The organism is Chromobacterium indicum (genome assembly GCF_039708975.1).
GTDB classification, from domain to species: domain Bacteria; phylum Pseudomonadota; class Gammaproteobacteria; order Burkholderiales; family Chromobacteriaceae; genus Chromobacterium; species Chromobacterium piscinae.
Genome location: NZ_JAYFSJ010000001.1, coordinates 55341 through 499358, shown reverse-complemented (window position 1 = coordinate 499358; position 444018 = coordinate 55341). Strand labels below are relative to the sequence as shown.

Genomic DNA, 444018 nt, shown 5'->3' with positions numbered 1-444018 from the left:
ATGATGAAGCGGATCGCGGCGGCGCTGACCACCGCCGGGAAGCCGATAGAGAAGGCGCACAGATCCAGGAAGTACCACGTCCCGGACGTCAGCGTGACCAGACTGGACGACACGCCGAAGCCGTTTGGCAGCAACGATTCCATGACCGGGACGAACTCATGCACGACGAAGAACATCGCGAAGAAGGTCACGAACTTGACGATGATGCTGCGCACCAGGAACGCCAGCGCGGTATTGAGCGCGGAAACCAGAATGCCGAAAAGTGGAGCCATGGCGACCTCAAGCGGAAAGGATGATGAACAGCGCGACCAGCATCCAAACGACCGACATCGTGGCGAAGATCGCCGCGCGGTTCTCCTCGGCCAGGTCGCAGTGCGTGGTCATCTGGATGGATTTGCCGAACAGATCGAACACCGGCTTGGGGCACTCGCCTGAATGGTTCGGCATGCGGAAGTTGCGCAGCTCCGGGAACAGGTTCAGCAACGGTCGCAGGATCTCGGCGGCGGACGGGATGTTTTCCAGGCCCGGCACGCCTACGCCCGGATCTGGCCCCAAGTCGGGTTTCGAGCTGGGTTCTGGGTTCGGCTTGGGATCTGGCGTGGGGTTCGGGGTGGGCGTCGGCGGCGTCAGTGGAATCGGATTGGGCGAAATCGGCACCGGCTGGCCAGGCGCGCGGGAGGGCGTGCTATTGATCATGTCGCCCCAGGTCGGGCGGATATCCGCGTTCTCGGCGCGCATCTTGGCGATGTCCTCCGCCGTGATGGGATCGGTCGCCGAATATGGCAGACCATCGTAGCCAGGCTTGCCCGCTGCCTGCTGCCAGAGGCGATTCGCCAACTGGGCAATCAGCGCATCCGGCACCGGCTGTTTCAGGTCGTCATCGGTCAGCGACTTGACCACATCCTCAAGCGTGCCCGTTGTCGAGGTCGGGGGCTTGTAGGCCTCGTTAGGCAAGAGATAGACCGTGGCACCATCGAATTGAGTCGGCCCGCCTCGGTCGTACTCAAACCGATAGATGCCATACCAGCGCTTGCGCGGCGTGGGGTTCCATGGGCCGGGCCAGCCAGGCGGCGCGGGCTGCGGCTCTTCCAGCTGATAATCAATCGGCTTCAGCCAGGTGACGCGGCAGTTGTTCCGGTTGTTGCTGGGTTTGCATAGCGTGTTGAGCACATGCGCCTGATACTGCTGCGTGGCGTCGGCCCCTGACATCACGAACAAGGCTTGATTCGTGGAAGACATGGACAGCATCCAGAACGGGAATTGCGGGCCGGCAACGGGCTGGGCGGCGCAATCGGAGCTGAGCGAAGCATTGCATAGCGGGCTGCGGTAAAGCTGGATAGCGCCAGCGCCAGGCACCGGCTGCGGCTGCGGCGTGGTGGGATTATCCGTAGCGGTTGCAATGGACAGCGTCAGCGCGGCGGGCTCCGGCTGGCCGTTGGGCATCAGCTTGGGTGTTTCCTGGCCGTTGGGGCCGGGCACCGTGGCAGATTCCTGCGTGAGCTTGTACGCGCCCCAGGCGACCGCACCCACGGCGGCCACCGCTCCCACGCCGAGGGCGCAAGTCAGCCACACCGGCGCGCCGGCGACGGCGGCAATCGTCGTCACCGCCGTACTGGCCCACATGGCATCGTTCGCCGCGTTGCCGATATAGGTCATGGTGCGTGCGAACACGGCGTCATTGGCGGCATACATCACACCCCGGCGCTCGAGGTTCATCACGACGGCTTTGCCCACGGCCCGGTTAATCACCCCCTCAAACACGGGCGCCAGCGCCAGCGCGGGACTGGCGTAAACCTGCTGCTGGAACAGCACCGACGTCAGCGAAAAAATCAGCACAATCCGCTTCCACAGTTTCATATCAGTGCCCCCGCAATCCCAGGACGACCACGAAGCCGCAGACCATGCCGAACGCAAAAACAAACAGATACCAAAGCGCATTGATCGACATTCCATCCTCGCGAAAAAAAGGGACGCCGAAGCGCCCCGAAGTCCAACAACTCGTTTTTGACCTGCTGCGTTAGGCGCTCTTGACCATACTCAGCACGATTTTTGCGCCCTTGATTGCCAGGTAGACCACAGATAGCAAGCCCGCGATGGCCAGCACGGCGGTAACGACGGTCCCAAAGTCGATATTGCTGGTCAGCGGCGTTAGATCCGGGCCGGTAGCGGCAGCTTTGGCAGCGGCGGGAGCCAGCAGCGCGGCAACCGGAGCGACAACAGCGAGGGCGGCGGAGAAAGATTTATTGAACATCACGGATTTCCTTGTATATCCCGGATTACGTCCGGTGCGTGGGTCAGGCTCGGCGCAGAAAGTCGAGCACTAACCCGATGGAGTGACTGACCAGCCAGAGGCCGACAACAGTCGAAAAAGCGAAGGCCCAAATCGCCGAGGCGTTGCCGTAATCGAACGGCGCATTGGCAGCCTGAAATTGTTGGTAATCGGCGGGCTGAAGCAGGATTAGCCCGCTGCACTGCTCTACCGGCGTCGCGACGGTGCGCAGCTGGCCAGCGGCATCAGCGCTGGCGCAGATGGCCATGACCGCCCTCCCCTGGCTGACGGCCGCCGCGTGAGGCCTGGTAGTAGCTCTGTGATGGTGACGAGAATTGCGCCGACTCCAGCGGGGGCGCGGAAGTGTCGCGGGCCGGCACCTTGTAGTCGCCCAGCGCCTGCGTGAAAGCGGCCAGGCGGTCGGGGTCGTCGATCACATTGCCGTTGCTGACCATCAGCACCGGAGCCTGTTCGTTCGCCGCGACGGCGGCCATGCGCTCCAGCTGCTCGACCTTGCGCAGCGACTCGGCTGTCTCCTTGCGCACTCGGTCCACGTACAGCCGCTGCTGATGCGCCCAATACCATTCCGGGCACTCCAGGGGCTTGGCTTCAATCACCTTGATGACGTGATTAACCTTCTCGAATTTGGCCAGCGGCTCGCTGATATCGATGCCGTATTCGCGCAGTTGCTTGGCGTGGCGGTAGAACGCCGATTTGCTCATGAGGGGGCGCACATCTTCGCCGCGCAGGTAGCAGGCGGCAGTCATGCGGATCTTGGACGGCAAGCCCTCGATGTCCAGGCGGGTAATGTCCTCGCGGACGCGGTTCAACAAGGGGTCGACCTTGCTGGCGTATAGCTGAACCACCTTTTCCATGGTGATGTCTCCGAGATAGCGCAAACCGGCATCACGGAGGAGGAGCCGCTTAGCTTTGAGCTCTACGCGGACCACGCCGTTTTCGCGCGCGAATTGAAAAACAGGGTCAGTTTTGATTTCGGTTTTGGAGCGCCCATGCATGTGACCAGGGGCGAGCATTTCGATGTGCTTGATATACGCGGTGAGCTTGTAGCGCCCGCCTTCAGATCCCCAGGTGCACGCTTCGGGGCTGTGGCGGCTGCGCTTGATGTTGCTCATGGACTGAGTGGAGAGCCAGCGCACAAAGGCGGTGGCGTTGTCTTCCGATCCGGTGGCTAGGTTTTGCGTGACATGCAATTCGCTGATGGTCGCGCCAGTCCATTGAATCAGATTGACGCCGTGTTCCAGATCGTAAGTGGACGGGTGCGAGTTGATGACCCGCTCGCCCTTGGAGAACGGCGGGAGGCGATAGCGGCCTAGGATCTCGTTGCACTTGGCAATGGTGGCGTCCAGATCCAGGTTGTAGAGGTTGTCGGCCCGATCCATCCGGCCCACGTTGCCCTCAATGCGAACGGTGAAACCGTCGCTTTTCACCATGACCAGGCTATCGAAGCTGCCACGGATGGCCAGCTTGGAGGTATTGCCCCACTCGGCATCCTCCACCAGCTCGCCGGTTTCCATATCCCTGCCCCACTTCCCGACGACACCGCTATCCACAATCGGCAGTACCGGTTCGACTTCGCCCGTTTCAGGGTTCAGTCGGCCCGGATGCCGCTGTGAAATATTGATGTAGTCGATGAAGTAGCGCATGCGCGGTTCAGCCCTTGGCTTGCTGCTCTACCAGGGGTGTCGGCTGCTGGACGCCGGAAATCACGGCTTTGAGCTTGCCGGCAAACATTTCGTGATCAATCACCAGCTTGACGCGGCAGGGGTATGTCAGCGACACAAACGCCGATTTGGCCGACTCGGACACCGGGATTTCCACCGCCTCGTAGCCAAAGCCTTGTTTGGAGAAATTGTCTTTGGCGACATTGCCGGCCGGGTTCAGGACGATGGCCGACAGAATGTCAAATGGGCGTTGCGACTCTTTGGCGATGCCTTTGGAATGGGTGAAGCCTGCAAGAAGTGCGTTCATTGAAAGTCCTCGGAGGGTAAAGGGCCGGACCGGCCAGATTAAAAGGCGTAAACGCCGTAACGGGTTTCCAGCACGAACAGCCGGCGCATCCACTCGCAACGAGTCTCGCGGGCCTGTCCGTAGCCGAGTAGAAAGGCGGGTTTGTGGCCGTGGCGGCGAGTCAGAAGCTGGTCAGCCACCTGAAGCGCCCAAATGCTCATTTGTTTGTCTGCGCTCTGGTAGGCGACCTCCAGGGCGGCAATCAGATCCGCGCCGGAGGGGCCGAAATCCCACGCATCAGCGGGTACTGACATTTCAACAGTTTGTGATAAGTCAGGACATTTGACTGAGTTCAGCCCCTGGCCCTCTGCTGCTGATAGCAAGGCTGCTTTCAGGCGTATGGCATTGGATTTCAGGCGGCGAAAGTTGTGGATGGCGGAGTCGGCTCCACTGTGCAGGAACCAGAAAAACAAGATGTCGCCGGAAGCCTGCGTATATAGAACGAACTGGGAGGCATAGCGGCGGCGTGCCGGATGCTCCGCCATTTTGGGCGAATGCGGCTTGTGATCCCGGTAACAGCCGAAGCCCCACGCTGCGGGGCGGCCGAGGCGATTGGCGTGAGAGCGGAGGCTCAAGCGGGAAAAGATGGTTCTGTGGCGAGGGCGGGAGAACCCGAAGTAGCCGTAACGACCTGCGCGCGAGTAGGAGAAGAACAGCTCGCCAAAGATGGGGTATCGGGACGGTTGCTGAGTGGTAAAAGCAACAACTGCTGCTCGGTACATGCGGTCTCCCCTGCTAAAATCCAGAACATCCAGTGATGTTTGCAAGCGCAAACTGTTTAATCATGGTATTCAGTTTGCAGATGCAAACGCAATGGGAGGCGAGTTGAAACAGAGCAGCGAATTTCTGAAAGACGCCATAGAAATGCTTGGCGAGGAGAACGACAGCAAGGCGGCGGCGCGACTGAAAATTGCCAAGTCAACTCTGAGTCTGTACCTGAGCGGCACTAGGATCATGGATGACTTCGCTTGCGTGATGGTTGCTGAAGCGCTTGGTATTGATGCAATGAAAGTTATTGCAGCGGCGCAAATGGAAAGAGAGAAAAACGAGGAACGGCGAGAGGTTTGGCTAAATCTGCGAAAAAAAATCGGCGCTCTTGGACTCGCAGGATGGGTTACAGGGGCGGCCCTCCTCGCACATCCTGACATTGCCCGCGCAAGCTACGACATCGCGTTCCTGCGGCCTAATATGGCTCCAGAGCAATCTATATTATGTCAAATCTTGTGTTAAGAAGATTATGGAGGGGATTCGTAAGCAAACTACGAAGATGCTGGTGACACGATTCATGTCGCTCCTACGCAACACTCGGCAGAAACTGACGCAGTTCTCTCACCTCGCGCCAGTTTCTGCATCATGACTAGACCGTTTGCGAACTTCCATTGCCGCCCGGACGACCTCTACCGGGCGCTTTGTTTTGGTGACATTGAGGAAATGGCCGCCGAACTCGGCGTCAGCGCGCAACAGCTGGCCTACTGGCGGCGTGGACGCGAGCCCGTGCCGAAGGCGGTTTTTCTGTGGCTGAACCATCGCTCTGATACGACCTTGGGCAAGCAGTTCGGCCCGTTCTGGGGGTTCCGCCTCAGCCGTTACGGCGAGGCCCTGGAGTGTCCGGCAACCGGCGTTCGCATCCCCTACGACGAAATCGCCATGTTGCCGGAGTACCGGCGCTTCTCTGCCGGCGAGTCGGCGCGATGCCGGTCAAACATGTTCGGCTTGCGCGAGCTATCGCCCAGCATCTGGATGCCGCCGCCCTGCTCTTTCTGCGCTGGCGCAGGTTCTATTTTGGCCACGGGCGCAGGCGCTTCCCTATTCACCTCTGTATATGGATTGAAGCGCGGCGCGTTCATCTCTTCCCGGCATTGCGCTTCCGACATCTGAATCCGCGTCCCCTGCTGGGTGTAGGCGTGGCAGGTATGGCGATTGGCGATTGGCGATGAAGGCCACCGCTTGCGGCATCTGTTTGACCTGGCGCATTTGGTCATACGCCGGCGCGGTTTCGGGCCGGCCGGCCAAGCGCGGGTTTTCGGCTTCGAACAAGCTAGCGGCGGTCACGGCCGCTTGCGGCGTGGCGGTGGCTGTCGGTAGTGCTGGCGCGGCATCGGGCGAAGCCTGGGTGGCGGGAGCCGGCTTGCCGGCGTCCGGGTCCATCTTGTTGCTGATGGAACGGAACGACAGCCAGCCGAGGGCGAGCATGGCCACCAGGGCAGCGCCCAGCAGCCAGACGTAACCAGGGATGCTTTTGCTTTGCTTCAGGTGCAGCGAAGCCGACTTGTATTGCTCGAAGGCCTTCTTGGGCAGCTTGTAGCGTCAGCGGGCGGCAACGTCGCGCGAGGCCTTGGACTTGGGGTCGCCGCATTCCGACCATTCGTAGAGCTGGTGGCCGAGCGCCATATTGCGGATGTGCAGATGGCGCCCGATACCGGTAGAACTGCCATGGGTATGCCCGCTTCGGCATGTTGCTGAGCGGGATTTTCAGCAGCCGAAATGAGGGTTAATCAAATCGGTCGGGCTTCCGGCCTTGACCCTGCTAATTATTTCTATAAAAATAGAAATATGGAAACAAAGAGCGCTGTTACCATTTTGGCTGCCCTGGCGCAAGACACTCGCCTGGCAATCTATCGGCTTCTGGTCCAGCAAGGCTCTGAAGGCCTGGCAGTCGGCCAGATCGGGGAGCGGCTTGCCGTGGCCAATGCCACGCTGTCCTTTCATTTGAAGGAGTTATCTCATGCCGGCCTGATTTTGGCCCGGCAAGAGGGACGTTTTATCTACTACTCAGCCAACTACGAGCAGATGAATGCCTTGCTGGGTTTTCTGACTGAAAACTGTTGTCGCGGCGAAGCCTGCGCACCGGCAAGCAATGTATCTCCCTGCGACGGCGCTTGCTAAAAAGGAGAGCTCGCCATGAGTCAACCTGCTGTGAATGTGCTGTTCTTATGTACGGGAAACTCCTGCCGCTCCATCCTGGCTGAAGCGGTTTTCAACCACCTGGCACCGGCTGGATGGCATGCGATAAGCGCCGGAAGCCAGCCGACAGGCCAAGTTCATCCTCGCTCGCTGGCTTTGCTAACGCGAGAAGGAATTGCCACCGATGGCTACCACAGCAAATCCTGGGATCACCTGCCGGTTACGCCGGATATCGTGATTACGGTATGCGCCAGCGCTGCCGGCGAGACCTGCCCCGCCTTTCTGGGGGCGGGGCTGCGCAGTCATTGGGGGGTAGACGATCCGGCTCACGCAATAGGCAGCAATGAAGAAATTGATGCGGCCTTCCTGGCGGCCTATCGCATCCTGCGAGCGCGAATTGAGCCCTTTCTAGCGTTGCCATTGGATACGCTGAGCCAAGATCCGCCGCGCCTCAAGGCGGAGCTGGAGCGCATCGGCACGCTGCACCGCTGAATCAGCCCTCGCGGCATCACACACCTCCCCCTATTCTGCGGAGAATGGCATGTCCTCCCCTTCTGAAGTCGCCGGCGGCCGCACCGCCAGCACATCTCTGAATCTGTTTGAACGCTATCTGACAGCCTGGGTCGCCATCTGCATCGTGATCGGAATCGGCCTAGGGCAGCTCTTCCCTTCCGCATTCCACATGATTGGTGGTTTGGAAATCGCCCAGGTCAATTTGCCGGTAGGCTTGCTGATTTGGGTGATGATTATCCCGATGCTGTTGAAGATCGACTTTGGCGCGCTGCATCAAGTCAAGGCGCACACGAAAGGCATCGGCGTTACCTTGTTCATCAACTGGATGGTGAAGCCGTTCTCGATGGCCTTGCTGGCTTGGCTGTTCATTCGAGTCTGGTTTGCGCCGCTACTGCCGGCTGAGCAGTTGGACAGCTATATTGCTGGCCTGATCCTACTGGCGGCCGCGCCGTGCACCGCCATGGTGTTTGTCTGGAGTCGGCTGACTGGCGGCGATCCATATTTCACGCTATCCCAAGTTGCACTCAACGACCTGATTATGGTGTTTGCCTTCGCGCCACTGGTCGGCCTGCTGCTGGGCGTCTCCAGCATTGCCGTGCCGTGGGCCACGCTGCTGACCTCGGTGGGACTATACATCGTGGTGCCAGTGCTGATCGCGCAGGCCATTCGTAAGGCACTGCTGAGCAAAAGCCAAGCGGTATTTGATGCCACGCTGCATCGCATCCAGCCATGGTCGATCACGGCGCTATTGCTGACCTTGGTGCTGTTGTTTGCCTTCCAGGGTAACGCCATCCTGCAACAGCCCTTGGTGATCGCCCTGTTAGCCGTGCCTATTCTGATTCAGGTGTTCTTCAATTCAGCATTGGCCTACTGGCTCAATCGCCGCGTCGGAGAAAAGCATTCAGTGGCCTGCCCATCCGCCCTGATCGGCGCTTCCAACTTCTTTGAGCTGGCCGTGGCGGCAGCGATCAGCCTGTTCGGCTTCCAGTCGGGCGCGGCCCTGGCTACGGTGGTTGGTGTGCTGATCGAGGTGCCGGTAATGCTGCTAGTCGTCCGAGTTGTCAATGCGAGCAAAGGCTGGTACGAGAGGAGCGCATCGGGCTTTCAGTAACAAGAGCGTCTGTGACTGGCGGCTGCAATGTCATTGAAATTTTACTGGACTAAGAACAGGGCGGAAACGGACGGTTTTTGGTCAACAAGGGGAACCACGGGCAATGCCAGTCACCCGTCCAGGCCGGCTCGCCGGCCTTGGTGGGGCATTGTGGCAGCGGCGACGTCACCACATTACGGGATTGCCCAGGCTCTTGAAGGACATCTTTTCCAGGATGGCCCAGCTTGCTTCGTCTTCAGTCCACGCAAGCGGGACGGCAAGGGTATGAATTTCTCCAGCCTTGTCGCGCGTAGTCAGGTAAGCCCGATACCCTAGCCGATCCAGCTCGGCCTCATCAGCCACGACCCGGTGCTGCTTGTCAGATGCGCCACCCATAAAATCAACAATCAAGCCTTGCATGGTGCCCACCTTTTGTGAGGACATACTCCCAATCTAGCGCTGGCGAAAGCATAGGGATGTACGAGGAAACACTTAATGAGACCCGTCAAAGGCGGGGCGTTGCTTTCAAATCGTTGCCGGCCAGATGCTTGCGCCCTGCTCTCAATTGGTTTGCGCGTAATCAGCTGCAACTTTCCCGCATCGATGTCACGGGAGGACTTCTATCCCTGTCAGCCTTAGAGGACAAGCGAATTGTCTGTCCGTGGGCCACGCTGACGCTTGATTGTTTTAGAAAGCGAGCATCTTCGCCTCTGCTTGGTCGGCTCGTTCGTCCAGCCGTTGTTCCAGAAGAATCCGGAGACCTTCCGGTTCAAGGTGTTTGCACCACTCTCTGGCGGAAACGGCGTCGTTATAATCGCCCAAAGCTTGCAGCAAGCCGCGCAACTTGTTCAGAAAGCGCTTGTGGCTGCCATTGAGTTCCAAGCCTGAAAAGAACTCGATGGCGTAGCGCAGTTTTTTGCCTTGCTTGCGTAGTTCGTGCAGCTGTTCGGCGGAATGTCCTTTTTGCTTCCATAGTCTGCGCATGTCCGCCCGCTGGCGTTTCAGCGCGTGGCTGGCGAATCGCGGCAGATTGTCGAGATGCGAGGGCGGCAGGCTGGTTAGACCATCCAGCAGGCGGGTTGGAAGCGTGCGCCATCGGCGGGAAGCCAGCGCCACGCGGCAGGCCGCTCGGGCATCCCATCGGGCGGCGCTCAGGGCGGCCAGGGCGGGTTTCATAGTTTCGCTGGATAGGCCGACCTGAATGGCCGGCAATGTTTCCAGCGCCAGCACATCCAGATCACGCGCTTTGCCGAATATGCCCGCCAGCCATTTCAGGTCGCCGGCTATGGTTTTCCACCTTCGGCCGCGGATTAGCGGCGCAAAGGTTTTGAGAGCGGTTCTCAGCCGCCGGATGGCTACCCTGCCCTGATGGATAGGCTCGGCGTCATTCCCTTTGCCAATGCTTGGCGTGTTGGCCATGAGTTGGCGTAAGCACTCCAGTGCGATGTGTTTCAGCGCCGCCGCGCAGCTCATTGCGGGGCGCAAGCGTGGAGTGCGCGCCTGGGTACGGCTGCGCATCGAGTAGGAAAATGGACGCTGTTGTCGTGCGAAGTGTTTTTTTGCCATGGCGCATGTCTCGACTGATCGGCGATGCGGGTATTCATGACCGAGCTTGCTCCCCCGGGAAGTCCTTCCTGTCCTCATTTTTATTCATGAGTATTTTTCAATGCATTGCGAATCTTCGCCGACGGCTGAGTGGCCATCGCGGCTACAAACAATGCGTAAAACCATAATAACAAGCCTGCAACTGTACTAATTGACAGTCATGATGATAGGCATTGCCCGTCAGCGGTTTACTCTGGATTCATCGCTGCGCCCATATGGTTTTTATATGGATAAGCTTGTATGAGAATGTTGCAATGCATGAAAATGCAATCAAATCTAAATTGCACCTTGAACCTGAATGAATTTGATTGCAACCGGCAAGGCGCTGCCAAGCCAGCTCGTCACTGCTGACGATCTCGATGTGAAGCTTGGCTGCCGCCGCGGCCAAAGTTTGAAAAAAAGCGGCGTCCACACCCGGCATTTCGCCGGCGATCATGAATCCCAAAGCCAACTTGGAGGCCGCGCGCTGAGGAATGCGCTGGACCGCGCGGAAATAAGCGCATCCGGCATCGATCTGCTGATCGGCGCTTGCGGCATTCCGGAGCAAGCGCTGCCCGGCACAGCGAGTTTTATCGCCCACGCCGCCGGGCTGCCCGCCGGGCTGCCAGCCTTCGACGTCAACGCCAGCTGCCTCAGTTTTCTGTCCGCGCTGCAAGTGGCCGACAGCCTGCTGCTCTCCGGCGCGTACCGCCGCATCGCCATCGTATCGGCAGACCTGGCCTCGCGCGGGCTGGACTGGACCAATCCGGAGGCCTCGCTTATTTTCGGCGACGGCGCGGCCGCCGCCATCGTCGAGCGCGGCGCGCCGGGACGCGGCTTGCGGACTTTCAAGCTGGCCACTTATCCGGAAGGCCGCAATTTCTGCGAAATCCGGGCCGGCGGCACCCAGCGCAACCCGCGCCGGGGCGTCGTCGACGGCGACTTCCTGTTCGACATGAACGGCAAGGCGGTTTTCAAGCTGGCGTCGCGGCTGATGCCGGATTTTCTGGATGCGCTGATGGATGCCACGCCAGGCGGTCTGGACAGCATAGATTGCGTGGTGCCGCACCAGGCCAGCCACCTGGGCATGCAGCACATGGCCAAGCGGCTGGGCATCGTGGCCGGCCGCATCGTCGACATCTACGCCTCGCACGGCAACCAGGTGGCGGCTTCCCTGCCCACCGCCCTGCATGAGGCCTTTGTCGACGGCCGCGCCCGCGCCGGCAAGCGCCTGTTGATGGTGGGCACCGCGGCGGGACTGAATCTGGGCGGATTGGTATGGGACCTGTGACGCGGGTGCTGGTGACCGGCGCCACGGGCGGACTGGGGCGCAATGCCGTCGCTTATCTGTTGGGCAGGGGCTGCGCGGTGCGCGCCACCGGCCGCAATCGGCAGGCCGGCGTCGAGCTGGCGGACCAGGGAGCGGAATTCATCCCGCTGGACCTGGCCGCTGCCGATGAAGGCCAGTTGGCCAGCCTGCTGGAGGGCGTGGACGCGGTATGGCATTGCGCCGCCCTTTCCGCGCCTTGGGGCCGGGAGGTCGACTTCCTTGCCGCCAATGTTCATGCGACCGACAAGCTGCTGAAGGCCGCGGGACAATCACGCGCCAACCGCTTCATCCATATTTCCACGCCGGCGCTGTATTTTGATTTCCGCCATCGCTACAGCGTGCCGGAGGCGTTCCGTCCGCGCCGCTTCGTCAACGCCTATGCCCGCACCAAAGCGCTGGCCGAGGACAAGGTGCTGCAAGCTACGCGCGCCTATCTCGCGCTGAGGACCACGATCTTGCGGCCGCGCGCCATTTTCGGCGAGCACGACCAGGTGCTGATGCCCAGGCTGGCGCGCATGCTGAGCCAACGCGGCGGACGCCTGCCGCTGCCGCGCGGCGGCGCGGTGACGCTGGATCTGACCTATGTCGGCAATGTGGTCCACGCGATGTGGCTGGCCACGGCGCATCCCAGCCTTGTCAGCGGCCAGGCATTCAACATCACCAATCAGCAGCCGGCCATGCTGCGCGATGTGCTGACGCGGGTGTTCGCTCAGGAGTTGGGCCGGCCCTTGCGCATCGTCAGCCTGCCCTACCCCCTGCTGAGCGCGGTCAGCCGCCTCGCGCAGCTGTGGGCCGCGCTCACGGGAAAAGAGCCGGCATTGACGCCTTACAGCCTGGGCGCGATCTATTTCGACATGACGCTGGACAATACCCGCGCACGCGATGTGCTGGGTTATTTGCCGCCGTACAGTCTGGACGAAGGCTTGGCGCGCACCGCGCGCTGGCTGAGGGAGCATGGACATGGCTAGCGTCACCGCGTTCAGCGTTGGGCATTGTACTCATCCGGCCTGCATGGCGCTGAAAGGCGCGGGGCTGGCCAGCCGCTGCTTCCCTTCGCGCGCCTACCTGATCGAAACCCGGAATCGCCTATTGCTGTGGGACACCGGTTATTCCGAGCATTTTTTTGACGCCAGCCGCCGCGGGGCCTACCGGTTGTACCCGATGGTGACGCCAGTGCATTTCGACGGTGCCCGATCGCTGCGCGAGCAGCTCCGGGGGCGTGGCATAAGCCCAAACGATATACACACATTATTGCTATCGCACTTTCATGCCGATCACATCGCGGGCCTACGGGACTTTCCCCAGGCCCGCGTCATGGCCTCGGAGCAAGGCTGGCGCGCAGTGCGCGGCCTGAGCGGGCTGGCCGCGGTGAGGCAGGCCTTTCTGCCTGGCCTGCTGCCGGACGACATGGCAGGCCGCCTGTCTTTTATCGAGGCGTTTCCCTTGCAGGCGCTGCCTGCCGAACTGGCGCCGTTCAGCCATGGCCGCGATGTCAGCGGCAGCGGCGAAGTGTTTGTAGTGGATCTGCCGGGACATGCGGCTGGGCACTTGGGCGCTTTCGTGCTGGGCGATTCAGGCTGGACGCTGTTGGCGTCGGACGCGGCCTGGGCTGAGGAAGGCTATCGGGAATTGCGCGGCCCGTCCGAGCTGTCCTTCCTGGTGCAGCACAGCCGCCGGTCTTACTACGACACGCTGGCCAGGCTGCACGCGCTGCATCGTGGCGGCCGCGTGGATATCCTGCTCACGCATCAAGAGGCCGACGCGCCATGATTCGATTGATCCGCATCCTGGCCGCCTATTGGCGCACCCGGCGGCTGCGCTTCCGCGACCGCGCGGCGTTGGAGCGCCACCAAGTTAAACAAATGGGCCGTTTTCTGGCCATATTGCGCCAGCGCAGCCCCTATTTCGCCAAGCTGGGCGATCTTCCCTTCGCGCAATGGCCTGTGATGGACAAGGCCGCGATGCTCAAGCACTTCGACGATATGAATACCGCGGGACTGAGGCTGGCCGACGTGATGGATGCCGCGTTGCGCGCCGAGCGCAGCCGCGACTTTTCCCCCACGTTGAACGGCCATACGGTTGGCCTGTCGTCCGGCACTTCCGGCCAGCGCGGCGCCTTTGTCGTCAGCGATAGCGAGCAGGCGCAATGGGCCGGCATCATGCTGGCCAAGGCGCTGCCTGACGGCTTGCTGGCCGGCGAAAAAGTGGCGCTGTTCCTGCGCGCCAACAGCAATCTCTACAGCGCGGTGCGCAGCCGCTGGCTGACTTTTCGCTTTTTCGACCTATACCAGCCTTTGGATGAGCATTTGCCGCCGCTTGACGCTTACGCACCCACCATTTTGTTGGCGCCGGCCCAGGTGCTGCGCGCGCTGGCGCTGGCGCAGCTGGACGGCAGGCTGCGCCTGTCTCCCAAGCGGGCGTATTCAATTGCCGAGGTGCTGGAGCCGCAGGATCGCGCGGTGATCGAGCAGGCTTTCGGCTGTGTGCACGAAATCTACCAGGCGACTGAGGGCTTTCTGGCCAGCAGCTGCGAATACGGCACGCTGCATCTGAACGAGGAATACATCCATGTCGAACCGGAATGGCTGGATGAGGAACGGCGCCGTTTCGTGCCGGTGATCACCGACTTCAGCCGCCACACCCAGCCCATCGTCCGCTACCGGCTGAACGACGTGCTGCAGGCGCGCGCGGAGCCCTGTCCGTGCGGACGCGCGGCGATGGCCTTGGACGCGGTGGAGGGCCGCTGCGACGACATGCTGCGGCTGCCGGGCCGCGATGGCGGCGAGCTGACGGTGTTCGCCGACGTGATGAGCCGCGCGCTGGCGACCGCTTTGCCGCTGGAGGCCGATTACCGGCTGCGCCAAACTGGGCCAGCCGAATTGGCGCTGGATGCCGAGGTGCCGGCGGCGGCATTGCCGGCCATTCGCCATCGTTTGGAGCGGACGCTGGCGGGCCTGGGCGTGGACGCCGAAGCGCTGCGTTGGACGTTGTCGGACCAGGTGCCTGCGATGGACGCCACGCGCAAGCGCAGGCGCATCGTCAGGGAGCTGGCATGAGACGCGCACTGGACTGCCTGCCGCCCAGGCTGCGCCACATGTTGTTGGGCTGGGCATCGGTAGGCTGCGCTTACTCGCTGGGCAGTTTGTGGCCCCGGCGCGCGGTCGTCCTGCCCGAGCTGGCCGTGGATCGCTGGATTCCTTTCGATCCGGCGGCGATCTGGTTATACACGTCGTTTTTCCTGATCGTGCCGGCAGCTTATCTGCTTGCCCGCCCGGAGCGGTTGGCCTGGCTGCAGCGCGCGATGCAGTTGTGCGCGCTGGCCGCCGGCGCGGCTTTCCTGCTGTGCCCCACTACCCTGGCGTATCCGCCCATCGCTGGCGATGGTTTGCATGCCGAAGCGCTGCGTTTCTTTCTACGCTTCGACACCCCGCACAACTGCCTGCCCTCCCTGCACGGCGCGCTGACCGCGCTCTCCGCCTGGGCCTTGTGGGAAGGCGGCCGCCGCTGGCACTCATGGCTGGCGCTGGCATGGGCGCTGGCCATTCTGTTCGCCGTGATCCAACTGCGCCGCCATCTGTTCATCGATCTTTCCGCCGGCGTGGCGCTGGGGCTGCTGTGCGGCCTGTTGGCGTCGCGGCCGGCAACCGCCCTTTCCTTTTCCTATCGACGCACATGAACGTATTCGCCCTCACTTTCTCCGTCATGCTGGCCGTCGTGCTGCTGGAGCTGCTCGCCCTGCGCCATTGGCGCCGCGAAGCCATTCCCTGGCGCGAAATCATCTTCAACCTCAATTCAGGCCACATCGTGATGTGGGTGTTTCGCGGCGTGGAGGTGGCGGGTTTCGGCCTGCTGCTGCAGTACGCCAACCTGCACCTGGTGGATCGGCTGCCGGTGTTCTGGCAATGGGCATTCGCCTTTGTCGCCTGGGACCTGAGCTTTTACTGTATGCACCGCGCCCACCACACCTGGCGCATCTTCTGGGCGGTGCACGTGGTGCATCATCAGGGCGAGCATTTCAGCCTGTCGCTGGGCATACGCAACTCCTGGTATTCGTCGCTGACTTCGTTTCTTTTCGTCGCGCCGCTGGCGGTGCTGGGGTTGCCATTGGAGATGTTCGTCGCGGCGTCGTCTTTCCACTACGCGGTGCAGCTGTACAACCACAATGCCTTCGTCGGCAAGAGCGGCTGGCTGGACCGGGTGCTGGTGACGCCGTCCAACCATCGCGTCCATCACGCTACCCACCCGGTGTACCTGAACAAAAACTTCGGCGGCACCTTCCTGATCTGGGACAAGCTGTTCGGCAGCTATCAGCCCGAGCGCGACGACATCCCGCTGCATTACGGCGTGAACGGGGCCTCGCCCGGCTACAACCCGTTCTGGGCCAGCAACCAGGGGCTGCAAGCCTGGTTCCGGCGCCGTTTCGCTCCGTCCGGGAGGCGCGCGATGCGGATGCCCGCAGCCTACATCGCCACCGGCGGGATATTGTTGTTCGGCATGGTGATCTATTACGTGGAGCGGGTTGCCGGCTGGGACGCCATCGGCCAATGGAGCGTATTCGCCTGCCTGGTGGCCGGCACCATCGCCATCGGCGGCATGTCGGATGAGCGGCGCTGGGGCTGGACGGGTTGGCTTGCGCTGACCCTGGCGATGCCGGCGCTGTGCGCCGGCTTGTTCGGAATGCGCGACGGTTGGGCATTGGCCTTGCTGGCGTTGTTGCTTGTCCATGGACTGGCCGGGCTGCGCTTCCGGGAGGCCGCATGGGCAAACTGAGATTCCGCTCGTCGGCGGAGCTGCCATTCCGCATCGATTTGCAACGCGCCGCCCAGTCCTACCTGGCCGAGCGCGGCGAACACCGCTTCGCCGACTGGCGCGTGGGGCTGAAAGGCGCGGCGCTGGTGGCGCTCAGCCTGGCTTGTTATGTGCTGGCATTGCGCGCGACGACGATATGGTCGTTCGCGCCGGCCTACATCGCGGCTATCGTCATGGCGATGCTGCTGGCGATTAACACCTTGCACGACGCCGCCCACGGCGCCCTGTTTCGCAACGCAAGGCTCAACCAGTGGCTGACCCGCGCCGCCAGTCTGCCGATGGGCATAGACGCCGACATCTGGACCCGGCGGCACGTGCGTCTGCACCATACCTACCCGAATGTCGACGGCTACGACCTGGATATCGAGCCCAACCCATTTCTGCGGCAAACGCCGTTCCAGGACTGGGCCCCGCAATTTCGCTTCCAGCATCGCTACTGGCCGCTAGTGGCGGCCTTGTCCCTGCCCTACCTGTGCTGGTATGGCGATTGGCTGGACCTGCTGGGCAAAAGCAAACTGCGGCAATACGACAATCAGCCTGTTCCGGTCGGCGGATTCCTGCTGGGCAAGCTGGGACATCTGGTTCTATTGTTGGCGTTGCCCTGGTATTGCCTGCCGGCCGGCGCTATTGGTTGGGGCGGCTTGCTGCTTTGCTATTTGGCGGGCTTGATGGCGGCGTCCTGTTTTCTGGTGGCGATGATCCTGGGCACCCATTGGGCCGAGGTGGAGTTTTTCCGGCCCGAAGGCGAGGAAATGCCGCACACCTGGCATGAACACCAGTTCCTAACTTGTTGCGACTGGCAGCCCAGGCCGCGGGCGCTGGGGCATTTGCTGGGAGGCTTGCATCTGCACCTCACCCACCATTTGTTTCCGGCCTACAGCCATCGCCATTACCCGGCGCTGGCGAGGATTGTCAAGGAGCAAGCGCGGGGGCATGGCCTGCCCTATCGCTGCATCGGCTATCAGGGGCTCTGGCGCGCGCAGCAGAATTTCTTGCGGGGGATGGGCCGTCGGCCCGAATAGACGTAAGAGATGTCAGTTTGGATAGAAAAACGCCCGCGCTCTTGCGCGGGCGTATTGTTTTTCTAACCGCGATGGCCGTGCGGATGCGGCGCGAACAGCCTGCTCAGCCGGTTCAGCACCATGCGCCCGGTGGCGTGAGCCATGCAACCCAACGTGACCGGCACCAAGGTCAGCAGGCCGTGGCCCTTGGTGTAGCCGGGGTTGCGGTGGATGTAGAACTGGGCCGCCGAGTTGGCGCTGGCTTGCCACTGCTTGCGGTCGCCCTCGTTGTCCCGCGTTTGCCAGCCCACGTGGACCACGCCGGGTTTGTCCGGGTCTACTGGCTTGAGGCCGAACAGGCGAGCCAGCTGGCCGATCACGCCGCCGTAGTCCAGCTCGGAAGATTGCTGCGCGCTGGGCCACACTCTAGTGGCGTATTTGTCCAGCAGCATATAGCTGGAGGGATGCACCAGCGCGCCTAAATAATAGACCCGCCGGCCAGGACGGGTAAGGCGGTAAGCCAGCACCTGGCGGCACACGAACGGCGCATTGCGGTTTTTGCCGCGGTAGGCGCGCATCAGTCCGGCCTCCATCCGAATAACGGTGGACTGCCGTCCCTCCAGGTTTTGTTCAAAGAAATGGATCGCGCAATAACCAACCGATTGCCCCTGCGCGTTCTTATGAATCAGAATGCGCGTTTCGTTGGCTTTGGAATATACGACGTAACTGGCGAAATCCTCCTTGCTGACGCCGTCGAATATATCGCAATGCACCAGATATAATTCATCCACCAGTTTTTCCCTGTCGGGCGCATCCATCAAGGCTGGCGCAACGACAACGGATTTTCCCATTTCAGACATGTTAGCCCCTATTTTATTTGAATGGAAAATATCACTTTCACTGCTAATAACATGAAATTTATTGCAATAAAACGGCAAATATTCGCCGCAAATATTAATTCAAACGTTTGAGTGACTGAAATAGGAAAAAAGGCCAGTCAAAGACTGGCCTAGTTATATCTTGATGAATTTAATTTTATTGATGAAAGTCTGATAGGGTATATTTTCTAGGCTGAAACCATTTTGCGGATGAAATAGCCTTTCATTCTCTGGGCCGGCTTGGCGGCCGCAATGGTCAAGGCCTCCAGTTCCACCGCCGCCTGGCCGGTCAGGTTGATCCAGCCCTCGTCGGTGATGGCCAGCGTATCGGAATGGCGGTAGCCTCCCTCATTCGCCAGATAGATGCCCGGCTCTATCGATACCACCATGCCGGCCTGCAATACATCGGCGCTGCCTTGCGCCAGCCAGGGCGCTTCGTGATTGCCCAACCCCAGGCCATGGCCGCAACGGTGCAGCCGCAAGCACCAATCGCCGAAGCTCCTGTCCTGCAGGAAATCGTTGACCTTTTCGTCGATCTCGCCGCAGGCGACGCCCGGCCTCAGCATGGACATCGCCAGACTGCGCGCTTCGCCCATCAGCTGGAAACGCTCGCGCTGGGCGGCGGTGGGTTCGCGGGTGAAGAAGGTGCGCTCGCATTCGGCGGTGTAGCCGTCCAGGCGAACGACGGAAATCACCACGTGGGGGCCATCCTTCAGCCGTTGCGACAACTGCGGAATCGCATGCGGCTGCGCGCTCAGCGGCGCCGGCCAGGGCGCCAGCAGCACCCGAGTGCACAGCGGATCGAAATCCGGCTCCTCGCGGATGATCCGCCGCAGCAGCTGCTGGCCGGTGGCATAGCCCTCGGCCACGGACACGCCGTCGTAAACGCCGCGCAGCAGCTGATTCACGCCATCCGCCGCGTAGCGTCCGGCGCGCGCCAGCTTGGCGATCTCCCATGGCGATTTGACCATCCGTATCCGGTCCAGCGCGTCGTCGGCGCGGCCGCCCACCGATTGCATGAACTCGGCGTGGTGCAGCGGCGTGGCGGGATCGAAGGCGAAGCGGTCGCAAAGCAGCGGAATCAGCGCGTCCTCCCAACGCTGCCCCGCCGGCGCCGGGTACTCGCGGTAGCTGTGAACATCCTCTTCCGCGACATTCCAGGCCTGTTTCAGGTGCGCATGCTCAAGCTGGGGCACCAGCAGCTTGCGCTTGCCGCTGGCGGCGTCCAGCAACAGGAAGAACGGGCGCTCCAGCGGTTCGTAGCTGATGCCCGACAGGTAGTAGATGCTCTCCGTGCCGCTGGCCACATATTGCTGGATGCCGGCCTCCAGCAGGCGGTTGCGCAGCAGTTGGTCGCGGCGCGCCATCTCCTGCTGGCGTGGCTGTTCGAAATGCGCCATATCGTCCCCCTCCCATTTCTGGATTTGAGATATCAATATGACATAAATCAAATATCATTTCCGTCCGTTATGCATGCCGAACGCCGGCCGCGCCTTGCAACTGGTCGAATTGCTTCCATAGCAGCAATGCGACCGCCGCGCCAAGCAGCAGGTTCACCAGCGGCATGGCCAGCCATACGCCGTCCAGGCCCATGGCCATCGGCAGCAATGTCAGCGCCGGCAGCAGCAGCGCAGTCTTGCCCACGGTCACGCCCAGCGCCAGCCGGGTCAGCGCCATGGCTTGCAAGGCTGTCGCGCCGACGATGACCAGCCCATCCAGCGGCATGGCCAGCAGATGCAGGCGCAGCGCGCGGCTGCCAGCTTCTATCAGCTCGCTGCTGCCGTCGCTGTACCAGCCGGCGATCCAGGCGGGAAACAGCTGGACCGCCGCCCATGCGGCCACGCCGATGGCCAGGCCCACTTTCAATCCATGCAGCAAAGCCGCGCGCGCCCGTTCGGGCTGGCCTGCACCGATGGCGTGCCCCAGCAGCGGCTGCATGCCCACCGCCAGGCCGTGGATCACCAGCGTGAACAGCGACTCGCTATAGCCCGCCACCGCATAGGCGGCCACGCTCAGGTCGTCGCCCCACACCAGCAGCTGGCGGTTGTGCGCGAACAGCAGCAGGGCCAGGTTGAGTTCCATCAGCAGGCTGGGCGCGCCCAGCGCCAGGATGGGCCACAGCCCCTGCCAGTCCGGCCGCAGCCGCCCCAGCTGGATGCGCAGCGCCGCGCGCGGGCTGAAAAAATACGCCAGCGCCAGAAGCAGCACCACGGCCTCGGCCAGCAGCGTGCCGACGGCCGCGCCGGCCAGGCCCTTGCCCATCACGCCGACAAACAGATAATCCAGGCCGATGTTCAGCAGCGCGCCCAGCGTCATCAGAGCGGTGGACAGCTTGGGCCGTCCGTCGTTGCGCACCAGATAGGTCAGGAGCATCGGCCCCATTGTCAGGCCGGCGCCGGACAGCATCAGCAGCAGATAGCCGCGCGCCTGTTCCGCCACCTGAGGCTGGACATCGGCCTTCAGCCAGGACAGCAGCAGATCGATATTGGGCAGGCCCAGCGCGGGGATCAGCGCGCTCAGCAAAACCAGCAGCGCCAGCGCCGCCAGCAAGGTGCCGCGCGCGGCGCGCATGTCGCCTGCGCCTTGCTGGATCGCGATGCGGGTGGCGGCGCCCATGCTGATCATCGCGCCCAGGCCCACCTGCAGCATCACCAGCGGATAGGCGAGGTTGATCGCGGCCAGGCCGTGGCTGCCCACGTAGTGGCCGACGAAAATGCCGTCTATCACCGCATACAGGCCGGTGACCAGCATGCCGGCGATGGAGGGGATGGCGTAGCGCCAGAACAGCGTGGAGACGGGAAGCGTATCCAGATCACGGATGTGGGTATTGGTATTCTGCATGGCGTCGTTACAGTAAAGAGCAATGAGGAATGGCCATTCTATCATTTAATTAATCATGCATGATTGATTAAATAATGACACAATGTGACGGACAATGACATGAAAGAAAAGACGGATGGCCCGCAAAACCAAGGAAGACTCGCAGAAAACCCGGGACGCGATACTGGATGGCGCGGAGCAGGTGTTTCTGGACAAGGGCATCGCCAATGCCACCATGGCCGAGATCGCCGACGCGGCGAAGGTGTCGCGCGGCGCGGTGTACGGGCATTACGACAACAAGATGGAAGTGTGCCAGGCGATGATAGACCGCGCGTTCGCGCTGGACGCGCTGCGCTTCCCCTCTCAAGGCGAGTCCGCCGGCGATACGCTGGTGGCGGCCGGCATTTACTACCTGGCCCAGTTCCTGGAGCCGGGTTCGCCGCAGCGGGTGTACCAGATCCTGTATCAGAAGTGCGAGCAGATCGAGGAAAACCGCAGCGTGCTGCGGCGGCGCGAACTGGCGGACCGCTTGACCACGCACTACGCGCGCAGACAGCTGCGGCGGGCCATCGCCCAGCACGAGCTGCCCGCCTCGCTGGACATCGGGCTGGCGGCGGACTATCTGGTCTGCCTGTTTCTTGGCTTGTACGAGCTGCTGGAAGCGAGCCCCGACGCGCTGCCCCGTTGCGAGCGGATTCTGCGCGGTGCGTTGCAGGGGCTGCCGCACGCGGCCAGCATCATGCGCCGGCCGCCGCTACTCGACATGGAGCCGGAAGCGCCATAGCGCCAGACTCAGCGTGGCCACGGCGATCAGCCACAGCGGCAGCAGCCACGGCCAGGCGTCGGCGAAGCCATAGCCTTTCAGGAACACCCCCTTCAAAATGGGGATGAAGTAGCTGAGCGGATTGATCCGCGCCAGCCATTGCAGCGCGTCCGGCATGTTTTCGATCGGCGATACGTAGCCCGACAGGATCACCGCCGGCACCATGAAGGAAAACACGCCCAGGAACGCCTGTTGCTGGGTGCGGCAGATCGACGAGATGAACAGCCCCACTCCAGCCAGCGCCAGCCCATAACTGGCCATGCTGGTCAGCAGTAGGGCGGTGGAGCCGCCGAAAGGCACCCGATAGGCCCAGGCCGCGGCGATGGCGATCAGCCCTCCCTGCAGCAGCGCCACCAGCACGCCGGGCACCGCCTTGCCTGCCATCACATAGGCCGGCGTCAGCGGCGACACCAGCAGCTGGTCGTAAGTGCCCTCCTCGCGCTCCCGCGCCACCGACAAGGCGGTGACGATCAGGCAACCTATGGTGGTGATGATGGCCACCAGGCTGGGCAGCACGTGCCACTGGAACTCCAGATTGGGGTTGTACAGATTGCGCACCGACAATTGCGGCCCGGGGCCGGCGCGCTCCTGCTGGTAAGCGGCGACCACTTGCCCGATATAGGCGCTGGCGATCTGCCCGCTGTTGGAGCGGCGGCCATCCACGATCACCTGCAGCGTGGCCGGGCGGCCGGCGGCCAGCGCGCGCGAGAAATCCTGCGGAAACACCACCGCCAGCAGCGCGCACTGCCGGTCTACACAGTCGCGCAACGCCTCATGGCTGCGCATCGGCACGATATGGTCGAACGTGGCGCTGGCGGCCAGGCGCTGCACCAGCTCCTGCGAGGCCGCGCCGGCATCCTGATTGTAAACCGCCAGGCTGGCATGCTTGACCTCCAGCGTGGCGGCGAAGGGAAACACCAGCAGTTGCAGCAGCACGGGCACCACCAGCAACAGGCGCCCCTGGCGGTTGCCTGCCAGCGCCTGCAGTTCCTTGATGATCAGCCACAGCAGTCGTTGCCACATGGCTTCAGTCCAGCGTGCGGCGGGTTCTGCGCACGGTCTGTCCCAGCCAGAACGCGCCCAGCAGAATCAGGCTGGCGGCGTTGAACCACAGCAGCGATGGAATCACCCCGGCCTGGAACAGCGTCTGCAGCGTGCTGGCGAAATACCGCGCCGGCAGGATGCGGGTCAGCCATTGCAGCGGCTCCGGCATGCTAGAAATCTCGAACACGAAGCCGGACAGCATCAGCGCCGGCAGGTAGCCGGCGGTCAACGCGGCCTGGGCGGCATCGAACTGGGTGCGCATCACCGTGGACAGGAACAGGCCCATGCCCAGCGCGTTGGCCAGAAACAGCGAGGACATCAACCACAGCAGCCACAGCGGTCCGCGAAACGGCACCCGCATCACGAACACGGCGACGATCAGGCACAGCAGCATGGCGGCGATGCCAAGCGCGTAATACGGCAATATCTTGGACAGCAGCAGCTCGGTGCGGCTCACCGGCGTGGCCAGCAATGCTTCCATCGTGCCCCGCTCCCATTCCCGCGCCACCACCAGCGAGGACAACAGCGCGCCGACGATGGTCATCACGATGGCGATGGTGCCGGGCACCAGGAAATTGGGGCTTTCCGCGCTGGGGTTGAACCAGAAGCGCTGGCGGATATCGATGGCTGGCGTGATGGGGTGGGCGCGCTCGTCGCCTTCGGCCTGCTGCCAGCGCAGCCAGGCGCCCTGGACATAGGCGGCGACGAAGTTGGCGGTGTTCGGCTCCGCGCCGTCGGTCAATAATTGAACTGTGCCTTGTCCGGCAACCCAGTCGCGCGAGAAGCCGCTCTGTATCACTACCGCGCCGCGTATCTTGCCGTGCGCCAGTTTCTCTTCCATCTCCGGGCGGGAGCGCAGCGGCTGCACATCCAGCGCCGGCGTGGCATGCAGCGTCGCGGCCAAGCGGCGGGCCGCGCCGCCTCCGTCTTCGTCCAGCAGGCCCAATCGGATATGGGCGGAATCCAGATTCACCGCGTAGCCCAGGATGAACAGCAGCGCCACCGGCAGGATGAAGGCGATCAGGATGCTGCTGGGGTCGCGGACGATCTGGTAGCTTTCCTTGCGGCACAGCGCGGCCAGGCGGCGCAGGTTCATTGGTCAGCCTCCTCCACCAGCCGGATGAAAGCGTCTTCCATGCTCGGATCGGGCACCGCCGCGCTCTCGACGCGGCGCTTCAGCGCATCCGGCGTGTCCAGCGCCAGCAGCCGGCCGCGGTAGATCAGCGCGATACGGTCGCAATACTCGGCCTCGTCCATGAAATGGGTGGTCACCAGTACGGTGACGCCCTTTTCCGCCAGGCCATTGATATGAGTCCAGAACTCGCGCCGGGTGACCGGATCGACGCCGGAGGTGGGCTCATCCAGAAACAGCAGCGGCGGCTCGTGCATTACCGCGCAGGCCAGCGCCAGCCGTTGCTTGAAGCCCAGCGGCAACTCGCCGGCCGGGATGTCCATGTGCGGCCCCAGGCCGAACACCCGCTCCATTTGCGCCACCTTGTCGCGCTGGATTTTTCCGGCCAGGCCGTAGACCCCGGAGAAGAACATCAGGTTGCGCCGCACTGTCAGCTGCGCGTACAGCGAAAACTTTTGCGCCATATAGCCCAGCTGCTGGCGAGCGGCGCTGGGGCTGGCTTTCAAGTCCAGCCCCATGACCAGCGCCTGTCCCTCGCTGGGCTTGAGCAGGCCGCATTCCATCTTGAAGGTGGTGGACTTCCCGGCGCCATTCGGCCCCAGCAGGCCGAACACCTCGCCGCGGCGCACCGCGAAGCTGATGTCGTCGGCGGCGCGGAAGTCGCCGAAACGCTTGCTCAGCCGCCGGGCCTCGATCACGGCTTCGTCGCCGCGGCGCGGCAGGTCGGGCATCACATCCGCCAGCGCCGAGTCTCCGCCCGGACCGCCGCCCAACAAGCTGATGAACGCGTCTTCCAGCCTGGGCCGTGCGGGCTGCAGTTTGGCATCCGGGCCCGCCTCCGCCAGGTCGGGCCAGCGGTTTTCGTCGCGCAGCAACAGGCGCAGGCTGTGGCCCTGTATCGTGCCGTCCATCAGCGCCGGCTGGCGCAACAGGCATTGCAGCAGACGCCGGCGGTTGCCCGCGATGCCGGACAACTGCAGGCAGCGACCGGCCAGCGGTGCGGTCAGTTCGGCCGGCGGCCCGCCGGCGCGTATCCGGCCGCAGGCCATCAGGTAGACCCTGTCGCAGGATTCCGCCTCGTCGAGGTAGGCAGTGCTGAGCAGCACGGTGATGCCGTCGGCCGACAGCGCGCGAATCAGCTTCCACAACTCGCGCCGCGAGATGGGGTCGACGCCGACGCCGGGCTCGTCCAGCAGCAAGGCGCGCGGCCTGCCCAGCAACGAGCAGGCCAGTCCCAGCTTCTGTTTCATGCCGCCGGACAGCTTGCCGGCATGGCGGCCCGTGAACGGCGCGAGATCGGTCAGCGCCAGCAGGCGCGCGAAGTCACGCTCGCGCTCGGCGATGGGCACTTCCCGCAAATCGGCGTACAGGTCCAGGTTTTCCTGCACGGTCAGGTCTTCGTACAGGCCGAACTTTTGCGGCATATAGCCTATGCTCCGCCGCAGCGCGTCCCTGTCGGCGACGGGATTCAGCCCGGCCACGCTCGCCTCCCCTGCGCTGGGCGTCAGCAGGCCGGCCAGCATGCGCAGCAGCGTGGTCTTGCCGGCGCCGTCCGGCCCCACCAGTCCGGCCACGCAGCCAGGCGGAATGTCCAGATCCACGCCGGACACCGCGTCCGCCGCCGCGCCGGGAAAGCGTTTGCCCAAGCCCGCGGTTCGGATGGCGGCGTTCACCGCGTCAGCCTCACCGTCACCGGCATGCCCTGGCTGAGCGCGGCGTCGGCATCTCCGACCACCACGCGTATCCGGTAGACCAGCGCCGTGCGCAGATCGGGCGTCTCCACCGACTTGGGCGTGAACTCGGCGGTAGGCGACACGAAACCCACCACGCCGCGATAAGTCTTGTCCGGGTGGCTGTCGCTGGATACACGCACTTCGGTGCCGGCGGCGAACTTGCCTAGCTGGGTTTCGCCGACATAAGCGCGAACCCATACCGGCTGGCGCAGCGACAGCGTGAACGCCGGCGTCCCGGCCTGGACCATGCTGCCGGCCTCCACCGCGCGGGCGAGGATGATGCCGGCGCTGGGGGATTGCAGGCTGGCGTCTTTCAGGGCCAGCCGCGCGGAAGCGACGCTGGCCCGGGCTTGTTTCAATTGGGCGTCGGATTCGGCGATCTCCTCGGGCCGAAAACCGGCGACCAGCGCCTTCAACTGCTGGGCGGCGGCGTCGCGCTGGGCGAGCGACTGATCGCGCTGCGAGCGGGCGGCCTCCAGCAATTGCCTGCTGCTGCCGCCGGCCGGAACCAGGTCGCGCTGGCGCCGGTATTCGCTCTCGGACTGGATCACGGCGGCCTGGGCCGCCTCCAGCCTGGCGCGCGCCTGGGCGATGTCCTCGCTGCGGTTGCCCTTGCGCATCAGCGCGTTGCGCGCCGCCAGCGCCGCCTCGTTGGCCAGGGCGGCGTTCAGGCTGTTCTTCAGCGGCTCCACATCCAGCCGCGCCAGGATCTGTCCCGGCTGCACGCTGTCGCCTTCGTCCACCTGGATGGAAGCCAGCCGGCCGGAAACGCGGAAGGCCAGGACCACTTCACGAATGTCGACGTTGCCATAAAGCGTGCCCTGGCGCGCGGCCTCGGCCTCTCGCTGGTAAAGGTAATAGCCCCCCGCCAGCGCCGCCGCCAGCAACAGCGCCGCGGGCGCCATCCATTTTTTCATTCCGCCCCCCTGTTGTTCCGACCGGAAGCGGACGCATCCGCCATTCGGCCTCGCCGCCCAAGCAGTCAGGATGCTGCGGCTACCCGATAGCATACCCGCGCGGAGCCGCCGCGCATGGCATTCCGCGCGCGATCCAGGAGCCGGAACGAGTTCCGGGGCACGGATGCAACAGCTAGAGCGCGCGGGACATCAAAAAACCGGCGCCGAACCATAGCAGCACCGTCATGATGGGCTCGGCCATTTTGGGTCGCAGCAGCATCAGCGGCGCCCGGAAGCGCACCCGGATCGGCCACAGCAACGGAATGCCGGCGGGCGTCAGCCAATCGCCCACCAAGTGGGAGGCGTAACCGACGCACAGGCCCAGCACCATGGGCATCGCATGGCCCAGCCGCACGTCCCAGCCATGCAGGCAGGCGGCGCTGGCGTAGAACACGCCGACCACCGCCAGCAGGCTATGAGTGATACCGCGGTGGCCGAACAAATAGGCGATGGGGCGGGAAAGAAAGGGAATGCGCCGGCCGAGCCAGCTCTGGGGGTGGTCGATGTCCGGCAGCAGCGAGCCGGCCAGCCCGCCGGCCAGCAGCAGCACCGCCATCATGGCGGGCAAGTGCAGGATCAGCGCGGCGGAAACCGCGCAGAACGCGCCGAATGCGACGTGGGTGGCCACCATCATGGCGCCACCCCGCCGCGGAAATTGTCAGTCATTATTGTTGTTGCCTTTGCGGCCTGTTGCTTTGTTGCCCTGCCGCGCGCTTGCGCGGGGCGCACATGCTACTGCAGTCGCGCGGCGGAAGCAAAAACGGCCATCTGAAAAGCCCAGTCTGCGCCGTTGCGGCAAGGCAGACCGCGCGAAATCCGTCAGTAAGGCAGGAACAGACCGTCCGTCGAGGAATTGGTTGCTGAAAATCGACGGTCTAGAATGAATTCAGCGGCCTGGGCGCCGCGTGGAGTGTCGATGCTCGTGTTCCCGCCCGCCATCTCGTGGCGCAATCTGGCGCGTTTCGCCCTGCTGGCGCTTGCCTCCGCCGCGGCCTGCGCGGACGAGCCCTACCAGATCACCTGGGTATTGTCCGACTGGGCGCCCAACTTCATCATTCGCGACGGCAAACCCACCACTGGTCAGAACGACACCTATCTCAAGCTGATCATCGCGCGCTGGCCGGAGGCCGAGCATCGATTCATGGTGATGAGCACCGCGCGCAGCACGCTGGAGCTTCAGCGCGGCAGCCAGTTATGCAGGATGAACCTGATTCCGACGCCGGAGCGGGAGAAATTCGCCTTTTTCACGCTGACCCACATGCAGTTGCCGCTGCGGCTGGTGATCCGCAAGGAGGCTGCGGCGCAAGCGCCGCTGAACGAGTCGGGAGAGGCTATGCTGGACAAGCTGATCCGCAAGCCCGGGCTGCGCGGCATCACTGCCGCCGGCAGAAGCTACACCGCTGAAATCGACCGTCTGCTGGCGGAGAGCAAGGGCGGATCGAACGTCAGGGAGATTCCCAACCTCCCGTCCAACGACGGCTTGTTCAAACTGCTGGAATTGGGGCGCGCCGACTACACGCTGGATTACGAACCCAACTTCAAATACCGGGACGAGCTGAGCCGCGAGCACCCGCTGACCAGCCTGCCCATCGCCGGCGCGGCCTTGATTCCGGTGGGCATCGCCTGCCCGCGCACCCGCTGGGGCAGGATGGCAGTGATGAAGATAGACCAATTGCTGAGCGAGGTCGTTGCCGACCCTGCCTACCGGCAGGCGCAGGACCGCTGGCTGTCTCCCGAATCCGCTCAACGCTACCGCGCCGAGCTGGACCGTTTCTACCGCCTGCGCGCGCGGGCGGCCGATCCCGCGCGCTACTCGCTGGCCAGGCCCTGAGCGTCACACCTGGAATTGCGCGACCGACAGCCTGAGGTTGCCGGTCACTTCGTCTATCCGCTGTATGCTTTCCGACGCCTGGGTGGCGGCGACCGCGTTGCCGGACGCCACCTGGGCGATCTGCTCGACATGGCGGGCGATGTCTTGGCTTGCCGTGCCCTGCTCTTGCAGCGCGTGCGAGATGTCGTTGACCACCTGCACCACCTGGCTGGCGCTGCCGCGGATCTGCTGGATCAGTTCGCCGCCCTGCTCCGCCAGTTCCAGGCCGGTTTTCACCTTGGCCACCGTGTCGCTCATATTCCGGCGCGACAGATCCGAGCTGGCCTGGATCTCCGCGATCATGTCCGCCGTCTGCTCGGTGGCCTTGGCCGTGCGCTCCGACAATTTGCGCACCTCGTCAGCCACCACCGCGAAGCCGCGGCCGGTCTCGCCGGCCCGTGCCGCCTCGATGGCGGCGTTCAACGCCAGCAGATTGGTCTGATCGGCGATGTCCTTGATCACCTGCATGATGTTGGAGATGGTGGACGTCTTGCTGGCCAGCTCGGAAATGGCGGCCTCGGTCAGGTCCACGGTGGCGCTGATGCCCTGCATTTCCTCCACCGCGCGCGCGATCACCTGGCTGCCGGCTTCGGACAGGTGGCCGGAGTCCTGAGATACCGCGCGGGCGTCGGACGCGTGCTGGGCGATGTGGTTGATGCTGACGGTCAACTGCTCCACCGAGGCCGCCATCGCCGCCGCGCCCTCGCTCTGCCCCTGGGAGTTGCCGGCCACCATGCGCGCGCCGTCCACCACATCGGCGTTCAGACGGCCCAGTTCTTCGGCGTCGCGCATGATGTCGCCCACCAGTTGGCGAAGTTGCCCCTGCATTTCCCGGATATGGGCCAGCAGGCTGTCCTGATGGCCGGCGCCCACCAGTATTTCCCGGTCAAGCTTGCCGGCGGCGATCTCCCGCACGATGTCGGCGGCTTCGGATGGCTCCGTGCCCAACTCCCGCATCACGCTGCAATACACCCACCAGCCAAGCGACAGGCTGACCGCCATGAACAGCAGCACTTGCGCGCCCACGCTCAGCAGTTGCCGGGCCAGCGTGGCGTTGATGTCGTCCAGGTAGAGGCCGGTGCCCACCACCCAGCCCCAGCGCGGCGAGCTCTGGAAATAGGCGAGCTTGGGCTGGGGCGAGCTGGCGCCCGGCTTGTCCCATACGTAGTTGACGAAGCCCTTGCCGCCGCCGCTGCGCATGGTTTGTTCGAACAGCGCGCCGATATTGGCGCCGGCGCCATCCTTGACGCTATGCATGTCCTTGCCGACCAGCTTGGGGTTCATGCCGTGGGACAGCCACTTCAGATTGCGGTCCAGCGTGAAGAAGTACTCGTCGCCGTCGAAGCGCAGCCTCGCCAGCTCCTGCAGCGCCATTTTCTGCGCTTCCGCCTCCGGCACCAGTCCGGCGGCGGCCTGTTCTTCATGCATCGCCACCAGGCTGGCGGCGTTTTCCACCTGGCTGCGTACCTGATCGTGCCTGTCGTCCATCATCTGTTGGCGCAGGGCATTCATCAGCAAGGCGCCCAGCACGCAGACCAGGACGATCGCGCTGACGGTCTGCAACAGCAGCCGCCGTTTCAAGGAAAGGGTTCTGGCCATGTTTCGCTCACGGAATTTGTAAACAACTGCCAACGATAACCGATGCCATTATTCAATTTCAATATTCAAATGTATTTTATTGATTTTTGTCATGGAAGCGGCATTCGGATTTAAGTTGCACGGCAAATCAACTCCTTCACTTGACTTTGTATCTTACGATATATATCGTAAGACATATCACCCAATAAAGAGGGCCAGCCATGCCATGCAATCCATATCGACACCCGATTCGCCGCATGCTGCGGGCGATGCGCGGATCGCACCGTCGCGGCGGCGATGACGGCGCGCTGGCCCGCGGACGCAAGTTCGGTTCCGACGATCTCCAGCTGCTGTTGCTGGCGCTGATCAATGAGCGCTCCTGTCATGGCTACGAACTGATCAAGGAGCTGGCCTCCCGCTCCAACGGCTATTACAGCCCCAGTCCGGGCGTGGCCTACCCCGCCCTCACCCGCATGGAGGAAGCGGGCCAGGTCACCGCCGCCAGCCACGGCAAGCGGAAGTGCTACGCCATCGCGGAGGCCGGCCGGGAACGATTGGCCCTCCATCGCGAACACGTGGAGCTGACGCTGGCCAAGCTGACCCATATCGGCCGCAAGATGGAGCTGGCGCGGCGCGCCTACGCCGGCGAGGAAATCGGCGAGGACGGCGCGGCCGGCTGGACGAGAGAGCTGATTGAGGCGAGGCGCGCGCTGAAACACGCGCTGCTGCTCCGGGACCAGGCAGAGCCTGACGAACAGCGCCGCATCGCGGCCATCCTGCAACGCGCCGTCGCCGAAATCGCCGGCGCGGAAAAATCCTGAGGAAATCCCATGAATACCGAACTTGAGATCCAACGCCTGCGCCATCCCTTACGTTTCCGCCTGCTGCAGGTGGCGCGCGTATCGCGGCTGTCGCCATCCATGCTGCGCATCACCCTGGTTGGCGACGAGCTGGACGGCTTCATTTCCGCGTCTTTCGACGACCACGTGAAACTGTTCTTCCCCGAGCCCGGCGCGAAACAACCAACCTTGCCGTCCATCGCCGAAGACGGCGGCATCCGCTTCCCGGCCGACAAGCCCAAGCCGCCGATGCGCGATTACACCCCGCGACGCTACGACGCGGCAGCCGGAGAGCTGGATATCGATTTTGTCGTCCACGCGGGCGGCATCGCCGCCGACTGGGCTTTGAGCGCCAAGCCCGGCGACAAGCTAGGCATCGGCGGCCCGCGCGGCTCGCGCGTCATTCCCTCCGGTTTCGATTGGCATTGGCTGCTTGGCGACGAATCCGCGCTGCCGGCCATCGCCCGCAGGCTGGAGGAGTTGCCTGACGATGCGCGGGGCTTGGCGCTGATCCTGGCCGACAGCCCGGATTGCCGTTTCGAACTGGCCGCGCCGGCCGGCGTGGAAGTCGTCTGGCGCTACCGGAGCCGGAGCGAGAGCCTGGAGCAGGCGCTGGACGGGCGCGACCTGCCCTCTGGCGCCGGCTTCGTCTGGGCGGCGGGCGAAAGCGGCGAGATGCGCCCCATCCACCAGCAACTGAAGCAGCGCGGCTTGCCTAAGGAAAGGATGCGGGTGGCCGGCTACTGGAAGCGCGGCGACGCCGGCGCGCATGAAAGCATCAGCGAGGAGTGATGCCGGCGATGCGACCCGCATCGTAAAGAGGCTGTCGCGGATGCCGAAGGGCTGAGCCGGCGGTTTTTGCGCGCGTTTCGTCTATATTGGTTTACACGAGGGGTGGCGCTGGGTAGAATTTCGCCGCTTCAATGGGCGGGTTGCATGCGTGGTCGTAAAGACCGCGCGGCGCCCGCCTCGTCGCATCCTGCCGCGCGAGGCCTCCCTCTCGCCGGCACGGCATGCCCCCTCGTTGAAGCGCCCGCGGCATGCCCGCGGGCAAGCCATCTCGAAAACTACTACTAGAAAAGCTGATGAAAATGACGTTTGCGATCAAGACCGCAGGATGCGCCGTAGCCGCCGCCCTGCTCGCCGGCTCCGCGCTGGCCAAGGACTTCAACGTGGCCGTGGTGTACGACCAGGCCGGCAAGTTCGACAAGAGCTTCAATGAAGCGGCCTATACCGGCGCCGAACGCTTCAAGAAAGAGTTCAAGATCAATTACCGCGAAGGTCAGCCCAGCAACGACGCGCAGAAGGAGCAAGTGCTGCGCAATATGGCGCGCAAAGGCGCCGACCTGGTAGTGGCCGTGGGCTTCGCCTACACCCAATCGATCGAGACCGTGGCCAAGGAATTCCCGAACACCAAGTTCACGCTGGTGGATTCTGTGGCCAAGGGCGCCAATGTGCAAAGCATCGCCTTCAAGGAACAGGAAGGCTCCTTCCTGGTGGGCATGGCCGCCGCGCTGAAGTCCAAGACCGGCAAGGTGGGCTACCTGGGCGGCATGGACGTGCCGCTGATCCGCGCCTTCGGCTGCGGCTACGCGCAAGGCGCGCGCTACGTGAACCCGAAGGCCGTGGTGCTGCAGAACATGCTGGGCACCACCCACACCGCCTTCAACGACCCGTCGCGCGGCAACGAGCTGGCCAAGAGCCAGTACGATCGCGGCGCCGACGTGATCTTCGCCGCGGCCGCCCTGTCGAACGTGGGCGTGATCCAGGCCGCCAAGGCCTCCGGCAAGTACTACATCGGCGTGGACAGCAACCAGAACTACATGCAGCCGGGCACCGTGCTGACCTCCATGGTCAAGCGCGTGGACAACGCCGTGTATGAAACCATGCGCGACGCCAAGGACGGCAAGTGGAAGCCCAGCACCAAGCTGATGGGCCTCAAGGAGAACGGCGTGGACTGGGCGCTGGACCAGTACAACCGCGCGCTGATCACGCCGGAAATGGAAAAGAAGATCGTCGCCGCGCGCAAGGACATCATCGCCGGCAAAATCAAGGTGGTGGACTACCGCGCAGCCAACAGCTGTCCGGTGAACTAAGCCTCACCGGATCCGGTTTGCAAAAAGCCCCGCGCGCGGGGCTTTTTTTATTGGGCAGCCGCTTCGGCTTTCAGCGCAAATGCCGTGTTTATGGTATTCTTGCGCCCCCTCGTTTATTTTGCCGTGACCTGTCACTCATCAATGAAAGACCCTTGCGATCACTACACCTTCGACCTGATAGGCGGGGTGGCCAAAAAACCGGGCCGCAAACCGCTGGGCGAACGGGCGATGACGGTGGCCGAGCGCAAGCGCCGCAGCCGCGAGTTGCGCCGCAACCGGCTGCAGGAGTTGTCGGTGACGGTAGAGCTGAGCCGGGACGCGCAGAAGTCTTTGGACAAGATGATCGAATGGTGGGGCGTCAGCAAGAAAGAGGCGATCAACCGCGCGCTGATGATTGCCTGCCAGTCGCAAACCGGCCGCACCGGCAGCCTGTTCGAGCTGGAGCTGGGCATGGCGCTGCCCGCCAAGGCTTCGCGCCGCAAAGCGCCGCGCTGATCTTCAAATAAACTCCCCCGGCGGCAAATCCAGATTGACCGCCGCGCCGCGGAACGACGCTTCCGCCGCCCTCGCCCGCCCTGACAGCAATTCCAGCACCACAACCTTGCCCAGCGCGTCGCTGCGCAAGGCGCTTTCCTTATCGTTGGCGACCAGGACCAGATCGGCCGCCTCCCACCCCGCCGCCCGCCGGTAAAACGGCAATAGCCCCACATCGCAGGTGAACGCGGCGATGTCGTAGCGGCCGTAGGCTCTGAGCCAATCCGAAGCGGCGGCAACGACGCGTTCGCCCAGGCCGCGGTCGCGCATTTCCGGCTGTGTGGCGACGCAGCCGAGGCTGCCCAGCGAGAATTCCGCCTCCTGATGGATGATGGTTTTGCCAAATACCGAGGCGTAGGCGGCAAGCCGTCCATTGTCCATCAGCCAGAACGCACGGGCCTCCAGAGCCGGCCTGTGCAGCGCCTCGTCCAGATCGGGCTCGCCCTCGCATTGATAGGCCAGATGCAGCATGGCATTGATCTCCCGACGCAAGACCGGCGGTAGATCTATATACGGCGCGCTTATGGCTTCCATATTCGATTTGTTTTCTTGATGCATTGCGACGGCCGGGTTGGTCTATGGAATCTCCAGCCAAGTTCCCGTAAAAAAAACGCCGCCCACCCCTGCGGGCGAACGGCGCTATCACCAAGGTAATCGATTCGGCTATCAGGCCTTGCTGGCGGCCAGTTCCTGATATTCGGCGATCTGGTCGAAGTTCAGGTACTGGTAAACCTCGGCGCTCTTCTCGTTGATGATGCCGATATTGGCCTGGTACTCCTCCACGGTCGGGATCTTGCCCAGCTTGGAGCAGATCGCGGCCAGCTCCGCCGAACCCAGGAACACGTTGGAGTTCTTGCCCAGACGGTTCGGGAAGTTGCGGGTGGAGGTGGACATCACCGTAGCGCCCTCGCGCACTTGGGCCTGGTTGCCCATGCACAGCGAGCAGCCCGGCATTTCCATGCGGGCGCCGGCGCGGCCCAGCACGCCGTAGTGGCCTTCCTCGGTCAGCTGCTTGGCGTCCATCTTGGTCGGCGGCGCCACCCACAGCTTCACCGGGATGTCGGCCTTGCCTTCGAGCAGCTTGGACGCGGCGCGGAAGTGGCCGATATTGGTCATGCACGAACCGATGAACACTTCGTCGATCTTGGTGCCGGCCACTTCGGACATGAACTTCACGTCGTCCGGATCGTTCGGGCAGGCGACGATAGGCTCTTTCACATCGGCCAGGTCGATGTCGATCACGGCGGCGTATTCGGCGTCGGCATCGCCCTTCAGCAGCTGGCCGTTGGCAATCCACTCTTCCATCGACTTGATGCGGCGCTCCAGCGTGCGCGCGTCCTGGTAGCCGTCGGCGATCATGGTCTTCATCAGCGTGATGTTGGAACGCATGTACTCGGCGATCGGCTCCTTGTTCAGGTGCACGGTGCAGCCGGCGGCGGAGCGTTCGGCCGAGGCGTCAGTCAGTTCGAAGGCTTGCTCGACCTTCAGATCAGGCAGGCCTTCGATTTCCAGGATGCGGCCGGAGAAGATGTTCTTCTTGCCAGCCTTGGCCACGGTCAGCAGGCCTTGCTTGATCGCGTACAGCGGAATGGCGTTGACCAGGTCGCGCAGGGTCACGCCCGGCTGCAGCTTGCCCTTGAAGCGCACCAGCACCGATTCCGGCATGTCCAGCGGCATCACGCCGGTGGCGGCAGCGAAGGCCACCAGGCCGGAGCCTGCCGGGAAGGAGATGCCGATCGGGAAGCGGGTGTGGCTGTCGCCGCCGGTACCGACGGTGTCGGGCAGCAGCAGGCGGTTCAGCCAGCTATGGATCACGCCGTCGCCCGGGCGCAGCGAAACGCCGCCACGGGTGGAGATGAAGGCCGGCAGTTCCTTGTGCATCTTCACGTCCACCGGCTTGGGATAGGCCGCGGTGTGGCAGAACGATTGCATTACCAGGTCGGCGGAGAAGCCCAGGCAAGCCAGATCCTTCAGCTCGTCGCGGGTCATCGGGCCGGTGGTGTCCTGCGAGCCGACGGTGGTCATTTTCGGTTCACAGTAGGTGCCCGGACGCACGCCCTTGCCTTCCGGCAGGCCACAGGCGCGGCCGACCATCTTCTGGCCCAGGCTAAAGCCCTTGCCGGAATCGACCGGAGCCTTCGGCAGGCGGAACACGGTGGAAGCCGGCAGACCCAGCGCTTCGCGCGCCTTGGAGGTCAGACCGCGGCCAATGATCAGGTTGATGCGGCCGCCGGCGCGCACTTCGTCCAGAATCACTTCGGACTTCAGCTTGAATTCGGATACGACTGCGCCATTCTTTTCGATCTTGCCGGCGTACGGGTAGACGTCGATCACGTCGCCCATTTCCAGCTTGGACACGTCCACTTCGATCGGCAGAGAGCCGGAGTCTTCCTGGGTGTTGAAGAAGATCGGCGCGATCTTGCCGCCCAGCGTCACGCCGCCGAAGCGCTTGTTCGGCACGAAGGGGATGTCCTGGCCGGTGGCCCACACCACCGAGTTGGTGGCGGATTTGCGGGAGGAGCCGGTGCCGACCACGTCGCCAACGTAGGCGACCAGGTGGCCCTTCTTCTTCAGGTCGTCGATGAACTGCATCGGACCGCGCTTGCCGTCCTCTTCCGGCTTGAAGGCCGCGTCGGCGCGGGTGTTCTTCAGCATGGCCAGGTAGTGCAGCGGAATGTCCGGGCGGCTCCAGGCATCCGGGGCCGGCGACAGATCGTCGGTGTTGGTCTCGCCCGGCACCTTGAATACGGAGACGGTGATTTTCTGCGCCACTTCCGGGCGGCTGGTGAACCACTCGGCGTTGGCCCAGGATTCAACCACTTCCTTGGCGACGGCGTTGCCCTTGTCCATCTTTTCCTTCACGTCGTGGAAGGAATCGAACATCAGCAGGGTTTTCTTCAGGCCGGCGGCCGCGATTTTGGCGACGGACGGATCATCCAGCAGATCGACCAGCGGCTTGATGTTGTAGCCGCCCAGCATGGTGCCCAAGAGCTCGGTGGCCAGTTCGCGCGAAACCAGAGGCGACTTCACGCTGCCTTCGGCGACGGCGGCCAGGAAGGATGCCTTGACCTTGGCTGCGTCGTCCACGCCCGGCGGCACGCGGTGGGTGATCAGGTCGACCAGGATGCTCTCTTCGCCCTTGGGCGGATTTTTCAGCAGTTCGACCAGTTCTTCGACCTGCTTGGCGGACAGCGGCAGGGGCGGAATGCCCAGCGCGGCGCGCTCGGCTACGTGCTGACGGTAAGCTTCTAGCATGACTCGGGACCTTCTTGGCTTTAGGTTGTCGCAGGCCTGGCGGCGGGCCACCAGTCTCCACTTGCTGGGTCTGCATCGCTCCGCGCGCTTCGCGCCGGAATATGCACTTTGTAGTGACTGAAGATTACGCTGTTCGGCGCTTGCATACAAACGAGTAATCGCAACAAGGATTGTGAGATAAAATCACAGCATGAGCACTTACCCCCCTCTTAACTCATTGCGCATTTTCGAGGCCGCGGCAAGGCTGGAAAGCTTTTCCGCCGCTGCCAGCGAACTCTTCGTCACTCATGGCGCTGTGAGCAAACAGATTAAGCAGCTGGAAGATTGGCTGGGCGTGCCGCTGTTCGAGCGCAGCGGCGGGCGCGTCAGGCTGACCGACGCCGGCTGGCGCTATCTGGTGCAGGTGCAGGACGGCCTGGACCTGATCGCCAACGCCACCGCCCAACTGCTGCAACCCAATCGCCAGCGGCGGCTCTCCATCAATTCCACGCCCACTTTCGCCGCCTATTGGCTGCTGCCCAGGCTGGAGCGCTTTCGCGAGCGCTTTCCCGACCTTGAGCTGCATCTGGCCACTTCGGACCGCGATCTGAGCCGTCTGGATTCGCCGTTCGACATCGCCATCCGCCGCGGCCCCGGGGATTGGCCCGGCCACATCGCCAAGCCATTCCTGAAGGAGTGGGAGCTGCCGCTGTGCAGCCCCGCGCTGCTGGACAAGCTGCCGCTGCATCGCCCGGACAACCTCACCACCCATACGCTGCTGCACGCGGACACTCGCCCCACCGCCTGGCCGCGCTGGCTGACGCTGGCGGGCGTGCCGGAGCTGAAGCCGGCCAGCAGCATGCATTTCGACAAGTTCTCCTTGGCGCTGCTGGCCGCGATTGACGGGTTGGGCGTGGTGTTGGGCCCCATGCCGATGGCGCAGGCGCTGATAGACGCGGGCCGGCTGGTGTCTCCGCTGCCGACGCCGGTGGTGACGGTGCGCGACTATTGCTGGGTGGCGCCGCGCATGTCGGCCGAGGACGCCACCGTAGCGACCTTCTGCCGCTGGCTGGAAAGCGAAGCGGACAAGGCCGCCCCCCTGCCGCACTGAGCCCGGACTTGCCTCCGCATCGTTTCGGTCAGTACAATTGGCGAAAGCGGAGATGGCATGCCTCCCGTAACCGCCTCGCAAAGAGGCTGATGATGCCTACAGTATTCCTGGACCGGGAAGCTGTAGGCCTGCCCATCAAAGCATGCCCGTCCAGATGATTGCCATCACAACGCATTGGACGCCCATGAAATACCCCCTCCTTCCGGAAAGATTTTCCACCCTGCCCTATATCGGCAAATGGCTGCTGCTGTCCGCGCTGGTCGCCGCGCTGACTGGCAGCGCCTCCGCCCTGTTTCTGTTTTCGCTGGATTGGGCCACGCAAACCCGCCTGAGCCACCCCTGGCTGATCTGGCTGCTGCCGCTGGCTGGCCTCATGGTCGGCTTGGCCTACTGGCGGCTGGGGCGCGAGGTGGAAGCCGGCAACAATCTGCTGATCGACGAGATTCACGATCCTAAAAAAACCATTCCGTTGCGGATGGCGCCGCTGGTGCTGATCGGCACCGTCGCCACGCATTTGTGCGGCGGCTCGGCCGGCCGGGAAGGCACGGCGGTGCAGATGGGCGGAGCGCTGGCCGACCAGGTCCACAAATGGCTGCCCCTGCGGCGGGAGGACCGTCGCCTTCTGCTGATGGCCGGTATCAGCGCCGGCTTCGCCTCGGTTTTCGGCACGCCGCTCGCCGGCGCGATCTTCGGCCTGGAAGTGCTCGCCATCGGCCGCCTGCGCTACGACGCCATCCTGCCCTGCCTGGCGGCGGCCATTCTGGGCGACCAGATCGGGCTGCTCTGGGGCGTGCATCACACCTACTACCGGATTCCTTTCATTCCCGCGCCCAGCGCCTGGGGATTGTGCGCGGCGGTGCTAGCCGGCGTCGCATTCGGGTTGACTGGTAAGCTGTTCGCCGAGTCCGTTCATGGCGTGGCCGGCGGTTTCAAACGCCTCATCGCCTTCGCGCCGCTGCGGCCGCTGATCGGCGGCGGCGCGGTCGCGACCGCGGCCTCGCTGATCGACGCGCAGGCCTATCTGGGCCTGGGCATTCCCACCATCGTGTCCGCTTTCCAGCAGCCGCTGCCGGCCTATGACTTCATCGGCAAGCTGGGCTTCACCGTGGCGACGCTGGGATCGGGATTCAAGGGCGGCGAGGTCACGCCTCTGTTCTACATCGGCGCCGCGCTGGGCAATGCGCTGGCGCCGTGGCTGCATCTGCCCTTTCCCTTGCTGGCCGGCATGGGCTTCGTTGCGGTGTTCGCCGGCGCGGCCAATACGCCGCTGGCCTCCACGGTGATGGCGATGGAGCTATTCGGGCCGGAAGTCGGCGTCTACGCCGGACTGGCCTGCGTGGTCAGCTATTTGTGCTCGGGACACTCCGGCATCTACCGCGCGCAGCGGGTGGGCGTTGCCAAGCGGCGCGGCGTGCCGGAAAACATCCGGCTGGCGGAGTGGCCGGCATTGCGCCGCGCAGCCAGCCTGAAGGCGCGCGCGTCGGATCGCGGCGCCGGTTAGCGCGCCGGTCCGGGAGGCAGGCCGATCAGTTTCACCTCCATCGGCGCGGCGTCCCGCGGCAGCCATTTGTTGTAGGTGCGCTTGTAAGTGCCGTCTTTCTTGATCGCCGCGAAGCCGTCTTGCCAGCGCTTGACCTCTTCGGCCGGCGTGCCGCGGGAAAAGGCCAGGTAGAGTTCCAGCGACTCCAGCACGCGCACCACCTCCACCGAATCGGCCGGCTGATGAATGTCCTTCAGCACCGAGGAGACCACGAAGCCGCCTTCCACCCACATGTCGTAACGGCCCATCAGCATCTTTTGCGCGGTCAGTTGGGGCGTCGGCGCCAGGTCCACCTCGACAAAGCCGGCGGCGGAGGCCGCGTCGGCGAAGATGCTGCCGCGATAAGCGCCCACCGGGCGTTGGTAGATGCCGGCGCCCAACGCCAGCAGCTTGGCCGCCTCGCCTTTGCGCGCCAGCAGCACGGTCTGCGATACCGCGATCGGTCCCAGCAAGGTCATCTGTTTTTCCCGCGCCTCGCTGCGGCCGACGGTGAACAGCATCACGCCGGGATTGGTCAGCAGCTCCTTGTAGCCGCGCGCCCAGGGCACGACGTCGATTGGGCTGTTGTCGTGGATGCGGGCCTGGATCTCGCGCACCACCTCAACTGCCATGCCATCGGCGATGCCGTTGCGCTGGAAGGTGATGGGGGGCCACTCCTCGGTGAAGATGGTGATCGCCGGCGCGTGGGCAGACCAGGCGGACAGGCTGAACAGCAACAGGATAAGGGCGCGGACCGGCATGGCATTCTCCTACGTATAACTATCATTTTCTTGATAGCCGCCAGCCGCCCCGCCTGCCGGCTTATTCGTTATAATGCCGCGTTGTGCCGCCAATCCGACGGCATTATCATTCGCGCACCTACCCATCCTAAGGAACGTCATGAGCCGCATCACCCTCTCCCGTTTTCTGATCGAACAACAGCGCAAGGCGGGCACGCTGCCGCCGGAACTGCGTCTGCTGATCGAAACCGTGGGCCGCGCCTGCAAGGCCATCAGCTATTCGGTGAACAAGGGCGCGCTGGCCGACGTGCTGGGCGAAGCCGGCACCGGCAACGTACAGGGCGAGGCGCAGAAGAAGCTGGACGTGATCGCCAACGACTTCCTGCTGGACGCCAATGAATGGGGCGGCAGCCTGGCCGCCATGGCGTCGGAAGAGATGGAACTGCCCTACCACATTCCGGGCGAATACCCGAAGGGCGAATACCTGCTGATGTTCGATCCGCTGGACGGCTCGTCCAATATCGACGTCAATATCTCGGTCGGCACCATTTTCTCCATCCTGCGCAGCCCGGAGGGCGTGACGCAGCCGACCGAAGCCGATTTCCTGCAGCCAGGCACCCATCAGGTGGCCGCCGGCTATACCGTCTACGGCCCTCAAACCATGCTGGTGCTGACCTTCGGCAGCGGCGTGCACGGCTTCACGCTGGATCGCGAGCACGGCTCCTTCGTGCTGACCCATCCGGACATGAAAGTGCCGGAACGCACCGCCGAATTCGCGATCAACATGTCCAATATGCGCCACTGGGAAGCGCCGGTGCGCCGCTACGTGGACGAGATGCTGGCTGGCGCGACCGGTCCGCGCGGCCGCGATTTCAATATGCGCTGGGTGGCGTCGATGGTGGCCGAAGTCCACCGCATCATCACCCGCGGCGGCATCTTCATGTATCCGAAGGACGCGCGCGATCCGTCCAAGGCCGGCAAGCTGCGCCTGATGTACGAAGGCAACCCGATGGCCTTCATCATCGAGCAGGCCGGCGGCGTCGCCACCAACGGCCATCAGCGCATCATGGACATCCAGCCGACCAAGCTGCACGAGCGCGTGGCGGTGTTCCTCGGCTCGAAGGAAGAGGTGGAGCTGGTGACGCGCTACCACGTCGAGCAGTAATAAGCCGGCGGTCATCCACCCCAAAAAGCCCGCGCTCAGCGGGCTTTTTCTTTGACTCAGTCGAACAGCGATCCCTGCTGGGGCGGATTCGGGATTTCGCCTTCCGCACGCATCGCCGCTGCGGAAAACAGCTGCAGAAAAGCCCGGGCCTGCTCGGGATTGCGGCAATGCAGCCATTCCTGATGCAGCGCTGCCGGGATGATGACCAGCGAGCGCTTTTCGTCGCCGGGCCGGTGCATGCGGCCCATCACCCCATGGCCGTCGGCGTTGATGGTGATCTGAGTGAAAGCCAGGCTGATGGAGCCATCCGCCTCCCGCCACTCCCGCCACAAGCCGGCCACCGCGAACGGCGCGCCGTCGGCCATGCTGATTTTGGTGCGCACCGCCCGTCCGCTCTCGTAGCAGGGCTCGTAAAAGGCCCGCATCGGCACCAGGCACAGCTGGCAGTTGCGCCAGGCGTCGCGGTAGCTGCGCAGCTGGCCTATGGTTTCGGCGCGCGCGTTCATGGTGCTCAGCCGCATGCCTTCGGGCTGGTGGCGCTTGGGAATAAAACCGTAGCTGGCCATTCTCAGGCCGTCGCGGGTCAGGATCGGCGCCGGATAGTCCTGCCAGGTCTCATCCTGCCACTGCCATTCGCCCGGATCGCAGCCGAACCATTCGCGCAGCTGGCCGCGGCTGGGAGGGATGAAATTGACGCACATATTCTCTTTGCCGGATTTTATGGCGGACAATGATACCGCGCCGACGACTGTCGGGCGATGCTTGGTCAGAAAGCCTCTTTGGAAAGCCATGACATGCCCCCATGTCATTCCTTCCACTCCCAAGCCAGGAAGCGAACGATGATAGACCTCTATTACTGGACCACGCCCAACGGCCACAAGATCACCATCTTCCTCGAAGAAGCCGGCCTGCCCTATCGTATCGAGCCGGTCAACATTTCCGCCGGGGATCAATTCAAGCCGGATTTCCTGCGCATCGCGCCCAACAACCGCATTCCGGCCATCGTGGACCATGCGCCGCAGGGCGGCGGCGAGCCGATCAGCCTGTTCGAATCGGGCGCCATCCTGCTGTATCTGGCCGACAAGACCGGGCGCTTCATCCCGCAAGATCTGCGCGGCCGCAACGAGGCATTGCAGTGGCTGTTCTGGCAGATAGGCGGCCTGGGACCGATGGCGGGCCAGAACCACCATTTTTCCCAGTACGCGCCGGAGAAGCTGCCGTACGCGATAGACCGTTACGTGCGCGAAACCGCCCGCCTCTATCGCGTGCTGGACACGCATCTGTCCGATGGCCGCGATTTCATCGCCGGCGAATACTCGATCGCCGACATGGCCAGCTATCCGTGGATCGTGCCGCATCAGCGCCAGCAACAGAACCTGGACGATTTCCCGTCTCTCAAGCGCTGGTTCGACCGCATCGCCGAACGACCCGCCGTGCAACGCGCCTACGCGCTGGCGGAAAACATCAACACTGCGCCCTCGGTCACCGACGCCTCGCGCGCCATTCTGTTCGGCCAGGACGGCAAGCCCAGAGGCGGCTGATCGTTGCCCGCCAAATAGCTTACGGCGGCCTTTGGGCCGCCGTTTTGATTGGGCCGCGCTAGTGCGATGTCATCGTTTCGCCTCGCCGCTCATGGCTGAAACGGATCAAAATCGCGATCGCCAAGGCGACAAGGCCGGCGACAATGGCCATGGCCAGGCCGTAGTCGCCGCCGTTGGTCTTGGCCATATGGGCCTGCAGCGGGCTGTTGACCGACGCGAACAGATTGCCCAGCTGGTAGACCAGGCCGGGAAAGGTGGCGCGCACCGCCGCCGGCGATATCTCGTTCAGGTGGGCCGGGATCACGCCCCAAGCGCCCTGGACCGAAATCTGCATCAGGAATGCGCCGAGCGCCAGCAGCAGCGGCGTGGTGGTGAATGCCCACAGGGGCAGCACCGGCAGTGCGAACAGCGCGGCCAGCGTGATGGCGTTGCGCCGGCCTATCTTCTCGGACAGGCTGCCTATCGCCAAACCGCCGACGATGGCGCCGACATTAAGGCAAATGGCGATCATCTGCACGGTGTGGGGATCGAACTTGTGCTGCACGCGCAGGAAGGTCGGGTACATGTCCTGGGTGCCGTGCGAGAAGAAATTGAAGCAGGTCATCAGCACGATGGCGTATAGCGATAGCCGCCACTGCGCGGAAATGGCCTGCAGCAACCCCGGCTTGTCATGATGCCGGGAGGCTTCCCAGCTGGGGCTTTCCGGCACATTGCGGCGGATGTACAGCGTCAGCAGCGCCGGCAGCAGGCTGAGCATGAACATGCCGCGCCAGCCTATGTGTTCGAACAGCTGGCCAAACGCCAGCGTCGCCAGCAGGTAACCGCTGGGATAGCCCGCCTGCAGCAGCCCGGAGACGAAGCCGCGCGATTCCTTGGGAATGCTTTCCATGGTCAGCGACGATCCGACTCCCCACTCGCCGCCCATCGCCACGCCGAACAGCGTGCGCAGCACCAGCAACGCCATCAGATTGGGCGCGAATGCGGACGAGAATCCCAGTATCGAATACAGCGCGATATTGGCCATCAAGACTGGCCTGCGGCCAAAACGGTCGGCCAGCCGGCCGAATATCAGCGCGCCGATAGGACGCGCCGCCAGCGTCAGCATGATTGCCCAGCTGACCGCCTCGATGTCGGCTCCAAACTCCTTGGCGACATCCTTCAGCACAAACACCATCAGAAAAAAGTCGAATGCGTCCAGGGTCCAGCCCAGATAGCAGGCGAACACCGTTTGTTTCTGCTCCTTGCTCCAAGCCATGCCTCTTCTCCAGCTCTGATTATTGTCAGCTCATTCGTTCATGATAAATGAATTTCATGCAAGGGCCTGGCATCGCAAAAAATAGCAACAAACTTCCACGCGCGATGCGGCGTCACGCAAGCCCAGGCCAATGTTCACGCGATCTGATGCGGTGATGAAGAAATATCCATGCGAGCTTGCCGATTGACTAATCTGGGAGCACAACCGCATGAACCGAGAGGGAAGGGGAATGAGAATCCATCGCGCGTTTCTTGGACTTGCCTGTTGCATCGCACTGGTTTCATGCGGGGGCGGTGGAGGCGGGAGCGCAAGCACTGGCTCTTCCAGACTATCCGGTACGGTCGCCGTCGGCGCGCCGATGCAGAATGCCACGCTGACGGTGCTGGGCGCCAATGGCCAGACCGCCAGCGTCAGCGTCAATAGCGACGGCAGCTACAGCAACCTCGACATCAGCGCGCTGACCGCGCCCTTCCGCCTGCAAGCCTGCGGCCTGGTCAACGCGGTCTATACCTGTCATTACGCCGTGGCTCAAAGCGCAGGCACCGCCAATGTCACGTCACTGACCACAGCGTTGGTCACGCTGGCCACCGGCAGCGACGCCGCCAGCATCATGAGCGCCGGCGCGCCGTCCGCCAGCGCGCTCAACAGCAGCCAGCAAACACTCCAAAACGCCTTATCGCAAGTACTGGCCGCATCCGGCCTCAGTAGCGGCGCCGACCTCACCACCACGGCCTTCAGCGCCAACCGCACCGGCATGGACAAGGTGCTGGACGCCATCGCCGCCAATACCGGGACCAATAACGGACATACCTTCGTGCAACTGGAAGGCCGCTTTGGCAGCAGCAATTTTTACGCGGACAATAGCGGCAGCCAATCCGGCAGCCTGAGCGACAGCACCTTGCTCAACGGGCTGGGCTTGGATCTGACCAGCATCAGCCAGATCTTCGCCGCATTGAATAGCGCCGCCGGCAGCAGCAGCGCCAGCGCCTGCGCCACCATGCTGAACAACAATGCCAGCATGCTGGATCCGCAGTTCACGCTCAGCATCAACCAGCAATCCCTCAATACCAGCAATTTCGCTTCGATGATCTGCGGCTTCCTGTCGCAAGGCAGCTTGCTCGGCGGCAGCGTCGCCAACCCCACGCTGCGCGATTGCGACTTCTCCGGCAGCGACAAAACCTGCACTGTCGGCTTCGATGTCATCAACGGCAGCGCCGTGCAGGAAGGCGCGGAAATGGCGGTGGTGCTGCGCAACGGCGCCGCGGCATGGAAACTGCTGGGCCAGGCGTCACCCTATGCGATCCATGTCAACGCCAATGCGCAGCGCACGCTGCGGGTTGGCATCAGCAATCCGCAACCCAGCTACTACCGCGCGATTTCGTTTGACATCGGCACCAGCGCCAACGGCGTGAGCAACGCCGTTCAATCCGCCAAGGTTTACCAGCGCAACGCAGCCGGCACCGGCTGGGACGGCACGCCCATCGCCACGCTCAGCAACGCCGGCTGCAGCAGCCAGCCCAGGCTGACCATGCAAGGCAGCACTTGCGGCAGCACCTGGCTGGGACTGGACAGCTTCAACAATGGCAGCCTGGCATCCGGCGACGCTTTGATCTCCGCCTTCTTCCAGCGCGGACGGAGAGTGAAGATCGACCTGTACTCCGGCAATGCCTTCAGCAGCCTGCTCGCCAGCGTCATTACACGCGTGGATGGCGTGCCGCCGCAATCGTCCCAGCTGGCGACGCTGCCCTGGCTGACCCTGGACAGCGCCAGCCAGAGCGCGCTGGCCAACTATGCCAGCGCCCAAGGCGACGCCTTGAGCTTCTCTTGGACCGGCAGCAATAGCGTCGTACCGCATGATGCCTCATTCTGCAACGCCGGCAGCTGCAACAGCCCGGTGCAAATCGATCTGAGCGGCAAACTGGGCAGCGCCGGCAGCGCCAGCTTCAACCTGTCCAGCCTGACGCTGGCCGCCAGCGACTACAAGATGATCGCGCTGTACGGGCGAGACCGCAGCAATCTAGGCTTCGAAAGCAATTACGTCAGCTGCGCCAACGGCAGCAACAGCTGCCCCTGATCCGGCGCCCAACCTGATCAGGCGCTGGTTGTCCGATCCCCGCCAGGGCTTGCTTGTCGGCAGGTCCTGGCGGTAGCGGCCGTCTATCAGCACATCGACGAATTGCAGGATTTCCAATTCCCGCACCTCTTCGTAGTCATAGCCGGTCCACAGCCAGATGTTCTTCTGCGGATAGCGCTGCTTGAACATGCGGCACAGTGCCAGAATCTCGTCGCGGTTGGCCGGCAGCAGCGGATCGCCGCCGGACAGGCTGAGGCCATCGTGGCCGGCGCAGCGGTTCAGCAGTTCTTCCCTCGCCTCCGGCGTGAACGGCCGCCCGCTTTTGCGATCCCAGGTCGAGCGGTTGTGGCAGCCCTCGCAGGCGTGCGCGCAGCCGGTGACGAAGAGCGTGACGCGCACGCCCTCGCCGTTGACCAGATCGCAGGTGTAATAGCGATCGTAATTCATCCCGCGCTCAGTGTTCGCCGCCGAAGTGCTTGACCCGGCGCATCACTTCCTTCTGCTTGCCGGCATTGAACGGGCGCGAGTTGGGGCTGCCCAGATAGCCGCACACCCGGCGCGTCACCGACAGCGAGGCGCTGTCGCGGTTGCCGCATTGCGGGCAGCAGAAACCGTCCGCATCCGCCTTCGCCTCCCCCATGAAGCCGCAGGCGCCGCAAGAATCCACCGGCGTGTTGCTGCCGAAATAAGGCACCCGCTCCAGCGCGTAATCCCAGATCCGCTCCAACGCCTGCAGGTTGTGCTTCATATTGGGCAGTTCGACATAAGTGATGTGGCCGCCGGTGGCGAGCTCGGCATAGCCGGTCTCGAAGTCTATCTTTTCGAATGGATTGACCTTGCGGAAGACGTCTAAATGGAAGGAGTTGGTGTAATAGCCCTTGTCCGTCACTTCAGCGATATCGCCGAAGCGCTCGCGGTCCAGCTTGCAGAAACGGTGGCACAGCGATTCGCTGGGCGTCGAGTACAGCGAGAAGCCGAAGCCGGTCTCGCGCCTCCATTCTGCCGCCGCCGCGTTCATGCGGCCGACCACTTGGCGCAGTAAATCGCGGACCTCCGGGCTGTCGGCAGGGTGCGAGCCGAACAGCAGCGTGCCCACCTCGTGCAGGCCGATATAGCCCAGCGAGATCGAAGCGCGGCCGCCCTCGAACAGCGTCATGATGTCCTCATCCGGCCTCAGGCGCATGCCGAACGCGCCCTCGGTGTAGAGAATCGGCGCCACGTTGGCCTTGACGCCCCGCAGCCGGTCGAGCCGCAACATCAGCGCGCGGAAGCACAAGCCTAGGCGCGAATCCAGCAGCGCCCAGAACGCCTGCTGATCGCCCTTCGCCTCAATGGCGATGCGAGGCAGGTTGAGACTGACCACGCCCAGATTGTTGCGGCCGTCCAGCACCTCCCTGCCCGCCTCGTCCCGCCACGCGGGCAGGAAGCTGCGGCAACCCATCGGCGAAACCGGCGTCGAGGAGCCAGTAATGCGCCGGTTCAACTCGGCGGAGATGATGTCCGGATACATGCGTTTGGAGGTGCACTCCAGCGCCAGCTGCTTGATGTCGTAATTGGGATCTTCCGGCCGCAGATTGATGCCCCGGTCGATGAACATCACCAGCTTGGGGAAGACCGGCGTGATGCCTTCCTTGCCTAGCCCCTTGATCCTCACCTTCAGGATGGCCTGCTGGATGATGCGCTCCTCCCAAGCGGTGCCCATGCCGAAGGAGAAAGTGACGAAAGGCTGCTGGCCGTTGGAGCTGAACAGGGTATTGATCTCGTATTCGCAGGCTTGGATGCCGTCGTAGCACTCTTTCTCCGTACGCTCGCGCGCGTAGCGGTCCGGCTCGGCGATGCCGTACTGTTCCGCCACGTCCAGGTTCTTGCGATAGCTTTTCAGCACGTAGGGGGCCAGCGTCTGGTCGATATTGGGGATGGTGGTGCCCCCATACTGGTGGCTGGCCACCTGGGCGATGATTTGCGCGGTGACTGCGCAGGCCACCCCGATCGAGCGCGGACTTTCGATCTGCGCGTTGCCCAGGCGGAAGCCCTGCTCCAGCATGCCTCTCAGATCTACCAGGCAGCAGTTGGTGAAAGGCAGAAAGGGCGAGTAGTCCAGGTCGTGAAAATGGATGTCGCCGGCGTTATGGGCGGTCAGGATGTCTTTGGGCAAAAAATTGCCGGCGAACTGCTTGGACACGATGCCGGCCATCAGGTCGCGCATCACCGGAAAAACATTGGCGTCCTTGTTGGCGTTCTCGGTGGTGGCTTCCTCGTCGGTCTTGTGTACCAGCCCCATCAGCTTGGCGTGCAGTTCGGAGCCGCGGGCGCGCACCGTTTCGCGGTCGTGACGGTATTCGATGTAGACGCGCGCCACCTCCGGGTAGCTCTGCATCAACGCGTCCTCCACCCGTTTCTGGATGGCCGGGATGTCCAACCGGCCGTTCTGGGCCAGCTCTCGGCATTCGCGCTCCACCTGGGCTGCGATTTCCAATGCCAGCCTGGCTGGCTCCGCATGCCCGGCTGCCGCTGCGGCCCGCTGGCAGGCGTTGGCGATCTTGCCGATGTCGAATCCCACTACCGCGCCGTCGCGCTTGCTCACTTGCAGCATCGCCTGGTTCTCTCCTGACTCTTGGCCAATTCCGGCCATATAGAACACGCCTGCGCCAAGCAGGCCCTGAAATCGTCAATACTGTAGGCGATTTATTCAGGTGGCGGGCTGGTTTTTCTTCAAAATATGGTACCAGAACTTGAGTGTGATCAATATATTGTGCCCATCGTCTAAAAATGAGGCGACGACGGCTCTGATTGCAATCGTCATCAATTTTCGATTGAATGGCATGTCATTGTGTTGATGAAGGCCGCCAATGAAGCGCATATTCTGCTTGCTGCCGTTAACGTTTTGCCTGGTGGTCTGGGCGGCCGATAACGAACAAATTCAGGGCCAGGGCGGCCGCGTCCTGCGCTACAGCTCCACTCAGGTGCGGGTGGAGCCTTCGAGCGAGGATGTTCGCAACTATCTGCAGGCGCGCGATGCGCGGCTGGAAGGCGCCAGCGCGGCGGCAGCGCTGCAGGCTGGCCGCAAGGCGTTCGAGCGTTTGAGGTACAAGCGGGTGGTTGTTGATGCCGATTACAGCGTGATCCGAGCGGAGAAGGATGAAGCGCTGATCAGCGAGGCGCGCCAGGTGCTGCGCGGGCTGTTGAAATTGAAATTCCCGCTGCCGGGCAAGCCGGACCATCAAACCACCGAAGTGTTGTTGACCATGCGTCCCGGTAATCAGCCCAGGCAGATGCTGCTGCGGGCGAATATCCGCCAGACCATCTGGGACAGCAACGGCAACTCAAGAACGCTGCTTTGCAGCGATCAGGCCGTCTATCGCCAGTTGTTCGACCAATTGAGCGACGCTCTGGCCAGGCCGAACTAGCCTGCAAAACAAAAGCCCCGCTTGCGCGGGGCTTTGCTCATTCCGGAGGATGTCCGGATTAGATGCTTTCCACCTTGGCCATCTTGCGGCGCTCATGCTCTTGCAGGTAGCGCTTGCGGATGCGGATGGACTTCGGCGTGATTTCCACCAGTTCGTCATCGTCGATGAACTCCACGGCGGATTCCAGCGTCAGCTTGATCGGCGTGGTCAGGCGAACGGCTTCGTCAGTGCCGGAGGCGCGGACGTTGGTCAGCTGCTTGCCCTTGACCGGGTTCACCACCAGATCGTTGTCGCGGCTATGGATGCCGATGATCATGCCTTCGTACAGCTTGTCGCCCGGGGAGACGAACATGCGGCCGCGGTCTTCCAGCTTCCACAGCGCGTAAGCGACGGCTTCGCCGTTCTCTTGCGAGATCAGCACGCCGTTGTGGCGGCCCGGCAGATCCGGCTTCACCGGCGCGTAATCGTCGAACACGTGGCTCATCAGGCCGGTGCCGCGGGTCATGGTCATGAAGTCGGACTGGAAGCCGATCAGGCCACGAGCCGGAATGTGATATTCCAGGCGGGTGCGGCCCATGCCGTCCGATTCCATATTGGTCAGCTCGCCGCGACGGCGGCCGATTTCTTCCATCACGCCGCCCTGGTGGTCGTCTTCCAGGTCGATGGTCAGGTTTTCGTACGGCTCGCACTTCTGGCCGTTGATTTCCTTGAACACCACGCGCGGCTTGGCCACGGCCATTTCAAAGCCTTCGCGGCGCATGCTTTCCAGCAGGATGGTCAGGTGCAGCTCGCCGCGGCCCGATACGCGGAAGATGTCGGCGTCAGCCGTGTCTTCGACGCGCAGCGCCACGTTGGTCAGCAGTTCCTTGTTCAGGCGGTCGCGGATTTGGCGCGAGGTCACGAACTTGCCTTCGGTGCCGGCCAGCGGCGAGGTGTTCACCATGAAGTCCATGGTCAGCGTCGGCTCGTCCACGGACAGGACCGGCAGACCGACCGGCTGCTCTTTGTCGCAGATGGTCACGCCGATGCCGATGTCTTCGATGCCGGAAATGATCACGATATCGCCGGCTTCCGCTTCCGGCACTTCCACGCGCTCCAGGCCCTTGAAGCCCAGCACCTGGTTGATGCGGCCGGTGGCCACTTGCTCTTCATGGTTCATCACCACGACTTGCTGGCCGGACTTGATGCGGCCGTTCAGAATGCGGCCCAGGCCCAGGCGGCCGGTGTAGGTGGAGTAGTCCAGGGCGGAGATTTGCAGCTGCAGCGGGGCCTCCGCATCGCCAGCCGGAGTCGGCACGTGCTTCAGCACGGTCTCGAACAGCGGACGCATGTCGTTGGACTCTTCTTCCAGCTCATGCTTGGCGAAGCCGGACAGGCCGGATGCGTAGATGATCGGGAAGTCCAGCTGCTCGTCGGTGGCGCCCAGCTTGTCGAACAGGTCGAAGGTTTGGTCCACCACCCAGTCCGGACGGGAGCCCGGACGGTCGATCTTGTTGATCACCACGATCGGGCGCAGGCCCAGGGCCAGCGCCTTCTTGGTTACGAAACGGGTCTGAGGCATCGGGCCTTCGACCGCGTCGACCAGCAGCACCACGCCGTCAACCATGCCCAGCACGCGTTCCACTTCGCCGCCGAAGTCGGCGTGTCCCGGGGTGTCGACGATGTTGATGTGCACGCCTTCGTAGTTGATGGCGGTGTTCTTGGCGAGAATGGTGATGCCGCGTTCTTTTTCAAGATCGTTGCTGTCCATTACGCGTTCGTCGACCTGCTGGTTTTCGCGGAAGGTGCCGCTTTGTTTCAGCAGTTGGTCGACCAGGGTGGTCTTGCCATGGTCGACGTGGGCGATGATGGCGATGTTGCGGATTTGTCGGGTCATGTTTAGCGTGTTTCGGCTGGAATTCTGAAAACAGAAAAATCGAAAGATTATAGCATGGTAGAACCACACCGAGAAAATTTCAGTAAAGACAGATGACAATCCTGTAAAGGCCGCATGTATTTTTCAGGGATTAGTCCTGGCCGCGGTTTGGCGCTACACTTCCGGCCATCTGGCAACAAGGAACACGCAATATGTACGACTGGAACGCACTATGGCATGAGCGCGAGGCCTACCGCACCGGTTACGACATCCACCATGACGACGTGAATGAGCTGGCTGGCGCGTTGCAGGCTCGGCTGATCCACCCCGCCGCCGCTACCGGGCAAGTCGCGGTATACGAAGATGAAAACCGCTACATCCTGGCCGGCCACGACGGCGGCCTGCAATTGCTGGAGGTGATGAAGCACGGACTGTTCGACATCACGCTGCGCTTCGTCAGCGAGGATGAAGGCCAGGGTGTCGCCCTGCCCTATGTCGAAATTCATGTCGACAATCTCGCCACCGAAGAGCAGGCCGTTTGGCGCGCGGAAACCCGCGTGGATGACGAGGGGCGCATCTGGGTCGGGAAGCGCACGCTGGACGAGAACGTGCTGCCGGCAATGCCGTTCGACGACCTGTCCTTTACCGACAACGCCGAGTTCCGCGAAGAACTGGCGCGCGTCTGGCATGAGGACTTGCCGCAGCTGCGTCCGCTGATCGAGGCCTGGTTCCATCATGGCGGCGAGATCAGCGCTGTCAACGAGCCTGCGCATTACGGCGACGCGGAGCGGGTGCAGCAGATGTGCGACCGTTACGCGGAAATCGTTCGCCGCGAGCAGGCGCAGCTGTCGCGGATGTTCAGCGACGACGAGTTGCGGCTGATTGCGGGCGTGATCGCCGGCATCCATTTCGACAGCGCGGCCTCCTGCCGCGGCGTCTGGCTGGCCGTTGAGGCCAGAATCATCGAAGACGAGCTGGATCAACAGCACCAGATCGACGCCGAGACGCTGCTTTCCAAGATGAAGGGGCTGAGTTACGCGCAAGAAGTGGCGCTGATCGAGGCCTTGTCTCCGCTGAACTGACATCCCTCCAGTCTCGCCAGCGCGTCGCGCCGGCGAGACTGCCATGTCCTTGCCAAACCATCAGCATCAGCAACAGTTCGTGCGAGTCTGGACCATCGGACAGGTCTTTTTCAAATTCGGCCATCTACTCTCATTCAAGAGCGCAGCCCGGAAACCGGATTGCTCCAAAGGGAGAGACGCATGAAGCTGCTGACAAGCCTGCTGAACCGCATATTGTTGCTGACGGCCGCCCTCGCGGCCTCATCCGCGTGGGCGGCTTCGCCGACCACGGCAAATGCGGGATCTCGCCCCGCCGGCGTGCCGCAGAACTACCTCGTTACGCCTTTTGGCTACTTCCACCCCTCCTGCGTCCGCGAAGTGGTGGACGGCGCAAGACTGATGGATGCCAATGCTCCGCCCGCCTGCGCCAGCCGCGCGCATTTCGATGCGCAAGGAAAGGCCAAAGCAGCGACCGGCCCCGCGACAAAGGCTCCGCGCGCTGCGGATTCTTTGGCGGCAATCAACGGCTGGGTGGAGGATTCGGAATTGGTCGCCACGTCTCCCTACGCCGGAATCAGCGCCAGCTGGCAGGTTCCCGCCGCGCCGGCGAGCCGCAACGGACAAGTGATCTATTTCTTTCCCGGCCTGCAGGACAGCCGCAATGTGCAAAGCATTCTGCAGCCGGTGCTGGGTTGGAATGCCTTCGGCGACCAGGCCTGGACGATCGCCAGCTGGAATTGCTGCAGAAACGGAGCGGCGAACTACAGCACGCCTCGCGCGGCAAGCAGCGGCGACCTGATCGCGGGCCGGGTCTGGCATGACTGCGCGGCCGGCGCGGCCGCTTGCGGCTCCTGGAATGTGGAAACGCGCGACGCCACGCAAAATACGCTGACCACGCTGAGCCATACCAGCAATTATGGCCAGAGCTTCAATTGGGCATTTGGCGGCGTGCTGGAAGTGTACGGCGTCGCCAATTGCCAAAACTATCCGGCCGACGGAGTGATCAGCTTCGGCAATATCCAGCTGCTGGATATCAACAAGCAGATCATTTCAAACCCGGCCTCGCTTGCCTGGAGCGCAAACGTTCTGCAGCAGGGGGGCGGCTGCAACTACCACGCGGCCGCCAGCGCCGCTGCTACGGCGCTCAGCTATTGATCATCGCGCGTTTCGACTTTACCGCCGCCATGGTTATGCAGCCCCCTGTCTCCATGGCGGTTTTTTATTCTCCCTTGCCCGCATCCTGGCGGGCATAGACCATGCGTCCGGCGCCGTCATCGACCTCTAGCTTGCCGTCTTTCCGCGCCATCAGGATCAGGTTCTGGAATGGCGGCTGCCTCAGGTAGGCGGCATCGTCGACGGCGAAGGCGGCCAGGCGCTGCGCGGAGCGCTCCTCGGGCACATCGAACCATTGCGGCTGATCCTTGCCGCCATTCCGGCGCAAGCCCGCTTTGCTCCACGCCTCTCCCTCCGGCGCGCTGACCATGGCGTCGCCATTGCGGTCGGTGACGGCCGTCAGCACCTTGCCGGATCGGCTTTGGAAACTGATCTCCACGCCGGCCATCGGGCCTACGCCGGGCATGCCGACGATCGCCAGCCAGCTTCCCTCTTCCGCAGGCCGGCGAATGCGAAACTCCTCATCGCGGAACGGACGAAAAACCGGCGCTTTTTCCGGCGCGGCGCTATGCAGCTCCACCTTGCCGCCTTGCGCTTTCCAGCTTCCTTGGGCGTACTGATCGACGGCGCCGTAACTCATTCCCCATTCGAAGCTGCCATCCGGCTTCAGCAACAACTCCGCTCCGACCTCCCTCACGTCCTGCAGATAGTAATGCCCGCTCAGAGGAGGCGCCTCCGGGCTCGCGGCCGAAGCTAGGCCGCACCATGCCAACATGCACGCCCATATCGTTTTTTTCATTGCCGGCTCCGAAATGATGAGGTGGAAATTCTATCGCAGTCGCCAGGCATTCCGTATTTGGCGTCGCCATTCTTTTGGCAAGAGGATGTCTGGACAGAAAAAAGCCCCGGCCAGAAGGTCGGGGCAGATTCAACCGACCGCCCTGAGGCCGATTGAAACTTGTTCCATATTCAGCATAGTCCGTCTGCGGGCGGCCGTAATGGTTTTGGCGAGCGGAGCTGCCCGGCCCGGGGCTTGTCAATCGCGAAATTGCCGGCGGAGTTCGGCAATGCTCTCCCGGTGAATTTTCACCGGCATCAGCGCCCTGCGGGTTGGCCGCTCCCGGCCCAGAACAAGCTCTTCCAGCTGCAATGTGGTCGCGCCATCCTCGCCGGATTCGCATTTGATGCCCATCCGATTGAGACGCAGCGTCACGTTCTCCAGGCTGAAGTAGTCGCCCGGGTGCTCAAGCACATGGCGAACCGTGTCCAGAGCCCCTTCCAGACTATTCAATTCCCGCAAACTTTCCAGTTGCGGGCGCACTTCCGACAGGCGCTTGTCCAGATCGGCCAGCGTATCGGGGAGATCGTCGCCGCCCTGTCCATCCACCACGATCCGCGACGGGGATTGCAGCGTCAGCCTGCGCAATTGCAGGCGCCCCAATTCCGCCTCCAGCTGAAGCCGGGTCTGTTCCAGCAATCCAAGCTGGCGGGCGATGACCGCCGTCAGTACGTGCAGCGCCCGCTCTCCGGATTGTGTGCGGAATGTCTCCTCGCTGGCGCAAGGCAGCTGCAATCCATGGCAGTCGAAGCTGACGACGGTCTGGGCGACATCGTTGCGCAGCTCGCCATTTTCCATGGCGACGCCGAATCTGGCGGTTTCGCTGCGCTGCATGGTCATCAGCGCCCAGGCCTCATCACCGTTCGAGGCTGATGAGAAAAACGCCCGCAAGGATTCGCTGCCCTCAAGGACGTCGAGCAGACTGGATGGGCCGGCGAACAGCAGGCCCAATCTGGGATCGCGAGCAAAACTCTGTAGCGACAATTCCAGCGCCGGGGGCAATTTGTCGCTCAGCGCGGCAAGGTAGGACTGCGCGATGCGCATGCCAGGCATTAGCGCATGCTGATGCCCGGGCAGCAGGCAAAGCCGTCGGTCGCAAGCCTCAAGCAATTGCTCGACTTGCCGCGCCAGCTCCCGGGCCTGTTGCCGGCTGGCGGCATCCCATCCCAGTTTGCGCAGCAAGAATTCGAACATGCCCACTCTCCCGCCTCTAGTCAAAACTGCTCGTCGTCTCTAAGGTAGCGCCACTGTCCGGTGGGGAGGTTGCCCAATTTGACATTGCCGATGGAGATGCGCTTCAGCCCGATCACTCTCAAGCCAACCAGCTCGCACATGCGGCGAATCTGGCGCTTTTTGCCTTCGCGCAGCACGAAGCGCAGCTGATCGTCGTTTTGCCAGCTGACTTTGGCGGGAAGCAGCTTTTTGCCATCCAGGGACAGTCCGTGGTTGAGCAGCTTCAGGCCATCGGCCGACAGCTCGCCCTCGACGCGCACCAGGTATTCCTTTTCCACCTCGGAGTGTTCGCCGATCAGTTGCTTGGCGATGCGGCCATCCTGGGTCAGCACCAGCAGGCCGACGGAGTCGATGTCCAGCCGGCCCGCCGGAGCCAGGCCGCGCAGGTGCGACGGTTGGAAGCGTTTGCGGCTGCCGTCTTCGGCCCAGCGGTTTTCCGGCTTCACCAGCGCCACGGCGGGCAGATAGCCATCCTCGGCCTGGCCGGAAACATAGCCGACCGGCTTGTTCAGCAGGATGGTCACGCGCGCAGACTGCGCATCCTGTGCCTTCCTGTCGACTTCTATCTGGTTGTGCGGCAGGACTTTCTGGCCCAGGATGGCCACTTCGCCATCCACCTTGACCCAGCCCTGCTCGATATAGCTGTCGGCTTCGCGGCGCGAACACAGCCCCAATTCGGCCATTCGCTTGGACAGTCGTACAGGTTCCATTTGGTCTTTCCGTAATGAAAAAGCGGGCTCCGGGCACGCATTCGCGCATGGAGACCGCCATTGAATCGACCGTTATTGTAAGAGATTGCCGCCCGGCTGACCATGCGGGGCGGAAAATTTGACCGGTTGGACGGCTGGTTTCAGGCTGGCACCGCCGGCGTGGACGGCGGCGCGCTAGCCGGGCCGCTCGCTTGTTGCGCCGGGATGGGGGCAACCTGCGCGGCCATCGCTCCACCCTCCCTGGACTTCATGCCGACGTAGGTGGCGCTGCTCAGGCCCAAAACGACCAGCCAGCTTGCGTCTATCGGATAGAAGCTTTGCAACTGCACTGACTTGTACAAAAACGCGACACCTATGCCGGCATTGGCCAGCAGGGCCTGATAACGATGAATGGACACGCCCTGTCCGTCATCCAGCACGTCCTGCGGCCAGCCGCGCGAGCGTTGCGCCGATGCCGGAAGTGCGCCCGAAGGAGCGTCTATCAGGGAAGCCGCGCCGGAGGTGGCTACGCTGATGCCCAGCAAACCCAGCAGCTCGAGTGTCGGCGCGGGCAGGTTATTGGTAGTGAGCAGCGTCCAGCCGGCAATCACGGCGACCAGGAAGGTCCACCAGATCAGCTGGCTGCGCGCCAGGCTGAAGGTTTGCTGCCCATTGGCGACGCCGGGCGCGAGCGGGCCGCGATCGCGCAGGATATCCGTTTTCCAGACGACGGCGGCGAACAGCGCGATGACAAGCGCCGAGTAGAGTACGGCATAGCCTTGCATGGTCATATCGACTCCCTGATGTGAGTGGGCGAAACTCATTCAGCATAGACAAGGGCTGCGCGATTTCTGTCGATCCCGCCTGTTCCGACGGACAGGCGGCCTGGTCAGTCCGCGAGCTGCTCGCCGAGCCAGTCGCGCAGAGTTTGCTCCGGCGCCGGCCGCCCCCCGGCCTCCCAGGCTGCGCACGCCCGCTCCATGCCCCTGGCGCGCTCTTGCCTGCTCCGCTCCTCCAGGCGGGCGCATCGCGCGGCCAGTTCCTGCAATTGGGCGTTGCCGGCATCCAGCGCTTGCTGCCGGGCTTGCGCCTCCTGATGCAGTGTTTCTTCTCTTTGCGCCATCAGCTCCAGCCGAGCCTGCAATCCGCCGTTTTCCCGCTCCCGCTCCAGCAGGCGTTCGCGCCACAGATGCTCCACCGCTGCGGCATCTTGCCGAGCCTGGCTCAGCGCGTCCTCCAGTTTTTGCGTTTGCAGCTTCATGTCCCGGCGCTCTTCCTCCACTTGCTGGTACAGCCTGACACGCAGGCCCTCCAGTCGCTCGTAGGCCAGCGCTTCTTTGCGCTCCGACTCTTCCCGCTCGGCCTGCAGTTGTTGCTGATGCTGGCTTTCCTGCTCCTCCAGCCGCTCATTCGAGCGCTTGCGCTCCTGTTTCAGTTCGTCGCGCAGTTGCGCGGCTGCGCCTTGCAGCTCCGCTCGTTCCTTCTCCAGCGATTCGGTCAGCAGTTTTTCCCGCTGCAGCAAGCTGTCCAGTTCGACTTGGCGCGCGGCGCGCAACTCCAGCTCATGCCGCAGCGACTGCGTTTCAGCCTCGGCCTGTTCGTGCTTGCGCGCCAGTTCGGCCAGTTGCTTGCCCAGCGCCTCCGCCTCGGCTTCGGCCTCCTCGCGAACCGAGGCCAGCTGTTGATCGGCTTCATCGCAGGCCTTCTGCCATATCTGGTCAAAGGCCTCGGCCAGCGCGGGAGGCCAGTCCGGCCTTCTTGAGGAAACGGCCACTTTGCTCAGGAATTCCTGCCGCCAGGTTTTCAGCGTGTTGTTGATGGTGGTGTTGGAGCCGCTGCCAAGACGGGCTCGCACGTCTACCACGGTGGGCCAGACCCCTTCCGCCACCAGCTCGAACGCCGCCTGGCGTATCCGCGAATAAATATCGGCCGTCACTTTGGCTTCCCTTTGCGCACTTTATGTTCGGCCTGGAGTGTAGCAGATGCTGGTAAATAAATATATTACGTATTACATTCTAAATTTATCAATGCGGCTAAATTTTTCCTATAATTATACTTATCGGAATTATTTCTCGAATGCGTATCAGTGAAAGTTGCCTGTCGAGCAGGCGGGCTCCCCGCTCTCTCAAATACGAAACCATTAACTGGCCGCCGGGTTGAGCGCAGGACATCATCGCACCCATGCTCAACCGAGAAGGCGAGCCAGACAGCCTGGCTTCTCGGGCCATATCAGGCTGAGCAGATTGGCTCCTGCGAGTGCGATGGCTTACGGCAACGCGGTCTCGAAACCCGGTGACGGCGGCTCATGCGCAGTCCGGGCTTGAGAGGAAAGAGATCGAGTTGGCTCAATCGCGGCCATGTCGCCTGCGGCAACCAATCTGAAACCTGTTTGCAATTGGGCCGCGGCTCTACCCATGCGGAGTGGATGTCTTGCCGGACAGGCAGTGCCAAAAACAGCGACGCGCCAACGTGCCGCGCGGCTTGCTTCATCAGCGTCGGCGGTTTTTGACTCGGGCACGCCCGGAGGTTTTGTCGGCGGCCAGGACGGCTGCGCGCTACGGAATTTAAGCGCTACTCTCGCAGCGCGACGCCCCTCAGCCGCCGCCCAAGCGACTCGAGTTCTCTCACTTGCTGGAGCTGAAGCTTGCCCAGCGAGTCTTGCGCTTCGTCCACCAAGCCCAGCAAAAGCGCCGCTCGAGGCTCATTGCCCAGCATGTCCTCCATGCGGGCTCGCATCGCGTCCAATAGCGCGCGCGCGTCGGCCTGCCCTGCGCGTTGACTCTCTATCATGGCGGCCAGCGTGGCGCCCGCCTGATCCTGCACAGCCGCAGCGCCGTCTTGAGTCATGACTTCCGCCCGTTCCGCGGCGCCCTCCGCCATCAACGCCAGATAGTCCTTAAGCTTGCCGCAGCGCTCAATGTCGTCCACCGGCATATTGTTGATCAGCAAGGACACCGGTCCGTAGTTGAATGCGCAACGGCTGTCGTAGCAGACGATGTGCTGCCGCTCAGCGGACAGATCCTGCAGCAACAGCGATTCCAACTGGCTATTGCCTGATTCGGAACTCAGTGTTTTCACCTCGCCGTTGTCGCGGAACTGCACCGATGCGGCTAGTCCGAACTCCCCCAGCGCGTCCAGCGTGGTCCGCATCAGCTGCCCGGAGTCGACTGCCTGAAATAGCCGACGGAAATACTGCAGGCAAATGCCCAGCGCGCTGCTGTCGGTCATCGCAGACATGGCGACCGACATCGCGCCCCGAGCCTGGCTCTTCAGCTCGTGTATCTCCCGTCGGTAACTCAAAGCCTGCTCCACCTTGCGGACCAACTCTTCCGGTTGCAGCGGCTTGCTGACGAAATCTTCGCCGCCCACGCTGTATGCGGCCAGCCGCTTCACCGGATCGCTATGCGCCGACACGAATATGATATAAGGCTGGAATGGCAGGTCCAGCTGGCGGATGCGCCGACAGGCCTCATATCCATCCATGCCCTCCATTTCGATGTCCAGCAGCACGATCTCCGGCTTTTCTTCCGCCACCGCCTTCAAACCTTCGTCGCCGGTGACTTTGCAGGTCAGATGCAGCTCCGCCTCGAACAACATCTGCATGACTTGGCTCACAATGGGGTCGTCATCGATCACCAGCATCCTGTGTTTTTCCATTTCGCCCGCCCTTTCGCTTGTCTAAGCTTTAACTTGTCGCGTTCACGGCCCCGGCCGCAGCGTTATCCCGGTATTACAGCTATAGCTCTTCCTCCTGCTTGTGGCACCGGCGCCTGAATGATGCGGACGGCATTTCATCGAAAATGGAGCGCGCGCACCTTTGGAGGGCTTATGGAACAAGGGCATTCCGCTGGCGCAGAACTCGCCAAGCTGCATGTTCTGCTGGTGGATGACAGTCAGATCAACCAGCTGTTCGTTTCCAGCCTGGCTGAGGATTTGGGGATTTCGCTCGATTGCGCCAACAATGGCGCCGAAGCCCTGCAACGGCTCCGCGAGGATAGCCGGCGTTACCAGCTGGTGCTGATGGATCTGCAGATGCCTGTGCTGGATGGATTGGGAGCGACCCGCGCGATCCGCGAAGAGCTGCAGCTGAAACTGCCTATCATCGCATTGACCGCCAGCGCCGAGCCTGATCATCAGGAGAGCTGCCGCCTGGCCGGCATGAATGGTTTTCTGCGCAAGCCCGTGGATGGCGAGGCCCTTCTGCGGCTGATTAACCACTACCGTGTTCGCGGCCAGGCCGGCGAAGAATACGGCAAGCTGAAACTGGACACGTTGAAATTGCTGCACCGCGCCTCGGCGACCCGGCTGCGCAGCACGCTGCAGGAAGCCATCGACACCTGCCGCCAGGACTTCGACCAAGCCTGCCAACAATGGAGGCAAGGCGACTCGGAGACCGCCGCGCGGCTGATACACCGTTACCGCGGTTCTCTGGGCACGTTTGCCTACGAAGGTTTCGTGCGGCTGACGCTGGATCTGGAGCATGCAGTTCGTCAGGGGGATGAGAACCTGGAGCCTCGCCTCGATGTTTTTCGCGCGGAGTTGGATGAACTGCTTTGCCAGCTTCAGCGGTGGATGGAAAACCATGGGAACTGATGGCGCCTCCAGCGACGGTCAATGGCTTCGCCCAGACTGGAGGTTTGAACTGAAGAACGAAGCGCGGGCCGCCAGCCCGCCGCGCGCTCGGCGAGATCCATTACGAACCTAGTTCAGCCGAGACAGCCCGGATTGTCAGAACCAGAGCGATCGCAATGCGCGGGCGCATCACATCCCAATGATCATTCGTTTTCAGGCGCTGGCCTGTCGGTCTTGGCCTTTAATGCGATGCCGGCGCACAATACGGTCAGCCCCGTCAGCATGCCGCCAAAGCCTGTCGCGAAAGCGACATAATCGAGCGCTCCCGTCATCAATACCGTATGGACGGCGCCCCAGATGAATGTGGGAATGCCGCTGCCGGCCAGAGCCATGCCCGCAATCCGGAACGGGCAATAACTGGCGCCATCATTCTCGGTCAGGCAGTCCTTGAGGCATTTGGTCAGGATAGTCAACGGCATCGCATGGCCTCTTTGGGGGAGGTGTTTTCGGAGAAGGCGGCGCATTCGTGGAATTAGGAACGATTCCCCATCGCGGCCGTGAAATTCGCCACGCCGTTTGGCCTGATGCGCGGAAGATGAGGCGGCTCATTGGATCGAGCGCTGGCCAACTAGTGTAGAATGGAAGAATACCAATCATTAGCAATCAGGGCCGGCTTGAAAGGTGTTGGATTTTTTCTGAAAATCGCAAGCCGGACTGATGTAAACAACTGAAAATAAATAGGCTTTATAAAGAAAATGGCTATTCAGATCAAAGACACGCAAGATATCGAGAAAATGCGCATCGCCGGCCGCCTGGCGTCGGAAGTTTTGGATTTCATCACCCCGCATATCAAGCCCGGCGTCACCACCGAAGCCATTGACAAGCTGTGCCACGACTACATGCTCAATGAGCAGGGCACCATCCCCGCCCCGCTGAACTACGCGCCGGATGGCCACAATCCCTACCCCAAGTCGGTATGCACCTCGGTCAACCACGTGATCTGCCACGGGATCCCCAATGACAAGCCGTTGAAAAACGGCGACATCATGAATCTGGACATCACCGTGATCAAGGATGGCTACCATGGCGATACCAGCCGCATGTTCTTCGTCGGCGACGTCAGCCCGCATGCCAAACGCCTGAGCAAGATCACCTATGAAGCCATGTGGAAAGGCATCGAAAAAGTGAAGCCGGGCGCCACGCTGGGCGATATCGGTTACGCGGTGCAGAGCTACGCCGAAAGCGCCGGCTACAGCGTGGTGCAGGAATTCTGCGGCCACGGCATCGGCAAGAAATTCCACGAAGAGCCGCAGATTCTGCACTACGGCCGCCCGGGCACCGGGCTGGAAATCGAAGCCGGCATGATCTTCACCATCGAGCCGATGATCAACCAGGGCAAGCGCCACCTGCGCATGCTGGCCGACGGCTGGACCGTGGTCACCAAGGACCGCAGCCTGTCCGCCCAGTGGGAGCACACCGTGCTGGTCACCGAAACCGGCTACGAAATCCTCACCCAGTCCGCCGGCACCCCGGCCAAGCCCAGCTTCAAATAATCGCAGAAGGCCGTCCGCTCCCGCGGCGGCCCTTTACCGCCATGCTGCCAGATGTCCTCCGCGCCGACGCCGGCTCCCATTCGCTGATACAAGCGCAGTCCGATACCCAGGCGGTGCTGACCTGGCTGGCGGAGCATGCCGATCGCCCGGCCACGCTGGCCGCTTATCGCAAGGAAGCGGAACGGTTGCTGCTGTGGCTGGACGACCGCAGGCAGGGGCTGGCCCAGGTCAAGCGCGAGGATGTGCTGGACTATCGCCGTTTCCTCGCCTCGCCCCACCCCGCGGAACAATGGCTGGGCCCGGCGCGTCCGCGCAGCCATCCGGACTGGAAGCCGTTCAGCAAGCCGCTGTCTCCCGCCAGCGTCGAACACAGCCTGACCGTGCTGGGCGCCTTGTTCGCCTATCTCAACGACGCCGGCTACCTGAACGGCAACCCGTTCAAATTATTGCGCCGGCGCGGCCCCAGAAAAGCCTCGCAGGAAATCGAACGCTTCCTCGACGCCGATTGCTGGGGCCACCTCCAATCCACGCTGAACACTCTGCCGCGCGATACCGACAGGGAGATCCGCCATGCCGAACGCGCGCTGTGGCTGTTCACCCTGCTCTACCTGACCGGCGCGCGTCGCGGCGAGGTTGCCGCCGCCCGCGCCGGCGATCTGGTCCGCCGCAACGGCAACTGGTGGTGGCATGTGGTCGGCAAGGGCGGCGTTTCCGCGCGCATCCCGCTGTCGGACGAGCTGATGGACGCCCTGGCCCGTTACCGGCTGAGCCTGGGCCTGCCGCCGCAACCATCGGTCGGCGAGGATACTCCGCTAGTCTGCCGCGTGGGCCGCAAGGGGCAAGCCAAGCCATTGTCCGACAAGGCGATCTACCTGATCTGCAAGGAAGTGTTCGGCCGGGCGCAGGCCGGCGCGCCCAGCGACGAAACCCGCGCCCGGCTGTGCGCGGCCAGCACCCACTGGCTGCGGCATACCGCCGCCAGCCACCAGCTGGAAGCCGGCGTGCCCTTGCTGCTGGTCAGCCAGAACCTGCGCCACGCCAGCATCCAGACCACGCGCCGCTACCTGCACAGCGAGGAAGACGCACGCCACGAGGCCAGCCGCCTGCACAAGCTCAAACGCGATGCCTGAGCGTTTCGCCCTTCCCTTTCCGCGCCATTCCGCGTACCATCGCGCCTCTTTTATTTTCAAGGAGATGCTGAATGACTGATCAAACTGCCGCCCGCGCCTGCGGCATAGACTTTGGCACCTCCAACTCCACCGTGGGCTGGCTGCGTCCTGGCCATGACACCCTGCTTCAGCTGGAAGACGGCAAGATCACGCTGCCCTCGGTGGTGTTCTTCAATTACGAAGAAGACCATTCCCGCTTCGGCCGCGCCGCGCTGGCCGAATACATCGACGGCTTCGAGGGCCGGCTGATGCGCTCGCTGAAGAGCCTGCTGGGCTCCAGCCTGATCGACAGCCAGACCGAGGTCCAGGGCAAGGCGCTGCCGTTCCGCCACCTGCTGAAGCTTTTCATCCAGGAATTGAAGCTGCGCGCCGAAGCCACCGCCGGCCGCGAGTTCGAGCAAGTGGTGTTGGGCCGCCCGGTCTATTTCGTCGACGACAATCCTCAGGCCGACAAGCTGGCTCAGGACACGCTGGCCGATATCGCACGCCAGGTGGGCTTCAAGGAGATTTCCTTCCAGCTGGAGCCGATCGCCGCGGCGTTCGACTACGAATCCAACATCGAGAAGGAAGAGCTGGTGCTGATCGTCGACATCGGCGGCGGCACCTCGGACTTCACGCTGATCCGCCTGTCGCCGGAGCGCCGCAGCCATGCAGAGCGCCGCGACGACATCCTGGCAACCGGCGGCGTGCACATCGGCGGTACCGACTTCGACCGCCAGCTGAGCCTGCACGGCGTGATGCCTTTGTTCGGCTTCAAGACCCGGTTGCGCAACAACGCCGAGATGCCGTCCAGCCAGTACTTCAACCTGGCCACCTGGCACACCATCAACTTCGCCTACACCCGCAAGGCCTGGATGGATCTGCAGGATGTGCACCGCGACGCCGCCGAGCCGCAAAAGCTGGATCGCCTGTTCAAGCTGATCCAGGAGCGCGCCGGCCACTGGCTGGCGATGGAAGTGGAGGCCGCCAAGATCGCGCTGTCCGACCAGGACAGCCATCGACTGGCGCTGGACACCATCGAACGCGGCCTGCATTGCGATCTGAGCCGCGCCGATTTCGAGACCAGCATCGGCTCGCTGCTGGACCGCGTCGGCGGCACCGTTAGCAAGCTGCTGGCCGATTCCGGGCTAAAGGCTGAAAACGTGGACACCGTGTTCTTCACTGGCGGCTCCAGCGGAGTGCCGGCGTTGCGCGACGGCATCCGCGCGCTGCTGCCCAATGCCCGCCACGTGGAAGGCAATCTGTTCGGCAGCATTGGCAGCGGCCTGGCCATCGAGGCGAAGAAACGCTACGGCTAAGCCACCGGGCAAGCTGATAAAAAAACACCGCGTATCATCGCGGCGTTTCTTTATTGGGGCGAAGAATCAGAAGTCCCGCTGCGGCACCAGCACCGTGCGGTTGCCGTTGCTCTCCATCGGACTGACAATGCCGGCAGCCTCCATCTCCTCGATCAGCCGCGCGGCGCGGTTGTAGCCGATGCGCAGATGGCGCTGCACGCCGGAAATGGACGGTTTGCGGGTGCGCAGCACGATCTCCACTGCCTCGTCGTACAGGGGGTCGGTTTCCGTCGCCGCTTGCGCCTTGGCGGTGGCGTCCGCCGAGGCGTCGTCGGCCTCGCTTTCGCCGGTCAGCAGGCCTTCCACATAATCCGGCTCGCCGAACTGCTTCAGATGCTCGACCACCGCATGCACCTCGTCGTCGGTGACGAAGGCGCCGTGCACCCGTTGCGGATAGCCGGTGCCCGGCGGCAGGTACAGCATGTCGCCTTGGCCCAGCAGGCTTTCCGCGCCCATCTGGTCCAGAATGGTGCGGCTGTCTATCTTGCTGGACACCTGGAAGGCGATCCGCGTCGGGATATTGGCCTTGATCAGGCCGGTGATCACGTCCACCGACGGCCGCTGCGTGGCCAGGATCAGGTGGATGCCGGCGGCGCGCGCCTTCTGCGCCAGGCGGGCGATCAGTTCCTCGATCTTCTTGCCCGCCACCATCATCAGGTCGGCGAACTCATCCACCACCACCACGATGAAGGGCAGCTTGTCCAAAGGCTCGGGCGTTTCCGGCGTCAGGCTGAACGGATTGGCGATGCGCTGGCCGCGCTCGGCGGCCTCTCGCACCTTCTGGTTGTAGCCGGCCAGGTTGCGCACGCCCAGCGCGCTCATCAAGCGATAGCGCTTCTCCATCTCGCCCACGCACCAGTTCAGCGCGTTGGCGGCCAGCTTCATGTCGGTGACCACCGGTGCCAGCAGGTGCGGGATGTCGTTGTAGACTGACAGCTCCAGCATCTTGGGGTCGATCATGATGAAGCGGACTTCTTCCGGCGTGGCCTTGTACAGCAGCGACAGGATCATCGCGTTGACGCCCACCGACTTGCCTGAGCCGGTGGTGCCGGCCACCAGCAGGTGCGGTGCCTTGGCCAGGTCGGTCACCACCGGCTCGCCAGTGATGTCCTTGCCCAGCGCCATCGTCAAGCGAGACGCGGAATGCTGGAACACGTCGGCGGAGAAGATTTCCGACAGCCGTATCATCTGTCGCTTGGGATTGGGCAGCTCCAGGCCCATGCAGGTTTTGCCCGGAATGGTCTCCACCACGCGGATGGAGGCCAGGCCCAGCGCGCGCGACAGGTCCTTCATCAGGTTCACCACCTGGTTGCCGCGCACGCCCACCGCCGGCTCCACCTCGTAGCGGGTGATCACCGGGCCGGCGTAAGCATCCACCACGCTGACCTTGACCTTGAACTCGGCGCACTTCTCCTCGATCACGATGCCGCGCTCGATCAACTCGTCCTGATTGCAGGCTTCCTGAGCCGCATCCGCCGGGCTCAGCAGGCCCAAGCCAGGCAGCATGGAGTCGTCGTAGCTGTGGCGCGCCGGGGCGTCCTCCGCTGGCGCGAGCTCAGGCTCGGGCAAGGCGGCAGGCACTGTTTCAACGGCCGCAGCGGCCGGCTGCGCCGCCGGCTTCTCCTCCACTAATATCCAGGGCATGGGATTGCTTGCCAACTGCGCCGCGGTGGCGGCCAGGGACGGCGCTGCCGGCTCCGGCAGCACAGTCTGCTGCACGATGGCGGCGCTTTCGTCCGCTTGCTGGACCAGCACTTCGCGGGTTTGCGGCCAGCGCCACGGCGCGCGCGATGTGGGCGAAGCGTCGCTGGCGGCGATAGCCTCTTCCTCGAGCTCGTCGGCCGCATCTTGCTTGTCAGCCGCTGGGGGCTCAGGCGTGAATTCGGAAATCACTCGTTCTGCTGGTTCAAACGGAACAGATGCGGACGCGGCCGGTTCAGGGTTTGCCGGCGGTGGCGGCGCATGATCGATTTCCGGCACAGCGGCCTCAGGTTCGCCGATTTCCGGCCAGGATTGCGGCTCCAGCTCTTCGGCGTCTACAGGGGAGGACTCGGCTGCGACCGGCTCTGGCGCCGTCACTGGCTGGACAAGCGGCTCTTGGATACGAATGTCCGCTATCGGGGCTGGATCGGGTTCCATCGCGATGGGTTTGCTCACTGGCGCCGGTTCAGGCTTGCGCAGCGGTTCCAGAATGACCAGCGGTTTTTCCGGCTCCGGTTTGGCTTCCGGCTTCGCCCGGGGGATCGGAACCAATTCGACGCGGGGCAGCGGCGCGCTAGGAGGCGGCGGGCTGCGGCGGTGCGCGTGCAGGTTGGCCACCGCGGCGCGCACTTCGCCGCTGCCGATCAGCGGCAGCGTGTCTTCGCCGCGCTCGCCCGGCTCGACTCCGCGGACGCGCTGGCGGCGGCGGTAGTCCTGCTGCATATTGCTCTGCATCTCGGACAGGCCGATCACCGGCAGGTTTTCCGCATCCGGCGCGGACGGTTCCTGGCGGGCTTTCCGGCGGTATTCGCGCGACAGCTCCAGCATTGGCAGCTCGGTAGGCTGCGACTGATGAGCTGCCGGCGAGCGCTTGGGCAGGACGATGGTGGCGAGCGGTTTTTGCTCTTCGGTAGGCTCCTCTCGCCGTGCCTGCGGCCGAGGCTGCGCGACGCGGACGGGCTCCGCCTCCGTCTCGCGGCGGGCGGCAGGCTGGGGTTCAGGCGCAGGTTCCGGCAATGGATCGGCCTCCGGCGCGGGCGGTTCCTGGCTTTCCATAGCCTCTGGCTGCCGCGGGGATTCCGCGAAGTAATCGGGTTCGTAGCGCTCGCTGCGACCCTCCACTCCAAGCAAGCCATCCAGCTTGCGCATCAGTTGCGGCATTTTGCCGCTTTTCACCAGCCAGCCGGCCGCGGCCAGCGCTGACAGCAATAGTACGACGACAACCCACACGGTCGAGAACCCCGAAATTTAGCTGCCCGCGGCGGGCGCGGGCGTGTTTTTCATGGCAGCGCGCTGGACTGAGTCAAGCGTCAAACTGTCTGTCACTTTAAGATCTGATTGTAACTGTTTTGTGCGCTCGCATCACAACCAATGCCAGATCAAAGCCTGGACGGCCAGCGCGAACAGCGCGGCGATCACATCGTCCACCATCACGCCGAAGCCGCCGCCCACGCGCTGGTCGAACCAGCGTATCGGCCAGGGCTTGACGATGTCGAACAGGCGGAATAGCGCGAAAGCCAGGATCCATCCGGCCCAGCCAGCCGGCGCGAAGGCTAGCACCATCAGCATGCCCACCACCTCGTCCCAGACGATGCCGCCGTAGTCATGCACGCCCAACGCCCTGCCGGTGATGCCGCATGTGTAGACGCCGATCAGGAACAAGGGCAGGCACAGCGCCATCAATGCCCAGCCGTTGACGCCAAGGGCGAGCAAGGGGAAGAAGATGGGGTACGCGACCAAGGTGCCCCAAGTGCCCGGCGCTTTTTTCATCAGCCCGCTGCCGAAACCGAAAGACAGCAGATGAACGGGATTGCTCAGCAAAAAACGCCAGTTGGGCGTGATTTTCGGTGTGTCAGCCAAAGTGGTCATAACCTTTCTTGTCCAGCTCCACAGTCCGCCCGGCCGCGTCCAGCAATCTGGCGCCCCGCCCTTCCAGCACGCGGCCGATTCGGGTGACGCGGCAGAGTCCGGAGGCGGCGGCCTCGATGGCGGCGCGGCGCGCCGGCGGCGCCGTGAAAACCAGTTCGTAATCGTCCCCGCCGGCCGTCAGGCAAGCGAGGCATTCTTCGCGGCGGGCTTCCAGCTCGGGATGGGACGGCAATGCCTCCGCCCAGAGTTCGCCGGCCACGCCGGATGCGGCCAGGATGTGGCCAAGGTCGGCCATCAGCCCGTCGGACACATCGGCGGCGGCGTGCGCCAGCGGCAACAGCGCGGCGCCCAGCGCCAGCCTCGGCTCCGGGCATTCCAGTTTGTGCGTCGCGGCGGCCAGCAGTTCCATATCGTTTACATTCAGCCAGCCCAGCCGATGGCGCACCGCCAGCGCGCCCAGGCCCAATTCGCCGGACACCCAGATGTCGTCACCCGGCTTGGCGCCGTCGCGGCGCAAGGCCTGCCCGGCCGGCGTCTCGCCCATGATCGTCACCGACAGCGTCAGCGGGCCGCCGGTGGTGTCGCCGCCGATCAGCTCCACGCCGTGGGCATCCGCCAGCGCGAAGAAACCTGCGGCGAATTCCGCCACCCAGGCTTCGTCGGCGCGCGGCAGCGCGATGGAAAGCAACGCCCAGCGCGGCCGGGCACCCATCGCCGCCATGTCGGACAGGTTGACCGCCAGCGTCTTGTGGCCCAGCGCGCGCGGCGACACGTCGGCGAAGAAGTGGCGCCCTTCCACCAGCATGTCCGTCGACAGGTGCAGCTCATGGCCGGGCGTTGGCCGGACGATGGCGGCGTCGTCGCCGACGCCCAGCACGGCAGACGGCGCGGGACGCTTGAAATAGCGGCCTATCAGTTCGAATTCGTTCATGGCACCTCACGCAAAAACACCCGCCGGCGGCGGGTGTCGTCGACAGCGGCACGCCGATAGGCGCGCCCGGCTCAGTCCTGCTTGCGGCGCTGCTTCTGCGCCAGCACTTCGTCGCCGCGCACTTCGGCGGCCAGCTTGTCCAGCACGCCGTTGACGAATTTGTGGCCATCGGTGCCGCCGAAAGTCTTGGTGATTTCGATGGCTTCGTTGATGATCACCGGGTACGGGGTTTCCGGGCTTTGCGTCAGTTCCAGCGCGGCCATCAGCAGCACGGCGCGCTCCACCGGGCTGACTTCGTCCTCGGCGCGCTCGTAATAGCGGCCGACCTGAACGGACAGCAGTTCCACATCTTTCAGCACGCCGTACAGGATGCTGCGGAACAGGGCCTCGTCGGCCTTGGCGAAGTATTCGTTCTCGCGCAGGTGTTTTTCAATCAGCGAAGCCGGACGGTCCGGATTCAGTTCCCATTCGTAAATGCCTTGCACGGCAAATTCGCGGGCGCGGCGGCGGGCGGTTTTCATGGTGGCGATTCCTTGAAAGAGCAAGGGAAGCGGCGCGATGGCCCGCTTCCCGTTGGACGGCTTGGCGGCGGATAACTCAGCCGCGCAGCGTCTTGTGCAGATTGGCCATCTCGACCGCGACGCGGGCGGCGTCGCCGCCCTTTTCCTGCATGCGGACTTCCGCCTGCTCGTCGTTTTCGGTGGTCAGGATGGCGTTGGCTACCGGAATGTCGAAATCCAGGCCGACGCGGGTGACGCCGGCGCCGGATTCGTTGGATACCAGCTCGAAATGATAGGTTTCGCCGCGGATCACCGCACCCAGCGCCACCAGCGCGTCGAAACGACCGCTCTTGGCCATGGTCTGCAGAACCAGCGGAACCTCCAGCGCGCCCGGCACCGTGGCCAGGACGATGTCGCCGGCGACGACGCCCAGCTTCTCCAGCTCGGCGAGGCAAGCGTCGCGCAAGCCGTGGCATACCGGCGTGTTGAAACGCGCCATGGCGATGCCGATTTTCAGGCCCTTGCCGGAAAAGTTGGGTTCAATACACTGGATTGCATCAAGCATGTTGGGTCCTCGCGGCGAAAACACTAAGGAAAGCCGGCAATTGTAACGCAATCGCCGCGATTAGGCCACGCCCGGGCCGTTGCCGGCATCCACGTGGAAGTGGCCCGGCTGGCAGAATCCGGTGACTTCCAGCTCGAAGCCGGCCATCGACGGCAGGCTGACCGGACTGGACATCAGCTTCATCTTGCCGACGCCCAGCGCCTTCAGCATTTGCGCGCCAACGCCGAAGGTCTTGCTGTCCCACTTCTGCCGCGGCGGCTCCTGGTCCAGCGCCCGTTGCGCCAGATCGGCGCCGGTTTCGTCGCGGTACAAGAGCACCATCACGCCGCAGCCCTCCTCTTCCATGGTTTCCAGCGCGTTGGGCAGTGTCCAGGAATGATGGCTGCACAGCGGCGCCAGCATGTCGATCACCGACAGCGGCTCATGCACCCGCACCAGGATTTCCTTGTCCGGATGGATTTTTCCCTTGCTCAGCGCCAGGTGGGTGGCCGAGGTGGTGATGTCGCGGAACACATGCAGGTCAAAGCTGCCGAACGGCGTCTCCACCGGGCGCTCGCCCACTTTTTCCACCAGGGATTCGGTGCGGCTGCGGTACTGGATCAGGTCGGAGATGGTGCCGATCTTCAAATCGTGGATTTTGGCGAATTCGAGCAGCTCCGGCAGGCGCGCCATGGTGCCGTCGTCGTTCATGATCTCGCAGATCACCCCGGCTGGCTCCACGCCGGCCAGCATGGCCAGATCGCAGCCAGCCTCGGTATGGCCGGCGCGGATCAGCACGCCGCCATTCTGGGCCTTCAGCGGAAACACGTGGCCGGGCTGCACCAGATCGCTGGCCTTGGCCAGCCGCGCCACCGCGGTTTTGATGGTGTGGGCGCGGTCGGCGGCGGAAATGCCGGTGGTCACGCCCTCGGCAGCCTCCACCGACACAGTGAAATTGGTGCCGAAGCTGGTGCCGTTGTTGGTCGCCATCATCGGCAGGTTCAGCAGCTTGCAGCGCTCCTCCGACAGGGTCAGGCAGATCAGGCCGCGGCCGTGCTTGGCCATGAAGTTGATCGCCTCCGGCGTGACGAACTCGGCCGCCATTACCAGATCGCCTTCGTTCTCGCGGTCCTCGGCGTCCATCAGCACCACCATCTTGCCGGCCTTGATGTCGGCGATGATGTCTTGAATCGGGGATATGCTCATTGCTCTATTCCTTTGTCGGTTCGCCCGTTCTACGCGGGCAGCAGGTCCAGCGCCCGGTATTCGCCGAGCTCCGCCGTTTCGCCGTCGCGCAGCGCCAGCGGCTTGTTGAACAAGGGGCCGTCCACTACCAGAGTATGGAACTCCCCCGCTTCGCCGCAGGGGTCCACGCCCTCGGCCAGCATGTCTTCTATCAGCTGCCGGTTGAAAGTCCGGCCCAGCCACTTTTCGTCCACCAGCGCAGTATTGACCATCACGATGCGGGCGACGAATCCGGCATCGACGAATTCGCGCACCAGATCGGCGCGGTTTTGCCCCCACAAGGGCAGGATAGCCTCCAGGCCCGCGTCGGCGCAGACGCCCTCCTCCCACTCGCGGTGCGCGTCCAGATCGATATCGCCGAACACCGCCGCCTGGACGCCGTCTGCCGCCGCGTCGCGCAGCTGCCCGACGAAGACCTCGCGGTAGTCATTCCAGCTCGCGCGCCCTAGCCGCTGCGGCAGACCCACCGCTTGCGCCTGCCGCGCCAGCACTTCGGGCCGCACGCCGTGCGAGCGAGAGCGGTCGCCCGCCTCATCCAGCATGGTCAGCAGCGCCAGCGGCTTGGCGCCTGCCTGAACGGCGCGCCACAGCGCGAGGCAGCTGTCCTTGCCGCCGCTCCACGACGCCAGCACCGGCAGATCGCGCAAGATCACGCCTGGCCGCGCTGCGCCAGCACGCGCTCGACGGTGTCTACGATGGCCTGGGTCTGCGGATCGATTTCGATATTGATCTTGTCGCCGGGTTTGCGGCCGGCGATATTGGTCCGAACCAATGTTTCCGGAATCAGGTGCACGCAGAAGCGGCGGCCTTCCATCGCGCCGACGGTGAGGCTGATGCCGTCTATGCCGATATAGCCTTTGGTGAACACGTATTTCTCCAGGCCGGCAGGCAGTTCGAACCAGACAGTATGGTTATTCGGGGATTTTATGACGTCGACCACCGATGCGAGGCCCATCACGTGGCCCGACATCGCGTGGCCGCCGATGTCGTCGCCGAACTTGGCCGCTCTCTCCACGTTCACGCCGTCACCGGTCTTGAGCGCACCCAGATTGGTGACGCGCAGCGTCTCCTGCATCAGGTCGAAATGAACCAAGTCGCCGTCGACCCGGGTGACGGTGAGGCAACAGCCGTTGTGGGCGACAGAGGCGCCAAGCTGCAGGCCGGGCAACATTTCTTGGGGCAGGCGGACGATATGGGTGCGGAAATCCTGCTTTTCTTCGATGGCGACCACTTCGGCCACGCCCTGGACGATACCGGTGAACACGGCAAGCCTCCTTGGTTTGAATTGTCGTTTGGACGATATTGTAGCCGAATGATCGTTTTCCAATCCGCTGGCGTCATAAAAAAACCGGCCAGAAGCCGGTTTCAGGATATTTGGAGCGAGAAGTCAGAAGCGCCACGACAGGCTGGTGCGGATGGAGCGGCCCATGCCTTGAATGCCCTCCGTCAGATAAGGGCTGTAACTTCTATTGAACAGATTGTCTACCGCCACGCGCGCCTCCAGATGCTTGAAAGCGCCGCTCTGCGGCTGCCACGCAGCGAATAGATTGATCAGAACATATCCTTTGCTGGGCGGCATGGAATAGGCGGTGCGCGTTCCCTCGAAATACGGTATCCGGTCCTGGGTGCGGACGAATTTGCCCTGCCCGCCGAATGTCAGACCCAGCCGAGCCACGCGGTAACCGGTGGTCAGGACGGCTTTGCGCGGCGGAATGTCCACCACCGGCTCTGAATTGCCCCATGGATCGCGAAGGCTGTTGCGATGGTCGCCGCTGGTCGCGGAGAGCGCCGCAGACGCGAACCAGCCGCGCAGCTGGTAATCCAGCGTCAGGTCATAGCCATGGATCTCATAGCCGCTCAAGTTACGGTAGAAGCCGGTGCCGGCGGGCGGCGTCTGGCCCGGCGAGTCGCCGGTATTGCCATTTCCGAGGCGCATGTAGATGTTGTCGCGCACCAACTGCCGGTACGCGAGGAGAGACATGCTCAGCTTGTCGCCGGCCGACAATACGCCGCTGCGTTCGAAATCCAGGCCATAGTAAAACCCGCGCAACTTCTCCGGCTTCAGATACCGGCTGGTGCCGGACAAATTGGATAGCGGGGTTTGCGCGGCATACACTTCGTCCACTGTCGGCGCGCGCCAGGTATCGACATAGCTGAAGCTGGCATTCCAGCCGGGCGAAAAGCGCCAGGCGATGGCCAGGCGCGGCGACCAGCCGGTGAAGCTCACAGGGCGATAATCGTGGCCGGCGCTGGCGACGTTGTAGATGGGCGCGAGATTGGGCTTGCCGTACAAGGCTACCTGGTCGTAACGCAACGAGGGTGTGATTTTCCAGTCAGGCAAAGGCTTCCACTCATGAATCAGGTAAGCCGAACGCATGGTTTCCTCGCCGCGGTTGCCGCCATAGGCGTTTATCCAGCCGTAGTGGTAGTCCGGGTCTTTGGCCTTGGTGGCCAGGAATGACCGCGGATCCCAGTCCTGCTTGCTCCAGAACAGGCCCGTTGTGAAACTATTGGAATCGCCCAGCTTGGCGACGTTGCGAATATCCAGCGAACGGCTGTTCTGGGTCACCCAGCTCTCATGGCCATAGGATGAGCGGTAGTCCACCTTCCAGGCGGACTCCGGCCGCTTGTCGTGCTGATAGCGGCGGGATTGCGCATAATTGACGCTGAGATCCAGCCAGGAGTTGTCGGGACTGGCGTAGCGCCATTCGCCATTGAGCGAATCAATCTTCTGATCCCGCATCACGGTTTTTCTCAGCCAGGCCTCCGCCTCGCCATAGCGCTTGATGTCAGAGCTGGAGGGTGCCTCGACCTGCCCGCTGCGCGCCGCCCAAGGCGTGCGCATCTCCGACTCCTGCCTGACCATGCCTAGTCGGAACTGATGGCCGGCCCAGGGGCGGAACGCCAGCTTCAACATGCCGGCTTTCTGCTCGCCGCCCGAAAACAGATAAGTGAGGTCATCGCCGGTCTTGCCGTCGCCCGAGCGGGATTGGGATATGTAGCCGAGGATGTCCGCCGAGTGTTCGCTGCCGCCAGCGTAAGCGGCTACGCTCTTGCTGATCTGACCGCCATTGCTCTGGCGGCCGATCTTGGCGAAGCCGCCGACTGACTCGCCCGGCATCAACAGCTCATCCACCGACTTGGTTTCCGCCCGGATCACGGCGCCGAAGCCGCCATTGCCGTACAGGGCCGACTGCGCGCCCTTTATCACTTCCACTTTGCCCAGCAATTCCGGTTCTATGAAGCTGGTGCCTTGCTGGTATTTCGAGAACACCTGGTTGGCGCCGTCCAGCTGGACTTGCACCTGCTCCACCGTGCGATAGCCCCAGACATTGATCACCTGTCCGCCGGGGCGCGGCGAGCCGCCGGCGTTCACGCCGGGCAAGACGTCCAGCACTTCGGCCAGCGAGCGCGCCTGGGGTCTCGCGATCTCCTCCGCGCCCAGCTTGTCTACCCCCGACTGCTTCTGTATGGCGGTGGATTGAACCTTGATGGTTTGCAGCTACTGATCCTCGGCTGCCACCGAAAAATGGACCAGGCTCAATGCCAGCGCGGAAAGGCAAAACGGAAAGGCCGCTGCTTGCGCGCGGCCGTTTTTTGGTTGTTGTTGCATCATGGAACTACTTATTATTGATAATCATTATCAATTGTAACATGGAATATCCTGAAACCCGTAACTCCGGTAAAATGCTCGGCTTTATTGAATTTCAAGCAAGCCATCCATGTCCGCCGATCTCGCCCGCATCGCAGAAGAAGTTTCGCACCGCCGCACCTTCGCCATCATCTCCCACCCCGACGCGGGCAAAACCACGCTGACGGAAAAACTGCTGCTGTTCTCCGGCGCCATCCAGATGGCGGGTACGGTGAAAGGCAAGAAAGGCGGCAAGTTCGCCACTTCGGACTGGATGGAAATCGAAAAGCAGCGCGGCATTTCCGTCGCCTCGTCGGTGATGCAGTTCGACTACCGCGACCACACCGTCAACCTGCTGGACACCCCGGGCCACCAGGACTTCTCCGAGGACACCTACCGCGTGCTGACCGCGGTCGACAGCGCGCTGATGGTGATCGACGCAGCCAAGGGCGTGGAAGAGCAGACCATCAAGCTGCTCAATGTCTGCCGCCTGCGCAGCACCCCTATCGTCACCTTCATGAACAAGTGCGACCGCGAAGTCCGCGACAGCCTGGAGCTGCTGGACGAAGTGGAAAACGTTCTGAAAATCCGCTGCTCGCCGATCACCTGGCCGATCGGCATGGGCAAGACCTTCCGCGGCGTGTACAGCCTGCTGAACGACGCGGTGATCCTGTTCGAAGCCGGCACGGAAAAGCTGGTTTCGGACATCGAAGTGATCCAGGGCATAGACAACCCGCGCCTGGACGAGCTGTTCCCACTGGAAATGGAACAGCTGCGGATGGAGATCGAGCTGGTCAAGGGCGCGTCCAACGAGTGGAATCTGGAAGAATTCCTGGCTGGCGAGCTGACCCCGGTGTTCTTCGGCTCCGCCATCAACAACTTCGGCGTGCGCGAAATCCTGAACGCGCTGATCGACTGGGCTCCGGCGCCGCAGGAGCGCGACGCCACCGTGCGCAGCGTGGCGCCGACTGAAGGCAAGTTCTCCGGTTTCGTGTTCAAGATCCAGGCCAATATGGATCCCAAGCACCGCGACCGCATCGCCTTCTTGCGCGTGTGCTCCGGCAAGTTCGAACGCGGCATGAAGATGAAGCACCTGCGCTTGAGCCGCGACATTTCCGCCTCCAGCGTGGTGACCTTCATGTCGCACGATCGCGAGATCGTGGAAGAAGCGTTCGCTGGCGACATCATCGGCGTGCCCAATCACGGCAACATCCAGATCGGCGACAGCTTCTCCGAAGGCGAGGACCTGTCCTTCACCGGCATTCCCTTCTTCGCGCCGGAACTGTTCCGCTCGGTGCGCATCAAAAACCCGCTGAAGCTGAAACAGCTGCAGAAAGGCCTGCAACAACTGGGCGAAGAAGGCGCGGTGCAAGTGTTCAAGCCGCATAGCGGCGGCGATCTGATCCTGGGCGCCGTGGGCGTGCTGCAGTTCGAGGTGGTGGCCAGCCGCCTGGCCGCCGAATACGGCGTCGACGCCATCTTCGAATCCGCCAGCATCTGGTCCGCCCGCTGGTTCAGCTGCGACGACCGCAAGAAGCTGGATGAATTCATCAAGACGCTGCAGATGAATATCGCGACGGACGCCGGCGGCAACCTCGCCTACCTCGCGCCCAACCGCGTCAATCTGCAGCTGACCCAGGAGCGTTGGCCGGACATCGTCTTCCACGAAACCCGCGAACACGCGGTGAAGCTGAACGACTGAGGAGTCCATGCACACCCTGCTCGACCTGATCGCCTTTTTGCGGGAGAACTACGCCCACGAGATCACCCGATCGCTGCTGCTGGTGCTGACGCTGCTGATCATCCGCGTCGCCGTGGACCGGTTGCTGGCGGCCAATAGCGGCGTGCCGGTCGAGGAGCGCCGCCGCTGGTCGGTCAACACCCGCAACGGCCTGTTTCTCGCAGGCCTGGCAGGCATCGGCCTGATCTGGGCCAACGAGCTGCAGACGCTGGCCGTGTCGATGCTGGCCTTCGCCGCCGCGCTGATCCTGGCCACCAAGGAGCTGATCATGTGCCTGTCCGGCGGCGTGGTGCGGCAGATGTCCAACAGCTACGGACTGGGCGATCATATCGAGTTGGGCGCGGTGCGCGGCCGGGTGGTGGACATCGGCCTCTTGTCCACCACCGTGATGGAGATCGGCCCCAACCACAGCTCGCACCAGATGACCGGCCGCGCCCTCACTTTTCCCAACAGCCTGCTGCTGTCCACCCCGGTGATCCGGGAAAATTACATGGGCGAGTACGTGATGCACATCATCAACGTGCCGCTCGCCTACACCGTCCCGCCAGTCCAGGCCGAGCGCCTGCTGATGGGAGCGGCCGAGGAGGCCTGCGACTGCCATGTGGATGTGGCCCGGCGCCACATGGAAGACATGGCCAAGCGCTACCTGGTGGACATCCCATCGGTGGAGCCGCGGATTTCCATTCAGCCGATCGATGAAAAACGCTATCAGTTGATCCTGCGCATCGCGATACCGGCCAGGGAAAGGCAACGTATCGAGCAAGCCATCCTGCATAAATTCATGTCGGACTGCTATCCCATCATTGAACAGCAATAAATAGAGCAAGAACTCCAAACATCGTATACAATTGCGCTATGCGAAGTCACTATCAGCCGGTGCTACATGAGTAAAACCAGAATCAAGACCTACGACCGCATCATTCAAGAAAGCCTTAAGCTGTTCAACGAACAAGGCGAGCGCAGCATCACCACCAACCACATCGCCGCGCATCTGGGCATCAGTCCGGGCAATCTCTACTATCACTTCCGCAACAAGGAAGAGATCGTCTACCAGATCTTCCTGATGTACCGCGAGTTCATCAATCAGCGTCTGGCGGTGCCGGAAGACCGCAAGATGACGGTGGACGATCTGGTCAACTATCTGGACACCGCCTTCCTGGCCATGTGGCAGTTCCGTTTCATGTTCTATGATCTGCCGGGTCTGCTGGCGCGCAATCCGCAGATGCAGTCCGAGTACCATCAGTTCGTGAATACCGAGCTGAAAAACATCCTGGGCGAGCACTTCCGCGAGTTCATCCGCCTGGGGCTGCTGCAAATGGACGAAGAGGACATCGAGGCGGTCAGCATCAACATCTGGCTGGTGGTGAAGTTCTGGTTCGCCTTCGAGCAGACCTCGCGCCCGAAAGCGCCGATCACCGAAGAGTCCGGTCATCGCGGCGTGCTTCAGGTGCTGGCCCTGCTCAAGCCCTATGTGCAGCCGGAATACCGCCACGCCTTCCATTCGCTGTACGAGCGCCACGGCGGCTGATCGAGCTTTTCTCCGCCCAAAACAGAAAGGCCACTGCAATGCAGTGGCCTTTTCATTTCACCCTGAGGCTGGCTTACGCCGCCTCAGCAAGGTTTTGCGTCAGATAACCGTGCAATTCGCCGTTGGCGAGCATCTTGCGCAAAAAGTTGCCCGGAGCATTTCCTACGTACTGCACCTGGCCAAGCTTGCAATGCGCAACCTTGGCTTCGGCGCATACTTCCATTTCGGCTTCCAGCGTCCACTGCGTGGGCTGCGGATCGGAGCCGACCGGCTCCAGCGATACGGTCAGATGATACCGGCCGTCGCGCGAATACACATCCAGCAGGCCGAGCAGGCCCAGATTGTTGCGGACATCGGCGTCGTCCGCGTCGAAAGCGCCCGCAGAAATGGCCTGCGGAACCAACACTTCAGGAAAAGTCGCAGTCATGGCATCTACCCCGAGGGTCTCCCCTCAAAAAACGAATTATTGGATTATTTTCATCGCGCGCCATCGAGATGGTTTGCGATCAGACATTCATTGATGTCTGGTTCCATCATGGGGATGTTTGCCGGACCGGACAATGCTGAAATGGGAAAAAGCGTGGGGTGGTGAAGAAACCTGTACTTTTGGACACCCAACCGGTGGTGAGACCATCACAAGTGCAAGGAAAAAATGATGAATAAATTTAGAATTCTGTTGAATGCTTTATTTGACTAAAGTCATGACATGACTTTTTCTCATCAAATAGAAAAGCCCCAGTCATGCCGGGGCTCTCTCGCATCCAATTCAGGTTGGAGCCTGGCTTAAATCACCTTGGCGATGGCAGCGGCGACATAGTCGACATTCTTGCTGTTCAACGCAGCCAGGCAGATGCGGCCGGTGGAGACCGCGTAAATGCCGAACTCCTCGCGCAACCGGTCCACCTGCGCGGCGCTCAGGCCGGTGTAGGAGAACATGCCGCGCTGGGCCGTGATGAAGGAGAAGTCCGCGGCGACGCCGTGCGCCTTGATCGCGGCCAGCAGCTCCAGCCGCATGCCTCGGATGCGCTCGCGCATGCCGGCCAGTTCGTCTTCCCACTGCTGGCGCAGCGCCGGGCTGGATAGCACGGCGGCGACGATGGCCGCTCCGTGGATCGGCGGATTGGAGTAATTGGTGCGAATCACGCGCTTCAGCTGGGACAGCACGCGAACCGATTCATCTTTGGCGGCGGTGACGATGGACAGCGCGCCCACGCGCTCGCCGTACAGCGAGAAGCTCTTGGAGAAGGAGCTGGCGACAAAGAACTGCAAGCCAGAGGCCGCGAACAGGCGCACAGCCAGCGCGTCGGCGTCGATGCCGTCGGCGAAGCCCTGATAAGCCATATCCAGGAACGGCACCAGGCCGCGCTCGCGGCAAACCGACACCACCTCTTCCCATTGCGCTGCGGACAGGTCCGCGCCGGTGGGGTTATGGCAGCAGGCATGCAGCACGATGACGGAACCTGCGCTCAGAGACGCCAGGTGCGCCTTCATCGCGGAGAAATCCACGCCGCGGCTGGCTGCATGGTAGTACGGGTAGTTCTCCACCTCGAAGCCGGCGGATTCGAACAACGCGCGGTGGTTTTCCCAGGACGGATCGCTGATATAGACCTTGGACGCCGGATTCAGCCGCTTCAGGAAGTCCGCGCCGATCTTCAGCGCGCCGGTGCCGCCCAGAGCCTGCGCGGTCACCACGCGGCCGGCGGCCAGCAGTTCGCTGCCTTCGCCGAACAGCAGCTTCTGCACTGCGGAGTCGTATGCCGCCGGGCCTTCGATGGGCTGGTAGCCTCGAGCCGGCAGCGCCTCCAGACGAGCCTTTTCGGCGGCCTGCACCGCGGCCAGCAGCGGAATCTTGCCGTTGTCGTCGGAATAAACGCCCACGCCAAGATTGACCTTGGTGCTGCGGGTGTCAGCGTTGAACGCTTCATTGAGTCCGAGGATAGGGTCGCGCGGCGCCAGTTCCACGCCGGCGAAGATCGAAGAGGTCATACCAGGCTCCATTAGCTTTACAAATGAACCGGCCGGGCGGCCGATCAAAAAATCCTGCTGCTTGTTGCCTTCCGAAGGAAGAGCTGTTCGCTGTCGAACATAGTCTAACATGTATCCACTGGCCCCACAGGCAGGATATTGCCGCCAGCCATCGACAAATCGGCCCTGATGGCGTAATCAGAAACTTGCAAGGCCCGCCAGGCGATTTTCTGCCCGTGCTTTTATTCTAAAACGGAGGCATCCATGAAAAAGGGAATCCTGCTGCTTTGGCCGTCTTTCATGATCGCCATGATTGCGACCGCCGTGTTTTTCTCGATCTTCGAGCCCGCCGAGCTCAAGCTCCACGGCAACCCGCTGTTCGCCGACAAGTTAAGCGCATATTCGGTGTTCTTTCTTGTCAGCTGGGCGTTCGGCGCGCTCAATACTTCCATCGTACTGCTGCTGGAGAAGAGCGCCAGGGATATCAACGGCTTTACCCCGCCGCCGGTGGTGGCGCCCGACGAAGATACGCCGCTTCCCTGATCCGCCGAGCCCAAAAAAAGCCGGACTGCGCGTCCGGCTTTTTCGCCTCAGATAATTTTCAAACCCTTCAGCATCACATACAGGATCAGCAGCGGCGACACGTAGCGCAACACGAAGAACAACGGCTTCAACACTCGCTCGTTATTCAGCGCGCCCTCATTGCTCAATGCCGCGCGGAAGCGGTCATAGCCCCACACCCAGGCGGTGAACAGACATAGGCAGATGCCTCCCAGCGGCATCAGCACATTGGAGGTGACGAAGTCGAACAGGTCGAACATCGTCATGCCGAAGAGCTTGAACTCGGCCGTCAGGCTATTGGACAGCGCGCAGGCGGAACCCACCAGCGCCAGCAGCAGCAGGTTGATCACCGTGGACTTGACGCGGCTGATGCCAAAACGCTCGCTCAACACCGATACCGGCACCTCCAGGATGGACAGCATGGCGCCGGTGGCGGCGATGGCGGTCAGAACGAAGAACACCACCATGAAGAAATGCCCCAGCGGCATGCTGGCGAAGACGGCGGGGATGGTGATGAACAGCAGCGACGGGCCGGCGGCCGGCTGGAAGCCGAAGGCGAACACTGCCGGGAAGATGGCGATGCCGGCCAGCAGCGACACGAACAGGTCGGCGCACATGACTCGAAAGGTGGTCAGCGGAATGTTCTGATCATCGCGGAAATAACTGCCGTAGGTGATCATGGTGCCCATGCCGATGGATAGCTTGAAGAAAGCCAGGCCCATAGCGGTCAGCACCACGGCGGCGCTGATCTTGGAAAAATCAGGCGCGAACAGGAAGGCGAGGCCTTGGCTGGCTCCCGGCAGCATCAGGCTGCGCGCGCCGATCACCACCAGCAGCACGAACAGCAGCGGCATCAATTTCTTGGTCACCGCTTCAATGCCCTTGGATACGCCCAGCAACAGGATGCCGCCGATCAGCGCCAGCACCAGCCACTGCCACAGCAAGGACTGCACCGGATCGGAAATCAGCGCGGCGAAGGCGTCGGATGTCACTTTAGGGTCGCGCGACAGAATCTCGCCGCCGATGGCCTTGAAAATGTAGGCGAATACCCAGGCGGCCACCTCGGAATAGAAAGCCATGATCAGGAAGGCGGCGAGCACACCGAAGGCGCCCACCAGCCACCAGGGCTGCCCGGCCGGAGCCAGTTTGACCAGAGAGGTTACCGCGTCGCGCTTGGCTTTCCGGCCCAGCATGATTTCCGAAATCATCACCGGCAGCCCCACCACCAGAGTGGCCAGCACGTAAACCACCAGAAAACCCGCGCCGCCGTTGGTGCCGGTCAGATAGGGAAATTTCCAGATATTGCCCAAGCCAACCGCCGATCCCAACGTCGCCGCCAATACGCCAAAGCTGGAGGTAAAACCATCCCGCGCCTTGAGTTCTCCACCCGTTTCCGACTTGTTCTGACTCATTGTTTTTTTGAATCCCAATAAAACGAGCCCGCGCGGAGGTCCGGGCGGGCTCAATTGACCTTCATTGCTAAGGGCCAGGATTTTGAAGCCTAATGCTTATGGATGCAAAGCATTTCTGACAGTTATTTGATTAAGCTGTTAGTCAGTAGTCCCAGCCAATCGTAGCAAGCCTGCAACTGGCTGGCCTCGATGAATTCGTCCGGTCTGTGCGCCTGTTCTATCGATCCCGGCCCCAGCACCACACAGGGCATCCCGGCCTCGCTGAACAAGCCCGCCTCCGTAGTGTAGGCGACCCCTTCCCCGGCGCAACGGCAAAGGCTGTGAACGTAGCGGCTGATATCCGAATCGGGCTCCGCCTCGAACGCGGGGCTGTACACCACGCGCTCGATCTCTATCTCCGCTTCTTCGGCCACCGCTCGCATCTCCTGCAGCAAAGTCGCCGCATAATCGGCCACCGAGGCGACCAGGCGCTGCGGATCATCTCCAGGCAGCCAGCGGCACTCGAACATGAACTCGCAGTCTGCCGGCACGATATTGCATGCCACTCCGCCGCGAATCAGCCCGGTTTGCATGGTGGTGAACGGCACATCATATAGGGGCTGGCGATGGCCGAACGAAGCCTCGGCGTCCGCCAGTTTGCGAATATGGGTAATCAGCCGGGCCGCGTATTCAATGGCGTTGACGCCATGAGGCGTCAGCGAGGAATGAGCCGCCCTGCCCTTGAGCCGGCAGCGGTAATGAGCGATTCCCTTGTGCGCCACCACCGGACGCATCGACGTCGGCTCCCCCACCAGGCACCCGGCGACCTCCACGCCCTGAGCGGCCAAGTCGTCAATCAGCCTGCCAACGCCCAGGCAGCCCACCTCCTCGTCGTAGGACAGCGCGATGCCTATGCCCTGCCTCAGCGCGCCGGTCTTGGCCAGCTCGATAAAGTCCGGAACCCTGGCCAACACGCAGGCGATGAAGCCTTTCATATCGGCGCTGCCCCTGCCGTACAATCGCCCGTCGCCGTCATCGGTCAGCTCGAACGGAGGATAGGACCAGTCCTGCCCATCCACCGGCACCACATCGGTGTGGCCGGACAATACGATCAACGGCAAATCGTCGCCGCCGATGCGGCAAAACAGATTGGCCTTGCTGCCGTCGTCATTGTGGGTCAGCCGGCTGGCCAAGCCATGTGCAGCCAGGTAATCACGAACCCACTCTATCAGTTGCAGGTTGGAGTTTCGGCTGGTGGTGTCGAAGCCGATCAACTCGGCCAGCAAGGCGGCGGGTGTGGTATTCATGGCGCTTGGCATAAGTAGGAAGCTGGTTGTCGAGTCTGCACCGCCTCCCATTCGCAATCAATAGTCACTGGCCATGCAGATGGCGGTCCTTGCAACTGCCCGACAAAAACTTATAAAAATGCTTGTCAAATAGATGGGCATTGGATACAATCCGTTTTCTCTATGGCGGGCCTCCCCGCATTGCACGATAGCGAACCTGGTCAGGTCCGGAAGGAAGCAGCCACAGTTATTTAGTGCAAGTGCCGGGGGTTTGGCTCGCCACCCCTCCCCTTCTATGCATTCCGCTAGGACAATTGCAATTTTGCGACACTTTTGCGTCTATGCACAGTTTCGCATGCTGATAACATTGTCCTGCACGATAAGAATCCGCTAACATTAGCAAAGTTGAATTTTCAAATTCATGGAACTTCACTAAATTCCCTGCATCAAAAATATTCCTGTTGAATTTTTTTTGCTATTTTTAGTAGGCAGGGCGAAGTCCTAAAAAAATACTAGAACCATTTGTTTCAGATACGAGAGGAACACTCATGAAACTGTTTGAAAAGATCCCGAATCCCCGGGAAATCCGTCGCAAGCTGGGCCTGAACCAACAAGAGTTCTGGAGCCGCATCGGCGTTACTCAATCCGGCGGCTCCCGCTACGAAAGCGGCCGCAACATGCCGAAACCCGTTCGCGAACTGCTGCGCCTGGTTCATGTCGAGCAGATCGACTTGTCCAAAGTGCGCCGCGAAGATTTCGAGATCGTCGAATATCTGAAGGAAACCCACCCCGATCTGTACAAGAGCCTGCGCAAGGCCGTACGCACCAAGATCGAGGCGCAGGAAGGCGGCGCAGAAGCCGCTGCCAGCTGATTGCCAGCTCTTCGAAAAAGCCAGCCGGGCATGCCGCGGCTGGCTTTTTTCATTCAGGTGCCTTGGCGCCCCTTGGGCCTCCTGAACGGGATGACAAAGCCATCGCGCAGCTCAGTCGCCGGGGTTGCGCACCAACAGCACCGGCATATCCGCCACTTTCAGCACGCCTTCGGCCACGCTGCCCATAAGCAGGTGCATCAGCCCGCCCAGACCATGGGTGCCCATCACGATCAAGTCCGCGCCCCAAGCGCTGGCCTCGTCGGACAAGACGGCCGCGATCTTGTCGCCCCAGCTCTCCAGTATCTTGCATTCTGGCGCCATGCCCAGCGCTCGGGCGCGGTCTCCCGCCAGCCCCAGCACCTGCTCGCCCGCCTGCTTGATCGATTTTTGCAGCTCGGTGGCATCCAGAAATTCGGTGCCCCCCCAGCCAAACTGGGCCAGATCCACCACATGCACCAGCCGCAGGGTTGAGCCGAAGGCCTTGGCCAACTTGCAGGCCTCATCCAGCGCCATATTGGACGTGTCGCTGTCGTCCACCGGTACGAATATCCTTTGATACATGACGTTCAGCTCCTCTATGATCTTGGCTTGCGCCGCCAGTCTATCAAAATCTCCTCGCCCGCATTTGACACAGCTTAGGCAGTTTTGACATAAAGGCCATATCGTCACTCTCTTCTGCCAGTATACGCCATGGCCAGGATTCGAATCGAAGCGCCCCAGCAAATCGTCTACGACACCCTTCTGGATGTCAGGATCGGCGATATCAACTACGCCAATCATCTATCCAATGATGCCCTGCTGCGAATGGCCCAGGAGGTTCGGCTTCGCCTGCTCCGGCACTGGGGCCATGCCGATGAGCTGCATATCGGCGATGTGGGGTTCGTGGTGGCGGACGCGGCCATTTCCTATCTCTCGGAAGCCTTTCATGGGGATGTCCTGCGCTTCCTCGTCGGCATCGCCGACATCCACAGCAAGGGGCTGGATTTCATTTATCAAGTGATCGATGACAACAGCGGCAGAGAAGTGGCAAGATTGAAAACGGGCATCGTGTTCTTTGATTACCAAGCGCGCCAAGTCGCCCCCATGCCGGAATCGTTTTCGGCCAAGCTCGGCCAATAAGCAAGAAGGAATCGCGCCATGAGAAACTACTCGCAAAACAGTCCGGAGGCGATTGCCAGACTCCTCGCCATATTCATGATCGCGGACGGCAATATGGATCCCCGCGAACTGGAACTGCTTGAAAAGCTGCATGTTTACCACCTGATCAACCTGCCGAGAAAACAGTTCGCCCAGGTTCTGCGCGACGTATGCGATGACATTTCCGACGAAGCATCCGACGACGGCTCGATCAAATTGCTGGAGCGCGAGCGCATCGACAGTCTGCTCGCCGACATCACCGATCGCCGCAAACGCATCCTGACTTGCGTGCTGGCGATGGATATCAGCAAGTCGGACGGCACCATCAGCGACAGCGAAATGGCCCTGCTCAGCCACATGATGAAAAGCTGGGGCATTTCGCTGGAGGACCTGGAAAGAGAATTCGCCCGATGACCGGTTCCGGCCGCCATCCCGGCGGCTCTACGCCTCTCAAACAACTACCCTTGCAATAAATAATGAACACTCGCTTTACCGGAACAGAACGCTATATCGCCACCGACGACCTGATGATGGCCGTCAACGCCTCCATCACGCTCCAGCGCCCCCTGTTGATCAAGGGCGAGCCGGGCACCGGCAAAACCATGCTGGCCGAAGAAGTCGCGGCCAGTCTGGGCCGGGAGTTGATCGTCTGGCCGATCAAGTCCACCACCAAGGCCCAGCACGGCCTGTACGAATACGACGCCGTGTCACGGCTGCGCGACTCCCAGTTGGGCGGCGACAAGGTGCACGACATCGCCAACTACATCGTCAAGGGCAAGCTGTGGCAGGCATTCGAGGCCGATCTGGCCCCTGTGCTGCTGATCGACGAGATAGACAAAGCCGACATCGAGTTTCCCAACGACCTGCTGCGAGAACTGGACCAGATGGAATTCTTCGTCCACGAAACCCAGCAGTTCGTGCGCGCCCGCCAGCGGCCCATCATCATCATCACGTCCAATAATGAGAAGGAATTGCCGGACGCTTTCCTGCGTCGCTGCTTCTTCCACTACATCCGCTTCCCCGACGCGGAGACGATGCAGAGCATCATCGACGTCCACTTCCCGGACATCCGGCAACAGCTGGTAAGCCAGGCTTTGGAAGTGTTCTTCTCGATCCGGGAATTGCCCGGGTTGAAGAAAAAACCCACTACATCCGAATTGCTGGATTGGCTGAAATTGCTATCCGGCGAAAATATCGGCGCCGACGAACTTGCGGATGCTCATCAACGCAACGCGCCGCCGCCGCTGGCCGGCGCGCTGCTGAAGAACGAGCAGGACTTGCAGCTGTTCGAGCGGCTGATGCAGATGGCGCGCCTGCGCCGCAACTGATATGGAAGAGCTGATCCGCCGCTTCATCGACCACCTGGCCGTCGCCGGCCGCAGTCCCCACACGCTCGCCGCCTACCAGGCGGATATCGAGCTGCTGCAGAAAACGATGCAGGCGAAGCCGGCGCGCGAGGCATCTCCGACAGATCTGCGCAAGGCGCTGGCCAAACTGCATGCGCAGGGACTGAGCGGCCGCAGCCTGGCCAGGCGGCTATCCTCGTGGCGGCAGTTTTACCACTGGCTGCAGCTGAATGGCGGGCGGGAAGACAATCCCGCCGCCGGGCTGCGCGCGCCCAAGCGGGAAAAGTTGCTGCCCAAGGCCCTGCCGGTTGATGGCGCCGCGGCGCTGCTGAACAGGATAGAAGGCGACGATGGCCTGGATGCCCGCGACCGCGCGATCTTCGAGCTGATCTACAGCTGCGGCCTGCGGCTGTCGGAAACGGTGGCGCTGAATCTGGATGATGTGGACTTTTCCGACCAGTTGCTGCGGATACGCGGCAAGGGCGGGAAAGAAAGACTGGCGCCGATCGGCGCCGAGGCCATGGTCCGACTGCGAGCCTGGCTGGGTGAGCGCTCTGCGGCAGAAGAAGAGCCCGCTCTGTTTCTTGGCCGGCACGGCCGGCGACTAGGCGGCCGCCAGATTGAGAAACGCCTGCGCGACTGGGCGATCAAGACTGGCGCCAGCCAGCATGTCCACCCGCACATGCTGCGTCACTCATTCGCCTCCCACCTGCTGCAGTCATCCGGCGATCTGCGCGCGGTGCAGGAGTTGCTGGGCCATGCCAACCTGTCCAGCACCCAGATTTATACGGCGCTGGACTTCCAGCATCTGGCCAAGGTGTACGACGGCGCACATCCGCGCGCGCGCAAGCGCGGCAAACCGGGCGACGGCGAACCGTCCTAGCCGTTGCGCGAATGATCCTCGGACTAACCTCCCTTGTGCACATCCCGGCACAGCAACATGGCCTGGATGTCGCCAGCCTTGTCCTCGTCAAAGCCGAGCCGCGTTACTCTTCTCTCCGGATTGCTCCAGGTGCCGAACATCAAGTCCCATAGCGGCAGGCCGTAATTCTGCGCATGGTGGCCGTGAGCATGGTGAACAGTGTGCATCTCCGGACGCTGGAAAAAATAGCCGAGCCAGCGCGGCGTATTCATGTCGCCATGCAGAAACAGATCGAAGCCGCTGGTGAAGAACAGCGCCCAAGCCGCGGCGACGGGCGAGGCTCCCAGCGCCAGATAGCTGGAAAAGGCGCTGATCAGCACGGCCGCGGCCGAATCTAGCGGATGCGCGTAAAATGCGGTCAGCGCCTCCACGCGACCCGGACTGTGGTGAAGCTGGTGGAACACGCGCCAAAGCCAATCCGAGGCATGCGTCGCGCGATGCCACCAATAAAAGACGAAGCTGGTCAGCAGGAAACTGGCGGCTCCCACCAAGATGTCCGGCCAGTCGCGCGCGGCCGGAATCAGCGCCGCCCTGCCGATCTGGGCTGAAAACAAATAGCCCAGCGCGAGCGTCACCGCCGCCGTGCAGGCACCCAACGCGCCGGCCATCAGCAGCCAGCGCCGGTCGCAGCGGTTTTTCGACGCCGGCGCGATGACTTCGCGGGTAAAGATGCCGACGAACAAAATCGCCAGCGCGGGAAAAGCGTATAACTCCATATGTCTCCAGCGGCAGGGCTATCCAGACTCAGGCCTGGGACGCTCCGGTGTGGACGCGATCCAGCAGCCGAGCCAGCGCCTCCTCCATCGTTTGCTGGCGCACCGCCTGGCGGTCGCCGGCGAAGTGCCGGCTCCAGGCTTCGGTTTGCCCGCCCGGATGCGCGATGGCCAGCCACACCAAGCCAACCGGCTTGTCCGGAGAGCCGCCGTCCGGCCCGGCGATGCCGGATACCGCCACCGCCCAATCGGCGTTGGCCAGGGCCTGCGCGCCGGCGGCCATCTCCCTGACCACCCGCTCGCTGACCGCGCCGTGATCCATCAGCGACGAGGCCTGCACTTTCAACAACTGCTGCTTGGCCTGGTTGCCATAGCTGACCACGCCATGGCTGAACCAGCCGGAGCTGCCTGGAACATCGGTGATGGCGGCCGCTATCATGCCGCCGGTGCAGGATTCCGCGGTGGAGACGCTCTCGCCCCGCGCCAGCAAGGCGGCGCCGAGCTCGGCGGCCAATTGTCTGCTATTTGCCATGGCGTTCCCTGTAGTGTCGGATCAGGCCGTTGGTGGAACTGTCGTGCCCCAGCGCGCCGGCATCGCCGGATAGCTCCGGCAGAATGCGCCGAGCCAGCTGTTTGCCATACTCGACGCCCCATTGATCGAAGGAATTGATGCCCCAGATCACCCCTTGCACGAACACCTTGTGCTCGTAAAGCGCCATCAACATGCCCATGCTGTACGGCGTGACCCTGTCCAGCGCCAGCGTGTTGGACGGCTGGTTGCCGGGAAACAGCTTTTGCGGCAGCAGCATGTCCAATTGCTCGCCGGACAAGTGGCCCAGCTCCTGCATCGCCTCTGCTTCATTCTTGCCGCGCATCAGCGCCTCGGTCTGAGCCAGGCAGTTGGCGACCAGCACATCATGCTGATTGCCCAGCGGATAATGGCTGTTCAGAGGCAGGATGAAATCACAGGGCACCAGCCGGGTGCCCTGATGCAGCAGCTGGAAGAACGCGTGCTGGCTGTTGGCACCCTCTTCGCCCCAGATCACCGGACCGGTATCGAAATCCAAAGCCTCGCCCAGACGGCCCACCCGCTTGCCGTTGGATTCCATGTCCAGTTGCTGGATATGGGCCGGCAGGCGGCGCAGACCATGATCATAGGGCATGATGGCATGAGTATGCGCCCGGTAGAAGGTGTTGTACCAGATGCCGATCAGCGCCAGCAGCACCGGCATATTGGCCTCGAACGGCGACTCGAAGAAATGCTTGTCCATCGCGTGGCCACCATCCAGAAAGGCGCGGAAATTGTCATAACCGATGGATAGCATCACCGGCAAGCCGATTGCCGACCAGACCGAGTAGCGGCCGCCGACCCAGTCCCAGAAGCCGAACATGTGCTGCGGATCGATGCCGAAGGCCCGCACCGCCGGCTCATTGGTGGAAACCGCGACAAAGTGCCTGGCGATATCCTCTTCGGCGCCCGCCTGCAGAAACCAGGCGCGGGCGGCCTGCGCGTTCAACAGGGTTTCCGGCGTGGTGAAAGACTTGGACGCGATGATGAACAGCGTGGTGGCCGGGTCCAGCTCCCGCAACGTTCGCGCCAGATGCTGGCCGTCGACGTTGGACACGAAGTGCACCTTAAGCTCCGGACGGGCATACGCGGCCAGCGCGTCCGCCGCCACCAGCGGCCCCAGATCCGAACCGCCGATACCGAGATTGACCACGTCGCGGATCCGCTGGCCGGCGAACCCCTGCCAGCGGCCATCCCTCACCTGCTCGCTGAAGTCCTTGAGCCTCGCCAATACCTGATGCACATCGGCCGCCACGTCGCGCCCATCCAGGCTCAGCTGCGCGCCGAAGGGCAGACGCAAGGCGGTATGCAATACCGACCGGTCTTCGCTGACGTTGATGCGCTCGCCGCGGCGCATCCGCTCCATCCAGGTCCGCAGATCCGCCTTGTTCGCCAGTTCGAACAACAACTCCAGCGTGCGTTCCGTGATGCGGTTTTTCGAATAATCCAGCAACAAGCCGTCCAGCTCCAGCGAAAACCGCTGGAACCGCTGCGGGTCCAGTTCGAACAGCTCGCGCATGTGCATGTGGCGCGTCGCGCGCTGGTGCTGATGCAGCCTGGCCCAGACCTGGGTGGAGTTGATGTCGATGTGGCGATGTGCGGCCATGTTTCCTGCCAATGGAATACAAGGTGAATGTGAAAAAGCCGGCCCATTGGAGCCGGCTCGTCGCGGCGGGGCTTATACCTTGAGGAAGTGCTCGCGGTAGTAGCGCATTTCCTCGATCGATTCCAGGATGTCGGCCAGCGCTTCGTGCTTGCCGCGCTTGACCACGCCCTTGGCGAGTTCCGGACGCCAGCGCTTGCACAGCTCCTTCAGAGTGGATACGTCCAGATTGCGGTAATGGAAGTAAGCCTCCAGCCGCGGCATCCAGCGCGCCATGAAGCGGCGGTCCTGGTGGATGGTGTTGCCGCACATCGGCGTCACGCGCTCCGGGATGTACTGCGCCATGAAATCCAGCAGCCGCTGCTCGGCTTCCGCCTCGCTGACCGTGGAGTTCTTCACTTTCTCGATCAGGCCGCTCTTGCCGTGGGTATTCTTGTTCCAGTCATCCATGCCGTCCAGGATGGCGTCCGGCTGGTGAATCACCAGCACCGGGGACTCCGCCAGGACGTTCAGATTGCTGTCGGTTACGATCATCGCCACTTCGATGATGCGGTCCTGATCCGGATTCAGGCCCGTCATCTCCATGTCGAGCCAGATGAGGTTATTGGTATCTTGTGCCATACTAGCCAATCTTTAGAAAACCCTGCCATTTTCCTTCATTGCCGCGCCGTCGGCAAACTCCATACGGACATCCATGACCGACGCCTTTTCCCTGCTGTTCGCCGCCGCGCTGGCGCTGACGCTCTGCCTGAAATTGTGGCTGGGCTGGCGCCACATCCGCCATGTATCGCGCCACCGCGCCCAGGTCCCGGCCGCCTTCCGCGACAGCATCACGCTGGAACAGCACCGCCACGCCGCCGACTACACCGTCGCCAAGACCCGGCTCGGCCTGTTGTCCGCCTGGGTGGACACTGCGCTGATCGCGGCGTTCACTTTCGGCGGCGGACTGCAATGGCTGGCCGTCCACAGTCTGGAATGGTTCGCCAATCCTCTATTGTCGGGCATGGCGTTGATCGTGGCCGTCGCCGTGATCAGCAGCCTGGTCTCGCTGCCGTTCACCCTGTACGGCACCTTCGGTATCGAAAGCCGGTATGGCTTCAACAAGACCACATTCGCGCTGTTCATGGCCGATATGGTCAAAGGCACCCTGATCGGCGCCGCGATCGGTCTGCCGCTGCTGGCGCTGGTGCTGTGGCTGATGGAGATATCAGGCCCCTTGTGGTGGCTGTGGGTATGGCTGGTCTGGTCCGGCTTCCAACTCCTGATGGTGGCGCTGTATCCGACGCTGATCGCGCCGCTGTTCAACAAATTCAAGCCGCTTGAAGACGAGGCTCTCAAGGTGCGGATCGAGGCGCTGCTGCAGCGTGCCGGCTTCAAGAGCCAGGGCGTGTTCGTGATGGACGGCTCGCGCCGCTCCAGCCACGGCAACGCCTATTTCACCGGTTTCGGCGCAGCCAAGCGCATCGTGTTCTTCGATACCTTGCTGTCCCAGCTCAGCCACGCCGAAATCGAAGCCGTGCTGGCGCATGAGTTGGGCCATTTCAAGCGCCGCCACATCGTCAAGCGCATCGCCATGGCGTTTGCGCTGTCGCTGGCCCTGCTGTGGCTGCTGGGCCAGCTGCTGCACGCGCCCTGGTTCTATGCCGGCCTCGGCGTCGCCGCGCCCAGCACCGCGATGGCCCTGATCCTGTTCTTCACTGCCACGCCTGCCTTCACCTTCCCGCTGACGCCGCTGTCCAGCCGGATGTCGCGCGTGCACGAATACGAGGCCGACGATTTCGCGTCCGAACAAACCCGGGCGGAGGATCTGGTCAGCGCGCTGGTCAAACTGTACCGCGACAACGCGTCCACGCTGACACCGGACCCCGTCCATTCCGCCTTCTACGATTCGCACCCGCCCGCGGCGCTGCGCATTCAACATCTGAAAGGAAATCAGGCATGAACCTGCTGGAGCTCTCCTGCACCCCGCAACACGGCCAAAGCCCGCTGGCCGACAATACCGTCAAGCAGCTGCTGTCCACGCTGCCGGACTGGGAAATCGACGGCATCGAGCTGCGCAAGACCTACCGCTTCGCCAACTACCATGAAACCATGGCCTTCGTGAATGCCCTGGCCTGGATCGCCAATCAGGAAGACCATCATCCGGACATGTCGGTCCATTACAATCGCGCGGTGGTGAATTTCAGCACCCACGACGCCGGCGGCCTGACCCTCAACGACTTCATCTGCGCGGCCAAGACCGAAGCCCTGTTCCGCCGCCCATGACAGCCAGCACCGGACAAATCATACGCAGCCACGGCCGGCGCTTCATCGTGGAAGCGGATGGCCAGATTTTCGATTGCACCACCCGCGGCAAGCGCGTCGACTATGCCTGCGGCGACATCGTCGACATCCTGATCCAGAACCGCGAGCAGGCGGTGGTCGAGCGCGCGCATGAGCGCCGCAGCCTGCTCTATCGCCAGGACGACTGGAAAGCCAAGAAGATCGCGGCCAACGTCACGCGCATCCTGTTCGTGATCGCCGCCGTGCCCACCCCCAATGAGGAACTGCTGGGGCGCTGCCTGATCGCGGCGGAGGCCGGAGACATCGACCCCATCATCGTGGTCAACAAGAGCGATCTGCCGGAAACCGCGGCGCTGCTGGGAAAATTGCAACTCTATGTGAATCTGGGTTACAAGCTGGTCACATTATCGGCCAAGCAGGACTTCTCACCGCTGAAACCCTTGCTCAGCGGGCATACCAGCGTGCTGGTAGGCCAGTCCGGCATGGGCAAGTCCACGCTGACCAACGCGCTGCTGCCCGAGGCCAACGCCCGCATCGGCGACATCTCGGAAGCGCTGGATTCCGGCCGGCACACCACCACCCACGCGGCCCTGTACCATCTCGACGAAAACAGTCATTTGATCGACTCTCCGGGATTGCAGGAATTTGGCTTGAAACATCTGAAATCCCCAGATTTAATTCACTATTTTCCCGAAATGCGCAGGTATATTGGCCAGTGTCGCTTCCATAACTGTTCGCATTGCGTCGAGCCCAATTGTGCAATCATTACGGCTGCAGAACAGGGAGCAATCTCTAAGCATAGACTGGATCTGCTGCAAAGGCTCAGCCGGGAACTAGGCTAAAGTATTGTAAATAAAGTAGCACATGCTATTTATTTACTTTTTATGGCGCCCTGCATATTCTGTAACAAAAGGAAGTAAAGATAATTCAAGCATAGATTCCAAACCCGACAGAGGAGCCAGCATCATGACGAAAAGGATTGCACTAGTCACCGGAGGCATGGGAGGCATCGGAACCTCCATCTGCAAAGCCTTGGCTGAAGCGGGATACGCCGTGGTGACCACCTACAGCAAGCCGGGCCGCGAGTCCGCCTGGCATGCCGACATGAAGGGGCTGGGTTTCAGCGACATCCACAGCTACCAATGTGACGTCACCGACTTCGCCGCCTGCCAGGAGGTGATCGCGCGCATATCCAAAGATGTTGGCCAAGTGGGCATTCTGGTCAACAACGCCGGCATCACCCGCGACGCCAGTTTCAAAAAGCAGAGCAAGGATGATTGGGACGCCGTGATCCGCACCAATCTGGATTCGGTGTTCAACATGACCAAGCCGGTGCTGGACAATATGCTGGAGGCAGGTTTCGGCCGCATCATCAATATCTCGTCCATCAACGGCCAGAAGGGTCAGTTCGGCCAGACCAATTACTCCGCAGCCAAGGCCGGCATGCACGGCTTCACGATGGCGCTGGCCCAGGAAGTGGCCAAAAAAGGCGTGACCGTCAACACCATTTCTCCCGGCTACATCGCCACCGAGATGGTGATGGCTGTGCCCGAGGACGTGCGCAACAAGATCGTGGCCCAGATTCCGGTGGGCCGCCTTGGCCGTCCGGAAGAAATCGCCGCGCTGGTCACCTTCCTCTGCTCCGACAACGCCGGCTTCATCACCGGCAGCAATATCGCAATGAATGGCGGCCAGCACATGATGTAAGCCCGCCATGGCTCCGCAATACTGTTCGCGCCGCCCGCCCGGGCGGCGTTTTCTTTTCGCGCCCGGCATGGTGTATGCTGTCCGACCCGCACTCACTCGCAAGCAATACCCGCCATGGCAGAAAACCTCATCATCGAAGGCGACAGCAAGGAAGAAAAATACCAGGCCCTGCTGCCGCAAGCTCATGCGCTGATCATCGGCGAAACCGACGTCATCGCCGCGCTGGCCAACCTGTCCGCCGCGCTGGCCGCGACCTTTGGCTGGCTGTGGACCGGCTTTTATCTGGTCAAGGGAGAGCAGCTGGTTCTGGGGCCGTTCCAGGGGCCGATCGCCTGCACCCGCATACCGCATGGCCGCGGCGTCTGCGGCAGCGCCTGGGCGCAGAATCGCACGCTGCTGGTGGATGATGTCGACGCCTTCCCCGGGCACATCGCCTGCTCCTCGAGCGCCCGTTCCGAAGTGGTGGTGCCCATCCGCAACGCCGCAGGCGTGGTCGTCGCGGTGCTTGATGTCGATTCCGATCAGCTGGGCAGCTTCGACCAAACCGATGCGCGCTATCTGGAACGCATCGTCGAACCGCTTGCCAAGCTATTCGACCAAGCCGGCTGAAAGCTTGGCCGAGCTCAAAAAAAACAGGCCCGGAGCTCCGGGCCTGTTTTCATGTTCGGCTGATCACTTCTGAATGGAGAGCAACTCCACTTCAAAATACAGCGGCGTGTTCGGCGGAATCACGCCCGGCACGCCGCGGCTTCCGTAGGCGGTATTCGCCGGGCAAGACAGCTTGGCTTTGCTGCCGACCGTCAGCGCGCTGACGCCCTGGGTCCAGCAGGGAATCACGCGGTTCAGCGGGAAGCTGATCGGGCCGCCGTTCTTGTAAGAGCTGTCAAACTCCTTGCCGTCTTTGAATGTGCCGCGATAGTTCACCTTGACGGTGTCGCTGGTCGAAGGCTTGGCGCCCTTTCCGGGCACCAATATTTCGACCTTCACGCCGGAAGGCAAGGTTTGCGAAGCCGGCTCGGCCATTGCCGCCGCCGCGCACATGGACAAAACCAGGGCAGGAATCATTCGATAAGGAAACATAGGCTCTTTCATCGTAAATACGCGGGACACCGGCAGCGCCGAGTCCTCACTTGTGCATCAGGGAAAGGAATTCCTTGCGCAGATCCGGGTTGGTCAGGAAGGCGCCGCGCATCACGCTATTGGTCATCTTGCTGTTGCTGTCCTTCACGCCGCGCCAATGCATGCAGAAGTGATCGGCCTCCATCACGATGGCCAAACCATCGGGTTGCAATTTCTTCATCAACAGTTCGGCGATCTGCGAAACCGCCTCTTCCTGTATCTGCGGCCTGGTCATGATCCAATCGATCAGGCGAACGTATTTGGACAAGCCGATCAGACTCGAATGCTCATTGGGCAGCACGCCTACCCAGACTCTGCCGATGATGGGGCACAGATGGTGCGAGCAGGCGCTGCGCACCGTGATCGGGCCGATGATCATCAATTCGTTCAGATGCTCGACATTCGGAAATTCGGTGCTGGCCGGCATGGAAACGTAACGGCCGCGGAACACCTCGCGCACGAACATCTTCGCCACGCGTTTGGCGGTGTCCTGAGTATTGTGATCATTCGCGGTATCGATCACCAGGCTTTCCAGCACGCCTCTCAACTTGGCCTGCACCTCTTCCTGCAACTCGTCCAGCTCGCCCTCCTCGATGAAGGCCGAAATATTGTCGTTGGCGTGGAAGCGCGCTCCCGCCTTTTGCAGACGATAGCGGATACGCTGCGACACGGCTTCCCGCTGGCCCTGCTTGTCGGTTTTGCTCATTGTTGATTACTTGTTCGCAAGAAAATGGAAATCATTCCGAAATATACAGCAACTTGCACAATCCCTGGCCGGACGAACCGGAAATAAACCAGCTCCGCATGGATCAGCCGGCCCTCGTGCAATGATCGCCCAGAAAGGGAATGGCATTGAGAGAAAAAGATATCAATGCTATATAAATGGCCACCCGACATCAACACCCGAGCCCAACCCTTTTCCACGTGAAGCGCCAAATGACAAAAGGCAGCCGAACCGGAAAGCTCGACTGCCCATTTGCAAAGCTCGAAAGCGGGGACGCGCGTCATCCCGCCATCAGACACTCCTCCCGCCGCGGCAGGGCGATCTTGTTATCCTTGCTGTGCTGATAATCGAGGAACACATGCTCAGCACTCAATAGCTGATAGCTGCCGTCGCCGCGAAGATGGGTCGTGTCCTTCAAGCGATACGCGTAGTGGCCGCAGGTCCAGCAATCGAAATTGCGCATATGCGTGCACAGACAGGTTTTTTCCCAAACCGGCACGCGGCGCTGGCCCGGATTTTCCGCATGCGCCTTGTGATAGGCGTCAATGTAGGAGCAGCCGCCCTTGGCATCCAGCAGATAACCGTAGGCTTCGCAATTCGGGCGGATGCTGTCGCCGATCGCCGGGCAATGCTTGATCATCCGCATCGGATAGCCAGTCGGCGATAGCTGGTTGACCTCGATATCCTCTTCGCTGGACTTGAAGTACTCCTGCTGCACCTTCTCCGGCAGTCCGCACTCGCGCGCCACGGTGAAGCGGGTGGCTACCTGCACCGCGCCAGCGCCCGCCTCCAGGAAGCCTGCCGCATCGCTGCCGGTGAAGATGCCCCCGGCCGGAATCAGCGGAATGTCCAATTGCTCGGCCCGCAGCCAATCGCGAATCTCGGTGAAAATACTGGCCAGGTCGTACTCGGCCCAGTCCATGCCGAAGCCCAGATGGCCGCCGGCCAATGGACCTTCCACCACGACGTAATCCGGCATGCGTCCGCAGCGGCTGTTTTTCTTCAGGAACAGCTGCAGCGCGCGCAGCGAGGAAACGATGATGCCGAGCTTGACGTCGTGGAAGCGCGGGTGGTCTTCGATCAGGGCAAAGGAGCCCAGATGCAGGCCCGCCGCCAGCGTGATGCCGTCGATGCCGGCATCCAGCGCCGCGCGCATCCGCACCCGCAGCGTTTCCTTGGGCGCGTTCATCGTCAGCTTTTCCATGCAGTTGATGAACACCAGGCCGCTGCCCTGCTTTTGCTGCATGGTATTGCCCACATGCAGACGGGTGGCCTCTTCCAGCATGCCCAGATCGAAACGGACGACCGACTTGTCCGGATTCTCGACGTTGAATTTATACTGGGCCAGCTTGTTCTTGACGAACTTGGTATTGAAACGGCGGTCCGTCACGGTGGGCACCATCGCGTCGGAAATATGGCCGACGCCGCCGAGCCGAGCAGCCTCCAGCGCCAGTTGGGCGGTGGAAATGTCGACGCCCATGCCTCCAATGACGATTGGCACCAATTCGTGTTTGCCCAACTGCAGGCGGAAATCATCAACACACTTCATCGTGACGGGTCTCTCCATAGAACTGGGCAAATTATCACCCGTGAAACGATGGAAATCCACATTTTTAGAGTTTTTGCTCATGACTGAGCAAGGCACTCCCATCTATCGCCCCAGCACCTCCGCTACACGCTGCCGCAGTGCAGGCAACAATTCGGTCTCGAACCATCGATTGCGCGCCAGCCACATCTGATTGCGCGGACTGGGGTGCGGCAATGGAATCACGCATGGATAATACTCGCGCCAGCCCGCCACCGTCTCGGTCAGCGTGCGCTTGCGCGAAGGCAGATGATAAGCCTGCGCGTAGCTGCCCACCGCCAGCACCAACTCCACTCGTTCAAGCAGGGGCAGCAGGCGCGGATGCCAGAGCCGGCTGCATTCCGGGCGCGGAGGCAAGTCGCCATTACGCCCTGTCCCGGGATAACAGAACCCCATAGGCACGATGGCGAAGCATTCCGGATCATAAAACACATCCGCCTCCACCCCCAGCCACTCCCTCAAACGCTTGCCGCTGGCGTCATCCCAGGGGATGCCGCTCTCGTGCACCTTGCGGCCCGGAGCCTGGCCGGCCAGCAGGATGCGGGAGCCTTTCGCGGCCCGCAGCACCGGCCGGGGGCCGCACGGCAAAGACGCTTCGCACTCCCGGCAAGCGGCGATCTCAGCCAGCAAGCCTCCCAACGCGGTCACGCCGACGTGTCCGCCAACAACTCGCGCCACCCCGCGGCTTCATCATCCGACCAGGCCGCGCAGTCCAGCATCAAGCCGCATGCGCCTGCAATCAGCGCCGCGCGGGCCAGCGGCAAGGCCGGAGCCAGGCCGCCGGCCTGCGGAGCTGAGACGATCAGCGGCAGATGAGTCCGCCGGTGCAGGCTGGCCAAGCCTCCGACATCCAGGCTGACCGATTGGCCGTCGCCGCCGCATTCGCACAGCACGATCTGGTGATTGCCGCCGAGCGCGACATGCTCGGCCGCGGTCAGCCACTCATCCAGCGTCTGGCGATTGTCCCGCTGCAAGATGACAGCTTTATTGATGCGGCCGACTTCCCGCAGCAACTCGATATTGCTCAGCGATGGCGGCGGCAGCAGCAAGGCTGCGGTTTGCAGCTCCAGATGCGCGTCCAGCAGGCGCACATCGCGCAGCTCGGCCACGGCGCCAAGCCCGGACTCGCCCGCCACGTCGCAGAGCCGCTCCAGATCGGCCACGCCCAAGGCCTGATAATGGTAAGGGCTGGCGTGGCTGCGCCCGCCGCCCGCATACAGCAGGCCTCCACCGGCGAGCGCCACCTTGCTCGCTGCTGCGCGCAGCGCGCCTTCGCTCCAGTCCTGCGCGCTGCCTCCCAGCCAGGCCGCGCCGCTCGCGCCGAATGCCGCTCTTCCCACTCTCACCCGCGAATCCGCCGGCTGGGCCTCCCGCGACACGATGCGGTAGTCGCCGACGACTCTGAGCGCGCGCTCGACGCCTGCCATCGCCTCGAACGCGCAGGCTTCCAGCCCGCGCTCCTCGCCCACCGCGCCGATCACTGTGCGCTCCATGCCTCGGGATACATGCGCGGCCAAGCCGGCGCTCTCAATCCGGGCCACCACGTTCCGAACTTCGGCCTCGCTCGCGCGGGCGCTCATCACGATAATCATCCGTCCATCCCCTTGTCTTCTTTCGCCGGAGGCCCCTCGCGGCGCCAACGACCGGCCAGCCGCCGCGCGAGGCGGGCCAGCGGCGACGGCCGCGACCAGAACCGCCGCGCCCGCATCTTCGCCAACCTGGCCCAGCGCCACGGCAAGGAGGCGCGCAGATGTTCGAACACCCATGCGCGAAGCCGCTCGAAGCGCCGGTGCCAGCGCACGAACCACGGCACCGACATCAGCACCGGCCGCGTCAGCGTGAACAGCCAGGCCACCAGCGCGGTTCCTCCGAGCTTGGCCAGCAGGATCACCGCCAGGCCAAGCAGCGCATGGCCCTGCTCGATCAGGAACAGCGCCGCCAGCTTGACCGGCAGCAAGGCCAGCGCCGGAGCCAGAAACAGGGCCAAGGCCACTCTGGGGGAGCGCCCCGCCACCCAGCGCTCCAGCGCCGCGAACGGCGGCCAGCGGCCAAGCCGGGCAAGCGCCGCGGCCAGCTCGTCCCAGGCGAACTCTTCGAAAACGATGATCGCCGCCAGCAGCAGCGCCAGCGGCCAGGCCATCGCCCGCCGCGCGCGCAGCCATGGCGACGCTTGCGTATCCCGCCTTCCCATGCGGACCGCTCAGGTGCGGGCCAGATCCAGCCACTTGGCGACGTGGCGGGGCTGGTATTGCCGCATCCAGTCAAGCAGCGCCGGCAGGTCGCGCTCGATGCGGAACAGGTCCAGATTGCCCTTGGGGACGAAGCCTTCGCTCACCGCATGCTCCACCAAGGCCTGCAACGGCTGGTAGAAGCCGCCGGCGTCCAGCACGCCCACCGGTTTGTTGTGCACCGACAGCTGGGCCCAGGTCAGAATCTCGAACAACTCATCGAAGGTGCCGAAGCCGCCAGGCAGCGCGACGAAGCCGTCGGACAACTGCGCCATCATGGCCTTGCGCTGATGCATGGTCTCGGTGACGTGCAGCTCGGTCAGGCCCATGTGCGCCACTTCCTTGGCTTTCAGGAATTCCGGGATCACGCCGATCACCTTGCCGCCCGCCTCAAGGGCCGCATCGGCGGCCACGCCCATCAGCCCCACATTGCCGGCGCCGTACACCAGGGTGATGTTCTGCTCGGCCAGCGCGCGGCCGAATGCGCGGGCCGCGTCCTCGTATTCCGGATTGCCGCCTTTGTTGGAGCCGCAGAACAGGCAGATCGATTTCATTTTCTTCATCCATTTCTTGCAAAAAAACAAGGGCCGGAAGATTCCGGCCCCGGGTCATTCCTGGCGACTCACAACACCGCCATCGGGTAGGAGCCCAGCACCTTGACGAAGGACGTGCGCTCGCCCAGGCCGGCCAGCGCCTTCAGCACCCGCTCGTCCTGGCGGTGGCCTTCCAGATCGATGAAGAACACATAGTCCCACAGGCCCGCGCGCGACGGACGCGACTCGAACTTGCTCATCGACACGCCATTGGACGCCACCGGCTCCAGCAACTGGTGCACCGCGCCCGGCCGGTTGGGGGCGGAGACCACGATGGAGGTCTTGTCCTGCCCGCTCGGGCCGACATCCTGCAGGCCCAGCACCAGGAAGCGGGTGGTATTGTTGGGCTCGTCTTCCACGTTCTCCGCCAGTTTGAACAAGGCGTAACGCTCGGCCGCCGCCTGCCCGGCGATGGCGGCCGCGGTTTCGTCCTCGGCCGCCAGGCGGGCGGCTTCGGCGTTGCTGGCCACCGACACGCGTTCCACTTCGGCCGGCAGATTCTTGTTCAGCCATTCGTGGCATTGCGCCAGAGCCTGGGCGTGGGCGTAAATCCGGCGAATGCCGTCCACACCCTCGGCCTTGCGCAGCAAGTGGTGGTGAATGCGCAGCACCACCTCGCCGCAAATCTTCAGCGGCGAAGTGACCATCAGATCCAGGGTGCGGCCCACCGCGCCTTCGGTGGAGTTCTCCACCGGCGCCACCACGTAATCGAGCGCGCGCGACTCCACCAGCCGGAACGCCTCGTCTATCGAGCTACAGGCGATGGTGCGGGCCGCGTGGCCGAAGTGCTTGATGGTGGCCAGCTGGCTGAAGGTGCCTTCCGGCCCCAGGTAAGCGATGGACAGCGGCTTTTCCAGCGCCAGGCACTCCGACATCACTTCGCGGAACAGCCGGGCGATGGACTCGCTGGGCAGCGGGCCGGGATTCAAGTCCTTCAAGCGGCGCAGCACCTGGGCTTCGCGCTCAGGACGGTAGATGACGCCGCCGCCCTTGATCTCGCCGATCTCGCGGGCATGGCTGGCGCGCTGGTTCAGCAGCTTGAGGACTTCGACGTCGATGGCGTCGATGGCGTTGCGGTGTTGCTTGAGACGTTCTTCAGACACTGGTTTCGGACTCTCTTACGATGGCGAACTGGCTTTTTCTATATCTTACAGTTTCCGCGAGATAGCCGCCGCTCGCAAGCGCCATGCGCCGGATGCGGGCCAAATGCAGAGCCGGCCCGGCGCTCCAGATGCCCTCAACTCCAGCCGCCCTCCTCCAGCCTGGCCAGCAATTGCTCGATGCGCTCCGCCGTTTCCAGCGGTTTTTCCAGCGGAAACAGGTGGCTGCCCGGCTGCTTGTCCACCATGACCGCGAAATGCTTGCGCATGAAAGCCAGGTCGCTGTCGCGCAGCACATCCGAAGCCGAGCCGGCCAGCAAGGCCGCCGGCACCTTCAGCCGCCCGCGATGCCGGGGAAAGTCGTGCGGCAGCGTCGCATAGATATCGTGCTCCACCTGCGGGCGGAATTTGAGCCGGCGGCCGCCCTTGCCGTCGTCCTGCGTGCCATGCAGGGCGTAATCGGCCAGGCAGTCGGGATCGAAGCGGGCGAACTTGGGCTTGCGCGCGAAATAGTCATGCGCCATCTCCACCGTGGCCCAGTTGTCGCGGCGCGCCAGCGTATTGCCGCCCGGCGTCACACGCTGGATGAAGCCCAGCCGCTTGGCCAGCCAGATGCCGAAGGAACGCGACGGCCCCATCAGCGGCGAATCCAGAATGATGATGGCGCGGAACAGATCCGGCCGCTTCAGCGCCGCGTAGAACATCAGGAAACCGCCGAGCGAATGGCCGACGCCCACCACGGGGCCGCGATAGCGCGCTTCGATGAAGCGGATGCTCTCGTCCACCAGATGCGGCCAGCAATCGGTGATGGGAAAATCCGGATCGTGGCCTATCGTATCCAGATAGCCGACGTCGCGGCTTCCGGCCAGCTTGCCCAGCATCTTGCCGTACACCGACGCGGGAAAGCTGTTTGCATGAGCGAAATGAATGGCTTCTCGCATAACCCCTCTTGATATCCTCGTTCTTATTTTTCATAAGCGGAACGCTGTCTGCGCCCCGTCTGCCCAGCTATACTAGCCGCTTCCCGAACATCAGGGACGCGACGGCCTCCGTTTGCCGGGCGATGCGATTTGATGCATATTGCATCACGCATCGTAAAAACGGAACCGCAAACCGTTTACATCGTCACAGTTCCATCGCCAACCGCAAAAAGAGTCTGCACGTGCAAGCATACCTCCATTCCTTTTATCGATCGGCCTGGCTATGGCTGGCGTCCGTGATCGCCTGTCTTGGCCTCGCCCTGCCCGCCCACGCGGTCAACCAGGAAGACCTGCTCCCGCCGGAGCAGGCCTTCGCCGCCCAGGTCAGCCGCAGCGGAGACCAGCTGCAACTGACGCTGGACGTCGCTCCCGGCTACTACCTGTACCGCGACCGCATCAGCATCAGCACCACGCCGGCTGATCTGGCCGGCAAGCCGACGCTGCCCACCGCCCAGGAAAAGAACGATCCTTACTTCGGCAAGCAGCAGATTTACCATGGCAAGCAGCTGATCACCATCCCGCTGGCCGCCGGCGCGCCCGCGGACTTCCAGCTGAATGTGAAGCTGCAAGGCTGCGCGGAAGCCGGCGTCTGCTATCCGCCCTACACCCACAAGCTGAAGGTGGGCCAGGCGGGCGGCTCGAGCAACAAGCTCAGCGCCTGGACGGAGGTCGACCCGTCGGGAAAAGCGTCGGCCGGTAACAGCGAGTTGGCCGCCCAGGGTTGGCTGGCCACACTGGGCACCTTTCTGCTGGCGGGTCTGGGCATGGCGTTCACCGCCTGCATGTACCCGCTGCTGCCCATCGTTTCATCGCTGATTGCCGGCCAAGGCGCAACCCTCAGCCGTGGCCGCGGCTTCCTGCTGTCCCTGCTCTACGTGCAAGGCTTGGCGCTCACCTATACCGCCGTCGGCGTCGTCGCCGGTCTGACCGGCTCGCTGCTGACGGTATGGCTGCAGCAGCCGGCGGTGGTGCTGTCCGCCAGCGCGCTGATGGTGGTGTTCGCGCTGTCGATGTTCGATCTGTTCACCATCCAGCTGCCGAACGCGCTGCAATCCCGGCTGGCCGACACCTCCAACCGCCTGAGCGGCGGCAAGGCCGTCACCGTGTTCCTGATGGGCGCGCTGTCGGCCTTGATCATCGGCCCCTGCGTGGCCCCGCCGCTGGCGCTGGCGCTGGGCTATATCGGCAGCACCGGCGACGCGCTGCTCGGCGGCGCGGCGCTGTACGCGATGGCCATGGGCCTGGGCCTGCCGCTGATCGCCATCGGCACCTTCGGCGGCCAAGTGCTGCCGCGCGCCGGCAATTGGATGAAGGCGGTAAAGTCCGCGTTCGGCGTGGTGATGCTGGGTCTGGCCATCTGGCTGGCGTCCCCGTTCCTGCCTGCCGCGCTGGTGATGTTGCTATGGGCGGCGCTGCTGATCGGCGCGGCGGTATTCCTCGGCGCTTTCGACAGCCTGTCCAACACAACCAAGGCCAGCGCGCGCCTGGGCAAGGCGCTTGGGCTGCTGCTGTTCCTGCTGGGCGGCGCCCAGCTGGTCGGCCTGCTGTCCGGCGCAGACAATCCGCGCTATCCGCTGAAGCTGATCGCCGCCAGCAGCGCCGAGGGCGCCGCGCAGCAACACTTCCAGCCGGTAGGATCCATCGCGGAGCTCGACGCCAAGCTGGCCGAGGCCAAGGCCGCCGGCAAGCCGCTGCTGCTGGACTTCTACGCGGACTGGTGCGTGGCCTGCAAGGAAATGGAGGCGGATGTCTTCCCGCAACCGCAGGTGGCGGCGCAGATGCAGCGTTTTGTCTTGCTGCGCGCCGACGTCACCGCCAACAGCCCCGAGCACCAGGCGCTGCTCAAACGCTTCGGCCTGTTCGGCCCGCCGGGCATCATCCTGTTCGATAGCCAGTCCCGCGAAAGCAACCGGGTAGTCGGCTACACCCCCGCCGACGCATTTGCCGGCGAGCTGGGCAAGGTGGCAAACTAGCGCCGTATCCGGCCGGCGCCATCGCGCGCCGGCCGCCATTTCCGCCACCTAGAACGGATGCCTTCATGCCTCCCCTGCCCAACGCTTTTCCCAATGTCAGCATCCTAGGCGCGTTCCGCGTCGCCATACTGGCCTTGCTGGTGGTCGCCTGCCTGAAAGTGCTGCAACCCTTCCTCGGCGCGTTGACCTGGGCCGCCATCATCGCCATTTCCGCCTGGCCGCTGTACAGCCGGCTCAAGCTGCGCTTGCGCGGCCGCCACAAGCTGGCGGCGCTGTTGATCGTGCTGGCTCTGTCCGCCGCGCTGGCCATCCCCATCGGGCTGATGGCGCTGACGCTGGCCGACACGCTGCCGCACCTGGCCAATCTGGCGCATGATCTGACCAGTTTCCGGCTGCCCGACGCGCCGGCCTGGCTGGTGAACCTGCCCGTGGTCGGCGACAGCCTGCAGAAGCTGTGGCAAAGCACCCAGGCCGACCTGCCCGGCTTCTTCGAGAAAGTCCGCCCCGCGATCAACCAGGCGGCGCTGTGGCTGCTGTCCGGCGGCGCCAATCTGGGCCTGAGCCTGCTGGAGATCGTACTGGCGATAGCCGTCGCCGGCCTGTTGCTGATCAACGGCGACAAGCTGTGGGATCTGGTGGAGCGCATCGTGGTCAAGCTGGGCGGCGAAACCGCCAGCGATCTGCCGGAGGTGATCGCCCGCACCATACGCAGCGTCACCACCGGCGTGGTCGGCACCGCGCTGGCGCAGACCATTCTGTGTGTGATCGGCTTGTTGATCGCCGGCGTGCCCGGCGCGCTGGTGCTGGGCTTCCTGTGCTTCATCGTCGCGGTGGCGCAGATGCCGACGCTGGTCGTCTGGCTGCCGGCCGCCGCCTGGGTGTTCTACACCGGCCACACCGGTCTGGGCGTGTTCCTGCTGATCTGGGGCTTCCTGCTGATCAACACCATAGACAACATCCTGAAGCCGTTGCTGATCAGCCAGGGCGCGCAGATGCCGCTATCGGTGATCTTCCTGGGCGTGATCGGCGGCCTGATCGCCTGGGGGGTGATTGGCCTGTTCATCGGTCCCACCCTGCTGGCGGTGGGTCTGACCATGCTGCGCCACTGGCTGCAGCGCGAGGACAACGAGGAACTGGCCTGCGAGGGCGAGCAAGGCTGAAGCCACCCTCCCAAAAAAGCGGCGCGGCATCCTGATATGGATGCCGCGCCGTTTTGTTTTCAACCTCGCCGCTCAATAGTCCGGACAGCAGACTACCCAGTCTTCCTCCGTCACCTCTAGATGGCAGGCCAGCCTCCATGGCTCAGGCTCATTCCATTCCTTGCTGGCCGCCAGCTCGGCGCTGATGGTGCCGGCGCGCAGCAGCACGTTGCGCTCCTTGCCGCCAAGCCGCTGCGGCGCGGCCATGCCGGCGATCCTGACCTTGCAGGTGCCGCAGGTTCCCTGGCCGCAGCGCCAATGCAGAGGAACATCGGCCAGACGGGCGATATCGAGCAGATTGTCGCCCGCCATCGCTTCCGACTCGTTCAGCAAGACTCCGCTCTCGCTGACGAAGCGTATCCGGCTCACGTCAGTTCCAGGTAGGCCAGCTCGTCGCCCGGCTTCACCTGCTGGCCCGGCTGCAGCCAGACCAGGCCGTCAGCCCAGGCGCAGGACATCAGCACGCCGGAGCCCTGCTGCGGATACAGCTGCAGCTCGCCTGCCACCTTGCGCACGCGCAGGAACTCGCTGCGGCGCATGTCCGGCTTGTCCCAGGCGAAGGCAGCCGGCAGCCGCTGCGCCTCCGGCGGCGGCACCTCCAGGCCCATGCGTTTCAACAGGAACGGCTTGATCAGCGTTTGCAGCGTCACATAGCCGGACACCGGGTTGCCCGGCAAGCCGATGAAGTCCGCCTCGCCCAGCTTGCCATAAGCCAGCGGCTTGCCCGGCTTGATCGCCACTTTCCACAGCGTCAGTTCGCCCTCGGCCTCCACCGCCGCCTTGACGTGGTCCTCCTCGCCGACCGATACCCCGCCGCAGGTGATCACCACGTCCGCCACCGCCGCCGCGTCGCGCAGCAGCTGGCGGGTAGGCTCCAGCGCATCGCCGACGTGGCCCAGATCTATCACTTCGCAACCCAGCTGCTGCAAGGCCGGCAGCAGCCAGTAGCGATTGGAATTGTAGATCTGCCCTTCGCCCAGCGGCAGGCCCGGCTCCACCAGCTCGTCGCCGGTGAAGAAGGCCGCCACCCGCAACTGCGGCAGCACCGGCAGCCGCGCCAGGCCGATGGACGCCGCCAGGCCCAGATCGGCGGCGGAGAGCTCTCGCCCGGCTTCCAAGATGCGCTGGCCGGCGGCGATGTCCTCGCCGCGGCGGCGGATGTTCTGCCCAAGGCTGGGCTCGGCGCTGAAAGTCACGCGCCCTGCGTCGTCCACCTCCGCCTGTTCCTGCATGATCACCGCGTCCGTTCCGGACGGAATCGGCGCGCCGGTGAAAATGCGGACCGCTGTGCCCGTCGCGAGCGGCTCAGGCACGCTGCCGGCCGGCACCCGCTGCGACACCGCCATCGCCGGCGCCAGATCGGCGCAGCGCAGCGCGTAGCCGTCCATCGCGCTGTTGTCGTGCGGCGGCACGTCCACACCGGCCACCACCGGCTCGGCCAGCACGCGGCCCAGCGCCTGCATCAGCGGCAATTCTTGATGGGTGTTCAGCGGCTTGGCGCGCTCCAGCAGCCAATCCCGCGCCTGTTGATAGCTCAGCATGCGGTGTTCCAATCCTGTCTTGCGATGGGCCCGGCCCATCCTTCACAAGCCCCCATCATAGCACGCGCAATCATGCAAAAAGCCCGCCGGCGTTGAGCGGGCGGGCTTGGGACAAAACTGAAAACGTATCAGCGCGACTTGACGAAGGGCACGCCGATCGCCTTTGGCGCCAGCGCGCGGCCGACGAAGCCGGCCAGCAGCAGCACGGTCAGCACGTAAGGAATGACCGCGATCGCTTGCGACGGAATCTGGCCCACCACCGGCAGCGCCACGCCTTCCAGACGGATCTGGATCGCGTCGGCGAAGGCGAACAGCAGGCAGCCGATCACCGCCGGCACCGGACGCCACTTGCCGAAGATCAGCGCGGCCAGCGCCAGGAAGCCCTTGCCTGCGGTCATTTCCTTGATGAAGCTGCCGGTCTGGTAGACGGACAAATAGGTGCCGGCCATGCCGCACAGCATGCCGCCCCAGAACAGCGCGGTGTAGCGCACCTTGGCCACCGAGATGCCGGCGGTGTCGGCGGCGTGCGGGTTCTCGCCCACCGCGCGCAGACGCAGACCGAAACGGGTCTTGTACAGCACCCAGGTGACCAGCGGAATGACAATGAACACCGTCAGATACACCAGGATGCTGTGGCCGGAGATCAGCTTGCTGTACACCAGACCCACTACCGGCACGTCGCGCAGCGCATCGGCGAACGGCAGCGCTATCTCGTGGAAGCGGCCGTCGTCGGGCAGTTGCGGCGAGTTGCCGCCCTGCTGGAACCAGGCCAGCGCCAGCACCGGCGTGATGCCGGAGGCGATGGTGTTGATCGCCATGCCGGAAATCAGCTGGTTGCCGTTATAGGTGACGGAGACGAAGGCGTGCACCATGGCCAGCGACACGGCGGCCATCATGCCGGCCAACAGGCCGATCCACGGGTTGTGGGTGACGTAGGCCGCGGCGGCGGAAGCGAAGGCCGCCGCCAGCATCTTGCCTTCCAGGCTGATGTCCACCACGCCGGAGCGCTCGGAGAACATCCCGGCCAAGGCGGCCAGCACCAGCGGCGTGGCCACGCGCACGGTGGAATCGAGGAGACTGAAGAACATTTCCATATTACTTGTCCTTGCGCTTGAACAGGCCGGCGATGAACGGCTCGAACAGGTTTTCCAGCGCACCGCAGAACAGGATGATCAGACCCTGGATGAACAGGATCATCTCGCGGGTGATCATCGGTTTTTCGAACGACAGGTCGGAGCCGCCCTGGGTCAGCGCGCCGAACAGCAGCGCGGACAGGACGATGCCCACTGGATGGTTGCGGCCCATCAGCGCCACGGCGATGCCGACGAAGCCGACGCCGTTGGTGAACAGCACGTTCATCCGGTGAGAGGAGCCCAGCAAGTCGTTGACCGAGGCCAGGCCCACCAGCGCGCCGGACACGCACATCGCCACGATGATGGTGCGGCTAACGCTCATGCCGGCATAGCCCGCGGCGTGCTCATTGGTGCCGACGGTGCGCAGCGTGAAGCCCCAGCGGCTATGCCAGACGATCAGGTAGAACAGGCCGGCGGCCAGCAGCGCAAACACGAAGCTCAGGTTCAGCGGCGAATTCGGCAGGGAGGCGAACACCTCGTGCATCTGCGGAATCCAGCCGTTCTCGGCGAACAGGCGGGTAGTCGGGTTCTGCGAGCCGGCTTCGATCAGCTGGTGGCTGATCAGGTACAACATCAGCGAGTAGGCGATGAAGTTGAACATGATCGTGGTCACCACGATGTGGCTGCCGCGCTTGGCCTGCAGATAGGCCGGAATGTAGGCCCAAGCCGCGCCAAAGCCCATCGCCGCCAGCATGGCCAGCGGAATCAGCACATAGGGCGGCAGCGTGTGGTCGAAGCCCAGCATCACCAGCGTCACGCCCAGGCCGGCCAGATAGGCTTGGCCTTCGCCGCCGATGTTGAACAGGCCGGAGTGGAAGGCGGTGGCCACCGACAGGCCGGCGAAGATGAAGCTGGTGGTGTAGAACAGCGTGTAGCCTATGCCCTCACCGTAGCCGAAAGCGCCGTGGATCAGCAGTTGCAGGCATTCCCAGGGGTTCTCGCCAATCATCCAGGTGACGAGGCCCGTCACCAGCAAGGCGGCCAGCAGGTTGAGCGCCGGCAGGATGGTCAGCTGCGCCCACCGCGGCAGAGTGGATGGTTGTCCGAATTTCAATGCTTGTGCCCCCCCATGAGCAAGCCGAGGGAAATGGTGTCGGCGTCCTTGGCCGCCACTTCGCCAGTGATCTGGCCGCCGGCCATCACCAGGATGCGGTCGGACAAGGCCAGGATTTCCTCAAGTTCCACCGAGACCAGCAAGATGGCCTTGCCTTCGTCCCGCAGCTCGATCAGCCGCTTGTGGATGAATTCGATCGCGCCGATGTCGACGCCGCGCGTCGGCTGGCCGATCAACAGCAGGTCCGGATTGGCGTGGATTTCCCGCGCCAGCACCACTTTTTGCTGGTTGCCGCCGGACAGCAGGCCCACGCGCAGCAGCGGATTGCCCGGACGGATGTCGAACTGGGCGATGAAGTCGCGGGTGCGTTCCACCAGCTTCTTGCGCGAGTACAGCGGGCCGCTGTTCAGCGTCTTGTCGTCGTGGTAGCCGAGGATGGCATTCTCGTAGGTGGAGAACGCCTTGACCAGGCCCTCGCGCGAGCGGTCTTCCGGAATGTGGCCGATGCCGCGCTGGCGGTAGACGGCGGCGCGCGGCTTGCGGCGGCACGACAGCTTCAGCAGGTCCTCGCCCTTGTAGACCACAGCGCCGGCGCTGGGGTCGCGCATGCCGGCCAGCACTTCCAACAGTTCGGACTGGCCGTTGCCGGACACGCCGGCCACGCCGACGATCTCGCCGGCCTTGACCTGGAAGTTCAGGTTGTCCAGCAGCTTGACCTTGCGTTCGTCGATCAGCGTCAGGCCTTTGACATCCAGCACGGCGGCGCCGGCCTGGCAATCGGCCTTGTCCACCTTCAGCGTCACCTTGCGGCCCACCATCAGGTCGGCCAGCTTTTCCTTGTCCACGTCGCAGGTGCGGACGTTGTCCACCACGGTGCCGGCGCGCATCACGCTGACGTTGTCGGTGATGTCCATCACTTCGCGCAGCTTGTGGGTGATCAGGATCACCGTCTTGCCCTGCTCTTTCAGCGAACGCAGGATGTGGAACAGATGGTCGGCCTCCTGCGGGGTCAACACCGCGGTCGGCTCGTCCAGGATCAGCACGTCGGCGCCGCGGTACAGCGCCTTCAGGATTTCCACCCGCTGCTGCAGGCCGACGCCCAGATCGCCGACCAGCGCGTCCGGGTCCACTTCCAGCGAGTAGTTCTTGTTCAGTTCCTTCAGATGCTCGCGGGCCTCGTCCATGCCGCCCTTGAGCAGCCGGCCGCCTTCGGCGCCCAGCACGATGTTTTCCAGCACAGTGAAGGTTTCCACCAGCATGAAGTGCTGATGGACCATGCCGATTCCCAGTCGGATGGCTTCCTGGCTGTTGCGGATGCGGACATCCTTGCCGTTCACGCGGATGGTGCCGCTGTCGGCATGGTAATAGCCGTACAGAATGCTCATCAGCGTGGACTTGCCGGCGCCGTTCTCGCCGATGATGCCGTGGATGCTTCCCTTCGGCACGCTCATCGTCACGTCGCGATTGGCCTTGACGGCACCAAAGCTCTTGTTGATGCCTGTCAGTTCAATGGCAAACTCGGTCATGCTTGATATGTTCCCGATTCTTCGATTCTTGTTTCCCCGGCGGCACGAACAAACAGCCGCGATGATGAATCACCGCGGCTGCGCCCCGCTTTCGGGGAAGTCGCTGCCTTCGTTATTGCGCCGGGCAGCTGTTGTTGGCGCGGTAATCCACCACCTTGATCTTGCCGCTGATGATCTCGGCCTTGGCGGCGGCGATCTTCTTTTCCATGTCCGGCGTGATCTGCGGACGGTTGTTCTTGTCCAGCGCCCAATCCACGGCTTGCTCCTTCAGGCCCAGCACTTTCACGCCGGACTTCCAGGAGCCGTCCTTGGCTTCCTTGAAGGTGTTGTAGACGGCAACGTCCACTTTTTTAACCATGGAAGTCAGCACCGAGCCCGGGAACAGGTAGTTCTGGTTGCTGTCCACGCCGATGGAGAACTTGCCGGCGTTCTTGGCGGCCTGCAGCACGCCCATGCCGGTGCCGCCGGCGGCGACGAAGATCACGTCCGCGCCGCGGTCGAATTGGCTCTTGGCCAGCTCGGTGCCGCGCGCCGGGTCATTGAAGGCCTGCGGAGTGGTGCCGGTCATGTTCTGCAACACGGTGACGTTCTTGTTGGCGTACTTGGCGCCTTGCGCATAGCCGCAACCGAAGGCGCGGATCATCGGAATGTCCATGCCGCCGATGTAGCCTACCTTGCCGGTCTTGGATTTCAGCGCGGCGGCCATGCCCACCAGGAAGGAGCCTTCCTGTTCCTTGAACACGATGCTCTGCACGTTCGGGCCCTTGGCCACGGCGTCGATCAGCGCGAACTTGACCTTGGGGAATTCCTTGGCCACGGTTTCCACGGCCTGGGAGAAGTTGAAGCCGACGGCGACCACGATGTCGGTGTCGCGGCTGGCCATCTTGCGCAGCAGCTGTTCCTTCTGCGCGTCGGAGGAGATCTGGCCTTCGCGGTAGTTGACCTTGAAGTCCTTCTTGAAACGTTCCGCGCCATTGTAGGCGGCTTCGCTGAAGCTCTTGTCGAACTTGCCGGCCGAATCGTAGATCACGGCGGGAGTGAAGTCTTTGGCGCACGCGGCAGCAGACAGAACTGCGGCGGCGACAGCGAAGCTGATACGTTTCAGTTGGATGGTCATCTCTATAACTCTTGGATTGAGTTGGTCAACGCGCCAGGCTCCATGCAGGCGCGGCGATTGCAACAGCGCGGACTATGAATGGTGACAGCGAAAATTGCGGTTGGCATGTAACCTGCCGACTACAGCTCAAGCTGTGCTTAAGAGCCTGTTCAAAGGCTTTTTGTGAGCATCGCGACCCAGCCAGCAGGCCAGATGCAAGGCGGAGGGCGTAGGCCTTGGCGATTCCAAGACCTAGCCTGACAACGCCGCAGATCGCTTGCTGGCAGGGTCGCCCTCCAGGGCCACTTTCTGTCGGCGCATGACGTTGCCAAACGCCCCTTGCAGTGAATGACGCTGCGACGGATCGTTTTTCGCGTCCTGCATCCGGCAAAAAATGGCCGATGCCACAAAAATCCTTTGAACAGGCTCCAAGGGCCTGGACCGCCTCCTGCGCAATGCAAAAACCGGCTGCAGACACCACTTTGTCGTTCTTCTGAGCGCGGCGAATTGTAATGAGCGTTAACCTGGCTGTAAACAATTTCCTCTCGACTTTGAAATACCATGTCGCAAACATTTCTTCATCTAAAAATATTGACTCGCCCACAAGCCGCGCCAGGCCTGAATTACGCAAACAGCATGCCGCACTTGTCATGACTGTCTTTAATTGGATTGACCCAACACAAAACTTAACGGCTATATCCAAAGCAGCGTGCAAGCCCTACAATTCCGCCCTGCTCAAAACCTTTGTATCCATGCTGCAAATACTGTATCGGGACGATCAACTGATCGCCATCCAGAAACCCGCCGGCCTGCTGGTGCACCGCACCGTGCTTGACCGCAACGAAACCCGCTTCGCCATCCAGCTGCTGCGCGACCAGATAGGCCAACGCGTCTACCCGGTGCACCGGCTGGACAAAGGCACCTCGGGCGTGCTGCTGTTCGCGCTGGACAAAGACACCAGCCGCGAGATGAGCTGGCAGTTCGAACGCCAGCAAGTAGCCAAGCGCTACCTGGCAGTGGTGCGCGGCCACGCCGACGACGCCGGCCATATCGACCACCCGCTCAGCCGCCGCCCGGACGATCTGGAATGGATAGGCGAAAAGGTGGAAACCGCGCCGCAGCCAGCCCAGACCGATTACCGCACGCTGGCCCGGATCGAGCTGCCGATAGCGGTGGAACGCTACCCCACCAGCCGCTACAGCCTGGTGGAACTGGCACCGCTGACTGGCCGCCGCCATCAACTGCGCCGCCATCTGAAGCACATCGCCCACCCCATCATCGGCGATTCCACCCATGGCAAGGGCCGCCACAACCGGATGTTCGCCGACGAGCTGGACTGCGCGCGCATGCTGCTGGCCTGCGTGGAAATGCGGCTGACCCACCCCATTACCGGCCAGCCGCTGCGGCTGGACTGCCCGCTGGAAGAGAACTTCTCCGCGCTGCTGGCGCGCCTGGGCTGGGCCGACGCCGCGCGCGCCGCCGGAATCGAACTAACCATCTGAAAGACAACAATAATGCTCAGCTACCGCCACGCCTTCCACGCCGGCAACCACGCCGATGTGCTCAAGCACCTGATCGAGGTCGAGCTGCTGAATTACCTGGGCCAGAAAGACAAGCCCTACTGGTATATCGACACTCACGCCGGCGCCGGCGCCTATTCGTTGACCGAGGGTTACGCCACCAAGAACGCCGAGTTCGAAACCGGCATCGCCCGCCTATGGCAGCGCGACGATCTGCCGGAAGCCGTGCGCAATTACGTGGACGTGGTCAAGCGGATGAATCCGGACGGCGAGCTGAAGTTCTACCCCGGTTCGCCGTGGTGCGCGGCCGATGTGATGCCGGAAAGCGACAAGCTTCGCCTGTTCGAATTGCACCCCAGCGACGCCCAGATTCTGCAGGAAAACTTCGCGGGCTCAGGCCGCCGGGTGCAAATCCAGCAGGCCAACGGCTTCGACGGCATCAAGGCCGTGCTGCCGCCGCCGCCGCGCCGCGCGCTGGTGCTGATCGATCCGCCTTACGAGGACAAGCGCGACTACCACAACGTGGTCACCGGCTTGAAAGAAGGACTGAAACGCTTCGCCACCGGCGTTTACGCAGTGTGGTACCCCTGCCTGCAGCGCGCGGAAATGAAAGAGATGATTCCCGAGCTGAAAAAGCTGCCGGCCAAGAGCTGGCTGCGGGCGGAGCTGCACGTGCAAAGCCCGTCAGCCGACGGCTTCGGCATGCACGGCAGTGGCATGTTCATCCTCAACGCGCCATGGACGCTGCCGCAAACCCTGAACGAAACGCTGCCCTACCTGGTGCAGCACCTGGGCCTGGATGCCAAGGCCAGCTTCATTCTGGAAACCGGCGGCGATCTGTAAAGCTTCCCGCTCCGTGCAACGACAAGCGCCCTCCCCGGCGCTTTTTTTACGTGCATCGCCGGATGCATGCCTGCCTAGCATCACTCCGCGAATATTACTCCACATAAAGTATCTTTATTTGAAATAAAATTACATGACAGGTGGCTTTTAAAATGCATAATGCCAATTGCATTTCAGTAAAAGCCGCTGCCATGATGTTCGTCGAAGACGGCGGAATCGTCTGTTTGCCGATTGCGCTGCGGCATGGAAAACCGCGCCGCCACCTAAACCGCCGGTTCGAGCCCCGGCAACGCTACGCCCACCCACAGGAGCCGTCATGAGCAGATTGCCGTTCAACCAGGGCCAGCCGGCCTTCATCCCGCTGAGCACCTTCCAACGCTACCCGGAACCGGAGATGGTGGAACGCTCCCGCGCCTTCTACGCCGACATCCGCCGCCGCAAGACCGTGCGCGAATTCACCAGCCAGCCCGTCCCGCGCGAAGTGATAGAGAACGCGCTGCGCGCCGCCGGCACCGCGCCGTCCGGCGCCAACCACCAGCCCTGGCACTTCGCCGTCGTCAGCGATCCGGAATTGAAACGGAAGATACGGGAAGGCGCGGAAACAGAGGAGCGCGAATTCTATACACACAGGGCGCCGCAGGAATGGAAGGACGCGCTGGCGCCGCTGGGCACGGATTCCGACAAGCCTTTCCTGGAAACCGCGCCGTACCTGATCGCCATCTTCGGCCAGAAAAAGACCGTGCTGGACGACGGCAGCGAGATCAAGAACTACTACGTGCCGGAGTCGGTTTCCATCGCTGCCGGCTTCCTGATCGCCGCGCTGCACCACGCCGGCCTCGCCACCCTCACCCACACGCCCAGCCCGATGAACTTCCTCAACCAGCTGCTGGACCGCCCCGCCCACGAAAAACCCTACATTCTGCTGGTGGCCGGCTATCCGGCGGACGATTGCATGGTGCCGAATATCGGCAAGAAGCCTCTGGAGGAGATCGCTAGCTTCTTCTAGCGCGCGCTGCCGGCACGTCTTGGCCAGATGGCTCCGGGCGCGCTATCGCTCCCCGGCGAATGCCGACTTCAAAAAATCGGCGACCAGCGCCGGCGACTGTTCGCGGCCCTCCGGATCTCCGCCCAGGGTGACGCCCCTGCTCAGGCAGGCTTGCGCCGCCAGCCGCGCCGCCTCGGCGGACACGACGCCATCGCAGCTGGCCATCGTGAAGCGGCCTGTGTCCAGATCATATTCGCCATGGCACAGCCTGGCGCTGGTCGCGTCCGGCACCGCATGCGGAGATGTGAATCGGTCGAAGCCGTGGTAGGCGTCCGGATAAGTCTTCACCGTCACGCGCGCGCCCTTCGCTTGCAACCCGTCGGCGTAGGCTACGCATGGCCCAGCCGGGGTGTAGTCGTCCTTGCCGCCAAGCAGCATCAGAATGGGCGCGCCGTCGAGATGCTCCGACGCGTAATGGATGCCGCAGCTGGGATAGAAGGCGATATGCGCGGAAAAACGCAAGCCGTCGTCAATGACGGCTTTGCGGAAGGGCTCGAGCGTTGAATAAAGCGCGGCGACGCCGCCACGCGAAAAACCCATCACGGCGATCCGCTTGGAATCGATCGCGGGATGCGTCGCCAGCAGGCTCAAGGCGGAAAAGGCATCCGCGATGTCGGCGGCCATCGACAGCCGCGTCTGATCGCGTTCCGTCTGCACTATCCGCCGCCCGCTGAAGCTGTCGACAACGAAGCTGGCATAGCCGAGCGCGTTCATCCGCCTGGCCCACATCCACTCCCCGCGATTGACGCCGCTGCTGCCGTGGAGGATGACGACGGCGGGGAACGGGCCTTTCGCCTGAGTCGGCAACGATAGCCTCCCTGTCACCACGGCCCTGTCGCTTGGCGCGCGCTTCACGAAATCCATGATCTGCCGCGGCGTGGCGGATTCGAACGCGACAATGCCGACTCGGCCATCGGCCAGGCTAGCCGCCGGCGCGGCGTCGGCAACAATTGCGGAAGCGCGGGCATCGCCGCTCCCGATGAAACAGGCGATCAATCCGATGGCCAAGCTGCGGCTCAGGATGGCTGGCATGGTAGAAAGTCCCCTTGGCTCCAAAACGCTGCGTTGGAAAACGCACGGCGATGCACCATTTGCCCCGATCTTGCCGGCGACGGCCAAGCGCACAAGCCCGGCGCGTCATGGTATGCTGCGCGCCCCGGTACCGTATCCGACCGACACCCCAATGGCCAAACTGTTTTTCCGATACGCCGCGATGAACAGCGGCAAGAGCACCCAGCTGCTGCAAATCGCCAACAACTACGAATCGATGGATAAAAAGGTGGCCCTGTACACCAGCGCCATTGACGACCGCTACGGCATAGGCATGATCACTTCGCGGCTCAACATCCAGCGCGAATCCAACACCTTTGACGCCGGCTTCGATTTCCTGGCTCACGATTACGGCGACACCGCCTGCGTCCTGATCGACGAAGCGCAGTTCATGACGCCGGAGCAGGCGCAGCAGCTGCATCGCCTCGCCCACTCCCGCAACATTCCGGTGATCTGCTTCGGCCTGCGCACCGACTTCCAGGGCCATCCCTTCCCCGGCTCGGCCTGGCTGCTGTCGCTGGCCGACGATGTGGAGGAAATCAAGACCATCTGCCACTGCGGCCGCAAGGCGACGATGCATATCCGCATCGACGGCGCCGGCAAACGGGTGAAGGAAGGCCCGCAAGTGGAAATCGGCGGCGAGGCGCGTTACCGCGCCGTGTGCGGCCGTTGCTTCCACAAGGACTAAGAACCTGTTCAAAGTCTCGCGAGCAAGAGCGAGACAAGGCGAAAACGAGCGAAAAAGCGGAATGTACAAGTGGTACATGAGCATTTTGAGCTTGTTTTCAACGCCGTATCGCCGAAGCGCAGCAGACTTTGAACAGGTTCTAAGCCCGCGCGGCAGTCAATACTCTCGGGCCGGCCAAAACCGGCTCGTTTTCATTCCACCCGCACGTAGGCCCGCAAGCGGTGGCCATCCGGGTCCAGCGCCGTGAAGGTGCGGCCAAAGTCCATGTCCGTGATGGGTTGCAGAATGCGCAGCCCCTGCGCCCGCCAATCGGCGATACAAGCATCCAGCGCGGCGAAGTCCTCTATCCGCACGACCACCTCCCCGCCTCCGCCCATCATCTCGGCGGCAGGCTCCGCCGTGTGGCGCGACCACAAGCCCAGCCTCATGCCGGACGCGAACTTGAACATCACAAAGGTGGGCGACGACTGGATAGGCTGCAGATCGAACAGCCGCGAATAGAAGTCCGCGCTGCGCATCGGCTGGTCCACGTACAAAATCACAAAGTCGGGATGTTGCATGGCTGTTCTCCTTGGGTGAGCGCCGAAACCGTTTCGGCATGCAATCATGCTAAGCCAGGCTGCTGTCAGTTTCTGTCAGTAGCCTCCAAGTCATTGATATGACAATATGCTTAGCATTAATTTGCCACTCATGGACGATGCCAGATACCCATGCCAATGCATGCCGGTCTCGAAGAACGGGCCGCCTTCGCCATTCGCCAAGCAAACGAAAATGACCTGACGCCCATTGCCCGCTTCGACGAAATGGGCGGCAGTCGCCAGCAGGAAATCGTTAACGGCTGCTGCCTTGTCGCGGAGCGGCATGGCCAAGTCGTGGCCTATGCCAGCCTTCAACCCAGTGGGCTGCTGGGCCAGCCGTTATTGAGCTATCTCTGCACCGCCCCCACCGCGCGCAGACAAGGCATTGGCCGCCAACTGGTAGAAGCGATGCAGCGCATAGCCCGCGGCCGCATGCTGCTCTCCTCCACCGAAGACTGGTGCGTCGCCAGCCAGAAAATCTTCACCGCTCTGGGCTGGCGCAAGGTCGGCGAGCTGGCCGGCGTCAACAAGGATGGCTCAACCGAATATTTCTACGCCATCGACCTGAACACCAAACCCGAGGACTGAATATGCCTTACGTCAACGTGCAGATCACCGCCGGCGCCACGCGCGAACAGAAAGCCGCGCTGGTAAAGGACATCACCGACTCGCGGGTCCGCCATCTGGGCAAGAAGCCCGAGCTCACCCATATCGTGATCCAGGAAATCGCTGAGGAGGACTGGGGTTACGCCGGCCAGCTGATCGACGACTGGAAGCGTGGGCAAGGCTGAACAATCAGAGAAGGAGAACTAGCATGCGGCACCACCACCGCCCAATCTCAGGCGACGCGGCGCGACCTTGCCTGGTCTTCCTGCATGAGGGACTGGGCTGCGACGCAATGTGGGGAAGCTTCCCCGACCAGCTGTGCGAGACGACCGGCCTCGCCGGCCTGGTGTATGACCGCCAAGGCTATGGCCGGTCCGCGCCATTTGATCGCCCACGCACCGTCCACTACCTCCATGAGTATGCGTTGAACGAACTGCCATCCGTATTGGAGGCGTTGCTGCCGGGGCGGGATTACATTCTGATCGGCCATTCCGACGGCGGCAGCATCGCGCTGCTGCATGCAGCCGAACAGAGTCCAAGGCTCAAGGCAGTCGTCACCCTGGCCGCCCATGTCTTCGTCGAGGACGTCACGCTTGCCGGCATCCGGCAGGCTCGGGAAGCCTGGGATGCCGGCAAGCTGACCGGCCTGACCCGATTTCACGGCGACAAAACGGGAACGCTGTTTCATGCCTGGGCCGACGCCTGGCTCAGTCCGGGTTTCGTCCACTGGAACATCGAATACGCGCTGCCCTCGATATCTTGCCCGACACTGGCCTTGCAAGGCGAGCATGACCAGTACGGCAGCGCGGCCCAGCTTGACGCCATTGCCGGCAAAACGCAGAACGGCCGCCAACTGACGCTGCCGAACTGCGGCCATAGCCCGCACCTGGAAGCGCCGCAAGCCACGCGGGACGCAATCGCCGGCTTCATCGCCGAACATTGCCGCCATTGATTCGCATCTCAAAGGCAAAACCATGTTGTTCACCGAAATGCCCGTATTGGACCACCCTGATGCCATTCTGCGCCCGCTATATCCGGATGATGTCCTGACCTGGTACGACTATCTGACCCTGCCGCAGGTATTCGAGCACACCAGCTGGAACGTGCAGGCCCAGTCCGAGCTGGAGCACTATGCCTGGCAGCCGCAACAGTTCACCGAGGCCAGCGCGCTGCGCTTCGCCATCGCCGGCCGCGACAACGATCGTCTGCTCGGGACCATCGGCTTTCATACCGTTGCCTCGGTCAATGCCAGCGCGGAAATGGCGTATGATCTGTCCCCCGCCGCCTGGGGCCGCGGCATCGCCACAGCCGCTTGCGCCAGCCTGCTGAAATGGGGACACAGCCAGATCGGCCTGGCCCGCATCCAGGCAACGGTGCTGCCGGAAAACACGCGCTCCATCCGCGTGCTGGAACGTGTCGGCTTTCAGCGCGAAGGTTTGCTGCGCAGCTACCGCAAGGTGCGCGGCCCCTCGAGGGATTTTTGGATGTACAGCCATATCGAAAAATAGGAGGAACCGATGATCCAGCTTGCCCAAGAAGACCAGGACATAGAGCGCTGCTTCGCCGTGATGCGGCAATTGCGGCCGCATCTGCAAACCGAAGCTTTCGTCGCGACGGTGCGCGCCCAAATGGCCGAAGGTTATCAGCTGGCCTACCTGCGGGACGGCGACGCCGTCGCCTGCGTGGCCGGTTTCCGCCTTCAACGCACGCTGGTCGCCGGCAAGAGCTTGTATATCGACGACCTCGCCACCGATGAAACCATACGTTCACGCGGCCACGGCGCGGCAATGATGGGTTGGCTGCGCCAGCTGGCCGTGGCCGAAGGCTGCGGCGAAATCCACCTGGACTCCGGCGTGCAGCGCCACCGCGCACACCGTTTCTACCTGAACCGCAATATGGACATCGTCGCCCATCACTTCTCTGAATTGCTCCAACATGACTGAAACGGTGACCATCATCCCGCATCAAGCCCGCTGGACAAACGAGTTCGAAGCCGTCGCTGCGCGGCTGGGCGCCGCGCTGGGAAGCCTGGCCCTGCGCATCGACCACATCGGCTCCACCTCGGTGCCCGGTCTGGCGGCAAAGGATGTGATCGACGTTCAGATCACGGTGGCGGAACTGGACGAGAACGTGCTCCGAAGCCTGAGCGACGCCGGCTTCGCCCTCAAGCCATTCAACCGCGACCACTTGCCGCCCGGATTCGACGATGTCGGCGAGCAATGGCGCAAGCTCTTCTTCCGCGGCCGCGCCCATATCCATGTGCGACGGGTGGGCGCGGCCAATCAGCGCTACGCCCTGCTGTTCCGCGACTATTTGCGCGCCCATCCGGCCATGTCGGCAGCCTACGGCGAGCTGAAACGACGGCTGGCGGCCGGACTTGCCGATCCAAACAGTTATCCGGACGTGAAGGACCCCGCGGTGGACCTGATCTACCTCGCGGCCGAGCAATGGGCGGCTCAGACCGGCTGGCAGCCTGCCGCGTAGCCTGAAAATGCCCACGCAGCCGCCATTCCAGGGCCGCCAGCCGGGCAGAAAAGACTACTGACAGAAACTGGCAGCGGCATCGATTACCTTTGGGCCACCCGCAAGACCCGCTGGGTCCGGGATTCGTTTCCAAACTTACCAAGGCAATCCGATGAAACGCGCCATCACCATCATCACCGACAATTTTTCCGACTGGGAAACCGCGCTGATCAATTCCTCAGCCCGCGGCTATTACGGCTTCGACGTCAGCTTCGCCGCCCCCGGCGGCAAACCCGTCATTTCCTCCAGCGGCCTGATGGTCACGCCCCATCTGGCGGTGGAGGCCATCCAGCTTGAGTGGCTGGACCTGCTGATCGTTTGCGGCGGCACCATCTGGCAAACCGCGCAGGCGCCGGATATCACCGGCCTGGTCGCCGCCGCCCACGCCCAAGGCGCCGTCGTCGCCGGCATCTGCGACGGCACCCGCGTCTTGGCGCAGGCCGGCGTGCTGAACCGCGTGCGCCACACTTCCAATTCTGCGGCGAACCTGGCGCTGCCCGGCTATGCCGGCGCCAGCCTCTACCAAGATGTGCCCCATGCCGTCGGAGACCAGGGCGTCGTCACCGCGCCGGGCACCGCCCCGGTCAGCTTCATGGCGGAAATCCTGGCGGCCCTGGACATAGGCGGCGCCGATCTGGACGCCTATCTGGCTCAGCACGCGGCCGAGCACCGCCGGCGCTGAGCGCCTGGGGTCAAGACGCGTCGACGGCGATGCCCAGCTGGAGCCGCCACTCCTTCAGCAAAACCTGCCGGCGGCGCGGGTAGCGTTGGTCCAGGCTGTCGCACTGCCGTATCCTGTCGCAGCGGAAATGGCGGAAGTCCTCCCGCAGTTCGCACCAGGCAGCCAGCACCTGGGTCTTCTCGAAAAAGCCTAGCGCGAACGGCCACACCACCCGCCGGCTGTCGCCGCCGTCAGCATCCCGATACCGCAGCTCCAGCTTGCACTGGCGGCGGATGGCGTCGCGCAGCGCGGCCATGTCCACCTCGATGGCCGGCGCTGCGGCGGGGCCCACCAGCAGCGTCTCATCCTCCAGCCGCCGCCTCAGATCGTCGGGCAACACGGCCGCCACCTTGGCCAGCGCATTGCCGGCGGCGCGGGCGAGCCGGGAGTCGGCCCGCTTCTCCACCCAACGCATGCCCAGCACCAGCGCCTCGATCTCCTCTTCGGCAAACATCAGAGGCGGCAGCAGGAAGCCCGGACGCAGCAAATAGCCGATTCCCGGCTCGCCGGCGATGTCCGCGCCCTGCAACTGCAGGCTGGCGATATCCCGGTAAACGGTGCGCACGCTGATGCCCAGCTCTTCGGCCAGCGTCTGCGCCGTCACCGGCCGACGATGCCGGCGCAGCAACTGCAGCAATTCCAGCAAGCGTTCCGAGCGCGCCATGGATCAGGCTATCGCCGGATAATCGCCCAGGCCGTCCGGCCACGGCGTCAGCACTTCGAAGCCGTGGTCGGTCACCGCCACCATGTGCTCCCATTGCGCCGACCACGAGCCATCCTGCGTCACCACGGTCCAGCCGTCGCCCAATTGACGGGTGCCGGCCTTGCCGGCGTTGATCATCGGCTCGATGGTGAACACCATGCCCGGCCTCAGCTTCAATCCCGCCCCGGGCCTGCCGTAATGCAGCACCTCGGGTTCTTCGTGGTAGACCTTGCCTATGCCGTGGCCGCAATACTCGCGCACCACGCTGAAGCCGGCGGCCTCGGTGAGGGTCTGGATCGCATGGCCGACGTCACCCAGCGTGGCGCCGGGACGCACCGCGCGGATGCCGGCGCGGGTGGCGTCATAGCAGACGTCCACCAAGCGCTTCGCCTCAGGCGATGGCGCGCCGACGAAATACATCCGGCTGCTGTCGCCATGCCAGCCGTTCTTGATCACCGCCACGTCGATGTTGACGATGTCGCCGTCGCGCAAAATCTGCTTCTCCGACGGAATGCCGTGGCACACCACCTGATTGACCGATGAGCAGATGGTCTTGGGATAGCCGTAATAGCCGACATTGGCCGGCTTGGCTTTCTGCACCTTGACGATGTATTCGTGACAGCGTGCGTCCAGCTCCTCGGTGCTGACGCCGGGCTTCACGTGCTCGCCTATCATCGCCAGCAACTCCGCCACCAGCTTGCCGGCTTCGCGCGCCTTGGCCACTTCGGCCGGGGATTTAATCGTCACCTTGCTCATCGCGCCGCCTCCGCCTGCCGGCGCAAATCCAGGCCGCCGCCATCCTGCCCCGCCTGCAGCAGCAACTGGCAGATCTCGCTGTAACGCAGATCCGGATTCAGTTCGGCCAGCATGCCGATGCGCAGCCAGTGCTCGGCCTGGGAGTTGATCGAACGGCTCAATGCCTCGCTCGCGGTGCGCAGATTGTCGTGCATCCGCTCTGAAATCTTGACGATGCCCATGGTCGCCCCTAATAAACGATTAATATATGAAACGTATATTAATAACCCTGAGCCGGCGTTGCAACCATGCTGGCGGGTCGACTAGAATGCCGCATCCACTCAGGAGCCCGACTCCCATGCGCAATTGATGCCGCCGTGCCGCGCACGGCCTTGAAGTCCTCGGCCCCCAAGCCATGACCACATGGAGCATCCGCATGCCCTTGCTACAGATACAACAGCTGCAATACGCGCTGCCGGACGGCAGCCAGCCCTTTCCGGCCCTGAGCCACGCCTTCCCCTTTCGCCGCACCGGCCTGGTCGGCCGCAACGGTTGCGGCAAATCGCTGCTGGGGCAGCTATTGGCAGGCCAGCTCGCCCCTCATGCCGGACACGTGCTGCGCGAGGGCGGCATCCATCTCCTGCCGCAAGAGCTCGATCCCGACACTCATCCCACCGTCGCGCATCTGGCGGAAATGGCGGAAACGCTGACGGCGTTGCGGCGCGTCCGCGACGGCTCGCTGGATGAGCGCGACTACCAATTGCTTCAAGACCGCTGGGATTGCGAATCCTCGTTCCAACAATTGCTGTCCGACGCCGGCCTGAACGGAATAAGCCTGGATACTTCCAGCGCTGCGCTCCGGCGCGGACTGGCTGATTCTGGACGAGCCCAGCAATCACCTTGACCTGCTCCGTCGGGCCGCGCTGCGCGACAGCCTCCGTCATTGGGCCGGCGGACTGGTGCTGATCAGCCATGACGCCAGCCTGCTGGAGTGGATGGACGATATCGCGGAGTTGTCGCGACACGGCTTGCGCGGCTACGGCTGCGACTACGCCGGTTATCTGATCGAGCGGGATCGCATGCGCAGCCTGTCCCAGTCTCAACTGCAAGCGCAACGCCAGGCCGAACGGCAACTCAAGCGGCGGCAGCAGCAAGAACGCGAGCGCCAGCAAAAACGCGCCAGCCGCGGCGAGCGCCAAGCGGCGCAAGGCAATCAGAGCAAGTTGATCACCGACGCGCAAAAAGACCGCAGCCAGCAAAGCCAGGGCAAACTGCTGCTGCGCCAGCAGCACGCCCGCGAGCGGCAACGCGCCATCCTGCTGGAGGCGCAAACGCGGACGGATGACGCCGCGCCGCCGTCGTTCAGCTCGCCAGACTGCGAGCTGCCTGCGACCAAGCTGGCGCTGGAGCTGGAGGGCGTGCGGCTGCCGCACGGCGCGCGCGCCCCCATCGACCTGCGGCTGGCCGGCCCGGAACGGCTGGCCATCGTCGGCGCAAACGGCAGCGGCAAATCGACGCTGTTGCGCGCCATTGCCGGCCAGCTGCAGCCCGCCTCGGGCCTGCTGCGCCGCCATGTCGCGGCAGGCTGGCTGGATCAGCACGCGGGCAGAGCCCAGCCGGGATTATCGCCATGCCAATGGCTGCAAAGCCTCAGCCCCGGAATGAGCGAAACCGAAGCCCGTATCCGTTTGGCCCATCTGGACCTGAGCGCGGAACAATCCAGCCGCCCCAGCGCGGCGCTCAGCGGCGGCGAAGCGATGCGCGTGGCGCTGGCTGCCAGGCTTTGCGCCACGCCTGCGCCGCAATTGCTGCTGCTTGACGAGCCTGACAACCATCTGGACCGCGATAGCCGCGACGCCCTGCTGGCCATGTTGGCGCCATACCGCGGCGCGCTGCTGGCCGTCTCCCATGATCTGGACTTCCTGGCGAAATTGCGGCCTGATCGATGGCTGTGGCTGAAAACCGACAGCCCGCACGCCTGGTTTGACGACGTTCCGCAAGAAATGCTCGCGACTCTTGGATGGTAATTCTTGCAATTCAAGTTGATATTGTACAAAATCAAATCATGGATACCGACAAGCCCAAACAGCACGGCGGAAAACGCTCAGGCGCCGGCCGCAAATCCGTCTTCGGCGGCGACAAGACCGTCGCCTTGCGCGTGCCGGAGCCGCTCAAGCCCATCCTGCAGCAATGGCTGGACGACTACCGCAGCTGGCGCACCGCCAACAGCGCGCAGGCATTCGACTTTCGCACGCTGGGCGCCCAACTGAGCGAACTGTCTTTGCCGTTGTTCGCCGGCAGCGTGCCCGCCGGCTCTCCAGTTGCCGCGGACGATCTGAAAGAAGCCGATATCGACCTCAACACCCATCTGGTCAGCCGTCCCGGCGACACTTTCATGGTCAAGGTCAAGGGCGACTCCATGCAGGGCGCCGGTATACACGATGGCGATCTGCTGCTGGTGGAGCGCGGCCGCGAGCCGCGCAACGGCAAGGTGGTGGTGGCCGTCCTCAACGGCGAACTGACGGTGAAACGGCTGGAACGCGGCCCGCAAGGCGTCCGCCTGCTGCCGGAGAACCCGGCCTACCAGCCGATAGAAGTGCCGGAAGACGCATCGTTTCATATCTGGGGCGTGGTGACCAATGTCATCCACAAAGTGGACTAGCGCGAAGGAGACTGCAATGGGAAAGCTCAACGACAGCATCAAGATGAAGTTCAACGACTGGAAGCGCCTGCCCCGTCCTTACCGCGCGATGATCGCCGGCCAGCCTCAGGTGCTGATCAGCCGCACCGGGCGGGACTTTTTCGTGCCGGTCCAGTTTGTCTGATGACATGCCGAGCCGCGCCATGGCTCAGCGCTCGGCTCGCTACGCTCTTATCCGCGTACCAGGACTGCGTGACGCAAACTCTGGACGCGCCGCGCAAGGCCGCACGACAAGCCAACGGCAAACTCTCTCGCCAGGGCTGCCGGCAACGGCGGAATCATTTGCCACAGGCTGGAGAAACCGCGTTGGTCAGAACTTCCCCATGCGGCGCGCTTCAATGCTTGTTCAGCCCGAAAAAGCTGCGAATGCGATCCACCAGCTCGGCCCGCCTTGGCGCATCGCCTTCCGCATCCAGCGCCGAGTCCGGCGTGCGGTTGCGCTGCTCTTCCAATCGTTGCGCCAAGATGGCGGAAATGGTTTCAGCCAACTCCTTGCGCGACACCAGGATGGATTGAAACGCGTCCTTGTCCAGCCTCAGGCATTCGACATTGGAACGCGCGATCACCGTGCTGGTGCGCGACTCGCCGGTCATCAATCCCATTTCGCCGAAAAAACTGCCCGATTTCAGCACATCCACCAGTTTGCGGCCGCTGTCCGGCAGTTCCACCCACACCTCGACCTCGCCCGACAGCATGATGTAAAGCCAGTGCGCCACCGCCCCCTGGTGCATGATGATGTCGCCGGTGACGAAGGGGGTGAATTTGAGCTGGTCGGCCAGCACCACCATTTCCTCGTCGTTCAAGCTAGACAGCAGCTCCACTTTTCTCAGCGCCAGCACCCGTTCCTCCAGGTGCCGCTTCATCCGCGCCTCGATGTATTTCTCGTTTTCCTTGATGGTCAGCACATTGTAGTAAGGCGAGGCCATGCGCAGATTATGGCGCCGCAACGCGGCGTCGATATGGGTGCGGACAATGGAGTCGGTATAGTCGTCGGCGGCAAGATCGGTCAGCCAGTATCTTACCGCGTAGCGGGTATAGCCATTCTCGAAACCCATCAGTATGCAATTGGGCGCGGGCGTCGCCGCCACGCCGGGCAATTGCGCCTCGCGCAGCGATTTCTCCACCACGCCGATGATCTGCGTCGGCAGCGTGTCCCAATTGATATTGAACCAGACCCAGCGCCGCCACTGCTGAGGATTGCCGCGCCGCTTGCCCAAGATGGAGAAGTGGTTCTTCATCAACACGCTGTTGGGAACCACCACCGTCTCCCAATTGCGCGTCTCCACGGAAGTGGCGCGCCAGTTGATTTCCACCACCCTGCCCACCAAATCCCCGCTCTTGATCCAATCGCCGATCTCCACCGAGTTGTCCACCTGCAAAGACAGCCCCGCCAGAATGTTGCCCAACGTGTCCTGCATCGCGAAAGCCAGCACGGCGGTTATGACGGCCGATGTCGTGACGATGTGGCTCAAATCCAGACCCGCAAGCCGCAGCAACACCAAGCCCCAGGCGATGTAACCCAGCACGACCAGGATTTCTTCCAGGATACGGGGAGGATGAATGCGCAGCACCGGCAGCATCAGGCGGAACAGCAGCATCGCCCACAGGCGGATCATGGCCAGCCCCAGCACAATCACCGCAGCCTGCCTCACCCACTGGCCCGACTCGGTCGGCGGGCTGAGATTGACAACCAGCAAGGCGATCAGCGTGATCAGCAATGTGCTCAGCACGCGCTTGCGGCTGTCGGCATGGGTTATGTACAACAATATGGAGAGGGCCGCGGTAATAGCGACAAAGACCGTCAAGGAGCCATACCAGACGGCGGGAATCAGTTTTTCCAGCCAACTGACAGCGGGTGGGGTGTCCATGCTCGCTCCGCCATGATTTTTTTTAATTATTAGTTCATGATCGCGGATAAAAAAAATCCCTCCCGTGAGGGAGGGGTGCAAGGTATCGGGGAAGTGTAAGATCTGCAGCCAGGCAGGCCGGCAGATGTTACAGCGCGCTGCTTTACCAAAGCAGCACGCGTTTTGATGTTAGCAACTGTTTCCGCATTGCGGTATGAGTATATTTACTTAACTTGCCTTGCAATCAGAATATTCTCTATCTTTTCAGACTCTTGCTCGCGCCTTACCACCTCAAACAGCTGTTCGGCTTCTGGCCAAGTGCGCTTGAGCAAGCCCAGCCACTGCTTGAGTCTGGCCGCCGGATAACGCTCCTCCCCAGACTTCTGCCTGCACATCCGGAAGAATTCAAGCACCCACGGCATCATCTCGCTCCAGGGCATGGGTTCGGCCGAACCGCCGGCCGCGATGCGCCGCGCCAGATCCGGACAGGCCACCAGCCCGCGGCCTATCATCACCGTGTCGCAGCCGCTCTCTTCCCGTATCGCGCGGTAGTCCGCCATCGTCCAGACTTCGCCATTTGCCGTCACCGGGATGTCCACGCTTTCGCGGATGCGCGCGATCCAGTCCCAGTGGGCTGGCGGCTTGTATCCTTCCACCTTGGTGCGGCCGTGGACAGTCAACTCGTCGGCGCCGGCGCCGGCTATCGCCTGCGCGCATTCGAGCGCCAGGCTCTTGTCCTCGAACCCCAGCCGCATCTTGGCCGTCACCGGCACCTCCGGCGGCACCGCGCGGCGAACCGCGGCTACAATCTGGTGCAGCAGCTCCGGTTCCTTGAGCAAAACCGCCCCGCCGCGGTGGCGGTTGACCGTGGGAGCAGGACAGCCGAAATTCAGGTCTACGCCGGGCGCCCCCAGGCTTGCCGCTTTGGCGCCGTTCTCGGCCAGGCAAGAAACATCGGAGCCCAGCAACTGCACACGCACCGGCACGCCGGCCTGGGTATTGCCTTGATTGTCGAGCTCCGGCGCCAGCCGCATGAAGGTGCGCGTGGGCAGCAGCACGGAGGTGACGCGCACGAACTCGGTCACGCATAGATCGATGCCGCCCACACGGGTCAGCACGTCGCGCATCACATCGTCAACCAGGCCCTCCATCGGGGCAAGCACCAGCTTCATTGTCTAACCTGCTGAAAAAGGGCGTTATTGTACCCCAGCGCCGCCCAGCCATCACGGAGATTGTAGATGGACATACAATTGAGCATCGCCACCCCGGAGTCGGTCTCTGACTGGCTGCCGCTGTTCGCCGCCTACCTGGATTTCTACCGGGTCCATCAATCGCCGGGACAATGCCGGGAATACCTGTGCGAACGGCTGCGCCGCCGCCAGGCCATAGCCTTTCTGGCCAAGCGCGATGGAGCAGCCGTGGGTTTTGCGTTGATGTATGTCGGATTTTCCTCGCTGTCGCTGCGCCCCTGCTGGATGCTGCACGACCTTTACGTCTCCGCCGACGCGCGCCGGCATGGCGTCGGCAAGCTGCTGATCCTGCGTTGCCAGCAATACGCGCGGGATATGGGCGGCGGCGAGATCATGCTCCAGACCGCGCATGACAACCTGAACGCGCAGCGCTTGTATGAAAGCCTGGGCTTCGCGCTGGACCGCGACTTTCGAGTTTACAACTGGAGCAGCGGCGATTCTTGACGCTCCGGCCACGCTGCGGCATCCTCGCCCACCCGCCGGTCAATACAGAGGAGGAGCCCGCATGACAGCGCCAGGAATCTATCAGCATTACCGCAACCGCCAGCTTTATCAGGTTCTCGGCACTGCCGAACACTCGGAAACCCGGGAGCCGCTGGTGATGTACCGCGCGCTGTACGGCGACTACGGCCTGTGGGCTCGCCCCGCCGGGATGTTTGAGGAAATGGTGGAGCATGAAGGCCGCCAGATGCCCCGTTTCAGCCTGGTGAAGGCGCTGTAGGCCGGCGCGATGCGCATCTACCGGACCGACCAGTTTGCGCTGCCCCTGCCGGCAGGCCACCGTTTTCCCGCGGAGAAATACCGGCTGCTGGCCGAGCGGGTATCGGCCTTCGCCTCCGACCGAATGGAAACCGCGCCGGCGGCGACCCGCGGCGAACTGTTGCACGCGCATCATCCCGACTATGTCGACGCGGTGCTGAACGGCGCGCTGGATGCCGCCGGCCAACGGGAGATCGGCTTGCCCTGGTCGCCGGAGCTGGCCGAACGCAGCCTCCGTTCGGTGGGAGCCACCGTGGCTGCCAGCCGCGCGGCGCTGCTGGAAGGCTGCGGCGTCAACCTGGCCGGCGGCACCCACCATGCCGGTCCGGACCGAGGCAGCGGTTTTTGCGTATTCAACGACATCGCAGTGGCGTCGATGCTGATGCTGGCGGAAGGCCGCGTCCGCCGCGTCCTGATCCTGGATCTTGACGTCCATCAGGGCGACGGCACCGCCGCCATCGCCGCCGGCGAGCCCCGCATCTTCACCTTTTCCATGCATGGCGCGCGCAATTTCCCCTTCAGCCGCGTAGACAGCGACTGGGACATCGACCTGCCGGACGGAACGGAAGACGGCGATTATCTTGGCGCGCTGGAGCGCGCACTGCCGGACCTGTTCGCTCGCGCCAGGCCCGACCTGGTGTGCTATCTGGCCGGCGCCGATCCCTATCGCGGCGACCGCCTGGGCCGACTGGCGCTAAGCCCGCAAGGCCTGGCCGAGCGCGACCGCATGGTGATGGACGCCTGCCGCCGCCGCGACGCGGCGCTGGTCGTAACCATGGCGGGAGGCTATGCGGTACCGATCACAGACACCGTGACAATACAGGCCGAAACGGTCAGACTCGCGTGTGAGATTTTCGGCGCTGGCCCGACCAACCGCTGATCATGCCGCCAGCCCGAAGCCGTTTCCGATCGCGTGGCCGGCCGGCGTCAGCCGCGCCGCATTCCCATACCCAGTTGACACAGGAGTTCATCATGGAAAAAGCAATTCTGGGCGGCGGCTGCTTCTGGTGCCTGGAAGCGGCCTTCTCCCGGCTGAAAGGCGTGGAGCGGGTGGTTTCCGGCTACTGCGGCGGCCACACCGACAATCCGGACTATCGCCAGGTCTGCTCCGGCGATTCCGGCCACGTGGAAGTGGTGGAAATCGATTACGATCCGTCCCGCATCGACTACGCCACGCTGCTGCAGGTGTTTTTCGCCGTGCACGACCCCACCACGCTGAACCGCCAGGGCCACGATGTCGGCACCCAATACGCGTCGGCGATCTTCTACCGGGGCGACGCCCAGCGGGAATGCGCGGAGCGCGTCATCGACGAGCTGGTCCGCGAACAGGTATTCGATGCCCCCATCGTCACCCGGCTGGAGCCCGCGCCCCGCTTTCACCCGGCCGAGGACCACCACCAGAACTACTATGCGCTGAACCAGCAGCAGAATTACTGCCAGCTGGTGATTTCTCCCAAACTGGCAAAAATCCGTAGTCGATTCTCTCATTTGTTGCAAAACTAACGGGCGGATCCGGGGCGCGGCCGGTATAATGGCACGCGCCCCGCGGCACGTGTTCCAAACCTTGCATCCACCAAAGTCCGAAGCATGTCCGATGTCGAAGTGCCCCGCCCCTCCCCATTCAACGCGCTCCGCACCCACCTGCATCTGTTGCGCCATGCCTCCGCCCGCAGCAAGGGACTGAGCGCGCTTTGCCTGCTGCTCGCCTTCAGCCTGCTGATGGCTCACGCGCTGCTGCTGGATATCCGTCAGCAACGCCATGAATTTCGCCAGACGGTGGAGCTGCTGCTGCAAAACGTCAACAGCCGCTTGCGCAGCAGCGAGCTGCTGCAGGATGAAGTGGGCGACATCGCCTCCAACGATCCCCCGGGCGGACGGACGCGGATACGGGAGCTGGTGCAGATCGCCACGCAGACCCAGCCCCAGCTGTACTTCATCGGCTACCAGCCGCTGGTGGAGCAAGCCGAGCGGATCCGCTTCGAGCGCGAGCAGGCCCAACGGCTGGGCCAGCCTTACGCGATTCGCGATTACCTGCACAACCAGCTCAATACCTGGCGCGATCGGGCGGCCTGGCGCACCGCGCCGCAGCGGTCGCGCTATCTGCCGCTCAGCATGGCCGAACCGGGCCTCGCCTCGCCCGACTGGCGGGAAATGGGGTTGGACCTGCTGGACGACTCTGTGCTGTCCGCGGCGGTCAACCGCGCGCTGGGACACCTGCAAGCCTCGTCGCCGACGCTGCTGCTGCGCAACGGCGAGTGGGGGCTAGCCTTGTTCCAGACCGTCTACCGCATCGCCCCGCCCTCGCCCGTTCCCATGGTGCGCATCGAGCAAGCCGCCGGCGTGGTGATGCAGGTGTTGTGCCTGCGGCCGCTGCTGGCCCTGCCGCCCTCTCTCGAGGGCCGCTACACCTTGCAGTTGCTGCGCCGCGACAATGCGAACGACCCCGGCATGATTCAATTGCAGAATCAGAAATCAGACCAGGTGGGCTCCCGGCTGGACTGGCTGCTGCCCCAGCTCAGCTACCGCGCCAGCCTCAGCCTGCCTGCCCTGCCTTACGACATGAGGCTCAGCCGCCAGTTGCGCCTGGAGCGCACCACAGCGGCGGAGGTCGCGCTGTGCCTGCTGATCGCGTTGCTGCCGTCCTATCTGCTCTGGGTGGTGCTGGCGCTGTTGGAGCACAACCGCCAATCGCGGGAACAGATACAGGACGACATTTTCCGCGAGCGAGAATACGCCGGCGTCGCCCTGCGCGGCATCAGCGACGCGGTGATCAGCATAGACAACGAGCAGGTGATCCAGTACCTGAACCCGGCGGCTGAAACGCTGCTGGGCCTGCCCGCCGCCCAGTTGCTGCAGCGGCGGCTGAAACAGGTGGCGCCGCTGCACTACGAATTTTCCCGCCAGCCGGTGCTGGACCCGATAGAACAGGCCGTAGCGACGCTGCAAGTGGTTCATCTGGCGCAAAACTGCTATTTGAAGCGGCACAGCGGCGAAAAACTGCTGGTGGAGGGAGCAGTGGCGCCGTTGCTCGGGCGCAACGGCCAGTTGATCGGCAGCGTGCTGACCTTCCGCGATACCGCGCCCATCCGCCGCCGCATGCTGGCGGCGCTGGAGGCCAGCGAAAGCCGGTTGCGCCAGCATGAGCTTGAGCTGGCCCGCGTCACCCGCATCAACACCATGGGCGAAATGGCCTCCGGCATCGCCCATGAGATCAATCAGCCGCTATCCGCCATCATGAGCTATTGCCAGGCCGGCCTCAGCCTGCTGGAGGACGACGAGCTGGACATCGCCATGCTGCGCCGCGCGCTGACCTCGTCGGTCAACCAGGCCGACCGCGCCGGCCGCATCATCCGCAGGCTGCGGGAATTCGTCACCCAGAAGAACCAGCAACTGACGCCAGTACAGTTGAACCAGGCTGTGCATAACGCATTGTCGCTGCTGGATTACGAATTGCACGATCACGACATTCACATCGAGCAAAACTTCGCGCCTGAGTTGCCGTTGGTATACGCTGACACTATCCAGTTGGAACAGGTGGTGCTGAACTTGGCGCGCAACGCGGTGGAGGCCATGGAGCAAACCCGGCCCTGGGGACGTCTGAGCATCACCACTCGCCGCCAGGGCGAGCGCGTGCAGCTCATCATCAGCGACAACGGCTGCGGCATCCCCTCGGACAAGCTGGACCGGATTTTCGACCCCTTCTTCAGCACCAAGCCCAACGGCATGGGGCTGGGACTGGCCATCTGCCAGACGGCGGTCGAAGCCTTCGGCGGCAAGTTGATAGCCGGCAACAAGCCCGGCTCGGGAGCGGAGTTCATCATTGACCTGCCATGCGCCCCGCGCGACATGGCCGTAACATCCGGAGTGGAAGCCTGATGCAAAACACGACCCCTACCGTATTCATCGTCGACGATGACCCGGCCGTACTCGACTCTTTGGCCATGCTGATCACCGCCCAGGGCATGAAAACCGTCGCCTTCCCCAATGCGATGGAGTTTCTGGACGGCTATCAGGGCAACCAGATCTGCTGCCTGGTGCTGGACATCCGCATGCCGCAGATCACCGGCCTCGCGCTGCAAGAGCAACTGATGGAGCGCGACATCAACATCCCCATCGTATTCATCACCGGCCATGGCGACATCGAGCAGTGCCGACGCGCGTTCCAGACCGGCGCCATCGATTTCCTGACCAAACCCATCGATCAGAACCGCCTGATCGCCAGCCTGCGCCGCGGCATACGCATCAGCATCCAGCAGCACCAGCAGGAAGAGGAAACCCAGGAAGTGATGAGCCAGCTGGCCCGCATCAGCGGCCGCGAGCGCGAAGTGCTGGAACTGGTGGCCGACGGCCTGTCCAGCAAGGAAATCGCGCGCGAACTGGACCTGTCGCCGCGCACCATCGAAGTGCACCGCGCCAACCTGTTCAGCAAGCTGGGCGTGGACTCGCTGGCCGACCTGGTCCGCTTCTATCTGAAGGCGCTGGAAGCCACCGGCAAGAAGCAACGGATAGACGAAGAGATTTTGCTCAACGAATTCCCGCCAAACCAGTAGAATCGCCGCATGGAAAGATTGTTCAAACACATCTGCCTGGTGGCGCGCCACAGCAAGCCCGGCATCACTCCCGCGCTGATGCAGCTGGCCGACCACCTGGCCGGCGGCGGCGCAACGGTGCTGATCGACAAGGAAAGCGTCACGCCGGCCGAAGCCAACGGTTATCCGCTGATAGACCGCACCGACATGGGCAAGCTTGCCGATCTCTGCATCGTACTGGGCGGCGACGGCACCATGCTCTCCATCGCCCGCCTGCTGGCGCCGTACCGGGTGCCGCTGGTCGGCATCAATCAGGGCCGGCTGGGCTTCATGACCGATATTCCGCTGCATGAGATGCTGGATTCGGTGGACGCCATCCTGCACGGCAAATTCGTGCCGGAAGACCGCATTCTGCTGCAAGCCTCCGTCGTCCGCGAAGACGCCGAAGTCGCCGGCGCGCTGGCCTTCAACGACGTGGTGTTCAGCCGCGGCGCGGTGGGTTCGATGATCGAATTCGAAATCTTCATCGACAACCAGTTCGTCTACAGCCAGCGCTCGGACGGCCTGATCGTGTCCACCCCCACCGGTTCCACCGCCTACGCGCTGGCCTCCGGCGGCCCCATCCTGCACCCCACGCTGCAGGCCATCGCCCTGGTGCCGATCTGCCCGCAGTCGCTGTCCAATCGGCCGATCGCCGTCAACGACTCCTGCGAGGTGGAATTCATGCTGACCCGCGGGCTGGACGCGCGCGTGCACTTCGACGGCCAGCTGCACTGCGATTTGATGGAAATGGACCGGGTGCTGATCCGCCGCTACCGCAACCCGCTGCGCATCCTGCATCCCGAAGGCTACAACTACTACGACATGCTGCGCCACAAGCTGCACTGGGGCGAGCGCCTGATCTAACCGGAAACGACCACACACCATGCTTCTCTCGCTGACCGTCAAAGATTTCGTCATCGTCGACAGCATCGCGCTGGACTTTTCCGACGGTTTCACCGTGCTCACCGGCGAGACCGGCGCCGGCAAATCCATCATGCTGGACGCGCTGGGATTGCTGCTGGGCGACCGCGCCGACGGCGCCCAGGTGCGCGAAGGCGCCGAGCGCGCCGAGATCACCGCCGAGTTCTCCACCGCCAACCGTCCCGAAGTGGACGCCTGGCTGGCGGACAACGAACTGTCCGGCGACGAAGGCGTGCTGCTGCTGCGCCGGCTGATAGACCGTGGCGGCCGTTCCAAGAGCTTCGTCAACGGCCAGGCCGCCACGCTGGCCCAGCTGAAATCGCTGGGCGAGTTCCTGGTGGACATCCATGGCCAGCACGCGCACCAGTCGCTGATGAAGAGCGAGACCCAACGCCAGCTGCTGGATGCTTATGCCGGCTCCACCACGCTGGCGCGCGACGCCAACAAAGCCTGGCAGGAATGGCAAGCGGCCCGTCAGGCGCGGCAGGACGCCGAGCGGATGTCTCGCGAATCCGAAGTGGAACGCGAGCGCCTCACCTGGCAGATCGGCGAATTGACCGAACTCAATCTGCTGCCCGACGAATGGACCACGCTGAGCCAGAGCCACACCCGGCTGGCCAACTCCGCCGAACTGGTGCAGAGCGCGCAGCAGGCGGTGGACGTGCTGTCCGAGAATGACGACAGCTGCCTGTCCCAGCTCGCCCACGTGCAAACCCGGCTGTCCAAGCTATCCAACCTAGACCCGCGCCTGGCCGATACCCTGTCGCTGCTGGACTCGGTGGACGCCGAGCTGCGCGAGGTGGTGTACAGCCTGCGCGACTACGCCAGCGACATCGACCAGGACGCGAACCAGCTGGTGGAAATGGAACGCCGGCTGGACCTCTTGATGAGCGCGGCGCGCAAATATCGCGTGCAGCCGGCCGACCTGCCCGACAAACTGGCCGACTGGCAGCAGCAGCTATCCGAGCTGGAAGCCAGCGTGGATGTGGAAGCGCTGAGCGTGGCCGAAGCCGCCAGCCTGGCCCGCTACCGCGCGCTGGCGGAAGCCTTGTCTGGCAAGCGCCGCCAGGCCGCCAGCGAGCTGTCCGAACGCATCTCCGGCGAAATGGGCCGCCTGGCGATGGGCGGCGCCCGCTTCGCCATCGAGCTGTCTGCGCTGGCCGAACCCGGCGCGCACGGCATGGAGTCGATCGAATACCTGGTGGCCGCCAATGCCGGCACCAGCTTGCGCCCGCTGGCCAAAGTGGCTTCCGGCGGCGAGCTGTCCCGCATCAGCCTGGCGATGCAGGTGGTGATCAGCCAGGTGGCCAGCGTACCCACGCTGATCTTCGACGAAGTGGACGTGGGCATAGGCGGCCGCGTGGCCGAAGTGATCGGCCACATGCTGCGCGACCTGGGCCAGCGCTATCAAGTACTGTGCATCACCCACCTGCCCCAGGTTGCATCCTGCGGCAAACACCACTGGCAAGTCAGCAAGCGCGAGCGCAAGGGCCAGGTGCTCAGCAACATCGCGCCGCTGGACGCAGAGCAGCGGGTGCTGGAAATAGCCCGCATGCTGGGCGGCGTCGAACTCACCCAGACCACGCGCGAGCACGCGGCGGAAATGTTGGCCTCCAACGCCGCCGCCCTCTAGCCAAGCGCGGCGATTCTCGCTAGAATTGCCGGCTCATACCAAATGCGGAAGCGTGGCAGAGCGGTTTAATGCAACGGTCTTGAAAACCGTCGTGGGTGCGAGCCCACCGTGAGTTCGAATCTCACCGCTTCCGCCAGAATCAATTAAAACCCATTGCTTTCAATGGGTTTTAATTTTGGCCATATAGCTGTCTTACATTTCAAGACAGCCTCGCCTCCCCCTACTCAGCCATGCGACTCTGACCACTATGGAGCGCACCAGCCAGGCAGTACATCAATCGCCCTTACGCCCATCGCGCGATATCAAACCGCAGGAACACAATGCGAATCACCATGCTCCTTCCCTTGGCGCTTGTCAGCGCAAACCTAGCCGCCAATCCATTCTCACTCCCCAACTCAGCTCTGAATGCGGCGCATCGTGCAGTGGATGAAACGGTCCGCATGCAGATGCGGCCAATGCCGACAAGACCATTTACTGAGCAGTTCAAGAGCGAGCGGCAAGGCGAAGAAACCAAGAGCGAGCAACAAGCCCAGGCCTCGCCTGCGGCCAGCGAACCTGCCGAAGAGACAGGCGACCGGCTGGCCAAGTAAGCCTGCTGATCAAATCGATCATCCGCGCTTTCTTTACGCAGTGCGCGCTGAAGCCGTAGCAGTGCCGGATGATTGACCCCGATATCGCGCCAATGCCTCCTCAACCAATCCCAGCCGCTTCCACTTCCATCGAACTGCGTCAGGTGAATTCCCGCCGATACGCGCAGGGCGTTATCGCGAAACGCTGCTTGAAGACTCGATGAAAATAATTGACGTCGACGTAGCCGCAGCGGCCGGCGACGGCGCTGAGCGGCAACTGGCCCTGCCGCAGCAGGGCTTTGGCCAGGTCCAGCCGGGCGTGAGCCAAAAATTCGCAGAAACCGTGTCCCAGATGCTGGCGAAACAGCCGGGATAGGTGGGTGGTGGAGATGCCGAAACGCAGCGACACGTCCTCGCGCGTCAGCGGCGCGTACAGATGCTCGCTGATGTACAGGCAGATGGCGCGAAACTGGTTGCCGCCCTGCTGCCACTGGCTGTCGCGCGCCTCATCGTATAGCGCCTGCAGCAAGGCCAGCAGCGCCTGGCCTTGAAACCGCAGCGCCTCAGGGGCTGCGCCATCCCGGCACAGGCCGGCCATCACATCCAGCATGCCGTTCAGGCTGCCGCGCTGAGCCAGCACCATGCTTTCCTTGTGGGTGCTGATCACGCCCTGCGGGCCGGATCGAACCAGGCTGAAACCTATCCGCGCATAGTCGAACAGGATGTGCAGCACCTCGCCGTTGGCGCACCAGTTAGGCAAGGTCCAGTGCTCCGCCGGGATGAAAAGCGCCTCCTGCGCCGACAGGCAAGCATTCTCGCAGCCTTCATGGCTGTAGTGATAGCGGTTGGACAGCACCAGATCCAGGCGCGGGAAATGCACTTGGTAAGCGCCTGCCGGCATATGTTTTCCAGCCGGCGCATGGCTCAAGCGCGCCAACGTGGACGGCCAGCTCAGGCGAAAGGACGGGTGCGGCGCCATGTCTTATCCGGTATCAATCTGAACTATCCGCCACCTTATCACCCGCCGGCCAACGGGCAAAACGCCCGATAAGCCAATGCCAGCCGCCCGGCGCGCACTTCGCACACCAGCCCGGGCTGCAGCAAGGCGCTCTGCCCCTGTTCCAGCGCCAACTCGCCAGCGGCATGCCGCAGGCTCAGGCTGCCGTCCACCACCAGCAACACTTCCGGACCCGCGCTGCGCCACGCCACGCCCTCGCCCTCGCCCAACAGCAACTGGTCCAGCGCGAAATAATCCCCGCCGCAACGCGGATACGCTCTCAGCCCGCAGCCATCCGGCGCGGCCATCACCACGGGGCTGACCGGCGCGTCGTCCATCACCGCCAACAGCGCTTCCACATCCACCGGCTTGTCGGTGAGGCCGGCCCGCAGCACATTGTCGGAATTGGCCATCAGCTCGATATTGCGGCCATGCAGATAGGCGTGCGGCAAGCGCGCCGGCTGAAAGATGGCCTCGCCCGGCCTCAACCCCACCAGATTGAGCAGGTAGCAGCCGAATACGCCCCGGTCCTCGGTCCGAATGCCAACCAGCCGCCGCGCCCAATGATCCGGATCATCCGGCCCAGCATCGCCGTCCGCCGCCAGCCTGCGCCACAGCGGGTGCAGCAAGGCGGCGATCTCCTCTTGCGGCAATCTGAGCAGATGACGATGCAGCCCCGCGCCGCCTTCCCGCGCCAACCGCTCACGCAATGGTTGCCACTCCGGCTGGCGCGCCAACTGCCCGTCGATCTGCGCATCCGGCCGCAATCCATGCAACAGCCAGAACGGCGACAGCGCCACCATCATCTCCGGTTTGGGGTAGGGGTCGCGATAATTGCGGCGCGGATCGCCCAAGGCCAGTCCGGCGGCATTGTTGCGGGCGAATCCCGCCTTCGCCTGCGCCTCGTCCGGATGCGCCTGGATCGACAAGGGCGCATCCACATCAAGCACCTTCATCAGGAAAGGCAGTCGGGGGCCATGGCGGCGGATTACCGCCTCGCCCAAAAAGGCTAGCGGCTGATGGGCAATGGCATAGTGCAGCGGCTGCGGGCCTTGCGGTGTCGCGATCACCGATGGCGCCTCTTCGTGCGCGCCCAGCCACCACTCGGCGAAATGCTGTTGTCCGGCGTTGTCCAGGCCCAGCATGCCAGGAATGAATCGACGCCCGCCCCAGGCATAGTGCTGGGCCAGCCCGTGCATGGGAAACGCGCTCATGCCGCGCCCTCCAGCCTGTCCCGCAGCAGCGCCAGCAAGCGTTCGGGATCGCGCTCTGCGCGCAGCGCCTGGCGGAAATCCTCGTGCATCACCAGCCGTGCCAGCCGAGAAAAGAATTTCAAATGCGCGGCGCCGGCATCGGCCGCGTTGAAAGCCAGCAGCAGCACCATGTCCACCGGCTGCCCGTCGCTGGCGCCCCAGTCCACCGGTTGCGCCAATCGGGCCAGGCACAGCGTGGGATGCAGCACATGTCCCGACTTGGCATGAGGGATGGCGAAGCCATGCCCCAGGCCGGTGGAGTAAGCCTGCTCGCGCAGCCACAGGTCTTCCTCCATGCCGTAGCGGTCATCGCAACGCTCCAGCAGCCACAGCCTGTCCACCAGACCCTTGATCGCCGCCGCCTTGCTGCCCCAAACGGCATCGGGCATCAAGCAGTCGGCGGTCAGCATCGGCAACGCCGGCCGGGCCTCTGCGGCCACCAGCGCCCTCACTTCGGCTCCATCCGCGCACTCCAGCGCCCGCCCCAGCAGTTCGCGGCAGCGGCCGGCGTCCAGTTCGCGCAGACGCCGCCGGCATTCCTGCAGCGAAGGCGTGCTCATGCTCAATTCATCCAGCCCCATGCCCAGAAACAACGGCAAGGCGTGCGGCGCGGCGGCGGCCTCGCCGCACAGCCCTATCCAGCGCCCATGGCGATGGACGGTGGCCGCGGCCTGGCTCAGTGCCGCCAGAAAGGCCGGGTGCAGGCTGTCGTACAGATGGCCCACCCGTTCGTTGTCCCGATCGGCGGCGAACAAATACTGCGTCAGGTCGTTGCTGCCCACGCTGAAGAAGTCCACCTCGCGGCAGAAGGCGTCCAGTTGGAACAGCACCGACGGCACCTCCAGCATGATGCCGAGCGGAACCGGCTCCTCCCTTCCCAGCGCGGCGCGCTCCTCCTCCAGCAAGCTTCTGGCCCAGCGCGCTTCGCCCAGCGTCGCGACCATAGGGATCATGACCTTGACCGGCCCCAGCGCGCTGGCGCGCAAGATCGCCCGGAGCTGGGCGCGGAACACCGCCTCCTGGTCCGGGTACATGCGGATGGCGCGGTAGCCGAGAAAGGGGTTGCTCTCCTGCGGCGCGGGAAGGCAACGCGCGGGCTTGTCGCCGCCGATGTCGAAGGTGCGGATGATCACCGGCCGGCCGGCCGCCAGCCTCACCACCTCGGCGTAGCATTGGAATTGTTCATCCTCGCCCGGTAGCTCGTCGGCATCCATGAACAGCATTTCCGTGCGAAACAGCCCCACCCCGTCCGCGTCCAGGGCGAAGCCCAGCTGCGCCTCGGCGGTGGAGGCGATGTTCACCGCCAGCTCCAGCCGCTGGCCGTCGGCGCTGGCGGCGATGCCGCCGCTGGCCTTGGCCAATCGTTGCCGCTGCGCAGCCAGCAGCGCCTCTTCTTCTCGATAGTAATCGAGCACGACCGTATCTGGGTTCTGGAACAAGGCCCCCAAGCCCGCATCCAGGACTGCGGTCCGGCCGATGCCGTCGGCGATGGCCGCCCGCTGCACGCCGGTCAAAACCGGCAGTGAAAACCCCCGCGCCAGGATGATGGTGTGCGAGGTCAATCCGCCGCGCGCCAGCAGCAGGCCTTTGACCTTATCCCTATCCAGCGCCAGCAGTTCGCTGGGCGCCAGGTCTTCCGCCCATAGCAGCGCGGCGTCAGGCAATGCCTCCCCCGCTCGCTCGATTTCCGGCGCGAGCGCCTCCAGCAACCGGCGTCCGACATCGCGGATATCCATCTCCCGCTCGCGCAGGTATTCGCTGGCCGACTTGGACAACCGCGCGCGGTAATGGGCGACAACCGCCGCCACCGCCCGCGCGGGACCCGCGCCATCGGCCACGGCGGCATCCAGCCGGGCGCGGAAATCCGGATCGCTCAGAATGGCCAGGTGGGCGCGCGACACCCCCGCCGCCTCGCCGCCCTGGCGCTCCGACTGCTGTCGCAGTTGCTCAGCCAGCGCGCGGAGCGCCCCCGCCAGCGCGGCAAGATCGGCATCGCGGTCCGTGGACAAGGGCAGCTCGGCCGGCTCCGGCATGCGGAAGCCGCGATGAACGCACAGCTCGCCAATCGCCACGCCCTGTCCCGCCGGCTGGCCGAAACATGGCGACGGCGAGAGTTCGGCCAGGCTTCGCGGCAACGCCCGGCTGGCCGCTGGAGCCGCCGCCACCGGCTCGTCGCAGCGCGGCAGCGTCTGCCTCAAGAAGCGGCCCAATTCGTCCGCGACCCGCGCAGCTCCCTCGCCGTCAATTTCGATATCGACGACGTCGTTGAACAGGATGTCCCCGCCGATCAGGCTGAGCACGCTCTTGGCGTCGGCCCATTGGCCATTGCGCTGGTTGCGCCAACGGATGGCGGCGCCGAAACCGGCGCAGAACTCCGCGATCCGACTGGCGGGGCGGGCATGGATGCCATTGGGCAGCGGACAGATCAAAGTAAGGCTATGTGACATACGACTGCTTTCCTGATGCGCCGGGCCCGGCGGCCCGGCCGGGTTCACAGAAGCGCGAAAACCGCAGCGGCGTCTTTCAACACCTTCTGAATCGGCACCCGGACAACGCGCTTGTCCTCGAAGCGCTCCTCGCCCTCGATGGCGATGTCCACCGCCAGCAACACTACGTCGGCAGCCAGGATGTCCCGGTTGGACAGCTCGTTCTCTATGCCTATCGCTCCCTGGGTTTCCACCTTGACGTCGTGGCCCAGCTGGCGGCCTATGCTCTCCAGTTTTTCCGCGGCCATATAGGTGTGGGCGATGCCGGTCGGGCAAGCGGTGATGGCGACAACTTTCATGATCGATTTCCTCTGGCAGTGATGCGGCGGCTCAGGCGGTCGGCGCGGATGCGCCGCTCCTGGCCTTGAGCAGATTGATGACGATGGCGACCAACAGCACGCCGCAGGCGATGGCCAGGGCGAACATCAGCCGGTTGTCCACCACCGGCAGCACGATGGGGCCGCCGTGCGGCGCGTGGTCGCCCACGCCGCCCAGCATCGCGATCATGCCCCCCAGCGCCGAGCCGGCGACAATGGTGGGAATCACCCGCAGCGGGTCGGCGGCGGCAAACGGAATGGCGCCCTCGGTGATGCCTATCATGCCCATGCCCAGCGCGGCGGAACCGGCCTCCCGCTCCTGCTCGCTCCACAGCGACTTGCGCAGCTTGGTAGCCAGGCCCAGGCCCAACGGCGGGATGCTGACCGCGGCGGCCACTGCCCCCATCACCTGATACTGGCCTTCCGCGATCATGCTGGCGCCGAAAAAGAAAGCCACCTTGTTGACCGGGCCGCCCATGTCGAAGGCCACCATCGCACCCAGCAAGGCGCCCAAGACCATCGCGTTGGCGCCGCCCATGGATTTGAGCCAGGCGCCCATCGTCACCATCAGGTCGGCGATCGGCACGCCCAGCACCTCGAACATCAACGTTCCGATCGCAAACGACGACAGGATGGGAATGATCAGGATGGGCATCAGCGGCTTCAACGCCTTGGCCACTGGCATCTTCTTCAGCAGTTCCACCACCCAGCCGGCCAGCAGACCGGCGATCAACGCGCCGAGGAAGCCTGCGTTGACGGTATGGGCGATCTGGCCGCCCACCATGCCGGCCACCAGCGCGGGCTTGCCTGAGCGGGCATAGGCGATGTAGCCGGCCAGCACCGGCAGCAGCAGCGCGAAAGCGCTGCCGCCTATGTCCAGGATCAGCTTGAGCAAGGGCGCGTGGCTGAAATCCGGCCCCTTGCCGGTCATCGGCGCCAGTGAAATGGCCAGCGCGATCAGGATGCCGCCGCTGGCGATGAAGGGGATCACATGCGATACCCCGGTGAGCAAATACTGCTTCCATTGTTCCAGACGGGCCTGCATGTCCTCTCCTCCTCTTGATGTGTGGAGAAAGGGTACAGCAGGCGCGTCTGGCCCATATAGTGGCGAGATCAGCCGCGACTGGATTTTTGTGACATCGCAGACATCAATGGCCGTCTGTCCGCAGACTGCGTTCACGCAGGCATGCAAGCCGGCCTCGGAATCGGGATTCAGGGTTCTAAACTGAATAAGCTCCACACCCAAAGAGAGCCCGCGCCATGCGCAACCTGTTCACATCCGGCCGGCCGTTCCGGCTGGTGCCCTACTTCTTCTTGTTATCGCTGCTGCTGATGGCGGGAGCGACCGTCCTGATGGCTGGCTACCTGCGCCACTACTCCAGCGAGCAGTTACTCAAGCTGGAGAAAAGCCGCGCCGCGTCGTTAATGCAGATTTTCGAAAACTCGCTGTGGGCCGACTTTCGCCCGCTGCTGCCCTTGGCCAAAGATCCCGCCAAGCTAAAGCAGGTGGCCGGCCAGCCGCGTTTGCGCGAAGCCGTGATACGGCTGATGAGCGGCACGGACGTGATCCGGGTCAAGATGTACGCGCTCAATGGCGTCACCCTGTTTTCCACCGATCCCAAGCAGATAGGCGAGGACGAAAACGATGATGAAGGCTACCGCCACGCCTCTGCCGGCACCCCCGCCAGCGAGCTGGTGCACAGCCACAGCATCGATGCCTTTGAACGCACGCTGACCGACCGCGACATCATCTCAACCTACGTGCCGATGCACGATCCGGCCGGCAAGATAGAAGGCGTGCTGGAAATCTACCTGGATGCCACGTCCTTCGTCGTAGACAGCGACCGCCAGCTGCGTTGGGTGACGCTGGCCATCTGCGCGCTGATGGCGGTGCTATTCCTCGCCCAGATGCTGGTGGTGCGCCTGGCCGGCCGCATCATAGACCGCCAGGCGGCGGCCTTGTCCGAAACCAACCGGGAGCTGGACAATCGGGTGGCGGCCCGCACGTCGGAGCTGGCCAACGCCAACGTCCGCCTGAAAGGCGAAATTCAGGAACGCCGCCGCGCCGAGGAAAGACTCGACCATCTGGCCCACCACGACCCCCTGACCGGCCTGCCGAACCGGCTGCTGTTCCAGAAACGGCTGAGCCGCGCGCTGAGCGTTCCCGACCTTCCCGCATACAAGCTGGCCATGTTGTTCATCGATCTGGACCGTTTCAAGGACGTGAACGACACGCTGGGGCACTTCATCGGCGACCAGTTGCTGAACGCGGTGGCCGCCCGTCTGGCCGACGGCATGCGCGCCGAAGACATGCTGGCCCGCCTGGGCGGGGATGAGTTCATCTGCGTGCTGGAAAACATCGCGAACCGCGACGTGGCCGCCGACGTGGCGGGCAAGCTGCTGGCGCTGTTCCAACAGCCGTTTTGCATCAACGGCAACGATCTGTATCTATCCGCGAGCATAGGCATCAGCTTCGCCAGCCACGACGGCGCCGATGTGGACACCCTGCTGCGCCATGCCGACATCGCGATGTACGCCGCGAAGAGCGCCGGCCGCAACCGCTGCCAGCATTACACCCCGCAAATGTCGGCCGAAGCCGAGCAGCGAGTGGTGTTGGAGCGGCAGCTGCGCCAGGCGCTGGAAAACGACGAGATCACGGCCCACTACCAGCCCCAGGTGAACGCGGCCACTGGGAGGCTGGTTGGCGCGGAGGCCCTGGCTCGCTGGCGGCACCCCACCCTGGGCATGGTGCCGCCGTCGCGCTTCATTCCCATCGCCGAGGAATGCGGCCTCATCGTGCCTCTGGGCGATCAGATCCTGGAGAAATCGCTGCGCCAGTTGGAGAGCTGGCGCCGGGACGGCTTCGAACTGCCATCGATTTCGGTCAACTTGTCGACCCGGCAGCTGGAGCGGCAAGACTTTCCGCAGCATGTCGCCAGGCTGCTGCAGCGTTATCAGTTGCAGCCCAGCGATCTGGAGCTGGAAATCACCGAAAGCGTCATCATGGAGGCGGACAACGCCGTCAACATCCTGGCCGAGCTGCGCGCGCTGGGCATCCGTCTGTCGATAGACGATTTCGGCACCGGCTACTCTTCCCTCTCCTATCTGCGGCAACTGCCGGTGCAAGTGCTGAAAATAGACCGCAGCTTCATACTCGGCATCGGCAAGGGGGGAGAAGCCATCGTGCACGCCATCTTGGCGCTGTCCTCCAACCTGGGCCTGGAAACCGTGGCGGAAGGCGTGGAAGAGCCGTATCAGCTCGAGTTCCTGCGCGCCGCCGGCTGCCATGTGATCCAGGGTTTCCTCTATTCCCGGCCCTTGCAGGAAGAGGCATTCGCCTCGGACTGGCGCGAGCGGCTGCATACACCGGCCCACCCGTAGCCGCAGCCCCAAAAAAACAGCCCCGAATCGGGGCTGTTTTTCATCCGGCGCGGAAACGGATCAAAGTCCGTCCTGCAAGCGCCGCGCCAGCTCGGCGCGCGTCATCTGCGGGAAGTGGCGCTGCAGCAGCTGGTCCAGCTCCTGCTCGAACAACTCCCACGGCGACAGCGCGACAGGAGACGATTCCTCGCTGCGGGCGACGATCATGCCGGCGGCCACCGTGCCGTTGCTCAGCCTGTCGATCAGGATCAGGCTGCCGCTGCCGCGGCAATCGCGGTACGGATCGAACGCCGCCGGGCTATTGAGGGCAATCCGGCACAGGCCGATCTCGTTCAACGCCAGCGCGCCGGCCGGGCTGTCCTGCAGCGTGTTGACGTCAGTGCGATGCAGGATGGCTTCGATGCGGCCGGTCACGTACTTGCCGGCCAGTTTGAAACCATACTCCTTGCCCGGCCGCAGCGGCTCTTCCCCCATCGCCACCAGATGGGCGTCGAAGCTGCGCGACACCTGCGGCCGCGCCTCGTCGGCGCGCACCAGCATGTCGCCGCGGGAAATGTCGATCTCGTCTTCCAGCGTCAGCGTCACCGCCTGGCCGGCGCAGGCGCGGGACAGACGGCCGTCGAAGGTGACGATGTCCTTGACCCGGCTTTCCTTGCCAGAAGGCAGCGCCACCACCGCGTCGCCCGGATGCACGGCGCCGCTGGCGATGGTGCCGCAGAAGCCGCGAAAATCCAGGTTGGGCCGGTTCACGTATTGCACCGGCAGACGGAAGGCGGACAGCGGCGCGTCGTGGCCGATCTGTATCGTTTCCAGCAGGTGCATCAGCGTCGCGCCCTTGTACCACGGCGCGGCCTCGGTGCGGCTGACCACATTGTCGCCGCGCAGCGCGGAGATCGGCACGAAATGGATGTCCGGGATGTCCAGATGCTCGGCGAAGGTAAGGTATTCGTCGCGGATGCGGTTGTACACGTCCTCGCTGTAATCCACCAGATCCATCTTGTTGACCGCGACGATCACGTGGCGGATGCCCAGCAGGCTGACGATGTAGCTGTGGCGGCGGGTCTGCGTCTGCACGCCGCGCCGCGCGTCGATCAGAATGATGGCCAGGTTGCTGGTGGACGCGCCGGTGGCCATGTTGCGGGTGTACTGCTCGTGGCCCGGGCAGTCGGCGATGATGAACTTGCGCTTCTCCGTGCTGAAGTAGCGGTAGGCGACATCGATGGTGATGCCCTGCTCGCGCTCGGCCTGCAGGCCATCCACCAGCAGCGCCAGGTCGATCTCCTGGTCGGTGGTGTTGTACTTTCTCGAGTCGCGCTCGATCGCCGCCAGCTGGTCTTCGAAGATCAGCTTGGAATCGTGCAGCAACCGGCCGATCAGCGTGGACTTGCCGTCGTCCACGCTGCCACAGGTGATGAAGCGCAGCATGTCCTTGTTCTCATGCTGGCTCAGGTATTCCAGGATATCCCCGGCGATCAGTTCGGATTGGTGAGACATCAGAAATACCCTTCCATTTTCTTCTTTTCCATCGAGCCGGCGCTGTCATGGTCGATCAGCCGGCCTTGCCGCTCGGAGGTTTTGGTCAGCAGCATTTCCTGAATGATTTCCGGCAGCGTGGCGGCCTCGGACTCGACCGCGCCGGTCAGCGGGTAGCAGCCCAGCGTGCGGAAGCGCACCTTGCGCGTCTGGATGCTGGCCTTTTCCGCCGGCGTCAGGTATTCGAGGATGCGGTCGTCGTCGATCATGATCAGCATGCCGTCGCGCTCCACCACCGGGCGCTCGGCGGCGAAATACAGCGGCACGATCTCGATGCCTTCCAGATAGATGTATTGCCAGATGTCCAGCTCGGTCCAGTTGGACAAGGGGAACACGCGGATGCTCTCGCCCTTGTCTATCTTGCCGTTGTAAATGTTCCACAGTTCCGGACGCTGGCTTTTCGGGTCCCAGCGATGGTTCTTGTCACGGAACGAGTACACCCGCTCCTTGGCGCGGCTTTTTTCCTCGTCGCGGCGCGCGCCGCCGAAGGCCGCGTCGAATTTGTGCTTGTTCAGCGCCTGCTTCAGGCCCTCGGTCTTCATCACATCGGTATGCTTGGCGCTGCCGGCGGTAAAGGGGTTGATGCCGGCGTCCACGCCATCCTGGTTTACGTGGACAATCAGGTCCCAGCCGTTTTCCTTGGCCTGTTTGTCCCGCAGCGCGATCATTTCGCGGAATTTCCAGGTGGTGTCGACATGCATCAACGGGAACGGCGGCTTGCCGGGATAGAACGCCTTTTTCGCCAGGTGCAGCATCACCGCGGAGTCTTTGCCGATGGAATACAACATCACCGGGTTCTCGAATTCCGCCGCCACCTCGCGGATGATGTGGATGGACTCCGCCTCCAGTTGCTGGAGGTGGGTCAGCCTTGCTTGATCGATATCCATGCTTGCAGCCTGTTCTATGGTTGCAGCCAATCTACCGGAAATATTCGCAGGCATTCAAAACCGATTGGATATATCAATATAAGCTTAGCAAATCTTAAAAACTTCAAAGCTGGAATATGGATTTGGCACAAGCCCGTTATCAAACGACGGTGTAAGATCAATGCAGACAATCGATTAAAGTTTCCCCAGACGATGTCGATAAGAGCAGCAAGTGGTGACTACCACACCTTGCCATACCCAAAAGACCGCGGCGCAAGACCGCAACCGTGATGACAGCTTGGCAACCCGCCCTAAATAGCAACATGCCCGCCTGACGGCAGATCAGGCGGCCCGGGAGACGACGTCATGTCATCCATCAGCGCCAGCGCAGGTCCCTTGGACGTGCAATCCATTGTCAGCCAGCTGATCCAGGCCGACTCGCAGCCGCTTGCGCAAAGCCAGCAGCGCGTCAGCAACTTCCAGTCCGAACTCAGTACGATAGGCCAGGTCAGCTCGGCGCTGTCCAGCTTGCAGAGCGCGGCCTCGACGCTGTCGTCCGGCACCTTTCTGCAGCAATTCTCCGCCGCCTCGTCCGACACCACCGTAGCCGCCGTCACCACCACCTCCGGCGGCGCGGCAGGCACTTACGCGTTGAACGTGACGCAGATGGCGCGGTCGCGCCAGCTGGTATTCGACCAGACCTCGGGCGGTGCCTCCATCACAGATCAGAACGCCACCCTGGCCGGCGCGCCGTCTTCCCTGACCTTCAATGTCGGCGGCACCAGCAGCACGGTGCAACTGGGCAGCAACGCCTCCTTGTCGTCGATCGCCAGCAGCATCAACGGCGCCGGCATCGGCATCAATGCCTCCATCGTGCAGTACAACAACAACTACTCGCTGGTACTCAGCTCGGCCCAGGGCGGCACCAGCAACAGCTTTTCCATCACCTCCGGCGGCACCGACAGCAACAACACTTCGGGCAACACGCTTGCCGGCCTGCAGCAGAGCGGCACCGCGGCCAGTGAATCCACCAATGCCCAGAACGCCCAATTGACGGTGAACGGCGTCAATGTTTCGTCCAGCAGCAACACCGTGACCAACGTGGTCAACGGCGCCAGCATCACGCTGGAAAAACTGGGCCAGACCACCATCAACATGAGCCAGAACACATCGGGCATCGCGTCGACGCTGCAAAGCTTCATTTCCGCCTACAACCAGGTAGTCAGCACCACCAACTCGGCCACCACCAGCTCCACCACCGTGGGCAGCACGCCGGCCAATACCGACATCAGCTCCGACCTCACCGGCCTGCACGAGCGGCTGGCCGGCTTGCTCGGCACGCCGGTGGCGGGCGTGGACCCGGTCAACTCCTACGCCTATCTGGCGCAGGTGGGCATTACCCAGGGCGCCGACGGCACGCTGTCGCTGAACACCACCGCTTTCAACGCCGCGCTGGCAGCCAATCCGTCCGCGGTAAGCAATCTGTTCGGCAACCCCCAGAACACCGGCATCGGCAACGTGTTCAACAGCACCATCAACTCCTTGCTTGGACCAGGCGGCATGATCACCAGCAACCAGAACAATCTCAACAGCAAGGTGACTTCGGAACAGCAGTTGCAGCAGCAGCTGCAAAGCCAGCTGAGCACCGAGCAGACCAACTTGCTGACCGAGTACTCCAGCCTCAACAGCGAGCTGGCCGCAATGGAACAGTCCTCCTCCAGTATGGCCAACCTGATCGGCTGATCCTGGCCGGCCATGCTGGACCTTGCAGGCGGCATCCCTTCTGGAGGCCGCCTTTTCTTTTGGCGTATACTCGTGCGAACCGGACCGCCTTGGGCGGCATCCGGAACTTGAACCCCGCCAATCCGTCCGATTTCCATGACTCCCGATATCAATCCATCCCGCCGCCAGCTGCTGCAGATGCTCGCCCTCGGCGCCGGCGCCGGCATATTGCAAGGATGCAGCTCCATGTCCTCCCCAGCGCAGCCCTCCCAGGCCAGCCTCCGCCTCTACCTGACCGCCTGCTCCGGCATCGTGCCGGAGAAACAACGCCAGCTGGCGTTGCCGCGCCTGGCCCACGCCGGCTTCTCGCTGGAAAACACCGCCGCGCTGAACCGCGTTTACCAGCGCTTCTCCGGCACTGATACCGAACGGCTATCCGATCTGCAAACACTGCTGGACCAGCCGCAATGGCCGCAGCTGATCATGGCTGGACGCGGCGGATACGGCGCGATGCGCCTGCTGCCCAGGCTGGACCTGGCGCGGCTGGGCGCGCGGCTCAAGGAGTCCCGTTCGCTGTTGATAGGCTACAGCGACTTCTGCGCGATCCAGCTGGCGCTGCTGGCCAAGAGCGGCGCCGGCAGCTTCGCCGGGCCGATGCTGGGAGATTTCGGCAGCGCCGCGCCCAACGCCTACGCGATCAACGAATTCATCGCCGGCATCTCCACGCCGCAGCGCAGCCTGCGCATCGCCGGCTCGCAGCCGCAGGCCCGCGGCGAGGGCATTTTCTGGGGCGGCAATCTCAGCGTGCTCTCCAGCCTGGCCGGCACCCCCTACCTGCCCGACATCAAGGGCGGCCTGCTGTTCCTGGAGGACGTGGGCGAGCAGCCGTACCGTGTCGAACGGATGCTGCAGCAGCTGCATCTGGCCGGCGTGCTTGGCAAGCAGAAAGCCATCTTCCTTGGCGATTTCTCGATGCAGCGGCATGTCGACGTCTACGATCCGCACTACAACTTCGACGCCGTGGTGGCCGAGCTGCGGCGCATCAGCGGCGTGCCGGTGTTCACCGGGCTGCCCTTCGGCCACATCGCCGCCAAAACCACCATGCCGCTGGGCTTCCCGGCTCGCTTCCAGGCCGAAGGCGACGGCGTGACGCTGCAATTCCTCGACTACCCCACGGTGGACGCCTCCGCCATCCAGATTCCGGCATTGCTGGCCGAGCGCCCCATCTGAAAATGCCATCCGCTTGACCGGACGGCCAGGCTGGTGCAATTTGGCTGTCCGCGTCCCGCCCATCGCATGAATGATCAGGAAATCGCATGATCCGCAGCCAGAATCTCCTGGCCGGCCCTTTGCTGGCCGGCCTGCTTGTCCCGCTCACCGCGCTGGCCGAAGGCTATCAGACCCCGCCGCCCGAGTTGGCCGCGCTGGTCGACGCCCCCCGCACGCCGCTGCAGTCGCTGAATCCCCGCAACGATACCGTGCTGCAGACGCACCGCCCCGGCCTGCCCGGCATCGCCGACGTCGCCCAGCCTGAGCTGAAGCTGGCGGGGCTGAGGCTGAATCCCAAGATGCGCGCGGCCAGCCGCTTCGACTTCGGCAACGCGCTGTCGCTGCTCGACGTAGCCAGCGGCAAAAGCCTCGCCGTGACCGGCCTGCCGGCCAAGCCCCGCATCGCCGATAGCGCCTGGTCGCCGGACGGCAAGCAGGTGGCGCTGAGCCTGTGGGGCGAGCGCGGCGTGGAGCTATGGCTGCTGGACGCGGCCAGCGCCCGCGCGCGCCGGCTGGGCGATTTCCATCTGAACGCTGCCAGCGGCCGCGGCTTCGCCTGGATGGGCCAACAGCTGCTGGTCAAACGGCTCCCCGCCGGGCAAGGCCCGGCGCCGGAGAAGCCTGCCGCGCCGGCCGGCCCCAATATCCAGCAGAGCGCCGGCGGCGCGCTGTCGCAAACCCGGACGTATCCCGACCTGCTGAAAACGCCTTACGACGCCGACTTGCTGGACTACGAGCTGAACAGCCAGCTGGCGCTGGTGGACATCAGCGGCAAGGCGAAGCTGATCGGCAAGCCTGACCGCTACCTGTCGGTGCAGGCCTCGCCCGACCGCCAGTACCTGCTGGCGACGCGCTTGCTGCGCCCCTATTCCACGCTGGTGCCGATCAGCCGTTTCCCGCGGCTGGTCGAAGTGATCGACCTGCAGGGCCGCAGCGTGCGCCAGGTGGCCAAGCGGCCGCTGCAGGAACGGATGCCGTCCGGCAACGACGCGGTGGCGACCGGCCCGCGCGAAATCGGCTGGCGCGCCGACGCGCCGGCCACGCTGTTCTGGGCGGAGGCGCAGGATGGCGGCGATCCGTCGGTGGACGCCAAGGTGCGCGATGCCTTGTTCCTGCAGCCAGCGCCGTTCAAACAAGCGCCATTCAAGCTGCAGGAGCTGGCCAGCCGCTTCTCCGACGTCCAGTGGGGACGGGACGATCTGGCCCTGATCAGCGAGTACTGGTGGAAAACGCGCGATCTGAAGGTCTGGCGCGTGCGTCCCGCCGAGCCGGGACAACCGCCGGCGCTGCTGAGCCAGCGCAGCTCCGAAGACCGCTACGCCGACCCCGGCAGCCCGGCCGTGATCAGCAACGCCGACGGCTTGCCGGTGCTGCAGACCAGCCCGGATGGCGGCAGCCTGTACCTGCTGGGGGACGGCGCAAGCCCCGAGGGCGACCGCCCCTTCATCGACCGTCTGAGTCTCGCCGACAACAAGACCACCCGGCTATGGCGCTCGCAAGCGCCATGGTACGAAACCCCGCTGGCGGTACTGAACGGCGGCGAGCGCGCGCTGCTCAGCCGCGAGCAAGTCGATGCGCCGCCCAATCTGTACCTGAAAGCCCTGGATCAGGACGGCGGGCTGAGGCAACTGACCTTCTTCCCGCATCCGACGCCTCAGCTCAAGAATGTGCAGAAGCGGCAGCTGCGCTACAAGCGCGCGGATGGCATCGACCTGACCGCCACGCTGTATTTGCCTCCCGGCCACGACGCCAAGCGCGACGGGCCGCTGCCGATGCTGATGTGGGCCTATCCCACCGAATTCAAGAGCGCCGACGCCGCCAGCCAGGTCACAGACTCGCCATATCGCTTCAACCGCGTCGGCTACTGGGGGCCGGAAGCGCTGCTGGCGCGCGGCTACGCGGTGCTGGACAATCCATCCATGCCCATCGTCGGCGCCGGCAAGCAGGAGCCCAACGACAGCTACCTGCCTCAACTGAAGATGGACGCGCAGGCGGCGGTGGACGAAGTCGTGAGGCTGGGCGTGGCCGACCGCGACCGCATCGCCATCGGCGGGCACTCGTACGGCGCCTTCATGACCGCCAACCTGCTGGCCCACACCCGGCTGTTCCGCGCCGGCATCGCCCGCTCCGGCGCCTATAACCGCACGCTGACGCCATTCGGCTTCCAATCCGAGGAGCGCGACTTCTGGCAGGCCAAAGACATCTATCAGACCATGTCGCCGTTCAATTACGCCGAACAGATCAAGGATGCCCTGCTGCTGATCCACGGCGAGGCGGACAACAACCCCGGCACCTTCCCGATCCAGAGCGAGCGGATGTACCAGGCGCTGCAAGGCCTGGGCGCCACGGTGCGGCTGGCGATGCTGCCCGCGGAAAGCCACGGCTACCGGGCCAGGGAATCCATTCTGCACATGCTGTGGGAAGAAGACCGTTGGCTGGATCAATATGTGAAGCATGCGAAACCGCGCGCCCAGGAAGCCAGGCCGCAGTAAATTTCAACGAGCTCCAGGCCGGCGAGTTTTAACCGGCTTGGCTTGCGAGAAGGAAAAACGCCTGAAGCCCGGCTCTGCCGGGCTTTATGATTTTCCACAAGAAAACCGGCTGTTCACTCAAAGGCTGGCTATCTTTTTTCCTCGCCATCCTATTTTCCTCGCCCTGAGAACACTAGAAAGTCGGCGGAATGCCATTCACCCCGCCTTTCCTCTGTCTTGCGCGCATATTTCAGCTTGCGCTTTGATTCTGTGTGTACAAAATTGATTATGGCGGGCATTGAAATGCTTTAATAACGCTTGCCGGTAAAAGCGGGACATCCCATGCACAAGGACAGCGGCCACCGCCTTCACATCGAACAGCCAGGCCGACCCAGGCTGTATCAATTCGATGATCTGAACGGCTACGAAGTGGTAGGAGTGATCACCCTCGCCGGCCGAAGCGGCGCACTGGTGAGAAAATACAGCAACGGCATCTACAGCATGGCCAATTCAGGCATATTGCGGCCATTGGATCAGCGGCGGGTGAAAATGGCGCTGGGCATCGGCACCAATGCCGGCGCGCCTCCCAAAATGCAGGGCGGCGCGCGCCATAATGTCTATCTCGACGCCGAAAGCATCGATATCGCGATGGAACTGGGAGGCGGGAACATCAGCAAAGGCATACGGCTGGCGCTGAGAGTCCGCGCCGACGCCGACTGCGACGAATTGCCCAAGCCGGCGGCAGCCTAAAGCCAAATAGCGAAAATCCCGGCGACTCGCAATGGGGCCAGCCGACTCCCCCTCTTTAAGACGCAAAAAACGGGAGCCCAGCCAAGCCAGAGCTCCCGTCCTCGGCCGCGCCGGATCAGCCGTATTGCCGCGCGAAATCCTGCATGAAGTTGACCAGCGACTTCACGCCCTCGATCGGCATCGCGTTGTAGATCGACGCGCGCATGCCGCCCACCGCGCGGTGGCCCTTCAGCTGCGCCAGGCCATTCTTGCGCGCCTCCAGCAGGAAGATCTCGTCCAGCGCCTCGTCCTTCAGCTTGAACACCACATTCATCTTGGAACGGAACGGTTGCTCGATGTGGGTGGAGTAGAAACCGCCGCTGCTGTCGATCACGTGGTACAGCAAGCCGGCTTTTTCCTCGTTGCGGGTGGAGATGCCCTTGACCCCGCCCTGCTCCTTCAGCCACTTGAACACCAGGCCGGCGATGTAGATCGGATAGGTGCCCGGCGTGTTGTACATCGAGTCGGCGTCGGCGTGGACCTGGTAGTTGAGCATGGTCGGGATATCGGCTCGCGCCTTGCCCAGCAAGCCCTCGCGGATGATCAGCACGGTCAGGCCGGACGGCCCGATGTTTTTCTGCGCGCCGGCATAGATCATGCCGAAGCGGCTGACGTCGATCTCGCGCGACAGGAAATCGGACGACATGTCGCAGACCAGCGGCACGCCGTGCTGTTCGGCCGGGATGTACGGAAACTGCAGGCCGCCAATGGTCTCGTTGGAGGTGTAGTGCAGGTAGGCGGCGTTCGGGTCGCGTTGCCAGCCAGCCTCTTCCGGGATGTAACAGAAGTTGCGGTCTTCGCTGCTGGCGGCCACATTCACCTTGGCGTAGCGCTTCGCCTCCTTGATCGCCAGCTTGGACCAGTGGCCGGTATTGACGATGTCTATGCCGTCCTTGTCGCCCAGCAGGTTCAACGGCGCCATCGCGAACTGCAGCGACGCGCCGCCTTGCAGGAACAGCACCTTGTAGCCGGCCGGAATGCCCATCAGCTGGCGCAGATCCTGTTCGGCGTCATGGATGATCTCCATGAACTCCTTGCCGCGATGGCTCATCTCCATCACGCTCATGCCGGAGCCGTGCCAATCCAGCAACTCGCTTTGCGCCTCGGCCAGCACCTGGTGCGGCAATACGGCGGGACCGGCGGAAAAGTTGTACACCTTGGCCATGTCTATCCTCTGTTTCTTTGCGTGTGTCGGGTCAGCCTGCTCCGGGCTGCGTCGCTACGAGTGTATAAAAAAACCGGCGTCTCCCGCCAGGGATGCGCCGGTTTGTCTGCGGACAGTACGAACAAACTGTTCAATTGGTCAGCAGGAAATGGGCTCGCGCCACCGCCACCGGCTTGGCGCGGTCGTCCTGCCAGGCTTCGATCAGCACATGAGCCACCCGCTTGCCCTGCTTGGTGATCTCGCACTGGGCGAACAGCGTTTGCGGCCGGCCGGGACGCAGATAGTCCAAGGAAAAATCCACGATCTTCGGCGCTTCCAGCGACTCGCGATTCCACATCAGATGTATCATCGCCGCGCTTTCCATGAAGCCGCCGATCAGGCCGCCGTGCAGCGCCGGCAACGTGGTGTTGCCGACATTGCGCGGGAGGAACGGCAACTCGAAGCGCAGCTCTCCCTGTTCGTCCTCGGCCATCACCGTGCCCATCAGTTTGACGTAGGGCAGCGCGTCCACGACCTCTGCGTAGGCCTTGCGGTCGCGCAGCCCGGCGAAGCGTTGCATGAATTCGCTCATTGCCCGCCCTCCTGCACCATGGGCGTGCGGCTGGACTCGCGCATGAAAGTGGCCACGCCGTGCGCGATCGGATCGGCCGGATCGTCGTGATAGCACACCGCGCGGGTGAAGGCGATCTGGCTGGCCAGCCGGTAGCACTCGGCGGTGCAGTGGATGGCCTTGCCCGGCGTCGCCGACTTCAGGTAGTCGATGCGCAGATCCAGCGTGGCGATGGTTTTCGCCTCCGCCAGCTGCGCGGTGACGGCGATCGCGCTGCAGGTGTCCACCAGCGAGGTGATCACCCCGCCATGCAGGATGCCGGTGGCCGGATTGCCGACCAGATCCTCGCGCCACGCCAGCTTCAGCGTGGGCTTGCGCCCATCGGTGCCGACGTATTCGAAACCCAGGGTCGCGCAGTGCGGGAAAGAGACGAAGAGCTGGCTCATCATCTCCAATACCCGGGGATTGGCCGGAGTCGGAATCATCACGCCTCGCCCTGCTCCGCCGCGGCGTCGCCGTCAACGTCGCCCTCGCCTTCCGCGCACTCGGCTTCGGATTCAGCCACGATCTCCAGGCCGATCAGCTTCTCGCCCTCGTCCAGGTTGATCAGGCGCACGCCCTGGGCAGAGCGGCCGGTTTCGCGCACTTCCGCCACCTTGGTGCGGATCAGCACGCCGCCGGTGGTGATCAGCATGATGTCGTCGGTTTCCTCCACCAGGCTGGCCGCCACCAGCTTGAAGCCGGTCTTGTCGGTCAGGTCCATGGCGATCACGCCCTGGGTGCCGCGGCTGGTGCGGCGGAAATCGCCGACGCAGGTGCGCTTGCCGTAGCCGCCGTCGCTGGCGGTCAGCACCATCTGGTCTTCGGAGTTGGTCACCAGCAGGGAAATCAGCTTCTGGCCTTCGCCCAGCTTCATGCCGCGCACGCCGCGGGAGGTGCGGCCCATCGGACGCACCTGGCTTTCGCTGAAGCGCACCGACTTGCCGGCGTCGGAGAACAGCATCACCTGATCGCCCTCGACAGACTGGGCGTCTTCGATCAGCTCGCCTTCGATGATGGTTTCATCTTCGGACACCACGTCATCTTCGTCATCGCCCTGGCCCGCCACGCTCTTGCCGCAGGTCAGCGCCACGCCCACCAGGTAGTTGCCCTCATCCAGATTGATGGCGATGATGCCGGCCGCGCGCGGCTTGGAGAAGGCGCGCAGCGGCGTCTTCTTCACCGTGCCGTCGGCAGTGGCCATGAATACGTACTGATCGTCGCGGAACTCCTTGACCGGCAGCAGCGCGTTGATCTTCTCGCCCTCTTCCAGCGGCAGCACGTTGACCATGGGCTTGCCACGGCTCTGGCGGCCGCCCTGCGGCAGGTCGTACACCTTGCGCCAGTAGCAGCGGCCGCGGCTGGAGAAGCACAGCACGTAGTCGTGGGTGTTGGCGACGAACAGCGTCTCGATGAAGTCGTCGTCCTTGGTGGCCGCAGCCTGCTTGCCGCGGCCGCCGCGGCGCTGCGAGCTGTAGTCGTCGATCGGCTGCGCCTTGATGTAGCCGGTGTGGGAGATGGTCACCACCATGTCCTGCGGCGTGATCAGGTCTTCGATATTGATGTCGCCGCCGTAAGGCTCGATTTCCGAGCGGCGCGCGTCGCCGAACTGGGCGCGGATGGCGGCCAGCTCTTCGCTGATGATCTGGCTGATGCGCTCCGGCTTGGCCAGAATGTCCAGCAGGTCCTGGATCACGTCCATGATCTCGCGGTATTCGCCGACGATCTTGTCCTGTTCCAGGCCGGTGAGGCGCTGCAGGCGCATGTCCAGGATGGCCTGGGCCTGGGTGTCGGACAGGTGGTAGCCGTCGTCCTTCATGCCGAAGGACGGGTCGATGTTCTCCGGACGCGCTTTGTCGCCCTCGACGCGGGACAGCATGTCCTCCACCAGCGACGAGCGCCAGGCGCGCGCCATCAACGCGGCCTTGGCCTGCGGCGGCGCTTCGGACGCCTTGATCAGCGCGATGATCTCGTCGACGTTGGACAGCGCGACAGCCAGGCCTTCCAGCACGTGGCCGCGCTCGCGGGCCTTCTTCAGTTCGAAGATGGTGCGGCGGGTGACCACTTCGCGGCGGTGGCGCAGGAACTCTTCCAGGATCTGCTTCAGGTTCAGCAGGCGCGGCTGACCGTCGACCAGCGCCACCATGTTCATTCCGAAGCTGTCCTGCAACTGGGTCATCTTGTACAGGTGGTTGAGCACCACTTCCGGCATTTCGCCGCGCTTGAGCTCGATCACCACGCGCATGCCGGACTTGTCGGACTCGTCGCGCAGGTCGGAGATGCCCTCGATCTGCTTGTCGCGCACCAGCTCGCTGATGCGCTCCAGCAGGCGGGCCTTGTTCACCTGGTACGGAATCTCGTCGACGATGATCGCTTCGCGGTCGCCCTTGCCGATGGGCTCGGTGTGGGTGCGCGCGCGCATGATCACGCGGCCGCGCCCGGTGCGGTAGCCTTCCTTGACGCCGGCGGTGCCGTAGATGATGCCGGCGGTCGGGAAGTCCGGCGCCGGGATGATGTCGATCAGCTCGTCGATGGTCAGATCGCTGTTGGCCAGCAGGGCCAGGCAGGCGTCCACCACCTCGTTCAGGTTGTGCGGCGGAATGTTGGTGGCCATGCCCACGGCGATGCCGGAGGAGCCGTTGACCAGCAGATTGGGGACTTTGGCCGGCAGGATCAGCGGCTCATGCTCGGAGCCGTCGTAGTTGGGGCCGAAATCCACGGTTTCTTTTTCGATGTCGGCCAAGAGCTCGTGCGCGATGCGCGCCATGCGGATTTCGGTGTAACGCATGGCGGCGGCGTTGTCGCCGTCCACCGAGCCGAAGTTGCCCTGGCCGTCCACCAGCGGGTAGCGCAGGGAGAAGTCTTGCGCCAGGCGCACGATGGTGTCGTACACGGCGGTGTCGCCGTGCGGGTGGTATTTACCGATCACATCGCCAACGATACGGGCCGATTTCTTATAGGCGCGGTTCCAGTCATTGGACAGCTCGTGCATCGCGAACAGCACGCGGCGGTGCACCGGCTTCAGGCCATCGCGCACGTCCGGCAGCGCCCGGCCCACGATCACGCTCATCGCGTAATCCAGGTAAGAACGGCGCATCTCCTCTTCGAGGCTGATGGGAAGCGTTTCCTTGGCGAACAGGTTATCGGTCATAAGTATCTTGATTCGTAAGGATGATCCGGCCAGCGCGGCGGCGGCGCGCTTCGCATGTGCGATTTCGCGCCCGCACCGGCGCTAGCCGACGGATGTGACAATCTTTCCATTCTACCACGAAAGGCATGGCCTATGCCTGCGGCGCAAGCGCGGCGGGCCGCATGCGGCGCGGCGTCGGGCATATGTGAGGCATCGGGATGCGCGCCTTCGCGGCGGACATAAAAAAGGAGGGCCGAAGCCCTCCGCAAGTCTTGTAGCCAGGAGTGTTACAAGAAAAACTCAGTTCCAGTTCTGCGGCAGCTTGTAGCCGGCGAACTTCTGTTTGGTGTAGGACTTGAACGCCGGCGAATTGTAGGCGGCGACCACATCCTTGGCCCAGGGCTTGCCGGCGTCCGCCGCGCGCACCACGCCCCAGTTCACGTAGGCGTAGCTCTTCTCCTGGAAGACGGCGTCGGTCAGCTTGATGCCGGAGCTGGTGGCGTAGTTGCCGTTGATCACGGCGAAGTCCACGTCGCTGCGGGAGCGCGGCAACTGGGCGGCTTCCAGCGGCACGATCTTCACCTTCTTCACGTTGTCGGCGATGTCGCGCTCGGAAGCGGTCAGCGGATTGATGCCCGGCTTCAGCTTCACCCAGCCCAGATCGCTCAGCATCACCAGCGCGCGGGCGAAGTTGGACGGATCGTTAGGCGCGGCGATGGTCACGCCCGGCTTCACGTCCTTCAGCGACTTCAGCTTGCCCGGGTAGATGCCCAGCGGCGCGGTCGGCACCTGGAACGCCTCTTTCAGCGACAGCTTGTGCTCTTTGGCGAAGTTGTCGAGGTAGGGCTTGTGCTGGAACACGTTCACGTCCAGCGAGCCTTCCTGCAGCGCCAGGTTCGGGCGGACATAATCGGTGAACTCCACCAGCTTCACGGTGTAGCCCTGCTTTTCCAGCTGGGGCTTGATCGATTGCTTGACCATGTCGCCGAAGTCGCCGACGGTGGTGCCGATGACGATCTGCTTCTTGGCCGGGTCGGCGGCCAGAACCTGGCCGGCCAGGGCCAGGCCCACTACGGATGCGGCAACTGCCTTGATCACGAATCTACGCATTATTCTCTCCTTTAAATTTTGAAATCAGCGCTTGTCGAGTTTTGCCGCCAGGCGGTTGCCCAGCAGCTGGATGATTTGCACCAGCACCACCAGCAGCAGCACCATGGCCACCATCACGTCGGTCTGGAAGCGGTAATAGCCGTAGCGGATGGCGAGGTCGCCGATGCCGCCGCCGCCCACCACGCCCGCCACCGCGGTGTAGCTGAGGAAGCTGATGGTCAGGATGGTGAGGCTGGAGATCAGGCCGGAACGGGCCTCGTTCACCAACACCTTGAAAATGATCTGGGCCGGACTGGCGCCCATCGCCTCGGCGGCTTCCACCACGCCGCGCGGAATCTCGCGCAGCGTCTGCTCCACCAGGCGGGCGAAGTACGGGATGGCGGCGAAGGACAGCGGCACCGACGCGGCCACCGGGCCGATGGTGCTGCCCACCAGCGCGCGGGTCAGCGGAATCAATACCACCATCAAGATGATGAAGGGGAAGGAGCGCACCAGATTCACCAGCCAGCTCAACACGCCGTTGACGGTGCGGTTGGCGAACATCTGGCCAGGCTGGGACAGGTAGAGGATCACGCCCAGCGGCCCGCCAAGCAGGATGGCGGCGGCTAGGCCCACGCCCAGCATCACGCCGGTCTCCAGGATGGCCTGCCAGATTTCCGGGCCCATGGATTGCAGGTTCTGCAGCGCTTCGTTCAGGGTTGCGGCATCCATTTACGCGGCCTCCAGCAGCGAGCGGGCCAGATCGGAATCGGCCTCCACTTCGCGATTGTTCACATCGACCACCTCCACCACGCGGCCCTGGTCCAGCACGGCAGCACGGTGGCAGATGCTTCGCACCACATTCATTTCGTGGGTGACGATCACCACGGTGACGCCGAAACGCGCGTTGATGTCCTGCAGGCAGTCCAGAATGGATTGGGTGGTTTTGGGGTCCAGCGCCGAGGTGGGCTCGTCGGCCAGGATCACGTGCGGACGCGGGGCCAGGGCGCGGGCGATGCCGACGCGCTGCTTCTGGCCGCCAGACAGCTGGGCCGGATAATGGTTGGCGCGGTCTTCCAGGCCGACCACGGCCAGGCACTCGGCGACGCGCTTTTCAATGTCGGCCTTGCTCCAGCCGGCGATCTCCAGCGGGAAGGCGACATTGCCGGCGACGGTGCGGTTGGCCAGCAGATTGAATTGCTGGAACACCATGCCGATGTTTTGGCGAGCCGCGCGCAGCTCCTTGGGAGACAGGCCGGTCAAATCCTGGCCGTCGACGATCACGGCGCCGGCGTCCGGGCGCTCCAGCAGATTGATCAGGCGCAGCAAGGTGGACTTGCCGGCGCCGGAGAAACCGATCAGGCCGAAGACTTCGCCGGCCTTGATGGTCAATGAGGTTTCCGCGACGGCGTCGAACCAGCCGCCCTCGGGGCGACGGAACCGTTTACGGATATTTTGCAGATGAATCATTCCAAACACTCCCAAAGCATAAAGCCCACCGATTGCTGCGGCGGGCTTTGCTGTGGAAGTCTTCGGAATATTCCGGGAGACTTATGTAGACAGGTTTAGGTGTTGCTGGGTCTGTCTACCCACGCTTTAGCTGTTTTACGCCCGCAAGCTGTGTTCAAATCGGCGATAAATTTGATTGAGATTGAACATCTTTTTTCGCTTAGCGTCAACACCCTTTTGAAAAAATATAAGCAATCGTCTCGTTATTGCGAAAAATTCTTTGCAATATAATTGCAAGAAATTTTCATATTCTTCTTGGTTATATTTGTTGCTACAACGGACAGATCTCCGCGCACAGCGGCAAATGGTCCGACAAACCGGACCACGGCCGGCCGCCCAACACCCTGGCCGACTCCACCTTCAGGCCTCGCACGTAGATGCGGTCCAGCGCCAGCATCGGCATCCGCGCAGGAAAGCTTTGCGCATGGCGGCCATGCAGCGTCAAAAACGCCTCCTCCAGGCCCAGCTCCTGCCGCAGCAGCGCGCTGGCCTCGCCGCGCCAGTCATTGAAGTCCCCAGCCAGGATCAGCGGCAGATGGTCCGCTATCCCCTGCCGCACGTAATCGGCCAGCCCGCGATATTGCCTGCGCCGGTCGAAAGCCAGCAGATTGAAATGGCCGCACAGCGCCACCACCGGCTGCGGCCAGCCATCCGGCTGCAGCAAGCACTGCAGCACGCCGCGGCTCTCGAAACGATTGACCGAGATATCGCGGTTGCACCACTCGCGGACATGAAAGCGCGTCAGCAAGGCATTGCCATGATGGCCGTGCCGATAACTGGCGTTCAGCCCGTACACCGCGCGATGCGCCAGCCTGCCGGCCAAATAGTGGTGTTGCGGCTGAACGGGCCAGATCTGGTGGCGCAAAGCCCGCTCCAGGTTCTTGCCCTGCACCTCCTGCAGAAACAGCATGTCCAGCGACAGATCCGCCAACGCCTCGGCCATGCCGCCCACCTTCACATGCCGGTTCAGCGGGGACATGCCCTTGTGGATGTTGTAAGTGCATATCGTTATGCTTTTCATATGATTATCAATGACTTGAAGCAACCATCCAAAGTTAAGCCTCAGCAAAGCGGCGCCCACCGATTCATTAAAAATCAAATGCTTGCGCAGCGCTTCCAGCCTGAGCATGTGAACCAGCTTTCTATATTTTACGACACGCCCCGGCATCCGATGCGAGCCGCCGCCGCGCGCCCGTCATTCGGAATAGACCACCTCGCCATGCAAGCTCAAACCGCGGGCGCATAAAGTCGCCGCTCATCGAATTCCGCTTGGCAAACAGGCGGAGCCTATAGTAATTTGAATTTGTACAATTTCAAAAATGACCTCCATGGACATTGCCATCCATCGCCAGCCAGCCGTCATCCCCATGGCAGGGCACCCGGTACGCGCCGGCTTTCCGTCTCCGGCCAGCGACCACATGGATAACGCCATCAACCTGCACGACTACCTGGTGGCCGACCCGCAGGCCACCTTCATGGTGCGGGTGCGGGGCGACTCGATGCGCGACGCCGGCATCCTGGACAACGACATCCTGGTGGTCGACAAAGGCCTGCCGCCCCGGCATGGCGATATCGTGATCGCAGTGATCGACGGCGAGTTCACCGTCAAGCGGCTGCACCGCAAGGAAGGCCGCTGCATGCTTCTTGCCGCCAATCCGGCCTACCCGCCCATAGAGCTCGGGGATGGCCAGGAGTTGCAGATCTGGGGCGTGGTGACCGCCTGCGTGAGGAAGCTGAAGTGAGCGTTTTCGCCCTGGTGGACGGCAATAATTTCTACGCCAGCTGCGAAAGGGTGTTCCGGCCCGACCTGACGGACAAGCCCATCGTGGTGCTGAGCAACAACGACGGCTGCGTGGTGGCCGCCAGCGCCGAAGCCAAGGCGCTGGGCTTCCAGATGTTCGGCCCTTACTTCGAAATCGCCGGCTTGTGCCGGAAACACGGCGTCACGGTGTTTTCCAGCAATTACGCGCTGTACGGCGACATGAGCCGGCGCATGATGGCGATACTGGCCCAGCACGTCCCCAGCCAGGAAGTCTATTCGATTGACGAGTGCTTCCTGGATCTGGCCGGCGTGTCCGACACCGATGCGCTGGCTCGGCGGATGCGGGAAGACGTATGGCGCCGCATCGGCATTCCGGTCAGCGTCGGCATCGGCCCCAGCAAAACGCTGGCCAAGCTGGCCAACCACGTTTCCAAGCGGGTGGAGGGCTGGGACGACGGCGTATTCGACTGGAGCTGGCTCTCCCCGGCCGAAACCGACGCGCTGATGGCGCGGCTGCCGGTCGGCAAGGTCTGGGGCGTCGGCCGCAGGTTGGCGGCCAAGCTGATCGACGAACATATCGATACCGCCCTGAAGCTGAAGCGCGCCGACCCGCGCTGGCTGCAGCGGAATTTCAGCGTGACGCTGGAACGCACGGCGGCGGAGCTGAACGGCGCCAGCTGCCTTAGCCTGGAAGACGCGGCGCAGCCGCGCCAGCAGATCATCTCCAGCCGCTCCTTCGGCGAAAAAACCGCCGACCTCGCCGTGCTCACCGCCGCCGTCAGCCATCACATCGCCCGCGCCGGCGAAAAGCTGCGCGAACAAGGCAGCGCGGCGCGGCTGGTCGGCGTCAGCGTGCGCACCAGCCCTTTCGGCGACGATCCCTACCATGGCTACACCGTGGTGCCGCTGGTCCACCCCAGCGACGACACCATGGCGCTGGCGGGCGCCGCGCTGGCCGGCCTGCGCGCCGTCTACCGCCGCGGCCTGCGTTATCAGAAAGCCGGCGTGGTGCTGATGGAGCTGTCCCCGCGCGAGCGGCGGCAGGCCGACTTGTTCGCCGCCGCGCCGGATCCACGCCGGCAGCGGCTGATGCGGACGCTGGATTCGATCAACCAGACCTACGGCCACGGTTGCGTCAAACTGGCGTCCGAAGCGCTGACGCCCAATTGGGAAATGCGCCAGGACGTGCGGTCGCCCCGATACACCACCCAACTGAGCGAGCTATTGCTCATCCGCTAGCTCGCATCATCCAGCCAATCAGTATTAAATCAGCCTCTCAATAAAAATAAAAATGAGATATTTAATTCAACCCGCCAAATCACAACCTTGCGCGTAAGCAAAACACACAAGCAAGAAGCCAATCGCACCCCAATTACGCATTTAAACTTAAGCAATTACTCATATGGATAAAGCATGGACATTAACTATCCTTGCTATGGGCACATGCTCATTATTCGAGGAGTCCATCATGGAACAACGCTATGTTCTCCGTTCCACCCAAGACAACCGCTATTGCATCGGCGTCGTCGATGACACCAATGGCGGCAAAGTCGTGCTGGCCAAGTATGAAAGGGGCGGCACCACCCGTACCCGCTGGACCCTGGACCCGTTCACCGGCCTGATTCGCCTGGCTTCGTCGGAACAACTGGTTCTGGACGCCACGCCCCAGACGCAAGGCACCCAACTGACCGTCACCAATTATCAGTTCGGCAAGAAAAGCCAGACTTGGGATTGGGTGAAAAAGCCGCAAACCATCATCAATAGCGGAAACGGCATGGTGGTGGATAACCAGGGCGCCGTGGTGGAGCTGGGCAATCCCATCATTCTGTATGCCGATCACAATGGCAACAACCAGCACTGGGAATTCCAGGTGGTGGAAGTCGCGTTGTTCAAGACAGTCGCCGAAGAGGAAGCCGCAGGCGCGAAATAACATCGCGCGCCCCTTGCCGGCAGGATGTACCAGCAATATCAAGGGAACGATGATTTCCGTACAGGAAACGCCTCGGCGCTTTGCTGCGCCGCCATAACCGCATTGCCCGCGGAAAACGCCGCCTGTTGCTTGGCTGGCAATAACCAGCCCCAAGCATATTTCGATGGCCGGCGAAGTTATTTCAATCCCTTGCGCAAACTCAGCCATTCCTTACCAGGATGTTTGGCAATCCAGAGCGGCGGCCACCCCGCCGCTCATTGCCACTTCAAATGGATCCCATTCCAGGCCCGCGCCGTCAACGCTGCTCTCTCCCGTCGCCCCCGCATGGAACCACGCGCTACCACGCCGCCAACCAGACAACCTAGGCCTCCCAAAGCGCCGGCGCGCCGCCGGAAGCCTGCCATTCCGCCAGCTAATCAGGTCATCCAACAGCTTGGACAACAGCTCCTCCGCGCAGCGCCGGAAGAAAGCCTGCCTCCGGCCACAAACCCGGCATGCCGTCTCGCGCCGGCATCGCCGCGCCCGCAACTTTCACGCCATGGTCGTAGCGGCCACGCAACAGTGCATGTCTACAACATCTTGTGGCCGTCCAATCATGGGCAACAGCTGCTAGCGTATCCAGCGTTTCCTGCAATTTTCTGACAGCCGCATCCGCGCGCCATTTTATCCGCCAAAAATTTTCCCGCCCCGCAAAGCCAATAACGGCGCGGCTTTCCTCCCCGCGGCCAGATTCCCGGCCAAAGTCAAGACTTGAACTACATCCCCCCCACCACTAGAATTTGGGCAGATTTGACGGTGCTGACGGTACATCTTGTGTTTACCCACAGCCCGCACACAGCTTTTCAACAGAATTGTCCACAAGCTGACCTGTCCTCAAGAACGCAGCGCAGCCGGACGTAAACTTCTCTTTATCGAGGGATACATGCAACTGACCACCTTTGAAGGGCAAACCGCCGCGGAACTCGGCCGCGCAGCAGCGCCGCAAGCCGACTTCAGCCTGTACAAAACCATCCGACGCAATGGCGCGGTGGTGCCGTTCGAACCCGTCAAGATCTCCATCGCCATGACCAAGGCCTTCCTGGCGGTGATGGGGAATCAAGGCGCCACCTCCGCCAGCATCCGCGACAAGGTGGCCCAGCTGACCGAGCAGGTGGTCAACGCGCTGATGCGCCGCAAGCCGGAAGGCGGCGCCATCCACATCGAAGACATCCAGGACCAGGTTGAGCTGTCGCTGATGCGCTTTGGCGAGCACGATGTGGCCCGCGCCTACGTGCTGTACCGCGAACAACGCTCGCAAGAGCGCGCCGCCCGCGGAGAAGCGCTGACCAGCGTGCAGATCAACGTGCTGCGCAAGGACGGCCGCAAGCTGCCGCTGGACGTGGCCCGCCTGCGCGCCAACATCGAAGCCGCCAGCAAGAACCTGGCCGGCATCGACGTGGACGCCATCCTGGCCGAAACCCTGAAGAACATCTACGACGGCGTGCCGGAAGAAGAAGTGGGCAAGTCCGCCATCCTGGCCGCCCGCTCGATGATCGAACTGGACCCGGCCTACGATTACGTGACCGCGCGCCTGCTGATGGGCAACATCCGCCTGGAAATCCTCGGCGAAGCCGTGAGCCAGGACGAAATGGGCACGCAATACGCGCCCTACTTCGCCGACTACATCAAGAAGGGCATCGCCGCCGAGCTGCTGGACGAAAAGCTGGCCGAATACGACCTGAAAAAGCTGGGCGCGGCGCTGGACGCCGAACGCGACCTGCAATTCGGCTACCTGGGCCTGCAAACCCTGTACGACCGCTACTTCCTGCACGTGGACGGCACCCGCATCGAAATGCCGCAGGCCTTCTACATGCGCGTCGCCATGGGCCTGGCGCTGAACGAAGTGCACCGCGAAGACCGCGCCATCGAGTTCTACAAGGTGCTGTCCAGCTTCGACTTCATGTCGTCCACCCCGACGCTGTTCAACTCCGGCACCCGCCGCAGCCAGCTGTCCAGCTGCTACCTGACCACCATCGCCGATGACCTGGACGGCATCTACGAAGGCATCAAGGAAAACGCGCTGCTGTCCAAGTTCGCCGGCGGCCTGGGCAACGACTGGACCCCGGTGCGCGCCATGGGCTCGCACATCAAGGGCACCAACGGCAAATCGCAAGGCGTGGTTCCGTTCCTGAAAGTGGTGAACGACACCGCCGTGGCGGTGAACCAGGGCGGCAAGCGCAAGGGCGCCGTCTGCGCCTACCTGGAAACCTGGCACGCCGACATCGAGGAATTCCTCGAGCTGCGCAAGAACACCGGCGACGACCGCCGCCGCACCCACGACATGAACACCGCCAACTGGATTCCGGACCTGTTCATGAAGCGCGTGATGGAAGGCGGCGAGTGGAGCCTGTTCTCCCCGTCCGAAACCCCGGACCTGCACGACCTGTACGGCCAGGCTTTCGAAAAGGCCTACAACGCCTACGAAGCCAAGGCCGCGCGCGGCGAGCTGAAGGTGCACAAGCGCATCCCGGCGCTGAGCCTGTGGCGCAAGATGCTGACCATGCTGTTCGAAACCGGCCACCCATGGGTGACCTTCAAGGACCCGTGCAACATCCGCAGCCCGCAGCAGCACATGGGCGTGGTTCACAGCTCCAACCTGTGCACCGAGATCACGCTGAACACCAATGACGACGAAATCGCCGTCTGCAACCTGGGCTCCGTGAACCTGTCCGCGCACCTGAAGGCCGATGGCAGCATGGACGCCGACAAGCTGCAGCGCACCATCCGCACCGCGCTGCGCATGCTGGACAACGTGATCGACATCAACTTCTACCCGGTGAAGAAGGCGCGCAACTCCAACCTGAAGCACCGTCCGGTAGGCATGGGCGTGATGGGCTTCCAGGACTGCCTGCATATCAAGCGCGTGCCGTACGGCTCCAACGCCGCCGTGGAATTCGCCGACGAATCCATGGAAATGGTGGCCTACTTCGCTTACCTCGCCTCCACCGAGCTGGCGGAAGAGCGCGGCCGCTACCCGTCGTACAGCGGCAGCCTGTGGGACCGCGGCGTGCTCCCGCACGACAGCATCAGCCTGCTGGCGGCCGAGCGCGGCGGCTACCTGGAAGTGGACCGCACCGAGCGCATGGACTGGAACAAGCTGCGCGAGCGCATCAAGCAGCACGGCATGCGCAACAGCAACTGCCTGGCCATCGCCCCGACCGCGACCATCGCCAACATCATCGGCGTGTCCGCGTCCATCGAGCCGACATACCAAAACCTGTTCGTGAAGTCCAACCTGTCCGGCGAATTCACCGTCACCAACGAATACCTGGTGCGCGACCTAAAGGCCGCCGGCCTGTGGGACGAAGTGATGGTCGCCGACCTGAAGTACTTCGACGGCAGCCTGGGCCAGATCGACCGCGTGCCGGCCGAACTGAAAGCCATCTACGCCACCGCCTTCGAAGTGGACCCGAAATGGCTGGTGGAAGCGGCTTCCCGCCGCCAGAAGTGGATCGACCAGGCCCAGTCGCTGAACCTGTACATGGCCGGCGCTTCCGGCAAGAAACTGGACGAGCTGTACAAGCACGCCTGGCTGCGCGGCCTGAAGACCACCTACTACCTGCGCACCCTGGCCGCCACCAGCGCCGAGAAGTCCACCGGCCGTGGCGGCGAGCTGAACTCGGTGTCCAACCAGGTGCAGTCCGCGCCAGCAGCCGCGGTGGACAACACCCCGGCCACCGACGCCAAGTTCTGCAGCATCGACAACCCCGATTGCGAGAGCTGCCAGTAAGGCAGATCGAGCAAACGGAGGTTGCCGCGAAGCAACAACCCGGATCGGACCAGCAGCTTATCGCTGGTCCACAGGCCCGAAAGGCCAGCGAGAGCTGCCAGTAAGGCAGGTTTCGTAGGGTGGAACACCCCGCAAGGGGCGTTCCACCGAATGGGCAAAACCTTTCGCGAGGTTCCACCCAACCGGGAGGCGCAAGCCTCCCCATCCTCAAGCCGCTTGGCCTCCAGGCGGTTTCGGGATGCAAGCCCCGGCCCCGCGCGGATAGCGGCGGACTGGAAAAATGCCGTGCCCCGACGCAGAGACGAGACGAAAGCCCCGCAATGAGCCTGGAAGCATTTTTCGAGCAATACCGACAAGGCTATTCGCAGCTGGACGCAGATGCCGTGATGTCGCACTTCACCGTGCCCTTCACCGCCATCCACCACGGCGACCTGGCCTGCTGGCAAGACATGTATTCATTGCGCGCCACCACCTCGGCCCTGCTGGAGTGGTACAGCGCCCAGGGCTTCGCCGGCGCGGCATACCAAGTGGAAAGCCTGCTGCCGATGGGCAACGACGCGGCCAGCGCCACCCTGCTCTGGACTGTGGCGCGCAACGGCCAGCCGCCCTGGCGCTACCGCACCGGCTACCACCTGAAACGGACGGCCGGCCAATGGAAGATTTACGGCGTGGTGCAATACGACACCACGCCGGAACAGCAGACGATGGCCCAGCCGTCGTCACAGCCGCCAGTCGAAGCCGGCTGACGCGAAACGTGCCGGCCGGGTCCGGCTGGCACGGCAACAGGCAGCGCCATGGGAGGGTCAGATGCAGACATTTGAAAACATCGGCATTACCGGATTTTGCGAAGAAAAATCGCATAACCCGGACAAGCAGTTCCTGCTGTTCAACATGTACCTGCACCTGAGCGCCGCGCCGCCCAACGAGTGGAAAGACTTTTTCAGCGAATCCCGCCGCCTGCCCCGCGCCCAGCTGTGGCGCAAGGCCTGGATAGAAGGCGACACCCTGGTGGTGTACTGCCAGCCGGAAGAGCTGCAGCAGGAAATCGAAGAATTGAAGGAAGACCTGTCGGTGGCCAATCAGCAATACCGCCAATTGCAGGCGCTGCGCATCCAGCGCCGGCGGCTGCAGGAGCAAGTGGAGCAGGAAGAGGCCTGTGAACGCAGCCTGATCCGCCAACTGGCCCAGCAACTGCGCTTTTAGCCGCGGGAGACGCCATGAGCACCACCGCCTATTACCTGCTGCGCAAAAGCGTGAGCGGCCGCAGGCCCCTGGTGGCCGACGCCGGCGCCCACACCCTCAGCGTGCAGGCCGCCCCGCCGGACGAAACGCCGTCCGCGCCCGGCAGCATAGAAATCACCCGGCAAAGCCAGCTGCAGCCGGCCCAGGCCATGCAGGCCCAGGCCCCGCAGCCGGAAAAAGCCGTAAAATCCGCATAAGCAACCGCCGCGCCCCGCGCGGCAAAACCAATAATCAGGAGCACCCATGCTGAATTTCGAAGACGCCGTCCCCGCCCCGTCCGCCGCCCCCTCCTCCATGGACGCCCATGGCAACGGCCGCGTAAACGTGGTGGACAAGAAGGTGATCAACGGCACAACCGACGTCAACCAGCTGGTACCGTTCAAGCACAAATGGGCTTGGGAAAAGTACCTGGCGCAGTGCGCCAACCACTGGATGCCGCAGGAAGTGAACATGCAGCGCGACATCGAACAATGGAAAACCGGCCAGCTGACCGAAGACGAGATGCGCGTCGTCAAGCGCAACCTGGGCTTCTTCGTCACCGCCGACTCCCTGGCCGCCAACAACATCGTGCTGGGCACCTACCGCCAGATCACCAGCCCGGAATGCCGCCAGTTCCTGCTGCGCCAGGCCTTTGACGAAGCCATCCACACCCACGCCTACCAGTACATCGTGGAAAGCCTGGGCCTGGACGAAGGCGAAGTGTTCAACGCCTATCACGAAGTGAAGTCCATCCGCGACAAGGACGAATTCCTGATCCCGTTCATCGACGTGCTGTGCAACCCGGAATTCAAAACCGGCACCGTCGAAAACGACCAGAAGCTGCTGAAGTCCCTGATCGTGTTCGCCTGCATCATGGAAGGCCTGTTCTTCTACGTCGGCTTCGTGCAGATCCTGGCCCTGGGCCGCCAGAACAAGATGACCGGCGCCGCCGAGCAGTACCAGTACATCCTGCGCGACGAGTCCATGCACTGCAACTTCGGCATCGACCTGATCAACACCATCAAGCTGGAAAATCCGCTGCTCTGGACCGACAGCTTCAAGGCCGAGATCGTTGAGCTGTTCAAGCAAGCAGTGGAACTGGAATACGCCTACGCCGAAGACACCATGCCGCGCGGCGTGCTGGGTCTGAACGCCAGCATGTTCAAGGAATACCTGCGCTTCATCGCCAACCGCCGCATGCAGCAGATTGGCCTGGACCCGCTGTTCCCGGGCGTGAACAACCCCTTCCCGTGGATGAGCGAGATGATCGACTTGAAGAAGGAGAAGAACTTCTTTGAGACGCGGGTGACGGAATATCAGACTGGCGGGGCGTTGAGCTGGGATTGATCTTAATAAGCCAGCCTTGCTGGCTTATTTATCGTCTCGCAACATGCCATTGACACAACCAAATGCAATAATATTACATTTCGAATAAAGCAAAAGACTATGAATAATCTAATTGCCAAGCTCCATCAATGTGTTTTGAATGGTATGTTAGACCTATCAGTATTTGATGGCGAAGCCAATTTCAGAGAGCAGCTTATTGAATGTGAGGTTCTAGACTTCAAGCAGCAAGCTCCTGAAAGTGACTCTGAGTACGCGAAGACGATTAGAGATCTTATTGCTTTTCACAACTCTTACGGTGGATTCTTAGTATTCGGCGTATGCGAGATCAAAAAAGATAGAGAGTTCGAGGTGGTTGGGGTTCCAGAAAATAGTATAGACATTTCGAAATTAAGAGACATGGCTCATGAATATGCAAATGCCGAATTACGCATAAATCTAAGCTCAGCAACGTGGCATGAAAAAAATATTGAAATTATCTACATTGCCAAACGAACTCCAGGAGCCCCGCCTACAAAATTAAAGAAAAATGGTCCAGATGAAAAACCCAGAAAACCATGCTTTAAAAAAGATGAAGTTGTTTTTCGTCGGATACAATCCAACTCAATAGCAAATCATGCGGATGAGTTTGAATTTCTTTACTCTGACCGGACCCCACCCTCTCTAGACTTAAACAATTTTGGCTTTGATAAAAGAGAGCCTTTAGAGAATAATCTGCCAGACAGGTCATTAATCTGCACCCACTTAATTGGAAGGAGAGATGACCTTTCAAATCTATGGGCCTGGCTCAGTGATGATTTTTCAAGGGTTCGCCTAATAGCTGGGGAGGGCGGCCAAGGGAAGACAAGCTTGGCATATCATTTTGCAATGCAAGTTGCTAGCAATCGGATCAAGCCATTTGAGCGAGTTGTTTGGCTCTCAGCCAAAAAAAGGCAATTCTTAGCATTAAGTGATTCTTATAGAGAAAATCATTACATTGATTTCGATAACGCAAGCACTCTGTTTTCATCAATAGCGTTAGAGCATGGGGCAATTGATGCTGATTTAATAGATCTCTCTTTGCATGAATTACTCCAAACGGCACTTACTTGCTGTAGCACATTTCCTAGCTTCATCATTATTGACGATATAGATTCTTTAACGCCTGATGACCAACAACGCGCACTAGAAATGGGGATGCGGATACCGGGAAAGACAAAAATGCTAATTACAACCCGTGTAAATCTATCTTATTCTCCCGATAATGTCTTAGTACTAAGAGGCTTGGCAGGGCAAGAATTCAAAGAGTACATTAACACGACAAGGAAGAAGTTCGACCTCCCCGCAATAAAGGATTCAAAAATTGATCACCTCTTTGAAGTTACAAGTGGCTCACCCCTATTTACTGAGTCACTGTTAAGACTGGAAAGAAGAGGATTTACCATTGACCAAGCAATTAAACAATGGAGAGGTGAAAAGGGCTTAGAAGTCAGAAAGGCAGCACTGGAAAGAGAAATTAAGCACTTAAGTAGAGAGGCAAAGCGTACCTTATTTGTCATCACCCATTTCAAAAGTGCAAGCATTGTAGAGCTCACTCAGATCGTAGAATACACAGAGCAAACACTCGGAGATGCCATTCAAGAATTAAAAGGACTATTCCTGGTGAGTGCACCCTCAATTGGTCGAGAGGCACGATACACCGTTGATTCCAATATTGGCGCATTAGTAAATGAAATATCAACCTCTTTAGAGATTGATCACTCAGCACTTCTTGATGCGATAAAGCGATCAGGAAGAGATGCCATTGGATTAAGCCTTCAGAAAAGATCTGGAATTGTAGGCCAGGCTATTTCGCAAGCCATTGCTTTTCAACAAAATGGCGATCACCAAGCTGCGCTTATGACAGTAACAGAGGCTGCAAGGAAGATTAAACCTAATGCCGACCTTCTGCTAGCCATTGGTAGGTTTGGCTTAAAAATACCAAGCCCAGACTTAGAAAAAGCAAGCAGATCTTTTCATGAGGCATATGATTTAGGCCAACGCAAACCATTGTTATTTACTCTGTGGTTTGAGACTGAATTGGCTCGTGGAAATTTCGCAAAATCACTAGAGATAGCTGAGAATGCTATTGATAGAGATGCTGATGAAAAATATAGATGGTACGAAAGAAAAGCACAAGTTCATATTGCACTAGCCACAAGATCTGCGACAAGAACTAGTCCAGAAACAGCCATACGCGAAATTCAACTTGCAATAAAATCCCTAACAAATGCAAAAACCAATTGCAGCAACAACATAAAAAAATCCAATATTGACAATTTAATAAAGCAGGCGCAATCCATAAAGATCGAGTTAAGCAACTCAAATATATCAAAACATTAGCAAGGCAACCATACACCCAATAACGTATATTCCGACAACCATGCAGCATTGCGGTTACGTTTAGACTGAGGAGCTCAACGCTTATCACTCACCGCGCACACCAAATATCACTCATTACACGTCGCGGTGGAAGGCCTCTGCGACGCTTCCGCCCTGCTGCATCTGTCGCGTAGGGTGAAAGCCCCAGCCTTATCGGGGCGTTCCGCGAATCATGCAGGCACGGTGGCCAGGTTGAACGTGTGAAGCCCGGCGTTTATCACTCGACAAGATCAAAGGGTGAGCTTGTGGATTCGATAAGCGTAATTGAAAACGAAACTTCGCGGGTCTCGCCCCGCCGGCGAGGTTCTTTCTTTTGCTTCGCCAAAAGAAAGAACCCAAAGAAAAGGCGACCCGGGGCGCTTCGAAACCCCGTTCAAAATGACGCGCCCCAGGCGCTGCCGAACTCGCACCGCGCTAACGTCGCGTCGCTCGAACAGGCGGCAGCTTAAAACCTGGGGCGCATCATTTTGAACGGCTCGCGCCACGAGATATGGGTACGCCGCATATTTCTTAATCTCATTAAAAACTCTAATATATGTAAATATTCCACAATAAAATTATGAAAACGACAACAAATGAATATGCAAAAAATTGGCCTTTGTACTTAACAATCTCAGTTATTGTAATTCTTGCCGCCCCATACGTTCCATTTGTTTTACTGGCTGTTCACACATACTACAAATGGGATTTAATTGCAGAAAATCTTACCTTACTCAAAGCGAAGTTAAAGCAGGCTATACAGCCCATTAATGAAGCACAAAATAGACCAGGAAATATATATCTGCTAATTGTTTTCATAATTGGAATGTGGGCAATTAATGCCTCCAGTAGCGTCGACTACTTCTCAAAACTTATCGTATTCTTCTTTACCACAGTTACGTTTCTTACATTTTTAATATACTGGACACTTAAGTTTGGCACTCTCAAAAACATTGTATCGAGCCATGCGTTCAGCATATTCTTTTTTTCCATCTCTGCTGCAATGGTATGGAATGCAAAATCAGAAGTATCATCCCTACTCAACAGCGCATTTGGAATCGACCCAAGCAATTTCCCCCTTGCCTTATCTGCAGGAATATTCTTAAGATATGCAGGCTACCTATCAATCCCCGTTCTTCTTTATGCGTTTTTCCTTGAAGTTGCCTTGTTCTTATTTATATTTAATTCTGAACCAAGCTCAAAAGAGTGGAAAGCCATAGCATTATTCTTCTTGAAATTTATATCATCCATAGCACTCTTTTCTATTGCATATGCATCATACACAAGCATGGAGAGATTTGGCTTATCAAAAGAGTCAAACGAAATAATTTTAAAAATTGCTTATGACAAAGACTTTTCAAGTCGATTTGACTATTGCGCATTGGAAAACAAACCCAAAGACTCTGGTGCTATTTTCATATCAAGCCTGCAAAGCCGCGCACTAATAATTAGCAGATCTGATTTTAATAAAGCAATACAAAACCATTACCACACAAAATCTCAAGTTTCCGATATTTTAATACCAGGGAGAATAGTTCCCTGTAAATAAGTAGCAACCTGTCCATTCGTACTAGGTTAGTTGCCACCAAGCGGCATATCTATTAGATTGGCCATCGGTGCTCAACACACCTCCGTTAGCGGTGGCCCACGCCCGAAAGCCGTGGTTGTTCAACACGCCCTTGCATTGCATCCCACTCGCACCCTTGCGCTCGCAATGCTTGGTCGGGCAAAGCCGTTTGGAGACATCGCTATGGATGCTCGTCTTATCGTTTCTATCTCCCCTCCCCTTATTCGCTCTCCCCGCCACTTGCCACGCACTTTGTTGCGCCTGCGCGCCGCGTATCGGCTTGCGTTTTTGGCGACGCGGTTTGCGCGTTTTATTGGGGAGGCTCGGCCATGAGCGCTGCTATCGATCAGCAGGTGAATGCGCCGCTGCGGCTGGATTTCGCCAAGGGTTTGGCCATGCGGGTGGTGCGGCGGCCGGAGGGGTTTTGGCTGGTGGCCGCGGAGGTGGCGGCGTCCATGAGGCTGGAGGTGAAGGATTTGCTGAAGGCTTTGGGCGAGCCGCTGGGGCGGCCCTTGCGGCTGGCGGATGAGGCGGAGCCGGTGTTGTGCTTGTCCGAAGGCGAGCTGGACGAGGTGTTCCGCTGCATCAAGAAACCCGGCGCGCGGCGGCTGCGGCGCTGGTGGCTGGAGGAAACCCGCCCGGCCTTGCTGCATGAGGCCGGCACGGCCAGTACGGCGGACACCTTGCATCTGGCGCTGGCCCTCGCCGCGGAGGCGGCGCAGCAGGTCAGCCGCGCGGTGATGGAGGCGGTGCTGCGCGAGCCTGGCACTTGGCAGCATTCGCGCTGGGTGGTGGCGCTGGACTACGCGCCCAATAACAAGCAGCGCTGGCCGCACGGCAGGCTGATCGGCCTAAACAGCAGCGTCTCCACGCTAAGCGGCATGGCAGAGCTGATCGCCCCGCCCGGCAAGATGCCGGCCACCAGCGCAGAGCTGCTCAAGCTGGCCACTGCCTGCCAGCTGCGTTTGTCGGAGCGGATAGACAAGTTCGCCAGCTAAGCGCGCATCTCAATAAGAAACACCGCTTCAGCGTCGCGAAGCGGTGTTTTCATTTTATGCGGGGCGCCAGCGCAAGCATCAGCTATTGGCCTGGTAAGCCTTCAACACTTCCAGGCCACGACTTTCGGCGCGCACCTGGGTCAGGGTTCCAAACGCCTTGCTGCTGTCTATCAGGCTTTGGGTACCGGCCAGCAAATCAAACCGCTCCGCTTGCGGCGCGCCTTGCTGTTCGTTAAATAAGCGGAGATAAACCGCAGGCACAATGCTCTGGAACTCTTCCGAACTCAACTTTCCCGTATTGGCCAAGCCTGACAACACATCATAAGCCTCTCCCGTCGTAATGCTTTTCAGGTTGAGATGCTCAGATGGCGCCGCCACCGCGGGAAAATTACTTTTAGGCTTTGCAGCATCCAGTAGCTGGGAGAAACTGGGTGTAGCCCCGCGTTCAAAAATGGGCCTAGTCACTATCGTTTCTTGCTTTGAAATTGCGGATAACAGCATTTTTCCTCCTTTGCGCATGATGCTCGATAAAGCTTCAGTTAGTACCACAAGCTTGCCACATACTCTTTGGTATGCGCTATTGTACGATCTCCTTTAATTACTCCCATCATAGGCAAGCAGCCGGAAAACTGCTGAAAGCGCCATCCACAGCACGCCCATGGCCGGCAAGAAATACATCGCGGCCATCTGCAAGAAAATGATGAAATACAGCCACTCTCCATCCGTTGCGCGCCAACACCAAACTATGGCAATCACCCAATAAAGCGCTGCCACGATCAAAAACCTTTTCCCTTCACTTATCTTTGTTATCCGTATCTCGCCAAGCCCGTCCTATGGATATTCATCTCTGCCTATCAGTCATGCCCTGCGTCTATGACGCGGAATCGGCAAAAGCTGACGGAACGAACGGCTCAAACCACGTCCTCAGCCAACCGCGCCCGCAACATGGACAGCACCCGCCGCAGCACGGCGATTTCTTCCAGGCCCATGCCCTCGGCCAGCCGGTTGATCCACGGCGCTTGCAGCTGCATCGCGGCGTTGTAAGCCTCCCGCCCCAGATCGGTCAGCACAATCAGCGAGGCGCGGCGATGGTGGGGGTTGTCGGCAAACGCCACCCAGCCTTCTTTCGCCAGATCATTGACGATGCGCTGCACGTTCTGGCGATTGCCGCCCATGTCGCGCGCCAGCCATGCCACCGGCTGCGGGCGCTCAGCCGCGACTATCGTGCCCAGCACCTGCCAGCGGGCGCTGGTGAGGCCCAGCGGCGCCACCAGCCTGTCGCCCTGCGCCAGCAAGCCGTTGTTTACCCTGAACAAATCCAGCACCACATCCGTCAACGCCGCGCCGGCGGCCGTTCTTTCGTTTTGCTGTTGCATTTCCCCCACCTTGCAAACAGACAACAAAATGTCTTTTTGACATCATGATGTCAATGTGAAAACATGAACCATGTTAGCCGATGCCGCGCTTGTTGTCTGCACGCGCGGCCGCGCCGCCGTTTCGTTTCATTCGCAGCAAGGATTCAAGCATGAACAAATCTCTTCTTCACGCCGCCGCCGCCACGGTCGCCGCCATGGCCATTGCCGTTTTCTGGAGCGCCACCGTCGTCTCCGAGCTGTTTCTAAACCATGGCGACATCGCCGCCGTCAAACATGCCATCGCCTGCATCGGCGTGCCGATATTGTTAACAGCCATGGCGTTGACGGGCGCCAGCGGGGCCATGCTGGCCAAGGGGCGCAAAGGCAAACTGGTGGAGAGCAAAAAGAAGCGGATGCCGCTCATCGCCATGAACGGCCTGTTGATCATGATCCCCTGCGCGCTGTTTCTAAACCTGCGCGCGCAAGCCGGCGTTTTCGACTCGGCGTTCTACGCGGTCCAGGCGCTGGAGCTGGCAGTGGGGCTGGCGCAGTTGACGATGATGGGGAAAAACTTCCGCGACGGCCTAAAGCTGGCCGGCAAACTGCGCGCTCGTCCGCAAGCGGCCTGAGTCCCGCAGGCACGACGCAAACCTTGGGAACAAGAAATGGCATGGCTCAGCCAGCACGGCCGGAGCAGGCGGCGGACGAAGCGCGGGCGCCTCTCTTGACCGCCCGCTCGGCGAGACTGGCAAGCGGAGTGCCGCTTCAGTTCTCAGGCGCGGCATTGCTTGCCAAGCCAGGAAAGATGCCTGTCACCAGCAACGCTGGCACAGCGGACTGACAGCATGGCGGAGTGACGCGCTCCGGTGAGCTCATCCCGTTCAGACTCGGCCGTTACGGTCGGCCTGACGCTTGCTTGGCGTTCAGTATTTGCGTGAATACCTGGTCCCAGGAAGGCGCAACCGCATTGTTCGAACTATACGACCAGCCATTCAACCCGCCCGGAGCGACATTTAGCGCCGACAAGGCGTCCCTCAGCTGAGCGGGGCTGACATAGCCGGAACTGCACTCAACCGGCGGCGGCGCCATCGCCACGGTAACCGCAACCTGACGAGCGCTGGTGCTGGCGCCCGCCACCATTGGCCAGTCGTTTAGCAAAACGGCCAAGGTATTTTCCACCGCCTGCGGCGAAGCGAAATCGCTCTGGTTGTATATCTGCACATTCAACCAACTCACCGCCTCGCCGGAAAGTTGCATCATCTTGCTGTACAAGCCATTGGGGTTGGCGCTCACCTCGCCAACGCCCCAGTCGCCTATCAGCAGATAGGGGGTTTGCGGCGCATGCGTCAACAGCGTGCCCAATGGAAGATCCCGGCGCAACGCCAGATTGAGGTTGGCCAGGCGGGTGGCCCAAAAATCGCTTTGCACGCCGCCGCTGTAAGAAGCGAAATTCTCAAGATCAAGATCAATGCCATGGAAACCCTGGCCGTAATCGGTTGGATACGGAGCGCCCGACAGTGAGTACACGGTTATCGGCCCACCCTGCAAAATCTGTCGAATCGCGGACAGAAACGGGGCATAACCTGCCTGACAGATCTCGGTGGACTCAGGGGATAGGAACAGGAACTCCAACGTCTCCGGCAGCACCGCCCCGCCGCCTATCGAGAACAATACTTTCTTGTTGCTGCAGTGCAGACGATCGATCCAGCCATCCGGCTGCCAATCCGCCATCGGGCCATCGACGCAGGCTTGGCCATTGGCAAAGCTGACGAAGGTGGCAATAACCGTATTGAATTCCGAATCGCACAATTGATCGATATCGCTTTTCGGGCTCGCCTTCAGGTATACCGCCTTGATCTCTTGGTCCATGATCTGCTCTTGACGAAATTATCAAAAATGAGCGCGCCACCCTGCCGAATAAGCCGAAAAACCTGCCGCTCGCTTTGAATAACGATCAGGACTGGAATGCGTGAATGCCTGCTGAGTCGGCAAGCGCCAGCTCAACACGCATCAGGATGGGATAAAAAAGCGACGATGCCGTCAGAGCCGCCATTCAAAATAAATGACCTGCGCATCAAGCTTGTACTGGTTAGAGTTATTTCGCGCCTCGCGGGATGCGCCCTTCCTCCTCCATCCAATCAAGCAGAAAACGGCATCGCCCGCATGCTGCTAGAATACAGTGACGCTTGAGCTGTAGATGCCTCTCACTGACTTCCACCAAGAGATGGAGCAAATGATGACCACCTTCACCGCCTCACGCGACATCCCCGCCAGCCGGGAGCAAATATTCGCCGCCATCAGTTCTCCAGAGCGGCTGGCGCGCTGGTGGGGCCCCGCCGGCTTCAGCAACACCTTCGATGTATGCGAATTCCAGACTGGCGGGCGCTGGTCGTTCACCATGCATGGTCCGGATGGCAAAAACTATCCCAATGAAAGCGTGTTCGCCGAGGTGGCGGAACCGGAGAAAGTCGTGGTGGAGCATGTCTCCAGCCCCGCGTTCCGCCTGACGATTGCGCTGGAAACCCGGCTGGGCTCCACCCGGGTGATCTGGTCACAACTATTTGAAGACGCCGGCCAGGCCGAGCGCTTGGCCTCCATCGTCATTCCCGCCAACGAACAAAACCTGAAGCGGCTGGAGGCCGAGGTGTTGCACCCCTGAGCGACTGACCGCAGGCTTTTGAAAGCCTGGCGCGAAGAACCTGTTCAAAGTCTCTGCCGGCAACGGCCATTTGCTGCCGGCCACTGGCTGCCGAAAACCGACTCACAGCCACCGGGGAGCGGGTTAAAACAAGTGGGCGGAGGCTGATCGGACATGACCTCCGGCGTCCGCCCTCCCGTACTCCGGCCAGATATTGCCTGCCCGCACTCGCCATCAGACATGCCGCAGCGCCCATTTCCCGCCCGCCTCCAGCCGCGTCGGGATGACGTGGCGGTCTTGCCCGATCAGCACGCAAAACAAGTCGCGGGCGAATGTCCGGTTGCCAAAGAACCAGGAATGGCTCTGCTCGCCTACAAACGGCGGCGTGCGCGTCTGATCCGTCGCCGCGATGATGCTGCCCGGCGCGGCCAATTGCTGGTAGTAAGCGGTGCAATCCACATTGATCGCCTTTCGCGGCGCGTCCGCCGGCAAACCCTCCCGCCCCACTCTGGGGGCCAGGCCTACGCGCTTCACGTTGGACAGATCCAGCGCCATGTCGTGATGGTTGAAATAGTTGGTGAGCTGCACGCAATGGCGATAGACAGACTCGGCGCCGCCGCTGTTTTGGGACATGGAGGCGGCCGAAACGTCGCCCGCGGCGAAGACCACCTGGCTCACCAGCCAGGCCATGTTCTGGAAGTGGTTGTCGTCCGCGTCGTCAAACGCCTCCCGGATCACCAGCGCGCCGGTTGAATGCCCAAGCACATGGACATTGATCGCGCAATCCGGGCTTTGCTGCGCGGACAGGTAGGCGATGCCGTCCGAAACCAGGCGCAAGGCCGACTGCTTGGCATTGCATCGGTCCGGCAGATAGGCCAGCGCCTTGTTGCCGCTGGGCCAATCGAAAGACACCAGCGCGCCTTTGAATCCCCAATGCTCCAGATCGCCGCGCAGGCGGCGGTGGCGGTCCATGACATCGGCCGCGTCCATATTGTAGCCATGCACCACGAACAACACGTCGCCCCTGGGCTCGTCATCGTTATTGCTCCACATGGCATCCTGTCTGACCCTATCAAACCAGGCAGCCGCGGGAATCGCCTGCGCAGGCGCGGGGCTTTGCCCGTCCGGCACCAGCAGAAATCTCGTCTCTCCCACGCTGGCGGTAAAGGCATCGCCGTCAACCGCCCGCACCGACATGACGTAATCGCTCACTGTCCGCTCCCTCGCGGCGCCTCAGGCTCGCGCCGCAAAATGACAAAAGAATGAACATATTGTCCCAAACCCCTTATCTTCTGTCATCCGCATTCCCCGCCTCTCCGCGTGATTTTACAAAACGCCGACATAAGCAAGCAGCGCCGTCGGCAATGCCATTCAGCGCGGCTTTATGGGTGGTTCATATCAACGCAGCGCCGAAACGATAAACCGGCTGAAAAACCAGCGCCGCATAAGCGCGCATGGTTTTCGTTCTTCAAACTCTTTCAGATTCCCCGCCGACGTTTTAATGCTGCATTGCTGCGTATTAGTACCGATTGAATTTCCGGCGCGGCGAAATTTATAAACAAGATGTCGTGAAAAGAGAATGCCCGGCAAGCTTGGCCATTCATAGAACAACAAGAGGGGTCAAATACAAATGAGTCGCATATCCATTTTTGTCATATGGCGGCATCCTCTTCATTCAGCCTCATCCACACCGCGCCGCCCTGGCCGAATCAGTCCGTAAAAATCAATACTCGCCCGCGCCATGCCCGCCAGGACCACGTCTGGCGCTTCCAACGCAGGCATGCCGCCATCCACGCATCTGGAGGGAAAAGCCAATGAACGAGCCCCTGCCTTTGTTTTTGGATATTTCATCTCATCTCACCGGCTTCAGCGTGACGGAGTTGGAAGCCACCGGCATGTCCGGCGTCTATTGGGACACCGTCCAATACCAGAACGCGCCGACAACACTCGACAGTTTCCTGAACTGCTCCAGGCAAATCCTGAAAGACGGCCGCGGCAATGAAGACGAGATCCACCAGATGATCGCCTCGCAGCTGTTTCCCACCGCCAAGTTCGATGGGCTGGCGCAGAACATCATCAATCTCTGGTACTTCGGCCAATGGCCGCCGGCCAACCAGAACCTCAGCCTGGCCATGCAGCACAACGTCAGCCCCGAGGCCTATGTTCAGGGCCTGGTGTGGAACGCGGCGCAAACCCATCCGCCCGGCGCCAAGCAACCCGGCTTCGGCTCCTGGGCGGAAAAACCGCTCGGCGCCGGTTGAACGGCGCGATCAAGACCACCATCAAGCGAGCACACCATGAGCGATCAACATTTCGATGTCGTCATCGTCGGTACGGGCATTGCCGGAGCCGTGCTGGCCAAGAATCTCACCCGGGCAGGCAAGCGGGTGCTGATGCTGGAGGCCGGGCTGAAAGCCGGACTGGAGCTGGATGCCGAAGCCGCCTTCGCCAATTACCAGTCCTATCTGGACACCTTCCATTACAAAGCCGCCCCGGCCACCAACGGCCCTTATCCCGCGCTGGAGGACGCGCCGGCGCCCAATGTGCTGGACATCACGCTGGACATCCCGGCGGAACAGCCTGGTTATCTGGTGCAAATGGGGCCGCAGGCCTTCGGCAGCGACTGCCTGCGCACGCCAGGCGGCACCACGCTGCACTGGTTGGGCAATGTGCCGCGCATGCTGCCCAACGATTTCCGCATGCGCACCCTGTATGGCCGCGCGGTGGACTGGCCGATCAGCTATGACGACCTCAAGCCCTATTACGAGCTGGCCGAGCTGGAGATAGGCGTGTCCGGCGACGTGGCCGCCCAAGTGGGCCCGGACATGAGCCGCGCCAATTACGGCGAGCGCTATGTGTTCCCGATGCACGCGATCCCGCAGTCCTATCAGGATTTGGCGTGGATCAGGAACGCGGACGGCGCCAAGGTCAGCGTCGACGGGGTGGATTACCAGGTAAGCTTTGTCAGCATGCCGCAGGGCCGCAATTCCAACCCCAATCCTGCATACGGCCAGGGGTCCATCCAGTGGTCGCCGGCGACGCAGCGCTTCGTCATCGAGAAAACCCGCGGCGTGTACCAGGTGGTCGGCTCGACATGGTCCCCCTACACCGGCGAACGCTGCGAGGGCAACGCCAGCTGCGTGCCGCTCTGTCCGGTCCAGGCCAAGTACAACGCGCTGAAAACCTTGAAACAGGCCGACATGAACCGGCTTGTCGTCATCACCCAGGCGGTGGCGTCCAAAGTATTGGTCGACCCCGCCACCAAGCAGGTGACCGGCATCGAGTACAAGCATTACCGCCACCCGGACGTCGGAGACTACGCCACGCATACCGCGCATGGCGCGCTGTACGTGCTGGCGGCCAACGCGCTGGAAAACGCCAAGCTGCTGTTGATGTCCGGCGTCGCCAACTCCAGCGATCAGGTGGGCCGCAACCTGATGGACCACCTGGTCATGCTGACCTGGGGCCTGTTCAAGCACGAGAAGGTCTATCCCTACCGCGGACCAGGCTGTACCACCTACATCCCCACCTTCCGCGACGGCGCCTTCCGCAGCGATTTCGCGGCCTGGATCTCGCCGGTGGACAACTGGGGCTGGTCGTGGCCGACCAACGCGCCGGGCAGCGATGTGAGCCAGGGCATGAAGGAAGGCCTGTTCGGCAAGGAGCTGCGCGCCTATCTGGCGGACCGCGTGCCGCGCCAGGCGCTGCTGCACTTCGAGTGCGAGCAGCTGCCGTCGCCGGACAACCGGATCACGATAGACGCTCGCTTCAAGGACAAGCTGGGCAATCCCAGGCCGGTCATCCACTACAGCGTCTCGGACTACGAGCGCAAAGCCTTCGCCGCCGCCAAGCAGGCGTCCGACCAGATCTTCGCCCAGGCGCAAATCCACGACTTCACCCAATACCAGGCGAACCAGCCGGACTCGGTGCAATGGGAAGGCGTATGGTACGAATTCTGGGGCGCCGGCCACATCGTCGGCACCCACCGCATGGGCAGCGACGCGGCCGCCTCGGTGGTGAAGCCCACACAGCAAACCTGGGACCACGACAATCTATACCTGGTCGGCTGCGGCAACATGCCCACTCTCGGCACCTCCAATCCCACCCTCACCCTGACCGCGCTCGCCTTCATGGCCGCGGAGAACATCATCAGGCAGCTGGACTCGCCGGCCTGCCAAGGAGGAAGCCATGAATAACAGCTACGCGACGCAAACCTCCCGCGGCCGCCTCCGCCAGCGCCTGATCCGGCCGCTGGAGCCGGCGCTGCAAGCGCTGCTGCTCGCGCCCGCGCCGGAAGGCTTCCGCATCGGCGGCACCATCAAAACCATCGAGCAGCTGCGCGAGCATCTGCAAACCGCCATCGAGCTGGAGCATTCCACCATCCCCGTCTACCTGACCACGCTGTACACGCTGGACGAGCGCAAAAACCAGTTCGCCTACCAGGCCATCCAGGGCGTGGCGATGGAAGAGATGCTGCACATGATCCAAGTGTGCAACATCCTGAACGCGGTGGGAGGCAGCCCAGCCATCAACAAGCCGGACTTCATCCCGGAATATCCGACGCCGCTGCCGCACAGCGACGACGCCTTCCTGGTGTCGCTGCAGAAATTCTCGCCCGACGCCATCGACACCTTCCTGAAGATAGAAATGCCCGCCGGCAAGTGCGCGCCTCCGGAAGCCAACCACTACGCCACCATCGGCCAGTTCTACCACGCGATCCGGATCGCGCTGGTGGAGCTGGACGCGCACAACCGGCTGCACGGCGGCCCCGGCATTTTCACCGGCGATCCCGCCCGCCAGGTGCTGCCCGAACATTACTACGGCGGCGGCGGCAAACTGCTGCCGGTGCATGAGTTGCAGGACGCCTTGCTGGGCATAGAAGAAATCGTCGGCCAGGGCGAAGGGGTGGATGGCACCATCATCGACACCGACAGCGTTCTGTTCGGCCAGGACGTGGAATACGCCCATTACTTCCGCTTCAATGAGGTCAAATATGGCCGGCGCTACCGGCCCGACGACAATGCCAAATACCCGCCCACCGGGCCGGCGGTGGAGGTGGACTGGCAAGCGGCGGCGGACATGGCGCCCAACCCCAAGATGGCCGACTATCCGGAGGGTTCGCCGGTATGGAAGCAAACCCGGGAGTTCAATCGCATCTACACCAGCCTGCTCGACCAATTGCACATCGCCTGCAACGGCCAGCCGGCCAGCCTGTCCGGGGCCATCCCCATCATGTACCAACTGAAATACCAGGCCCAGGCGCTGCTGAACCTGCCCAACGGCCGCGGCGGGCGCGCCGGGCCCAGCTTTGAATACATCGCCTAGGCCTTGCCTCGACGGCACGCCGGAATGGGCGCCGCCGGGGCAAGGCTCCAGCGCCTACCAGATCATGGCGGAATGAACTCAGTAGTAACCGCAAGAATGCCGAATCCATCTTTTAGGGCAGGGCCTTCCTGCTCTTCCTGATCTACTGTTGATTGGTCATTGACGCGGGAAACCGGCTCGACGCCGGAGGGCGGCCCCCCTTACCCAGGCCTCGCAGAGCCATTTCTGCCCGGATTTGCCGCCGCTTCCCGCCATAGGCGCAACGCAGCGTTCCGCATCAACGAAATCCACGTCAACCGCAGGCCTTCTGGAGATAACCGTGGCCCCCTTTCCTACACCCGTCACCCAAGTCCGCGTCTACCCCTACATCCCGGATGCGCCCATCATCGTGCCTCCGGTCTTCACCGGCGGAGCCGGCACCTACTCGGTAGGCACGCTGACGACGAACATTTTCTACAATCTCGACCTCACCTCCGGAGAAGCCGAAAACGGCGGCCCCCACGCGGGCAACAAGTATTACGCCGTGTGCAAAGACGCCTCCGGCAAGGAATTCACCACGCCGTGGATGACCTGCCTGAAGGCCGGCCCGCAGCCCCAGTTCGGACGCACCACCCATCTGGGCCATCCCGTGCATCAGACCGGAACCGACGCCGGTTCCGACGCGGCGGTCGCCAGTCCCGACATCGCCTATCAGATCCACCTGTCCAATGTCTCGGTGAATGCCTACGTGCCGCCGACCGAACCGCTGGAGATCCCGCTGATCGAAGGCGGCAAGGGCATCGCCACGTTCGCCGGCCTGCTGCCGGGAGGCTCGTGGTCGGTCAGCGTCGCCGGCGGCGAACGCGTGAATCCGCTGCACCCAGGCATGACCGCCACCATCAGCGGCACCAACGTCGCCACCGGCAAGCCGTTCCACATCCCGGCCGTCTTCATCACCAAGGAAGCCGGCGACCCGGCGATCTTCGTGCAGCTGCGCCATCCGCGCGAAAGCTGATCTCGGTCTCCCCGGCCGTTCAAGCCTGAAACCGGCGGCCGCATCCGTCACAAGATGCGGCCGCCGGTTTTATCCAAATCTGCTTTTCAGCCGCAGTTTTCAGCCCGTCCCCCGCCTCGCTACCCGACGCTGACGAAAATCCCCCCGCGCCGGAGCAACTTGCGCTACGCTACGCGCCTTGTGCCGAAACGCGCGCCGTCGCCGCGCGGGCCGCAACCGTATTCAGAAGCAGCGCATGCGTATCCAGGAATTTCATCAAGCCCTCGCCGGCATCGGCGCCCGCCCCTGCCATATCGGCCGCATCAACCGCGCCTGGCTCAAGGGGCAGCCCTTGGACGCCGGCACCCGCCATCAGAAAAGCGAAGACTACTTCCCGCTGTCCGTGCGCGACGGCCTGCCTCCCATCGCCTCCCAGATGGAGGCATTGGCCCGCATCCACTCGCGACACACTGCGGACGATGGCTCTCTGCGGCTGCTGGTGGAGTTGAGCGATGGCCAGATGGTGGAGAGCGTGCTGCTGCCCCGCGATGGCTTGTGCGTGTCCAGCCAGGTGGGTTGCGCGGTGGGCTGCACCTTCTGCATGACCGGAAGAAGCGGCCTGCTCCGCCAGCTGGGCAGCGCGGAGATCGCCGCGCAGGTGGCGCTGGCGCGGCGCATCCGTCCGGTGAAGAAAGTGGTGTTCATGGGCATGGGCGAGCCGGCCCACAATATGGAAAACGTGCTGGAAGCCATTCAATGGCTGGGCACCGACGGCAATATCGGCCACAAGAACCTGGTGTTTTCCACCGTGGGCGATCCGCGCGTGTTCGAACGCCTGCCCCAGTTGCAGGTGAAGCCGGCGTTGGCGCTGTCGTTGCACACCACCCGCGCCGATCTGCGCGAACAGCTGCTGCCGCGCGCGCCGCGCATCGCACCGGCCGAACTGGTGGAGCTGGGCGAGGCCTATGCCCGCAGCTCGGGCTATCCCATCCAATACCAGTGGACGCTGCTGGCCGGCGTCAACGACAGCCAGGAAGAGATGGGCGCCGCCTCGCGCCTGCTCAAGGGCAAGTACGGTGTGCTCAATATCATTCCCTACAACAGCGTGGAGGGCGACGATTACCAGCGCCCCAGCGACGAACGCATCGCCCAGTTCAAACGCTATCTGCACGACAACGGCGTGTTGACCAAGGTGCGCGACTCGGCCGGCCAGGACGTGGACGGCGGCTGCGGCCAACTGCGCGCGCGGGCCACCGGCGTCATCGATACCGGCCGGCTGCGAAAACGCCGCGGCCAATGAAAAACGCCTGCGCCCGGAATGCCAATCCGGACACAGGCGCTGTTGCGGCAAATCCATCCCTTCCGGGGCTGATTACCTGAGCGGCGAAGCTGCCGACGGCGCGGCCTGCGGCTTGCTCACGCTGATGCGCAGATTCTTCACCTTGCCCGGCACATCTTTCAGATCTCCGCTCACCACGCGGTACTGGATCCCGCCCGCGGCCGCCGCGCCCAGGCTGGCCGAACGCGCGGTCTGCGCCTGGGCAGACAGCGGCTCCACCGGACCCGCCGTGATGGTGTAGGCGGTGGAATCCACCGCGCTGAACACGCCGGTGAACTGCTGCTTGAACTTGCGCTTGGAAATCGAGCCGATGTAGTACTCGATGGTGCTGCGCGTGTACTGGTTCACCGCCCACGGCCAATCCCATTTCGACGTCGCCGGGTTCAGGTATTGCGAAAGCAAATCCTGCGCGCCGTTCAGGCCGTCCTTGCCGCCGAACTTGCTCAAATAGAACGGACGGTTGGACGGATGGCCGTTCAGCGCGTTGTCGCTGTAGCGCAGGAAGTTGTACAGCTCCGCCTCGTAAGTCAGGAACATCTTGGAGGTATAGGGAATGTTGGCTTTCTGCTCGAACAGCGTCAGCGTGATCAGCCGCTTGCTCTTGGGCGGCAGCACCGCCCGGTATTCGGCGGTTTGCGAAGTGGTGCTGCTGGTGCCGTTGGTGGTGGTCCAGTCCGCCCCGGAAGCGATCTCCACAGCCACCGAGGTCTCGGCCCCGCCGATCAGCGGCAAGCCGCCCGTCCACTTGTTGGTCATCGTCACCTTGCCACTGACGCTGATCTTGTCCGCTTTGGACCAACTGACCGTGGAGTCGTACTTGATATTGGCCACGCCGGTGTCGGATTGGTCGCTGTGATTTTCCAACACCACCGTCACCACTTTCAGCGGTTTCTTGTTGTACAGCTCCGGCGAGCCCAGCTTCATGTCGTCCGGCTCCATCATCCATTGGATGTTGGAAAAAGCCATGCGAAAACGCTTGTCGGCCCAATACCCGCCCGGCCCTTTCGGATCGTACTTGGCGTTCATCATGTAGCGGTATTTATTGTCCGGCATCGACAGATTGTCCAGCATGGTGTCGATGCGCCGGTATTCAAACTCCTTGCCCACGGCGGTATTGCCGTTGGTATTTCCGCCTACCCAGCCATAGCCGAGATAATGCGCCAATGACGCCCATGGTTTGAAAAATGCGTCCGACGTCACGATTTTCTGGATGGTGGACTCATTGTCCGGTGACATCTCCGTATACACCACGTCGCTGAATTGTGGCACGGTATCCGCCGCCCATGCCTGCTGTTGGCAAGCGATAAGCAATATTGAAGCGGGAAGCGTGGCTTTTATCAATTTCATGTTTTATTTCCTGCGTAAGAAATGAATCAATGCAAGCGCCGGCCATCCTATCTGCCACGGGAATACTCCGGCCTTTACACCACTGCCATGCAGAGCAAATACTTTACTTTGCATGAAGAATCCTAATTAGCGCCGGATATCCATCGCAATATTTCTTAACGCCGTATTTGTAAACATTTACCAGTTTTTATTTACATATTGCAAAAAAGAAAAATACTAAGTAAAAATGCTTATGTCCTGGCGCTAGCTGTGGCGGGTTTAAAAACACTGAAAATCAATAATCATCTAGTCACGCCTCGATGCATTGCGCCGCACAAAATCCATCCTTTAGAACAGGTGCCGCATTCGCCACATAATTGTCAGGCCAGACAACGCCATCTCTGACAGCGGAAATGGATGCAGGCCTTGGCCGAGGCCATTCGCAGCACGCGAATGTCGTCCAACGACGGCGGGCATTGTCGGGAGGACTGGATGCAAGCGAGAGACAGCTCCCGCGCGGATGGGGTGAGAGTGTGCTTAGGGATACAAGCGCCAAGCTACGCTGGCTAGGGAGGAAGCTACATGGCAGATGGCAAGCTGGCGCGCTTCGCCGCCACGCCAAGCGGAGGCAGACGCCAGTCCGTTCCGGTTGTAATCGGACTGGCTACGCCGTCACAGGGAAGGAGTATGGATATCGTCCGGATTCAACAGCCGGTGCTTCACCCCCAGCTGCATCAGGGAAAGCAGGTATTCCTTGGTGAATACCAGCGAACCTTCCCATTCCGATCCTTTCTCGCCGACGATCATCGGGCTGGTGACCAGCACCTGATCGCCCTGAATCACATCCAGAGCATAATCATCGTCCGCTATTTTCTTGACAAGTCTGCTTGGATTCATCACTGTTGCTCCTGGTGGGATTTTCCTGCATCGTTCAGTACTGAATCAAACTGCCGTGCAGCATGAAAAAAATCTTACGACGCCAAGATATCCCATGATGCGCCGGCAAATAAGTACAGATTTCTGTAGTCTTTCTTCTTCCTGTCCCAAAAGCCGAGCAACAGCGAAAATTTGCGCGCCAAAACGAATAAAGCCGGCTTTCGCCGGCTTCCTTGCGCCCACTCCCTCAAATCGAGCCGACCGCGACTTGGGCGGTCTTCTCTTTCTCCAGATACACGCTGTACAGGAAGATCACGATGAAGCTGGCCAAGGGAACCGCATACGCCAGCGGCGTGCCGTAATGGTCGGACACATAGCCCATCAAATAAGGATAAACGGCCCCGCCGCTCACCGACATCGCCAGGATGGAGCTCGCTCGCTTGGTCTGGCGCTCCAGACCCTTGATCGCCAGCGAGAAAATGGTGGGAAACATGATGGACATGAAGAAGAACATCAAGGTCAACGCGCCCACCGCGATGGCCCCGCCCATGGTCACCACAACCAGCGACAGCAGAATGTCGGCAAAGGCGAACAGCATCAGCAAGCGGCCGGCGGACAAGCGGCCGATGGCGAAAGTGCCGACGAAGCGCCCCGCCATAAACAGCATCATCGCCAGCGACAACAGCCAGGCCGCTGACTGCGCGTTCAGCCGCATGCCGCTCTCCATCGCGTAATTGATGAAGAAGGCCCCGATCCCCACCTGCGCCGCCACGTAAAGAAACTGCGCCAACACCCCGAACACGAAACGCCCGTTGCGGATCAGCGGCCGGCCCTCCTCCCGGTCGACGGCCTCATACCGTCCCACATCCGGCATCGGCGTTCTGGCGATGGCCAGCGCCAGCAGCGCCACGAATGCGGCGATCCACACGTAGACTTGCATCACCATGTCGTGCTGCGCGCCAGAAGGCGCGCTATTGCCCAGCTTGAAGAAGAAGGCCCCGCCGATCAGCGGCCCCACCACCGTGCCCAGCCCGCAAAAAGCCTGGGCCATGTTCAGCCGCCGCTCGGAGCGGTTCTCGTCGCCCAGCAGAGAAATATAGGGATTGGCGGTGGTTTCCAGGAAGCCCGACCCGCAAGCCAGCACGAACAGTGACAGCACGAAGGCCAGGAAGCTGGCGTTCAGCAGCGACGGGATGAACAACAGCGCGCCGACGGCGAAGAAGCACAAGCCGGCGATCAATCCGCGCTTGTAGCCGAAACGCTCGTTGAACAAGGCCGCCGGGATGGCGATCACGAAATAGGCCAGGAAGTAAGCGGTCTGCAGCCAGCCGGAATCCGCCTTGGACAACTGCATCGCCTGCTGGAAATGCTTGTTCAACACATCCAGCAAGCCGTAGGACATGCCCCACAGGAAGAAGGTGCAGGTCACCAGGATGATGGTTTTCTTCAACAGCGCGTCATCACGATTCATCATTTGCTTTCTTGCCTTCTCACGCCTTGAACAGCGCGGCGTCCCGCGTCAGCCCGTTGCTCTGCCAGGCCGCGTCGAATTTGCGCAGGCTCTGCTCGATGTCCTCGCTTGACGCGTGGAGCTGCTGGAACACCTCCACCGGCAGCGTGACCGCGGCCACCCCGGTTTGCGCGCAGCGCAGGAACTGATCCACCGTCTTGACCGCCGCCGCCAGGATTGCGGTCTTGTAGCCGTAAGTGTCCAGCAGCCGCTGCGACTGCTCCAGCACCTCGAAGGCGTTGCCGGTGGAAAGCTCGATCCGGTTCACATAGGGCGCCGCGTAGCTGGCGCCTGCCAGCGCCGCCAGCGCCAGCTGCCGGGTCTCGAAAATGGTGGTCGCCAGCGTGGCGATGCCTTCGCGCTCGAGAATAGACATCGCGCGGAAGCCATCCCCCGCCGCCGGAATCTTGACGACCATCCTGGGGCTGATGCCGGCGATGCGCCGGGCCTGCGCCAGCATGCCGTCCAGTCCGCGCGCCGCCACCTGCACCGCCAGCGGGCCGCTCTGGGCGTCCAGTATCTCGCCCAGCACGGCCTCCACGTCCCGGTTGGACGTCGCCAGGATCGACGGATTGGTCGTCACGCCGGCCAGCACGCCCATGGCCTGGGCCTTGCGGATGGCGTCAATGTCTATCGTGTCCAGCCATATCTTCATTTGTTTGCACCACTCGCCACGGAAAAGGGATAAATATTGCGCGCGCTCAGCTTGCCGATCACAAAGCCCAGCTGGCACAGCGACCGGCAATTGAGCCGCTCCTTGATATTCTTGATGTGCTTGTTGACCGCGTCGCTGGTGATGTCCAGCGAAACGGCCGCTTCGGCGCAGGACGCGCCGCCCACCAGTTCGCGCATCAGCGCCACTTCCTTCTTGGTCAGGTAGGCGTTATGGTCCGCGTCTCCCAGATAGATGCGCGACACGTCGCGGCGGTCCATCAGGCTGTAGAAATCGGAAACCAGCATGTCGTGGTTGATGTCGCTGTCCAGGATCAACTTGCCCCTGGCCGATTCCGGCAGGTAGATCCGGTCATGGCCGGCGGATTCGATCACGTCGTGCAGCTTGTATTTGAACAGCGAGACGAACTGGTGCAGATAGGCCATCTTGCCGGCCAGATAGTCATTGTTGACGCTGTTGTCGTAAACCGAGCCGAAGTGGAAGAAGTCGCAGTAGCCCTCGCTGCGCTCGATCAGCGTCACGCCGTTGTCAATGCCGAACAGCGCCGCCGCCGAATAAATGGGCTCTCGGTTCAGCCAGTTCCAAAACACGTAGCCGTCGGTGAAATTGTCCGAATCCTTTTCGAACACCGCCAGCTGGAACATTTCCTGCCGCCAATAATGCTGGATCCAGTCCGGAGAATTGGTCAGGGCGATGCGGGAGCCATCGGCGTAATGCCGATCGAAAGTGAAATAAGCGATTTTCAGGCTGCGCAGCGGCCGGGTGAATTCCATCACCGCGTCGGTGGCGGTGAATGACGCGTTGGTCGCGTAGAACCTGTCGCTTTGGAAATTGATGTCCGTCATCGCCCACCCGGCAGTCTTCCGCCTGCGGGGCGTTTTCTCCGCCGCCAGCGCAGATTCGAGTCGATATAATCAGAAACAAAACTGTTCATATAGCTACAAATTACGCTTCAGGAGATTTTAAGAAAAACGAATCATATCACCAAACCCCAAACCAGAATCCATCAATAAATCCGCTCTTTCGGCAACCATCCATATACGAACATATATATCGATAAAATAAACCACCACCGCTTTCCCCTCCCGACATATCCATGGAAAGAACAGGCTTTTCCCGTCTTCGCGGATTGCGTAATATTCCGGCCTTTCGTTTGCCTACGGATTCGAATATGCGCCGTTTTTCCGCCCGCCCCCCTCTTGCCGCCCTGCTATTGGCCTTGGCCGGCTGCCATGGACAAGGCGGCGCGCAGCCTGCCGCCGAGGTCCCGGCGGAGCCCGGCCCGGTCAGCCGCGTGGCCACCGTTCCCAAGGGCGTGGAGGTCAAGGGCAAGCTGGTGGCGGCCTATAGCTGGCGGGACAGCGCAGGCGACAATCTGCTGGTGCTGGGCGAAACCCATGAGGACCGGGCCAGCGACGAAACCGAATCGTCGCGCCTGTACGCGGCGCAATACCGCGTGGACGCCGGGCGCCCCAAACGCCTGTGGGCGCTGAATGACGGCGTCGATCAATGCCTGTTCGACGCCAGCGCGGAATTCGACCTGCCGGCAGTCAGCTTCCCCATGCTGGGCCGGGACGGCGCGCGCGCGGTGGCGCTGGCTTATCGCCAGACCTGCACCAGCGACGTCAGCCCCAACGAGTACAAGCTGATCCTGCATGCGGGAGCGGACAAATACGGCCTGCGCGGCGCCGACCGCTACGGCGTGCGCAACCGCGACCAGAAAACAGGAGAAGTGGAAGGCCTGCCCCTTCCTGCAGACTGCAGCGCCGGCTCCCAACGCGACCTGCTGCGCCGCGAAGGCGGCTCGCTGTTCGAACCTCCGCTGCCCGGCTGCTACCAGGATGAGCATGATTTCGCCAAGGCTCCGCCCGCCTACCTGAAATACATGAAGAAACAGTGGTTCAAGCGGATGCGGGAACTCGACCAAGCATGGCTGGACGGACAGACTGCCTGAGCCCGTGAGCCGAAAGATCCGGCGAGTTTTCGGCCATTTTCAAAAAAACCAAGTAAGTGATTCTGGTAAGAACTAGTTTTTCTCTCGCAGTTTGCAAAGGATCATGCATTCACTGGGCCTCCTCTCCCGCGCGATCGGAAAACGGAGGCCAACCGATCACTGACACCCAAGGCAAACACCATGAACATCGCCCATTACGCCAAAACCCGCTACACAACCAAGGCCTTCGACCCCGGCTTCAAGCTGAGCCCCGATCAGGTGGAGCAGATCGAAGCGCTGCTGCGCCATAGCCCCTCGTCCACCAACTCCCAGCCCTGGCATTTCTTCATCGCCGGCAGCGACGAAGGCAAGGCCAGCGTCGCCAAGGCCACTGCCAGTAGCTATGCCTTCAACCAGGCCAAGGTGCTCAACGCTTCTCACGTGGTGGTATTCTGCACCCGCGCCGCGCTGGATGATGCCCACCTGCAAACGCTGCTGGAGCAAGAAGACCGAGATGGCCGCTTCGCCAGCGCCGAGGCCCGTGCCGGCCAGCACAAGGGGCGCTCGCATTTTGCCGATATGCATCGCTTCGAACTACGCGATGCCTCGCATTGGATGGAAAAGCAGGTTTACCTGGCGGTCGGCACCCTGCTCTTGGGCGCGGCGGCGCTTGAGATCGACGCCTGCCCGATCGAGGGCTTCGACCAGCGGATCATGGGAGAAGAACTGGGATTGCGGGAAAAAGGACTGGTCGCTTCGGTGATCGTCGCGCTGGGCCGCCGTTCCGACGAAGACTTCAACGCCAAGTTGCCAAAGTCCCGTCTTCCGGCCGACGCCGTCATCACCCGGCTGTGACTTTATCGCGCCGCCCGGTAGCTGCGCAGGAGAGATCGCGATGAACATCCAGGGAATCGACCATTTCACGATACGCGCCGCCAACCTGGAAATCAGCGCGGCCTTCTATCAGCGGGTGCTGGGCCTGAGCGATGGCCCGCGCCCGGCATTCCGCTTTGCCGGCAAATGGCTGTACGCCGGCGGCCACCCGGTGCTGCACCTGGTAGCGGCGGCGGCGGATGGAGCCGAGCTGGAGGCGTATCTGGGCGGCCGCGCGGCCATCTCCGGCTCCGGCCGCCTCGACCACATCGCGCTGCGCGGACAAAATCTGATGGACATGCAAATGCGGCTGCTGTCGCTGGGCCAGGACTTCCACGAGCGCGTGGTGCCGGAGCAGGGAGAACACCAGTTGTTCATCGACGACCCGGACGGCGTCAGGATAGAGCTGATTTTCCCCTATTCTCCGGATAATCAAATGGCCGGCGAGCAATTGCCGCGACTGGACATCCAACACTGACGTCCCGGCCTCTCACCCGCGCTATCCCTCCAGCCCGCCGCCCAAAGATCGATACAACGCCGCCATGTTCTCCGCCTCGGCCAGGCTGGCGCTGATCCACTGCTGGCGCGCCGCCTGCGCCGTCCGCTGCGCCTCCAACAGGCTCAGATAGCCGTCCAGCCCCTGCCGATAACGCGCTTCCGCCAGCCGCAGCGAGGTTTCCGCGCTGGCGAGCGTCGCCTGCCGCGCCTGCTTCTCCTCCGCCAGCGCCTGGCGCTGGCTCAAGGCGTCGGCCACTTCGCGAAACCCGCTCTGCAGGGCTTTCTCGTAAGCGGCCAGCGCCACCAGCCGCTGCCCCTCCGCCTGGTCCGCGCCGGCCCTGGCCGCGCCGCCGTCCAGCAAAGGCAAGCTGGCGTCCAGTGCCAAGCTAAACGCCCGCGCAGGCGCGTTCAGCAAGCCGGCCAGCGTCACGCCGCTGAGCCCCGAGCTGGCGCTGAGCCCCAGCTTGGGCCATAGGCCCGCCCGCGCGGCGTCCACGTCGGCATGGGCGGCTCGCAGCAAATTCTCCGCCTGGCGAACATCCGGCCGGCGCAGCAAGGCATCGGCCGGCGCGTCCACCGGCAGCGCCGCCAGCGTGTACGGCTTGTCCTCCAGCGCGGCAGGCAATCGCGCCTCGTCCAACTCCGCGCCTACCAATAGTTGCAGCGCCAAGCGGTCCCGCTCCGCCAGCCCTTGGTAGCGGGCGACATCGGCCCGCGCCTGCTGCCGCACCGTTTCCATGGAACTGACATCGAGCGCGGAAGACGCGCCCAGCCGCAGCCGCTCGCGCGTCAAGGCCAGCGAGCGCTCGGCGCTTTGCAGCGTCGTCCGCGCCGCGGCCAGCTGGCTGCGGTCGGCGGCCAAAGTCAGGTAGGCGTTGGCCGTTTCCGCGATCAGGCTGACCCGCGCAGCCTGCTCGCCGGCCTCGCTGGCCAGATAGCGTTGCCATTGCGCGTCGCTCAGGCTCCGCACCCGGCCGAACAGATCCAGCTCGAACGCGCTGACGCCCAAGCCGGCGCTGACGCCCCGGCTGTCCACCGCCAACGACGGATCGCCGCCGCGGGTCAACTGGCGGTTGGCGTTGCCCTGCAGCTGCACGGTCGGCAGCCTCGCCGCGTCCTGTATCCGGTACTGCGCCCGCGCCGCCTGGACATTGGCGACGGCCGCGCGCAAATCGCGGTTGTTGGCCAAGGCCTGAGCTATGGTTTCTCGCAGGCTGTCGTCGACGAAGAAGCGCCGCCAGGCCACATCGGCCTGTCCGCGTTCCGCGTTCGCCGCCGGCCAATGCGCCGGCACCGGCGCGGCGGGCCGTTGGTAATCCGGCTGCGGCGACGCGCAGCCAACCAAAGCCGCGCTCATCAATAAGCAGAAAACTCGCTTCATGGCCGCGCCTCCGCCAGCTTCAAACGACGCTGCGCGACGCGGCCAGCCAAACCTCGTATCAATACATGCGCCAGCGGCACGAAAAACAGCGTCAACAGCGTGGCCGACACCACCCCGCCCAGCACCGCCGCGCCGATGGCGTTCTGGCTGCCTGCGCCCGGCCCGCCGGCCCAGACCAGCGGCGCGACGCCGACGCCGAAGGCCAGCGAGGTCATCAATATCGGCCGCAGCCGCTGCCGTGCGGCGGCCAGCGCCGCGCTCAGCGCATCGTCGCCGCGCCGTATCGCCGCCTCGGCGAACTCGATGATAAGGATGGCGTTCTTGGCCGACAGACCTATCGTGGTCAGCAGGCCCACCTGGAAGTAGATGTCGTTGGACAGGCCGCGCGCCATCACCGCCAGCACCGCGCCCAGCACGCCGAGCGGAATCGCCGTCATGGCGGCGCAAGGCACCAGCCAGCTTTCGTACAGCGCCGCCAGGCACAGGAAGACGAACAGGATGGACACCGCGTACAACAACGGCGTCTGGCCGCTGGATAGCCGGTCCTGGTAGGACAGGCCGCTCCACTCGTACTGCGTGCCAGGCAGCTTGCCGGCTATCGCCTCCACCGCCCGCATCGCCTCGCCGGAACTGACGCCGGCGGCGGCCGAGCCCGACAAGGGCCGCGCCGGCAAACCGTTGTAGCGGTTCAGCTGCGCCGGGCCGTATTCCCAGCGCGCGCGGGCGAAAGCGGAAAACGGCGTCATCGTGCCGTCCACGCCGCGGACGAACCACAAGCCCAGATCCTCAGGCTTGGAACGATACGGCGCGTCGCCCTGCATCATCACTTTCTTCACCCGGCCGCGATCGATGAAGTCGTTGATGTAGCGACCGCCCCAAGCGGCGCCCAGCGTGTCGGCGACATTGGCCGGGTCCAGCCCCAGCGCAGCGGCCTTGCTCTGGTCCACGTCCAGCCGCAGTTGCGGCTTGTCGTCGGCTGCGCCGGAGCGCACCGCGCTCAGCCTGTCGTCGCCCTGCGCGGCCTTCAGCAATTGGTCGCGCGCTTTGGCCAGGCCCTCGCGCCCCATGCCGGACGCGTCCTGCAGCCAGAACTCGAAACCATTGGTCTGTCCCAGGCCGCCGATAGGCGGCAGCACCATGCCGAACACCTCGGCGTCGCGCTGCGAGGCCAGCGCGGCGGTGGCGCGGTCGGCGATCGCCTGCGCGCTGTTGCCGGCGCCCGGCCGCTGCGACCAGTCCTTCAGCGCGATGAAGGCCATGCCAGCGTTCTGGCCGGAGCCGCCGAAGCTGAAGCCGGACAGCATGTACACCGACTCGACATTGGCTTTTTCGGCCTCAAGAAAATGCTTCTCCACCGCGCGCGCCACCTTGTCGGCGCGCTCGTGGGTGGCGCCGGTGGGCAGCGTGAACTGCACCATCACCGTGCCCTGGTCCTCGTCCGGAATGAAAGCTGTGGGCAGCTGCGGATACAGCGCGGCCAGTCCGGCGATCAGCGCCAGGTAAACCAGGCCGCCGCGCAATGGGCGGCGCAGCCAGGTTGGCAGCCAGCGGTCGGCATAGGCCGACTGCAGACGGAGAAAACGGCGCTCAAACGCGGCCAAAGGGCCGCTATCCGATGGCTTTTCCGGCCGCAACAGCGTCGCGCACAAGGCCGGCGTCAGCGTCAGCGCGGTCAGCACCGACAACGCCATCGCCGCGACGATGGTGATGGAGAACTGGCGGTAGATGACGCCGACCGAGCCGCCGAAAAAGGCCATGGGCAAGAACACCGCGCCCAGCACCAGGCCGATGCCGACCAGCGCGCCGCCGATCTCGCCCATCGAGCGCTCGGTGGCCGTATGCGCGTCCACGCCTTGCTCATGCATCACCCGCTCGACGTTTTCCACCACCACGATGGCGTCGTCCACCAGCAGGCCGATGGCCAGCACCATGCCGAACAGCGTCAGCGTATTGATGCCGAAGCCGGCCGCCGCCAGCACGCCAAAGGTGCCCAGCAGCACCACCGGCACCGTCAGCGCCGGAATCAGCGTGGCGCGCCAGTTGCGCAAGAACACGAACATCACCAGCACCACCAGCGCCACGGCTTCCAGCAGCGTTTCCATCACCGCGCGTATCGACAGCCGGACGAAATGGGTGGTGTCCTCCGGATAGGCGACGCGGATGCCGGGCGGGAAATTCCGCTGCAGCTCGGCGACGCGCGTCTTCACCGCCTCGGCGGTGGCCAGCGCGTTGGCGCCCGGCGCCAGCATCACCGCCAGGCCGGAGGCAGGATGGCCGTTCAGCCGCGAGCTGCTGCTGTAATCCTCTTGTCCCAGCTCCACCCTCGCCACGTCGCCCAGCCGCACCGCGCCGCCGTCCGGCAGCGCCTTGAGCACGATGCCGCGAAACTGCTCCGGCGTGGACAGCCGCGACCAGGCCGTCACCATCGCGTTCAGTTGCTGGCCCGGCGGCGACGGCAAAGCGCCCAGCTCGCCGACCGAGACTTCGGTGTTCTGCTTGGAGATGGCGGCGCTGACGTCGGAGGGAATCAGGCCGTAGCTGTTGAGTTTGTGCGGGTCCAGCCATATCCGCATCGCGTATGGCGCGCCGAAGGCGCGCACCGAGCCGACACCATCCACCCGGCTCAGCGGGTCCTGCACATTGCTGGCCAGCCAGTCGGCGATATCGGTGTCGCCGCGCTGGCCGCTGACATCGTAAAAGGAAGCGATCAACAGGAAGTCGCCCTGCATCTTCTGCACCGACAGCCCGTTCTGCTGCACTTGCTGCGGCAGCCGCGCCAGCATCTGGCTGACCTTGTTTTGCACCTGCACCTGGGCGGTGTCGGGATTCGCGCCTTGGCGGAAGGTGAGCATGATCTCGGCCTGGCCGGACGAGGAGCTGGTGGAGCTGAAGTACATCAGGTTGTCCAGGCCCTTCAGTTCCTGCTCCAGCACCTGGATCACGCTGGTTTCCACCACCTGGGCGGACGCGCCGGGGTAGCTGGCGCTGACCATCACCGTGGGCGGGGCGATGTCCGGATATTGCGACACCGGCAGCGCGCGCAAGGCAAACAGGCCGGCCAGCATGATGACGATGGCCAGCACCCAGGCGAAAACCGGGCGGTCTATGAAGAAACGCGCCAGCATCGCTCAGCTCCTCCCGGCCTGGGCCGGCAGCGCCACCGGCGTCGCCGCCTCGCCCGGGCGGGCGCGCTGCAGGCCGTCGACAATCAGCCTGTCTCCGGCTTTCAATCCCGTGGCCACCAGCCAGTAAGCGCCGTGGGTGCCTTCCGTCGTCAGCAGCCGCTGCTCCACCTTGTTGCCGGCGCCCAGCACCAGCGCGGTGGCGCGCCCCTTGCCGTCGCGCGCCACGCCCTGCTGCGGCGCCAATACCGCCTGGCGGCGCACGCCCTGCTCCAGCTCGGCGCGCACATACATGCCAGGCAGCAACAGGCCTTCGGGGTTGGGAAATTCGGCGCGCAAGGTCACCGCGCCGGACACGCGGTCGACGTTCAATTCGGTGAAGCGCAGCTTGCCGGGATGGCGGTACGGCGCGCCGTCCTCCAGCTTCAGCGTCGCGGCCGCGCCGGCAGGCTGACGCTCGCCGTCGGCCTGCCGGCGCTTGAAGGCCAGCAGGTCCTGGCTGGACTGGACGATGTCCACGTACATCGGGTCCAGCTGCTGGATGGTCGCCAGCGCCGCGCTCTGGCCAGCAGTGAGCAGCGCGCCCTCGCTGACGGCGGAGCGGCCGATGCGGCCGGAAATCGGCGCCAGCACGCGGGTGCGCGACAAATCCACCCTGGCCGCCGCCACCGCCGCCTCGCCGGCCTTGACCGCCGCCAGGCCCTTGCGGTAGTCGGCATCCGCCTCCTCGCGCTCCTGGCGGCTGACGCCGTCTATCTTGGCCAATTCGGCATAGCGTTCGGCGCGTCCCTTCAGGCTGCCCAGCGCGGCGCGGGCGGATGCCAGCGTCGCCTCCGCCTGCTGCAAGGCAGCCTGGTAGCCGGCCGGATCGATCTGGTACAGCAGGTCGCCGGCCTTGACCAGGCTGCCCTCGGTGAAATGCCGTTTCAACACGATGCCGTTCACCTGCGGCCGGACTTCGGCGCTGCGGAAGGCGACGGTGCGGCCGGCCAATTCGGCCCTTACCGCCACGTCCTTAACCTCCAGCTTCACCACGCCCACCTCGGGCGGCTTGCCCGCCAGCGGAGCTTGCTCCGCTCCCCCGCAGCCGGCCAGGCCCGCCGCCATCGCAACAACCGTCAATATCCGCATATTCCTGTGCATTCCGGCCGCGAAAGCGGGAACCATCAACCCCATCAGATGCGCGCGCGGACGCATGCCGTCATCGAAAAGCGGGCTTGGCGGCTCTCGTTCCGGGCTCAATCGAGTCCAGTGTCCAAGCAGCGGCCGGGCACGAGCTAAGCGCCCGCCGCTCGTCCGCCGCTCGCATGAGCTTGCAGGCGGATTCCCCGAATTGAGACGGGAATCTTGGCATGGGCGACAATGTTAATGATAATACTTATCACTTGCAATAAAATCGCCGGACGCTCTCGAATGCAAAGGAAACACTCCATGCCGCTCCCCCATGCCACGCGCCGCGGCGCGCTGCGCCTGGCCGTCGCAGCCGGCCTCGCCGCATTGCTCTCGGCCTGCGACGCTCCAGCCCAATCCGACGACGCAGCCGCCGCCTCGGCCGGTTGGCCTCGCACGCTGGACACGCCCAAGGGCAAGGTGACGCTGGACAAGATGCCTCAGCGCATCGTCTCCACCAGCGTGACGCTGACCGGCACCCTGCTCGCCATCCACGCGCCGGTGGTCGCCAGCGGCGGCAGCGCCGCCCATTCCAAGGTGACGGACGACCAGGGCTTCTTCACCCAGTGGAGCGCGGTGGCCAAGCAACGCGGCGTGACGCCGCTGTACCAGGGCGAACCCAATGCCGAGGCCATCATCGCCGCCCAACCAGACCTGATCGTGATGGCCGGCACCGGCGGCGACTCCGCGCTGAAGCTGTACGAGCAGCTGAGCCAGATGGCTCCAACCCTGGTGGTGAACTACGACGACAAGAGCTGGCAGGAACTGGCGACGCTGCTGGGCCGAGCCACCGGCCGCGAGGCCGACGCCCGCGCCGCCATCGCCGATTTCGACGCCGAGGCGGCGAAACTGAAGGCGGCGCTGAAGTTGCCGCCGCAGCCGACGGCGGCGCTGGTCTATTACGAAGACGGCTCCGGCGCCAATCTGTGGACGCCCCAATCGGCGCAGGGCAAGCTGCTGCAGTCGCTGGGCTTTGAATTGGCCACCGCGCCGGACAGCGTCAAAGGCAATACCAGCATGGGCGTGCGCCACGACATCATCCAGCTGACCGGCGAGAAGTTCGCCGACGGCCTGCAAGGCAAGTCGATGATCCTGTTCAATGCCGATCAGGACCAGGTGCCGCAGGTGCTGGCCAACCCCTTCCTGGCCGACAATCCGGCGGTGAAGGCCAGGCAGGTGTACGCCGCCGGCCTGGACACCTTCCGCCTGGACTACTACAGCGCGCGCAATCTGCTGGCGCGGCTGCGCAAGCAGTTTGCTTAGAAAATCGGCTACTGAAACCATCCCCGCAGAATCAACGGGGATGGCGCCGGCTCAGCGGAATCTCAGGAGAAACCTTTAAACAAACCAGCCACCCGATTACACGCTCCCCATCATCCGCAGCCGTCTTCGCTCAAACAGACATGCAGAACATTCTTATTGCAAATGGCTTGATTCACGGATACCTTCCAAAACTTTCGCCGACCGCGCCGAATAGCTCCGGCTATTCAAGGATTGAAAGCGCCATCCAAAACTTGCCGACTTGATGTCTGCACAAGCCTCTGCGTCCATCATGAAAAAAACCATTGCCCTCTTCTGTCTCTGCTTGCTATCTCCCTTTTCCTTTGCTGACGAACAAGCTTGCCTTGGCGATTTGGCCGGCACCTTTCAGAGCGCGATCGGGCACAGCGCGCCGGAATCGGTTCTTACCGTAAAGCATGGCCAGGACGGCTGGGCATTCAGTCTGCCAGAGAGCGCGAAGGACAATAAGGACTCGCTTTTCCGCTATCATTTCGACCGCGAAAAAGCGCTGCAGGCCAGTTCAATCACCGGCGATAGCCTGCAATACGTCGGCTATACCTTGCTGACGCCATTCCTTGAAAAGAACATCAAGCTGGACAAGATCAAGATCGAGTGCGGCCTGGCCGTCGATGGAATGTTCCTGGTCAGAATGGACCTGACGCAGGCAGACAGCAGGCTCCTGAAAAACATAGCCATGCTAAGCAGCGCGATGGCTGGCAATAAGCCAGGCATCAATATAAGCGACAGCCAGGTAGAAAAACTGCAGGGCACCCAATATTTTGCCGGAGAGTCGCTTCAGCTGGACGGCGTAATCAATACCATCACGCCGTTCCTGGCGCAAAAATCCACTGATGCCGGGCAGGCCCATTAGCATCGGACAGCTTTGCTCTACATGAAAAAAGCGGACCGAAGTCCGCTTTTTTCATGGTTCGCCGCGCGAAGCTCAAGACCCCGCCGCCTGCTCCGCCGGTTCGCCTTCGGCCTGCTCCGGCTTGCCGCCGGAGAGGCGGCGCAAGGTGCCGAAACCCACGCACATCAGCAGGCCGGCCGCCGCCACGCCGGCGCCGAACCAGGCCACCGCCATCAGCGGCGCCAATGCCCGCGCCAGCGCGCCCAGACCCAGCGCGCCCAGGCTGTCGCCCACCACGTCCTGGGCGTTCCACAGACTGTTGACGCGGCCCAGAAGGTGGTCCGGCGTCTGGCCCTGCACCAGCGTGAACTGCAGCAGCGAGGCGATGGAGCCCAGATAGCCCAGCACCACCAGCGCCGCCAGGCCATAAGCCAGGTGGGTGAAAGCGCCCAAGGACGCGATGGCCAACGACGAGGCGGTCACGCAAGCCAGCATCATCGCGCCGGGACGGCTCAACCCGCCCACCCAGCCGCTGGTGAAAGCGCCCAGCATCGCGCCCAGCGGCACCGCCGAATACATCAGGCCCACTTCGAACGCTCCGCCGCCGTAGCCATCCTCGGCCAGCGACGGATAGAGCACCCGCACCGCGCTCAGCAGCGTCTGCAGTGTGCCCACCGCCACCACCGCGCCGACCACCTTGTTCTGCCACAGGAATTCAAAACCTTCCATCAAGGACCGCAGCGGATGGGATGGCTCAGCGTTTTGCGGCTTCAGCGACGGCAGACGGGTCAGCGGAATCAGCGTGGCCAACGTGCCGATGCCGGCCAGCAGGTAGTTCCAGTTGACGCCGGCGGCGGTGATGATCAGGCCGCCCAGCAATGGCGACAGCACCGCGCCGAAGCGCACCGTCAGCATGCTCAGCGCGCCGGCGGCCGGCAGGTTCTCGCGGCCGACGATGACCGGAATCGACGCCATCAGCGAGGTGATGCCGATGCCGCTGAAGAAGCCGTCCCAGGTGGACACCACGTACAGCGCCGTCACCGACGGGTTGGTCATGAAGCCGTTCAAGGCCAGCGCCAGGAAGCCCAGGCCGCAAGAGGTGCGGCCCAGCAGAATCAGCCGGCGGCGGTCCATGCGGTCGGCCAGCACGCCGCCGCACATCAGGCCGGCGAACATGCCGATGCCGTCCAGCGCCATCGCCGCGCCCACCTGCAGCGTGGAGCCGGTGAGCTGATGGATCTGCACCGGCACCGCCACCATCAGGATGCCGAAGGCGAACACCGAGATCATCCGGGCGATGAAGATGGAGCGGAAATGCGGATTGAGCCTGAGCAGGCTGAAGTCGACGAAGATGGGCGATTTTTTCATGTTATCAACGCAGTGGTTCAAGAAGCGCGGCGCAGCGGCCGCGCGCGGAAAAAATTGACGGCGTCACGCCGCGGCGTGGTTTCTTCATGGAGTTTGCATGGTAACATTGCAGATTCGTATTAGGAATCATTTTCATTTAATCATGCCTACTCGCCCACATGCGGCCACGCGCCGACGGATGACGCTCTTGCTCGCCTGCCTGACGCTGCTGGCCGTCATATCCGCGCTGAGCCTGGCGCTGGGCGCCAAGCCGATTCCGCTCGCCGCCGTCTGGGACAGCCTGCTGGGCCGCGCCGCCGGGCCTGACAGCGTGGTCGTATTGCAGGGACGGCTGCCGCGCACGCTGCTGGGCCTGTTGGCCGGCGCGGCGCTGGGCTTGTCCGGCGCGCTGATCCAGGCGCTGACCCGCAATCCGCTGGCCGATCCCGGCATACTCGGCGTCAACGCCGGCGCCAGCTTCGCGATGGTGCTGGGCGTCGCCTTCCTCGCCGTGGACAGCCAAGGCGGCTACATGGCCTGCGCGGCGGCGGGCGCGCTGTGCGCGACGCTGCTGGTCTACGCCGTGGGCGCGCGCGGCCGCCGCGCCGATCCGCTGCGCATCGTGCTGGCCGGCGTGGCCGTCGGCGCGGTGCTGATGGGCCTGTCCGCCGCCATCACCCTGCTCGACCCCATCGCCTTCAATCGGCTGCGCTACTGGAACGCCGGCACGCTGGACGTGCGCGACATGGCCGCCGTCGGCCTGGCCGCGCCCGCCATCCTGGCCGGCGGCCTGCTGGCGCTGCTGCTTGCCCGCCCGCTGAACGCGATGGGCCTGGGCAATGATCTGGCGGTCAGCCTGGGCGGCCGGCCGCTGCTGATCCAGGGCGGCGCGGTGGCCGCCGTCACCCTGCTGTCCGGCGCCAGCACCGCCGTCGCCGGGCCGATAGGCTTCGTCGGCCTGATGATTCCCCACGTCGCGCGCCGGCTAGGCGGCGCCGACCTTCGCTGGAGCCTGCCCTTCACCGCGCTGCTGGCGCCGATGCTGCTGCTGTCGTCCGACATCGCCGGCCGCTTGCTGACGCCGGGCGAGCTGCGCGTGTCCATCGTCACCGCCTTCATCGGCGCGCCGGCGCTGATCTGGCTGGCGCGCAGCCACGGCGGATCTGGAGGCAAGGCATGAAAACGGCGCATCTGCGGCTGGGCGATCCCGACGGCCGCTTCAATCTTCGCATCAAGCCGGGCCGGCTATGGCCGGCGCTGCTGCTGATGGCGGCCTGCGCCGCGCTGGCGCTGCTGAGCCTGCGCGCCGGCGCCCTGCATCTGAGCGTCGAGCAAGTGTGGGCGGCGTTGCAAGGCCAGGGCAGCCGGCTGAACGTGGCCGTGGTCCAGCAATGGCGGCTGCCGCGGGTGGCGATGGCGCTGATCATCGGCGCGGCGCTGGGCATGAGCGGCGCGATCTTCCAGTCACTGCTGCGCAATCCCTTGGGCAGCCCGGACGTGGTGGGCTTCAACACCGGCGCTTACACCGGCGCGCTGCTGGTGATCACTACAATAGGCGGCAGCCATTTCCAGATCGCCGGCGGCGCGCTGGCAGGCGGCCTCGCCTCCGCCGCGCTGGTTTATCTGCTGGCCTGGCGGCGCGGCGCGCACGGACTCCGGCTGATCATCGTCGGCATCGCCGTCAGCGCCATGCTGAGCGCGCTCAACAGCTGGCTGCTGATCAACGCCAGCCTGGAGTCGGCGATGAGCGCCGCGATATGGGGCGCCGGCACGCTGAACGGCATCACCTGGAGCAAGGGCCTGCCGTCGGCGCTGTTCTGCCTGCTGGCGATGCTGGCGGCGCTCACGCTGAGGCCTCGGATGCGGCTGCTGGAAATGGGCGACGACAGCGCCAATGCGCTGGGCGTGCCGGCCGAGCGCGCCCGGCTGACGCTGATGGGCCTGGGCGTGGCGCTGATCGCCTCCGCCACCGCGGCCGCCGGCCCCATCGCCTTCATCGCGCTGGCCGCGCCGCAGATCGCCCAGCGGCTGCAGCGCGCGCGCGCCACCAGTCCGCTCACCGCCGCCTGGACCGGCTCGCTGCTGCTGTTGGCGGCCGACTACGCCGCCCAGCACCTGTTCTATCCGCGCCAGCTGCCGGTTGGCGTCGTCACCATTTGCATCGGCGGCCTTTACTTGCTGTGGCTGCTGCTGCGCCAAACCGGAGGCGCGAAATCGTGACCACCCTGTCCTTCAAGCTCAACCCCGCCGCGGCAATCGACGCCGCCCTGCCCGCGTCCGGCCTGCCGCGACTATCCGGCGACGGCCTGCGCCTGGGCTACCGCCAACGGACGATCTGCGAGCGGCTGAACCTGCGCATTCCCGATGGCTCCTTCACCGTCGTCATCGGCCCCAACGGCTGCGGCAAATCCACGCTGCTGCGCAGCCTCAGCCGCCTGCTGAAACCGCTGGACGGCCAGGTGCGGCTGGACGGCCGCGACATCCACAGCCAGCCGGCCAAGGCGGTGGCGCGCCAGCTGGGCCTGCTGCCGCAAAGCGCCGTCGCGCCGGACGGCATCACCGTGGCCGATCTGGTGGCGCGCGGCCGCTACCCGCACCAGGGCCTGCTGCGGCAATGGAGCCGCGACGACGAAACCGCGGTCAATGAAGCGCTGAAAGCCACCGGCACCGTCGACCTCGCCGACCGGCTGGTGGACGAGTTGTCCGGCGGCCAGCGCCAGCGCGCCTGGGTGGCGATGGCGCTGGCCCAGCAAACGCCGCTGCTTTTGCTGGACGAACCCACCACCTATCTGGACATCGCCCACCAAATCGAGCTGCTGGAACTGTTCCGCACGCTCAACCGCGACGGCGGCCGCACGCTGGTGGCGGTGCTGCACGACATCAACCACGCCTGCCGCTACGCCACCCACTTGATCGCGATGAAAGACGGCCGCATCGTCGCCGAAGGCGCGCCGTCGCGCATCGTCACCTCCGAGCTGATCGAGCAGGTGTTCGGCCTGCCCTGCCTGATCATCGAGGACCCGGTCAGCCATACGCCGATGGTGATTCCGCGCTGAACTTGCCTTGCCGTCCCGCCATGAAAAATGGCCCCGAGAGGGGCCATTTTCATTTGCCGGAATCCATCACCCCAGGCTGTGCACCTCCTTCAGGATGCCGTCCAGCAATGGGCCCAGCGCCTCCAGAGACTGCGGCGACACGATATCCTCATGCGCGCAATCCAGCTCATGCACATTGAGGCCGGCCAGGTGCGGCCGCCAGGTTTCCCGCACGTCCATGCCCTCGGGCAAGGTTCGGCGGGCGACGAACAGCGTGGCCTCGCCGTCGTAGCGCGGCGTGCGCGCCTGCGACAGCAGACGCACCGCGTCCTGGTAGTTGGCGACGATGTGGCCGAACATCTCGGTCTTTTCGCGCAGCATGAAGGCGTCGGCGGCGTCCTCGGTGGCGGACATGAACTGCTCCTGCTCGCGCGCCACTTCGGCCTTGGCCTCCTCCTCGGTCGGGCCGTTCCAGTCCTGGCCCTCCGGCGGATAGGTGTCGAGCAGGCCCAGGAAGGCCACCTCCTCGCCCTGCTGCCTCAGCTTGGCTGCCAGCGCCTGCGCCACCGTGCCGCCTAGCGAGTAGCCGATCAGGTGATACGGACCCTGCGGCTGGATGCGGCGCAGATTGGCCAGATGGCGTTCGCACACCTCATCCATGTCGGCGCAACGGGCGATGGCGCCGTCCGGGCGCGGCGACTGTAGGCCCACCAGCGCGAAGCCGGGGCGCAGATGGCGCGACAAGCCGCTGTACTGCCAAGCGAAGCCGGAAGCCGGATGGATGCAGAACAGCGGCCGCCCCTTGCCGGCGCGCAGCGGCAGCACCTCGCCGAAGCCAGCCAACGCCGGGTCGGACGCCAGGACTGCATCGGACAGCACCGCCGCCAGCTTGGCCACCGTCGGCGAACTCATGATCTGGCCGACCGACACCGGCAGCTTCAGCTCGCGGCGCAGCGTCGCCGCCAGCCGCATCGCCAGCAGCGAGTGGCCGCCCAGCGCGAAGAAGTCGTCGTCGGCGCGTACCGCGTCGGATTCCAAGATCTCGGCGAACAAAGCGGCGATGCGGCTTTCCAGGCCAGGACGCGGCTCGCGGCCTTCGGCCGCCGCCGTCGAAGACGGCTCCGGCAGCGCCTTGCGGTCCAGCTTGCCGTTGGCGCTGAGCGGGAAATCCGCCAGTCGCATCACGGCTACCGGCACCATGTGGGCCGGCAGAACCTTGGCCAGCGCCGCGCGCAGCGCGTCGGCCTCGGGCAGGTTGTCTGGATCAGACGCGATCACGTAGCCGACCAGCTGGCGGTTGTCGGCGCCGGCGGCATGCGCCGCCTGGCCGCCCAGCGCGCGGGCGTGGACCACCGCGCGGGCCACGCCCGGCTGAGCCAACAGCGCCGCCTCGATCTCGCCCAGCTCGATGCGCTGGCCGCGTATCTTCAGCTGATCGTCGCTGCGGCCCAGATACTCCACCGCGCCGTCCGGCAGCCAGCGCGCGATGTCGCCGGTGCGGTACATCCGTTCGCCATCGGCGTACGGATCGGCGACGAAGCGGCTGGCGGTCAGATCCGGCCGGCCCAGATAGCCATGGGCCAGCTGCATGCCGCTCAGATAGAGCTCGCCCGGCGCGCCCACCGGCACCGGCCGCAGCGCGGCGTCCAGAATGCGCAGCGCGGTGTTCCACACCGGCAGGCCGATGGGCACGCTGGCCGATTCCGGCGCCGGCTTGGCCGCCGGCTGGTAGCTGACGTCCACCGCCGCCTCGGTCGGGCCGTACAGATTGTGCAGCGGCGCGTCTATCAGGCCGGCGTAGCCGTCGGCCAACTCGCGCGACAGCGCCTCGCCGCTGCAGAACACCCGGCGCAAGCCGGCCGTCTGGGCCGAACGCGCCGCCGCGTCGCCCTGCATATGGGCCAGCAGCGCCGCCAGCATCGACGGGACGAAGTGCAAGGTGGTGACCCCGCGCGCGGCGATCAGCTCCAGCAGCGCCTCCGGGTCGCGGTGGGCGTCCGGCGGCGCCATGAACAGCTTCGCGCCGACGATCAGCGGCCAGAAGAACTCCCACACCGATACATCGAAACTGCAAGGCGTCTTCTGCAGCACCACGTCGTCGGCACCCAGGCCGTACTCGTGCTGCATCCACAGCAGGCGGTTGACGATGGCGCGGTGCGAAACCAGCACGCCCTTGGGCCGGCCGGTGGAGCCGGAGGTGTACAGCAGATAGGCGGCATGGTCCGGCGTCAGCGCCGGCGCGTCGAAGGCCTGCGGCTCGGCCGCCAGCTCGTCCTGCAGCAACAGCGTGCCCATGGAAGCAAAGCGCGGCGCCAGTTCAGCGCAGGTGATGATCAGCGCCGGCTTGGCGTCGGCCACCATATAGGCCAGCCGCTCGTCCGGGTAGCCGGTGTCCAGCGGCAGATAGGCGGCGCCGGCTTCCTGCGCCGCCATCAGCGCCAGGCTCAGATGCGCCGAGCGCGGCAACGCCACGGCGACGATGTCGCCAGGCTTGACGCCGGCCTCCGCCAGCCTTCCGGCCAGATGGGCTACCTGGGCGCGGGTTTCGGCATAACTGAGCGCGCGCGCCTCGTCCAGCAGCGCCGGCGCGTCCGGCGTCCTGGCGGCCTGGGCCTCCAGCAGCGACGGCAGCGTGGCTTCCGGTATCGCTACGGCGGTGGCGTTGACCTGCTCGATCAGCTCGCGCTCGGAGCCGGTCAGTGGATTGAAAGCCGACCACGGCAGCTCCGGCTGATAAGCCAGGTGCTCCAGCAGCGCCAGCATGCGTTCGGCCAGTTGCTGCGGTTCTTTGACCAGGTTGCGGTACTCGATCAGCAGCCGCAATCGGTCGCCAGGCAGCGCCAGCACGGTCAGCGGATAGTGGGTATGGCCGCGGTTGCGCAGCGAGGCGATGCGCGCGCAGTGGTAGTCGCGCGACTGCATGTCCTGATCCGGGTAGTTCTCGACCACCAGCAGCGTGTCGAACAGCGTGGCCGCGCCGGCCAGGCGCTGGATTTCGGCAAGGCCCAGCCCGTCGTGCTCCAGCAGACGGATCTGCCGCGCCTGCAAATCGGCCAGCTGATCCCACAGCATCGCGTCCGGCCGCAGAGCCACCCTCACCGGAATGGTGTTGCTGAACAGGCCGATATGCTCGTCCACGCCGTCCACCGGACTGAAGCGGCCCGACACCGGCGAGCCGAACACCACGTCGTTGCGGCCGGTCAGCACCGACAGCAACGCGCCCCACATGCCTTGCATCGCGGTGTTCAGGGTGAGGCCGCGTTCGCGGCAGCGCTCGGTCAGCGCGTCTTCCAACGCTTGCGGCAGCACCAGCTCGAATTCCCGCACTTCCGGCGCGGCCGTCTGCTGGCCGAACAGCAATGTGGGCTTGACGCCGTCCAGCGTCTGCAGCCACAGCTGCCACGCCGGCGTCAGGTCGCGCGCGGCCAGCGCGCGGACCACGCTGGGGTAGTCGACGCGGATCGAAGGCAGCGTGTCCGGCCCGTCGCCGTAGGCGGCCAGCAAGTCGCGCAACATGATGGGCGTGGACCAACCATCGACAACCAAATGGTGCGCGGTCAGGAACAGCGTGGACAGTTGGCCGTGGCGCGTCAGCGTGGCCTGCAGCAGCGGGCCGTCGCCAGGGCCGCCGACCGTAAAGTCGCGGTCCAGTTCCTCACACTCCAGCGCCTGCAGCGCCTCGGCCTCGTCGGCCGTCGCGGCCAGCTCCAGCTCTCGCCACGGCCATTCCGGCAGAACCAGCGGCAGCAGTTGCAGCGGCTCGGCCTGGGCCTCGCTGTCGAAACCGACGGCCAGCTGCGGATGGCGGCGCAATACCGCAGCCAGCGCCGCGCGCAGCCTGTCGCTGCCTAGCGGGCCTTCGAAAGTGACGCGGGTGATGGAGTTGTACTTGCCGGCCGCCTCGCCCAGCTGGGCGTGGAACAGCAAGCCCTGCTGCAGCGGCAGCACCGGCAACGCGGCGGCCAGACTGCCATGACGGGCGCAGAGCGCCGCCAGCTCGGCGTCGGACAACGGCGCGCCGCCGAAACCCAGCGTCTCGGCGGCCACCAGCGTGTCGGCCGCAGCCAGTGGATCGCGCTCGGCGAGATGCGCCAGCGCGGCGATCGCGCTGTCCATCCTCAGCCCCAGCCGTTCGATGGCGTCAGCGCCATACAACGCGTCGGCCCAGGTCCAGTTGACCGCCACGCGCGGCGCGGCGCCGGACTCGTCGACGAAGACATTGGCCTCCAGCCCGTATTGCAGCGGCAAGGCCGGATCGATGTCGACGGCGAAGGCGTCGGCGAAGCGGCCTCCGGCGGCCAGCGGCGTCCATTCGCCGTCCCCGGTCTGGAAGCGGCCCAGGTAGTTGAACAGCAGCGCCGGGCGGTTCTGCTCCTCCAGCGCGCCCAGCGCCGGGCCATGCTCGTCGTCCAGATAACGCAGCACGCCGTAGCCCAGGCCGTGGTCCGGTATCGCCCGCATCACGCGCTTGACCGCGCGCAGCGCCTCCAGGGCAGCCGCGTCGCCGGCCGCATGGGCCGACAGGTTGAACAGCGCCGGGTATTCGGCGGTCAGCCAGCCGACGGTGCGGCCCAGATGTATGCCATCGTCGCTGGCGTAGCGGCCATGTGACTCCAGACCGACGCGCAAGCGCGGCGCGTCGAATTCGCCGCGGCAAGCCAGCAGCAGCGCCGCCAGCAGGATTTCCTCCACCGTCGCGCGGCAGGCGTTCGGCAGCTTTTGCAGCAGGGCCGCGCTGGCCGCCTCGCCGAGCTGCGCACGGCTGTGGCGGGCCGTGTCGTGGCGGTCGCGGGAAGCATCCAGCGCCTTGGCGCTCAATGCGTCGGCCTTTCCGGCCAGCATGCCGCGCCACATCGCCAATTCGCCGCGGCGGGCCGGCACCTGGGCCGCCAGCGTTTTCGCCCACTCGCGCAGGCCGAACTCCTCGCGCGGCAGTTGGACGGCCTCGCCGGCCATCGCCGCCTCGCACGCGGATTGCAGTTCCGGCAGCAACGCGCGCCATGACACCCCGTCCACCGCCAGGTGGTGGATGGCCAGCAGCACGCGTTTTCCGTCCGCGCCATCCCGCAAGGCCGCCTGCAGCATCAGCCCGTTTTCCGGGTCCAGGCGCGCGCAGGCGGTTTCAAACAGGCTGTCCGGCGTCGCGTCCGACTCGGCCTCAATCAAGATGCGCGCGTCCAGCGTGGCCGGCGCGGCGTCCAGGCTCAGCTGGCCGTCGACGGCGCGGCTGCGCAATGCCGGGTGGGCCCGCTGCAAGGCCAACAGGCCGGCGGCCAGGTGCTCGGCGTTCAACGCCGCCGGCGCCTTCAGCCACACGCCCTGGACGAAGCGGCTGTTCAGGCCGTATTGCTCGGCGAACCAGGCGACGATGGGCAGCTTGCCGAGCGGGCCGGCCGCGTCGTCGGCTGCCGGATTGGCGGCGCTCAAGGGCTGCAGCGCCGCGGTCATGCCGGCCGGCGTGCGCTTGGCGAACACGTCGCGCGGGCGCAGCAGGAAGCCGGCGCGGCGCAGCTCGGTGCCCAGGCTCATCGCCGAGATGCTGTCGCCGCCCAGCTGGAAGAAGTCGTCGTCGGGACTGGTCTGCTCCAGGTTCAGCACCCGGGCCACCGCCGCGCACAGCAGGCGCTCGGCGTCGTTGGCCGGCTCCCGTCCTGCGGCTGCATTCTGCGGCCGGATCGCCGGCAGCGCCTTGCGGTCTATCTTGCCGTTGATGTTGACCGGCCACTCCGGCAACACCGCCAGCGCCGACGGCACCATGTAGTCGGGCAGCGTTTCGGCCACTTGCGCCAGCAAGGCGGCGGACAGGCCGGCCTCCTCGTGGCGGCCGGCGTCGGCCATCGTGCAATAGGCGATCAGCCGGTGGCTGCCGCCCACCGCCTCGGCCAGCACCACGGCGGCGTTGACGCCGGGCAGGCTGGCCAGCGCGTGCTCGACCTCGCCCATTTCGATGCGGAAGCCGCGCACCTTGACCTGGTGGTCGACGCGGCCGATGAAGTCCATCTGGCCATGGGCGTTCCAGCGCACCAGGTCGCCGGTGCGGTACATCAGCTCGCCGTCGCCGAAGGGGCTGGCGACGAAGCGGGCCGCGGTCAGCGACGGGCGGTTCAGATAACCCAGGCCCAGGCCGTCGCCGGCCAGGTACAGTTCGCCGGCCACGCCTATGGCCACCGGACGCAGCGCGGCGTCCAGCACCAGCGCGCGGGTATTGGCCACAGGCCGGCCCACCACCGGCTCCTCGGCGATGGAACCCGGCGCCCCCAGCGCCGAGATCGTGTATTCGGTCGGCCCGTAGAAATTATGGAAATGCAGCTGCGAGTAGCCTCGCATCTCCTTCCACAGCGCCGGCGGCACCGCCTCGCCGCCCACCATCACCATGCCGGGCTGCCAATGGCCGTCGTCCATCAGGCCACAATCCAGCATCTGCCGCAGCAGCGACGGCGGCACGTCCATCTCGTCGATGCGTTCGCGACGCACCAGCTCGACCAACTGCTGCGCGTCGCGGCGCAGCTCCTCGTCGCACAGATGCACTTCCTGACCCATGAAGAGCCAGAACAGCTGCTCCAGCGCGCCGTCAAAAGACAGCGAGGCGGTCTGCATCGTGCGCACGCGGCGGCCGCGGGAACGGACGAAGTCGCCGAACAGTCCAGTCTGCTGGCTCAGCAGCAAGTTGAGAAAGCTGGCGTGGGCGATCATCACGCCTTTCGGCTTCCCGGTGGAGCCTGAGGTGTAGATCATGTAGGCCAGCCGGTCGCCATTCAGCGAACGCAGCCGTTCCGCGTCGTCCAGCGGCTGGGCGGAGCGGGCGGCCAACCGCGCGCGGACCTCGCCATCATCCAGGCACAGCGCCGGCAGGTCCGGCAGCCGGCCGCAAACGTCGGAGCGGGTCAGCAACAAGGCCGGCGCGGCGTCCTCGCACATCATCGCCAGCCGCTCAGGCGGATAATCGAGGTCCAGCGGCAGGAAGGCGGCGCCGGCCGCCAGCGTACCCAGTATCGACACCACGGTGTCGACGCTGCGCGGCACGGCGACGCCGACCACGCTGCCGTCGCCGATGCCGCGCGCCAGCAGCTCGCGCCCCAGTTGCGCGACGCGGGCCGACAGCTCGCCATAGCTCAGCCGCTCGTCGCCGCAGACCAGCGCGGTTTCGTTTTCATATTGCGCGGCGCTTTGCAGGAACACGTCCAGCGCGGTGCGCACGCCGGCCGGAGCTCTGACGCGCGGGCCTTGCGACCATTCGTCCAACGCGGCCTTCTCCGCGGCGCTATGCAAAGGCGCGTCGCCCACCGTCGCGCCCCCGGCCAAGGCGGCGATGAAGCCGCGCAGCCGCCAGGCATGCCATTCCAGCTCCGCCGCGTCGTAGCGCGCCGGATTGGCGCTCAGCTCCACCACCAGCGCCTCGCCCTGCTGCCAGAGGCCGAATTCGATGTCGTCGATCGGACCCACCGCCAGCGGCAGCGTGGTGCCTTCCACCTCGCCCAGCCGCAGAGATTGGTCATAGATCTTCAGGTTCAGCGTCGCGCCGTACAAGGCGCGGCTGGAGCCAACCATGCCGCTGTCGCGCTGAATCTGCTCGGCATCGTAGCGCTCATGGCGGCGCACCCGTTTCAATTCGTCGGCCAAACGCCGCGCGAGCGTTGCCAGATCGTCGCCATCGTCGATATCCAGCGCCACCGGCAGCACGTTGACCACCGGACCCACGGCTCGCAGCGCGGCCGAACCCATGCGCCGCATGAAAGGCACGCCCATCGACACCCGGCTCGCGCCGCTCATCCTGGCCAGGTAGGCGAAAACCGCCGCCATGGCCTGCGGCGCCGCCGCTCCTCCGGCGATTTCAAAACGCCGGCGCAGCACGTCGACATTGGCCGCGCCGTCGCCGGCTAGCGCATCGCGCGCTGACAGCGTGGACGGCGCAGGCAGCGCGGCGGCGTAGTTGCGCCAGAACGCGCGGTCTTCCTCGCAGCGCGGGCTGGCCAGGTAGGCGTCGCGCTCGGCCGCGACATCGGCGAAAGAAACGAATGGCGACGGCGACGGCGCTTCGCCGCGGCCCAGCGCCTGGTAGAGGTCGGCGATGCGGCGGGTCAGCGCGGCGAAGCTGTAGCCGTCGACGCAAACATGGTGGTAGCGCTGATACCAGAACCAGCGCTCGCCCGCGCCGCCAGCCAGCTTGAACAGGCGGTGCAGATACAGCGGCCGCTCGCCGTCGGCCGGCAGATCGGCGGCCAGATCTTCGCCCATCCATTGGCGGGCCTTCTCTTCCGGATCGGCCTCTGCGCTCAGGTCATGGATTTCTGGAAGAGGCAGGTTCTCGGCGCTCAGCCCTTGCCGCAGAAGCTGCGCCGGGCCGTCCGGCGTTTCCAGGTACTGGGCGACGACGGTGTCGGCCTCGGCCAGGCCCAAGCCTATGGACTGGCGCAGCCGCTCGGCGTCTATCGCGCCGTCCAGTTCGACGCAGTGGGCGACGGTGTAGGTGTTCTTTTGTTCGGCGATCTGGTCCGCTAGCCAGATGCCCAGTTGCGAGCCGAACAGCGGCAGCTCGCGCTCGATGGCGGAGGGTCTTGTTTCAATGGTCAACACGATGCTTCCCCGGGTGCGGGTAATCGGAACGGCCGGCGCGCAGCCGGCCGCGCCCAGGCCTGAGGCATGGGCGGAACGATGCGGAGGTGAGGAAACGGCGGCCTTAACCGCTGCGCAGCGATCGCGGGCGGATGTCGGTCCAGTTGGCGTCGAGATAGGAAACGCACGCGCCGCGGCCGGCCGGGCCGAATACGGCGCGCCAGCCCGCGGGCGATGCGAGTTGCGACGGCCACAGGCTGTGCTGGTCCTGGTGATTTACCAGGACGAGAAAGGAAAGGCTTTCGTCATCGAAAGGGTTGGTTTGCTCCGCGCTCATGGCGAACACTCCAGCAAGGCGAGCCGGCCTGCAGGCGGGCCTGGCCCGCCTTCGGACGATTCTGGTTTGTTTTAGGGGGCGACCCAGGGCCGCCACAGACAGCCCAACCCTTGCAACAAACCGCCGCGCCAGCACAGCCAGTCATGCCCGCCCTCGAATATCTGGTAATGCACGTCGTGCCCGGCGCCCTCCAGCGCCGCGCGATGGCTGTCGTTGACGTCCACCATCACCTCCTCGCGGCTGCCCACCTCCTGGAACACGCGCAGCCGTCCGGGCGGCGTCTCGCCGGCCTCCAGCTGCTCGGTCAAGCGGCCCTTGCTGCCCGGCAGACGCCGGGCGCTCGCCGCGCGCGCCTTTTCATGCAATTCCACGCTCGGCCACCAGAACGAGCCGGACTGGCTGAGCACGCAGCCGAAACGGTCCGGCCAGTTGAGCCCGGCGAACATCGCCGCCAGGCCGCCATAGCTCTGCCCGGCCACCACGGTGCAATCGGCCCGGCCGCTGAACGGCGCGATCAGCGCCGCCTGGGGCAGCAGTTCCTTTTGCAAGGCCAGCCAGAATTCGGCGTTGCAGGGCAGGTCTTCCTCGCGGTGCTTGCCGTCGATGCTGTCCACCAGCAAGTACACCGCGGGCGGCAAACGGCCGCGGCGGGTGTCCTCGTCCAGTGCGGCGAACACCGGCAGACGCTGCGCCCAATGCTGGCCGTCCAGCAGGATCGCCAGCGGCCTCTCGACCCATTGTCCGACAGAAGCCGCGCCGGTGTGGTAGATCCAGACCCGGCGCGCCTTGCCGAGCATGGCGCTGTCCCAGCGGATTTCCGTCAGGCGGCGCAGGTCGGCCCCCTGCCCGGTTTTGTCCCAGGCAGTCCAGGCGGACTGGTCCGGCGCGTCGGGCAGATGCAGCGGCGACAAGCTGGCGCCCCAGCTGCTGCGGTAGCCGGCGGCGGGGTTGAGCGGATCGGAGATGGCCAGGGCCATGATGCTCAGCCACCATTCGCGGTGCCGCAGCCGGCTTTCGCGGGCATCGTCGCCGGGAACGGGAGGCGTATGCCCAGCCGCTACCGGGATATAGGCGTAACTGCCGCGCCAATCCGCCGGCAACTCCGTCTGCCACCACCAGACATCGGTATCGCCCAGGCGGGACAACGATTGCGGCTGCGGGCTGTGGTGGTCGGTGACGGAGTTGACATCGGCGTACACGCGGACGATGGACGAGGCTGCAGGACCGCCGGCCGGATCTCGCCACAGGAAAGTCACGCATACGCGCCCGTCCGGCAACCGCTCGCGCAGCGGCGCGCCCGCGGAGGCCAGCCGGTCCCACCATTGCGGTTCGCCCGCTTCCGGATGTTGCAGCCAAGCCGCGCTTTCCACTGCCACTTGATTCAATTCCACAACGCTCTCCACCGATCCAGGCCGCGTAATGAATGCGGCCGCTCCCGGCCAATTCAATTCGCGTTAAGTTATTGCATATTGTTAATGATAAATATTATCATTCGTATCTGTTGATCGCAACGATCTCAACGGGTCAGCACCGGCCCCACAGTTCCGTCCGCCGCATTAGCCAACGATTCCTCGCCAGCCAGACGACGCCGCAGAACCGCCCCCGGTCAATCTGACAATAACCACAATGAGGAATCTGGAACGATGGAAAAACTCCCGCACCGCAAGCGCGACGCCCTGGCCCACGCCACCCTGCTGGCCCTGGCCTGCCTGGGAGGCATGGCGCTGCCCCACTCCGCGCAGGCGGCTCCGGCCGACCAACAAGATGCCGCCCTGCCCACCGTGACCGTCACCGGCGAGAAGATCAACCGCTCGCTGAAAGACACCACCACCGCGGTATCGGTGCTCCGCGACGCCGACACCGGCGAGATCAAATCGGTCTATGACGCGACGGCCGCCACCCCCAACGCCACGGCCAACGGCGCCGGCATCGTCAATATCCGCGGTGTGGAAGGCACCGGTCCCGGCACCGGCTACAACACGCTGGTCTCCGGCTCCCGCCCGCGCGTCAGCACCACGGTGGACGGCATGTCGGAAAGCTGGAACGGCCAGCGCTACGTCGACGCCAGCCCATGGGACGTGGAACAGATTGAAGTGCTGCGCGGCCCGCAGTCCACCACCCAGGGCCGCAACACCATGGCCGGCGCCATCGTGGTCAACACCAAGGACCCGACCTTCGACTGGGAGGGCGCGCTGCGCGGCGGTTACGAGAACAGGGATGGAAAAGTGACGCTGGCCGGCATGATCTCCGGTCCGATCACCGACGAGCTGGCCTTCCGCGTCGCCGCCGAAGGCCTGAACGGCCACAGCTACATCGACTATCCGGGCGCCATGCCTTGGGACGCGTCCGAAGTGAAAAACAGCAGCTTCCGCGGCAAGCTGCTGTGGAAGCCCAGCGCGCTGCCGGGCTTCACCGCCAAGCTGACGGTGGCACACCGCAAGAACAAGGGCGAATACCTGAACTACGTCGACGGCAACTACTTCGACTACCAGTATCACCGCCTGTCGACCGAAGCACGCTATCAGGACTCGTTCAACAACACCGTCAGCGCCGATCTGCGATACCAGATCAATGACGCCTGGAGCGCCAGCCTGCTGCTGGGCCACGCCGACAACATCAGCGCGTTCAAAGACTCCGACACGCCCGCGTTCAGCATGAGGCTGGACGAAAAGGGCAACACCGCCGAGGCCCGCCTGGCCTACGCGCCGCAGGATGGCTGGCTGAGCGGCTTGGTCGGCGTCTATTACTATGACCGCGATCAGGACATGAACGCCTCTCCGCGCGTAGCCGCCAAGGACAAGCTCAAGACCGAGGCGTTCTACGGCGAAGCCACGCTGGCGCTGAACGACAAGTGGAGCCTCAACCTGGGCGGCCGCGCGGAACGCGAGATGCAGCGGCGCAACACCACGCTGGGGCCCGGACAGAGCTACGAAGCTCAAGCCAGCTATGACCTCGGCGAAACCTTGTTCCTGCCCAAGGCCGGCCTTAGCTACAAGTACAGCCCATCCACCACACTTGGCCTGTCCGCGCGCAAAGGCTATAACGCCGGCGGTTCCGGCCTGGACAACGACAACAAGTACTACACCTTCAACAAGGAACAGGTCACAACCTATGAGCTGAGCAGCCGCTCCAGCTTCCTGGAAGAGCGCGTCAGCCTCAATGCCAATGCCTTCTTCAACCAGTACACCGGCTACCAGGCCATTCTGGGATCGCGCTTCACCAATATTCCGGAAGGACAAAGCTATGGCCTGGAACTGGAAAGCAAAGCGCGCGTTACCCCGAGGCTGACCCTCAGCGCCGGCATCGGCCTGCTGAACACCAAGGTGACCGGCACCGATGCCGCCAATCCCGGCATACAGGGCAATCAGTTCAACTACGCGCCGCATCTGACCGTCAACCTGGGCTTCAAGCAGCGTCTGCCGCGCAACTTCTATATTGGCGGCAGCCTGAACCGCGTCGGGTCCTACTATTCGGACATCACCAATGATCCGACCCGCACCGCCGGCGACTACACCGTGGCCAACCTGAACACCGGCTACGAAGACGCCCGCTGGGGGGTGCGCGCCTACGTCAACAACCTGACCAACCAAGGCGTGCTCTACGCCCAGATTCCCGCCCGCGGCAACAATCTGGGGGTGATCGGCGCGCCGCGCACGGTCGGCGTGACGGTGGACTACCGCTTCAACTGATCGCCCTCTGACTCCAGGAAACTGGAGGAACAAAAACAAGGCTGCCAGATGGCAGCCTTGTTCTTTTACCGCGTCAGACGGGGATCAGAGCTTGGCCGCCAGTTCCTCCATGCCCTGATGTTGGCTGAGCATGGACTTCATCTCCTGCGTGGACGCGATCGCGCTGGTCTTCACGCATGCGATGCTGCCGCGCAGACGCTCGAGGTCGCCGGAGTTGGGCGGGTTGTTGTAGTTCGGCACGCCGACAAAGCAAGACGACGCCACAGCCCCGGCCGAACCAGGTTGCCACAGGCTGACATCCTTGCGCGCGCCGGTGCCCTTGTCCCACCACACCCGGTTTTGCAGCGTCTGCACATCCGCGCACAGACTTTGATGCACGCAAACATAGTCGGGCAGATTCGGCGGGTTATAGCCGCTGGTGGCCAACATCATCACATCACCCAGCGCGCGGTAGCCCTGCGGCGGAATCGCGCGCCAGCACGCGTAGTCCTTGGACTTGCCGGAGCCGGCGTCGTCCCACACCCGCTGCCAACCCACCGGCGCCTTCAGCACGCCCAGATCGAACAGATCCTTGAAAATCGGCGCATGGCCATCCGCCACGCTGGCATGGTTGCGCTGGCCGAACTGGCCAACCATCTTGTAGCCGTTGGAGGTGCTGGGATTGAATACCGCCAGATCTTCCGACGCGCCGGAGCCGCTGTCCTCCCCAGCCTTCACCATCGGCGGCCGCGCATCCATCAGCAGCACCTTGTCCACCTTGGGGATGGACTGCTGCGACTGCTTCATGAATTCAGGGAAGGCATCCTCAAGCTCGACGCGACGTTCGGGTTTGTCGGCCAGCGCCCAGATCGGTTGCAGGCTTTCGGTGGAGAAATCCATCAGCGTCGCGTAGTCGAGCAGCGATTCCGCCCATTGCGAGAACGCCTGCTGCGAATCCGGACCGTGCAGTATGCGATCGGTCATGCCCGGTTTGCCGCCGGTGGCGGTGAGACGGATGGTGGAGTTGCTGCGGAAGCTGTTGACCTGCTTTTCCATTTCCGAGCCATGCTCGATCTTGATCTCGCCCACCAGCGCCTTGTAGGACATTTCGGCGGTGGTGGACAGCGACTGGCTGCTGTCCATCTTCAAGGTCTTGCTGGCCGCGCTGTAGTCCAGCCGGCCGCCCACTGCCGCTTCCGATATGTAGTAGGGACCATAGCGCTTGAACAGCTCCATGGCCGGCATCTTGGGATTGTTCAGATCGTCGCGGAAGTCGCGGCGCAGCATCGAACGCAGCGTGGCCGCGCCGGGCAGGCTGATGTACCACAGCACATGGGCTTCGCGGGTGGAGCTGTAGGTGATCTCGGTAAGCTGCTGGTCCGTGGTGGTGAAATCCACGCTCAGCGAGGCGCTGAATAGCTTGTAACGGCCGGACACGCCCACATGCTGGCTCATTTTCTCCCGATATTCTTCGATTTCCTTGCTGACATCCTGTTTGAAGTCGGAATGGAAATAGGTGTGTACATGCATGCTGCGGGGAAAGGTGTAGCTGCGGCCCTCGATTTCGATGCTGTCCAGCTCGCCGCCGAAATCGAACAAGGGTTGGCCAAGCAGGCTTTCCGGGCTGGCGTACAAACCATTCACGTCATAACCCATGCCCATGGAAGTAACGCCGGGGAGGTTGCCAAGCTGACCTGCATTTGCTGCGGATGCCATGGAATTCCTTTCTTAACGTTATAATCGAATGGCATTTTCACAACGCCGCTAGATATATAGCGCGCATTCCCAGCCACGGCCTCTGGTCCTCCGGTCAGTAAAAATACGGAACTCATTTGCGTTGGAACAAGACTCCGCGGCTCTCTCGGGATGCCATGTTCCGCAGGACATCCCCCCTTAAGCGTTTTGCGCAAGCCCGGCCGCCATCCGCGCCAACTCCGGCGCGCAGGCGCCGCAAACGGTTCCGCAGCCCAGCTCGGCCTTCAGCGCCATCAGATCCTGTCCCCGCTCAAGCCTGTCCAGAATGGCGGCTTCGCCCACCTGCTTGCACTGGCACACGATGCGGTCCCGCTTGGCGGCCCCGGTTCGGCCCGGCGAAAACGCGGCGAGCCGCGGCCCTTGCCACAACTCACCGTCCAACAGCCGCTGCAGCAAGCGCTCGCCCGCGTCGCGGTCCGCCAGCCCGCCGCCGGCGAAAACCAATCCCGCCAGCTTGTCGGCATCCCAGGCCACGCGCTTGAGCACGCCTCGCCCGTCGTCGCGGTACTCCAGCACATCCGGTCCCGGGCGCAGCGCCAGCGCGTCCAGCAAGCGCGCCAGCCAATCCGGCCTGGCCGCGGAATCGGCAGCGCGCAGCAGCAAGACATTTCCCGCCGCCAGCGAAATCGCCGCATAGCCCATCTCCCCCAGCAACGGCGTCAATTCCGCCTGCAGCGCCGGCAAATCCGGATGGCGCAGCGCGGCCAGCACCCGCCAGGGCAGCTCGGCCTTTTCCACCTTCACCGCCGCGTGCTTGAGCTCCGGCTGGAACGACAATCCGTCCACCGCCGAGGTGCTCGCCTCGTTGCTGCCCCCGCTGTTGAGGAACTGGCGGCTCCAGTGCATGGCGGCGAACACACAGCCGCGCGCCAGATCGCCGTCGGTTTTCAGCGGCAACACCCACTGCCCGCGCTTGCTGGCTACGCGCACCAGATCACCGTCGCGCAGATTCCGCCGCTCGGCGTCTTCCGGATGCATGCGCAGCTCCGGCTCAGGACTATGGGAAAACAGGCCGGGCACGCGTCCGGTGCGGCTCATGCCGTGCCACTGGTCGCGCAGGCGGCCAGTGATCAGCCGAAACGGATAATGGGCCGATATCTTGTCCGCCGGCGGCCGGTAGTCGATGGCGTGGAAACGCGCCTTGCCGCCATCGGTGGCGAAGACGCCGTCGACATAGCGCCTCGCCTGGCCCTCTGCCTGGCCAGCGAACAGCGGCCATTGCTGCGGTCCCCTCGCTTCCAGCAGAGCGTAATCCAGCCCGCCCATGTCCAGATCCCGGCCCACGGTCAGCGCGCGGTGTTCGTCAAACACCTGCCGGGCATCGGCATAGGCGAAATGGTCGGCTTCATCCGGATGCAGGCGCGCCGCCAGCCTCCGGCCGAACTCGGCGGCAATCCAGCCGTCCGGCTTCGCCTCGCCCGGCGGCGGCGCGGCTGCCCGCACCCGGCTGACGCGGCGCTCGGAATTGGTGACCGTGCCCTCTTTCTCGCCCCAGCTGGCCGCCGGCAGCAGGATGTCGGCGAAAGCGGTGGTGTCGGTTTCGGCGAAAGCGTCCTGCACCACCACCAGCTCGGCGCGGCTCAGCGCCTGTCGCGCCATCGCCAAATCCGGCAGCGAGTGGGCCGGATTGGTGCAGACTATCCATACCGCCTTGATCTCGCCTCGCGCCAGCGCCTCGAACATCGCCACCGCAGGCAAACCGGGGCGCGAAGACAGCCGCGACTCCGGCACGCCCCAGTGCGCGGCCACTTCGCGCCGGTGATCGGGATTGGCGATGTCTCGGTGCGCGGCCAGCATGGTGGCCATGCCGCCCACCTCGCGCCCGCCCATCGCGTTGGGCTGGCCGGTCAGCGAGAACGGCCCGGCGCCGGGCCGGCCGATCTGGCCTGTCGCCAGGTGCAGATTGATCAGCGCCAGGTTCTTGGCCGTGCCCTGGCTGGACTGGTTCAGGCCCATGCAGTACAGCGACAGGCTGGCCGGGCTGCGGCCGAACCATTCCGCCGCGGTGACGATGTCCTCGGCCCGCACGCCGCAGATCTCCGCCGCCATCTTCGGCGTGTAGTCGCGGACCATGCGCTTGAGCGCGTCGAAGCCCTCGGTATGGGCGGCGATGTAGCCGGCATCGATCAGCCCCTCCCAGATCAGGTGGTGCAGCATGCCGTGGAACAACGCCACGTCGGTGCCGGGCTGGATTTGCAAGTGCAGGTCGGCCATCGCTGCGGTGTCGGTGCGGCGCGGATCGACCACGATCCAGCGCGCGTCCGGCCAATCCCGCCTGGCGTCTTCCAGCCGGCGGAACAGCACCGGATGGGCGTAGGCCATATTGCTGCCGGCGAACAGCACGCAACCAGCGGATTCCAGGTCTTCGTAACAGGTGGGCGGGCCGTCCGCGCCGAAGGCCATCTTGTAGGCGGTGACGGCGCTGGACATGCACAGCCGGGAATTGGTATCGATGTTATTGGTGCCGGCCACGCCCTTGGCCAGTTTGTTGAACAGATAGTAATCCTCGGTCAACAACTGGCCGGAAGCGTAAAACGCCACCGCGTCCGGACCGTGGCGGCGGATGATGTCGGCGAATCGGTCCGCCGCCGCGTCCAGCGCCTCATCCCACGCCACACGCCGGCGCGGCTCGCCCCTGTCCTGCCTCATTTCGGGAAACAAGGCGCGACCGCTGTCGCTGGCTGCGCTGGCCGCCAGGCTCAGGCCCTTGCCGCACAGCCGGCCGAAATTGGCCGGATGCTCCGGATCGCCGCGCACGCCGGTGATGCGGCCATTCTCGCTTTCTATCAACACGCCGCAGCCGACGCCGCAATAGCAGCAGGTGGATCGGGTTTCCGTCTTGTCCATCACCTCGCCCTCCCCGCTACAACGCCAGCCATACCGCGCCGCTTTCCAGCCGGGCGGCAAAACGGCGGGCGCAGCCGGCGTCCGGCGCCAGCGCCTCGCCGCTGGCCAGGTCTATGTTCCAGCCGTGCAGCGGACAGGCCACCGCGCGGCCATGCACCATGCCCTGGCTGAGCGGGCCGCCCTTGTGCGGGCAACGGTCCAGCAGCGCGAACACCTGGTCGTCGTGGGTGCGGAACAGCGCAATGTCGCCGTCCTCCCGCGCCAACACGCGGCTGCCTTGCCGCGGGATGTCGTCCAGCGCGCAGACTCTGGTCCAGTTTTCCATGCTCATCTCGACTCTCCTCAGGCTTCGACCGCGATGGGAATGAACTCGCGCTTCTGCGCGCCGGCGACGCGCGCCGCCCAAGGGTCGGGCAGGCCCTGCAGGGAAAACAGCAGCCGCTGATGCAGCGCGCGGCGGTTGTCGGCGTCGTCCACCACGCGCGCCTTGATGTAATCCAGGCCGACGCGGGCGATGTAGTGGACGGTGCGATCCAGGTAGTAAGCCTCCTCGCGGTACAGCTGCAGGAAGGCGCCGCCGTATTCCTTCACCTCCTCCGCCGTCTTCACCTTGCACAGGAACTGCGCCACCTCGGTCTTGATGCCGCCGTTGCCGCCCACGTACAGCTCCCAGCCGGACTCCACCGCGATCACGCCCACGTCCTTGATGCCGGCCTCGGCACAGTTGCGCGGGCAGCCGGACACCGCCAGCTTCACCTTGTGCGGGCTCCACATATTGGCCAGCATGGTTTCCAGATCTATGCCCATCTGGGTGCTGTTCTGGGTGCCGAAGCGGCAAAACTCGCTGCCGACGCAGGTTTTCACCGTGCGGATGGATTTGCCGTAGGCGTGGCCGGAATTCATGCCCAGATCGCGCCAGACATCGACCAGGTCTTCCTTCTTGATCCCCAATAGATCGATGCGCTGGCCACCGGTGACCTTCAGCATCTTCACCCGGTATTTGTCGGCGACGTCGGCGATGCGGCGCAGCTCGTCGGCGGTGGTGACGCCGCCCTTCATCTGCGGAATCACCGAGAAGGTGCCGTCCTTCTGGATGTTGGCGTGCGCCCGCTCGTTGATGAAGCGGCTTTGCGGGTCATCCACCGCCTCGTGCGGCCAGGTGGACAGCAGATAGTAGTTGATCGCCGGCCGACAGCTGGCGCAACCGTTGGGCGTCCGCCACTCCAGGAAATGGAACACTTCGGCGTGGGTCAGCAGATGGTGCTCCCGTATCGCCTGACGCAGCTCGACGTGGCTGTGGCCGGTGCAGCCGCACACCGCCTTGGTCTTGGGCGTTTCCTGGAAGCCGGAGCCGACCACGCTCATCAGCATTTGTTCGACCAGCCCGGAGCAGGAGCCGCAGGAGCTGGCCGCCTTGGTGTGCTTCTTCACCTCGTCCAGCGTGAACAAGCCCTTGTCCTGGATCGCCTTGACGATGGCGCCCTTGCACACGCCGTTGCAGCCACAGACCTCGTCTTCGTCCTTCATCGCCGCGGCGCGGCTCTGGCCCTGCACGCCGACGTCGCCTATCGCCGTTTCGCCGAACATCAGCGTGTCGCGCAGATCGGCCACGCTGCGGCCCTCGCGCAGCAGCTTGAAATACCAGGCGCCGTCGCTGGTGTCGCCGTACAGGCAGACGCCGGCCAGCTTGTCGCCGCGCAGCACCAGCTTCTTGTAGACGCCGCCGGCCGGATCGGACAGCACGATCTCCTCGCAGTCGTCGCCGCCCATGAAGTCGCCGGCGGAAAACAGGTCGATTCCCGTCACCTTCAACTTGGTGGACGACACCGAGCCGCCATAGCGGGCCACGCCCAGCCGCGCCAAGTGGTTGGCGCATACCTTGGCCTGCTCGAACAGCGGCGCCACCAGCCCATAGGCCACGCCGCGGTGGCTGGCGCACTCGCCGACGGCGTAGATGCGCGGGTCCGAGGTCTGCAAGGTGTCGTCCACCACCACGCCGCGGCTGCAATGCAGGCCAGCGGCCTCGGCCAATGCGGCGTTGGGGCGGATGCCCACCGCCATCACCACCAGCTCGGCCGGAATCTCCTCGCCATCGCTGAAGCGGACGCCGCGCACCCGGCCCTGGCCATCGTCCAGCAACGCGGCGGTCTGCCGCCCCATCAGGAAACGGATGCCGCGCGCCTCCAGCGCCCGGCGCAACAGCTCGCCCGCCTGGCGGTCCAGCTGGCGCTCCAGCAGCCAGTCGGCCAGATGGACGACGGCGACGTCCATGCCGCGCAGCCTCAGGCCGTTGGCGGCCTCCAACCCCAGCAGGCCGCCGCCGATCACCACCGCGGCGCGCCTCTGGCCCGCGGCCTCCATCATGTACTCGGTGTCGGCGATGTCGCGGTAGCCGATCACCCCATCCAGCTCGCGCCCCGGAATCGGCAGCATCACCGGCGAGGAGCCGGTGGCCAGCAGCAGCCTGTCGTAACCGGCGACGGCGCCGTCTTCCGCCACCACCTCGCGCCGAGCCCGGTCGATGGCGCTGACGCGCTTGCCCATATGCAGCGCGATGCTCCGCTCCGCGTACCACTCCTGCGGATTCAGCACGATGTCGCCGAACGCCTGCTCCCCCGCCAGCACCGGCGACAACAGGATGCGGTTGTAGTTAGGGTGCGGTTCCGCGCCGAACACCGTGATGTCGTAGAGATCCGGCGCCAGCGCCAGCAGCTCCTCCACCGCGCGGATGCCGGCCATGCCGTTGCCCACCACCACCAGCCGCTGCCGGGTCCGGACTTTCAGTTCGGCCATGTCCATGTCCGTCTCCTCACACGCGGGCGGCCGCCGCCGCCCAGTTGTCGCGCCAGTGCCGCTGCACCCCGGCCAGGCTGAGCCAGGCCAGCAGGCACAGGCCGGCGAACAGCCACAAGCCGGGCGCGTAGTCGCCGCTGGCCTGCTTGACCGCGCCCAGGCCCGCCGCCAGGGTGAAGCCCCCCACGCCGCCGGCCATGCCCACCAGGCCGGTCATCACGCCCAGCTCCCGGCCGAAGCGCTGCGGCACCAGCTGGAACACCGCGCCGTTGCCCGCGCCCAGGCACAGCATGGCCAGCACGAACAGGGCCAGCGCCGCGCCCGCGCCGCCGGCATTGAGCGCGGCCGCGGCCATCAGCAAGGCGCAAGCCAGATAAACCGCCAGCAGCGAACGGGTGCCGCCCAACCTGTCGGCCAGCATTCCGCCCAAGGGCCGCATCACCGAGCCTGCAAACACGCAGGCGGCGGTATAGAGGCCGGCGGTTTTGGCGTCGAAACCGAATTGATCGTGGAAATAGCCGGGCAAAGCGCCGGCGAAACCGGAGAACCCACCGAAAGTCATCGAGTAGAAGAACATGAACCACCAGGCGTCCCTTTCCTTCAGCACGGCCAGGTAATCAGCCAACCGTTTCGGCGCCGCGGCGGCGGGCGCCTCCCTGGCGCACAGGGCGAAAATCAATAGCGTCAGCAACAGCGGCAGGCAGGCCAGGCCGAACACGCTCTGCCAGCCGTAAGCCATGGCCAGCGCCGGCGCGAACAAGGCCGCCAGCACGGTGCCGGAATTGCCCGCCCCGGCGATGCCCATCGCTGCCCCCTGATGCTGCGGCGGATACCAGCGCGAGGCCAACGGCAGCGCGGCGGCGAACGAAGCCCCGGCCACGCCCAGCAGCGCGCCCAGCGCCAGCATCGCGCCTAAGCTGGACAGGTCGGCGAGCCAGCCGCCGAACAACGCGGCGATCACGACGATCTGGCCAAGCAGGCCGGCGCGCTTGGCGCCGATGCGGTCCGCCAGCGCGCCCATCAGCGGCCGCAACAAGGCGCCGGCCAGGATGGGCGTGGCCACCATCAGGCCGCGTTGCTGGGTGGAAAGCCCAAGCGCGGCGGCGATGGGCACCTGCAACGGCCCCAGCAGATACCAGGCCATGAAGCTCAAGTCGAAGTACAGAAAGGCGCAAGCCAGCGTAGGCCGGTGCCCGGACTGCCAGAAGCTACGGTCCATGATCGCTCCCAGCGCGCGGCCCGCCCTCGCCCCCGGCCGGCTTGCGGCCAGGCCATCGGCAGGAACGGCGGATTCAGTCCGCGCGCAGATAGTCAAAACAAAACGGCGTCCTCTCCGTATCTGAACAGGAGAGGACGCCGTTGTCCCTAGTGGCAATCACCTACGTTGGCGTTTGCCCGAATGTGTCCGGCGGCGCGCCGTTGCGCCGTCCTGGATCAAGAACGCAAATCGCGTGCCAGCCTGAAAGACCCGGCTTTAGCGGATTTCGCCGTTTTTGCTGCACCGCATCAGTGCGTTTCCGCCAAATCCGCACCGGTTTTGGGCGGCGGCCACGCCTGCCCGTCCATCAACAGGGCGGGACGCCGGCCGGATTCCGGCAAGGCGACGCCGCAGCGCTCCGCCGCCTGGCGGTACAGCGCCGTCCCGCAAAGCGCCTGGGCGATATCCCGGTCGCCATCGCTCCGCCACAGCCCCCAGCGGCGGTATTGGCGCAGAAACCACAGCGTATCGGCCGGATCGGGGAAGTTGACCCGCCCCTCGTCGAAGAAGCGCAGCGGCGCGGCCTGCAAGGGATGCGCGCGCCAATGCCGCAGGATGGTTTCCGCCGGCACACCCAGCCAGGCATCCTCCGCCAGCCAGGCCGCCGCCTGCTCCTGATTGTCCGGCTGGTCCAGCCAATGGCAGGCCAGCAGCATCGTCTCGATCAGCGCCGAAGCCAGCTGGGGCTGCCGGTCGGCCAGCTCGCGGCGGCAGATCAGCGCCTTTTCCGGATGCTCCGGCCAGATGGCCGCGCTGTCGGCCACCAGACAGGCGCAGCCCTGCTCTTCCGTAACCGCGTGCCAGGGCTGGCCCGCGCAATAGCCGTCCAACGCGCCCGTCCGCATCGCCGCGCCCATCTGCGCCGGCGGGATGACCACGCAACGCGCGTCGCGCAAGGGATGCACATCCTGGGCCGCCAGCCAGTAATACAGCCACATCGCGTGGGTGCCGGCGGGAAAAGTGTGCGCCAAACGCAAGGGGCGGCCCAACCGGCGGGCGATGTCGGCCAGGCTGGCGCCGTCGCGCCGCTGCGCCGCCAGGCCCGGACTCAGGCTGATGCCCTGGCCGTTGCGGTTCAGCGTCATCAGCACCGTCATATCGCATTGCGGTCCGCCCAGGCCCAGCTGCATGCCGCAGGCCAGGCCGTGCAGCGCGTGGGCGGCGTCCAGCTGCCCGGCCAGCAGGCGGTCGCGCAATGCCGCCCAGGATGGCTGCCGCAGCGGCTGCAGCGCCAGGCCGTTCATGCTGTCCAGCCCCAGCCGGCAGGCGACCGCCAGCGGCGCGCAATCGGTCAACGGCAGGAAGCCGACGCGGACCCGCGCCAGGCTATTGTCTTCGGGATAATCTGCATGCATCGCGGCCTCTCAATCCAGCAGTTCGCTGGCGTGGATCAGTTGAAGAGCCAGGTCGGCCAGGCGCAGGCCCGACCTCATCGCCTGGCCGCGCAGCAGCGCGTAAGCCTCTTCTTCGCCAAGCTGCCGCCGGCGCATCAGGATGCCCTTGGCCCGCTCGATCAGCTTGCGCTCCGCCAGCTGCCGCTCCATGTCGGCCAGCTTGCGCTTCAGCGCGGCGTCTTCCTCGAACTTGACCCTGGCCATGTCGATGATGGGCGCCAGCCGCTCGGCGGAGACGTGATCGACGATGTAGGCGGTGACCCCGGCGCGCACCGCGGCCTGGATGGCGGGCATCCCGCCGTGTTCGGCGAACATCACCACCGGGCGCGGCGCGGACCTCTCCATCAGCGCGAGCTGCTCCAGCGTGTCGCGCGTCGGCGATTCGGTATCGACGATGATGATGTCCGGCCGCTCCGACTCCGCCAGCCGCAGCAGCTCGGCCGCGCCGTCGGCCTGGGCGATGACCAGGTAGCCGGCGTCGGCGAAGGCGTCGCGCAGCTGCCGCATCGGCCGGTCGGTATCGTTGACCAGCAACAGCCTCAAGGGAGCGGACGGGTCCATGGTCTCATTCAAAGAATGGGTCTGCGGGAAGTAAAAGCAAACCCCATGCCCGATTGCCGGAACGATGCAAAAACGCCCGCGTGAGCGGGCGTCGCGTGAATCAACCGGCTTTGGCCGGTTCCGGCTTGCCGCCTGGCGGCGGGCCGCTCGGCTCCTCGTCCAGATTGCTCTCGGCGCGGCGGCCTGCCCAGTAGGCGGCGTTGGCGATGCCCAGCTTTTCCGGATGGAACACTGGGTCCATGCCTTGCGCCTTCTGCGCCTCGTAATCGCGCAGGCAGGCCAGCGCCGGCTTCTGCATCAGGATGATGGCGATGATGTTCAGCCAGGCCATCAGGCCGACGCCGATATCGCCCAGGCCCCAGGCCAGATCGGCGGTCTTCACCGTGCCGTAGACGGTGGCCGCCATCAGGCCCACCTTCAGCGCGAACACCAGCCACGGCCGCCCCGCCTTGCGGTTGATGAAGGCGATGTTGGTCTCGGCGATGTAGTAGTAGGCGATGATGGTGGTGAAGGCGAAGAAGAACAGCGCCAGCGCGACAAACACCGAGCCGAAGCCCGGCATGATGCTTTCCATCGCGGTCTGCACATAACCCGGACCGGCAGCCACGCCGGCGATGCCGGTGTACAGCGCCGCGCCGTCCGGCCCCTGCACATTGTACTGGCCGGTGATCAGCAGCATGAAAGCCGTGGCGGAGCAGACGAACAGGGTGTCGATGTAGACCGAGAACGCCTGCACCAGGCCCTGCTTGGCCGGATGGCTGACCACCGCGGCGCTGGAGGCGTGCGGACCGGTGCCCTGGCCGGCCTCGTTGGAATAGATGCCGCGCTTCACGCCCCACTGGATGGCGAAGCCCAGCACCGCGCCCATGCCGGCCTCCATGCCGAAAGCGCTCTTGAAGATCAGCGCCAGCACGCCCGGCAGCTGCTCGATATTCAGCGCGATCACCACGCAGGCGACGATGATGTAGCCCAAGGCCATGAAGGGCACCACCGCGCCGGCGAACACCGCGATGCGCTTGACGCCGCCGAAAATGATGAAGCCCAGCATGATGGCCAGCAGCGCCGCGGTGACGGTGGGCGCAATGCCAAAGGCCGACTGCATCGAATTGGCGATGGAATTGGCCTGGATGCCGGGCAGCAGCACGCCGGTGGCCACCACCGTGGTGATGGCGAACAGCCAGGCATACCACTTCATGCCCAGCCCCTTCTCGATGTAGAACGCCGGGCCGCCGCGGTACTGGCCGTCTATCTTCTCCTTGTACACCTGGCCCAGCGTGGATTCGATGAAGGCGGAGCTGGCGCCGAGAAAGGCCACCAGCCACATCCAGAACATCGCGCCCGGCCCGCCGAAGGTGATGGCGGTGGCCACCCCGGCGATATTGCCGGTGCCCACCCGCCCCGCCAGCGTCATCGCCAGCGCCTGGAACGACGACACGCCGGCGCTGCTGCTCTGGCGGTTGAACATCAGGCGCAGCATCTCCTTGAAATGCCTCAGTTGCAGAAAACGGGTGCGCAACGAAAAATACAGGCCCACGCCCAGACACAGATAAATCAGCGCCGGGCTCCAGACCACGCCATTGATGGCGTTGACCAACTCCTCCATGGGTTCTCCTTTGTAAGCGAAGGTATGCAATCGGCGTGTTTTTATATTCCTGCTGCCGATTGTCCGACCGGAACCCGCAAGATAATGGTCAATGCCTGAATGTTTCCAGATGGTTTACTGTAAAAATAAAGTAAATACCCTAAATAAATAACATCACGCCCGCTCAGGCAATCCACCAGCAAGACCGGCGGCGGCGCGGCGGCCCCAGGCCGGAACGCCATGCCCGCGCATGGTATAGTGTGCCCCCGGTTCTCCCTGTAGAAAGTTTCAAGCCATGCCCACCCTCTTCCGTCTGTCCGCCGCCTGCCTGCTGCTGGCCGCGCTGAGCGGCTGCCAGCCGCCGCAACGCATCCAGGCCAGCTACCACTGCGACGATCAGATTCGGTTCAGCTTCGACCGCCGCACCCAGACGGTGGAAGTGTTCCGCGGCGGCGAGAGCTTCAAGGGATATATGGACGAGAAAGGCCTGCTGACCTGGCCCAAGCCGCTGGCCGGCAAATCGCTGCCGGACAGCTTCTTCATTTCCCGCAAGACGCCGGACCAGATGAAGCTGTACGGCGGCTTCGCCGGCACCGGCAAGGCCTGCCGGCTGGACCCGGGCTGAGAATGGCAGACGGGGCTTCACGCCCCGCCCCGGCGATCGTACCTATCGGCATGCTGGCGCGGCTCCCGCGCCGGAACGCTCGCAGGAGGCCGCCATGCCGCTCGCTCTTAACAACTGCCCGATCACCAACAACACCGCCGTCACCATTCGCGTCGTGCCCGACGCGCCTGGCCACGCCTTCGACGTGCCGCCCGGCCAGACCGTCAACTCCGGCGTGATCGTCTTCGACACCATACCGGTTCCCGGCGATGTGCTGGACACCGACGCGGACCAGGCGGCAAACCAACGGAGTTGCTATTTCGTGCTGGTGGACGGGGAATATCGCTTTAACATCCCAGACGATTTCAGCGCGGTGTTCAGCTAGATCAAGAACCCGCCGTCGAAAAACACCTTGTCGTCGAAGCGCAGCCGGCCACCCGAAAAGATCAGGTCCAGGTGGTGGCTGCCCAGCTCGCCGCCGCCCAGGCCCAAGTGCAGCCCAGGATGGCGCTCCTCGAAGCCGGCGTTCAGCCCATACAGTCCCTTCACGCCGCAGTTGGTGCCGATGCCGAACTCCGCCACCGCGGCGTTGCCGGCGTTGGCGCTCAGGTATTTGTCGAAATCCGCCGAGAAACGAGCGTCGCCGCAGCTGAAGTCCGCCACTCGGCTATCCCGGATGCGCAAGGTAGCGAAATCGCGGACCACGCCGTATTTGACGGCGAACGGTATCGTGCTGAGAAAAGCGCCGCTGAAGCGCACCTCGCCCTGCAGATCGGCGATGGAAGTGGCGATCTCTCCTGGGACGAGATCGACATTGCCGTCGCCGTCTATCGAGGTCCAGGACTGGTCCGGGCCGATGGAGCCGCTCAAGTACCCGCCTCCCGCCTGTTCGAACACTACCCGCCCGGCTTGCTCCGCCAGCGCGATCAGGCCGCGGTTACGCTCGGCCATCCGCGCCCGCGGCTCGGAGAACGCCTCGTAAAAATGCGGCCCGTAGTCCTTGAACAAGATGGATTTCTTCCAATGAGACTGCATCGCTTGCTTGATCGGCAACAGGAAGACCGGCCCGCGCGGATCGATAGACGGCAACGTGGACGAGCGGTACAGGAAAATGAAGACATCGCATTGTTCGATCGCGGCCGCCAGCGCGTCCGCGCTCCCGTTCTCCAGCTCGGCCAAACGGATGTCCGCGGCGATGGCCTCGCCGGCGCCTTCAGCGATGTCCGCGGCGACTTCGCCGTGATATGCGTCGAATCCCAGCAACAGGCGGATGGCCTCTCCCGAGGCCGCCTTGTCCCTGGCCGCCGGATGCAGCGCCAGGCAGGCGTACATATTGCGGACGCTACGCGCCTGCTCTTCGGTGGTGATGCGCATTCAGCTTTCTCCCAAGAACCGCTGACAAAACTTCGCGGAGTCTCTGAGCCAAAACGCGCCGGCACGGGCGGTGCCAGTCGTGTGACAAGGAGGCGCGGCCCAGGATCCGTTTTTTGTTGGCGGATCTAAAAAACGAGGCCGCCAGGGCCCCGTTGTCAGACATGGATTCGGCTAATGCCCCATCAGACCGGCCACAACGCGGTGCCGAACGGCACTACGGCCTTGTCCTGCATCATCTCCACCGCTTCGGCGAAGGTTTCTTCCTGGAACCAGGCATCCAGCTCGATATCCGCGGTTTGGATTTGATCGTTCATCTGCATCTCCTTTGTCGTTGGAAAATTCGCGGCGTTAGAGCAAATGCCCTAACAAAATTACAGACGCATTGAATTCATGCAAGTTCTAATCCCACTTAGTATTAATCATGCTATCAACATTAAAAATGACATCAAAAATAGCATTAACAGCCTGACGTCACGGCCTATAATGAAAATCATTCCTCATTCCAAGAGGCCCCCATGCAATCTCCTGGCATTCCCACCAACGAGGCTGAACGCGTCCGGGTGCTGCAAGAGTTGCTCATTCTGGATACCGATCCGGAAGAACGCTACGACGCGATCACCGCCTACTGCCGCTCCCGCTTCGCAGTCAAGATCGCGCTGATCAGCCTGGTGGACAGCAATCGCCAGTGGTTCAAGTCGCACTGCGGGCTGGACGCGAGCGAAACCCCGCGCGACATCAGCTTCTGCGGACACGCCATCCTCGGCGACGACATCTTGGAAATACCCGACGCCAGCGACGACAACCGCTTCTCCGACAATCCGCTGGTGCTCGGCGATCCCAATATCCGCTTCTACGCCGGAGCGCCGCTGAAACTGTCGTCCGGCCACGCCATCGGCACGCTGTGCCTGATCGACTCCAAACCCAAGCGCCTGGCCGGAGAGGAGAAAAGGCATCTGAAAACGCTGGCCCATACCGTGGTGCTGGAAATAGAAGGCAGCCGCGCCGTCAGCGAGCCCGGCTGACCCTCTTCGCCGACTAATGCTCGGGCCACCTCTGGTAGCCGTTTTCGTCGTAGAAGGTTTCCGTCAGCGCGTCGCCATTCAACTCCAGTCTCACGAAACCGTTCAGCACCCGCTCCGGATACTGGCAGTCGTCGGCGGAGCGCGTCTCCGCCCACGCCACCTGCGGCTTGCCGTCCAGAGCCTTGGCCGGCCCGTACGGAATCGCGCCGTGGCCGACGCAGCGGGCCAGCAGCTTGCCCTGCGGCTGGTAGCATATGACGTTGTGCAGATGGCCCCAGTACCAGTAATCCGGGTCGCGGCCCAGCGCGGCGGCTACCTCCTGGTACAGCGGCGTCTTGGTAGAGCCATCCATGGCATAACCCTGGTGGTGAGACAGCAGCAGAATCTTACCCTGCCAGCCAGCCGTCACCTCTTTCAGCCACGCGGTTTGCGCGTCGCCCAGCGCGCCGTCCATGTAAAGATTGAACTTCTCCGACCAGTAAGCGGTGTCCAGCCCAATAATCAGCCAATTCTGGTTGTACAAACTGAAGTAGCTGGTCCCCTGCTGAAGGGGAAAGCGCAAACCCAATTCCTGGAAGTAGCCGAAGGCGCCGTTGTACATCTCATGGTTGGAGTTCAGCGTGAACTGGCCGCGCGTCCCGGCCGGCCAGGAGGCGAAGTCGCGCAGCTCATCCGGACTGGAGCCGGCGTAGTAAACATCGCCAAGGTGCACCGTATAGTCGGCAGGCATCGCGCTCATCGCCTTGGCCACCTTGGCGGCGATGTACTCGCCTGTTCCCCAGTCGCCGGCGATGTTGAAACTGGCATTGTCAAGCATGGCGATATGGTTGGGCTTGGCCGCCCAGGGCGCCCGATTCAGCAAATGCTCGAACCACTCCACCAGCGCCTCGCCCCATTGCGGGTCCAACAGCTCCCATTTGCGACAGCCCAGCAAGGTGCCGTCGTCCATCACCCGAGTGGGCAGCTCCTCCTCGGTGGATGGCAAATGCCTGCCATCCACCACGCCCTCCAGGATGGACAAACCATGGGCAAACTCCCAGGGAATGTCCACCGGCACGGTGGAGCCGCTGTCTATCAGGTCCAGCGCCTGCTGGTGCACCTGCTTCAGCCGCTCGAGCAGTTGCTGCTTCTGCTGCAGTGCTTGCTGTGCGCCGACGAGATCATCCTCTACTCGTTTGCGCCAATCGTCGAACATGCTCATGTTCCGCCTCCGTTCGCTATCCAGCCATTCCGGCTCACAAGATTTTCATGTACTCGATCAGGTCCCACTTCTCGCTGTCGGACAAACCAATTCCGTACTCGTGGCCAGTGTTGTGGTTGCCCGGCAAGCGGGTATCGAACTTGAAGTAGCCCCCGCCCTTGACCTCAGGCCCGGCAGAAAGGAAGCCGACGTTGCGGGTGTCGAACACGCTGGAGCCGCGGTAGAACACCTTGGGCCGCTTGTCGGGCTTCTGCAGCAGGTCCCACAGCGTCGGCACCGAGCCGTTGTGCAGATACGGCGCGCGCAGCCAGATGCCGTCGGTCGGCGTGTTGCTGTAGCTCTGCGTCTTGCGGTAGGCGCCGAAATCGAACGGCGGCTTCTTGAATTCGTGGAACTTGTCCACCAGGCCCACGGTGAAGGAGTTGACGCGGTAGGGGTCAGTGCCCAGTTCGTCCAGCCCCACGGTCACCTGGCCGGTATCGGCCTTGCCGAAATCGTGGCAGCTGGCGCAATTCTTCTCCCACAGCGCCTGGCCGCGATGCGCGCGCACCTGGTCCAGTCCACCGAACGGCCACTTGGGCGGCTGATGCGTCAGCAGCCAGTCGGTCACGCGCTTGAACTCGGCCGGCAGCACCGACTGCGGGGTCGCGCCCACCGCCATCGCCGCCGCGTAGTTGCGCTCCTTGATGTCGTTGTTGTTGCCGTCCCAGTGCAGGTACAGCGACTCGCGCGGCATCTGGTTCCAGATCTGCGGCAGGTCTACCGTGCCGATGGTGGAGTCGTCCGGGAAACCGAATACCACCATCTTGGTAGGGTTGAAGGTGTCGGTGCGGCCCGGCCCCTGCTGCGGCCGCAGCTTTTGCCACGCATACTGCTGCTTCTGTTTCAGGAAGGCCTGGCGCGTGGCCGGCACGATCAAAAACCGGTAGAACAGCTTCTCTATCGGCCCCAGCTCGTAATGCTGCTCGATGGCGTCGATCACCTTGGCGTTGAAGTCCGGATCGCCGGCGCAGTCGTACAGGAACCACTGGAACGACTCCAGATCCAGCAGCGCAGCCGGCGCGGTCGGCACCGGCACCGGCACGTCGTCGGCGCTCTTGCGGTACATGCCGGTGTGGCACAGCGCGCAATTGGGCTCCACCGACGGATAGCCGATCTGGCGCTTGGCCAGGCCGATCGGCAGGTCATGCCCGCCCTCATAGATGAAGCCGAAAGCCTGCCAGCCTGTGCCCAGCTTGGGCATGCGCTGCGCGCACACCTGCGGCAGCACCGAGAACACGTACAAGGGAATGCGCGCATCCGGCCCCAGGCCTATCGCCGCGTACTTGAAGTGGTCCACGTCGGACGCCAGCGGCGGCTGCGGCACTTCGCGCAGCAGATTGGCCCAGGCCTCATAGCCGATGAAGGCCAACACCAGCACCACGACAATGGCGATCTTGCGGCGGACGCCGGAAAAGCACTTGGCCAGGCAACGCCACAAGCCGCACAGGCCGGCGCGGATCAATGGCCACGGCCGCTGCTCCGCCGGCAGGCCGACATACAGCAGCGCGCCCAGGATCGCGAACATCGCGGCGTCGGAATACAGCAAGGGCTTGAAGGCGTCCGGATAGCCGGAGGTCTGGATCAGGTAGATCCAGAACACCACCGCGATCAGCCGGGACAGCACGCACAGCCAGGAATACACCGGATAGCGCGCGGCGTTGACGCCGGCCGGCGCGTAAAACAGGCTGACACCCACCAGCAGCATGCCGGCGTTCTGCAGCCACGGGTACACCGCCTGGCCGGGCAGGCCGAAGCTGCTGTTCAGGAAATCCGGCCAGAACAGCGCCGGGATGGCGAACACCATATTGATGGCGATGCCGATCCAGATGAAGCGCTGGAACCAGCGCAAGCCACATTCCGCGCAACGAGTCTTGTCCATGGGAAGGTCCTTGTGAAGACGGCGTCGAATGGCCAGGCGCGGCCGGGACCGGACAGCGGCCCCGGCGCTTTCGCCTCAGCCGCCTGCGGTCTTGTCCAGATGGGCGACGATGGCCGGGTAAACATCGGCCGCCGCGTTCTTGCCGAACATGCAGTCGATGTGGCCGTAGCCCGGCACCACCAGCCGGCTGTAACGCTCCGGCCCGAAACGCTGCACCAGCTTGTCGTACGTGCGCTCGGTGCTCTCCGGCAGGTAGCACTCGTTCTGCTCGCCGCTGATGAACAGAATGGGCATTTGCAACCGGTCGAAGTGCGGCATGTAGATGTCGTCGCCGTCGAAGGACACCAGCCGTCCCTCGCGGCACATCCGCGCCAGATGCTCCATGGTGCGCATGTTCGCCACCCCGAACAGCTCGTGCAGATTGTCGTGCAGCGTCTCGTTCAGGGTTTCGTGACGGTACAGCGGCGCGTACATGAAGGTGATGCGGTGGCAGACCGGGTTGTTGCAATAGCCCTGCGCCTCCGCCAGCGCATAGCCCTTCAGCGCGGTGTCGTACAGCTTCTCGAACCAGTTGGAGTCGGACGCGGTGTAAGCGGTCAGCGATTGCACGCCCAGCTTGTCCAGCACCGTCGGCAGATGCAGACCGGTCTTCACCTGGGTGGCGGCCGGCACCACGATGTCGGCGGCGATCTGCGAGCACACCACCGACCTCACCCCTTCCAGCCCGGCCAGCATGGACATGAAGAAGGTGGTGGCGCCGTAGCAGTGCACCACGCACTGCACGTCGGCCGCGCCGGTGGCTTCGCGTATCCGCCGGATCGCCGCCGGATAGTCGTAGCGCGCCACCTGGTCGCCATCCCACTGCTGCTTGCTGGCTTCCAGCAGGATGCTGACGCGGAAGTCCAGCAGCCACACGTCGTAGCCGTGCTGGTACAGGTACTCCAGCAGATTGGTGGAGATGGTGTCGGTGGAGAAGATGTTCGACCCCACGCCCAGGCCATGCACCAGCATCACCGGTCCCTTGCCGCCGCCGTTGTAGCGCGTGAGCCGCAGATTGACGCCGTCGTCGGTCGGGAAGAACGCCACCTCGGGCGCGCCGGCGTTGAGCGGACGCTTCTTGCGCGGCGGCGCGTCCGGATTGAAGTAGACATTGGGCGCCAGCACGCCGCCATAGCTCTCCCACAGCACGCCGGCGAAATATTCGCCGAAGCGCGCCAGCTGTTTCAGCCGCTCCGCCTCGCTGGAGACGTTGAGCACCTTCATCGTGGTCATCTGCCGCGCGAAGTCCGCCGGCTCGATGTGCAGCACCCCGCTGCCGGCTACCTCGCCGCCATCGTCCACGCCCTTGTATACCGTCACGTACAAGGTGCTGGTATCGGCCCAAATCTTGAGCGGGCCGTGATCGCTGGGCACCGACTTGAACGCGCTGAAGAAGTACTCAGACCCATCCTCGGCGCTCAAGCGCATCTTGTAATTCATGTGGCGCTCGCCCACCTGCTGCGGATATTCCTCGAACAGGTTGAACACGCCATGGCTGACTGTCAGCGGCAGCGCCGACAAGGCCGGCGCGTTCAGCGTGCCGACAATGGTGGCTGGATGGCTGGGGTCGGAAATCAACCGGTCCAGATCGTCGGACGCCACCGTGACGGTAAAGCCCATGGTCGAACCGGCGTCCCGGCCGGCCTGGGCCGCCGCCTCGTATACGGCCAGATCGGTTCCCGCCGGCTGGCGGTGGGCGGTGGAGAAAAAGCCCTTCATCGTCTCGGTGAATTCGATGCCGGGCTTGTCCGGCTGAGGCTGCGGCGCGCGGCTCGGCGCCGATGGCAGCGTGTAGTCGATCTTCCAGCCGCGGTCCGCCGCCAGCAGCGCCATCGCCCGCTCGCTGACCGCCGAGATGGTGAACAGCGGGTTCACCGCCAGCGAGGTGGGAATCACCGAGCCGTCGGTCACATACAAGCCGGGATAGACATCGCGCCCGCTCGTTCCGCAAAACGCCTGGCCCTTGTGGTTGACCACGCCCTGGCCGGCGTCCTCGCCCATCACGCAGCCGCCCAGCGGGTGCACGGTGATCAGGCTGTGCTTGAACAGATCGGTCCAGATCGGATTGCGCACATAGATGCCGCCCAATGCCCGGGTGGCCTCCTGCAGCCTGTCGTTGCCGATCTTGAAGTTGGGCTGCTCGCCCACATCAGGCCAATCCAGCCGCAACTGATCGTGGTCGTCCAGCACCATCCGGCCGGCGCCGTCGTCGTGGCTCATGATCAGATAGGTCTGCAGCCGGTTCATCGCGCCGTGGTAAGGCCCGCGCAGCGCGCTCTCCACCTCCCGCGCCGCATACTTGATCCTGGCCAGCGCGCCGGTTTCCGAAGGCTGGCCCAGCTCGGCCGACGCCGCGGCCATCGCCGGCACCATCACCCCGCCGATGGCGCCGGGAATGGAGCCCTCTTCTATCACCATGCGCCGGCGCCAGCCGCTCTCGTCGCGCATGTCGATGATGGAGGTGATACAGGGGCCGACCGGGCCGACTTCCTTGGCCGAGTGCGTGCCGAAGCCGATGCCGTTGATCTTGTCGCCGTTGTTGTAGCCGAAGCCGAGGATGTCGCCGTTGCCGCTCATGTGCTGGCCCAGCTGGTCGGACAGCGGCAGGCCCTCGGCGCGGGAGCGCAGCAGGATTTCAGTGGAGCCCAGCGTGCCAGCGGACAGGATGACGATGTCCGCCTTGACGAACAGCGTCGGCGCGTCGAATTTCTCGCGTCCGGTGCCCACGTACTGGAAATGGATGATCCAGCCATCGCCATCCCGCTCCAGGTAGCGTACCGACGCCTGGCAGAAAATCTCCGCGCCGTGATTGCAGGCGTCCGGCAGATAGTTCATCAGCGTGGTGTTCTTGGCGTGGTTGTTGCAGCCGGACACGCAGTCGCCGCAATAATTACAGGGTTTCTGCTCGACGCCGACATGGTTGAGATCGTTCGGCAGCTTTTCGAAAGTCACATTGATCGGCGGCCGGTAGAAGACATGCTTGGCCTGGATGCGCTCGCCGGACTTCTGGTTGGCCTGCAGCTTGGGCAGCGTGGGCGCGGCTTCCGGGTAGGGCGTGGGCTTCAGCATCTGCTGCGCCCGCGCGTAGCCCTCCTTCAGCAGCGTGTCGACATGGTCGCGCACGCCCTCCGGCCAGCGCGGGTCCTCGAACACCTGAGGCTCCGGCTGCAGCGAGACGTTGGCATTGATCAGCGAAGTGCCGCCCAGGCCGCAGCCGACGATCACGTTCTGCTGCGCGTTGACGTGCAAATCGTAAAGGCCGGTGCGGGAGCCGAGGTGGCCATCCGGGTGGTGGACCTGGAATTCCTCGGTCGCTTCCGCCAGCGTGTCGGGGTACTCGCCGGGAATGATCTCCCGTCCCCGCTCCAGCAGACAGACGGAACGGCCTGCCCGCGCCATCCGCGACGCGGCGATGCCGCCGCCATAGCCGGAGCCGATCACCACAACCTCGTAACGTTCCTTGATTTCACTGATGGGGGACGCGATTCGCACCATTGACTTTCTCCCGGACAGGATCGAACAGTCAGGCCACGAATACCATTGCAGAAGGCGCGGCGCAGGCATCGCTGCGGACGCGGATGCCGGTCATCGATGCAAAGTGAAACCGGCGGTATTGTCATTGTGACATCATGATTTTATCTAGATCAGAACAATGCCCCTGTCAATGCCGCCATTAAGCTTTGCTTGCCGAGACATATCGTTACGGGATGGCCGCCGGCGAGAACCCGCCGGCGGCGCCTGCGATGATCAGGCCGGCGGCAACTCCTGCGAGAACAGGGTCTGCCCGGCCACATCCTTCAGCCTCACCGTCATCGCCCGGCTGCGGGCATCGATGTCCACCTGGCCGAAGAACTGCATCCCGGCCAGCGGCGAGGCGTTCTGCGCGGGCGGGGCTTTCTGGTATACGACCTTGGGGCCGAAAGTCATGTCCAGCGCGTTCGGTCCGAAGGTGCCGGCGTTGAGCGGGCCTGATACGAACTCCCAGAACGGATTGAAGTCGGCGAATGCCGCCCGTTCCGGATGGTAGTGGTGGGCGGCGGTGTAATGGACGTCGGCGGTGAACCAGACCACGTTGCGGATATCATGACGCTTGATCTCACCCAGCAGCCAGGCCAGCTCCAGTTCGCGCCCGCGCGGCTGTCCATGGTCGCCATTGGCCATCGCTTCCCAGCGCGGGCTGCCGTCGGCGTTCTTGCCGTCGCCCACCTGCAGCGCCAGCGGCATGTCCGCCATCACCGCCTTCCAGACCGCGCGCGACGACTTCAGCCCCTCCAGCAACCATCGCAGCTGCTCGCGGCCCATGAAGCTGCCGCCCGGCTCGCCCTCGGCCTGCAGATTGGCGCCGTTGGCGTCGCGGTAGCTGCGCATGTCCACCACGAACACGTCCAGCAGCGGCCCCTGCGGTAAATGGCGGTACACCCGCTCGCTTTCGCGGTCGCCGTAATGGCGCAGCGGCGCGTACTCCATGAAGGCGCGCGTGGCGCGGGCCTGCAGCACGCCTATGCTCTTTTCGCGGTAGCGGGCATCGTCGGCCAGATTCTTGCTATCCGACCAGTTGTTGACCACCTCGTGGTCGTCCCACTGCCAGATCTGCGGCACCTCGGCGGCAAAGCGCCGCACATTGTGGTCCATCAGGTTGTAGCGATAACGGCCGCGGTACTCGTCCAGCGTCTCCGCCACCTTGCTTACCTCGGGCGTCACCAGGTTGCGCCATATTTTCCCCTCTTCCACCGTCATTTCGGCGGCCATCGGACCGTCGGCGTAGATGGTATCGCCGCAGTGGACGAAGAAGTCGGGCTGTTGCCGGCGCATGGTTTCATAGATGCGCATGCCGCCCCAGTCCGGGTTGATGCCGAAGCCCTGGCCGGCGGTGTCGCCGGACCAGACGAAGCGCAAGTCGCGCGGCTGCCTCGATACCGTGCGGAAACGGCCCAGCAGCGGCTCGGACAGCGCCCGCGGCAAAGCGGCGTCTTCGTAGCGCACGCGGACGAACAGCTGCTCGCCGGCCGGCAAGCCGCTCAGATCGATGCGGGTGGTGAAATCGGCAGCCTCGGTGGCCCACGGCCCGCGCAGCTTCCTGGGATTGGCAAAGCGCTCGCTGACATCCCACTCCACCAGCATGCGCGCCGTGCGATCCGCTCGCGCCCAGACTATCGCCCGGTCCGCGCCCACATCGCCGATCTGGATGCCGGAGCTTGCCTGCGGACGCAGCCGGTCCGGCGTGATCAGCGCCGGCGCGGCCTGGGCGGCCGGCCCCAACAGCAGGCCGCCGCTGCCCGCCAGCGCGGTCTTGATGAAATTCCGTCTATCCATTTTGTTCTCCCGAGCGAAACCGGCATCCTGCCAAGGCCGGATGCCAGACGTTTGACGCCTGGATGAACATTATGTGTATGGACAAATAAAAACCGCCGCGGCTGACGGGCCGCGGCGGTTCATGAACGATAAACGTCTTATCGGCCCAGCATGGCCTTGGCCACCGCCTCCGCCACCTTGATGCCGTCCACGCCCGCCGACAGAATACCGCCGGCGTAGCCCGCGCCCTCGCCCGCCGGGAACAGGCCTTTGACGTTCAGGCTCTGGCCATCATCGCCGCGGGTGATGCGCAGCGGCGAACTGGTGCGGGTTTCCAGGCCGGTCAGCACCGCGTCGTGCAGATCGTAGCCGCGGATCTGGCGGGCGAAGTGCGGAATCGCCTCGCGCATCGCCTCCACGCAGAAGTCGGGCAGGATGCGCGCGAGATCGGTCATGGTCACGCCCGGCTTGTACGACGGCTCGACGCTGCCCAGCTGGGTGGATGCCTTGCCGGCCATGAAGTCGCCCAGCAACTGCGCCGGCGCGAAATAATCGCCGCCGCCCAATTCATATGCTTTGCTTTCCAGCTCGCGCTGGAAGTCCAGGCCGGCCAGCGGGCCGCCCGGGTAGTCGACCTCGGGCGAAATGCTGACCACGAAGCCGGAGTTGGCGTTGCGCTCGTTGCGCGAATACTGGCTCATGCCGTTGGTGACCACGCGCTTTTCTTCCGAAGTGGCCGCCACCACGGTGCCGCCCGGGCACATGCAGAAGCTGTACACCGCGCGGCCGTTGCCGGCGTGGTGCACCAGCTTGTAGTCCGCCGCTCCCAATAGCGGATGGCCGGCGTACTTGCCCCAGCGCGCCGCATCGATCAGCGATTGCGGATGTTCGATGCGGACGCCTACCGAGAACGGCTTGGCCTCCATGTAGACGCCGCGCTTCTCCAGCATCTGGAAGGTGTCGCGCGCGCTGTGGCCCAGCGCCAGCACCACGTGGTCGCTCAGCACCTCGCCGCCGTCAGCCAGCTTGACGCCGCGCACGCGGTCGCCGTCCAGAATCAGGTCGTCCACGCGCTGCTCGAAGCGGATTTCGCCGCCCAGTTCAATGATCTCGGCGCGCATGTTCTCCACCATGGAGACCAAGCGGAAAGTGCCGATGTGCGGACGGGCCAGGTAGAGGATTTCCTCCGGCGCGCCGGCCTTGACGAACTCGGTCAACACCTTGCGGCCCAGATGGCGCGGGTCCTTGATCTGGCTGTACAGCTTGCCGTCTGAGAAGGTGCCGGCGCCGCCCTCGCCATACTGCACATTGGACTCGGTATTCAGCTCGCTCTTGCGCCACAGGCCCCAGGTGTCCTTGGTGCGCTGGCGCACTTCCTTGCCGCGTTCCAGCACGATGGGCTTGAAACCCATCTGGGCCAGGATCAGCGCCGCGAAAATGCCGCAGGGGCCAAAGCCCACCACCACCGGACGCTGCTTCAGCTCCGCCGGCGCCTGGCCGACATAGTAATAATTGGTGTCCGGGGTGGGCATCACCCGGCGGTCGCCCTTGAAACGGGCGAACAGCTTGTCCTCATTAGCCACATCCACGTCGATGATGTAGACCAGGCTCATCACGCCCTTGCGGGCGTCGTAACTGCGTTTGAACACGGTGAAGCCGCGAACGTCGTCCGCCGGCGCTTTCAAAAAGCCGGCGACGGCGTCGGCCAGCTCCTCAGGAGTATGGTCCAGCGGCAGCTTGAGTTCGGAAATGCGCAACATAAAAATCCAGTAACAGGTTGGTGTCTATTCAACGAGGCGCCATTGTAGCGGCAAACCACGCGCCCAGGCACGACAATGGTCAAGCCGCTGATTGCAATCCCCCCGCGCGTTGGCTATAGCGTACTGTGGCATTCGCCACCGGCATGGCCTTTCTCGCCACGCCTGCCGTCCTCCACCATCAGGCTGACGGAACCTTCTGCCGCGCCGTTCCAGACAGCGCGAGCAGGGCTTTAAAGTTGCAAGTTATCGGGACTGCTCCTGTTTTCGACTCTTCCGCCGCGATGACAACAAGGCGATATCGCCATGCGCGCGGCCTTTGCCAGGAAGATCGAGACGAGCGGGAAGCATTGCACCAAGGAGAACCCTCATGAATCTGGACATACTCACCCAGCCGGCTGTGCGGCTGGCGATAGAGGCATTGCAACACGGCGACCACGCCAACTGGATGGCGCAGTTCAACACCGATGCGACACTGACGGACGATGGACTGCCAGCCAATTTCCACAAATTCAGCGAACACGCGATGGGACACGAGCACTTCACCAGCATAGACCGGGTGGAAAACCAGGGTCTGGACGTGTACGGCGGCTTTCACAGCGACCGTTGGGGCAATTTCAACACCTACTTCAAATTCCATCTGGACGCAAACGGCAAGATCCGCCAGCTGGACATCGGCCAGGATAGTTGACTCCCCGCCGGGCGGCCCCTTACCCGCCCGGAAACCCATCACTATAATTGCAGCATCCACACCGTATGGCGGTCTGGCGCCATGGGAGAGGCGATGCACCAGATACTGGTCATAGACGACGATGCCGTATCGCAGCAATTTCTCGTGATGGTGTTGCAACGCCTCGGCTACGAAAATGTGGTGGTGGCCAGCGACGGCCTGGACGCGCTGATCCAGCTGGACGCCGGCGATCGGCGTTTCGACGTGATCTTCTGCGACCTCGACATGCCGCGCATGGACGGCATCGAGTTCGTCCGTCATCTGGGCGAGCGAGGTTTTCAAGGCATGCTGCTGATTTCCAGCGGCTTCGACGAGAGAGTGATCGAGTCGGTGGCCGAGCTGGCCCGCATGTACGATCTATGGCTGGCGGGGGTGCTGCCCAAGCCCATCAACCACCAGACGCTGCAGCGCCTGATCAATCAGCCGCCCCCCGCCAGCCGCCACGTTCCGGGCGTCGTGTCCCCGCCCACGGAGGAAGAGTTGCGCGCCGCCATCGGCAAGGGCGAGCTCCGCCCTTTCCTGCAGCCCCAGGTATCAATGAAAGACGGCCAGATACGCTCGGCGGAAGTCCTGGCCCGATGGCAGCATCCCCGGCTCGGACTGATAGGCCCCCAGCAGTTCATCCAGCTGGCGGAAAACTCCAGCCTGATCACCGAACTGACCCTGCAGATGCTGCGGCAGGCGGCTGTCATCATGGACAGGCTGCCCAGCGAGACGCCGCTGGCGATGTCGCTGAACCTGTCGGTGGAGTCGCTGAACGAAATCGCGCTGGTATCCCGCTTCGAACGCATACTCGTCGATTGCGGCTTTCCCTTCAGCCGCCTGATCGTGGAGGTGACGGAAACCGGCCTGATGGCCAATCCGACGCGCGCGCTGGAATTGCTCACTCGCCTGCGGCTGAAAGGCGCGCGGCTATCCATAGACGATTTCGGCACCGGCTTCGCCAGCATGGACCGCCTATCGCGCATTCCCTTCACCGAGCTGAAGATAGACAAGGGCTTCGTCATCGACGCCGCGCGCAACCCGACCAACTTCTCCATCGTCCGCGCCAGCGCCGAACTTGGACGCCAGCTGGGCCTGGACGTGGTGGCCGAAGGCGTGGCGACAGAGTCGGAATGGCAGCTTTGCCGGCAGTTGGGCGTGGAAATCGCCCAAGGGTCCTTCATCTCGCCGCCGGTGGACGCGGAAAGCTTTCGCAGCTGGCTGCTGAAACACCGCGGCGTTTTCCTTCACGCCGCGCCCAACCTTTCCGACACCGTGTGAAGCCGGAATATATTTAGGAGCCTAGCCATGTACGCCCTCGGCCGCGCCGTTCTGATCCTGCTGTTCCTGGCCATCCCGCCGTGCCAGGCCGAAAGCCCCCCGTTGCCCAGCCCCGCCGGCAAGGTGGTGTTGACCATCAGCGGCCAGATCAGCAACAAGAATCACGACAACGACGCGGTGTTCGACATGAACATGCTCGCGGCGCTGCCGCAACACACCATCGCCACCCGCACGCCATGGCTGCCTGGCGTCAGCCGCTTCACCGGGCCGTATCTGCAGGACGTGCTCAATCTGGTCGGCGCGAAGGGCCGCACGCTGAAAGCCATCGCTCTGAATGACTACAAAACCGACATCCCGCTGGACGACGCCGCGCGCTACCAGGTGGTGCTGGCCCGTTTGCTCAACGGCAAGCCAATGCCGGTGCGGGACAAAGGGCCGCTGTTCATCGTCTACCCCTACGACAGCCAGCCCGCGCTGCGCTCGGAAATCTATTACAACCGTTCCGCCTGGCAATTGAAGTCATTGCAGGTGGAGTGAGGCCATGACTCAGGGCAAAGAGCACTCCACTTCCTGGCGGATGCTGGCGGCCATCGGCGCCACCCTGCTATGCGTGTTCGCCGGGGCCGCCTATGTCCAGCATCGACAATCCCAGACGCTCACCAGCGCGGTGCTCTACCAGGACGACAACCTCATCTGGGCCTATTTTCAGCTGGAGGCGGAAAACTTTCATCTCCGGGCCGCGCTGCATGAGGCGCAACACGACCAGATCACGTCCGACCAGCTGCAACAGCGCTACGACATCTTCGTCAGCCGCATCGGCATCATACGCGGCGGCCAATACCGCCGGCTGCTGCAGAATCAGCCGCAATACCTGCTGATGCAAAGCCGGCTGGACGCCTTCGTCCGCCAGGGCGACGCCTACTTCAGCGTCGCGCCCGCGGCGAACGACCATGCCCGCCTGGCGCGGCTGGAACAGTTGTCCGCCTCGCTGTCCGACGGCCTGCACGATATGTCGCTGCAGGCCAACCAAGCTGTCGCGCTGCAGGTGGACAATCGAAACCGCACCATGCAGCAGTACATCACCGTCAGCAATTGGCTGATGGGCTTTGAATGGGTGTTGATTTTCGGCTTCGGCTTCACTGTGATCCGGCAACTGCGGCAGCTGGAAAAGCGCCGCCGGACGCTGGAAACACTGACCGACAGCCTGGAGGAGGCCCGCAGCCAGGCCGAGGCCGGCAGCCTGGCCAAAAGTGCCTTTCTCGCCAATATGAGCCACGAAATACGCACGCCGCTCAACGGCGTGCTGGGCATGCTGGCGCTGCTGGCCGACACCCACCCCAGCGCCAGCCAGGCTGGCTACATCCGCATGGCCGAGGAGTCGGCGCGCCATCTGCTGCTGCTGCTGAACGATGTGCTGGACGCCAGCAAGCTGGAGTCGGGCAAGCTTGAGCTGGCGCCGGTCACCTGCAACCTCGCTTATCTGCTGCGCCAGGTGGCCAATCTGATGAACGCCCAGGCGCAGGCCAAGGGCCTGATGATGAATCTGGACATGGCGTCGGAAATTCCGGAATGGGTGGAGCTGGACCCGACCCGCCTGCGGCAGATACTGCTCAATCTGCTGAGCAACGCCATCAAGTTCACCGAGCGCGGCGGCGTCACCGTTCACGCTTCGGCGCCGCCGGGAGAGCAGCCGGGCACGGCTCAGTTGCTGCTGGTGGTGACCGACACCGGAATCGGCATGGACCAGGCCACCCAGGCGAAGCTGTTCAAGCGCTTCTCCCAGGGCGACGGCTCCACCGCCCGCCAGTACGGAGGCAGCGGCCTGGGCCTGGAGATTTCTCAAAACCTGGCCCGGCTGATGGGCGGCGAAATCTCGGTCAGCAGCGTTCCCGCCCAGGGCAGTTGCTTTCAGTTGACGCTGCCGCTGAGAGTGATCGCCGCGCCGGACATCCCTCCCGAAGCCATCGAGTCCTTCTCCAGCCACGACACGCTGAGCAGGCCGCTGAGAATCCTGGTGGTGGACGACAACGCGGTGAACCGCAAGTATCTGCAAGCGTTGTTGGAAAGGCTGAACCAGCAGCCGACGCTGGCGTCGGACGGCCCCGAGGCGCTGCGGCTGGCCGCCGCCCACCCCTTCGACCTGGTTCTGATGGACCTTCACATGCCTGGCATGGACGGTGTGAAAACCGCGCGCGGACTGCGCGAGGAAGCGCTAACCCCCAGGATGCCTATCATCGCGCTGACCGCGGATGCCTTCCCGGAAACCCGCCAGCAAATGCTGGAACAAGGACTGGACGATTTCCTGACCAAGCCGCTGAGCCGCGACCAGCTGCTGGCGGTGCTGCAGAAACAGTTTCCGCCGGCGCCCAGCGCCGCGCCGCAGGCAAGGGAAGAACCCGTCCTCGACGCGCGCACCATCACGGATTTCGTCGACCTGCTGTCTGATCAGCAATACCGGCAGCTGGTGGAACAATACTTCGCCAACCACCAGGAATCGGTACGGCAATTGCGGCTCAACCAGCGGCAACCGGATCGGGAAAACCTGTTTCATCTGGCCCATGGCATGAAAGGCGGGGCGGTGACGCTGGGCTTCGCCAGCCTGGCCCAGCGCTGCCAGGAGCTGGAAAGCCAGTCGCTGCAATCCAATTGCGCGCCGGCGCCGCAGATCGCGCAGGTGATCGCCCAATTCCAGGCCACCCGGCAAGCATGCGTCGAGCAGGGACACCTGGACAGCCCTGCGGATTAGGCTCGCCGCCAGCCGGCCCGGGCGCGGGGTTGCGGCATGAGGGCCGTTAGGGAACGGTCAGGCCACCCGCACCAGCCGGCCGCCATCCTGCTCTGGCGTTTCGAAGCGCTTCCAGTCCACGATCATCACCTGGCTGAGACCGCACTCTCCGGCCAACTGCCCCTCGATTTCCTCCAGCACCTGATGACTATGGATCACGCCATTGATGGCGACTTCCGCGCGACGCATCACGCTGTCGTCCGTGGTGACAAACCAGATGCAATAACGGTTCATCGGCAACCCTCCGGCTGGGTGCGAAATTACGCTGACAAGTCTAAATATCGTTCCAACTGCCGCCAGACCGCAAGTTTTGCCTCGTAGGCCAGCGTATGCGCCGGGCTGGACGAGGGCAAGCGCGCAACGGCGAGGCCCAGTCCGGCCAGCTGCGCTTCCGCCTTGGCGGCGGTCGCGCCGTTGAAAGCCACCGCGCGCAGGGCGGGCAAGCCGGCGACGAAATCGCTCAGATCGTTATGCTGGATTTCCCTCAGATCGGCGTCCAGGCTGCCCTTGCGGCTGGCCTGGGCCACCACGTCCCACAGGCCCACGCCCGATTCGCGCAAGGCCATCAGGCGTTCTTCGTAGGCCAGCGAAACCAGATCCCGTCCCAGCACTTCGCCCAGCAGGCGCCAGAACTGGTTGCGCGGGTGGGCGTAGTACTGGCTGGCAGCCAGAGAAGCGTCGCCGGGCAACGATCCCAAAATCAGCAACCGGGTATCGGCGTCCGCCACCGGCGGAAAGCAGCGCTTGCCGCCCTGCTCCGCCATGCTAGAACAAGGCTCCCTGGTGGCTGGCCAGCCAGGCCCTGACCGGGCCGAAGGTCTTCCGGTGCGCCGGCAGGACGCCGTGGGCTTCGATCGCGGCCAGATGCTCGGCGGTGGGATAGCCCTTGTTGCGGGCGAAACCGTATTGCGGATGCAAAGCGTCCAGTGCCACCAGCTCGGCGTCGCGCGCGGTCTTGGCAAGGATGGACGCGGCGGAAATGGCCGCAACCTTGGCGTCGCCCTTGACGATGGCCTCGCCCGGCACCGGCAGATGCTTGGGCACGCGGTTGCCGTCTATCTGCGCCAGGTCCGGACGCACAGGCAGCCCCTCCACCGCGCGCGTCATGGCCAGCATGGTGGCGTGCAGGATGTTGAGCTTGTCGATCTCCTCGACGCTGGCGCTGGCGATGCACCAGGCCAGCGCGTCGCGCTTGATCAACTCCGCCAGCGCGTCGCGTTTCGCTTCGCTCAATACCTTGGAGTCGGCCAAACCGGCGATGGGCCTGGCCGGGTCGAGAATGACCGCCGCTGTGAAGACCGCGCCGGCCAACGGCCCGCGGCCGGCCTCGTCGACGCCGCAAATCAATGGCATCGCGCCACCTCCAGCACCGCGCGCGCGGCGCGGGTGGCGGTATCCTGCTTCAAAGCCAGATGCAGCTCGGTGAAAGCCTTTTCCATATCGGACCGCGCCGCGGAGTCCGTATAAAGCCGCTGCATCTCTTCTGCCAGCTTTTGCGGCGTGGCTTGCTTCTGCAACAACTCCGGCACCACGAACCGGCCGCACAGGATATTCGGCAAGCCGACGTACGGCAGCCGGATCTTGCGCTTGACCAGCCGATAGGTGAAGGCGGACAGCTTGTAGCTGATCACCATCGGCCGCTTGGTCAACGCCACCTCCAGCGTCGCCGTGCCGCTGGTGACCAGCACCACGTCGCTGGCGATGGTCGCCATCTGCGCATGGCCGAACAACCTGCGGATGGGCAGATCGCGCGCCTTGAAGCGGTACAGCATCTGCTCGAACTGGTCCATGGTGGCGCGGGTGGCCAGCGGCACCAGGAACTGGGCGTCCGGATATTCGCGCAACAGCAGGCGCGCGGTATCCAGGTAGATGGGCGCCATGTATTCCAGCTCGCTCCGGCGGCTGCCCGGCATCAGCGTGAACACCGGCACGCCCTGCGGCAGTCCCAGTTGGTCGCGCATCGCCTCCTTGTCCGGCTCCAGCGGTATCTCGCTGGCCAACGGATGGCCGACATAGGTGACCGGCACGCCGGCCTGGCGGTACAGCGGCGGCTCCATCGGGAACAGGCACAGCACGTGGTTGACCGCGCGGCCGATCTTCTGGATGCGCTCCGGCCGCCACGCCCATACCGACGGGCTGACATAGTGCACTGTGGGAATGCCGGCCTTCTTCAATCCGGCCTCCAGCCCCAGATTGAAATCCGGCGCGTCCACGCCGATGAACACGTCCGGCCTCTCCGCCAGCAACTGCTCGCGCAGCCGGCGGCGAATCTTCAGCAGCTCGGGCAGGCTCTTCAGCACTTCGGAATAGCCGCGCACCGCCAGCTTCTCTTGCGGCACCATGCTGTGAAAGCCGCGGGCCTCCATGCGCGGGCCGCCGATGCCGGCGAATTCGATATCGCTGCGGTGCGCGCGCAGCGCATCCATCAGGTGGGCGGCCAGCAGATCGCCGGAAGCCTCCCCGGCCACCATGGCAACCTTCAAGGCCCCCTTGCGCTTGAAAAGTTGATCGCTCATAAGCTCAGCGGATGATGCCTCGCGCCGATTGTTCAAAGAAGCGCACGAACGGCTCCAGCTCGGCATGTTCCTCGCCGGCCTCGGCCAGAATGGCGGCCTTGGCCTCGTCGTAGCTCAAACCCTGGCGGTACAGCGTCTTGTAGGCGTTGCGGATGCGGCGGATTTGCTCCGGCGTGAAACCGCGGCGCTTCAGACCTTCCGCATTGATGCCGGAAGGCACGGCTCGGTTGCCGTGCGCCATCACGAACGGCGGCACGTCCTGCGCCACCGCGCTGGCGAACGCCGTCATCGCGTGTTCGCCGATGATGGCGAACTGGTGCACGCTGGTGAAGCCGCCCAAAATCACCCAGTCGCCGATGCGCACATGGCCGGCCAGCGTCGCGTTGTTGGCGAAGATGGCATGGTCGCCCACCTGGCAGTCGTGCGCGATGTGCACATAGGCCATCACCCAGTTGTCGCTGCCGATGCGTGTGACGCCGACGTCCTGGGCGGTGCCGGTGTTGAAGGTGCAGAATTCGCGGATGGTGTTGTTGTCGCCAATCTCCAGACGCGTCGGCTCGCCGGCGTATTTCTTGTCCTGAGGCTGGGCGCCCAGCGAGCAGAACTGGAACACGCGGTTGTTCTTGCCGATGGAGGTATGGCCTTCGATCACCACGTGCGGACCGATCCAGCTGCCGGCGCCGATGCTGACATTGGGGCCGATGATGGAATAGGCGCCGATTTCGACATCGTCGGCGATCTGCGCCTTGGGATCTACGATTGCGGTCGGATGGATGGCCATGCTTACACCTCGCGGCGGGCGCACATGATCTCGGCTTCGCAAGCCACCTGGCCGTCCACCAGCGCGCGGGCGGCGTACTTGCCGATGCCGCGCTTGACGGTCATTTGCGTCACTTCGAACACCAGTTGGTCGCCCGGCACCACCTGGCGCTTGAAGCGGGCATGGTCGATGCCGACGAAGAAATACAGCTCGTTCTCCGAGCGCTCGCCCTGGCTCTTGATCGCCAGAATGCCGGCGGCCTGGGCCAGCGCTTCGATGATCAGCACGCCCGGCATCACCGGATATTGTTCGAAGTGGCCGGCAAAGAACGGCTCATTGATGGTGACGTTCTTCAGCGCCTTGATGCGCACATTGGGCTCCAGCTCGGTGACGCGGTCAACCAGCAGGAACGGATAACGATGCGGCAGGCAGCGCATGATCTCGCGGACATCGATCGAGACAGCGTGTTCACTCATGAGGTTCTTCCTTCGATTTTTTCAGTGTTTCCAGTTCCCGCTCAAGCTGCTTCACGCGCTTGGCGAAATCGTCCAGATGGCGCACGTGGACGGCGTTGGACAGCCAGTCCTTCATGCTTTGCAACGGGTAGGAGGACGCGTAGTTGCCGGCCTCCTTGATCGACTTCGACACCAGGGTGCCGCCGCCGATATGGGTGCGGTCCGCCACGTCGATGTGGCCGACGAACATCGCCGCGCCGCCCACGGTGCAGCGCGCGCCTATCTTGGTGCTGCCGGCGATGCCGACGCAGCCTGCGATAGCGGTATGCTCGCCGATTTCGACGTTATGGGCAATCTGCACCAGATTATCTATCTTGGCGCCCTTGCGGATCACCGTGTCGGCCAGCGCGCCGCGGTCCACCGTGGTGTTGGCGCCGATCTCGACGTCATCCTCCAGCACCACGCGGCCGGTTTGCGGAATCTTGAACCAATGGTCCTTGTCCCAGGCCAGGCCGAAGCCGTCGCCGCCGATCACGCTGCCGGAATGCACGCCGACGCGGTCGCCGATCACGCAACTGTGGTAGACGGTGACATTGGGGTAAAGCGTGACGTCGTCGCCGATCTGGCAACCATCGCCGACCACCACGCCCGGCATGATGCGGCAGCGTTCGCCGATGACGACATTGTCGCCGACGGTGGCGTTGGCCGCGATCTCGCTGCTCTCGCCTATCTGGCAGCCTTCGCCCACCACCGCGCGCGGATGGATGCCGGCGCGCGGCACCTTCGGCGGATGGAACAATGTGGCCAGACGCGCGAAATACAGGTAGGGATCGGCGGCCACGATCAGCGAACGCTCCGGCAGCTCTGCCGCCAGCGCTTCGGTGACGATCAGCGCGCCCGCCGCGCTCTCCAGCATCTGGCGGCGGAACTTGGCGCTGGCGACGAAAGCGATTTCATCGGCGCCCGCCAGCTCCAGCGGAGCCAGCCGGGACACGTCCCGGTTCTGGCCGCGCAGCTCTCCGCCCAGTTGCTCTACGATATGTTCGAGTGTGTAGGACATCAAAAACAAAGCCGACTCGGGGTCGGCTTGCTCCGGTAACGGTTTAAACGACTACTTGTCCAGCTCTTTCAACACTTGCGGCGTCAGATCGAACTTGGGATTGATGTACACCGCTTCCTGCAGGATCAGATCATAGTTCTCGCGCTGGGCGATCTCCTTGACCGCGCGGTTGGCCCGCTCGGTCACCCCGGCGAATTCCTCATTGCGGCGCTGGTTGTAATCCTCGGCCAGCTCGCGGGATTTGGCGCGGTAATCGCGATCCAGCCCCGCGTATTCCCGCTCGAAGCGCTTGCGGTCATCCGGCGACAGGCTGTTTTTCGCCAACATGGATTCCAGATCCTTGGCGCGCGTCTCCATCTTCTTCAACTCGTCGCGGCGGCTGGAGAATTCCTTGTCCAGCTTCTTGTAGATGGCGACGGACACGCCAGCCTCGCGATAAATGCGCTCGATGTTGATGAAGCCCAGCTTGAAGTCGGCGGCATGAACCGGCAGCGCCGCCACGCTCAGCACTGCCAGCCACCATTTCAATGCTTTCATGATCTCATCCTGATAACGGTTAGAACGACGTGCCCAGCTGGAATTGGAAGCGCTGAACCTTGTCTCCCTGCTCTTTCTTCAACGGGTTGGCGATACTGAACTTCATCGGCCCCATCGGCGACAGCCAGGTCAATGCCAGACCCACGGAATAGCGGAAGCCATCGCTCGGCGAGCTGGTGATGCCCAACGCCTTTTCCGATGCCGTCAGGTTGGTGTTCCACAAGGTGCCCGCATCGAAGAACAGGCTGGTGCGCAGCGACTTGTTGTCCTTCATGCCCGGGAAGGGGAACAGGATTTCCGCGTTGGCCACTACCTTGCGGTTGCCGCCGAGGTAGGAGTTCGCCGCCGAATCGTACGGGCCGATGCTGCTGCTGTCGTAGCCGCGGACCGATCCCAGGCCGCCCATATAGTAGTTCTTGAAGAACGGCAACTGCCTGGTTTTGCCGTAGCCGTCAGCATAGCCCAATTCGCCGTTCAGCATCAGCGTGAAGTCCTTCGACAGCGGGAAGAACCAGGTCTGCTGGTGGGTCAGGCTGTAGTACTGCAAAGAGCCGCCCGGCAGGCCGAAGTCGGCGTTGACGCGGATGCTGGCGCCGCGAGTCGGCCACAGCGCGCTGTCGCGGGTATCCCGGCCCCAGCCTACGGTGCCCAGGAAGGTATAGTTGCTGCTGCCGTACTGATTGACGAAGTCGATGTACTGCTGCGGGCTGTTGCTGTACGTGGTGATGTCGGTCTTTTCCGCGCCAATCGTGAAATTGATGCGGTCGTACTCGGTGATCGGCACGCCGAAACGCATGTCGGCGCCAACGGTGCTGGTCTTGTACGCGGAGATCGATGTGGCGTCCGGGTTGTAGACGCGGTTGTACAGGTCATAGCCCAGGCTGACGCCGTCCGGCGTGAAATACGGATCGGTGAACGACAGCGAGTAATTCTTGTTCACCTTGCCGGTGGACATGCCCAGCGACATGTATTTGCCGGAGCCGAAGATGTTGCTCTGGGAAATGTTCGCGCCCAGCACCAGGCCCTCGCCCTGCACATAACCCAGGCTGCCGGAAATGCTGCCGGTGGAGCGTTCCTTCAGGCCGATATTCATGTCTACCTGGTCCGGCGCATCCGTCACCGCCGGCGTTTCGACGTTGACGTCCTCGAAATAGCCGAGCAGCTCCAGGCGCTCCTTGCTGCGCTTGACGTTGGCGGCGTTGTACGGCGCGCCCTCCAGTTGGCGCAGCTCGCGGCGGATCACTTCGTCGCGGGTCTTGCTGTTGCCTGCCACGTTGACGCGGCGGACATAGGTCTTGCGGCCCGGGTCGACGAAGAAAGTGAAGGCGGCGGTTTGCTTCTCGCGATCGATGTCCGGCAGCACGTTGACATTGGCGAAGGCGTAGCCCTCGTTGCCCAGACGGTCGCTCAACGCCTTCACCGACTCGGTCACCTTCTCATTGTTGAAGGTGTCGCCGCGCTTCACCTGCACCAGGCTCAGCAATTCGGCTTCCGGCACCTTCAGGTCGCCAGCCAGGCGCACGTCGGACACGGTGTACTTCTTGCCCTCGTGCACATTGATGACCAGATACATGTCCTTCTTGTCGGCGCTGATCGAAACCTGAGAGGAATCGATGCCGAATTCCATATAGCCCTGGTTCTGGTAGAAAGCCTTCAGCTTCTCCAGATCGCCAGTCAGCTTCTGCTTGGAATACTGGTCGTCCTTGGTGGCCCAGGAAAGCCAGCCGCCGGTGGTCAGGCTGAACTCGTCCAGCAGCTTGGACTGGGCGAAAGCGTTGGCGCCGACGATGCGGATTTCCTTGATCCGCGCAGTCACGCCTTCATTGATGTCCAGCGTCACGGCGACGCGGTTGCGCTCCAGCTTGGTGACGCCGGGGGTGATTTCCACCGAATACTTGCCGCGGCTGTAATACTGGCGCTTCAGTTCCTGCACCGCGCCATCCAGCAAGGCCTGGTCAAAAATCAAAGACTCGGCGAAGCCGTTGTCCTTCAGCGCCTTCTTCAGCTGGTCCTTGCTGAATTCCTTGGCGCCGTTGATGTTCAGTTGGGTGATCACCGGGCGCTCCGCCACGGTGACGATCAGCGTGCCGCCGCGGCTTTCCACGCGCACGTCGTTGAAGAAGCCGGTGCCGAACAGCGCCTTGATCGCTTCTTTGGCCTTGGCATCGGTAAAGGTGTCGCCCACCTTGACCGGCAGATAGTTGAAGACCGTGCCCGGCTCGGTACGCTGCAGGCCTTCAACGCGGATATCTTTGATCACAAACGGATCTGCAGCCATGGCAACGGTGGCCATGGTCAGGCCCATTACGGCCACTGCGAGTCGCTTCAATTTCATAAATGTGTTTTAACCCCCAAATAGGCGGCTGAAATCGTTCAGCATGGCAAATGCCATCAAAGACGCCAGCAATATGAAACCAATCTTTTGTCCGAGCAATTGCACCCGTTCGCTGACGGGCTTACCTCTGACCAGCTCCGCGACATAATACATTAAGTGGCCCCCATCCAGAACCGGTATGGGAAGCAGATTCAACACCCCGATGCTGACGCTGATCAGCGCCAGAAATTCCAGATACGGCGTCAAGCCCTCGCGGGCGGTCTGGCCCGCGACATTTGCGATAGTCAGCGGACCCGACAGATTGTTCAAAGAAGCGCGGCCGATCAACATGTTGCCGAGAAATTTGACGCTCATCCAGGCGGTTTCGCCGGTCTTGCTCCAGGCGGCGGCAAAGGCCCCTACGGCGTCGTAATGCCGGGTGAAGGCCAACTGATCGCTCCAGGCGCGATCCGGCGACGGCCCCACGCCGATGCGGCCGACCACCTCATCATCCTGCGCGACCGCCTGCGGACGCAGCTTGATCTCCAGCGGCTTGCCGGCCCGCTCGACGCGCACCGACAACTCCTTGCCCGGGCTGTTGCGCACCACGTGCACCCACTCTTCCCAGTTCCGGAGCATCACGCCGTTCACCGCCTGCAGCTTGTCGCCCACCTTGAGGCCAGCCTTGGCTGCGACGCCCTTCTCCTCCAGCACGCCCACCTGCGCCAGGAAACGCGCCGGGGACACGCCAGGATCGCCCTGCTGCAAGGCCTGCTCGGCCTTCTCGCCGAAACGGCGGGCATCGATATCGCGCCGCTTCCTGGCTCCGGACGCGTCCTGCACCTCGACCCGCACCACGGCGGAAGACATCGCGGCCTCGACGATACCCAGCCTAACCTCCTGCCAGCTGGCGACAGGCCTGCCCGCCACGCTGAGGATGCGATCGCCCTCCTTGAAACCCGCCGCCGCGGCCGGCGTCTGCTCGACCACGGTGCCCACCAGCGGATGCAGCTGCGGCACGCCTTGGGCGATCACCGCCCAGTACAGCAGCGCCGCCAGCAACAGATTGGCCAGCGGCCCCGCGGAGACGATGGCCATGCGCTTGAGCACATGCTGATTGTTGAAAGCCCGCGGACGATCCGCCTCGTCGACCAGGCCCTCGCGCTCGTCCAGCATTTTCACATAGCCGCCCAAGGGAATCGGGCACACCACCCACTCCGTCTCGCGCGGACGAAAGCGCAACAACGGCGAACCGAAACCGATGGAGAAACGCAGCACCTTGACGCCGCACAGCTTGGCCACCCAGTAGTGGCCCAGCTCGTGAAAAGTCACCAGCAGGCCGATGGCCACCAGAAACGCCAGCAGCGTCAGCATGCCGCCACCCTGCCCTCGGCGAAACGACGCGCCTCCTGGTCACGGGCCAGCAAGCCTTCCAGGCTGTCGCTCGCCGCGCAGGACACGCCGGCCAGCGCGGCGGAAACCACGCGCGGGATGTCGACGAAACGCAGCCGCCCCTCCAGGAACGCCGCCACCGCCACTTCATTGGCGGCATTCAATACCGCCGGCGCGTCGCCGCCCATTTCCAGCGCGTCGAACGCCAGCTGCAAACAAGGGAAGCGCTCAAGATCCGGCTTCTCGAACGTAAGGTCGGACAGGGCGAAGAAGTCCATGGGCTCCACGCCGGCGTCGATGCGCTCGGGCCAGGCCAACGCGCAGGCGATCGGCGTGCGCATATCGGGCGAGCCCAGCTGCGCCATCACCGAGCCGTCGCGGTACTGGACCATGGAGTGGATCACGCTTTGCGGATGCACAGCCACCTCGATGCGGCTGGGCGGCACGTTGAACAGCCAGCGCGCCTCGATCACCTCAAGCCCCTTGTTCATCAGCGTGGCGGAATCGACGGAAATCTTGCGGCCCATGCTCCAATTGGGATGGCGGCAGGCGTCGTCCGGCGTGACATGGAGCAGATCGGCGGCCGGGCGGCTGCGGAACGGCCCGCCCGACGCGGTAAGAATGATCTTGCTCACGCCCGCGGCGTCGGGATTGGCGGCGTAATCGGCGGGCAGCGATTGAAAGATGGCGCTGTGCTCGCTATCCACCGGCAGCAGCGCCGAACCGCTCGCGCGCACCGCGTCCATGAACAAGCGGCCAGCCACCACCAGCGACTCCTTGTTGGCCAGCAGCATGCGCTTGCCGGCCCGCGCCGCGGCCAGCGCCGACGGCAAACCCGCCGCGCCGACGATGGCGGCCATCACCGCATCCACTTCCGGCAACGAAGCCACCTGGACCAGCGCGTCCGCCCCATGCAGCACTTCCGCGCGCAGGCCGGCGTCAGCCAAGCGCGCGCGCAGGCTCTCGGCCGCGTCGGCATCGGCCACCACCAGATAATCGGGATGAAAACGGAGCGCCTGCTCGAACAGTTTGTCGAGCTGGCGATGGGCGGTCAGCGCCACCACGCGGTAGCGCTCCGGATGACGGGCGATCACATCCAGCGTATTGCAGCCTACGCTGCCGGTCGCCCCCAGTACGGCAATACCCTGAGGTTTGGTCATTGCTATGTTTCCAGAATTACATGCCGCCCAGCGCGCGCAGGGCGTTGCTGACCGCCAGCACGGCGATCAAGCTGTCGATGCGGTCGTAGACGCCGCCATGGCCCGGCAACAGCCGGCTGCTGTCCTTGATGCCCGCGGAGCGCTTGAACCAGGACTCCAGCAAATCGCCGCACACGCTGACCGCGGTCAGCGGCAACGCCAGCGCCAGCAGGCCCCACAGCGGCAGCTTGATGTCCAGCCAGCCGAAATGGTCAACCAAGGCGACATAGATCGCCACGCAGACCACCGCGCCGTAAACGCCCTCCCAGCTCTTGCCCGGACTGATGGCCGGCGCCAGCTTGCGTCGACCAAAGGCCTTGCCGGAGAAATAGGCGGCGACGTCGGCCACCCAAACCAAACCCATCACGGACAACAGGGCCAGCGCGTCATGCGCCGTGGCGTCGGGACGCCATTCAAGGAAGGCGAACCAGGCCGGCAGCATCAGCGCCCAGCCCAGCAGCCAGGCCGGCAGGCCGGCAGGCATGGCCCAGCGCCTGGCCAGCCAGGCCGGCACCAGCAACAGCCACAGCGCCAACACCGCGCCATGCTCGAAGCCTTGCATCCGCCAGTGGCCGAACCAGGCCGCGGCGGCGAACAGCGTGGAAAGCGCAAGATAGCACGCCTGCCGGGGAAGGGACATCCCGACCATCCGGGCGTACTCCCACAGGGCCAGAACGACGATCAACCAGGAAAACCCCGCCCAGGCGGCGGCGGGGAACAGGAACAGCGCCGCCAGCATGAGCGGCAGCAATACGAGCGCGGTGAGAATTCGCGTTATCAGCATGAAGTCAGAGCTTGTCTCGGCGCAGGTGCTCGGGCAATTGCTCGCTGGTGCGGCCAAAGCGGCGCTCCCGCTGCCAGTAGGAGTGGATCGCCCCCTGCAGCGCCGCTTGGTCGAAATCGGGCCACAACAGGTCGGTGAAGTACAACTCGGAATACGCCAGCTGCCACAGCAGGAAGTTGCTGATGCGCTGCTCGCCGCCGGTGCGGATGAACAGATCCGGCTCCGGCGCCCATGCCATGCCGAGACGCTCCGTCACCATAGCCTCGGTGATGGAGGCCTGGCCCTCGGCGATCAGCTGATTCACCGCGTGAACGATATCCCAGCGGCCGCCGTAATCGGCGGCGATGGTCAGCACCAGACCGTCGTTGCCGGCGGTCTTGGCCTCTGCGCGGTCGATGCGTTCGGACAGTTCCGCGCTGAACCGCTCGCGCGAACCCAGCACCTTCAGGCGGATATTGTTGTTATGGAGCTTGGAGACTTCGTGCTCTAGCGCGCGCAGGAACAGGTCCATCAGGAAAGACACTTCTTCCTGCGGCCGACGCCAGTTCTCGGTGGAGAAAGCGAACAGCGTCAGATAACCGACGCCCATCTCCTTGCAGGCCTTCACCACCTCGCGCACGGCATCCAGGCCGCGCTTGTGGCCGGCCACGCGCGGCAGGAAGCGTTTCTTGGCCCAGCGGCCGTTGCCATCCATGATGATGGCGATATGCCGGGGCGGCTCGCACCCCTCCGGCACAGTTTTCGAAGAACCGGAAAACAAGATCCGCCCCTTATACCGCCAGCAGATCGGCTTCTTTGGCAGCCAGCATCTTGTCGACTTCGGCGATGTACTTGTCGGTCAGCTTCTGGATCTCATCCTGGCCGCGGCGCTCGTCGTCCTCGGTGATGGTCTTGTCCTTCAGCAGGTTCTTGAATTCGTTGTTGGAATCGCGGCGGATGTTGCGCACGGCCACGCGGGCGCCTTCGGCTTCTCCGCGCACCACCTTGATCAGGTCCTTGCGGCGCTCTTCGGTCAGCATCGGCATCGGCACGCGGATGATCTCGCCCATCGAGGCCGGATTCAGGCCCAGATCGCAATCACGGATAGCCTTTTCGATCTTGGCCAGCATCGGTTTTTCCCACGGCTGCACGCCGATGGTGCGGGCATCGATCAGGGTGACGTTGGCTACTTGATTGACCGGCACGTCGCTGCCGTAATAGTCAACCATGACATGATCCAGAATGCCGGTATGGGCGCGTCCGGTACGAACCTTGGCCAGGTCGTTCTTGAACGCTTCCTGCGTCTTCTGCATTTTTTGTTCGGCCGATTTTTTGATTTCGTTAATCATGTCGCACTCCCGGAATACTTCAAATGACAAGGCGAAAACGGCCATTGCCGTTTTCGCCCTCAGCAATTTTCAAACTCAGCAGTGTACCAGCGTGCCTTCGTCTTCGCCAAGCACGACGCGGCGCAGCGCGCCGTTCTTGAAGATGCTGAACACCTTGATATTGAGGTGCTGATCGCGGCACAAGGCGAAGGCAGTGGCGTCCATCACCTTCAGATTGCGCGAGATCGCCTCGTCGAAAGTCACGCTCTGGTAGCGGACCGCGTCGGGATTCTTTTTCGGATCATCGGTATACACGCCGTCCACCTTGGTGGCCTTCAGCATGATGTCGACATTCATCTCCATGCCGCGCAACGCGGCAGCGGTATCGGTAGTGAAGAAGGGGTTGCCGGTGCCGGCGGCGAAGATCACCACCTTGCCCTCCTCCAGGTACTGCATCGCCTTGCCGCGGACATAGGGCTCGGCGATCTGCTGCATGGTCAGCGCGGACTGCACCCGGGCGATCAGGCCCGCCTTGGTCATCGCATCCTTCAACGCCAGCGCGTTCATCACAGTGGCCATCATGCCCATGTAATCCGCCGTCGCGCGATCCATGCCCGCCGCAGCCGGCGCCACGCCGCGGAAAATATTGCCGCCGCCGATCACGATGCCCACTTCAACGCCCAGGCCCACCACTTCTTTGATCTGACCCACGATCTGCTCGATGGTCGAGCGGTTGATGCCATAGCTGTCATCCCCCATCAGGGCTTCGCCGGAAAGTTTCAACAGGATGCGTTTATAGGCGGGAACTTGGCTCATGATGTCCTCGGATTGGCGGTTATGATGTGTTCAATTTGCAAAACGGCACCCTGCAGGCAGGGTGCCGTTGGTAAAGCGGTAAGTCGAAACTTACAGCTTGGCAGCCGCAGCCACTTCAGCTGCGTAGTCTACTACTTTCTTCTCGATGCCTTCGCCCACTACGAACATGGCGAATGCCTTGACCGAGGCTTTTTGCTCGGCCAGCAGCTTCTCGACGGTCACATCCGGGTTCTTGACGAAAGGCTGACCCAGCAGGGTCACTTCGGCCAGGAACTTGTTGATGCGGCCTTCAACCATCTTGGCGACGATATCGGCCGGCTTGCCGGACTCGGCAGCCTGGGCGCTGTAGATCTTGCGCTCTTGATCCAGGGTTTCGGAAGAAACCTGGTCCTTGGACACGCAGATCGGCTTGGAAGCGGCGATGTGCATGGCCACGTCCTTGCCCACTTGCTCGGCGCCGGCGTAGTCGACGATAACGCCGATCTTGGCACCGTGCAGGTAGGTGGCGATCGCGCCTTCGGTCTGGTAGCGAACGAAGCGACGGATGGTCATGTTCTCGCCCAGCTTGGCGATGGCAGCCTTGCGGATGTCTTCCACGGACACGCCGTCGACTTCCACTGCGGACAGCGCTTCGACATCGGCCGGATTGGCGATGACGGCAGCCTTGGCGGCGGCGGCGGCCAGAGCCAGGAAGGTCGGATCCTTGGCGACGAAGTCGGTTTCGCAGTTCACTTCAACCAGGGCGCCAACGCCGGCTTCCACGTGGGAGCCGATGATGCCTTCGGCGGCCAGGCGGCCAGCCATCTTGGAAGCCTTGTTGCCGGACTTGATGCGCAGGATTTCTTCAGCCTTGGCCGCGTCGCCGTCAGCTTCAACCAGAGCCTTCTTGCACTCCATCATGCCGAGGCCGGTGGCCACGCGCAGATCCGAAACCATTTTTGCGGTGATTTCCGCCATCTTGCTACTCCTGAATGATTTAGATTACGTGAATGTTCGGGTCCAAAAAAAGGGGCTTTCGCCCCTTTTCTGCTTACTCGGCCTGGGCCGTTTCAGCAGCTGCGACGATCTCTTGCAGAGAGTTCGCGCGACCTTCCAGTACCGCGTCGGCGATGCCGCGAGCGTACAAGCGGATGGCGCGGGAGGAGTCGTCGTTGCCCGGAACCACGTAATCGATGCCGTCCGGGGAGTTGTTGGTATCAACAACGCCGATAACCGGGATACCCAGTTTCTTGGCTTCGACAATGGTGCCCTTCTGGTAGCCAGTATCGATAACGAAGATGGCGTCCGGCAGGCCCTTCATATCCTTGATACCACCCAGCGAGCGTTCCAGCTTGTCAACTTCGCGTTGCAGGTCCAACAGTTCTTTCTTGTTGTAACCGGTGTCAGCGCCTTCCAGGATGGCACGCTTTTCTTCAAGACGCTTGATGGACTGCTTCACGGTCTTGTAGTTGGTCAGCATGCCGCCGAGCCAGCGGTGATCAACAAACGGCATGCCAGCGCGGGCAGCTTCTTCACGGACGATCTCACGCGCCTGACGCTTGGTGCCAACAAACATTACGGTACCCTTGTTGGCGGCCAGACGACGCACATATTCCTGGGCGCTGATGAACAGCGGCAGAGTCTTTTCCAGGTTGATGATGTGGATCTTGTTGCGGCTGCCAAAGATGTACTGAGCCATCTTCGGGTTCCAGAAACGGGTTTGGTGGCCGAAGTGAACGCCGGCCTCAAGCATTTGACGCATGGTAACGTTGGTGGACATGCAAAAACTCCTAAAAGGGTTAAGCCTCCATCCGCGCAGACAACCCTGAAGGCTTCAGCCTGCGGGCACCCTTTGGCGCGGATGTGCGTAGTTTTGGATTAACAATTCCCCGCCAACACGGTGGGGAACACGAGATTGTAGCATTTCAGGACAGCCGGATTCAAGCCTTTCCCTCGCCCTCCGCGGCCCGCCGCCGCTTGCGCAGCCTGTTGCGCACCACCCACGCGACAAACCAGACCGGCAGCACGCCCAGAAAGAAAAACACCGCCGCGCCGGCAGCCACGCTGCGCTGCCCCGCCGCCAGCATCAACACCGCGTACAACCACCCCATCAAAACTATGATCAGCGCCATGGATTAAAACATTCGTTTGAAATTCAGGACAAATACATCAACAATGAAGCGTCATTGTAAACCACCCGCGCCCGCCTCCATGCAAACCGCCATCACCCGCCTGTTCGGCATCCAGCTCCCCCTGCTCTGCCCCGGCATGAGCTATATCGCCACCCCGGAACTGGTTGCGGCAGTCAGCAACGCCGGCGGCCTGGGCATACTGGCCACCGGCCCGTTGTCGGCGGACGCCACCCGCGCCGCCATCCGCCGCATACGCGAGCTCACCGACAAACCCTTCGGCATCGGCTGCACGCTGATGATGCCCGGCGCGGCCGACAACGCCAAGGTCGCGCTGGAGGAGCACGTGCCGGTGATCAACTACTCGCTGGGCAAAGGCGACTGGATCGCCGAGGCCGCGCATCGTTACGGCGGCAAGGTGCTGGCCACCGTGGTGACGGAAAAGCACGCGCAATCGGCCGAAAGATGCGGCGCGGACGCGCTGCTGGTCACCGGCCACGAGGCTGCGGCCCACGGCGGCAGCGTGACCTCGCTGGTGCTGATTCCAGCCATCCGCCGCGCAAGCTCGCTGCCCATCGTCGCGGCAGGGGGCTTCGCCGACGGCGCCGGCCTGGTGGCGGCGCTGGCCCTGGGAGCCGACGCCGTGGCCATGGGCTCCCGGCTGGCCATGACCCGGGAAAGTCCGGTCCACGCCGCCACCAAGGACATGGTGCTGCAGCGGGGCGTCGGCGATACGCTTTACTCGAAGAATTTCGACGGCCTCTGGTGCCGGATGATGGACACCCCCGCCGCGCGCCGCGCCTGCCGCAAGCCGCTGGGGCTGATCCCCGCCGCCCTCCGCGCCAGCCAGATGGCGCGCCGGATGGGCATGCCGGTGATGAAGGTGGCGATAGGCGGCATGCTCAGCCAGCCGCAAGCGCTGCGCCAGCTGGCGCTGTTCGGCGCCGCCACCGAATCCATCCGCCTGGCGATACAGGAGGGAAACCATGAAAAAGGCGTGCAATTGATCGGCCAGGCTCAGGGATTGATCGACGACCTGCCCAGCGTGGCCGAGCTGTTCGCCAGAATCATGTCCGAGGCGAGAGCCTGCCGGGAGCGCGTCGCAGGCTTCTAAGCGCCTGCGGCAAAACAGCCCGCCGATTTCTCGACGGGCTGTTCGACTTCAACACGCAGGGAAGCTTACTTCCATAGCTTCCACCACGGCATCTCTTCGACCGTCCACGACTTGCTCAGGTACTGGCTCTGCGGATAGTTGAGCGCCAGCACGCGGCGCGCGTCGTCGCGCAGCTTCGGCAGCTGCAGCTTGTCGTAGGCCGACACCATGATGGCCAGCGCCTCTTCCGGATACTTGGTGTTGGAGTAGTCCTTGACCACGCCCTGGGCACGGTTGGCCGCGGCCAGATAGGCGCCGCGCTTCATGTAGTAGCGCGCCACGTGCATCTCGTTGCCGCCCAGCGCGTCCACCAGGCGGATCATCTTCGCCTTGGCGTCCGGCGCGTAGGTGCTATTGGGGAAACGGGTGGTCAGCTCGCGGAAAGCGGAGAAGGCCTCGCGGGCGGCGCGCGGATCGCGTTCGCTCATGTCCTGGCCGGCCCATTTGGCGAGCAGGCCGGAATCATCGTTGTAATACACCAAACCCTTCAGATAATAGATGTAGTCGATGTTCGGATGCGTAGGATGCAGCTTGATGAAGCGATCGGCGGAGGCGATGGCCAGCTCGGGCTCGCCGTCCTTGTAATGGGTGTAGGCCAGGTCCATTTGGGCCTGCTGCGCGTAGCGTCCGTAGGGAAAGCGCGCTTCCAGCGTTTCATACAGCTTGACTGCGCGAGTATAATTACCGCTGTTCAACTCATCGTGAGCTTCCGAATAGAGCTTCTCCACGGTCCAACCGCGCGTTTCGTCGTAGGTTTCCGTGGTTGCACACCCGGCAAGCCCCACCATCACCAACATAGCTGCAACAACGTATCTTTTCATGACTGATCCTTACATTGACCCGGACGATTATAGCGACATCTCGGAAAACGAGGTATCCGCCACGCAACTTCTTGAGGTGCCGCTCTCGCTGTGCGGCGAACGGCTTGACGCCGCGCTCGCCAAATTGCTGCCCGATTACTCCCGCAGCCGGCTGACTCAATGGGTCAAAGACGGGCTGGTGAAGGTGGATGGCCAGGTCGTCGCGCCCAAGACCAAGATGCTGGGCGGCGAGAAGCTGGAAGTGACGCTGCAGCTCACCAATGAAGAAATGGCCTTCCAGCCCGAGCCGATGGATCTGCCCATCGTGTTCGAGGACGATCACATCCTGGTGATCAACAAGCCCGCTGGCCTGGTCGTGCACCCCGCCTCCGGCAACTGGAGCGGCACCCTGCTCAACGGCCTGCTGCACCACTGCCCGTCGCTGGCCAACGTGCCGCGCGCCGGCATCGTCCACCGCCTGGACAAGGACACCTCCGGCCTGATGGTGGTGGCCAAGACCGTGCCGGCCCAAACCGAGCTGGTACGCCAGATGCAGGCCCGCACCGTGAAGCGCGTCTACCGCGCCATCGCCGACGGCGTGGTGCCCTTCGACGGCACCATCGACGCCAACATCGGCCGCGACCCTCACAACCGGCTGAAAATGGCGGTGCTGAAATTCGGCGGCAAGCCGGCCATCACCCATCTGCGGGTGCTGGAGCGCTTCGCCAGCCATTCCTACGTGGAATGCAAGCTCGAGACGGGCCGCACCCACCAGATCCGCGTCCACATGCGCGAAGCGGGCCACCCGCTGGCTGGCGACCCGGTGTACGGCAATCCGCGCCACAAGATGGACGAGGACGCCGCCGCCGCGGTAAAGGCGCTGGGCCGCCAGGCGCTGCACGCTTTCGCGCTGGCGCTGATCCACCCGGCCACCGGCGAAGAACGCAGCTGGAAAGCGCCGTTGCCCGACGACTTCCGCGCATTGCTGGACCTGTTGCGCGGCGACGGCGCGGTGGCGGACGATGAAACCTTCGCCCACGGCGATGGCGAGGACGAGGAAGACTGGGACGAGGACGACGATGATGACGGCGACGTCGAGGTCATCTATGCCCGATAAGGACTGGATCGAGGCCGACTGGCCCGCCCCCGCCCGGGTCCGCACGCTGGCGACCACGCGCAGCGGCGGCGCCAGCCAGCCTCCCTACGCCAGCCTGAACCTGGGCGCGCATGTCGGCGACGATCCGGAGGCCGTGGCGGCCAACCGCGCGCGGCTGCGAGACGAGCTGCCCGCCGAGCCGGCATGGCTCACTCAGGTGCACGGCATCGCTGTGGCCGACGCGGCAACCGTCGGCGATGCCGCGCCCGACGCCGACGCCAGCTTCGCCCGCGCACCAGGCGTCGTCTGCGCGGTCATGACCGCCGACTGCCTGCCGGTGCTGCTGTGCGACGAGCAAGGCCGGGCGGTGGCCGCGGCCCACGCCGGCTGGCGCGGGCTGTGCGACGGCGTGATCGAGGCGACCGTGGCCTCGATGGCGCTGCCGCCGTCGGAATTGATGGCCTGGCTCGGCCCGGCCATCGGCCCCGACGCCTTCGAAGTGGGAGCGGAAGTGCGCCAGGCCTTTGTCGAGAAAGACGCCGAGGCGGACCATGCCTTCGTCGACATCGGCGACGGCAAATACCTCGCCGACATCTACGCGCTGGCGCGGCTGCGGCTGGAAAAGCTGGGCGTCTCGCGCGTCTACGGCGGCGACTTCTGCACCGTGATCGACCGCGACCGCTTCTTCTCCTACCGCCGCGACCGCGAGACCGGCCGCATGGCCTCGCTGATCTGGCTGGAAGACTGATCCCGCCCGCCCCCGCCGCCCGGCGGGGTCTTTCCCTCCCCGCAATTGACCCCGCAGCCCAATGCGAACAACATAGGCCGATGCATCAACGCAACGGAACCGCCCCTATGGATATCGCCATCGTCACGCTGGACTGTTTCAACGAGCTGGACTCCATGATCGCCGCCGGCATCTTGGGCCGGATGAGCCCTCAGGGCTGGAGCGTGCGCATCTGCTCGCCCGCGCCCGTCATCCAGTCCCGCAGCGGCACCCGCGTGGAGCGCCAGGAAGACCTGTCCTACGCCAATCGCGCCGACGCGGTGTTGATCGGCAGCGGCTGGCGCACCCGCGACTGGGTGGCCGACGACGCGATCATGAGCCAGCTGAGGCTGGACCCGTCCCGCCAGCTGATAGGCTCCCAGTGCTCGGGCGCGCTGGTGCTGCACCGGCTGGGCCTGCTCCCTGACGGCGTCGCCTGTACCGACGGCATGACCCGGCCCATGCTGGAACAGCTCGGCATCCGCGTGCCGTCCGCGGCTTTCCGGGTTTCAGGCAATATCGCCACCGCCGGCGGCTGCCTGTCCTCTCAATACCTGGCAGCCTGGGTGCTGCTGCGCCTGGCTGGCGAGGCGAAAACCCGCGAGATCCTGTCCTACATCGCGCCGGTCGGAGAAGAAGACGCCCTCGTTCAGCGCGCGCTGTCCATCGTTTCCGCCGCGCCCGAGCCCGCCCTCCGATGAAGATCGCATCGCTGGCGGGGCTGGCGCCGGAAGACCTCCACCCCTGCTTTCTCGACGCTTTCAGCGACTACCTGGTGCCCGCTCAGCCTAGCCTGCCGCAACTGGCCGCCATGTTGCGTCGGCGCGGCTGGGCGCCCGAGCTGAGCGCCGGCGCCTGGCTGGATGGCAGCCTGGCCGGCTTCTGGCTATGCGCGACGCCGGAAATCGACGGGGAACGGGAAGGCTATTGCATCGCCGCCGGGGTCGCGCCCGCCGCGCGGCGGCGCCACGCGCTGACCGATATGGCGGGGCTGGTCAGCCGCCTGCTGGCCGCCCACGGCATCCGCCGCCAGCGCCTGGAAGTGATAGACGGCAACCAGCGGGCGCGCGACGCCTACGCCTCGCTGGGCTTCGCGCCGCTGCGCAAGCTGGACTGCTACCAGATGACGGCGCAGGTTCAGACCCGCCGCGCATGGCCGGTGACCATTCACTCGGCCCACGATCCGGCGCGATGGCCGGCTCCCGACGCCCTCTCCTACCCCCAGGCCGTGCCCAATCGGCGCGAATCGTTGCTGCGGGCCGACCCGCCGCTGCGCTGGCTGACCATCGACCGCGACGGACAAAGCCTGGGCTCGCTGCTGATGTCGCCGGACGGCGAGGTCGCCGAGCTGCAAGTGGATCCCGCCTTCCGCCGCCAGGGCGTCGCCAGCCAGTTGCTGCTGGCCGCCCAGGGACTAAGCGCGTACGGCCGCCTGGGTTTCAACAACGTCGACAGCCGCGATCTGCCTCTGGTTTCCCTGTTGCTGCGCCACCAGGCCGTCTACCGCCTGTCCCAATGGGAAATGGCGCTTTCCGCTGCGCGCTAGCCGGCGATTCCGCCTGCGGGTGTTAAAATGACAATACGGATTATTTTTAATCCGTCATTTTCGCCGCTCCCCAGCGGACGGCGCGCGCAACCCCGCCACGCCGGCGCACCGCCGGCGCGCGCAAACATCAGGACCTGCCGCATGACCCCGCAGCAACAGACCGAATGGCAGCAACGCCTGATCGCCTTGCTGGAAAGCCAGCCGCCGGACGACGACGGCGCCCATGACCTCAGCCATCTCCACCGCGTCTGGGCCGTCGCGCGCAAGCTGCTGGCCCACTATCCCGAGGCTGACCCCATCGTCGTCATGGCCGGCAGCTACCTGCACGACCTGGTCAACTTGCCCAAGAACCACCCGCAGCGCCAGCTCGCCTCGCACTGGTCCGCCGAGCGCGCGCGCCAATTGCTGGCCGACAGCGGCCTCTCCGACGCCCAACTGGATAACCTGGCCCACGCCATCGAGGCGCACAGCTACTCGGCCGCCATCCCGCCGCGCACGCTGGAGGCCAAGATCGTACAGGACGCCGACCGCATGGACGCACTGGGACCGGTTGGCCTGGCCCGCATGTTCTACGTATCCGGCCGCATGGGGCGCGCGCTGGCCCACCCGATCGACCCGATGGCCGAGCAGCGCGGCCTGGACGATCAGGCCTGGGCGATCGACCATATCGACGTCAAGCTGGCCAGACTGCCCGGCATGATGCACACCAAGGCCGGACGCGACATGGCCGAGCGGAAGCTGGAGTGGCTGATCCGCTTCCGCGACGAGTTCTGCCGGGACTGGATGGCCCGCTGAGAAAACCGCCCGGAGCGCGACGCCATGCTGATCGAAAAACTGCCTCGCAACACCCAAGGCCGGGACTGGACAGTCGGCGACGTGCACGGCTGCTTCGCCCAGCTGTCCCGCCTGCTCAAGATCGTCGCCTTCGATCCCGCTCGCGACCGGCTGCTATCGGTGGGCGACCTGGTGGATAGAGGGCCGGACAGCCCGATGGTGACGGAATGGCTGGCCCAGCCCTGGTTTCACGCGGTGCGCGGCAATCATGAACAGATGGCGCTGGACGCGGCGCGCAACCCGCTGGAGGATCAGGAGCGCCATCTGCGCAATGGCGGCCGGTGGCTGGCCGAACTGAGCCCAGCCGAGCTGGACGCCTGCGCCGCCGTACTGTCCCGGCTGCCGCTGGCGTTGGAAGTGGAAGTGGAGAGCGGCAAAATCGGCGTGGTCCACGCCGATTGTCCCGGCAACGACTGGACCGCGCTGGCCGCCAGATTGGAGGCCGGCAACCCCGATGAACAGGATCGCGACACGCTGCTGTGGTCCCGCGAGCGCGCTCGGAACGGTGGCGCCGGCACGGTGGCCGGCATCGATCTGGTCCTGGCGGGGCATACCCCCCAGCCTGACGCCGTTCTCTACGACAATGTGATGCATCTGGACACCGGCGCCGTCTACGGCGGCAAGCTCACGCTGTTCTGCCTTCAGGATTTCGTCGAGGTGTCGCTGCCCTCCGGCTTCGACCATCTGGCCCGCTTCGAACTGCATGAATTAGACGCCGGCCTCCCTCGCCGCTAGAATGCGCGCTCAGCAGACCAAGGACACGACAATGGCCGAGCGCAACAAGAAAACCGCCGCCCCCAAGCCGGGCCAACAACAACGCCGCGCACAGGATCAGCGCAACACCCAGGCCGAGGCCGCCTGCCGCCAGTTGGTCGGGTTGCTGGAAGCGATGGCGGAGGAAGGCCGGCTGGACGGCCAGGAAACCGCCGCCCAGTATCTGAACTCCACCCGCGCCTACTACCGCCGCATCCGCAACGGCAAGGTGATGGGGCCCGCCGACTTCGCCGCCGCCGCCGACGTCTGCGCCAGCGTCCGCCGCGCGCTGGCCGCGCTGGACCCGTCGCTGGAGTTCGCCGGCCTGCCGCAAGCCGACGCGCTGCGCGAAGCGCTGCGCCAGGGCGCGCTGGTGATGGAAGAAATGAAGCGCATCAAGGCGGGGAAAGCTGGCTGAGCGTCCGCCCTCATGCCATGATGAAGGCATCTCCAAACCACCCGCCTCCATCGCCATGTACAAGCACACGCCCCAGTTGCGCATCGCCCGCCCGGTCGGCAATCTCAACCTCAGCAAGGCGATGTATTGCGAAGGCCTGAATCTGCAGCAGCTGGGCAGCTTCAAGGATCATGAAGGTTTCGACGGCGTGATGCTGGGCCTGCCCGGCGCCGGCTACCATCTGGAATTCGTCGTCAGCCATCGCCACCCGGCTCACCCCAGCCCGACAGTTGAAGACCTGCTGGTGCTCTACCTCCCCGACCACGCCGAATGGGAGGCCGCCTGCGCCTGCATGCGCGCAGCCGGCTTTGCCCAGCAGCCCTCGGCCAATCCTTACTGGAACGTCCACGGCGCCACATTCGTCGATCACGACGGCTACCGCACCGTGCTGCAAAATACGGCCAGCCCCGTCTAAGGGGGCGGCCAAGCGCCGCCGACCGGCCCGCGAAAACGAGGCCCTCTCCGCGTCCTACTTCGACGTCTGGGCCTCTAGCTTTTCCAATAGCCCCGCCTTGCGCATTTTCTCAATGACCTTGTTGAATTCGGCGACCCACTTGTCCGCACCCGACGCCCTGGAAAATCCAAACGCGGCGTAGGACAGCTTGCCGATCGGCACATCGGAAACGCCTATCGTATCGGCGACGCCCTGCTGATTGACCAGATACTTCCCGACGTTGGAATCTATGGTGGCGAGATCGATGCGGCCTGAGTCCATCATCTTCATCAAGGTTATGGAATCCGCTGCCCGCTCGATCGGATGAGCGGACTCGAATATCGCCTCCATGTCCTTGTCGACCACCGAGCCGATTTCCATTCCCAGGTGATGATCTTTCAGCGCCTGATAATCGGTCCAATCCACGCGGCCGCGGAATGCGCTTTTTTTATAAAGAAAACAGTTGTACTGCCGCATTACGGGCAGGGAGAACGCCATGAACTGCTCCCGCTCTGGCGTCTTGTATAGGGGAAGAATGCCATCCACCAGGCCATCCTTGGCCGCGCTCAGGCAACGTTTCCAAGGCAATATCTTGACCGCGACCAGGATATCGAGTTGCTTGCCGATATCCTGCAGCAGCTTCACCTTGATGCCGCCGCTGGCCGCCTCGCCAAACTCGCCTATCGCATACGGCGGATATTTGTCGTAGCACAGCGTCAGCTTGCGGCTTTCCGCGTGCGAAAACCCGGCAATCAGCATAAAAACCGATAGCAGTACGCATTTGTACGCCATACCCCTCCCGCCGATTCCGCCAACCTGCTGCAGCGCTTTGCAAACAAGATGGACACGCATCCATCACTAGCCCCAGCTGATGCGAAACAGTTATCCGCACCTCTGCCGCCATTGGCAATACGGTCTGATCGCCGGCATGGCTTGCCTGGCCATATTCTCTTCCTGACCGCCGCTTTGAAAACAATGGCATTCGCGCCATCACCCCCACCCGAGGCGAGATAGATACCCACCGGATACCGCTCGGCCGCGGCCTATTCAGCATAGCCTTGCTGCAGGCGCGCATTGGCCATTCCATCCAGCCCGCGCCTTGCGGATCCCCTGCGGGATCGGGCCATGCCCGAACCGATGCCGCAGCGATAACGCCAGGCGCAGGATCGCCGCGAGTCCTTACTCGGCCACCGCCTCGCTCTCCTGCTGCAACCGCCACATTTCGGCGTAGCGCCCCCCCAGCTCCAACAGTTCGCGATGGCTGCCCTGCTCCACCACCCGGCCGGCGTCGAGCACCAGGATGCGGTCGGCGTCGACGATGGTGGACAGCCGGTGGGCGATGATCAGCGTGGTGCGGTCGGCGGAGATGGCGGTCAGTTCGCGCTGGATCGCCTTCTCGGTGCGCGAATCCAGCGCGCTGGTGGCCTCGTCGAAGATCAGTATCGGCGGATTCTTCAGAATGGTGCGCGCGATGGCGACGCGCTGTTTCTCGCCGCCGGACAATTTCAGCCCGCGCTCGCCGACCATGGTGTCGTAACCGTCCGGCAGGCTGCTGACGAAGTCGTGGATGTGGGCGGAGCGTGCCGCCTCGATCACTTCCTCGCGGGTGGCGCCGGGCTTGCCATAGGCGATGTTGTAATAAACGGTGTCGTTGAACAGCACCGTATCCTGCGGCACGATGCCGATATGGGCCCGCAGCGAATCCTGCGTCAGCGCGCGGATGTCCTCGCCGTTGATCCTCACCGCGCCGGAGGTAGCGTCGTAGAAGCGGAACATCAGCCGCGACAGCGTGGACTTGCCGGCGCCGCTGGCGCCGACCACCGCCAGCGTCTGCCCGGCGGGGATGGCGAAGTCCACATCATGCAGGATCTGCCGCTTGGATTCGTAGGCGAAGCCGACGCGCTCGAAACGTATCGTCGCGTTGCGGGCCGCCAGCGTCTTGGCGTCCGGCGCGTCCGCCACTTCCAGATTGACGCCCAGCAGCTTGAACATCCGTTCGATATCGGCCAGCGAATGCTTGATCTCGCGGTAGACGAAACCCAGGAAGTTCAGCGGCGCGTACAGCTGGGTGATAAAGGTGGCCACCAGCACCACGTCGCCCACCGTCATCCGGTGCGCCACCACGTCGCGCGCCGCCAGCACCATCACCAGCGTGACGCCGATGGCGATGATGGCGGCCTGGCCTGCGTTCAGCAGCGACAGCGACACCTGGTTCTTGATCGCCGACGCCTCCCAGGCCTCCAGGTTGCGGTCATAACGCTTGGACTCGTATTCCTCGTTATTGAAGTATTTGACCGTTTCGTAATTCAGCAGCGCGTCTATCGCCTTGGAATTGGCCTTGGAATCCAGGTCGTTCATCGTGCGGCGGTAGACAGTGCGCCACTCGGTCACCAGCAGCGTGAATGCGATGTATAGCCCGATGGTGCCCAGCGTCACCACCGCGAACTCCCACGAGTAGCGATGCAGCAGGATGGCCGACACCATGCCGATTTCCAGCAGCGTGGGCAGGATGTTGAACACGGTGAAATTCAACAGAAAGCCTATGCCCTTGGTGCCGCGCTCGATGTCGCGGCTCATGCCGCCGGTGTGCCGCTCCAGATGGAAACGCAGCGACAGCTTGAACAGATGGCGGAACACATTGCGCGCCACGCTGCGCACCGCACCCTGGATCACGCGGGCGAACACGGCGTCGCGCAGCTCGCCCAGCACGCCAGACAGCAGCCGCGCCACGCCGTAGCCGGTCAGCGCCAGCACCGGGATGGCCAGCAGCGTAGCCGGCACCGACAGCTGGTCGACGATGTCCTTCAAGTACAGCGGTACCGTCACCGCCCCTACTTTGGCCAGCACCATGCAGGCCAGGGCCAGGGAAACTCGCCACTTGAACGCCCACAGATAGGGCAGCAGGGTCTGGATGGTTTGCCAATCGTTGCGGCCGGACGGCGCCGGGCCGCTATGGGTGATACGCATAAATAAGGTTTGCCTGTGACTAAGACCTATCCCAAAGTGAAATAGCACTTCACTTCATAAAGGGGCGGACATCATGTGGATTCTGTTGCTGGAAGCGCTGGGAGCCGGCGGGCTCGCCACTTTCATCGTCTGGTGGACCTGGCCGCGCGACGAAAAAGACTCTTCCTGTAAAAGCGATTAGTGCAGCACCCGCGGCGCCACCAGCGTCATTTCGGGAATGGACGCCTCGAAACGCTGGCCATCGTCCGCCATCATCTGGTAGACGCCCTTCATGCTGCCGTACGGCGTGGTGATATGCGCGGCGCTGGAATACTCGAATACCTGGCCGGGATCGAGATGCGGCTGCTCGCCCACCACGCCCATGCCGCGCACCTCCTGCACCTGCTGGTTGGCGTCGGTGATGATCCAGTGACGGCTGATCAGTTGCGCCGGCTCGCTGCCGGTATTGGTGATGCGGACGCGATAGGCGAACACGTAGACATCATTGGCGACGCTGGACTGGTCCGCCACGTATTGCGGCTCCGCCCGCACCTCCATCTGGTAGAGTTTGTCGGCCATTTCGGCTTCTCCTGATTGATCTTGGTTTTCATTTTATCCGGCCAAACCGCTTTTGGCGCGGTAGAATGCCGGGCATTCCTCGTTTATCGATGTCAGAGCAATCGCCATGCGCACTTTCCGTATCGCCCCCAGCATTCTGTCCGCCGATTTCGCCCGCCTGGGCCAGGAAGTCAGCGATGTCATCGCCGCCGGCGCCGACATCATCCACTTCGACGTGATGGACAATCACTACGTCCCCAACCTGACCATGGGCCCGATGTTCTGCGAGGCCATCCGCCCGCACAGCAGCGCGCCCATCGACGTGCACCTGATGGTGAAGCCGGTCGACGCGCTGGCCGCCGCCTTCGCCAAGGCCGGCGCCGACATCATCACCTTCCATCCGGAGGGTTCGGAACACATCGACCGCACGCTGGGCCTGATCAAGGATGCCGGCTGTAAGGCCGGCCTGGTGTTCAATCCGGCCACGCCGCTCTCCTACCTGGACCACGTGATGGACAAGCTGGACATGATCCTGATCATGTCGGTGAACCCGGGCTTCGGCGGACAATCGTTCATTCCGCACGCGCTGGAAAAGATCCGGCAGGTCCGCCAGCGCATCGACGAATACACCGCCAAGCGCGGCGGCGAAATCTGGTTGGAAGTGGACGGCGGCGTCAAGGTGGACAACATCGCCCAGGTGGCGGCCGCCGGCGCCGACACCTTCGTGGCCGGCTCCGCCATCTACGGCCAGAAGGATTACAAAGCCGTCATCGACGCGATGCGCGCCGAGCTGGCCCGCGTCCAGGCATAAGAGCGCGGCTGGCCTCCTCCACCATCAAGGGGTAAAGCAATGCATGCATTCATCGTCACCGGCGCCTCGCGCGGCCTGGGTTACGCCATCTGCGAAACGCTGCTGAGCGACGGCTATTTCGTCATCGGCATCGCCCGCAACGCCGGCCCGGCGCTGGAAGGGCTGGCCGCCCGCCATCCCGAGCGGCTGCTGGCCGTCAACGCCGATCTGGCCGACGCCGCCCAGGCCTCCGCCTCCATCCACACCGCTTTGCAGCAACTGCCGCTGCCGGAATGCGCGACCGTCACGCTGATCAACAACGCCGGCGTGGTGACGCCCATCGCCCAGGCCGGCCATTATCCGGCCGACGAGGTGGTGAAGGCTATCGCCGTCAACGTCACCGCGCCGCTGCTGGCCACCGACGCGCTGCTGTCCGCCACCGATCGTCTGCCGGCGCGCCGCCGCATCCTGAACATCTCGTCCGGCGCAGCCGCCAAAGCCTATCCGGGCTGGAGTGTGTACTGCGCCACCAAGGCGAGCCTGGACCACTTCAGCCGCAGCGTGGCCGTGGAGCAGGAAGGCAAGGCCAATCCGGCGCGCATCGTCGCGCTGTACCCTGGCGTGGTGGACACCGACATGCAAGGCAATATCCGCGCCAGCGACGAGGGCCAATTTCCGCAGAAGGCCCGCTTCGACGCGCTGAAGTCCGACGGTGCGCTGAGCAGCCCGGGCGACGCCGCGCGCAAGATCGTCGACTACCTGGTTTCGCCAGCCTTCGGCCAGCTGCAAGTCGTCGACATCCGCGAGCTCTAGACACTCCGCATCACCCATTCCGCCGCGGCCCGCCGGCCGCGGCAGCAAAGCAGATACATGAATCTCAAGCACATCAAAGCAGTCGCCTTCGATCTGGACGGCACCCTGGTCGACTCCATTCCCGATCTGGCCGACGCCGCCAACGCGATGCGCGAGCATCTGGGGCTGCCTCCGCTTGATCCCGAGCGGATCAAGAGCCACGTCGGCGACGGCATCGCCAGCCTGGTGCACCGCGCCATCACCGACGAGCGCCACGCCGAGGCCGACGGCCCGCTGTGGGAGCGCGGCTACCGTTTCTTCGTCCAGCGCTACAGCGAGCGCCTGGCTGTCCGCACCACAGTCTATCCCGGCGTGCTCGACGGCCTCGCCCTGCTGCGCGCCCTCAAGCTGCCGCTGGTCATGATCACCAACAAATCCGAACGCTTGGCCGTGCCATTAGCCGAGCAACTGGGCCTGCGCGACCTGTTCAGCCTGATCCTCGGCGGCGACACGCTGCCGGAGAAGAAACCATCGGCGCTGCCGCTCTTGCATTGCTGCCAGGTGCTGGGGATTCAGCCGCAGGAACTGGCGATGGTAGGCGACTCCGCCAACGACGTAGCCGCCGCCCGCGCAGCCGGCAGCGCGGCCATCGCCGTCAGCTACGGCTACGCCGACGCGTCCACGCTGGGCGCGGACCTGACGGTAAACAGTGTTGCCGAGCTCTACGATTTGATGAAGAATGACTGAATCCCGTCAACCCTGAAGGAACTCAAACGCCCATGGCCTTTCTTCCCTGCCCCGCCAGCTGGCGATGGCGTCGCCCGGCCCACGCCCCGCACGACCCCGCCCAAACTGACAAGACACAGGAAGAACCGCATGCAAGCGCAAGAGTTTGACCAGCTGGCCGCCGCCGGCTACAACCGCATCCCCGTCACCCAGGAACTGCTGGCCGATCTGGACAGCCCGCTGTCCATCTACCTGAAGCTCGCCAACCAGCCGTACAGCTACCTGCTGGAATCGGTGGTGGGCGGCGAGCGCCACGGCCGCTATTCCATCATCGGCTTGCCGGCCGACACCCGCTTGCGCGTCAATGGCCAGCGGGTGCAGGTGGAGTGCGGCGACAAGGTGATAGAGCGCCACGACGGCGACCCGCTGGCCTTCATCGAAGCCTTCCAGCACCGTTTCCGCATCCCGGAGCTGCCCGGCCTGCCGCGCTACTCCGGCGGCCTGGTCGGCTACTTCGGCTACGACACCATACGCTATGTGGAGCGCCGCCTGGCCGACGTCCAGAAACCGGACCCGGTCGGCACACCAGACATTCTGCTGATGCTGTCGGAAGAGATCGCCGTGGTGGACAACCTGTCCGGCAAGCTCTATCTGGTGGTTTACGCCGACCCCGAAGTGCCCAACGCACTGCAGAAAGCCAAGGCGCGGCTGGCACAGCTGCGCGCCAAACTGCGCGAGCCGCTGGCCATCCCGCTGTCGCTGCCGCAACCGCACGAGGGCGAGGCGGTGTCGGAATACGGCGAGGACGCGTTCAAGGAAGCGGTGGCATCCTGTCAGCGCTATATCCACGACGGCGACATCATGCAGGTAGTGCTGGCCCAGCGCATGCAGCAGCCCTATCACGGCTCCCCTATCGCGCTGTACCGCGCGCTGCGCAACCTCAACCCGTCGCCGTACATGTTCTTCTATCATTTCGACGACTTCCACGTGGTGGGCGCCTCGCCGGAAATCCTGGTTCGCCGCGAAGGCGAAACCGTGACCGTGCGCCCGATCGCCGGCACCCGCCCGCGCGGCCACAGCCGCGAGCACGACGAGGCGCTAGCCGCCGAGCTGCTGGCCGATCCCAAGGAAATCGCCGAACACGTGATGCTGATGGACCTTGGCCGCAACGACGTCGGCCGCGTCGCCGACATCGGCACCGTGAAGATCACCGACAATATGGCGATCGAGCGCTATTCCCACGTGATGCACATCGTGTCCAATGTCGAAGGCCAGGTGGACCGCAAGATCAGCAATATCGACGTGATCAAGGCCACCTTCCCGGCCGGCACGCTGTCCGGCGCGCCCAAGGTGCGGGCGATGCAGATCATCGACGAATTCGAGCCGACCAAGCGCGGCGTCTACGGCGGCGCGGTGGGCTACCTGGGCTTCAACGGCGACATGGATCTCGCCATAGCCATCCGCACCGCGGTGCTGAAGAACGGCATGCTCTACGTGCAGTCCGGCGCCGGTATCGTCGCCGACTCGGTTCCGCAATCGGAATGGCAGGAAACGCAGAACAAGGCGCGCGCGGTGCTGCGCGCCGCCCAGATGGTGCGGGACGGGCTGGACGCCTGACCTTTCCAACCCCAAAACGCCGGCTCATGCCGGCGTTTTCTTATGCATCCAGATCCCTGCCCACCCGCCAGGACAAAGGCAGCGTCAACAACAGAAAGGCCGCCAGCGCCAGCATCGCCACCGGCACGCCGGCGAGATCGCCCAAACGGCCGAACAGCACTGGCGACAACGCGCCGCCGCCTATCGTGCCGGTGTAGAACAAGGCGAACGCATGTTCCCGCCCAGTGGCATCGGCCAGCTCCGGCACGGTGCCGTACAGCACCGATGAAGTGCCGTTCAGCGCCAAGCCCAGCAAGGGCAGCATCGCCATGGTTCCAAACAGCGGCAAAACCAGGCTCATCGCGATCAGCAGAGCGGTCATCCCCTCGGTCAGCCATACCGTCCTGACCATGCCGATACGCGCGCCCAGATAGCCGCAGAACAGCTTGCCGAACGCGCCGCCGACGAACAACAGCGACAGCGCCAAACCAATGCCCGCCGTGCCCGCCCCCTTGCTCTGCAGCAGGAAGGGGAGAAAAGTCAGAAAGCCCATCCGCGCCGCGCTGTCTATCGCGCCGGTGGCCAGCAAGGCGCGCAAGCCGCCCCTCGAGCCCTTGCCCGCCGCCCGCGCCACCGACTTTGCCGCAGCGCTTGGCAAACGGTCCGGAATCAGCCGCCACAGCACCCCGGCCGCCGCCAAGCCCAGCAGCCCCATCAGGCTGACGCTGAGCCGCCAGCTCGCCATCGTCAGCAGCAAGCCTGTCAACGCCGGGATCAGCGTCTTGCCGATATCGCCGGCGAAATTGTATTGCGCCAGCGCCTGCCGCGAGCCGCCGCCGGCCTCATGGCTGTCCGCCACCAGCGAAGACGCCAGCGGGTGCTGGACGCTGGCGCCCAGACCGCCCAGCGCCAAGGCCAGCAGCAGGACCGCCAGGCCGCCCGCTTGGCCGGCCAACAGATAGGCCATGCCCGCCAGCGCGGTGCCGCCAACCAGCATGCGCTTGCGCCCCCAGCGCTTGGCCAAGCGGCTGGCCAACAGCTGGAAGCCGGCCATCGCGCCGGAATACGCGCCGCGCAGCAAGCCCACCATCGCGTAGCCGATGCCGAATTGCGCCTGCCAGATGGGCAGCAGCACGTAGACCAGGTCGGTCAGGCCGTCGTGGACCGCGTGGGCGCCGCTTGCGGCCAGCAGCGCGCGACGACGCGAGCGCATGTCTTCGCTTGCCGCCTCGGCGCCCAGAACAGCGGATTTGGGATCATTCATTGAGATGACGCTTCGATTTCCATGCGGACCATTCTAGCGCCGTAAAACACAAACGTCATACCCAAGAAGAACGCCGTCTGCAGACTGCCGACGCCGCCATCCCCCCGCAGCTCGCCGCCCAGCATGTAGCAGGACTCGTCGGGAGCCAGGAACGCCGCGCCTTGGCCAGTTCCTCCGGCCGTTCCAGGCCAGCGGCCCGGCATGCCCAGCTTGCGAAAGCCGGCGTTTGGGCCAGTCCCGGCGGCATGCCATTGACGCAACCGACGCAGCCTCTTTATGGCCATTAGTATGCAATATATAGTAGGTATTGAATTGATACTAATCATCCATCATGACTTTGAAAAATCAGCAGGAAACCGCCTCAGCCAGCACCTGTCCGATGCTGCAATTCATCGACCTGATCGCCGGTAAATGGGCGATTCCCATTCTTTACCGCCTGATCGTGATGGATCGACCGGTGCGTTTCGGCGAACTGCAGCGAGCGGTCGGCACCATCACCCAAAAGGAACTCACCCGCCAGCTGCGCGCTTTCGAACAGCGCGGCCTGGTGCGGCGCACGGTTTACGCCGAGGTTCCGCCCCGCGTCGAATACCAGATCACCGCGCTGGGCAGCACGCTGCAGCAACCGCTGCAGCAACTGGCGGGCTGGATGGAGCGCTATGGCGACCAGCTGAACCGCAGCGCCTCATGAACAGGCGCGACACGGCAGGGCAAAGCCGAATTCCGGGGGTGACGGCGACTGCCGACTATGGGGTATAGTGTTGGCAACCCGTAATCATGCATGCCGTCTGTCCTGCGCAGAAAAACCGGGCACGAAACCGGGCAAGATATCTGGCGCCGCAGCAAAATTTTAAAATTCAACAATGAATTCAAAAGGTTAATCATTCAATGCTATTGATGATCGACAATTACGATTCCTTCACCTACAACCTGGTGCAGTACTTCGGCGAGCTGGGCCAGGACGTGAAGGTGTTCCGCAACGATGAAATCACCCTGCAGCAGATCGAAGAGCTTCAGCCCAAATACCTGGTGATCTCCCCCGGGCCCTGCACGCCCAATGAAGCGGGCGTGTCGGTGCCGGCTATCCTCCATTTCGCCGGCAAGCTGCCCATCATGGGCGTGTGCCTGGGCCACCAAGGCATAGGCCAGGCTTTCGGCGGCAAGGTCATCCACGCCAAGCAGCTGATGCACGGCAAGGTGTCGCCGGTCAGCCATCTGGACAAGGGCATGTTCCGCGGCCTGCCCAATCCCGTCACCTGCACCCGCTACCACTCGCTGGTGATCGAGCGCGAAACGCTGCCGGACTGCCTGGAAGTCACCGCCTGGACCGACGACGGCGAAATCATGGGCGTGCGCCACAAGACGCTGCCCATCGAGGGCGTGCAGTTCCACCCGGAATCCATCCTCACCGAGCATGGCCACCGCATGCTGGACAACTTCCTGAAGGAATTCGCCTGATGCGACTAACGCCGCTGCTGCTCGGCGTCCTGCTGGCCTCGCCCGCCTGGTCCGGCGCGCTGGACGATTGCGAGCAAAGCAAGGCCGACAGCCCCGCCGTCGCCGCCTGCCTGCAGCAACGGCACGGCGAAACAGGCCGCCAGCTGGCCGCCCAGGAAGACAAGGCGCTGGATGCGATGCGCAAGCTTGACGCCGCCACCGACGGCCGCTTCCACGCCGCGCGCGAACTGCGCCGCGCCCGCCAGTCCTACCGCGACTACCGCCGCCAGCACTGCGACTGGGTGGAAGCCAGCTACGCCAGCGGCAACGGCGCGGCCCGCGCCCGGCTGGCCTGCGAAATCGATCTCGACACGCAAAGGCTGGCCGACCTCGCCCGCCACAGCTGATAGGAAATCCACATGATCACCCCGCAAGCGGCGCTGAACCGCCTGATCGACGGCAACGAGCTGTTCTACGAAGAAATGCTGGCGCTGATGCGCCAGATCATGCGCGGCGAACTGACGCCGGCGCAGACCTCCGCCATTCTGATCGGCCTCAGGGTCAAGGTGGAATCCGTATCGGAAATCGCTGCGGCCGCCACCGTGATGCGCGAATTCTCCACCCACGTGCCGGTATCCAACCGCAATCATCTGGTGGACACCTGCGGCACCGGCGGCGACAAGTCCCACACCTTCAATATTTCCACCACCGCGGCCTTCGTCGCCTCGGCCGCCGGCGCGCGCGTGGCCAAGCATGGCGGCCGCTCGGTATCGTCCAGCTCCGGCAGCGCCGACGTGCTGGAGCTGCTCGGCGTCAACCTGCAATTGACGGCGGAACAGGTCGGACAGTGCCTGGACGAGATCGGCCTGGGCTTCATGTTCGCGCCCAACCACAACAGCGCGATGAAGCATGTCGCGCCAATCCGCAAGGAACTGGGCGCGCGCACCATCTTCAACATCCTGGGGCCGCTGACCAACCCGGCCGGCGCCGACAACCAGTTGATGGGCGTGTTCCACCCCGACCTGGTGGGCATCCAGTCCCGCGTGCTCAAGCAGCTGGGCAGCAAGCACGTGATGGTCGTCCATGGCAGCGACGGCCTGGACGAATTGACACTGTCAGGTCCCAGCATGGTGGCGGAACTCAAGAATGGCGAGATACTGGAATACCAGCTGGAGCCAGGCGAGTTCAGCCTCGCCGCCTGCGAGCTGAAAGACCTGCGCGCCAACACCGCCGAACAGTCCCGCGACCGCCTGCTATCGGTATTGGACGGCCAGCCGGGACCCGCCCGCGACATCGTGCTGTTCAACGCCGGCGCGGCGATTTACACCGCCGATATCGCCCCAAGCCTGGCCGACGGTGTTACCATGGCGCGCGAAGCCTTGGACAGCGGCAAAGCCAAGCAGAAATTACAGCAGCTGGTCGCCTTGAGCGGGAAGCTCGGCGGCTGACTCCCCAGCGGGGCGGCGCACCTCCGCCCTCCAACCTCATATCGCGTCAAAGCCATCATGAACAAAATATCCAAAGATATCTTCAAAGCGTATGACATCCGCGGCATCGTCGGCAAAACCCTGACCGCCGCCGTCGCGCGGCAAATCGGCCAGGCCGTGGCCTCGGAAGCCATCGCCCGCAAGGTCAAGGCCATCGTGATCGGCCGCGACGGCCGCCTGTCCGGCCCCGAATTGAGCGAGGCGCTGGCCGAAGGCATCCGCGCCGCCGGCGTGGACGTGATCGACGTCGGCCGCGTCGCCACCCCGATGCTGTACTTCGCCGCCCACCAGCTGGGCACGCTGTCCGGCGTGATGGTGACCGGCAGCCATAACCCTCCCGACTACAACGGCTTCAAGATGATGCTGGCCGGCGATACCCTGGCCGGCGAGGACATCCAGAAACTCTACCAGCGCATCGTCGACGGCGACCTCGCCGAAGGCGAAGGCGGCTACGGCACCGAAGACATCGCGGAAGCCTACCTGGAACGCATCACCTCCGACATCAAGCTGGAACGCCCGCTGAACATCGTGGTGGATAGCGGCAACGGCGTCGCCGGCGCTTTCGGCCCGCTGCTGTACCGCCGCCTGGGCTGCAAGGTGCGCGAGCTGTTCTGCGACGTGGACGGCAATTTCCCGAACCACCACCCGGACCCGGCCAAGCCGGAAAACCTGAAGGACCTGATCGAGGCGCTGCAGAAGACCGACGCCGAGATCGGCCTTGCCTTCGATGGCGATGGCGACCGCCTGGGCGTGGTCACCAAGGACGGCAACATCATCTGGCCGGACCGCCAGCTGATGCTGTACGCGGCAGACGTGCTGGACCGCAACCCCAAGGCCAAGGTGATCTTCGACGTCAAGTCCACCCGCCTGCTCAAACCCTGGATCAAGAAGAACGGCGGCGTGCCGGTAATGGCGCGCACCGGCCACAGCTTCATCAAGGCCAAGATCAAGGAAACCGGCGCGCTGCTGGCCGGCGAAATGAGCGGCCACGTGTTCTTCAAGGAGCGCTGGTACGGCTTCGACGACGGCATCTACACCGGCGCCCGCCTGCTGGAAGTGCTGTCCCGCGTCGAGGACCCGAGCGAGCTGCTGAACGCGCTGCCCAACGCCGTCTCCACGCCCGAGCTGAACCTGAAAATGGCCAAGGAAGGCGAGAACCACGCGCTGATCTCCAAGCTGCAGGAGTCCGCCAAGTTCGACGGCGCCGAAGAAGTGAACACGCTGGACGGCCTGCGCGTCGAGTACAAGGATGGCTTCGGCCTGGCCCGCGCGTCCAACACCACGCCGGTGATCGTGCTGCGCTTCGAAGCCGACACCGAGGAGGCGCTGGAACGCATCAAGGGCGACTTCCGCCGCGTGCTGGCCACCGCCACCGACGCCAAGCTGCCGTTCTAAAGCCGGACCGGGCCGCCCGGCGGCCCATGAACTACGCTGTCAGGGGACATGGTGCATCCATGTCCCCGTTGCATTGAAAGGAAACCCATGTATCAACTGGCCGCCAGCCACTTCACCACCGCGCGCGACCTGCTGCGTTTCGCCGTGTCGCGCTTCAACGAGGCCGAACTCACCTACGGCCACGGCACCCACAACGCCCACGACGAGGCGGCCTACCTGATCCTGTCCGCGCTGCAGCTGCCGATCGACACGCTGGAACCCTACCTGGACGCCAGACTGCTGCCGGAAGAAGTGGAAAGCGTGGTGGAGCTGATCCGCCGCCGCGCCGAAGACAAGGTGCCGGTCGCCTACCTGACCAACGAAGCCTGGCAGGGCGAGTTCAACTTCTACGTCGACGAGCGCGTGCTGGTGCCGCGCTCCTTTATCTACGAACTGCTGGGCGAGCCGCTGGCGCCGTGGATCGAACACCCGGAACTGGTGCACCGCGCGCTGGACCTGTGCACCGGCTCCGGCTGCCTGGCCATCCAACTGGCCAGCCACTATCCGGACGCCGAGGTCGACGCCGTCGACATCTCGCTGGACGCGCTGGAAGTGGCTGCGGTCAACGTCGAGCACTACGGCCTGCAGGACCGCGTCAACCTGATCCACACCGACATGTTCGAGGGGATCGAGGAGAAGTACGACCTGATCATCTCCAACCCGCCCTACGTCGATGCCGAATCAGTGGAAGAGTTGCCGGAAGAGTACCTGCACGAACCGGAAATCGCGCTTGGCTCCGGCGAAGACGGCCTGGACGCCACCCGCGAAATCCTGCGCCGCGCGCCGGAATTCCTCAACGAACGCGGCGTGCTGCTGGTGGAGATCGGCCACAACCGCGACATGCTGGAAGAGTGCTTCCCTTCCCTGCCCTTCATGTGGATGGAAACCCAGAGCGGCGACGGATTCGTCTTCCTGCTCACGCGTGAAGACATCGTCAACGCCGGCATCTAATCCATTCGCAAAGCCGCCAAAACCAAGGGTTTGGCGGCTTTTATCATTTCTTCTCCGGCCATACGCACACTACCAACCGCTCTTTCCTCCCGCTTTTGGCCGATATTGCTCAAAATGCTTATCCAGATGGCTGACAAAGGCCCGCACTTTCGCCGACAGATTGTTCTTCATCGGATAGACCGCGTGAATATCGGCTGCCGGAAACTGCCAGTCCCCTAGCACTTCTCGCAATCGTCCCGAGCGAAGATAAGGCGCGACATTCCATTCCGAGCGCAGCAATATCCCCAACCCTCGCAGCGCCCAGCTGACCGCAGCCTCTCCATCGTTGGTCGAGACCGTCCCGCGAACCTTCACATTGGTTTGCGCTGTCCCTGAATGAAGGTGCCACGCGCCATAGGTCTCGTCGCTTTCCCGGATCACAATGCAGCGATGGCGCTGCAGATCCATCGGCGAAGCCGGAATGCCGAAACGCTCCAGATAAGCGGGAGATGCGCATAACAGGCGGCGATTGCTGGCGATTTTCTTGGAGGTGAGGCGGGCATCCGGCATTTCGCCGAAGCGGATGCAGACATCGAACCCTTCTTCGATCAGATTGGCAGGACGGTCGGACAGAGACAGCTGAACGTCGACATCGGAATAAATCTCGACGAAATCCGCTATCGCCGGGGCGATGAATTGCCGGCCAAAACCGAAAGTCGCATTGACGCGCAGCAACCCTTTCGGGATGGATTGGGCGCTGGCAAGCCTTTGCTCCAACTCCTCCAGCTCCCCAAGAATCTTTTTCCCCTCCGCCAGATACAGCTCGCCTTCATACGTGACGGCCGCTCGTCTCGTCGTGCGGTTCAACAGCCGAATGCCAAGCCGCGCCTCCAGATTGGCCAAACGCCGGCTGACGGCGGCGGTGGACACGCCCAGTTCTTGCGCCGCGCCGGACAGCGTGCCCGCCTTCACCACTTCCAGGAAAAAAGCGACGTCGGATATGGAGTTCATTTTTGCGTTCAAGTTAAAAACAGTTTGATATTTCAATTATTGTACAGAAATTTGCAATCCACTAACTTGCCTCCAAAGGAAGCCGCCTCGCTTTCAGGCTCACCGGGAGACAAGAGTGACCGCATTGCAAACCCCACCCCTAACGCTTTACCAAAAGCTGGTCGACACCCACACGGTGGCGCGTCTGGATCCGCAGAACGTGCTGCTTTACGCCGACCTGCACATCATGAACGAGTACACCAGCCCGCAAGCCTTCGCCGGGCTGGCGGAAGCCGGCCGCGGCGTCCTGCGGCCCAGCCAGAACGTGGCGGTGGTCGACCACATCATCCCGACCCACCCCGTGGAGATCCGCATCATCGAGGAGCCGAATTCGGCATTGCAAGCCTCGAACCTGAAGAAGAATTGCGAGCGCCACGGCATTCTGCTGTTCGACGCCAACGACCGTTTTCAAGGCATCGAACATGTCATCGCGCCGGAACTGGGCATGATCCGCCCGGGCATGGTCGTTCTCTGCGGAGACAGCCACACCACAACCTACGGCGCGCTGGGAGCCTTAGGTTTCGGCATCGGCACCTCCGAAGTCGAACACATATTGGCGACCCAGACCCTGGTCTATCGCCTCGCGCAAACCATGCGCATCCATGTAGCCGGCCGCTTGCCGCTCGGCACCACAGCCAAGGACCTGATCTTGCTGATCATCAACCGGATCGGCGCGCACGGCGCGCGCGGCTACGCGGTCGAGTTCTGCGGCGAAGCCATTGAAGCGTTGACGATAGAAGCGCGGATGACGCTGTGCAATATGGCGGTCGAGGCCGGCGCCCGCGGCGCGCTCATCGCGCCGGATGCGCTGACGCTGGAATACATCGCCCGCCATTGCCCGGACCTGGCCGGAGCGACGCTGGACGCCGCGAAGGCGGACTGGCGCGCCCTGCGCAGCGACGACGGCGCCCCATTCGACCTTGAGCTCGAATTCCAGGCCGGCGACGTCGAGCCCTATGTGACCTGGGGCACCAGCCCCGACCAATCCATTCCGATCAGCGGCCACGTCCCCTCTGTCGCGTCGGCGCCGGAGGGGCCTGAGCGGCTCACCATGCAGCGGGCGCTGCGCTATACCGGCCTGGCCGAAGGCGCCCAACTGGAAGGCTTGCCCGTTCAGCGCGTCTTCATCGGCTCTTGCACCAATGCCCGCATCGAGGACTTGCGCGCTGTCGCGGAGATCGTGCGCGGACGAAGCGTGGCGCCTTCGGTGCGCGCCATGATCGTGCCGGGCTCAGGCGAAGTGCGCCGCCAGGCCGAACAGGAAGGTCTGGCTCAGCTCTTCATCGAAGCCGGCTTTGAATGGCGCCAACCCGGCTGCTCCCTATGCCTGGCCATGAATGACGACCTGCTCAACCCCGGCGAGCGGTGCGCCTCCACCACCAACCGCAATTTCGAAGGCCGCCAAGGCCGGGATGCGATCACCCACCTGATGAGCCCGGCCATGGCCGCCGCCGCCGCCGTCGCCGGCTGCATCACCGACGTTCGCAAACTGGGAGCGCAAGCATGACCGTTCACACCCGAATCGAAGGCATGGCCGCGCCGTTGCCGGTCAACAATCTGGACACCGACCAGATCATGCCGAAGCAATTCCTGCGCCGCATCGACAAGGCGGGCCTGGCCGAAGGCCTGCTGTACGACATGCGCTTCGGCCCGGATGGAAAGCCCCGTCCGGCGTTCGTTCTCAATCGGCCGGAATACGCCGCAGCCAGGATACTGGTGACCGGCCCCAATTTCGGCTGCGGATCCAGCCGCGAACACGCGGTCTGGGGCCTGCGGCAATACGGCATCCAGGCGGTGATCGCGCCCAGCTTCGGCGAGATTTTCTATTCGAACGCGATGAACAGCAGCCTGATGCTGGTGGCGCTGGCCGAAGCCGATGTCGAAGCCATTCTGGCCGACGTCTCCGCGCCGGAAAACAGCCTGGTCGCGATCGATATCGCATCCATGACGGTGCGAAGCAAGAGTCTGACGGCGTCTTTCTCGCTGTCCGAACGCCATCGCCGGATGTTCCTCGAAGGCCTGGACATGATAGGCGCGACCTTGGCCATGCAAGACCAGATCCACGCATTCGCCGCCAGACATTGGCAGCAGCGGCCCTGGCTGAAAGACATCGCATCCATGACAAAAAACCGTTTGGCGTAAGCGGGGCGCCCGTCAGGGCGCCAATAAGATGAGACAAACATATACATAGGCACCGATCCAAATTTTGTGTAATCGGAGTTATTCGCCACTTGTGCTTGCCTTACGTAGCAGTTCCTCATCGATCGTGCGGATTACAGACACGACTAAGTAGTGAAGTGCTTCGGCTTCCAGCAAAGACAACGTCGCCTCCTTGCGACCAGATTCGAAGTGAAAGACATCAATTTGAACTGGATTGCTCACACCATTCCAAGTAAATGACCAGTGCGCAAAACCGTTCCTCACCTTGCGGAACAGGTCATTGTTGAAAGCATCTCGCGCGCTAGCTAAAAGCGGAAAATTTGCATGATGGGACTTCAGCTTCTTCGCGAGAGGTGATGGACTCTGTCTCAGCAGGCGACCAAGCGGGCCATCCACAAGTAAGAAAGTAGGAAGCCAGCGCGCCAGGTACCAGCCTCGACATGCCAATGGTTGAAGTACCTTTTCGGCTTGACGCCAATGAACGCCAGCAGAGAAGGCCAATTGCGCAAGAACCGTTTCGATGGACTCACTGATCACAGGGTTGGCGGAGAGATAGTCGGCCAAGTCGGACTGAAAAGTCGGATCAGCGATGAGCTGGCGGCACTCTATCTCAAGGGCCGCTTGAGGCGAGTCGACCAGCCAAGCGGCTGCCAGCCCACGCGAAGCAAGTAGCTCAAATAGCTGTTTGTCAAAATCGTTCCCAGATTGCAGCACGGCTTCACTTACGCGAATTGGGACCTGCGGCTGTCAGAGGTTGAATACACCAGCCTACATGGCCTTTCAAACAGGCCCAAACCTTGCGCCCCTCGGATGAGACGTTGAACTATAGCCCTAACTTCTGTCCTCCATACCTTCATCGATTTTTCTTGAAGGTTCTGCCTTCAGTCTCATTCACGTCGACAGCGGAACAGCCGCGCCCCGCACTCACGACCAGTCCGGCTTCAACACCATCAGGAAATACACCGCCAGCATCGCGCAGAAGGCCGGATAGCCCAGGCGCTCCCAGATCCGCGCGAAACGCCAGTAGCGCGCCGGCAGCGCCTGGCCAGCCTCCGCCGCGTCGCGGGCCATGCCTGCCATCCGGATCTGCAGCCACACAACCGGCAGCCAGCACACGCCGGCAAATAAAAATAAGCCCAGCGCCCAAACAATCCAGGATTGGCTCAACGGCCACCCCGCCTGATGCGCCAGCCATAAACCGGACAAGGGCTGGAAAATCACCGCCGGCGTGGTGAACCACCAATCGGCCCGCACCACCAAGTGGGCCACCTCAGCCTGAGCCGCCACCTTGCCGCCGCGGTTTGCGAAAAACATGTAAAAGGCGGAGCCGAGTCCGGTGCCCACCATCAGCGTGGCGGACAGAATGTGCAGGGTCTTGACGATCAAATAGGCATTCATGATTTTCCCTCCCGATTGGCGCCCAGCCACAGCAGCATCGCCAGAATGGGCAAGTTCTTCACCAGCGGCGCGAACGGATGCAGCCAGTTCTCCGGCAAGGCCACCGCTACCGCCACGCTGTAAAACAACACGGTCAGCGCCTGCAGCCGCCATCCCAACACCGAGGGCCGCCAGACGATCCAGACCGCGTACGCGACATCCAGCGCGCAGGAAAGCAGGAACAACGGCGCCAGCGCTGCCTGCGGCAAACCCAGCCGCGCCAGCATAGCGATCGACTCGCTCCAAGCCGTCAACGGCGGCTGAGAGCCACTCCACAGCCACAACGCGGCCAGCGACAGTTCCACCATTCGCCGCGAAACTTTCATGCTGCCTCCCTGAATTGCCTGAACGACAGCGGCTGGCGGCCAAGCAGCGCGGCGAAAGCGATCGGGTCGGCTGTCGAGCCTTGGCGCAGCATGCGCAGGCTGTCTCGATTCAGCAGACTGCCGGGCCAGCATCCGCAAGCGGCAGCCAATCCGTCCGCCAGCCAAGCCGGCACAGGGCATAACCAGGCTGCGCCATCCACGCCCTGCAAACGCCTCAATTGCCGCAGATAATCGGCCAAAGACGCTTCTTCCGCTCCGACGAAATCGATCACGCCGCGCGCATCGCCTTCGATCAAGCGCTGCAGCCCCTTGGCCACGTCGGCCGCCGCCACCGGCTGGATGCGCTGTCCGCCGCCTTCCGGCAACAGCCAGAACGGCAGGCGAGCCAAGCGCAGCAACACGCGGCTGCTGGCGCCGTCCGCGCCGTATATCAGCGAGGGCCGGGCGACGACAACGTCCATGCCGCAATCCAGCAGAGCGGCATCGCCTCTGCCCTTGCTGGACAGGAACGGCGCACCGGCATGCGCTGCGGCGCCCAAAGCCGACAACTGCACCCAACGCCGGACGCCATGCGTCCTCGCCAATGCAGCCAGACGCAATGGGCCGGCATGGTGAATGGCTTCGAACCCGCCGGCTCGCCCCTGCCGGAACGCGCCGGCCAGATTGGCGACGGCATCCACGCCATCCAGCCAAACGGTCCAGCCCTGATTCGGACGCGCCAGATCCAATTCGGCGCGGGACGGGGCCGACAGCTCATGTCCCGCCTCGATCAGCCTGGCGGCCAGCCTCCGGCCGATAAACCCATTGCCGCCCAGCAGCAATATCTTCATTGCAGCGCTCCGGCATGATCGGCGATGGCTGTTCCCGCCGCCTTGGGCCTGCTGAAAGCCACCTGGCGCCACACCAGCAGCACCAACACCAACAGCTGCGCCACCACGCCTATCAGCGCCCACTTCAAGATTTCGCGTATATCCAGCCACAGGGAGGCCGACGCGTGCTCGGGCGCCAGCAGCAACACTGTCAACAGTGGCGTGGCCAGTATCAGCAGCAGAAAAACCCGGCTCCAGAACGGCGCGCCCTCGCCGCTCTCGCACAAGGCTAGCGTGACTTGCCGCAAGGGATCGGCCAGCAGAAACCAGCACAACAAGCTGCACAGCGCCGGCACCAGAATCATGACGATGATGAATCCGCTCATGGCAATCTCCTTTATTTCTGAAATTTCTGTCAAAACAGAAATTAATGGGCAAAATTTCCCCTTATGCCAAGCCAGACGGCTGGCCATCGCTCGCATCCGCGCCGGAGCCTTCCCGGCCCGGCGCCTCAATCGTCTGTTTCCGGCTTGCCTCGGCCCAGCAGTTTCTGAATGCCGGCCCCCATCTTCAGCACCTTGCTCAGCGTGGACGTGGACAGCCTCAACATCTCGCGCGTCCAGGCGGTCAAGGTATCCATGAACTGCCAGGTATTCTTGATCCGCTGCTGAGCCAGCGGGCTTTCCAGGGAAAAGTCCGGGCTATCCATGCATTCACGCAGCACCTGCAAGGTCGGCTCGATCTCGCGCCGCTGGCGCTCGGCGACAATGATGCGGAACAGTTCCCACACATCGCCCGAGGTTTCGAAGTGGTCGCGCCTATCACCCAGCACATGGGCGATGCGGATCAGCTTCCAGCCTTGCAGCTCCTTCAGGCTGTTGCTGACATTGGAGCGGGCGACGTTCAGCGTCTCCGCCAGCTCCTCCGCGCACATCGCGCGGCCGCTGATGAACAGCAGCGCGTGAATCTGGGCGACCGTTCGATTGACGCCCCAGCGGGTGCCCATCTCGCCCCAGTGGAGCACGAATCTTTGGCTTACAGGTGTCAGTTCCATGTTTGATAAGATATTAATTTCTGAAATTTCTGTCAATAGAGAAATTTATTGAGAATAAAAAGGCATGGCTACCGCCATGCCCTGTCTGCTAGCTGGCCAGCACGGCCGGTTTTGGCGGCGCGGCAAGCGGCTCTCTCAACAAACGCAGTTTAAGGTTGGCCAAGTAATCCGCCCTGCATTGCCGCAAGATGTAATCACGGTAGTTTTTCTGCTTCAGATCCTCCCAGGCTTGCAGGCGTCCTTGCCGCGAACGCTCCTCCGCTTCGAGCGCCATGTTCTCGTCCACCGGCAAGTTGGCGTCCGTCAACAATGTGTAGCCATAACGCTCCATATAGGGACGGCAGGCGGTTTCGATAATCTCGATTTCGCGCATCGACAGCTGCTGCTTGAACTTGTCGGCGTGGGCGATGATGGGCGGGAAGTGGTTGGACGACCACAGCGCCGAACGCTGCGCGATCTGCGCCGCTTCGGCCGAGCCGCGGATGTCCAGCATCTGCGGCATGAAGGCGATGCCGAAGAAATCGCACACCTGGCGCAGCGCCATCTGCTGGTCGGTCAGGAAATCCTCGTAGCGTATGGTCAATACCTTGTCCGGATGTTCGGTCAGCAGCCTGTCGGCCGCCTGGTAGGCCGCGAGCCAGGTCCGCACATTGAGAACGGTGTCGAAGTCATGGATGATGGCGCGATTGATCGACGCCACCTGGGCGCGCGGATCGCGCACGACATTGAGGAAGCGCATCTGCGGCAGTAGCTCCAGCAACTCGGCGGCGTAATGGACATTGTCCAGCGACTTGTCCATCACCACGCGGGCTTGATGGCGCTCCCCCACTCGCAGCAGCAGCTCCCAGGCCACCTTGTGCACGCTGCGCGTCTGTCCGGACAGCACTTCGAAGATCTCCACCGGATCAAACACCACATCCGGCCACTTCACCATGCTGACCGCTTGCAAACCCACCACGTCGACCACCAGCTGGAAGTAATTGCGGTCATCGGACAAATCGCCGTACAAAGGCAGCAGCGGCATGAAATCGACGATGTGCAGCGGATAGGGCGAATAGAAATCCGAGTTGAAATTGAGCCTCAGCCTCAAGGCGTGGCTGCCGCAACGCCTCAACGGGATCATCAGCACCGGCAGCGGCCGGTCCTCGTCAGATATGATATTCATGGCTGACCTCCTCCATCGCCGCCGGGCTGCAACAGTGCAGCGCCATCCCGAACAACTGGCTCACGCACTCGTCGACGCTCAGCGTGCTGGTGTCCAACGCCAGCGCGGCCTGCTCCGGCGCTTCGTACGGCGCGGAGACGCCGGTGAAATGCGCGATCTGCCCGGAACGCGCCTTCGCATACAGGCCCTTGCAATCGCGCCCCTCACACACCGCCAGCGGCGTGCTGATGTAAACCTCGGCGAAACGGCGCTCGCCGACGATGTCGCGCGCCATTTCTCGGTCGCTGCGCAGCGGAGAGATGCAGGAACAGATCACGATCAGGCCGGCGTCGTTCATCAGTCGCGCCACCTCGGCCGCCCGGCGCAGGTTTTCCCGGCGGTCCTCCTCGGTAAAACCCAGGTTGCGGTTGATGCCATGGCGCAGATTGTCCCCGTCCAACACCACCGCGGAAAATCCGCCGCCCACCAGTCTCGCCTCCAGGTCGTAGGCGATGGTGGATTTGCCCGCGCCGCTCAGCCCGGTCAGCCAGATAGTCATCGACGCATGGCCGAACAAGCGCTGCCGGTCCACCAGGCGGATCCGGCCGCCGGTGCGAAAAACATTGGCGGGCACGCCCGCCTGAATGGATACCTCTCCCATCTGCCGCCTCCCTCGGTGATCGCGCGCGCTCCTCGAGAGGACTCGATCCCACGATAATCACATATCGGATAATCTGGTCATAGCGCCTAACCGAGGTGGGAATCCAGTACAAAGCACTGGCCTAGTATTTGCACGGACAATTCAATGCATATTTAAGATCAGCCGGATATTCCATTCGATTAACTTGCAGATTCCTGCAGCCACTCTGCTCAATAGCCGGCTCGTTCCCTCACTGACCAAGGCGAGGCAAAATTGGAAACAGCTTCAGAAACGGAATGCGCATGCGGCACGCAAACATTCTGAAGCTGTTTTCAACGCCGCCCCTCAGCGGCGATTAGAATTTGATGCCCGCGCTGATCATCGCCAGGCTGCGGTCCTGCAGCGTGTTGTAGTCGCCGCCCGCCGTCTTCAGATACAACAACTCGAACTGATAGCGCTTCCGGTATTCCGCCTGCAGCCGCCATAGCGCGCTGCGCCTGCCTTCCATGAACTGGCCATCGTGCGAATAGCCTTTGACATCATAGGCCAGCGCCAGCGACGGCATCAGATCCAGGCCGGGCAGCGCGCCGTAATAGCGCTCCTCCAGCTTGGCGCGCCATCCCCAGGCGTTGGCGGTGACGAAACCGTCCAGCGCGCAGCTTGGCCCCGTGCCGTTACAGGAGGGCGTGGCCGCGCTGGGCGCCTGGCCGAAACCCACGCGGCCATAACGCATCACATAGGCGTCCGGCAAACCGGACAGATGCTTGATGCCGGCTTCGGCCGACAGTTTGGCGTCTCCGCCCAGCAACCGTCCCAGCGCTTTGGACGCGCCCAGCGTGAGCTGGCTGCTGCCGAAGGTATCGTAACCGCGCGCCAGGTAGCCGGCTGGGGTGGCCGCCAGATAGCCCAGCGGCCCTCTTCCGGCCAGCACGCCATACAAAAAATCGGAACCGTTCCACGCCACCGGCTGGTTGGGACGATAAGTGAGCTCGCTGTACACCCCGGTGCCATCCGGCAAGCGGGTGCGGAAATTGACGCCATACATGTGGATGTTGTCCGGATAGGCGCGCAGGAACTGGCCGGCGATTCCGGTGGGAACCGCCCGCCCCTGATTCGCCGCCGCCGGCAGAAAGACGCCGGGGCCGGTGCGTATCATCTGGTTGAAGCTCATCATGCTGGCCTGGTTGGAGTAGAACAGCCCCAGCAAGCCGATATTGTCGAACAGGTAGCTGAGGCTGAAACCGAACTGGCCGCCATACGGCTTGTCGTCCGGCGCTCGCTGGATATAGTCCAGCGGGTTGGCCAGCGACTGCTGGTCGCTGGTGACGACATTGCGCCGGAGCAGCTTGCTAAGCAGCGTGCCGTTCAAGGTCAGCGCATTGCAGCCCGGCTGGGCGTAATCGCTACCGGAGTAGAAAGTGCCGCAAGCGGGATAAGCGTTGGGCTCGAACTTGAACTGGTAATAGCCATCCACGGTCAGTTTGGACGTGGCCTTCAGCTTGGCGTAAAACGCCGGCGCGGGGATGTTGACCATTTCCGGAATGGTGCCGGAACGGCCCAGCGCGTTGAAATCCATCGCATTCACCTGCTGGATGCCGCCCAGAATGGTGGTGGGCGTGATCCACGGGATCACCTGCTGTCCCAGCCTCAACAACAGGGAAGCATCGCCCAAGCTGTAATCGCCATACACGTAGGCGTCATCCAGCGCCACGCCGCTGAAGCGGCCCAGCTGGGTGAACTTGTCGTCGTTCAGCGCCGCGCCGGGCGCATAGCCGTTGGGCGAGTGCCCATGCGGCACCCCGTGGTGGATCAGGCCGTAGTCATACCAGGCCTTGGCGCTGACAAACGCTCCGCCATCGCCCTTGCGCAGATCTCCTTGGGCGTATCCCTGCCAGGATTCGGATATCAGATCGCCGCGCCGGTAGTTGAGATCGCCATCGTTCAGAGTGTCCATCGCGTTGGCGTGGTTGGTGAAAACATCGTTGGGATTCTCCGTCCGGTAGACGCTCCCTATCGCCATCGCGCCCTTGGTTTCCAGCGTCCAGCCGTCCAGATCGAAACGGTATCCATCCCCCAGGCCTGAAGGCAGCGTGCTGACTGTGATCTCGCCGGCATAGCCGGCCCCGGCCAGCAGCATCAACAACAGCGACTCGCATCCGTGCATCCGCTTCATCTTATTGTCTCCTCGCGCTTATTGTCGCCGCGGCGTCGCCCCCCGGCGCCGCGTAGTCCCGCTAACGCAGATACGTTTCAGCAAGCCGCGCCCAGTAACTGGCGCCAAGGCTGAGAATCTCGTCGTTGAAGTCATAGCCGGGGTTGTGGATCATGCAGCCGCCCTTGCTGCCCACTCCATTGCCCAGCACCACATAGCAGCCGGGCACTTTCTCCAGCATCCATGAGAAGTCGTCCCCCCCCATCGCGCCGGCCGGCAGCGGCACGATGGCCTGCGGACCAACCATAGCCTCCGCCACTTCGCGCGCGATGCGCGTTTCCTCCGGCGTGTTGACCAGCACCCGGGTCACCGGTGTCCACTCGATCTCGGCCGTCACGCCGAAGCTTTGCGCCTGCAGGCTGACCAGCTCCCGCAGCCGGCTTTCTATCTGCTGCTGGATGGCCGGGTTGTAAGTGCGCACCGTCAGCTCCAGCCGGGCGCAATCGGGAATCACATTGCTGGCGCTGCCGGCCTGTGCCGAGCCGATGGACACCACCGCGGGCTGGTCCGGCGGCAAATTGCGGGACACGATGGTCTGCAGCGACAGGATGATGGAGGCCATCGCCACGATGGGATCGACGCAGGTATGCGGCATGCCGCCATGGCCGCCCTTGCCGGTCAGCTTGATGGTCACGATATCGGCCGACGCCGCCAGCACGCCGGGCTGGACGATGAAGCTGCCCACCGGCAGCGTGGGGCCGTTGTGCAATGCGAACACCGCGTCGCAGGGGAAGCGTTCGAACAGGCCTTCAGCCATCATCCGCGCGGCGCCGCCCTGCCCCTCCTCCGCCGGCTGGAAAATGAGGTTCAGCGTGCCGTCGAACTCGCGGGTATCGGCCAGATGGCGCGCCGCCGCCAGCAGGATGGCGGTATGGCCGTCGTGGCCGCAGGCGTGCATCTTGCCGGGCAGCTTGCTGGCGTACGGCAGGCCGGTGTCCTCGTGTATCGGCAGCGCGTCCATGTCGGCGCGTATGCCCAGCCGGCGCGCGCCCGCGCCGCAGCGCAGCTGGCCGACAACGCCGGTGCCGCCGATGCCGGCAGTCACCTCGTAACCCCAGGCGCGCAGCGACTCCGCCACCAGCTTGCTGGTGGCCACCTCTTCGAAACCCAGTTCCGGATGCGCGTGGATGCTGTGCCGGACGGCGATGAACTGCTCTTCGCGCTGTTTGATCGCGGGGATGACCCCTGGCAGATTGGACATGTGTCGACTCCGTTTCCTTGAGGTGGGGAAAACGGCGTCGAGCGAGGACAATCCAGGCGGGGCGCCGCTTTGACCTCAGTCTATGAAGGACGCGCCAAGGGATAAGGAGCTAGAACGGCCAATAAACAGGCGGATATCGCCAGCCCTTGAAAAGAACCGCCTTGACGAATATCAAGGCGCCAGCAAAGCAAACAGCATAGACATGATAAACATGACATGCATTTGAACTTGATTTTACGAGCCGGTTTCGCCAAGGTTAAAGCGGATATCGCCAAGGCTGACCGACATGAACGCCTGCATAGACCTGCTTTGCCTGCCGAATTGCCTCAGCGGGACGCTGTTTTCCGCCATAGACGTGCTGCATGCGGCCAATAAACTGTGGCATCTTCACCACCCCAGGCGGAAAACGCCGCCGTTCAGCTGGCGGCTGCTCGACAGCGATGGCACGGAGCAGCCTCTGCCCGCGTGGCTGCCCACCTCTCCCGCCCGTCCGGCCGCCGCGCGCTGCGCGCTGCTGGTGCCCGGGCTGGACATGGACAGCGTGCCGCAACTGAAGCAGCAGCTGGATCGGGCCGACAAGGCGCTGCGGCTGATCGCCCTGCGCCATGCCGCTGGCGATGTCATCGCCACCAATTACAACGGCGCCGCGCTGCTGGCCCGCGCCGGCATCCTGGACGGCCGCAACGCCACCATCACCTGGCTGATCGCCGGCTGGTTCTCCAGCAGCCACCCAAGGGTGAAGCTGCTGATGGACCGGCCGGTCACTCAGGACGGCGGCGTGTTCTGCAGCGGCGCGCCGGCCGCGGCTACCGAGCTGGTGCTGGAACTGGTCCGCCATTTTGCCGGAGACGAACTGGCGCAGCGCTGTACCAACGGACTGTTGTACCTGCCGGCACGGTTCGAGCAATCGGCGCAGACGCTGTCCGCGTTGAGCACGCCCACCCGGGACAGCGTGGTGTTCAAGGCGCGGCGCTGGCTGGAACAACACGTGGCCGAGCCCTATAGCCTGGACAGGGTGGCCTCCGCCGCCGCGGTCAGCAGCCGCACCTTGTTGCGCCATTTCCGCGAAGTGGCCGACATGACGCCGCTGGACTACCTGCAACAACTGCGGGTGGAGCGCGCCAAGCTGCTGCTGGAAGTCACCATGCTGGATCTGCCCGGCATCGTCGAGCAATGCGGCTACGACGACCCCTGCGCTTTTCGCCGCCTGTTCCGCCGCCAGACCGGGCTGACTCCCGCCGCCTATCGCCGCGCCTACGCGCTGCGTGCCTCGCGGCGCAGGTGGCGCGCCGACGACGCGATGCCGCAGCCCGAGATCGGCCAGGCCAGCCAGGTCCGCGCCTGATCCATCGGAAAGCCCTGCGCCTATGGCTTCCCATGCCAGCCCAGGATCAAGGCGTCACGTGCATATAGGGCGTGGTGGTCAGCGTGGCCGAGATCGCGCAGCCGCCAGCCAAGGGGGCGGCCGACAGCGAAATCGCGGTCTCGCTGCCGCTGTCGCCTATCTGCCCGCCGACCAGGCTCGGACCGCACTGTCCGCCCAGGATGGGGGTGTTGACGTTGACCATCACCTGGTCGATCGTCAGTTGGTTGAACGAGGTCACCTTGCCCACCCATGGCGCGGCCGCCGTGGCGCTGGCCTTGATCATCCTGCACACCGGAATGCCCTTGAACGCGGCGCTGGTGATCAGGATGTTGCCGGCGCCGTCCACCGTGCCGCTGAACACAGCGGTGCAGTCGACATCTACGCCCGACTTGCTGACCACCGCCGGTCCCACCGCGGAAAACGGGATCGCCGCCCCTCCCGCCCCCGGCGGCGTAATGGTCGCCGCGCCGGCGGCGGAACACACGCCCAAGGCCAGCGCGCACGCGCCAGCCGCCAGAATCCTGTTATGCATCTTGCTCATCGCGTAGTCCAATCTCGTTTTGGTTTAAGACGCTGCCCGCCTCTGCGAACCGCCGCGACAGAATAAAATGACAAAAGCATTGCACCCATTGATCAAGATCAGCCGCGCCGCGCCTCCGCCCGCGAGCCTGGTTCTAAGAATGGAAGCGGCGAATGGCTTGACATCCGGGCTGGACAATCGCCATGCTGCAGACATGAAAACCTTCCAGTGCCATCACCACCACCACGTTCTTACCAAGAGCGCGGTGCCGGCGCGCGCAGGCCTGGAGGGAAACGGAAGCTGATCCGCTCCACCCAATCAGCCCCGCACAGACCGGCGCCGCAAGGCGCCTTTTTTATTTCCCGCGCGCTCCGCGCGAATCCTGAAAGGAAAGCATCATGACCATGATCCGAGGCACCCGCATCGTCAGCGGCGGCGAGGCCGCCGCTCTTCGCCAACTGGAGAGCCGTTTCCGGAGCTGGCTTCATTGACGCTGGCGCGGAAGAAACCATCCTGCCCGCCTTATGGGGGCAGGACACTTTCGTCGCCAAGGCCGGCGGCAGCGAAATACTCGGGCAGATGTGGGCTTTTCCGGACCGAAAAGGCCGCGCCTGCTGCCTGATACCGGAAGCCACCGCGCTGTTTCAGGAAAGAAGCCAGATGTTTTTGAACGGCAGGCGCGAGGCCGGATTTTTCTATGCCGCGCGCTGCTATCGCTACGAGCGGCCGCAAGCCGGCCGCTATCGGGAATTCACCCAGCTGGGCTATGAGTATCTTGGGCCTGATCCCGCCGCCGCATTTGAGCGCAGCCTGACGCTGTGCCGCGACTTTCTGGACAGTCTGGGTTTGCGCTACGAGCTGGACAGCATGGCCAAGCGCGGACTCAGCTACTATCTGGGCGGGGAAGGATTCGAAGCGCGCGTGCCTGAATTGGGGGCGCAGAAGCAGATAGCAGGCGGCGGCGCCTACCGGGAAGGCGCCTGCTTCGGCATTGGACTGGAAAGGCTGGCGCTCGCGCTGGAAGCGCAAGGCATACAGCCTTGACGGCATGAAAAAGGCCGGGCTGACGCCTGGCCTTGGCAAGCATGATCAACCGCCCGTGCCGCCCACGGTCAGGCCGCCGTCTATGCGCAGCGTAGGCTGGCCGACGCCTACCGGCACGCTCTGGCCCTCCTTGCCGCACACGCCCACCCCCTGGTCCAGCGCCAGATCGTTGCCTATCATCGACACGTAGTTCAATACCTCGGGGCCGCTGCCGATCAGCGTGGCGCCCTTGACCGGGTAGGTCAGCTTGCCGTTCTCGATGCGCCAGGCCTCCGACGCCGAGAACACGAACTTGCCGCTGGTGATGTCCACCTGGCCGCCGCCGAAATTCACCGCGTACAGGCCATCCTTGACTGAGGCGATGATTTCCTGCGGATCGCGCTCGCCGGCCAGCATATAGGTGTTGGTCATCCGCGGCATCGGGATGCTGGCGTAGGATTCGCGGCGGCCGTTGCCGGTGGGCGCCACCTGCATCAGCCTCGAATTCATCGCATCCTGCATATAGCCCTTGAGAATGCCATCCTCGATCAGCACGGTGCGCTGAGTGGCATTGCCCTCGTCGTCGATGGCCAGCGCGCCGCGGCGGCCGCCCATCACCCCGTCGTCCACCACCGTCACGCCCGGCGCGGCCACGCGTTCACCCATCTTGCCGGAGAACGCCGAAGTGCCCTTGCGATTGAAATCGCCCTCCAAGCCGTGGCCGATCGCCTCGTGCAGCAGCACGCCCGGCCAGCCCGGCCCCAGCACCACGGTCATCTGGCCGGCCGGCGCCGGCCGGGAGTCCAGGTTCACCAGCGCCTGCTTGACCGCCTCGCGCACGTAGCGCTCCACCACGGCGTCGTCGAAATAGGCAAGATCGAAGCGGCCCCCGCCGCCGGCCGCTCCCTGCTCGCGCCGGCCGTTCTGTTCGGCGATCACCGATACCGACATCCGAACCAGCGGGCGCACATCGGCGGCCCTCACGCCGTCATGGCGCGCGACGTAGACCACGTCGTACTCCATCGCCAAACCGGCCATCACCTGGATCACGCGCGGATCTATCGCCTTGGCCAGCTTTTCCACCTTTTCCAGCAACGCCACCTTGGCGGCGGCCTCCAGGCTGTGACAGGGATCGATGGACGGATACAGCGACTTCGGCTTGCGCTTTTCCACCGCGCCGGCGCTGCCGTCACCGCCGGCGTTGCCGATCGCGCGCACCGCCTCGGCCGCGCGGGTGAGCGCGTCCTGGTTGATGGCGTCGGAATAGGCGAAGGCCGTCTTGTCCCCGGCGACGGCGCGCACGCCGACGCCCTGGTCGATGCTGAAGCTGCCGGACTTGACGATGCCCTCCTCCAGATGCCAGCCCTCGTTGCGGGTGTACTGAAAGTAAAGATCGGCGTAGTCGATGGCATGGTGGCGCATGTGCGCCAGCGTGCGCTCCAGCGCGGCCTCGTCCAGGCCGTAGGGTTTGAGCAGCAGTTCGTCTGCGGCGGTGAAGGCGTCTTGCATATCGTTCTTTCAGCGTATGGCCCGGTGCGCCAGAGCCGGCAGGCGGCCCCGCACCGAGTGTATCAATTCGGGATCGATCTCGGCGGTGACCACCCCTTCGCCGTCCGGCAGCTCGGCGAGGATGCGCCCCCACGGGTCGATGATCATCGAGTGGCCATGCGTCTTGCGACCGTTTTCATGCGTTCCGCCCTGGGCGGAGGCGATCAGGTAGCACTGGTTTTCTATCGCCCGGGCCCGCAGCAGCGGCTCCCAATGCGCTTCGCCGGTAGTGGCGGTGAACGCCGCCGGCAGGATCAGCAGGTCGAACGGCGCCAGCATCCGGAACAGTTCCGGGAAGCGCAGGTCGTAGCAGATGCCGAAGGCGATGTCCGCCAGCGGCGTCTCAGCCTTGGTCGGCGTCGCGCCCGGACGTATGGTGTTGGACTCGCAGTAACTCTCGCCCTGCCCGGTAAAGCCGAACAGGTGGATCTTGTCGTAACGCGCCGCCACCTCTCCCTGCGGATTGTAGAGCAGGCTGCTGTTGAGCACCTTGCCTTCCTCCTCGCAAAGCAGCGGCACCGTGCCGCCCAGCAGCCACAAACCGTGGCGGCGCGCCATTTCCGACAGCGCCTGCTGGATGGGGCCGTTGCCGAATGGTTCGCGCAGGGCCACCTTGTCGGTCTCCCTTTCCCCCATCAGGCAAAAATACTCAGGCAGCACCGCCAGGCTGGCGCCGCGTGCGGCGGCCTCGGCCAGCAATTGATCGGCGCGCGCCAGATTGGCTTCCAGACCGCAACCGGACACCATCTGCACGGCGGCGGCGACAAACTTTTGTTTCATGGTTTTTTCCCCTTGATCTGAATCGGATCGCCGACGTTCACCCGCTTCACCTGGGGATCCTTCAACGAACCGCTCACCTCGTATTCAAGCGACAGTATCTTGCCCACCGGGTCCTGCAAAACCTTCTGCGCGGCCAGGGTGGCGATGCCCACCACCGGGTTCAGCAGGGCCGCGCCGGCCGCCAGCGCCACGCTTTCGGCCACATGCGGCACTACCTTCACTTTCAGCGCCTGCGTTTCGTTGGCCAGATCCACCCTGCCGGCGATATTGACCTCGGCCGACGGACTCTTCATCTCTACCTTGTCCGAGCGGAACACGCCGTCGCGCACGCTGGCCTTCCCCTGCAGAGTATCAAAGGCGAAGCCGTCGCTGAAGACATCGGTGAAATCCAGCCGTATCCGCCGCGGCAGCGATTGCAGGCTCAGCGCGCCCAAGAGCCGCGCCGCGCCCGGGTCCACCTTGGCGAAGCGACCGTTCTTGAAGTCCAGCTCCATCTGTCCGGACAGGTGGGCGGCGTCCAGATCGCTCAAGCCGCCCGGCCAGCTCAGTTGCCCCGCCAAACGGCCCTGGCCGTTGCGGAACACGTCGCCTTGGCCGAAACGGGCCAACAGCTTGCCGGCATTGCTCACATCCAAAGAAAAACGGCTGTCGACGCGCCCCCCGCCCTGCTCGTCCACCTGCATGCTACCGGTCAGCGTGCCCTCGGGAGAAACCAGCTTCAACGGGTCCATCCTCCACACGCTGCCGTCGCGGCGCGCCATCATGTCCAGCTGGCCGATGCTGCGGTTCTGCAGCAGCAGCTCCCCTATGTGCACCTTCATCGCCGGCAACTGCTGCTTCAGCGACGACGGCGCGGCCCCGCTTTCGGCGCGCAGCGGCCAATTCAACGCCAGCCGGCTCAGATCTGCATGCAGCTGGCCGCCGCCATCAGCCAGGTAATCCACCTCGCCCACCGCTTCGCGCGAGCGCAACTGCGCGCTCCATTGCCCGCCCTGTCCGCGATGGGACACCCGGGCGCTGACCTGATGCAAGGTGAAACCGGCGGCGGACAGCTCCGGCGTGTCCACATCCACCGTCAACGGCGCGCCGGACTGCGCGCCGCCCTTGCCGCCCGCGTCCAGCTTGGCGGCCCACGGCAGCCAGTCGTCCAGATCGATGCGAGGCTGCTGCAGCCTCAGCGCCAATCCGCTGGCGGGAAACTCCCCGGGCTGGCGCCCTATGCCCAACGCGCCGGCCTGCAGCTCCCCATCCCCACCCAGGCGCAAGCGCCCGGCCAGCAAATCTGCCAGCTGAAACTCCAGCCGCATGGCGCCGGCGAAGCGCGCCGGCGCAGGCTTCAGCTGCAGCTGCAATGGCAGCGCCGCCGCCGCCGTCTTGCCGAACGGCTTGGGCGCGTCCAGCGACAAGCCTTGCAGGCTGGACGTCAATTGCAGGCTCTCCAATCCATCGCGGACCACGAACTGCCCGTCGAAGCGGGAGCGGCCGCCGGCCAGCGGCGCGAGAGACGGCAGATACTGCTGCAGCACCGCTCGATTGTCGGCGTCGCCGGCAATCTCGAAACGCATGCGCTTGTCGGCGCCGGTATGGGCCGCCAGCCGGAACGGGCCGCCGAAAGCCTTCAGCTGCAATCCCTTGCTGTCCACGCCGCGCTCGGTGAAAGTCAGCCGCCCCTGCGCCGCATCAAGCTCCGGCAGCGGCAAGCCGCCCAGCTTCAGCGAATTGCGCTGGAAATCCAGATCGCCGCGCACGCGGGTGGAGTCGCTGCCGGCCAGAGGCACCTCCAGCTTCAATCTCAGCGCCGCCGGACCGCTGGCGCGGATGCGGCCGGTAAAGCCGCCCAGCCAGCCGTCCACCGGACTCTTGGTGGTGAAGGCCAGCATCCGGTCCAACCTATCCTCAACCTTGCCGTCTATCTTCAGCCACGGCACATCCGCGCCCAACTGGTCTATCTCCGCCGTCACCTCGCGCAGCGGCACGCCTACCGTGGTCGCCCGCTGCGCCAGCACCTGCATGCCCTCGTTGTGAAAGCGCAGCTTGGCGTCGATATCGTCTATCGCCGGCCAGCCTTGCTGGTACAGCAGCTTGGCCTTCTCGATATCCGCTTCGACCAGGAATTCTCCGCCCTTGCCGCCGGCGAAGGGAAACTTGTCCAGATCGCCAGACAGCTTCATCTTCAGATTGCGCGCCATGCCATCCTGCAAGCCTTGGCGCAACCAGCGGGTCGTATGCTCTCCGACGTGATGCGGCAGATAGGCCGCGATCCGGGCCGCCTTGACCTGCTCGATGCCGGCGCTCAGGTCCACGCTGCCCGAGCCTTCGCCCGCGTGGCGGTAGCTGCCGCTCAGCTCGCCGCTCAAATCCGCGTTGGCGAAAGCCACCTTGTGGAAATCGATGTCCAGCCGGCCTTGCTTCTGCTTCCATTCCACATCGGCGGACAGGCGGTCGAAAGGCAGAATCTGGGCGAATACCGCCGGATAATTGACTTCGGCCTTGCCGGTGTCCAGCGCCAGCCGGCCGCCGGCTTCGCTGAACTCGATGCGCCCGGACACGCCGGACACGCCCGGCAGATCGGCGAACGGTTGCCAGCCCAGCGCCTCGAAACGGGTCTTCACCTTGAAGCTGGAAGGCGCTTCCGCCGCGCCTTGCCAGGCCAGCGTCACATCATGCAGCGCGCCGCGCGGCGAAAAGCGCGCGAACAGCGGATTGGCGTCCACGCCCAAGGCGTGGATGAGGGGCGTCAGATGGCCGACGTCGACATTGTCCAGCGTCAATTCGCCGCCGCCTTTCGCGCCAGGCTGCCACTGCCCCTTGATCGAGGATTTGTCGAAAGCGAGCCCGGTGGCGCTGGCCAGGGTCAGGTCGCTGGCGACGATCTTGTAGCTGCCGCCGGACTGCCGGTCCAGCTGCAGCTTGCCCTGCAATTGCGGCAGCACCAGCTCGCGCGCGCTGGGAGGCGTGTAGGCGGCGTCGCGCACGCTGACGTCGGCCTGCAGGCTGCTGACGCTGCCATCGGAGAACGACATCTCCAGCGTGCCGTCGCCTTCGCCCCGATGCAGCACGCCCAGCTCCCGCATATAGCGCGACCAGACATCGGCGCGGGCGCCGTTGAGCGCCACCTTGACAGAACCCGACCACCGCTCCCAGCCGTTGATGTCGTCGCCGCGCCAGCTGGCGCTCAGCTGGAAGCCCTTGCCCAGGGTAGCCGCCGGCACGCCCGACAATTGCAGCCGGTGCCCCAGCAGATGCCGGTCCAGCGTCAACTGGCCGCGCTGCAGGTCCAGCCGCGGCAGGCCCAGTCTTTCATCCTGCCAGCTCAGCCGGGCGTTCAGGATTTCCAGCGATGGCTGGCGCAGCAGCCAGTTGCCCAGCGCGTTGTCGCTGGACGGGCCGCTGGTGAGATCAAAGCCATTCAGATAGATGACGCCGTCGGCGCCTCGCCGCAACTCCACCGATGGGCCGTCCACCCGCATCGCCAGCCTCGGCTCCCAGGTCCACAGCGAGGTCCAGGACGGCTGCACCGTCACGCGGCTCAGCGTCAGCGCCTGGCCGGACACGGGATTGGCGATGGACACGCCGGACAATTCGAACTGGGGAGCCACGTCCAGCCAATGGCCGCTCAAGCGGCCGATGCTGACATGGTGTCCAAGCGCGCCGGACAGGGTTTGCTCCAGCCGGGGCCGGTATTGGTCCAGATTGGGCAACAGCCAGTACGTGAAAGCCGCGAACGCGGCGGACACCAGCGCGCAGGCCGTGAACAGCGACACGGCCAGCACCAGCAGGCTGCGCTTGACGACGCGCAGGACGTGGATATGGGACAACGGCGACGAGGGCTTTTTCAACAATGGCAAACCGTTACAATGGCGTTAGGAAAAACACGGCGCGAAACCGGCCGCAGCCGCCCCCGGCGCGGTAAGCCGCGCCAAGCCGTCCGGAGCTATTATGCCAGCAAACACGAGCGCTGCCATTGCCCGCAGTTGCGAGTTTTCCCAATATTTGCACCGCCTTCTGGCCGCGCGGCCGGAGGAGCGGAGCCGACTGGAGCAATGCCTTCGCCATTCCTTTGCCATTGAGGATATGCAGGCATTCGCCGACTGGCCAGCGCTGGATGCGCCCGAGGCGCTGGCGCCAGCCTTGCGCCGCCTGCGGCAAGCGGTGATGGCGCGGCTGATCTGCCGCGACCTGGAGGGCCTGGCCACGCTGGACGAAGTGGTGTCCACCGTCAGCCTGCTGGCCGAATTCGCCGTCCGCCAAGCGCTGGCCTGCGCCGCCGCGTCGCTGCCGCAATACGGCCAGCCCATCGGCGAGGACAGCGGCGAGCCGCAGCAGCTGATCGTGGTCGGCATGGGCAAGCTGGGCGGCGGCGAGCTCAACGCCAGCTCCGACATCGACCTGATCTTCATCTACCCGGAAGGCGGCGAAACCGACGGCGCCCGCAAGATCAGCAACCACGAGTACTTCACCCAGGTGGGCAAGCGGCTGATCGCGCTGCTCAACGACGCCACCGCCGACGGCCAAGTATTCCGCGTCGACATGCGGCTGCGCCCCTATGGCGACTCCGGTCCGCTGGTGATGAGTTTCGCCGCGCTGGAAAACTACCTGCTCTCCCAGGGCCGCGAATGGGAGCGCTACGCCTGGATCAAGGCCAAGGCCATCACCGGCGACGCCGAAGGATTGGCGCAGCTGGTCCGCCCCTTCGTCTACCGCAAATACCTGGACTACAACGCTTACGGCGCGATGCGCGAGCTGCACGCGCAGATCCGCCGCGAAGTGGCGCGGCGCGACATGGCGGACAACATCAAGCTGGGGCCCGGCGGCATCCGCGAAGCCGAGTTCATCGCCCAGGTGTTCCAACTGATACGCGGCGGCCGCGACCGCACGCTGCAGCTGCGCGGCACCCGCGCCACGCTGGACAGGCTGGCGGCGCTGCGGCTGCTGGAGCCGGCCGCGGTGGCAGAGCTGCAGGAAGCCTACGCCTTCCTGCGCAATCTGGAGCACCGGCTGCAATACCTGGACGACCAGCAGACCCAGACCCTGCCGGGAGCGCAGGAAACGCGCCAAAAGATCGCCGCCAGCATGGGCCACGCCGACTGGCCCGCCTTTATGGCCGCGCTGGACGAGATCAGGCGCAAGGTCAGCCGCCGCTTCGAGCAGGTCTTCATCCTGCCGAGCGAAGACAGCGCCGACCATCCGCTGTCCGAACTGTGGCTGGACGTGGCCGAGCAGAATCCCGAAGCCCGGCTGGCCGGCCTCGGCTACGCCGATCCCGCATCCGCCGCCCGCCAGCTCACCGGACTAGCCCAGAGCCAGCGTTACCTGCAGATGCCGCTGGCCGGCCGCAAGAAGCTGGACGCGCTGATGCCGGCGCTGATCGAGGTGGCCGCGCGTTTTCCCAACGCCGACGACACACTGTCGCGCATCATCGGCCTGATGGAGGCGATCAGCCGCCGCGCCTCCTATTTGGCGCTGCTGACCGAATACCCGCAGACGCTGCAGCGGCTGGCCTCGCTGTACTCGTCAAGCGCCTGGGTGTCCGCCTACCTCAGCCGCCACCCCATCCTGCTGGACGAACTGCTGGACGCGCGCGTGCTCTACGCCGCGCCGGAGTGGCCGCAGCTCTCCGCGCAGCTGGAGGCGCAACTGGCCCATGCCGACGGCGATGTCGAAGCCAAGATGGACGCGCTGCGCCACTTCCAGCATGCCCAGACCTTCCGGTTGGTGGCCCAGGATCTGGCCGGCATGTGGACGCTGGAGGCGCTGTCGGACGAATTGTCGCGGCTGGCCGACCTTGTGCTCGACGCCGCCCTGCGCCACGCCTGGCGCGACATCCCCTCTCGCCACTGCGAAACGCCGCGCTTCGCGGTGATAGGCTACGGCAAGCTGGGCGGCAAGGAGCTGGGCTACGCGTCCGATCTCGACATCATTTTCCTGTACGACGACGAGCACCCCGACGCCCCCGACCTGTACTCGCGGCTGGCGCGCAAGCTGTCCACCTGGCTGACCAGCGCCACCGCCGCCGGCGTGCTGTACGACATCGATCTCAGACTGCGGCCCAACGGCGCCAGCGGCCTGCTGGTCAGCTCGATCTCCGCCTTCCGCCAATACCAGGAAAACCAGGCCTGGGCATGGGAGCACCAGGCGCTGACCCGCGCCCGCTTCGTCGCCGGCGATGCCGGCATCGGCGCGCAGTTCGAAGCCGAACGCCACGCCATCCTCACCCTGGAACGCGACTCGGCCAAGCTGCGCGGCGAGGTGCTGGCGATGCGCCAGCGCATGCTGGACTCTCACCCCGCCCACGACGGCGACGTGAAAAACGCCCGCGGCGGCATCATCGACATCGAATTCATCGTCCAGTACCTGATCCTGGCCCACGCCAAGACCTTGCCCGCCCTCACCGGCAACACCGGCAACATCGCGCTGCTGGCGGTGGCCGCCGACGCCGGGCTGATAGACCGGCAGTTGGCCGAAGACGCGCGCGCCGCCTACCGGCTGTATCGCCGGCTGCAACACGCCGCGCGCCTCAACGACAAGAAAGCGGTGGATGTCGATGAACCGTTGCGGGTGGCTTATGCGCGGGGCCGGGAGCTCTGGAGACAGGTTTTCGAGCAAGCGCTCGATTTTTCCTGATCCCGGGTTCACAAGTCCGCGGGCCGCGGTATACACTGGTCCATCAACACGGCTGCGGGCGCCCCGGCGCGACCCGCCGCCACACCAAGCACAACACAGGAGAAGACTGAGATGTCGATGGCTGATCGCGACGGATATATCTGGTATGACGGCAAACTGGTGGACTGGCGCGACGCCACCACCCACGTGCTGACCCACACCCTGCACTACGGCATGGGCGTGTTCGAAGGCGTGCGCGCCTATGAAACCCCGAAAGGCCCGGCGATCTTCCGTCTGCAGGACCATACCGAACGCCTGTTCCGCTCCGCCAAGATCCTGGGCATGGACCTGCCGTTCAGCCCGGAACAGATCAGCCAGGCCCATCTGGACGTGGTCAAGGCCAACGACCTGAAGTCCTGCTATTTCCGTCCGATGGCCTTCTATGGCTCCGGCAAGCTGGGCGTGGCTCCGATGAAGAACGACGTGCAGGTGATCGTCGCCGCCTGGCCGTGGGGCGCCTACCTGGGCGAGGAAGGCCTGGAAAAAGGCATCCGTGTGAAGACCAGCTCCTTCACCCGCCACCACGTCAACATCACCATGTGCAAAGCCAAGGCCAACGGCAACTACATGAACTCCATCCTGGCCAACAACGAAGCCACCGCCGACGGCTACGACGAGGCGCTGCTGCTGGACGTTGACGGCTTCGTCGCCGAAGGCTCCGGCGAAAACATCTTCATCGTCCGCAAGGGCAAGCTTTATACTCCGGACCTGACCAGCGCGCTGGAAGGCATCACCCGCGACACCGTGGTGCAGATCGCCAAGGAAATGGGCCTGGAACTGATCGAGAAGCGCATCACCCGCGACGAAGTCTACAGCGCCGACGAAGCTTTCTTCACCGGCACCGCGGCCGAAGTGACCCCGATCCGCGAACTGGACCGCCGCCCCATCGGCGCCGGCAGCCGCGGCCCGATCACCGCCGAAATCCAGAAGCGCTACTTCAACATCGTCAAGGGCCTGGACGCCGAACACGAATACTGGCTCACATACGTGAAATAAAACGGGTAATATCCGCACTGCGCGCCAGCAGCGACCGGTCACAGCCGGCCTGCTGGCACATGCATTTCGGACACCCGCTTGCCGCAACAAGGAATGACCATGGCAGAACAGAAAGAAAATACCGAACGCTATATCGAAGTCACCCAGCACGACCTGCCGCTGCACTGCCCGATGCCGGACATGAAGGCGTGGAACTCGCATCCGCGCGTCTACCTGCCGGTGCACAAGACCGGCGAAGCCCTGTGTCCGTACTGCGGCACCAAGTACAAGCTGGTCGGCCCCGTCGGCCACCATCACTGAGCCCGCAGCCGGCCTCGATGGCAAAGGGTGTGGCCAGGGCCACACCTTTTTTGCTTGCCGCCGCCAAACCCAAGCCGCGCTGAACCGGACAGCCGGCTTGGGTTTGGAACCGGAAATACCGCATGAAGAAGAAAATCCTGGTCATCGGCCCCTCCTGGGTCGGTGACAGCGTGATGGCCCAGCCGCTGTACCGCCGCCTGCATCAGCGCCACCCCGGGCTGGAGTTGCATGTGTTCGCGCCTGCCTGGACCCTGCCGCTGCTGGCGCGGATGCCGGAAGTGGCCCAGTCCCACCTCAACCCCTTCGGCCACGGCGCGCTGCGTCTGGTCGAACGCTGGAAGGTGGCCCGCCACCTGGCGCGCGAGCGCTTCGATCAGGTCATCGTGCTGCCCAACTCGCTGAAATCGGCGTTGATTCCGCTGTTCGCCGGCATCCCGCTGCGCACCGGCTTTCTCGGCGAGTCGCGCTACGGCCTGCTCAACGACGCCCGCGAACTGGACGAGCAAGAGCTGCCGATGATGGTGGAGCGCTTCTGCGCGCTGGCGGAAGACCGCAATCAGCCGCTGCCGCGCCCCATTCCCGATCCGCAGCTGATCGCCACCCCATCCGTCCAACGCCAGGCCGCGGCCAAGCTGGGCCTGGACGTTTCGCGCCCCATCGCCGCCTTCTGCCCCGGCGCGGAATACGGCCCGGCCAAGCGCTGGCCCGCCCGCCACTTCGCCGAATTGGCCAAGCGCTTCCAGGCCGCAGGCTACGCGGTGTGGCTGTTCGGCTCCACCAAGGACAAGCAGATCGGCGACGACATCGCTCGGCTGGCCGGCGACGCCGCCGTCAACCTGTGCGGCGCCACCGGCCTAGACGAAGCGATAGACCTGATGGGGCTGGCCAAGCTGGCCGTGTGCAACGACTCCGGCCTGATGCATGTGGCCGCCGCGCTGGACAAGCCGCTGGTGGCGTTGTACGGCTCCTCCAGCCCCGACTTCACCCCGCCGCTGTCGCAGCGGGCGGAGATCGTGTCGCTGAATCTGGACTGCAGCCCCTGTTTCGAGCGGAGCTGCCCGTACGGCCATACCGACTGTCTGGAGAAAATGCAACCGGAACTGGTGTGGCAGGCTGCGCAGAGACTGCTCCCTTCCCTCGTCCCCCTCGCACAGGACTGACATGAGCGCCGTGGAATCCACCCGCCCTCCCGAGGAAAACAGCCGGCGCATGGAGCTGATCCGCGCCGCCGCCATCCTGTTCCGCGACCAGGGCTACGAACGCACGACGGTGCGCGATCTGGGCAGCGCCGTCGGCATGCAGTCCGGCAGCCTGTTCTACCATTTCCGCACCAAGGAGGAGATCCTGGTGGCGGTGATGGCGCTGGGCATCGCCAGCACCACCGAACAACTGGCCGCAGCCCTCGCCGCCGCAACCGACACCCGCGACAAGCTGGCCGCGCTGTTCCGCGTCCACCTCCATTCGCTGCTGGGCGACAACCAGGCGGCGCTGGAGGTCATGCTGTACGAATGGCGCAGCGTCTCGGAATCGGCCAAGCCCGGCCTGGTGGTGTTGCGCGACCGCTACGAAGCGCTATGGCAGCAGGTGCTGGACGAAGCTGCCGACGCCGGCCTGGTCAAGCAAGACACCCGGCTGCTGCGCCGCACGCTGCTCGGCAGCCTGCACTGGACCGTTCAATGGTATCGGCGCGACGGCGAGCTCGACGTGGATGCCCTGGCCCAGCGGATGTTGCAACTGGTACTGTTCGACTAGACAGGAAAAAACCTTATCAAAATAAGAAAAATGTTCTAATATCAGCGATATAGGAACATTGGGACCCTAGCCATGGCAAATATCGCGAGCGTAGGCTACCCCGCCCCGCAAACGCTCTATGCCGGGCAAAACACCCGGCAGGCGCAGACATCGGTGGAAAACGGCCAGGCCGCCGTTCAGAAAGCCACCAGCGAACCTCAAACCCAGACCGCGGTCCGGCAGAATCCGGACTCCGCCCGGGTTGAGCAACAACTGCAGCAGCAACTGACCAATAGCCGGGCGCAGCAGGCCGCTCAACAGGCTTCCGCTCAGCAAACGACCGCGCAAACCGCCGCCGCGCCTGCGAGCAAAGCCACGCTGGCCACCGCGCCGCAACCTGCGGCCGCGGCCGCGGCCGCTCCGGCCGTAAACGGCAATCCGCCTGCCGCCGCAGCGGCAGGCGCCGGCAACAATGCCGCCGCCAATAACAACGTGACAACCCAGGCTCCGGCCGCAACGCAAAACACGGCCCAGGCATCCGCCGCGAAGCAGCAAGCAACGCCCCCGGCATCGACGCCCGCCCAAACCGCGACCGAATCTGCGGCCCAGGCCACCCGCCCGGTAGAGCAGGCTCAGCGGCGCAACGGCAGCGGCCAGTTGGCGGTATCGCAATACCAGACCAACCAATCCTTGCTGCAACCCAGCGTATCCAGCACCAATATCTCCACAACAGCCTGATAAACGCAGCACCGACAACGTACACGATAAGGCCTCGCAACAGCGAGGCCTGTACTTTCAGACATAACACAGCCACCATGCCTAAGCATGCCTGCACCCACCATAACGCAGCCGCTTCCCACTAGCCCGCAATGAACTGGACTCCTCCCGAAATCTCAATTTTTTGTGCTTCCTTTTAGAAGAACTTAGTGCCAAAAACTAGCCCAACGCATTTTAGTCAACATTGATTTATTTAATCAATCAAACTGAACAAAATGTAGAATCCACACCACAAAAAGCCACTCACGCACTCTAAAAATCCACCACTTTGCATAATCAATCAAATTTCCGACTGGCGTTTCGAAGTCTTTTTTAGAACCAAGTAATACCGAGACTCCTCCTTAACATACTTGAATTCCGAATCAAATCCAAACCTCTTTGCCGATCTGATTAGAAAATAAACACTATGCCAGTTCAAGTATGTTGAATCCCAAATATTCCTACCCACGCCGACGTACTTTTTTAGCAAATTCTTTATTACTTGCGTTGCCGGATGAAATTTCTTTCCAACACTTTCAGTAAGCAACAATGAGCCATTGTTATTCAAAACTCGCGATGCCTCCCTAAGCACAGGAGCTATATCTGAAAAATAGTTAATCGCATCCTTAATCAATATCAAATCAAAGCTTTCCGCAGGATACGGCACAGCCTCTCCCTGACCAACTCTAAAGTACTCCTCATCACTTAATTCACCGTGCTTAATTGGATCAATGCCAACGTATCGAGCCTTCAAATAATTTCTCAGCTTACAATTCCCGCACCCAATCTCTAGTATTGAGTCGGAGTCTTTTGCAAGGGAATTAATCCATTCAGCTACCCATTTATGGTGCTGCAATGCTTGATCGGCAACAAGACTGTCTTCAGATAGTTTTTTTCGAACCGCAATAATTTCATTAGCTTTTACTTCCATTAAAATTAGACTCCTTCTCCATCTTAGTCAGTTGAAAACAACTAATCACCGAGCCTACAAATCGAAAACCATCTCCTTAATTATCATGAATTCTACTTCTCAACTAAGCTGCTAGAAAACTATCTACTTGCCGAGAATTCTGGCAGGTGCAGAACATCCACAATACGGCCAAAATAATCTATCAGACAGCTTGGGGCGATACTATTCCATAAGCCCCTTAAAATTCACCCTCACTCAGCATAATGACCTAACCGCCCTCCCGAAACATTCCAACAGCTTACAAAATCTAACTAACCTAGCGAGTTCGTCGAGCACGGATAGGCAATCCACCATCAATGATGATAGCATACCATCATTGACACATCACATCATTCCGTCTAGCATTTAAGGAAAAAGTACCTTCCGGATCAACAAACCAAGGCATCGTGCCATAAACAGTCAATAAACTTATTGTTTTCAGCCCCAACTTGGACAAGTGGGCCAGAATCACCATCCTCAAGGTAGCCAAAACTGGCTTGCTTGCTCTAAAGCGAAGTCTCCAGCACCACATCGTCATGCGACGGTGACCTCCTCCCGCAAAAACGTAGCGGCGAAAAGTAGAGATTTCTGGCAAATTTAAGCCCATCCGGGCAGGAGATTTGTCATGAAAAAATCGAAGTTTACCGAAGAACAGATCGCCTTCGCATTGCGCCAGGCGGAATCCGGCACCACCGTCGCCGAGGTCTGCCGCAAGATGGGTGTCTCTGAAGCCACCTTCTACAACTGGAAGAAGAAATACGGCGGCCTGGGCGTCAGCGAGTTGCGCCGCCTGAAGCAACTGGAAGAAGAGAACGCCCGTCTCAAGCGCATGGTCGCCGACCTGAGCCTGGACAAGCAGATGCTGCAGGAAGTCATCCAAAAAAAGCTGTGAGGCCGGCCCGCAAACGCGAGTTGGCCAACTTCCTGATTGACGCGTACCGCGTCAGCATCCGTCGCGCCACCGCAGTCATTCAACTGCGGCAAGCTAGTTATTTTTATCGCCCTCATCCTCGAGACGATCGCGCGGAGCGGCAGCGAATCCGCGAGATCGCCGCCACGCGTATTCGTTATGGCGCGCGCCGCATCCACGTCCTGCTACGGCGTGAGGGCTGGCAGATCAATCACAAGAAGACCTACCGGATCTACTGCGAGGAAGGTCTGAATCTGCGGCGCAAACGGCCCAAGCGGCGAGTGGCGGCCGCGCACCGGCAAGTCCGGCCGGCGGTCTCCAGTTTGAATGCCTGCTGGAGCATGGATTTCGTCGCCGATCAGCTGTTCAACGGCCAGAAAATCCGGGCCTTAACTGTAGTGGATAATTTTAGCCGGGAGAGCCTGGCGATCACTGTGGATTTCGCGCTGAAAGCCGCGGACGTGGTCGCTACGATGCGGCATGTTCAAGCCTTGCGCGGGACGCCGCAACGGATTCAGGTCGACAATGGCAGCGAGTTTATATCGATGGCGCTGGATCAATGGGCATACGAACAAGGCGTCACGCTGGACTTCTCGCGGCCAGGCAAACCGACGGATAATGCTTTTATCGAGTCGTTTAACGGCAGCCTGCGGGATGAATGCCTGAACGTGCATTGGTTTCTGTCGCTGGATGACGCACGTGACAAAATCGAGTGCTGGCGACAGGATTACAACGAATTCAGGCCGCACAGTTCGCTGGGCGACCAGACCCCGAGCGAGTTCCGACTTGCTCATCTTTAAGCCGGAAATCTCCAGCTTAGACCGCTCGGTTAGTTGGGAGGAGGTCATTTAAGCCGGAAATCTCCAGCTTAGACCGCTCGGTTAGTTGGGAGGAGGTCACGGCATGAATGCTTTGGAGCACATCAAGCAAAACAACTTGAAAATGAACTCCCAGGCGACAAACCGCCCACCAACTCCTCGACATCCAAGCATGAAGCTGACGCATCAACCATAAACGCTCAGAGCACACCGCATCGCGAAGCACGCGGCTTCGTCAGCCACCCAAGCGCAGCGCGCGATCAACATCGGGCAATGGATTCTGTGGCAAACAAGACATGGAACAGGTAACGTATTTGCCTACTGGCGATCAACAGTGTGGCATAGGTCGGTCGTCTGAATCGAAGAAGCTCGCTCTCTAGCGCCAGAGCCGCGAGGGTGGTGGCCTGCATGACCAGCACAAATCAACCATGGCCAGAGCTCTCCAACCGAGCCTGGACAAAGGTGCGCATCGTCGCAACGTGCAATTGCAAATCACCCATCCAGGCAAACCGATCGAGAACACCTTCATCGCAAGCTTGAATGGGGAGAATGAGGAATGCCTGAATCAGCCGGCGCTCCACCGCCTGAATCAAGCCAGAATCGTGATCAATAGTTGGCGAACTATAATCATGTTCAGCACACATCACACCTTCCAGCAACAGAGGCATACGACACCTCGCGCAAATAGGCCGCACAAGGAGAGTCCTGCCCTAGCTCAAAGCTTTGCAGGACTCCACTCCCGTCGATTCAGCGTTGTCGCCCCGCCCCGGACTTGCGCCTCATCGGTTCGCGCCCTCCCCGGCTCTTTCTCTTTTGCGCGTTCTGAGCCTGCAGCAGCGCATCGATGCGCTCGGAAGTGCTTTGCATCAGCAGCTGCGCCATCTCGCCGTCCGGGAAGGTTTCCGGCATCCGGTACCCCAGCCAGGCATAAGCGGCGTACAACTTGCAGCTGTCTTCCAGATATTGCAGCTCGTTGCGGCCGCCGGTTCCCATCATCCGCAGCAGCGGCGCGGTTTTGCTTCGCGCGCGCTGTTCGGCCCAGTCGTGCAGCGCGTTGTCCAGCATCGGAATCTTGGTCGACACCGGGCACAGGCTGAAAGTGAAGCGGTCCGCCAGACTCAGCGGCAGGCTATCCAGCCATTCCGCCTTCTCCATCTGATCCGACAGATTGGCCGGCAGGAAAAATTCATCGTGCACATTGATGTGCTTGGCGAACAAACCAAGCAAGGGCTTGAGCTTGGCTTCTCCGGTCGCCTGGGAAATGGCTTCCAGATACTTCAGGCTGGGCGCAACGAAAAAGCCGTTGTTCGGCAGCGGCTCCGCTTTCTGGCGCAGCAGCGCGCCTATGGTCTTGTGGGTGAGCCCGTCGAAACCGGCGACATAGCCGGTTTCATGCTTGCCGAAGCGGCCGGCGCGGCCGGCGATCTGCTTGGCCAGCGGCGCGGCGACGATGCCCTCCGCGTAACCGTCCCACTTGCTGGCGGTGGTGAAGATGATGCGCCGAGCCGGGGTGTTCAGGCCCATGCCGATGGCGTCGGTGGCCACCACCACCTGGGTCTCGCCGGCGACGAAGCGCTCGGCCTGCGCCTGCCGCACCTCGGGCGACAGGTTGCCGTAAATCGCCGACACGGTCAGCCCCTGCTCTATCACCTTGTCGCGCCAGTTCAGCACCTCGCGCCGGGAAAAGGCGATCAGCACATCGCCCGGCTGCAGGTTTTTCAACGACAGCAAGGGCGCCTTGTCCATCTGCAGCGCGGTCTTGCGCTCCAGCGTGCGCACTTCCAGCGTGCCGCCGACGCGCGCCACCAGCGATTCGATCGCCTCGCGCGACTCCGGCGCGCCGACCAGATAGATGGTCTGCGCCGGGACGCCGCACACGGCGGCGGTCCAGGCCGCTCCGCGGTCCGGATCATCCAGCAGCTGGATCTCGTCGATCACCGCCACTTCCACCTGCCGCTCCGGGTTCAACATCTCCACCGTGCTGGCGACGTGGGTAGCCTCGGGGTGCAGCTTGCGCTGCTCGCCGGTGATCAGGCTGACGGCGACGCCGGCCTGCTGCAGACGGGTGTAGTTCTCCAGCGCCAGCAGACGCAAGGGCGCGAGATAAACGCCGCTCTTGGCTTTCTGCAAATGCTCCATCGCCGCGTGGGTCTTGCCGGAATTGGTCGGCCCCAGCACCGCGATGAAGTGGCGCTGCATCGCGTAGGCGGTGGCGAACGATTCCGGATAGCGCGACAGATTGACCGCGTCGCGGGTCTTGGCGGCAGCTTTGTCGGCGCTCTGCCGGCTGCGGGCGGCGGCCACCCGGTCCAGCGCGATATTGCAGCGCACCTTGGCGCGCTCGTACTTGGCCATGAAGGCGCTGAGCGCGCGCAGCGGGTCGATGCCGTCCACCGCGAACACTTCGCGCGCGCAGGCGGCGAGCTGGCCTTCCAGCTTCAACCGCGCGGCGTCGTTCCAGCGTTCCTTCACCAGCGCCAGCTTCGCCGCCCCATCCAGCTTTCGCCATTTGCCGCTCTTGCCGAGGAAGCCCTCGTCCGGCACCAGATGATACGGGACGCGATGGCCATCCAGATCCAGTTCGCCATGCACCGATACCGCATGGCTGCCCTCGGTGGTGACGATGGTGGCGTTATGCTCGGCCAGGTAATCGTCCAGCTGGATCTCGGGCGGCAATGCTTCAAGGGTGTCGGTCATGTCGGCTTTCGTTACGGTGCTAAAGGCGGGCGATGATAAAGCAGCCGGCGGCGGCGCGCCAGCATGGCACGACTCTATCAAAATCCGCCATCGCCGACGACAAGGCAAGTTCCAAAACAAACGGGCCGCGGGGATGCCCGGCGGCCCGTCGGTCAGCGCGGCAGTCGCTTAGATCAGCTCGACCGCCAGCGCGGTGGCCTCGCCGCCGCCGATGCACAGGCTGGCCACGCCGCGCTTGCCGCCGCGCTGCTTCAGCGCCGACAACAGCGAGATCACGATGCGGGAGCCGGACGCGCCGATCGGGTGGCCCAGCGCGCAGGCGCCGCCATGCACGTTCACCTTGTCGTGCGGCAGCTTCAAGTCATGCATCGCCGCCATCGTCACCACGGCGAAGGCTTCGTTGATCTCGTACAGATCCACCTCGCCAGCCTTCCAGCCGGTCTTGGACAGAAGTTTCTCGATGGCGTGCACCGGGGCGGTGGTGAACCAGCCCGGCTCGTGCGCATAGCTGCTGTGGCCGGCGATGCGGGCGATCGGCTTCAGGCCGCGCTTGGCCGCCTCGGCCGCGGTCATCAACACCAGCGCGGCGCCGCCGTCGGAGATGGAGCTGGAGTTGGCTGGGGTGACGGTGCCGTCCTTCTTGAACGCCGGCTTCAGCGTCGGAATCTTGTCCAGATTCGCCTTCAGCGGCTGCTCGTCGGTGTCCACCACGGTGTCGCCGCCGCGCCCCGGCACGGTTACCGCGGCAATCTCATCCTTGAACTGGCCGCCCTTGATCGCCTGTTGCGCGCGGGTCAACGAGGCGATGGCGAATTCGTCCTGGTCCTGGCGGCTGAAGCCGTACTTCTCGGCGCACTGCTCGGCGAACACGCCCATCAGCGTGCCCTTCTGATACGCGTCTTCCAGGCCATCCAGGAACATATGGTCCTTGATCTCGCCGTGGCCCAGGCGCAGTCCGCCGCGCGCTTTGGGCATCAGATAGGGCGCGTTGCTCATGCTTTCCATGCCGCCGGCCACCACCACATCGCCATTGCCGGCCAACAACTGGTCATGCGCCGTCATCACGGCCTTCATGCCGGAGCCGCACATCTTGTTGATGGTGGTGCACGGCGTGGCCTGCGGCAGGCCGCCGCCCAAGGCCGCCTGCCGCGCCGGCGCCTGGCCCTGGCCGGCCGGCAGCACGCAGCCCATGATCACTTCGTCCACGTCGCCGGCGGCGACGCCGGCGCGCTCCACCGCGGCGCGGATCGCGGCCGCGCCCAGCTGGCTGGCGGTCAGGCCGGCCAGCGCGCCCTGGAAGCCGCCCATGGCGGTGCGCGCCATGCCCACGATCACGATTTCCTGTTGTTGCATCACAGCTCCTTTGCTTGGTTGTGGCCGTTGGCGCGCTTGCCCAGCGATTTCTCGCACTGGCCGCGCAACTGGCCGATTTCGGTCAGCACCACCTTGATGTCTTCCATTTGCGCCAGCAGCTGCTGCTCCTTGCGCGCCAGGATGCGGATGAATTCCTGCAATTGCGGCGCGTCGTCGCGCGCCGCGTCGTACAGCGCGAACAACTCGCGTATCTCCTGCAAGGACAAGCCTATTCGCTTGCCGCGCAAGATCAGCATCAAGCGCACGCGGTCGCGGCGGTTATAGATGCGGCGCTGCCCCGCCCGCTCCGGCTCCAAAAGGCCCTGGTCCTCATAGAAGCGGATGGCGCGGGTGGTGATGTCGAACTCCTGCGCGAGCTCGGTAATGTTGAAAACCTGTTCGCCCATGCGTCTGTCCCTTTTATCTTCCCGCTGCGGCCACGCGCGCCACAGTCGAGTGCTTTTGTGTTCATTGTCTGTTGACGTTGACGTAAACGTCAAGTTATCGTGATCAAAAGTAGAGCAAACAGTCCAGGAGAAACAGATGAGCCAGAAAATCGGCGTGGTGGGCGCGGGCACAATGGGCAACGGCATTGCCCAGGTCTTCGCGATGAAGGGCTTCGACGTGGTATTGGCCGATGTCAGCGACGTCGCGCTGATCAAGGGCACGGCCAACATCAACATCAGCCTGCAGCGGATGGCCAAGAAGGAGTTGATCGCCGAGGCCAATATACCCGGCATCCTCGCCCACATTCGCTCCACCACCAAACTGGCCGACCTGGCCGGCTGCGATGTGGTGATCGAGGCCGCCACCGAGAATGCCGAAATCAAGGAAAAGATCTTCCGCGAGCTGGACGCCGCCGTCGGCGAAAAGTGCGTGCTGGCGTCCAATACCTCATCCATCTCCCTCACCCGCATCGCCAGCTGGGTCAGCCATCCGGAACGGGTGGTGGGCATGCATTTCATGAACCCGGTGCCGCTGATGCAGCTGGTGGAGATCATCCGCGCGCTGCAGACCGGCGACGAAGCCTACAACACCGTATTCCATCTATCCCAGGCGCTGGGCAAAACCCCGGTGACGGTGAAGGACGGAGCCGGCTTCGTCTCCAACCGCGTGCTGATGCCGATGATCAACGAAGCCGCCTTCGCGCTGTACGAAAACCTGGCCACGGCCGAGGACATCGACACCGTGATGAAGCTGGGCATGAACCACCCGATCGGCCCGCTGGCTCTGGCCGATCTGATCGGCCTGGACACCTGCCTGTCCATCATGGACATCCTGCACCGCGAGTTCCGCGACAGCAAATACCGCGCCTGCCCGCTGCTGGTCCAGCTGGTGCAGGCCGGACACCTGGGCCGCAAGAGCGGCAAGGGTTTCTACAGCTACAACTGAGCAGCGCCATCAGCCCGAACAATATAGAGGAGGCAGTGCCATGAGCCAGTCGGTACCCAACGTCAAGCTGTTGATAGGCGGCGAATTCGTCGAATCCAAAACCACGGAATGGCGCGACATCGTCAATCCGGCCACCCAGGAAGTGCTGGCGCGCGTGCCGCTGGCCACCGCCGACGAGGTGAACGCCGCCGTCGCCGCCGCCAAGGAAGCGTTCAAGACCTGGAAGAAGACGCCTATCGGCGCCCGCGCCCGCATCTTCCTGAAATACCAGCAGCTGATCCGCGAAAACATAAAGGAATTGGCCGCCATCCTCACCGCCGAGCAGGGCAAGACCCTGGCCGACGCCGAGGGCGACATCTTCCGCGGCCTGGAGGTGGTGGAGCACGCCGCCAACATCGGCACGCTGCAGATGGGCGAATACGCCGAAAACGTCGCCGGCGGCGTCGACACCTACACCGTGCAGCAACCCTTGGGCGTGTGCGCCGGCATCACCCCGTTCAACTTCCCGGCGATGATCCCGCTGTGGATGTTCCCGATGGCCATCGCCACCGGCAATACCTTCGTGCTGAAGCCATCCGAGCAAGACCCGATGGTGACGATGCGGCTGGTGGAGCTGGCGCTGGAAGCCGGCATCCCCAAGGGCGTGCTCAACGTGGTACACGGCGCGGCGTCGGTCGTCGACGCCATCTGCGACCACACCGACATCAAGGCGGTGTCCTTCGTCGGCTCCACCAAGGTGGGCACCCACGTCTACCAGCGCGCCACCCTGTCCGGCAAGCGCGCCCAGTGCATGATGGGCGCCAAGAACCACGCCATCGTGCTGGCGGACGCCAACAAGGAACAGGCGCTGAACCAGCTGACCGGCGCGGCCTTCGGCGCCGCCGGCCAGCGCTGCATGGCGCTCAGCGTGGCGGTACTGGTGGGCGAGGCGCAGCAATGGATTCCGGAACTGGTGGCCAAGGCCAAGGGGCTGAAAGTGGGCCCCGGCAAGGACAATCCGGACCTCGGCCCGGTTATCTCCTGCGCCGCGCTGGATCGCGTCAAGAGCCTGATCGCCCGCGGCGTGGAGGAAGGCGCCAAGCTGGAGCTGGACGGCCGCGGCGTGAAAGTCGCCGGTTTCGACAACGGCAACTTCGTCGGCCCCACCATCTTCTCCGGCGTCAAGCCCGAGATGGCGATCTACCACCAGGAAGTCTTCGGCCCGGTGCTGTGCCTGATGGCCGCCGACACGCTGGACGAAGCCATCGCCATCATCAACGCCAACCCCAACGGCAACGGCACCGCGGTGTTCACCCAGAGCGGCGCGGCGGCGCGCAAGTTCCAGGAAGACATCGATGTCGGCCAAGTGGGCATCAACGTGCCAATCCCGGTGCCGGTGCCGCTGTTCAGCTTCACCGGCAGCCGCGCGTCCAAGCTGGGCGACCTGGGCCCTTACGGCAAGCAGGTGGTGGCTTTCTACACCCAGACCAAGACCGTCACCAGCCGCTGGTTCGATGACGAGGCCAGCAGCGGCAAGGTGCACACTACCATCTCGCTGCGCTGAAATCGTTTTGGATAGCCGCGAAAACCACGGACCCGCACGAAAAATACAATCAATTCGGCCGCCTGCGAAGCCAGTTGATCGCCATGTCCCTCTTTCGTGTGTTTCGTGGATTTCGTGGCATAAGGAGTTGTAAATGAATTTCGAACTGAACGAAGACCAGACCGCCTTCCAGCAAAGCGCGCGCGATTTCGCCGAGCGCGAGCTGGCCCCGCACGCCGCCGAATGGGACGCTGAATCCATCTTCCCGCTGGACGTGATCCGCAAAAGCGGCGACATGGGCTTTCTCGGCCTTTACACGCCGGAAGCCTACGGCGGCCTGGGCCTGTCGCGGCTGGACTCCGCCATCGTGTTTGAAGAGCTGGCTGCTGGCTGCACCTCCACCGCCGCCTACCTGACCATCCACAATATGGTCAGCTGGATGATCGCCAGCTTCGGCAGCAAGCAGCTGGCCGAACAGTGGGTGCCGAAAATGGTGACCGGCGAGGCGCTGGGCAGCTACTGTCTGACCGAGCCGGGCGCCGGCTCCGACGCCGCCTCGCTGAAGACCCGCGCCGAGAAAAAGGGCGAAGTCTATGTGCTGAACGGCGGCAAGATGTTCATCTCCGGCGCCGGCAGCACCCAGGTGCTGGTGGTGATGGCCCGCACCGGCGGCCCCGGCCCCAAGGGCATCTCCGCCTTCGTGGTGCCGGCCGACGCCCCCGGCGTCAGCTATGGCAAGAAAGAAAAGAAGATGGGCTGGAATAGCCAGCCCACCCGCGCCATCACCTTCGACAACGTCGAAATCCCGGTGGAAAACCGCCTGGGCGAGGAAGGCCAGGGCTTCGCCTTCGCCATGAAGGGACTGGACGGCGGCCGCATCAACATCGCCACCTGCGCCGTCGGCACCGCCCAGGCCGCGCTGAACGCCGCGCAGCGCTACGTGCAGGAGCGCCAGCAATTCGGCCACCCGCTGGCCGAGCTGCAAACCGTGCAGTTCCGTCTGGCCGACATGCTGACCGAGCTGGTGGCCGCGCGCCAGATGGTGCGCCTGGCGGCCTGGAAACTGGACAACGGCAGCGCCGACGCCACCGCATATTGCGCGATGGCAAAGCGGCTGGCCACCGATTTGAGTTTCAATATCGCCAATAACGCGCTGCAGCTGTTCGGCGGCTACGGCTATCTGCAGGACTTCCCGCTGGAGCGCCACGTGCGCGACCTGCGCGTGCACCAGATCCTGGAAGGCACCAATGAAGTGATGCGGATGATTGTGGCCCGCAAGATGCTGCAAGACGGCGCGCTGGAAACGCTGCGCTGAGCAAGGCCGGCAAAATCCCTGAGGCTGCGTTGCGCCGGCTTGCCGTACTGATATGTACTGCCTGCGCCGGCGCGCCTTGCCTCAGCCGCTTCGCTGGATTTTTCCAGCCTTGCTAGGTTCGAAATAGAATTCATAAAGGCATCCAATATGAACAGCTACGCCCACCTGAATGTCGAGAAACGCGGCCATACCGCCGTGGTGACGATAGACAATCCACCCGCCAACACCTGGAACCGCGACAGCCTGTCCGCGCTGAAGCAACTGGTGGCAGACCTCAACGCCGACCGCGACATCTACGCGCTGGTGATAACCGGCCAAGGCGAGAAGTTCTTCTCGGCCGGCGCCGACCTGAACATGTTCGCCGATGGCGACAAGAAGGTGGCCACCGAGATGACCATGCTGTTCGGCGAAGCCTTCGAGGCGCTATCAGCTTTTCGCGGCGTCAGCATCGCCGCCGTCAACGGCTACGCGATGGGCGGCGGCCTGGAGTGCGCGCTGGCCTGCGACATCCGCATCGCCGAGGAGCAGGCGCAGATGGCGCTGCCGGAAGCCGGCGTCGGCCTGCTGCCCTGCGCCGGCGGCACCCAAAACCTGCCGTGGCTGGTCGGCGAAGGCTGGGCCAAGCGCATGATTCTGTGCGGCGAGCGCGTCAACGCCGCCACCGCCGAGCGCATCGGTCTGGTCGAGCAGGTGGTGGCCAAAGGCGAGGCGCTGGATGCCGCGCTCAAGCTGGCAGAAGGCGTGGCCAAGCAATCGCCGTCCTCGGTGGGCGTGTGCAAGCAGCTGGTGCAAGCCGCCCGCCTGCAGCCGCCCGCCTGGAACCTGATCAAGGAGCGCGAGGCCTTCATCAAGCTGTTCGACACCCATGACCAGGGCGAAGGCACCCGCGCCTTTCTGGAAAAGCGCGCGCCGAACTGGAAGAACGCCTGACCATCAACCATTCCCGAACGAGGTCCCGCATGCAAGACGTGGTGCTGTTTGACGAACTGACTACCGGCGACGGCCATCGCATCGCCATCGCCACCCTCAACGCCGAAAAATCGCTGAACGCGCTGACGCTGGACATGATCCAGCTGCTGGACGCCCGCCTCACCATCTGGGAGCGTGACGAGGGCATCGTCGCCGTGGTGCTGCGCGGCGCCGGCGAGCGCGCCTTCTGCGCCGGCGGCGACGTGCGCGGCCTGCGCGAAAAACTGGTCAGCGAACCGCACTATCCCAACCCCCACGCGGTGGCCTTCTTCACCGAAGAGTACACGCTCGACTACCGCATCCACCGCTACAAGAAGCCGCTGATCGTCTGGGGCGGCGGCATCGTGATGGGCGGCGGCCTGGGCTTGATGGCGGGCGCCAGCCATCGCGTGGCCACCCCGGCCACCCGCATCGCGATGCCGGAAATCACCATCGGTCTTTATCCGGACGTCGGCGGCAGCTGGTTCCTGCAGCGGATGCCGGCCCACCTGGGTCTGTTCCTGGCGCTGACCGGCGCGCCGCTGAACGCGCACGACGCGCTGATCGCCAACCTGGCCGACCACGTGCTGGCCGCCGACGCCTACCCGGCGCTGCTGGAAGCTTTGCAGGCGGCAAACTGGGGCGACGATGCCCATGCTCGCCCGGCCTTGGTCAGCGCCCTGCTGAACCAGTTGGAGGGCCAGCTGGGCGATGCGCTGCCGGCGTCCAACGTCGAACGCAACCTGCTGGCGGTGCACCGGCTGATGAACCGCGGCGATCTCGCCGCCGTCGCCGCCGCGCTGAACGAAACCGCATTCGAAGACCCATGGCTGGCCGACGCCGCCAAGAGCTTCCGCCATGGCAGCCCCACCTCCGCCGCCGTCAGCTGGGAAATCCTCAACCGCTCCAAACACATGTCGCTGGCCGAAGCGCTGCGGATGGAGCTGGCGCTGTCGATCAACTTCTGCGCCCGCTCCGACTTCCCGGAGGGCGTGCGCGCGCTGCTGGTGGACAAGGACCGCAATCCGCGCTGGAGCCGGCAGTTGGCGGACATCGACCAGGCCTGGGTGGACGGCCATTTCGAATCGCCGTGGCGCGAGGCGGACCACCCGTTGGCGGGGTTAAAATAAACATCAAATAAAGAATATAAGATGGACAAAAGTGACCATATAAGAGATGTATATGCACACTTTGGATTGGCAATGCACTTGGCTCAATGCCTTGAGCAGTCCATCTTTATTCATTTGATGTTCTTTGATTTCTTTCCAAGAAATATTAAATTCTTTAAAAGTCAGGATCATTGGGCGCAAGAGTTCGACAAATACGAGTCGCAAGAGTTAGGTAAATCCATGGGGCGGCTAATTCAAAAGATGAAAGATGCAGGCCAACCCACTAATGCGATTAAGGATCTATTGCCCACAGCACTTAAACAGAGAAACCGGCTTGCCCACACCTACTTCTCTGAACATGCAATTAAGTTTATGAGTGAGGAAGGAAGAGATGAAATGATCTCTGAATTGGAGTCAATCCAAAGTCAACTCAGCTCTGCAATGAAGATGATTGATTCCATAACATTACCCCTAGCTCACCACTATGGGCTTACTGAAGAAATGCTGCAAAAAATGATGAGTGAGATGCTGCAAGCTCACGAAAGAACCAAGAAAACATAAATCACGAAGTTACACCTTGGGTGAAATATCCAATACAAACAATACAAAGGAGAACAGCATGGAAAACATCGCCTTCATCGGCCTGGGCAATATGGGCGGGCCGATGGCCGTCAATCTGCTGAACAAGGGCTTCAAGGTCAGCGCCTTCGATTTGTCGGCCGATGCGCTGGCCAAGGTGGCCGCCGCCGGCGGCCGGGCCGCGTCCAGCGCCGCCAACGCGGCGAAAGACGCCCACGTGGTGATTTCCATGCTGCCGGCCGGCAAGCATGTGCAAGGGCTCTACCTCGGCGATGAAGGCCTGTTCGCCAGGCTGCCCAAGGGAACGCTGGTGATAGATTGCAGCACCATAGACGCCGGCACCGCTCGCAAAGTGGCGGAAGGCGCGCAGGAAAAAGGCTTGGCCATGCTGGATGCGCCGGTATCCGGCGGCACGGCCGGCGCGACCGCCGGCACCCTCACCTTTATCGTCGGCGGCGCGGCGGAAGACCTGGCCCGCGCCCGTCCGGCGCTGGAGGCGATGGGCAAGAATATCTTCCATGCAGGCGGCGCCGGCGCCGGCCAAACCGCCAAGATCTGCAACAACATGCTGCTGGGCATCCTGATGGCCGGCACCGCCGAGGCGCTGGCGCTGGGCGTCAAGAACGGCCTGGACCCGAAAGTGCTGTCCGAGATCATCAGCAAAAGCTCCGGCCGCAACTGGGCGACCGAGCTGTACAACCCCTGGCCCGGCGTGATGGACAACACGCCGGCCAGCCGCGGCTACGCCGGCGGCTTCATGTCCGAGCTGATGTTGAAAGACCTAGGCCTAGCCGAGGAAACCGCGCTGCAGAGCCACGCCGCCAATCCTCTGGGCGCGCTGGCGCGCAATCTGTACGAAGAACACGTGCACCAGGGCAACGGCAAGCTGGACTTCTCCAGCATCGTCAAACACTTCCATTCGGTGGATTGAGACGCGTCAAGACGGTCGGCACAAAACATATGACATGTGATAGATTTGTCATCATGTCTTTCAGACGGGAGGCCGCGCAAGCGGCCTCCCGTCTGGCCTTACAGATCAAACGGCAACAAGGATGAATATGTCTCAACCGCACGCCCTGAAGGGCATCGCCGCCGCCACGCTGGCGGCCTGCGCGCTGCTGCCCTCCACCGCTTTCGCCGCCGGCTACCAGCAACCGCCGGCCAACATCCTCAAGGTGATGCGCGCGCCCTCGCTGCCCGGCCCCAGCCTCAGCCCGACCAAGGACAATATGCTGCTGGTCGCCTGGCAGGAATATCCGTCCATCGCCCGCGTGGCCGCGCCTTACCTGAAGCTGGCCGGCACCCGGATCGAACCGGCCAACCGCAGCAAGCACGACACCCCGGGCGGCTATGGCATCGCCCCCTGCGCCGAAAGCTTCAAGCTGGTGAGCGTCCCCGGCGGCAAAGAGACGGCTATCGCGCTGCCGGCCGGTGCCTGCCCGGACGCGCCGCTCTGGTCCGCCGACGGCAAGCGTTTCGCCTTCGCCAACACCGCCAAGGACGCCGTCGAGGTATGGGTGGGCGACGCCGCCAGCGGCAAGATCCGCAAGATTCCCGGCATCCGCCTCAACCCGATGCTGAACGACGAACTGCAATGGATGCCGGATCAGAAGACCCTGTTGGTCAAGGCCGTGCCGGCCAAGCTGGGCGCGGCCCCGACTCAGGCCAGGACGCAAGACGGCCCCAGCGTGCAGGACAGCGGCGGCGGCCAAGGCGAAAGCAGCACCTATGAAACCCGCGACACGCTGTCCAGCCCTCACGACGAGGCCTTGTTCGACTACTACGGCGCGTCGCAGCTAATGCTGGTGGACGCGGCCAGCGGCAAGGCGACGCCGCTGGGCCAACCGGCCATCTACGACAGCGTGGGCCCGGCGCCGGACGGCAAGCACATCCTGGTGTCCAGCGTGCGCAAACCCTATTCCTACGTCACCACCTACGAACGCTTCCCGCATCAGGTGGATGTCTGGAACATCGCCAACCCCGGCCGCGTGGCCGTCCACGCCATCGCCTCGCTGCCGCTGGCCGACCGCGTGCCGGTGCACGGCGAGCCGCTGGGTCCGCGCGACTTCTTCTGGCGCGCCACCGAGCCGGCCACGCTGCTGTGGGCCGAGGCGCTGGACGGCGGCGACTGGAAAAACACCGTGCCGGCCCGCGACAAGGTAATGATGCAGAAGGCACCGTTCGCCGCGCCGCCGGTTGAAATCCTGCGCACCGCGCAGCGCTTCGCCGGCCTGGACTGGACCGAGCGCGCCGACACCGCGCTGGTCAGCGAGGTCGATCTGAACAAGCACTGGCGTCAAACCCGCGTCGTCAACGTCGATCAGCCGCAGCAAGCCGGCAAGCTGTTGTGGGACCTGTCCTACGACGACAAATACGCCGATCCGGGCAACCCGGTGCGCCGCGCCCTGCCCAGCGGAGAACGGGTGATCCAGCTGGACGGCGACGCCATCTACCTGTCCGGCGGCGGCGCGTCGCCGCAGGGCAACCGGCCCTTCCTCGACAAACTGAACCTGAAGACCGGCGACAGCCAACGCCTGTTCCGCAGCGACAAGTCCGCCTACGAGCGCTTCATCGGCCTATCGGCCAAGGGCAGCGGCAGCTTCCTCACCTGGCGCCAGACACCGGCCGAGGCGCCGAACGCCTTCTTGCGCAAGCTGGGCGCGCCAATCAGCGCCGACAAGGGCGAAGCCGCCTTCGCCTCTACCGAAACCGCCGTCACCCATATCATCGACCCGACGCCGGAGCTGCGCCAGATCAAGAAGCGGCTGGTGAAATACAAGCGCGCCGACGGCCTCGACTTGTCGTTCACGCTGTACACCCCGCCAGGCTACCAGGAAGGCACCCGCGTGCCCGCCATCCTCAACGCCTACCCGCTGGACTACGCCGACGCGGCCAGCGCCGGCCAGATCAGCGGCTCGCAGCAAACCTTCACCCGCCTCTACCAATACAAATACCTGCTGCTGGCCGGCTACGCCGTCATCGACCAGGCGTCGTTCCCAGTTGTGGGCAACCCCAAGGCCGCCTACGACAGCTATCTGGACCAGCTGAAGATGGACGCCGAAGCGGCGGTGAATGAGGCGGTGAAGCTCGGCGTGGTCGATCCGAACCGCGTGGCGGTCACCGGCCACAGCCACGGCGCGCTGATGACGGCCAACCTGCTGGCGCACACCGACCTGTTCCGCGCCGGCGCGGCCACCAGCGGCTCGTACAACAAGACGCTGACGCCGTTCGGCTTCCAGAGCGAGCGACGCTCGGTATGGGAGGCGCCGGACGTCTACCGCAAGGTGTCCACCTTCTTCTACGCCGACAAGCTGAAGACGCCTATCCTGATCATGCACGGCAGCGACGACGCCAACCCCGGCACCACGCCGTTGCAGGCCAGCAAGTTCTACGAGGCGATCCGCGGCAACGGCGGCACCGCCCGCCTGGTGATGCTGCCGCATGAGCCGCACTGGTACGCGGCCCGCGAATCGAACGAGCAGCTGGTGTACGAGATGCTCAACTGGTTCGACAAGTACGTGAAAAACGCGCCGCCGCGCGCGGTGAAGAGCGCGCAAAGCCAGCCGGTGCCGGTCCAGCCCTAAGCGCCCTTCGCGCCCAATCGAACGCCCCGCCCAGCGGGGCGTTTTCACAGCGGCCTGCTAACGCTGCCGCGCCGCCTTGTTGCGGACCTTCCACTCCCGCCGCTGCTGCTGGAGCTGCAGCGCCGTCTGCTCGTGGCGCTCCATCTCGCGCCGCAGCTTGTGGTAGTTGCGCAGCCGATCTCCATCCACGCCAGCCCTCACCGCGCAGCCCGGCTCCTCTCGGTGGCTGCAGTCGCGAAACTGGCAGCGGCCGGCCAATTCCTCGATGTCGGCGAAGCTGCCGGCCAGCGCGCCGGCGTCCGGCGGGGCCTGCAGCGTGCGCACGCCCGGCGTGTCGATGATGCAGGCGCCGTCCGGGCACTTCAGCAGCGTGCGCGCGGTGGTGGTATGGCGGCCGCGGCTGTCGTCCGCCCTCACCCCGCCCACCGCCTGCGCCTCCTCGCCCAGCAAGGTATTGCTGAGCGTGGATTTGCCGGCGCCGGACGAGCCCAGCAGCACCAGCGTCTGGCCCGCGCCCAACCAGGGCCGCAAAACGTCGCGGCAGGCCGGATCGGTGCCGTTCAGCAGCAGAATGGGCGGCAGGGGCCGCAACCGCTGCTCCAGCTCGGCCAGCCTGGCTTCCGCGTCCGGACACAGATCGGCCTTGCTCAGCGCCACCACCGGCGTCACGCCCGCCGCGGCGGCCAGGCCCAGATAGCGCTCCAGCCGTCTGGGGTTGTAATCGCCGTCCAGCCCCATCACCAGCAAGGCGGTATCGACATTGCTGGCGTACGCCTGCCGCGCGCCTTCGTCGTTGACGCGGACCAGCTGGTTGAATGGCTCCAGACGCTCAAGCAAGCGCCAGGGCTCATGCTGCCGCGGCTGGCACAACGCCCAATCGCCCACCGCCAGCTCGGCGTGGACGCCGGGCAAGGCATGGGCCAGATGCTCGTCATCGCCATCATGCACCCACGCGCAGTCGCGCTGCACGCGGCATACGCGCGCCAGTTGCCACGCTTCGTCGCCGGCCTTGGCCAGCGCCTGTTGCAGCAATACCGGCGTCAGGCCGATGGCGGCCAGACGCGGAAAATCGAAATTCAGCATTGAAACTCCCATGAACGCTCGCAAGCCAACGCCGCCGGGCGTAGCCAGGCTCGATCAAGCATTCGGAAATGGATGGGGGAAAACGCGCCTGATGGACAGGCTTAGCCACCGCGCGGATGCGGTGTGAGGAACATGCCGGGGAACGGCCGCCGAGCGGCGCCGCTTACAACAGGGAAACTATCGGGAAATGAAACGACCGGGGCGACGGTTCAAACGGCATGCCCTTGAAATTGGGTATCGCGGCTCATTGGATTCTCCTTTTGGCTATTGGGAACGAAGGAGGATTATGCCAATTGAAAATACCGTCCGCAAGCGGAATCATGTTCGCGCGGCATCGATCTTGAGAAAAGTTCTATAGATAGTAAGACGCCGCCGGAGAGGCGCGCATATCGGGCATCCGCCCCCACCTGGGAGAAATGAAGCGATGAAAACCCTGCCGCTACTGATCGCCGCCGCCATCGGCGCCGCCGCCTTGACCGCCTGCGCCAGCCCGGAGGAAATCCACGCGATGGATCAGCGCACCTGCTCCGGCTACGGTTTTCACCCAGGCACCGACACTTACGCCAACTGCATGATGAAGCAGGCGGACAAGCGCGATCAGGACATGCGGGCGAACATGCAGAACATGTCTCACCCCGCCACCCAGCCCGCCGCCGCGCCAGCCGCCACCGTCATCGTTATCCCTGCCGAGAGCAAACCCAAACTTCCGGACTGCCGGATGCAGGATCCCGGCGTAACACTCAATATGGACGGCAAATGGGAAGGCCCCAACTGTACGCCGGCGCGCTGACCCAGCCTTTGCTCAGGACCGGCCAGCAAAACGCCGTTTGTATTACGGCAGCAGCGTTCGCGCCGGCTGCGACCAAAACGCCGCGTCCAGCACGTAATCCCGCTCCAGCATTTGCTCTCCCGGATTGGCCAGCACCAGATGCAGCCTGGGCGCCGCGCCCGCCGGCAGCGCCATCTGCCAACCGGCCAGCGTATGCTCGCGGCCGTCTCGCCACAGGCTGTTATCCGGGCCGTCATGATGGTCCCGGCTCAATCGCTCGAACTCCGCGAGCGCATGCGACGGGCGCTGATCCAGCAAAAGCCGGATGCGGGCGAGCCGAGCCTGGCTGCTGGGGCCGATTTTCTGCGCCCCGTCCAGCAAGGACAGATTGGAATAATGGTTGGTGTGCGCCAGCGTGCCATTTCGCTGGCGGCTGAGCTGGTAGCGCCCATTCTGGCCGATTTCCACCTGCATCAGGCCGCCGGCGTCGGCCAGCAGCAGAAACACCGGGCGCGTTTGCGGAAACAGCTTGTCCGCGGCGGCGGCCACCTCGTCCAGCGAGCCGTAATCGCGCAGCAGCCGCGTCAAAACGCCATGGCGCGCGCTGTCGGCCCGCAGTTCGCGCGGCAGGCTGCTGGCCTCGGCGCCAACCACCGCCAGCCCCTTCTCATTGACGCCGGCCTTGATGCCCGGCTCGCGGCCATTGTCGGCGTACAGGCCCAGATAGGCGTAGCCATGCTCCGGATGGCGCAGCCGCAACGACTGCACATGGTCCGGCTTCCAGTCACGGTTCTTGGCCAGCAAAGTGCCATCCACGCTGGCCGCGCCCGCCGCTCCCCACAAGGTGCAGGCCGCGACGGGCCAATGCATCAGGGCAAACCACCCCGCCGCAGCCAACCATGAAGCGCGCATAATGATCTCCCGCGTGGCGAATGAAACGATTCTGCCATGGCCGCGCCGGAGGCTTTCAATCAACTTGCAAGCAAATGTGAGGCTGAGGCGCGCAGCAGTCAGACCGCTGCGGCGGGAAAGACATACTCCAGCATCTCATCCCCGTATTTGTCGACCTGGCCGGTGGAAACCCAACCGAGATAGCGGTAAAAACCATGGGAACGCACCGCCGGATCGCTGTTGCAGCCCAGAAACAGCCGCCGATGACCGGCATCACGCAAGATGGCCATTACCTGCGCCAAAAGGGCCTTGCCCACGCCAATGCCTTCAAAATCCGGCAGCAGGGCCAGCACCACGATCTCGCCGCTCGCCGCGTCGCCGAAGCAATAGCCGACGATGCGGCCATTCCTCTCCGCCACCACGCCGGGCAACTCGTCCGCGCGCACGCTTTGCGCCCAGCTCTCCCGGGTGATGCCCACCTCGTTCAACCTGGCTTCCGAAATGGCGTTTTCACGGGTCTGCCCGCGGATGACGACGCAGGCCGGCACGTCTTCCGGACGCGCGGCGCGATAGAGGATGGCGCTCATGTATTTTCTCTTTAAAGAACGATGGATGTTCAGATCGGACCCGGCCACGCTCAAGAAGGTTCGCAATACAGCCTGCAAATCGCGCCGGATATCGATCCTGTCAGCCCAAACAACAAGCCGCGTGAACCGTTTCCAGTTCCCGCGGGCTGTTTTCGGCCTGGGCCGCCAGTATATCTGCATCGGAATTCGAAATGAATTTTGGGCGTTAGTTCTCCGCTTGCGGATTGTTGGCCCTCACTTCATAGCCCCGCGCCTGCAACGCCTTCACCCATTCGTCGATGGCGATCTCCACCAACGCTGGCTGGCCGGCGAAGCCGAATTCGATGTGCATCTCAGGAATCTCCTCGCTGCCGAAATTGGGCAGGCAGGACAGTCTCAGGGCCGGATAGCGGATGGTGAAGTCCTGCATCAGGCCGATCAGGTCTCCCTCGCGGGCCTTGATCGCGATGCAGGATTGCTCGACATCCGGCTGATCGTTGAACAGATGGCGGCAATGAGTATCCAGCACCCACTCCGCCATCGGCCAGGCCATGCTGGGAAAACCGGGCAAAAAATGGACGCTGCCGCAGGAGAAGCCGGCGATCTGGTTGACCGGATTGGGGATGATGGCGGCGCCTTGCGGAAAATGGCCCATCAGGATGCGGTGCGGGTAGGCGTCGGCGCCGAAACGCCCCTCGATCAGCGCCTTGGCCTCCGGATGCAGCTCCAGCGGCGCGCCCAGCGCGCGGGCGGCGCAGGCCCGGGTATGGTCGTCCGGCGTGGCGCCGATGCCGCCGAAGCTGAACACCAGGTCGCCGCCGGCGAAGGCGCGGCGCAAGGCCGCTTCGATGCGGGCGGGATCGTCGCCCAGATATTCCGCCCAGGCCAGCTTCATGCCGCGCGCGGCCAGAATGCGGATCAAGGCCTGCATATGCTTGTCCTGGCGTTTGCCGGACAGCAGTTCGTCGCCGATGATCAGCGCGCCAACCGACATGGACATCACTCCTCTTCAATCAGACAGCGCCGTAAGCGCTCGGGCAACAGCCCGCGCCAGCCATTCCAATCCGCCGGCGGCCGCGCCCTGGCTACCAGACTGCCATTTTCCAAATCCTCGATGGTAAAGGATTGGCAATCGATTTCGGGCAGGCTGTCCTTGAACAGATTGTAAGCGCGGCGCGCGACGGCGCCATCACGTTCCACAAATACGATCTCCACCCGCTCGCCCTTGCCATTGCTGCGGCAACAGGCGATGCATCCACCCTCGCCCAGAGCCAGCAGCATCGCCGCGCCCGCCGCCGACGGACAGGAAACCACGTGGTCAAAACCAACCAGTTCGCGCATGATCAGCCGAAATACCCGCCGCCCGCGAATGCTGGTCATGTCCGCAATGTACTCGCCAGCCAAGCGCTCCAGCTCAGCGCGATCCATCGCTCGCCCCCTGCTCCAGCATGCGCCGGCAGACAGCGTAGCAATCATCGATATGGCTGTTGCCGACATAGCGCATCGCGGTGAAGCCTATCGCCGCATTGGCTGCCCAGCCTAGCACCGGCACCAGTTTCAGCGCCTGCTTGCCGGCCCAGCGGCCGGCTGCGCGCCTGGCCACCGCCGCCAACAGCGTGCGGGTGACTTCCAGCCCCAACAGCGCGCTGCCGGCGCGGCGGATCAGCTGATACAACATCTGCTTGCGCGCCGCGTCGTAACCGGCGATCTGCTCCGGCGCCACGCCGAAGCGCTGATTGATCGCCGGAATCAGCTGCAACAGGATGGCGACGTCGGCGGCGATGTCGACGCCGGGAGCCGGCAAAGCCGACGCGCCGGCGGACAGCGCCGCGCGGCCGTTGACCATCGCCCGGCACTGGTCGCGGATGGCGTCGAGCTCCCGCAAGCTGGCGGGCAGCACCTCAGTGCGCCTCGCCTACCTGCGGGCCGGCCAGCGCGTCCTTGGGCATCGCCAATTGCTTCACCACAGCCTGGGCGGCGGCGAAGTCAGGCGTGGCGATCAGCAGCTGCCAATCCTCGGCGCGGCTCTTGCCCGCCATGCGCTCCAGGCGTTCGGCCAGCTTGGGCTGCGGCGGCGGAAGCAGCGCCGCCAGCATCGTGTCGGCCTCTTCCGGCTGATTGCAGACCAGCACCATGTCGCAGCCAGCCGCCAGCGCCGCGTCGGCGCGCTGCACGTAGGTGCCCGCGCCAGCCGCGCCGGCCATGTCCAGCGCGTCGGAGAAGATCACGCCGTCGAAGCCGATCTTGCCGCGCAGGATGTCGGTCAGCCACACCTTGGAGAAGCCGGCCGGTTGGCTGTCCACTGAGGGATACAACACGTGCGCCGGCATCACCGCGCCCATGCCGGCGTCGGCCAGCCGGGCGAACGGCACCAGATCGTCCTGTTCGATCTGGGCCAGGCTGCGGTCGTCCTGCGGCATCAGGTGGTGGCTGTCGCCCTCCACATAGCCGTGGCCGGGGTAATGCTTGCCGCAGCTCATCATGCCGCCGCGGCCCAGGCCCTGCTGCAGCGCCTCGGCCAGCTCGGCCACCGCTTCCGGATCGCGGTGGAAGGAGCGGTTGCCGATCACGGCGCAGCGCTCCCAGTCCAGATCCAGCACCGGGGTGAAGGATAGGTCGATGCCGCAGGCCGACAATTCGGCGGCCAGCACATACCCCACCGTTTCAGCCAGCTTGCGCGCCTCCTCCTGATCCCGGTCCCAGGCCTCTCCCAGCACACTCATCGGCGGCAGGCGGGTGAAACCGTCCAGGAAACGCTGGACGCGGCCGCCTTCGTGGTCGACCGCGATCAACAGATGCGGCGAGCGCAAGGCGCGGATTTCGGCGGTCAACGCGCGTAGCTGATCGATGTTCTGGAAATTGCGGCGGAACAGAATGATGCCGCCCACCAGCGGATGGGACAGCCGGGCGCGTTCCGCCTCGGTCAACGAGAAGCCTGCGACGTCCACCATCACCGGGCCGCGCGGAAGATTCAAAGTCGTTTGGGTCATGGTTTCATCCTCGACCATTGCGGGGCGCGCATAGCCGCCCCGGGTATTGCAAAGACAAGCGCGGAGCGCCAACCGTTCCCGCGCCTGTCGCGCGCGGGCGGCGGCCTTCGCCCTAAGATTCAAGCACGACGAAGGCCAGCGCGTGGCTGCGTTCGTCGCTGATGGATAGATGCATGCGCGCGACGCCGCGCGCGGCGATGAAAGCCGCCAGTTCGTCCGACAAGACCAACAAGGGCTTGCCCAGCTCATCATGGCCGACGCCTATCGCCGTCAGCAAGGCCGGCGCCACCACGCCAGTGCCCAGCGCCTTGGCGAAAGCCTCCTTGGCAGCGAAACGCTTGGCCAAAAATCGCGCCGGCTCGGCATGGGCGGCGAACTCGGCCTGCTCGGCTGCGGTCAGCAGCCGCCGCCCCGCCTTATCGCCCCAACGCCGGCACCAAGCCTCCATCCGGGCGATTTCCACCAAGTCGGTGCCGATGCCGTAAATCATGCGCACGCCTCGCCGGCCCGGCGCAACGATAGCCATCGTCCCGCCCACAGCGCCATGCAGGGCAGCCAGACATAGACGAATTCGGTCTGAACCACTCGCTCGCCCTTGGGGCCGAACCAGCGTTTCAGGCCGATCGGAGCGCCTTCTATCGGTTTCCAGCCGCTGAGGTAGCGATGATCGGACCAGGGCATGAACAGCGCCGGGCCGAAGCTGGCGTCGCAGATCATGTCCAGCGCCGCGTGCGAAGCCACCGACAAAAACAGCAACGACGCCGCCGACGCGGCGCTCAGGCCCACCCGCAGCCACAGCGGGCGGCACAGCCAGGCCAGCAAGCCGGCGCAGACCGCCGCGGCCGCCAGCGAATGCGAAAAGCCGCGGTGCCCCCATGGGCTGGCGTAGGGAATGCCCAGCTTGAAGGTGACCACGTCCAGGTCCGGCAGCATCGCGGCCGCGCCGCACAACGCCAGCCACGGCAACATGTCGGGCGTGGAAACTGGCTTGCGGCTGGCCAGGGCAACCAAGGTGGCGCCGGCCAGCGCGTGGGTGACGACGGTGGGCATCAGCGGACGCGCGCGCTTTCCATCAGCGCCTTCATCTCGCGCACCGCCTGCGGGAAGCCGACGAACAGCGCGTGGGCGACGATGGCGTGGCCGATGTTCAGCTCGGCGATCTGCGGGATGGCCGCGATGGGCTTCACATTATGGTAGTTGAGGCCGTGGCCGGCGTTGACCACCATGCCGAGGCTGGCGCCGAATTCGGCGGCGGCGCGGATGCGGACCAGCTCGGCCTCGCGCTCCCTGGCGTGCGCCGCGTCGGCGTAGGCGCCGGTGTGCAGTTCGATCACGCGCGCGCCGGCGTCGTAGGCCTTCTGGATCTGCTCGCGGTCGGGATCGATGAAGATGGACACGCGGATGCCGGCCTTGGCCAGCTTGCCGGTGTAATGCTTGACGTCGGCGTAGTGGCCACGCACGTCCAGGCCGCCCTCGGTGGTGACTTCCTCGCGCTTTTCCGGCACCAGGCATACGTCTTCCGGGGCAACTTCCAGCGCATGCGCCAGCATCTCCGGCGTCATCGCCATTTCCAGGTTCATCCGGGTCTTCAGCACCGGACGCATGGCTTTCACGTCCGCGTCCTGGATGTGGCGGCGATCTTCGCGCAGATGCAGCGTGATCAGGTCCGCGCCGCTGGATTCAGCCACCAGCGCGGCCTCCACCGGGCTCGGGTAGCGGGTGCCGCGCGCTTGGCGCAGCGTGGCGACGTGATCGATGTTTACGCCCAACAAAATCATTTTCATCCCCCTTGTCTATCCGCCATCAGTCCGAAAGGGACTGGATGGCCTGCAATAATTGGCGCGACGCCAGCGGCTCATCGCCCAGCAGCGCGGACAACCATACCCGGCTGAGCTGGCGCGCGTGGCCGCGGGTATCCGGCTGGGCGTAGTCGTCGGCGTCTATCGCCAGCAAGGCCTCGCCCGGCAACCTGACCGCGCGGCCGACCGGCGCCAGTTCCGGATGCTCGTCCGGCTCCGGCATCGCCGCGTCGCGGCACAGATAATGGCGATCGGCGGCGATGGCCTCGCCACGGCTGTCGCGGCCGAGCGCCGGCGCATAGCCCAGCACCTGGGCAAGCTTGAGCTCGTAGCGGCGCAAGGCCGTCGACAACGGCGCGGCGCCGGCCAGCTCCCGCACCGCCCGGTCATAAACGGAAAAAGCCCGCGGTTCGGGATCGTCCCGCGCCGTGAGCTTCATCATCAATTCGTTCAAATAAAAGCCGCAGACCAACGGCAGCCCGGTCAGCTGCCGCACCCCGCCGTCCCAGTCCGCCGCGTGCAGCGTGCGCAACTCGCCCTTGCCGAACCACGACAAGGTCAAGGGCTGAAACGGCAGCAGCACCCCGCGCAGATCGGAGCGGGGCCGGCGCGCGCTGCGCGCCACCAAGCTGAAACGGCCATGGTCGCGGGTCAACACTTCCAGCAGCAGGCTGGTCTCGCGATACGGCTGGGTATGCAGAATATAACCCGGCTGCTTGTCCACTCTGCCCGGCTGGCTCATGCCGTCACGCCCCGCCGGCTCACCTGGATGGAAACGGTCTCGCCGCCGCGCCCCAGCCGTTGGCGGGCCAGCAGCTCCACCCGGGCGCGCCAGGCGGCGATGGCCTCCACGCTGTCCCAATACGTGACCCGGTCTTCCGCAGTCACGCCCAGGCAGCCCGGCTGGCTTTCCGCCAGCCTCAGCGCGCAGCGCGACAGCTCTGCCGCCGCGCTGTCGCCGGAAAGGTTCGCCGCCCAGCAATCCTGCGCCGGCGGCCTATCCAATACCGTCATCAGTTCAAACCGAACTCGCGCAGGAAGCGGACATCGTCGGCCCAGCCGGATTTCACTTTCACCCAGACCTGCAGGAACACCTTGCCGTCGAACAGTTTTTCCATGTCGAGGCGCGCCTCGGTGGAAATTTTCTTCAGCTTCTCGCCGGCCTTGCCGATCACGATGGGCTTCTGGTGTTCCTTGTCGACCAACACCGCAATGTGGATGCGGCGCAGCGCGCCGTCCATCTCGAACATTTCCACTTCCACGTTCATTTCGTACGGCAGCTCTTCGCCCAGGTAGCGGAACAGCTTTTCGCGGACGATCTCAGCGGCCAGGAAGCGCTCGTTCTTGTCGGTGACCATGTCCTCCGGATAGAGGGGCATCGATTCCGGCAGGTGTGGGCGCACCTGGTCCAACAGTTCGGCAAGGCGCTGGCCATGCTTGGCGCTGACCACTTCGACGCCGGCGAATTCGAATTCGGCAGTCACTTCGTCTATGAAGGCTTGCAAGGTCAGCTTGTCCTTGGCCTTGTCCAGCTTGTTCACCACCAGGATGACCGGAGTCTTCTTGGGCAGCAGCGCCATCACTTCCTTGTCGGCGGAAGTGAAGCGCATCGCCTCCAGCAGGAACAGCACGCAGTCGACGCTGCCGAGCGAGTCCTTGACGCTCTTGTTCAAGGCCTCGTTCAGCGCGCCCTTGTGATAGGTCTGGAAACCCGGCGTGTCGACGAACACGAACTGCGCCGTGTCCTCGGTATGGATGCCGGTGACGCGGTGGCGCGTGGTCTGCGATTTCTTCGAGGTGATGCTGATCTTCTGGCCGATCAGATGGTTCATCAACGTGGATTTGCCCACGTTGGGACGGCCGACGATGGCGACGAAGCCGCAGTGGAATTGGGGAGTATCGGTCATGATTTTTTCTTGCCTGCGGCGAGTTTCTGTTCCAGCAGGACCAATGCCGCTTCGGCGGCCTGCTGTTCGGCGGCGCGGCGGCTGCCGCCGTCGCCGGTGGAAATCAGGGCCAGCTCGCCCAGATCGCACTCCACCTTGAACCATTGTTCGTGGGCCTCGCCGCTCTGCGACAGGATGCGATACTTGGGCAGCGCCAGCTTGCGCGCCTGCAGCGCTTCCTGCAAGCGGGTCTTGGCGTCCTTGGCCTGGCGCGTGGTGTCGATGTTGGCGACGCGCTGGCTGTACAAGCGGCGCACCACCTGCTCGGCGGCTGCGAAGTCAGCGTCGAAGCTAACGGCGGCGAAAGTGGCTTCCAGCGCGTCGGCCAGGATGGACGGACGGTTGAATCCGCCGCTCTTGAGCTCGCCCTCGCCCAGGTACAGGTAATCGCCGAGCGCTAGTTCCAGGGCGATTTCCGCCAGCGTGTTCTGGTTGACCAGGTTGGCGCGCAGACGGGACAGTTCGCCCTCGGTCAGCTGCGGAAACTGGTCATACAGCATGCGGGCCACGGTGTAATTGAGGATGCTGTCGCCGACGAATTCGAAGCGCTCGTTGTTCGTGCTGTTGAAGCTGCGGTGCGTCAGCGCCTGGCGCAGCAGTTCCGGTTTTTGAAATGCGTAATCCAGCGCCTGGGACAGGCGCCGGAATCGATTGTCTATCTGGGTCACGGTATGGTTATTGCGCAGGCGGTTGACCCGCCTGGGTATCGAAATGGAAAAGCAGACTGACATTGCCGAACAGCGGCACCTCGCGCTGATACTTCGCGCGCAGATAATTGCTGCCGGCTCCGGCCACCACCATCAGATTCTCTCCCTTGACGGAAGTGACTCCGGAGACGTTGGCCTTGCCATCGAACTCCTGCCGCAGCGTCTGCTCGCCGACATTGGTCTCGGTGGACAGGGCCGTCAGCGCGTTCTTGACATCACCGTACTCGGTGTAGACCGGCACGATCTTGAACACCAGCATCAATCCGGCGCCGACGAGGGCCAGGACCAACAAAATCGCAATTACCGACAAGCCTTGCTGCTTCTTCATGCGTTTCTCCAGGTCATGGCCTCTCTTGGCCTGATTGTTTTTACTGTATCCGGGTGCCGATGCGCGACAACTGGGTGAAGTTCATCCAGATCATGAAGGCCTTGCCCACCATCAGCTTGTCGTCGACGAAGCCCCAATAGCGGCCGTCGGAGCTGTTGTCGCGGTTGTCGCCCATCATGAAGTAATTGCCCTGCGGCACCTTGCAGACGAAACCGTCGTCATCGTAGCGGCAATTGTCGCGGTAGGGAAAGTCCTGCACCTGGCTCAGCGCCACCACCGGCGCTTCGACATTGTTCAATACATGGTAGGACTTGCCGCCCTGGTTTTCCCGGAAACGCTGCGCGGTGATCTGGGCCAGGCCTTGCTCGATGTAGTCGTAAGTGCCGTCGGCGACATCGGTCACCTGCTTGCCGTTGACGGTCAGGCGCTTGTTGCGGTACTCGACGGTGTCGCCCGGCAGGCCGATCACGCGCTTGATGTAATTCACCTTGGGGTTGGGCGGATAGTTGAACACCACCACGTCGCCGTGATTGACCTTGCTGACCGGCACCAGCACGTTGTTCAGCACCGGCACGCGGACGCCGTAGGTAAACTTGTTCACCAGGATGAAATCGCCGACCACCAGGCCCGGCCGCATCGAGCTGGACGGAATCTGGAACGGCTCCACCAGGAAGGAGCGCAGCACGAACACCACCAGGATCACCGGGAAGAAACCGCGCGAATAATCGACGAAATGGCCGGGTTGCGCGCCGCTGGCGGCGCGCTTCCTGGCCAGCATCCACTTGTCCAGCGCCCACACCACGCCGGTGATCACGACGAACACCAGCATCACCGCGGTGAAGCTCATGTAGTCGGACAGCAGGCCGAAGCCGCCGATCACCAGGGCCAGATAGCCCCACTGCACCGATTGCGGCCAATCCTTGGCGCCTTCCTGCTTCTTGCCGCCCAGCAAAATCAGCAACACGCCGACCACGACCGCGGCCGAGAACACCCAGAACAAGTTTGCGCCCACTTATTTGTCCCCTACTTGAAGAATCGCCAGGAAAGCCTCTTGCGGGATTTCCACGTTGCCGACCTGCTTCATCCGCTTCTTGCCGGCCTTTTGTTTTTCCAGCAGCTTTTTCTTACGGGTGATGTCGCCGCCGTAGCACTTGGCCAGCACGTTCTTGCGCAGCGCCTTCACCGTTTCACGGGCGATGATGTGGCCGCCGATGGCCGCCTGCACCGCGATGTCGAACATCTGGCGCGGAATCAGCTCGCGCATCTTGGACACCAGCTCGCGGCCGCGGTAGACGCTGGAAGCGCGGTGGACGATCAGGCTCAGCGCGTCGACCTTCTCGCCATTGACCAGCACGTCCAGCTTGACCAGATCGGCGCTCTGGAATTCCTTGAACTCATAATCCAGCGAGGCGTAGCCGCGGCTGGTGGACTTCAGCTTGTCGAAGAAGTCCATCACCACTTCGTTCATCGGCAGATCGTAGGTGAGCATCACCTGCCGGCCCATGTATTGCATATTGCGCTGCACGCCGCGCTTCTGGTTGCACAGCGTCATCACCGCGCCCACATAGTCCTGCGGCACCAGGATGGTGGAGGTGATGATGGGTTCGCGCAGGTCTTCGTACTTGCCGGAGTCCGGCATGCGAGACGGGTTGGACACCACTTCCACCGTGCCGTCCCGCATCACCACTTCGTAATTCACCGTGGGGGCGGTGGTGATCAGGTCCATGTCGAACTCGCGCTCCAGGCGCTCCTGGACGATCTCCAGGTGCAGGAGGCCGAGGAAGCCGCAACGGAAGCCAAAGCCCAGCGCCTGCGACACTTCCGGCTCGTACTTCAGCGAGGCGTCGTTCAGCTGCAGTTTTTCCAGCGCGTCGCGCAGCGCTTCGTAATCGTGGCTTTCCACCGGGTACAGGCCGGCGAACACCTGCGACTGCACGTCCTTGAAGCCCGGCAGCGCCTCGGCGGCCGGCTTGGACACCAGGGTGATGGTGTCGCCCACTTTGGCCGATTTCAATTCCTTGATGCCGGCGATGACGAAACCCACCTCGCCCGCGTTCAGGCTCTGGCGCTGAACCGACTTGGGCGTGAACACGCCCACCTGCTCGCACAGGTGCTCGGCGCCGGTGGCCATGAACTTGATCTTGTCCTTCGGCTTCAGCGAGCCGTCGATCACGCGCACCAGCATCACCACGCCGACGTAGTTGTCGAACCAGGAGTCGACGATCAGCGCCTTCAGCGGGCCATCCGGGTCGCCTTTCGGCGCCGGGATCTTGCTGACCACTTCTTCCAGGATGTCTTCGATGCCGATGCCGGACTTGGCCGAGGCGCGCACCGCTTCGATGGCCTCGATGCCGATGATGTCCTCGATCTCCTGCGAAATGCGCTCGGGATCGGCGGCCGGCAGGTCGATCTTGTTCAGCACCGGCACCACTTCCACGCCCAGCTCGATGGCGGTGTAGCAGTTGGCAACGGTCTGGGCTTCCACGCCCTGCGAGGCGTCCACCACCAGCAGCGCGCCTTCGCAGGCGGACAGCGAGCGCGACACTTCATAGCTGAAGTCCACGTGTCCCGGGGTGTCGATCAGGTTGAGGTTGTACACCTGGCCATCGCGGGCCTTGTAGGTCAAGGCGGCGGTCTGCGCCTTGATGGTGATGCCGCGCTCCTTCTCGATGTCCATGGAGTCAAGCACCTGGGCGCTCATCTCGCGCAATTCCAAACCACCGCAGAACTGAATGAAGCGGTCGGCCAGGGTCGATTTACCGTGGTCGATATGGGCAATGATCGAAAAATTTCGGATGTTCTTCATCGGTTTCCAGCAAAAGATAAGGGCACGCTAGCGTGCCCGGGGCTGCTGACGGATAGCCCTTCCGGGGGATCCCTGCGGATCAGACGGCGGCCGGAAGCCGATCAGCAAGCGGGGGCGCGACCAGCGCGCCCCCGGTTTTACTCACACTGGCGCGGATTTTAGCCGATTTCGCCCAAATGTGCAGCCAATCTCGCGCCGTCCAGATGCCAATGGCAGATTTCGGTCTCGCCATCCATCAGTACCGGCACCAGCTCGTTGAAGCGGGCCTCCAGCGCCGGATCGGCGTCGACATCCACCACCTCGAGCTCGAAGCCGTGGCGCTCGCGCCAGGGGCCGAGCTCGGCCAGCATCTGATGGCACAGGCTGCAGTACTCGCGGAAATAAAGCGTCAGTTTCACTTGGCTTCATCCACGGTCAGCGGCACGAACATCGTCACGCCCTGGCGCATCACCTGCAAGGCGACCGCGCCGCCCTTCTTCGCCTGGGCCAGCGCGCCCTTCAGCTGGGCGAAGCTCTTCAGCGGATCGCTGCCGATGCCGACGATGATGTCGCCCTGCTGAATGCCGGCACGCAGCGCGGCGCCATTGGCGCCGCGCACCAGCAGGCCGTAGTCGATGCCGGCGCGCTGCAGCTGAACCGGACTCAGCTCCTGCAGACGCAGGCCGATCTGGGCTAGGCTCTGCTCGCTCTCCGCGCCCGGCTTGCGGTACTCGCGCTTGGCGACCCGGGCATCCTCTTCCACCAGTTCGTCCGGCACCACGCGGATGCTGGCCTGCGCGCGGCTGCGCCAGACATCCAGCGAAATGGCCTTGCCCGGCGGCAGGTCGCTGATCAGGCGCTGCATGTCGCCGCCGTTCTCTATCGTCTGGCCGTTGATGCGCAGCACGATGTCGCCAGCCTTCAAACCTGCCTTCTGCGCCGGCCCCTTGGGATCGAGCGCGTTGATCAACACGCCGCTGGGCTTGGCCAGTCCGAAGGACGCGGCCAGTTCCTTGCTCAGCTCCTGCACCACCACGCCGATGCGGCTGCGGGTCACCTTGCCCTTGGTCTTCAGCTGGTCGGCCACATTCATCGCGGTGTCGATGGGAATGGCGAAGGAAATGCCCATGAAGCCGCCGGAACGGCTGTAGATCTGCGAGTTGACGCCGACCACTTCGCCATTCAAGTTGAACAGCGGGCCGCCGGAGTTGCCGGGATTCACCGCCGCGTCGGTCTGGATGAACTGCACGGCGCTCTCGTCCGGCAGCATGCGGTTCTTGCCGGAAACGATGCCGGAGGTAGCCGTATTTTCAAAACCGAACGGCGAGCCGATGGCCAGCACCCACTGCCCGACCTTCAGGCTCTTCGCATCGCCCATCCGCACCACCGGCAGGTTCTGGGCGTCGATCTTGAGCAAGGCCACGTCGGAGCGGGCGTCGGAACCAATCACCCGCGCCTGGAATTCCCGCTTGTCGTTCAGTTTGACCGTGATCTTGTCCGCGCGGGCCACCACGTGGGCATTGGTCAGCACGTAACCGTCCTTCGAGATGATGAAGCCCGAACCCAGCGAGCTCTCCTGGTGCTCGCGCTGCTGCGGCGGCGCGAAGCGGCGGAAGAACTCGAAGAACGGATCCCCCTCCATGCCTTCCGGCAGGCCTGAAACCGTCTCTTTGATCGTGGAAGTGGTGCTGATATTGACCACTGCCTTGCCCTCGGCCTCGACGATCTGGGCGAAGTCCGGCAGCTCCGCCGCCATGGCGACGGGAACCGCCGCCGTCAGAATAGATGCCGACAGCATTGCAGAAACAATCAGTTTTTTGACCGACATGTGCGCTCCATCTTTGGAATGTTGTGGACTGAATGGGCCGGCGGACGCCGGCTGTGCAACCATCGGATCGGGAAGCGGCGCCTTGCCGCGCCCCTCACGCTCCCTTGCGACGCTCCTTGCGGACGCATCACGCAAAACTGGCCACTTCCGCATGCTTTCGATGGGAAATGGCCAGTCACGCTTTCATCGACCGGAAAGCCTGCCCGGCATGGGCTCACTCCCCCTTGCCGTTGACATGCAAGCCCTTGAGCAGAGCCATCATCGCGGTTTGCGGCATATCGCCCACCGCGGTCAGTTGCATGTCGCTCTGGTAGCTGGTGGCCATGTTGATCGCCCCGTGCAGATTGCCCACCTTTTCCAGGCGCGCATGCTCCGGCGGAGGCGGCTCGACAAACACCGACAGCATCACCAGACCGTCGCTCAGCACCATGTGCCGGACCGGCTTGCCGCCCTGTCCGGGCAGCACGCGCTGGACCGAACGCAGCACCCGGAAGCCCTGCGGCAGTCCGGTCACTTCGCCCTGCGGCGCAGCCGCTTCCTCACTGCCTCCCGATGCGCTGGAACGCAACTGGAAACGCTGCGACAGCTTGGAGACGTACGCCCGCTTATCCTTGGCCCCGCCCAGCTCCACATCGGTGAAGGTGAACTGCTCGACCGCATCGCCGCGCGGCGACAGGGTCATCACTTTCAAGGGAAGATAGGTGGTGGGTTCTATGCACATCCGCATCGTGTAGCGCTGCGCGTCCCGAGGCTGCAGATCCAGCCACTGGCAGTCTCGCTTGGCCACGCGATCATAGCCGGTGCGCTTGAGGACATAGGAACGGGTGATATCGTCCAAATCATCGGGCAGCAAGGCAGGGAACAGCCGCATCGCGCTGATCTTGCACGCCATCAAGGCGCGCTTGTCGGGCGCGAAGCAGGTCAGCCCCCTTCCCTTGCGAACCACCTCCCGCGTCGGACCGTCCAGCGAGGTGCGCTTTTCGCGCACATTGTCGCCCTGTCCTTGACGGACGATGCGGAAAGTTTCCAGCGTGCCATTCATCTGATGCAGATAGGTGCCATCCAGCGGCTGCTGCCTGCCGGCGTTGCCGACATTACGCAGCAGCTGCATGTCATCCTCCGCATGGACCGCGCACGCGGCCCCCAGCATCAAAACACCAATCAGAGGAACGACATGCATCAGTGGCGAGCTCCGTTTCCGTAGGACACGCGCATCACACTCTGGTCGGCGGTCACCTCCTGGTGCGCCAGCACATAGGGATCGTCCTGATCCATCGCCGCGGCGGGCTTGGCGATCTGCACCGGCACGCCGCGATCGGCGATCGCCGACGGCGGAGCGTTGCGGTGGGACAGCTGCTGCCAACCCACGACTGCGGCGAAGCTGACGCTCGCGGCCAGCGCCACCGCGCTCGCGGTGCGCGCCTTGCGCGGACGCGTCCAGCGACGCGGCGCCAGGACCGTCGGCTCTTCCGCCAGGCGAGCCGCCACCTTGGCTCTCACATTAAGCGAGGACAGGCGGTTGGCGCGCATCGCGTCGCCGATCAGATGGTACCCTTCCCAGGCATCATCCAGGTCCTTGTCTCCGGCGATGGCGGCGATGGCCTTGTCGGCATCGGGCCCGTCCAGTTCACCGTCCATCAGTGCGGATATCGTTTCTTTCATACTTACCACCTTCTGTTCTTGGCCGTATCCAGCAGAGGCCTGAGCTCAGCAGCAATCGCCTCGCGAGCGCGGAAAATCCGCGAACGCACGGTACCTATCGGACAATCCATCACCCTGGCGATCTCATCGTAGGACAGCCCTTCCATCTCCCTAAGCGAGATGGCAGTGCGCAACTCCTCCGGCAAGGCCTCCACGGCAGCATTGACCGTAGCCAGAATCTCCTTGTTCATCAGCTCGGTTTCGGGCGTGTTCATGTCGGGAATTTGCGACGCCATGTCGAAACTCTCGCCATCCTCGTCCTCTATCTCGCTGTTCACCACCGGGCGACGCCCGTTGGCGCTGAGGAAATTCTTGGCCGTATTGATGCCGATCCTGTACAGCCATGTGTAAAACGCGCTCTCACCTCGAAATGATGGCAAAGCGCGATACGCTTTGATAAACGCTTCCTGCGTCACATCCTCGATGTCAGAACCGTCGCGTATGAAACGCGACAACAACCTGGCGAGACGTCGCTGATACTTTGCAACAAGCAGATCGAAAGCTCTTTTTTCACCTCGCTGGGCACGTTCCACCAACTGTTGATCGATGTCCCGATCACTCATAGTCGTTGTTATGCTCCCTGGTTTGCCCACTGTTCTATGTGGTCGTTACGTGGACTGTGATCTAGACCACGGTTTAAAGCCCGAGTTCCCACTGGCGAGGACGTTGCGAAACATATCACTCCCAGCGCAAAACTTGAACATCCGATTATCAACTATTGCCAGCATTTTCTAGAGCCTTTACACTCCAACCAAGCACTTGCTTGAATGACAGGCAACTAATCCACCCCACCGTCAGGAGCATTTCATGAGCACTCCCGGGCAGCGTTTCCGCCAGGCCGTGGCCGCCGAAAAACCATTGCAAGTGGTGGGGGCGATCAACGCCTACGCTGCACGTTTGGCCGAACACTCAGGTTTCAAGGCCCTGTACTTGTCCGGCGGCGGCGTCGCCGCCTCGTCCTGCGGCATTCCCGATCTCGGCATCACCACGCTGGAAGACGTGCTGATCGACGCCCGCCGCATCACCGACATCACCGATCTGCCGCTGCTGGTGGACATCGACACCGGCTGGGGCGGCGCCTTCAACATCGCCCGCGCCGTGCGCAGCCTGGAGAAGGCCGGCGTCGCCGCCGTGCACATCGAGGACCAGGTGCAGCAGAAGCGTTGCGGCCACCGCCCGAACAAGGCCATCGTCCCGCAGGATGAAATGATAGACCGCGTCAAGGCGGCCACCGATGCCCGCCGCGACGACAGCTTCGTCATCATGGCGCGCACCGATGCGCTGGCGGTGGAAGGCCTGGACGCCGCCATCGAACGCGCCGTCGCCTGCGTCGAAGCCGGCGCCGACATGATCTTCCCGGAAGCGATGACCGATCTGGCCATGTACAAGCGCTTCGCCGACGCGGTGAAGGTGCCGGTGCTGGCCAACATCACCGAGTTCGGCTCCACGCCGCTCTACACCGCCGAAGAACTGGCCGCCAACGGCGTCGCCTTGATGCTATATCCGCTCTCCGCCTTCCGAGCCATGAGCCAGGCCGCGCTGGAAGTGTACGGCGCCATCCGCCGCGACGGCACCCAGCAAGCCGTGGTCGACAAGATGCAGACCCGGATGGATCTGTACGACCACCTGGGTTACCACGAATACGAAAAGAAACTGGACCAGCTGTTCGCCGCCGGCAAGCAATAACAATTCAAGGGCTGCGGCATCGCCCCAAGTCTGACAAAGGAGAAATTGCATGACTGAAGTGGTTCTGACCGGCAAACCGAAGAAATCCGTCGCACTGTCCGGCGTCGCCGCCGGCAACACCGCGCTGTGCACCGTCGGCCGCAGCGGCAACGACCTGCACTACCGCGGCTACGACATCCTGGATCTGGCCGACAAGGCCGAGTTCGAAGAAGTGGCCTACCTGCTGGTGCACGGCAAGCTGCCGAACCAGGCGGAACTGGCCGGCTACAAGAAGAAGCTGAAATCGCTGCGCGGCCTGCCGGCCTCGGTGAAAGCGGTGCTGGAAGCGCTGCCGGCCGGCGCCCACCCGATGGACGTGATGCGCAGCGGCGCCTCCGCGCTGGGCTGCGCGCTGCCGGAGAAGGACGACCACAACCTGGCCGGCGCGCGCGACATCGCCGACCGCCTGATGGCCTCGTTCGGCTCCATCCTGCTCTACTGGTACCACTACAGCCACAACGGCAAGCGCATCGACGTCGAAACCGACGACGACAGCATCGGCGGCCACTTCCTGCACCTGCTGCACGGCGTCAAGCCTTCGGCCGAATGGGTGCGCGCGATGCACACCTCTTTGAACCTGTACGCCGAGCACGAATTCAACGCCTCCACCTTCGCCGCCCGCGTCATCGCCGGCACCGGCTCCGACATGCATAGCGCCATCACCGGCGCCATCGGCGCGCTGCGCGGCCCGAAGCACGGCGGCGCCAACGAAGTGGCGTTCGAGATCCAGCAGCGCTACGAGAGCCCGGACGAGGCCGAAGCCGACATCCGCGCCCGCGTGGAGCGCAAGGAAGTGGTGATCGGCTTCGGCCACCCGGTGTACACCATTTCCGACCCGCGCAACAAGGTGATCAAGGAAGTGGCGCGCGAACTGTCCAAGAGCAACAAGGACATGAAGATGTTCGACATCGCCGAACGCCTGGAAACCGTGATGTGGGACGTCAAGAGAATGTTCCCCAACCTCGACTGGTTCTCCGCCGTCAGCTACCACGCGATGGGCGTGCCGACCGCGATGTTCACCCCGCTGTTCGTGATCTCGCGCACCAGCGGCTGGAGCGCGCACGTGATCGAGCAGCGCCAGGACGGCAAGATCATCCGCCCATCTGCCAACTACATCGGCCCGGAAGACCAAGCCTACATCCCGCTGGAAAAACGCTAAGCCAAGCAGCGAGCGACGCGGCCGCCCGGCCGCGTCGGCCATACTGGAGCAGTAAATGAAGCAAATGTTGTTCTGGCAGCGCCTGGACTGCCCGGGGCTGGAGCAGGCGGAAATCGAAACCGGCGCCGGCCTCTCCTTGTCCGCCAGCGGCAGCCTGCTGCATGCCGACACCGGCGCCAGCCTGCGCTACCGGATGCAGCTGGACCACCACGGCAGGCTCAGCCATGCCCACATCGATGTTTCCGCGCCCGAACCCAGGCAGCTGACGCTGCAACACACCGAAAGCGGCCGCTGGCTGGTCAACGGCCAGGCGCAGCCCGCCTGGGACGGCTGCCGGGAGCTGGACCTGCAATCCTGCGGCCTGACCAATGCCTTTCCCATCCGCCGCTTGAAACTGGGCATCGGCGACAGCGTCGAGCTGTCGATGCTGTTCGTGCGCCTGCCGTCATTGACGCCGGCCATCTGCCCACAGCGCTACACCCGCCTGCCGGACCACGACGGCATGCCCTGCTACCGCTACGAATCCCCGGGCTTCGCCGCCGACATCATCGTCGACGAGCAAGGCTTCACCCTGCATTACAGCGACTTTCTGCAACGGCTGCCCGACAGCGGCCGCGACTGAGCGAAAGACAGACATGAACCGCCAATACCGCACCGCCCTGCCCGGCTCCGGGCTCGACTACTTCGACGCCCGCGCCGCCGTCAACGCCATCCTGCCCGGCGCCTGGGACAAGCTGTCCTACACCGCCCGCATCCACGCCGAAAACCTGGTCCGCCGCTGCGAGCCGGCCGTTTTGACCGAATGCCTGGAGCAGATCGTCCACCGCAAGCGCGAGCGCGACTTCCCGTGGTTTCCGGCGCGCGTGGTCTGCCACGACATCCTGGGCCAGACCGCGCTGGTGGACCTGGCCGGCCTGCGCGATGCCATCGCCGACCAAGGCGGCGACCCGGCCCAGGTCAATCCGGTGGTGCCGGTGCAACTGATCGTCGACCACTCGCTGGCGGTGGAATGCGGCGGCTTCGATCCGCAGGCTTTCGAGAAAAACCGCGCCATCGAAGACCGGCGCAACGAAGACCGCTTCCACTTCATCGAATGGACCAAGACCGCTTTCGACAATGTGGACGTGATCCCGGCCGGCAACGGCATCATGCACCAGATCAATCTGGAGAAAATGTCGCCGGTAATCCACGCCGACCACGGCGTCGCCTACCCCGACACCTGCGTCGGCACCGACAGCCACACCCCGCACGTCGACGCGCTGGGCGTGATCGCCGTCGGCGTCGGCGGCCTGGAAGCGGAAAGCGTGATGCTCGGCCGCGCGTCGTGGATGCGGCTGCCGGACATCGTCGGCGTGGAGCTGACCGGCAAACCCGGCCCCGGCATCACCGCCACCGACGTGGTGCTGGCGCTGACCGAATTCCTGCGCCAGCAAAAGGTCGTCGGCGCTTATCTCGAGTTTTATGGCGAAGGCGCGGCGGCGCTGACGCTGGGCGACCGCGCCACCATCTCCAATATGGCCCCCGAGTACGGCGCCACCGCCGCGCTGTTCTTCATCGATGCGCAGACCATCGCTTATTTGAAATTGACCGGCCGCAGCGACGAGCAGGTCAAACTGGTGGAAAACTACGCCAAGACTGCCGGCCTGTGGGCGGACAGCCTGAAAACGGCAGAATACGAGCGCGTGCTGAAGTTCGACCTGTCCAGCGTCGTCCGCAATCTGGCCGGCCCGTCCAACCCGCACAAGCGGCTGCCGGTGTCCCTGCTTGCCGAGCGCGGCATCGCCGCCAACCTCGCCGAAGCCCGTGCGCAGGAAGCGCAAGGCCTGATGCCGGACGGCGCGGTGATCATCGCCGCCATCACCAGCTGCACCAACACCAGCAACCCGCGCAATGTGATCGCCGCCGGCCTCTTGGCGCGCAACGCCAATCGGTTGGGCCTGGTCCGCAAACCGTGGGTAAAATCGTCACTGGCGCCGGGCTCCAAAGCCGTCGAGCTGTACTTGAAGGAAGCCGGCCTGCTGTCCGAGCTGGAACAGCTGGGCTTCGGCATCGTCGCCTTCGCCTGCACCACCTGCAACGGCATGTCCGGCGCGCTGGACCCGAAAATCCAGCAGGAGATCGTCGACCGCGATCTGTACTCGACGGCGGTACTGTCCGGCAACCGCAACTTCGACGGCCGCATCCACCCGTACGCCAAGCAGGCCTTCCTCGCCTCGCCGCCGCTGGTGATCGCCTACGCCATCGCCGGCACCATGCGCTTCGACATCGAGAAGGACGTGCTGGGCGTCGCCGGCGGCAAGGACATCCGCCTGCAGGACATCTGGCCGTCCGATGAAGAGATCGACGCGGTGCTGAAGCAGGCGGTGAAGCCCGAACATTTCCGCCAGGTCTACGAGCCGATGTTCGCCATCCGCCAGCGCAGCGGAGAAAAAGTCAGCCCCCTGTACACCTGGCGGCCACAGTCCACCTACATCCGCCGCCCGCCGTACTGGGAAGGCGCGCTGGCCGGCGAGCGCACGCTCAAGGGCATGCGCCCGCTGGCGCTGCTGCCGGACAACATCACCACCGACCACCTGTCGCCATCCAACGCCATCCTGATGGATTCCGCCGCCGGCGAATACCTGGCGAAAATGGGCCTGCCGGAGGAGGACTTCAACTCCTACGCCACCCACCGCGGCGACCACCTGACCGCGCAGCGCGCCACCTTCGCCAATCCCAAGCTGTTCAACGAGATGGTGCTGAACAGCGACGGCTCGGTCCGCCAGGGCTCGCTGGCCCGCGTCGAGCCGGAAGGCAAGACGATGCGGATGTGGGAAGCCATCGAAACCTATATGGACCGCAAGCAGCCGCTGATCATTGTCGCCGGCGCCGACTACGGCCAGGGCAGCTCGCGCGACTGGGCGGCCAAGGGCGTACGCCTAGCCGGCGTCGAAGCCATCGTCGCCGAAGGCTTCGAGCGCATCCACCGCACCAATTTGATCGGCATGGGCGTGCTGCCGCTGGAGTTCAAGCCCGGCACCAATCGCAAAACGCTGGCACTCGACGGCACCGAAACCTACGACGTGATCGGCCAGCGCAAGCCGCGCGCCGAGCTGACCCTGGTCATCCGCCGCCGCGGCGGCGAAACCGTCCAGGCGCCGGTGACCTGTAGGCTGGATACCGCCGAGGAAGTGTCGATCTACGAAGCCGGCGGCGTATTGCAGCGCTTCGCTCAGGATTTCCTGGCGGCGGCGCAAGCCTGATCAACCATTGCAGCCGGCCACCGCCGGCTATTCAACAAAGAAACAGGATGGACAGCATGGCTCACCCGGCCCAGATCCGAATCCCCGCCACCTATATGCGCGGCGGCACCAGCAAAGGCGTGTTCTTCCGGCTGCAGGACCTGCCGGAAGCCGCCCGCCAGCCCGGCGCGGCCCGAGACAAGCTGCTGCTGCGCGTGATCGGCAGCCCGGACCCGTACGGCAAGCAGATAGACGGCATGGGCGGCGCGACGTCCAGCACCAGCAAGACCGTCATCGTGTCCAAGTCCGCGCGGCCGGATCATGACGTCGACTACCTGTTCGGCCAGGTCGCCATCGACAAGGCTTTCGTCGACTGGACCGGCAACTGCGGCAACCTGTCCGCCGCCGTCGGCCCGTTCGCCATCGCCGGCGGCCTGATCGACCCGGCCCGCGTGCCGGCCGACGGCGTCTGCACCGTGCGCATCTGGCAGGCCAATATCGGCAAGACCATCATCGCCCACGTGCCGGTCACCCATGGCCAGCCGCAGGAAACCGGCGATTTCGAACTGGACGGGGTCACCTTCCCCGCCGCCGAAGTGCAGCTGGAATTTCTGGACCCGGCCGACGAAGGCGACGGCGACGCGATGTTCCCCACCGGCAAGCTGGTCGACACGCTGGAGGTGCCCGGCGTCGGCGCCTTCCCGGCCACGCTGATCAATGCCGGCATCCCCACCATCTTCGTCAACGCCGCCGACATCGGCTATGCCGGCACCGAGCTGCAGGACGCGATCAACTCCGACCCGGCGGCGCTGGCCCGCTTTGAAACCATCCGCGCCCACGGCGCGCTGAGAATGGGGCTGATCAAGAGCCTGGACGAGATCGCCACTCGGCAGCACACGCCCAAGATCGCCTTCGTCGCGCCGCCGGCCGACTACACCGCCTCCAGCGGCAAGCCGGTGAAAGCGTCCGACATCGACGTGCTGGCGCGGGCGATGTCGATGGGCAAACTGCACCACGCGATGATGGGCACAGCGGCGGTGGCCATCGGCACCGCCGCGGCCATCCCCGGCACCCTGGTCAACCTGGCCGCCGGCGGCGGCAAGCGCCAGGCGGTGCGCTTCGGCCACCCGTCCGGCACGTTGCGCGTGGGCGCGCAAGCCCGCGAGGAGCGCGGCGAGTGGGTGGTGACCAAAGCCATCATGAGCCGCAGCGCCCGCGTGCTGATGGAAGGCTGGGTACGGGTGCCGGGTGACGCTTTCTAAAAAAACCGGCCGCGTCGCTGAAAAATAGCGGGGATGCGCAAGGCATCCCCGTTTTCATATCCCAATGGCGATATTGCCGGCAGTTTCTCGCCAGATTTCGTGGGATAATGACAATCAGCCAGCGCGACACCGACGATCATCCCAAAATCATTGCCATCCGCGCAGGCCTGATCGAACACCAAACGGAACCCGCAGCCATGAGCACCCCCGCCCCGATACTGACCTCCTCCACCGATTGGCACTGGAGCCCCACACCCTTTCCTGGCGTGGACTTCACCTGGCTGCGCCGCAATCCGGACGGCGGCGGTTCGGCATTGCTGAAACTGGCCAAGGGAGCGAAGCTGCCGCTGCACCAGCACCCGGGCACCGAACAGGTTTTCGTCACCGCCGGCCGGCTCAAAGTGGGGGAACATGTGCTGAACAAGGGCGACCACCTGTTCATCGACGCCCATGTCCCGCACGCGGTGGAAGCGCTGCAATCCGCCGTTTATCTGACGCTGTCGGAAAGCGATGGCGTGGAGCTGATGGAGCCGGACCAGGCTGGCTGATCCGGCCGTCAGAGCGGGCTAGAAAGGCTTGATCGCCACCTTCAGCACACCGTCGCGCTGGTGGGAGAACAGGTCGTAGGCTTCGACGATCTGGTCCAGCTTGTAGCGGTGGGTGACCAGCGGCGACAGGTCCAGCCGGTCGCTCTCCAGCACGTTCATCAGCCGCCGCATCCTCTCCTTGCCTCCCGGGCACAACGAGGACACGATCCTCTTGTCGCCCAGGCCGGCATTGAAGGCGTCGAGCGGAATCCTCAGATCGCTCGAATACACGCCCAGGCTGGACAATGTGCCGCCCGGCTTCAATATCCGCAGCGCGGATTCGAACGTGCCCTGGGTGCCCAAGGCCTCGATAGCCGAATCGACGCCGCGGCCGCCGGTCAGCTTCATGATCTCCGCGATCACATCCACCTGCCTGAAATTGAGCGTGACATCGGCGCCCAACCGCCGCGAAATCGCCAGCCTGTCGTCTATCCCGTCCACCGCGATGATGCACGACGCGCCGCGCAGGCGCGCGCCCGCCACCGCGCACAAGCCTATCGGTCCCTGCGCGAACACCGCCACCACGTCGCCGATCTTGATGTTGGCCGCCTCCGCGCCGGAAAAGCCGGTGGACATGATGTCCGGACACATCAGCACCTGTTCGTCGCTGAGCCCGTCCGGAATCGGCGCCAGATTGGCCTGGGCGTCCGGCACCAGCACGTACTCGGCCTGGGTGCCGTCTATGGTATTGCCGAAGCGCCAGCCGCCCATGGGCTTGTAGCCATGGCACTCGCACCCGCCGTCCTGCGCCGGATGGCCGTCCTGGCAACCATAGGAAGTGAAGCTGGGGCAGATCGCGCCGGCGATCACCCGCTGTCCCTCCCGATAGCCCTTGACGCCCGCGCCCAGCTTCTCGATCACGCCCACCGGCTCGTGGCCTATGGTCAGGCCGGACGCCACCGGATACTCGCCCTTGAGGATGTGCACATCGGTGCCGCAGATGGTGGTGGTGGTGATCCGCACCAGCGCGTCGCCCGGCCCCACCGCCGGAATCGGTTTCTCCCGCAGCTCTATCTTGCCGGGCGCGACAAATACCGCTGCCTTCATGCTATTCATGGCTTGCCTCCTGTCGTGGCGGAGCCCGCCCGGCCATGACCGCGGCCGGCTCCAGGATGGAAACGAAACTCATCCTTAACACTAGGCCGCAAACCTATGGCGCAGGCAACTGCCCGATCGGTACAAAGCATGGACTCATGATTTGGATCAAACGCCTTGTGGCCGCGCGACCATGCCAGCGCGCCTCCCCAAACGACGAAAACAGCGCCACTTGATGTAACAACTGGTTTACACTCCACCGTTCCACCTAAAATATCTCCATATAAAACAAATACGAGAGACATCGATGAACCAAGCGATGCTGTACGCGCTCGCCGCGATCGCCATGTGGGCGTCCGTCGCCACCCTCAGCGCCCTCACCCACGCCCTGCCGCCCTTCTTCGTCGCCGGCGTCGGGCTGATGCTGGGCAGCCTGCTGACCGTGCGCCGCATCGCCGACTGGAAGGTGCCGCCCAAGAACTTCGCCAACGGGGTTTACGGCATCTTCGGCTTCTACTTTTTCCTGTTCAACGCCTACCGGCTGGCGCCGGTGATGGACGCCACCGTGCTCAGCTACGTCTGGCCGCTGCTGATGGTGCTGCTGTCTCCGCTGCTGGTGCCCGGCACCCGCCTGGGTGCCAACCACATCCTGGGCAGCCTGATCGGTTTCGCCGGCGCGGCGCTGATCGTCACCGGCGGCAAGCTGTCGCTATCGATGGCCGCGCTGCCCGGCTATCTGATGGCTCTGGGCGCGGCCGTGGTATGGGCCACCTACAGCCTGTTCACCCGCCGCCTGCCGGCCACCTCCGACAACGCCGTCGGCGGCTACTGCTTCGCCTCCGGCCTGCTGGCGCTGGGCCTGCATTTCGCCACCGAGCCCGCCGCCCATCCGTCGGCCATCCAATGGCTGATGATCGCCGTGCTGGGCCTGCTGCCGATGGGCGCGGCCTTCCTGTGCTGGAACCGCGCGATGCAGCTGGGCGATCCGCGCCAGACCGGCGCGCTGGGCAACGCCACCCCGCTGCTGTCCACCCTGATGCTGGTGGCTTCCGGCCAGGCCGCGCTCAACGGCTCCGCCGCGCTGGCCATCGCCATGATCGTAGGGGGCGCGGCGCTGGGCACCCTGCCCGCGGAGCGCCTGCTGCCAGGCTGGCTGCGCGCCTGAACCGAGGGGCCGGCGGACGCGATGCGCCCGCCGGGCAGGGCTATAATCGCAAGCTGTCCCTCACAATGGAGTTTCGCGATGAAGCCCTGCCTCCTCGCCCTGCTGGCGCTGTTCGCCAGCCATGCCGCGCTGGCCGAAGACGACCCCTGCCAGAACGCCAACAGCACGTTGGAAATCAACGACTGTAAACAGAAGCAGTTCGACGCCCGCGACAAGGCGCTCAACGGACGCTACCGCGAGCTGCTGAAAAAACTACGCGCCGACGAAGCCCAGAGCGGTGCCAAAGACAAGCCGTCCGCGCTGCTGATCCAGGCCCAGCGCAAATGGATCGCCTTCCGCGACGCCGACTGCAACACCAAGTACCAGATCTACATCGACGGCAGCATCCGCAACGCCGTCTTCCTCGACTGCAAGATCGAGCGCACCGAACAGCGCCTCAAGGAACTGGACCCCAAGCTCTGGTAATCCGCTCGGGTTTCCCCGCCCGGGGCCGAGGAGTATCATCCCGGCCTGTCTTCACGCAAAAATAAAAAGGGGCTGACATGGCAAAACACTGGGGCAAGGTGCTGACGGCGATGGTGACGCCGTTCGACGACGATGGCCGGCTGAACCTCGACATGGCCTGTACGCTGGCGCGCCATCTGGCAGCCAGCGGCAGCGACGGCCTGGTGCTGGCCGCCACCACCGGCGAGGCGCCGACGCTCTCCGACGCCGAACGCTTCGACCTGATCCGCGCGGTCAGCGAGGCGGTGACCGTCCCGGTGCTGGCAGGCACCGGCAGCAACAATACCCGCCACGCGCTGGACATGACGGCCAAGGCGGAAGCCGCGGGCGCCGCCGGCGTGTTCCTTGTGTCGCCGTACTACAACCGCCCGCCGCAGGCCGGCATCGAGGCGCACTTCCGCGCGCTGGCCGCCGCCACCCGGCTGCCGGTGATGTTGTACGACGTGCCCGGCCGCACCGGCCGCCGCATCGCCCACAACGTGCTGCTGCGGCTGTTCCGCGAGGTGGACAATATCGTCGCATTCAAGGACGCCACCGGCGACCCCGCCGCCGCCGCGGAACTGGTGGCCGAAGCCGGCGACCAGTTCGAGCTGTATTCCGGCGACGACGCGCTGACCCTGTCCCTGCTGGCCGTCGGCGCGGTCGGCGTAGTGGGCACCTCCACCCATTGGACCGGGCCGGAATTCGCCGCGATGATCGCCGCCTTCGAGCAAGGCGACGTCGTCCGCTCCCGCGAGATCAACGCCGCGCTGCTGCCATCCTACGCTTACTCGAATACCGATGATTCGGTGTACTCGATGTCGGTGAAGGCGATGCTGCGCAGCCAGGGCCTGGCCGTCGGCGAATGCCGGCTGCCGCTGCCGGCCGCGCCGGCAGGCGTGGAAGCGCGGGCCGCCGAGGTGTGGAGCGGGCTGCAAGCCTGGCGCGCCGGCCAGCGCTGAGAACCTGCCCAGCCGCAGGCAATGAAAAAGGAGACCCGAGGGTCTCCTTTTTGCGTGACTGACACGCCTCGCGGCGGGAATCAGTCGCGGAAGTTGTTGAACTGCAGCGGCGCGCCGTTCTCCAGATCGGCCGCGATGTCCTGCTTCAGCAGCGCGATGGCGTCCTGCAGCACGTCGCGCTTGGCGCCGGACACGCGCACCGCCTCGCCCTGGATGCTGGCCTGCACCTTCATCTTGGAATCCTTCAGCAGCTTGACGATCTTCTTCGCCAGGTCGCTGTCCAGGCCCTCCTTGATCTTCAGCACCTTCTTCACCTTGTTGCCGGACACTTTCTCCAGCTTGCCGTAGTCCAGGCTGCGCACGTCGACGCTGCGCTTGGCCAGCTTGGCCACCATGATTTCATTGACCTGGTCCAGCTGGAATTCGGTATCGGCGAACAGCGTCACTTCCTTGTCGTTGAATTCGATGCGGGCGTCGCTGCCCTTGAAATCGTAACGGGTGGACACTTCCTTGTTGGACTGGTCCAGCGCGTTGCGCACTTCCACCTTGTTTACTTCGGAAACGACATCAAAAGACGGCATAAAACGATCCTCGCTAATAACCTGCCGCATTCTAGTAGCGGCGTTGCCGCTTGTCACCCGTCATGCCATTGCCAAGGCCTTCCGGAAATGGTTTTATCGACGACAGTCAAACAAATCCCGGAAATCCGCCATGCTCGTCACCCTGCCGCAACTGGCCGCGTTTCTCGCCGCCGCCATGCTGATCACCGTCACCCCCGGCCCCGACAACCTGATGGTGCTGAGCCAGGGCATTTCCCGCGGCCGCCGCCAGGGCATGGCCTTCGGCCTGGGCTGCGCGCTGGGCTGCTTGAACCACACCTTGCTGGCGGCGCTGGGCGTCAGCGCGCTGATCGCCGCCTCGCCGCTCGCCTTCGCGGCGCTCAAGATCGCCGGCGGCGCCTATCTGGTCTACCTGGGCTGGGGCGCGATCCGCAGCTCCGGCGCCAGCTTCGACGCCAATGCCCAAGCGAGCGGCCCCCAAGGCTCGCTGGCCGCCACCTTCCGCCGCGGCCTGATCGCCAACGCGATCAATCCCAAGGTGGTGCTGTTCTTCCTCGCCTTCCTGCCGCAGTTCGTCAACCCGGCGCAGGGGCCTGTCGGCCTGCAGACCGCCATCCTCGGCGCGCTGTTCACGCTGCAGGGCGCGCTGATCTTCGGCGCGCTCGGCTACTTCTCCGGCCACGTCGGCCAATGGCTGGCCAAGAGCCGCAAGGCCAGCCAGTGGCTGGACCGCATCGCCGGCGCCGTCTTCATCGGGCTGGGCCTGCGCCTGATCCTGGCGCGCTAAGCGCGCAAAAAAGGCGGCCCCAGGCCGCCTTTCGCCATTCATTCCGAGCGGGTCAGATCGCCTGCTCGTTGGTTTCGCCGGTGCGGATGCGCACCACCTGCTCCACCGGCACCACGAAGATCTTGCCATCGCCGATCTTGCCGGTGCGCGCGGTTTCGACGATGGTTTCGATCGCCCGCTCCACCAGATCATCCGGCAGCACCACCTCTATCTTCACCTTGGGCAGGAAATCCACTACGTACTCGGCGCCGCGGTACAGCTCGGTGTGGCCTTTCTGGCGGCCGAAGCCCTTGACCTCGGATACGGTCAGACCATTGATGCCGATCTCCGACAAGGCCTCGCGCACCTCGTCCAGCTTGAACGGCTTGATGATGGCTTCGACCTTTTTCATTGCGCAATGCTCCCGAATAAAACCAATGACATTAGAGTAAAAAGCAAAAAATGCCGCGCGGCGGCGGTATCTTCCGCTGACGCCTTAAATGCAGCGATGTTTTGCTGTATTATGACGCCCTTTCCTGGTACTTGTCGCGGGTGTCTAATGTCTTACATTACCAAGCTGCGCGGTGGCGTTGCCCTGTCACCGTTTCGTCTCGAAAAACTGCAGGCGGCAGCGGCCGATGCCGGGCTGAAGGATATCGTCCTGACGGCCGAGCACTGGCATTTTGCGGAAAGCGACGGCGAGCTCTCGCTGGAGGAAATCGGCGTGCTGGGCCAGTTGCTCAGCTACGGCGAAGCGCCGCTGAACACTGAGCCGGAAGGCGAACTGTTCCTGGTCACGCCGCGAATCGGCACCCTGTCGCCATGGGCGTCAAAGGCAACCGACATCGCCCGGCATTGCGGATTGCCGAATATCCGGCGGATCGAACGCGGCACCGCTTTCCGAATCAAGTCCGCCGCTAAATCTTTAAGTGAAGAGGCTCGCCACACCCTGGCGGGCCTCTTGCACGATAGGATGACGGAAACCGTGCTGTCCTCGCTGGACGACGCGGAAAAGCTGTTCACCCATATCGACCCGCAGCCGATGGCCAGCGTGGACATCCTCGCCGGCGGCCGCGCCGCGCTGGAGGCGGCCAACGTCCAGTTGGGCCTCGCGCTGTCCGACGACGAAGTGGAATACCTGGTCGAGAACTTCATCAAGCTGAAGCGCAATCCCAGCGACGTCGAGCTGATGATGTTCGCCCAGGCCAACTCCGAACACTGCCGCCACAAAATCTTCAACGCCCAGTTCATCATCGACGGCGTCGAACAAGGCAAATCGCTGTTCCGCATGATCCGCGACACCCACGACGCCAACCCGCAGGGCACGCTGGTGGCGTACAAGGACAATGCCTCGGTGATCGAGGGCGCCTTCATCGAGCGCTTCTACCCGCAGCCGGGCAGCCACCAGTACGCGTACACCAGCGAACCCACCGACATCCTGATGAAGGTGGAAACGCACAACCACCCGACCGCGATCTCGCCCTTCGCCGGCGCGTCCACCGGCAACGGCGGCGAAATCCGCGACGAAGGCGCCACCGGCCGCGGCTCGCGCCCCAAGGCCGGCCTCACCGGCTTCACCGTCTCCAACCTGAACATCCCCGGCTTCAAGCAGCCGTGGGAAGCCTACCGCGACGACCAGCCCGAGTACGGCAAGCCGGGCCGCATCGCCTCGGCGCTTCAGATCATGCTGGAAGGCCCGATCGGCGGCGCGGCGTTCAACAACGAATTCGGCCGCCCCAACCTCACTGGTTATTTCCGCGCCTTCGAGGAAGAATTCAACGGCGAGATGCGCGGCTATCACAAGCCCATCATGCTGGCCGGCGGCCTGGGCAGCATCCAGCAGCAGCAGATCCACAAGAATGAAATCCCGGAAGGCGCGCTGCTGATCCAGCTGGGCGGTCCCGGCCTGCTGATCGGCCTGGGCGGCGGCGCTGCCTCGTCGATGGACACCGGCGCCAACAGCGAAAACTTGGACTTCGATTCGGTGCAGCGCGGCAACCCGGAAATCGAGCGCCGCTGCCAGGAGGTGATCGACCGCTGCTGGCAGCAGGGCGAAGCCAACCCCATCGTCTCCATCCATGACGTGGGCGCCGGCGGTCTGTCCAACGCCTTCCCCGAACTGGTCAACGACGCCGGCCGCGGCGCCATCTTCCATCTGCGCAAGGTGAACCTGGAAGAAAAGGGCATGACCCCGATGCAGATCTGGTCCAACGAAGCGCAGGAGCGCTACGTGATGGCCATCCTGCCGGAGGACCTGGACCGCTTCACCGCCCTGTGCGAGCGCGAGCGCTGCCCGTTCGCAGTGCTGGGCGTGGCCACCGACGACGGCCATCTGCAGGTGCGCGACGACCACTTCGGCAACAACCCGGTGGACATGCCGCTGGAAGTGCTGCTGGGCAAGCCGCCGCGGATGACCCGCGACGCCAAGACGCTGGAAACCGCGCTGCACACCTTCGACGCGTCCAAGTACCCGCTGCGCGAAACCGCCTACCGCGTGCTGCGCCACCCGACCGTGGCCGACAAGTCCTTCCTGATCACCATCGGCGACCGCACCGTCGGCGGCATGACCGCGCGCGACCAGATGGTGGGCCGCTGGCAGGTGCCGGTGGCCGACGTGGCCGTCACCACCATGGGCTTCAACACCTATCGCGGCGAAGCGATGGCGATGGGCGAACGCACGCCGGCCGCGCTGTTCGACGGCCCGGCCTCCGGCCGCATGGCCATCGGCGAGGCGCTGACCAATATCGCCGCCGCCTTCGTCGGCCATCTGGGCAACGTCAAGCTGTCCGCCAACTGGATGGCCCCGGCCGGCCATCCCGGCGAAGACGCCAACCTGTACCGCACCGTGCAGGCCGTCTCCGAGCTTAGCCAGAGCCTGGGCGTCAGCATCCCAGTGGGCAAGGATTCGCTGTCGATGAAGACCGTATGGCAGGAAGACGGCGAGCAAAAAGCCGTCACCGCTCCGCTGTCGGTGGTGATTTCCGCCTTCTCGCCGGTGGACGACGTGCGCAAGACCGTCACTCCGGACCTGAAGGACATCAAGGACAGCGACCTGATCCTGATCGATCTCGGCTACGGCCGCTGCCGCCTGGGCGGCTCGATCTACGGCCAGGTGTGGAAAGACATGAAGGGCCGCGCGCCGGACGTGGAAAGCCCGCTGCAGCTGGGCGCCTTCTTCGGCGTGGTGCAGTCGCTGTTGCGCGACGACAAGCTGCTGGCCTACCACGACCGTTCTGACGGCGGCCTGTTCGCCGCGCTGGCGGAAATGATGTTCGCCGGCCACGTCGGCGCCAGCATCGATCTGCAAGAGCTGGTGATCGAGCGCCAGAACACCCAACGCATCATCGACGACTACGTGCAGCCGACGCTGGAAGCCGCCACCCACGGCCGCATCATGCGCGTGCTGTTCAACGAGGAACTGGGCGCGGTGCTGCAGGTGAAGAAGGCCGACACGCCGGAAGTGATCTCCCGCTTCATGAAGGCCGGCATCGGCCGCGAGCTGTTCGTCATCGGCCGCACCAACAGCCACGACCGCCTGGTGATCAAGCACAAGGGCAAGGACCTGTTCAGCGAAAGCCGCAGCGAGCTGTTCTGCGCCTGGTCCGAAACCAGCGCCCGCATGCAGCGCCTGCGCGACAACCCGGCCTGCGCCGACAGCGAGCAGCTGCTGCGCAGCCACGCCAAGCCGCGCGGCCTGTTCGCCCAGCTGTCCTTCGACGTGCACGGCGACCCGGCCGCTCCCTACATCGGCACCGGCAAGCGTCCGCGCATGGCCATCCTGCGCGAGCAGGGCGTCAACGGCCAGCTGGAAATGGCCGCGGCGTTCGACCGCGCCGGCTTCGACGCGGTGGACGTGCACATGAGCGACATCATAGCCGGCCGCGTGCAGCTGGCCGATTTCAAGGGCCTGGCGGCCTGCGGCGGCTTCAGCTACGGCGACGTGCTGGGCGCCGGCGAAGGCTGGGCCAAGAGCATCCTGTTCAACCCGCGCGCGCGTGAACAGTTCGAAGCCTTCTTCGGCCGCGGCGACACCTTCGCCCTGGGCGTGTGCAACGGCTGCCAGATGATGTCCAACCTGTCGTCCATCATCCCGGGCGCCGAGCACTGGCCTAAGTTCCACCGCAACGCGTCGGAACAGTTCGAGGCGCGCTTCGCGATGGTGGAAGTCACCGCGTCGCCGTCCATCTTCCTGTCCGACATGGTGGGCAGCCGCCTGCCGGTGGTGGTCAGCCACGGCGAGGGCCGCGCGGTGTTCGCGCCGGGCGCGCAAGACCAGGCGCTGGCCGCGCTGCGCTACATCGACTTCGACGGCCGCGCCACCGAGACCTATCCGCTGAACCCCAACGGCTCGCCCGCGGGCATCACCGGCGTCACCACGGCGGACGGCCGCTTCACCATCATGATGCCGCACCCGGAACGCGTGTTCCGCTCCGTGCAGAACAGCTGGCATCCGGCGGAATGGGGCGAGAACGGCGGCTGGTACCGGATGTTCGCCTCGGCTCGCCGCTGGGTGGGTTGATCTCCAAGCCCAAACGCGACGCAAAACAAACGGAAGCCCTCGGGCTTCCGTTTTTTCATGCGCGCGGCCAGCCGCCATAACTCGTCAAAACTAGCGATGGCAAAGCGTTCAGGATGGCGTGCCCCCCCCCGGAAGCGCACGGAGTCCCGGCAAAACAAAGCCCTCCCGGAATGGGGAGGGCTTTGTTTGTGGAAGGCAGGCGGTATCAGTGCTGATGCCCGTGCTCGCCATGCACATGCTGGTGGGCGATTTCCTCGGCGCTTGCCTCGCGCACATCCACGACTTTAAGGGCGAAGCGCAGGGTCTTGCCGCAAAGCGGGTGGTTGCCGTCCAGCAAAACAACGGGGCCTTTGATCTTGGTGACGAAATAGTAGCGTCGCTCGCCATCCGGGCCAAGACGCTGGATCTGTCCGCCTACCTTGACGCCGGGCGGGAATTCGGCCTTGGGCATGGTGGTGACCAGCGCTTCGTCGCGCTCGCCGAAGGTGTCTTCGGTCGCAAGTTCCAGCGTGGTTTGAAAGCCTGCCTCCTGGCCCTCAAGCGCGGCTTCCAGTTTGGAGAAAAGGTTGTCGTAATCGCCGTGCAGGTAGGAAACCGGGTTCTTGCCATCGTCGTAAACCAGGCCCTGGCTGTCTGTGACTTTCATTCGCAGAGTGACGGCGGTGTTGGAGGTGATTTTCATGGCGGTGCTGGCAAAAAAATTGAAGCGGGAAGGTTCGCAGTTCAGCGGGGGAGTGTCAACTGAATCGCCCCACATTTGTCGGATGCCCATGCGGCGGCGCCAATGCGAAAGCAGCCGTCTTTCACTTGCCGCGCGATAGGCCTCTTTGAACAAACATCAGACCTTGCGGCCCAACGCTTCCTGCCCATCAAACCAAGCAATCGCGTGTGAAAAGAGGCCCTTTGGGCCTCTTTGTCCGACGCTGCCGGCAATAAGCCGATCCCGCCCGCGACCTGACCGGCTTTACTCTTTCCGATCAGTCGCCGCCGGCCATCACCGGAAACAGCGTCAGCACCACCTTGCCCAAGTTGCGATTGTCGGCGACGTAAGCGTGCGCGTCCCGCACCTGGGTCCACGGGTAGCTGCTATCCACCACCGCGCGCGCCCTGCCTTCCAGCAGCGCCGGCAGGATCAGGTCGCGCAGCGCGGCTGCCAGCTCGGCCTTCACTTTGATGGGTTGCGGGCGCAGCGTGGAGCCGATCAGGCTGATGCGCTTCATCAGCAGCCGGCCAAAATCCAGCTCGGCCTTCACGCCGCCCATCAGGCCGATATTCACCAGCCTGCCGTCCGGGTTCAGCGCCTGCAGGTTTTCCGCCAGATGGCTGGCGCCCACCGGATCCAGCACCGCGTCGGCGCCGCCCCACTCCCGCACCTGTGCGGCGAAAGCCGGCGTCTCGTGGTAATTGAACACCTGGCTCGCGCCCAGCTCGCGGCAAAAGGCCAGCTTCTCGGTGCTGCCGGCGCTGGCGAAGGCTTCCGCGCCCAGGAAACGCGCCAACTGGATCGCCGCGACGCCGACGCCGCTGGCGCCGGCATGGATCAGCGCCCGCTCGCCGGCCTTAAGGCCGGCCTTGACCACCAAGTTGAACCACGCCGTCATCCAGGCTTCCGGCAAGCTGGCCGCCTCCACCCAGGACAGTTGATCCGGCTTGGCGATGGCCAGCGGCTCATCCAGCAGCACGTATTCGGCGTAGCCGCCGCCGTCCACCAGGCCGAACACCGCGTCGCCCGGCTGGAAGGCGGAATCGCCAACCACCTCTTCCACCACGCCGGCCACCTCCAGCCCCATCAGCGGGCTGGCGCCCGGCGGCGGAGGGTAGCGGCCCTCGCGCTGCATCAGGTCGGCGCGGTTGACGCCGGCCGCCATCACCCGCACCAGCAATTTGCCGGGCGCGGCGCGCGGCTTGTCCCACTCCCCCATTTCCATCGTTTCGACGCCGCCCGGCGCCTGCTGCACGATGGCCAACATCTTGTCCATTCGGCCTTCCCCCTTGATTGATATCCGACAAATGCGGACGGATGCCCCAGCCACAAGCTCCGCGCGGAAATAATCCGCATTGAAAAACACCGCCATGCGCTGGATCAAGCATTGCGCGCCGGCTTTGATTACAATCCTACGTCATGAGCGAGAACTGTTTCCATTGCGGTTTGCCGGTGCCCGCCGGCGCCAGCTTCCCCATCCTATACCGCCAGCGCGAAGAACCCGCCTGCTGCGCCGGCTGCCAGGCGGTGGCATCCACCATCATCGAATCCGGCCTGTCCGACTACTACAAGCACCGCACCGAGGGCGCGGCCCGCGCCGAAGCGCTGCCGCAGGCGCTGCTGGAGCAGATCAAGCTATACGACAGCGAGGAGCTGCAGCGCAGTTTTGTCCGCGTCGAGGCAGAAAACGTCCGCGAGGCCGCGCTGATATTGGAAGGCATCACCTGCGCCGCCTGCATCTGGCTGAACGAGCAGCACATACTCCGCCTGCCCGGCGTGCTGGGGGTGGACATCAACTACACCACCCAGCGCGCCCGCGTGCGCTGGGACAATGGCCGCGCGCAACTGTCCGCCATCCTGGAGGCGGTGGCGGCGATAGGCTACCGCGCCCATCCCTACGACGCCGACCGCCAGGAAAAGCTGCAGCAGAAGGAGCGCAAGCAGGCGCTGACCCGGCTGTGGGTGGCCGGCCTGTCGATGATGCAGGTAATGATGTACGCGGTGCCGGTCTACCTGGCGCCGGACGGCGACATCGCGCCCGATTTCCTGTGGCTGCTGCACTGGTCCAGCTTCATCCTGACGCTGCCGGTGCTGCTGTACTCTGCCTTGCCTTTCTACCGCAACACCTGGCGCGATCTGAAAACCGGCCGCGTCGGCATGGACACGCCGGTCAGCATCGGCATCCTCACCGCCTTCGCCGCCAGCTTCTGGGCGCTGATCCACAAGGTGGAGCACGGCATCTACTTCGACTCGGTTTCGATGTTCGTGTTCCTGCTCTTGGGCGGCCGTTACCTGGAAAGCATCGCCCGCCGCAAGGCCGGCGCCGCCAGCGAAAGCCTGGTCAAGCTGGTGCCGGCCTTCGCCCACCGGCTGGACGGCTGGCCGCAAAGCCGAGACAGCCGCGAGGCGACTGTGGCCGGCCTGAACCCCGGCGACGTGATCCTGGTCAAGCCCGGCGAAACCATTCCCGCCGACGGCGTGGTGCTGGATGGCCGCAGCGCCAGCAATGAATCGCTGCTCACCGGCGAGAGCCGGCCCATCGCCAAAGCGCCGGGCGATTCGGTGATCGCCGGCAGCGTCAACGCCTCCAGCCCACTGGTGCTGCGCGTCGATCAAGTGGGCCAGTCCACCCGGCTGGCCGGCATCGTGCGGCTGCTGGACCAGGCCCTGGCGGAAAAACCCCGGCTGGCCGTGCTGGCCGACCGCTTCGCCAGCTGGTTCGTCGCGCTGCTGCTGCTGGCCGCCGCCGGCAGTTACCTGGCTTGGCATTTCATAGACCCGGACCGGGCGCTGTGGATCATGGTGGCGGTGCTGGTGATCTCCTGCCCCTGCGCGTTGTCGCTGGCCACCCCGGCCGCGCTCACCGCCGCCAGCGGCCGCCTGGCCTCGCTGGGCGTGCTGACCACCCGCGGCCACGCGCTGGAAACGCTGGCCAAGGCCGACGACGCGGTGTTCGACAAGACCGGCACCCTCACCCACGGCCAGATGCGGCTGCTGGAAACCCGCGGACCGCTGGAGGCGCAAAGTGCGCTGGCCGTCGCCGCCGCGCTGGAACAAGGCTCCGAGCACCCGCTGGCCCAGGCCATCCTGTCCGCCGCGCCGGCGAACAGGCCGCAGGCGGAGGGCCTGATCAACCACCCCGGCGGCGGCGTGGCCGGCCTCGTCGACGGCCGCGAGTGGCGGCTGGGTTCCGCGCCCTTCATCGCCGCCTGGCTGGGACGCGAGGTGGACGAAGACGCCGAATGGCAACCGGATTGCACCCAGGTGCTGCTGGCCGACGCCGACGGCGTGCAGGCCCGCTTCTCCATCGGCGACGCCTGCCGCGACGACGCGGCGGCGCTGGTGGCCGAGTTGGCCCGCCGCGGCCTGACGGTCCACCTGCTCAGCGGCGACGGCGAAGGCCCGGTGGCGGGCCTGGCCGCCAAACTCGGCATCAAGCAGTGGCGCGCGCGTGCGACGCCGGAGGACAAGCTCGCCTATGTCGCCGCGCTGCAGGCCGGCGGACGGCGGGTGCTGATGGTGGGCGACGGCATCAACGACGCGCCGGTGCTGGCGCGCGCCGATGTGTCCATCGCCATGGGCGGCGGCACCGACGTCGCCCGCGCCAGCGGCGACATGGTGCTGATGGGCGACCGGCTGGGCCTGATCGGCGACGCATTGCTGATCAGCCGGCGCGCGCTGGCGGTGATCCGGCAGAACCTGATCTGGGCGGCCGGGTATAATGTCGTCGCGCTGCCGCTGGCGATGCTGGGCCACGTCACGCCCTGGCTGGCCAGCCTGGGCATGGCCCTTAGCTCGCTGCTGGTGGTCGGCAACGCGCTGCGTCTCGTCAAACGGAATCCCTGATGGAAAGCCTCTACCTGCTCATCCCGCTCAGCCTGGTGCTGGTCTTCGTGATCGGCGCCATTTTCTGGTGGGCCACCCGCTCCGGCCAGTTCGACGACATGCAAGGCCCCGCCCATCGCATCCTGATGGACGACGACGCCACTCACGAAGACGACAAGCCGCAGCATTGACGCGCCAAGCCCGGCACGCCATCCGGGTAAAATGCGCAAGTCCGGGCCATTTCCCTTTCAGGGAGATGGCCTTTTGCTGTAAAATGCCGCGCCTTCAAGCATTAGCCAATCATGATTTGGCGCGGCGGAAGGCATCCCTGACTGGACGGGCGCCGAGACGCCGCCCATCGCTAGTCCAAGGGCCTCCGTGAATACCATCCAAGCACTGGCCGGCATGCTGCTTCTCGTCGCCGCCGCCTACCTGTTCTCGACCAACCGCCGCGCCGTCAACTGGCGCACCGTGCTGATCGGCCTCGCCATCCAGAACGGCCTGTTCCTGCTGATCAATTACGTGCCCGCCGTCCACCACGGCGTCTCCGCCTTCGGCGCCGGCTTCGCCAAGGTGCTGAGCTTCGCCGGCGACGGCGCGGGCTTCATCTTCGGCGATCTGGCCAAGCCCAGCGGCAAGCTGGGCTTCCTGTTCGCCTTCACCGTGCTGCCGGTGATCATCTTTTTCTCCGCCTTCAGCGCCCTGCTTTACCATTTCGGCATCCTGCAGCGCGTGGTGGCCGGCCTGGCCTGGGCGATGAAGCGCAGCATGGGCATCTCCGGCCCGGAAAGCGTGGTGGCCGCCGCCAACATCTTCCTCGGCCAGACCGAAGCCCCGCTGCTGGTCCGCCCCTACATCCGCCACATGACTCGCTCCGAGCTGGCCTGCATCATGATCGCCGGCATGTCCACGCTGTCCGGCGGCGTGCTGGCGGCCTACGTCGCCTTCCTCGGCGGATCGGACACGGCCGAGCAGGCGCGCTTCGCCACCTATCTGCTGACCGCCTCCTGCATGAACGCGGCCGGCGCGGTGGTGTTCTGCAAGATCATGTTCCCGGAAACCACGCCCGAAGCGCTGTCCAGCAGCAAGCTGCAGTCATCCAAGGAAAAGAGCGAGGGCAATTTCGTCAGCGCGGTGGTGACCGGCGCGCTGGACGGCATGAAGATGGCCGCCGCCGTCGCCACCATCCTGCTGGCCATCGTGGCGCTGATCGCGCTGGCCAACTTCCTGGTGAAAGACGGCCTAGGCGAGCTGCTGGGCGTCAACGCCGCCATCCAGGCATCCACCCACGGCATGTTCGACGGCCTGACGCTGCAATATCTGGTGGGCCAGGTGTTCCGCGTGTTCGCCTTCCTGATGGGCATCGGCTGGAACGAAACGCTGGGCGTCGGCAGCCTGCTGGGCCAGAAGATCGTGCTCAACGAATTCATCGCCTACATGGACCTGGCCAAGATGAAGGCTGCCGGCACGCTGTCCGCGCAGACTGTGATGATCTCCACCTTCGCGCTGGCCAGCTTCTCCAACTTGTCGTCGGTGGGCATCTGCGTGGCCGGCATCGGCGCGCTGGCGCCGGAGCGTCAGCAGGAGCTGGCCCAAATCGGCATGCGCGCGCTGGCGGCGTCCATCCTCACCGGCTTCATGACCGCCACCGCCAGCGGCCTGTGGCTGTCGCTGTTCTGATTTGAGCCGCGACTGACAGCGAGGCGGGAATCCGTTAGCATGCGGTTCCCGCCTTTTTCATAACCGGCCATCGTGAAAGCTGACTTCTCCTTCTTCGCCACCCGGCGCTTCCTGCCCTTGTTCGGCACCCAGTTTTTGGGGGCCTTCAACGACAATATGCTGAAAACCGCCATCGTGGTGCTGATCAGCTTCCATGGCCTGGAAATGATGGGCATGCCGCCGCAGCAGTTGGTCAATCTGGCCGCCGGCATCTTCATCCTGCCCTTCTTCCTGTTTTCCGCCAGCGCCGGCAAGCTGACCGAGCGCTACGACAAGGCCCGCATCGCGCGCATGATCAAGCTGGCCGAGATCGTCATCATGCTGGTGGCCGGCGCCGGCTTCCTGCTGAAATCCGCCGCCATCCTGCTGTCCGCGCTGTTCCTGATGGGCGTGCACTCGGCCTTCTTCGGCCCGCTGAAATACTCGGTGCTGCCGCAATACCTGAAAGAGCACGAGCTGGTGGGCGGCACCGGCCTGATCGAGATGGGCACCTTCCTCGCCATCCTGCTGGGCCAGCTCAGCGGCAGCTTGCTCACCCACAGCGGCGCGCTGTTGATCGTCGGCGCGCTGCTGCTGGTCGCCATCCTCGGCTACTTCAGCAGCGCCACCATGCCCTCGGTCGCGCCCGGCGCGCCGCATCTGAAGTTGTCGTGGAACTTCCTCGGCGACTCGGTGCGGCTGATCCGCGAGGCCTGGCGCATCCACGACGTGCGCTGCTCGATACTCGGCATTTCCTGGTTCTGGCTGATGGGCGCGGTCTACACCACCCAATTGCCCACCTTCACCCGGCTGCACCTGGGCGGCGACGCCGACGTCTACACCCTGCTGCTGGCGCTGTTCTCCATCGGCATCGGCGCGGGCTCCATCGCCTGCGCCAAGCTGTCGCGCGGCAAGCTGCAGCTGGGCATCGTGCTGCTGGGCAGCGCCGGCATGACGGTGTTCGGCGGCGATCTGGCGCTGGGCGCGATGCCGTCCTACCACGGCCCGCTGGCTGCGCTGCCGGCGTTTCTGGCCAAGGCCGGCAGCTGGCGCGCCATCGTGGACGTGACGCTGCTGGGCTTCTTCGGCGGCTTCTTCACCGTGCCGCTGTACACCTGGCTGCAGACCGGCAGCCCGGACGCCTTCCGCTCGCAGGCGGTGGCGGCCAACAACATCATCAACGGCTTCTACATGGTGGCCGCCGCCATCGGCAGCGCGCTGATGCTGAAATGGTACGACAGCATCTCCATGCTGCTGCTGGCCGTGGCCGCGCTCAACATCCTGGCCACCGCCCATCTGGCCTGGCGCGCGCCGGTGATCTGGCGCGAGCGCTTCAGCTGGGCGCGCGCGCTGCTGAAGGGAGAATGAAAAACGGGGCTTTCGCCCCGTTTTTCATTCATTGCGTCCCGCCTCAAGCCAGGCGGGCCGCCGCGTCGCGCAGCGCGGTGCGCAGGCCTTCCTCTATCACCGGATGGTAGAAAGGCATGTCCAGCATCTGCGCGATGGTCAGACCCTGCTGATGGCTCCAGGCCAGCAGGTGGGCCAGGTTCTCGGCGCGCGGGCCTATCATCTCCGCGCCCAGGAATCGGCCCGTCTCCTTGTCCGCGTACACGTGCAACAGGCCTTTGTTGATGCCCATCACCCGGCTGCGGCCCTGGTCTTCGAAACTGACCTCGCCGGTGACGAAGCTGCCCATCTGCAGATCGGCGAAGCGGCTGCCCACCATCATCATCTGCGGATCGGAGAACACCACCGCGATGGTGGAGCGGCGCAAGCCGGCGGATACCGCCGGGTAGGCGGCGGCGTTGGCGCCGGCCGTCTTGCCCTCGTCGGCCGCTTCGTGCAGCAACGGCAGGATGTTGTTGGCGTCGCCGGCGATGAACACCGGAGAATCTCCGCACTGCAGCGTCTTGGCGTCAAACAGCGGCACGCCGCCGGCATCCAGCCTCAGACTGGTGTTTTCCAGCCCCAGGCCGCGGACATTGGGCGTGCGGCCGGTGGCCGCCAGCACGTAGTCGAAACGCTCCTCGACCTCCGCGCCGTCCAGGTTGACGTAGCGGATGCGCGCGCCATCGCTGTCGCTGGCCATTTCCAGCACCTTGGCGTCCGGATCCAGGTAAAACTGCTCTGCCAATGCCTGGCGGGCGTATTCGCGCACCGCTGGATCGCTCAGCGGCCCCACGCCGCCTCGGGCGCCGAACACCTTAACCCTCACGCCCAGCCGCGCCAGCGCCTGGCCCAGCTCCAAACCGATCACGCCGGGGCCGAACACCGCCACGCTTTGCGGCAGCGTGTCCCAGTCGAACACGTCGTCGTTGACGATCAGCCGGTCGCCGAAAGCCTTGAACGCCGCGGGAATGGCCGGCGACGAGCCGGTGGCGATCACCACCCGCTTGGCCTGGACGATGGTGTGGTCATCGACTTGAAGCGTGGTGTTGTCGACGAAATGGGCATAGCCAGGCAGCTTGTCCTCAGCCGGAATGCCATCCACGCTGCGCACCACGAAGCCGACGAAACGGTCGCGTTCGCTCTTGACGCGGGCCATCACCTCGCGGCCATCGATGCGGACTTCGCCATCCACATGCACGCCGAACAGTTCGGTATGGCTCGCGTGATGGGCGGCCTCGGCGGCGGCGATCAGCAGCTTGGACGGCATGCAGCCGACGCGGGCGCAAGTGGTGCCGTAAGGGCCGCCCTCGATGATCAGGGCGGAGGCGCCGCCGGCCTTGGCGGCGCGGTAGGCGGCGAGGCCGGCGGTGCCGGCGCCGATGACGGCTACGTCGATGTGGATGGTTTTCATGGTTCTTATCCTCTATCTGGCGGGGATGCGGCGCGGCACGCTGCGCATATTGAACATGCCGTCCCGCATCCCTACTGGAAAAAACGGCCGGCAGGAGTACCGGCCCAAGAAATCCGGCGGCGTCAGGGCCCGAAGCCGCCGGAGTCGAACGTCTTATTTGGCGAAGCGCTTTTCCACTTCGTCGGCGGAGCCGATCAGCTCGCCGTTGATGAACACCTGCGGAGCGGTCATCGCGCCGGACACCGCGCCCAGCACCTTGCCGCGGATCTTGTTGTCCAGCGGCACTTCGACGAAGTCGTAGCCGTTTTCGCTCAGCACGGCCTTGGCGCGGGCGCAGTGCGGGCAGCCAACCTTGGTGAACACCACGACCTGGTCAGGCTTCTTGGCGGTCGGGTTGATGTAGTTCAGCATGGTATCGGCGTCGGACACCTTGAACGGATCGCCCGGCTCTTGCGGCTCGACGAACATCTTGTCCACCACGCCGTCCTTGACCAGCATCGAGTAGCGCCAGCTGCGCTTGCCGAAGCCCAGGTCCTGCTTGTCCACCAGCATGCCCATGCCTTCGGTGAAGTCGCCGTTGCCGTCCGGGATCATCACGATGTTCTGCGCTTCCTGATCCTTGGCCCATTCGTTCATCACGAAGGTGTCGTTGACCGACACGCACAGGATGGCGTCCACGCCGTTGGCGAAGAAGGACGGGGCCAGTTCGTTGAAGCGTGGCAGGTGGGTGGAAGAGCAGGTCGGGGTGAACGCGCCCGGCAGCGAGAACAGGGCGACGGTCTTGCCGTCGAACAGCTCGGCGGAGGTGACATTCTTCCACTCGTTGTTTTCACGAATGCGGAAAGTGACGTTCGGTACGCGTTGGCCTTCACGATTTTGCAGCATGGCTATCTCCTTGAGGGTTGACTGCGGTTGTTAGCTATCGACCGGTGCATTCTGATAGCCATGGCAAAATTCGTCTAATTGATTGTCACAAGACTTTTGATTGTCTTTTTCAATGCCCATCTCCGCCGCTGGGCAGCCCGCCCGCAGCGACGCTAAAATGGCGGCATCCGGCAACACCCAGCCTCAACAGCCATGCATATCACCGGCCTGCACCACGTCGCCATCATCGCTTCCGACTACGCGCGCTCGCGCGACTTCTACTGCCGCGCGCTCGGTTTTAAAGTCATCGCCGAGAACTGGCGCGAGGAAAGACAGTCCTGGAAACTGGACCTGGCGCTGCCGGGCGGCGGCCAGATCGAACTGTTCAGCTTCCCCTCCCCGCCGCCCCGCCCCAGCCGGCCGGAAGCCTGCGGCCTGCGCCACCTGGCGCTGGCCTGCGACGACGCGGAAGCGATGCGCGGCCATCTGCAAGACCAAGGCGTGAGCGTGGAAGGCATCAGGGTGGACGAATACACCGGCGCGAGTTTTTTCTTCTGCGCCGATCCGGACGGTTTGCCGATCGAGTTCTACCAGGCCGCGCCGACGGCCTGAAAACGCGGGCCATGAAAGCGAGCGCTCCGCGCCGCGGCCTGTCATATTGAAATAAGCATTGAGCGCGCGGGACGCCCCGCCGCCGCCGCGCCGCCAGTCGGCGCGGAGACCCCAACAGACGGAACGCAAATGAAAGCTTTGACCACTCCCATCCGCCTGGCGGGCCTGACCCTGGCCCTGGGCGCCGCCCTGCCTGCGCTGGCCGGCCCCGACGACGCCCTGCTCGCCGCCCGCGACGCCTTCCGCGCCAACGATCTGGCCAAACTGGCCAGCCTGGGCGACAAACTGCCGGAAAATTACCCGCTGAAGGACTATCCGGAATACTGGCAAACCTGGAAGGCGCTGGACCGCAACGACGACGCCCAGGTGCTGCGCTTCCTGGCCCGGACGCCGGAAGGCCTGATGCCGGAACGGATACGCAATGAGTGGGTGAAGAAGCTGGGCCTGCGCGAAGACTGGACCGCCTTCGCCAATGAATGGAAGAAGCTGCCGCCCGAAGGCCGCGATGAGGAATCGAGCTGCTACGGCGAGCTGCTGCAAATGCGCCAGGGGCAAAAGCCGGGCAATCTGGACCGGTTCCTGGAAGGCAAGCCGGCGCCGGATGGCTGCAACCGGCTGATAGACATGGCCTATGCCCGCGGCGCGCTAAGCCAGGACTGGCTGTGGCGCCGCGCCCGCCTGCTGCTGGCCGGCAATTACCTCACCCAGGCGCGCCAGCTGGCCAGCGACACCCAGTTGCCGCTAGACAACGCCGCGCTCAACAAACCCTCTCTCGCCAGCCCGGACACCCCGGGCGGCCAGGAAGCCATCCTCTACGACGCGGTGCGCAAGGGCAAGACTGATCTGAACGGCGCGGCGGCGATGCTGTCGCGCGTGGAGAGCCAGCTGACGCCCGACCGCGCCGGCTTCGGCTGGGGCCAGCTGGCGCTGCTGTCCGCCCGCAAGCAGCAGGCCGGCCAGGCGCTGCAATGGTTTGAAAAAGCCGACCCGCGCCAGTTGACCACTGACCAGTGGGAATGGTGGGCACGCTCGGCGCTGCGGCTGGAGCAATGGAGCCAGCTGGACGGCGTCATCCGCCGCATGCCCCAGGAGCTGGCCGCCAAGCCGGCCTGGCGCTACTGGCTGGCCCGCTCGCTGAAGCAGCAGGGCAAGCCGGCCGAAGCGGCGCCGCTGTTCAGCCAGGCCAGCGTCGGCCACAACTATTACGCGCTGCTGTCGCTGGAAGAGCTGGGCAACAGCCTGTCCGCGTCCGCCAGCAAAACCGGCCCGAGCGGCGACGACGTCACCCGGATGAAGGCCGACCCTGCCGTCCGCCGCTCGCTGGCGCTGCTCAACGTCGCCGAAATCTACACCAAGCCGGAGTTCCGCACCGACGCGCAGCGCGAATGGCGCTGGGCGATGCGCGGCCGCAACGACATGGAGCTGCTGGCCGCCGCCGAGATCGCGCGCAAGGAAAACTTCTACGACATGGCGATCTACAGCGCCGAGCGCACCAAGGAAGAACACGATTTCTCGCTGCGCTACCTGACGCCCTACCGTGAAGTCACGCAGAAATACGCGCGCCAGCTCGACATCGACGATGCCTGGGTCTACGGCCTGATCCGCCAGGAAAGCCGCTTCATCACCATGGCCCGCTCCGGCGTCGGCGCCTCCGGCCTGATGCAGCTGATGCCCGCCACCGCCAAATGGGCGGCCAAGAAGATCGGCCTCACCCACTTCGCGGTCAACGACATCGACACCAATGTCCAGCTCGGCACCTGGTATCTGCGCTACGTGCTGGACAATCTGTCCGGCAACCAGGTGATGGCCACCGCCGCCTACAACGCCGGCCCCGGCCGCGCCCGCAACTGGCAGGCCGACCGCGCGCTGGACGGCACCATCTACGCCGAAACCATCCCCTTCAGCGAAACGCGCGATTACGTGCAAAAGGTGATGGCCAACGCCGCCTACTACTCCAGCACCTTCGGCCATGCCAACATCTCCCTGAGAAACCGCATGGGAATCGTGCCGGCGCGCTGAGGAAAACGACATGACCTCGCAGAGAATTTGCCTGATAGGCGGCAGCGGCTTCATCGGCCGCCATCTGGCAGCCCAACTGGCCAGCCGCGGCCACCGGCTCACCATCGCCAGCCGCCGCGCCCCGCCGCCCGGTTTCCGCGTGCTGCCGTCGGCCGAGCTGGTCTCCGCCGACATCCATGACCCGGATCAACTGGCCAGGCTGGTTGCCGGCCACGACGCGGTGGTCAGCATGGTCGGCATCCTGCACGGCAGCCGCGCCCAGTTTGAAAAGGCGCACACCCAATTGCCGGAAAAGATCGTCGCCGCCTGCCGGCGGCAGAACGTGCGCCGGCTGCTGCACATCAGCGCCTTGGGCGCCGCCCAGGACGCGCCCAGCGACTATCAGCAGACCAAGGCGCTGGGCGAGCTGGCGGTGGAATCCAGCGGACTGGACTGGACCATATTGCGTCCGTCGGTGGTGTTCGGTCGCGACGATGCCTTCCTCAATATGTTCGCCGGCCTGCAAAAGTTGCTGCCCATCCTGCCGCTGGCCGGCGCGGGATGCAAGATGGCTCCGGTGTGGGTGGAAGACGTCGCCCGCGCGGCGTGCGAATGCCTGGCGCGCAAGGAAACCGTAGGCAAGAAACTGGATCTGGCCGGCCCTGAGATCCATACCCTGGCCGATCTGGCCCGGCTGGCCGGCCGCGCCAGCGGCCATCCGCGCCCGGTGCTCGGCCTGCCCGACAACCTGGCCATGCTGCAGGCGGCGCTGATGGAATGGCTGCCGGGCCCGACGCTGATGAGCCGCGACAACGTGCGCTCACTGCAATGGGACAACGTCAGCGACCAGCCTTTCCCGTCCGCCCTGCTGGGCTTCGAGCCCGCCGCGCTGTCGGCGCTGGCGCCGGGCTGGCTGGCTGGCCGCGGCCGCAACGACACCGCGTCACGCTACCGCGCGAAGGCGGTGCGCTGAGATGGAAATCTACATCGTCGGCGGCGCCGTGCGCGACCGCTTGCTGAACCTCCCGGTCAAGGACCGGGATTGGGTGGTGGTGGGCGCCACCCCGGATGACATGCTGGCGCAGGGCTACCGCCCGGTGGGCAAGGACTTCCCGGTGTTTCTGCACCCGGAAACCCATGAGGAATACGCGCTGGCCCGCACCGAGCGCAAGGTGGCCAGAGGCTACCACGGCTTCACCTTCCACACCTCGCCCGATGTGACGCTGGTAGAGGATCTAGCCCGGCGCGACCTGACCATCAACGCCATCGCCGAGGCGGCCGACGGCAGCCTGACCGACCCCTACGGCGGCCAGGAAGACCTGAAGGCGCGCCTGCTGCGCCACGTCAGCCCGGCTTTCGCCGAAGACCCGGTGCGCATCCTGCGGCTGGCGCGCTTCGCCGCCCGCTTCGACTTCGCGGTCGCGCCGGAAACCATGGCGCTGATGCGGCAGATGGTGGACGACGGCGAGGCCGACGCGCTGGTCGCTGAGCGGGTGTGGCAGGAGCTGGCCAAGGGGCTGATGGAAGATAAACCGTCGCGGATGTTCCTGACGCTGCGCGAGTGCGGCGCGCTGGCGCGCATCCTGCCCGAGGTGGAAGCGCTGTTCGGGGTGCCGCAACGCGCCGACTATCACCCCGAGATAGATTGCGGCGACCACGTGATGCGGGTGCTCGACTACGCCGCGGCGGCCGGCCAGCCGCTGGCCGTGCGCTTCGCCGCGCTGGGGCACGATCTGGGCAAGGCGCTGACGCCGGCCGACGTGCTGCCGCGCCACATCGGCCACGAGGAAGGCGGCATCGCGCCGCTGTCGGAACTGTGCCGCCGGCTGCGCGTGCCCAACGATTGCCGCGACCTCGCCCACATCACCATGGTGCATCACACCAAGGTCCACCGGGCGCTGGAATTGAAACCGGAAACCGTGCTGCGCCTGCTCAAGGACTGCGACGCGCTGCGCCGGCCCGAGCGCTTCCTGCAGATGCTGGACGCCTGCCTGGCCGACGCCCGCGGCCGGCTGAGCTTCGAAAATGCGCCCTACCCGCAAAAGGACTACCTGCGCGCGCAACTGGCTGCTACGCTGCAAATTGATGCCGGCGCCATAGCCGCCGGCTGCGCCGACAAGGCCGCCATCCCGGCCACGATAGACGCCGCCCGCATCGCCGTCATCTCCAAGTGCAAGGAGGAATGGGAGGAGGACTGATGGACAATGACTATCGCCTTCCCGCCACGCTGATGCGCGGCGGCACCAGCAAGGGCCTGTTCATCCGGGCCGACGCGCTGCCCGACGACACCGAGCAATGGCAAAGCTTGCTGTTGCGGGCGATCGGCAGCCCCGATCCTTATGGCAGGCAAACCGACGGCCTGGGCAACGGCACCACCCGCTCCAGCAAGGTGGTGATCGTCAGCCCTTCCCGCCGCGACGATTGCGACGTGGACGCGCTGTTCGGCCACGTATTCACCGACGAGGCGCGGATAGACTGGTCCGGCAATTGCGGCAACCTCGCCGCCGCCGTGCCGCTGTTCGCGGTGATGGAGAAGCTGGCGCGGCCGGAAGACGGCGTCGCCACCATCGCCATCTGGCAGGCCAACGTAGGCAAGCGCATTCTGGCCGAACTGGAAATATTCGAAGGCCAGGCCGTCTGGCAGGGCGACTTCCGCATCGATGGCGTCGCCTTTCCCGGCGCACCCATCCGGCTGCGCTATCTGGATCCCGCCGGCGACTGCAGCGAGATGTTTCCCACCGGCATGCTGATGGACAAGCTGAAGCTGCCCGATGGCAGCCAGGTGGATGCCACGCTGATAGACGCCGGCAACCCCACCCTGTTCGTCCGCGCCCGTGATTTCGGCCTCAAGGGCCGTGAAACGGCCGCCGAGATCGATCCCGCCATCATGCGCCGGCTGGAGATGGCGCGCGCCGCCGCCACGGTGGCCATCGGCCTGGCCGATGACATCTTCGCCGCCGGACGCGAATATCCGGCCACGCCCAAGATCAGCTTCCTGTCGCCGGACGGCGATCCGGACTGCGCGCTGCACGCCCGCGCGCTGTCGATGGGCAAGCTGCATCCCGCCTATCCCGGCACCGACGCCATCGCGCTCGCCTGCGCCTGCGCGACCGAGGGCACGCTGCCGGCCGAACTGGCCGGCGGGCCGGTGCGCGGCATGCCGCTGACCTTCAGCCACCCCAGCGGCCGGCTGACATTGGAAGCCGTGCTGGGCCTGGACTCGCTGGGCTGGAAAGTGGATGAGGTGGTGCTGACCCGCACCGCGCGCCCGCTAATGCGCGGCGAGGTGTTCATCCCTCTGGACTGAGCCGGCCTGCCGGCCGGACATGAAAGCAAGCGGAGCGCGACCGACGCCGTGTCAGGCCGGGCGTTCCTGCTGCCGCACCCGCTCGAACAAGCAAACCGTCGCCGCCATCGCCACGTTCAGCGACTCCGCGTGGCCGGGCATCGGAATGCGGATGCGCGCGTCCGCCAGCGCCAGCAGCGCGTCGCTGACGCCTGCGCCCTCGTTGCCGAACACGAAGGCCACCGGCCCCGTCAAATCATGACCGTACAAGGAGCTGGATCCCTCCAGATGCGTGACCAGCCGACGTCCGCCGAAGCGGCGCAGCTCATCGGCGAGGTCGGCGTGCTCGTGTATGCGCAGCGCGAAATGCGCGCCCATGCCGGCGCGCAGCACCTTCGGAGAGAACACATCCACGCAGCCCTTGGACAGGAAGACGTCGTACACGCCGGCCGCGGCGGCCGTGCGCAGGATGGTCCCCAGATTTCCCGGGTCCTGGATGTCTTCCAGCAGCACCCGGGCGGCTGCCGCCGACGGCGGCGCGGGCCGTGGACGCGGGCTCAGCGCCAGCAGCTCGCCGGCGCTGGACAGCGCGGTCACCTTGGCCATCACCGCTTCAGGCATCGCGATCACCGCGCACCCGGCGGGCAAGCCAGCCAGCAGCCTCTGCACTTCCGGCTTGCCGGCCATCGCCTCGTTCAGATAGACCCGCGACAAGATGCCGCCCGCCTGCAGGCAGGATTCGGCCAGGTGGATGCCCTCCAACACCATCACGCCTTCCTTGCGGCGGTCGCGGCTGTGCTGGACCAATCTGGCCAGCGCCTTGACTTCGTCGTTGTGGGGAGACGTGATGGTCTTGGAGATGTGATGCATGTCGATTCTGCCGATGCGGCGCTAAGCGGAGGGGCAGAGTTTACCCGCCCCCGCGCCTTCTTGCATCAATGCTGGACCAGGCGGCTGATCAGATCCTTGAAGCGATGGTAGGTTGCGTCGTCTATCGCGCGGCCGGTGCGCGCGTTGTCGACATAGAACACGCCGCCGAGCCTGTGTCCGCCGAACAAGGTCATCAGCGCGAATTCGCCGTCGCCGATGTGCTGGAAGAATTCGTCCTCATAACGCCGGCTTAGCTGCTGGCGCACATCGGACGGCGCGTGGAAGCTTTGCGGCTTGCCGGTGAATACGCCGAAGAAGCTGCCCGGTTCCAGCTCCACCTGGAGCTTGCGCAGCGGGCTGTCCGCCTCCACGCCTACCTGGTAGCGCAGCTTCAGCGCGTGCAGATCGTGCTCGTAATGGTAGTACAGCACGCGTTCGAACTTCAGATCGTTGGCCAGGAAGCGTATCGACTCCCGAATCGCATTCTCAAGCTGGTCGGCGTCGGACAGCGCCTGAGCCTTCTTCATTTCCGGCTTCTTGCCGTTGTCGGTCAGCAGCAGCAGCGCGCGCGCCGGGAAGGTATACCCGACGACATGCGGGCGCTTCGCGACCTTGAGCGCGGCGTGCACCACGGCGTTGTAGGCCATCTCCGGCATGCAATTGATCATCTTGGCCGCGGTGTCCACGCCCACCAGCCAGGTGCTGCGCTCGATGCCATGATCCAGCGAGTTCGCCGTGGCGATGGCCAGCTTCAGCAACTGGCGCCGCTTGTTGGGCACGCCGGGCCCCAGCAGCGTGTTGAATCCGCTCGGCAGCGGCATGTGCTTCACGAAGGATTGCAGGATCTTGCCGTAATCGGCGTCGAACGCCTCGGACATCTCCTGCAGCAGCGGCTTGTCCGGCAAGCGGTTGCGCTGAATCATGTAGATGCAGGCCGGCAGGTTGTACAGCAGCGCGGAGACGAAACAGTCCTCCACTTTCAGGTCGCCCATGATGGACAGCCATTCCTTGACGATCAAGGCCGCCACCCGGCTGCGCGCCATCCAGTCGCCAACCGCTTCGTAAACATCGTCGTCCAGCTTGCCCTCGGCGGCGTCCAGCGGCTCGATGCGGTTGAAACGCGCCACCACCGCCTCCAGCCCCATCAGCAGCAGCGTCTGCTCCACCGCGGGGATGCTCTCGTTGCGCTGCAGCGCGCGCGAATTGCCCACCACCCGGAACAGATCCAGCAGCAGGAAAGGATCGGACAGGCAGAGATTGGCCAGGTCGGTGAAGTTGATCAGGTCGCTGTGGCGGGCGCAAGCGTCGCGCAGCTCCAACAGCGTGTCGGGCAGAATCGGCCACCGCCGTTCCGCGATGGTCTTGGTCCAGTTATCGAGGTCCATTTGGATGGTGCCAGATCAATAGTTCTTTTTGCAAAGGGCCGTCGAGAGGAATGCATTCGTCCGGCTCGATGCCGGGCACGGAAAAGGTGTTGCTGATGAGCAGGCTGCCGGGCCGGCCCTCGGCAACGAACTTGCTCCAGACCCTAGGCATGGGCTCCGGCGACAAGAACACGTAAATCGCGTCATACCTCCCCCAATCCTCGCTCCAAAAATTGCGGCAGGCGAACGCCAGCCGGTTCGGGCTTCCCGCCCGCCGCCAGCGCCAGCGCGCCAGCAGCCAGCTGCCCACGGCGTTTTCCAGCGCGCGCATGTTCAGGTCCGGTCGGCGCAAGGCCAGCAGCAGCGCCAGCCGGCCATCGCCGCAGCCTGCCTCGAGCAACGACACGCCGCCGGCCAGCCGCTCGGCCAGCCGTTCCGCCACCGCGACCGCGGAACGGTAAAGCGGCACCCGTTCAACCAGCGCGTTGCGCCCCAGCGCCAGCGTCAGCAGCAACGCCGCCAGATACCAGCCCGGCGCGACGCCAGCCTGGCTGGCCAGCGCCACCGCCGGCACGAACAATCCATGCGCGAGGCGCTGCCAGCCCGGCAAACGCAAGACGACGGCGCACAAGCCCGCCAACAGCCCCTGCAGCGCGGCCCAGGGCAATAAATGCAAAGCCGGCGCGATGAAAACCCAGGCGCCGACACAGGCGAGCAGTTGAAGCAGCGGATGGCGCAGCCGCCTCATCCGCTCAGGGCTCGTTCGGCTGCGGAGCCGCTTCGCCGCCTTGCTGCGGCCCGCCTATCACTTCCTGGTTCATCTGCGGCTTGAAGCCGTCGTTGAGTATCGACGACTCGGCGTCCTTGTTCAGCACCACGATGGTGATGCGGCGGTTCTCCGGGCTGAACACATCGCTCTTGATCAGCGGATTGGCGGACGACAGGCCCACCACGCGCAGGATCTTGTTCTCGGAGAGGCCTCCGGCCACCAGCTCGCGGCGGGCGGTGTTGGCCCGGTCGGCCGACAGCTCCCAGTTGCTGTAGCCGCCTTGGCCGCCGGCGAAAGGCTTGGCGTCGGTATGGCCGGAAATGCTGATCCTGTTGGGCAGCTGATTCAGCTCCGAAGCCAGCTGCTGCAGCAGCACCCGGGTATGCGGCAGCATGCGCGAGCTGCCGGAATCGAACATCGGCCGGTTCTGCTCGTCGACGATCTGGATCTTCAGCCCTTCCGGCGTCATTTCCAGCTTCAGCTGGTTCTTGTACTGCTTGAACAGATCGCTCTGGTCTATGGTCTGCTGGATTTTCTGCTGCAGTTGGTTCAGGCTGGCCTGCTCCTTCTGCTTCTGCATGATTTCTTCCTGCTTGGCGCCGGCCTTGTTCACCTGGCCGGCCTGCTTGGTCAGATCGTTGCCGCCGCCCTTGACCACCGAGGTGGCGTCGCCCGCGCCCGCGCCGCCGGACATGGCGACTTTCAGCGGCGTCTTGAAGTATTCGGAAATCCCGCTCAAGGTGCCTTGCGACGCGGACCCCAGCAGCCACATCAACAGGAAGAACGCCATCATCGCCGTCACGAAGTCGGCATAGGCGATTTTCCAGGCGCCGCCGTGATGGCCGTGCCCCCCCTTTTTGATTTTCTTGACGATTATCGGTCGTTGCGATTCATCGGCCATTTCTGTCCCCTGCCCGGCTTATTTCTTCTGCTTGACGTGATCTTCCAGCTCCTTGAACGACGGGCGGTCCATCGAGGACAGCGCCTTGCGGCCGAACTCCACCGCCACCTGCGGCGCGTAGCCGTTCAGGCTGGCCAGCAGCGTCACCTTGATCGTCTGGTAGACGCGGGTGCCTTCGGCCAGCTTGTGCTCCAGAATGGTGCCCAGCGGACCGACGAAACCGTAGGCGAGCAAAATACCGAGGAAGGTGCCCACCAGCGCGTGCGCGATCAGCATGCCTAGCTCGGACGGCGGCGCGCCCACCGATTCCATCGTGTGGACCACGCCCATCACCGCGGCCACGATACCGAAGGCCGGCAGGCCGTCGGCCAGTCCCTTGACCGCCGACACCGGCACTTCGCCCTCGTGGTGGTGGGTTTCGATCTCGACGTCCATCAGGTTCTCGATCTCGAAGGCGTTGAGGTTGCCGCCGACCATCAGCCGCAGGTAGTCGCAAATGAACTCGACCACATGGTGGTCATGCATGACCGTAGGGTACTTGGAGAAAACCGGGCTGGATTCGGGATTTTCAACATCGGCTTCGATCGACATCAGGCCTTCCTTGCGCACCTTGGTCAGGATCTCGAACAGCAGGGAAAACAGATCCATGTAGAAGGCCTTGCCATAGGAACTGCCCTTGAACACGGTGGGAAGCGCCTTGGTGGTGGCCTTCAGCGGCGCGCCGCCATTGGCGACGACGAAAGCGCCGATGGCCGCGCCGGCGATCATCACGACCTCCAGCGGTTGCATCAGCGCGGCGACATGGCCCCCCGCGGCGATGAAGCCCCCAAGCACCGAGCCCAGAATGATGAGATACCCGATTGCGACGAACATGCGCCAAGTCCTGTATTTGTTTTATTGCCTCATGCCGTTATTTGTATTACAGCATGCCTTTTTGCAATTCATTATAGAAATAATAGAAAAAGCGGGTGGAATTGTATCAACCCGCTTCATTCCCTGCAAAAAAGGCGGGGGCGAGGCCGCCCCCACACCAGCATAGCCGGCGCTAGGCCAGTCCGCGCGCCTTCAGCGCCTGCTCGAACTCGGCCAGGCAACGCGCCGCCACCCCCAGCATTTCATCCACTTCGGCTCGCGTCATCACCAGCGGCGGCGAACATACGATATGGTCGCCGCAAGCGCGCATGATCAGGTTGTTGCGGAAGAAGATGTCGCGGCACAGCGTGCCGACTTCGCCGAAATCGGGGAACAGCTCGCGCTTCGCCTTGTTCTTCACCAGCGTGAAGGCCTGGATCAGGCCGACGCCGCGCACGTCGTCCACGTGCTCGAACTGGCTGAAGGTCTCGCGCCAGCGCTTCTGCATGTAAGGACCGATATCGTCCTTGACGCGCTGGACGATGCCCTCGTCGCGCAGCGCCACCACATTGGCGTGCGCCACCGCGGCGCATACCGGATGGCCGGAATAGGTGAAGCCGTGGTTGAAGTCGCCGCCGGCCACCAGGCCTTCCGCCACACGCTTGCCGACGAACACCGCGCCGATCGGCAAGTAGCCCGACGACAAGCCCTTGGCCGCGGTGAACAGGTCAGGCTGGAAGCCGAAATGCTGATGGCCGAACCATTCGCCGGTGCGGCCGAAACCGCAGATCACTTCGTCCGCCACAATCAACACATCGTGCTTACGGCAGATGCGCTCGATTTCCGGCCAGTAGGTGGCCGGCGGAATGATCACCCCGCCGGCGCCCTGGATGGGTTCGGCGACAAAAGCGGCCACCTTGTCGGCGCCGATCTCCTGGATCCTCTCGTCCAGCCAGCGCGCGGCCACCACGCCGAATTCGTCCGGCGTCATGTCCTTGCCGTGCTTGTACCACCACGGCTGCTCGATGTGGGCCATGCCCGGAATCGGCAGATCGCCCTGCTCGTGCATGTACTTCATGCCGCCCAGGCTGGCGCCGCCGATGGTGGAGCCGTGATAGCCGTTCCAACGGCCGATCAGCGTCTTCTTCTCCGGCTTGCCCTGCACGTCCCAGTAGCGGCGCACCATGCGGATCATGGTGTCCACCGACTCGGAGCCGGAGTTGGTGTAAAACACGTGCTCGAAGCCGGCGGGCGTCACTTCGGCCAGCAGGCTGGACAGCTCGACCACCGCCGGATGGGTGGTCTTGAAGAAGGTGTTGTAGAACGGCAGCTCTTCCATCTGGCGGCGCGCCACCTCGGCGAAATCCTTGCGGCCGTAGCCGACGTTCACGCACCACAGGCCGGCCATGCCGTCGATGATCTTGTTGCCGTCCGAATCCCAAAGATAGATGCCTTCTCCGCGCGTCATCACGCGCGCGCCCGCCTGGTTCAGCGATGCGGTATCGGTAAACGGATGCAGGTGATGGGCGGCATCCAGTTCGCGCCATTGGCTGGTCGTACGTTGCTTCTGCATAACACTTCCTTCCAGTTTTCTCCGACGGGGCGGGACCTTGCCCGCCCCTCCTGCGCCTGCGGCGTCGTTCTATTCGTTTGTCCTGTCTGTTCCGCGATTCTAACCTTGCGCGGATGATCCGCGCATCACACGTGCAGCAGCAGGAACTTGCGCTCCCACGGACTGATCACGCGGAAATACTCGGCGAACTCCTTTTCCTTCATCGCCACGTACATCTTGACGAAGCGAGGCCCCAGCACTTCGGCGATCTCGCTGCAGCCGGCCAGCTGCAACAGCGACTCTTCCGAGCTGTTGGGGAACTGGTAAGGCAGCTCGTAGGCGTCGGTCTGCCTGGGCTCGGTCGGCCGCAGCTTGTTCACCATGCCCAAGTAGCCGCAGGCCAGCGTGGCGGCGATGGCGATGTAGGGATTGACGTCCACGCCCGGCACCCTGTTTTCGATGCGGCGCGCGGCCGGCGACGAGTGCGGGATGCGCAGGCCCACGGTGCGGTTGTCGTAACCCCATTCGACATTGGTCGGCGCCGCGGTGTAGCGAGACAAACGACGGAATGAGTTCACGTAGGGAGCGAACAGCGGCATGGTCTGCGGCACGTATTTCTGCAGGCCGGCGATGAAGTGGAAGAAGATGTCGGACGGGCTGCCGTCCTCGTTGGTGAATACGTTGCGGCCGGTGTTCTTGTCCACCAGGCTCTGGTGGATGTGCATGGCGCTGCCGGGCTCGTTCTCCATCGGCTTGGCCATGAAAGTGGCGTACATATTGTGGCGGAACGCCGCCTCGCGCACGGTGCGCTTGAACAGGAACACCTGGTCGGCCAAGTCCAGCGGGTTGCCGTGCAGGAAGTTGATTTCCATCTGAGCGGTGCCGATCTCATGAATCAGCGTGTCCACTTCCAGATTCTGCGCGTGGCAATAATCGTAGATGTCCTCGAACAGCGGGTCGAACTCGTTGACCGCATCGATCGAGTAAGAACGGCGGCCGAACTCCGCCCGGCCGGTGCGGCCGATCGGCGCGGCCAGCGGGATGTCGGGGTCGGGATTCGGCGACAGCAGGTAGAACTCCATCTCCGGCGCCAGCACCGGCTCCAGACCCATTTCGTCGAACAGGCCCAGCACGCGCTTGAGCACATTGCGCGGCGCCACGTCCACCGGGCTGCCGTCGGCGCGGCAGCAGTCATAAATCAGCTGGGCCGTCGGATCCACCGCCCACGGCACGTAGCGCAGCGTGTTCGGATCGGGCTCCAGCACCATGTCGGGGTCGGTCAGGTCCAGCAGGCTGTCGTCGGGATAGTCGCCGGTCACGGTCTGGATCAGCACCGCCTCGGGCAGGCGCATTTCCGGATCGGAAACGAACTTGTCCTTGGGCACGATCTTTCCGCGGGCGATGCCGGTCATGTCCGGCACGATGCATTCGACTTCGGTGATTCGGTGCTCTCGCAACCACTCGTTGATCTGGTGATTCATAACGCTTCCTCTATGGTCTCCCCGGCCGCTGGCTGCGGCTCTGGATCGGGAGGTGCTACTTTATGAGTCATCGAGACTCGCGCCGGGTTCCTCGTCCGGCGCGCTGGGATTCATCCCTTGCGGCTTTCCCTCCTCATCCGGCAAGCCTCGCCGAAGGCGTGGAAGATGGCCTGGGACAGCGGATTGTCCCAATACAGCCATTCCGGATGCCATTGCACGGCGAAGGCGAAGCCCTTTGAATTGCGGACGCGGTAGGCCTCCACCAGGCCGTCCTCTGCATGCGCCTCGGCGATCAGGCTAGGCGCCAGCCGCTTGATGCCTTGCTGGTGCAGCGAATTGACCATCGCCTCGCGCGCGCCGGACCATTCCGCCAGCAAACCGCCTTCGACGAAATCCACCCGGTGCGCCGGCGCGTACATCGCGGCGATGTCGTCGCCCTCCGCCTCGCGGTGGTCGCGCAGGCCCGGCTCTTCCTGCACGTGCTGGTGCAGCTCCCCGCCCAGCGCGACGTTGATCTCCTGAAAGCCTCGGCAGATGCCCAGCAGCGGCACGCCCTCTTCCAGCGCCAGGCGGATCAAAGGCAGCGTGGTGGCGTCGCGGCGCGGATCGTGCAGCGTGCCCGTGCGGCTGGCCGGCCCGCCGTAATGGCGCGGCTCCACATTGGACGGCGAGCCCGGCAACAACACGCCGTCCAGCGTCGCCAGCGTGGCGCGCAGCAGCGCGTCGTCGCCCAGCGACGGAATCAACACCGGCAGGCCGCCCGCTCCGCCGGCCGCGGCTGCAATGTATTTGTCGCCCACCGCATGAAACGGCAGCAGACCGATCATTTTCAGATCACACGGGATGCCTATCATTGCTTGCGACATGGCTTGCTGCGCTCCTATCAGCTTGCGGCCTTGATGGCCTCTATCGGATCGACGTAAGCGTGGCCCAGATCCCGCGCCACCGCCTGGTAGGTGACCCGTCCGCGGCAGACGTTAAGTCCGTTGCGCAGGTGGGCGTTGTCCAGCAGCGCCTGGCGCCAGCCTTTGTTGGCCAGCTCAAGCGTGTACGGCAGCGTGGCGTTGGTCAACGCCTGGGTTGAGGTGCGGGCGACGCCGCCCGGCATATTGGCCACGCAGTAGTGGACGATGCCGTCCACGGTGTAGATCGGGTCCTGGTGGGTGGTGGCCCGGCTAGTCTCGAAACAGCCGCCCTGGTCTATCGCCACGTCCACCAGCACCGCGCCCGGCTTCATCGTCTTCAGCATCGCGCGCGTCACCAGCTTGGGCGCGGCCGCGCCGGGAATCAGCACCGCGCCGATCACCAGGTCGGCGTCGCGGATGCTGTCGTCGATGTTGGCGCCGTTGGACATCAGGGTCTTGATGCGGCCGCCGAACACCATGTCTATCTCTTTGAGCCGGGCCAGCGATTTATCGAGGATGGCGACGTCGGCGCCTGCGCCCATCGCCATCCGCGCGGCGTTCAGCCCCACCACCCCGCCGCCTATCACCACCACCTTGGCCGGCGCCACGCCGGGCACGCCGCCCAGCAGCACGCCGCGGCCGCCCTGCGCCTTTTCCAGCGCGTGCGCGCCGGCCTGGATCGCCATCCGGCCGGCCACTTCGGACATCGGCGCCAGCAGCGGCAGGCCGCCGCGCTCGTCGGTGACGGTTTCGTAGGCGATGGCCACCGAGTCGGACTCGATCAGCAGCTTGGTCTGCTCCGGGTCCGGCGCCAGGTGCAGGTAAGTGAAAAGAATCTGGCCCGGGCGCAGCATCCGGCACTCCACCGGCTGCGGCTCCTTGACCTTGACGATCATGTCGGCGCGCTCGAACACCTCTTCCGCGTTGGAGGCGATAGACGCGCCGGCCTGGATGTATTGCTCGTCGGTAAAGCCGATCGCGAGACCCGCGTGGGTCTGCACCAGTACCTTGTGCCCATTCGCCACCAGCTCGCGGACACCGGACGGGGTCAGACCCACGCGGTACTCATGGTTTTTGATTTCCTTCGGAACGCCGATCAACATAGTCGTCTCCAACTGGTTTTTGCCCTGCACAGGCAGACAAACGCCGTTTAAGAAAATTCACATCGCGCTTGCCCTTTCAACTTGATTCTGACTATAAAATCTGGCCGTTGCAAAGATATTCGATTTTGCGACGCAGCAAGCACATTTGCCTTCTATCGCGCTACAATGCCGCAGTTGTCTAAAATTATTAACATACTGATGGAGCAGGAAGAATGGATGTCGGCGCACGCTTGAGAATGGTCAGAACGCGGTTCGGATTGTCACAAAGAGAGCTGGCCAAACGCGCGGGCGTCACCAACGGCACCATCTCCCTGATCGAGCAGAACCGGGTAAGCCCTTCGGTCAGTTCCCTCAAGAAGGTGCTGGAAGGACTGCCGATAACCCTGGCAGAATTCTTCACTTTCGACGCCGAGCCGGCGCAGCCGCGCGTGTTCTACCAGGCGGACGAGCTGCCCAACCTCGGCAACGAGGACATCAACCTGATGCTGGTGGGCACCGCGCACGACAAGCGCGACATCGCCATCTTGCGCGAACGCTACCTGCCCGGCGCCGACACCGGCCCGGACATGCTGGAGCACGAAGGCCAGGAAGGCGGCGTGATCATCCGCGGCAGCATAGAGGTGACGGTGGGCAGCGAGAGCCGGGTGCTGGGCCCGGGCGACGCCTACTACTTCGACAGCAAGCTGCCGCACCGCTTCCGCAATGTCGGCGACGACATCTGCGAGGTGGTGAGCGCCAGCTCGCCGCCCACATTCTGAATAGAGGAAACGTCTTGAAGCTGGCTTACACCATTATTTACGTGCCGGATGTGCCGGCTTCGCTGCGCTTCTTCGAATCCGCCTTCGGCTTCAAGCGCAAATTCCTGCACGAATCCGAAACTTACGGCGAGTTGGACACCGGCGAAACCACGCTGTCCTTCGCCCAGCATGAGCTGGCCGCCGGCAATCTCCCCGACGGCCACGTCCGCGCCAATGAATCCACCAGGCCGCTGGGCATGGAGATCGGCCTGGTCACCGGCGATGTGGAAGCCGCCCACGCGAAAGCGCTGGCCCACGGCGCGGCCGAGCTGTCGCCGCCGAAGACAAAACCCTGGGGACAGACCGTGTCCTACGTGCGCGCGCCCGACGGCGCGCTGATCGAACTTTGCAGTCCCGTTTCAGCCTGAAAGCTTAATTCCGCTCAACAACATCACTCGACGAGGAGAGCAGCATGGCCCGCAGTCACGCCGAATGGAAGCAACTTGCAGCAGAACTGAAGATTGAAGGCCGCGCCTTCGTGAATGGCGAATACCGCGACGCCGCCGAGGGCAAGCGCTTCGATTGCGTCAACCCCGCCAACGGCGCCAAGCTGGCCGAGATCGCCCACTGCGGCGAAGCCGACGTGGAGGCCGCGGTCAAGGCCGCCCGCCGCGCGTTCGAATCCGGCGTTTGGTCCGAACTCGCGCCGCTCAAGCGCGCCGCCGTGCTCAAGCGCTTCGCCGCGCTGATCCGCGAACATGAGGACGAGCTGTCGCTGCTGGAAACGCTGGACGCCGGCAAACCCATCGGCGACACCACCGCCGTCGACGTTCCGGCCTCCGCCTACTGCGTGGAATGGTTCGCCGAGGCGATAGACAAGGTGGGCGGCGAAGTGGTGCCGGTAGATCCCAAGCTGGTCGGCCTGGTGACCCGCGAGCCGATAGGCGTGGTGGCCGCGGTGGTGCCGTGGAACTTCCCGATCCTGATGGCGAGCTGGAAATTCGGCCCGGCGCTGGCCGCCGGCAACGCCGTCATCGTCAAGCCGTCGGAGAAATCGCCGCTGACCGCGATCCGCGTCGCCGCGCTGGCCAAACAGGCCGGCATCCCGGACGGCATCTTCCAGGTGCTGCCCGGCGCCGGCGACACCGGCCGCCTGCTGGCGCTGCACATGGACGTCGACTGCGTCGCCTTCACCGGCTCCACCAATGTGGGCAAGCTGATCGCCGGCTACGCCGCCCAGTCCAATCTGAAGCGGGCGTGGCTGGAGCTGGGCGGCAAGTCGCCCAACATCATCCTGCCGGACTGCCCGGACCTGGCCCGCGCCGCGCGTTCCGCCGCCAGCGGCATCTTCTACAATATGGGCGAGGTCTGCACCGCTGGCTCCCGCGTGCTGGTGCACAAGGACATCAAGGAGCGCTTCCTCGAGGAGTTCAAGAAAGCCGCCGCCGGCTTCTTCCCCGGCGATCCGCTCGATCCGGCCACCAGCATGGGCGCCATCGTCGACGAGATCCAGTACCGCAAGGTGCTGAACTACATCGACAAGGGTCTGAGCGAAGGCGCCAACCTGCTGTTGGGCGGCAAGGCCGTGCACACCGACAAGGGCCTGTTCATCGAGCCCACCGCCTTCGACTGCCCGAGCGACGACCTGACCATCTGCCGCGAGGAGATCTTCGGACCGGTGCTGTCGGTGATCACCTTCAGCGAGCTGGACGACGCCATCCGCATCGCCAACGACACCGCCTACGGCCTGGCGGCCGCGGTGTGGACCTCCAACGTCAGCACCGCCCACCAGGTGTCGCGCCGCCTGCGCGCCGGCACCGTGTGGGTGAACTGCTATGACGAGGGCGGCGACATGAACTTCCCCTTCGGCGGCTACAAGCAGTCCGGCAACGGCCGCGACAAATCGCTGCACGCGCTGGAGAAATACACCGAGCTGAAGAGCACGCTGATCAAGCTGTAACCCTCCACGCCGGCCGGGTTCCGTCCCGGCCGGCGGCCTGTCCCGCCCGCGCCGGATGGCGCCCTCCCCAAGCCGGCCGCGCCGCATCGCGGATCGTCCGCCCCGCCTGTTTTTCCGCTTAGCCCGTCCAAAAGCCGCCGCGCCAGGCTCTGCAAGCGCCCTTATCGCCTCCAGCCGGGGGTAGCAGCCGCCGACAGCGCGGCTATGATTGAAATCAAAGACTTCCGGATGGCGCGTTAGCATGCAGCGAATCTACAGACTTGCCCTTGTCGGCCTGTTATGGCTAACGTCCTTTGCCCATGCGGCGGAAAGCAATCCCGCCTGCCCCTCCGGGCCGCTAAAAGTGGGATTTTACGAATATGGCCTGGCCTACCACGATGGACGAGGCTACGACGTGGACCTGATACGCGAAATCGCGCGCCGCCTGCGCTGCCCCATCGCCAACGAAAGCGTCTTTCCATGGATCCGCACCCTCAAGCTGCTGCAAATCGGCGAAATCGACATCGCCACCTCCGCCACCCCCACGCCGGACCGCCTCCAATACGCCTGGATCTACACTTACAAACACAGCAAAAGCATGGTGCTGCTGCGCACGGAAGTGCAGGCCCGCACTCTGACCGCCTTACCCAGCGATCCGAAGCTCCGATGGGGCGTGATCCGCGGCTGGAAATTCAGCCCGATGCAGGACCAGTTGCTGGCCGAGCTGGCGAAGAGAAACAAGGTGGTGACGGCCATCGATGAAAATGATCTGTACAAAATGCTGACTACAGGCGTGATCACCGGCGCGCTTGCGCATCCGACCAGTTATGACGACTGGCTTCAAGCCCCCAGCATCCGCAAGCAAGTCGTCGTGCTGGATCTGTTTCCCGATATCGAAGCGACTGCCGGCGGCGTGGCGCTCAGCAAAAAACGGTTTCCTGAGTCGGCGGCCGAACTCTGGCATGCGGAACTGAAAAAAATGTACCGCGACGGAAGCCTGCGCGAGATATTCCGCCGCTTCCTGAGCGAGGAAACCACAGACTACCTGTTGCGCGCGCCGGTTCTCTGACGATGGCCAAGCCGTCCACGCCCAGGCCTGCGGCGGCAATGAAAACCGGTGTGTCAGCGATATGCCCAGGGGTAGAAGAAGCAATATTCAGAGGTGACATACGAAATGCGGCGAAACATTCCACCCGTGCTTGCCCTGCTGCTCTCCGCGACCTGCCTGGCCGCGGCCAACCCGGCCTGCCCCAACGGCCCGCTCAAGATCGGCTACTACAAGATCGGCGCCGCCTACCGCGACGGCAAGGGCTACGATGTGGACATGGTCAGGGAGCTGTCCCGCCGGCTGGGCTGCCCCATCGCCAGCGAGACCGAATTGCCCCGGCTGCGCGCGCTGAAAATGCTGTCCAGCGGGCAGATAGACGTCAGCCCCTCCACCTTGGCCTCGCCGGACCGGTTGCAATACTCATGGATTTACCAATACAACCACACCAAGAACATGGTGCTGCTGAACCCGGTCATCCAGGCCAGAACCTTGGCCGCGCTGCGCGAAGACCCGGCGCTGCGCTGGGGAGCGATACGCGGCTACCATCACGGCCCCTCGCAAGACAAGCTGCTGGAAGAACTGAACGCCCAGCGCAAAGTGGTGATCGCCACTGACGAGGACGATCTGTACAAGATGCTGAGCAGCGGCGTGGTCACCGCGATTTTCGCCCAACCGTTCAGCTATGGACGCTGGCTGCGCGTGCTGCCCAACGCCGGCCAGATCGTGGTGCTGGACCTGTATCCGGAAACCGACATGGTCGCCAGCGGCCTGGCGCTGAGCAAGGCGCGCTTCGGCCGCGCCGCCGCCGAGAAATGGCATCAGGAGCTGCTGAAGATGTATCAGGACGGCAGCCTGTACGACATCCTGCGCCGCTATCTGAACGAGAGCGCCGCCAAGCAGATGATGCAGAAGCCGCTGGAATGATGCGCACCCCCTTCCTACAGCGCCTGGCCGGCTGGCTGATTCCGCTCCTCCTGCCGCTAACCGCCCAGGCTGGCAATCCCGCCTGTCCGCAGGGACCGCTGGCCATCGCCTACTATGATTTCGGCGTCGCCTACCACCAGGGAAAGGGCTACGATGTCGACCTGGTGCGCGAGCTGGCGCGGCGGCTGGATTGCCCGATCCGCGCGGAGGCCGACTACCCGCGCATCCGCGCGCTCAAGCAACTGGAGCTTGGATTGGCTGACATCGGCTCCTCTACCTTGATCACGCCGGAGCGCCAGCGCTATCTGTGGCTGTATCCCTACAACCACAGCAAGAACATGGTGCTGCTGCCGCGTTCCAACCGGGCCGATTCGCTAGACGATCTGCTCAAGTCCCCCTCTCTGCGCTGGGGAGCGATACGCGGCTATCGCCACAGCCCCGCCCAGGATCGGCTGCTGAACGACCTTGCCCAGCAACACAAGCTGGTGATCGCGGAAAGCGAAGACGACCTGTACCGCATGCTGGTCAACGGTTTGGTGGACGTCGTTCTCGCGCACCCCATCAGCTACGATCCATGGTTTCGCGCCCACCACGCCGAGCAACTGGTCAACGCGCGCGACTTCTTCCCCGACGGCGAAACCATCGCCGGCTCCATCGCGCTGAGCAAGGCGCGGTTCACGCCGGCCGCCGCCGAGCTCTGGCACCAGGAGCTGCGCAAGATGTACCGCGACGGCGCCTTGCGCGCGATCCTGCGCCGCTACTTGAGCGAAGCCAGCGTGGATCAAGTGCTGAAGCAGCCGCTGGAATGACATGGACGCAAAAAAGCCCGGCTCGAAAGCCGGGCTTTTTCATGGCCAGCCGGTATTACAGCGCCAGCTTGGCGATGGCCTCCTTGGCCATGTGAATGGAGGTGGCGCGCTTGTCCGGCCCCATATTGACTGCTTCGGCGCGGATGATTTCCACATCGCTGACGCCCAGGAAGCCCAGCACTTTCACCAGGTAGTCTTCCTGGAAATCCATCAGGCTGCCCTGCTCGCCGCTGTGCACGCCGCCGCGGGCGGACACCAACACCACTTTCTTGTCCTTCACCAGGCCCACCGGGCCGGTTTCGGTGTACTTGAAAGTGCGGCCAGCGGCGAACACGCGGTCGATCCAGCTTCTCAGCTGCGTCGGGATGGAGAAGTTGTACATCGGCGCGCCGATGACCAGCACGTCCGCAGCCAGGAATTCCTCGATCAGCTGGTCGCTCAGCGCGGCCTCGCTGCGCTGGGTCGCGGTCCAGTCGGATTCGGGCGCGAAACGCGCGCCGACGATTTCGCCGGACAGGTGGGCGATCGGGTTGGCCGCCAGGTCGCGGTAGCTGGTTTCCACATTGGCGTGGCGCTGGCGCAGGGTGTTGGCGACGACGGCGGACAATTCGCGGGTGACGGAGTTGTCGGCCAGGATGCTGGAGTCGAGGTGAAGCAGTTTCATGGTCTGGGTCCTTCGGGGTTCGATTGCGATGAGTGGATGATAGATATCCAGAACAATCAGGACTAGACTGTTAAAATCGGAAACATTGTTCCATCAATGAAACAATCATGCAGGACCTGAACGATCTCTTGTACTTCGCCAAAGTCGTCGAGCACGGCGGCTTCATGGCCGCCGGACGCGTGCTGGGCATTCCCAAGTCCAAGCTGTCCCGCCGCGTAGCCGAGCTGGAAGCCAGGCTGGGCGTGCGTCTGCTGCAAAGAACCACCCGCCGGCTGTCGCTGACCGAAATCGGCAGCCAGTACTACCAGCACTGCCAGGCGATGCTGGCCGAGGCCGAGGCGGCCGACGAGACGGTGCTGCACAGCAGCGCCGAGCCGCGCGGCCTGATCCGCGTCAGTTGCCCGGAGCTGCTGTCCAAAACCATGCTCAGCGCCGCGTTGCCCCGCTTTCTGGCGCTCCACCCGCAGGTGCGGGTGATCCTCGACGCCACCAACCGCCGGGTGGACCTGATAGAAGAAGGCGTGGACGTGGCAATCCGGGTCCGCAACGTGATCGAAGACAGCGCCAGCCTGGTGGTGCGCCGGCTGGGCCGGAGCCGGGTGATCCTGGTGGCCAGTCCGGCCTTTCTGGAAAGCCACGGCGAGCCGAAAACGCCGGAACGGCTGGCCTCCCTGCCCGCGCTGGCCATGAGCCGCCCGGACGGCCGCGGCCAATGGGTGCTGCTGGACAATGTCGGCCAGAGCTACACTATCCACCTGGACACGCCCAGGTTGATGACCGACGACATGATCGTGCTGCTGGAAGCCGCCATCGCCGGCATCGGCGTCGCCGCGCTGCCGGCCAACGTCTGCCACCAGGCGCTGGCGGACGGACGGCTGCGGCACATCCTGCCGCAGTACGACTTTCCCTGGGGCATCCTGCACGCCGCCTTCCCCACCCGCCGCGGCTTGTCGCCGGCGGTGCGCGCCTTCATCGACTTCGTCTCGGAACAGCTGATCAGCGAGGAAATGGCCGGCGACTGGCAGCGCGCCGACATCCGCCCGGCATGACAATTGCTTCAGTCGAGGTTTCCCGTACCGGATGATTGAAGACATGTTCACGCTGCGCCCGTTGGCCGAAACCGACTCGATCGAACAACTGACCGCCCTGCTGCACTGCGCCTATGCCCAGCTGGCCGCGATGGGCCTGCGTTACACCGCGGTGGATCAAAGCGCGGCCGTCACCCGCCGCCGCATCACCGGCGGCTACTGCCTGCTGGCGTGGCATGGAGACGAGCTGGTCGGCACCGTTACGGTGCATCATCCGCGGCCCGCCTCGCCCTGTCCGCAATTCCGCCAAACCGACGGAGCGGTGCTGATGCAGTTCGCCGTCGATCCCGCCTGGCAAGGGCAAAGACTGGGCTCGCGGCTGATGGACGCCGCCGAGGACTGGGCCCGCCTCCAGGGCTATCGCCGCATCCGCCTGGACACCGCCGAACCCGCCACCCATCTGGTAGAACGCTACGGCAAGCGCGGCTACCGCGTCGAAGCGCCGCTGCAATGGCCGGACAAAGCCTACGCCAGCGTGGTGATGGTCAAGGAACTGGAAGCGGCCGCCGCGACTCGAACCTCTGTTTGCGCTGCAACAAATTGATGGCTGCGCGCCACATATCGCCGCCAGACCATTCGCATTTATTGCATCGCAGCAGATAACGAGTACAGTGACGGCCATGGCTCGCGATGAGCCGTCGCGTCTTTTCCTACCGTTCAAGAACAAGGGGTTGCAATGTGGTCAACTGCTGCAGTTCAAGGCGGGAAGTTCCCGTTCCCTCAACCGTTGTTTGATTACTGGCTGGACGCCTGCCAGCGCGGCATCCTGTATTGGGACACGCTGTACCGCCGCGGCGAAGCCTACCTGGAGCACTGCGAAAGCGGCAAGCCTCCGGTGCTGGTTTTCGACTACCGGATCATCATGGACGCCCGTGAGCTGCCCGATCCGGCCAACTACGCGCTGGCGGCGATCCAGCCGCCGGCCAACTGCCCGCCCACCGATCCCGCCAAGCGCCCCTTCGTCGTCATCGACCCCCGCGCCGGCCATGGGCCGGGCATCGGCGGCTTCAAGATGGACAGCGAGATCGGCATCGCGCTGCAACAGGGCCATCCCTGCTATTTCGTGATGTTCTTCCCCCAACCGGTGCCAGGCCAGACCATAGAAAGCGTGGCCAAGGCCGAAGGACACTTCCTCAAACGCGTCAACGAGCTGCACCCGGACAGCGACGGCAAGCCCTTCGTGATCGGCAACTGCCAGGGCGGCTGGGCATTGGCGATGCTGGCGTCGGTGGCGCCGGAACTGGTCGGCCCCATCCTGCTGGCCGGATCGCCGCTGTCGTACTGGGCCGGCGTGCGCGGCAAGAACCCGATGCGCTACGCCGGCGGCCTGAACGGCGGCACCTGGACCGCGTCGCTGGCCGGCGACCTGGGCAACGGCCATTTCGACGGAGCCCATCTGGTCGAGAACTTCGAGAAGCTGGATCCGGCCAATACCCTGTGGAAGAAGTCCTACAATCTGTACGCCAAGATCGACACCGAGCCGCAACGCTATCTGGACTTCGAACGCTGGTGGGGCGGCCATTACCTGCTGAACAAGGCGGAAATGGAATGGATCACCCAGAAGCTGTTTGTCGGCAACGAGCTGGTCCACGGCAAGATCACCAGCCATGACGGCAAGGCACGGGTGGACATGCGCAACATCCGCTCGCCCATCATGGTGTTCGCATCCTGGGGCGATAACATCACGCCGCCGCAGCAAGCGCTGAACTGGATCGCCGACCTGTACGACAGCGCCGAGGACATCCGCAATAACGAGCAGACCATCGTCTATTGCCTGCACAACAAGGTGGGCCATCTCGGCATCTTCGTCTCCGCCGGCGTCGCCAACAAAGAGCACAGCGAATTCGCCAGCGCGCTGGACCTGATCGACGTGCTGGCTCCCGGCCTGTACGAGGCCGTCATCGACGACATCGCGCCCGACGCGCCCGGCCAGGAATACATCGAAGGCCGCTACATCATCCGCTTCGAAGCGCGCGAGGTGTCCGACATCCTGGCGCTGGACGACGGCCGCGACGACGAGCGCGCGTTCGAAGTGGTGAAGCGCGTGTCCGAGATCAACCAAGGCGTGTACGACCGCTACGTCTCCCCCGCGCTGCGCGCCGCCAGCAATGAGGCCAGCGCCCGCCTGCTGCGCGAGCTGCACCCCGCCCGCCTGGAGCGGACGCTGGTCTCGCCGAAAAACCCGTGGCTGTGGTGGCTACCGGACCTCGCCGCCAAGGTGCGCGAGCAACGCCGGCCCGTCGCGGCGGACAATCCGCTGTGGCTGTGGCAGGAACAGCTGTCCGGCTTCATCGTTCAGTCGCTGGACCACTACCGCGACCTGCGCGACGCCGCGCAGGAGCAGCTGTTCCGCGCCGTCTACGAATCGCCGCAGCTCGCCACGCTGGTCGGCGTCGCCCCCGCCGGCGAGCCGCGCAACCAAGCCTTGACCTGGGAAACCCGGGAACTGGCGCGCCTGAAGCGCGAAGCGCTGGACCCCAGCTTCGAGCAAGGCACGCTGGCCGACGGCTTCGTGCGGTTGCTGCTTTACGTCAGCATCGGCATCGGCGTGGTGGACGAACGGCCGTTCAACGCCATCCGCCGGGTGATGCGCGACGTGCGCCACGAGTATCCGCTGACGCTGATGCAATTGAAGGACATCGTCCGACATCAGGTGGCGCTGGTACGGCTGGACGCGCCGCGCGCGCTGCGCGGCCTGCCTCTGCTGCTGCCGGATGCTCGTCGCCGCCATCAGGCCTGGCTGCTGGCTCGCGATCTGATGGCGCTGAACGGTCCCATTCCGGCCGAGCACCAGTCGCGGCTGAATGAGGTGGCCAAGACGCTGGAGCTCGACGCCGCGATCCACGCCGCCTCTCCCGCAGCTCGGGCTGAAGCGGAGCCTGCGGTCCTCTCGCCGGTCCCAGTCGAGGCCGCCCCCGCCGTTTCGCTCCCCGTGGCCAAGCCCGTCTCCGGCAAAACCGTTTCCGCGAAGGCCGCGACAAGCAAAGCTGCCCCGGCGAAGCCTGCATCCGCCGCCAAACCATCGGCCAAAACCGTCAAGCCGGCAGCGCGCAAGACCACTCCGGCAAGCAAACCGGCCACGGCAAAACCCTCGCCGGCAGCCAAAACGCCGGCAACAACCGCCAAGCCCGCCGCGCCGAAGCCGACATCGGAGGAAATCAAGCCGATAGCCAAGCCGGCCACGCGGACGAGCGCCGCGAAAAAGCCTGCGGGCAAGGCCAACGGCCAGGCTCCAGGCACGCCGCCGGCCGCTTCCGCGCCCGGCAAGCGGGGCAAGGCCTAAGCCATGCGCGGGAGCCGGGGCGACTCGGTTCCCGCATTGACTATTGCAATAGCGAAAGCTAATATTCCGGTTCTGCGGGAGAGAGGGGCCGCGCCCCCGCCGAAGACGCAAGCTCCCATAATCGCTCAGGCAAACGTACCGCAGCGCAGTATCGATTCAAGCCGATTGGAGAGAGGCCGCCCCGCGCGGCCCACCGAAGGGGCAAGCGGCCAAAGGCCGCGCAACTCTCAGGTAAAAGGACAAGGGGAGAGGCTGTTACCCAACCCGGAAACCGTCCAGGAGTTTGCCTTGTCCGCTCATCCATGCCTCGGCGCGAGCCTTTCGCGCCTCATTTCCGTTTTCCGTCATCCGCGCGCCATCGCTCCGGCTGGCATTCCATCGTTCCACCCCCATAAGATTTCATCATGCTGACCCTGATCTACCTGATCGCCATCACCGCGGAAGCGATGACCGGCGCGCTGGCGGCCGGCCGCCGCCACATGGACATTTTCGGCGTAGCCGTCATCGCCTTCCTCACCGCGCTGGGCGGCGGCACCGTGCGCGACATCGTGCTGGGCCGTTACCCGATAGGCTGGACCCAGCATCCGGAGTACGTGCTGCTGGTGGTGGCCGGCGGCCTGGCCGCGGTCCTGGTCGCCCGTTATATGCGCCATCTGAACCGCCTGTTCCTGATCCTGGACGCGCTGGGCCTGGTGGCGTTCACCATCATCGGCTGCGACGTGGCGCTGGGCATGGGCTACCACCCGGTCATCATCGTAATGGCCGGCATGATCACCGGCATCGCCGGCGGCATTCTGCGCGACGTGCTGTGCAACCGCGTGCCCATCGTATTCCGCCGCGAGCTGTACGCCAGCGTGTCGCTGCTGGTGGCCATCCTGTACCTGGGCCTCAACCATCTGGCCATGCCCCATGACTGGAACGTGATCGCCAGCTTCGCCTTCGGCCTGGCGCTGCGCCTAGTCGCGCTGTGGCGCGAATGGCAGCTTCCGGTGTTCGCCTACCGGCACGACCACCACTGAGCCCCAAGACAAACACCCCGCCCTAGCGGGGTGTTTCGCATTCCAGCCGTCAGCGCTGCGCCACAACCATGCCCAACCATGGATGTCACTTTCCTCGCGCGCGTCCCAAACTCCAGCCAGGGAAATGAAAATGGATATTTGACAGCCCACCGCAACCCAAGGTAAATAAGATTCCCCTGATATCCGATACCCGACAAGCTCGCCAACACCATGCACATTTCCGGCATCGCCTTTCGCCACCTTCTGCGCCTGCTGCTGGTTATTCCCGCGCTACTGATCTGCTACCTGCTCGCCGCGCTGGCGCTGGGCTGGCTGCCCGCCAACCGCAGCTGGCAGCCGCCCGCAGGCGGCATACCCATCTACCTGGACAGCAATGGCGTGCACACCAGCCTGATCATGCCGGTCAAAACCGACGCGATGGACTGGTCCGCCGCCTTTCCTCCGGAACACATCCGCCGCCCCGATCAATACGCGCGCTCGCCCTATATCTCCATCGGCTGGGGCAGCAAGGTATTCTTCCTGACCATTCAAAACTGGGAAGACCTGAGCGCCGGCAAAGCCTTGGCCGCGCTGGCTTTCGACCAAAGCGTGCTGCACGTGGAATACCTGCCCCAGCCGACGGAAGGCAAAGACACCCGGCGCATTCTGCTCAGTCCAGAACAATACCGCCGGCTGGTTGACTTCATCCGCCGCAGCGCGCCTTTTGACGCCAACGGCCAGGCACGACAGGAAAAGGGTTATCACTACGGCGACAACGACGCCTTCTACCCCGCCCATGGCCGCTACAACCCCATCGTCACCTGCAACCAATGGACGCGCGACGCGCTGGCCGAGGCCGGCGTGCGCACCGCGCGGTGGTCCCCTTTCGTCCAGCCGCTGTTCTGGCAACTGGAAAAGTGATCGCCTCCCTTACTTGAGCAGCGCGCGCAGGGCCTTGACCACCACCGGATCGGGCTTGGGGCCGATATCCTCGGTGGAGGCTACGATCCTGCCCTGCGGGTCCGTCACCACGATGCGGGTGGAGTGGTTGATCTCGCCGCTTTCCAGCCGCCGATGGCGTATGCCCAGCGCGGCGGCGACGCCGCGGGTGTCTTCATCCGACTTGCCGACCGCGAGCAGCCAGTTCCGCGCCCGGATTCCGTGCTCGCCCGCCAGATGCGACAAACTTACCGGCGTGTCCGCCCCTGGATTCAGGCTCACCATCAACACCGTCACCCGATCCCTGTCCCTGGCCGGCAGCGCGGCGATGATGGATTTCACGCCCTCCATCACGATCGGACAAGCCAGTTTGCAATCGCCGTAGAACATGGTGATCAGCGCCGGCTTGCCGGCCAGATCCGAGAACTGCAGCGCGTCGCCGCGCTGAGTGGTCAGCGGCGCATCCAGCCGGTACAACGAATCGCCCGGCAGATCATTTCCCGCCCAGCCCCCGCTCGACGCCAGCGCCAGCAAACATGCGGCCAGGCCGCCTTTCCATCCCCTCATGGTCTTTCCTCCGATTCATCCCTGGCGCAGCGGAAACCCACCGTGCCCACGGTGTCGGCGGCGTTCAGCGCCGCCAGCATCGCGATGCGCATCAGGATCGCGTAATTTTCCCGGTCGCCCAGCGACAAGGCCGCCGCGCCGCAGGTGGCCAGCGTGCGCTGCTCCCCTTGGGATCGGCTGTCGCTGGTGACGAACAGGCCGTTGAAATCCTCCACCCACTCATAGATGGAACCATGCAAGTCGCTGACGCCCCAGACATTGGGCTCTCGCCCCACCGGCGCCAGCAGCCGCCCAGTCGGCTGCGCGTACCATTGCAGGATGCGCGCCCGCCACTGCGGATCATCCCGGGCGTCGCGGCGGCCGGCATCGGCCGCTGCCGCCATCTCCCACTCGTGCCACGCGGGCAGGCGGGCGCCCTCGCTGCGGCAATAGGCGCGCGCCGCATGCCAGCTGACGCGGGTGACCGGCGCATCTGCAGGCAGATCGCCAAAGTCGTCAGCGGCGCGCCAGTCGGCGAGATATCCACCCCCGGCATACAGGGCGGGAACCACCCCGCGCCGCCACGCCGGATGCACCTGCGCGAAGCGCAGGAACTCGCCGTTGGTGACTGGCCTCGCCCTCAGCCGGTATGGTTTGACCGCCACGGTCGCGCCATCCGGAGACAAAGCGCTGCGAAAAGCCCCGCCGGATACCGCCTCATAATCGGCGGCCCGCGCCGCATGCCACGCCAACAGCCCGCAACACGCCAGCGCGAGCGCCAGGCGCGCGCTCATTGCCGCTGCGCCCGCAGCGTCTTCACCTCGTCCACCGTGACCACCGGCTTGCCATGGTTGAATTGCGTGCTGACATAGTTGAGCACGTCGGCCACCTCCTGATCCGACAAGTCCAGCGCGGGCATCACGCCGTTGTAATTGACGCCGTTGACGGTGATCGGCCCCGCGCGGCCGCCAAGGATGATCCTGGCCGCCTCCAGAGGACGCTTCTGGATCAGATCGGAATTGGCCAGCGGCGGAAACACGCCGTCCAGTCCCTGCGCATTGGCCTGGTGGCAGACCACGCAGTTTTTGCTGAACACCGCCCGGCCATGATCGGTCGGCGCCGCTTCGTGCGTTTGCGGCGGCTCGGCGTTGACCGGCGCGCCTTCGCCCAGGGAAGGTCTTGCCGACACCGGCGACGCCGCGCCCAGCGCGCTGATCACGCCCTTGGAATAGATGTCGGGCCGCTCGGGGCCGCTGACCGTCAACAGGCCGATCGCCCCCTTGTTGAAAGCCCGCGTCAGCGAATGGTCGACCAGGGTCAGGCTGCCCGGCACCCTGGGCGTGAACTCGACGATGGCCGAGCCCCCGGCGGGCACCATCGTGGTCTGCACATTGCGCTGGAAATGGGCGCTGCCCTCGTTGTACACCTTGTCGAAGATCGCGCCGATGATGTGGAAACTGGAAGCGAGATTGGGACCGCCGACGCCGAAGTAGATCCGGACCTTTTCACCGGCCTTGGCCGTCAGCGCCTTGTTGCCGGCCAGCGCGCGGTCGGCGCCGTTGAACAGCACATAGGTCGGCTTTTCATCTATCGCCTTCTGCATGTCGAAGGGCTGCAGCCCGCCGGCCCGATACCCGGTGCCGGTGTAGAATTCGCCCTGCATCACGTAGTACTCGCGATCCACCTTGGGCAGCGGCTTTTCCGGCTCCACCAGAATCATGCCGTACATGCCGTTGGCGATGTGCATGCCCACCGGCGCAGTGGCGCAGTGGTAGACATAGAGGCCCGGATTCAGCGCCTTGAAGCTGAACACCGCCTGATTGCCCGGCGCCACCAGCGTCTGCGGCGCGCCGCCTCCCGGCCCGGTGACCGCGTGCAGGTCGATGTTGTGCGGCAGCTTGTTGCTGGCCAGATTCTTCAGATGCAGCTCCACGGTATCGCCGGTCCTCACCCGTATCATCTTGCCCGGCACCGTGCCGCCGAAGGTCCAGAACATGTAGCGAGAACCCGGCGCGATCTCGCGCTCCACCTCCTCCACCGTCAAATCCACCACCACCCGGGCCGGCGTCTTGCGCGTGATCGGCGGCGGCATCATGGGCGGCGCCACCAGTGCCTGATGGACGATCGGCAAGGGCCCTGCGCCCGCCGGCGCGGCCAAACAGGACAGCGCCGCCGCCAAAACGCCGGACAAGGAAAATCCGTTCTTCAGCAATCTTTTCACCGCAACACTCCTCGCCTGATATCGGCGAGCCGGAGGCGAATGCAGCAAGGACACAGCCGCCGGACACGCCAGACTGACACCGCGGGCGCAAGGGCCCGCCTTAAAATGCATAATCAATACATGTTAAAGTCTGCCGGATTGGGTCCTCGAGGAAAATATCAATGGCATGATTGCTTGATGCAGAACAAGCCGCCGCTAAGCGCCCGTCGCTTTTTTGCAGAATGCCCTTTCAGGCAATGAAAAGCCCCGGCGAAAGCCGGGGCTGGAAATTGGTGGAGGCGGCGGGAATCGAACCCGCGTTCTTGCGCGTCTGGCGGTAGTGGTTTTGAAGATACTGACCAAAAACAGACCAACGCTCCAAAATTCATTGCTCGTCTGGCTTTGGGCAAAACATCGCAACCGCCCTGCTGCCGGCGTCATCGACCTCGGATGGAATCCAGCGCCCATACGTTCGCCGGATCATGCCCCAGTCCGCATGCCCCATCTGTTTCGCCACCCACATCGGGTGCTCGCCAGCTGAGAGCATCATTGACGCATAGGTATGACGGGTCTGATACGGGTAACGATACCGCACTTTTGCCCGCTTGAGGGCGTGTTGCCACATGGTCTTCCGAATCGGCTGATCCCCTGCCCACCTATCCCCGGTATTCGGATTCTGGAAAATTTCCGCCCATTGGGTGTAGGTGTACTGCTTCTGATCCATCAGAGCGGAGAGCGCCGGCGCCAGCAACTTTACCTCGCGTCGCCCCGCCCGTGTTTTCGTATCCTCAGCACTGACGGCCTTTTGCGTCCTGGCCTTGTTGACGCGAATCACCCGACGCTTCCAGTCCACATCAGACCAATCCAGCGCCACCAACTCAGATGTGCGGAGCCCAGTCCAAAAAGCGAACTGAATGAAGTTCCTGGCCTGACCTTCGCATGCATTCAGAATCCGTGTCTGCTCTTCAGAGGTAAATGGATCGATATCATCATCCGTTTTCGGTGGCTCAACTTTTCTATAAGTCCAATCGGCAACAGGATTAGACTGTATTAGGCCATCGTCCAGAGCATCATTAAGCGCTGTTCTGAGGACAGACTGTATATTCGCCAGAGTTTTATTTGAACAATTAGTTTTCTCCAGTTTTTCACGAATTCCACCGCGATTTAAATCTGCCAAAACATCGTTCCCAAGAATACCAATCAAGTGGCCGTAGACAATCTTCCGATACCCACTCATAGTGCTCGACTTAATCGTCAGTGCCTTTTTCTCCAGCCATGCGACGATGTAATCGCAGGCAAGCATCTTGCTCGATACAGCACGAGCCAGTGCATTCGCGCGCTTGGAATTTGGGAATGTAGTTGCATAATCAAACGTCCCTTGGTCAATCGCCAAAAGAATAGCGGCCCGATGTTGGGCCGCACGTTTCATATTAGCGGGGGTGGGCTGTAGCTTGATCCGCTCCTTGCATCGTTCTCCCGCATAGTAGAAGTCGATTTCAATCGTCGACTTCGAAGCGGGCCTAACGCCTTCGTACTCCCGTTCTGCACCCATTCTTGATAACCCTCCGTATCAATAAGCACTCGATCATCTGGGGCTTTTACCCAGACAATCCCCTCCTTCCATATGCCGTCCCGGATTTTCGTTCTGACGGCCACCGGCGTATATCCGGTCTGCTCGGCAAACCTCTCGATCGTGACAAACCTATACATGGCCGCCCTCAAATAAAATAGGCCGCCCAAAGGCAGCCCTATGAAGAAAACTAGTGCGCTGTTACTGCTTATGGAAACTTCAAATTCACCTTTTGGCGGGCTTGATGTAAGCGTTCATTACTGCTCATGCAAGAGCCATGCAGGCCAAGTCTACGGTTTCCAGTAGAGCCTCGACGTTGCCGCCGTTGTCGATCGTGAGGTCGCGCGGATCGCGCGGCAGAGCGATCTCAGTTGTATGCGCGAGTGATGCCTCATACCCCGGCCGGTCGACGTGCCAGACCCAGCCTCCTAGCTGCCGGATCAGGTCTGCCTCAGCTGTAGGGATCGGAGCAGTTGCGGCGTAGCGCAGGCCAGACACGACAACCGGCGCCGCAGCAGCCTCGATCTGCTCGCGCACTGCGCAGATGAAATAGTCCCACCCGGCCGTCGCGCGCCGGTAGTCGCCCCAATGCTGCTGCAGCCAGCGAGGCGAGTGCGGGACGCGGCGGTCGCCTGATTCTGTCCCGATATCCCGCCATTTCAGCCAGTGAAGGAAGCCTGCATCGCAGCACAGGAAAAGCGCGAGATGGAAACTAGGCTCGTCTTTCATGTCCTGATTTTCGAAGTCATGATCATGATCAGGGAATGCGGCGGACAGCTCCTCCCTGATCTTGTCCGCGAAGCCGATCTTCACGAAGCCGTGCTCTTCGACCAGATGGTCAGCGATGGTGTCTTTACCGGACTTCAGTGGTCCGGCGAGGCCGATTAGATGCATGTGGTTCTCCTGCGCAAGCACGCTGAATGGAGCCTGCGATATGATGGGTGTTTCTTCTGCGGAGCGCGCCGTGACTAAGACAAAATACCTCGCCCGTGTTGTTGCATATTTCAAGGGAGAGTTTGCCCGGCTATTGGCTGCGAGAGATGCTGAATTGCTGGAAGAACTGAAGGAATTGCGAAGTCCCGTTCGGGATGAGCAGGGTAGGCTTGTGTTCGATTTCCGATTTGAGCAGCTCTATTTTCTGCTGGCGCGTCGAACGGATATTGGTGAAGAAGAGCTTCCGGGTACGCTAGGAAATGGCAAGGATGTGAGTGATTTTTGCAGACTAATTTCCCATCCTTGGCCCATTAAGGAGTTTGAGCTGCACGGGCTTACAATAAAGCCGGTTCAGCTGGCTCGTTCCACCGGTGGCACCCTCTATCGAATTCAGTCCCTGCATCCACTGCTGGTCGGCTGAGACTGCTCCATCGCGGCGTCGATGGCGGCATCTACTTCATCCCTGTCGGTTGCACGCTCGTGGAGAACGGGAATTTCTCGGTCCGTTCCGCAGATTTCGAGAACGACGCCACGATCTGTAAAGCATTCTCCGATGTGGGCATCCTGAGTCAGCCACCGATACCGCGCCGCGTCCCTTTCCAACTCCGCATACCGTTCAAATGCCCTGACACGCTCCAGAGGCATGTCAGGCCGCTCCACCAGGATGCGGGCGCGCTGCACTTGGTTGTCGTGGTTGGCCTTCCAGTGGTCGCGCTCGCGCTCCAGCTCGGTGATGCGCGCGGCCATACGCTGATACTCATCGCCAGCGATGTGTAGTAGCTGCTCTGTCGTCAGCCTGGCAGGCATGCCGCGCAGCAGGTTGATGTGCAGTGCGTTCGAGTCGCGCAGCTTGTGCCACTCGGCCAGTTCGGCGGCCTGGGCGTCGATGTGGGCGAGCAGTTGCATTGCCAGCTCCGTGCCAGGTGAAACGCCATTGTTGGCAGCGGTGGCATCGACGTAGGCACGCAGCCCGGCGAGTTGGTTAGGGGTTAGCATGGCCGCCTCACTTCAAGCGCTACGCGCTGCCCAAGAGCCAAGTAATCGCGCCAGGTCGTCGGCTTCACGCCTACCGGCCAGCTCGCCCATGGCATCCCGTTTTGTTCCTCCCCGTCTCTAATCTCTGCAAAATGCCAGAACACCATGTCGGTCAGCATGTTCCAGGCGGACTGGTCTTCCCACTCTGGCTCTTCATAACCAACCCTCTCGCCAAAACCTTTAGTGCCTTTGAGCACGTCCAAGTGAAACCAGTCATATCGTTCACCCGGTAGTGCAGTATGCGTTGATCCGGCATAGCTGGGATCAATTTTCAAAACAAGGCAATGGCACTTGGCGCACAGCTTCTTGAACTGGCGCGGATTCATGTGATTGACCATCACTCACCTCTCCTTTCTCAGGCGCTGCAGTTGCCGCAGTTCGGGCAGCTGCCATACCAGCCGGCGGCGGTGACGAAGCGGCCGCAGCTGGCGCAGTTGAAGCGATCGCGCGCCGGCCGGCGCCGCTTGCTCAGCTTGATGCCGGTGTCGCGCAACGCGGTGGCGATCGAGACGTCTTTCTGGCTGACCAAAAGGCGCGATCGCTCGTCGATGTAGCCGGCCGGCAGCAGCCGCAGGCCGCGCGCGGACAGCGCCGGGACATCGTCCGCGCCATAAACCGCGGCGCGCCGGAGATCGGCGGTACGGTCGCCGGCGGTGCTGACGAAAATCAGATCGTTGCCGTTGAACTCGCCCAGGTGCGCCGCGTAGAAGCGCGTTTCGCCCGTGGCGGCGCGCGCCGCCTCGTCCACGTCGACATGCTGGTGATCGACACCGCAGTGCGCCCGGGCGTCGATATAGGCCCGCGGCCAGGGGATGTCGGTCTCGCGGCTGCGGTGCTGCGCCAGCGCCTGGTCGCGGGTGTAGATCTCCAGCCTGGCCAGATCGGTGTAGTAGCCGCGGCCGCCGACGCCCCAGAACTGCAGGTGGTCGCCGGTAAGGCTGCGGGAGTCTTGCAGGTAGAACCCGTCCATTACTTGCCCCCTTTCCGCATTGCCTCGACCCTTTCGAGGAATCGCCGAGACTCAGCCAGCTTGCGCTCGCAAATCACTACTTGCTTGCGCGCCCGCTCCAACAGCGCCGCGTGAGCCTCCTCCCATGAGTTGAAGTACTTGCCATGTTGCGACGGCCTGATGGGTGTCGCATGGTGCTCAATGATCCGTGGTCGCTGGATATTTATCGGCGGCAGTTCGTATTTGCGCATCACTCGTCCCCTTCCTTCGGCTGCTCGCTCACCAGCCGCTTGCCAGCCGCGCGAATAGCCTGGCCGATGTCAATTTCGCCACTGGGCGAATCGTAGATGCATCCATCCCACTGCTGGGCAATCTCCTCGATCACATCCGGCAGGTGCTGGCCAGGAAGGCGAGGTTCAGCGAACAACGGAGACCCCGGCGGCAACTTCTCCCCTTCCAGCGTCAGGTAGGCGATCTTGTTACCGGCCCCATTGAATCGGATCTCTGCCACTGGCCGGCTCGTTGGCGCTGCCGCGCTGGTGTTGTTTCGAATCCGTTGTGCAATGATGTTGTCTAGCCCGCCCATTACGCTCTCCCTTCATTCGGCTGCCGCTCGGCGGCGCGATCGATGCGCTCAATCGCGGCAGCGATCAGGGCGCCGGACTTCACTAGGTTGCGGCGAGGGTCCGCGCTGGGTTTCCACCAGTCTCCAGCCCACGGCCACGGCCTGGGCGGATCGCCTGCCGGGTATGCCAGCGTGTACATTGCGTAGCAGCCGGCGGCGCAGGGCAGTACATACTCCCCGTACTGGTCGTCATGCTCTGGTGTCCAGCCCTCGACCTCGATCTGCCGGCAGCGCTCGGCGGCGATGTCGTCTAGCGCGGATGGAAGCTGCTGGGCTGGCTGCGGTGCGGCGGCGAGCAGGGTGCGCATGCGATGATCGGCGCAGGGGCGGCAGGCGCACATCGGCACCATGCCCTCTTGGCACGATGGATTGAAGGTCATGGCATACAACACCGACTCAATCGCCTCGCGCCACCCCTCCGGCCCGGCCGGCGCGGGCTGATCTACCGAGGATTCCTCGGCGGTTGGTTCGGCGGCGAGTATGGCGCGGGCCTCAGCAACAACATGCCCATGGATGAATCCCCTGCGGACCTCATCGAGCGCTTGCTTATCCGCCCTCTCGCACTCATAGATCAGCCGCTGCAACATCGTGCGCCACCCATCCGGCACGGCCGGCGCGGGCTGCGGGCGGGTGTAGATGAAAACCTTGCATGCCATGTACCTGCCCGGAAGGTCAGATAGGCTGTCTACCTCTGCCTGGGCGGCTTCCCGATGTTCGTACAGTTTCCACGGCGTGACGAACCCCGATGAGTAGCGAGTGCCCTCGCCATCGAAGTACACGGCCCACATCTCAGCCACCGGCACCGGCTCGCCGCTCTGCTCTGTGGCCGCCTGGTGCAGCTGCAGCGCAGTTTCTACACGTTCGATATGATCGGCAGTCAGGTCGCCGGATCGGAATGCGCGGGCGGCGGTATCGATCAGCGCTGCCAGTTGGGTCATGGTTTGCATGGTGCCTCCTCCATGTCGGTCTCGGTGACGGTGTGCTGCCGGATGTTGACGACTTGATAGAATCTGGCCACGCAGTGCTCCGCCTGCCATTGGTCGAGAAACGCTTGCAGTTCGGCCTTGGCCTCGGTGGAAACGTCGGGGAAGTCGTCGGCAAATTCGCCGCCTTCATCGCCGCCGCGTTCGGCAATCTGCTCGATCACGTCGTCCGCGTCGATCCAGTTCGTGCCGTGTTCCTGCACCTCGCCGACGTGGACGACTGAACCGGTCGCCAATTCGTAATCGTTGATCAGCTCGCGCAGGGAGTCGGCTTGGAACGTTTCGCCGTTGTGGCTCCACACTTGGCGGGGTTGGGTGTTGGGTTGCATCACGCTACCTCCTTGTCTTCTTTGTCACGCTGCGCTTGGAGCGCGGCTCTGGCGGCTTCGAAATGCTCCGTGCCCTGGCCGTCGCCATCACCGCCATACAGGGCGATGCGGATCACATCCAGTGCGAGCTTGATGGTCCAGGTGTCCCACCCCTCATTCGTGAGCTCGGCTCCGAGGCGGCACAGCTCGTCCTCAGCCTATTTCAGCGCCTCCTGCATCATCGAAACGGTCTTGATCACCGGCATGGCGTGGCCTTCCGCCTCTCTCACGACGCGGTGCCCGCTATCCCAGGCAGCCATCATGTCGGGTGTGATTGGTCCAGCATGCTGAGCCGATACCATCGCCCGGCACGCGTTCAGCGCGCTGGCGTAGGATGTGGCCACGAACTCCGGCGGAGTGGTGGTTTTGGTGTTAGCCATTGCTCGCCTCCAGTTTCTGTTTCAGTGCCCGCGAGCAGTTGGCGTCGTGCCAGGCCTGGGCGTTTTGGCTGTTTGGCTCGTCCTCCTCGGGGATCAGTCCGGGGCCATCCAGCGTGTTTTCGATCCACTCCATGGCGCTGTCCGCGCCTGCTCCGTGTTTCCATTCGAGCCACGCGGCCTGCATCGCGGTGATGTTGTCGTGAAGTATTAATTGAGCGAACTCGCCGGCTTGTTGACTGGCATTGGCCTCAGCAGCCAACTTGTCTACTGCGGCCAGCAGGTCGGGATAAGACGAGTCGCCGACCAACTCGCGGATGGCGGCCTTGATTTCCTCCGCCAGCGCGGCGGGGTTGATGTTTGGTTGCATGGTCATTCCTCCACGTTGGTGGTGGTCAGGTGCGGGTCGGCATTAGCGCGCCGCGGCCGCCGTTGAATCTGAAGCCGGCGATGCCACTCGGGCCTGCCGTTGCGATTTCTGCGTCAGGCAGAGCAGCGATGAGCGACAGGTATCGGAGCTGGAAAAAGGCCTCGCCGATCTTGACCGGGATGGAGGCCTCTCTTTGCCCGGTCCCATTGCAATCAGGGCACTCCCCTGCGAGCTCCCCTTCCCCATCGCAGGCCTTGCACTCGTAGTCATGGCCGTGGTGCTCAAACTCGCCCTCGCCATCGCATGACGCGCACTCCCGGCCGTGGCCTTGGCCTCTGCAAGTACGGCATGTGATGAATACCGGCGATGGCAAAGCTGGCAGGGGCCGGTATCCGGCAGTCGGGATGCGGTCCAATACCTGGGCCATGTTGAAGTTGGCGGGCGGCGCGGGGTGATCTCCAGCGGCGTCCAGCTCGATCATGATGTGCCCGTTGGACGCACCGGTTTTCCCGCCGACGGTAAACGGCGTATGCAGCCAGGCGCGACTATCGTGCTTGCTGGCGCAGAACTGCTGCAGGTCAATGTTCATGCTGCCACCTCCTTATCGAAATCAAAAAGGGACGGCATAGCGAACTCGGCCTCAGCCGATTTGCAGTAGTGGACGCCGTCGAGGAAATAGCCGTGGTTCAGCTCGCTGGCCTGACCGCGGCGGCCCTTCAGGATTGCGCGGTATGGAACGGTCATCAGGCCACCGAACGGGTCGTAGACCAGCTCGTCAGGACTGCTGTAGCGCTCGATCAGCCGGTCGACGATGTCGAACTGCAACGGGCAAACATGCTGCTCGACATTGCGCCGGGCTTGGTCACCGTTCAGCGTTCGCATGCGGCTGACGTCGTGCCACACGTCCGGGTGGTGACTACCCGGCGCCAGCGACATGAAGCTGGCCGGCAGCGCACCACGTGCTTCCAGCTCCTCGCCAATCCGGACGTGGTGCTCGTAGTCGTAAACGTTGGCCAGGCTGAAGTCGGTGAACATCTGTGCCAGCTTCGCCGGGCCGTAGCTGGCCATCTCCTCGGCCGAGAGCAGGCGGTTGCCACTGGTGCGCCAGAACGCATGCGCATCGACCTGCCAGCGCGCCCGGGTGTAGTCGGCCTTGGACTTGGCCACCGGCTCGTCGGCGTAGCCGCGGCTGCGATCGGTCTGTGGTTTGCGGAACAGCAGCACGTATTCCGGGCTGCCTACGCCCATCTTGGTGCCGTCCTTGCACTGCTCGGTCCAGCTCAGGCGGTAGGTCTGATTGTTCTCGCGCACCACGTCGGTGACGATGGTGATCATCCCCATGTAGTCGAAGCCATGCCGGCGAGCGTGGAAAATCGCCTCGGCGTGGAATGGGCTGACAGTAGGCGCGCCGGCGCCGGTGACATTGCCGAACAAGATTCGGTCCTTGACGTGGCAGCAGTACAGTCGGCCCGGCTTCAGGATCCGCAGCAGCTCCGGCGTCAGGTAGTCCATTTGCCGCCAGAAATGGTCATTGTCCTCGGTATGGCCGAAATCGTTGTAGCTGGGGCTGTACTCGTAGTGGTTGGCGAAAGGGATCGAGGTGACGATCAGGTCGACGTTGTCTTCGGGCTGCCGGCGCGCCTCGTCGACGCAATCGTTGTTGGCCACCAGATAACGGTCGCCGCTGGCCTCGACGCGCTGCACGCCGATGGCGCGCGCCAGCGTCTCCTGCATGGCCAGCTGGTTCAGGCCATAGCGGCGGATGATTTCAGTCATTTTCTGCACCATTTCCTCGTGCTGGGCCCACTTCAGCTGCAGGGTGCGCAACACCTCGCGCTCGGCCTCGCTATAGATGATGTCGATCCGGACCGGATGTGGCTGCTGGAAGCGCTGCACACGGTGGATCGCCTGGATGAAGTCGTTGAACTTGAACCCGATGCCGACGAACACTTCGCGGTGGCAGTGGCGCTGAAAATTGCAGCCGCTGCCGGCGATAATCGGTTTGGTGGAAAGCAGCCGGTATCGGCCGGCGCCGAAATCGACGATGCGACGCTCGCGCTCGTCCAGGCCCTGGGTGCCCCACACGCTGACCGCCTCGGGCAGCGCGACCTGGATCGCGTGGCGCTCGGCCTCCAGGTCATGCCAAAGCACAAAGTGGTCGGCCGGATCCGCGCTGACGATTTCGCAGGCCTTGGCCACGCGCGCCGACAGGCTGTCGCGCTTTTCAGCGGATGCCGCCTGTAGGCCCAGCGCCAGATCCGGAAACAGCAGGTTCTGGCCGATCTTGTCGGCGCCGGCGGCGCTGTAGTCGCTGGGCACCTCGTGGTAGCGGACATCCAGCGGCGGCAGATCGTAGCCGGCATCGCTGTAGCCCAGGTCGCTGGGCTTCTGGATGAACACGGCCCAACTGGACACCCACAACCAGAACTCCTCTTCTTTGTGAGGGTACAGAGTCAGGTTGCCGGCCTTCTCGCTGTCGCGCTGGAAAAACCGGGTCAATGCCTGGCCGGTGTCCATCACACCCAGGAAACCCGCGTAATGGATCAGTTCCTTGAAACGGTTCGGGCTCGGCGTCGCGGTGTTGACAAGCTTGAACTCGACGCCCTCGAACAGCGGCAGGAATTCTTGATAGGTTTTGCTGCCGAACGAGCGCAACACGCTGGCCTCGTCCAGGCTGACCGCGGCGAATCGTCGCGGATCCAGCTTGCCCTCGCGGATCGTCTCGTAGTTGGTGATGTAGAACAGGTGGTCCTCCGCCACTTCGGCGCCGCTCTGAATAAAGCGCAGTTCGATACCCAGCAGCGCTGCCTCGGCGATCAGCTCATGCCGGACGCCCAGGGGGCAGACAATCAGGCCCGGCCGTTGGACCTGCAGCACAATCAGACGCATCCACTCGTTCTGCATTGAGGATTTGCCCAGGCCGAACGATGCGAAGATGGCGCGCCGGCCGCCCAGCACCGCCCAGCGCACGATGTCGCGCTGGTGTTGGTACAGACGCTCATGCACTGCCGCCGGCTGGATCTCGAAGCCGCTGAAGCTGGCCATCCGGATCTTGGCGCGCAAAAAGTCGATGTAATCCATGTCGGGCTCACAAAACAGCGCCGCCCGGCTGGTGAGGCGCGGGCGGCGGCGGTTGGTTGATCGGCTGGTCGGGCAGCCATAGGTCGTATGGGCAGGTCATGCGGCGACCCTTTGGCGCCGGACCTGCAGCGCGGCCTTGTAGCTGGCCTTGGCTTCTTGCTTGGTTGGTTTCCACTGGCCAGCAACGACATCTTGTCCCCAATATCTGTTGCGGGCGACACGTCGATAGCGATAGCGCCACTCGTGCCGGCCGCTGATCCATTTGCCGTCGTTGAGATGGCCATCAATCCATTGCAGTTCTCTTTCGACCTCTGGCTTGGCAATCCCAAGGTGATCGGCAAACGAGTCGCCAGTGCATCCATCGGCGTCGAGATAGTCCTGATAGTTGCGCTGTGCCTTGGTCAGCACTGGCGGCGGTGGCGGGGCCGGGCTGAACTGGTCGATAGCCTGATCGCCTGCGCAGGTCACGAAGAACCACGGCGAACCGCCGGTCAGCTCGCTGGCCGGCCGCTCCTCCATATAGCCCATGGTCACCAGTTCTCGGCAGTGATTGATGTCCTTGCCGCCGGCGACGTAGTGATTGCGATAGCGCCGCCCCTGGCCGTACTCGTCCAGGCCGCGCGAGTGCTGCAGGATGTGGAGCAGTTTGGATTTCATGCTGCGATCCTCCGTTCAATCTTTGGCAGCGGGGTGCGCTTCCGGTTGTGGACGGCGAGGTCCATGCAGTTGGCGGCGATCAGCGCGGCTGCCGGATACGGGCTGACGCTGTTGCCAACCATGCGCACCTGCGCGGTCTTGGTGAATTGCCGCACCAGGTGCGAGGCCACCAGGCCGTGGTGTTCGCCGCCGGCGCTCAGCGTGCGCAACGGTTCGTCGGCGTCGCGGCCGTCGCAGTTGCCGCGCAGGTGGGCGAGGTGCGCCGTCACCAGCTGCTGCTGGCTGCCGGTGGTGGTGATGGTGGTGGCCGGCTCATCCAGGCCTCGGCCGACGGTTTCGTTGAACCCGCCGTTGGCCTGCATCATGTAGGCGGTGGCCAGGTGGCGATGGTTCTCTTTCAGGATGGTGCCGAGCGGCTGGTCCACAGCGACCGGTTTGCCGCTGTAGCTGGGGCCGCCGGCGCCGACGATAATCGCCGAGGCCAGGCCGTGCTTGCCGCCGCCGGCGACCACGGTGCCCAGCGGTTTGTCGATGTCCAGCGCGCGCGGTGCCTGCCCTTCCCTCTCGCCATAGCCCAGCTGCACCATGGTGGCGGCCGCCAGCGCCTGGCCGCCGCTGCCGCTGGCGGTTATGGTGCCGATCGGGCGCTCGATGTCGCGCGTGCCATCGCCCCAGCGCTGGGCGCGGCCCGGTTTGCCGTCGCCGTGGGCGGCCTGGACCAGGGTAGCCGCCGCCATGGCGATTTCGCCTCGGTGCGCAGCCGTGATCGTCGGAGCCGGCTGCTGCGGATCGTAGACGCGATCGCCGCCCTGGTGCGTCAGCGGCACCATCGCCGGGCTGGCCAGCGCCATGCTGCCACCCTTCGGCCAAGCTGTGACGGTGGCCAGCGGCTCGTCGGTGCTGCGGCTGCCGTTTTTGTTGCTCCAGTTGGCGAGCTCGACGATGTACGGTTTCGGGTTGTCCAGCACGTACTTACGCATGCCCTTGGCGATCCGACGCATCGTCGCCGCGGCCAGCGGCCGTTTCTCCCGGTTGAAAATGGACTTACCGAGGTCGGAGAAATCGATGTGCTCAGCGGCGGCAACCCATGGCTGCTGCCCCTTGGCCGGCTTGGCGTGATGAGTGGCCTGCGGCCAGTAGATGGGCTGGCCATCACGACGGGCGAACATGAACAGGCGATCGCGGGTGGTGGCCGCGCCGTGATCGGCGGCGACCAGGCCGTCCACCACGTAGGCGTAGCCATGGCTGGCCAGGATCTGCAGGAAGCGCTTCCAGGTGCGGCCTTCGTGGCGCGGATCCGGCACGAGGAACTGCTCCTGCACCGGCACGCGCTCGCCCTTGGCGGCGACGGTGCCGTCCAGCTTGACGACGCGGCCGGTTTCCTTGTCGCGCTTGGCGATCAGCGGCCCCCATTTTTTCATCTGGTGGACGTTTTCGAGCGAGAGCGAGCGCGGGCTGACCTGGCCGGTCCAGCGCACTACGACCCAGCCGAGCGAGCGGATGGCCTTGCTGCGCGGCTGGCCGCCGACGGCCTGGCTGAAGTGGGTGCAGTCTGGGCTGGCGTGCAGGTGGCCGACCGGCCGCCCTTGCGTCGCGGCGCGCGGATCCACCTCGAACACGTCGGCGCAGAAATGCCGGGTTTGCGGGTGGTTCGCCCGGTGCATGCTGATCGCGTCTTCATCGTGGTTGATGGCGATGTCCGCGCCGCGGCCCAGGGCCTGCTCGATGGCGACGCCCATGCCCCCGCCGCCGGCGAACAAGTCAACGATGATTTCCTCGGTGGTGAGCAGGTGCAGCTGGCGCGCCATCGGCGCCGGCTCGAACGGGATGTCTTCACGGAGCATCAGGATGCTCCCGCGGCTTCAGGTCGGGCCCGATCGCAGAGGCTGGCCAACGGGACTGGCGCGCTGTGTGTGCAGCGTGGAGCTCGTTCAGATGAAAACCAGCCAACTCGGCGATTTCCATCGACGACAGCATGAGGTGGTTGGCGCTGGACAGCGGGGAACGCTCACGGGGGAGGTCTGGGTAGGCCAGCGCGATATGGGCCGGGATATCGGCCAAATCAGTGGAGTGGGCCATGCTGCATCCTCAATAAAAAAGAGGCCCATGAGGGGCCTCTGCAATAAAAAACCGCCCAAGCGGGCGGCCATCACTAACGTGTCTTCTCTTCGGTAATCAGTCGACCATGTCTTTCCACCTCTGCCTCAGCAGCGAACAGCCGCTGTGTCGGCACCGTCTCCAACCAGCTCTGCAGCGTAGCAACCGTTCGGCGCAGTACTGCCCATTCGTCACCTGTCACACCGTAGTGGCCATGCTGCTGACGCCGGCGTTTCACTGCGGCCAGCACCGCTACCATGTCGTTTCCATCCTGGTGACGTGCTGGTGTGTCGTACTGCGGCCAGCGGCGCAGCAGCGTGCTGCAGGTGTTGGCCAGGAAAATCAGCTCGTTGACATCGTGAGGCGTCCACTCCGCCGCCGGCCGCGCAGCGGTGAGCAGGCGCTTGATAGAGCGTGACTGGCACCGATCGGCAGTCGGGCTGAAAGCGGCACCCACCGGCAGACCTGGGATGCCCGACGGAATGGAGATCGGCCGCCGCTTGCATTGCTTCCTCATACATCACCCCTTTCGCTTTCGTGCCCTTCTTCCACATGCCGCGAGCTGCAGCAGCCCGGGCAGCCGCATTCGGCGCGCGGGCGGCGCATCGTCGGGCATTCATCAGCAGGCGGCGCATCCCGAGCAACCAGATGGTGATCGGCGTAGTCCTGATAGCTCATGCCGCGATCCGCCTCGAGGCAACGTTGTAGGCGCGCCGCTTGTTGATGAGCCGTTCCTGTGGAACCAGATTCCCGAGCACCACCAGACGCCGGATGAGGCCTGCCGCGGCGCTCTCATTGATTCCGAGCCTCCGCGCCACGTCTGGGCAGGTGAATGGTGGCTTGACCTCGCGCACAATACGCCGCATGCGGACGGCGTCCACATCGATCACCTCGCCCGGCGCCGGCAGCAGCTGCTCGGGCGGGATGCTCCTCAGCAGCTGGAGCAATGAAGGAATGGCCGGAGGCCTGCCCCCGCGGCGCATCTGGTTGAGCCCGTTCACGCCGCAGCCCCCCGCACAATGCCGATCGCGTTCTCACGGGAATCCAGCGGCAACTTGAACAGGACTATCGCGCCGCGCAGCTCGTCGACCAGCTTGTCGGATGCCTCCAGCTGTTTCTCCAGGCGGTCGGCCCGGTCACGTTCGTGCGCCGCATCTCGACGGGCCTCGGCCAAGTGCACCGCGAATTCGCTCAGCGATTCCGCCGCCTGGCGCTCCAGGCTGGAATATGCGGCCCGCAGAGCCGTTTGGGACGTTTTCATGCGCTCCAGCCGCGCGGCCAGCTCGGGGAGATCCGCTTTGGTCGGGCCTTGATGAATGGTGGTGTCGACTACTATCTTGATCATGGTTATGCCTCATCAGCAGTGGCTGCACCGCGCTCATTCTCGAAGTCGAGCGCGGCAGCCTGGTCAATGTTGTAGAGGAAGAACGAGATGTTCGATTCCAGGACGAAAAGGACCATTTCGTTTCCCTGGTGGATGGTTCCGAGATAACCGTCACGTTGCTGGCAGAGCCAGGCCAGCACCTCCCTTGTTTTGCTTTCATCCACTAGGGCGTAGCTGAACTGGATAGTGACGGGGTGGTACGTGCCACCAAGGGTCATCCTGAAAGGAGCATGCTCTGGAGCGCGCAGATGGAACCCTGCAGCAACCATCCTCTGCACCAGCCCGTCCGCCTTTGCGGCGCGGCTGAGTATCATCCCCTTGTCGAATCTTTCCAGCGCCTGCTCAGTGAGTTGCACCGTCGTTTTCATCAGATCGGCCACGGCACCTCCTCCGCCTCGGCAGGCCCGGGGATGGGTGCAGAAGCTTGGCTCTCTTCCAAGCCGCCCAGTACCTCCACCAGATCCTCCACCAACTCGCCCAGCTCTTCGCTCATCAGGATGAAGGTGGCTTCGAACAGGCTTTCGCGGTCGTCGCCGGCCTGGCTGGCCTCTTCCTGCAGCACGTCCAGGTACTGGATGCGCTTCAGCTGCAGACTGTCGGTCAGCTGGAAGCGGACTTTCTCGTTCCAGATCAGGCCCAGCTTGGCGACCTGCTTGCCGGTGGCGATGTGTTGGCGGATCTCGTCGCTGGTCAGGTCGATCCTCCGGACGCGCACCTCGGCGCCGTTTTCGCTGCCGTCTTTCAGCACCGCGTCCTCGTCCAGCTCAAAGCCGCCCGGCGCTTCGCCAGCGGCCAGCCAGTCGGTCATCGCAGTGTGCGGTGCGATCTTGGTGCGCGGCAGAGCGGCCGGGAACGGCGGCAGCGCCTCGCGCAGCTTCGAGACCAGGGCCTCAGCACGCGGCGCGCTGCTGGTGTCGGCGATCAGCCATCTGCCGGACATGAAAGCTGAAACGCAGCCGGACTTGGTGAAGGCGCGCGGCAGCAGGTCGTCGGTGATCTGCTCCTTCAGCGCCAGCTTTTCCTTGCGCCCGACCTTGCGCATTTCCTTGTCCTCGATCTCCTTCACCTTCGCATCGACGGAATCGCGGATCACCGCGCCCGGCAACACCTTGTCATCGCGCTTCAGACGCACAAGCAGACGGCCTCGCGAGGCATAAACCACGGAATCTTGATGGGCTGCCGGCGCCACCCAGCCTTCGCTGAACCAATCCAGGCCTGCGCACGGCTTGAACGGACGCTTGGCAAGAACCTCGGCCAGCTTGGCTTCGGTCGGCAACTCGCCCAGACGGTAGATAGATGCATTGTTGAACCAGACCATTTCTTACCTTTCATTCAGCCGCGACGACCTCGATCGCGAATGTGGATTTGTTCGGGTTGACCAGCAGCCAGCCAGCCGGATAGTTTTCTGCCAGACTCAGGCCACGCGCAGTGGCGACCTGCTGCAGAACGCCCTCCGCACCGGTATGCACTCGAACCGATACATATGGCGTCGCCGGCGGCCGGAACATCGCCTGGGCATCCAGACCGGCGCCACGGGTGTCGGCGACCAGTCCCTCCACCAGTTCGAAATCGTCGCGCCGCGCCTCCAGCGACTTCAGGTTGTTGATCATTTCCTGGCTGGTGTGGCGCAGCGCCGAGGAGAACAGGGATTTGCGAAACATAGTTACCTCCAGATCCCGGCGATGGAGTAGAGAACCACCACGGCCAGGCAGACGAGACTGTTGGTGAGGACGCGCTTCACGCCGCGCGCCTGACGATGTGGACCGGCAAGCCGCCCTTGCCGAAGCGGACAAACTGCAGATGCTTCCCTTGTTGCCGATACAGGGCGGCCAGCTCTTCGCTGATCCAGCCGATGATGTGTTCCGGGAGACGCATAGAACCTCCGGGCAAAAAAAGGCCCGGCACATGGCCGGGCGCAAGGGGGTGATGTCTACATTTGATGCACGCGCATCCTGCAGCAGCCTGAATCCAAGCTGCTCGGGGATGGCGACGATCAGGCGGCCTGCAGCTGGCTTTCGCGGACGTAGGTTAGCTTGTCCTTGCCCTCCTCCTTCACGCCGTAGAACGAGCCCTTGTGGGCCGGCTTGATCTCCGACAGAACGCCTTCGCCGCTGCGCGGCTTGCCGCGACCGCCGCTGGTGGTGAACTTCACTTTGGTACCGATATCCATGTGCTTTCCCTCTAGTTTTGGGTGGGCCGCCAGAGGCGGCCCGGTTGCATCAGCGATTGGGTCAGGCCCGCCGCATTGCCTGTTTGCTGCTCACGCTGGATAGGGCTGGTGGACAACTGCAGTCCAGCTTGGGCCTCGCGGTTGCCGCCGCTTGCGCATGTCCAGTGCGCGATCCTATTCATGTAGACCAACACGGTTGGCAGCTGCCGGCAGGATCATCCTGCCGTTCCCTCACGTCTTTGAACGTACACGTCCGATGACCGGACACAGGAGTTTTTGAGGGTCGAACACTATGCCAACGTCTAAGCTGCCGCGTGCAGTCGGGGCAGCCGCCATGCGTGTTGGTGGCCGCTTACGGCGGCCAGTCGCAAAAGGCCGTCACGGTCGCCCTCACCGTCCAACACCCTGAGCAAGCCGCCGGGCCAGCGGGTTCCCAACATCTCCTCGCGATGCGAAGACCTCACAACTACGGGCTGTTTATCGTCGCCGCGCCGACGTGCGTTGCTCTCACACTGAAGCGGACCGGGCTTGATACCGGCTGCGGGCTCTCTCACGTCGCCTATCGAGGTGTCCAAGGCGCAGTTTTCAGGGCGGCACCACCCGCCCGCGTTTTTAACGTGTCCCGTGCTGCTAGGCTGCGTGCCCTTCCGCGCCGCCGCTTCAGTGTGCCGCCTCGTGAGAAGCGGCTATTTGCTACTGTCTCCGGCTCCACTCCCTTCATCTGCATCTTGCGGCCTTGCCGCTTCCCGCTCGCCCTGCAGGTTTCTATCCCCGCCTGGCGCCGCTGGTTGCATCCGTTCATGTGCCGGCTCTGGCCGCCCTCTTCGTCCTGGTTGCTGCCAGGATGTCCCGGTGGGCGGTATGCCGTTGGTACTTTGGGTTGTTAAGGATCGGTGCACGACTGCTGTGCTGTTGAGGCAAGTATCACAATTGTGTTTTTTGAAGTCAACACGAATGTGTTTTTGCGCGCCAAAGAATTTCCCCCTTGTGTTGCTTTCAACATACACATGTGTGTTTGAGGGACGGATGCGCAGAGAATGGAACGGCAGTTTGAAGGCCGCGCGCATGACGTATGAGTGCCAAAATGCTATAAGTTTCAGCATGAAAGTTGAAACCATTCGCCTAGCCAACCTGCAGAAGCTCATCTCTGAGAAGAAAACCATTAGAGCGGTCGCACTTGCGGCAAACACCTCCGCGACGTACCTAAGTCAGATACTAAACAGAACCAAGTCCTGCACGGGTAATCCTCGCGGCCTTGGATCTGTCTTGGCTAGAAAGCTAGAAAAAGGATGCAACAAACCTGAAGGATGGATGGATCAACATCATCCAGAAGACAATGAAGGTGATGAGGTAGTTGGTAATAAGCAAGACTTACTTGATGCGTTTTCTAGGCGAGTAAATTTAGTCTGTGACAGACTCGGAATTCCCCCAGCTGGTAGAAATAGGCAAGAATTGCTTGGAAAACGCTATGGAGTAAGCCAAAAAGCAGCCCGCAAATGGCTGGTAGGCGCAGGGTTTCCAGAAACCGCGATTTCTATCAAGATGGCAACCGATGCAAGGGTAAGCTACACCTGGCTAATGACAGGATCGGGTAATTTTGACGACTCCAAGTCTTCCGCCCTTGGCTGCAGTCTGGACCTGGCGCTGCACAGCTACTCAATCGAAGAAATTGCAGCACATGTGAAAAGTAGAGGTTTAGAAGATTCAATAAAGCTAATCAGACTACTAGCAAGCTGATAGCTCCTTGAAGCAGACTAATGCAGGCCCACATACAGAACGATGACAAGCAACCCGCTTCGGGGGTTTTCTTCGCCTTGACCACGCTGGCTCGCACCGGCAGACTCACCTCAAGCACCAGCCTGTACCTTCAGGGTTCAGATAAAAACACCTGGAGCCCGCAGAACAGCCCGCCACACCGCGGGTTTTTTTGCGCCCAGGGCAGGCAACAGGGTACACATTTTGTCAACATATTAACATCCACTGTCAGCATATGAGCAAAACCATAGCCCATCATCACGGGCATGCATATGGAACAGATTGGCGAGCGCATCCGTGTTGCGCGCGAGGACCGTGGATGGAATCAAGAGCAATTGGCTAGGAAGGCCGGCATCGGCCGCTCCACCCTGTCCAACATCGAGAACGGAGGCCAGGACACGACCACAGAGGTGTTTTTCTCCCTGGCTAAAGCCCTCAAGCTGAACCCGATCTGGTTGTATTCCGGTTCCGGCCCGCGGGAGCAGGCTGTGCCAGAAAGCAAAGCCTACATCACCGCAGATTCCCTGGATGACCTAGCCGAGCGCATGCTCGCCCGCGGCGCGGAGGAGATCGGCCAGTTGATGGCCCTGATCGTGAAGAAGCAAGCTGAACGAAAATAAGGCGGTCAACTAGCCTTCAGGGCAATGTTGTGCGCAAACCACGCGGAATTTGCTACAAAAGTGAGCGGTCCGGCTGCTATCGTTAAGGTTACGTAATAATGCGTAGCACGCCGTGCCATCAGAGACATTCCACAGTAGATTGCGGTCCGCCATCGAGGACCGCGGAACCACCATAACAGCCGTCGCCGCACACCTTGGAGTCAGCCGGCACACAGTAACTCGCTGGTGTAAATCCCAAATGCCAGATGATGATCAAATAAATAGACTGGCAGCATACCTCGGCATCAGCCCTCACGCCCTGCTCAGCGGAACCGAGATATCCCCCGAGCACATGGCCGCTTGTCATAGGCTGTTCGCCCTTGCCACTGGCCTATCTACCAGGGACGTCGAGGCCATGATCCACCTGGCTGAGTCGATTCTTGCTACAAAAGTGTAGCAAAAGTTAACAGAAGACAATTCTGTATCAATACACACTCATCCCCAATCTGTCGTAGCCTATTCGTGCATGCAGCAACAGCCCACAAGGCCGCGCGCATAGAAAAAAACTCGTCGATTGGAGCGATAGAATGAATTGCACCTGCAGTAGAAAACCACCTTGCATCAATGCTGAAAGTTGCCGGAACTACTTGATAAGGAAAGAGAACATTCTGGATGAAGAGGTGGTCGCAATGGCGATGTACAAAGTACTCAAGAGCGGCAGGGTGACGTACGTTCAGTGGGGAGATAAAGGACTACTTGAACAAGCCTTAACTGCTATGAAATGAAAAAAGGCGGCTTAGCCGCCTTTGCTGTTTTTCAAGATTAGCTCAGCAAGCAACCTGGCTGAATCCCCCGCTCCGCGGCGTTCAACCTCCAACAAGATGTCATCAAGACTTGCCTCAGTAAGTAGTACAGGCCGCTCGGAATTTTCAATTGGTAGTTCTTTTTCACCTCGCCCTGTTTCAAGCCATTCATACGACACACGGAGAGCTCGCGCCAGTTCCAGGGTGTTCCTGGATGCACTATTGCGATTCTCAATGTTGCTGATAGTAGATTGATACGGGGCTCCGATGAGGTCAGCCAGCTCTTTCTGACTCATACCAAGCTCGACCCTGCGAGTCCGTACACGTTCACCATATGTGCTCATATGCAACATCGTAGACACTTCATCAAACACGATGGTGTTTACTTCGTTAGCAGTTGTGTTGACCCAATGAACACATTTGTGTTGCAATCCCTCCATGGACTGGCACAACATTATCTCATCCCTCGTTAAGGCGGGCGTGACCCGCGAGACGATCGCCAAAGAAGCGGGCTGCTCCCTTTCCTTGATCAATGCCCTTGCTCAAGGAAAGAGAGGCAAGCGCCTTTCATTTGAGATCGGGACAAAGCTGCTGAAGTTCTGGAGTCGCTACCAGGCGTCAAGGTGATGTAAGGGTAGCCCATCGATAAACCCATTTGGCATGAACAAAGAGGCCCGCTCATGAACACCCGCTACACCCACGTCACCGCTACCGCCCAGACCGTAGCGAAGAGCCACCACAACGGCATTGCCGGCCTGGCCGTGGCGATGCAGAAAGGGCCGTCGGTACTGGCCAACAAGCTGAACCCGAACTGCGATACCAACCACCTGACGCTGGAGGAGGCTGCCGAGATTACCGATCGGACGCAGGATCCGGCGGTCGCAGACGCCCTGGCCGCGCTGTGCAACCGGATCACCGTTGCCCTGCCCTCTGGCGAGCTGACGCTGAAGGAGCTGTCGCGGGCGTTTTGCCAGCTGGCTGCCGAGTGCGGAGAGGTCGGGCAGGAAATCAACGCGGCGGAGCATCCGGAATCCGAGTGGGGGGAACGCATCAGCCCGAGTGAGGGAAGGCGAATTGAGCGCGCGCTGTGGGATTTGTTGTCCGCCGGCGCCGGCCTGCTGCAACGTGTGAGGGGTTGAGGAATGGGAAAGCCGGATGAGTTGCAGGTAAGCGTAGAGGTCGGTGATTTCATCGACCAACTAAAGGGTGTATTCGAGGAGGTTCGAGAAACTTTCCCACACCTGAGCGAAGGACTGTTCTGCGCGCTTGCCCAGTACGCCATAAAAACAAGCGACTTCGCCGCGAAGATCAACACCCCGGGACTAACAATCAGGGACGCGGACGGGAATGTTATGGTCGACATGACGGGGATCGGCGCGGCCTACATCAGGGAGCAGTTGTCAGTCGACCAGATCGACATCGAGGGACTGCGGATTACCCGCGGCGGTAGCATTGCCGTCGTCCAACCTGACCAGGTACTGGTCTCCATCGACGCGATCCACATCGAAGGCCAAATCCGCGCCGCCCTTGCCGCTCTCGACGGCAGCAGCTGAGAGACAAGCAGAATGGAAGTCATCAAAAACAAAACCCCTGGTCATCGCCGTTGGCGCGGCTCGCAGGGGCTTCGTAGAGGGTTTGCAATATGAGTATGCCCATGAGCACAACATTTTTCAATCCCGCCGAGGTGCCCGCGCGGCAAACGCCGGCTGAGGCGTGGCGCCGGAGCAACCCTGGCACGCCGTTGAGCAGGAGCCCGTCATGAGCGCGGCCGAGAAGGTGATCCAACTGGCCGACCGGCGCCCGGCTGCGGAAGAGCCGCCGCGCAAGGAGGGTTTTCTGGCCATTCCCAACGAGTTGATGGACGCCCTGCTGGCAGCCGATCTCACCGGGCGGCAGCTAAAGCTGGCGCTGGCCGTGGTGCGCAAGACAATCGGCTACGGCAAGGCCGAGGACGACTGCACCATCACCCAGCTGGCCGAGGTTGCCGGCCTGCACCGCCCAGACGCCAGCAAGTCCCTGCAGCAGCTGCTGGACCTGGGCATCATTAGCGCGCGCAAGGGGCGCCACGGACAGCTGGTGTCGCTCAATTCTCCGTCGAGTTGGCACTCTGGCGACGCGGAGCAAAACGCTACGCCTACCGCTACGAACGTAGCAAAACGCTACGCTGACCCGTCGCAAAACGCTACGCACAATAAACAATCCCAATACCCAAGTAATTCTATCCCCCCTATATCCCCCCAGGACGAATCGGTCCCGGCTGCTGGGCCTGCTGAAGACGCAACGCCGCCCAAGCCGAAACGGCCGCCGCGCGCCAAGGGGACCAAGCGAACTTTCGCCCAATGGCGCGATGAAACGAAAGCCGCCGGCGCCGCGCTGATCCCTGAAGACGATTCGGTGTTCGAGTACGCCGCCCAAGCCGGCATTGACCGCGAGTTCCTGCGGCTGGCCTGGATTGAATTCCGCACCACCTACACCGACAAGCTGGCGAGCAAGCGGTACGTGGACTGGCGCGCCCATTTCCGCGATGCCGTCCGCCGCAATTGGTACAAGTTGTGGTGGATGAAGGACGACGGCACCTGCGAACTGAGCACCGCCGGCCTGCAGGCGCGCAACGCCGCCCAAGCCGCCGAAAAGAAGGGAGCGAACTGATGCACGCCGAAAGCGAGATTTTCCAGCTGCATCACTCTGGCGCGGAACAGTCGGTGCTGGGCGGCCTGCTGCTGGACAACCTGGCATGGGACAAGGTGAGCGAGACCCTGACGCCGGAGCAGTTCTTCGACCCGGCGCACCGCGCCATAGCCCAGGTAATGTTCGGCATGCTGAAAGCCGGCGCCCCTGCGGACGTGATAACGGTTTCCGAGGCCCTCGAGGCCCAGGGCAAACTGGAAGTCGCCGGCGGCATTGCCGCGCTGACGACCATGGTGCAGAACACGCCCAGCGCCGCCAACATCCGCCGGTACGCCGCCATCCTGCAGGACAAAGCCATCGCCCGACAGGCGATCCACATCACCGGCGAGCTGATCGGGGAGCTGCAAACGCCTCGCGGCGCGAAGTCGGCCGAGCTGGTGGATCGGGCCGCTGGCGCACTTGAGATGCTGACCGCCGATCAAGGCGCTGCGGATCAGACGCTCGATGCAGTGGCACTGGCAAAGCGCGGTTTTGATAATGTAGACCGGCGCTGGTCTATGGAGGAAGGTCAGCTTGATGGGCTCGCCACCGGCTTCACTGATCTGGACGAGACGCTCTGCGGTCTACAGTCAGGGGATTTAATGATCATCGCTGGTCGCCCAGGCATGGGGAAAACCGCTTTCGCAATGAATGTGGCAGAGCACGTCGCGCGCGCCACCGGCCCGGTGTTCGTGTTCAGCCTGGAAATGAGCCCAACCCAATTGAGCGACAGGCAAATGGCAAGCCTGGGTGGGGTTGATTTGAAGCGGATTCGTACAGGCCGCCTGGAAGACGCCGACTGGCAAAAGCTGACCTACTACGCCAGCCAGGTGCAAGACATGCGGATGTACGTCGATTTTCGCGCCGGACTCAGCCCGGATCAGATCCGCAGCCAGTCCAGATACCTGGCACGCCTCCACGGCCGCCCGGCCCTGATTGTCGTTGACTACCTGCAATTAATGCGCGGCCCAGGCCATGGCACCAGTGATAACCGAAACCACGAAATCGGATTCATCACCGGCGCACTGAAGAGCCTTGGAAAAGAGCTGGAATGCCCTGTGGCGGCGCTGAGCCAATTGTCCCGAGCTGTTGAGTCCCGCGCCAACAAGCGACCGATGATGTCCGACCTCCGCGACTCTGGATCCATCGAACAGGATGCCGACGTGGTGCTGTTCACCTACCGCGACGAGTACTACAACCCCGACAGCACCGACGCAGGCACGGCAGAAATCATCGTTGGAAAGCTCCGCCAAGGTGAGGCGAAAACAGTCCGCCTGGGCTGGCAGGGCCAGTTCGCCCGTATGACTAACCTGCAGAACGACTGGATGCCCCGCCCTAGCCTCAGCAACAAACCACACAGAGGAGGATTCGAGGATTGAGCTCGACACAACGCCCTTCCAAGATCGTACCGCGCCCCGGCGATCAGCCCGGCACCGGCCGGCGCGACGACTACCGTACGGATCCGCACTGGCTGGCGGCCGTGGGAACCATCCGCAACTGCATGCGCTGCGGAAGTAACGTCGCGGTCCAGGTGGCGCACCGCAACGAGGGCAAGGGCATGGCCCTGAAGAACCCCGACGCCCTTTCCGCGGCGCTGTGCATGGAGTGCCATATCGCCCTGGACAACGGGAACCGATTCAATCTGGAGTTCCGGCGCCGGGAGATGGACCGCGCCATCGTGCATACCCTGGAGCGGCTGGCACTGGCCGGCCTGGTGCAGATCGACAAGCAACGGCTGAAGGAGCTGGGATGAGCATCAGGTTTAAGAAAATCGAAGAGAAGGAAGTCGGCCCTTTTGGAAAGTCGCTCCTCGCTCGTTACGAAATCATTCATGAAACGCCTGGGCTAAGTGGGACAAGGCTGTCTCAGGAATTAATGATCGTCTTTGATCCACGCATTGGAGAGGTTGGAGCCAAGCTGACGTTGACAGATCTGAGTGCACCGAGCTTCGATGCTGCTCTGGAAAAAATGGCCGAATGGTGCGACAGAATGGCTATTGCTTTGCGTGAGCCCCGCGAGATCACAGCCTCAATTCCGGTTGTGATCAAGACGGACGGCAGCTGCGAGGCCGAGGACGTGGAGGGCAGCCATTGACCTCTGTCACCTTCTTCATCCCAGGCGTTCCCGTGGGGAAACAGCGCGCGCGCAGCTCAACCAGAATCGGCAAAAGTCCAAGCGGGCAAGCCAAAGCCATCACCAGGCACTACACGCCCGCGGAGACCGTGAACTACGAGGCGCTGGTGTCCTGGACTGCCAAGAAAGCGTTTGGCCCCCTGCCCCTGATAGCCGGCCCGGTGGACATCGAGCTGCGGATATTCCTGCCGGTGCCGGCCAGCTGGCCCAAGCGACGCCGCGAGCTGGCGCTGGCCGGGCTGGTGTTTCCCACGGTAAAGCCGGATGTCGACAACATCGAGAAAGCAATCTGCGACGCCCTGAACAAAGTCGTCTGGAAGGACGATGCGCAGGTATGTGACGTAGTGAAGAGCAAGCGGTACTCAGAACAACCAGGCGTGAGGGTGACGGTCAAGCCGATCGCCAACGCCCAGGCAGCGTGAGGAACACGATGATCGAACCAGCAGCAGCATTGGTGAATTGGGCGCGGTGGGCTGTCGATGGCGGCAGCAGGACGGAGACCTGCTACTCAGCCGAGGGCCGATATTCCCAGGCTGAGGAACGCTACGTTTTCGCGGACGACGCCGAGAAACGCCTCCGGCCGCAGTACGACCCGCGGATCGGCGAACAGGTTGAGCAGCTGATCAACCGGCTGCCCGAGCAGGAACGGCTGGTGTTGCGCGCGCGGCACGTGAACTGGCCGCGACTGGCAGACGACATGGTGGCCCGCCGGCTGGCTATGTCGGCCCGGTCATTCGATACCGTGCTGCTGTCGGCCACGGTGCGGTTTGGCCGGTTGTGGCGTGAACAGCGCGCCCAGCGGCAGGCTGCATGAAACGGCCACGTGGCAACGGACTGGCGCGCCAGCTGGCCGATGTGCTGGCCGACGCGCCGCGTCCGATGCTGCTGGGCGAACTGGAGTCGTCTCTCGATTTCCAGTACGCCGCGGCGGAGATAATGTCGGCGCTCGTCAAGATGCAGCGCGCCGGCAAGGTGGACGCGACGACTATTGAGCGCAATGGGCCAGGAAGACGACTCGCAAGAGGGTATACTTTGACGGCTACTTCGTTAGGCTTGTAGAAAGAAACTGATGCGAATTGAATGCCCTCGCCGCTGCTCAGGAAGAGATTCATACAGACAGCGCCCCCTTACTGAAATGCAAATTTCCAAAATCACAGACCAGCCGTCTCTCAATGCGTTGAGCCTAAGTCAGCCAATGAGGTGCTGTTACTGCGGGTGCGTCCATATCGATGACCGAGGAACACGCCAAGCCATTGGAACCTTAGACGAAACATGGAAACCGCTGAATAGCTGATTTCGGCATATATGCCGACGACTTTTGTATACCCCAATAAAATCAAGGATCGGGTATATTGACGTCGTGTAGGGACAAATGCGCCCACGAAATAAACAATGAACCACCATCCTCGCAATGTAGTTTGCGGGGATTTTTTTATTGCCGCCACATGAGCCATCAGTAGCGCTCATGAACAGTCATCGACATCAGCCCTGCCGCATTGTGCCGCAGGGCTTCGTTGTTTCTGGAGCCCACTTGATGTGCACTTGGTATCTGCAGACTGATGGGCGCCGGCTGCTGGTAGATGACCATGTCCGCAGCGACTGCCAGTTGCTGGACTGCTGCGACGCAGACTCCGTTGGAGAGGCTTGGCTGGTGTTGGTAGAGGACTGGCAATGGCTGGACTGACCGCTAAGCTCTGCACAACGCCGGGCTGCGGTGCGCTGGTGAGGCCGCCCGCTAGGCACTGCCCATTCCATGAGCAGCGTCGCCAGGTGGCGGAGCGCGAGGCAGACCGGCGTCGCGGAACGCGCGTTGAGCGCGGATACACCAACGCCTGGTCGCGTGCGGCTCGGGCGTATCGAGCCAAACATCCATTCTGCGCCGAGTGCCAGCGCCAAGACGGCCGTCTGGTTGCGGCTGATCATGTCGACCACATCACCCCGCCGCGATACCGGGAGGCGATGGAGAGCGGCGATCCGGCAAGGATCGCAGATGCCAAGCGTCTGTTCTGGGACTCGAGCAACTGGCAGCCGCTGTGCAGGCGCTGCCACTCACGCAAGACGGCGGCTGAGGACGGCGGGTTCGGCAATGCACGATAAGGCTAATAAGGATGTTCAGACATCAAACGAAAACGCCAAACTAGAAAGTTGACCGTCCTAGTCATGACTATATGGGTGGGGGTAGTCAATCCTTTGAGGGGAACCGACCACTGTGACCGCGCGTACCCCTCTATTTTTTCCGCCGCGTAATAAGAAATTTAGGGGTAGCGATGACAAGAGGTGCGCCGCGGGCTCCAGGCGGGGGGCGAAAACCCAAACCGACCACGCTGAAAATGATCAGCGGCAATCCCGGCAAAAGAAAACTGAACCAGGACGAGCCAGAATACGAGGCGATCGAAGTGCCGGCGCCGCCGGCGTGGCTGTCGCCCATCGCGACAGATAAATGGCATGAACTGGCCCCGCAACTTTCCGGCACGAAAGTTCTGACCGACGTCGATCTGCACAACCTGGAGATGTTCTGCCAGGCCTATAGCCGGTGGCGCGATGCCGAGGATCTGGTCAGCCGGATGGGGGTAGTCGTTGAAACGCCGTTCGGGCCCAAGAAAAACCCGGCCTGCACCATCATCAACGAGACCAGCCGCCAACTCTCGACTTTCGGTGCGATGTTGGGGCTGGACCCGTCCAGCCGGTCCCGGATCAATATCCCAGGCGGCAAGCAAGCCCAGAACCGATTTACCAATCTGCTGAAACCAAAGAAGGCCTCATGACTCCATGGCTCACCAGCACGTCACCGCTGCCAAGAAATGGGCGCGCGACGTGGTGGCAGGCCGCTTCCCGGCTGGCAAGTGGACGCGACTTGCCGCCCAGCGCTTCCTTGATGACCTAAAGCGCAGCAAAACCAAGGCATTTCCATACAAGCTCGACGAAGGCGAAGCGGAGCGCGCTTGCGCCTTTGTCGAGCAGCTGCCGCATACGAAGGGCAAGTGGGCGCGCGAGCAGCAGCTCATCGAGCTGGGGCCGTGGCAGTCGTTCATCTTCGTCAATATATTCGGCTGGGTTCACAAGAAGACTGGCCTGCGGCGTTTTCGCGAGGCATACAACGAGATCCCGCGGAAAAACGGCAAGTCGGTGCTGGCTGCTGGCGTGGGCTTGTACTGCTTCACCGCCGACGGCGAATACGGCGCAGAGGTGTATTCGGGCGCATCCAGCGAGAAACAGGCCTGGGAGGTGTTCCGCCCGGCCAAAATGATGCTGGAGCGATCACAAGATCTCCTCGATGCCACTGGCGCTGAAGTCTATGCGAAGTCGATGGCGATTCCGGAGGATGGCAGCCGGTTCGAGCCCATCATCGGCAAGCCTGGCGATGGCTCCTCGCCCTCATGCGCGGTGATCGACGAGTTTCACGAGCACGACTCGCCGGAGCTGTACGACACGATGATCACCGGCATGGGCGCGCGCGAACAACCGCTGGCCTTCATCATCACCACGGCCGGCTACAACCTGGCCGGGCCATGCTACGAAAAACGGACTGAGGCCGAGAAGGTGCTGCAAGGCCTGGTGGAAAACGACCAGCTTTTCTGCATCATGTTTGGCGCCGATGAAGACGATGATCCCTATGCGCCGGCCACGCTGCGCAAGGCGAATCCCAATTTCGGCGTTTCGGTGCTGGAAGATAACCTTCTGGCGGTACAGCGCCAAGCGGCTCAGACCCCGTCCAAACAAACCGCATTCAAGACCAAACATCTCAACATCTGGTGCTCGGCCAAATCAGCCTGGGCCAATATGGCCCACTGGAACGCCGCGGCCGATGCCACGCTGCGCGAGGAGGACTTCGCCAGCGAAGAGTGCGTGGTGTCCTACGACCTGGCCAGCAAGCTGGACTTCGCATCCACGGTGAAGATTTTCAAACGAAGCATATTCGAGAAGACCCACTACTACATCTTCGCCAAGCACTACCTACCAGAGGAGACGCTGGAGTCGGACGACAATCCGAATCGCGCAGCATGCGTGCGTTGGCGCGACACGGGCTGGATTGAGCAGCACGACGGGCCGGAGAACGATTTTGCCATGATCCTTCAGGATCTGGAGGAGATGCCCACCAAGCACCAGGTAACCGAGTTCTGCCAGGACAAGTTCGGTGCGGCCTGGGTGGCGCAGCAACTGGTGCATGGTGGCGCGACCGTCGTGGACGTGCCGATGAAGGCGATGTACCTGACCCCGGCCATGCGCGAAATTGAGGCCGCGCTGAAAGCGGGCCGATTGCACCACAACGGCGATCCGGTTCTGGCCTGGATGATGTCCAACGTCACAGCCCGGGCCGACAAGAACGACAACCTGTTCCCGGACAAGCAAGCCCCGCAAAACAAAATCGACGGCGCGGTGGCGCTGATCATCGGCATGACGCGGGCTATGGCACCGGACACGCCAGACGAGGGCTACAAGTCCGCTTACGAAGACGAGGTATATCTATGACCACCACCGATAAGGCAACTATGGCGGTCGGCCTGCTGGGCGCGGGCGCGGTCACCACCGGCGCCGCCCTGCTCCACCCGTCCGCCGGCTGGATCGTAGGCGGCGTGTTTGGCCTGGCATGGTCCTACCTGACGGCGCGCGCCGCCGCGAGAGGAGCTGCCTGATGTTCATGTCCCGCCAATTTGGAGATCAGCGGATCGGCAGCCCTGATTCAGGTTGGATTTCCAGCCTCCTCGGTGCCAGCGCGCAGAGCGCGGCTGGCGTAATGGTGTCGCCGGAGCGGGCACTGGCGCTGACCACGCTGCAGGCCTGCGTCTCGTTGATCGCCGAGTCCGTGGCGCAGCTGCCATGCGAGCTGTACCGCCGCAAAGGCGACACTCGGGAGCGCGCCACCGATCATCCAGTCTATCGGCTGATCCACGACACGCCGAACGAGTGGCAAACGCCCATCGAGTATCGCGAGCAATGCCAAATCAGTGCCGGCCTGCGCGGCTCCACGTTTTCGTTCATCGAACGCGACGGCGCGGGGCGGCCCACTGCCCTGCTGCCGCTGGACTTCAACAAGGTGCAGGTGCTGCGCGGCAGCGACAACCTACCGTACTACCGGATCGGCGGCGCCGAGCCAGTGCCGATGCGGCTGATCCACCATGTTCGCTGGTGGACGTTGGACGGCTACACCGGAGTCAGCCCGGTCCGGCTGCACTGCGACACCATAGGCCTGGCGCTGGCGACCCAAAACCACGCCTCCAAGGTGTTCGCCAACGGCACCCACCTGGCCGGCGTGCTGGAACGGCCGGCTGTTGTTGGTCAACAGGAACTCAAGCCGCTGGACTCGGAGCGTGTAAAGAAGATCAAGGAGTCATGGAAATCGGAGTACTCCGGCTCGGACAACGCCATGAAGGTCGCAGTGCTTCAGGACGGCATGACCTTCCGCCCGTTGTCGATGACCAACGAGGATGCGCAGCTGATCGACAGCCGCAAGATGTCAGCGCTGGAACTGGCGCAGATATACAAGGTTCCGCCGCACAAGGTTGGCCTGCTGGAACGTGCCACCAACAACAATATCGAGCACCAGGCGATTGAGTTCGTCATCTACTGCCTGTTGCCGTGGTTGCGCCGCCACGAGCAGGCCATGATGCGCGACCTGCTGCTGCCCAGCGAGCGCGCCGACTACTACATCGAGTTCAACGTCGGCGGCCTGATGCGTGGCGATACCACCAGCCGCTACGCCGCCTATGCAGTCGGGCGGCAATGGGGCTGGCTGTCGGTCAACGACATCCGGCGGCTGGAAAACCTGCCACCCATCCCGGGCGGAGAGGTCTACCTGCAGCCCCTCAACATGATCCCGGCCGGCGCGACCAAGCCAACTAATCCAGCGCCCGACGCCGTGGCAGAGATCAACCAGATTCTGGAGACGTAATGAAACAACACCTGTATCTGCATCAGCTGTTCAATCAGCCGCATATGGTGCTGCCGGACATGCTGCATGAGGCCGTAGCCTGGGCGGGCACGCGCATGGGGCTGAACCTGCAGCAGGTCAACGTCAATCTGCCATCCATGGCCTGGAAAGGTGATGGAGCCGGCGAAATTGAGGCCGCCAGCCCGGCCGACCGCCGCCTGCAGGCCGCACAACAAACCGGCGTACTGGTGATTCCGGTCTCCGGCATTTTGGTGCCGCGCGCCAACGATGTCGGCTTGTGCGCAAACCAGACCAGCTACGAAAGCGTCCGCGCGCAGCTGAATGCCGGCCTGGCCGATCCGCAGATCGAACACATCGTCTACGACATGGCGACGCCAGGCGGTGCTGTAACGGGATGTTTCGAGCTGGCAGCTGACACTCATGCAGCGCGCGCAGTGAAACCGATCACTGCCCTGGTGCATTACAGCGCCTACAGCGCTGGCTACGCCCTTGCCTGCGCCTGCTCCGACATCGTGCTGTCCCAGACCTCCGGCGTCGGCTCCATCGGCGTGATCATGAAGCACGTCGACATCAGCAAGCAGCTGGAGGCTGACGGCATCACCGTCACCACGTTGTACCGCGGCGCGCGCAAAAACGACATGGCCAGCAACACGCCGCTGTCGGACGACGCGCGTGCGAACGCGGACAAGCTGCTGGACCTGTACTACGAGCAATTCTGCGAGACAGTGGCTGAATACCGGGGCTTGGGTGTCCAAGCCGTTCGTAACACCGAGGCCGGTTTGTTCTACGGCCCCCAGGCTGTGGCCGCAGGCCTGGCCGACCGGGTGGAGAGCCAGCAGCAGGCCGTGAACCGCATCGTCACCGAGGTGGCCGCACGCCGAAAGCCGACCGCACCCACGGCGCGACGCGCCAACGCGTTGGCCACCGCCATGCAGATGTCCATCAATACCTGACCGCCGCACGGCGTCAACGCCCGAAAGGGCACCCCACCCGCCTGATGGCGGTTTTTTTACGTCTGGAGAACTAAATGCCCAATATCCTGGAGCTGAAGAAGCGCCGTGCCGAAATCGCGGCTGAAGTGCAAAACCTCGCCACGCTGGAGTCCGGCGGCACCGCGCTGAGCGCCGAGCAGCTGCAACAGCTGGATACGCTGAAAGCCGAATTTGGCCAGTTGGGCGCGCAGCTGGCGCGGCTGGAAGACGCCGAACGCATGGTCGCCGCCGCGGCGGTGCAGGTCGATACGCTGAGAGGCCAAGGTGCGCCGCCTGCTGGTGTCCCGGCCACCCCTGCGGGCGAGGCAGTTCGTGGCGGCAACGTCGCCCGTATGGCCGTGGCGCTGATCCAAGCCCAGGGCAACTACCGCGCGGCCGCCGACTACGCAGACAAGAACGGATTTGGTGCTGATGTTGCCGCCGCCCTCAACAGCGGCTCGCCATCCGCCGGCGGCGTGCTGATCCCGACCAACATGGCCACGGAGCTGATCGAGTTGTTGCGCCCCAAAGCCATTGTTCGCCGGCTGGGTGCCCGTTCGCTGCCATTGAACAATGGCAACCTGACCATTCCGCGCCTGAAGGGAGGCGCTTCGGTCGGCTATATCGGTGCCGACAGCGATATCCCGGCAACGGAACAGAGCTTCGGCGACCTGAAGTTGTCGGCCAAGAAAATGGCCGCGCTGGTGCCGATCAGCAACGACCTGCTCAGCAACGCCGGCATCAGTCCGGATGTCGAGCAGGTGGTGGTCGATGATCTGACCTCCGCCGTCGCGGCGCGCGAGGATCTAGCATTTCTTCGCGGTGATGGCAGCGGTAATACGCCGAAGGGTATGCGTGGCTGGGCGCTGCCCGGCAACTGCATCGCTGCTCCGGCCCCGGCCACTGTGGATGCCGCCTTCCTTCAAGCCGTCGAGAACTTCCTGAATGCCCTGATCTTGCTGCTGGAAAGCGTCGACGCCAACCTGGTGAAACCGGGCTGGGGGATGTCTCCTCGCACCTTCCGTTTCCTGGAAGGTTTGCGTGATGGCAAAGGCAACAAGGTCTATCCGGAAATGGCCCAAGGCCAGCTCAAGGGCTATCCCATCGGCAAAACCACCCAGATCCCGAACAATCTCGGTGCCGGTGGCGATGAGTCGGAGATCTACTTCGCCGACTTCGCAGACTGCTTCATCGGCGAGGACAAAGGCCTGACCATCGACTTTTCCAAGGAAGCCACCTACATCGGCCAGGACGGCAAGACGGTCAGCGCCTTCGCCCGCGACCAGACCCTGGTGCGCGTGATCGCGAAGCACGACTTCGGCCCGCGCCACGTCGAGAGCATCGCTATCGGCACCGGCGTCAAGTGGGGCAAATAAGCCAATCAGGCCCGCCACGCGCGGGCCTTCCCTTCCCATGGAGAACACTATGCACAGCGTGAAATTCCTCAAGCATTGGGGCAAATACAACCCGGGCGAGGTCGCCGGCTTCGAAGAGAAGGACCGCGACTTGTTGGAACGGCTCGCTATCGCGGGAGTTATCGGTCCTGCCGAAGAAACCCTCGAGGCGGTTTGTGACGCCATCGCTAAAAGCAACGGTGAGCAAGAGAAGGTCGAAGCAGATCAGACGGCCAGTGACGAAAACAGCGCCAGCACTGATGCAGCCGCAGCCAGCAGCGATCAGTCGAACCCGGCGCCGCGCGCCAGCAAGAAGGCCTGATCATGCCGGCCACGCTCATTCGACGGAATGACGGGCCGGTGCTGACTGTCGAGGAGATGCGGCAGCAGTGCCGGATCGATGCTGGATGGACACCCGAAGATACCGCTGCAGAAGACAAGCTGCTGCAGCGGCTGGAGCGCGCCGCAGTTCGCGCATGCGAAGGCAAAATCCGAGGCCCTCTGCTGAATGCCGACTACCGACTGACGCTGGATGAGTGGCCGCGCATGCCTTGGTTGTCACTGCCAACCGCCGGTGCCATGGAGGTATCCGCTATCAGCGTGGCGCAGGGTGGCCAGCATCAGCCATGGGGCGATTTTGTCGCACTGGCGGATGGGCCTCTGCTGCAGGTCAGGCCACGTAATGGTGCGTGGCCCGTGGCGGATGCTCTGCCCGATGCGATCCAGATCGACTACCGGGCCGGCCTGGCCGAGAGTGGCAGCGGCGTGCCGGAGGATGTCCGCCAGTGGCTGCTGTTCATGGTCGGCACCTACTACGAGCATCGCGAGGCACTGCTGGCCGGCGCCACGCTGACCGAGCTGCCGCGCAGTTTCGTGGATGGGCTGCTGTCGCCTTACATGGTGGATGAGGTCGTGCTATGAGGGCGGGCAGACTCGACAAGCGCGTCGTGTTCCAGAAGCAGGTCAAGGGCCGGGATTCGGCCGGTCAGCCGACATACACCTGGCAGAATCTACCCGCAGTCTGGGCCAATGTCCTGTTCGTGAGCGGCCGCGAGTACATCAGCGCAGACCGCCAGCAGCAGGAAAGCGTCGCCAGCATCCGCATCCGGAAACGACCTGTCACCGCCAGCATGCGCGTCCGCTTCGGCGGCGTGGTGTACGAAATTTCCGCCGTACTACCCGAGCAGAGCGGTGAGTATCTGGACGTCGCGGTGAAGGCCATCAAGTAGGAGATCCCATGCTCAAAATCGGTTTTGATCGCAGCAGCATCACGGCCGGCCTGCAAGAATTCCAGACCAAATTGCGGGACGACGTGATGCTTTCCGGCGCGGCAGCCGGAGCCAATGTGCTCTACGACGAGGTGCTGCAGCGCGTGCCGGAGAAGACCGGCAAGCTCAAGGGCAGCGTCTACCGAGCATACATCCAGGAGCGCTCAGTTGATG

435 protein-coding genes, 1 tRNA gene, 1 other RNA gene, 1 pseudogene and 3 riboswitches (1 of these 441 cut by a window edge) are annotated in these 444018 nt (G+C 63.6%); of the genes and pseudogenes, 207 read left to right on the top strand and 231 right to left on the bottom strand.

Annotated features, from left to right (window positions below; genetic code table 11):
* The 7 genes from VA599_RS02480 to VA599_RS02450 form a co-directional block, all read right to left on the bottom strand.
* On the bottom strand, positions 1-272 hold a 272-nt coding region (locus tag VA599_RS02480; RefSeq protein ID WP_346787556.1), incomplete at its 3' end, for a DUF2523 domain-containing protein.
* A gap of 7 nt (positions 273-279) precedes the next feature.
* A complete protein-coding gene (locus VA599_RS02475; protein ID WP_346787555.1) occupies positions 280-1857 on the bottom strand; it encodes a hypothetical protein in 1578 nt (525 codons plus the stop codon).
* Positions 1858-2017: 160 nt separating this feature from the next.
* The gene (locus tag VA599_RS02470) at positions 2018-2251 is read right to left on the bottom strand and encodes a hypothetical protein (RefSeq protein WP_346787554.1); all 234 of its coding nucleotides are present in this window, start codon (positions 2249-2251) and stop codon (positions 2018-2020) included.
* Positions 2252-2294: 43 nt separating this feature from the next.
* Positions 2295-2537 (bottom strand): hypothetical protein, encoded by a 243-nt coding sequence (locus VA599_RS02465; RefSeq protein WP_346787553.1) that lies wholly within the window; start codon positions 2535-2537, stop codon positions 2295-2297.
* Positions 2515-3933, bottom strand: a complete 1419-nt coding sequence (locus VA599_RS02460) for a phage/plasmid replication protein, II/X family (RefSeq protein WP_346787552.1) — start codon at positions 3931-3933, stop codon at positions 2515-2517. The genes VA599_RS02465 and VA599_RS02460 overlap by 23 nt, the downstream gene beginning before the upstream one ends.
* 7 nt (positions 3934-3940) lie before the next feature.
* On the bottom strand, positions 3941-4258 hold the full coding sequence (locus VA599_RS02455) for a hypothetical protein (RefSeq protein ID WP_221664349.1): 318 nt from the start codon (positions 4256-4258) through the stop codon (positions 3941-3943).
* A 38-nt stretch (positions 4259-4296) separates the two neighbouring features.
* Positions 4297-5019 carry a hypothetical protein gene (locus VA599_RS02450; protein WP_346787551.1) on the bottom strand — a complete coding sequence of 241 codons (723 nt, stop codon included), beginning with the start codon at positions 5017-5019 and terminating at the stop codon, positions 4297-4299.
* A 103-nt stretch (positions 5020-5122) separates the two neighbouring features.
* Here VA599_RS02450 and VA599_RS02445 point away from each other — a divergent pair, with 103 nt between their 5' ends.
* From VA599_RS02445 to arsB, 5 genes are all read left to right on the top strand, one after another.
* Positions 5123-5527 carry a hypothetical protein gene (locus tag VA599_RS02445; protein WP_346787550.1) on the top strand — a complete coding sequence of 135 codons (405 nt, stop codon included), beginning with the start codon at positions 5123-5125 and terminating at the stop codon, positions 5525-5527.
* 123 nt (positions 5528-5650) lie between these two features.
* The gene (locus VA599_RS02440; protein WP_346787549.1) at positions 5651-6175 is read left to right on the top strand and encodes a hypothetical protein; all 525 of its coding nucleotides are present in this window, start codon (positions 5651-5653) and stop codon (positions 6173-6175) included.
* Positions 6176-6781: 606 nt separating this feature from the next.
* Positions 6782-7183, top strand: a complete 402-nt coding sequence (locus tag VA599_RS02435) for an ArsR/SmtB family transcription factor (protein ID WP_429838478.1) — start codon at positions 6782-6784, stop codon at positions 7181-7183.
* A 15-nt stretch (positions 7184-7198) separates the two neighbouring features.
* Positions 7199-7693, top strand: a complete 495-nt coding sequence (locus VA599_RS02430) for an arsenate reductase ArsC (RefSeq protein ID WP_346787548.1) — start codon at positions 7199-7201, stop codon at positions 7691-7693.
* 49 nt (positions 7694-7742) lie between these two features.
* The gene (gene arsB / locus VA599_RS02425) at positions 7743-8825 is read left to right on the top strand and encodes an ACR3 family arsenite efflux transporter (protein WP_346787547.1); all 1083 of its coding nucleotides are present in this window, start codon (positions 7743-7745) and stop codon (positions 8823-8825) included.
* Between the two features lie 165 nt (positions 8826-8990).
* Here arsB and VA599_RS02420 read toward each other — a convergent pair whose 3' ends face one another.
* Positions 8991-9224, bottom strand: a complete 234-nt coding sequence (locus tag VA599_RS02420; protein ID WP_144408724.1) for a hypothetical protein — start codon at positions 9222-9224, stop codon at positions 8991-8993.
* A gap of 267 nt (positions 9225-9491) precedes the next feature.
* Positions 9492-10370, bottom strand: coding sequence for a CHAD domain-containing protein (locus VA599_RS02415; protein ID WP_346787546.1), 879 nt, complete (start codon positions 10368-10370; stop codon positions 9492-9494).
* A 337-nt stretch (positions 10371-10707) separates the two neighbouring features.
* Here VA599_RS02415 and VA599_RS02410 point away from each other — a divergent pair, with 337 nt between their 5' ends.
* From VA599_RS02410 to VA599_RS02380, 7 genes are read left to right on the top strand one after another with little or no spacing between them, the layout of a single operon-like run.
* Positions 10708-11679 (top strand): 3-oxoacyl-[acyl-carrier-protein] synthase III C-terminal domain-containing protein, encoded by a 972-nt coding sequence (locus tag VA599_RS02410; RefSeq protein ID WP_346787544.1) that lies wholly within the window; start codon positions 10708-10710, stop codon positions 11677-11679.
* A complete protein-coding gene (locus tag VA599_RS02405; RefSeq protein WP_346787543.1) occupies positions 11667-12686 on the top strand; it encodes an NAD-dependent epimerase/dehydratase family protein in 1020 nt (339 codons plus the stop codon). Before VA599_RS02410 ends, VA599_RS02405 begins: the two co-directional genes overlap by 13 nt.
* Complete coding sequence (locus VA599_RS02400; protein WP_031296027.1) at positions 12679-13488, top strand: MBL fold metallo-hydrolase; 810 nt, start codon at positions 12679-12681, stop codon at positions 13486-13488. The genes VA599_RS02405 and VA599_RS02400 overlap by 8 nt, the downstream gene beginning before the upstream one ends.
* Entirely contained in the window at positions 13485-14774 is a 1290-nt protein-coding gene (locus VA599_RS02395) for a F390 synthetase-related protein (protein WP_346787542.1), read from the top strand. Before VA599_RS02400 ends, VA599_RS02395 begins: the two co-directional genes overlap by 4 nt.
* A complete protein-coding gene (locus VA599_RS02390) occupies positions 14771-15394 on the top strand; it encodes a phosphatase PAP2 family protein (protein WP_021476157.1) in 624 nt (207 codons plus the stop codon). The genes VA599_RS02395 and VA599_RS02390 overlap by 4 nt, the downstream gene beginning before the upstream one ends.
* Positions 15391-16488, top strand: a complete 1098-nt coding sequence (locus tag VA599_RS02385; protein WP_021476158.1) for a sterol desaturase family protein — start codon at positions 15391-15393, stop codon at positions 16486-16488. The genes VA599_RS02390 and VA599_RS02385 overlap by 4 nt, the downstream gene beginning before the upstream one ends.
* Positions 16476-17549 carry a fatty acid desaturase family protein gene (locus tag VA599_RS02380; protein ID WP_346787541.1) on the top strand — a complete coding sequence of 358 codons (1074 nt, stop codon included), beginning with the start codon at positions 16476-16478 and terminating at the stop codon, positions 17547-17549. Before VA599_RS02385 ends, VA599_RS02380 begins: the two co-directional genes overlap by 13 nt.
* A 62-nt stretch (positions 17550-17611) precedes the next feature.
* Here VA599_RS02380 and VA599_RS02375 read toward each other — a convergent pair whose 3' ends face one another.
* From VA599_RS02375 to VA599_RS02365, 3 genes are all read right to left on the bottom strand, one after another.
* Positions 17612-18319: a hypothetical protein gene (locus VA599_RS02375; RefSeq protein WP_152526859.1), complete on the bottom strand. Its 708-nt coding sequence runs from the start codon at positions 18317-18319 to the stop codon at positions 17612-17614.
* A 275-nt stretch (positions 18320-18594) separates the two neighbouring features.
* Positions 18595-19806 carry a M24 family metallopeptidase gene (locus VA599_RS02370; protein ID WP_346787540.1) on the bottom strand — a complete coding sequence of 404 codons (1212 nt, stop codon included), beginning with the start codon at positions 19804-19806 and terminating at the stop codon, positions 18595-18597.
* Positions 19807-19873: 67 nt separating this feature from the next.
* Positions 19874-21247: an MATE family efflux transporter gene (locus VA599_RS02365; protein WP_346787539.1), complete on the bottom strand. Its 1374-nt coding sequence runs from the start codon at positions 21245-21247 to the stop codon at positions 19874-19876.
* 115 nt (positions 21248-21362) lie between these two features.
* Between VA599_RS02365 and VA599_RS02360 the strand changes: the two genes are divergently transcribed.
* Positions 21363-22010, top strand: a complete 648-nt coding sequence (locus VA599_RS02360) for a TetR family transcriptional regulator (RefSeq protein WP_346787538.1) — start codon at positions 21363-21365, stop codon at positions 22008-22010.
* Here the strand turns inward: VA599_RS02360 and VA599_RS02355 are convergent.
* The 5 genes from VA599_RS02355 to VA599_RS02335 all read right to left on the bottom strand — a co-directional run bounded on the left by VA599_RS02355 (position 21981) and on the right by VA599_RS02335 (position 27548).
* Entirely contained in the window at positions 21981-23072 is a 1092-nt protein-coding gene (locus VA599_RS02355; protein WP_346787537.1) for an ABC transporter permease, read from the bottom strand. The genes VA599_RS02360 and VA599_RS02355 overlap by 30 nt on opposite strands.
* A gap of 4 nt (positions 23073-23076) precedes the next feature.
* Positions 23077-24189 (bottom strand): ABC transporter permease, encoded by a 1113-nt coding sequence (locus tag VA599_RS02350; RefSeq protein WP_104947214.1) that lies wholly within the window; start codon positions 24187-24189, stop codon positions 23077-23079.
* A complete protein-coding gene (locus VA599_RS02345) occupies positions 24186-25898 on the bottom strand; it encodes an ATP-binding cassette domain-containing protein (protein ID WP_346787536.1) in 1713 nt (570 codons plus the stop codon). The genes VA599_RS02350 and VA599_RS02345 overlap by 4 nt, the downstream gene beginning before the upstream one ends.
* Positions 25895-26875: a secretion protein HlyD gene (gene hlyD / locus VA599_RS02340; RefSeq protein WP_346787535.1), complete on the bottom strand. Its 981-nt coding sequence runs from the start codon at positions 26873-26875 to the stop codon at positions 25895-25897. Before hlyD ends, VA599_RS02345 begins: the two co-directional genes overlap by 4 nt.
* A 172-nt stretch (positions 26876-27047) precedes the next feature.
* Positions 27048-27548: a metal-dependent hydrolase gene (locus VA599_RS02335; RefSeq protein ID WP_046158107.1), complete on the bottom strand. Its 501-nt coding sequence runs from the start codon at positions 27546-27548 to the stop codon at positions 27048-27050.
* A 282-nt stretch (positions 27549-27830) separates the two neighbouring features.
* Between VA599_RS02335 and VA599_RS02330 the strand changes: the two genes are divergently transcribed.
* A complete protein-coding gene (locus VA599_RS02330) occupies positions 27831-28745 on the top strand; it encodes a TIGR02285 family protein (protein WP_346787534.1) in 915 nt (304 codons plus the stop codon).
* A gap of 3 nt (positions 28746-28748) precedes the next feature.
* Here VA599_RS02330 and VA599_RS02325 read toward each other — a convergent pair whose 3' ends face one another.
* Positions 28749-30383 carry a methyl-accepting chemotaxis protein gene (locus VA599_RS02325; RefSeq protein ID WP_346787533.1) on the bottom strand — a complete coding sequence of 545 codons (1635 nt, stop codon included), beginning with the start codon at positions 30381-30383 and terminating at the stop codon, positions 28749-28751.
* 200 nt (positions 30384-30583) lie between these two features.
* On the opposite strand from VA599_RS02325, the gene VA599_RS02320 reads away from it, so the two are divergent.
* From VA599_RS02320 to VA599_RS02305, 4 genes are all read left to right on the top strand, one after another.
* Complete coding sequence (locus VA599_RS02320) at positions 30584-31183, top strand: PadR family transcriptional regulator (RefSeq protein WP_166439106.1); 600 nt, start codon at positions 30584-30586, stop codon at positions 31181-31183.
* A gap of 9 nt (positions 31184-31192) precedes the next feature.
* Positions 31193-31993 carry a siderophore-interacting protein gene (locus VA599_RS02315; protein WP_346787532.1) on the top strand — a complete coding sequence of 267 codons (801 nt, stop codon included), beginning with the start codon at positions 31193-31195 and terminating at the stop codon, positions 31991-31993.
* 293 nt (positions 31994-32286) lie between these two features.
* Complete coding sequence (locus tag VA599_RS02310; protein WP_021476173.1) at positions 32287-33297, top strand: BMP family lipoprotein; 1011 nt, start codon at positions 32287-32289, stop codon at positions 33295-33297.
* A gap of 141 nt (positions 33298-33438) precedes the next feature.
* Positions 33439-33792: a hypothetical protein gene (locus tag VA599_RS02305; protein WP_104947207.1), complete on the top strand. Its 354-nt coding sequence runs from the start codon at positions 33439-33441 to the stop codon at positions 33790-33792.
* 3 nt (positions 33793-33795) lie between these two features.
* On the opposite strand, the gene VA599_RS02300 is transcribed toward VA599_RS02305, so the two are convergent.
* Positions 33796-34302, bottom strand: a complete 507-nt coding sequence (locus VA599_RS02300) for a GNAT family N-acetyltransferase (RefSeq protein WP_346787531.1) — start codon at positions 34300-34302, stop codon at positions 33796-33798.
* A 195-nt stretch (positions 34303-34497) separates the two neighbouring features.
* A complete protein-coding gene (acnB, locus tag VA599_RS02295; RefSeq protein ID WP_346787530.1) occupies positions 34498-37086 on the bottom strand; it encodes a bifunctional aconitate hydratase 2/2-methylisocitrate dehydratase in 2589 nt (862 codons plus the stop codon).
* A gap of 190 nt (positions 37087-37276) precedes the next feature.
* Between acnB and gcvA the strand changes: the two genes are divergently transcribed.
* Together gcvA and VA599_RS02285 are read left to right on the top strand one after the other, a co-directional pair.
* The gene (gcvA, locus tag VA599_RS02290; protein WP_346787529.1) at positions 37277-38176 is read left to right on the top strand and encodes a transcriptional regulator GcvA; all 900 of its coding nucleotides are present in this window, start codon (positions 37277-37279) and stop codon (positions 38174-38176) included.
* Positions 38177-38215: 39 nt separating this feature from the next.
* A riboswitch (Fluoride riboswitch) is annotated at positions 38216-38282 on the top strand.
* Positions 38283-38360: 78 nt separating this feature from the next.
* The gene (locus VA599_RS02285; protein WP_346787528.1) at positions 38361-39677 is read left to right on the top strand and encodes a voltage-gated chloride channel family protein; all 1317 of its coding nucleotides are present in this window, start codon (positions 38361-38363) and stop codon (positions 39675-39677) included.
* On the opposite strand, the gene VA599_RS02280 is transcribed toward VA599_RS02285, so the two are convergent.
* Positions 39674-40456, bottom strand: a complete 783-nt coding sequence (locus tag VA599_RS02280) for a substrate-binding periplasmic protein (protein WP_346787527.1) — start codon at positions 40454-40456, stop codon at positions 39674-39676. The genes VA599_RS02285 and VA599_RS02280 overlap by 4 nt on opposite strands.
* A gap of 139 nt (positions 40457-40595) precedes the next feature.
* Here VA599_RS02280 and VA599_RS02275 point away from each other — a divergent pair, with 139 nt between their 5' ends.
* A complete protein-coding gene (locus tag VA599_RS02275; RefSeq protein ID WP_346787526.1) occupies positions 40596-41600 on the top strand; it encodes a class 1 fructose-bisphosphatase in 1005 nt (334 codons plus the stop codon).
* Positions 41601-41656: 56 nt separating this feature from the next.
* On the opposite strand, the gene VA599_RS02270 is transcribed toward VA599_RS02275, so the two are convergent.
* Entirely contained in the window at positions 41657-42391 is a 735-nt protein-coding gene (locus VA599_RS02270) for an SOS response-associated peptidase (protein ID WP_346787525.1), read from the bottom strand.
* 48 nt (positions 42392-42439) lie between these two features.
* Between VA599_RS02270 and VA599_RS02265 the strand changes: the two genes are divergently transcribed.
* On the top strand, positions 42440-43141 hold the full coding sequence (locus VA599_RS02265) for a glutathione binding-like protein (protein ID WP_346787524.1): 702 nt from the start codon (positions 42440-42442) through the stop codon (positions 43139-43141).
* Between the two features lie 58 nt (positions 43142-43199).
* Here the strand turns inward: VA599_RS02265 and VA599_RS02260 are convergent, their stop codons facing one another.
* Positions 43200-44396 carry an MFS transporter gene (locus tag VA599_RS02260; RefSeq protein WP_346787523.1) on the bottom strand — a complete coding sequence of 399 codons (1197 nt, stop codon included), beginning with the start codon at positions 44394-44396 and terminating at the stop codon, positions 43200-43202.
* A 358-nt stretch (positions 44397-44754) separates the two neighbouring features.
* Between VA599_RS02260 and VA599_RS02255 the strand changes: the two genes are divergently transcribed.
* The gene (locus VA599_RS02255) at positions 44755-46470 is read left to right on the top strand and encodes a hypothetical protein (protein ID WP_346787522.1); all 1716 of its coding nucleotides are present in this window, start codon (positions 44755-44757) and stop codon (positions 46468-46470) included.
* On the opposite strand, the gene nrdG is transcribed toward VA599_RS02255, so the two are convergent.
* Positions 46414-46917 carry an anaerobic ribonucleoside-triphosphate reductase activating protein gene (gene nrdG, locus VA599_RS02250; protein ID WP_221668326.1) on the bottom strand — a complete coding sequence of 168 codons (504 nt, stop codon included), beginning with the start codon at positions 46915-46917 and terminating at the stop codon, positions 46414-46416. The two genes, VA599_RS02255 and nrdG, sit on opposite strands and share 57 nt — an antisense overlap.
* Before the next feature lie 7 nt (positions 46918-46924).
* The gene (gene nrdD / locus VA599_RS02245; protein ID WP_346787521.1) at positions 46925-49102 is read right to left on the bottom strand and encodes an anaerobic ribonucleoside-triphosphate reductase; all 2178 of its coding nucleotides are present in this window, start codon (positions 49100-49102) and stop codon (positions 46925-46927) included.
* A 217-nt stretch (positions 49103-49319) separates the two neighbouring features.
* Between nrdD and VA599_RS02240 the strand changes: the two genes are divergently transcribed.
* Positions 49320-49877, top strand: coding sequence for a hypothetical protein (locus tag VA599_RS02240; RefSeq protein ID WP_346787520.1), 558 nt, complete (start codon positions 49320-49322; stop codon positions 49875-49877).
* Positions 49878-49935: 58 nt separating this feature from the next.
* Here VA599_RS02240 and typA read toward each other — a convergent pair whose 3' ends face one another.
* A complete protein-coding gene (gene typA, locus VA599_RS02235; protein ID WP_104947196.1) occupies positions 49936-51753 on the bottom strand; it encodes a translational GTPase TypA in 1818 nt (605 codons plus the stop codon).
* A gap of 191 nt (positions 51754-51944) precedes the next feature.
* Here typA and VA599_RS02230 point away from each other — a divergent pair, with 191 nt between their 5' ends.
* Positions 51945-52814: a hypothetical protein gene (locus VA599_RS02230; RefSeq protein ID WP_346787519.1), complete on the top strand. Its 870-nt coding sequence runs from the start codon at positions 51945-51947 to the stop codon at positions 52812-52814.
* A 180-nt stretch (positions 52815-52994) separates the two neighbouring features.
* Positions 52995-53948 (top strand): hypothetical protein, encoded by a 954-nt coding sequence (locus tag VA599_RS02225; RefSeq protein ID WP_346787518.1) that lies wholly within the window; start codon positions 52995-52997, stop codon positions 53946-53948.
* A 64-nt stretch (positions 53949-54012) separates the two neighbouring features.
* Here VA599_RS02225 and VA599_RS02220 read toward each other — a convergent pair whose 3' ends face one another.
* From VA599_RS02220 to VA599_RS02195, 6 genes are all read right to left on the bottom strand, one after another.
* Positions 54013-54705, bottom strand: a complete 693-nt coding sequence (locus VA599_RS02220; protein ID WP_346787517.1) for a hypothetical protein — start codon at positions 54703-54705, stop codon at positions 54013-54015.
* A 237-nt stretch (positions 54706-54942) separates the two neighbouring features.
* Positions 54943-55938, bottom strand: coding sequence for a hypothetical protein (locus VA599_RS02215; RefSeq protein ID WP_346787516.1), 996 nt, complete (start codon positions 55936-55938; stop codon positions 54943-54945).
* A gap of 20 nt (positions 55939-55958) precedes the next feature.
* Positions 55959-56687: a pseudouridine synthase gene (locus tag VA599_RS02210; protein WP_021476193.1), complete on the bottom strand. Its 729-nt coding sequence runs from the start codon at positions 56685-56687 to the stop codon at positions 55959-55961.
* A 140-nt stretch (positions 56688-56827) separates the two neighbouring features.
* Positions 56828-57457, bottom strand: coding sequence for a hypothetical protein (locus VA599_RS02205; protein ID WP_346787515.1), 630 nt, complete (start codon positions 57455-57457; stop codon positions 56828-56830).
* A 98-nt stretch (positions 57458-57555) separates the two neighbouring features.
* Positions 57556-58602 carry a DNA-binding protein gene (locus tag VA599_RS02200; RefSeq protein WP_346787514.1) on the bottom strand — a complete coding sequence of 349 codons (1047 nt, stop codon included), beginning with the start codon at positions 58600-58602 and terminating at the stop codon, positions 57556-57558.
* 635 nt (positions 58603-59237) lie between these two features.
* Entirely contained in the window at positions 59238-60308 is a 1071-nt protein-coding gene (locus VA599_RS02195; RefSeq protein ID WP_346787513.1) for a response regulator, read from the bottom strand.
* A gap of 186 nt (positions 60309-60494) precedes the next feature.
* Here VA599_RS02195 and VA599_RS02190 point away from each other — a divergent pair, with 186 nt between their 5' ends.
* Positions 60495-61259, top strand: a complete 765-nt coding sequence (locus tag VA599_RS02190) for a response regulator (RefSeq protein ID WP_021476197.1) — start codon at positions 60495-60497, stop codon at positions 61257-61259.
* 182 nt (positions 61260-61441) lie between these two features.
* Here VA599_RS02190 and VA599_RS02185 read toward each other — a convergent pair whose 3' ends face one another.
* Positions 61442-61717 carry a hypothetical protein gene (locus VA599_RS02185; protein ID WP_158677637.1) on the bottom strand — a complete coding sequence of 92 codons (276 nt, stop codon included), beginning with the start codon at positions 61715-61717 and terminating at the stop codon, positions 61442-61444.
* Between the two features lie 276 nt (positions 61718-61993).
* Between VA599_RS02185 and map (VA599_RS02180) the strand changes: the two genes are divergently transcribed.
* The 3 genes from map (VA599_RS02180) to VA599_RS02170 all read left to right on the top strand — a co-directional run bounded on the left by map (VA599_RS02180) (position 61994) and on the right by VA599_RS02170 (position 65258).
* A complete protein-coding gene (gene map, locus VA599_RS02180) occupies positions 61994-62791 on the top strand; it encodes a type I methionyl aminopeptidase (protein WP_046159182.1) in 798 nt (265 codons plus the stop codon).
* Between the two features lie 41 nt (positions 62792-62832).
* A complete protein-coding gene (locus VA599_RS02175) occupies positions 62833-63921 on the top strand; it encodes a tyrosine-type recombinase/integrase (RefSeq protein ID WP_346787512.1) in 1089 nt (362 codons plus the stop codon).
* Between the two features lie 71 nt (positions 63922-63992).
* Entirely contained in the window at positions 63993-65258 is a 1266-nt protein-coding gene (locus tag VA599_RS02170; protein ID WP_115617979.1) for an Hsp70 family protein, read from the top strand.
* 66 nt (positions 65259-65324) lie between these two features.
* Here the strand turns inward: VA599_RS02170 and VA599_RS02165 are convergent, their stop codons facing one another.
* From VA599_RS02165 to VA599_RS02125, 9 genes are all read right to left on the bottom strand, one after another.
* Entirely contained in the window at positions 65325-68228 is a 2904-nt protein-coding gene (locus VA599_RS02165; RefSeq protein WP_346787511.1) for a DNA translocase FtsK, read from the bottom strand.
* A gap of 132 nt (positions 68229-68360) precedes the next feature.
* The gene (locus VA599_RS02160) at positions 68361-68867 is read right to left on the bottom strand and encodes a phosphatidylglycerophosphatase A family protein (protein WP_346787510.1); all 507 of its coding nucleotides are present in this window, start codon (positions 68865-68867) and stop codon (positions 68361-68363) included.
* Entirely contained in the window at positions 68851-69798 is a 948-nt protein-coding gene (thiL, locus tag VA599_RS02155; protein WP_346787509.1) for a thiamine-phosphate kinase, read from the bottom strand. Before thiL ends, VA599_RS02160 begins: the two co-directional genes overlap by 17 nt.
* A 71-nt stretch (positions 69799-69869) precedes the next feature.
* Positions 69870-70319, bottom strand: coding sequence for a transcription antitermination factor NusB (nusB, locus tag VA599_RS02150; RefSeq protein ID WP_021476205.1), 450 nt, complete (start codon positions 70317-70319; stop codon positions 69870-69872).
* 76 nt (positions 70320-70395) lie between these two features.
* Entirely contained in the window at positions 70396-70863 is a 468-nt protein-coding gene (gene ribH, locus VA599_RS02145) for a 6,7-dimethyl-8-ribityllumazine synthase (protein ID WP_346787508.1), read from the bottom strand.
* Positions 70864-70923: 60 nt separating this feature from the next.
* The gene (gene ribBA, locus VA599_RS02140; protein ID WP_021476207.1) at positions 70924-72048 is read right to left on the bottom strand and encodes a bifunctional 3,4-dihydroxy-2-butanone-4-phosphate synthase/GTP cyclohydrolase II; all 1125 of its coding nucleotides are present in this window, start codon (positions 72046-72048) and stop codon (positions 70924-70926) included.
* 29 nt (positions 72049-72077) lie between these two features.
* Positions 72078-72740 (bottom strand): Dph6-related ATP pyrophosphatase, encoded by a 663-nt coding sequence (locus tag VA599_RS02135; protein ID WP_021476208.1) that lies wholly within the window; start codon positions 72738-72740, stop codon positions 72078-72080.
* Positions 72737-73351: a riboflavin synthase subunit alpha gene (locus VA599_RS02130; RefSeq protein WP_346787507.1), complete on the bottom strand. Its 615-nt coding sequence runs from the start codon at positions 73349-73351 to the stop codon at positions 72737-72739. The genes VA599_RS02135 and VA599_RS02130 overlap by 4 nt, the downstream gene beginning before the upstream one ends.
* 123 nt (positions 73352-73474) lie before the next feature.
* A complete protein-coding gene (locus VA599_RS02125; protein WP_346787563.1) occupies positions 73475-75559 on the bottom strand; it encodes a TonB-dependent receptor domain-containing protein in 2085 nt (694 codons plus the stop codon).
* 250 nt (positions 75560-75809) lie between these two features.
* Here VA599_RS02125 and VA599_RS02120 point away from each other — a divergent pair, with 250 nt between their 5' ends.
* The 3 genes from VA599_RS02120 to VA599_RS02110 all read left to right on the top strand — a co-directional run bounded on the left by VA599_RS02120 (position 75810) and on the right by VA599_RS02110 (position 78987).
* Positions 75810-77420, top strand: a complete 1611-nt coding sequence (locus VA599_RS02120) for a peptide chain release factor 3 (protein WP_346787506.1) — start codon at positions 75810-75812, stop codon at positions 77418-77420.
* A gap of 7 nt (positions 77421-77427) precedes the next feature.
* Positions 77428-78276, top strand: coding sequence for a mechanosensitive ion channel domain-containing protein (locus tag VA599_RS02115; RefSeq protein WP_021476212.1), 849 nt, complete (start codon positions 77428-77430; stop codon positions 78274-78276).
* Between the two features lie 66 nt (positions 78277-78342).
* Positions 78343-78987, top strand: coding sequence for a TetR/AcrR family transcriptional regulator (locus VA599_RS02110; RefSeq protein WP_021476213.1), 645 nt, complete (start codon positions 78343-78345; stop codon positions 78985-78987).
* Between the two features lie 73 nt (positions 78988-79060).
* Here the strand turns inward: VA599_RS02110 and VA599_RS02105 are convergent, their stop codons facing one another.
* Entirely contained in the window at positions 79061-79414 is a 354-nt protein-coding gene (locus VA599_RS02105; RefSeq protein WP_346787505.1) for a hypothetical protein, read from the bottom strand.
* A gap of 356 nt (positions 79415-79770) precedes the next feature.
* On the bottom strand, positions 79771-80973 hold the full coding sequence (locus VA599_RS02100; protein ID WP_346787504.1) for an amino acid aminotransferase: 1203 nt from the start codon (positions 80971-80973) through the stop codon (positions 79771-79773).
* 243 nt (positions 80974-81216) lie between these two features.
* Here VA599_RS02100 and VA599_RS02095 point away from each other — a divergent pair, with 243 nt between their 5' ends.
* The gene (locus tag VA599_RS02095; RefSeq protein WP_021476216.1) at positions 81217-81495 is read left to right on the top strand and encodes a hypothetical protein; all 279 of its coding nucleotides are present in this window, start codon (positions 81217-81219) and stop codon (positions 81493-81495) included.
* Positions 81496-81542: 47 nt separating this feature from the next.
* Here the strand turns inward: VA599_RS02095 and VA599_RS02090 are convergent, their stop codons facing one another.
* Complete coding sequence (locus VA599_RS02090) at positions 81543-82925, bottom strand: sodium-dependent transporter (RefSeq protein WP_346787503.1); 1383 nt, start codon at positions 82923-82925, stop codon at positions 81543-81545.
* 122 nt (positions 82926-83047) lie between these two features.
* Positions 83048-84211, bottom strand: coding sequence for an acetylornithine deacetylase (argE, locus tag VA599_RS02085; RefSeq protein ID WP_346787502.1), 1164 nt, complete (start codon positions 84209-84211; stop codon positions 83048-83050).
* A 164-nt stretch (positions 84212-84375) separates the two neighbouring features.
* Between argE and ffs the strand changes: the two genes are divergently transcribed.
* Positions 84376-84474, top strand: an RNA gene (gene ffs, locus VA599_RS02080) — signal recognition particle sRNA small type.
* Between the two features lie 264 nt (positions 84475-84738).
* Positions 84739-85062, top strand: coding sequence for a helix-turn-helix domain-containing protein (locus VA599_RS02075; protein ID WP_021476219.1), 324 nt, complete (start codon positions 84739-84741; stop codon positions 85060-85062).
* A gap of 111 nt (positions 85063-85173) precedes the next feature.
* On the opposite strand, the gene VA599_RS02070 is transcribed toward VA599_RS02075, so the two are convergent.
* A complete protein-coding gene (locus tag VA599_RS02070) occupies positions 85174-85623 on the bottom strand; it encodes a universal stress protein (RefSeq protein WP_021476220.1) in 450 nt (149 codons plus the stop codon).
* Positions 85624-85752: 129 nt separating this feature from the next.
* Between VA599_RS02070 and VA599_RS02065 the strand changes: the two genes are divergently transcribed.
* The 4 genes from VA599_RS02065 to xerC all read left to right on the top strand — a co-directional run bounded on the left by VA599_RS02065 (position 85753) and on the right by xerC (position 88428).
* Complete coding sequence (locus VA599_RS02065) at positions 85753-86181, top strand: acyl-CoA thioesterase (RefSeq protein WP_346787501.1); 429 nt, start codon at positions 85753-85755, stop codon at positions 86179-86181.
* A gap of 18 nt (positions 86182-86199) precedes the next feature.
* On the top strand, positions 86200-86613 hold the full coding sequence (locus VA599_RS02060; RefSeq protein ID WP_021476222.1) for a TerB family tellurite resistance protein: 414 nt from the start codon (positions 86200-86202) through the stop codon (positions 86611-86613).
* A 62-nt stretch (positions 86614-86675) separates the two neighbouring features.
* Entirely contained in the window at positions 86676-87527 is an 852-nt protein-coding gene (locus tag VA599_RS02055) for an AAA family ATPase (RefSeq protein WP_346787500.1), read from the top strand.
* A 1-nt stretch (position 87528) separates the two neighbouring features.
* Positions 87529-88428: a tyrosine recombinase XerC gene (gene xerC / locus VA599_RS02050; RefSeq protein ID WP_346787499.1), complete on the top strand. Its 900-nt coding sequence runs from the start codon at positions 87529-87531 to the stop codon at positions 88426-88428.
* Positions 88429-88451: 23 nt separating this feature from the next.
* On the opposite strand, the gene VA599_RS02045 is transcribed toward xerC, so the two are convergent.
* The 4 genes from VA599_RS02045 to orn all read right to left on the bottom strand — a co-directional run bounded on the left by VA599_RS02045 (position 88452) and on the right by orn (position 91972).
* Positions 88452-89150: a sterol desaturase family protein gene (locus tag VA599_RS02045; RefSeq protein WP_346787498.1), complete on the bottom strand. Its 699-nt coding sequence runs from the start codon at positions 89148-89150 to the stop codon at positions 88452-88454.
* A 61-nt stretch (positions 89151-89211) separates the two neighbouring features.
* A complete protein-coding gene (locus tag VA599_RS02040; protein ID WP_346787497.1) occupies positions 89212-89712 on the bottom strand; it encodes a CinA family protein in 501 nt (166 codons plus the stop codon).
* On the bottom strand, positions 89702-91354 hold the full coding sequence (pgi, locus tag VA599_RS02035; RefSeq protein ID WP_346787496.1) for a glucose-6-phosphate isomerase: 1653 nt from the start codon (positions 91352-91354) through the stop codon (positions 89702-89704). The genes VA599_RS02040 and pgi overlap by 11 nt, the downstream gene beginning before the upstream one ends.
* A gap of 72 nt (positions 91355-91426) precedes the next feature.
* Positions 91427-91972 carry an oligoribonuclease gene (gene orn / locus VA599_RS02030; RefSeq protein WP_021476228.1) on the bottom strand — a complete coding sequence of 182 codons (546 nt, stop codon included), beginning with the start codon at positions 91970-91972 and terminating at the stop codon, positions 91427-91429.
* Between the two features lie 73 nt (positions 91973-92045).
* Here orn and VA599_RS02025 point away from each other — a divergent pair, with 73 nt between their 5' ends.
* From VA599_RS02025 to VA599_RS02005, 5 genes are all read left to right on the top strand, one after another.
* A complete protein-coding gene (locus VA599_RS02025) occupies positions 92046-93293 on the top strand; it encodes a M48 family metallopeptidase (RefSeq protein ID WP_346787495.1) in 1248 nt (415 codons plus the stop codon).
* Positions 93290-93616, top strand: coding sequence for a 4a-hydroxytetrahydrobiopterin dehydratase (locus VA599_RS02020; protein ID WP_021476230.1), 327 nt, complete (start codon positions 93290-93292; stop codon positions 93614-93616). The genes VA599_RS02025 and VA599_RS02020 overlap by 4 nt, the downstream gene beginning before the upstream one ends.
* The gene (gene rsgA / locus VA599_RS02015) at positions 93613-94476 is read left to right on the top strand and encodes a ribosome small subunit-dependent GTPase A (RefSeq protein WP_346787494.1); all 864 of its coding nucleotides are present in this window, start codon (positions 93613-93615) and stop codon (positions 94474-94476) included. Before VA599_RS02020 ends, rsgA (VA599_RS02015) begins: the two co-directional genes overlap by 4 nt.
* Before the next feature lie 124 nt (positions 94477-94600).
* A complete protein-coding gene (gene phbB / locus VA599_RS02010; protein ID WP_021476232.1) occupies positions 94601-95341 on the top strand; it encodes an acetoacetyl-CoA reductase in 741 nt (246 codons plus the stop codon).
* Between the two features lie 114 nt (positions 95342-95455).
* Positions 95456-95950: a GAF domain-containing protein gene (locus tag VA599_RS02005; protein ID WP_346787493.1), complete on the top strand. Its 495-nt coding sequence runs from the start codon at positions 95456-95458 to the stop codon at positions 95948-95950.
* A gap of 63 nt (positions 95951-96013) precedes the next feature.
* Here the strand turns inward: VA599_RS02005 and VA599_RS02000 are convergent, their stop codons facing one another.
* From VA599_RS02000 to VA599_RS01960, 9 genes are all read right to left on the bottom strand, one after another.
* A complete protein-coding gene (locus VA599_RS02000) occupies positions 96014-96364 on the bottom strand; it encodes an FKBP-type peptidyl-prolyl cis-trans isomerase (protein WP_231178221.1) in 351 nt (116 codons plus the stop codon).
* Positions 96365-96467: 103 nt separating this feature from the next.
* Positions 96468-97166 carry a GTP cyclohydrolase I gene (gene folE / locus VA599_RS01995; RefSeq protein WP_346787492.1) on the bottom strand — a complete coding sequence of 233 codons (699 nt, stop codon included), beginning with the start codon at positions 97164-97166 and terminating at the stop codon, positions 96468-96470.
* A gap of 298 nt (positions 97167-97464) precedes the next feature.
* Complete coding sequence (locus VA599_RS01990) at positions 97465-98733, bottom strand: nitronate monooxygenase (RefSeq protein WP_346787491.1); 1269 nt, start codon at positions 98731-98733, stop codon at positions 97465-97467.
* 102 nt (positions 98734-98835) lie between these two features.
* Positions 98836-99417, bottom strand: a complete 582-nt coding sequence (locus VA599_RS01985) for a uracil-DNA glycosylase family protein (protein WP_346787490.1) — start codon at positions 99415-99417, stop codon at positions 98836-98838.
* Positions 99414-100349, bottom strand: coding sequence for a 3-deoxy-7-phosphoheptulonate synthase (locus tag VA599_RS01980; protein ID WP_346787489.1), 936 nt, complete (start codon positions 100347-100349; stop codon positions 99414-99416). The genes VA599_RS01985 and VA599_RS01980 overlap by 4 nt, the downstream gene beginning before the upstream one ends.
* Before the next feature lie 8 nt (positions 100350-100357).
* Positions 100358-100960: a hypothetical protein gene (locus tag VA599_RS01975; RefSeq protein WP_346787488.1), complete on the bottom strand. Its 603-nt coding sequence runs from the start codon at positions 100958-100960 to the stop codon at positions 100358-100360.
* A 9-nt stretch (positions 100961-100969) separates the two neighbouring features.
* The gene (locus tag VA599_RS01970) at positions 100970-101551 is read right to left on the bottom strand and encodes an LOG family protein (RefSeq protein WP_104948122.1); all 582 of its coding nucleotides are present in this window, start codon (positions 101549-101551) and stop codon (positions 100970-100972) included.
* Between the two features lie 68 nt (positions 101552-101619).
* Positions 101620-102693 carry a prephenate dehydratase gene (gene pheA, locus VA599_RS01965; protein WP_346787487.1) on the bottom strand — a complete coding sequence of 358 codons (1074 nt, stop codon included), beginning with the start codon at positions 102691-102693 and terminating at the stop codon, positions 101620-101622.
* A 134-nt stretch (positions 102694-102827) separates the two neighbouring features.
* Positions 102828-103631: an alpha/beta fold hydrolase gene (locus VA599_RS01960; RefSeq protein WP_021476821.1), complete on the bottom strand. Its 804-nt coding sequence runs from the start codon at positions 103629-103631 to the stop codon at positions 102828-102830.
* A gap of 221 nt (positions 103632-103852) precedes the next feature.
* On the opposite strand from VA599_RS01960, the gene VA599_RS01955 reads away from it, so the two are divergent.
* Together VA599_RS01955 and VA599_RS01950 are read left to right on the top strand one after the other, a co-directional pair.
* The gene (locus VA599_RS01955; protein WP_166439169.1) at positions 103853-105643 is read left to right on the top strand and encodes a protein-disulfide reductase DsbD; all 1791 of its coding nucleotides are present in this window, start codon (positions 103853-103855) and stop codon (positions 105641-105643) included.
* Positions 105644-105708: 65 nt separating this feature from the next.
* Positions 105709-106803, top strand: a complete 1095-nt coding sequence (locus VA599_RS01950; protein WP_231155196.1) for an AI-2E family transporter — start codon at positions 105709-105711, stop codon at positions 106801-106803.
* A gap of 72 nt (positions 106804-106875) precedes the next feature.
* Here VA599_RS01950 and VA599_RS01945 read toward each other — a convergent pair whose 3' ends face one another.
* The 6 genes from VA599_RS01945 to VA599_RS01920 all read right to left on the bottom strand — a co-directional run bounded on the left by VA599_RS01945 (position 106876) and on the right by VA599_RS01920 (position 113213).
* The gene (locus VA599_RS01945; RefSeq protein ID WP_346787486.1) at positions 106876-107211 is read right to left on the bottom strand and encodes a 2Fe-2S iron-sulfur cluster-binding protein; all 336 of its coding nucleotides are present in this window, start codon (positions 107209-107211) and stop codon (positions 106876-106878) included.
* Positions 107208-108383 carry a molybdopterin molybdotransferase MoeA gene (locus VA599_RS01940; protein WP_346787485.1) on the bottom strand — a complete coding sequence of 392 codons (1176 nt, stop codon included), beginning with the start codon at positions 108381-108383 and terminating at the stop codon, positions 107208-107210. Before VA599_RS01940 ends, VA599_RS01945 begins: the two co-directional genes overlap by 4 nt.
* A gap of 128 nt (positions 108384-108511) precedes the next feature.
* Positions 108512-109471 (bottom strand): ABC transporter permease, encoded by a 960-nt coding sequence (locus tag VA599_RS01935; RefSeq protein WP_346787484.1) that lies wholly within the window; start codon positions 109469-109471, stop codon positions 108512-108514.
* A 7-nt stretch (positions 109472-109478) separates the two neighbouring features.
* Entirely contained in the window at positions 109479-110570 is a 1092-nt protein-coding gene (locus VA599_RS01930; RefSeq protein ID WP_346787483.1) for an ABC transporter permease, read from the bottom strand.
* On the bottom strand, positions 110567-112096 hold the full coding sequence (locus VA599_RS01925; protein WP_346787482.1) for an ABC transporter ATP-binding protein: 1530 nt from the start codon (positions 112094-112096) through the stop codon (positions 110567-110569). The genes VA599_RS01930 and VA599_RS01925 overlap by 4 nt, the downstream gene beginning before the upstream one ends.
* 112 nt (positions 112097-112208) lie before the next feature.
* A complete protein-coding gene (locus tag VA599_RS01920) occupies positions 112209-113213 on the bottom strand; it encodes a BMP family lipoprotein (RefSeq protein ID WP_021476813.1) in 1005 nt (334 codons plus the stop codon).
* A gap of 731 nt (positions 113214-113944) precedes the next feature.
* On the opposite strand from VA599_RS01920, the gene VA599_RS01915 reads away from it, so the two are divergent.
* The 3 genes from VA599_RS01915 to VA599_RS01905 all read left to right on the top strand — a co-directional run bounded on the left by VA599_RS01915 (position 113945) and on the right by VA599_RS01905 (position 116561).
* Positions 113945-114694 (top strand): tRNA pseudouridine(65) synthase TruC, encoded by a 750-nt coding sequence (locus VA599_RS01915; RefSeq protein ID WP_346787481.1) that lies wholly within the window; start codon positions 113945-113947, stop codon positions 114692-114694.
* Positions 114695-114706: 12 nt separating this feature from the next.
* Positions 114707-115555, top strand: a complete 849-nt coding sequence (locus VA599_RS01910) for a 23S rRNA (adenine(2030)-N(6))-methyltransferase RlmJ (protein WP_346787480.1) — start codon at positions 114707-114709, stop codon at positions 115553-115555.
* A gap of 316 nt (positions 115556-115871) precedes the next feature.
* Positions 115872-116561 carry a nitroreductase family protein gene (locus tag VA599_RS01905; RefSeq protein ID WP_021476810.1) on the top strand — a complete coding sequence of 230 codons (690 nt, stop codon included), beginning with the start codon at positions 115872-115874 and terminating at the stop codon, positions 116559-116561.
* Positions 116562-116603: 42 nt separating this feature from the next.
* Here the strand turns inward: VA599_RS01905 and VA599_RS01900 are convergent, their stop codons facing one another.
* Entirely contained in the window at positions 116604-117719 is a 1116-nt protein-coding gene (locus VA599_RS01900; protein ID WP_346787479.1) for a dienelactone hydrolase family protein, read from the bottom strand.
* Positions 117720-117783: 64 nt separating this feature from the next.
* Here VA599_RS01900 and VA599_RS01895 point away from each other — a divergent pair, with 64 nt between their 5' ends.
* On the top strand, positions 117784-118338 hold the full coding sequence (locus tag VA599_RS01895) for a thymidine kinase (protein ID WP_104947157.1): 555 nt from the start codon (positions 117784-117786) through the stop codon (positions 118336-118338).
* Between the two features lie 191 nt (positions 118339-118529).
* On the opposite strand, the gene VA599_RS01890 is transcribed toward VA599_RS01895, so the two are convergent.
* Complete coding sequence (locus VA599_RS01890) at positions 118530-118898, bottom strand: VOC family protein (protein ID WP_346787478.1); 369 nt, start codon at positions 118896-118898, stop codon at positions 118530-118532.
* Between the two features lie 156 nt (positions 118899-119054).
* Between VA599_RS01890 and VA599_RS01885 the strand changes: the two genes are divergently transcribed.
* The 7 genes from VA599_RS01885 to VA599_RS01855 all read left to right on the top strand — a co-directional run bounded on the left by VA599_RS01885 (position 119055) and on the right by VA599_RS01855 (position 122727).
* Complete coding sequence (locus VA599_RS01885; RefSeq protein WP_346787477.1) at positions 119055-119504, top strand: GNAT family N-acetyltransferase; 450 nt, start codon at positions 119055-119057, stop codon at positions 119502-119504.
* 2 nt (positions 119505-119506) lie between these two features.
* A complete protein-coding gene (locus VA599_RS01880) occupies positions 119507-119707 on the top strand; it encodes a tautomerase family protein (protein WP_346787476.1) in 201 nt (66 codons plus the stop codon).
* 23 nt (positions 119708-119730) lie between these two features.
* The gene (locus tag VA599_RS01875; RefSeq protein ID WP_346787475.1) at positions 119731-120474 is read left to right on the top strand and encodes an alpha/beta fold hydrolase; all 744 of its coding nucleotides are present in this window, start codon (positions 119731-119733) and stop codon (positions 120472-120474) included.
* Between the two features lie 22 nt (positions 120475-120496).
* Complete coding sequence (locus tag VA599_RS01870; protein ID WP_346787474.1) at positions 120497-121030, top strand: GNAT family N-acetyltransferase; 534 nt, start codon at positions 120497-120499, stop codon at positions 121028-121030.
* A gap of 9 nt (positions 121031-121039) precedes the next feature.
* The gene (locus VA599_RS01865) at positions 121040-121465 is read left to right on the top strand and encodes a GNAT family N-acetyltransferase (RefSeq protein ID WP_104947153.1); all 426 of its coding nucleotides are present in this window, start codon (positions 121040-121042) and stop codon (positions 121463-121465) included.
* Positions 121458-122006 carry a GrpB family protein gene (locus tag VA599_RS01860; protein WP_346787473.1) on the top strand — a complete coding sequence of 183 codons (549 nt, stop codon included), beginning with the start codon at positions 121458-121460 and terminating at the stop codon, positions 122004-122006. The genes VA599_RS01865 and VA599_RS01860 overlap by 8 nt, the downstream gene beginning before the upstream one ends.
* A 151-nt stretch (positions 122007-122157) precedes the next feature.
* Positions 122158-122727 (top strand): type 1 glutamine amidotransferase family protein, encoded by a 570-nt coding sequence (locus tag VA599_RS01855; protein ID WP_346787472.1) that lies wholly within the window; start codon positions 122158-122160, stop codon positions 122725-122727.
* 10 nt (positions 122728-122737) lie between these two features.
* On the opposite strand, the gene VA599_RS01850 is transcribed toward VA599_RS01855, so the two are convergent.
* From VA599_RS01850 to VA599_RS01840, 3 genes are read right to left on the bottom strand one after another with little or no spacing between them, the layout of a single operon-like run.
* Positions 122738-123430 carry a helix-turn-helix transcriptional regulator gene (locus VA599_RS01850; RefSeq protein ID WP_346787471.1) on the bottom strand — a complete coding sequence of 231 codons (693 nt, stop codon included), beginning with the start codon at positions 123428-123430 and terminating at the stop codon, positions 122738-122740.
* Positions 123431-123433: 3 nt separating this feature from the next.
* Complete coding sequence (gene map, locus VA599_RS01845) at positions 123434-124225, bottom strand: type I methionyl aminopeptidase (RefSeq protein WP_021476799.1); 792 nt, start codon at positions 124223-124225, stop codon at positions 123434-123436.
* Entirely contained in the window at positions 124222-124446 is a 225-nt protein-coding gene (locus tag VA599_RS01840) for a ParD-like family protein (protein WP_021476798.1), read from the bottom strand. Before VA599_RS01840 ends, map (VA599_RS01845) begins: the two co-directional genes overlap by 4 nt.
* A 194-nt stretch (positions 124447-124640) precedes the next feature.
* On the opposite strand from VA599_RS01840, the gene VA599_RS01835 reads away from it, so the two are divergent.
* From VA599_RS01835 to VA599_RS01820, 4 genes are read left to right on the top strand one after another with little or no spacing between them, the layout of a single operon-like run.
* On the top strand, positions 124641-125108 hold the full coding sequence (locus VA599_RS01835; RefSeq protein ID WP_346787470.1) for an ATP-binding cassette domain-containing protein: 468 nt from the start codon (positions 124641-124643) through the stop codon (positions 125106-125108).
* A gap of 55 nt (positions 125109-125163) precedes the next feature.
* On the top strand, positions 125164-126231 hold the full coding sequence (locus VA599_RS01830) for an ATP-binding cassette domain-containing protein (protein WP_346787469.1): 1068 nt from the start codon (positions 125164-125166) through the stop codon (positions 126229-126231).
* Positions 126232-126269: 38 nt separating this feature from the next.
* A complete protein-coding gene (locus VA599_RS01825) occupies positions 126270-126866 on the top strand; it encodes a LexA family protein (RefSeq protein ID WP_346787468.1) in 597 nt (198 codons plus the stop codon).
* A 16-nt stretch (positions 126867-126882) separates the two neighbouring features.
* Positions 126883-127029: a hypothetical protein gene (locus tag VA599_RS01820; protein ID WP_021476793.1), complete on the top strand. Its 147-nt coding sequence runs from the start codon at positions 126883-126885 to the stop codon at positions 127027-127029.
* Between the two features lie 211 nt (positions 127030-127240).
* On the opposite strand, the gene VA599_RS01815 is transcribed toward VA599_RS01820, so the two are convergent.
* Complete coding sequence (locus tag VA599_RS01815; RefSeq protein WP_346787467.1) at positions 127241-128773, bottom strand: cyclic nucleotide-binding domain-containing protein; 1533 nt, start codon at positions 128771-128773, stop codon at positions 127241-127243.
* Positions 128774-128976: 203 nt separating this feature from the next.
* On the bottom strand, positions 128977-129924 hold the full coding sequence (locus VA599_RS01810; protein ID WP_104947147.1) for a tRNA dihydrouridine synthase: 948 nt from the start codon (positions 129922-129924) through the stop codon (positions 128977-128979).
* Positions 129925-129990: 66 nt separating this feature from the next.
* Between VA599_RS01810 and VA599_RS01805 the strand changes: the two genes are divergently transcribed.
* The 10 genes from VA599_RS01805 (at position 129991) to VA599_RS01760 (ending at position 138476) form a co-directional block, all read left to right on the top strand.
* Positions 129991-130446, top strand: a complete 456-nt coding sequence (locus tag VA599_RS01805; RefSeq protein WP_346787466.1) for a GNAT family N-acetyltransferase — start codon at positions 129991-129993, stop codon at positions 130444-130446.
* A 61-nt stretch (positions 130447-130507) separates the two neighbouring features.
* Positions 130508-130723 carry a DUF1653 domain-containing protein gene (locus VA599_RS01800; RefSeq protein WP_021476789.1) on the top strand — a complete coding sequence of 72 codons (216 nt, stop codon included), beginning with the start codon at positions 130508-130510 and terminating at the stop codon, positions 130721-130723.
* A 9-nt stretch (positions 130724-130732) separates the two neighbouring features.
* Positions 130733-131641 (top strand): histone deacetylase family protein, encoded by a 909-nt coding sequence (locus tag VA599_RS01795; RefSeq protein WP_021476788.1) that lies wholly within the window; start codon positions 130733-130735, stop codon positions 131639-131641.
* Positions 131642-131733: 92 nt separating this feature from the next.
* The gene (msrA, locus tag VA599_RS01790) at positions 131734-132264 is read left to right on the top strand and encodes a peptide-methionine (S)-S-oxide reductase MsrA (protein ID WP_021476787.1); all 531 of its coding nucleotides are present in this window, start codon (positions 131734-131736) and stop codon (positions 132262-132264) included.
* Between the two features lie 84 nt (positions 132265-132348).
* A complete protein-coding gene (locus VA599_RS01785; protein WP_346787465.1) occupies positions 132349-134637 on the top strand; it encodes an ATP-binding protein in 2289 nt (762 codons plus the stop codon).
* Positions 134637-135311 (top strand): response regulator transcription factor, encoded by a 675-nt coding sequence (locus tag VA599_RS01780; RefSeq protein ID WP_021476785.1) that lies wholly within the window; start codon positions 134637-134639, stop codon positions 135309-135311. Before VA599_RS01785 ends, VA599_RS01780 begins: the two co-directional genes overlap by 1 nt.
* Before the next feature lie 9 nt (positions 135312-135320).
* Positions 135321-136196 carry an NAD kinase gene (locus tag VA599_RS01775; RefSeq protein WP_021476784.1) on the top strand — a complete coding sequence of 292 codons (876 nt, stop codon included), beginning with the start codon at positions 135321-135323 and terminating at the stop codon, positions 136194-136196.
* A gap of 19 nt (positions 136197-136215) precedes the next feature.
* Positions 136216-137886: a DNA repair protein RecN gene (recN, locus tag VA599_RS01770; RefSeq protein WP_346787464.1), complete on the top strand. Its 1671-nt coding sequence runs from the start codon at positions 136216-136218 to the stop codon at positions 137884-137886.
* A gap of 46 nt (positions 137887-137932) precedes the next feature.
* A tRNA-Ser gene (locus VA599_RS01765) sits at positions 137933-138022 on the top strand.
* A gap of 184 nt (positions 138023-138206) precedes the next feature.
* On the top strand, positions 138207-138476 hold the full coding sequence (locus VA599_RS01760) for a hypothetical protein (protein ID WP_021476782.1): 270 nt from the start codon (positions 138207-138209) through the stop codon (positions 138474-138476).
* A gap of 139 nt (positions 138477-138615) precedes the next feature.
* Here the strand turns inward: VA599_RS01760 and VA599_RS01755 are convergent, their stop codons facing one another.
* From VA599_RS01755 to VA599_RS01735, 5 genes are read right to left on the bottom strand one after another with little or no spacing between them, the layout of a single operon-like run.
* The gene (locus VA599_RS01755) at positions 138616-139434 is read right to left on the bottom strand and encodes a helix-turn-helix transcriptional regulator (protein WP_346787463.1); all 819 of its coding nucleotides are present in this window, start codon (positions 139432-139434) and stop codon (positions 138616-138618) included.
* 38 nt (positions 139435-139472) lie between these two features.
* On the bottom strand, positions 139473-140666 hold the full coding sequence (gene manA / locus VA599_RS01750; protein WP_346787462.1) for a mannose-6-phosphate isomerase, class I: 1194 nt from the start codon (positions 140664-140666) through the stop codon (positions 139473-139475).
* Positions 140663-143152, bottom strand: coding sequence for a phosphoenolpyruvate--protein phosphotransferase (gene ptsP, locus VA599_RS01745; protein ID WP_346787461.1), 2490 nt, complete (start codon positions 143150-143152; stop codon positions 140663-140665). Before ptsP ends, manA begins: the two co-directional genes overlap by 4 nt.
* Before the next feature lie 44 nt (positions 143153-143196).
* Positions 143197-143490: a PTS fructose transporter subunit IIB gene (locus tag VA599_RS01740; RefSeq protein WP_021476778.1), complete on the bottom strand. Its 294-nt coding sequence runs from the start codon at positions 143488-143490 to the stop codon at positions 143197-143199.
* A gap of 31 nt (positions 143491-143521) precedes the next feature.
* A complete protein-coding gene (locus tag VA599_RS01735; RefSeq protein WP_021476777.1) occupies positions 143522-144553 on the bottom strand; it encodes a PTS fructose transporter subunit IIC in 1032 nt (343 codons plus the stop codon).
* Between the two features lie 215 nt (positions 144554-144768).
* Between VA599_RS01735 and VA599_RS01730 the strand changes: the two genes are divergently transcribed.
* The gene (locus VA599_RS01730; RefSeq protein WP_346787460.1) at positions 144769-146889 is read left to right on the top strand and encodes a putative bifunctional diguanylate cyclase/phosphodiesterase; all 2121 of its coding nucleotides are present in this window, start codon (positions 144769-144771) and stop codon (positions 146887-146889) included.
* Positions 146890-146949: 60 nt separating this feature from the next.
* Here VA599_RS01730 and cysN read toward each other — a convergent pair whose 3' ends face one another.
* Both cysN and cysD read right to left on the bottom strand, forming a co-directional pair.
* The gene (gene cysN, locus VA599_RS01725) at positions 146950-148383 is read right to left on the bottom strand and encodes a sulfate adenylyltransferase subunit CysN (RefSeq protein WP_346787459.1); all 1434 of its coding nucleotides are present in this window, start codon (positions 148381-148383) and stop codon (positions 146950-146952) included.
* Entirely contained in the window at positions 148383-149309 is a 927-nt protein-coding gene (gene cysD, locus VA599_RS01720; protein WP_104947138.1) for a sulfate adenylyltransferase subunit CysD, read from the bottom strand. Before cysD ends, cysN begins: the two co-directional genes overlap by 1 nt.
* Before the next feature lie 345 nt (positions 149310-149654).
* On the opposite strand from cysD, the gene fliD reads away from it, so the two are divergent.
* The 4 genes from fliD to VA599_RS01700 all read left to right on the top strand — a co-directional run bounded on the left by fliD (position 149655) and on the right by VA599_RS01700 (position 155500).
* A complete protein-coding gene (fliD, locus tag VA599_RS01715; protein ID WP_346787458.1) occupies positions 149655-151031 on the top strand; it encodes a flagellar filament capping protein FliD in 1377 nt (458 codons plus the stop codon).
* A 225-nt stretch (positions 151032-151256) separates the two neighbouring features.
* Entirely contained in the window at positions 151257-152240 is a 984-nt protein-coding gene (locus tag VA599_RS01710) for an LD-carboxypeptidase (RefSeq protein ID WP_346787457.1), read from the top strand.
* Between the two features lie 86 nt (positions 152241-152326).
* Complete coding sequence (locus tag VA599_RS01705; protein WP_346787456.1) at positions 152327-154771, top strand: S9 family peptidase; 2445 nt, start codon at positions 152327-152329, stop codon at positions 154769-154771.
* 321 nt (positions 154772-155092) lie between these two features.
* Positions 155093-155500 carry a hypothetical protein gene (locus VA599_RS01700; RefSeq protein WP_021476769.1) on the top strand — a complete coding sequence of 136 codons (408 nt, stop codon included), beginning with the start codon at positions 155093-155095 and terminating at the stop codon, positions 155498-155500.
* 115 nt (positions 155501-155615) lie between these two features.
* Here the strand turns inward: VA599_RS01700 and serC are convergent, their stop codons facing one another.
* The 8 genes from serC to VA599_RS01660 all read right to left on the bottom strand — a co-directional run bounded on the left by serC (position 155616) and on the right by VA599_RS01660 (position 164042).
* Complete coding sequence (gene serC, locus VA599_RS01695; protein ID WP_488153978.1) at positions 155616-156704, bottom strand: 3-phosphoserine/phosphohydroxythreonine transaminase; 1089 nt, start codon at positions 156702-156704, stop codon at positions 155616-155618.
* 130 nt (positions 156705-156834) lie between these two features.
* Positions 156835-157275 carry a PaaI family thioesterase gene (locus VA599_RS01690; RefSeq protein WP_021476767.1) on the bottom strand — a complete coding sequence of 147 codons (441 nt, stop codon included), beginning with the start codon at positions 157273-157275 and terminating at the stop codon, positions 156835-156837.
* Entirely contained in the window at positions 157272-157739 is a 468-nt protein-coding gene (locus VA599_RS01685) for a PaaI family thioesterase (RefSeq protein ID WP_346787455.1), read from the bottom strand. The genes VA599_RS01690 and VA599_RS01685 overlap by 4 nt, the downstream gene beginning before the upstream one ends.
* Complete coding sequence (gyrA, locus tag VA599_RS01680) at positions 157739-160444, bottom strand: DNA gyrase subunit A (protein WP_021476765.1); 2706 nt, start codon at positions 160442-160444, stop codon at positions 157739-157741. The genes VA599_RS01685 and gyrA overlap by 1 nt, the downstream gene beginning before the upstream one ends.
* Positions 160445-160723: 279 nt before the next feature.
* On the bottom strand, positions 160724-161533 hold the full coding sequence (locus VA599_RS01675; protein ID WP_021476764.1) for a MetQ/NlpA family ABC transporter substrate-binding protein: 810 nt from the start codon (positions 161531-161533) through the stop codon (positions 160724-160726).
* 24 nt (positions 161534-161557) lie between these two features.
* Positions 161558-162244 carry a methionine ABC transporter permease gene (locus VA599_RS01670; RefSeq protein WP_021476763.1) on the bottom strand — a complete coding sequence of 229 codons (687 nt, stop codon included), beginning with the start codon at positions 162242-162244 and terminating at the stop codon, positions 161558-161560.
* Positions 162245-162982, bottom strand: a complete 738-nt coding sequence (locus VA599_RS01665; RefSeq protein ID WP_021476762.1) for a methionine ABC transporter ATP-binding protein — start codon at positions 162980-162982, stop codon at positions 162245-162247.
* Between the two features lie 310 nt (positions 162983-163292).
* Positions 163293-164042 carry an endonuclease/exonuclease/phosphatase family protein gene (locus tag VA599_RS01660; RefSeq protein WP_346787454.1) on the bottom strand — a complete coding sequence of 250 codons (750 nt, stop codon included), beginning with the start codon at positions 164040-164042 and terminating at the stop codon, positions 163293-163295.
* A 307-nt stretch (positions 164043-164349) separates the two neighbouring features.
* Between VA599_RS01660 and VA599_RS01655 the strand changes: the two genes are divergently transcribed.
* The 11 genes from VA599_RS01655 to VA599_RS01605 all read left to right on the top strand — a co-directional run bounded on the left by VA599_RS01655 (position 164350) and on the right by VA599_RS01605 (position 177991).
* Entirely contained in the window at positions 164350-164763 is a 414-nt protein-coding gene (locus tag VA599_RS01655) for a LexA family protein (RefSeq protein ID WP_346787453.1), read from the top strand.
* Positions 164760-166022 (top strand): Y-family DNA polymerase, encoded by a 1263-nt coding sequence (locus VA599_RS01650; protein ID WP_346787452.1) that lies wholly within the window; start codon positions 164760-164762, stop codon positions 166020-166022. Before VA599_RS01655 ends, VA599_RS01650 begins: the two co-directional genes overlap by 4 nt.
* Before the next feature lie 229 nt (positions 166023-166251).
* Entirely contained in the window at positions 166252-166713 is a 462-nt protein-coding gene (locus VA599_RS01645) for an RICIN domain-containing protein (RefSeq protein WP_021476707.1), read from the top strand.
* A gap of 922 nt (positions 166714-167635) precedes the next feature.
* Positions 167636-170482, top strand: a complete 2847-nt coding sequence (locus VA599_RS01640) for a ribonucleoside-diphosphate reductase subunit alpha (protein ID WP_346787451.1) — start codon at positions 167636-167638, stop codon at positions 170480-170482.
* Between the two features lie 320 nt (positions 170483-170802).
* A complete protein-coding gene (locus VA599_RS01635; protein WP_346787450.1) occupies positions 170803-171228 on the top strand; it encodes a DUF6841 family protein in 426 nt (141 codons plus the stop codon).
* A gap of 61 nt (positions 171229-171289) precedes the next feature.
* Positions 171290-171685: a hypothetical protein gene (locus tag VA599_RS01630; RefSeq protein WP_021476704.1), complete on the top strand. Its 396-nt coding sequence runs from the start codon at positions 171290-171292 to the stop codon at positions 171683-171685.
* 14 nt (positions 171686-171699) lie between these two features.
* Complete coding sequence (locus VA599_RS01625; RefSeq protein WP_021476703.1) at positions 171700-171921, top strand: hypothetical protein; 222 nt, start codon at positions 171700-171702, stop codon at positions 171919-171921.
* Between the two features lie 46 nt (positions 171922-171967).
* Complete coding sequence (locus VA599_RS01620) at positions 171968-173050, top strand: ribonucleotide-diphosphate reductase subunit beta (protein WP_021476702.1); 1083 nt, start codon at positions 171968-171970, stop codon at positions 173048-173050.
* 99 nt (positions 173051-173149) lie between these two features.
* A complete protein-coding gene (locus VA599_RS01615) occupies positions 173150-175408 on the top strand; it encodes an RNA-binding domain-containing protein (protein WP_346787449.1) in 2259 nt (752 codons plus the stop codon).
* 598 nt (positions 175409-176006) lie between these two features.
* Positions 176007-176975, top strand: coding sequence for a hypothetical protein (locus tag VA599_RS01610; RefSeq protein ID WP_346787448.1), 969 nt, complete (start codon positions 176007-176009; stop codon positions 176973-176975).
* 347 nt (positions 176976-177322) lie between these two features.
* The gene (locus tag VA599_RS01605) at positions 177323-177991 is read left to right on the top strand and encodes a BRO-N domain-containing protein (RefSeq protein ID WP_346787447.1); all 669 of its coding nucleotides are present in this window, start codon (positions 177323-177325) and stop codon (positions 177989-177991) included.
* 78 nt (positions 177992-178069) lie between these two features.
* Here VA599_RS01605 and VA599_RS01600 read toward each other — a convergent pair whose 3' ends face one another.
* The 3 genes from VA599_RS01600 to VA599_RS01590 all read right to left on the bottom strand — a co-directional run bounded on the left by VA599_RS01600 (position 178070) and on the right by VA599_RS01590 (position 179367).
* Positions 178070-178492 carry a hypothetical protein gene (locus VA599_RS01600; protein WP_346787446.1) on the bottom strand — a complete coding sequence of 141 codons (423 nt, stop codon included), beginning with the start codon at positions 178490-178492 and terminating at the stop codon, positions 178070-178072.
* Positions 178493-178585: 93 nt separating this feature from the next.
* On the bottom strand, positions 178586-178771 hold the full coding sequence (locus VA599_RS01595) for a hypothetical protein (RefSeq protein WP_346787445.1): 186 nt from the start codon (positions 178769-178771) through the stop codon (positions 178586-178588).
* Between the two features lie 131 nt (positions 178772-178902).
* Complete coding sequence (locus VA599_RS01590; protein ID WP_346787444.1) at positions 178903-179367, bottom strand: MarR family winged helix-turn-helix transcriptional regulator; 465 nt, start codon at positions 179365-179367, stop codon at positions 178903-178905.
* A gap of 80 nt (positions 179368-179447) precedes the next feature.
* Here VA599_RS01590 and VA599_RS01585 point away from each other — a divergent pair, with 80 nt between their 5' ends.
* Complete coding sequence (locus VA599_RS01585; RefSeq protein WP_346787443.1) at positions 179448-179975, top strand: hypothetical protein; 528 nt, start codon at positions 179448-179450, stop codon at positions 179973-179975.
* Positions 179976-180240: 265 nt separating this feature from the next.
* On the opposite strand, the gene VA599_RS01580 is transcribed toward VA599_RS01585, so the two are convergent.
* Complete coding sequence (locus VA599_RS01580; protein ID WP_346787442.1) at positions 180241-181215, bottom strand: glycoside hydrolase family 18 protein; 975 nt, start codon at positions 181213-181215, stop codon at positions 180241-180243.
* Positions 181216-181543: 328 nt separating this feature from the next.
* Between VA599_RS01580 and VA599_RS01575 the strand changes: the two genes are divergently transcribed.
* Entirely contained in the window at positions 181544-182005 is a 462-nt protein-coding gene (locus VA599_RS01575; RefSeq protein ID WP_199776155.1) for an SRPBCC domain-containing protein, read from the top strand.
* 213 nt (positions 182006-182218) lie between these two features.
* Here the strand turns inward: VA599_RS01575 and VA599_RS01570 are convergent, their stop codons facing one another.
* Entirely contained in the window at positions 182219-183196 is a 978-nt protein-coding gene (locus VA599_RS01570; protein ID WP_346787441.1) for an alpha/beta hydrolase, read from the bottom strand.
* A gap of 602 nt (positions 183197-183798) precedes the next feature.
* Here VA599_RS01570 and VA599_RS01565 point away from each other — a divergent pair.
* The 5 genes from VA599_RS01565 to VA599_RS01545 all read left to right on the top strand — a co-directional run bounded on the left by VA599_RS01565 (position 183799) and on the right by VA599_RS01545 (position 189582).
* Positions 183799-184245 (top strand): hypothetical protein, encoded by a 447-nt coding sequence (locus VA599_RS01565; protein ID WP_021478446.1) that lies wholly within the window; start codon positions 183799-183801, stop codon positions 184243-184245.
* A gap of 36 nt (positions 184246-184281) precedes the next feature.
* On the top strand, positions 184282-186180 hold the full coding sequence (locus tag VA599_RS01560; RefSeq protein WP_346787440.1) for a GMC family oxidoreductase: 1899 nt from the start codon (positions 184282-184284) through the stop codon (positions 186178-186180).
* Complete coding sequence (locus tag VA599_RS01555) at positions 186173-187309, top strand: ferritin-like domain-containing protein (protein ID WP_346787439.1); 1137 nt, start codon at positions 186173-186175, stop codon at positions 187307-187309. The genes VA599_RS01560 and VA599_RS01555 overlap by 8 nt, the downstream gene beginning before the upstream one ends.
* 319 nt (positions 187310-187628) lie before the next feature.
* Complete coding sequence (locus VA599_RS01550) at positions 187629-188303, top strand: hypothetical protein (protein WP_104947117.1); 675 nt, start codon at positions 187629-187631, stop codon at positions 188301-188303.
* Between the two features lie 235 nt (positions 188304-188538).
* Complete coding sequence (locus VA599_RS01545) at positions 188539-189582, top strand: RNA methyltransferase (RefSeq protein ID WP_346787438.1); 1044 nt, start codon at positions 188539-188541, stop codon at positions 189580-189582.
* A 72-nt stretch (positions 189583-189654) separates the two neighbouring features.
* Here the strand turns inward: VA599_RS01545 and VA599_RS01540 are convergent, their stop codons facing one another.
* The 6 genes from VA599_RS01540 to VA599_RS01515 all read right to left on the bottom strand — a co-directional run bounded on the left by VA599_RS01540 (position 189655) and on the right by VA599_RS01515 (position 194851).
* Positions 189655-190857 carry an aerolysin family beta-barrel pore-forming toxin gene (locus VA599_RS01540; protein WP_346787437.1) on the bottom strand — a complete coding sequence of 401 codons (1203 nt, stop codon included), beginning with the start codon at positions 190855-190857 and terminating at the stop codon, positions 189655-189657.
* Complete coding sequence (locus tag VA599_RS01535; RefSeq protein ID WP_346787436.1) at positions 190841-191026, bottom strand: hypothetical protein; 186 nt, start codon at positions 191024-191026, stop codon at positions 190841-190843. The genes VA599_RS01540 and VA599_RS01535 overlap by 17 nt, the downstream gene beginning before the upstream one ends.
* Positions 191027-191619: 593 nt before the next feature.
* A complete protein-coding gene (locus tag VA599_RS01530; protein WP_021478452.1) occupies positions 191620-191844 on the bottom strand; it encodes a hypothetical protein in 225 nt (74 codons plus the stop codon).
* Between the two features lie 226 nt (positions 191845-192070).
* Complete coding sequence (locus VA599_RS01525) at positions 192071-193297, bottom strand: sugar MFS transporter (RefSeq protein ID WP_021478453.1); 1227 nt, start codon at positions 193295-193297, stop codon at positions 192071-192073.
* Between the two features lie 16 nt (positions 193298-193313).
* Complete coding sequence (locus VA599_RS01520; protein ID WP_021478454.1) at positions 193314-193988, bottom strand: transaldolase family protein; 675 nt, start codon at positions 193986-193988, stop codon at positions 193314-193316.
* Positions 193985-194851, bottom strand: a complete 867-nt coding sequence (locus tag VA599_RS01515) for a helix-turn-helix transcriptional regulator (protein WP_021478455.1) — start codon at positions 194849-194851, stop codon at positions 193985-193987. Before VA599_RS01515 ends, VA599_RS01520 begins: the two co-directional genes overlap by 4 nt.
* A gap of 326 nt (positions 194852-195177) precedes the next feature.
* On the opposite strand from VA599_RS01515, the gene VA599_RS01510 reads away from it, so the two are divergent.
* The 3 genes from VA599_RS01510 (at position 195178) to VA599_RS01500 (ending at position 197290) form a co-directional block, all read left to right on the top strand.
* Positions 195178-195960: a M949_RS01915 family surface polysaccharide biosynthesis protein gene (locus VA599_RS01510; protein ID WP_346787435.1), complete on the top strand. Its 783-nt coding sequence runs from the start codon at positions 195178-195180 to the stop codon at positions 195958-195960.
* A 180-nt stretch (positions 195961-196140) separates the two neighbouring features.
* Entirely contained in the window at positions 196141-196794 is a 654-nt protein-coding gene (nfsB, locus tag VA599_RS01505) for an oxygen-insensitive NAD(P)H nitroreductase (RefSeq protein WP_346787434.1), read from the top strand.
* Between the two features lie 40 nt (positions 196795-196834).
* Entirely contained in the window at positions 196835-197290 is a 456-nt protein-coding gene (locus VA599_RS01500) for a VOC family protein (protein ID WP_346787433.1), read from the top strand.
* A 21-nt stretch (positions 197291-197311) separates the two neighbouring features.
* Here the strand turns inward: VA599_RS01500 and VA599_RS01495 are convergent, their stop codons facing one another.
* The 3 genes from VA599_RS01495 to VA599_RS01485 are packed head-to-tail and all read right to left on the bottom strand — an operon-like array spanning position 197312 to position 202944.
* Positions 197312-198691: an efflux transporter outer membrane subunit gene (locus VA599_RS01495; RefSeq protein WP_346787432.1), complete on the bottom strand. Its 1380-nt coding sequence runs from the start codon at positions 198689-198691 to the stop codon at positions 197312-197314.
* A complete protein-coding gene (locus VA599_RS01490) occupies positions 198688-201816 on the bottom strand; it encodes an efflux RND transporter permease subunit (protein WP_346787431.1) in 3129 nt (1042 codons plus the stop codon). The genes VA599_RS01495 and VA599_RS01490 overlap by 4 nt, the downstream gene beginning before the upstream one ends.
* Before the next feature lie 3 nt (positions 201817-201819).
* A complete protein-coding gene (locus VA599_RS01485; protein WP_346787430.1) occupies positions 201820-202944 on the bottom strand; it encodes an efflux RND transporter periplasmic adaptor subunit in 1125 nt (374 codons plus the stop codon).
* Between the two features lie 300 nt (positions 202945-203244).
* Between VA599_RS01485 and fepB the strand changes: the two genes are divergently transcribed.
* Both fepB and VA599_RS01475 read left to right on the top strand, forming a co-directional pair.
* Entirely contained in the window at positions 203245-204246 is a 1002-nt protein-coding gene (gene fepB, locus VA599_RS01480; protein ID WP_346787429.1) for a Fe2+-enterobactin ABC transporter substrate-binding protein, read from the top strand.
* A 289-nt stretch (positions 204247-204535) separates the two neighbouring features.
* Positions 204536-205135 carry a hypothetical protein gene (locus VA599_RS01475; RefSeq protein ID WP_346787428.1) on the top strand — a complete coding sequence of 200 codons (600 nt, stop codon included), beginning with the start codon at positions 204536-204538 and terminating at the stop codon, positions 205133-205135.
* A gap of 72 nt (positions 205136-205207) precedes the next feature.
* Here VA599_RS01475 and entS read toward each other — a convergent pair whose 3' ends face one another.
* Positions 205208-206482 (bottom strand): enterobactin transporter EntS, encoded by a 1275-nt coding sequence (gene entS / locus VA599_RS01470; protein ID WP_346787427.1) that lies wholly within the window; start codon positions 206480-206482, stop codon positions 205208-205210.
* Positions 206483-206660: 178 nt separating this feature from the next.
* Here entS and fepD point away from each other — a divergent pair, with 178 nt between their 5' ends.
* The 3 genes from fepD to VA599_RS01455 are packed head-to-tail and all read left to right on the top strand — an operon-like array spanning position 206661 to position 209517.
* The gene (fepD, locus tag VA599_RS01465) at positions 206661-207641 is read left to right on the top strand and encodes a Fe(3+)-siderophore ABC transporter permease (protein WP_346787426.1); all 981 of its coding nucleotides are present in this window, start codon (positions 206661-206663) and stop codon (positions 207639-207641) included.
* On the top strand, positions 207638-208681 hold the full coding sequence (gene fepG / locus VA599_RS01460) for an iron-enterobactin ABC transporter permease (protein ID WP_346787425.1): 1044 nt from the start codon (positions 207638-207640) through the stop codon (positions 208679-208681). Before fepD ends, fepG begins: the two co-directional genes overlap by 4 nt.
* The gene (locus VA599_RS01455; RefSeq protein ID WP_021478467.1) at positions 208678-209517 is read left to right on the top strand and encodes an ABC transporter ATP-binding protein; all 840 of its coding nucleotides are present in this window, start codon (positions 208678-208680) and stop codon (positions 209515-209517) included. The genes fepG and VA599_RS01455 overlap by 4 nt, the downstream gene beginning before the upstream one ends.
* A gap of 66 nt (positions 209518-209583) precedes the next feature.
* Here the strand turns inward: VA599_RS01455 and VA599_RS01450 are convergent, their stop codons facing one another.
* The 3 genes from VA599_RS01450 to fes form a co-directional block, all read right to left on the bottom strand.
* Positions 209584-218070, bottom strand: coding sequence for an amino acid adenylation domain-containing protein (locus VA599_RS01450; protein ID WP_346787424.1), 8487 nt, complete (start codon positions 218068-218070; stop codon positions 209584-209586).
* A gap of 103 nt (positions 218071-218173) precedes the next feature.
* Positions 218174-218386 (bottom strand): MbtH family protein, encoded by a 213-nt coding sequence (locus VA599_RS01445; protein WP_021477819.1) that lies wholly within the window; start codon positions 218384-218386, stop codon positions 218174-218176.
* Between the two features lie 71 nt (positions 218387-218457).
* Positions 218458-219777 carry an enterochelin esterase gene (gene fes / locus VA599_RS01440; RefSeq protein ID WP_346787423.1) on the bottom strand — a complete coding sequence of 440 codons (1320 nt, stop codon included), beginning with the start codon at positions 219775-219777 and terminating at the stop codon, positions 218458-218460.
* A gap of 252 nt (positions 219778-220029) precedes the next feature.
* On the opposite strand from fes, the gene VA599_RS01435 reads away from it, so the two are divergent.
* Positions 220030-222075 (top strand): TonB-dependent receptor, encoded by a 2046-nt coding sequence (locus VA599_RS01435; RefSeq protein WP_346787422.1) that lies wholly within the window; start codon positions 220030-220032, stop codon positions 222073-222075.
* An 84-nt stretch (positions 222076-222159) separates the two neighbouring features.
* Here the strand turns inward: VA599_RS01435 and VA599_RS01430 are convergent, their stop codons facing one another.
* The 8 genes from VA599_RS01430 to VA599_RS01395 all read right to left on the bottom strand — a co-directional run bounded on the left by VA599_RS01430 (position 222160) and on the right by VA599_RS01395 (position 234265).
* The gene (locus tag VA599_RS01430) at positions 222160-223770 is read right to left on the bottom strand and encodes an MAC/perforin domain-containing protein (protein ID WP_104947104.1); all 1611 of its coding nucleotides are present in this window, start codon (positions 223768-223770) and stop codon (positions 222160-222162) included.
* A 177-nt stretch (positions 223771-223947) separates the two neighbouring features.
* Positions 223948-226656, bottom strand: coding sequence for a nitrate reductase (locus VA599_RS01425; RefSeq protein ID WP_346787421.1), 2709 nt, complete (start codon positions 226654-226656; stop codon positions 223948-223950).
* Between the two features lie 16 nt (positions 226657-226672).
* Positions 226673-226987, bottom strand: a complete 315-nt coding sequence (gene nirD, locus VA599_RS01420) for a nitrite reductase small subunit NirD (protein WP_166440600.1) — start codon at positions 226985-226987, stop codon at positions 226673-226675.
* Between the two features lie 11 nt (positions 226988-226998).
* Entirely contained in the window at positions 226999-229455 is a 2457-nt protein-coding gene (gene nirB / locus VA599_RS01415; RefSeq protein WP_346787420.1) for a nitrite reductase large subunit NirB, read from the bottom strand.
* 10 nt (positions 229456-229465) lie between these two features.
* On the bottom strand, positions 229466-230668 hold the full coding sequence (locus VA599_RS01410) for an MFS transporter (RefSeq protein WP_346787419.1): 1203 nt from the start codon (positions 230666-230668) through the stop codon (positions 229466-229468).
* Between the two features lie 287 nt (positions 230669-230955).
* Complete coding sequence (locus tag VA599_RS01405) at positions 230956-232062, bottom strand: CmpA/NrtA family ABC transporter substrate-binding protein (protein WP_346787418.1); 1107 nt, start codon at positions 232060-232062, stop codon at positions 230956-230958.
* Between the two features lie 9 nt (positions 232063-232071).
* Complete coding sequence (locus tag VA599_RS01400) at positions 232072-232662, bottom strand: ANTAR domain-containing protein (RefSeq protein WP_166440603.1); 591 nt, start codon at positions 232660-232662, stop codon at positions 232072-232074.
* A gap of 100 nt (positions 232663-232762) precedes the next feature.
* Entirely contained in the window at positions 232763-234265 is a 1503-nt protein-coding gene (locus VA599_RS01395) for an alanine/glycine:cation symporter family protein (RefSeq protein ID WP_346787417.1), read from the bottom strand.
* A gap of 274 nt (positions 234266-234539) precedes the next feature.
* Here VA599_RS01395 and VA599_RS01390 point away from each other — a divergent pair, with 274 nt between their 5' ends.
* Both VA599_RS01390 and VA599_RS01385 read left to right on the top strand, forming a co-directional pair.
* A complete protein-coding gene (locus tag VA599_RS01390; RefSeq protein ID WP_070978225.1) occupies positions 234540-234869 on the top strand; it encodes a hypothetical protein in 330 nt (109 codons plus the stop codon).
* Between the two features lie 94 nt (positions 234870-234963).
* Positions 234964-235233: a hypothetical protein gene (locus tag VA599_RS01385; protein WP_346787416.1), complete on the top strand. Its 270-nt coding sequence runs from the start codon at positions 234964-234966 to the stop codon at positions 235231-235233.
* Here the strand turns inward: VA599_RS01385 and VA599_RS01380 are convergent.
* Both VA599_RS01380 and VA599_RS01375 read right to left on the bottom strand, forming a co-directional pair.
* Positions 235230-236222 (bottom strand): CgnE/CgnB domain-containing protein, encoded by a 993-nt coding sequence (locus tag VA599_RS01380; RefSeq protein ID WP_346787415.1) that lies wholly within the window; start codon positions 236220-236222, stop codon positions 235230-235232. The two genes, VA599_RS01385 and VA599_RS01380, sit on opposite strands and share 4 nt — an antisense overlap.
* 182 nt (positions 236223-236404) lie before the next feature.
* Entirely contained in the window at positions 236405-236536 is a 132-nt protein-coding gene (locus tag VA599_RS01375) for a hypothetical protein (RefSeq protein WP_260799464.1), read from the bottom strand.
* 201 nt (positions 236537-236737) lie between these two features.
* Here VA599_RS01375 and VA599_RS01370 point away from each other — a divergent pair, with 201 nt between their 5' ends.
* Complete coding sequence (locus VA599_RS01370) at positions 236738-237244, top strand: GAF domain-containing protein (RefSeq protein ID WP_021477834.1); 507 nt, start codon at positions 236738-236740, stop codon at positions 237242-237244.
* A 13-nt stretch (positions 237245-237257) separates the two neighbouring features.
* On the opposite strand, the gene VA599_RS01365 is transcribed toward VA599_RS01370, so the two are convergent.
* The 5 genes from VA599_RS01365 to VA599_RS01345 form a co-directional block, all read right to left on the bottom strand.
* A complete protein-coding gene (locus tag VA599_RS01365) occupies positions 237258-238445 on the bottom strand; it encodes a metallophosphoesterase family protein (protein ID WP_346787414.1) in 1188 nt (395 codons plus the stop codon).
* A gap of 34 nt (positions 238446-238479) precedes the next feature.
* Positions 238480-240366 (bottom strand): c-type cytochrome, encoded by a 1887-nt coding sequence (locus tag VA599_RS01360; protein ID WP_346787413.1) that lies wholly within the window; start codon positions 240364-240366, stop codon positions 238480-238482.
* Between the two features lie 75 nt (positions 240367-240441).
* Entirely contained in the window at positions 240442-243900 is a 3459-nt protein-coding gene (locus tag VA599_RS01355) for an alpha/beta fold hydrolase (protein WP_346787412.1), read from the bottom strand.
* A 252-nt stretch (positions 243901-244152) separates the two neighbouring features.
* The gene (locus VA599_RS01350) at positions 244153-245718 is read right to left on the bottom strand and encodes an alkaline phosphatase D family protein (protein ID WP_346787411.1); all 1566 of its coding nucleotides are present in this window, start codon (positions 245716-245718) and stop codon (positions 244153-244155) included.
* Between the two features lie 137 nt (positions 245719-245855).
* The gene (locus VA599_RS01345) at positions 245856-247457 is read right to left on the bottom strand and encodes an NAD(P)/FAD-dependent oxidoreductase (RefSeq protein ID WP_104947091.1); all 1602 of its coding nucleotides are present in this window, start codon (positions 247455-247457) and stop codon (positions 245856-245858) included.
* 367 nt (positions 247458-247824) lie between these two features.
* Between VA599_RS01345 and VA599_RS01340 the strand changes: the two genes are divergently transcribed.
* From VA599_RS01340 to VA599_RS01325, 4 genes are all read left to right on the top strand, one after another.
* Positions 247825-248145: a hypothetical protein gene (locus VA599_RS01340; protein WP_021477840.1), complete on the top strand. Its 321-nt coding sequence runs from the start codon at positions 247825-247827 to the stop codon at positions 248143-248145.
* 93 nt (positions 248146-248238) lie between these two features.
* Positions 248239-249447, top strand: coding sequence for an EAL domain-containing response regulator (locus VA599_RS01335; protein WP_346787410.1), 1209 nt, complete (start codon positions 248239-248241; stop codon positions 249445-249447).
* 27 nt (positions 249448-249474) lie between these two features.
* Positions 249475-249984, top strand: a complete 510-nt coding sequence (locus tag VA599_RS01330) for a putative pterin-binding protein (RefSeq protein WP_104947089.1) — start codon at positions 249475-249477, stop codon at positions 249982-249984.
* A gap of 4 nt (positions 249985-249988) precedes the next feature.
* Positions 249989-252193: an ATP-binding protein gene (locus VA599_RS01325; RefSeq protein WP_346787409.1), complete on the top strand. Its 2205-nt coding sequence runs from the start codon at positions 249989-249991 to the stop codon at positions 252191-252193.
* Positions 252194-252250: 57 nt separating this feature from the next.
* Here VA599_RS01325 and VA599_RS01320 read toward each other — a convergent pair whose 3' ends face one another.
* The 18 genes from VA599_RS01320 to VA599_RS01235 form a co-directional block, all read right to left on the bottom strand.
* Positions 252251-252466 (bottom strand): hypothetical protein, encoded by a 216-nt coding sequence (locus tag VA599_RS01320; protein ID WP_021477844.1) that lies wholly within the window; start codon positions 252464-252466, stop codon positions 252251-252253.
* A 26-nt stretch (positions 252467-252492) separates the two neighbouring features.
* Positions 252493-252996 (bottom strand): DNA-deoxyinosine glycosylase, encoded by a 504-nt coding sequence (locus VA599_RS01315; RefSeq protein WP_346787408.1) that lies wholly within the window; start codon positions 252994-252996, stop codon positions 252493-252495.
* A gap of 1 nt (position 252997) precedes the next feature.
* Complete coding sequence (rnhB, locus tag VA599_RS01310) at positions 252998-253585, bottom strand: ribonuclease HII (RefSeq protein WP_346787407.1); 588 nt, start codon at positions 253583-253585, stop codon at positions 252998-253000.
* Positions 253576-254748: a lipid-A-disaccharide synthase gene (gene lpxB / locus VA599_RS01305; protein WP_021477847.1), complete on the bottom strand. Its 1173-nt coding sequence runs from the start codon at positions 254746-254748 to the stop codon at positions 253576-253578. Before lpxB ends, rnhB begins: the two co-directional genes overlap by 10 nt.
* Before the next feature lie 4 nt (positions 254749-254752).
* The gene (gene lpxA, locus VA599_RS01300) at positions 254753-255529 is read right to left on the bottom strand and encodes an acyl-ACP--UDP-N-acetylglucosamine O-acyltransferase (RefSeq protein ID WP_021477848.1); all 777 of its coding nucleotides are present in this window, start codon (positions 255527-255529) and stop codon (positions 254753-254755) included.
* Between the two features lie 2 nt (positions 255530-255531).
* Positions 255532-255984 (bottom strand): 3-hydroxyacyl-ACP dehydratase FabZ, encoded by a 453-nt coding sequence (gene fabZ, locus VA599_RS01295; RefSeq protein ID WP_104947085.1) that lies wholly within the window; start codon positions 255982-255984, stop codon positions 255532-255534.
* Complete coding sequence (gene lpxD, locus VA599_RS01290; protein WP_346787406.1) at positions 255977-257023, bottom strand: UDP-3-O-(3-hydroxymyristoyl)glucosamine N-acyltransferase; 1047 nt, start codon at positions 257021-257023, stop codon at positions 255977-255979. The genes fabZ and lpxD overlap by 8 nt, the downstream gene beginning before the upstream one ends.
* Before the next feature lie 51 nt (positions 257024-257074).
* Entirely contained in the window at positions 257075-257560 is a 486-nt protein-coding gene (locus tag VA599_RS01285; RefSeq protein WP_021477851.1) for an OmpH/Skp family outer membrane protein, read from the bottom strand.
* Positions 257561-257579: 19 nt separating this feature from the next.
* A complete protein-coding gene (bamA, locus tag VA599_RS01280; protein ID WP_021477852.1) occupies positions 257580-259895 on the bottom strand; it encodes an outer membrane protein assembly factor BamA in 2316 nt (771 codons plus the stop codon).
* 9 nt (positions 259896-259904) lie between these two features.
* Positions 259905-261248, bottom strand: coding sequence for an RIP metalloprotease RseP (gene rseP, locus VA599_RS01275; RefSeq protein WP_166440623.1), 1344 nt, complete (start codon positions 261246-261248; stop codon positions 259905-259907).
* On the bottom strand, positions 261242-262426 hold the full coding sequence (gene ispC / locus VA599_RS01270) for a 1-deoxy-D-xylulose-5-phosphate reductoisomerase (RefSeq protein ID WP_346787405.1): 1185 nt from the start codon (positions 262424-262426) through the stop codon (positions 261242-261244). The genes rseP and ispC overlap by 7 nt, the downstream gene beginning before the upstream one ends.
* Before the next feature lie 16 nt (positions 262427-262442).
* On the bottom strand, positions 262443-263249 hold the full coding sequence (locus VA599_RS01265) for a phosphatidate cytidylyltransferase (RefSeq protein WP_021477855.1): 807 nt from the start codon (positions 263247-263249) through the stop codon (positions 262443-262445).
* A gap of 4 nt (positions 263250-263253) precedes the next feature.
* Positions 263254-264009: an undecaprenyl pyrophosphate synthase gene (gene uppS, locus VA599_RS01260; protein WP_031296593.1), complete on the bottom strand. Its 756-nt coding sequence runs from the start codon at positions 264007-264009 to the stop codon at positions 263254-263256.
* Between the two features lie 10 nt (positions 264010-264019).
* Positions 264020-264577 (bottom strand): ribosome recycling factor, encoded by a 558-nt coding sequence (gene frr, locus VA599_RS01255; RefSeq protein ID WP_031296594.1) that lies wholly within the window; start codon positions 264575-264577, stop codon positions 264020-264022.
* A gap of 75 nt (positions 264578-264652) precedes the next feature.
* On the bottom strand, positions 264653-265372 hold the full coding sequence (gene pyrH / locus VA599_RS01250; protein WP_021477858.1) for a UMP kinase: 720 nt from the start codon (positions 265370-265372) through the stop codon (positions 264653-264655).
* Positions 265373-265462: 90 nt separating this feature from the next.
* Complete coding sequence (gene tsf, locus VA599_RS01245) at positions 265463-266329, bottom strand: translation elongation factor Ts (protein ID WP_104947082.1); 867 nt, start codon at positions 266327-266329, stop codon at positions 265463-265465.
* A 73-nt stretch (positions 266330-266402) separates the two neighbouring features.
* Entirely contained in the window at positions 266403-267131 is a 729-nt protein-coding gene (rpsB, locus tag VA599_RS01240; RefSeq protein WP_021477860.1) for a 30S ribosomal protein S2, read from the bottom strand.
* Between the two features lie 160 nt (positions 267132-267291).
* Complete coding sequence (locus tag VA599_RS01235; RefSeq protein ID WP_021477861.1) at positions 267292-267483, bottom strand: hypothetical protein; 192 nt, start codon at positions 267481-267483, stop codon at positions 267292-267294.
* Between the two features lie 43 nt (positions 267484-267526).
* Here VA599_RS01235 and VA599_RS01230 point away from each other — a divergent pair, with 43 nt between their 5' ends.
* Positions 267527-268594 carry an NAD(P)H-dependent flavin oxidoreductase gene (locus VA599_RS01230; RefSeq protein WP_346787404.1) on the top strand — a complete coding sequence of 356 codons (1068 nt, stop codon included), beginning with the start codon at positions 267527-267529 and terminating at the stop codon, positions 268592-268594.
* Between the two features lie 65 nt (positions 268595-268659).
* Here the strand turns inward: VA599_RS01230 and VA599_RS01225 are convergent, their stop codons facing one another.
* The gene (locus VA599_RS01225; RefSeq protein WP_104947080.1) at positions 268660-269454 is read right to left on the bottom strand and encodes an outer membrane protein assembly factor BamD; all 795 of its coding nucleotides are present in this window, start codon (positions 269452-269454) and stop codon (positions 268660-268662) included.
* Here VA599_RS01225 and rluD point away from each other — a divergent pair.
* From rluD to VA599_RS01185, 8 genes are all read left to right on the top strand, one after another.
* A complete protein-coding gene (gene rluD / locus VA599_RS01220; protein ID WP_346787403.1) occupies positions 269453-270550 on the top strand; it encodes a 23S rRNA pseudouridine(1911/1915/1917) synthase RluD in 1098 nt (365 codons plus the stop codon). The genes VA599_RS01225 and rluD overlap by 2 nt on opposite strands.
* A complete protein-coding gene (gene pgeF / locus VA599_RS01215) occupies positions 270513-271277 on the top strand; it encodes a peptidoglycan editing factor PgeF (protein ID WP_429838443.1) in 765 nt (254 codons plus the stop codon). The genes rluD and pgeF overlap by 38 nt, the downstream gene beginning before the upstream one ends.
* A gap of 107 nt (positions 271278-271384) precedes the next feature.
* Positions 271385-271996: a type 1 glutamine amidotransferase family protein gene (locus VA599_RS01210; RefSeq protein ID WP_346787401.1), complete on the top strand. Its 612-nt coding sequence runs from the start codon at positions 271385-271387 to the stop codon at positions 271994-271996.
* Positions 271993-272841, top strand: coding sequence for a GNAT family N-acetyltransferase (locus VA599_RS01205; protein WP_346787400.1), 849 nt, complete (start codon positions 271993-271995; stop codon positions 272839-272841). The genes VA599_RS01210 and VA599_RS01205 overlap by 4 nt, the downstream gene beginning before the upstream one ends.
* A 141-nt stretch (positions 272842-272982) precedes the next feature.
* Entirely contained in the window at positions 272983-273636 is a 654-nt protein-coding gene (locus tag VA599_RS01200) for an HD domain-containing protein (RefSeq protein ID WP_346787399.1), read from the top strand.
* Positions 273637-273660: 24 nt separating this feature from the next.
* The gene (locus tag VA599_RS01195) at positions 273661-274410 is read left to right on the top strand and encodes a metallophosphoesterase (RefSeq protein ID WP_346787398.1); all 750 of its coding nucleotides are present in this window, start codon (positions 273661-273663) and stop codon (positions 274408-274410) included.
* A gap of 31 nt (positions 274411-274441) precedes the next feature.
* Positions 274442-274846: a hypothetical protein gene (locus tag VA599_RS01190; protein ID WP_346787397.1), complete on the top strand. Its 405-nt coding sequence runs from the start codon at positions 274442-274444 to the stop codon at positions 274844-274846.
* A gap of 55 nt (positions 274847-274901) precedes the next feature.
* Positions 274902-275300, top strand: coding sequence for a VOC family protein (locus tag VA599_RS01185; protein WP_021475406.1), 399 nt, complete (start codon positions 274902-274904; stop codon positions 275298-275300).
* A gap of 54 nt (positions 275301-275354) precedes the next feature.
* Here the strand turns inward: VA599_RS01185 and VA599_RS01180 are convergent, their stop codons facing one another.
* From VA599_RS01180 to apaG, 3 genes are all read right to left on the bottom strand, one after another.
* On the bottom strand, positions 275355-276170 hold the full coding sequence (locus tag VA599_RS01180) for a substrate-binding periplasmic protein (protein ID WP_346787396.1): 816 nt from the start codon (positions 276168-276170) through the stop codon (positions 275355-275357).
* A 327-nt stretch (positions 276171-276497) separates the two neighbouring features.
* Positions 276498-278285 carry an ABCB family ABC transporter ATP-binding protein/permease gene (locus tag VA599_RS01175; protein ID WP_346787395.1) on the bottom strand — a complete coding sequence of 596 codons (1788 nt, stop codon included), beginning with the start codon at positions 278283-278285 and terminating at the stop codon, positions 276498-276500.
* A gap of 177 nt (positions 278286-278462) precedes the next feature.
* The gene (gene apaG / locus VA599_RS01170) at positions 278463-278843 is read right to left on the bottom strand and encodes a Co2+/Mg2+ efflux protein ApaG (protein ID WP_021475402.1); all 381 of its coding nucleotides are present in this window, start codon (positions 278841-278843) and stop codon (positions 278463-278465) included.
* Positions 278844-278949: 106 nt separating this feature from the next.
* On the opposite strand from apaG, the gene rpe reads away from it, so the two are divergent.
* From rpe to trpE, 4 genes are all read left to right on the top strand, one after another.
* The gene (gene rpe / locus VA599_RS01165; RefSeq protein ID WP_021475401.1) at positions 278950-279633 is read left to right on the top strand and encodes a ribulose-phosphate 3-epimerase; all 684 of its coding nucleotides are present in this window, start codon (positions 278950-278952) and stop codon (positions 279631-279633) included.
* A gap of 39 nt (positions 279634-279672) precedes the next feature.
* Positions 279673-280425 (top strand): SDR family oxidoreductase, encoded by a 753-nt coding sequence (locus VA599_RS01160; RefSeq protein ID WP_346787394.1) that lies wholly within the window; start codon positions 279673-279675, stop codon positions 280423-280425.
* Positions 280426-280482: 57 nt separating this feature from the next.
* Complete coding sequence (locus VA599_RS01155; RefSeq protein ID WP_104947068.1) at positions 280483-281151, top strand: phosphoglycolate phosphatase; 669 nt, start codon at positions 280483-280485, stop codon at positions 281149-281151.
* A gap of 129 nt (positions 281152-281280) precedes the next feature.
* Positions 281281-282747 (top strand): anthranilate synthase component I, encoded by a 1467-nt coding sequence (gene trpE / locus VA599_RS01150; protein ID WP_346787393.1) that lies wholly within the window; start codon positions 281281-281283, stop codon positions 282745-282747.
* A gap of 40 nt (positions 282748-282787) precedes the next feature.
* Here the strand turns inward: trpE and VA599_RS01145 are convergent, their stop codons facing one another.
* On the bottom strand, positions 282788-283990 hold the full coding sequence (locus VA599_RS01145; RefSeq protein WP_346787392.1) for an MFS transporter: 1203 nt from the start codon (positions 283988-283990) through the stop codon (positions 282788-282790).
* Between the two features lie 331 nt (positions 283991-284321).
* Here VA599_RS01145 and VA599_RS01140 point away from each other — a divergent pair, with 331 nt between their 5' ends.
* The 6 genes from VA599_RS01140 to prmB all read left to right on the top strand — a co-directional run bounded on the left by VA599_RS01140 (position 284322) and on the right by prmB (position 289299).
* Positions 284322-284681, top strand: coding sequence for a winged helix-turn-helix transcriptional regulator (locus VA599_RS01140; RefSeq protein ID WP_104947065.1), 360 nt, complete (start codon positions 284322-284324; stop codon positions 284679-284681).
* A 197-nt stretch (positions 284682-284878) separates the two neighbouring features.
* On the top strand, positions 284879-285448 hold the full coding sequence (locus VA599_RS01135; protein WP_021475394.1) for an aminodeoxychorismate/anthranilate synthase component II: 570 nt from the start codon (positions 284879-284881) through the stop codon (positions 285446-285448).
* Positions 285448-285834: a lysozyme inhibitor LprI family protein gene (locus VA599_RS01130; protein WP_021475393.1), complete on the top strand. Its 387-nt coding sequence runs from the start codon at positions 285448-285450 to the stop codon at positions 285832-285834. The genes VA599_RS01135 and VA599_RS01130 overlap by 1 nt, the downstream gene beginning before the upstream one ends.
* Before the next feature lie 12 nt (positions 285835-285846).
* Complete coding sequence (gene trpD, locus VA599_RS01125) at positions 285847-286875, top strand: anthranilate phosphoribosyltransferase (protein WP_346787391.1); 1029 nt, start codon at positions 285847-285849, stop codon at positions 286873-286875.
* A 57-nt stretch (positions 286876-286932) separates the two neighbouring features.
* The gene (locus VA599_RS01120) at positions 286933-288309 is read left to right on the top strand and encodes a phosphomannomutase/phosphoglucomutase (RefSeq protein WP_104947063.1); all 1377 of its coding nucleotides are present in this window, start codon (positions 286933-286935) and stop codon (positions 288307-288309) included.
* Between the two features lie 87 nt (positions 288310-288396).
* A complete protein-coding gene (prmB, locus tag VA599_RS01115) occupies positions 288397-289299 on the top strand; it encodes a 50S ribosomal protein L3 N(5)-glutamine methyltransferase (RefSeq protein WP_104947062.1) in 903 nt (300 codons plus the stop codon).
* 69 nt (positions 289300-289368) lie between these two features.
* Here the strand turns inward: prmB and VA599_RS01110 are convergent, their stop codons facing one another.
* The gene (locus VA599_RS01110; RefSeq protein ID WP_346787390.1) at positions 289369-290289 is read right to left on the bottom strand and encodes a LysR family transcriptional regulator; all 921 of its coding nucleotides are present in this window, start codon (positions 290287-290289) and stop codon (positions 289369-289371) included.
* Between the two features lie 115 nt (positions 290290-290404).
* On the opposite strand from VA599_RS01110, the gene leuC reads away from it, so the two are divergent.
* Both leuC and leuD read left to right on the top strand, forming a co-directional pair.
* Positions 290405-291835 carry a 3-isopropylmalate dehydratase large subunit gene (gene leuC, locus VA599_RS01105; RefSeq protein WP_346787389.1) on the top strand — a complete coding sequence of 477 codons (1431 nt, stop codon included), beginning with the start codon at positions 290405-290407 and terminating at the stop codon, positions 291833-291835.
* A complete protein-coding gene (gene leuD / locus VA599_RS01100; RefSeq protein WP_346787388.1) occupies positions 291832-292470 on the top strand; it encodes a 3-isopropylmalate dehydratase small subunit in 639 nt (212 codons plus the stop codon). Before leuC ends, leuD begins: the two co-directional genes overlap by 4 nt.
* A gap of 78 nt (positions 292471-292548) precedes the next feature.
* Here leuD and VA599_RS01095 read toward each other — a convergent pair whose 3' ends face one another.
* The 10 genes from VA599_RS01095 to VA599_RS01050 form a co-directional block, all read right to left on the bottom strand.
* Positions 292549-293202 carry a hypothetical protein gene (locus VA599_RS01095; protein ID WP_346787387.1) on the bottom strand — a complete coding sequence of 218 codons (654 nt, stop codon included), beginning with the start codon at positions 293200-293202 and terminating at the stop codon, positions 292549-292551.
* Between the two features lie 210 nt (positions 293203-293412).
* Positions 293413-293886 carry a DUF2269 family protein gene (locus VA599_RS01090; protein WP_346787386.1) on the bottom strand — a complete coding sequence of 158 codons (474 nt, stop codon included), beginning with the start codon at positions 293884-293886 and terminating at the stop codon, positions 293413-293415.
* Complete coding sequence (locus VA599_RS01085; protein ID WP_346787385.1) at positions 293883-294251, bottom strand: DoxX-like family protein; 369 nt, start codon at positions 294249-294251, stop codon at positions 293883-293885. Before VA599_RS01085 ends, VA599_RS01090 begins: the two co-directional genes overlap by 4 nt.
* Positions 294248-295081: a complex I NDUFA9 subunit family protein gene (locus VA599_RS01080; RefSeq protein WP_346787384.1), complete on the bottom strand. Its 834-nt coding sequence runs from the start codon at positions 295079-295081 to the stop codon at positions 294248-294250. Before VA599_RS01080 ends, VA599_RS01085 begins: the two co-directional genes overlap by 4 nt.
* The gene (locus VA599_RS01075; RefSeq protein ID WP_346787383.1) at positions 295078-295446 is read right to left on the bottom strand and encodes a hypothetical protein; all 369 of its coding nucleotides are present in this window, start codon (positions 295444-295446) and stop codon (positions 295078-295080) included. Before VA599_RS01075 ends, VA599_RS01080 begins: the two co-directional genes overlap by 4 nt.
* A 125-nt stretch (positions 295447-295571) precedes the next feature.
* Entirely contained in the window at positions 295572-296114 is a 543-nt protein-coding gene (locus VA599_RS01070; protein WP_104947054.1) for a GbsR/MarR family transcriptional regulator, read from the bottom strand.
* An 88-nt stretch (positions 296115-296202) separates the two neighbouring features.
* A complete protein-coding gene (locus tag VA599_RS01065) occupies positions 296203-297279 on the bottom strand; it encodes a sulfotransferase family protein (RefSeq protein ID WP_346787382.1) in 1077 nt (358 codons plus the stop codon).
* Entirely contained in the window at positions 297263-297919 is a 657-nt protein-coding gene (gene cysC, locus VA599_RS01060; protein ID WP_346787381.1) for an adenylyl-sulfate kinase, read from the bottom strand. The genes VA599_RS01065 and cysC overlap by 17 nt, the downstream gene beginning before the upstream one ends.
* Before the next feature lie 334 nt (positions 297920-298253).
* Positions 298254-300071 (bottom strand): DUF1302 domain-containing protein, encoded by a 1818-nt coding sequence (locus VA599_RS01055; protein WP_346787380.1) that lies wholly within the window; start codon positions 300069-300071, stop codon positions 298254-298256.
* A 61-nt stretch (positions 300072-300132) separates the two neighbouring features.
* Positions 300133-301311 (bottom strand): M20 aminoacylase family protein, encoded by a 1179-nt coding sequence (locus VA599_RS01050; protein WP_346787379.1) that lies wholly within the window; start codon positions 301309-301311, stop codon positions 300133-300135.
* A 286-nt stretch (positions 301312-301597) separates the two neighbouring features.
* Between VA599_RS01050 and VA599_RS01045 the strand changes: the two genes are divergently transcribed.
* On the top strand, positions 301598-302656 hold the full coding sequence (locus VA599_RS01045; RefSeq protein WP_346787378.1) for a GlxA family transcriptional regulator: 1059 nt from the start codon (positions 301598-301600) through the stop codon (positions 302654-302656).
* 46 nt (positions 302657-302702) lie between these two features.
* On the opposite strand, the gene VA599_RS01040 is transcribed toward VA599_RS01045, so the two are convergent.
* Positions 302703-303218 (bottom strand): hypothetical protein, encoded by a 516-nt coding sequence (locus tag VA599_RS01040; protein ID WP_346787377.1) that lies wholly within the window; start codon positions 303216-303218, stop codon positions 302703-302705.
* Between the two features lie 465 nt (positions 303219-303683).
* Between VA599_RS01040 and VA599_RS01035 the strand changes: the two genes are divergently transcribed.
* On the top strand, positions 303684-304241 hold the full coding sequence (locus tag VA599_RS01035) for an ATP phosphoribosyltransferase regulatory subunit (protein ID WP_346787561.1): 558 nt from the start codon (positions 303684-303686) through the stop codon (positions 304239-304241).
* 45 nt (positions 304242-304286) lie between these two features.
* Here VA599_RS01035 and tldD read toward each other — a convergent pair whose 3' ends face one another.
* From tldD to VA599_RS01020, 3 genes are read right to left on the bottom strand one after another with little or no spacing between them, the layout of a single operon-like run.
* Positions 304287-305729, bottom strand: a complete 1443-nt coding sequence (gene tldD / locus VA599_RS01030) for a metalloprotease TldD (protein ID WP_021475371.1) — start codon at positions 305727-305729, stop codon at positions 304287-304289.
* A gap of 9 nt (positions 305730-305738) precedes the next feature.
* Positions 305739-306548 carry a carbon-nitrogen hydrolase family protein gene (locus VA599_RS01025; RefSeq protein WP_046155764.1) on the bottom strand — a complete coding sequence of 270 codons (810 nt, stop codon included), beginning with the start codon at positions 306546-306548 and terminating at the stop codon, positions 305739-305741.
* Entirely contained in the window at positions 306545-310387 is a 3843-nt protein-coding gene (locus VA599_RS01020) for a YhdP family protein (RefSeq protein WP_346787376.1), read from the bottom strand. Before VA599_RS01020 ends, VA599_RS01025 begins: the two co-directional genes overlap by 4 nt.
* Before the next feature lie 100 nt (positions 310388-310487).
* Here VA599_RS01020 and glnE point away from each other — a divergent pair, with 100 nt between their 5' ends.
* The 6 genes from glnE to VA599_RS00990 all read left to right on the top strand — a co-directional run bounded on the left by glnE (position 310488) and on the right by VA599_RS00990 (position 316976).
* Positions 310488-313172 (top strand): bifunctional [glutamate--ammonia ligase]-adenylyl-L-tyrosine phosphorylase/[glutamate--ammonia-ligase] adenylyltransferase, encoded by a 2685-nt coding sequence (glnE, locus tag VA599_RS01015; protein ID WP_346787375.1) that lies wholly within the window; start codon positions 310488-310490, stop codon positions 313170-313172.
* A gap of 111 nt (positions 313173-313283) precedes the next feature.
* Positions 313284-314207 (top strand): branched-chain amino acid transaminase, encoded by a 924-nt coding sequence (locus tag VA599_RS01010; protein WP_021475367.1) that lies wholly within the window; start codon positions 313284-313286, stop codon positions 314205-314207.
* A 99-nt stretch (positions 314208-314306) separates the two neighbouring features.
* Complete coding sequence (locus VA599_RS01005; protein ID WP_021475366.1) at positions 314307-314507, top strand: zinc-finger domain-containing protein; 201 nt, start codon at positions 314307-314309, stop codon at positions 314505-314507.
* A 122-nt stretch (positions 314508-314629) separates the two neighbouring features.
* Positions 314630-315667 (top strand): lipopolysaccharide heptosyltransferase II, encoded by a 1038-nt coding sequence (gene waaF / locus VA599_RS01000; protein ID WP_021475365.1) that lies wholly within the window; start codon positions 314630-314632, stop codon positions 315665-315667.
* 1 nt (position 315668) lies between these two features.
* Positions 315669-316259: a TetR/AcrR family transcriptional regulator gene (locus VA599_RS00995; RefSeq protein ID WP_104947042.1), complete on the top strand. Its 591-nt coding sequence runs from the start codon at positions 315669-315671 to the stop codon at positions 316257-316259.
* A gap of 72 nt (positions 316260-316331) precedes the next feature.
* Complete coding sequence (locus VA599_RS00990) at positions 316332-316976, top strand: hypothetical protein (RefSeq protein WP_346787374.1); 645 nt, start codon at positions 316332-316334, stop codon at positions 316974-316976.
* 319 nt (positions 316977-317295) lie between these two features.
* Here the strand turns inward: VA599_RS00990 and VA599_RS00985 are convergent, their stop codons facing one another.
* Positions 317296-317925 (bottom strand): class I SAM-dependent methyltransferase, encoded by a 630-nt coding sequence (locus VA599_RS00985; protein WP_346787373.1) that lies wholly within the window; start codon positions 317923-317925, stop codon positions 317296-317298.
* 643 nt (positions 317926-318568) lie between these two features.
* On the opposite strand from VA599_RS00985, the gene VA599_RS00980 reads away from it, so the two are divergent.
* A protein-coding gene (locus VA599_RS00980; protein WP_346787372.1) for an IS3 family transposase occupies positions 318569-319653 on the top strand; the annotation gives its coding sequence in 2 pieces (ribosomal slippage) (positions 318569-318830 and positions 318830-319653; 1086 coding nt in all).
* 446 nt (positions 319654-320099) lie between these two features.
* Positions 320100-320234: pseudogene (locus tag VA599_RS24120) on the top strand (hypothetical protein); the annotation flags it as partial.
* Between the two features lie 184 nt (positions 320235-320418).
* Here the strand turns inward: VA599_RS24120 and VA599_RS00970 are convergent.
* The 3 genes from VA599_RS00970 to VA599_RS00960 form a co-directional block, all read right to left on the bottom strand.
* Positions 320419-322368, bottom strand: coding sequence for a helicase-related protein (locus tag VA599_RS00970; protein ID WP_346787370.1), 1950 nt, complete (start codon positions 322366-322368; stop codon positions 320419-320421).
* Positions 322369-322536: 168 nt separating this feature from the next.
* The gene (locus VA599_RS00965) at positions 322537-323721 is read right to left on the bottom strand and encodes an acetyl-CoA C-acyltransferase (RefSeq protein WP_346787369.1); all 1185 of its coding nucleotides are present in this window, start codon (positions 323719-323721) and stop codon (positions 322537-322539) included.
* Positions 323721-324128, bottom strand: coding sequence for a MerR family transcriptional regulator (locus tag VA599_RS00960; protein ID WP_114062615.1), 408 nt, complete (start codon positions 324126-324128; stop codon positions 323721-323723). Before VA599_RS00960 ends, VA599_RS00965 begins: the two co-directional genes overlap by 1 nt.
* Before the next feature lie 136 nt (positions 324129-324264).
* Between VA599_RS00960 and VA599_RS00955 the strand changes: the two genes are divergently transcribed.
* The 8 genes from VA599_RS00955 (at position 324265) to VA599_RS00920 (ending at position 334170) form a co-directional block, all read left to right on the top strand.
* Positions 324265-325113 carry a 3-hydroxybutyryl-CoA dehydrogenase gene (locus tag VA599_RS00955; RefSeq protein ID WP_346787368.1) on the top strand — a complete coding sequence of 283 codons (849 nt, stop codon included), beginning with the start codon at positions 324265-324267 and terminating at the stop codon, positions 325111-325113.
* Between the two features lie 40 nt (positions 325114-325153).
* Positions 325154-326656, top strand: coding sequence for a CoA-acylating methylmalonate-semialdehyde dehydrogenase (locus tag VA599_RS00950; protein ID WP_346787367.1), 1503 nt, complete (start codon positions 325154-325156; stop codon positions 326654-326656).
* A 133-nt stretch (positions 326657-326789) separates the two neighbouring features.
* Complete coding sequence (locus VA599_RS00945; RefSeq protein ID WP_346787366.1) at positions 326790-327950, top strand: acyl-CoA dehydrogenase family protein; 1161 nt, start codon at positions 326790-326792, stop codon at positions 327948-327950.
* A gap of 147 nt (positions 327951-328097) precedes the next feature.
* Positions 328098-328880 (top strand): enoyl-CoA hydratase, encoded by a 783-nt coding sequence (locus VA599_RS00940; RefSeq protein WP_346787365.1) that lies wholly within the window; start codon positions 328098-328100, stop codon positions 328878-328880.
* Positions 328881-328909: 29 nt separating this feature from the next.
* Positions 328910-330028: an enoyl-CoA hydratase/isomerase family protein gene (locus tag VA599_RS00935; protein ID WP_346787364.1), complete on the top strand. Its 1119-nt coding sequence runs from the start codon at positions 328910-328912 to the stop codon at positions 330026-330028.
* A gap of 21 nt (positions 330029-330049) precedes the next feature.
* Positions 330050-330568 carry a hypothetical protein gene (locus VA599_RS00930; protein WP_346787363.1) on the top strand — a complete coding sequence of 173 codons (519 nt, stop codon included), beginning with the start codon at positions 330050-330052 and terminating at the stop codon, positions 330566-330568.
* 25 nt (positions 330569-330593) lie between these two features.
* Entirely contained in the window at positions 330594-331517 is a 924-nt protein-coding gene (mmsB, locus tag VA599_RS00925; RefSeq protein WP_346787560.1) for a 3-hydroxyisobutyrate dehydrogenase, read from the top strand.
* Positions 331518-331644: 127 nt separating this feature from the next.
* Entirely contained in the window at positions 331645-334170 is a 2526-nt protein-coding gene (locus VA599_RS00920; protein ID WP_346787362.1) for an alpha/beta hydrolase family protein, read from the top strand.
* A 57-nt stretch (positions 334171-334227) separates the two neighbouring features.
* On the opposite strand, the gene rsgA (VA599_RS00915) is transcribed toward VA599_RS00920, so the two are convergent.
* The gene (rsgA, locus tag VA599_RS00915; RefSeq protein WP_346787361.1) at positions 334228-335253 is read right to left on the bottom strand and encodes a ribosome small subunit-dependent GTPase A; all 1026 of its coding nucleotides are present in this window, start codon (positions 335251-335253) and stop codon (positions 334228-334230) included.
* Between the two features lie 424 nt (positions 335254-335677).
* Between rsgA (VA599_RS00915) and VA599_RS00910 the strand changes: the two genes are divergently transcribed.
* A complete protein-coding gene (locus tag VA599_RS00910) occupies positions 335678-336043 on the top strand; it encodes a hypothetical protein (protein ID WP_021478015.1) in 366 nt (121 codons plus the stop codon).
* Between the two features lie 42 nt (positions 336044-336085).
* Here VA599_RS00910 and VA599_RS00905 read toward each other — a convergent pair whose 3' ends face one another.
* The 21 genes from VA599_RS00905 to rpoE form a co-directional block, all read right to left on the bottom strand.
* Entirely contained in the window at positions 336086-336892 is an 807-nt protein-coding gene (locus tag VA599_RS00905; RefSeq protein ID WP_346787360.1) for a carcinine hydrolase/isopenicillin-N N-acyltransferase family protein, read from the bottom strand.
* Positions 336893-337032: 140 nt separating this feature from the next.
* Positions 337033-337500 carry a GNAT family N-acetyltransferase gene (locus VA599_RS00900; RefSeq protein WP_346787359.1) on the bottom strand — a complete coding sequence of 156 codons (468 nt, stop codon included), beginning with the start codon at positions 337498-337500 and terminating at the stop codon, positions 337033-337035.
* 205 nt (positions 337501-337705) lie between these two features.
* Positions 337706-338479: a competence/damage-inducible protein A gene (locus tag VA599_RS00895; protein WP_021478018.1), complete on the bottom strand. Its 774-nt coding sequence runs from the start codon at positions 338477-338479 to the stop codon at positions 337706-337708.
* Positions 338479-338907 carry a hypothetical protein gene (locus VA599_RS00890; RefSeq protein WP_346787358.1) on the bottom strand — a complete coding sequence of 143 codons (429 nt, stop codon included), beginning with the start codon at positions 338905-338907 and terminating at the stop codon, positions 338479-338481. Before VA599_RS00890 ends, VA599_RS00895 begins: the two co-directional genes overlap by 1 nt.
* On the bottom strand, positions 338894-339379 hold the full coding sequence (locus tag VA599_RS00885; RefSeq protein WP_104947027.1) for a hypothetical protein: 486 nt from the start codon (positions 339377-339379) through the stop codon (positions 338894-338896). Before VA599_RS00885 ends, VA599_RS00890 begins: the two co-directional genes overlap by 14 nt.
* A 1-nt stretch (position 339380) precedes the next feature.
* Positions 339381-340469, bottom strand: a complete 1089-nt coding sequence (nagZ, locus tag VA599_RS00880) for a beta-N-acetylhexosaminidase (RefSeq protein WP_346787357.1) — start codon at positions 340467-340469, stop codon at positions 339381-339383.
* A gap of 112 nt (positions 340470-340581) precedes the next feature.
* Positions 340582-340959 carry a holo-ACP synthase gene (acpS, locus tag VA599_RS00875; RefSeq protein ID WP_104947026.1) on the bottom strand — a complete coding sequence of 126 codons (378 nt, stop codon included), beginning with the start codon at positions 340957-340959 and terminating at the stop codon, positions 340582-340584.
* Positions 340956-341519: a metal-dependent hydrolase gene (locus VA599_RS00870; protein ID WP_346787356.1), complete on the bottom strand. Its 564-nt coding sequence runs from the start codon at positions 341517-341519 to the stop codon at positions 340956-340958. Before VA599_RS00870 ends, acpS begins: the two co-directional genes overlap by 4 nt.
* On the bottom strand, positions 341519-342247 hold the full coding sequence (pdxJ, locus tag VA599_RS00865; RefSeq protein WP_346787559.1) for a pyridoxine 5'-phosphate synthase: 729 nt from the start codon (positions 342245-342247) through the stop codon (positions 341519-341521). Before pdxJ ends, VA599_RS00870 begins: the two co-directional genes overlap by 1 nt.
* A 25-nt stretch (positions 342248-342272) precedes the next feature.
* Positions 342273-343010: a DNA repair protein RecO gene (gene recO, locus VA599_RS00860; protein ID WP_021478025.1), complete on the bottom strand. Its 738-nt coding sequence runs from the start codon at positions 343008-343010 to the stop codon at positions 342273-342275.
* Entirely contained in the window at positions 343007-343282 is a 276-nt protein-coding gene (locus VA599_RS00855) for an antibiotic biosynthesis monooxygenase family protein (RefSeq protein ID WP_221666344.1), read from the bottom strand. Before VA599_RS00855 ends, recO begins: the two co-directional genes overlap by 4 nt.
* Positions 343282-344175 carry a GTPase Era gene (era, locus tag VA599_RS00850; protein ID WP_021478027.1) on the bottom strand — a complete coding sequence of 298 codons (894 nt, stop codon included), beginning with the start codon at positions 344173-344175 and terminating at the stop codon, positions 343282-343284. The genes VA599_RS00855 and era overlap by 1 nt, the downstream gene beginning before the upstream one ends.
* On the bottom strand, positions 344172-344882 hold the full coding sequence (rnc, locus tag VA599_RS00845) for a ribonuclease III (protein WP_051238483.1): 711 nt from the start codon (positions 344880-344882) through the stop codon (positions 344172-344174). The genes era and rnc overlap by 4 nt, the downstream gene beginning before the upstream one ends.
* Positions 344883-344889: 7 nt before the next feature.
* The gene (locus tag VA599_RS00840; RefSeq protein WP_104947022.1) at positions 344890-345249 is read right to left on the bottom strand and encodes a DUF4845 domain-containing protein; all 360 of its coding nucleotides are present in this window, start codon (positions 345247-345249) and stop codon (positions 344890-344892) included.
* A gap of 40 nt (positions 345250-345289) precedes the next feature.
* A complete protein-coding gene (gene lepB, locus VA599_RS00835; RefSeq protein WP_346787355.1) occupies positions 345290-346261 on the bottom strand; it encodes a signal peptidase I in 972 nt (323 codons plus the stop codon).
* Entirely contained in the window at positions 346262-348055 is a 1794-nt protein-coding gene (lepA, locus tag VA599_RS00830; protein ID WP_021478031.1) for a translation elongation factor 4, read from the bottom strand.
* A 158-nt stretch (positions 348056-348213) separates the two neighbouring features.
* Positions 348214-348453 carry a glutaredoxin family protein gene (locus VA599_RS00825; protein WP_021478032.1) on the bottom strand — a complete coding sequence of 80 codons (240 nt, stop codon included), beginning with the start codon at positions 348451-348453 and terminating at the stop codon, positions 348214-348216.
* Entirely contained in the window at positions 348450-349862 is a 1413-nt protein-coding gene (locus VA599_RS00820; RefSeq protein WP_346787354.1) for a DegQ family serine endoprotease, read from the bottom strand. Before VA599_RS00820 ends, VA599_RS00825 begins: the two co-directional genes overlap by 4 nt.
* A gap of 214 nt (positions 349863-350076) precedes the next feature.
* Positions 350077-350973, bottom strand: a complete 897-nt coding sequence (locus VA599_RS00815; RefSeq protein WP_231177961.1) for a MucB/RseB C-terminal domain-containing protein — start codon at positions 350971-350973, stop codon at positions 350077-350079.
* A gap of 68 nt (positions 350974-351041) precedes the next feature.
* Positions 351042-351524 carry a sigma-E factor negative regulatory protein gene (locus VA599_RS00810; RefSeq protein ID WP_021478035.1) on the bottom strand — a complete coding sequence of 161 codons (483 nt, stop codon included), beginning with the start codon at positions 351522-351524 and terminating at the stop codon, positions 351042-351044.
* A 2-nt stretch (positions 351525-351526) separates the two neighbouring features.
* The gene (rpoE, locus tag VA599_RS00805) at positions 351527-352126 is read right to left on the bottom strand and encodes an RNA polymerase sigma factor RpoE (protein ID WP_021478036.1); all 600 of its coding nucleotides are present in this window, start codon (positions 352124-352126) and stop codon (positions 351527-351529) included.
* A gap of 244 nt (positions 352127-352370) precedes the next feature.
* Between rpoE and prpB the strand changes: the two genes are divergently transcribed.
* From prpB to VA599_RS00775, 6 genes are all read left to right on the top strand, one after another.
* Positions 352371-353249: a methylisocitrate lyase gene (prpB, locus tag VA599_RS00800; RefSeq protein WP_104947018.1), complete on the top strand. Its 879-nt coding sequence runs from the start codon at positions 352371-352373 to the stop codon at positions 353247-353249.
* Between the two features lie 49 nt (positions 353250-353298).
* On the top strand, positions 353299-354447 hold the full coding sequence (prpC, locus tag VA599_RS00795; protein ID WP_021478038.1) for a bifunctional 2-methylcitrate synthase/citrate synthase: 1149 nt from the start codon (positions 353299-353301) through the stop codon (positions 354445-354447).
* Between the two features lie 55 nt (positions 354448-354502).
* Complete coding sequence (locus VA599_RS00790; protein WP_346787353.1) at positions 354503-355069, top strand: putative glycolipid-binding domain-containing protein; 567 nt, start codon at positions 354503-354505, stop codon at positions 355067-355069.
* A gap of 13 nt (positions 355070-355082) precedes the next feature.
* Positions 355083-357689 carry a Fe/S-dependent 2-methylisocitrate dehydratase AcnD gene (gene acnD, locus VA599_RS00785; RefSeq protein ID WP_346787352.1) on the top strand — a complete coding sequence of 869 codons (2607 nt, stop codon included), beginning with the start codon at positions 355083-355085 and terminating at the stop codon, positions 357687-357689.
* 56 nt (positions 357690-357745) lie between these two features.
* On the top strand, positions 357746-358930 hold the full coding sequence (gene prpF / locus VA599_RS00780) for a 2-methylaconitate cis-trans isomerase PrpF (protein ID WP_346787351.1): 1185 nt from the start codon (positions 357746-357748) through the stop codon (positions 358928-358930).
* Positions 358931-359127: 197 nt separating this feature from the next.
* Complete coding sequence (locus VA599_RS00775; RefSeq protein ID WP_161627494.1) at positions 359128-359478, top strand: cupin domain-containing protein; 351 nt, start codon at positions 359128-359130, stop codon at positions 359476-359478.
* An 18-nt stretch (positions 359479-359496) separates the two neighbouring features.
* Here the strand turns inward: VA599_RS00775 and VA599_RS00770 are convergent, their stop codons facing one another.
* The gene (locus VA599_RS00770) at positions 359497-360573 is read right to left on the bottom strand and encodes an NAD(P)-dependent alcohol dehydrogenase (protein ID WP_346787350.1); all 1077 of its coding nucleotides are present in this window, start codon (positions 360571-360573) and stop codon (positions 359497-359499) included.
* A gap of 286 nt (positions 360574-360859) precedes the next feature.
* Here VA599_RS00770 and VA599_RS00765 point away from each other — a divergent pair, with 286 nt between their 5' ends.
* The 3 genes from VA599_RS00765 to dapA all read left to right on the top strand — a co-directional run bounded on the left by VA599_RS00765 (position 360860) and on the right by dapA (position 363162).
* Positions 360860-361717 (top strand): DMT family transporter, encoded by an 858-nt coding sequence (locus VA599_RS00765; RefSeq protein WP_346787349.1) that lies wholly within the window; start codon positions 360860-360862, stop codon positions 361715-361717.
* A 78-nt stretch (positions 361718-361795) separates the two neighbouring features.
* On the top strand, positions 361796-362182 hold the full coding sequence (locus tag VA599_RS00760) for a lysozyme inhibitor LprI family protein (RefSeq protein ID WP_021478045.1): 387 nt from the start codon (positions 361796-361798) through the stop codon (positions 362180-362182).
* 77 nt (positions 362183-362259) lie between these two features.
* The gene (gene dapA / locus VA599_RS00755; protein WP_346787348.1) at positions 362260-363162 is read left to right on the top strand and encodes a 4-hydroxy-tetrahydrodipicolinate synthase; all 903 of its coding nucleotides are present in this window, start codon (positions 362260-362262) and stop codon (positions 363160-363162) included.
* Positions 363163-363242: 80 nt separating this feature from the next.
* Here the strand turns inward: dapA and VA599_RS00750 are convergent, their stop codons facing one another.
* Positions 363243-363743, bottom strand: a complete 501-nt coding sequence (locus VA599_RS00750; RefSeq protein ID WP_021478047.1) for a YajQ family cyclic di-GMP-binding protein — start codon at positions 363741-363743, stop codon at positions 363243-363245.
* Between the two features lie 130 nt (positions 363744-363873).
* Between VA599_RS00750 and VA599_RS00745 the strand changes: the two genes are divergently transcribed.
* Entirely contained in the window at positions 363874-364509 is a 636-nt protein-coding gene (locus VA599_RS00745) for a LysE family transporter (RefSeq protein ID WP_166440791.1), read from the top strand.
* A 52-nt stretch (positions 364510-364561) separates the two neighbouring features.
* On the opposite strand, the gene VA599_RS00740 is transcribed toward VA599_RS00745, so the two are convergent.
* The gene (locus tag VA599_RS00740; RefSeq protein WP_011135593.1) at positions 364562-364900 is read right to left on the bottom strand and encodes a P-II family nitrogen regulator; all 339 of its coding nucleotides are present in this window, start codon (positions 364898-364900) and stop codon (positions 364562-364564) included.
* Positions 364901-365047: 147 nt separating this feature from the next.
* Between VA599_RS00740 and purL the strand changes: the two genes are divergently transcribed.
* A complete protein-coding gene (gene purL, locus VA599_RS00735) occupies positions 365048-369007 on the top strand; it encodes a phosphoribosylformylglycinamidine synthase (protein ID WP_346787347.1) in 3960 nt (1319 codons plus the stop codon).
* 205 nt (positions 369008-369212) lie between these two features.
* Here purL and VA599_RS00730 read toward each other — a convergent pair whose 3' ends face one another.
* Together VA599_RS00730 and VA599_RS00725 are read right to left on the bottom strand one after the other, a co-directional pair.
* Positions 369213-369689 (bottom strand): FKBP-type peptidyl-prolyl cis-trans isomerase, encoded by a 477-nt coding sequence (locus VA599_RS00730; RefSeq protein WP_031296673.1) that lies wholly within the window; start codon positions 369687-369689, stop codon positions 369213-369215.
* Between the two features lie 295 nt (positions 369690-369984).
* Positions 369985-370986, bottom strand: coding sequence for an NAD(P)H-quinone oxidoreductase (locus VA599_RS00725; protein ID WP_346787346.1), 1002 nt, complete (start codon positions 370984-370986; stop codon positions 369985-369987).
* A 143-nt stretch (positions 370987-371129) separates the two neighbouring features.
* On the opposite strand from VA599_RS00725, the gene VA599_RS00720 reads away from it, so the two are divergent.
* From VA599_RS00720 to VA599_RS00705, 4 genes are all read left to right on the top strand, one after another.
* On the top strand, positions 371130-373556 hold the full coding sequence (locus tag VA599_RS00720; RefSeq protein WP_346787345.1) for a heavy metal translocating P-type ATPase: 2427 nt from the start codon (positions 371130-371132) through the stop codon (positions 373554-373556).
* Positions 373556-373726, top strand: coding sequence for a cbb3-type cytochrome oxidase assembly protein CcoS (ccoS, locus tag VA599_RS00715; protein ID WP_046156363.1), 171 nt, complete (start codon positions 373556-373558; stop codon positions 373724-373726). The genes VA599_RS00720 and ccoS overlap by 1 nt, the downstream gene beginning before the upstream one ends.
* 187 nt (positions 373727-373913) lie before the next feature.
* Complete coding sequence (locus VA599_RS00710; RefSeq protein ID WP_104947008.1) at positions 373914-375215, top strand: NupC/NupG family nucleoside CNT transporter; 1302 nt, start codon at positions 373914-373916, stop codon at positions 375213-375215.
* Between the two features lie 72 nt (positions 375216-375287).
* Entirely contained in the window at positions 375288-376601 is a 1314-nt protein-coding gene (locus tag VA599_RS00705) for an MFS transporter (protein ID WP_346787344.1), read from the top strand.
* 43 nt (positions 376602-376644) lie between these two features.
* Here the strand turns inward: VA599_RS00705 and VA599_RS00700 are convergent, their stop codons facing one another.
* Positions 376645-378033, bottom strand: coding sequence for a dihydrolipoyl dehydrogenase (locus VA599_RS00700; protein WP_346787343.1), 1389 nt, complete (start codon positions 378031-378033; stop codon positions 376645-376647).
* Between the two features lie 153 nt (positions 378034-378186).
* Complete coding sequence (locus VA599_RS00695; protein WP_346787342.1) at positions 378187-378918, bottom strand: redoxin family protein; 732 nt, start codon at positions 378916-378918, stop codon at positions 378187-378189.
* Positions 378919-379110: 192 nt separating this feature from the next.
* On the opposite strand from VA599_RS00695, the gene gloA2 reads away from it, so the two are divergent.
* From gloA2 to VA599_RS00670, 5 genes are all read left to right on the top strand, one after another.
* Positions 379111-379509, top strand: a complete 399-nt coding sequence (gloA2, locus tag VA599_RS00690) for an SMU1112c/YaeR family gloxylase I-like metalloprotein (protein ID WP_021478058.1) — start codon at positions 379111-379113, stop codon at positions 379507-379509.
* 129 nt (positions 379510-379638) lie between these two features.
* Positions 379639-381528 carry a lytic transglycosylase domain-containing protein gene (locus tag VA599_RS00685; RefSeq protein ID WP_346787341.1) on the top strand — a complete coding sequence of 630 codons (1890 nt, stop codon included), beginning with the start codon at positions 379639-379641 and terminating at the stop codon, positions 381526-381528.
* A 10-nt stretch (positions 381529-381538) separates the two neighbouring features.
* On the top strand, positions 381539-382480 hold the full coding sequence (locus tag VA599_RS00680) for a complex I NDUFA9 subunit family protein (protein WP_346787340.1): 942 nt from the start codon (positions 381539-381541) through the stop codon (positions 382478-382480).
* Between the two features lies 1 nt (position 382481).
* Positions 382482-383705, top strand: a complete 1224-nt coding sequence (locus VA599_RS00675; protein ID WP_346787339.1) for a multifunctional CCA addition/repair protein — start codon at positions 382482-382484, stop codon at positions 383703-383705.
* The gene (locus VA599_RS00670; RefSeq protein ID WP_346787338.1) at positions 383705-384814 is read left to right on the top strand and encodes a 2-methylaconitate cis-trans isomerase PrpF family protein; all 1110 of its coding nucleotides are present in this window, start codon (positions 383705-383707) and stop codon (positions 384812-384814) included. Before VA599_RS00675 ends, VA599_RS00670 begins: the two co-directional genes overlap by 1 nt.
* A 51-nt stretch (positions 384815-384865) precedes the next feature.
* Here the strand turns inward: VA599_RS00670 and VA599_RS00665 are convergent, their stop codons facing one another.
* The 9 genes from VA599_RS00665 to ald all read right to left on the bottom strand — a co-directional run bounded on the left by VA599_RS00665 (position 384866) and on the right by ald (position 394590).
* Entirely contained in the window at positions 384866-385663 is a 798-nt protein-coding gene (locus tag VA599_RS00665; RefSeq protein ID WP_346787337.1) for a TrmH family RNA methyltransferase, read from the bottom strand.
* 65 nt (positions 385664-385728) lie between these two features.
* Positions 385729-387048, bottom strand: a complete 1320-nt coding sequence (locus tag VA599_RS00660) for an HDOD domain-containing protein (protein WP_346787336.1) — start codon at positions 387046-387048, stop codon at positions 385729-385731.
* Complete coding sequence (locus VA599_RS00655; protein ID WP_346787335.1) at positions 387035-387775, bottom strand: SAM-dependent methyltransferase; 741 nt, start codon at positions 387773-387775, stop codon at positions 387035-387037. Before VA599_RS00655 ends, VA599_RS00660 begins: the two co-directional genes overlap by 14 nt.
* Before the next feature lie 4 nt (positions 387776-387779).
* Positions 387780-388697, bottom strand: coding sequence for a flagellar motor protein MotB (gene motB, locus VA599_RS00650; protein ID WP_021478066.1), 918 nt, complete (start codon positions 388695-388697; stop codon positions 387780-387782).
* Between the two features lie 18 nt (positions 388698-388715).
* The gene (gene motA, locus VA599_RS00645; protein WP_021478067.1) at positions 388716-389570 is read right to left on the bottom strand and encodes a flagellar motor stator protein MotA; all 855 of its coding nucleotides are present in this window, start codon (positions 389568-389570) and stop codon (positions 388716-388718) included.
* A 172-nt stretch (positions 389571-389742) separates the two neighbouring features.
* Positions 389743-391122 carry an aspartate aminotransferase family protein gene (locus tag VA599_RS00640; protein ID WP_346787334.1) on the bottom strand — a complete coding sequence of 460 codons (1380 nt, stop codon included), beginning with the start codon at positions 391120-391122 and terminating at the stop codon, positions 389743-389745.
* Between the two features lie 125 nt (positions 391123-391247).
* Positions 391248-392582: a glutamine synthetase family protein gene (locus VA599_RS00635; RefSeq protein ID WP_021478069.1), complete on the bottom strand. Its 1335-nt coding sequence runs from the start codon at positions 392580-392582 to the stop codon at positions 391248-391250.
* A 110-nt stretch (positions 392583-392692) separates the two neighbouring features.
* The gene (locus tag VA599_RS00630; protein WP_104946996.1) at positions 392693-393448 is read right to left on the bottom strand and encodes a gamma-glutamyl-gamma-aminobutyrate hydrolase family protein; all 756 of its coding nucleotides are present in this window, start codon (positions 393446-393448) and stop codon (positions 392693-392695) included.
* A gap of 17 nt (positions 393449-393465) precedes the next feature.
* Entirely contained in the window at positions 393466-394590 is a 1125-nt protein-coding gene (ald, locus tag VA599_RS00625) for an alanine dehydrogenase (protein WP_021478071.1), read from the bottom strand.
* A gap of 212 nt (positions 394591-394802) precedes the next feature.
* Between ald and VA599_RS00620 the strand changes: the two genes are divergently transcribed.
* From VA599_RS00620 to VA599_RS00595, 6 genes are all read left to right on the top strand, one after another.
* On the top strand, positions 394803-395348 hold the full coding sequence (locus VA599_RS00620) for a cupin domain-containing protein (RefSeq protein WP_104946995.1): 546 nt from the start codon (positions 394803-394805) through the stop codon (positions 395346-395348).
* A 14-nt stretch (positions 395349-395362) separates the two neighbouring features.
* Positions 395363-395755 carry a VOC family protein gene (locus VA599_RS00615; protein ID WP_346787333.1) on the top strand — a complete coding sequence of 131 codons (393 nt, stop codon included), beginning with the start codon at positions 395363-395365 and terminating at the stop codon, positions 395753-395755.
* Positions 395756-395799: 44 nt separating this feature from the next.
* On the top strand, positions 395800-397287 hold the full coding sequence (locus tag VA599_RS00610; RefSeq protein WP_346787332.1) for an aldehyde dehydrogenase: 1488 nt from the start codon (positions 395800-395802) through the stop codon (positions 397285-397287).
* Positions 397288-397528: 241 nt separating this feature from the next.
* The gene (locus tag VA599_RS00605; protein WP_346787331.1) at positions 397529-398335 is read left to right on the top strand and encodes a substrate-binding periplasmic protein; all 807 of its coding nucleotides are present in this window, start codon (positions 397529-397531) and stop codon (positions 398333-398335) included.
* A gap of 126 nt (positions 398336-398461) precedes the next feature.
* Complete coding sequence (locus VA599_RS00600; RefSeq protein ID WP_346787330.1) at positions 398462-399238, top strand: substrate-binding periplasmic protein; 777 nt, start codon at positions 398462-398464, stop codon at positions 399236-399238.
* Positions 399235-400047: a substrate-binding periplasmic protein gene (locus VA599_RS00595; RefSeq protein WP_346787329.1), complete on the top strand. Its 813-nt coding sequence runs from the start codon at positions 399235-399237 to the stop codon at positions 400045-400047. Before VA599_RS00600 ends, VA599_RS00595 begins: the two co-directional genes overlap by 4 nt.
* A 55-nt stretch (positions 400048-400102) precedes the next feature.
* Here VA599_RS00595 and VA599_RS00590 read toward each other — a convergent pair whose 3' ends face one another.
* The gene (locus VA599_RS00590; RefSeq protein ID WP_021478078.1) at positions 400103-400711 is read right to left on the bottom strand and encodes an FMN-dependent NADH-azoreductase; all 609 of its coding nucleotides are present in this window, start codon (positions 400709-400711) and stop codon (positions 400103-400105) included.
* Between the two features lie 107 nt (positions 400712-400818).
* Between VA599_RS00590 and VA599_RS00585 the strand changes: the two genes are divergently transcribed.
* From VA599_RS00585 to VA599_RS00565, 5 genes are all read left to right on the top strand, one after another.
* Positions 400819-401760, top strand: a complete 942-nt coding sequence (locus tag VA599_RS00585; RefSeq protein ID WP_346787328.1) for a LysR substrate-binding domain-containing protein — start codon at positions 400819-400821, stop codon at positions 401758-401760.
* 43 nt (positions 401761-401803) lie between these two features.
* Positions 401804-402343 (top strand): GNAT family N-acetyltransferase, encoded by a 540-nt coding sequence (locus VA599_RS00580; RefSeq protein WP_346787327.1) that lies wholly within the window; start codon positions 401804-401806, stop codon positions 402341-402343.
* A 132-nt stretch (positions 402344-402475) separates the two neighbouring features.
* Positions 402476-405082 carry a DUF3141 domain-containing protein gene (locus VA599_RS00575; protein ID WP_346787326.1) on the top strand — a complete coding sequence of 869 codons (2607 nt, stop codon included), beginning with the start codon at positions 402476-402478 and terminating at the stop codon, positions 405080-405082.
* A 65-nt stretch (positions 405083-405147) separates the two neighbouring features.
* Positions 405148-405233, top strand: a riboswitch (glycine riboswitch).
* Between the two features lie 4 nt (positions 405234-405237).
* A riboswitch (glycine riboswitch) is annotated at positions 405238-405335 on the top strand.
* Between the two features lie 151 nt (positions 405336-405486).
* The gene (locus VA599_RS00570) at positions 405487-406101 is read left to right on the top strand and encodes a trimeric intracellular cation channel family protein (protein WP_021478083.1); all 615 of its coding nucleotides are present in this window, start codon (positions 405487-405489) and stop codon (positions 406099-406101) included.
* 210 nt (positions 406102-406311) lie between these two features.
* Entirely contained in the window at positions 406312-407001 is a 690-nt protein-coding gene (locus VA599_RS00565) for a TIGR02117 family protein (RefSeq protein WP_346787325.1), read from the top strand.
* Between the two features lie 9 nt (positions 407002-407010).
* On the opposite strand, the gene VA599_RS00560 is transcribed toward VA599_RS00565, so the two are convergent.
* From VA599_RS00560 to VA599_RS00540, 5 genes are all read right to left on the bottom strand, one after another.
* On the bottom strand, positions 407011-407586 hold the full coding sequence (locus VA599_RS00560; RefSeq protein WP_346787324.1) for an SCO family protein: 576 nt from the start codon (positions 407584-407586) through the stop codon (positions 407011-407013).
* The gene (locus VA599_RS00555) at positions 407583-408359 is read right to left on the bottom strand and encodes a formylglycine-generating enzyme family protein (RefSeq protein ID WP_346787323.1); all 777 of its coding nucleotides are present in this window, start codon (positions 408357-408359) and stop codon (positions 407583-407585) included. Before VA599_RS00555 ends, VA599_RS00560 begins: the two co-directional genes overlap by 4 nt.
* Positions 408356-409786 (bottom strand): copper-containing nitrite reductase, encoded by a 1431-nt coding sequence (gene nirK / locus VA599_RS00550; RefSeq protein ID WP_346787322.1) that lies wholly within the window; start codon positions 409784-409786, stop codon positions 408356-408358. The genes VA599_RS00555 and nirK overlap by 4 nt, the downstream gene beginning before the upstream one ends.
* 364 nt (positions 409787-410150) lie before the next feature.
* Entirely contained in the window at positions 410151-411317 is a 1167-nt protein-coding gene (locus VA599_RS00545) for a site-specific integrase (protein ID WP_346787321.1), read from the bottom strand.
* Between the two features lie 282 nt (positions 411318-411599).
* Complete coding sequence (locus VA599_RS00540) at positions 411600-412229, bottom strand: nucleoside/nucleotide kinase family protein (RefSeq protein ID WP_346787320.1); 630 nt, start codon at positions 412227-412229, stop codon at positions 411600-411602.
* A 40-nt stretch (positions 412230-412269) separates the two neighbouring features.
* Between VA599_RS00540 and VA599_RS00535 the strand changes: the two genes are divergently transcribed.
* Positions 412270-412689, top strand: a complete 420-nt coding sequence (locus VA599_RS00535) for a hypothetical protein (protein WP_346787319.1) — start codon at positions 412270-412272, stop codon at positions 412687-412689.
* Here the strand turns inward: VA599_RS00535 and VA599_RS00530 are convergent.
* From VA599_RS00530 to VA599_RS00420, 23 genes are all read right to left on the bottom strand, one after another.
* The gene (locus VA599_RS00530) at positions 412659-413174 is read right to left on the bottom strand and encodes a hypothetical protein (protein ID WP_346787318.1); all 516 of its coding nucleotides are present in this window, start codon (positions 413172-413174) and stop codon (positions 412659-412661) included. The two genes, VA599_RS00535 and VA599_RS00530, sit on opposite strands and share 31 nt — an antisense overlap.
* A gap of 83 nt (positions 413175-413257) precedes the next feature.
* The gene (locus tag VA599_RS00525) at positions 413258-413644 is read right to left on the bottom strand and encodes a hypothetical protein (protein ID WP_346787317.1); all 387 of its coding nucleotides are present in this window, start codon (positions 413642-413644) and stop codon (positions 413258-413260) included.
* A gap of 14 nt (positions 413645-413658) precedes the next feature.
* Positions 413659-414273: a hypothetical protein gene (locus VA599_RS00520; RefSeq protein WP_346787316.1), complete on the bottom strand. Its 615-nt coding sequence runs from the start codon at positions 414271-414273 to the stop codon at positions 413659-413661.
* Positions 414273-414503 carry a hypothetical protein gene (locus tag VA599_RS00515; protein WP_346787315.1) on the bottom strand — a complete coding sequence of 77 codons (231 nt, stop codon included), beginning with the start codon at positions 414501-414503 and terminating at the stop codon, positions 414273-414275. The genes VA599_RS00520 and VA599_RS00515 overlap by 1 nt, the downstream gene beginning before the upstream one ends.
* Positions 414503-414838 (bottom strand): hypothetical protein, encoded by a 336-nt coding sequence (locus tag VA599_RS00510; protein ID WP_346787314.1) that lies wholly within the window; start codon positions 414836-414838, stop codon positions 414503-414505. The genes VA599_RS00515 and VA599_RS00510 overlap by 1 nt, the downstream gene beginning before the upstream one ends.
* Positions 414838-415824, bottom strand: a complete 987-nt coding sequence (locus tag VA599_RS00505) for a hypothetical protein (RefSeq protein WP_346787313.1) — start codon at positions 415822-415824, stop codon at positions 414838-414840. The genes VA599_RS00510 and VA599_RS00505 overlap by 1 nt, the downstream gene beginning before the upstream one ends.
* Positions 415812-416189 (bottom strand): hypothetical protein, encoded by a 378-nt coding sequence (locus VA599_RS00500; protein WP_346787312.1) that lies wholly within the window; start codon positions 416187-416189, stop codon positions 415812-415814. The genes VA599_RS00505 and VA599_RS00500 overlap by 13 nt, the downstream gene beginning before the upstream one ends.
* Before the next feature lie 197 nt (positions 416190-416386).
* Positions 416387-416608, bottom strand: coding sequence for a hypothetical protein (locus tag VA599_RS00495; protein ID WP_346787311.1), 222 nt, complete (start codon positions 416606-416608; stop codon positions 416387-416389).
* Positions 416601-416975, bottom strand: a complete 375-nt coding sequence (locus VA599_RS00490; RefSeq protein ID WP_346787310.1) for a hypothetical protein — start codon at positions 416973-416975, stop codon at positions 416601-416603. Before VA599_RS00490 ends, VA599_RS00495 begins: the two co-directional genes overlap by 8 nt.
* Before the next feature lie 25 nt (positions 416976-417000).
* Positions 417001-417564 (bottom strand): hypothetical protein, encoded by a 564-nt coding sequence (locus tag VA599_RS00485; RefSeq protein WP_346787309.1) that lies wholly within the window; start codon positions 417562-417564, stop codon positions 417001-417003.
* A complete protein-coding gene (locus tag VA599_RS00480; protein ID WP_346787308.1) occupies positions 417561-420056 on the bottom strand; it encodes a DNA methyltransferase in 2496 nt (831 codons plus the stop codon). Before VA599_RS00480 ends, VA599_RS00485 begins: the two co-directional genes overlap by 4 nt.
* A 96-nt stretch (positions 420057-420152) precedes the next feature.
* A complete protein-coding gene (locus VA599_RS00475) occupies positions 420153-420713 on the bottom strand; it encodes a hypothetical protein (protein WP_346787307.1) in 561 nt (186 codons plus the stop codon).
* Entirely contained in the window at positions 420710-422557 is a 1848-nt protein-coding gene (locus tag VA599_RS00470) for a DNA cytosine methyltransferase (protein WP_346787306.1), read from the bottom strand. The genes VA599_RS00475 and VA599_RS00470 overlap by 4 nt, the downstream gene beginning before the upstream one ends.
* Positions 422547-422792, bottom strand: a complete 246-nt coding sequence (locus VA599_RS00465) for a hypothetical protein (RefSeq protein WP_346787305.1) — start codon at positions 422790-422792, stop codon at positions 422547-422549. The genes VA599_RS00470 and VA599_RS00465 overlap by 11 nt, the downstream gene beginning before the upstream one ends.
* Positions 422793-422865: 73 nt before the next feature.
* The gene (locus tag VA599_RS00460) at positions 422866-423327 is read right to left on the bottom strand and encodes a hypothetical protein (protein ID WP_346787304.1); all 462 of its coding nucleotides are present in this window, start codon (positions 423325-423327) and stop codon (positions 422866-422868) included.
* A complete protein-coding gene (locus VA599_RS00455) occupies positions 423324-423488 on the bottom strand; it encodes a hypothetical protein (protein WP_158677619.1) in 165 nt (54 codons plus the stop codon). Before VA599_RS00455 ends, VA599_RS00460 begins: the two co-directional genes overlap by 4 nt.
* Entirely contained in the window at positions 423485-423811 is a 327-nt protein-coding gene (locus tag VA599_RS00450) for a hypothetical protein (RefSeq protein ID WP_346787303.1), read from the bottom strand. Before VA599_RS00450 ends, VA599_RS00455 begins: the two co-directional genes overlap by 4 nt.
* The gene (locus VA599_RS00445) at positions 423808-424155 is read right to left on the bottom strand and encodes a hypothetical protein (RefSeq protein ID WP_104946969.1); all 348 of its coding nucleotides are present in this window, start codon (positions 424153-424155) and stop codon (positions 423808-423810) included. Before VA599_RS00445 ends, VA599_RS00450 begins: the two co-directional genes overlap by 4 nt.
* A gap of 2 nt (positions 424156-424157) precedes the next feature.
* Positions 424158-424574 carry a hypothetical protein gene (locus VA599_RS00440; protein WP_346787302.1) on the bottom strand — a complete coding sequence of 139 codons (417 nt, stop codon included), beginning with the start codon at positions 424572-424574 and terminating at the stop codon, positions 424158-424160.
* Positions 424562-425512 (bottom strand): recombination-associated protein RdgC, encoded by a 951-nt coding sequence (locus VA599_RS00435; protein ID WP_346787301.1) that lies wholly within the window; start codon positions 425510-425512, stop codon positions 424562-424564. Before VA599_RS00435 ends, VA599_RS00440 begins: the two co-directional genes overlap by 13 nt.
* Before the next feature lie 10 nt (positions 425513-425522).
* Complete coding sequence (locus VA599_RS00430) at positions 425523-425855, bottom strand: hypothetical protein (protein ID WP_346787300.1); 333 nt, start codon at positions 425853-425855, stop codon at positions 425523-425525.
* A 76-nt stretch (positions 425856-425931) separates the two neighbouring features.
* The gene (locus VA599_RS00425; RefSeq protein WP_346787299.1) at positions 425932-426069 is read right to left on the bottom strand and encodes a hypothetical protein; all 138 of its coding nucleotides are present in this window, start codon (positions 426067-426069) and stop codon (positions 425932-425934) included.
* A gap of 118 nt (positions 426070-426187) precedes the next feature.
* Positions 426188-426364 carry a hypothetical protein gene (locus tag VA599_RS00420; protein ID WP_176394156.1) on the bottom strand — a complete coding sequence of 59 codons (177 nt, stop codon included), beginning with the start codon at positions 426362-426364 and terminating at the stop codon, positions 426188-426190.
* 1101 nt (positions 426365-427465) lie between these two features.
* Between VA599_RS00420 and VA599_RS00415 the strand changes: the two genes are divergently transcribed.
* From VA599_RS00415 to VA599_RS24115, 3 genes are all read left to right on the top strand, one after another.
* The gene (locus tag VA599_RS00415; protein ID WP_346787298.1) at positions 427466-428101 is read left to right on the top strand and encodes a hypothetical protein; all 636 of its coding nucleotides are present in this window, start codon (positions 427466-427468) and stop codon (positions 428099-428101) included.
* A 290-nt stretch (positions 428102-428391) separates the two neighbouring features.
* Positions 428392-428739 (top strand): helix-turn-helix domain-containing protein, encoded by a 348-nt coding sequence (locus tag VA599_RS00410; RefSeq protein ID WP_346787297.1) that lies wholly within the window; start codon positions 428392-428394, stop codon positions 428737-428739.
* Positions 428740-428851: 112 nt separating this feature from the next.
* The gene (locus tag VA599_RS24115) at positions 428852-429175 is read left to right on the top strand and encodes a helix-turn-helix domain-containing protein (protein ID WP_429838441.1); all 324 of its coding nucleotides are present in this window, start codon (positions 428852-428854) and stop codon (positions 429173-429175) included.
* Between the two features lie 339 nt (positions 429176-429514).
* Here VA599_RS24115 and VA599_RS00405 read toward each other — a convergent pair whose 3' ends face one another.
* Complete coding sequence (locus VA599_RS00405; protein ID WP_346787558.1) at positions 429515-429865, bottom strand: helix-turn-helix domain-containing protein; 351 nt, start codon at positions 429863-429865, stop codon at positions 429515-429517.
* Between the two features lie 94 nt (positions 429866-429959).
* Here VA599_RS00405 and VA599_RS00400 point away from each other — a divergent pair, with 94 nt between their 5' ends.
* The 21 genes from VA599_RS00400 to VA599_RS00300 form a co-directional block, all read left to right on the top strand.
* Positions 429960-430148, top strand: a complete 189-nt coding sequence (locus VA599_RS00400) for a hypothetical protein (RefSeq protein ID WP_346787296.1) — start codon at positions 429960-429962, stop codon at positions 430146-430148.
* Between the two features lie 53 nt (positions 430149-430201).
* Positions 430202-430660, top strand: coding sequence for a phage regulatory CII family protein (locus tag VA599_RS00395; protein ID WP_104946958.1), 459 nt, complete (start codon positions 430202-430204; stop codon positions 430658-430660).
* Between the two features lie 3 nt (positions 430661-430663).
* On the top strand, positions 430664-431074 hold the full coding sequence (locus tag VA599_RS00390) for a hypothetical protein (protein ID WP_346787295.1): 411 nt from the start codon (positions 430664-430666) through the stop codon (positions 431072-431074).
* 205 nt (positions 431075-431279) lie between these two features.
* Positions 431280-432170 (top strand): replication protein, encoded by an 891-nt coding sequence (locus tag VA599_RS00385; protein WP_346787294.1) that lies wholly within the window; start codon positions 431280-431282, stop codon positions 432168-432170.
* Entirely contained in the window at positions 432170-433567 is a 1398-nt protein-coding gene (gene dnaB, locus VA599_RS00380) for a replicative DNA helicase (RefSeq protein ID WP_346787293.1), read from the top strand. Before VA599_RS00385 ends, dnaB begins: the two co-directional genes overlap by 1 nt.
* On the top strand, positions 433564-433941 hold the full coding sequence (locus tag VA599_RS00375; protein ID WP_346787292.1) for a hypothetical protein: 378 nt from the start codon (positions 433564-433566) through the stop codon (positions 433939-433941). The genes dnaB and VA599_RS00375 overlap by 4 nt, the downstream gene beginning before the upstream one ends.
* A complete protein-coding gene (locus VA599_RS00370) occupies positions 433938-434282 on the top strand; it encodes a hypothetical protein (RefSeq protein ID WP_346787291.1) in 345 nt (114 codons plus the stop codon). The genes VA599_RS00375 and VA599_RS00370 overlap by 4 nt, the downstream gene beginning before the upstream one ends.
* Positions 434279-434743: a RusA family crossover junction endodeoxyribonuclease gene (locus VA599_RS00365; RefSeq protein ID WP_346787290.1), complete on the top strand. Its 465-nt coding sequence runs from the start codon at positions 434279-434281 to the stop codon at positions 434741-434743. The genes VA599_RS00370 and VA599_RS00365 overlap by 4 nt, the downstream gene beginning before the upstream one ends.
* A gap of 8 nt (positions 434744-434751) precedes the next feature.
* A complete protein-coding gene (locus VA599_RS00360; RefSeq protein ID WP_346787289.1) occupies positions 434752-435135 on the top strand; it encodes a hypothetical protein in 384 nt (127 codons plus the stop codon).
* Positions 435132-435380, top strand: a complete 249-nt coding sequence (locus tag VA599_RS00355; RefSeq protein WP_346787288.1) for a hypothetical protein — start codon at positions 435132-435134, stop codon at positions 435378-435380. Before VA599_RS00360 ends, VA599_RS00355 begins: the two co-directional genes overlap by 4 nt.
* A gap of 475 nt (positions 435381-435855) precedes the next feature.
* Positions 435856-436005: a hypothetical protein gene (locus VA599_RS00350; RefSeq protein WP_158677607.1), complete on the top strand. Its 150-nt coding sequence runs from the start codon at positions 435856-435858 to the stop codon at positions 436003-436005.
* Positions 436006-436651: 646 nt separating this feature from the next.
* Complete coding sequence (locus tag VA599_RS00345) at positions 436652-437086, top strand: phage terminase small subunit P27 family (RefSeq protein ID WP_346787287.1); 435 nt, start codon at positions 436652-436654, stop codon at positions 437084-437086.
* 4 nt (positions 437087-437090) lie between these two features.
* The gene (locus VA599_RS00340) at positions 437091-438791 is read left to right on the top strand and encodes a terminase large subunit (protein ID WP_346787286.1); all 1701 of its coding nucleotides are present in this window, start codon (positions 437091-437093) and stop codon (positions 438789-438791) included.
* The gene (locus tag VA599_RS00335; RefSeq protein ID WP_230644086.1) at positions 438788-438955 is read left to right on the top strand and encodes a hypothetical protein; all 168 of its coding nucleotides are present in this window, start codon (positions 438788-438790) and stop codon (positions 438953-438955) included. The genes VA599_RS00340 and VA599_RS00335 overlap by 4 nt, the downstream gene beginning before the upstream one ends.
* Positions 438955-440211 (top strand): phage portal protein, encoded by a 1257-nt coding sequence (locus tag VA599_RS00330; protein WP_346787285.1) that lies wholly within the window; start codon positions 438955-438957, stop codon positions 440209-440211. Before VA599_RS00335 ends, VA599_RS00330 begins: the two co-directional genes overlap by 1 nt.
* A complete protein-coding gene (locus VA599_RS00325; RefSeq protein WP_346787284.1) occupies positions 440211-441164 on the top strand; it encodes a S49 family peptidase in 954 nt (317 codons plus the stop codon). The genes VA599_RS00330 and VA599_RS00325 overlap by 1 nt, the downstream gene beginning before the upstream one ends.
* 74 nt (positions 441165-441238) lie before the next feature.
* Positions 441239-442558, top strand: a complete 1320-nt coding sequence (locus VA599_RS00320; protein ID WP_346787283.1) for a phage major capsid protein — start codon at positions 441239-441241, stop codon at positions 442556-442558.
* A gap of 49 nt (positions 442559-442607) precedes the next feature.
* Positions 442608-442898, top strand: a complete 291-nt coding sequence (locus VA599_RS00315) for a hypothetical protein (protein ID WP_346787282.1) — start codon at positions 442608-442610, stop codon at positions 442896-442898.
* A gap of 2 nt (positions 442899-442900) precedes the next feature.
* A complete protein-coding gene (locus VA599_RS00310) occupies positions 442901-443497 on the top strand; it encodes a head-tail connector protein (protein WP_346787281.1) in 597 nt (198 codons plus the stop codon).
* Entirely contained in the window at positions 443494-443805 is a 312-nt protein-coding gene (locus VA599_RS00305) for a phage head closure protein (protein WP_346787280.1), read from the top strand. The genes VA599_RS00310 and VA599_RS00305 overlap by 4 nt, the downstream gene beginning before the upstream one ends.
* A gap of 8 nt (positions 443806-443813) precedes the next feature.
* A protein-coding gene (locus VA599_RS00300) for an HK97 gp10 family phage protein (RefSeq protein WP_346787279.1) crosses the window boundary here: on the top strand, positions 443814-444018 show its start. Its footprint extends 251 nt past the window's final position; the window shows 205 of its 456 coding nt (coding positions 1-205); it begins with the start codon at positions 443814-443816; the stop codon falls past the right edge of the window.

Coding starts and splice junctions, on each gene's coding strand:
- VA599_RS02475 (WP_346787555.1), bottom strand. CDS start 1,857: ATGAAACTGTGGAAGCGGATTGTGCTGATTTTTTCGCTGACGTCGGTG.
- VA599_RS02470 (WP_346787554.1), bottom strand. CDS start 2,251: ATGTTCAATAAATCTTTCTCCGCCGCCCTCGCTGTTGTCGCTCCGGTT.
- VA599_RS02465 (WP_346787553.1), bottom strand. CDS start 2,537: ATGGCCATCTGCGCCAGCGCTGATGCCGCTGGCCAGCTGCGCACCGTC.
- VA599_RS02460 (WP_346787552.1), bottom strand. CDS start 3,933: ATGCGCTACTTCATCGACTACATCAATATTTCACAGCGGCATCCGGGC.
- VA599_RS02455 (WP_221664349.1), bottom strand. CDS start 4,258: ATGAACGCACTTCTTGCAGGCTTCACCCATTCCAAAGGCATCGCCAAA.
- VA599_RS02450 (WP_346787551.1), bottom strand. CDS start 5,019: ATGTACCGAGCAGCAGTTGTTGCTTTTACCACTCAGCAACCGTCCCGA.
- VA599_RS02440 (WP_346787549.1), top strand. CDS start 5,651: ATGACTAGACCGTTTGCGAACTTCCATTGCCGCCCGGACGACCTCTAC.
- VA599_RS02435 (WP_429838478.1), top strand. CDS start 6,782: ATGAGGGTTAATCAAATCGGTCGGGCTTCCGGCCTTGACCCTGCTAAT.
- VA599_RS02430 (WP_346787548.1), top strand. CDS start 7,199: ATGAGTCAACCTGCTGTGAATGTGCTGTTCTTATGTACGGGAAACTCC.
- arsB (WP_346787547.1), top strand. CDS start 7,743: ATGTCCTCCCCTTCTGAAGTCGCCGGCGGCCGCACCGCCAGCACATCT.
- VA599_RS02420 (WP_144408724.1), bottom strand. CDS start 9,224: ATGCAAGGCTTGATTGTTGATTTTATGGGTGGCGCATCTGACAAGCAG.
- VA599_RS02415 (WP_346787546.1), bottom strand. CDS start 10,370: ATGGCAAAAAAACACTTCGCACGACAACAGCGTCCATTTTCCTACTCG.
- VA599_RS02410 (WP_346787544.1), top strand. CDS start 10,708: ATGAATTTGATTGCAACCGGCAAGGCGCTGCCAAGCCAGCTCGTCACT.
- VA599_RS02405 (WP_346787543.1), top strand. CDS start 11,667: ATGGGACCTGTGACGCGGGTGCTGGTGACCGGCGCCACGGGCGGACTG.
- VA599_RS02400 (WP_031296027.1), top strand. CDS start 12,679: ATGGCTAGCGTCACCGCGTTCAGCGTTGGGCATTGTACTCATCCGGCC.
- VA599_RS02395 (WP_346787542.1), top strand. CDS start 13,485: ATGATTCGATTGATCCGCATCCTGGCCGCCTATTGGCGCACCCGGCGG.
- VA599_RS02390 (WP_021476157.1), top strand. CDS start 14,771: ATGAGACGCGCACTGGACTGCCTGCCGCCCAGGCTGCGCCACATGTTG.
- VA599_RS02385 (WP_021476158.1), top strand. CDS start 15,391: ATGAACGTATTCGCCCTCACTTTCTCCGTCATGCTGGCCGTCGTGCTG.
- VA599_RS02380 (WP_346787541.1), top strand. CDS start 16,476: ATGGGCAAACTGAGATTCCGCTCGTCGGCGGAGCTGCCATTCCGCATC.
- VA599_RS02370 (WP_346787540.1), bottom strand. CDS start 19,806: ATGGCGCATTTCGAACAGCCACGCCAGCAGGAGATGGCGCGCCGCGAC.
- VA599_RS02365 (WP_346787539.1), bottom strand. CDS start 21,247: ATGCAGAATACCAATACCCACATCCGTGATCTGGATACGCTTCCCGTC.
- VA599_RS02360 (WP_346787538.1), top strand. CDS start 21,363: ATGGCCCGCAAAACCAAGGAAGACTCGCAGAAAACCCGGGACGCGATA.
- VA599_RS02355 (WP_346787537.1), bottom strand. CDS start 23,072: ATGTGGCAACGACTGCTGTGGCTGATCATCAAGGAACTGCAGGCGCTG.
- VA599_RS02350 (WP_104947214.1), bottom strand. CDS start 24,189: ATGAACCTGCGCCGCCTGGCCGCGCTGTGCCGCAAGGAAAGCTACCAG.
- hlyD (WP_346787535.1), bottom strand. CDS start 26,875: ATGAAAAAATGGATGGCGCCCGCGGCGCTGTTGCTGGCGGCGGCGCTG.
- VA599_RS02335 (WP_046158107.1), bottom strand. CDS start 27,548: ATGATGGTGGCCACCCACGTCGCATTCGGCGCGTTCTGCGCGGTTTCC.
- VA599_RS02330 (WP_346787534.1), top strand. CDS start 27,831: ATGCTCGTGTTCCCGCCCGCCATCTCGTGGCGCAATCTGGCGCGTTTC.
- VA599_RS02325 (WP_346787533.1), bottom strand. CDS start 30,383: ATGGCCAGAACCCTTTCCTTGAAACGGCGGCTGCTGTTGCAGACCGTC.
- VA599_RS02320 (WP_166439106.1), top strand. CDS start 30,584: ATGCCATGCAATCCATATCGACACCCGATTCGCCGCATGCTGCGGGCG.
- VA599_RS02315 (WP_346787532.1), top strand. CDS start 31,193: ATGAATACCGAACTTGAGATCCAACGCCTGCGCCATCCCTTACGTTTC.
- VA599_RS02310 (WP_021476173.1), top strand. CDS start 32,287: ATGAAAATGACGTTTGCGATCAAGACCGCAGGATGCGCCGTAGCCGCC.
- VA599_RS02305 (WP_104947207.1), top strand. CDS start 33,439: ATGAAAGACCCTTGCGATCACTACACCTTCGACCTGATAGGCGGGGTG.
- VA599_RS02300 (WP_346787531.1), bottom strand. CDS start 34,302: ATGCTGCATCTGGCCTATCAATGCGAGGGCGAGCCCGATCTGGACGAG.
- acnB (WP_346787530.1), bottom strand. CDS start 37,086: ATGCTAGAAGCTTACCGTCAGCACGTAGCCGAGCGCGCCGCGCTGGGC.
- gcvA (WP_346787529.1), top strand. CDS start 37,277: ATGAGCACTTACCCCCCTCTTAACTCATTGCGCATTTTCGAGGCCGCG.
- VA599_RS02285 (WP_346787528.1), top strand. CDS start 38,361: ATGAAATACCCCCTCCTTCCGGAAAGATTTTCCACCCTGCCCTATATC.
- VA599_RS02280 (WP_346787527.1), bottom strand. CDS start 40,456: ATGCCGGTCCGCGCCCTTATCCTGTTGCTGTTCAGCCTGTCCGCCTGG.
- VA599_RS02275 (WP_346787526.1), top strand. CDS start 40,596: ATGAGCCGCATCACCCTCTCCCGTTTTCTGATCGAACAACAGCGCAAG.
- VA599_RS02270 (WP_346787525.1), bottom strand. CDS start 42,391: ATGGCTTTCCAAAGAGGCTTTCTGACCAAGCATCGCCCGACAGTCGTC.
- VA599_RS02265 (WP_346787524.1), top strand. CDS start 42,440: ATGATAGACCTCTATTACTGGACCACGCCCAACGGCCACAAGATCACC.
- VA599_RS02260 (WP_346787523.1), bottom strand. CDS start 44,396: ATGGCTTGGAGCAAGGAGCAGAAACAAACGGTGTTCGCCTGCTATCTG.
- VA599_RS02255 (WP_346787522.1), top strand. CDS start 44,755: ATGCAGAATGCCACGCTGACGGTGCTGGGCGCCAATGGCCAGACCGCC.
- nrdG (WP_221668326.1), bottom strand. CDS start 46,917: ATGAATTACGATCGCTATTACACCTGCGATCTGGTCAACGGCGAGGGC.
- nrdD (WP_346787521.1), bottom strand. CDS start 49,102: ATGGCCGGAATTGGCCAAGAGTCAGGAGAGAACCAGGCGATGCTGCAA.
- VA599_RS02240 (WP_346787520.1), top strand. CDS start 49,320: ATGAAGCGCATATTCTGCTTGCTGCCGTTAACGTTTTGCCTGGTGGTC.
- typA (WP_104947196.1), bottom strand. CDS start 51,753: ATGACCCGACAAATCCGCAACATCGCCATCATCGCCCACGTCGACCAT.
- VA599_RS02230 (WP_346787519.1), top strand. CDS start 51,945: ATGTACGACTGGAACGCACTATGGCATGAGCGCGAGGCCTACCGCACC.
- VA599_RS02225 (WP_346787518.1), top strand. CDS start 52,995: ATGAAGCTGCTGACAAGCCTGCTGAACCGCATATTGTTGCTGACGGCC.
- VA599_RS02220 (WP_346787517.1), bottom strand. CDS start 54,705: ATGAAAAAAACGATATGGGCGTGCATGTTGGCATGGTGCGGCCTAGCT.
- VA599_RS02215 (WP_346787516.1), bottom strand. CDS start 55,938: ATGTTCGAATTCTTGCTGCGCAAACTGGGATGGGATGCCGCCAGCCGG.
- VA599_RS02210 (WP_021476193.1), bottom strand. CDS start 56,687: ATGGAACCTGTACGACTGTCCAAGCGAATGGCCGAATTGGGGCTGTGT.
- VA599_RS02205 (WP_346787515.1), bottom strand. CDS start 57,457: ATGACCATGCAAGGCTATGCCGTACTCTACTCGGCGCTTGTCATCGCG.
- VA599_RS02195 (WP_346787513.1), bottom strand. CDS start 60,308: ATGCTGGTGATCGATGACGACCCCATTGTGAGCCAAGTCATGCAGATG.
- VA599_RS02190 (WP_021476197.1), top strand. CDS start 60,495: ATGGAACAAGGGCATTCCGCTGGCGCAGAACTCGCCAAGCTGCATGTT.
- VA599_RS02185 (WP_158677637.1), bottom strand. CDS start 61,717: ATGCCGTTGACTATCCTGACCAAATGCCTCAAGGACTGCCTGACCGAG.
- map (WP_046159182.1), top strand. CDS start 61,994: ATGGCTATTCAGATCAAAGACACGCAAGATATCGAGAAAATGCGCATC.
- VA599_RS02175 (WP_346787512.1), top strand. CDS start 62,833: ATGCTGCCAGATGTCCTCCGCGCCGACGCCGGCTCCCATTCGCTGATA.
- VA599_RS02170 (WP_115617979.1), top strand. CDS start 63,993: ATGACTGATCAAACTGCCGCCCGCGCCTGCGGCATAGACTTTGGCACC.
- VA599_RS02160 (WP_346787510.1), bottom strand. CDS start 68,867: ATGACCACTTTGGCTGACACACCGAAAATCACGCCCAACTGGCGTTTT.
- thiL (WP_346787509.1), bottom strand. CDS start 69,798: ATGAACGAATTCGAACTGATAGGCCGCTATTTCAAGCGTCCCGCGCCG.
- nusB (WP_021476205.1), bottom strand. CDS start 70,319: ATGAAAACCGCCCGCCGCCGCGCCCGCGAATTTGCCGTGCAAGGCATT.
- ribH (WP_346787508.1), bottom strand. CDS start 70,863: ATGCTTGATGCAATCCAGTGTATTGAACCCAACTTTTCCGGCAAGGGC.
- ribBA (WP_021476207.1), bottom strand. CDS start 72,048: ATGAGCATATCCCCGATTCAAGACATCATCGCCGACATCAAGGCCGGC.
- VA599_RS02120 (WP_346787506.1), top strand. CDS start 75,810: ATGTCCGCCGATCTCGCCCGCATCGCAGAAGAAGTTTCGCACCGCCGC.
- VA599_RS02115 (WP_021476212.1), top strand. CDS start 77,428: ATGCACACCCTGCTCGACCTGATCGCCTTTTTGCGGGAGAACTACGCC.
- VA599_RS02110 (WP_021476213.1), top strand. CDS start 78,343: ATGAGTAAAACCAGAATCAAGACCTACGACCGCATCATTCAAGAAAGC.
- VA599_RS02105 (WP_346787505.1), bottom strand. CDS start 79,414: ATGACTGCGACTTTTCCTGAAGTGTTGGTTCCGCAGGCCATTTCTGCG.
- VA599_RS02100 (WP_346787504.1), bottom strand. CDS start 80,973: ATGACCTCTTCGATCTTCGCCGGCGTGGAACTGGCGCCGCGCGACCCT.
- VA599_RS02095 (WP_021476216.1), top strand. CDS start 81,217: ATGAAAAAGGGAATCCTGCTGCTTTGGCCGTCTTTCATGATCGCCATG.
- VA599_RS02090 (WP_346787503.1), bottom strand. CDS start 82,925: ATGAGTCAGAACAAGTCGGAAACGGGTGGAGAACTCAAGGCGCGGGAT.
- argE (WP_346787502.1), bottom strand. CDS start 84,211: ATGAATACCACACCCGCCGCCTTGCTGGCCGAGTTGATCGGCTTCGAC.
- VA599_RS02075 (WP_021476219.1), top strand. CDS start 84,739: ATGAAACTGTTTGAAAAGATCCCGAATCCCCGGGAAATCCGTCGCAAG.
- VA599_RS02070 (WP_021476220.1), bottom strand. CDS start 85,623: ATGTATCAAAGGATATTCGTACCGGTGGACGACAGCGACACGTCCAAT.
- VA599_RS02065 (WP_346787501.1), top strand. CDS start 85,753: ATGGCCAGGATTCGAATCGAAGCGCCCCAGCAAATCGTCTACGACACC.
- VA599_RS02060 (WP_021476222.1), top strand. CDS start 86,200: ATGAGAAACTACTCGCAAAACAGTCCGGAGGCGATTGCCAGACTCCTC.
- VA599_RS02055 (WP_346787500.1), top strand. CDS start 86,676: ATGAACACTCGCTTTACCGGAACAGAACGCTATATCGCCACCGACGAC.
- xerC (WP_346787499.1), top strand. CDS start 87,529: ATGGAAGAGCTGATCCGCCGCTTCATCGACCACCTGGCCGTCGCCGGC.
- VA599_RS02040 (WP_346787497.1), bottom strand. CDS start 89,712: ATGGCAAATAGCAGACAATTGGCCGCCGAGCTCGGCGCCGCCTTGCTG.
- pgi (WP_346787496.1), bottom strand. CDS start 91,354: ATGGCCGCACATCGCCACATCGACATCAACTCCACCCAGGTCTGGGCC.
- orn (WP_021476228.1), bottom strand. CDS start 91,972: ATGGCACAAGATACCAATAACCTCATCTGGCTCGACATGGAGATGACG.
- VA599_RS02025 (WP_346787495.1), top strand. CDS start 92,046: ATGACCGACGCCTTTTCCCTGCTGTTCGCCGCCGCGCTGGCGCTGACG.
- VA599_RS02020 (WP_021476230.1), top strand. CDS start 93,290: ATGAACCTGCTGGAGCTCTCCTGCACCCCGCAACACGGCCAAAGCCCG.
- rsgA (WP_346787494.1), top strand. CDS start 93,613: ATGACAGCCAGCACCGGACAAATCATACGCAGCCACGGCCGGCGCTTC.
- phbB (WP_021476232.1), top strand. CDS start 94,601: ATGACGAAAAGGATTGCACTAGTCACCGGAGGCATGGGAGGCATCGGA.
- VA599_RS02005 (WP_346787493.1), top strand. CDS start 95,456: ATGGCAGAAAACCTCATCATCGAAGGCGACAGCAAGGAAGAAAAATAC.
- VA599_RS02000 (WP_231178221.1), bottom strand. CDS start 96,364: ATGGCCGAGCCGGCTTCGCAAACCTTGCCTTCCGGCGTGAAGGTCGAA.
- folE (WP_346787492.1), bottom strand. CDS start 97,166: ATGAGCAAAACCGACAAGCAGGGCCAGCGGGAAGCCGTGTCGCAGCGT.
- VA599_RS01990 (WP_346787491.1), bottom strand. CDS start 98,733: ATGAAGTGTGTTGATGATTTCCGCCTGCAGTTGGGCAAACACGAATTG.
- VA599_RS01980 (WP_346787489.1), bottom strand. CDS start 100,349: ATGAGCGCCCGCGCGAGCGAGGCCGAAGTTCGGAACGTGGTGGCCCGG.
- VA599_RS01975 (WP_346787488.1), bottom strand. CDS start 100,960: ATGGGAAGGCGGGATACGCAAGCGTCGCCATGGCTGCGCGCGCGGCGG.
- VA599_RS01970 (WP_104948122.1), bottom strand. CDS start 101,551: ATGAAATCGATCTGCCTGTTCTGCGGCTCCAACAAAGGCGGCAATCCG.
- VA599_RS01960 (WP_021476821.1), bottom strand. CDS start 103,631: ATGCGAGAAGCCATTCATTTCGCTCATGCAAACAGCTTTCCCGCGTCG.
- VA599_RS01950 (WP_231155196.1), top strand. CDS start 105,709: ATGCCTCCCCTGCCCAACGCTTTTCCCAATGTCAGCATCCTAGGCGCG.
- VA599_RS01940 (WP_346787485.1), bottom strand. CDS start 108,383: ATGCTGAGCTATCAACAGGCGCGGGATTGGCTGCTGGAGCGCGCCAAG.
- VA599_RS01935 (WP_346787484.1), bottom strand. CDS start 109,471: ATGTTCTTCAGTCTCCTCGATTCCACCGTGCGCGTGGCCACGCCGCTG.
- VA599_RS01925 (WP_346787482.1), bottom strand. CDS start 112,096: ATGACCGAGTTTGCCATTGAACTGACAGGCATCAACAAGAGCTTTGGT.
- VA599_RS01920 (WP_021476813.1), bottom strand. CDS start 113,213: ATGACCATCCAACTGAAACGTATCAGCTTCGCTGTCGCCGCCGCAGTT.
- VA599_RS01915 (WP_346787481.1), top strand. CDS start 113,945: ATGCTGCAAATACTGTATCGGGACGATCAACTGATCGCCATCCAGAAA.
- VA599_RS01910 (WP_346787480.1), top strand. CDS start 114,707: ATGCTCAGCTACCGCCACGCCTTCCACGCCGGCAACCACGCCGATGTG.
- VA599_RS01905 (WP_021476810.1), top strand. CDS start 115,872: ATGAGCAGATTGCCGTTCAACCAGGGCCAGCCGGCCTTCATCCCGCTG.
- VA599_RS01895 (WP_104947157.1), top strand. CDS start 117,784: ATGGCCAAACTGTTTTTCCGATACGCCGCGATGAACAGCGGCAAGAGC.
- VA599_RS01890 (WP_346787478.1), bottom strand. CDS start 118,898: ATGCAACATCCCGACTTTGTGATTTTGTACGTGGACCAGCCGATGCGC.
- VA599_RS01885 (WP_346787477.1), top strand. CDS start 119,055: ATGCATGCCGGTCTCGAAGAACGGGCCGCCTTCGCCATTCGCCAAGCA.
- VA599_RS01880 (WP_346787476.1), top strand. CDS start 119,507: ATGCCTTACGTCAACGTGCAGATCACCGCCGGCGCCACGCGCGAACAG.
- VA599_RS01875 (WP_346787475.1), top strand. CDS start 119,731: ATGCGGCACCACCACCGCCCAATCTCAGGCGACGCGGCGCGACCTTGC.
- VA599_RS01870 (WP_346787474.1), top strand. CDS start 120,497: ATGTTGTTCACCGAAATGCCCGTATTGGACCACCCTGATGCCATTCTG.
- VA599_RS01865 (WP_104947153.1), top strand. CDS start 121,040: ATGATCCAGCTTGCCCAAGAAGACCAGGACATAGAGCGCTGCTTCGCC.
- VA599_RS01860 (WP_346787473.1), top strand. CDS start 121,458: ATGACTGAAACGGTGACCATCATCCCGCATCAAGCCCGCTGGACAAAC.
- VA599_RS01855 (WP_346787472.1), top strand. CDS start 122,158: ATGAAACGCGCCATCACCATCATCACCGACAATTTTTCCGACTGGGAA.
- VA599_RS01850 (WP_346787471.1), bottom strand. CDS start 123,430: ATGGCGCGCTCGGAACGCTTGCTGGAATTGCTGCAGTTGCTGCGCCGG.
- map (WP_021476799.1), bottom strand. CDS start 124,225: ATGAGCAAGGTGACGATTAAATCCCCGGCCGAAGTGGCCAAGGCGCGC.
- VA599_RS01840 (WP_021476798.1), bottom strand. CDS start 124,446: ATGGGCATCGTCAAGATTTCAGAGCGGATGCACGACAATCTGCGCACC.
- VA599_RS01835 (WP_346787470.1), top strand. CDS start 124,641: ATGCCCTTGCTACAGATACAACAGCTGCAATACGCGCTGCCGGACGGC.
- VA599_RS01825 (WP_346787468.1), top strand. CDS start 126,270: ATGGATACCGACAAGCCCAAACAGCACGGCGGAAAACGCTCAGGCGCC.
- VA599_RS01820 (WP_021476793.1), top strand. CDS start 126,883: ATGGGAAAGCTCAACGACAGCATCAAGATGAAGTTCAACGACTGGAAG.
- VA599_RS01815 (WP_346787467.1), bottom strand. CDS start 128,773: ATGGACACCCCACCCGCTGTCAGTTGGCTGGAAAAACTGATTCCCGCC.
- VA599_RS01810 (WP_104947147.1), bottom strand. CDS start 129,924: ATGAAGCTGGTGCTTGCCCCGATGGAGGGCCTGGTTGACGATGTGATG.
- VA599_RS01805 (WP_346787466.1), top strand. CDS start 129,991: ATGGACATACAATTGAGCATCGCCACCCCGGAGTCGGTCTCTGACTGG.
- VA599_RS01800 (WP_021476789.1), top strand. CDS start 130,508: ATGACAGCGCCAGGAATCTATCAGCATTACCGCAACCGCCAGCTTTAT.
- VA599_RS01795 (WP_021476788.1), top strand. CDS start 130,733: ATGCGCATCTACCGGACCGACCAGTTTGCGCTGCCCCTGCCGGCAGGC.
- msrA (WP_021476787.1), top strand. CDS start 131,734: ATGGAAAAAGCAATTCTGGGCGGCGGCTGCTTCTGGTGCCTGGAAGCG.
- VA599_RS01785 (WP_346787465.1), top strand. CDS start 132,349: ATGTCCGATGTCGAAGTGCCCCGCCCCTCCCCATTCAACGCGCTCCGC.
- VA599_RS01780 (WP_021476785.1), top strand. CDS start 134,637: ATGCAAAACACGACCCCTACCGTATTCATCGTCGACGATGACCCGGCC.
- VA599_RS01775 (WP_021476784.1), top strand. CDS start 135,321: ATGGAAAGATTGTTCAAACACATCTGCCTGGTGGCGCGCCACAGCAAG.
- recN (WP_346787464.1), top strand. CDS start 136,216: ATGCTTCTCTCGCTGACCGTCAAAGATTTCGTCATCGTCGACAGCATC.
- VA599_RS01760 (WP_021476782.1), top strand. CDS start 138,207: ATGCGAATCACCATGCTCCTTCCCTTGGCGCTTGTCAGCGCAAACCTA.
- VA599_RS01755 (WP_346787463.1), bottom strand. CDS start 139,434: ATGGCGCCGCACCCGTCCTTTCGCCTGAGCTGGCCGTCCACGTTGGCG.
- manA (WP_346787462.1), bottom strand. CDS start 140,666: ATGAGCGCGTTTCCCATGCACGGGCTGGCCCAGCACTATGCCTGGGGC.
- ptsP (WP_346787461.1), bottom strand. CDS start 143,152: ATGTCACATAGCCTTACTTTGATCTGTCCGCTGCCCAATGGCATCCAT.
- VA599_RS01740 (WP_021476778.1), bottom strand. CDS start 143,490: ATGAAAGTTGTCGCCATCACCGCTTGCCCGACCGGCATCGCCCACACC.
- VA599_RS01735 (WP_021476777.1), bottom strand. CDS start 144,553: ATGCAGGCCCGTCTGGAACAATGGAAGCAGTATTTGCTCACCGGGGTA.
- VA599_RS01730 (WP_346787460.1), top strand. CDS start 144,769: ATGCGCAACCTGTTCACATCCGGCCGGCCGTTCCGGCTGGTGCCCTAC.
- cysN (WP_346787459.1), bottom strand. CDS start 148,383: ATGTCTCACCAATCCGAACTGATCGCCGGGGATATCCTGGAATACCTG.
- cysD (WP_104947138.1), bottom strand. CDS start 149,309: ATGGATATCGATCAAGCAAGGCTGACCCACCTCCAGCAACTGGAGGCG.
- fliD (WP_346787458.1), top strand. CDS start 149,655: ATGTCATCCATCAGCGCCAGCGCAGGTCCCTTGGACGTGCAATCCATT.
- VA599_RS01710 (WP_346787457.1), top strand. CDS start 151,257: ATGTCCTCCCCAGCGCAGCCCTCCCAGGCCAGCCTCCGCCTCTACCTG.
- VA599_RS01705 (WP_346787456.1), top strand. CDS start 152,327: ATGATCCGCAGCCAGAATCTCCTGGCCGGCCCTTTGCTGGCCGGCCTG.
- VA599_RS01700 (WP_021476769.1), top strand. CDS start 155,093: ATGCACAAGGACAGCGGCCACCGCCTTCACATCGAACAGCCAGGCCGA.
- serC (WP_488153978.1), bottom strand. CDS start 156,704: ATGGCCAAGGTGTACAACTTTTCCGCCGGTCCCGCCGTATTGCCGCAC.
- VA599_RS01690 (WP_021476767.1), bottom strand. CDS start 157,275: ATGAGCGAATTCATGCAACGCTTCGCCGGGCTGCGCGACCGCAAGGCC.
- VA599_RS01685 (WP_346787455.1), bottom strand. CDS start 157,739: ATGATTCCGACTCCGGCCAATCCCCGGGTATTGGAGATGATGAGCCAG.
- gyrA (WP_021476765.1), bottom strand. CDS start 160,444: ATGACCGATAACCTGTTCGCCAAGGAAACGCTTCCCATCAGCCTCGAA.
- VA599_RS01675 (WP_021476764.1), bottom strand. CDS start 161,533: ATGCGTAGATTCGTGATCAAGGCAGTTGCCGCATCCGTAGTGGGCCTG.
- VA599_RS01670 (WP_021476763.1), bottom strand. CDS start 162,244: ATGGATGCCGCAACCCTGAACGAAGCGCTGCAGAACCTGCAATCCATG.
- VA599_RS01665 (WP_021476762.1), bottom strand. CDS start 162,982: ATGATTCATCTGCAAAATATCCGTAAACGGTTCCGTCGCCCCGAGGGC.
- VA599_RS01660 (WP_346787454.1), bottom strand. CDS start 164,042: ATGAAAAGCATAACGATATGCACTTACAACATCCACAAGGGCATGTCC.
- VA599_RS01655 (WP_346787453.1), top strand. CDS start 164,350: ATGGACATTGCCATCCATCGCCAGCCAGCCGTCATCCCCATGGCAGGG.
- VA599_RS01645 (WP_021476707.1), top strand. CDS start 166,252: ATGGAACAACGCTATGTTCTCCGTTCCACCCAAGACAACCGCTATTGC.
- VA599_RS01640 (WP_346787451.1), top strand. CDS start 167,636: ATGCAACTGACCACCTTTGAAGGGCAAACCGCCGCGGAACTCGGCCGC.
- VA599_RS01635 (WP_346787450.1), top strand. CDS start 170,803: ATGAGCCTGGAAGCATTTTTCGAGCAATACCGACAAGGCTATTCGCAG.
- VA599_RS01630 (WP_021476704.1), top strand. CDS start 171,290: ATGCAGACATTTGAAAACATCGGCATTACCGGATTTTGCGAAGAAAAA.
- VA599_RS01625 (WP_021476703.1), top strand. CDS start 171,700: ATGAGCACCACCGCCTATTACCTGCTGCGCAAAAGCGTGAGCGGCCGC.
- VA599_RS01620 (WP_021476702.1), top strand. CDS start 171,968: ATGCTGAATTTCGAAGACGCCGTCCCCGCCCCGTCCGCCGCCCCCTCC.
- VA599_RS01615 (WP_346787449.1), top strand. CDS start 173,150: ATGAATAATCTAATTGCCAAGCTCCATCAATGTGTTTTGAATGGTATG.
- VA599_RS01610 (WP_346787448.1), top strand. CDS start 176,007: ATGAAAACGACAACAAATGAATATGCAAAAAATTGGCCTTTGTACTTA.
- VA599_RS01605 (WP_346787447.1), top strand. CDS start 177,323: ATGAGCGCTGCTATCGATCAGCAGGTGAATGCGCCGCTGCGGCTGGAT.
- VA599_RS01600 (WP_346787446.1), bottom strand. CDS start 178,492: ATGCTGTTATCCGCAATTTCAAAGCAAGAAACGATAGTGACTAGGCCC.
- VA599_RS01590 (WP_346787444.1), bottom strand. CDS start 179,367: ATGCAACAGCAAAACGAAAGAACGGCCGCCGGCGCGGCGTTGACGGAT.
- VA599_RS01585 (WP_346787443.1), top strand. CDS start 179,448: ATGCCGCGCTTGTTGTCTGCACGCGCGGCCGCGCCGCCGTTTCGTTTC.
- VA599_RS01580 (WP_346787442.1), bottom strand. CDS start 181,215: ATGGACCAAGAGATCAAGGCGGTATACCTGAAGGCGAGCCCGAAAAGC.
- VA599_RS01575 (WP_199776155.1), top strand. CDS start 181,544: ATGCCTCTCACTGACTTCCACCAAGAGATGGAGCAAATGATGACCACC.
- VA599_RS01565 (WP_021478446.1), top strand. CDS start 183,799: ATGAACGAGCCCCTGCCTTTGTTTTTGGATATTTCATCTCATCTCACC.
- VA599_RS01560 (WP_346787440.1), top strand. CDS start 184,282: ATGAGCGATCAACATTTCGATGTCGTCATCGTCGGTACGGGCATTGCC.
- VA599_RS01555 (WP_346787439.1), top strand. CDS start 186,173: ATGAATAACAGCTACGCGACGCAAACCTCCCGCGGCCGCCTCCGCCAG.
- VA599_RS01545 (WP_346787438.1), top strand. CDS start 188,539: ATGCGTATCCAGGAATTTCATCAAGCCCTCGCCGGCATCGGCGCCCGC.
- VA599_RS01540 (WP_346787437.1), bottom strand. CDS start 190,857: ATGTCACCGGACAATGAGTCCACCATCCAGAAAATCGTGACGTCGGAC.
- VA599_RS01530 (WP_021478452.1), bottom strand. CDS start 191,844: ATGAATCCAAGCAGACTTGTCAAGAAAATAGCGGACGATGATTATGCT.
- VA599_RS01525 (WP_021478453.1), bottom strand. CDS start 193,297: ATGATGAATCGTGATGACGCGCTGTTGAAGAAAACCATCATCCTGGTG.
- VA599_RS01520 (WP_021478454.1), bottom strand. CDS start 193,988: ATGAAGATATGGCTGGACACGATAGACATTGACGCCATCCGCAAGGCC.
- VA599_RS01515 (WP_021478455.1), bottom strand. CDS start 194,851: ATGACGGACATCAATTTCCAAAGCGACAGGTTCTACGCGACCAACGCG.
- VA599_RS01510 (WP_346787435.1), top strand. CDS start 195,178: ATGCGCCGTTTTTCCGCCCGCCCCCCTCTTGCCGCCCTGCTATTGGCC.
- nfsB (WP_346787434.1), top strand. CDS start 196,141: ATGAACATCGCCCATTACGCCAAAACCCGCTACACAACCAAGGCCTTC.
- VA599_RS01500 (WP_346787433.1), top strand. CDS start 196,835: ATGAACATCCAGGGAATCGACCATTTCACGATACGCGCCGCCAACCTG.
- VA599_RS01495 (WP_346787432.1), bottom strand. CDS start 198,691: ATGAAGCGAGTTTTCTGCTTATTGATGAGCGCGGCTTTGGTTGGCTGC.
- VA599_RS01490 (WP_346787431.1), bottom strand. CDS start 201,816: ATGCTGGCGCGTTTCTTCATAGACCGCCCGGTTTTCGCCTGGGTGCTG.
- VA599_RS01485 (WP_346787430.1), bottom strand. CDS start 202,944: ATGCGGATATTGACGGTTGTTGCGATGGCGGCGGGCCTGGCCGGCTGC.
- fepB (WP_346787429.1), top strand. CDS start 203,245: ATGCCGCTCCCCCATGCCACGCGCCGCGGCGCGCTGCGCCTGGCCGTC.
- VA599_RS01475 (WP_346787428.1), top strand. CDS start 204,536: ATGAAAAAAACCATTGCCCTCTTCTGTCTCTGCTTGCTATCTCCCTTT.
- entS (WP_346787427.1), bottom strand. CDS start 206,482: ATGAAAAAATCGCCCATCTTCGTCGACTTCAGCCTGCTCAGGCTCAAT.
- fepD (WP_346787426.1), top strand. CDS start 206,661: ATGACGCTCTTGCTCGCCTGCCTGACGCTGCTGGCCGTCATATCCGCG.
- fepG (WP_346787425.1), top strand. CDS start 207,638: ATGAAAACGGCGCATCTGCGGCTGGGCGATCCCGACGGCCGCTTCAAT.
- VA599_RS01445 (WP_021477819.1), bottom strand. CDS start 218,386: ATGAGCGCGGAGCAAACCAACCCTTTCGATGACGAAAGCCTTTCCTTT.
- VA599_RS01435 (WP_346787422.1), top strand. CDS start 220,030: ATGGAAAAACTCCCGCACCGCAAGCGCGACGCCCTGGCCCACGCCACC.
- VA599_RS01430 (WP_104947104.1), bottom strand. CDS start 223,770: ATGGCATCCGCAGCAAATGCAGGTCAGCTTGGCAACCTCCCCGGCGTT.
- VA599_RS01425 (WP_346787421.1), bottom strand. CDS start 226,656: ATGGACAAGACGGAAACCCGATCCACCTGCTGCTATTGCGGCGTCGGC.
- nirD (WP_166440600.1), bottom strand. CDS start 226,987: ATGAGCATGGAAAACTGGACCAGAGTCTGCGCGCTGGACGACATCCCG.
- nirB (WP_346787420.1), bottom strand. CDS start 229,455: ATGGACATGGCCGAACTGAAAGTCCGGACCCGGCAGCGGCTGGTGGTG.
- VA599_RS01410 (WP_346787419.1), bottom strand. CDS start 230,668: ATGGACCGTAGCTTCTGGCAGTCCGGGCACCGGCCTACGCTGGCTTGC.
- VA599_RS01405 (WP_346787418.1), bottom strand. CDS start 232,062: ATGCATGCAGATTATCCCGAAGACAATAGCCTGGCGCGGGTCCGCGTC.
- VA599_RS01400 (WP_166440603.1), bottom strand. CDS start 232,662: ATGGACCCGTCCGCTCCCTTGAGGCTGTTGCTGGTCAACGATACCGAC.
- VA599_RS01395 (WP_346787417.1), bottom strand. CDS start 234,265: ATGGAGGAGTTGGTCAACGCCATCAATGGCGTGGTCTGGAGCCCGGCG.
- VA599_RS01390 (WP_070978225.1), top strand. CDS start 234,540: ATGCCCACCCTCTTCCGTCTGTCCGCCGCCTGCCTGCTGCTGGCCGCG.
- VA599_RS01385 (WP_346787416.1), top strand. CDS start 234,964: ATGCCGCTCGCTCTTAACAACTGCCCGATCACCAACAACACCGCCGTC.
- VA599_RS01380 (WP_346787415.1), bottom strand. CDS start 236,222: ATGCGCATCACCACCGAAGAGCAGGCGCGTAGCGTCCGCAATATGTAC.
- VA599_RS01375 (WP_260799464.1), bottom strand. CDS start 236,536: ATGAACGATCAAATCCAAACCGCGGATATCGAGCTGGATGCCTGGTTC.
- VA599_RS01370 (WP_021477834.1), top strand. CDS start 236,738: ATGCAATCTCCTGGCATTCCCACCAACGAGGCTGAACGCGTCCGGGTG.
- VA599_RS01365 (WP_346787414.1), bottom strand. CDS start 238,445: ATGAGCATGTTCGACGATTGGCGCAAACGAGTAGAGGATGATCTCGTC.
- VA599_RS01360 (WP_346787413.1), bottom strand. CDS start 240,366: ATGGACAAGACTCGTTGCGCGGAATGTGGCTTGCGCTGGTTCCAGCGC.
- VA599_RS01355 (WP_346787412.1), bottom strand. CDS start 243,900: ATGGTGCGAATCGCGTCCCCCATCAGTGAAATCAAGGAACGTTACGAG.
- VA599_RS01350 (WP_346787411.1), bottom strand. CDS start 245,718: ATGGATAGACGGAATTTCATCAAGACCGCGCTGGCGGGCAGCGGCGGC.
- VA599_RS01345 (WP_104947091.1), bottom strand. CDS start 247,457: ATGTTGCGCATTTCCGAACTCAAGCTGCCGCTGGACCATACTCCTGAG.
- VA599_RS01340 (WP_021477840.1), top strand. CDS start 247,825: ATGAATCTGGACATACTCACCCAGCCGGCTGTGCGGCTGGCGATAGAG.
- VA599_RS01335 (WP_346787410.1), top strand. CDS start 248,239: ATGCACCAGATACTGGTCATAGACGACGATGCCGTATCGCAGCAATTT.
- VA599_RS01330 (WP_104947089.1), top strand. CDS start 249,475: ATGTACGCCCTCGGCCGCGCCGTTCTGATCCTGCTGTTCCTGGCCATC.
- VA599_RS01325 (WP_346787409.1), top strand. CDS start 249,989: ATGACTCAGGGCAAAGAGCACTCCACTTCCTGGCGGATGCTGGCGGCC.
- VA599_RS01320 (WP_021477844.1), bottom strand. CDS start 252,466: ATGAACCGTTATTGCATCTGGTTTGTCACCACGGACGACAGCGTGATG.
- VA599_RS01315 (WP_346787408.1), bottom strand. CDS start 252,996: ATGGCGGAGCAGGGCGGCAAGCGCTGCTTTCCGCCGGTGGCGGACGCC.
- rnhB (WP_346787407.1), bottom strand. CDS start 253,585: ATGCCATTGATTTGCGGCGTCGACGAGGCCGGCCGCGGGCCGTTGGCC.
- lpxB (WP_021477847.1), bottom strand. CDS start 254,748: ATGAGCGATCAACTTTTCAAGCGCAAGGGGGCCTTGAAGGTTGCCATG.
- lpxA (WP_021477848.1), bottom strand. CDS start 255,529: ATGGCCATCCATCCGACCGCAATCGTAGATCCCAAGGCGCAGATCGCC.
- fabZ (WP_104947085.1), bottom strand. CDS start 255,984: ATGAGTGAACACGCTGTCTCGATCGATGTCCGCGAGATCATGCGCTGC.
- lpxD (WP_346787406.1), bottom strand. CDS start 257,023: ATGTCCTACACACTCGAACATATCGTAGAGCAACTGGGCGGAGAGCTG.
- VA599_RS01285 (WP_021477851.1), bottom strand. CDS start 257,560: ATGAAAGCATTGAAATGGTGGCTGGCAGTGCTGAGCGTGGCGGCGCTG.
- bamA (WP_021477852.1), bottom strand. CDS start 259,895: ATGAAATTGAAGCGACTCGCAGTGGCCGTAATGGGCCTGACCATGGCC.
- rseP (WP_166440623.1), bottom strand. CDS start 261,248: ATGCTGACGCTGCTGGCGTTTCTGGTGGCCATCGGCCTGCTGGTGACT.
- ispC (WP_346787405.1), bottom strand. CDS start 262,426: ATGACCAAACCTCAGGGTATTGCCGTACTGGGGGCGACCGGCAGCGTA.
- VA599_RS01265 (WP_021477855.1), bottom strand. CDS start 263,249: ATGCTGATAACGCGAATTCTCACCGCGCTCGTATTGCTGCCGCTCATG.
- frr (WP_031296594.1), bottom strand. CDS start 264,577: ATGATTAACGAAATCAAAAAATCGGCCGAACAAAAAATGCAGAAGACG.
- pyrH (WP_021477858.1), bottom strand. CDS start 265,372: ATGAGCCAAGTTCCCGCCTATAAACGCATCCTGTTGAAACTTTCCGGC.
- tsf (WP_104947082.1), bottom strand. CDS start 266,329: ATGGCGGAAATCACCGCAAAAATGGTTTCGGATCTGCGCGTGGCCACC.
- rpsB (WP_021477860.1), bottom strand. CDS start 267,131: ATGTCCACCAACGTTACCATGCGTCAAATGCTTGAGGCCGGCGTTCAC.
- VA599_RS01235 (WP_021477861.1), bottom strand. CDS start 267,483: ATGGCGCTGATCATAGTTTTGATGGGGTGGTTGTACGCGGTGTTGATG.
- VA599_RS01230 (WP_346787404.1), top strand. CDS start 267,527: ATGAAGCGTCATTGTAAACCACCCGCGCCCGCCTCCATGCAAACCGCC.
- rluD (WP_346787403.1), top strand. CDS start 269,453: ATGACTGATCCTTACATTGACCCGGACGATTATAGCGACATCTCGGAA.
- VA599_RS01225 (WP_104947080.1), bottom strand. CDS start 269,454: ATGAAAAGATACGTTGTTGCAGCTATGTTGGTGATGGTGGGGCTTGCC.
- pgeF (WP_429838443.1), top strand. CDS start 270,513: ATGATGACGGCGACGTCGAGGTCATCTATGCCCGATAAGGACTGGATC.
- VA599_RS01210 (WP_346787401.1), top strand. CDS start 271,385: ATGGATATCGCCATCGTCACGCTGGACTGTTTCAACGAGCTGGACTCC.
- VA599_RS01205 (WP_346787400.1), top strand. CDS start 271,993: ATGAAGATCGCATCGCTGGCGGGGCTGGCGCCGGAAGACCTCCACCCC.
- VA599_RS01200 (WP_346787399.1), top strand. CDS start 272,983: ATGACCCCGCAGCAACAGACCGAATGGCAGCAACGCCTGATCGCCTTG.
- VA599_RS01195 (WP_346787398.1), top strand. CDS start 273,661: ATGCTGATCGAAAAACTGCCTCGCAACACCCAAGGCCGGGACTGGACA.
- VA599_RS01190 (WP_346787397.1), top strand. CDS start 274,442: ATGGCCGAGCGCAACAAGAAAACCGCCGCCCCCAAGCCGGGCCAACAA.
- VA599_RS01185 (WP_021475406.1), top strand. CDS start 274,902: ATGTACAAGCACACGCCCCAGTTGCGCATCGCCCGCCCGGTCGGCAAT.
- VA599_RS01180 (WP_346787396.1), bottom strand. CDS start 276,170: ATGCGTGTCCATCTTGTTTGCAAAGCGCTGCAGCAGGTTGGCGGAATC.
- VA599_RS01175 (WP_346787395.1), bottom strand. CDS start 278,285: ATGCGTATCACCCATAGCGGCCCGGCGCCGTCCGGCCGCAACGATTGG.
- apaG (WP_021475402.1), bottom strand. CDS start 278,843: ATGGCCGACAAACTCTACCAGATGGAGGTGCGGGCGGAGCCGCAATAC.
- rpe (WP_021475401.1), top strand. CDS start 278,950: ATGCGCACTTTCCGTATCGCCCCCAGCATTCTGTCCGCCGATTTCGCC.
- VA599_RS01160 (WP_346787394.1), top strand. CDS start 279,673: ATGCATGCATTCATCGTCACCGGCGCCTCGCGCGGCCTGGGTTACGCC.
- VA599_RS01155 (WP_104947068.1), top strand. CDS start 280,483: ATGAATCTCAAGCACATCAAAGCAGTCGCCTTCGATCTGGACGGCACC.
- trpE (WP_346787393.1), top strand. CDS start 281,281: ATGCAAGCGCAAGAGTTTGACCAGCTGGCCGCCGCCGGCTACAACCGC.
- VA599_RS01145 (WP_346787392.1), bottom strand. CDS start 283,990: ATGAATGATCCCAAATCCGCTGTTCTGGGCGCCGAGGCGGCAAGCGAA.
- VA599_RS01140 (WP_104947065.1), top strand. CDS start 284,322: ATGACTTTGAAAAATCAGCAGGAAACCGCCTCAGCCAGCACCTGTCCG.
- VA599_RS01135 (WP_021475394.1), top strand. CDS start 284,879: ATGCTATTGATGATCGACAATTACGATTCCTTCACCTACAACCTGGTG.
- VA599_RS01130 (WP_021475393.1), top strand. CDS start 285,448: ATGCGACTAACGCCGCTGCTGCTCGGCGTCCTGCTGGCCTCGCCCGCC.
- trpD (WP_346787391.1), top strand. CDS start 285,847: ATGATCACCCCGCAAGCGGCGCTGAACCGCCTGATCGACGGCAACGAG.
- VA599_RS01120 (WP_104947063.1), top strand. CDS start 286,933: ATGAACAAAATATCCAAAGATATCTTCAAAGCGTATGACATCCGCGGC.
- prmB (WP_104947062.1), top strand. CDS start 288,397: ATGTATCAACTGGCCGCCAGCCACTTCACCACCGCGCGCGACCTGCTG.
- VA599_RS01110 (WP_346787390.1), bottom strand. CDS start 290,289: ATGAACTCCATATCCGACGTCGCTTTTTTCCTGGAAGTGGTGAAGGCG.
- leuD (WP_346787388.1), top strand. CDS start 291,832: ATGACCGTTCACACCCGAATCGAAGGCATGGCCGCGCCGTTGCCGGTC.
- VA599_RS01090 (WP_346787386.1), bottom strand. CDS start 293,886: ATGAATGCCTATTTGATCGTCAAGACCCTGCACATTCTGTCCGCCACG.
- VA599_RS01085 (WP_346787385.1), bottom strand. CDS start 294,251: ATGAAAGTTTCGCGGCGAATGGTGGAACTGTCGCTGGCCGCGTTGTGG.
- VA599_RS01080 (WP_346787384.1), bottom strand. CDS start 295,081: ATGAAGATATTGCTGCTGGGCGGCAATGGGTTTATCGGCCGGAGGCTG.
- VA599_RS01075 (WP_346787383.1), bottom strand. CDS start 295,446: ATGAGCGGATTCATCATCGTCATGATTCTGGTGCCGGCGCTGTGCAGC.
- VA599_RS01070 (WP_104947054.1), bottom strand. CDS start 296,114: ATGGAACTGACACCTGTAAGCCAAAGATTCGTGCTCCACTGGGGCGAG.
- VA599_RS01065 (WP_346787382.1), bottom strand. CDS start 297,279: ATGAATATCATATCTGACGAGGACCGGCCGCTGCCGGTGCTGATGATC.
- cysC (WP_346787381.1), bottom strand. CDS start 297,919: ATGGGAGAGGTATCCATTCAGGCGGGCGTGCCCGCCAATGTTTTTCGC.
- VA599_RS01055 (WP_346787380.1), bottom strand. CDS start 300,071: ATGAAGCGGATGCACGGATGCGAGTCGCTGTTGTTGATGCTGCTGGCC.
- VA599_RS01050 (WP_346787379.1), bottom strand. CDS start 301,311: ATGTCCAATCTGCCAGGGGTCATCCCCGCGATCAAACAGCGCGAAGAG.
- VA599_RS01045 (WP_346787378.1), top strand. CDS start 301,598: ATGAACGCCTGCATAGACCTGCTTTGCCTGCCGAATTGCCTCAGCGGG.
- VA599_RS01040 (WP_346787377.1), bottom strand. CDS start 303,218: ATGAGCAAGATGCATAACAGGATTCTGGCGGCTGGCGCGTGCGCGCTG.
- tldD (WP_021475371.1), bottom strand. CDS start 305,729: ATGCAAGACGCCTTCACCGCCGCAGACGAACTGCTGCTCAAACCCTAC.
- VA599_RS01025 (WP_046155764.1), bottom strand. CDS start 306,548: ATGAAACAAAAGTTTGTCGCCGCCGCCGTGCAGATGGTGTCCGGTTGC.
- glnE (WP_346787375.1), top strand. CDS start 310,488: ATGCCAGCAAACACGAGCGCTGCCATTGCCCGCAGTTGCGAGTTTTCC.
- VA599_RS01010 (WP_021475367.1), top strand. CDS start 313,284: ATGTCGATGGCTGATCGCGACGGATATATCTGGTATGACGGCAAACTG.
- VA599_RS01005 (WP_021475366.1), top strand. CDS start 314,307: ATGGCAGAACAGAAAGAAAATACCGAACGCTATATCGAAGTCACCCAG.
- waaF (WP_021475365.1), top strand. CDS start 314,630: ATGAAGAAGAAAATCCTGGTCATCGGCCCCTCCTGGGTCGGTGACAGC.
- VA599_RS00995 (WP_104947042.1), top strand. CDS start 315,669: ATGAGCGCCGTGGAATCCACCCGCCCTCCCGAGGAAAACAGCCGGCGC.
- VA599_RS00990 (WP_346787374.1), top strand. CDS start 316,332: ATGGCAAATATCGCGAGCGTAGGCTACCCCGCCCCGCAAACGCTCTAT.
- VA599_RS00985 (WP_346787373.1), bottom strand. CDS start 317,925: ATGGAAGTAAAAGCTAATGAAATTATTGCGGTTCGAAAAAAACTATCT.
- VA599_RS00970 (WP_346787370.1), bottom strand. CDS start 322,368: ATGACCGACACCCTTGAAGCATTGCCGCCCGAGATCCAGCTGGACGAT.
- VA599_RS00965 (WP_346787369.1), bottom strand. CDS start 323,721: ATGCAACAACAGGAAATCGTGATCGTGGGCATGGCGCGCACCGCCATG.
- VA599_RS00960 (WP_114062615.1), bottom strand. CDS start 324,128: ATGGGCGAACAGGTTTTCAACATTACCGAGCTCGCGCAGGAGTTCGAC.
- VA599_RS00955 (WP_346787368.1), top strand. CDS start 324,265: ATGAGCCAGAAAATCGGCGTGGTGGGCGCGGGCACAATGGGCAACGGC.
- VA599_RS00950 (WP_346787367.1), top strand. CDS start 325,154: ATGAGCCAGTCGGTACCCAACGTCAAGCTGTTGATAGGCGGCGAATTC.
- VA599_RS00945 (WP_346787366.1), top strand. CDS start 326,790: ATGAATTTCGAACTGAACGAAGACCAGACCGCCTTCCAGCAAAGCGCG.
- VA599_RS00940 (WP_346787365.1), top strand. CDS start 328,098: ATGAACAGCTACGCCCACCTGAATGTCGAGAAACGCGGCCATACCGCC.
- VA599_RS00935 (WP_346787364.1), top strand. CDS start 328,910: ATGCAAGACGTGGTGCTGTTTGACGAACTGACTACCGGCGACGGCCAT.
- VA599_RS00930 (WP_346787363.1), top strand. CDS start 330,050: ATGGACAAAAGTGACCATATAAGAGATGTATATGCACACTTTGGATTG.
- VA599_RS00920 (WP_346787362.1), top strand. CDS start 331,645: ATGTCTCAACCGCACGCCCTGAAGGGCATCGCCGCCGCCACGCTGGCG.
- rsgA (WP_346787361.1), bottom strand. CDS start 335,253: ATGCTGAATTTCGATTTTCCGCGTCTGGCCGCCATCGGCCTGACGCCG.
- VA599_RS00910 (WP_021478015.1), top strand. CDS start 335,678: ATGAAAACCCTGCCGCTACTGATCGCCGCCGCCATCGGCGCCGCCGCC.
- VA599_RS00905 (WP_346787360.1), bottom strand. CDS start 336,892: ATGCATTGGCCCGTCGCGGCCTGCACCTTGTGGGGAGCGGCGGGCGCG.
- VA599_RS00900 (WP_346787359.1), bottom strand. CDS start 337,500: ATGAGCGCCATCCTCTATCGCGCCGCGCGTCCGGAAGACGTGCCGGCC.
- VA599_RS00895 (WP_021478018.1), bottom strand. CDS start 338,479: ATGTCCATGTCGGTTGGCGCGCTGATCATCGGCGACGAACTGCTGTCC.
- VA599_RS00890 (WP_346787358.1), bottom strand. CDS start 338,907: ATGGATCGCGCTGAGCTGGAGCGCTTGGCTGGCGAGTACATTGCGGAC.
- nagZ (WP_346787357.1), bottom strand. CDS start 340,469: ATGACCCAAACGACTTTGAATCTTCCGCGCGGCCCGGTGATGGTGGAC.
- acpS (WP_104947026.1), bottom strand. CDS start 340,959: ATGATTTACGGCATCGGCACCGACTTGGTGGAAATCGCCCGGATGGAG.
- VA599_RS00870 (WP_346787356.1), bottom strand. CDS start 341,519: ATGCCCACCGTCGTCACCCACGCGCTGGCCGGCGCCACCTTGGTTGCC.
- pdxJ (WP_346787559.1), bottom strand. CDS start 342,247: ATGATTTTGTTGGGCGTAAACATCGATCACGTCGCCACGCTGCGCCAA.
- recO (WP_021478025.1), bottom strand. CDS start 343,010: ATGAGCCAGCCGGGCAGAGTGGACAAGCAGCCGGGTTATATTCTGCAT.
- VA599_RS00855 (WP_221666344.1), bottom strand. CDS start 343,282: ATGACGGTATTGGATAGGCCGCCGGCGCAGGATTGCTGGGCGGCGAAC.
- era (WP_021478027.1), bottom strand. CDS start 344,175: ATGACCGATACTCCCCAATTCCACTGCGGCTTCGTCGCCATCGTCGGC.
- VA599_RS00840 (WP_104947022.1), bottom strand. CDS start 345,249: ATGAAGAAGCAGCAAGGCTTGTCGGTAATTGCGATTTTGTTGGTCCTG.
- lepA (WP_021478031.1), bottom strand. CDS start 348,055: ATGAAGAACATCCGAAATTTTTCGATCATTGCCCATATCGACCACGGT.
- VA599_RS00820 (WP_346787354.1), bottom strand. CDS start 349,862: ATGTCGGTCAAAAAACTGATTGTTTCTGCAATGCTGTCGGCATCTATT.
- VA599_RS00815 (WP_231177961.1), bottom strand. CDS start 350,973: ATGCAGCTGCTGCGTAATGTCGGCAACGCCGGCAGGCAGCAGCCGCTG.
- VA599_RS00810 (WP_021478035.1), bottom strand. CDS start 351,524: ATGAAAGAAACGATATCCGCACTGATGGACGGTGAACTGGACGGGCCC.
- rpoE (WP_021478036.1), bottom strand. CDS start 352,126: ATGAGTGATCGGGACATCGATCAACAGTTGGTGGAACGTGCCCAGCGA.
- prpB (WP_104947018.1), top strand. CDS start 352,371: ATGAGCACTCCCGGGCAGCGTTTCCGCCAGGCCGTGGCCGCCGAAAAA.
- prpC (WP_021478038.1), top strand. CDS start 353,299: ATGACTGAAGTGGTTCTGACCGGCAAACCGAAGAAATCCGTCGCACTG.
- VA599_RS00790 (WP_346787353.1), top strand. CDS start 354,503: ATGAAGCAAATGTTGTTCTGGCAGCGCCTGGACTGCCCGGGGCTGGAG.
- acnD (WP_346787352.1), top strand. CDS start 355,083: ATGAACCGCCAATACCGCACCGCCCTGCCCGGCTCCGGGCTCGACTAC.
- prpF (WP_346787351.1), top strand. CDS start 357,746: ATGGCTCACCCGGCCCAGATCCGAATCCCCGCCACCTATATGCGCGGC.
- VA599_RS00775 (WP_161627494.1), top strand. CDS start 359,128: ATGAGCACCCCCGCCCCGATACTGACCTCCTCCACCGATTGGCACTGG.
- VA599_RS00770 (WP_346787350.1), bottom strand. CDS start 360,573: ATGAATAGCATGAAGGCAGCGGTATTTGTCGCGCCCGGCAAGATAGAG.
- VA599_RS00765 (WP_346787349.1), top strand. CDS start 360,860: ATGAACCAAGCGATGCTGTACGCGCTCGCCGCGATCGCCATGTGGGCG.
- VA599_RS00760 (WP_021478045.1), top strand. CDS start 361,796: ATGAAGCCCTGCCTCCTCGCCCTGCTGGCGCTGTTCGCCAGCCATGCC.
- dapA (WP_346787348.1), top strand. CDS start 362,260: ATGGCAAAACACTGGGGCAAGGTGCTGACGGCGATGGTGACGCCGTTC.
- VA599_RS00750 (WP_021478047.1), bottom strand. CDS start 363,743: ATGCCGTCTTTTGATGTCGTTTCCGAAGTAAACAAGGTGGAAGTGCGC.
- VA599_RS00745 (WP_166440791.1), top strand. CDS start 363,874: ATGCTCGTCACCCTGCCGCAACTGGCCGCGTTTCTCGCCGCCGCCATG.
- VA599_RS00740 (WP_011135593.1), bottom strand. CDS start 364,900: ATGAAAAAGGTCGAAGCCATCATCAAGCCGTTCAAGCTGGACGAGGTG.
- purL (WP_346787347.1), top strand. CDS start 365,048: ATGTCTTACATTACCAAGCTGCGCGGTGGCGTTGCCCTGTCACCGTTT.
- VA599_RS00730 (WP_031296673.1), bottom strand. CDS start 369,689: ATGAAAATCACCTCCAACACCGCCGTCACTCTGCGAATGAAAGTCACA.
- VA599_RS00725 (WP_346787346.1), bottom strand. CDS start 370,986: ATGGACAAGATGTTGGCCATCGTGCAGCAGGCGCCGGGCGGCGTCGAA.
- VA599_RS00720 (WP_346787345.1), top strand. CDS start 371,130: ATGAGCGAGAACTGTTTCCATTGCGGTTTGCCGGTGCCCGCCGGCGCC.
- ccoS (WP_046156363.1), top strand. CDS start 373,556: ATGGAAAGCCTCTACCTGCTCATCCCGCTCAGCCTGGTGCTGGTCTTC.
- VA599_RS00700 (WP_346787343.1), bottom strand. CDS start 378,033: ATGAAAACCATCCACATCGACGTAGCCGTCATCGGCGCCGGCACCGCC.
- VA599_RS00695 (WP_346787342.1), bottom strand. CDS start 378,918: ATGCTGCAAAATCGTGAAGGCCAACGCGTACCGAACGTCACTTTCCGC.
- gloA2 (WP_021478058.1), top strand. CDS start 379,111: ATGCATATCACCGGCCTGCACCACGTCGCCATCATCGCTTCCGACTAC.
- VA599_RS00685 (WP_346787341.1), top strand. CDS start 379,639: ATGAAAGCTTTGACCACTCCCATCCGCCTGGCGGGCCTGACCCTGGCC.
- VA599_RS00680 (WP_346787340.1), top strand. CDS start 381,539: ATGACCTCGCAGAGAATTTGCCTGATAGGCGGCAGCGGCTTCATCGGC.
- VA599_RS00675 (WP_346787339.1), top strand. CDS start 382,482: ATGGAAATCTACATCGTCGGCGGCGCCGTGCGCGACCGCTTGCTGAAC.
- VA599_RS00670 (WP_346787338.1), top strand. CDS start 383,705: ATGGACAATGACTATCGCCTTCCCGCCACGCTGATGCGCGGCGGCACC.
- VA599_RS00665 (WP_346787337.1), bottom strand. CDS start 385,663: ATGCATCACATCTCCAAGACCATCACGTCTCCCCACAACGACGAAGTC.
- VA599_RS00660 (WP_346787336.1), bottom strand. CDS start 387,048: ATGGACCTCGATAACTGGACCAAGACCATCGCGGAACGGCGGTGGCCG.
- VA599_RS00655 (WP_346787335.1), bottom strand. CDS start 387,775: ATGAGGCGGCTGCGCCATCCGCTGCTTCAACTGCTCGCCTGTGTCGGC.
- motB (WP_021478066.1), bottom strand. CDS start 388,697: ATGGCCGATGAATCGCAACGACCGATAATCGTCAAGAAAATCAAAAAG.
- motA (WP_021478067.1), bottom strand. CDS start 389,570: ATGTTCGTCGCAATCGGGTATCTCATCATTCTGGGCTCGGTGCTTGGG.
- VA599_RS00640 (WP_346787334.1), bottom strand. CDS start 391,122: ATGCAGAAGCAACGTACGACCAGCCAATGGCGCGAACTGGATGCCGCC.
- VA599_RS00635 (WP_021478069.1), bottom strand. CDS start 392,582: ATGAATCACCAGATCAACGAGTGGTTGCGAGAGCACCGAATCACCGAA.
- VA599_RS00630 (WP_104946996.1), bottom strand. CDS start 393,448: ATGTCGCAAGCAATGATAGGCATCCCGTGTGATCTGAAAATGATCGGT.
- ald (WP_021478071.1), bottom strand. CDS start 394,590: ATGTTGATCGGCGTTCCGAAGGAAATCAAAAACCATGAGTACCGCGTG.
- VA599_RS00620 (WP_104946995.1), top strand. CDS start 394,803: ATGGATGTCGGCGCACGCTTGAGAATGGTCAGAACGCGGTTCGGATTG.
- VA599_RS00610 (WP_346787332.1), top strand. CDS start 395,800: ATGGCCCGCAGTCACGCCGAATGGAAGCAACTTGCAGCAGAACTGAAG.
- VA599_RS00605 (WP_346787331.1), top strand. CDS start 397,529: ATGCAGCGAATCTACAGACTTGCCCTTGTCGGCCTGTTATGGCTAACG.
- VA599_RS00595 (WP_346787329.1), top strand. CDS start 399,235: ATGATGCGCACCCCCTTCCTACAGCGCCTGGCCGGCTGGCTGATTCCG.
- VA599_RS00590 (WP_021478078.1), bottom strand. CDS start 400,711: ATGAAACTGCTTCACCTCGACTCCAGCATCCTGGCCGACAACTCCGTC.
- VA599_RS00585 (WP_346787328.1), top strand. CDS start 400,819: ATGCAGGACCTGAACGATCTCTTGTACTTCGCCAAAGTCGTCGAGCAC.
- VA599_RS00580 (WP_346787327.1), top strand. CDS start 401,804: ATGTTCACGCTGCGCCCGTTGGCCGAAACCGACTCGATCGAACAACTG.
- VA599_RS00575 (WP_346787326.1), top strand. CDS start 402,476: ATGTGGTCAACTGCTGCAGTTCAAGGCGGGAAGTTCCCGTTCCCTCAA.
- VA599_RS00570 (WP_021478083.1), top strand. CDS start 405,487: ATGCTGACCCTGATCTACCTGATCGCCATCACCGCGGAAGCGATGACC.
- VA599_RS00565 (WP_346787325.1), top strand. CDS start 406,312: ATGCACATTTCCGGCATCGCCTTTCGCCACCTTCTGCGCCTGCTGCTG.
- VA599_RS00560 (WP_346787324.1), bottom strand. CDS start 407,586: ATGAGGGGATGGAAAGGCGGCCTGGCCGCATGTTTGCTGGCGCTGGCG.
- VA599_RS00555 (WP_346787323.1), bottom strand. CDS start 408,359: ATGAGCGCGCGCCTGGCGCTCGCGCTGGCGTGTTGCGGGCTGTTGGCG.
- VA599_RS00545 (WP_346787321.1), bottom strand. CDS start 411,317: ATGGGTGCAGAACGGGAGTACGAAGGCGTTAGGCCCGCTTCGAAGTCG.
- VA599_RS00540 (WP_346787320.1), bottom strand. CDS start 412,229: ATGCATCTAATCGGCCTCGCCGGACCACTGAAGTCCGGTAAAGACACC.
- VA599_RS00535 (WP_346787319.1), top strand. CDS start 412,270: ATGATGGGTGTTTCTTCTGCGGAGCGCGCCGTGACTAAGACAAAATAC.
- VA599_RS00530 (WP_346787318.1), bottom strand. CDS start 413,174: ATGCAACTGCTCGCCCACATCGACGCCCAGGCCGCCGAACTGGCCGAG.
- VA599_RS00520 (WP_346787316.1), bottom strand. CDS start 414,273: ATGGACGGGTTCTACCTGCAAGACTCCCGCAGCCTTACCGGCGACCAC.
- VA599_RS00515 (WP_346787315.1), bottom strand. CDS start 414,503: ATGCGCAAATACGAACTGCCGCCGATAAATATCCAGCGACCACGGATC.
- VA599_RS00510 (WP_346787314.1), bottom strand. CDS start 414,838: ATGGGCGGGCTAGACAACATCATTGCACAACGGATTCGAAACAACACC.
- VA599_RS00505 (WP_346787313.1), bottom strand. CDS start 415,824: ATGCAAACCATGACCCAACTGGCAGCGCTGATCGATACCGCCGCCCGC.
- VA599_RS00500 (WP_346787312.1), bottom strand. CDS start 416,189: ATGCAACCCAACACCCAACCCCGCCAAGTGTGGAGCCACAACGGCGAA.
- VA599_RS00495 (WP_346787311.1), bottom strand. CDS start 416,608: ATGGCTAACACCAAAACCACCACTCCGCCGGAGTTCGTGGCCACATCC.
- VA599_RS00490 (WP_346787310.1), bottom strand. CDS start 416,975: ATGCAACCAAACATCAACCCCGCCGCGCTGGCGGAGGAAATCAAGGCC.
- VA599_RS00485 (WP_346787309.1), bottom strand. CDS start 417,564: ATGAACATTGACCTGCAGCAGTTCTGCGCCAGCAAGCACGATAGTCGC.
- VA599_RS00480 (WP_346787308.1), bottom strand. CDS start 420,056: ATGGATTACATCGACTTTTTGCGCGCCAAGATCCGGATGGCCAGCTTC.
- VA599_RS00475 (WP_346787307.1), bottom strand. CDS start 420,713: ATGAAATCCAAACTGCTCCACATCCTGCAGCACTCGCGCGGCCTGGAC.
- VA599_RS00470 (WP_346787306.1), bottom strand. CDS start 422,557: ATGCTCCGTGAAGACATCCCGTTCGAGCCGGCGCCGATGGCGCGCCAG.
- VA599_RS00465 (WP_346787305.1), bottom strand. CDS start 422,792: ATGGCCCACTCCACTGATTTGGCCGATATCCCGGCCCATATCGCGCTG.
- VA599_RS00460 (WP_346787304.1), bottom strand. CDS start 423,327: ATGAGGAAGCAATGCAAGCGGCGGCCGATCTCCATTCCGTCGGGCATC.
- VA599_RS00455 (WP_158677619.1), bottom strand. CDS start 423,488: ATGAGCTATCAGGACTACGCCGATCACCATCTGGTTGCTCGGGATGCG.
- VA599_RS00445 (WP_104946969.1), bottom strand. CDS start 424,155: ATGATCAAGATAGTAGTCGACACCACCATTCATCAAGGCCCGACCAAA.
- VA599_RS00435 (WP_346787301.1), bottom strand. CDS start 425,512: ATGGTCTGGTTCAACAATGCATCTATCTACCGTCTGGGCGAGTTGCCG.
- VA599_RS00430 (WP_346787300.1), bottom strand. CDS start 425,855: ATGTTTCGCAAATCCCTGTTCTCCTCGGCGCTGCGCCACACCAGCCAG.
- VA599_RS00425 (WP_346787299.1), bottom strand. CDS start 426,069: ATGCGTCTCCCGGAACACATCATCGGCTGGATCAGCGAAGAGCTGGCC.
- VA599_RS00420 (WP_176394156.1), bottom strand. CDS start 426,364: ATGGATATCGGTACCAAAGTGAAGTTCACCACCAGCGGCGGTCGCGGC.
- VA599_RS00415 (WP_346787298.1), top strand. CDS start 427,466: ATGAAAGTTGAAACCATTCGCCTAGCCAACCTGCAGAAGCTCATCTCT.
- VA599_RS00410 (WP_346787297.1), top strand. CDS start 428,392: ATGGAACAGATTGGCGAGCGCATCCGTGTTGCGCGCGAGGACCGTGGA.
- VA599_RS00405 (WP_346787558.1), bottom strand. CDS start 429,865: ATGAGCACATATGGTGAACGTGTACGGACTCGCAGGGTCGAGCTTGGT.
- VA599_RS00400 (WP_346787296.1), top strand. CDS start 429,960: ATGGACTGGCACAACATTATCTCATCCCTCGTTAAGGCGGGCGTGACC.
- VA599_RS00395 (WP_104946958.1), top strand. CDS start 430,202: ATGAACACCCGCTACACCCACGTCACCGCTACCGCCCAGACCGTAGCG.
- VA599_RS00390 (WP_346787295.1), top strand. CDS start 430,664: ATGGGAAAGCCGGATGAGTTGCAGGTAAGCGTAGAGGTCGGTGATTTC.
- VA599_RS00385 (WP_346787294.1), top strand. CDS start 431,280: ATGAGCGCGGCCGAGAAGGTGATCCAACTGGCCGACCGGCGCCCGGCT.
- dnaB (WP_346787293.1), top strand. CDS start 432,170: ATGCACGCCGAAAGCGAGATTTTCCAGCTGCATCACTCTGGCGCGGAA.
- VA599_RS00370 (WP_346787291.1), top strand. CDS start 433,938: ATGAGCATCAGGTTTAAGAAAATCGAAGAGAAGGAAGTCGGCCCTTTT.
- VA599_RS00360 (WP_346787289.1), top strand. CDS start 434,752: ATGATCGAACCAGCAGCAGCATTGGTGAATTGGGCGCGGTGGGCTGTC.
- VA599_RS00355 (WP_346787288.1), top strand. CDS start 435,132: ATGAAACGGCCACGTGGCAACGGACTGGCGCGCCAGCTGGCCGATGTG.
- VA599_RS00350 (WP_158677607.1), top strand. CDS start 435,856: ATGTGCACTTGGTATCTGCAGACTGATGGGCGCCGGCTGCTGGTAGAT.
- VA599_RS00345 (WP_346787287.1), top strand. CDS start 436,652: ATGATCAGCGGCAATCCCGGCAAAAGAAAACTGAACCAGGACGAGCCA.
- VA599_RS00340 (WP_346787286.1), top strand. CDS start 437,091: ATGGCTCACCAGCACGTCACCGCTGCCAAGAAATGGGCGCGCGACGTG.
- VA599_RS00335 (WP_230644086.1), top strand. CDS start 438,788: ATGACCACCACCGATAAGGCAACTATGGCGGTCGGCCTGCTGGGCGCG.
- VA599_RS00330 (WP_346787285.1), top strand. CDS start 438,955: ATGTTCATGTCCCGCCAATTTGGAGATCAGCGGATCGGCAGCCCTGAT.
- VA599_RS00325 (WP_346787284.1), top strand. CDS start 440,211: ATGAAACAACACCTGTATCTGCATCAGCTGTTCAATCAGCCGCATATG.
- VA599_RS00320 (WP_346787283.1), top strand. CDS start 441,239: ATGCCCAATATCCTGGAGCTGAAGAAGCGCCGTGCCGAAATCGCGGCT.
- VA599_RS00315 (WP_346787282.1), top strand. CDS start 442,608: ATGCACAGCGTGAAATTCCTCAAGCATTGGGGCAAATACAACCCGGGC.
- VA599_RS00310 (WP_346787281.1), top strand. CDS start 442,901: ATGCCGGCCACGCTCATTCGACGGAATGACGGGCCGGTGCTGACTGTC.
- VA599_RS00305 (WP_346787280.1), top strand. CDS start 443,494: ATGAGGGCGGGCAGACTCGACAAGCGCGTCGTGTTCCAGAAGCAGGTC.